Source organism: Shewanella sp. DC2-4, from assembly GCF_013248875.1.
In the GTDB taxonomy this organism is placed as follows: Bacteria; Pseudomonadota; Gammaproteobacteria; order Enterobacterales; family Shewanellaceae; genus Shewanella; species Shewanella oncorhynchi.
Genome location: NZ_JABRVR010000002.1, coordinates 1,903,158 through 2,364,530, shown reverse-complemented (window position 1 = coordinate 2,364,530; position 461,373 = coordinate 1,903,158). Strand labels below are relative to the sequence as shown.

Annotated in this window: 402 protein-coding genes, 18 tRNA genes and 4 pseudogenes (2 of these 424 running past the window's edge); 214 read left to right on the top strand and 210 right to left on the bottom strand. The window is 45.1% G+C overall.

All coding sequences use genetic code 11. From position 1 onward, the window contains the following. The 8 genes from HQQ92_RS11145 to HQQ92_RS11110 all read left to right on the top strand — a co-directional run. On the top strand, positions 1 to 282 hold the final stretch of the coding sequence (locus HQQ92_RS11145) for a DoxX family protein (protein WP_173245356.1). Its footprint begins 312 nt before the window's first position; the window shows 282 of its 594 coding nt (coding positions 313–594); the start codon falls outside the window, past its left edge; its stop codon occupies positions 280 to 282. Positions 283 to 468: 186 nt separating this feature from the next. Then, positions 469 to 1,017: an NAD(P)H nitroreductase gene (locus tag HQQ92_RS11140; protein WP_173245354.1), complete on the top strand. Its 549-nt coding sequence runs from the start codon at positions 469 to 471 to the stop codon at positions 1,015 to 1,017. Positions 1,018 to 1,046: 29 nt separating this feature from the next. After that, positions 1,047 to 1,544 (top strand): GNAT family N-acetyltransferase, encoded by a 498-nt coding sequence (locus tag HQQ92_RS11135; protein ID WP_173245351.1) that lies wholly within the window; start codon positions 1,047 to 1,049, stop codon positions 1,542 to 1,544. A 193-nt stretch (positions 1,545 to 1,737) separates the two neighbouring features. Next, positions 1,738 to 2,361 (top strand): 2OG-Fe(II) oxygenase, encoded by a 624-nt coding sequence (locus HQQ92_RS11130; RefSeq protein ID WP_028760290.1) that lies wholly within the window; start codon positions 1,738 to 1,740, stop codon positions 2,359 to 2,361. A gap of 410 nt (positions 2,362 to 2,771) precedes the next feature. Beyond that, positions 2,772 to 3,377: a GNAT family N-acetyltransferase gene (locus tag HQQ92_RS11125; protein WP_173245348.1), complete on the top strand. Its 606-nt coding sequence runs from the start codon at positions 2,772 to 2,774 to the stop codon at positions 3,375 to 3,377. 19 nt (positions 3,378 to 3,396) lie between these two features. Next, a complete protein-coding gene (locus tag HQQ92_RS11120) occupies positions 3,397 to 3,861 on the top strand; it encodes an N-acetyltransferase (protein ID WP_173245345.1) in 465 nt (154 codons plus the stop codon). A gap of 32 nt (positions 3,862 to 3,893) precedes the next feature. Further along, a complete protein-coding gene (locus HQQ92_RS11115) occupies positions 3,894 to 4,298 on the top strand; it encodes a hypothetical protein (RefSeq protein WP_105252762.1) in 405 nt (134 codons plus the stop codon). A gap of 327 nt (positions 4,299 to 4,625) precedes the next feature. Continuing rightward, positions 4,626 to 5,021 carry a hypothetical protein gene (locus HQQ92_RS11110; protein WP_105252761.1) on the top strand — a complete coding sequence of 132 codons (396 nt, stop codon included), beginning with the start codon at positions 4,626 to 4,628 and terminating at the stop codon, positions 5,019 to 5,021. Between the two features lie 66 nt (positions 5,022 to 5,087). Here HQQ92_RS11110 and HQQ92_RS11105 read toward each other — a convergent pair whose 3' ends face one another. Then, entirely contained in the window at positions 5,088 to 5,903 is an 816-nt protein-coding gene (locus tag HQQ92_RS11105) for an ABC transporter substrate-binding protein (protein ID WP_173245343.1), read from the bottom strand. A gap of 137 nt (positions 5,904 to 6,040) precedes the next feature. Here HQQ92_RS11105 and HQQ92_RS11100 point away from each other — a divergent pair, with 137 nt between their 5' ends. From HQQ92_RS11100 to HQQ92_RS11085, 4 genes are all read left to right on the top strand, one after another. Continuing rightward, entirely contained in the window at positions 6,041 to 7,138 is a 1,098-nt protein-coding gene (locus HQQ92_RS11100; RefSeq protein WP_173245340.1) for a DUF2157 domain-containing protein, read from the top strand. Continuing rightward, on the top strand, positions 7,125 to 8,288 hold the full coding sequence (locus HQQ92_RS11095; protein ID WP_173245337.1) for a DUF4401 domain-containing protein: 1,164 nt from the start codon (positions 7,125 to 7,127) through the stop codon (positions 8,286 to 8,288). Before HQQ92_RS11100 ends, HQQ92_RS11095 begins: the two co-directional genes overlap by 14 nt. After that, positions 8,288 to 8,803: a GDYXXLXY domain-containing protein gene (locus HQQ92_RS11090; RefSeq protein WP_105252757.1), complete on the top strand. Its 516-nt coding sequence runs from the start codon at positions 8,288 to 8,290 to the stop codon at positions 8,801 to 8,803. The genes HQQ92_RS11095 and HQQ92_RS11090 overlap by 1 nt, the downstream gene beginning before the upstream one ends. 283 nt (positions 8,804 to 9,086) lie before the next feature. Further along, positions 9,087 to 11,921 carry an ExeM/NucH family extracellular endonuclease gene (locus tag HQQ92_RS11085; protein WP_173245334.1) on the top strand — a complete coding sequence of 945 codons (2,835 nt, stop codon included), beginning with the start codon at positions 9,087 to 9,089 and terminating at the stop codon, positions 11,919 to 11,921. A gap of 694 nt (positions 11,922 to 12,615) precedes the next feature. Here HQQ92_RS11085 and HQQ92_RS11080 read toward each other — a convergent pair. Then, complete coding sequence (locus HQQ92_RS11080; RefSeq protein ID WP_028760280.1) at positions 12,616 to 12,858, bottom strand: thioredoxin family protein; 243 nt, start codon at positions 12,856 to 12,858, stop codon at positions 12,616 to 12,618. 743 nt (positions 12,859 to 13,601) lie between these two features. On the opposite strand from HQQ92_RS11080, the gene HQQ92_RS11075 reads away from it, so the two are divergent. Then, positions 13,602 to 14,918 (top strand): hemolysin family protein, encoded by a 1,317-nt coding sequence (locus HQQ92_RS11075; protein ID WP_028760279.1) that lies wholly within the window; start codon positions 13,602 to 13,604, stop codon positions 14,916 to 14,918. A gap of 699 nt (positions 14,919 to 15,617) precedes the next feature. Further along, positions 15,618 to 16,010 carry a DUF6678 family protein gene (locus HQQ92_RS11070; protein WP_173245331.1) on the top strand — a complete coding sequence of 131 codons (393 nt, stop codon included), beginning with the start codon at positions 15,618 to 15,620 and terminating at the stop codon, positions 16,008 to 16,010. A 197-nt stretch (positions 16,011 to 16,207) separates the two neighbouring features. On the opposite strand, the gene HQQ92_RS11065 is transcribed toward HQQ92_RS11070, so the two are convergent. The 6 genes from HQQ92_RS11065 to ppk1 all read right to left on the bottom strand — a co-directional run bounded on the left by HQQ92_RS11065 (position 16,208) and on the right by ppk1 (position 22,872). Further along, positions 16,208 to 17,104: a hypothetical protein gene (locus HQQ92_RS11065; RefSeq protein ID WP_173245328.1), complete on the bottom strand. Its 897-nt coding sequence runs from the start codon at positions 17,102 to 17,104 to the stop codon at positions 16,208 to 16,210. 11 nt (positions 17,105 to 17,115) lie between these two features. Next, on the bottom strand, positions 17,116 to 17,874 hold the full coding sequence (locus HQQ92_RS11060; RefSeq protein ID WP_173245325.1) for a hypothetical protein: 759 nt from the start codon (positions 17,872 to 17,874) through the stop codon (positions 17,116 to 17,118). After that, positions 17,874 to 18,401, bottom strand: a complete 528-nt coding sequence (locus HQQ92_RS11055; protein ID WP_115015148.1) for a hypothetical protein — start codon at positions 18,399 to 18,401, stop codon at positions 17,874 to 17,876. The genes HQQ92_RS11060 and HQQ92_RS11055 overlap by 1 nt, the downstream gene beginning before the upstream one ends. 23 nt (positions 18,402 to 18,424) lie before the next feature. Beyond that, positions 18,425 to 18,709, bottom strand: coding sequence for a J domain-containing protein (locus HQQ92_RS11050; protein ID WP_006081330.1), 285 nt, complete (start codon positions 18,707 to 18,709; stop codon positions 18,425 to 18,427). A 404-nt stretch (positions 18,710 to 19,113) separates the two neighbouring features. Beyond that, positions 19,114 to 20,658, bottom strand: a complete 1,545-nt coding sequence (ppx, locus tag HQQ92_RS11045; protein ID WP_028760274.1) for an exopolyphosphatase — start codon at positions 20,656 to 20,658, stop codon at positions 19,114 to 19,116. Positions 20,659 to 20,700: 42 nt separating this feature from the next. Further along, entirely contained in the window at positions 20,701 to 22,872 is a 2,172-nt protein-coding gene (gene ppk1 / locus HQQ92_RS11040) for a polyphosphate kinase 1 (RefSeq protein ID WP_028760273.1), read from the bottom strand. A gap of 376 nt (positions 22,873 to 23,248) precedes the next feature. On the opposite strand from ppk1, the gene yegD reads away from it, so the two are divergent. Next, positions 23,249 to 24,715, top strand: a complete 1,467-nt coding sequence (gene yegD / locus HQQ92_RS11035; protein WP_173245322.1) for a molecular chaperone — start codon at positions 23,249 to 23,251, stop codon at positions 24,713 to 24,715. A gap of 45 nt (positions 24,716 to 24,760) precedes the next feature. After that, positions 24,761 to 25,249, top strand: coding sequence for a CreA family protein (locus tag HQQ92_RS11030; protein WP_113941505.1), 489 nt, complete (start codon positions 24,761 to 24,763; stop codon positions 25,247 to 25,249). 158 nt (positions 25,250 to 25,407) lie between these two features. On the opposite strand, the gene HQQ92_RS11025 is transcribed toward HQQ92_RS11030, so the two are convergent. The 3 genes from HQQ92_RS11025 to pdsR all read right to left on the bottom strand — a co-directional run bounded on the left by HQQ92_RS11025 (position 25,408) and on the right by pdsR (position 29,782). Beyond that, entirely contained in the window at positions 25,408 to 26,607 is a 1,200-nt protein-coding gene (locus tag HQQ92_RS11025) for a cystathionine beta-lyase (RefSeq protein ID WP_173245318.1), read from the bottom strand. Between the two features lie 229 nt (positions 26,608 to 26,836). Beyond that, a complete protein-coding gene (gene pdsS / locus HQQ92_RS11020) occupies positions 26,837 to 28,996 on the bottom strand; it encodes a proteobacterial dedicated sortase system histidine kinase (RefSeq protein ID WP_028760269.1) in 2,160 nt (719 codons plus the stop codon). A gap of 93 nt (positions 28,997 to 29,089) precedes the next feature. After that, positions 29,090 to 29,782, bottom strand: coding sequence for a proteobacterial dedicated sortase system response regulator (gene pdsR, locus HQQ92_RS11015; protein ID WP_006081337.1), 693 nt, complete (start codon positions 29,780 to 29,782; stop codon positions 29,090 to 29,092). A gap of 258 nt (positions 29,783 to 30,040) precedes the next feature. Between pdsR and pdsO the strand changes: the two genes are divergently transcribed. The 3 genes from pdsO to HQQ92_RS11000 all read left to right on the top strand — a co-directional run bounded on the left by pdsO (position 30,041) and on the right by HQQ92_RS11000 (position 33,995). Then, on the top strand, positions 30,041 to 30,883 hold the full coding sequence (gene pdsO / locus HQQ92_RS11010; RefSeq protein WP_173245315.1) for a sortase-associated OmpA-like protein PdsO: 843 nt from the start codon (positions 30,041 to 30,043) through the stop codon (positions 30,881 to 30,883). A 75-nt stretch (positions 30,884 to 30,958) separates the two neighbouring features. Beyond that, positions 30,959 to 33,277 (top strand): marine proteobacterial sortase target protein, encoded by a 2,319-nt coding sequence (locus HQQ92_RS11005; RefSeq protein WP_173245312.1) that lies wholly within the window; start codon positions 30,959 to 30,961, stop codon positions 33,275 to 33,277. Positions 33,278 to 33,287: 10 nt separating this feature from the next. Then, positions 33,288 to 33,995: a class GN sortase gene (locus HQQ92_RS11000; RefSeq protein WP_173245309.1), complete on the top strand. Its 708-nt coding sequence runs from the start codon at positions 33,288 to 33,290 to the stop codon at positions 33,993 to 33,995. 105 nt (positions 33,996 to 34,100) lie between these two features. Here the strand turns inward: HQQ92_RS11000 and HQQ92_RS10995 are convergent, their stop codons facing one another. Then, positions 34,101 to 35,126 (bottom strand): GGDEF domain-containing protein, encoded by a 1,026-nt coding sequence (locus HQQ92_RS10995; RefSeq protein WP_028760265.1) that lies wholly within the window; start codon positions 35,124 to 35,126, stop codon positions 34,101 to 34,103. Between the two features lie 209 nt (positions 35,127 to 35,335). Here HQQ92_RS10995 and HQQ92_RS10990 point away from each other — a divergent pair. Then, positions 35,336 to 36,959 (top strand): annotated as a pseudogene (locus tag HQQ92_RS10990) (M28 family metallopeptidase). Between the two features lie 132 nt (positions 36,960 to 37,091). Here HQQ92_RS10990 and HQQ92_RS10985 read toward each other — a convergent pair. The 3 genes from HQQ92_RS10985 to HQQ92_RS10975 form a co-directional block, all read right to left on the bottom strand. Further along, a complete protein-coding gene (locus tag HQQ92_RS10985) occupies positions 37,092 to 37,955 on the bottom strand; it encodes a hypothetical protein (RefSeq protein ID WP_173245304.1) in 864 nt (287 codons plus the stop codon). Positions 37,956 to 38,334: 379 nt separating this feature from the next. Next, positions 38,335 to 39,342 carry a RimK family alpha-L-glutamate ligase gene (locus HQQ92_RS10980; RefSeq protein WP_173245301.1) on the bottom strand — a complete coding sequence of 336 codons (1,008 nt, stop codon included), beginning with the start codon at positions 39,340 to 39,342 and terminating at the stop codon, positions 38,335 to 38,337. Positions 39,343 to 39,362: 20 nt separating this feature from the next. Further along, entirely contained in the window at positions 39,363 to 39,812 is a 450-nt protein-coding gene (locus HQQ92_RS10975) for a DUF413 domain-containing protein (RefSeq protein ID WP_028760261.1), read from the bottom strand. A 108-nt stretch (positions 39,813 to 39,920) separates the two neighbouring features. Here HQQ92_RS10975 and hdfR point away from each other — a divergent pair, with 108 nt between their 5' ends. After that, entirely contained in the window at positions 39,921 to 40,790 is an 870-nt protein-coding gene (gene hdfR, locus HQQ92_RS10970; protein WP_028760260.1) for an HTH-type transcriptional regulator HdfR, read from the top strand. 10 nt (positions 40,791 to 40,800) lie between these two features. On the opposite strand, the gene HQQ92_RS10965 is transcribed toward hdfR, so the two are convergent. After that, positions 40,801 to 41,172: a diacylglycerol kinase gene (locus HQQ92_RS10965; RefSeq protein ID WP_028760259.1), complete on the bottom strand. Its 372-nt coding sequence runs from the start codon at positions 41,170 to 41,172 to the stop codon at positions 40,801 to 40,803. A 279-nt stretch (positions 41,173 to 41,451) separates the two neighbouring features. Here HQQ92_RS10965 and HQQ92_RS10960 point away from each other — a divergent pair, with 279 nt between their 5' ends. From HQQ92_RS10960 to HQQ92_RS10930, 7 genes are all read left to right on the top strand, one after another. Next, positions 41,452 to 42,381, top strand: coding sequence for a DNA ligase (locus tag HQQ92_RS10960; RefSeq protein WP_173245298.1), 930 nt, complete (start codon positions 41,452 to 41,454; stop codon positions 42,379 to 42,381). A gap of 70 nt (positions 42,382 to 42,451) precedes the next feature. Beyond that, a complete protein-coding gene (locus tag HQQ92_RS10955; RefSeq protein WP_173245296.1) occupies positions 42,452 to 42,670 on the top strand; it encodes a hypothetical protein in 219 nt (72 codons plus the stop codon). Positions 42,671 to 42,902: 232 nt separating this feature from the next. Then, the gene (locus HQQ92_RS10950; RefSeq protein WP_173245294.1) at positions 42,903 to 43,370 is read left to right on the top strand and encodes a GNAT family N-acetyltransferase; all 468 of its coding nucleotides are present in this window, start codon (positions 42,903 to 42,905) and stop codon (positions 43,368 to 43,370) included. Positions 43,371 to 44,360: 990 nt separating this feature from the next. Next, entirely contained in the window at positions 44,361 to 45,677 is a 1,317-nt protein-coding gene (locus tag HQQ92_RS10945) for a hypothetical protein (RefSeq protein WP_173245291.1), read from the top strand. Positions 45,678 to 45,696: 19 nt separating this feature from the next. Further along, positions 45,697 to 46,227 carry a hypothetical protein gene (locus HQQ92_RS10940; RefSeq protein WP_173245288.1) on the top strand — a complete coding sequence of 177 codons (531 nt, stop codon included), beginning with the start codon at positions 45,697 to 45,699 and terminating at the stop codon, positions 46,225 to 46,227. Next, complete coding sequence (locus tag HQQ92_RS10935) at positions 46,224 to 48,212, top strand: GMC family oxidoreductase (protein ID WP_173245285.1); 1,989 nt, start codon at positions 46,224 to 46,226, stop codon at positions 48,210 to 48,212. The genes HQQ92_RS10940 and HQQ92_RS10935 overlap by 4 nt, the downstream gene beginning before the upstream one ends. A gap of 333 nt (positions 48,213 to 48,545) precedes the next feature. After that, positions 48,546 to 48,923: an SH3 domain-containing protein gene (locus HQQ92_RS10930; protein ID WP_173245282.1), complete on the top strand. Its 378-nt coding sequence runs from the start codon at positions 48,546 to 48,548 to the stop codon at positions 48,921 to 48,923. Between the two features lie 302 nt (positions 48,924 to 49,225). On the opposite strand, the gene ylqF is transcribed toward HQQ92_RS10930, so the two are convergent. Both ylqF and HQQ92_RS10920 read right to left on the bottom strand, forming a co-directional pair. Beyond that, positions 49,226 to 50,167 (bottom strand): ribosome biogenesis GTPase YlqF, encoded by a 942-nt coding sequence (ylqF, locus tag HQQ92_RS10925; protein WP_011919190.1) that lies wholly within the window; start codon positions 50,165 to 50,167, stop codon positions 49,226 to 49,228. A gap of 150 nt (positions 50,168 to 50,317) precedes the next feature. Next, positions 50,318 to 51,157: an isopenicillin N synthase family oxygenase gene (locus HQQ92_RS10920; RefSeq protein ID WP_173245279.1), complete on the bottom strand. Its 840-nt coding sequence runs from the start codon at positions 51,155 to 51,157 to the stop codon at positions 50,318 to 50,320. 393 nt (positions 51,158 to 51,550) lie between these two features. On the opposite strand from HQQ92_RS10920, the gene HQQ92_RS10915 reads away from it, so the two are divergent. Next, the gene (locus HQQ92_RS10915) at positions 51,551 to 52,456 is read left to right on the top strand and encodes a bifunctional methionine sulfoxide reductase B/A protein (RefSeq protein ID WP_173248648.1); all 906 of its coding nucleotides are present in this window, start codon (positions 51,551 to 51,553) and stop codon (positions 52,454 to 52,456) included. 154 nt (positions 52,457 to 52,610) lie between these two features. Here the strand turns inward: HQQ92_RS10915 and hemB are convergent, their stop codons facing one another. Then, positions 52,611 to 53,594, bottom strand: a complete 984-nt coding sequence (hemB, locus tag HQQ92_RS10910) for a porphobilinogen synthase (RefSeq protein WP_028760201.1) — start codon at positions 53,592 to 53,594, stop codon at positions 52,611 to 52,613. 351 nt (positions 53,595 to 53,945) lie between these two features. Between hemB and tsaB the strand changes: the two genes are divergently transcribed. The 7 genes from tsaB to rnd all read left to right on the top strand — a co-directional run bounded on the left by tsaB (position 53,946) and on the right by rnd (position 60,764). After that, positions 53,946 to 54,659, top strand: coding sequence for a tRNA (adenosine(37)-N6)-threonylcarbamoyltransferase complex dimerization subunit type 1 TsaB (gene tsaB / locus HQQ92_RS10905; protein WP_173245276.1), 714 nt, complete (start codon positions 53,946 to 53,948; stop codon positions 54,657 to 54,659). A gap of 106 nt (positions 54,660 to 54,765) precedes the next feature. Next, positions 54,766 to 55,080, top strand: coding sequence for a hypothetical protein (locus HQQ92_RS10900; protein ID WP_006081355.1), 315 nt, complete (start codon positions 54,766 to 54,768; stop codon positions 55,078 to 55,080). Then, positions 55,073 to 55,801, top strand: coding sequence for a M50 family metallopeptidase (locus tag HQQ92_RS10895; RefSeq protein WP_173245273.1), 729 nt, complete (start codon positions 55,073 to 55,075; stop codon positions 55,799 to 55,801). Before HQQ92_RS10900 ends, HQQ92_RS10895 begins: the two co-directional genes overlap by 8 nt. A 210-nt stretch (positions 55,802 to 56,011) precedes the next feature. Further along, positions 56,012 to 56,824 carry a class I SAM-dependent methyltransferase gene (locus tag HQQ92_RS10890; RefSeq protein WP_028760197.1) on the top strand — a complete coding sequence of 271 codons (813 nt, stop codon included), beginning with the start codon at positions 56,012 to 56,014 and terminating at the stop codon, positions 56,822 to 56,824. 21 nt (positions 56,825 to 56,845) lie between these two features. Then, positions 56,846 to 57,709, top strand: coding sequence for an alpha/beta fold hydrolase (locus HQQ92_RS10885; RefSeq protein ID WP_168824028.1), 864 nt, complete (start codon positions 56,846 to 56,848; stop codon positions 57,707 to 57,709). A gap of 201 nt (positions 57,710 to 57,910) precedes the next feature. After that, positions 57,911 to 59,584 (top strand): long-chain-fatty-acid--CoA ligase FadD, encoded by a 1,674-nt coding sequence (gene fadD / locus HQQ92_RS10880; RefSeq protein WP_105252274.1) that lies wholly within the window; start codon positions 57,911 to 57,913, stop codon positions 59,582 to 59,584. A gap of 70 nt (positions 59,585 to 59,654) precedes the next feature. After that, positions 59,655 to 60,764, top strand: a complete 1,110-nt coding sequence (gene rnd / locus HQQ92_RS10875) for a ribonuclease D (RefSeq protein WP_173245270.1) — start codon at positions 59,655 to 59,657, stop codon at positions 60,762 to 60,764. 92 nt (positions 60,765 to 60,856) lie between these two features. On the opposite strand, the gene minE is transcribed toward rnd, so the two are convergent. Genes minE through minC form a run of 3 tightly spaced genes read right to left on the bottom strand, consistent with a single transcriptional unit; the run spans position 60,857 to position 62,619 of the window. Further along, positions 60,857 to 61,114, bottom strand: a complete 258-nt coding sequence (minE, locus tag HQQ92_RS10870; RefSeq protein WP_028760193.1) for a cell division topological specificity factor MinE — start codon at positions 61,112 to 61,114, stop codon at positions 60,857 to 60,859. A 2-nt stretch (positions 61,115 to 61,116) separates the two neighbouring features. After that, positions 61,117 to 61,926 carry a septum site-determining protein MinD gene (minD, locus tag HQQ92_RS10865; RefSeq protein WP_006086391.1) on the bottom strand — a complete coding sequence of 270 codons (810 nt, stop codon included), beginning with the start codon at positions 61,924 to 61,926 and terminating at the stop codon, positions 61,117 to 61,119. Between the two features lie 27 nt (positions 61,927 to 61,953). Then, on the bottom strand, positions 61,954 to 62,619 hold the full coding sequence (gene minC / locus HQQ92_RS10860) for a septum site-determining protein MinC (RefSeq protein ID WP_173245267.1): 666 nt from the start codon (positions 62,617 to 62,619) through the stop codon (positions 61,954 to 61,956). 122 nt (positions 62,620 to 62,741) lie between these two features. Between minC and HQQ92_RS10855 the strand changes: the two genes are divergently transcribed. Continuing rightward, positions 62,742 to 63,020, top strand: a complete 279-nt coding sequence (locus HQQ92_RS10855) for a YcgL domain-containing protein (RefSeq protein WP_028760191.1) — start codon at positions 62,742 to 62,744, stop codon at positions 63,018 to 63,020. A 143-nt stretch (positions 63,021 to 63,163) separates the two neighbouring features. After that, positions 63,164 to 63,604 (top strand): YcgN family cysteine cluster protein, encoded by a 441-nt coding sequence (locus HQQ92_RS10850; protein ID WP_028760190.1) that lies wholly within the window; start codon positions 63,164 to 63,166, stop codon positions 63,602 to 63,604. Between the two features lie 174 nt (positions 63,605 to 63,778). Here the strand turns inward: HQQ92_RS10850 and HQQ92_RS10845 are convergent, their stop codons facing one another. After that, positions 63,779 to 65,299 carry a methyl-accepting chemotaxis protein gene (locus tag HQQ92_RS10845; protein WP_173245264.1) on the bottom strand — a complete coding sequence of 507 codons (1,521 nt, stop codon included), beginning with the start codon at positions 65,297 to 65,299 and terminating at the stop codon, positions 63,779 to 63,781. Between the two features lie 469 nt (positions 65,300 to 65,768). Here HQQ92_RS10845 and pheS point away from each other — a divergent pair, with 469 nt between their 5' ends. The 4 genes from pheS (at position 65,769) to lpxM (ending at position 70,498) form a co-directional block, all read left to right on the top strand. Further along, positions 65,769 to 66,752 carry a phenylalanine--tRNA ligase subunit alpha gene (gene pheS, locus HQQ92_RS10840; RefSeq protein ID WP_173245261.1) on the top strand — a complete coding sequence of 328 codons (984 nt, stop codon included), beginning with the start codon at positions 65,769 to 65,771 and terminating at the stop codon, positions 66,750 to 66,752. A gap of 15 nt (positions 66,753 to 66,767) precedes the next feature. Then, complete coding sequence (gene pheT / locus HQQ92_RS10835) at positions 66,768 to 69,155, top strand: phenylalanine--tRNA ligase subunit beta (RefSeq protein ID WP_173245258.1); 2,388 nt, start codon at positions 66,768 to 66,770, stop codon at positions 69,153 to 69,155. A 3-nt stretch (positions 69,156 to 69,158) separates the two neighbouring features. Beyond that, on the top strand, positions 69,159 to 69,455 hold the full coding sequence (ihfA, locus tag HQQ92_RS10830) for an integration host factor subunit alpha (RefSeq protein WP_006081370.1): 297 nt from the start codon (positions 69,159 to 69,161) through the stop codon (positions 69,453 to 69,455). A gap of 104 nt (positions 69,456 to 69,559) precedes the next feature. Further along, positions 69,560 to 70,498, top strand: a complete 939-nt coding sequence (gene lpxM, locus HQQ92_RS10825) for a lauroyl-Kdo(2)-lipid IV(A) myristoyltransferase (protein WP_105253109.1) — start codon at positions 69,560 to 69,562, stop codon at positions 70,496 to 70,498. A gap of 153 nt (positions 70,499 to 70,651) precedes the next feature. Here lpxM and hypA read toward each other — a convergent pair whose 3' ends face one another. The 11 genes from hypA to hyaA all read right to left on the bottom strand — a co-directional run bounded on the left by hypA (position 70,652) and on the right by hyaA (position 82,980). Further along, positions 70,652 to 71,005, bottom strand: coding sequence for a hydrogenase/urease nickel incorporation protein HypA (gene hypA, locus HQQ92_RS10820; RefSeq protein ID WP_173245255.1), 354 nt, complete (start codon positions 71,003 to 71,005; stop codon positions 70,652 to 70,654). Next, positions 71,005 to 72,021: a hydrogenase expression/formation protein HypE gene (gene hypE, locus HQQ92_RS10815; protein ID WP_028760185.1), complete on the bottom strand. Its 1,017-nt coding sequence runs from the start codon at positions 72,019 to 72,021 to the stop codon at positions 71,005 to 71,007. The genes hypA and hypE overlap by 1 nt, the downstream gene beginning before the upstream one ends. Beyond that, positions 72,014 to 73,153, bottom strand: a complete 1,140-nt coding sequence (gene hypD / locus HQQ92_RS10810) for a hydrogenase formation protein HypD (protein WP_173245252.1) — start codon at positions 73,151 to 73,153, stop codon at positions 72,014 to 72,016. Before hypD ends, hypE begins: the two co-directional genes overlap by 8 nt. 62 nt (positions 73,154 to 73,215) lie before the next feature. After that, positions 73,216 to 73,461, bottom strand: a complete 246-nt coding sequence (locus HQQ92_RS10805) for a HypC/HybG/HupF family hydrogenase formation chaperone (RefSeq protein ID WP_028760183.1) — start codon at positions 73,459 to 73,461, stop codon at positions 73,216 to 73,218. Continuing rightward, positions 73,461 to 74,258, bottom strand: a complete 798-nt coding sequence (gene hypB, locus HQQ92_RS10800) for a hydrogenase nickel incorporation protein HypB (protein ID WP_173245250.1) — start codon at positions 74,256 to 74,258, stop codon at positions 73,461 to 73,463. The genes HQQ92_RS10805 and hypB overlap by 1 nt, the downstream gene beginning before the upstream one ends. 187 nt (positions 74,259 to 74,445) lie before the next feature. Next, a complete protein-coding gene (gene hypF, locus HQQ92_RS10795) occupies positions 74,446 to 76,863 on the bottom strand; it encodes a carbamoyltransferase HypF (protein ID WP_173245247.1) in 2,418 nt (805 codons plus the stop codon). A gap of 94 nt (positions 76,864 to 76,957) precedes the next feature. After that, positions 76,958 to 78,874, bottom strand: a complete 1,917-nt coding sequence (locus HQQ92_RS10790) for a NiFe hydrogenase (RefSeq protein WP_173245244.1) — start codon at positions 78,872 to 78,874, stop codon at positions 76,958 to 76,960. 3 nt (positions 78,875 to 78,877) lie between these two features. Next, positions 78,878 to 79,435: a HyaD/HybD family hydrogenase maturation endopeptidase gene (locus HQQ92_RS10785; RefSeq protein ID WP_028760179.1), complete on the bottom strand. Its 558-nt coding sequence runs from the start codon at positions 79,433 to 79,435 to the stop codon at positions 78,878 to 78,880. A gap of 7 nt (positions 79,436 to 79,442) precedes the next feature. Next, entirely contained in the window at positions 79,443 to 80,117 is a 675-nt protein-coding gene (cybH, locus tag HQQ92_RS10780; RefSeq protein WP_028760178.1) for a Ni/Fe-hydrogenase, b-type cytochrome subunit, read from the bottom strand. Between the two features lie 19 nt (positions 80,118 to 80,136). Then, positions 80,137 to 81,840, bottom strand: a complete 1,704-nt coding sequence (gene hyaB / locus HQQ92_RS10775; RefSeq protein ID WP_105252282.1) for a nickel-dependent hydrogenase large subunit — start codon at positions 81,838 to 81,840, stop codon at positions 80,137 to 80,139. A gap of 3 nt (positions 81,841 to 81,843) precedes the next feature. Next, a complete protein-coding gene (gene hyaA / locus HQQ92_RS10770; RefSeq protein WP_028760176.1) occupies positions 81,844 to 82,980 on the bottom strand; it encodes a nickel-dependent hydrogenase small subunit in 1,137 nt (378 codons plus the stop codon). A gap of 384 nt (positions 82,981 to 83,364) precedes the next feature. On the opposite strand from hyaA, the gene HQQ92_RS10765 reads away from it, so the two are divergent. From HQQ92_RS10765 to HQQ92_RS10720, 10 genes are all read left to right on the top strand, one after another. Continuing rightward, positions 83,365 to 83,832: a TlpA disulfide reductase family protein gene (locus tag HQQ92_RS10765; protein ID WP_028760175.1), complete on the top strand. Its 468-nt coding sequence runs from the start codon at positions 83,365 to 83,367 to the stop codon at positions 83,830 to 83,832. A gap of 3 nt (positions 83,833 to 83,835) precedes the next feature. Continuing rightward, entirely contained in the window at positions 83,836 to 84,054 is a 219-nt protein-coding gene (locus tag HQQ92_RS10760) for a DUF4266 domain-containing protein (RefSeq protein WP_028760174.1), read from the top strand. Between the two features lie 164 nt (positions 84,055 to 84,218). Beyond that, entirely contained in the window at positions 84,219 to 85,538 is a 1,320-nt protein-coding gene (locus HQQ92_RS10755; protein ID WP_173245241.1) for a DUF3570 domain-containing protein, read from the top strand. A gap of 130 nt (positions 85,539 to 85,668) precedes the next feature. Further along, the gene (locus HQQ92_RS10750; protein WP_173245239.1) at positions 85,669 to 86,577 is read left to right on the top strand and encodes an FAD:protein FMN transferase; all 909 of its coding nucleotides are present in this window, start codon (positions 85,669 to 85,671) and stop codon (positions 86,575 to 86,577) included. Between the two features lie 20 nt (positions 86,578 to 86,597). After that, entirely contained in the window at positions 86,598 to 87,257 is a 660-nt protein-coding gene (locus tag HQQ92_RS10745; protein WP_173245236.1) for a response regulator transcription factor, read from the top strand. Positions 87,258 to 87,341: 84 nt separating this feature from the next. Beyond that, a complete protein-coding gene (locus HQQ92_RS10740; protein WP_173245233.1) occupies positions 87,342 to 88,739 on the top strand; it encodes an ATP-binding protein in 1,398 nt (465 codons plus the stop codon). 490 nt (positions 88,740 to 89,229) lie between these two features. After that, a complete protein-coding gene (locus HQQ92_RS10735; protein WP_049821716.1) occupies positions 89,230 to 90,858 on the top strand; it encodes a glucan biosynthesis protein G in 1,629 nt (542 codons plus the stop codon). Positions 90,859 to 90,881: 23 nt separating this feature from the next. After that, positions 90,882 to 93,065: a glucans biosynthesis glucosyltransferase MdoH gene (gene mdoH / locus HQQ92_RS10730; protein WP_173245230.1), complete on the top strand. Its 2,184-nt coding sequence runs from the start codon at positions 90,882 to 90,884 to the stop codon at positions 93,063 to 93,065. 324 nt (positions 93,066 to 93,389) lie between these two features. Further along, complete coding sequence (locus tag HQQ92_RS10725) at positions 93,390 to 94,868, top strand: L,D-transpeptidase family protein (RefSeq protein ID WP_173248646.1); 1,479 nt, start codon at positions 93,390 to 93,392, stop codon at positions 94,866 to 94,868. A gap of 154 nt (positions 94,869 to 95,022) precedes the next feature. Then, positions 95,023 to 95,571: a DUF882 domain-containing protein gene (locus tag HQQ92_RS10720; RefSeq protein ID WP_028760165.1), complete on the top strand. Its 549-nt coding sequence runs from the start codon at positions 95,023 to 95,025 to the stop codon at positions 95,569 to 95,571. On the opposite strand, the gene HQQ92_RS10715 is transcribed toward HQQ92_RS10720, so the two are convergent. After that, entirely contained in the window at positions 95,522 to 95,953 is a 432-nt protein-coding gene (locus tag HQQ92_RS10715) for a hypothetical protein (protein WP_028760164.1), read from the bottom strand. The genes HQQ92_RS10720 and HQQ92_RS10715 overlap by 50 nt on opposite strands. 303 nt (positions 95,954 to 96,256) lie before the next feature. Here HQQ92_RS10715 and rplY point away from each other — a divergent pair, with 303 nt between their 5' ends. Continuing rightward, entirely contained in the window at positions 96,257 to 96,544 is a 288-nt protein-coding gene (gene rplY / locus HQQ92_RS10710; protein ID WP_028760163.1) for a 50S ribosomal protein L25, read from the top strand. Between the two features lie 191 nt (positions 96,545 to 96,735). Here rplY and HQQ92_RS10705 read toward each other — a convergent pair whose 3' ends face one another. Next, positions 96,736 to 100,725 carry a translocation/assembly module TamB domain-containing protein gene (locus HQQ92_RS10705; RefSeq protein ID WP_173245227.1) on the bottom strand — a complete coding sequence of 1,330 codons (3,990 nt, stop codon included), beginning with the start codon at positions 100,723 to 100,725 and terminating at the stop codon, positions 96,736 to 96,738. Beyond that, positions 100,722 to 102,572 (bottom strand): autotransporter assembly complex family protein, encoded by a 1,851-nt coding sequence (locus tag HQQ92_RS10700; RefSeq protein ID WP_173245224.1) that lies wholly within the window; start codon positions 102,570 to 102,572, stop codon positions 100,722 to 100,724. Before HQQ92_RS10700 ends, HQQ92_RS10705 begins: the two co-directional genes overlap by 4 nt. Before the next feature lie 120 nt (positions 102,573 to 102,692). Between HQQ92_RS10700 and HQQ92_RS10695 the strand changes: the two genes are divergently transcribed. The 12 genes from HQQ92_RS10695 (at position 102,693) to HQQ92_RS10640 (ending at position 118,346) form a co-directional block, all read left to right on the top strand. Then, on the top strand, positions 102,693 to 103,724 hold the full coding sequence (locus HQQ92_RS10695; protein ID WP_028760160.1) for an isoaspartyl peptidase/L-asparaginase family protein: 1,032 nt from the start codon (positions 102,693 to 102,695) through the stop codon (positions 103,722 to 103,724). 386 nt (positions 103,725 to 104,110) lie between these two features. Then, complete coding sequence (locus HQQ92_RS10690; protein WP_028760159.1) at positions 104,111 to 105,115, top strand: isopenicillin N synthase family oxygenase; 1,005 nt, start codon at positions 104,111 to 104,113, stop codon at positions 105,113 to 105,115. Between the two features lie 18 nt (positions 105,116 to 105,133). After that, positions 105,134 to 106,294 (top strand): PLP-dependent aspartate aminotransferase family protein, encoded by a 1,161-nt coding sequence (locus HQQ92_RS10685; protein WP_131525159.1) that lies wholly within the window; start codon positions 105,134 to 105,136, stop codon positions 106,292 to 106,294. 658 nt (positions 106,295 to 106,952) lie between these two features. After that, a complete protein-coding gene (locus tag HQQ92_RS10680) occupies positions 106,953 to 108,434 on the top strand; it encodes a TrkH family potassium uptake protein (protein ID WP_049821715.1) in 1,482 nt (493 codons plus the stop codon). A 52-nt stretch (positions 108,435 to 108,486) separates the two neighbouring features. Beyond that, positions 108,487 to 109,485, top strand: coding sequence for an FAD:protein FMN transferase (locus HQQ92_RS10675; protein ID WP_173245221.1), 999 nt, complete (start codon positions 108,487 to 108,489; stop codon positions 109,483 to 109,485). 225 nt (positions 109,486 to 109,710) lie between these two features. Further along, the gene (locus HQQ92_RS24005) at positions 109,711 to 109,791 is read left to right on the top strand and encodes a potassium-transporting ATPase subunit F (protein WP_105252297.1); all 81 of its coding nucleotides are present in this window, start codon (positions 109,711 to 109,713) and stop codon (positions 109,789 to 109,791) included. 8 nt (positions 109,792 to 109,799) lie between these two features. After that, positions 109,800 to 111,524: a potassium-transporting ATPase subunit KdpA gene (gene kdpA / locus HQQ92_RS10665; protein ID WP_173245218.1), complete on the top strand. Its 1,725-nt coding sequence runs from the start codon at positions 109,800 to 109,802 to the stop codon at positions 111,522 to 111,524. A 2-nt stretch (positions 111,525 to 111,526) separates the two neighbouring features. Then, positions 111,527 to 113,545, top strand: coding sequence for a potassium-transporting ATPase subunit KdpB (gene kdpB / locus HQQ92_RS10660; RefSeq protein WP_173245214.1), 2,019 nt, complete (start codon positions 111,527 to 111,529; stop codon positions 113,543 to 113,545). A gap of 9 nt (positions 113,546 to 113,554) precedes the next feature. Beyond that, entirely contained in the window at positions 113,555 to 114,154 is a 600-nt protein-coding gene (gene kdpC / locus HQQ92_RS10655; RefSeq protein WP_173245210.1) for a potassium-transporting ATPase subunit KdpC, read from the top strand. Between the two features lie 34 nt (positions 114,155 to 114,188). Beyond that, a complete protein-coding gene (locus HQQ92_RS10650; protein WP_173245207.1) occupies positions 114,189 to 114,950 on the top strand; it encodes a TorF family putative porin in 762 nt (253 codons plus the stop codon). 2 nt (positions 114,951 to 114,952) lie between these two features. Beyond that, positions 114,953 to 117,613 carry a sensor histidine kinase KdpD gene (locus HQQ92_RS10645; RefSeq protein WP_105252301.1) on the top strand — a complete coding sequence of 887 codons (2,661 nt, stop codon included), beginning with the start codon at positions 114,953 to 114,955 and terminating at the stop codon, positions 117,611 to 117,613. 49 nt (positions 117,614 to 117,662) lie between these two features. Further along, positions 117,663 to 118,346, top strand: a complete 684-nt coding sequence (locus HQQ92_RS10640) for a response regulator (RefSeq protein WP_028760150.1) — start codon at positions 117,663 to 117,665, stop codon at positions 118,344 to 118,346. A 171-nt stretch (positions 118,347 to 118,517) separates the two neighbouring features. Here the strand turns inward: HQQ92_RS10640 and HQQ92_RS23935 are convergent, their stop codons facing one another. Further along, entirely contained in the window at positions 118,518 to 118,697 is a 180-nt protein-coding gene (locus HQQ92_RS23935; protein WP_081729037.1) for a hypothetical protein, read from the bottom strand. A 215-nt stretch (positions 118,698 to 118,912) separates the two neighbouring features. Here HQQ92_RS23935 and HQQ92_RS10635 point away from each other — a divergent pair, with 215 nt between their 5' ends. The 8 genes from HQQ92_RS10635 (at position 118,913) to HQQ92_RS10600 (ending at position 128,553) form a co-directional block, all read left to right on the top strand. Next, positions 118,913 to 119,329: a CBS domain-containing protein gene (locus tag HQQ92_RS10635; protein WP_028760149.1), complete on the top strand. Its 417-nt coding sequence runs from the start codon at positions 118,913 to 118,915 to the stop codon at positions 119,327 to 119,329. 122 nt (positions 119,330 to 119,451) lie between these two features. Then, on the top strand, positions 119,452 to 123,327 hold the full coding sequence (hrpA, locus tag HQQ92_RS10630) for an ATP-dependent RNA helicase HrpA (protein ID WP_375539961.1): 3,876 nt from the start codon (positions 119,452 to 119,454) through the stop codon (positions 123,325 to 123,327). A 605-nt stretch (positions 123,328 to 123,932) separates the two neighbouring features. Further along, positions 123,933 to 124,091, top strand: coding sequence for a nitrate reductase (locus HQQ92_RS10625; RefSeq protein ID WP_028760147.1), 159 nt, complete (start codon positions 123,933 to 123,935; stop codon positions 124,089 to 124,091). 43 nt (positions 124,092 to 124,134) lie between these two features. After that, positions 124,135 to 124,392, top strand: a complete 258-nt coding sequence (locus HQQ92_RS10620) for a chaperone NapD (protein ID WP_028760146.1) — start codon at positions 124,135 to 124,137, stop codon at positions 124,390 to 124,392. Positions 124,393 to 124,394: 2 nt separating this feature from the next. Continuing rightward, positions 124,395 to 126,884, top strand: a complete 2,490-nt coding sequence (gene napA / locus HQQ92_RS10615; protein WP_105253112.1) for a nitrate reductase catalytic subunit NapA — start codon at positions 124,395 to 124,397, stop codon at positions 126,882 to 126,884. A gap of 10 nt (positions 126,885 to 126,894) precedes the next feature. Continuing rightward, positions 126,895 to 127,380, top strand: a complete 486-nt coding sequence (locus HQQ92_RS10610; RefSeq protein WP_105252303.1) for a nitrate reductase cytochrome c-type subunit — start codon at positions 126,895 to 126,897, stop codon at positions 127,378 to 127,380. An 8-nt stretch (positions 127,381 to 127,388) separates the two neighbouring features. Further along, complete coding sequence (locus tag HQQ92_RS10605) at positions 127,389 to 127,976, top strand: cytochrome c3 family protein (RefSeq protein WP_028760143.1); 588 nt, start codon at positions 127,389 to 127,391, stop codon at positions 127,974 to 127,976. Positions 127,977 to 128,181: 205 nt separating this feature from the next. Continuing rightward, a complete protein-coding gene (locus HQQ92_RS10600) occupies positions 128,182 to 128,553 on the top strand; it encodes a DUF1801 domain-containing protein (protein ID WP_254306323.1) in 372 nt (123 codons plus the stop codon). A 125-nt stretch (positions 128,554 to 128,678) separates the two neighbouring features. Here the strand turns inward: HQQ92_RS10600 and asnS are convergent, their stop codons facing one another. Continuing rightward, entirely contained in the window at positions 128,679 to 130,079 is a 1,401-nt protein-coding gene (asnS, locus tag HQQ92_RS10595) for an asparagine--tRNA ligase (RefSeq protein WP_105252305.1), read from the bottom strand. Between the two features lie 150 nt (positions 130,080 to 130,229). Between asnS and HQQ92_RS10590 the strand changes: the two genes are divergently transcribed. Then, complete coding sequence (locus HQQ92_RS10590) at positions 130,230 to 130,565, top strand: hypothetical protein (RefSeq protein ID WP_105252306.1); 336 nt, start codon at positions 130,230 to 130,232, stop codon at positions 130,563 to 130,565. A 43-nt stretch (positions 130,566 to 130,608) separates the two neighbouring features. Here the strand turns inward: HQQ92_RS10590 and HQQ92_RS10585 are convergent, their stop codons facing one another. Both HQQ92_RS10585 and pabB read right to left on the bottom strand, forming a co-directional pair. After that, entirely contained in the window at positions 130,609 to 131,196 is a 588-nt protein-coding gene (locus tag HQQ92_RS10585) for a CoA pyrophosphatase (protein WP_028760139.1), read from the bottom strand. Positions 131,197 to 131,227: 31 nt separating this feature from the next. After that, complete coding sequence (pabB, locus tag HQQ92_RS10580) at positions 131,228 to 132,640, bottom strand: aminodeoxychorismate synthase component I (protein WP_173245204.1); 1,413 nt, start codon at positions 132,638 to 132,640, stop codon at positions 131,228 to 131,230. 119 nt (positions 132,641 to 132,759) lie between these two features. On the opposite strand from pabB, the gene HQQ92_RS10575 reads away from it, so the two are divergent. The 4 genes from HQQ92_RS10575 (at position 132,760) to HQQ92_RS10560 (ending at position 138,437) form a co-directional block, all read left to right on the top strand. Then, positions 132,760 to 134,304, top strand: a complete 1,545-nt coding sequence (locus HQQ92_RS10575) for a fumarate hydratase (protein ID WP_173248642.1) — start codon at positions 132,760 to 132,762, stop codon at positions 134,302 to 134,304. 316 nt (positions 134,305 to 134,620) lie between these two features. After that, positions 134,621 to 136,672: a S9 family peptidase gene (locus HQQ92_RS10570; RefSeq protein ID WP_173245201.1), complete on the top strand. Its 2,052-nt coding sequence runs from the start codon at positions 134,621 to 134,623 to the stop codon at positions 136,670 to 136,672. A 224-nt stretch (positions 136,673 to 136,896) separates the two neighbouring features. Continuing rightward, a complete protein-coding gene (locus HQQ92_RS10565; RefSeq protein ID WP_173245198.1) occupies positions 136,897 to 137,355 on the top strand; it encodes a GNAT family N-acetyltransferase in 459 nt (152 codons plus the stop codon). Positions 137,356 to 137,501: 146 nt separating this feature from the next. Further along, positions 137,502 to 138,437, top strand: coding sequence for a M14 family metallocarboxypeptidase (locus tag HQQ92_RS10560; protein WP_168824090.1), 936 nt, complete (start codon positions 137,502 to 137,504; stop codon positions 138,435 to 138,437). Between the two features lie 245 nt (positions 138,438 to 138,682). On the opposite strand, the gene adhE is transcribed toward HQQ92_RS10560, so the two are convergent. Continuing rightward, positions 138,683 to 141,286 (bottom strand): bifunctional acetaldehyde-CoA/alcohol dehydrogenase, encoded by a 2,604-nt coding sequence (adhE, locus tag HQQ92_RS10555; RefSeq protein ID WP_173245195.1) that lies wholly within the window; start codon positions 141,284 to 141,286, stop codon positions 138,683 to 138,685. Between the two features lie 318 nt (positions 141,287 to 141,604). Between adhE and HQQ92_RS10550 the strand changes: the two genes are divergently transcribed. From HQQ92_RS10550 to HQQ92_RS10530, 5 genes are all read left to right on the top strand, one after another. After that, the gene (locus HQQ92_RS10550; protein WP_006081420.1) at positions 141,605 to 142,237 is read left to right on the top strand and encodes a YchE family NAAT transporter; all 633 of its coding nucleotides are present in this window, start codon (positions 141,605 to 141,607) and stop codon (positions 142,235 to 142,237) included. Positions 142,238 to 142,515: 278 nt separating this feature from the next. After that, entirely contained in the window at positions 142,516 to 144,510 is a 1,995-nt protein-coding gene (locus HQQ92_RS10545; RefSeq protein WP_173245192.1) for a methyl-accepting chemotaxis protein, read from the top strand. A 213-nt stretch (positions 144,511 to 144,723) separates the two neighbouring features. Continuing rightward, positions 144,724 to 144,811 (top strand) — tRNA-Ser (locus HQQ92_RS10540). Between the two features lie 131 nt (positions 144,812 to 144,942). Next, positions 144,943 to 146,730, top strand: a complete 1,788-nt coding sequence (locus HQQ92_RS10535) for a DUF6538 domain-containing protein (RefSeq protein WP_173245189.1) — start codon at positions 144,943 to 144,945, stop codon at positions 146,728 to 146,730. Positions 146,731 to 147,036: 306 nt separating this feature from the next. Next, positions 147,037 to 148,074 carry a P-loop NTPase fold protein gene (locus HQQ92_RS10530; RefSeq protein WP_173245186.1) on the top strand — a complete coding sequence of 346 codons (1,038 nt, stop codon included), beginning with the start codon at positions 147,037 to 147,039 and terminating at the stop codon, positions 148,072 to 148,074. Here the strand turns inward: HQQ92_RS10530 and HQQ92_RS10525 are convergent. Then, a protein-coding gene (locus HQQ92_RS10525; protein WP_173245183.1) for an IS3-like element ISSba5 family transposase occupies positions 147,993 to 149,170 on the bottom strand; the annotation gives its coding sequence in 2 pieces (ribosomal slippage) (positions 147,993 to 148,912 and positions 148,912 to 149,170; 1,179 coding nt in all). The genes HQQ92_RS10530 and HQQ92_RS10525 overlap by 82 nt on opposite strands. 63 nt (positions 149,171 to 149,233) lie before the next feature. On the opposite strand from HQQ92_RS10525, the gene HQQ92_RS10520 reads away from it, so the two are divergent. Beyond that, complete coding sequence (locus HQQ92_RS10520) at positions 149,234 to 149,530, top strand: hypothetical protein (RefSeq protein WP_173245180.1); 297 nt, start codon at positions 149,234 to 149,236, stop codon at positions 149,528 to 149,530. Between the two features lie 196 nt (positions 149,531 to 149,726). On the opposite strand, the gene HQQ92_RS10515 is transcribed toward HQQ92_RS10520, so the two are convergent. Then, entirely contained in the window at positions 149,727 to 150,128 is a 402-nt protein-coding gene (locus HQQ92_RS10515; RefSeq protein ID WP_173245177.1) for a Cd(II)/Pb(II)-responsive transcriptional regulator, read from the bottom strand. Between the two features lie 77 nt (positions 150,129 to 150,205). Here HQQ92_RS10515 and HQQ92_RS10510 point away from each other — a divergent pair, with 77 nt between their 5' ends. Beyond that, positions 150,206 to 152,266 (top strand): TonB-dependent siderophore receptor, encoded by a 2,061-nt coding sequence (locus HQQ92_RS10510; RefSeq protein WP_173245174.1) that lies wholly within the window; start codon positions 150,206 to 150,208, stop codon positions 152,264 to 152,266. A 269-nt stretch (positions 152,267 to 152,535) separates the two neighbouring features. Next, positions 152,536 to 152,658 (top strand) — tRNA-OTHER (locus HQQ92_RS10505). 146 nt (positions 152,659 to 152,804) lie between these two features. Here HQQ92_RS10505 and HQQ92_RS10500 read toward each other — a convergent pair. The 3 genes from HQQ92_RS10500 to HQQ92_RS10490 form a co-directional block, all read right to left on the bottom strand. Continuing rightward, positions 152,805 to 153,695 (bottom strand): DMT family transporter, encoded by an 891-nt coding sequence (locus tag HQQ92_RS10500; protein ID WP_254451399.1) that lies wholly within the window; start codon positions 153,693 to 153,695, stop codon positions 152,805 to 152,807. 672 nt (positions 153,696 to 154,367) lie between these two features. Next, entirely contained in the window at positions 154,368 to 154,868 is a 501-nt protein-coding gene (locus tag HQQ92_RS10495; RefSeq protein WP_105252328.1) for a peptidylprolyl isomerase, read from the bottom strand. Between the two features lie 61 nt (positions 154,869 to 154,929). Beyond that, on the bottom strand, positions 154,930 to 156,333 hold the full coding sequence (locus HQQ92_RS10490) for a DEAD/DEAH box helicase (RefSeq protein WP_173245168.1): 1,404 nt from the start codon (positions 156,331 to 156,333) through the stop codon (positions 154,930 to 154,932). Between the two features lie 312 nt (positions 156,334 to 156,645). Between HQQ92_RS10490 and HQQ92_RS10485 the strand changes: the two genes are divergently transcribed. Then, positions 156,646 to 158,418: a DUF885 domain-containing protein gene (locus HQQ92_RS10485; RefSeq protein WP_173245165.1), complete on the top strand. Its 1,773-nt coding sequence runs from the start codon at positions 156,646 to 156,648 to the stop codon at positions 158,416 to 158,418. Between the two features lie 251 nt (positions 158,419 to 158,669). On the opposite strand, the gene HQQ92_RS10480 is transcribed toward HQQ92_RS10485, so the two are convergent. Further along, on the bottom strand, positions 158,670 to 158,990 hold the full coding sequence (locus HQQ92_RS10480; protein ID WP_028760093.1) for a hypothetical protein: 321 nt from the start codon (positions 158,988 to 158,990) through the stop codon (positions 158,670 to 158,672). A gap of 220 nt (positions 158,991 to 159,210) precedes the next feature. On the opposite strand from HQQ92_RS10480, the gene HQQ92_RS10475 reads away from it, so the two are divergent. The 3 genes from HQQ92_RS10475 to HQQ92_RS10465 are packed head-to-tail and all read left to right on the top strand — an operon-like array spanning position 159,211 to position 162,209. Beyond that, positions 159,211 to 159,705 (top strand): putative 4-hydroxy-4-methyl-2-oxoglutarate aldolase, encoded by a 495-nt coding sequence (locus tag HQQ92_RS10475; protein ID WP_028760092.1) that lies wholly within the window; start codon positions 159,211 to 159,213, stop codon positions 159,703 to 159,705. 57 nt (positions 159,706 to 159,762) lie between these two features. Beyond that, complete coding sequence (locus tag HQQ92_RS10470; RefSeq protein ID WP_173245162.1) at positions 159,763 to 161,589, top strand: AsmA family protein; 1,827 nt, start codon at positions 159,763 to 159,765, stop codon at positions 161,587 to 161,589. Next, positions 161,589 to 162,209: a BsuPI-related putative proteinase inhibitor gene (locus HQQ92_RS10465; RefSeq protein WP_173245159.1), complete on the top strand. Its 621-nt coding sequence runs from the start codon at positions 161,589 to 161,591 to the stop codon at positions 162,207 to 162,209. Before HQQ92_RS10470 ends, HQQ92_RS10465 begins: the two co-directional genes overlap by 1 nt. Before the next feature lie 139 nt (positions 162,210 to 162,348). Here HQQ92_RS10465 and HQQ92_RS10460 read toward each other — a convergent pair whose 3' ends face one another. Together HQQ92_RS10460 and gloB are read right to left on the bottom strand one after the other, a co-directional pair. Then, complete coding sequence (locus HQQ92_RS10460; protein ID WP_028760089.1) at positions 162,349 to 163,896, bottom strand: LysM peptidoglycan-binding domain-containing protein; 1,548 nt, start codon at positions 163,894 to 163,896, stop codon at positions 162,349 to 162,351. A gap of 232 nt (positions 163,897 to 164,128) precedes the next feature. Beyond that, positions 164,129 to 164,920, bottom strand: a complete 792-nt coding sequence (gene gloB / locus HQQ92_RS10455; protein WP_173245156.1) for a hydroxyacylglutathione hydrolase — start codon at positions 164,918 to 164,920, stop codon at positions 164,129 to 164,131. A gap of 154 nt (positions 164,921 to 165,074) precedes the next feature. Here gloB and HQQ92_RS10450 point away from each other — a divergent pair, with 154 nt between their 5' ends. After that, the gene (locus tag HQQ92_RS10450; protein WP_173245153.1) at positions 165,075 to 165,812 is read left to right on the top strand and encodes a class I SAM-dependent methyltransferase; all 738 of its coding nucleotides are present in this window, start codon (positions 165,075 to 165,077) and stop codon (positions 165,810 to 165,812) included. A 33-nt stretch (positions 165,813 to 165,845) separates the two neighbouring features. Continuing rightward, positions 165,846 to 166,754, top strand: coding sequence for a LysR substrate-binding domain-containing protein (locus tag HQQ92_RS10445; RefSeq protein ID WP_173245150.1), 909 nt, complete (start codon positions 165,846 to 165,848; stop codon positions 166,752 to 166,754). A 190-nt stretch (positions 166,755 to 166,944) separates the two neighbouring features. Here the strand turns inward: HQQ92_RS10445 and rnhA are convergent, their stop codons facing one another. Next, positions 166,945 to 167,415 carry a ribonuclease HI gene (rnhA, locus tag HQQ92_RS10440; RefSeq protein ID WP_173245147.1) on the bottom strand — a complete coding sequence of 157 codons (471 nt, stop codon included), beginning with the start codon at positions 167,413 to 167,415 and terminating at the stop codon, positions 166,945 to 166,947. A 70-nt stretch (positions 167,416 to 167,485) separates the two neighbouring features. On the opposite strand from rnhA, the gene dnaQ reads away from it, so the two are divergent. The 3 genes from dnaQ (at position 167,486) to HQQ92_RS10425 (ending at position 169,961) form a co-directional block, all read left to right on the top strand. Then, a complete protein-coding gene (dnaQ, locus tag HQQ92_RS10435; protein WP_173245144.1) occupies positions 167,486 to 168,214 on the top strand; it encodes a DNA polymerase III subunit epsilon in 729 nt (242 codons plus the stop codon). Positions 168,215 to 168,224: 10 nt separating this feature from the next. After that, complete coding sequence (locus HQQ92_RS10430) at positions 168,225 to 169,598, top strand: TIGR03503 family protein (RefSeq protein ID WP_173245141.1); 1,374 nt, start codon at positions 168,225 to 168,227, stop codon at positions 169,596 to 169,598. Between the two features lie 286 nt (positions 169,599 to 169,884). Beyond that, positions 169,885 to 169,961, top strand: a tRNA-Asp gene (locus tag HQQ92_RS10425). A gap of 252 nt (positions 169,962 to 170,213) precedes the next feature. On the opposite strand, the gene HQQ92_RS10420 is transcribed toward HQQ92_RS10425, so the two are convergent. From HQQ92_RS10420 to HQQ92_RS10390, 7 genes are all read right to left on the bottom strand, one after another. Continuing rightward, entirely contained in the window at positions 170,214 to 170,978 is a 765-nt protein-coding gene (locus tag HQQ92_RS10420; protein ID WP_254306322.1) for an OmpA family protein, read from the bottom strand. Beyond that, a complete protein-coding gene (locus HQQ92_RS10415; protein ID WP_173245138.1) occupies positions 170,978 to 171,400 on the bottom strand; it encodes a DUF4398 domain-containing protein in 423 nt (140 codons plus the stop codon). Before HQQ92_RS10415 ends, HQQ92_RS10420 begins: the two co-directional genes overlap by 1 nt. Before the next feature lie 344 nt (positions 171,401 to 171,744). After that, positions 171,745 to 171,921 (bottom strand): hypothetical protein, encoded by a 177-nt coding sequence (locus HQQ92_RS10410; RefSeq protein ID WP_254306321.1) that lies wholly within the window; start codon positions 171,919 to 171,921, stop codon positions 171,745 to 171,747. Positions 171,922 to 172,297: 376 nt separating this feature from the next. After that, on the bottom strand, positions 172,298 to 173,065 hold the full coding sequence (locus HQQ92_RS10405) for a Crp/Fnr family transcriptional regulator (RefSeq protein ID WP_028760079.1): 768 nt from the start codon (positions 173,063 to 173,065) through the stop codon (positions 172,298 to 172,300). Between the two features lie 122 nt (positions 173,066 to 173,187). Beyond that, on the bottom strand, positions 173,188 to 173,886 hold the full coding sequence (locus tag HQQ92_RS10400; protein ID WP_105252418.1) for a Crp/Fnr family transcriptional regulator: 699 nt from the start codon (positions 173,884 to 173,886) through the stop codon (positions 173,188 to 173,190). Positions 173,887 to 173,990: 104 nt separating this feature from the next. Then, positions 173,991 to 174,332 (bottom strand): BON domain-containing protein, encoded by a 342-nt coding sequence (locus HQQ92_RS10395; protein WP_028760077.1) that lies wholly within the window; start codon positions 174,330 to 174,332, stop codon positions 173,991 to 173,993. A 38-nt stretch (positions 174,333 to 174,370) separates the two neighbouring features. After that, entirely contained in the window at positions 174,371 to 174,532 is a 162-nt protein-coding gene (locus HQQ92_RS10390) for a DUF3309 family protein (protein ID WP_081729035.1), read from the bottom strand. Between the two features lie 269 nt (positions 174,533 to 174,801). Between HQQ92_RS10390 and HQQ92_RS10385 the strand changes: the two genes are divergently transcribed. Both HQQ92_RS10385 and HQQ92_RS10380 read left to right on the top strand, forming a co-directional pair. Further along, positions 174,802 to 175,221, top strand: coding sequence for a PRC-barrel domain-containing protein (locus tag HQQ92_RS10385; RefSeq protein ID WP_028760076.1), 420 nt, complete (start codon positions 174,802 to 174,804; stop codon positions 175,219 to 175,221). Between the two features lie 509 nt (positions 175,222 to 175,730). Beyond that, positions 175,731 to 177,638 (top strand): sodium:proton antiporter, encoded by a 1,908-nt coding sequence (locus HQQ92_RS10380; protein ID WP_173245136.1) that lies wholly within the window; start codon positions 175,731 to 175,733, stop codon positions 177,636 to 177,638. Positions 177,639 to 177,845: 207 nt separating this feature from the next. Here HQQ92_RS10380 and HQQ92_RS10375 read toward each other — a convergent pair whose 3' ends face one another. Next, the gene (locus HQQ92_RS10375; protein ID WP_173245133.1) at positions 177,846 to 179,204 is read right to left on the bottom strand and encodes a PLP-dependent aminotransferase family protein; all 1,359 of its coding nucleotides are present in this window, start codon (positions 179,202 to 179,204) and stop codon (positions 177,846 to 177,848) included. A gap of 92 nt (positions 179,205 to 179,296) precedes the next feature. On the opposite strand from HQQ92_RS10375, the gene HQQ92_RS10370 reads away from it, so the two are divergent. After that, a complete protein-coding gene (locus tag HQQ92_RS10370; protein WP_028760074.1) occupies positions 179,297 to 179,923 on the top strand; it encodes a LysE family translocator in 627 nt (208 codons plus the stop codon). A 184-nt stretch (positions 179,924 to 180,107) separates the two neighbouring features. Continuing rightward, positions 180,108 to 181,865, top strand: coding sequence for a SulP family inorganic anion transporter (locus HQQ92_RS10365; protein WP_028760073.1), 1,758 nt, complete (start codon positions 180,108 to 180,110; stop codon positions 181,863 to 181,865). 131 nt (positions 181,866 to 181,996) lie between these two features. Here HQQ92_RS10365 and HQQ92_RS23730 read toward each other — a convergent pair whose 3' ends face one another. Both HQQ92_RS23730 and HQQ92_RS23930 read right to left on the bottom strand, forming a co-directional pair. Then, positions 181,997 to 182,194: a hypothetical protein gene (locus tag HQQ92_RS23730; RefSeq protein ID WP_028760072.1), complete on the bottom strand. Its 198-nt coding sequence runs from the start codon at positions 182,192 to 182,194 to the stop codon at positions 181,997 to 181,999. A gap of 187 nt (positions 182,195 to 182,381) precedes the next feature. Beyond that, a pseudogene (locus tag HQQ92_RS23930) lies at positions 182,382 to 183,038 on the bottom strand (glutathione S-transferase). 365 nt (positions 183,039 to 183,403) lie between these two features. Here HQQ92_RS23930 and HQQ92_RS10355 point away from each other — a divergent pair. Together HQQ92_RS10355 and HQQ92_RS10350 are read left to right on the top strand one after the other, a co-directional pair. Beyond that, positions 183,404 to 184,408 (top strand): rhodanese-related sulfurtransferase, encoded by a 1,005-nt coding sequence (locus HQQ92_RS10355; protein WP_173245129.1) that lies wholly within the window; start codon positions 183,404 to 183,406, stop codon positions 184,406 to 184,408. Positions 184,409 to 184,719: 311 nt separating this feature from the next. Continuing rightward, positions 184,720 to 185,187 (top strand): hypothetical protein, encoded by a 468-nt coding sequence (locus HQQ92_RS10350; RefSeq protein WP_173245126.1) that lies wholly within the window; start codon positions 184,720 to 184,722, stop codon positions 185,185 to 185,187. Between the two features lie 166 nt (positions 185,188 to 185,353). Here the strand turns inward: HQQ92_RS10350 and HQQ92_RS10345 are convergent, their stop codons facing one another. From HQQ92_RS10345 to HQQ92_RS10295, 11 genes are all read right to left on the bottom strand, one after another. After that, on the bottom strand, positions 185,354 to 185,611 hold the full coding sequence (locus HQQ92_RS10345) for a DUF2897 family protein (protein WP_173245123.1): 258 nt from the start codon (positions 185,609 to 185,611) through the stop codon (positions 185,354 to 185,356). 45 nt (positions 185,612 to 185,656) lie between these two features. Continuing rightward, on the bottom strand, positions 185,657 to 186,394 hold the full coding sequence (gene kdsB, locus HQQ92_RS10340; protein ID WP_012197229.1) for an 8-amino-3,8-dideoxy-manno-octulosonate cytidylyltransferase KdsB: 738 nt from the start codon (positions 186,392 to 186,394) through the stop codon (positions 185,657 to 185,659). A gap of 97 nt (positions 186,395 to 186,491) precedes the next feature. Further along, positions 186,492 to 187,562 carry a 3-deoxy-alpha-D-manno-octulosonate 8-oxidase KdnB gene (gene kdnB, locus HQQ92_RS10335; RefSeq protein ID WP_028760066.1) on the bottom strand — a complete coding sequence of 357 codons (1,071 nt, stop codon included), beginning with the start codon at positions 187,560 to 187,562 and terminating at the stop codon, positions 186,492 to 186,494. Positions 187,563 to 187,582: 20 nt separating this feature from the next. Continuing rightward, positions 187,583 to 188,770 (bottom strand): 8-amino-3,8-dideoxy-alpha-D-manno-octulosonate transaminase KdnA, encoded by a 1,188-nt coding sequence (gene kdnA / locus HQQ92_RS10330; protein ID WP_028760065.1) that lies wholly within the window; start codon positions 188,768 to 188,770, stop codon positions 187,583 to 187,585. Positions 188,771 to 188,963: 193 nt separating this feature from the next. Then, the gene (gene can, locus HQQ92_RS10325; RefSeq protein ID WP_028760064.1) at positions 188,964 to 189,581 is read right to left on the bottom strand and encodes a carbonate dehydratase; all 618 of its coding nucleotides are present in this window, start codon (positions 189,579 to 189,581) and stop codon (positions 188,964 to 188,966) included. 298 nt (positions 189,582 to 189,879) lie between these two features. After that, positions 189,880 to 190,317, bottom strand: a complete 438-nt coding sequence (locus HQQ92_RS10320) for a phosphate ABC transporter substrate-binding protein (RefSeq protein WP_105252606.1) — start codon at positions 190,315 to 190,317, stop codon at positions 189,880 to 189,882. Between the two features lie 10 nt (positions 190,318 to 190,327). Further along, positions 190,328 to 191,506 carry a porin gene (locus HQQ92_RS10315; RefSeq protein WP_173245120.1) on the bottom strand — a complete coding sequence of 393 codons (1,179 nt, stop codon included), beginning with the start codon at positions 191,504 to 191,506 and terminating at the stop codon, positions 190,328 to 190,330. A 325-nt stretch (positions 191,507 to 191,831) separates the two neighbouring features. Then, a complete protein-coding gene (locus HQQ92_RS10310) occupies positions 191,832 to 192,662 on the bottom strand; it encodes an alpha/beta fold hydrolase (protein WP_173245117.1) in 831 nt (276 codons plus the stop codon). Between the two features lie 112 nt (positions 192,663 to 192,774). Beyond that, complete coding sequence (locus HQQ92_RS10305) at positions 192,775 to 193,488, bottom strand: M15 family metallopeptidase (protein WP_173245114.1); 714 nt, start codon at positions 193,486 to 193,488, stop codon at positions 192,775 to 192,777. Then, a complete protein-coding gene (gene dapE / locus HQQ92_RS10300; RefSeq protein WP_173248640.1) occupies positions 193,482 to 194,621 on the bottom strand; it encodes a succinyl-diaminopimelate desuccinylase in 1,140 nt (379 codons plus the stop codon). Before dapE ends, HQQ92_RS10305 begins: the two co-directional genes overlap by 7 nt. Then, positions 194,621 to 194,965: an ArsC family reductase gene (locus HQQ92_RS10295; RefSeq protein WP_105252601.1), complete on the bottom strand. Its 345-nt coding sequence runs from the start codon at positions 194,963 to 194,965 to the stop codon at positions 194,621 to 194,623. The genes dapE and HQQ92_RS10295 overlap by 1 nt, the downstream gene beginning before the upstream one ends. 269 nt (positions 194,966 to 195,234) lie before the next feature. Between HQQ92_RS10295 and HQQ92_RS10290 the strand changes: the two genes are divergently transcribed. Next, positions 195,235 to 196,605, top strand: a complete 1,371-nt coding sequence (locus HQQ92_RS10290) for an MFS transporter (RefSeq protein ID WP_173245111.1) — start codon at positions 195,235 to 195,237, stop codon at positions 196,603 to 196,605. 221 nt (positions 196,606 to 196,826) lie between these two features. Here the strand turns inward: HQQ92_RS10290 and crr are convergent, their stop codons facing one another. The 5 genes from crr to HQQ92_RS10265 all read right to left on the bottom strand — a co-directional run bounded on the left by crr (position 196,827) and on the right by HQQ92_RS10265 (position 201,826). After that, complete coding sequence (gene crr, locus HQQ92_RS10285) at positions 196,827 to 197,336, bottom strand: PTS glucose transporter subunit IIA (RefSeq protein ID WP_006081821.1); 510 nt, start codon at positions 197,334 to 197,336, stop codon at positions 196,827 to 196,829. A gap of 71 nt (positions 197,337 to 197,407) precedes the next feature. Continuing rightward, entirely contained in the window at positions 197,408 to 199,111 is a 1,704-nt protein-coding gene (gene ptsP, locus HQQ92_RS10280) for a phosphoenolpyruvate--protein phosphotransferase (RefSeq protein WP_173245108.1), read from the bottom strand. Positions 199,112 to 199,298: 187 nt separating this feature from the next. Beyond that, the gene (locus tag HQQ92_RS10275) at positions 199,299 to 199,556 is read right to left on the bottom strand and encodes an HPr family phosphocarrier protein (protein ID WP_028760055.1); all 258 of its coding nucleotides are present in this window, start codon (positions 199,554 to 199,556) and stop codon (positions 199,299 to 199,301) included. A gap of 28 nt (positions 199,557 to 199,584) precedes the next feature. Continuing rightward, entirely contained in the window at positions 199,585 to 199,980 is a 396-nt protein-coding gene (locus HQQ92_RS10270) for an ACT domain-containing protein (protein ID WP_173245105.1), read from the bottom strand. A 208-nt stretch (positions 199,981 to 200,188) separates the two neighbouring features. Next, a complete protein-coding gene (locus HQQ92_RS10265; protein WP_028760053.1) occupies positions 200,189 to 201,826 on the bottom strand; it encodes a methyl-accepting chemotaxis protein in 1,638 nt (545 codons plus the stop codon). A 357-nt stretch (positions 201,827 to 202,183) separates the two neighbouring features. Between HQQ92_RS10265 and HQQ92_RS10260 the strand changes: the two genes are divergently transcribed. Further along, positions 202,184 to 202,912, top strand: a complete 729-nt coding sequence (locus HQQ92_RS10260; protein WP_028760052.1) for a DUF3334 family protein — start codon at positions 202,184 to 202,186, stop codon at positions 202,910 to 202,912. Positions 202,913 to 203,016: 104 nt separating this feature from the next. Continuing rightward, complete coding sequence (locus tag HQQ92_RS10255; protein WP_113939612.1) at positions 203,017 to 204,063, top strand: LacI family DNA-binding transcriptional regulator; 1,047 nt, start codon at positions 203,017 to 203,019, stop codon at positions 204,061 to 204,063. 117 nt (positions 204,064 to 204,180) lie between these two features. Here the strand turns inward: HQQ92_RS10255 and HQQ92_RS10250 are convergent, their stop codons facing one another. Then, positions 204,181 to 204,807 carry a PolC-type DNA polymerase III gene (locus HQQ92_RS10250; RefSeq protein ID WP_173245102.1) on the bottom strand — a complete coding sequence of 209 codons (627 nt, stop codon included), beginning with the start codon at positions 204,805 to 204,807 and terminating at the stop codon, positions 204,181 to 204,183. A gap of 219 nt (positions 204,808 to 205,026) precedes the next feature. On the opposite strand from HQQ92_RS10250, the gene HQQ92_RS10245 reads away from it, so the two are divergent. Further along, entirely contained in the window at positions 205,027 to 206,184 is a 1,158-nt protein-coding gene (locus HQQ92_RS10245) for a cupin domain-containing protein (protein WP_173245099.1), read from the top strand. A 272-nt stretch (positions 206,185 to 206,456) separates the two neighbouring features. Here the strand turns inward: HQQ92_RS10245 and fadE are convergent, their stop codons facing one another. After that, positions 206,457 to 208,904: an acyl-CoA dehydrogenase FadE gene (gene fadE, locus HQQ92_RS10240; protein WP_028760048.1), complete on the bottom strand. Its 2,448-nt coding sequence runs from the start codon at positions 208,902 to 208,904 to the stop codon at positions 206,457 to 206,459. Positions 208,905 to 209,147: 243 nt separating this feature from the next. Between fadE and HQQ92_RS10235 the strand changes: the two genes are divergently transcribed. Continuing rightward, positions 209,148 to 209,927 carry a class II glutamine amidotransferase gene (locus tag HQQ92_RS10235; RefSeq protein WP_113939616.1) on the top strand — a complete coding sequence of 260 codons (780 nt, stop codon included), beginning with the start codon at positions 209,148 to 209,150 and terminating at the stop codon, positions 209,925 to 209,927. 305 nt (positions 209,928 to 210,232) lie between these two features. Here HQQ92_RS10235 and HQQ92_RS10230 read toward each other — a convergent pair whose 3' ends face one another. Continuing rightward, on the bottom strand, positions 210,233 to 211,024 hold the full coding sequence (locus HQQ92_RS10230) for a DUF3108 domain-containing protein (protein WP_217272623.1): 792 nt from the start codon (positions 211,022 to 211,024) through the stop codon (positions 210,233 to 210,235). 215 nt (positions 211,025 to 211,239) lie between these two features. Beyond that, on the bottom strand, positions 211,240 to 211,668 hold the full coding sequence (locus HQQ92_RS10225) for an MGMT family protein (protein ID WP_173245094.1): 429 nt from the start codon (positions 211,666 to 211,668) through the stop codon (positions 211,240 to 211,242). A gap of 545 nt (positions 211,669 to 212,213) precedes the next feature. On the opposite strand from HQQ92_RS10225, the gene def reads away from it, so the two are divergent. From def to HQQ92_RS10210, 3 genes are all read left to right on the top strand, one after another. Then, positions 212,214 to 212,705, top strand: a complete 492-nt coding sequence (gene def / locus HQQ92_RS10220; protein ID WP_011789520.1) for a peptide deformylase — start codon at positions 212,214 to 212,216, stop codon at positions 212,703 to 212,705. 230 nt (positions 212,706 to 212,935) lie between these two features. Then, positions 212,936 to 213,781 (top strand): rhombotarget lipoprotein, encoded by an 846-nt coding sequence (rhlP, locus tag HQQ92_RS10215; protein ID WP_173245091.1) that lies wholly within the window; start codon positions 212,936 to 212,938, stop codon positions 213,779 to 213,781. Between the two features lie 143 nt (positions 213,782 to 213,924). Next, the gene (locus tag HQQ92_RS10210; protein ID WP_173245088.1) at positions 213,925 to 214,365 is read left to right on the top strand and encodes a DUF4274 domain-containing protein; all 441 of its coding nucleotides are present in this window, start codon (positions 213,925 to 213,927) and stop codon (positions 214,363 to 214,365) included. A gap of 79 nt (positions 214,366 to 214,444) precedes the next feature. Here the strand turns inward: HQQ92_RS10210 and HQQ92_RS10205 are convergent, their stop codons facing one another. From HQQ92_RS10205 to HQQ92_RS10185, 5 genes are all read right to left on the bottom strand, one after another. Continuing rightward, positions 214,445 to 214,654 carry a hypothetical protein gene (locus tag HQQ92_RS10205; RefSeq protein WP_105252424.1) on the bottom strand — a complete coding sequence of 70 codons (210 nt, stop codon included), beginning with the start codon at positions 214,652 to 214,654 and terminating at the stop codon, positions 214,445 to 214,447. Between the two features lie 185 nt (positions 214,655 to 214,839). Then, entirely contained in the window at positions 214,840 to 215,223 is a 384-nt protein-coding gene (locus HQQ92_RS10200; protein WP_173245085.1) for a VOC family protein, read from the bottom strand. Positions 215,224 to 215,366: 143 nt separating this feature from the next. Continuing rightward, positions 215,367 to 217,538 carry an alpha-amylase family protein gene (locus HQQ92_RS10195; protein ID WP_173245082.1) on the bottom strand — a complete coding sequence of 724 codons (2,172 nt, stop codon included), beginning with the start codon at positions 217,536 to 217,538 and terminating at the stop codon, positions 215,367 to 215,369. Further along, complete coding sequence (locus HQQ92_RS10190; RefSeq protein WP_254306319.1) at positions 217,535 to 219,775, bottom strand: glycoside hydrolase family 13 protein; 2,241 nt, start codon at positions 219,773 to 219,775, stop codon at positions 217,535 to 217,537. Before HQQ92_RS10190 ends, HQQ92_RS10195 begins: the two co-directional genes overlap by 4 nt. Before the next feature lie 120 nt (positions 219,776 to 219,895). Next, complete coding sequence (locus HQQ92_RS10185; RefSeq protein ID WP_173245079.1) at positions 219,896 to 222,718, bottom strand: TonB-dependent receptor; 2,823 nt, start codon at positions 222,716 to 222,718, stop codon at positions 219,896 to 219,898. Positions 222,719 to 223,213: 495 nt separating this feature from the next. Here HQQ92_RS10185 and HQQ92_RS10180 point away from each other — a divergent pair, with 495 nt between their 5' ends. The 4 genes from HQQ92_RS10180 to HQQ92_RS10165 all read left to right on the top strand — a co-directional run bounded on the left by HQQ92_RS10180 (position 223,214) and on the right by HQQ92_RS10165 (position 230,020). Continuing rightward, positions 223,214 to 224,836 (top strand): alpha-glucosidase family protein, encoded by a 1,623-nt coding sequence (locus HQQ92_RS10180; protein WP_173245077.1) that lies wholly within the window; start codon positions 223,214 to 223,216, stop codon positions 224,834 to 224,836. A 141-nt stretch (positions 224,837 to 224,977) separates the two neighbouring features. Next, positions 224,978 to 226,249 carry a sugar MFS transporter gene (locus HQQ92_RS10175; protein WP_105252429.1) on the top strand — a complete coding sequence of 424 codons (1,272 nt, stop codon included), beginning with the start codon at positions 224,978 to 224,980 and terminating at the stop codon, positions 226,247 to 226,249. 143 nt (positions 226,250 to 226,392) lie between these two features. Further along, positions 226,393 to 227,607 carry an RsmB/NOP family class I SAM-dependent RNA methyltransferase gene (locus HQQ92_RS10170; protein WP_173245073.1) on the top strand — a complete coding sequence of 405 codons (1,215 nt, stop codon included), beginning with the start codon at positions 226,393 to 226,395 and terminating at the stop codon, positions 227,605 to 227,607. A 148-nt stretch (positions 227,608 to 227,755) separates the two neighbouring features. After that, on the top strand, positions 227,756 to 230,020 hold the full coding sequence (locus tag HQQ92_RS10165; RefSeq protein ID WP_173245070.1) for an EAL domain-containing protein: 2,265 nt from the start codon (positions 227,756 to 227,758) through the stop codon (positions 230,018 to 230,020). A 202-nt stretch (positions 230,021 to 230,222) separates the two neighbouring features. Here the strand turns inward: HQQ92_RS10165 and HQQ92_RS10160 are convergent, their stop codons facing one another. Then, positions 230,223 to 231,236 (bottom strand): D-alanine--D-alanine ligase, encoded by a 1,014-nt coding sequence (locus HQQ92_RS10160; RefSeq protein WP_173245067.1) that lies wholly within the window; start codon positions 231,234 to 231,236, stop codon positions 230,223 to 230,225. Positions 231,237 to 231,557: 321 nt separating this feature from the next. Here HQQ92_RS10160 and HQQ92_RS10155 point away from each other — a divergent pair, with 321 nt between their 5' ends. Continuing rightward, positions 231,558 to 232,028 carry a GNAT family N-acetyltransferase gene (locus HQQ92_RS10155; protein WP_105252433.1) on the top strand — a complete coding sequence of 157 codons (471 nt, stop codon included), beginning with the start codon at positions 231,558 to 231,560 and terminating at the stop codon, positions 232,026 to 232,028. 164 nt (positions 232,029 to 232,192) lie between these two features. Here HQQ92_RS10155 and HQQ92_RS10150 read toward each other — a convergent pair whose 3' ends face one another. The 11 genes from HQQ92_RS10150 to rmuC form a co-directional block, all read right to left on the bottom strand. After that, complete coding sequence (locus HQQ92_RS10150; RefSeq protein ID WP_217272622.1) at positions 232,193 to 232,588, bottom strand: hypothetical protein; 396 nt, start codon at positions 232,586 to 232,588, stop codon at positions 232,193 to 232,195. Positions 232,589 to 232,683: 95 nt separating this feature from the next. Beyond that, positions 232,684 to 234,882: an exodeoxyribonuclease V subunit alpha gene (recD, locus tag HQQ92_RS10145; protein ID WP_173245064.1), complete on the bottom strand. Its 2,199-nt coding sequence runs from the start codon at positions 234,880 to 234,882 to the stop codon at positions 232,684 to 232,686. Beyond that, entirely contained in the window at positions 234,879 to 238,157 is a 3,279-nt protein-coding gene (recB, locus tag HQQ92_RS10140) for an exodeoxyribonuclease V subunit beta (protein WP_375539960.1), read from the bottom strand. The genes recD and recB overlap by 4 nt, the downstream gene beginning before the upstream one ends. Beyond that, a complete protein-coding gene (locus HQQ92_RS24000; RefSeq protein WP_375539959.1) occupies positions 238,132 to 238,668 on the bottom strand; it encodes a UvrD-helicase domain-containing protein in 537 nt (178 codons plus the stop codon). Before HQQ92_RS24000 ends, recB begins: the two co-directional genes overlap by 26 nt. After that, on the bottom strand, positions 238,665 to 242,465 hold the full coding sequence (recC, locus tag HQQ92_RS10135) for an exodeoxyribonuclease V subunit gamma (RefSeq protein ID WP_173245061.1): 3,801 nt from the start codon (positions 242,463 to 242,465) through the stop codon (positions 238,665 to 238,667). Before recC ends, HQQ92_RS24000 begins: the two co-directional genes overlap by 4 nt. A 155-nt stretch (positions 242,466 to 242,620) precedes the next feature. Beyond that, positions 242,621 to 244,780, bottom strand: coding sequence for a DUF3488 and transglutaminase-like domain-containing protein (locus HQQ92_RS10130; protein ID WP_173245057.1), 2,160 nt, complete (start codon positions 244,778 to 244,780; stop codon positions 242,621 to 242,623). Beyond that, positions 244,777 to 245,883: a DUF58 domain-containing protein gene (locus tag HQQ92_RS10125; protein ID WP_173245053.1), complete on the bottom strand. Its 1,107-nt coding sequence runs from the start codon at positions 245,881 to 245,883 to the stop codon at positions 244,777 to 244,779. The genes HQQ92_RS10130 and HQQ92_RS10125 overlap by 4 nt, the downstream gene beginning before the upstream one ends. A gap of 71 nt (positions 245,884 to 245,954) precedes the next feature. Then, the gene (locus HQQ92_RS10120; protein ID WP_173245050.1) at positions 245,955 to 246,866 is read right to left on the bottom strand and encodes a MoxR family ATPase; all 912 of its coding nucleotides are present in this window, start codon (positions 246,864 to 246,866) and stop codon (positions 245,955 to 245,957) included. Between the two features lie 185 nt (positions 246,867 to 247,051). Next, a complete protein-coding gene (locus HQQ92_RS10115; RefSeq protein ID WP_173245047.1) occupies positions 247,052 to 247,756 on the bottom strand; it encodes an EAL domain-containing protein in 705 nt (234 codons plus the stop codon). A gap of 239 nt (positions 247,757 to 247,995) precedes the next feature. After that, entirely contained in the window at positions 247,996 to 249,921 is a 1,926-nt protein-coding gene (locus tag HQQ92_RS10110; protein WP_028760024.1) for a transglycosylase SLT domain-containing protein, read from the bottom strand. Between the two features lie 81 nt (positions 249,922 to 250,002). After that, entirely contained in the window at positions 250,003 to 251,577 is a 1,575-nt protein-coding gene (gene rmuC / locus HQQ92_RS10105; RefSeq protein ID WP_173245045.1) for a DNA recombination protein RmuC, read from the bottom strand. 253 nt (positions 251,578 to 251,830) lie between these two features. Here rmuC and msrP point away from each other — a divergent pair, with 253 nt between their 5' ends. Together msrP and msrQ are read left to right on the top strand one after the other, a co-directional pair. Further along, positions 251,831 to 252,865, top strand: coding sequence for a protein-methionine-sulfoxide reductase catalytic subunit MsrP (gene msrP, locus HQQ92_RS10100; RefSeq protein ID WP_173245042.1), 1,035 nt, complete (start codon positions 251,831 to 251,833; stop codon positions 252,863 to 252,865). Between the two features lie 46 nt (positions 252,866 to 252,911). Further along, the gene (msrQ, locus tag HQQ92_RS10095) at positions 252,912 to 253,574 is read left to right on the top strand and encodes a protein-methionine-sulfoxide reductase heme-binding subunit MsrQ (RefSeq protein ID WP_105252441.1); all 663 of its coding nucleotides are present in this window, start codon (positions 252,912 to 252,914) and stop codon (positions 253,572 to 253,574) included. Between the two features lie 158 nt (positions 253,575 to 253,732). Here msrQ and gloA read toward each other — a convergent pair whose 3' ends face one another. From gloA to HQQ92_RS10020, 15 genes are all read right to left on the bottom strand, one after another. Beyond that, on the bottom strand, positions 253,733 to 254,143 hold the full coding sequence (gloA, locus tag HQQ92_RS10090) for a lactoylglutathione lyase (RefSeq protein WP_006087315.1): 411 nt from the start codon (positions 254,141 to 254,143) through the stop codon (positions 253,733 to 253,735). A gap of 491 nt (positions 254,144 to 254,634) precedes the next feature. Beyond that, positions 254,635 to 255,276: an endonuclease III gene (gene nth, locus HQQ92_RS10085; protein ID WP_168825144.1), complete on the bottom strand. Its 642-nt coding sequence runs from the start codon at positions 255,274 to 255,276 to the stop codon at positions 254,635 to 254,637. A 192-nt stretch (positions 255,277 to 255,468) separates the two neighbouring features. Next, the gene (locus HQQ92_RS10080) at positions 255,469 to 256,167 is read right to left on the bottom strand and encodes an electron transport complex subunit E (RefSeq protein WP_028760019.1); all 699 of its coding nucleotides are present in this window, start codon (positions 256,165 to 256,167) and stop codon (positions 255,469 to 255,471) included. Then, positions 256,160 to 256,798, bottom strand: coding sequence for an electron transport complex subunit RsxG (gene rsxG, locus HQQ92_RS10075; protein WP_131524983.1), 639 nt, complete (start codon positions 256,796 to 256,798; stop codon positions 256,160 to 256,162). The genes HQQ92_RS10080 and rsxG overlap by 8 nt, the downstream gene beginning before the upstream one ends. 74 nt (positions 256,799 to 256,872) lie before the next feature. After that, positions 256,873 to 257,922: an electron transport complex subunit RsxD gene (gene rsxD / locus HQQ92_RS10070; protein ID WP_173245038.1), complete on the bottom strand. Its 1,050-nt coding sequence runs from the start codon at positions 257,920 to 257,922 to the stop codon at positions 256,873 to 256,875. Between the two features lie 26 nt (positions 257,923 to 257,948). After that, positions 257,949 to 260,579: an electron transport complex subunit RsxC gene (rsxC, locus tag HQQ92_RS10065; RefSeq protein ID WP_173245035.1), complete on the bottom strand. Its 2,631-nt coding sequence runs from the start codon at positions 260,577 to 260,579 to the stop codon at positions 257,949 to 257,951. Beyond that, positions 260,573 to 261,187, bottom strand: coding sequence for an electron transport complex subunit RsxB (gene rsxB, locus HQQ92_RS10060; protein ID WP_028760015.1), 615 nt, complete (start codon positions 261,185 to 261,187; stop codon positions 260,573 to 260,575). Before rsxB ends, rsxC begins: the two co-directional genes overlap by 7 nt. 1 nt (position 261,188) lies before the next feature. Further along, positions 261,189 to 261,767, bottom strand: coding sequence for an electron transport complex subunit RsxA (gene rsxA / locus HQQ92_RS10055; protein WP_006081543.1), 579 nt, complete (start codon positions 261,765 to 261,767; stop codon positions 261,189 to 261,191). Positions 261,768 to 261,892: 125 nt separating this feature from the next. Beyond that, complete coding sequence (locus HQQ92_RS10050; RefSeq protein WP_173245031.1) at positions 261,893 to 263,797, bottom strand: GGDEF domain-containing protein; 1,905 nt, start codon at positions 263,795 to 263,797, stop codon at positions 261,893 to 261,895. A gap of 211 nt (positions 263,798 to 264,008) precedes the next feature. Beyond that, a tRNA-Asn gene (locus HQQ92_RS10045) sits at positions 264,009 to 264,084 on the bottom strand. Between the two features lie 50 nt (positions 264,085 to 264,134). Further along, a tRNA-Asn gene (locus HQQ92_RS10040) sits at positions 264,135 to 264,210 on the bottom strand. A gap of 43 nt (positions 264,211 to 264,253) precedes the next feature. Then, positions 264,254 to 264,329, bottom strand: a tRNA-Asn gene (locus HQQ92_RS10035). A 32-nt stretch (positions 264,330 to 264,361) separates the two neighbouring features. Continuing rightward, positions 264,362 to 264,437: transfer RNA gene (locus HQQ92_RS10030), tRNA-Asn, on the bottom strand. Positions 264,438 to 264,494: 57 nt separating this feature from the next. Continuing rightward, positions 264,495 to 264,570: transfer RNA gene (locus tag HQQ92_RS10025), tRNA-Asn, on the bottom strand. Between the two features lie 756 nt (positions 264,571 to 265,326). After that, entirely contained in the window at positions 265,327 to 266,070 is a 744-nt protein-coding gene (locus tag HQQ92_RS10020; RefSeq protein WP_063884362.1) for a helix-turn-helix transcriptional regulator, read from the bottom strand. A gap of 289 nt (positions 266,071 to 266,359) precedes the next feature. Between HQQ92_RS10020 and HQQ92_RS10015 the strand changes: the two genes are divergently transcribed. Genes HQQ92_RS10015 through HQQ92_RS09990 form a run of 6 tightly spaced genes read left to right on the top strand, consistent with a single transcriptional unit; the run spans position 266,360 to position 271,923 of the window. Continuing rightward, positions 266,360 to 266,587 carry a hypothetical protein gene (locus HQQ92_RS10015; RefSeq protein WP_041411143.1) on the top strand — a complete coding sequence of 76 codons (228 nt, stop codon included), beginning with the start codon at positions 266,360 to 266,362 and terminating at the stop codon, positions 266,585 to 266,587. Continuing rightward, positions 266,580 to 267,800, top strand: coding sequence for a DNA-binding protein (locus HQQ92_RS10010; protein WP_254306318.1), 1,221 nt, complete (start codon positions 266,580 to 266,582; stop codon positions 267,798 to 267,800). The genes HQQ92_RS10015 and HQQ92_RS10010 overlap by 8 nt, the downstream gene beginning before the upstream one ends. Next, complete coding sequence (locus HQQ92_RS10005) at positions 267,769 to 268,578, top strand: hypothetical protein (RefSeq protein WP_254306317.1); 810 nt, start codon at positions 267,769 to 267,771, stop codon at positions 268,576 to 268,578. The genes HQQ92_RS10010 and HQQ92_RS10005 overlap by 32 nt, the downstream gene beginning before the upstream one ends. Continuing rightward, the gene (locus HQQ92_RS10000; RefSeq protein WP_173245029.1) at positions 268,578 to 270,164 is read left to right on the top strand and encodes a DUF935 domain-containing protein; all 1,587 of its coding nucleotides are present in this window, start codon (positions 268,578 to 268,580) and stop codon (positions 270,162 to 270,164) included. The genes HQQ92_RS10005 and HQQ92_RS10000 overlap by 1 nt, the downstream gene beginning before the upstream one ends. Then, positions 270,157 to 271,458 carry a phage minor head protein gene (locus HQQ92_RS09995; protein WP_173245025.1) on the top strand — a complete coding sequence of 434 codons (1,302 nt, stop codon included), beginning with the start codon at positions 270,157 to 270,159 and terminating at the stop codon, positions 271,456 to 271,458. The genes HQQ92_RS10000 and HQQ92_RS09995 overlap by 8 nt, the downstream gene beginning before the upstream one ends. 9 nt (positions 271,459 to 271,467) lie before the next feature. Next, positions 271,468 to 271,923 (top strand): phage virion morphogenesis protein, encoded by a 456-nt coding sequence (locus HQQ92_RS09990; RefSeq protein ID WP_173245022.1) that lies wholly within the window; start codon positions 271,468 to 271,470, stop codon positions 271,921 to 271,923. Positions 271,924 to 271,930: 7 nt separating this feature from the next. Here HQQ92_RS09990 and HQQ92_RS09985 read toward each other — a convergent pair whose 3' ends face one another. Next, positions 271,931 to 272,806 (bottom strand): hypothetical protein, encoded by an 876-nt coding sequence (locus HQQ92_RS09985; RefSeq protein WP_173245019.1) that lies wholly within the window; start codon positions 272,804 to 272,806, stop codon positions 271,931 to 271,933. Positions 272,807 to 273,096: 290 nt separating this feature from the next. Between HQQ92_RS09985 and HQQ92_RS09980 the strand changes: the two genes are divergently transcribed. Together HQQ92_RS09980 and HQQ92_RS09975 are read left to right on the top strand one after the other, a co-directional pair. Then, on the top strand, positions 273,097 to 273,492 hold the full coding sequence (locus HQQ92_RS09980; protein WP_173245016.1) for a hypothetical protein: 396 nt from the start codon (positions 273,097 to 273,099) through the stop codon (positions 273,490 to 273,492). Next, positions 273,489 to 274,754, top strand: coding sequence for a DUF6575 domain-containing protein (locus HQQ92_RS09975; protein WP_173245013.1), 1,266 nt, complete (start codon positions 273,489 to 273,491; stop codon positions 274,752 to 274,754). The genes HQQ92_RS09980 and HQQ92_RS09975 overlap by 4 nt, the downstream gene beginning before the upstream one ends. Here the strand turns inward: HQQ92_RS09975 and HQQ92_RS09970 are convergent. Further along, positions 274,738 to 275,415, bottom strand: a complete 678-nt coding sequence (locus HQQ92_RS09970) for a site-specific DNA-methyltransferase (RefSeq protein ID WP_173245010.1) — start codon at positions 275,413 to 275,415, stop codon at positions 274,738 to 274,740. The genes HQQ92_RS09975 and HQQ92_RS09970 overlap by 17 nt on opposite strands. Before the next feature lie 206 nt (positions 275,416 to 275,621). Here HQQ92_RS09970 and HQQ92_RS09965 point away from each other — a divergent pair, with 206 nt between their 5' ends. The 16 genes from HQQ92_RS09965 (at position 275,622) to uvrB (ending at position 293,791) form a co-directional block, all read left to right on the top strand. Further along, positions 275,622 to 276,779: a phage protease gene (locus tag HQQ92_RS09965; protein WP_173245007.1), complete on the top strand. Its 1,158-nt coding sequence runs from the start codon at positions 275,622 to 275,624 to the stop codon at positions 276,777 to 276,779. Further along, the gene (locus HQQ92_RS09960; RefSeq protein WP_173245004.1) at positions 276,779 to 277,699 is read left to right on the top strand and encodes a Mu-like prophage major head subunit gpT family protein; all 921 of its coding nucleotides are present in this window, start codon (positions 276,779 to 276,781) and stop codon (positions 277,697 to 277,699) included. The genes HQQ92_RS09965 and HQQ92_RS09960 overlap by 1 nt, the downstream gene beginning before the upstream one ends. Positions 277,700 to 277,781: 82 nt before the next feature. Then, complete coding sequence (locus HQQ92_RS09955) at positions 277,782 to 278,291, top strand: HI1506-related protein (RefSeq protein WP_173245001.1); 510 nt, start codon at positions 277,782 to 277,784, stop codon at positions 278,289 to 278,291. Positions 278,292 to 278,293: 2 nt separating this feature from the next. Then, on the top strand, positions 278,294 to 278,734 hold the full coding sequence (locus HQQ92_RS09950) for a gp436 family protein (RefSeq protein ID WP_173244998.1): 441 nt from the start codon (positions 278,294 to 278,296) through the stop codon (positions 278,732 to 278,734). Continuing rightward, positions 278,734 to 279,177, top strand: coding sequence for a hypothetical protein (locus tag HQQ92_RS09945; protein WP_173244995.1), 444 nt, complete (start codon positions 278,734 to 278,736; stop codon positions 279,175 to 279,177). Before HQQ92_RS09950 ends, HQQ92_RS09945 begins: the two co-directional genes overlap by 1 nt. 28 nt (positions 279,178 to 279,205) lie before the next feature. Next, on the top strand, positions 279,206 to 279,952 hold the full coding sequence (locus tag HQQ92_RS09940; RefSeq protein ID WP_173244992.1) for a hypothetical protein: 747 nt from the start codon (positions 279,206 to 279,208) through the stop codon (positions 279,950 to 279,952). 119 nt (positions 279,953 to 280,071) lie between these two features. Further along, on the top strand, positions 280,072 to 283,998 hold the full coding sequence (locus tag HQQ92_RS09935; RefSeq protein ID WP_173244989.1) for a tape measure protein: 3,927 nt from the start codon (positions 280,072 to 280,074) through the stop codon (positions 283,996 to 283,998). Beyond that, positions 283,995 to 284,360: a hypothetical protein gene (locus HQQ92_RS09930; protein ID WP_173244986.1), complete on the top strand. Its 366-nt coding sequence runs from the start codon at positions 283,995 to 283,997 to the stop codon at positions 284,358 to 284,360. Before HQQ92_RS09935 ends, HQQ92_RS09930 begins: the two co-directional genes overlap by 4 nt. Positions 284,361 to 284,372: 12 nt before the next feature. After that, positions 284,373 to 286,847: a hypothetical protein gene (locus HQQ92_RS09925; protein WP_173244983.1), complete on the top strand. Its 2,475-nt coding sequence runs from the start codon at positions 284,373 to 284,375 to the stop codon at positions 286,845 to 286,847. A gap of 11 nt (positions 286,848 to 286,858) precedes the next feature. Beyond that, positions 286,859 to 287,863, top strand: a complete 1,005-nt coding sequence (locus HQQ92_RS09920) for a hypothetical protein (RefSeq protein ID WP_173244981.1) — start codon at positions 286,859 to 286,861, stop codon at positions 287,861 to 287,863. Beyond that, a complete protein-coding gene (locus HQQ92_RS09915) occupies positions 287,856 to 288,155 on the top strand; it encodes a hypothetical protein (protein ID WP_131524159.1) in 300 nt (99 codons plus the stop codon). The genes HQQ92_RS09920 and HQQ92_RS09915 overlap by 8 nt, the downstream gene beginning before the upstream one ends. Before the next feature lie 151 nt (positions 288,156 to 288,306). After that, the gene (locus tag HQQ92_RS09910) at positions 288,307 to 289,950 is read left to right on the top strand and encodes a hypothetical protein (RefSeq protein ID WP_254306316.1); all 1,644 of its coding nucleotides are present in this window, start codon (positions 288,307 to 288,309) and stop codon (positions 289,948 to 289,950) included. Next, a complete protein-coding gene (locus HQQ92_RS09905) occupies positions 289,947 to 290,168 on the top strand; it encodes a hypothetical protein (protein ID WP_131523171.1) in 222 nt (73 codons plus the stop codon). Before HQQ92_RS09910 ends, HQQ92_RS09905 begins: the two co-directional genes overlap by 4 nt. Before the next feature lie 144 nt (positions 290,169 to 290,312). Continuing rightward, positions 290,313 to 291,074: a DNA adenine methylase gene (locus HQQ92_RS09900; protein ID WP_173244974.1), complete on the top strand. Its 762-nt coding sequence runs from the start codon at positions 290,313 to 290,315 to the stop codon at positions 291,072 to 291,074. A gap of 252 nt (positions 291,075 to 291,326) precedes the next feature. Then, positions 291,327 to 291,479: a hypothetical protein gene (locus HQQ92_RS09895; protein ID WP_158497640.1), complete on the top strand. Its 153-nt coding sequence runs from the start codon at positions 291,327 to 291,329 to the stop codon at positions 291,477 to 291,479. Between the two features lie 305 nt (positions 291,480 to 291,784). Next, on the top strand, positions 291,785 to 293,791 hold the full coding sequence (uvrB, locus tag HQQ92_RS09890) for an excinuclease ABC subunit UvrB (RefSeq protein ID WP_028760013.1): 2,007 nt from the start codon (positions 291,785 to 291,787) through the stop codon (positions 293,789 to 293,791). Positions 293,792 to 294,135: 344 nt separating this feature from the next. Here the strand turns inward: uvrB and rrtA are convergent, their stop codons facing one another. Then, positions 294,136 to 294,732, bottom strand: a complete 597-nt coding sequence (rrtA, locus tag HQQ92_RS09885; protein WP_173244970.1) for a rhombosortase — start codon at positions 294,730 to 294,732, stop codon at positions 294,136 to 294,138. Further along, positions 294,729 to 295,451 carry a 7-cyano-7-deazaguanine synthase QueC gene (queC, locus tag HQQ92_RS09880; RefSeq protein WP_113939679.1) on the bottom strand — a complete coding sequence of 241 codons (723 nt, stop codon included), beginning with the start codon at positions 295,449 to 295,451 and terminating at the stop codon, positions 294,729 to 294,731. The genes rrtA and queC overlap by 4 nt, the downstream gene beginning before the upstream one ends. Positions 295,452 to 295,622: 171 nt before the next feature. Between queC and queE the strand changes: the two genes are divergently transcribed. Next, positions 295,623 to 296,291, top strand: a complete 669-nt coding sequence (queE, locus tag HQQ92_RS09875; RefSeq protein WP_173244967.1) for a 7-carboxy-7-deazaguanine synthase QueE — start codon at positions 295,623 to 295,625, stop codon at positions 296,289 to 296,291. A 98-nt stretch (positions 296,292 to 296,389) separates the two neighbouring features. On the opposite strand, the gene HQQ92_RS09870 is transcribed toward queE, so the two are convergent. From HQQ92_RS09870 to HQQ92_RS09855, 4 genes are all read right to left on the bottom strand, one after another. Then, a complete protein-coding gene (locus tag HQQ92_RS09870) occupies positions 296,390 to 297,535 on the bottom strand; it encodes a PLP-dependent cysteine synthase family protein (RefSeq protein WP_173244964.1) in 1,146 nt (381 codons plus the stop codon). Positions 297,536 to 297,762: 227 nt separating this feature from the next. Continuing rightward, a tRNA-Tyr gene (locus HQQ92_RS09865) sits at positions 297,763 to 297,847 on the bottom strand. Positions 297,848 to 297,989: 142 nt separating this feature from the next. Further along, positions 297,990 to 298,074, bottom strand: a tRNA-Tyr gene (locus HQQ92_RS09860). A 71-nt stretch (positions 298,075 to 298,145) separates the two neighbouring features. Then, positions 298,146 to 298,230: transfer RNA gene (locus HQQ92_RS09855), tRNA-Tyr, on the bottom strand. Positions 298,231 to 298,355: 125 nt separating this feature from the next. Here HQQ92_RS09855 and HQQ92_RS09850 point away from each other — a divergent pair. From HQQ92_RS09850 to HQQ92_RS09840, 3 genes are all read left to right on the top strand, one after another. Continuing rightward, complete coding sequence (locus HQQ92_RS09850) at positions 298,356 to 298,844, top strand: VC2046/SO_2500 family protein (RefSeq protein ID WP_131524165.1); 489 nt, start codon at positions 298,356 to 298,358, stop codon at positions 298,842 to 298,844. A 208-nt stretch (positions 298,845 to 299,052) separates the two neighbouring features. Further along, complete coding sequence (locus HQQ92_RS09845; RefSeq protein WP_113939682.1) at positions 299,053 to 299,340, top strand: DUF406 family protein; 288 nt, start codon at positions 299,053 to 299,055, stop codon at positions 299,338 to 299,340. Between the two features lie 245 nt (positions 299,341 to 299,585). Next, complete coding sequence (locus tag HQQ92_RS09840) at positions 299,586 to 301,769, top strand: bifunctional diguanylate cyclase/phosphodiesterase (RefSeq protein WP_173244961.1); 2,184 nt, start codon at positions 299,586 to 299,588, stop codon at positions 301,767 to 301,769. A 150-nt stretch (positions 301,770 to 301,919) separates the two neighbouring features. On the opposite strand, the gene HQQ92_RS09835 is transcribed toward HQQ92_RS09840, so the two are convergent. Continuing rightward, a complete protein-coding gene (locus HQQ92_RS09835) occupies positions 301,920 to 302,438 on the bottom strand; it encodes a YchJ family protein (RefSeq protein WP_131524167.1) in 519 nt (172 codons plus the stop codon). 104 nt (positions 302,439 to 302,542) lie between these two features. Beyond that, positions 302,543 to 303,118, bottom strand: coding sequence for a nuclear transport factor 2 family protein (locus HQQ92_RS09830; protein ID WP_131524168.1), 576 nt, complete (start codon positions 303,116 to 303,118; stop codon positions 302,543 to 302,545). A gap of 118 nt (positions 303,119 to 303,236) precedes the next feature. Between HQQ92_RS09830 and smrA the strand changes: the two genes are divergently transcribed. Beyond that, entirely contained in the window at positions 303,237 to 303,827 is a 591-nt protein-coding gene (gene smrA / locus HQQ92_RS09825) for a DNA endonuclease SmrA (RefSeq protein WP_173244959.1), read from the top strand. Positions 303,828 to 303,911: 84 nt separating this feature from the next. On the opposite strand, the gene HQQ92_RS09820 is transcribed toward smrA, so the two are convergent. Further along, complete coding sequence (locus tag HQQ92_RS09820) at positions 303,912 to 305,771, bottom strand: M2 family metallopeptidase (protein ID WP_173244956.1); 1,860 nt, start codon at positions 305,769 to 305,771, stop codon at positions 303,912 to 303,914. Positions 305,772 to 305,991: 220 nt separating this feature from the next. On the opposite strand from HQQ92_RS09820, the gene HQQ92_RS09815 reads away from it, so the two are divergent. Next, complete coding sequence (locus HQQ92_RS09815; RefSeq protein ID WP_028760001.1) at positions 305,992 to 306,630, top strand: TetR/AcrR family transcriptional regulator; 639 nt, start codon at positions 305,992 to 305,994, stop codon at positions 306,628 to 306,630. A 16-nt stretch (positions 306,631 to 306,646) separates the two neighbouring features. Further along, complete coding sequence (locus HQQ92_RS09810) at positions 306,647 to 308,926, top strand: acyl-CoA dehydrogenase (RefSeq protein WP_028760000.1); 2,280 nt, start codon at positions 306,647 to 306,649, stop codon at positions 308,924 to 308,926. A 243-nt stretch (positions 308,927 to 309,169) separates the two neighbouring features. Here HQQ92_RS09810 and pyk read toward each other — a convergent pair whose 3' ends face one another. Then, positions 309,170 to 310,609 (bottom strand): pyruvate kinase, encoded by a 1,440-nt coding sequence (gene pyk, locus HQQ92_RS09805; protein WP_105252459.1) that lies wholly within the window; start codon positions 310,607 to 310,609, stop codon positions 309,170 to 309,172. A 187-nt stretch (positions 310,610 to 310,796) separates the two neighbouring features. Next, the gene (locus HQQ92_RS09800) at positions 310,797 to 311,651 is read right to left on the bottom strand and encodes a MurR/RpiR family transcriptional regulator (protein ID WP_006081563.1); all 855 of its coding nucleotides are present in this window, start codon (positions 311,649 to 311,651) and stop codon (positions 310,797 to 310,799) included. Positions 311,652 to 311,963: 312 nt separating this feature from the next. Here HQQ92_RS09800 and zwf point away from each other — a divergent pair, with 312 nt between their 5' ends. Genes zwf through HQQ92_RS09780 form a run of 4 tightly spaced genes read left to right on the top strand, consistent with a single transcriptional unit; the run spans position 311,964 to position 316,657 of the window. Continuing rightward, a complete protein-coding gene (gene zwf, locus HQQ92_RS09795; protein WP_028759998.1) occupies positions 311,964 to 313,436 on the top strand; it encodes a glucose-6-phosphate dehydrogenase in 1,473 nt (490 codons plus the stop codon). A 9-nt stretch (positions 313,437 to 313,445) separates the two neighbouring features. Continuing rightward, entirely contained in the window at positions 313,446 to 314,144 is a 699-nt protein-coding gene (gene pgl, locus HQQ92_RS09790) for a 6-phosphogluconolactonase (protein WP_105252460.1), read from the top strand. 24 nt (positions 314,145 to 314,168) lie between these two features. Further along, positions 314,169 to 315,995, top strand: a complete 1,827-nt coding sequence (edd, locus tag HQQ92_RS09785; RefSeq protein WP_028759996.1) for a phosphogluconate dehydratase — start codon at positions 314,169 to 314,171, stop codon at positions 315,993 to 315,995. A gap of 20 nt (positions 315,996 to 316,015) precedes the next feature. Beyond that, positions 316,016 to 316,657 (top strand): bifunctional 4-hydroxy-2-oxoglutarate aldolase/2-dehydro-3-deoxy-phosphogluconate aldolase, encoded by a 642-nt coding sequence (locus tag HQQ92_RS09780; RefSeq protein WP_028759995.1) that lies wholly within the window; start codon positions 316,016 to 316,018, stop codon positions 316,655 to 316,657. 190 nt (positions 316,658 to 316,847) lie between these two features. Here HQQ92_RS09780 and HQQ92_RS09775 read toward each other — a convergent pair whose 3' ends face one another. The 3 genes from HQQ92_RS09775 to HQQ92_RS09765 all read right to left on the bottom strand — a co-directional run bounded on the left by HQQ92_RS09775 (position 316,848) and on the right by HQQ92_RS09765 (position 320,234). Next, the gene (locus HQQ92_RS09775; protein ID WP_173244953.1) at positions 316,848 to 318,197 is read right to left on the bottom strand and encodes an anti-phage deoxyguanosine triphosphatase; all 1,350 of its coding nucleotides are present in this window, start codon (positions 318,195 to 318,197) and stop codon (positions 316,848 to 316,850) included. 25 nt (positions 318,198 to 318,222) lie between these two features. After that, positions 318,223 to 318,810, bottom strand: a complete 588-nt coding sequence (yfbR, locus tag HQQ92_RS09770; protein ID WP_173244950.1) for a 5'-deoxynucleotidase — start codon at positions 318,808 to 318,810, stop codon at positions 318,223 to 318,225. Positions 318,811 to 319,019: 209 nt separating this feature from the next. Then, a complete protein-coding gene (locus HQQ92_RS09765) occupies positions 319,020 to 320,234 on the bottom strand; it encodes a pyridoxal phosphate-dependent aminotransferase (RefSeq protein ID WP_131524175.1) in 1,215 nt (404 codons plus the stop codon). Between the two features lie 753 nt (positions 320,235 to 320,987). Here HQQ92_RS09765 and HQQ92_RS09760 point away from each other — a divergent pair. Together HQQ92_RS09760 and HQQ92_RS09755 are read left to right on the top strand one after the other, a co-directional pair. After that, positions 320,988 to 322,370: a Na+/H+ antiporter NhaC family protein gene (locus HQQ92_RS09760; RefSeq protein WP_173244947.1), complete on the top strand. Its 1,383-nt coding sequence runs from the start codon at positions 320,988 to 320,990 to the stop codon at positions 322,368 to 322,370. Between the two features lie 318 nt (positions 322,371 to 322,688). Next, positions 322,689 to 324,023: a glutamine synthetase family protein gene (locus HQQ92_RS09755; RefSeq protein WP_173244944.1), complete on the top strand. Its 1,335-nt coding sequence runs from the start codon at positions 322,689 to 322,691 to the stop codon at positions 324,021 to 324,023. 132 nt (positions 324,024 to 324,155) lie between these two features. On the opposite strand, the gene efp is transcribed toward HQQ92_RS09755, so the two are convergent. The 6 genes from efp to HQQ92_RS09725 form a co-directional block, all read right to left on the bottom strand. Further along, positions 324,156 to 324,716, bottom strand: a complete 561-nt coding sequence (gene efp, locus HQQ92_RS09750) for an elongation factor P (RefSeq protein ID WP_105252465.1) — start codon at positions 324,714 to 324,716, stop codon at positions 324,156 to 324,158. A gap of 45 nt (positions 324,717 to 324,761) precedes the next feature. Then, positions 324,762 to 325,943 (bottom strand): elongation factor P maturation arginine rhamnosyltransferase EarP, encoded by a 1,182-nt coding sequence (gene earP, locus HQQ92_RS09745; protein ID WP_028759989.1) that lies wholly within the window; start codon positions 325,941 to 325,943, stop codon positions 324,762 to 324,764. A gap of 85 nt (positions 325,944 to 326,028) precedes the next feature. Continuing rightward, positions 326,029 to 326,556, bottom strand: coding sequence for a flavodoxin FldA (fldA, locus tag HQQ92_RS09740; RefSeq protein WP_006081576.1), 528 nt, complete (start codon positions 326,554 to 326,556; stop codon positions 326,029 to 326,031). Between the two features lie 54 nt (positions 326,557 to 326,610). Then, positions 326,611 to 326,883 carry a LexA regulated protein gene (gene ybfE, locus HQQ92_RS09735; protein ID WP_006081577.1) on the bottom strand — a complete coding sequence of 91 codons (273 nt, stop codon included), beginning with the start codon at positions 326,881 to 326,883 and terminating at the stop codon, positions 326,611 to 326,613. Positions 326,884 to 326,893: 10 nt separating this feature from the next. Then, positions 326,894 to 327,115, bottom strand: coding sequence for a DUF2788 domain-containing protein (locus tag HQQ92_RS09730; protein WP_006081578.1), 222 nt, complete (start codon positions 327,113 to 327,115; stop codon positions 326,894 to 326,896). Between the two features lie 101 nt (positions 327,116 to 327,216). After that, a complete protein-coding gene (locus HQQ92_RS09725) occupies positions 327,217 to 327,993 on the bottom strand; it encodes an alpha/beta fold hydrolase (RefSeq protein WP_173244941.1) in 777 nt (258 codons plus the stop codon). 298 nt (positions 327,994 to 328,291) lie between these two features. On the opposite strand from HQQ92_RS09725, the gene seqA reads away from it, so the two are divergent. After that, positions 328,292 to 328,834 (top strand): replication initiation negative regulator SeqA, encoded by a 543-nt coding sequence (gene seqA / locus HQQ92_RS09720; protein WP_173244937.1) that lies wholly within the window; start codon positions 328,292 to 328,294, stop codon positions 328,832 to 328,834. Between the two features lie 73 nt (positions 328,835 to 328,907). Then, the gene (gene pgm, locus HQQ92_RS09715) at positions 328,908 to 330,560 is read left to right on the top strand and encodes a phosphoglucomutase (alpha-D-glucose-1,6-bisphosphate-dependent) (protein ID WP_173244935.1); all 1,653 of its coding nucleotides are present in this window, start codon (positions 328,908 to 328,910) and stop codon (positions 330,558 to 330,560) included. Between the two features lie 117 nt (positions 330,561 to 330,677). Here pgm and msrA read toward each other — a convergent pair whose 3' ends face one another. Continuing rightward, positions 330,678 to 331,157 carry a peptide-methionine (S)-S-oxide reductase MsrA gene (gene msrA, locus HQQ92_RS09710; RefSeq protein WP_173244931.1) on the bottom strand — a complete coding sequence of 160 codons (480 nt, stop codon included), beginning with the start codon at positions 331,155 to 331,157 and terminating at the stop codon, positions 330,678 to 330,680. Between the two features lie 330 nt (positions 331,158 to 331,487). Between msrA and astE the strand changes: the two genes are divergently transcribed. The 5 genes from astE to nadA all read left to right on the top strand — a co-directional run bounded on the left by astE (position 331,488) and on the right by nadA (position 337,682). Next, on the top strand, positions 331,488 to 332,522 hold the full coding sequence (astE, locus tag HQQ92_RS09705; protein WP_173244928.1) for a succinylglutamate desuccinylase: 1,035 nt from the start codon (positions 331,488 to 331,490) through the stop codon (positions 332,520 to 332,522). Positions 332,523 to 332,684: 162 nt separating this feature from the next. After that, positions 332,685 to 333,863, top strand: a complete 1,179-nt coding sequence (locus HQQ92_RS09700; protein ID WP_113939702.1) for a thiamine pyrophosphate-dependent dehydrogenase E1 component subunit alpha — start codon at positions 332,685 to 332,687, stop codon at positions 333,861 to 333,863. A 3-nt stretch (positions 333,864 to 333,866) separates the two neighbouring features. Continuing rightward, positions 333,867 to 334,844, top strand: coding sequence for an alpha-ketoacid dehydrogenase subunit beta (locus HQQ92_RS09695; RefSeq protein WP_028759982.1), 978 nt, complete (start codon positions 333,867 to 333,869; stop codon positions 334,842 to 334,844). A 9-nt stretch (positions 334,845 to 334,853) separates the two neighbouring features. Further along, positions 334,854 to 336,467 carry a dihydrolipoyllysine-residue acetyltransferase gene (locus tag HQQ92_RS09690; RefSeq protein ID WP_173244927.1) on the top strand — a complete coding sequence of 538 codons (1,614 nt, stop codon included), beginning with the start codon at positions 334,854 to 334,856 and terminating at the stop codon, positions 336,465 to 336,467. A gap of 132 nt (positions 336,468 to 336,599) precedes the next feature. Next, positions 336,600 to 337,682 (top strand): quinolinate synthase NadA, encoded by a 1,083-nt coding sequence (gene nadA / locus HQQ92_RS09685; RefSeq protein WP_173244924.1) that lies wholly within the window; start codon positions 336,600 to 336,602, stop codon positions 337,680 to 337,682. Positions 337,683 to 337,841: 159 nt separating this feature from the next. On the opposite strand, the gene gap is transcribed toward nadA, so the two are convergent. Together gap and HQQ92_RS09675 are read right to left on the bottom strand one after the other, a co-directional pair. Beyond that, complete coding sequence (gap, locus tag HQQ92_RS09680; RefSeq protein ID WP_006081590.1) at positions 337,842 to 338,852, bottom strand: type I glyceraldehyde-3-phosphate dehydrogenase; 1,011 nt, start codon at positions 338,850 to 338,852, stop codon at positions 337,842 to 337,844. A gap of 201 nt (positions 338,853 to 339,053) precedes the next feature. After that, positions 339,054 to 339,953 carry a DUF2989 domain-containing protein gene (locus tag HQQ92_RS09675; RefSeq protein WP_173244921.1) on the bottom strand — a complete coding sequence of 300 codons (900 nt, stop codon included), beginning with the start codon at positions 339,951 to 339,953 and terminating at the stop codon, positions 339,054 to 339,056. Positions 339,954 to 340,156: 203 nt separating this feature from the next. Here HQQ92_RS09675 and HQQ92_RS09670 point away from each other — a divergent pair, with 203 nt between their 5' ends. The 5 genes from HQQ92_RS09670 to HQQ92_RS09650 all read left to right on the top strand — a co-directional run bounded on the left by HQQ92_RS09670 (position 340,157) and on the right by HQQ92_RS09650 (position 343,848). Next, on the top strand, positions 340,157 to 341,590 hold the full coding sequence (locus tag HQQ92_RS09670) for a glyceraldehyde-3-phosphate dehydrogenase (protein ID WP_028759978.1): 1,434 nt from the start codon (positions 340,157 to 340,159) through the stop codon (positions 341,588 to 341,590). A 362-nt stretch (positions 341,591 to 341,952) separates the two neighbouring features. Continuing rightward, a tRNA-Gly gene (locus tag HQQ92_RS09665) sits at positions 341,953 to 342,028 on the top strand. A 24-nt stretch (positions 342,029 to 342,052) separates the two neighbouring features. Beyond that, positions 342,053 to 342,126 (top strand) — tRNA-Cys (locus HQQ92_RS09660). Between the two features lie 49 nt (positions 342,127 to 342,175). Beyond that, positions 342,176 to 342,262, top strand: a tRNA-Leu gene (locus HQQ92_RS09655). A 392-nt stretch (positions 342,263 to 342,654) separates the two neighbouring features. After that, entirely contained in the window at positions 342,655 to 343,848 is a 1,194-nt protein-coding gene (locus tag HQQ92_RS09650) for an amino acid aminotransferase (RefSeq protein WP_173244918.1), read from the top strand. Between the two features lie 113 nt (positions 343,849 to 343,961). On the opposite strand, the gene HQQ92_RS09645 is transcribed toward HQQ92_RS09650, so the two are convergent. Beyond that, positions 343,962 to 344,882: a YvcK family protein gene (locus HQQ92_RS09645; protein WP_113940492.1), complete on the bottom strand. Its 921-nt coding sequence runs from the start codon at positions 344,880 to 344,882 to the stop codon at positions 343,962 to 343,964. 310 nt (positions 344,883 to 345,192) lie between these two features. Here HQQ92_RS09645 and HQQ92_RS09640 point away from each other — a divergent pair, with 310 nt between their 5' ends. Then, positions 345,193 to 346,005, top strand: coding sequence for a glucosaminidase domain-containing protein (locus tag HQQ92_RS09640; RefSeq protein ID WP_028759975.1), 813 nt, complete (start codon positions 345,193 to 345,195; stop codon positions 346,003 to 346,005). After that, the gene (locus HQQ92_RS09635) at positions 345,998 to 346,621 is read left to right on the top strand and encodes a DUF2987 domain-containing protein (protein ID WP_028759974.1); all 624 of its coding nucleotides are present in this window, start codon (positions 345,998 to 346,000) and stop codon (positions 346,619 to 346,621) included. The genes HQQ92_RS09640 and HQQ92_RS09635 overlap by 8 nt, the downstream gene beginning before the upstream one ends. A 183-nt stretch (positions 346,622 to 346,804) precedes the next feature. On the opposite strand, the gene ttcA is transcribed toward HQQ92_RS09635, so the two are convergent. The 11 genes from ttcA to ccoN all read right to left on the bottom strand — a co-directional run bounded on the left by ttcA (position 346,805) and on the right by ccoN (position 357,035). Then, positions 346,805 to 347,773 (bottom strand): tRNA 2-thiocytidine(32) synthetase TtcA, encoded by a 969-nt coding sequence (gene ttcA / locus HQQ92_RS09630; protein WP_173244915.1) that lies wholly within the window; start codon positions 347,771 to 347,773, stop codon positions 346,805 to 346,807. Between the two features lie 78 nt (positions 347,774 to 347,851). Next, complete coding sequence (gene uspE / locus HQQ92_RS09625; RefSeq protein ID WP_105252478.1) at positions 347,852 to 348,784, bottom strand: universal stress protein UspE; 933 nt, start codon at positions 348,782 to 348,784, stop codon at positions 347,852 to 347,854. A gap of 222 nt (positions 348,785 to 349,006) precedes the next feature. After that, positions 349,007 to 349,759 (bottom strand): electron transport transcriptional regulator EtrA, encoded by a 753-nt coding sequence (gene etrA / locus HQQ92_RS09620; RefSeq protein ID WP_006081599.1) that lies wholly within the window; start codon positions 349,757 to 349,759, stop codon positions 349,007 to 349,009. Between the two features lie 55 nt (positions 349,760 to 349,814). Then, the gene (locus tag HQQ92_RS09615; RefSeq protein ID WP_173244912.1) at positions 349,815 to 350,507 is read right to left on the bottom strand and encodes a sulfite exporter TauE/SafE family protein; all 693 of its coding nucleotides are present in this window, start codon (positions 350,505 to 350,507) and stop codon (positions 349,815 to 349,817) included. Next, entirely contained in the window at positions 350,504 to 350,752 is a 249-nt protein-coding gene (ccoS, locus tag HQQ92_RS09610; protein ID WP_173244909.1) for a cbb3-type cytochrome oxidase assembly protein CcoS, read from the bottom strand. The genes HQQ92_RS09615 and ccoS overlap by 4 nt, the downstream gene beginning before the upstream one ends. Before the next feature lie 38 nt (positions 350,753 to 350,790). After that, positions 350,791 to 353,190, bottom strand: coding sequence for a heavy metal translocating P-type ATPase metal-binding domain-containing protein (locus tag HQQ92_RS09605; protein ID WP_173244906.1), 2,400 nt, complete (start codon positions 353,188 to 353,190; stop codon positions 350,791 to 350,793). Positions 353,191 to 353,212: 22 nt separating this feature from the next. After that, positions 353,213 to 353,692: a FixH family protein gene (locus tag HQQ92_RS09600; protein WP_105252481.1), complete on the bottom strand. Its 480-nt coding sequence runs from the start codon at positions 353,690 to 353,692 to the stop codon at positions 353,213 to 353,215. Between the two features lie 110 nt (positions 353,693 to 353,802). After that, on the bottom strand, positions 353,803 to 354,771 hold the full coding sequence (ccoP, locus tag HQQ92_RS09595) for a cytochrome-c oxidase, cbb3-type subunit III (RefSeq protein ID WP_028759967.1): 969 nt from the start codon (positions 354,769 to 354,771) through the stop codon (positions 353,803 to 353,805). Beyond that, positions 354,771 to 354,947: a CcoQ/FixQ family Cbb3-type cytochrome c oxidase assembly chaperone gene (locus HQQ92_RS09590; protein ID WP_028759966.1), complete on the bottom strand. Its 177-nt coding sequence runs from the start codon at positions 354,945 to 354,947 to the stop codon at positions 354,771 to 354,773. Before HQQ92_RS09590 ends, ccoP begins: the two co-directional genes overlap by 1 nt. An 11-nt stretch (positions 354,948 to 354,958) precedes the next feature. Then, positions 354,959 to 355,585: a cytochrome-c oxidase, cbb3-type subunit II gene (gene ccoO / locus HQQ92_RS09585; protein WP_028759965.1), complete on the bottom strand. Its 627-nt coding sequence runs from the start codon at positions 355,583 to 355,585 to the stop codon at positions 354,959 to 354,961. Between the two features lie 13 nt (positions 355,586 to 355,598). Continuing rightward, positions 355,599 to 357,035, bottom strand: a complete 1,437-nt coding sequence (gene ccoN / locus HQQ92_RS09580) for a cytochrome-c oxidase, cbb3-type subunit I (RefSeq protein ID WP_028759964.1) — start codon at positions 357,033 to 357,035, stop codon at positions 355,599 to 355,601. A 224-nt stretch (positions 357,036 to 357,259) separates the two neighbouring features. Here ccoN and HQQ92_RS09575 point away from each other — a divergent pair, with 224 nt between their 5' ends. Next, positions 357,260 to 357,745, top strand: a complete 486-nt coding sequence (locus tag HQQ92_RS09575) for a hypothetical protein (protein WP_217272620.1) — start codon at positions 357,260 to 357,262, stop codon at positions 357,743 to 357,745. Between the two features lie 77 nt (positions 357,746 to 357,822). Here the strand turns inward: HQQ92_RS09575 and HQQ92_RS09570 are convergent, their stop codons facing one another. Then, positions 357,823 to 359,394, bottom strand: a complete 1,572-nt coding sequence (locus tag HQQ92_RS09570; RefSeq protein ID WP_113940482.1) for a DUF3369 domain-containing protein — start codon at positions 359,392 to 359,394, stop codon at positions 357,823 to 357,825. A 180-nt stretch (positions 359,395 to 359,574) separates the two neighbouring features. Between HQQ92_RS09570 and HQQ92_RS23715 the strand changes: the two genes are divergently transcribed. The 5 genes from HQQ92_RS23715 to HQQ92_RS09550 all read left to right on the top strand — a co-directional run bounded on the left by HQQ92_RS23715 (position 359,575) and on the right by HQQ92_RS09550 (position 361,986). Further along, positions 359,575 to 359,793, top strand: a complete 219-nt coding sequence (locus HQQ92_RS23715) for a hypothetical protein (protein WP_081729032.1) — start codon at positions 359,575 to 359,577, stop codon at positions 359,791 to 359,793. A gap of 61 nt (positions 359,794 to 359,854) precedes the next feature. Beyond that, the gene (locus tag HQQ92_RS09565) at positions 359,855 to 361,150 is read left to right on the top strand and encodes a site-specific integrase (protein WP_173244903.1); all 1,296 of its coding nucleotides are present in this window, start codon (positions 359,855 to 359,857) and stop codon (positions 361,148 to 361,150) included. Between the two features lie 270 nt (positions 361,151 to 361,420). Next, entirely contained in the window at positions 361,421 to 361,591 is a 171-nt protein-coding gene (locus tag HQQ92_RS09560; protein ID WP_173244901.1) for a hypothetical protein, read from the top strand. After that, positions 361,575 to 361,763: a hypothetical protein gene (locus tag HQQ92_RS09555; RefSeq protein WP_173244898.1), complete on the top strand. Its 189-nt coding sequence runs from the start codon at positions 361,575 to 361,577 to the stop codon at positions 361,761 to 361,763. Before HQQ92_RS09560 ends, HQQ92_RS09555 begins: the two co-directional genes overlap by 17 nt. Before the next feature lie 31 nt (positions 361,764 to 361,794). Beyond that, the gene (locus tag HQQ92_RS09550) at positions 361,795 to 361,986 is read left to right on the top strand and encodes a hypothetical protein (RefSeq protein ID WP_173244896.1); all 192 of its coding nucleotides are present in this window, start codon (positions 361,795 to 361,797) and stop codon (positions 361,984 to 361,986) included. Between the two features lie 239 nt (positions 361,987 to 362,225). Here the strand turns inward: HQQ92_RS09550 and HQQ92_RS09545 are convergent, their stop codons facing one another. Continuing rightward, positions 362,226 to 362,702: a helix-turn-helix domain-containing protein gene (locus HQQ92_RS09545; RefSeq protein ID WP_217272619.1), complete on the bottom strand. Its 477-nt coding sequence runs from the start codon at positions 362,700 to 362,702 to the stop codon at positions 362,226 to 362,228. 94 nt (positions 362,703 to 362,796) lie between these two features. On the opposite strand from HQQ92_RS09545, the gene HQQ92_RS09540 reads away from it, so the two are divergent. Genes HQQ92_RS09540 through HQQ92_RS09525 form a run of 4 tightly spaced genes read left to right on the top strand, consistent with a single transcriptional unit; the run spans position 362,797 to position 364,671 of the window. Further along, a complete protein-coding gene (locus tag HQQ92_RS09540; protein WP_309247076.1) occupies positions 362,797 to 363,969 on the top strand; it encodes a phage/plasmid replication protein, II/X family in 1,173 nt (390 codons plus the stop codon). Positions 363,970 to 363,980: 11 nt separating this feature from the next. Next, complete coding sequence (locus HQQ92_RS09535; RefSeq protein ID WP_173244893.1) at positions 363,981 to 364,307, top strand: single-stranded DNA-binding protein; 327 nt, start codon at positions 363,981 to 363,983, stop codon at positions 364,305 to 364,307. 2 nt (positions 364,308 to 364,309) lie between these two features. Further along, positions 364,310 to 364,495: a hypothetical protein gene (locus HQQ92_RS09530; protein ID WP_173244887.1), complete on the top strand. Its 186-nt coding sequence runs from the start codon at positions 364,310 to 364,312 to the stop codon at positions 364,493 to 364,495. Then, positions 364,486 to 364,671 (top strand): hypothetical protein, encoded by a 186-nt coding sequence (locus HQQ92_RS09525; protein WP_173244884.1) that lies wholly within the window; start codon positions 364,486 to 364,488, stop codon positions 364,669 to 364,671. Before HQQ92_RS09530 ends, HQQ92_RS09525 begins: the two co-directional genes overlap by 10 nt. Positions 364,672 to 364,789: 118 nt before the next feature. On the opposite strand, the gene HQQ92_RS09520 is transcribed toward HQQ92_RS09525, so the two are convergent. After that, positions 364,790 to 365,266 (bottom strand): helix-turn-helix domain-containing protein, encoded by a 477-nt coding sequence (locus HQQ92_RS09520; RefSeq protein ID WP_217272619.1) that lies wholly within the window; start codon positions 365,264 to 365,266, stop codon positions 364,790 to 364,792. 94 nt (positions 365,267 to 365,360) lie between these two features. Between HQQ92_RS09520 and HQQ92_RS09515 the strand changes: the two genes are divergently transcribed. From HQQ92_RS09515 to HQQ92_RS09500, 4 genes are read left to right on the top strand one after another with little or no spacing between them, the layout of a single operon-like run. Further along, on the top strand, positions 365,361 to 366,533 hold the full coding sequence (locus HQQ92_RS09515; protein ID WP_309247076.1) for a phage/plasmid replication protein, II/X family: 1,173 nt from the start codon (positions 365,361 to 365,363) through the stop codon (positions 366,531 to 366,533). Between the two features lie 11 nt (positions 366,534 to 366,544). Next, the gene (locus HQQ92_RS09510) at positions 366,545 to 366,871 is read left to right on the top strand and encodes a single-stranded DNA-binding protein (protein WP_173244890.1); all 327 of its coding nucleotides are present in this window, start codon (positions 366,545 to 366,547) and stop codon (positions 366,869 to 366,871) included. A 2-nt stretch (positions 366,872 to 366,873) separates the two neighbouring features. Beyond that, positions 366,874 to 367,059, top strand: a complete 186-nt coding sequence (locus HQQ92_RS09505; protein WP_173244887.1) for a hypothetical protein — start codon at positions 366,874 to 366,876, stop codon at positions 367,057 to 367,059. Then, positions 367,050 to 367,235: a hypothetical protein gene (locus HQQ92_RS09500; protein WP_173244884.1), complete on the top strand. Its 186-nt coding sequence runs from the start codon at positions 367,050 to 367,052 to the stop codon at positions 367,233 to 367,235. The genes HQQ92_RS09505 and HQQ92_RS09500 overlap by 10 nt, the downstream gene beginning before the upstream one ends. Positions 367,236 to 368,111: 876 nt before the next feature. Here HQQ92_RS09500 and HQQ92_RS09495 read toward each other — a convergent pair. Beyond that, positions 368,112 to 368,651 (bottom strand): hypothetical protein, encoded by a 540-nt coding sequence (locus tag HQQ92_RS09495; protein ID WP_173244881.1) that lies wholly within the window; start codon positions 368,649 to 368,651, stop codon positions 368,112 to 368,114. A 124-nt stretch (positions 368,652 to 368,775) separates the two neighbouring features. On the opposite strand from HQQ92_RS09495, the pseudogene HQQ92_RS09490 reads away from it, so the two are divergent. Next, positions 368,776 to 369,936: pseudogene (locus HQQ92_RS09490) on the top strand (IS110 family transposase). Positions 369,937 to 370,114: 178 nt separating this feature from the next. Continuing rightward, positions 370,115 to 371,293: pseudogene (locus HQQ92_RS09485) on the top strand (IS3-like element ISSba5 family transposase). 3 nt (positions 371,294 to 371,296) lie between these two features. Here HQQ92_RS09485 and HQQ92_RS09480 read toward each other — a convergent pair. Further along, positions 371,297 to 371,512 carry a type II toxin-antitoxin system HicA family toxin gene (locus tag HQQ92_RS09480; protein WP_173244878.1) on the bottom strand — a complete coding sequence of 72 codons (216 nt, stop codon included), beginning with the start codon at positions 371,510 to 371,512 and terminating at the stop codon, positions 371,297 to 371,299. 331 nt (positions 371,513 to 371,843) lie between these two features. On the opposite strand from HQQ92_RS09480, the gene HQQ92_RS23995 reads away from it, so the two are divergent. The 4 genes from HQQ92_RS23995 to HQQ92_RS09465 are packed head-to-tail and all read left to right on the top strand — an operon-like array spanning position 371,844 to position 373,578. Further along, positions 371,844 to 372,095, top strand: coding sequence for a hypothetical protein (locus HQQ92_RS23995; RefSeq protein ID WP_251071047.1), 252 nt, complete (start codon positions 371,844 to 371,846; stop codon positions 372,093 to 372,095). After that, a complete protein-coding gene (locus HQQ92_RS09475) occupies positions 372,096 to 372,677 on the top strand; it encodes a reverse transcriptase domain-containing protein (protein WP_346729599.1) in 582 nt (193 codons plus the stop codon). Further along, entirely contained in the window at positions 372,674 to 373,018 is a 345-nt protein-coding gene (locus HQQ92_RS09470; RefSeq protein ID WP_251071046.1) for a hypothetical protein, read from the top strand. The genes HQQ92_RS09475 and HQQ92_RS09470 overlap by 4 nt, the downstream gene beginning before the upstream one ends. Then, a complete protein-coding gene (locus tag HQQ92_RS09465) occupies positions 373,015 to 373,578 on the top strand; it encodes a hypothetical protein (RefSeq protein ID WP_173244875.1) in 564 nt (187 codons plus the stop codon). The genes HQQ92_RS09470 and HQQ92_RS09465 overlap by 4 nt, the downstream gene beginning before the upstream one ends. 192 nt (positions 373,579 to 373,770) lie before the next feature. Here the strand turns inward: HQQ92_RS09465 and HQQ92_RS09460 are convergent. Beyond that, a tRNA-Ser gene (locus HQQ92_RS09460) sits at positions 373,771 to 373,861 on the bottom strand. Positions 373,862 to 373,941: 80 nt separating this feature from the next. Continuing rightward, positions 373,942 to 375,213 (bottom strand): purine nucleoside transporter PunC, encoded by a 1,272-nt coding sequence (gene punC, locus HQQ92_RS09455; protein ID WP_173244872.1) that lies wholly within the window; start codon positions 375,211 to 375,213, stop codon positions 373,942 to 373,944. A 115-nt stretch (positions 375,214 to 375,328) separates the two neighbouring features. Between punC and punR the strand changes: the two genes are divergently transcribed. The 6 genes from punR to HQQ92_RS09425 all read left to right on the top strand — a co-directional run bounded on the left by punR (position 375,329) and on the right by HQQ92_RS09425 (position 378,673). After that, complete coding sequence (punR, locus tag HQQ92_RS09450) at positions 375,329 to 376,231, top strand: DNA-binding transcriptional activator PunR (protein ID WP_028759950.1); 903 nt, start codon at positions 375,329 to 375,331, stop codon at positions 376,229 to 376,231. A 339-nt stretch (positions 376,232 to 376,570) separates the two neighbouring features. Next, positions 376,571 to 377,230 (top strand): Bax inhibitor-1/YccA family protein, encoded by a 660-nt coding sequence (locus HQQ92_RS09445; RefSeq protein ID WP_028759949.1) that lies wholly within the window; start codon positions 376,571 to 376,573, stop codon positions 377,228 to 377,230. Positions 377,231 to 377,299: 69 nt separating this feature from the next. Further along, positions 377,300 to 377,689, top strand: coding sequence for a sulfurtransferase complex subunit TusD (gene tusD / locus HQQ92_RS09440; protein ID WP_173244870.1), 390 nt, complete (start codon positions 377,300 to 377,302; stop codon positions 377,687 to 377,689). A gap of 14 nt (positions 377,690 to 377,703) precedes the next feature. After that, positions 377,704 to 378,060: a sulfurtransferase complex subunit TusC gene (tusC, locus tag HQQ92_RS09435; RefSeq protein ID WP_173244866.1), complete on the top strand. Its 357-nt coding sequence runs from the start codon at positions 377,704 to 377,706 to the stop codon at positions 378,058 to 378,060. Further along, a complete protein-coding gene (gene tusB / locus HQQ92_RS09430) occupies positions 378,060 to 378,341 on the top strand; it encodes a sulfurtransferase complex subunit TusB (protein WP_173244863.1) in 282 nt (93 codons plus the stop codon). The genes tusC and tusB overlap by 1 nt, the downstream gene beginning before the upstream one ends. Next, positions 378,335 to 378,673 (top strand): TusE/DsrC/DsvC family sulfur relay protein, encoded by a 339-nt coding sequence (locus HQQ92_RS09425; RefSeq protein WP_105252498.1) that lies wholly within the window; start codon positions 378,335 to 378,337, stop codon positions 378,671 to 378,673. Before tusB ends, HQQ92_RS09425 begins: the two co-directional genes overlap by 7 nt. 99 nt (positions 378,674 to 378,772) lie before the next feature. Here HQQ92_RS09425 and HQQ92_RS23865 read toward each other — a convergent pair whose 3' ends face one another. From HQQ92_RS23865 to lrp, 7 genes are all read right to left on the bottom strand, one after another. Further along, positions 378,773 to 378,895 (bottom strand): hypothetical protein, encoded by a 123-nt coding sequence (locus tag HQQ92_RS23865; protein WP_028759944.1) that lies wholly within the window; start codon positions 378,893 to 378,895, stop codon positions 378,773 to 378,775. Between the two features lie 19 nt (positions 378,896 to 378,914). Beyond that, complete coding sequence (gene serS / locus HQQ92_RS09420) at positions 378,915 to 380,201, bottom strand: serine--tRNA ligase (protein WP_173244859.1); 1,287 nt, start codon at positions 380,199 to 380,201, stop codon at positions 378,915 to 378,917. Positions 380,202 to 380,219: 18 nt separating this feature from the next. Further along, the gene (gene crcB, locus HQQ92_RS09415) at positions 380,220 to 380,594 is read right to left on the bottom strand and encodes a fluoride efflux transporter CrcB (RefSeq protein WP_028759942.1); all 375 of its coding nucleotides are present in this window, start codon (positions 380,592 to 380,594) and stop codon (positions 380,220 to 380,222) included. Further along, positions 380,587 to 381,918 carry a replication-associated recombination protein A gene (locus tag HQQ92_RS09410; RefSeq protein WP_173244856.1) on the bottom strand — a complete coding sequence of 444 codons (1,332 nt, stop codon included), beginning with the start codon at positions 381,916 to 381,918 and terminating at the stop codon, positions 380,587 to 380,589. The genes crcB and HQQ92_RS09410 overlap by 8 nt, the downstream gene beginning before the upstream one ends. Before the next feature lie 8 nt (positions 381,919 to 381,926). Continuing rightward, on the bottom strand, positions 381,927 to 382,553 hold the full coding sequence (gene lolA / locus HQQ92_RS09405) for an outer membrane lipoprotein chaperone LolA (RefSeq protein ID WP_173244853.1): 627 nt from the start codon (positions 382,551 to 382,553) through the stop codon (positions 381,927 to 381,929). Positions 382,554 to 382,608: 55 nt separating this feature from the next. Further along, the gene (locus tag HQQ92_RS09400; protein ID WP_028759939.1) at positions 382,609 to 385,374 is read right to left on the bottom strand and encodes a DNA translocase FtsK; all 2,766 of its coding nucleotides are present in this window, start codon (positions 385,372 to 385,374) and stop codon (positions 382,609 to 382,611) included. Positions 385,375 to 385,716: 342 nt separating this feature from the next. After that, positions 385,717 to 386,223: a leucine-responsive transcriptional regulator Lrp gene (lrp, locus tag HQQ92_RS09395; protein WP_006081649.1), complete on the bottom strand. Its 507-nt coding sequence runs from the start codon at positions 386,221 to 386,223 to the stop codon at positions 385,717 to 385,719. Positions 386,224 to 386,402: 179 nt separating this feature from the next. Between lrp and ald the strand changes: the two genes are divergently transcribed. Beyond that, a complete protein-coding gene (gene ald, locus HQQ92_RS09390; RefSeq protein WP_028759938.1) occupies positions 386,403 to 387,518 on the top strand; it encodes an alanine dehydrogenase in 1,116 nt (371 codons plus the stop codon). 332 nt (positions 387,519 to 387,850) lie between these two features. Next, positions 387,851 to 388,804 carry a thioredoxin-disulfide reductase gene (gene trxB / locus HQQ92_RS09385; protein WP_173244850.1) on the top strand — a complete coding sequence of 318 codons (954 nt, stop codon included), beginning with the start codon at positions 387,851 to 387,853 and terminating at the stop codon, positions 388,802 to 388,804. A gap of 254 nt (positions 388,805 to 389,058) precedes the next feature. On the opposite strand, the gene rplT is transcribed toward trxB, so the two are convergent. The 4 genes from rplT to thrS form a co-directional block, all read right to left on the bottom strand. After that, positions 389,059 to 389,415 carry a 50S ribosomal protein L20 gene (rplT, locus tag HQQ92_RS09380; protein WP_006081652.1) on the bottom strand — a complete coding sequence of 119 codons (357 nt, stop codon included), beginning with the start codon at positions 389,413 to 389,415 and terminating at the stop codon, positions 389,059 to 389,061. Between the two features lie 16 nt (positions 389,416 to 389,431). After that, complete coding sequence (gene rpmI / locus HQQ92_RS09375) at positions 389,432 to 389,626, bottom strand: 50S ribosomal protein L35 (RefSeq protein ID WP_006081653.1); 195 nt, start codon at positions 389,624 to 389,626, stop codon at positions 389,432 to 389,434. Positions 389,627 to 389,710: 84 nt separating this feature from the next. Beyond that, complete coding sequence (gene infC, locus HQQ92_RS09370) at positions 389,711 to 390,253, bottom strand: translation initiation factor IF-3 (protein ID WP_012089240.1); 543 nt, start codon at positions 390,251 to 390,253, stop codon at positions 389,711 to 389,713. Positions 390,254 to 390,256: 3 nt separating this feature from the next. Next, positions 390,257 to 392,185, bottom strand: a complete 1,929-nt coding sequence (gene thrS, locus HQQ92_RS09365; RefSeq protein ID WP_173244847.1) for a threonine--tRNA ligase — start codon at positions 392,183 to 392,185, stop codon at positions 390,257 to 390,259. A 291-nt stretch (positions 392,186 to 392,476) separates the two neighbouring features. Between thrS and HQQ92_RS09360 the strand changes: the two genes are divergently transcribed. Together HQQ92_RS09360 and HQQ92_RS09355 are read left to right on the top strand one after the other, a co-directional pair. Then, positions 392,477 to 392,710 carry a hypothetical protein gene (locus HQQ92_RS09360; protein ID WP_173244844.1) on the top strand — a complete coding sequence of 78 codons (234 nt, stop codon included), beginning with the start codon at positions 392,477 to 392,479 and terminating at the stop codon, positions 392,708 to 392,710. Positions 392,711 to 392,958: 248 nt separating this feature from the next. Next, complete coding sequence (locus tag HQQ92_RS09355; protein WP_028759934.1) at positions 392,959 to 393,159, top strand: CPXCG motif-containing cysteine-rich protein; 201 nt, start codon at positions 392,959 to 392,961, stop codon at positions 393,157 to 393,159. Between the two features lie 34 nt (positions 393,160 to 393,193). On the opposite strand, the gene HQQ92_RS09350 is transcribed toward HQQ92_RS09355, so the two are convergent. Further along, a complete protein-coding gene (locus HQQ92_RS09350; protein ID WP_173244841.1) occupies positions 393,194 to 393,817 on the bottom strand; it encodes a riboflavin synthase subunit alpha in 624 nt (207 codons plus the stop codon). A gap of 33 nt (positions 393,818 to 393,850) precedes the next feature. Here HQQ92_RS09350 and HQQ92_RS09345 point away from each other — a divergent pair, with 33 nt between their 5' ends. The 5 genes from HQQ92_RS09345 (at position 393,851) to HQQ92_RS09325 (ending at position 396,476) form a co-directional block, all read left to right on the top strand. Then, complete coding sequence (locus tag HQQ92_RS09345; protein ID WP_168827724.1) at positions 393,851 to 395,230, top strand: MATE family efflux transporter; 1,380 nt, start codon at positions 393,851 to 393,853, stop codon at positions 395,228 to 395,230. A gap of 250 nt (positions 395,231 to 395,480) precedes the next feature. Next, a tRNA-Val gene (locus HQQ92_RS09340) sits at positions 395,481 to 395,557 on the top strand. 37 nt (positions 395,558 to 395,594) lie between these two features. After that, a tRNA-Val gene (locus HQQ92_RS09335) sits at positions 395,595 to 395,671 on the top strand. Between the two features lie 37 nt (positions 395,672 to 395,708). After that, positions 395,709 to 395,785 (top strand) — tRNA-Val (locus tag HQQ92_RS09330). Between the two features lie 388 nt (positions 395,786 to 396,173). Beyond that, the gene (locus HQQ92_RS09325) at positions 396,174 to 396,476 is read left to right on the top strand and encodes an encapsulin-associated ferritin-like protein (protein WP_028759930.1); all 303 of its coding nucleotides are present in this window, start codon (positions 396,174 to 396,176) and stop codon (positions 396,474 to 396,476) included. Positions 396,477 to 396,899: 423 nt separating this feature from the next. On the opposite strand, the gene HQQ92_RS09320 is transcribed toward HQQ92_RS09325, so the two are convergent. From HQQ92_RS09320 to HQQ92_RS09290, 7 genes are all read right to left on the bottom strand, one after another. Continuing rightward, positions 396,900 to 397,052, bottom strand: a complete 153-nt coding sequence (locus tag HQQ92_RS09320) for a DUF3309 family protein (RefSeq protein ID WP_301553935.1) — start codon at positions 397,050 to 397,052, stop codon at positions 396,900 to 396,902. Between the two features lie 142 nt (positions 397,053 to 397,194). After that, positions 397,195 to 397,380, bottom strand: a complete 186-nt coding sequence (locus HQQ92_RS09315) for a CsbD family protein (RefSeq protein ID WP_028759929.1) — start codon at positions 397,378 to 397,380, stop codon at positions 397,195 to 397,197. Between the two features lie 816 nt (positions 397,381 to 398,196). Further along, positions 398,197 to 398,826: a DsbA family protein gene (locus tag HQQ92_RS09310; protein ID WP_173244838.1), complete on the bottom strand. Its 630-nt coding sequence runs from the start codon at positions 398,824 to 398,826 to the stop codon at positions 398,197 to 398,199. A 184-nt stretch (positions 398,827 to 399,010) separates the two neighbouring features. Next, positions 399,011 to 399,469 (bottom strand): hypothetical protein, encoded by a 459-nt coding sequence (locus HQQ92_RS09305; RefSeq protein WP_173244835.1) that lies wholly within the window; start codon positions 399,467 to 399,469, stop codon positions 399,011 to 399,013. A 643-nt stretch (positions 399,470 to 400,112) separates the two neighbouring features. After that, complete coding sequence (locus tag HQQ92_RS09300) at positions 400,113 to 402,284, bottom strand: TonB-dependent siderophore receptor (protein ID WP_173244832.1); 2,172 nt, start codon at positions 402,282 to 402,284, stop codon at positions 400,113 to 400,115. A gap of 271 nt (positions 402,285 to 402,555) precedes the next feature. Beyond that, on the bottom strand, positions 402,556 to 403,032 hold the full coding sequence (locus tag HQQ92_RS09295) for a hypothetical protein (RefSeq protein ID WP_105252512.1): 477 nt from the start codon (positions 403,030 to 403,032) through the stop codon (positions 402,556 to 402,558). Then, on the bottom strand, positions 403,032 to 404,201 hold the full coding sequence (locus HQQ92_RS09290) for a PepSY domain-containing protein (protein WP_173244829.1): 1,170 nt from the start codon (positions 404,199 to 404,201) through the stop codon (positions 403,032 to 403,034). Before HQQ92_RS09290 ends, HQQ92_RS09295 begins: the two co-directional genes overlap by 1 nt. Before the next feature lie 128 nt (positions 404,202 to 404,329). On the opposite strand from HQQ92_RS09290, the gene HQQ92_RS09285 reads away from it, so the two are divergent. Beyond that, positions 404,330 to 406,417, top strand: a complete 2,088-nt coding sequence (locus HQQ92_RS09285; protein WP_173248632.1) for a TonB-dependent siderophore receptor — start codon at positions 404,330 to 404,332, stop codon at positions 406,415 to 406,417. 175 nt (positions 406,418 to 406,592) lie between these two features. After that, positions 406,593 to 407,555, top strand: a complete 963-nt coding sequence (locus tag HQQ92_RS09280; RefSeq protein WP_173244826.1) for a hypothetical protein — start codon at positions 406,593 to 406,595, stop codon at positions 407,553 to 407,555. A gap of 130 nt (positions 407,556 to 407,685) precedes the next feature. On the opposite strand, the gene HQQ92_RS09275 is transcribed toward HQQ92_RS09280, so the two are convergent. The 8 genes from HQQ92_RS09275 to HQQ92_RS09235 all read right to left on the bottom strand — a co-directional run bounded on the left by HQQ92_RS09275 (position 407,686) and on the right by HQQ92_RS09235 (position 416,280). After that, complete coding sequence (locus HQQ92_RS09275; protein ID WP_173244823.1) at positions 407,686 to 408,483, bottom strand: CLCA_X family protein; 798 nt, start codon at positions 408,481 to 408,483, stop codon at positions 407,686 to 407,688. Positions 408,484 to 408,658: 175 nt separating this feature from the next. Then, positions 408,659 to 409,693, bottom strand: coding sequence for a sensor domain-containing diguanylate cyclase (locus HQQ92_RS09270; protein ID WP_173244819.1), 1,035 nt, complete (start codon positions 409,691 to 409,693; stop codon positions 408,659 to 408,661). Positions 409,694 to 409,880: 187 nt separating this feature from the next. Further along, complete coding sequence (locus HQQ92_RS09265) at positions 409,881 to 411,785, bottom strand: ATP-binding protein (protein WP_131524744.1); 1,905 nt, start codon at positions 411,783 to 411,785, stop codon at positions 409,881 to 409,883. Further along, positions 411,775 to 411,993, bottom strand: coding sequence for a hypothetical protein (locus HQQ92_RS09260; protein ID WP_254306314.1), 219 nt, complete (start codon positions 411,991 to 411,993; stop codon positions 411,775 to 411,777). The genes HQQ92_RS09265 and HQQ92_RS09260 overlap by 11 nt, the downstream gene beginning before the upstream one ends. Before the next feature lie 84 nt (positions 411,994 to 412,077). Beyond that, complete coding sequence (locus HQQ92_RS09255; protein ID WP_131524742.1) at positions 412,078 to 413,271, bottom strand: EAL domain-containing protein; 1,194 nt, start codon at positions 413,269 to 413,271, stop codon at positions 412,078 to 412,080. After that, a complete protein-coding gene (locus HQQ92_RS09250; protein ID WP_105253121.1) occupies positions 413,268 to 414,236 on the bottom strand; it encodes a helix-turn-helix transcriptional regulator in 969 nt (322 codons plus the stop codon). Before HQQ92_RS09250 ends, HQQ92_RS09255 begins: the two co-directional genes overlap by 4 nt. A 551-nt stretch (positions 414,237 to 414,787) precedes the next feature. Next, the gene (locus HQQ92_RS23705) at positions 414,788 to 414,976 is read right to left on the bottom strand and encodes a hypothetical protein (protein WP_254306313.1); all 189 of its coding nucleotides are present in this window, start codon (positions 414,974 to 414,976) and stop codon (positions 414,788 to 414,790) included. Between the two features lie 731 nt (positions 414,977 to 415,707). Next, on the bottom strand, positions 415,708 to 416,280 hold the full coding sequence (locus tag HQQ92_RS09235; protein WP_173244816.1) for a VF530 family DNA-binding protein: 573 nt from the start codon (positions 416,278 to 416,280) through the stop codon (positions 415,708 to 415,710). A gap of 674 nt (positions 416,281 to 416,954) precedes the next feature. Here HQQ92_RS09235 and HQQ92_RS09230 point away from each other — a divergent pair. After that, the gene (locus HQQ92_RS09230; protein ID WP_131524739.1) at positions 416,955 to 418,565 is read left to right on the top strand and encodes an ABC-F family ATPase; all 1,611 of its coding nucleotides are present in this window, start codon (positions 416,955 to 416,957) and stop codon (positions 418,563 to 418,565) included. A 97-nt stretch (positions 418,566 to 418,662) separates the two neighbouring features. Here HQQ92_RS09230 and HQQ92_RS09225 read toward each other — a convergent pair whose 3' ends face one another. The 4 genes from HQQ92_RS09225 to HQQ92_RS09210 form a co-directional block, all read right to left on the bottom strand. Continuing rightward, positions 418,663 to 419,244: a hypothetical protein gene (locus tag HQQ92_RS09225; protein WP_173244814.1), complete on the bottom strand. Its 582-nt coding sequence runs from the start codon at positions 419,242 to 419,244 to the stop codon at positions 418,663 to 418,665. A gap of 21 nt (positions 419,245 to 419,265) precedes the next feature. After that, entirely contained in the window at positions 419,266 to 419,694 is a 429-nt protein-coding gene (locus tag HQQ92_RS09220; protein ID WP_173244811.1) for a hypothetical protein, read from the bottom strand. A gap of 314 nt (positions 419,695 to 420,008) precedes the next feature. Continuing rightward, positions 420,009 to 421,070, bottom strand: coding sequence for an HNH endonuclease (locus HQQ92_RS09215; protein ID WP_173244808.1), 1,062 nt, complete (start codon positions 421,068 to 421,070; stop codon positions 420,009 to 420,011). Next, on the bottom strand, positions 421,060 to 421,656 hold the full coding sequence (locus HQQ92_RS09210) for a bifunctional 2-polyprenyl-6-hydroxyphenol methylase/3-demethylubiquinol 3-O-methyltransferase UbiG (RefSeq protein ID WP_251073320.1): 597 nt from the start codon (positions 421,654 to 421,656) through the stop codon (positions 421,060 to 421,062). The genes HQQ92_RS09215 and HQQ92_RS09210 overlap by 11 nt, the downstream gene beginning before the upstream one ends. Before the next feature lie 474 nt (positions 421,657 to 422,130). Here HQQ92_RS09210 and HQQ92_RS09205 point away from each other — a divergent pair, with 474 nt between their 5' ends. Beyond that, the gene (locus HQQ92_RS09205; protein WP_173244805.1) at positions 422,131 to 423,765 is read left to right on the top strand and encodes a diguanylate cyclase; all 1,635 of its coding nucleotides are present in this window, start codon (positions 422,131 to 422,133) and stop codon (positions 423,763 to 423,765) included. A 108-nt stretch (positions 423,766 to 423,873) separates the two neighbouring features. On the opposite strand, the gene HQQ92_RS09200 is transcribed toward HQQ92_RS09205, so the two are convergent. Genes HQQ92_RS09200 through HQQ92_RS09155 form a run of 10 tightly spaced genes read right to left on the bottom strand, consistent with a single transcriptional unit; the run spans position 423,874 to position 434,629 of the window. Next, complete coding sequence (locus tag HQQ92_RS09200; RefSeq protein WP_105252528.1) at positions 423,874 to 424,923, bottom strand: chemotaxis response regulator protein-glutamate methylesterase; 1,050 nt, start codon at positions 424,921 to 424,923, stop codon at positions 423,874 to 423,876. 3 nt (positions 424,924 to 424,926) lie between these two features. Beyond that, the gene (gene cheD, locus HQQ92_RS09195) at positions 424,927 to 425,547 is read right to left on the bottom strand and encodes a chemoreceptor glutamine deamidase CheD (protein ID WP_105252529.1); all 621 of its coding nucleotides are present in this window, start codon (positions 425,545 to 425,547) and stop codon (positions 424,927 to 424,929) included. After that, positions 425,534 to 426,379, bottom strand: a complete 846-nt coding sequence (locus HQQ92_RS09190; RefSeq protein WP_173244802.1) for a CheR family methyltransferase — start codon at positions 426,377 to 426,379, stop codon at positions 425,534 to 425,536. Before HQQ92_RS09190 ends, cheD begins: the two co-directional genes overlap by 14 nt. Next, positions 426,380 to 428,377, bottom strand: a complete 1,998-nt coding sequence (locus HQQ92_RS09185; protein ID WP_173244799.1) for a methyl-accepting chemotaxis protein — start codon at positions 428,375 to 428,377, stop codon at positions 426,380 to 426,382. A 5-nt stretch (positions 428,378 to 428,382) separates the two neighbouring features. Continuing rightward, complete coding sequence (locus HQQ92_RS09180; RefSeq protein WP_049821692.1) at positions 428,383 to 428,895, bottom strand: chemotaxis protein CheW; 513 nt, start codon at positions 428,893 to 428,895, stop codon at positions 428,383 to 428,385. A gap of 10 nt (positions 428,896 to 428,905) precedes the next feature. Then, the gene (locus tag HQQ92_RS09175; RefSeq protein WP_173244796.1) at positions 428,906 to 431,059 is read right to left on the bottom strand and encodes a chemotaxis protein CheA; all 2,154 of its coding nucleotides are present in this window, start codon (positions 431,057 to 431,059) and stop codon (positions 428,906 to 428,908) included. A 17-nt stretch (positions 431,060 to 431,076) separates the two neighbouring features. Continuing rightward, entirely contained in the window at positions 431,077 to 431,442 is a 366-nt protein-coding gene (locus HQQ92_RS09170; RefSeq protein ID WP_028759902.1) for a response regulator, read from the bottom strand. A 3-nt stretch (positions 431,443 to 431,445) separates the two neighbouring features. Next, entirely contained in the window at positions 431,446 to 433,179 is a 1,734-nt protein-coding gene (locus HQQ92_RS09165; RefSeq protein ID WP_173244793.1) for a SpoIIE family protein phosphatase, read from the bottom strand. Positions 433,180 to 433,187: 8 nt separating this feature from the next. Beyond that, positions 433,188 to 433,472 (bottom strand): STAS domain-containing protein, encoded by a 285-nt coding sequence (locus HQQ92_RS09160; RefSeq protein ID WP_028759900.1) that lies wholly within the window; start codon positions 433,470 to 433,472, stop codon positions 433,188 to 433,190. Between the two features lie 14 nt (positions 433,473 to 433,486). Next, positions 433,487 to 434,629, bottom strand: coding sequence for a methyl-accepting chemotaxis protein (locus tag HQQ92_RS09155; RefSeq protein ID WP_173244790.1), 1,143 nt, complete (start codon positions 434,627 to 434,629; stop codon positions 433,487 to 433,489). Between the two features lie 276 nt (positions 434,630 to 434,905). On the opposite strand from HQQ92_RS09155, the gene HQQ92_RS09150 reads away from it, so the two are divergent. Beyond that, positions 434,906 to 437,611 (top strand): acetate--CoA ligase family protein, encoded by a 2,706-nt coding sequence (locus HQQ92_RS09150; protein ID WP_173244787.1) that lies wholly within the window; start codon positions 434,906 to 434,908, stop codon positions 437,609 to 437,611. 131 nt (positions 437,612 to 437,742) lie between these two features. On the opposite strand, the gene HQQ92_RS09145 is transcribed toward HQQ92_RS09150, so the two are convergent. The 5 genes from HQQ92_RS09145 to HQQ92_RS09125 form a co-directional block, all read right to left on the bottom strand. Continuing rightward, on the bottom strand, positions 437,743 to 438,771 hold the full coding sequence (locus HQQ92_RS09145; protein WP_028759897.1) for a GGDEF domain-containing protein: 1,029 nt from the start codon (positions 438,769 to 438,771) through the stop codon (positions 437,743 to 437,745). A gap of 188 nt (positions 438,772 to 438,959) precedes the next feature. Further along, positions 438,960 to 440,585 (bottom strand): phosphoethanolamine transferase, encoded by a 1,626-nt coding sequence (locus HQQ92_RS09140; RefSeq protein WP_173244783.1) that lies wholly within the window; start codon positions 440,583 to 440,585, stop codon positions 438,960 to 438,962. 268 nt (positions 440,586 to 440,853) lie between these two features. Then, complete coding sequence (locus HQQ92_RS09135) at positions 440,854 to 442,947, bottom strand: prolyl oligopeptidase family protein (RefSeq protein WP_173244780.1); 2,094 nt, start codon at positions 442,945 to 442,947, stop codon at positions 440,854 to 440,856. 211 nt (positions 442,948 to 443,158) lie between these two features. After that, entirely contained in the window at positions 443,159 to 443,638 is a 480-nt protein-coding gene (locus tag HQQ92_RS09130) for a MarR family winged helix-turn-helix transcriptional regulator (RefSeq protein ID WP_173244777.1), read from the bottom strand. Further along, positions 443,639 to 444,865 carry a cation diffusion facilitator family transporter gene (locus HQQ92_RS09125; protein ID WP_173244774.1) on the bottom strand — a complete coding sequence of 409 codons (1,227 nt, stop codon included), beginning with the start codon at positions 444,863 to 444,865 and terminating at the stop codon, positions 443,639 to 443,641. A 641-nt stretch (positions 444,866 to 445,506) separates the two neighbouring features. Between HQQ92_RS09125 and eco the strand changes: the two genes are divergently transcribed. Then, positions 445,507 to 446,058 (top strand): serine protease inhibitor ecotin, encoded by a 552-nt coding sequence (eco, locus tag HQQ92_RS09120; protein WP_028759893.1) that lies wholly within the window; start codon positions 445,507 to 445,509, stop codon positions 446,056 to 446,058. 86 nt (positions 446,059 to 446,144) lie between these two features. On the opposite strand, the gene HQQ92_RS09115 is transcribed toward eco, so the two are convergent. The 4 genes from HQQ92_RS09115 to HQQ92_RS09100 form a co-directional block, all read right to left on the bottom strand. Next, positions 446,145 to 446,420 (bottom strand): hypothetical protein, encoded by a 276-nt coding sequence (locus HQQ92_RS09115; RefSeq protein ID WP_028759892.1) that lies wholly within the window; start codon positions 446,418 to 446,420, stop codon positions 446,145 to 446,147. After that, positions 446,413 to 448,401 (bottom strand): ATP-dependent DNA helicase RecQ, encoded by a 1,989-nt coding sequence (locus HQQ92_RS09110; protein ID WP_173244770.1) that lies wholly within the window; start codon positions 448,399 to 448,401, stop codon positions 446,413 to 446,415. Before HQQ92_RS09110 ends, HQQ92_RS09115 begins: the two co-directional genes overlap by 8 nt. 347 nt (positions 448,402 to 448,748) lie before the next feature. Further along, positions 448,749 to 449,087, bottom strand: a complete 339-nt coding sequence (locus tag HQQ92_RS09105; RefSeq protein WP_105252539.1) for a hypothetical protein — start codon at positions 449,085 to 449,087, stop codon at positions 448,749 to 448,751. A 167-nt stretch (positions 449,088 to 449,254) separates the two neighbouring features. After that, positions 449,255 to 449,782, bottom strand: a complete 528-nt coding sequence (locus HQQ92_RS09100) for a hypothetical protein (protein WP_173244767.1) — start codon at positions 449,780 to 449,782, stop codon at positions 449,255 to 449,257. 590 nt (positions 449,783 to 450,372) lie between these two features. Here HQQ92_RS09100 and HQQ92_RS09095 point away from each other — a divergent pair. Together HQQ92_RS09095 and HQQ92_RS09090 are read left to right on the top strand one after the other, a co-directional pair. Next, positions 450,373 to 451,488 carry a tyrosine-type recombinase/integrase gene (locus HQQ92_RS09095; protein WP_173244764.1) on the top strand — a complete coding sequence of 372 codons (1,116 nt, stop codon included), beginning with the start codon at positions 450,373 to 450,375 and terminating at the stop codon, positions 451,486 to 451,488. A gap of 421 nt (positions 451,489 to 451,909) precedes the next feature. After that, on the top strand, positions 451,910 to 453,967 hold the full coding sequence (locus HQQ92_RS09090) for a PhoX family phosphatase (protein ID WP_173244761.1): 2,058 nt from the start codon (positions 451,910 to 451,912) through the stop codon (positions 453,965 to 453,967). A gap of 148 nt (positions 453,968 to 454,115) precedes the next feature. Here HQQ92_RS09090 and HQQ92_RS09085 read toward each other — a convergent pair whose 3' ends face one another. Further along, positions 454,116 to 454,880, bottom strand: coding sequence for a tRNA-uridine aminocarboxypropyltransferase (locus HQQ92_RS09085; protein ID WP_028759886.1), 765 nt, complete (start codon positions 454,878 to 454,880; stop codon positions 454,116 to 454,118). Positions 454,881 to 455,278: 398 nt separating this feature from the next. Between HQQ92_RS09085 and ampC the strand changes: the two genes are divergently transcribed. Both ampC and emrD read left to right on the top strand, forming a co-directional pair. Continuing rightward, positions 455,279 to 456,463 (top strand): class C beta-lactamase, encoded by a 1,185-nt coding sequence (ampC, locus tag HQQ92_RS09080; RefSeq protein WP_173244758.1) that lies wholly within the window; start codon positions 455,279 to 455,281, stop codon positions 456,461 to 456,463. Between the two features lie 399 nt (positions 456,464 to 456,862). Then, positions 456,863 to 458,095, top strand: coding sequence for a multidrug efflux MFS transporter EmrD (gene emrD, locus HQQ92_RS09075; RefSeq protein WP_028759884.1), 1,233 nt, complete (start codon positions 456,863 to 456,865; stop codon positions 458,093 to 458,095). Positions 458,096 to 458,248: 153 nt separating this feature from the next. Here the strand turns inward: emrD and pssA are convergent, their stop codons facing one another. Beyond that, the gene (pssA, locus tag HQQ92_RS09070; protein ID WP_028759883.1) at positions 458,249 to 459,562 is read right to left on the bottom strand and encodes a CDP-diacylglycerol--serine O-phosphatidyltransferase; all 1,314 of its coding nucleotides are present in this window, start codon (positions 459,560 to 459,562) and stop codon (positions 458,249 to 458,251) included. Between the two features lie 11 nt (positions 459,563 to 459,573). Next, entirely contained in the window at positions 459,574 to 459,906 is a 333-nt protein-coding gene (locus tag HQQ92_RS09065; RefSeq protein WP_028759882.1) for a DUF1904 domain-containing protein, read from the bottom strand. Positions 459,907 to 460,335: 429 nt separating this feature from the next. On the opposite strand from HQQ92_RS09065, the gene HQQ92_RS09060 reads away from it, so the two are divergent. Then, positions 460,336 to 460,512 carry a hypothetical protein gene (locus tag HQQ92_RS09060; RefSeq protein WP_006081710.1) on the top strand — a complete coding sequence of 59 codons (177 nt, stop codon included), beginning with the start codon at positions 460,336 to 460,338 and terminating at the stop codon, positions 460,510 to 460,512. Between the two features lie 59 nt (positions 460,513 to 460,571). Then, positions 460,572 to 461,373 carry the 5' portion of a D-alanyl-D-alanine carboxypeptidase/D-alanyl-D-alanine-endopeptidase gene (dacB, locus tag HQQ92_RS09055; RefSeq protein ID WP_173244755.1) on the top strand. It continues 692 nt past the right edge of the window, so the window shows 802 of its 1,494 coding nt (coding positions 1–802); the start codon lies at positions 460,572 to 460,574; its stop codon lies off the right edge, out of view.

The window sequence follows — 461,373 nt, the reverse complement described above, 5'->3', positions numbered from 1 at the left end:
GTGCATTGGCCAAATGGTTGGTTAGCGATTGCCGATGGTAGCTCTTGGCTAGCCAACGACAGAGTGCTTGAGGCAGGGGATAAACTGGCGAAAGCCAAAGAAATATTGCAGGAGCACGGTAACTATGACTGGCTGACTAGCTCAGGTAACTTAGCTGTGCTTAATAATGGGATTGAGTTTGCAATCACCTATTTTATTATGTTGCTGGCGCTTTTTACCTTAGGCGGTGGTCGTTACACTAGCCTAGATTATTTCATCGCTAAGCGCGGTGGGATTAAGTAAGTCTTTCTGAAGCGGGCCCAATTGTTAACTGCATCGGATTTTCAAGCGCATTTAATTTTTAAGCCCACTCAATTGTTAAGTGCACTCAACAAGTTAAATCCCACTCAAGCGGTGGGATTTTTTTATGCCTCTTTGTCAGCAATTTGCTATGCTTGAGCGCAATTTATATCGAACTAGGATAAGAACTTGGACGCTATTGAACTTTTACTCACTCGCCAATCAACCCCACGATTAACTGCTCCTGCTCCAGATGCGAGTCAATTAAAAATCATCTTAGATGCTGCCATTCGTGTGCCAGATCATGGCGCCTTAGCGCCATGGGAATTTATTATTGCCGCAGGACAAGGGTTAGATACCTTGGCAGATATCTTTGTTGAGGCAGCGAAAGCGAGCGGCGCCGACGAGGATTTTGTCAATAAAGCTAAGGGCATGCCAATGCGTGCGCCTATGGTGATTACTGTCGTGGCGAAAACGCAGCAACATCCTAAAGTCCCCGTGCTTGAACAGCTCATTGCAGCGGGTTGTGCGACCATGGCGATGCAGCAGGCTGCCTTTGCCTTAGGTTTAGGTGCCGTGTGGCGTACAGGGGATTTTGCCTTTGATGCGAATGTAAATGTTGCTTTAGGTCTTGAGCCACACGATCAAATCGTCGGCTTTTTGTATGTGGGGACGCCAGCCGTTACCGCTCCCAAGAAACCGCAAAAGGACGGCAGTCAGTACGTCCGTTATTTATAAATCCGCCTCTTTTTTAGTGGAGAAATTCTATGCAAGTTGCGCGTACTCCTAGACTTATCCTGCGGCAGTTAACCCCAGCCGACGCTTCTTTTATGTTAGTCTTGCTCAACAGCCAAGGCTTTATAGAGAATATCGGGGATAGAGGAGTACGCACACTTGTGCAGGCTAAGGATTATATCGTCAATGGACCGATGAAAAGTTATGCCGAGTGCGGTTTTGGTTTTTATGCTGTAGTACTCGCCGAGAATGGATTCACCATTGGCATCTGCGGTTTAATCAAACGGTCGACACTGGACAATGTCGATATAGGCTATGCTTTTTTGCCGCAATATTGGGGCAAGGGCTATGCATTCGAAGCGGCTAAAGCCGCTTTTGACTTAGGTAAAAGTTTAGGTATTGAGCGTATTGTCGCGATTGTTAGCAGTCATAATAGTGCTTCAAAAGCTTTGCTGAACAAACTTGGATTACACTTTGAGCGTTGTTTGCAGCTTAGTGATCATGATGCGCCTGTTGAACTGTTTGGTTAATGTTAACGTGTTGTTTATATAGGTTTTTATTTTATTGTAATTCCGTCTTCTTTATTCTAGAATTTCGCAAAATTTATCGTTGAGATATGGCAATCATATCTCTTATCGACGCCCCTCGAAAATCAGGCTCACTTAATCCCTCCTTGAGCCCTTGAGTACAGCAAAAGCGTAGCCCTTTTTTGGATGTAGCATAATGGTTTCGCAATTAAGTGAAGCAATGCTGGACGTGATCGCTGATGCCTTGGTAGACAAAGGCTATATCTTTTTATCTGACTTAGTTCCTTCCTGTATTAGCCAAGTACTATTGGAAAAAATTCAATCAACTGAAATATATGAATTAAAAGCTGCCTCTATCGGTCGAGGTTCTGAACAGCACTTAAATCCAGACATTCGCCGTGACAGAATACAGTGGCTAGAAGAGCAAAATGAGCCCGATGCCCAGTATCTTGAGTTGATGACACAACTCAAAAATGGCTTGAATCGTCGCTTGTTTATGGGCTTATTCGATTATGAAAGCCACTATGCGGTATATCAGCCTGGGGCCTTTTATAAAAAACATGTTGATGCACTTAAGGGCAGCCAAAATCGTATTTTAACCACAGTGTTTTTCTTAAATCCTGACTGGAAAGCGGCAGATTGTGGTGAGTTGATTATCTATGATGAAGCCGATATTGAGATTGAGCGCATCGCGCCTAAAATGGGCCATTTTGTGATTTTCCTCAGTGAGCGTTTTCCCCATGAAGTGACCAAAACCTTGGCCCAGCGTAATAGCATTGCGGGCTGGTTTAGGGTCAGTAACAGCGTGCATGGCTTTTAACTTTAGCTTTTAACTTCACCTGATAACAAACGCCTAAATACTGCCCACAGGTTTAGGTGTTTTTGCTCTTGATTGTCGCTTTTGGTCATAGTCATCATCAATCACCAATCACCAATCACCAATCACTTATCGCGACTGCGCAATGTCATTGGCTATTTCTCGGATATTGATTGGCCATCACGGCGTGTTCTTCCGCAGCAGTATTTATTCCAACCTGTTTTAACTACCTTCTACTCATTTTTTCAATTTTTTTTACACTCTTAAGCTTTAGGTTATCTAAGCCGCCGAAAATGGAATGAATTTGTCCAATCATGCTGAAAATAGGGTGTTTTTTTATTCTCGTTTAATGTTAGGCTAGATAAAAACGTGCGCTACAACACACTTTTCTATCATCTAACGGAGGCGATACTGTGGGCTGTGAAGATAACTTAGGTTGTTTAAGTGGTGAGCATATTGTACTTGAGCCCTTATCTTTGTCCCATGTGGCGGCATTGAGTTTAGCCGTGACAGATGGTCAACTTTGGCGTTTATGGTTTACCAGTGTCCCTGAGCCAACTGAGATGAAGCTCTATGTGGCTAAAGCACTCGAAGAAAAAGCGCGAGGCCAGAGTTTTCCCTTTGCGGTGCGGGATAGAGTGTCAGGGGAAATCGTCGGATGCACGCGAATTTGCAACTGGGAGTCTGATAATCGCCGTCTTGAGATTGGATACACTTGGTATGCTAAACGTGCCCAGCGCACTGGGATTAATACTGAAGCTAAACTGCTGTTATTGACCTTTGCTTTTGAAACCTTAGACGCCATTGCCGTTGAGTTCCGTACTCACTGGCATAATCAAGCTTCGAGACAAGCCATTGCAAGACTGGGCGCTAAGCAAGATGGTGTATTGCGAAATCATAAGATTCTTAAGGACGGTACGATCCGCGATACCGTGGTGTATTCCATTATTGATACCGAGTGGCCAACGGTGAAAAACAGTCTGCAATTTCGATTGCGACAACGACCGTCAACACTCTAATGATAAATAGGAAAAGCCCATGGCAAGCATCATAACTCGAGTAGATGTGACTCATGTCCATGAGGTTGCAGTGTTATTCAATGAGTACCGACAGTTTTATGGGCGTAGGGATGATCTCGCGGCTGCGGAGCAGTTTATTTATTCAAGAGTGTCAGATGGCTCATCGGTGATATTTATAGCTAAAGATAATCAAGGGCTTGGATTAGGTTTTATTCAAATGTATCCCAGTTTTTCATCGTTACGTTTGGCCCCTATGTTGATCCTCAATGATGTGTATGTGACTCAACATGCCCGATGTGTCGGTATTGGGCGGGCATTAGTGCTACAGGCCGCCAGTTATGCCAAAGCGCATAATATGAGTTATTTGATGTTAGAAACACAGCAAAAAAACCAGCGCGCGCAGGGCTTGTATGAAGGTTTAGGCTTTGTGCGTAACCAAGATTTTTATATCTACGAACTTGAGCTCCACCGAGGGCTTGAGTAGGTTTATTTATGGCGATTAAAAGGAAAAGTAACATGTTAACTCAGGTAAAAACGTTAGTATTAGGTGGTTTAGTCTTAAGTGCCAGTACTGCAGTTTGGGCTGATGAAGCAGAAAAAGCGTTTAGTAAAGAAGCCATTGAATGTGCCGCTTACTATCAAATTAGCTCAGAAGCCATTGGCGCGATGAATGCACCGCAAATGCAGGCCGTGGGTGAGCGTTTAAAAAGTTCTAAAATTGAGTCTGAGAATTTAGCTAAGAAATACAGCTCTGAAGCAGAGGTCACTCAAGCGGTTGCCGATGCTAAAGCCCGTCAAATCGAAAGCTTAGGTGGGTCAAGCAACTTAGGTGCGTTAATGGGTAAATATAAAGAAGAATGTAAAAACCTGTTAGCCGATCCACAAAAGCGTTTAAATTATTGGACTATGGCGACTATGTAATCGTAGGTTTTAGTCAGGGTAATCGTTTACGGATTGTGAAGAAAAGGAGCCTGATGGCTCCTTTTTGCTTAAAGCACAAGCACTAAGGAGCTGATGGGGGCATTCATATTGATTCGGTTTCCACCATAGATTTTCGCCCTGTTTGGCTTAGGGGCTGAGAACCTAGTTGCTTATTTTCGCTCGGCTGAAACTCAACCGCAGTTTTTAGGGTCCTAGTTACATGGTCAAGTATTTAAGCCTTGGTTTTAAATTCTCCCCAGTTTTAAATTCTTAGTTCAGTTTACGATATTCAAAGATAATCAAATATGAGTACTAAATGGGAGCACTATGGTATTAACAATAATGGCAGCGACTGTTTTGAGTGCTGGAGTCTGTGGGTACCATTTAATCTATGGTAAGCGGGTTTTATTGGCGCCACTCTTGAAGGCAAATGTGTCACAGCAAAGCAAGCAAATGCTACTGTGCTTATTTCACTGCCAATCGGTATTTTTTGTGGTTTCAACGGCTGCACTTTTAGCCTGTGCACTTAAGGTTATCCCTGGGATGTATGCCTTTAGCCTGTTGTTATTCCTCGGGATGAACTACGGGATCTTTGCGATTTGGCAGTTTTACATTGCCACTCTGAGTCCACCAAATAGTGGCCAGATGATCATAGTGCAAGCGCTGATTTTCTTGCTCATTGGTATTTTGGCTATGCTGGGGCCACTCTTGTCTGCCGCGTAAATTGCTCATGAGAACTTGATAAATCATCGCGATTGAAGCGTCAGAGTTTGAAAAACAAACAGCGAATTATGGGGTTAATTGAATACCGTATCGGGCGGCGAGTTCAGCGAGTTTACCATTATTGATGAGCAGTTCAATCCAGTGTGAGAGCCTTTTGCTATCGAGCTGTGAACTGGGGTTGAGTAAAATGCCATTGGCGTATTTTTGGTCCCATTCATCTGATATTAAAAGTAATTTTCTATCTTCTGGATGAACCTTTAAATAATACTGTAGGTAAGAGTTAGTCACGGGCGCTAGGTCGGCGCGTTCACGTAGAATGCTTTCGATAGAGGCGTTATTGTGACTGACGAACAAGGGACGAAATTGCTTTGCCAGCGTATTCGCATCGGTTTCAAAGTGGGCAAACTGGTAGTGATATCCTTTGATGAACGCAATTGACTTGTTGGTTAAGTTTTTGAAATAGCTTTGGTTATGAGCTTTAGTTTTAAGTGCAATAAAGACTTCACCATCTATCATATGTAGCGGAATAAAATGAGTCGCTATTTTTTGCCATCCCCAAGCGGGATTCTCAAAGAGCATCATGTCGAAGCGACCTAAGGAATAGGCTTTATATCTGTGCTCAATACTGGTGACGGCAAATTTAAAGACCACTTCTTGTTGTACTTGATTTAATGCATTAATGATATCGAGTGTGAGACCAGTGTAACGCCCGTCTTGTTGTTGATGGACATAGGGAGCAAATTGATAACCACCGACATGAATTGTCGGAATTGACTTGGGAATCGCTGGCGACTGAACTTTATCTTGGGCGATAGCCGCGGTAAATGCGCTAATGCTTAAGGCTAAACAAAAGAGTAGACGACACAACTGGCTCAATATCATAGTCACCCCTTGTTATTTTTAGCATGAATGATTTTTTACAAGTATACACAATTTAATTTGTTCAATGCTGTCGATAAAGTGCGAATTTTAAATCTGTCATAGTAAGCTAGCGCAAACAGGATGAGGGAGATTTCACATTGAGCAAGATAAAATCTCAAGTGTGTGGTTGGGTTGAACAGGGACATATCACGCAAGAGCAGGCGAATAAGCTTTATCGACAGGTGACAGTCTTGCCGGATGGGTCGAGTTGGCGTCGCTTAATCGCTCATTTATTACTCTGGTTCGGTGCGTTAAGTTTTGCCTGTGGGGTGATTTTTTTCTTTGCTTATAATTGGCAATCTTTGGGGCGATTTGCCAAATTTGGACTGATTGAAGTGGCGGTAATACTCGCTATCAGCGCATTTGCTTGGCTCTATTATCGTGCCAACATTTATTCCCCTGTTAGTTCTTATCGTAAAGATAGCACTTTTGGTGCGACGACCGCCAATGGCGTGCTACTGGCCGCAAGTGTGTTAGTTGGTGGCTTATTAGCGTTAGTTGGGCAAACCTATCAAACGGGCGCCGATCCTTGGCAGTTATTCGCGCTATGGGCATTCGTTATCTTACCCTTTGCTTGGGTGGCGGGATTTGATGGTTTGTGGCTGTTGCTGGTGGGATTGCTAAACCTCAGCATAGGGATATTTCTGGATTCCTTTTCCCATTTCTGGGGATTATTTTGGGGCGCTCAAGGACAATTGCTGATCTTTATCTGTTTGAATTTATTTATCTATTATGCTTTTGTACTTTTAGACCACAAAGTCGCGGGGCGCTGGCATGCGCCAATCCTTGAATATGCCTGTTCATTGTTTGCTATGGGCTGTTTTACTTGGTTAATCACTTGGCTTATTTTCGACGATTTCCTTGAACGTGACAGCTTCAGCACTGGGATTTTCTGTGGTTATTTTGCCCATCTTATATTCGGATTCGTTATTTTTCGTTATAGATTACCACGCATATATCCCTTGGCCTTGGGCGGTTTTAGTCTGATTGCCGTAGGCGCCGCGTTACTGATAAAGCTGATGTTTGAGGATAATGACCCCATAGGTGGATTTTTGTTTATTGGGCTTTATATCATTTTGGCAAGCACAGGTTTGAGTATTTGGTTGAGGGAGCTAAGCCGGAAACTTAAACCACAGTCTGTAGGAATCGCCACCCAAGGGAGCGTGGGCGTGGGAGATGTTCATGAGCAACAATAATGGTTTACAGGATAGCGAAATGATCACTCGACCCTGCACTGATAGTGTTACGTCAATTGACGCTTCGAGTGAATTAAGTCTAATCAAACACTGGCAAGCTTTGTATGCCGAAGGCAATGTTAGTGCAGCTCAAATGCCAGAAGACCATGATATCCCTTGGTATATTGCCACTATGCAGGCGTTTGCTGCTTGGATAGCGGCGTTGTTTTTATTGAGCTTTATGATGGCAGTGTTTGGTGCCATTTTTGAGCATGTTGAAGAAGATGTCATTTTATTTATTGGCTTAACCTATTTAGCCTTGGGGATTGGGCTGTATTTTTTACCGCGGCAACAGATTTTTATTGAACAATTTGCTTTTGCCGCCTGTTTGAGTGGTTTGATCAGTGTGGCATGGGGATTATTTGATTTAATTAACAATGATTTTAGCCTCACATGGTATCTCTGTATGGCGGGTATTACATTGGTACTGTGGGGCTTGATTGCCCACGGGCTAGCCCAGTTTGTATTCGCTTTTTGCTTAAGTTGGTGCGTGATTGGCCTGATGGCAAAATTTGAACTGCTCAATTTTAGCCCAAGCCTTTTTGCCGTAGTCATTAGTCTAGTGTTATTAAATATCAATCAGTTCGGGCGTCATTATCGTAGGGCTCGGATGCTCATCTATGGCTTCGCACTCGCGTTGCTTTCGTTGCAGTTGATGCACGCTTTTAGTATGGACAGTATTTTTGAAGCCTTATTTAGCCCTTGGCAGCAAAGCCTGTGGCTGACACTGACTCATCTGTTGATTATTTTCGCTATTTGCGGATTTTTATTGGTGACAATCTTGCGCGAGCGCCAGCAATCACTAAGCTCACTGGCGGCGCTGGGGTGTGTTATCGGTTTAGTCATCGTTAGCGGTTTATCCTTACCTATGCAGGGTTTATCAACGGCTATTCTATTGATTTTGCTTGGTCATTATTGCAACGAGTCTTGGTTGAAAGGTATGGGAATGGTGTCGGCGCTGTTATTTGTCAGCGGGTATTATTATTCCCTAGAAACGACTCTGTTACTTAAATCTGGTTATTTGATGGGCTTAGGCGCCTTGCTGTTGGTGGCAAGGTTAGTGATGTGGCGGTTATTTCCTGCCAATGAAAATGCCAAGGAGACTGTGTGATGGGCAATGTGATGGGAAAACTGTCGGCTTCACATAAATGGGCGCTTGGGCTCGTATTATTCACAACAGTGGCGATTCTCGCTGGCGTGAATTGGCGCATTTTCAAATTCGAACAACTGCTTAATCACGGCCAAGTGGTGCGTTTTGCATTAGCACCGGTCGATCCGCGCTCATTAATGCAGGGTGATTACATGGCGCTTGAATATGCAATTGCGCGCGATGTGCGTAGCGCCTTAGCGCCGCAACAAATGCAGGGGCAGTTATTGCTGGCTGTCGATGGGCAAAAAGTGGCGCGTTTTGTCGACTTTTATACCGACCAAGCACTCGGTAAAGATCAACTACGAGTGCAGTTTCGTGTTCGTGGTAATCAAATTAAGCTCGCATCGAACAGCTTTTTCTTTGAAGAAGGACAAGCCGATCATTTTAGTGCAGCAAAATACGGTGAGTTTAGAGTGAATTTGCAAGGTGAGTTACTGCTCGTCAGTTTACTCGATGAAAAGCTTCAGCCCTTATAACCCTGTGTCAGGATTGTCATCCATTTGTTCTGCTTACTTGATGAACCTCGATTTATCTCTGGCCGCACTGTGTAGTGCGGCCAGCATCTCCCGTACTGCTTTCTTCCTAGTTCTGATCGCTAAATCGCACGAATAATATCCACCTTAAGTTGCAACTTTGATGCAACCAATTTGTAACCTTGACCGCCTATAGTATTGTCAGTCTTCGAGGTGATATCACCTTGAAGCATCTAAGCGCATCAATTAAATACCAAATATTAAAACAATACATTTAGGGGTCTCAATGTTTAACACTAAAACTGTGCTGGCGTTAGCCATCAGCAGCGTTTGTGGGCTTGCCCATGGCGCGGATAATGTGATCATTTCTGAATACGTCGAAGGCAGCAGCAATAATAAAGCTATCGAACTGTATAACCCAACCGCGGGCGCTATTGATTTAAGCCAATACCAATTGCGCTTCTATTTTAATGGCAGCACAAATGTCGGCACGACCATTGCGCTCACTGGCTCATTAGCGGCGGGGGCGACTTATGTGGTTGCCGATAATGACTCTTCTGCCGATATCCTTGCGGTCACAAATCAACAGAGTCGCGCCAGCTTCTTTAACGGCGACGATGCGATTGAACTGACCTATCAAAATCAAGTCATTGATAGTTTAGGCCAAGTCGGTGTTGATCCCGGTGCCGAGTGGGGCAGTGGTGATCTCTCCACTCAAGATAATACCCTGCGCCGTAATCCTGATCTGCTGATTGCCGATCCTATCAGTACTGATGCAGTAAGCTTTAGCACTTGGCTAGGTTTTGCTAAGGACGATGTTTCTGATCTTGGTAAGTTCAGTGCGGGTACGCCAACCGATCCCGTCGACCCTCCACCAAGCTCTTTAGTGTGCGGCGAAGAAGCCACAGCAATTCATGCGCTCCAAGGCGCGGGCGCTGCCAGCCCTCTTAATGGTCAAACCTTAGTGGTTGAGGCGGTTGTCGTCAGTAATCAAGAAGCTGGTCTTAAGGGCATTTTTGTACAAATGGCCGATAATGAAGCCGATAGCGATCCCCAAACCTCGGAAGGTGTGTTTGTATATACCGGCACTGCGCCCACAGCTTATGTGGCAGGCGATCGTATTCGTTTAAAAGCCAAAGTCACTGAATATCAAGGCTTAACTGAACTAACGACTTTATCTGATCACAAGTTGTGTGCCACAGTACAAACGTTACCAACGGCCGCGCTAGTGACCTTACCTGTTAACAGCAGTGATGATTTTGAGCCCTTTGAGGGCATGCGGGTTCGTTTCAGCCAAGATTTAGTGGTGAATGAAGTCTATAACCTAGGCCGTTATGGCGAGATTTCATTAGGCAGTCAGCGTCACTTTATTGGTACGCAGGTGGCTGCGCCGGGCGCGGATGCGCTGGCGGTGAGCGCAGCCAACCAACGTGACAGTATTTTATTGGATGACGGTTTAACGGCGCAGAATCCTGATCCTGTGCAATTCCCCGCTCCTGGTTTGAGCGCATCAAACACAGTGCGTGTAGGCGATAAAGCCACATCGCTCACAGGTGTAATGCACTATGGCTTTAATCTGTATCGCATTATGCCAATCGAAACGGTGAACTTTGTGGCGGAAAATCCACGCCCAGTTGCGCCCACATTGGTTGAGGGTGGTAATCTAAAAGTCGCTAGCTTTAACGTGCTTAACTACTTCAATGGTGATGGCCAAGGTGCAGGTTTCCCAACCGCGCGTGGTGCCAATACCTTAAGCGAGTTTGAGCGTCAAAAGGCGAAGATTGTCAGCGCCATGGTGGGCATTAGTGCCGACGTATTCGGTTTGATGGAAATCGAGAACGATGGCTTTGGCGCCAATTCAGCCATTGCTGATTTAGTCGCAGGTTTGAATGCTGCTGTGGGTGAAGCGCGTTACGCTTATATCGCGCCAACAGGCATGAATGCGATTGGCACCGATGCCATCACAGTCGGCTTGATTTATCGCAGCGATAAAGTCACGCCTCAGGGCGCTGCACGTATTTTATCTAGTGCAAATTCGCCATTAGATAGCGATCAACAGCCCCTGTTTGACGACAGTAAAAACCGTCCAATGCTGACCCAAGCCTTTAGCGTGAACGGCACTGAAGAAGGTGTGGTTGTTGCGGTTAATCACCTTAAATCTAAAGGCAGTGAATGTGCGGGCGAACCTGATCTTAACGACGGTCAAGGCAACTGTAATATCACTCGTACCCGTGCGGCGGCGGCTGCAGGTCAATGGATTCGCGAGCAATATCCAGATCAAGGCGTACTGCTGATTGGTGATTTGAACGCCTATGCGAAGGAAGATCCATTAACGGCCTTAGGTAATGCAGGCTTTAGTGAGCTGTTTGCCAAACTTGAAAAACCGAACCCTTATTCCTATGTATTCTCGGCTGAATCGGGTCAGTTGGACCATGCTTTAGCGAACGCAGCCCTGCTGGATAAAGTGGTGGATGTGACTGAGTGGCATATCAATACCGACGAACCACGTGTATTGGATTACAACGAAGAGTTTAAGACGCCTGCTCAAATCCAAGACTTATTCGCAAGTGATGCTTATCGCTCATCGGATCACGATCCTGTGGTGATTTCACTCTTGCTCGAAGCGGAAAAAGCCGCGCCAGTGGCCAGTTTCACTCAAGTGGTGAATGGCGCTGCGGTACAACTGACATCCACTTCAACCGACAGCGACGGACAAATCGTATCAGCCGAGTGGAGCTTTGGTGATAATACCGTCGCAATGGGTGAGGTTGTGACTCACAGTTACAACCAAAGCGGCGAGTATCTGGTTACGCTAACTGTGACTGATAATGACGGCCTAACCCATAGCACGTCACAAATGGTGACAGTGGTTGCTGGCAATGTTAAACAACCACCTGTTGCGCAAATTCAGCGTATTAATTTATGGTTAGTCGATATGTTTATCTCGACTAGCTATGATACCGATGGTGTGATCAAGCAACATAAATGGACGTTCGACAATGGCACCCGCGCTAACGGTCAAGTGGTATTGCGCCTTGCCCGTCGTGGACAACACACTGTTGAACTGACCGTTAAAGATAACGACAAGTTAACGGATACCACGACGCTGACTTACCGTTAAACCAGTCCTTGTATTCCGCTGATATTTAAAGTGACGCCAAGCCCGCAGCCGCGGGCTTTTCTTTTTGCCCAAAAGCAAAATAAAGTTGTTGTCAGTTGTGACGCATCAATTTTCATTGTTTCCCCAGTGACTCATCACCTCTTTATTTAACAAGAAGCTTCCCTGAGGGCTCTAATAAAATATCCCTGTTTTAGAAGGTTACAGGTGCAACAATGCCAATCTTAACTAACCCTTCTGCTGTTCGTTTAGCTAAAAAGCTATTGCCCCAAAGTTTACTACAGCTTGAAGTTCAGCCATTTGTTGTCTGATAATTTGAGATACATAAAGTAATGACTACCAAAAAGTAAGGCCTGACCATCAGGGATTGCATAAACCGTTACAGTTGATCAGACTTTGAAGTGATTCTCGGGAGCAAAATCTAGTATTTGGCGTTAGCTTTGGGTAAAGCACTTCTGCCCCATTCTTAATTGAAACCAGTAGACTCGTCGTATCAAGCTTGAATATTTGACCGGCCTTTGTTAATGAGTATTGTTGTGCTTACAGCTATTTGGGAAAAATAAGGTAACAAATCAACAAATAATAATGTGTGATTTTTCTTTGTTTTCTATATGTATAGAATGTTAATTGGGATCTGAGGTGACGGTAAAACAAGAAAGTAATCGGTTGATTTATTGAGCAGTGATAATGCAACAATTCAGCGCAAAATGTTTAGCCATGATTCAACCATGTATGGTTGGGGAGTAGAGCCCCAATGCATTAATCTTTCGTTAATAACAACCGCTGGTGAGCTCACCACTCTATAATCCATCATCACTTCTGGATTTGATTCCATAATCAAGTTAATACTGATGCCACGATTAGTCGCTATAGTAGTGATTAACGCTGCTGTACTTGTGCATTTTGTGCATCCATTGCCCAAAATTTTTATGTATAGCATTTTTACACTCTCACAAAATGGATCATTCACTCAGTGCCACTGTTATTGGAGATCGGATAAGGACACTTTGCAAAAATTCACTTCAATGTGATAACGGTTAAAATCTATGTGCGCACTATGCCTTTTGGTTTTATTCTAATCAACTAGAGCTTCATTAAAATTTAGGTGTTTTTCTTAAATTTTTGTTAACCTTAGTGTGCTTAAGTAAGGTAAAAACGTAAGTGCTCCATACAACTGATGACCTAAGTAGTCTTCACTACTCATACACTTAAGCTATAATTTTTTAATATCAGAGCTTAAGTATTCGTACTAATTATGTTAATTACTAATACTTTACAACTCTCTCTTTTCGTTTAATATGCGAATTACAATCACTTTTTTATGTAGGATTATGGACCCTCACCGACGATACGCTGTAACTTCAGTTGTTGCAGCCATTATCAATAAGCATTGTCTTTCCATTTATTTCAATGAGTTAAGACAAATTTCTACACAATCAAATACACGGCTAATCAAAAAGTTGATAGCAAGTAGTAGATGGTTTGTTCTGAGAATTTCAAATCATACCCCAAGCCCGTTCTGGGAAAGGTCCTTTCGTTATATTCTTTTGTTATTTAAGAAGATTATTTCATGAGTTGTATCTAAGCTATCTTTCGATATTTAGCTGAGCTCATTGAGTTTCAGTATCAATTGTCTATTCATTTTTTCTTGTTCAACTTAAAGCGGAACCCAGAGCCACGACTATGGAAATTTTTATTCTTATTGGTTTGATTGTGTTAAATGGCTTATTTGCTATGTCGGAAATCGCCATTGTGACTGCTCGCAAGTCACGGCTAACTGCCCTTGCTCATGGCGGTAGCAGCACTGCTAAAGCAGCACTCAAACTGGCAGAAGATCCAACGCAATTCTTGTCAACTGTGCAGATAGGCATAACATCAATAGGGATCTTAAACGGAATATTTGGTGAATCCATCCTCGCCGAACCTTTGTCACTTTGGCTTCAGACTTTTGGTCTAAGTCCAGATTTAACCAACATCTTTTCAACCGTTCTAGTGGTTATCATTGTCACTTATGTGTCAATTGTCATTGGTGAGTTAGTTCCCAAGCGAATTGGTCAAGTCAGTGCGGAAAGTATTGCCTGTCTAATGGCTAAACCAATGGTATTTCTAGCAATAGCAACCAAACCATTTGTATGGATGTTATCCGGTTCAACTCATGCTCTTATGCGTCTAATGGGATTTTCGCATAGACTTGACGACAATGTGACTCAGGAAGATATTCAGGCTATGTTGCAAGAAGGTTCATCTGCAGGGGTGATTGAGCACAATGAACATGCGATGGTTAAAAACGTTTTTCGATTAGATGAACGTACTATTTCTTCTTTGATGGTGCCACGGTCTGATATTGTATTTCTCGACTTAAACCTGCCTCTTGATGCAAATCTGCGAACTGTTATGCAGTCTCCTCACTCACGATTTCCTGTTTGTCGTAACAATGTTGATGATATGGTGGGTATTATTTCAGCTAAACAACTCCTTTCACAGTCTATCGCGGGTGAACGTTTAGAACTGGTGGATCTCGTTAAGAATTGTAACTTTGTACCCAACAGCTTATCTGGAATGGAGCTACTTGAGCATTTTCGTACTACAGGCTCGCAGATGGTGTTTGTTGTTGATGAATATGGTGATTTGAAAGGGCTGGTAACGCTTCAAGATATGATGGATGCACTGACTGGTGAGTTTTTTCAGGAAGATGTGAATGATCAGATGGTGATAAAAAGGGAAGATGGCTCATTATTACTGGATGGTCTAATCCCTATTTTTGACCTAAAAGACGCTTTAGGTATAAAGCAATTGCCAAATGAAGAGGATGGGCGTTATCAAACGCTAAATGGATTTTTAATGTATGAATTAGGGAAAATACCTCAAACCACAGATATTGTTGAAGTTGCAGGTTGGCGACTCGAAATTATGGATATGGACGGTAAAAGGGTAGATAAAGTCCTTGCTCAAATGTTACCTGATGTTGATTCTTCAGAAGAATCTATATTTGTTGATTGATAAATTCAAAAGCATAGTAGTTGTCAGCTTTAGTGCAAAAAACACGTCTAAAGAGCGACCAACTAAATCTGCTCGGTGAGTCGAGCATTAGCCATAGATTTCCTCATGGTTGTTTAACTAAAAATCGTGCCCGTGAATCACTCTACATCAGACTGATTCACGCTATCCCCAATGCCCCGTTTGCAGCTATTCTGGGGCGCTTTTTTCCCTTGAGATGAATCAAATCTTTATAGAATTGATTCATGTCCCTTTTATGCCTATTCCGAATAGTTATATCGAGAGTTGATTAGTTTACAGTCAACAGAGACGTTACTAATAGCTAATCCGAATCTGACTAAGCAGAGTGAATTATCTAACAAGGTTTTGTCCAAAAGTATGTTGCGTATGCCTTTTAAACCTACAGGTTACGCGAATGCTCGAAAGGTGAGCCGTGGTGATTTGCGATACGACCGTTCGCCCTCCATGGCTCTCGTTCATAAACTTAGAATCCCTAGGCTTCTATTCACCCTGTCGACGAGCAAATACGATGGCAAGCCAATATGAGTAGGTCAAACCAATAAGCGCTCCACGGTTAAAAATGGCTGGCCTAATTTATTACCCATCATTTTATCTGTCATTTTAATTAGTTTTTATTGGCAATATATATCTATTAAAGCTATATCATTTAGTTTTTCACTTAGTTGCTTGAGACACTAAAAAATGAATTCTGAAGTTTTGAAGTATGTAAACGAGCATCAGCTTTCGTCTGTAATGAATAAAACAAAGTGGTGCGAGCTTGAAAAGGTATTAAATGGATCTGAAGACTTTATTCCCTATGTGCGATACAAATTGATTTATGATGAAAACCCTAATGCAGGTTTTACTGCCGTGTGGTGGCACGAGTTACTTGAAATAGCAGAAACCATTGAGTGGTTAGAAGTTGATCCATTCAAAAGAGAATGGCTAGGCAGATTAGTGGCGGATCGAGTGACGGACTTTTCTGATGTTGTAAGCGCACAATTAGCCCAATATTCAATTCCTTATTCGATAGAAAATGGTATGTTTCGGATTTGGGGTTATCTGAGGAGGGATGAATCTCCAGAATTTATCTAACTGAAGAGTTTTATCTCTGTAAGTTACTTATTTTCAAGCTAAAACCACTCAAAACTGAGACGTCAATACTGATTGTTGGGATTGAGCATAGAGACAAAAGACATTAAAAAAGTGCTTTATTTTTCAATAAAGCACTCATTTTTAAGCGACTCAAGTACTCGTTAACCTACTGAACACATTACTGATTAAAGTACCGATCAAAGTACTATGTAGAGTGGCCAGCCGAGGAGGCCGACGAGACCTTCTTTATGTTCGAATCTTTCTAAGCGCTCGGGTGAAGCGTCGCTGAGTAAGAGTTCGCGGTAGCTTTTCGCAAAGTGCAGGGTACGCAGTAGGGCGGGGACAAAGTTTTTACCGAGATCTTTACTGATGGTTTCAGCGAGTTCTGCGGGTAATTCTGCTAACGCTTTCTGGGTTTCCAATTCGATATGCTCACGGGTAAACCATTCCTCTTTTAAGGTGATTTTGCCGATACGCTTTTTCAAATCCTGTCTGACTTTGGCGCCATCAAACAACAATCGATACAGTACCGCTTCGGCTAATACACTCTCTAGATTGAGAAAATCTAGCGGATCATAGCTCGATTGCGCGTAAAACTGTTCCAATAGGGCTGCAATTGACTGTTGGCGTTGATGCTCAAGCAGGGCATCTTGATAGGCTTCATAGCCTAACCATTCTTCTGCATCTGGCGGGCTAGACACTTGTTCAAGCAAGAACTTGTCGACATCACCGTACAGTGACTTGCCGTTGACGAGTTTGTGCTTGCTGACAGTGCTGAGCATGCTCCAGCCTTTTTGAAAGCATTTGACTACGCCATCGGCGGTGATCAACAGGCGTATTGCCTGCTGCGGATTCTGGTTTGATAACTCCATCAAACCAAGACTCACCACACCAATGACATCGTGCGCCGCTTGTTCGAGCAGGTGCATTTTGTACTTGTTGTAAAACTTATCGGCCAGTTTGAGGCTCATCAAAATGGCTTTGGATTTGATTTGTGACAGCTGTTCACCGCTCAGCGTTTCGTCTGCTTGGCCTTGGATCAATACCTTGCTCAGGTAGGGTCCTTGATCTACATCACGCAGTACCAGTTGCATCAAATAATTCCTTAATCCAAAAAGCTAAACATATCATCGACTTCAGCGTATTCATCCGTCACTTGGTTTTTCTCTTTGGCTTGAATAACCAGCTCGTTGACAAACTTGCTGATGATCATTTCCCAACCTGAGCTTTCGTTTCGCAGCAGACTCTTAATAGCTTTTTCCACATCGGGCGCGAGCTCGTGGATCAAGGCCATTAGGCTGCGTGGGTCGTCTATGCTGAGGCTGTGTGCATCTTCACTGGCGACGCGGCTGTCGTAGCCGATGGTTTCAGTGTCTTCTTCGTCATCATAGAGATCTGTGTAGCCGTCATCATCTTCATGTTTCTCGCCTAACATCATTTCGATGAAAGGGATCGACAGGTAGAACAGGCCCGCTGGATCTTCGGCGATACATTCTAGAATCGCAGTTTGCTTTTCTTCGCTATCTTGGATGCGAATTAAATAGGTCAAAAAATCAAAGGTATGCTGAATAAGTTCTTCGGCATTGTTTTTGATTTTTTCTTCCCAGTACAAAGGTTGCTGACAGACGATGTCGCGAATTTGTTCTGGGGTCATGAGTTCAGACATGATCGAAGGACAAGAGATATCATGGTGACTGTTGATTTGGGTCAGCGTGACGATATCCATGTGCTCGATAACTTCGACTAATTGCTCGTCGCTCATGGTATTTGCAATGATTTCAAAGCGTTTGCTCGCTTGTTTTGGCTCTACGTCCGCCAACTCTTTAATTTCGGCGACGGTAATCTCAATGAGACTAGTGTTCATTAGCGGTCCTCATCATCGTAGTGATCGTAGTAGCCATCTTCCTCTTCGCCTTCATCATCATCGTCGTTATCTGAGGTGCCAACATAATCGTTGTCATCATCTTCATCGTCGTGATGTTTTGCTGCTGGCGTTGCTTTACCTTGAGTTTCAAGTAAATACAGCACGGCGCAGCTTTCAATCAGTAAGGTTTCCGAGTAACCACGCACGGCTAACACTAAAGGTAAATCAGCATTGTTAAAGCCAATCGTGACTTTAAACTCATCCCACTCGGGTTGAGTTGCCGTGTTTATCCAATGTGCCCACTTGAGTTTGGCTTCGGCGGGAAACTTAATTCGACCGTAAAGCGCGACAGGCAGGTACTCAGGCACAGTATCGAGCATCTTAGGATCGGCTTCTAACACCTTTTTGATTTGGCTAGTAAATTGCTCTAGCGCTTTAGGTGTATCGGGATCGTCGTAGGACTCGATATTGTCGTAGGCATTATTTTTTAGCTCATTAATGCGTGAGATATTCAGTTTTTTGACCATTTGGCACTTACTCTAGAAAACGCTCAAGGATAAAATTGATCCCACAGCTCGCGCATGGCGCTCGCGGGATCGGTCACTATGACGTTATTGAAATCTTTGATAAACGCATTTCGTCGCTTAGGATCGGACAACACATCATAAGCATTTTTAACGCGTTCAAGTTGTACGGCGGCTTGCTGCTTTTCCTCTTCCGAGGCGCCTAACAACTTGTCGGGATGATATTTGTTTGACAGCCGTCGATAGGCTTTTTTAATGTCGTCTTCTTTGGCACTGGGTTTTATACCAAGCACACTAAAGTGGTTAATCATACTTGTACCTGCAGGCGATGGGGCTGATATCGCGAGATAAAAAGGGTTTGACTCTGATTATCTTTAAATTCGTGGAATTATGATTAGTCAGCCGTGGATGATAGCAGAAATCCCCACTCAGCGGCAAACGTGCGAGCAGGAATTTGTGCTTTAGTGAAGGGTTAAAAATCCTTTAAACTTTAATCTGTTGTGGCGCATGGATTAAGTCTACCGCTATGCTGTTGAAATCCCATTATCAAGCCAGATTCACTGCTAACTTAACCTTGTTTTTAGGCGAGATAATGGCCCTCGATTAAGGGCAATATTTTAGCGCCGAACAGTGCCGAATCCTTCGCTAAATACACTCACACAGAGCTAACCCACACTCGCCTCGGCCACGTTAGGCTGAGCTAACGCCGTAACCGCTAAGTCAGACTAGACACTAAACGCAGGTTCATTCCAAGGGTGAGCATTTGTTTTTGTTCTCGCTGTAAATCTTTCATAAACAAGCTGATTTTCCGCTTATGGCTTGGTAGTACTAGCATGAGTCCATCGGGGATCACTTTAATATGATCTAAGGTCAGCGTCTTAGCGATACGGCCAAGATTGAGCAAGACAGCGAGCCTAAGCAAGCAGAGCAGGCGATTGAGCGTGAGCTTATGGTTGGGATCGAGCTCAGCGAGCATTAATTCGTTAGGCTTTTTTCTGTGATTGGTGATAAGTCGTGCTAAATCCAGCTGTAATGCTTCGCTAAACCCAGGTAAGTCACTGTTACTGATAATGTAACCGCCGTGTTTGTGCAGGGATTTTGAATTAATGTGTAATCCGATTTCATGTAAGGTCGCGCTATAGGCGAGCAAGCGCGCATGGGGCCTTAATTGCCATTCATCGGCGACCTGTTCAAACAAGGCCATAGCAGTGTCGCGTACCTTAGCCGCGTGGGCCATATCGATATGATAAAGCTGGGCAATACTGTCGACGGTGCGGTGGCGAATATCCTGATACTGACCAATCTTTGCCAGTTCATAGAGTACGCCTTCACGCAGTGCGCCTGGGCTAAACTCAAGTTTTTGAATAGGTAAGCGCCTAAAAAAGCTGATCAAAATGGCAAGTCCGGCGGGCACTAAGGGAATGCGTTTATCATCGACGTTGGCAAATTGGATTTGGCTAATATGGCCACATTTGATCAACTTGATTTTGAGCTGTTTGAGTCGTGGCAGCGTGATAGTTTCATCGCCGTGTTCTTCTTGAATCGCTTCGCAGATGGCTTTCACTGTGCCTGAACTACCCAAGGTGAGTTCCCAGCCGCCCGCGAAATATTCCTTTGAGAGCGACGCGAACTGCTTATCGGCCGCACTTTGGGCATCGCGAAATGAGGCTGGGGTGATGAGCCCATCAATAAAGAAACGCTCATTAAAACTCACACAACCGCAGCGCAGGCTAGATAACTGAGTTGGGGTATTTTTCTGGCCGATCACCACTTCGGTAGAACCGCCACCGATGTCGATGACTAAATTACTTTTTCCTAGCACTTGGCTTTGGGCAATACCGTTATAAATCAAACGCGCTTCTTCATGGCCCGAAATGACCTCCACCGGATAGGGCATGATGGCGAGCGCCGCCTCGATAAACTGATCGCGGTTTTTGGCGATTCTCAGAGTGTGGGTGGCGACTAATCGCACTTGCGCTTGGTCGAGATTGGAAAATCGTTGGTTAAAATCCCGTAGGCAATTGAGCCCACGTTCTATGGCGTCATTGTCGAGAATATTTTGCGCATTGAGTCCAGTGGCGAGCTGAACCTGTTGTTTTTCTTTATGTAAAATCTGCAAACTACCATCTTGCTCGCGTGCGATGACCAGATGAAAACTGTTCGACCCCATATCGATGGCGACAAAGTGGCGCGATTTAGAGTTTGCGAGTACATTGCTGGGCGTAGCGTGTGACTGTGTGTGCGAATATGTGGTTACCAATCGGATTATCCTTAGGCAATCAAAGCGATATAAAGCCAGCGATTAGCTGGCTTTGGCCCGTAACTCAGGTGTTATGTCAGGCTGAGTTTTCACTTCTCGCTCAGCGTCACCCTCATGGGTGGACATACGTAAGGCATTAAATTCTTGCAGTTGGCGCTTCTCATAATTAATCAGATATTGATAAATGGCAATTTGAGAACGCACTTTTCGTTTGTTACCGCGATTCCGATAAGGATTACTTTGTTCCTTGTTAATGACACGTGCTTTAGTGTTGTCATTGAACTGTAAGGATAAAATATCCATTATCATCTGTTTTAGGCGCAGATCATAAATCGGCACACTCACTTCAACGCGGTTATCTATGTTGCGGCTCATCCAGTCGGCGGAGCAGATAAAGAGTTTGTTCTCTCCACCCGCGTGGAACAGCATCACCCGCGAGTGTTCGAGGAATCGGTCGACGATACTGTAGACTTCGATGTTGTCGCTGATCCCGGGTATTTGCGGAATAAGTGAGCACATGCCGCGAATGAGTAACTTAATTTTGACCCCAGCGGCTGAAGCCTCATAGAGTTTTTGGACCAAAGATTCATCGAGTAAGTTATTTAGTTTTAAGGTAATCGCCGCCTTCATATGGCTTTGGGCATTGACGATTTCATTATCAATCAAGTGACTCAGTTTTTGTCTGGCATCGTAGGGCGACACAATTAAATGCTGGAAATTATCGCGGCGATACGGATGCTCAATTAAGTCAAACACTTGCTCCACTTCACGGGCAATTTCTTGATTAGCGGTGAATAGCGACAAGTCAGTGTAGACACGCGCCGTGCCTTCGTTAAAGTTGCCTGAGCCGACGTGACAATAGAGTTTGATTTCCCCTTGTTCTTCGCGGCCAATTAAACACAACTTGGAATGCACTTTTAAGCTGGTGATACCGTGGTGAACTTTGACGCCCGCTTCGGCCAAGATGCGGGTCCATTCGATGTTGGATTGCTCATCGAATCTGGCCCTGAGTTCAATGACGGCGGTGACTTGTTTGCCGTTCTTCACTGCATCGATAAGCGATTGCATCACATGGGATTTTTTCGCCACTCGATATAAATTAATTCGAATAAAGCGCACCGCCGGATCGTAGGCCGCTTGGCGCACCATTTCGGTAAAGTGGGAAAACTTATGGTACGGATAATTGAGCATGATATCGCCCATCCGAATCGCATCGAAACTGTTGGCACTGCGGCCAAAACCTGCACTATTGAGCGCCGGCAGTTTTTCGTTTTCGAGGTAGTCGCGGCTCGGGTTGGGGAAGGCGATAAAGTCTTTAAAGCTGTGGTAACGCCCGCCTGGGATCAAACATTCGGTCGAGCTGATGTTCAGGTTTTCTTTGAGCATCACCAACATGTGTTCAGGCATTTCTTTGTCGTACACTAAGCGTACAGGCTCGGCGGTAAGACGTTTTTTCAATCCCTTGGTCATTTTCTCAAGCTGGGTTTGTTCAAGCTCGTCAGTAATATCAAAATCGGCATCGCGGGTTAACTTCATCGAATACACTTCGATAGCATCGTACTCGAAGAAGGGGCCAAAGAGTTCATCTACGCAGTGGCGAATAATGTTATCTAATAAAATCAGATATTTTTTCGCTTTACTCTTTTCGGCTGGGAGTTCGATAAACCGCGGCACATTTTTAGTTGGTACTTCGACTAAGGCGTATTGGCGGCGCGCCTTAGTGAACAAACACACACACAAATAGGTGGCGTCGTCGTTGATTTGCTTGATCAGATCGCGATTATTATTGACCATAAGCGGCGCGATATGGCGTTTGAAATGGTCTCTAAAATGCTTTTTCAGCCAGTCGCTGTGGAACTCGCTTAATTGTTTCTCATTGATTAACAAAATATTACGACGTACAAGTTCGCGCATTAAATCCGTGTATATGCCATCGAACCTTTCTTGCAATGCCATCACTTTCGATTGGATCTTGGCCATTAAATGGCGGCTATTACTGCGACCTTCCTGCAGGGATGACAGCAAAATGGAGCGTCTGACCGCAGCCACACGCACCCTAAAAAACTCATCCATGTTATTGGAAAATATCCCTAAAAAGCGCACTCGCTCCACTAAGGGAACATTGTGATCGCAGGCTTCTTGCAATACCCGCTCATTAAAAGACAACCAAGAGAGTTCTTTATCAATCGAAAGTTTATCGGTATTCGGGGACACTGCACAGCTCCTTTAAGCAAGCGTCATGGCGCAATATACAATAGCATTCATCCGCCGTTGTGCAATCAGATTTACTGCCGACAAGTGAAGGAATTTCAATGATAAATATTGCGTACACGCCAAAATCAGTCTGAGATTTATCTGGGATAAAGATACGAGGGAAATATGTCAACTTGATGACGAGTGTGACAGAAATATGACCTTATGATGATCATCTTGGATTGAGCTTAAATTCTGTTCGCGTTACTGCGATTTAAGTCTTGAGAAACTGTGCAAGCGCGGCTTCCTTGAGGATAAATCCGTCAGTGTTAACTCCTTGGGCATTATCGCAAACTATGTTATCTTGCTCGGCTTTTTTATCGCGGGAGTAAAAGGTATGTTTGTTGGATTTGATTATGGTAGTGCTAACTGCGCCGTAGGGATCATGCTGGAAGATGGTGTGCAGTTATTGGCATTATCAGAGCAATCAGCTTATTTGCCTTCGACCTTATACGCGATGGACAGGGAACTGATCGCCGAGGCGGTTTATCGTGGCCTTCCCACTGAATTAAAAGCCGATTACGCCAAAAAGCGCGCCGCGCAATTGAGTCGCGCCCGTATGGTGCGCCATGAGTTAGATCTCGATGCCGATGTTCAGGCTGTATTTGTTGGCGAGCAGGCGGTGAGCGCGTATTTAGAGATGCCGGAGGAGGGATTCTATGTCCGTTCGCCAAAATCCTTTTTAGGCGCGACAGGGCTTAGACCCGAACAAGTGGCCCTGTTTGAAGATATTGTTACCTTGATGATGCAGCACATTAAAGTGCGCGCCGAATCTGTGTTAGTTGAAAAGGACCTTGTTAATCAGGGTAGCACTGCGATGATCACCCATGCGATTATTGGTCGTCCGGTGAATTTTCAAGGCATAGGCGGAGAAGAGAGTAACCGTCAGGCTGAAGCCATTTTGACCTTAGCGGCAAAACGCGCGGGTTTCATCGACGTTGATTTTCTGTTCGAGCCGTTAGCGGCGGGGATGGATTATGAGGCGACCTTGACCGACAACAAAACGGTATTGGTCGTCGACGTAGGCGGCGGTACAACGGACTGCTCTGTGGTAAAAATGGGACCCGCCCATAAACAAAAAGCGGATCGCAGTGAAGATTTCCTCGGTCACAGCGGCCAGCGGATCGGCGGTAACGATCTCGATATCGCCCTTGCAATGAATGCCTTTATGCCGCACTTTGGTTTAGGTTCCTTGATGATTAATGGCAAACCTATGCCCAGTAAAACATTTTGGAATGCGGTCGCAGTGAATGATATTAGCGCCCAGCGAGAATTCAGTACCTTAAGTAGCCGTAAATTGATTGATGAATTGGTTAAAGAAGCCGAGCAGCCACAGTTACTGAAGCGATTGTTAAAGGTGCAACAGCAGCAGTTAAGCTATCAACTGGTTCGCCAAGCCGAGCGTGCGAAAATTGCGCTATCAGATACCGATAATACAGATGTTAATCTGGATTTTATCGAAGCTGCGCTGCACGCGGGTGTGAGTCGTGACTTGTTTGAAAATGCCATTGAGCCGTCGCTGACGAAAGTGGAAGCCCTGATGCACCAAGCGCTCACGCAAGCTGCAAAAACTTTGGCTGCAACAAATGTCGCGGTAAACCGCTCAGCAACAGAGGATTTATCAGCTGAAGCAGAGTGCAAACCCGATGTGATTTACGTGACGGGGGGGACGGCACGAAGCCCAGCAATTTATGCGAAAATCGCTGGTATTTATCCCGATATTCCGGTCGTGGTCGGCGATCACTTTGGCTCTGTGACAGCAGGATTAACCCGCTGGGCACAAAAGCTATTCGCTACGCATTAATATATAAGCGCTAGCATATCAGCACTAATGTAAAAGGATGTATGAATGAAAACTCTGTTGAAGTGTGCGTTTGCGGCCTCTGTAGGTCTATTGCTTGCGGGTTGTGGTGACGATGTGGGTAAGGTGAGCTTAGGGCTTTTTACCACTAAAGATGTGATTATTGATGCTAAAAACGATCCTAAAATACCTGGGGTGACTTGCCATATCAGTCGTATCGAAGCCAATTTAGATTTTGCTGATCCGTCCGATATGGGGATCAGTTGCCGTCAAACTGGGCCAATTACTGCGGCCGATCTGGCGAAGATAGATATGGGGAAACACGGCGAAGTGATTTTCACTGAATCCCTGAGTATTTTATTTAAGTCATTAAAAGTGCGTAGAATTTACGATGCGCAAAATCAGACTCTGTTGTATTTGTCCTATTCGACGAAAGAGACCAATGGCAGCCATAAACATGCGCTCTCAACAGTGCCGCTTTATGGCTCTGCGGCTTGGGTCGATCCTGCATTAAGTATTGGAACGAAAGCGCATTAATCGCTGTAGAGTTTATGATTTAGCGGTTTATTTGCTATAAGCATAATGATATTGCAATAAAAATTCGTATTTGTATCAGTACCGATAAGAGAAGGGGCAGAATATTTATTCCGCCCCTTTTTTATATATTCTGCTAGCACTTAGCACATTAAATATCGTTACTTAGCTTTGGCCGCCAATACTGCGTTAAAGCGTTCAAACCCAGCACTGAGATCGGCGATTAAATCAGCGGGATCTTCTAAACCAATATGTAAACGGATCAAAGGTTTGCTCGCATCCCATTGAGTTGCTGAGCGGATTTTTTCAATACCGAAAATGCCGAGGATTAAACTCTCGTAGCCGCCCCAAGAAAAGCCCATCTTAAAGTGACTCATATTTTCAACCAGTGCGGTGACCGCATCGCCATCGCCCTGTTTTAAGATAAAGGAGAACAAGCCGTTGGAGGCACTAAAGTCGCGTTTAAAGAATTCGTGCCCAGGGCATGTATCAAACGCGGGATGACGTAGATGATCGACTTCTGGCCGGTTTTTCAACCAGTTGGCCACTTGCAGGGCATTTTTTTCATGTTGCGCCATACGCACGCCTAAGGTACGTAGGCCGCGGGCAGCAAGGTACACATCGTCTGGCGATGTGGTTTGTCCCATCAAATAGCTGTGTTCACGTAATTGTGGCCAGTATTTTTCGTTGGCCGTGGCCGTGCCTATCATCACATCCGAGTGACCGACGATATATTTGGTCGCCGCTTGAATTGAGATATCTACACCCATTTCAAAGGGTTTGCTATTGATGGGCGAGGCCCAAGTGTTGTCCAGCATAGTGATCAACCCATGTTCGTGGGCGATGCGGCACAAGGTCGGTACATCTTGCACTTCCATGGTGATGGAGCCCGGAGACTCTAAAAACAGAACCTTAGTATTGGGGCGAATGAGGTCGCGAATGCCTGCGCCAATCAGCGGATCGTAATAGGTGGTTTCGATACCAAAACCGCCGAGAATATGGGTACACAGATCCCGCGTTGGCTCATACACGCTATCAACCATTAACAGGTGATCGCCCGTTTTTAAAAATGACAGTAGCGCCGCACTGATCGCCGCAGCGCCAGAAGGATACAGCGCCGTACCGACGCCGCCTTCTAGTTCGGCAATCGCGGCCTGAAAGGCAAAATGGGTTGGGGTGCCACGGCGGCCATAAAACATCTCGCCATTGGTTTTATTTTTTGCGGCGTGGCGCATTTCATCCATTGTTTCGAAGACGATAGTCGAAGCGCGAAAGACGGGCGGATTGATCACGCCTTTGGTCCATTTTTTGTCTCGACCTAAGCTGACGATTTGAGTGGCTTGATGATGTCTATCTGTCATTGGATCATTACCTTGGCATTTAGGTTGAACGAAGAGATTGAACAATTTGGGAGAATAATTGGCGTTTCTAATCGATTGTTATGGCGGTCATCTTAGCATCTGCCCGCATAAATGACAGGAGGCACGTGATGAGTTTGGCTCATGTTATTGGCCTCCTGTATTTTAGCTGTTGAGATTATGACGCAGGGCTTAAAAGCTGTAACACGCTTAACTTAAAGCCCGCATGTTCTTAATTTAAAGGTAAGGTAACAAGGATATCCACACCATTATGTTCGCTGCGATTACGGGCAAGGATTTGTCCTTGGTGGAACTCGGCGACCAATCGCGCGATATACAGACCTAAGCCTAGGTGGGGTTTATCTTGGGCTTGATTAATCCGCACCGACACCATGGAATCGAAAATCTGCTCCGACATATCAATGGGCAGTTCAGGCCCTAAGTTACTGATAAGCAGAGTTGCTTGCTTACCCACTTGGGTGAGCGTGACTTCGATAGCACTGTCTTTATGGCAAAACTCAATGGCGTTAGCGATAAGTTTGTCCATTAACTGGGCGATATATTCTGGCACACCTTGCATCATCAGTGGTTGTTCGGGCACTTTCACACTAAAGCCTTGTTCTGGATAGGTCATTTGATAACCTTGCATACAACCGCTGACCACTTGGGAGAGTGGGAACTTGGTGATATCGGCCTGCGTTAAACTCTGTTCTAAGCGTGTTGCCTCGCTCATGTTGTTTAAAATCATGCTTAAGCGGCTGACACCTTCTTGGGCGCGGTCGACATATTTTTGCGTGTCTTTATCTAAGGTTTGCAGGTTTAAATGCTCAAGGGATGATCGCACCACAGCCACGGGCGTGCGCAACTCATGGGACAGGCGCGACGACATGTTTTCTAGATAGTGAGTGTACTGACCCAGTCGTCCCACAATGCTAGAGAAGCTACGGGAGAGATCGCCAATTTCATCCCGAGCCTTCGACGGTTTGAGGTGATTACGCACACGGCCTTGGCTGTCGATGGCATTTTCGGCTTCATCGCGCAATTTACGGATGCGGTTAGAAATACTCGAGGCGAAGAAGAACAGCGCCAAGGTGCCCATACTCATTATGGTCAAAATCACGTTAAAGAGTTTTTCCAGCGCTCGGTTGCGTAGGGTTCGAATTCCGTGGGTGGTTTCTTCGGCGACGACGGCACCCATCACATTGTTATCAATCCAAATAGGACTGGCGGCGGCGAGTACCACGGCTTTGTTGTCTGGGGTTAACCGCCAAGTCGAACTTTGCTGACCCGCGAGGGCTTTTTGGATATGACTGCCGTCAAGCTCGGTGGAATCTTGTAAGGAATCAATAAAGTCTTTGGGCGGTTTAGTGAGAATTTTATAGTACAGCGGATGCAGATAATCACGCTTGAAGGTATCCCACAGCGCGGTGCTCTTTTCATCTTCTAAGGTGCGGGTCCATACACTGTCATTCGCGCGAATGTCACCGGATTTTGCCAGTACGCGGCCGTGTTTATCAACCACCCAAATACGTGAGCTATAGTGGCTCATGCCTTTGATAATACTTTCTATTTCCGGTGATGGTACCAGCACAGTGCCGAGATTGTCGACCGTATCTAAGGCCGAGGTGCCGACAACTGCAGCGACATCACGGTATTTGCTGTCGTTGACATCGGCAATGGCAAATCCGAGTTTGCTGCCGACCATGTCTAAGGGAATACGCAGCTCGACATTGTAGCCCACATCGGTCGTCGCCCATTGTCCTTGGATGCGCACCTCAGGTGTAACAGGCACAGTTTGCTTAGGATTAGCGGGTAATTCGAAGGCGCTGATCCAGCCGGGTTGAGTCGTGGCAACGATATAGCGTTTGAATTTATTGTCGGGCGCGAGTGTCGCAATCGAGAGATGATCGTTTCTATCGACACTTAGGGCATTTTTACCCCGCAGTACCACTGTTGGATCAATGACTTGAAAAAAAGCATACAGATAACCATCGTATTGTCCGACCATGTGGGTAAAGCTTAAGGTCAGGGGGGCGTTCGGATCGGCACGCATAATTTGGTGCGCCTCACCGTATTGGATAAATCTGTGCTGATATTCCTGCCATTCGTTGAGTTTGCCGTCGAGTAGAATCGCCCCCGCCAGTGGATAGGCGTATAGATCGCGGCTTTTTTCCACTTGCTTTAAAAAACTCGCTTGCCCATCGAACAATTTTGGCCGCTCGTGCAGCGCGGTGGCCAGTGCTTGAGTGGTGCCTTCTAAGGTGCGTTCTTGGCCGTGGCGAAGATACTTTTCCATTTCCCACACATATTGATACCCCAGCCAAGGTAGGCAGAGCAAGAACAGGCTAAGGCCGATGACTTTAGTGCGTAGACCAAAGGGGAAACGTGTCATAAGTTAGGGATCAGCATTAATGGGTTTAAAAGTTTATTCATCCAAGGTTATCTGGTTCAACGCCGCGCGCTTAAAGGTTGGTTAAGCCATAGATCAGGCCAAGCTGTCCCAGCGATAACCCATACCATAGACAGTATCAATACAATCAAACTCTGGCGCGGTAGCGATAAACTTTTTGCGAATGCGTTTCACATGGGAGGTGATAGTGCTGTCATCGACAAAGATTTTAGCCTCTTGCATTAATTCATGGCGACTGCGTACATGGCCTGGATGTTTGGCTAACGCATGCACCATCCAAAATTCGGTCACGGTAAGTTCGATTGGTAACTGGTTCCAGTAGACTTGCATGCGGTTGGCATCAATGGTCAGTGGGCCACGTTCGAGCAGGTTTTCCTGCGCCGTTTGGCTGGCCGCAAGTTCAGAGCGTCGAAACAATGCGGCTAGCCGTGCGGTTAAATGGGGGAAACTCACTTCTTTGCTCAAGTAATCATCGGCGCCTAAACGCAGGCCACACACAGTATCAAAGTCACTGTCACGGGCGGTTAAAAAGATGATCGGCAGCGTGCTCGACATGGCGCGCAATGACTGACATAGCATAAAGCCGCCATCAATTTCATTACCTAAGCCGATGTCGATAATGGCTAAATCTGGTAAACGGGTATTAAAGGCTAGCATGGCCGATGGTCTGTCGGCGTAGGTTTGCACGCTGTAACCGTGTTGTTGCAGCACGTCCTTGTAATTCTCGCGAATGGCCGCTTCATCTTCCACTATGGCGATACGCTTCATAGAGCCGTATTCCTATTGACTTGGGGGAGTAAGTTTTCGTGACTATACAGGATTTTTCCCGAGAAAAAAGGCCACAAATGCAATTGCCATTTTGTTGCCACAATTGATAGTTGCATTGCCATTTTCCATCCCTGCTCATGCCATTCCACTTGTGTTTAATAGCCCCATTCAGTTTTGTACCCGTTTGACCTGATGTGGTGTTGAGTGGATTGCTTCAGGTACGAGTCCAAGCTCAGCTAATAATCAAAAAGGAATGAGATGATGAAAAAGACACTAATTAATCTATTGGTTTTGAGTTTATTAAGCGCACCTGTAGCCAATGTGTCGGCGCGGGTTTCACTGCAAAACCAAGTGATAGGACAAGACTTCACCCTAGAAAATGATGCCTATGCTAGCGGTATAGCGATGGATGACGAATACGCAAGCGAGGACGAACAACCGGAAGCCCTCATTGGCCTCGGTGGTGGAGCCTTAGTAGGGGCGTTAGTCGGTGGTCCAGTGGGGGCCATTATTGGTGCGTTCACAGGCACCTTAATTGGCAAATCAGTCAGCGATACAGACACATTGCATGTTCAGCAAAGACAGATCCATTTGCAAGAGTCCCAGTTATCCGAGTGGAGTGTAAAACAGCAAGCCGCCGAAAAACGGGCGAGCGAATATACCAAGGCGCAGCAAGAGCTTGATGAGTTGTTGTCAGCGCAACGTCAATTGCTCAGTGAACTTGCTTTGGGGCTTAGCGTACAGTTTCGTACCGGTTCCTCTGAGGTTGAATCGCATTTTTTGCCCCAATTAGATGATGTGGCTGAGGTGATGAATTTGTCACCAGAACTCAATCTTGAGCTGAAGGGTTATGCCGACCGCCGTGGTGATGAGAGTTACAACCAAGCCCTTTCTGAGCAGCGTCTACTGGAGGTGCGTGGCTACCTGATTAAGCAAGGCGTCACTGCCGAGCGCATGACCACTCAAGCCTTTGGCGCTTTATCGCCTTTGAAAGCCGACCAAGACAGAGAATCGGATGTGTTCGACCGCCGCGTGACATTAACACTACAGCCTCATTTGGTCTTGACGGCCAGGCATGCTGCTGACTTGCGATCAATTTAAGTAGTCCATTTTACGTCGTTCATATTAACGACAACCAACATCAGTTCATATTTGTTAATAGAGGAAGCCTTTGTGATGATCACAGGGAAAAGGGTAAAAGAAGTGAGTGAAGCGGTGGCGGTATTGCTGATCAGTGCCGCCGTGTGTTGGGGTTTGCCCTTTGTGGCATTGGCTTCGCCGAATAGTACCGGCACATTGTCTGCGCCACAGAATATGGCTTCGGCATTGGTCGGGCAACATAGTTCTCACAGAACGGCAGAGTCACACATCATTAATTACGATGATATCACGCAGGGGCTGTTGCTTTATCGCCAGCCGAGCGGTGCATGGGTGCCATCTTTGCCGCTTGATACACAAGTGTCGATGCAAGTCTCTGGCTTAAGTAATCGCGTGAGCGTGAAACAGGTTTTTCGCAACAATACTGAATTTGTGTTGAATGGGCAATATTTGTTCCCGCTGCCCAATGAGGCTGCGGTGGATTCGTTGCGATTACATATAGGCCAGAGAGTGATCGAAGGGCAAATTCATCCTAAGGCCGATGCCAAGCAGATTTTTGAGCAAGCGAAAGCTGAAGGCAAACGTGCCAGCTTAGTGAGCCAAGAGCGGCCTAATATGTTCACGACCGAAGTCGCAAACCTAGCACCTCAAGAGGAGCTGATTGTAGAAATCAGCTATCAGGAGACCATTAAATATGAAGATGGTTTGTTTAGTTTACGTTTTCCGCTGGTGGTCGCGCCCCGTTATATTCCGGGATTAACATCGGATTCAAGTGCTAGCGACTCACATGATCCTATGGCACAGGTGCGCCAATCAAGCCGAGTGACAAGTTCGCAGGTGTTTGATGCTGACCGGATTGTGGCACCAGTGCGGGACGGCGCCAGTGGACGCGATCCTGTGCTGAAGGCAGACATTCAAGTCTTACTCGCAAAGGGGGTTGATAAAGCGTCCATTGAGAGTCCTTACCATGACATCAAACTCAAGCAAGACAACAGCGGCGCGGTCGATGTATCGCTGGCGCAACGTGTGCCCGCTAATCGTGATTTTGTGCTGCAATGGCGAGTACAGCAGGGCACGAGCCCAATGGCTTGGGTGTTTAATCAGCAAGGTAAAACCCATAAGCTCGATGGCGAAAATCTGTCTCAGGATACACTTGAGACAAGTAAAACCAGCGGCGTAAATGATGATAATTACAGTCTCGTCATGGTGTTGCCTCCTAAGGTTGAAAAGAGTACTCAGCCGAGTTTGCCCCGTGAATTAATTTTAGTGATTGATACTTCGGGCTCTATGGCGGGGGATTCTATCGTTCAAGCTAAAAATGCACTGTTATACGCGTTAAAAGGACTGAAGCCGGAGGACAGTTTTAACATTATCGAATTTAACTCCAGTTTATCTCAGTTCTCAGCAGTGCCATTGCCGGCGACTTCGTCGAATTTGTCACGGGCCCGTCAGTTTGTGAGCCGTTTACAGGCCGATGGTGGCACTGAAATGGCGTTAGCACTGGACGCTGCCTTGCCAAAATCCTTGGGCAGTGTATCGCTTGATGCAACGCAGCCTTTGCGCCAAGTGATCTTTATGACCGACGGCTCTGTGGGCAATGAACAAGCGTTATTTGATTTGATCCGCTATCAAATCGGTGAGAGCCGCCTATTTACTGTCGGCATAGGTTCGGCGCCTAATTCTCACTTTATGCAAAGGGCGGCTGAACTCGGTCGTGGCACTTTTACCTATATTGGCAAAGTGGATGAAGTCGATGAGAAGATCAGCGCCTTACTCAGCAAAATTCAATATCCAGTGTTAACCGATATTCAAGTGCGTTTTGATGATGGCAGTGTGCCCGATTACTGGCCATCACCGATTGCCGATCTGTACCGCGGTGAGCCAGTGCTCGTGAGTCTAAAGCGCAGCGCCCGTGAGCCACAGGAGTTAGTGATTTCAGGACGCCAAGGGCATCAAAACTGGCAACAGTCGCTCTCGCTGCAGGACAACTCCGCAGGATTGATGACCCATCAAGGTGCGGGTTTAGATTTGCTGTGGGCGCGTAAACAGATTGGTGCATTGGAGTTGAGTAAAAATGGCGCGAATGATGACAAGGTCAAACAGCAAGTGACGGCCTTATCAATGAATTATCACTTAGTCAGCGCCTATACCAGCTTAGTGGCGGTGGACTTAACCCCAATTGATTCAACTGCAATGAGCCGTGATGCCGTGGTTCGTCAGCACTTGCCCTTAGGTTGGCAACCTTTTGGCGCCTTGCCGCAAACCGCGACGTCAAGCCGTTTGGATATGTTATTAGGTGCGCTGACCTTGCTACTCGCTTTGATTCTTACGGGATCGATTCTTCGACAAAGACGGGAAGAGAAGGCGGCCTTGGTGGCACTTACCAGTGAACGATGAGTTAAGCGCGATGAGCAAAAGCAGAACACAGCGATTTTTAGTGGTGGGATTATTTTTAATTGGCGCAACATTGTTAGGAAAGGGACTCTATATGCAAGCTAAAGCACACTTTGCCCAGTATTTGATTGAACAGGCGTGGACTAAAACCTTGGCTGATGGTCAATCCCATAAGCCTTGGTCATGGGCGGATACTTATCCCGTGGCAAAGCTGTCTATTCATCGTGAGCAAGTGGCGACGAACAACAATATTGAAGCAGAGCTTAATGACAGTTTATATGTTCTTGCGGGGGCTTCCGGGCGAAATTTGGCCTTTGGTCCGAGTCTGGTGTTGTCCAGTGCGCCAGCGGGGCAAAAAGGCAATACTGTGATTGCCGGCCACAGGGATACGCATTTTGCGATACTCAATGGCATGGCGGTGGGGCGTCGATTATCGTTACAAACGCTTAAAGGCAATCACATTATTTATGAAGTGGTGGCGACTCAGGTCGTACATGAAACCGAAACTCAATTTATGGCGCCATCCGATGATAATCGCTTAACGTTAATTACGTGTTATCCCTTCGATTCACTTCAAGGCGGTGCTGAACTGCGGTTTGTGGTGCAGGCGATACCCGTCGAAAATGAGTCGATGGAAACACACGGTACGAATGCATCAGTTTCAATAGGGAGTGGCGTGCAAGGGAATATTGGAACTGTTTCTCGCAGTTTCAAACATTAATCTGAAATCTAATTTAAATCCTACATGTAGCTTTCAAAAAAATGCTCTTTTGTTAATCATCTTAGCCTGAAGCTGAATTATCGGCTTCAGGCTAAGTTATAACCATCAGTTACTGATAGGCAGCACACGATTTCGTCCTAAGCGTTTGGCTTCATAAAGTAATTTGTCTGCCGCTTCAATCAATTGCATACCCGTTTGTTTTTCTTGCCATTGGGCGACGCCAAAGGAAGCACTGATATTATTGATGCGTTCGTCTTTGCGTCTGTCTTTTAAACTGAGTTTTTCGAGTCCACGGCGCATAGCTTCGGCCAGTTGCCTTGCGATACGTAGCTGACTTTTAGGGACAATAATCGCAAATTCTTCACCGCCAAACCGATACAGTTTTGTGCCATCGCGGCAGGATTCCTGTAGCCGTTTCGCCACGGCGCGTAACACTTGGTCGCCGAGCTGGTGGCCATAGGTGTCGTTAAACACTTTAAAATGGTCGATATCAGCCAAGATCACACAAGTGCCTAAGGGGGCTTGGGCTATCATTCCTGCAAAATCAGTGTCAAAGGCGCGGCGATTAAAGCAGCCCGTCAGTGCATCGTAGAGAACGTCTTTTTCTGTTTGTTCAAGTTTTTTCTTTAGTGCGTCTATTTCGGTTTGAGCCTTCTGCAGCTGACCGGTAAAGAACTCTGTGCTCGAGCGAATATTGTCCGACTCTTTCACTAAGCTGCGGACCAGATCGAGTACTTGTTCGACGCTAAAGCCTTCGTCTTCGATGCGGTTGAGCTTTTCAAAATTACTTTCGATACGTGACTGGAAGTCATTGGCATCTAGATTGGTATCTTTGAGTGATTGGGAAAGCTCAGTCACCATAGCATCCAGATTTTGGCGCATTTCTCTGACATCGAGTTCAACTGGGTCGGCAACATATTGGCGATACAAGATTTCGCTACTGACAGGAGGGCAAGTATTGTATTGGGCAATAACAGTATCGAGTTGTTGATTTAACTCCGGATTTTGTTCACCAACATAAGTGTACCAAAGCGCATAGTTAACGGGGGTGGTCGGAATTTTATGTTTGAGCATCAGAGGCACTGCTTTTTTGAGGTTCAGTGCAGCGGCTTGTAATAACTCTAGCGACATATTGTTACCTTACTCAATGAAAATACACGGATATTTTAAAATTTCGCTATTTTTTATTCTGTTGCAGTCAGGTTTAGGTCAACGACAAAAATATCGGTCAGATGGAGACATGATTACCGTTTACTCTTGGATGTAGCGACTCCGTTTGCGCTAAGACTTCCATCATAAATTAAAGATGATATGGTAAAGTCTATCCTTAAAACCAAATAATGATAATAACTTGGGAGAAAGTTGTGAAAAATTTAATCATAACCACAAGTCTGTTGGCCACTATCTCATTACCTGTCTTTGCTGAAACGGCATTTGTGAAAAGTCTCGATCTCGTGCAATACCGAACCGATGTGAAAACCTTAGCGAGCGATGCTTTTGGGGGACGCGCGCCCTTATCTGAAGGTGAAAGGTTAACTTTAGACTATTTAGTGACAGCATTTAAAGATATGGGTCTCAAACCCGGATTTGGCGATAGCTATTTACAGGCGGTTCCTTTGGCGCAAATTAGTGCCGATCAAAACATGCAGCTTGATATCGGCGGACTTAAATTTGCTAATGGCAGTGAATTTACCGCGAGAACCCAAAGAATCGCCGAAAAAGTCAGCTTGAATAAAAGCGATGTGGTATTTGTTGGCTATGGTATCAATGCACCCGAATATGGCTGGAATGATTATCAAGGGTTAGATGTAAAAGGCAAAACGGTCATCGTACTCGTGAATGACCCCGGCTTTGCGACCCAAGATCCAACAATATTTAAAGGCAATGCTATGACCTATTATGGTCGCTGGACTTATAAATATGAGGAAGCGGCGCGTCAAGGCGCTGAGGCCGTGTTTATTGTCCATGAAACCGCGCCAGCCGCCTATGGCTGGGGAGTGGTGCAAAACTCCAACACAGGAACTAAGTTTACTCTGGTCGATGCCAATAATAACCAAGGTCAAGTGGGCGTGATGGGCTGGGTTCAGCACGAGGCCGCACAAAAAATCTTTGCCAAAGCGGGATTGGATTTCGATACCTTAAAACGGCAAGCAGCTAAGCCAAACTTTAAGGCTATCCCACTTAAGCTGAGCGCGCAGCTCACGTTAAACAATAAAATTGAACGCGCCGAGTCCCATAACGTCGCGGCCTTACTGCCCGGTAAAACGCGCCCCGACGAAGTGGTGATGATGCATGCCCATTGGGATCACCTTGGCACTGTGATTGAAGACGGTAAGTCAGAGATTTTAAACGGTGCGGTCGATAATGCCAGCGGTGTGGCGGGGGGTTTTAGCGTTAGCGCGTTACTTCAAACAGCAGGCTAGCACGGCGCCACTGGATCGCTCGGTGCTCTTCAGTGCCTTTACTGCAGAAGAAACGGGTCTGATTGGTGCACAGCATTTTGCTCAGCATCCCAGTGTGCCAACCAAAAATATCGTCGCCTTTTTAAATATCGATGGCATGAATGTAAATAAAGGCGTGGATTACATTTTGCGCTATGGGGAAGGGGTATCTGAGTTGGAGCAATACTTAGATAAAGCCGCCAAAGCCCAAGACCGTTCGGTAAAAGCGGATCCAAGACCACAGAATGGATTGATGTTTAGATCAGACCATTTTGCGCTGGCCCAGCAAGGTGTACCAGGATTGTTATTTATGAGTCTTGGGGATACAGATCCTGACTATATTGCGCATAAATATCACCAAGGAGCCGATGATTATGATCCAAATTGGACGTTGGAGGGGGTGAGTCAAGACCTAGACTTGATCGCCAGTATGATAACCACCTTAGCGAATGGTTCAGATTGGCCCCATTGGCTTGAATCATCAGACTTTAAAGCCAAACGTGAGCAGGATGGCCGTAAATAGGTTTAATGGGTTGGATCATGAGGGCGTCCAGTAGGCGCCCTTATTTTTTAGCACTAATTTGGCTAGGGTTCGGGCAACTGTTTGAGTTAGAAGGGGTGTTTAATACAATATGGGAAGAGATTTTTTATAGAATTAAAAGGAATAGCTGATAGAAAGCATAGGACCAATAAAATTGTAATAGATGTTGTAATCGGCGATTTGAGTATCTTTATTCGGCGAATTTTGGGCGATATCAACGTCAACTTTATAGTAGTTATAGGCCACGCTCATACGCCAGTTTGGGGTGATTTGTGCATTAACCCCCACTTTAATATCAACCAGTTCGCCTTTGACATCATTGAGTTTGATGTAAAAATACTGTGCATGGCTGGTGATTTGCCAACCGGGAACAAATTCATACTGACCATATATGCCAATGTCGGGCAGTGGCGCAGTGACATTTTCGTCAACAATGCGCGGAATTGCTTGGCTACCGCAGACATTATTGAGTAATTCCGATGAAGCGCAAACACCAATCACCCCTTCAAAACCTGTCTTGATAAACATAGTATGTAAACCAAGTGATAAACCGACATCATAGTTACTGCCTTGAAATACATCATAGCCATAGCCGAAGCGCAGTACATCAATGTTTAAGGTTGAATTTAGATTACCGCCTGCTTTGATATCATAAATGGTGTCGTTAATCTCGAGCTGGAAGGGTTTCGTTAAGGCTTGGGTTTCGGCGTTACGATGAAGCTGTTTCCAGTCTAGGTAGATATTGTGCCGTTCGTTAAAGTGATAATTTAACTCGATAAAGGGTAAAAATTCGTTTTTTGCAAGTTGTAGATCGGACTCATAATCTAAGGTGAAATTATTACCCGAAATAGGGTTAGTGACTTCCATATTGGTGTCTGATTGCGAATAAAAGCCGCCTAACTGAATAGTAAAATCATCGGCTTGCACTTGAGTGCTGAGCAGTGACGCTATGATTAGGGGTAATAGGCGGATCGACATGTTAAGGAGTGACTCCTGCATTATTCTTATTATGTTTAGCGATAAGGTCAGAATTTAGTGCCATAAAAAAACAACATTTGGAGTTTAACAGCAAATTTTTTAATGTGAACAAAATGTTTTAAAAAATGCAAAAAATTGTGATTCAAAACAAAAGTAGGGCTGGTTCTCGTGAGGTTGAATGAAATTTGGGCGAGCGATCACATCAATTGTGGATTGAAAGACTCAGGGCAAGTGTTTCCTTCCTGAACGGCTTTAGGATTGTTGCGTTGTTGATGGGGCTAGATACAAATGGATATAGACACAAACATGGTGGAGAATCATCGATATTGAGAATATCTAGCGGTACGAACCCGCTAGATATTGATATGTCCTAGTGCTTCTATTTCGTCTCGATAGAGGACGCAGACGATAGAAGTGACGGGGTAGAAGTCTCAGCCTCTACGCTATCAGCTACGATTTTTGGGCTACTTGGTTCATTTTTATTAAACATGCCTAAACGGATACGAATAAAATGCAAAATTTGCGCGGCAATATCCACATTCAAACAGGACTCTAAGCCCTCAAACCCTGGAGATGAGTTAGCCTCACAAATTTTGTAATGGCCGTTATCAAACAATAAATCGATACCTGCAACATCAAGATCGAGAATATTGGCTGTTTGGGTGGCAAGCCATTCAATTTCAGGAGTGATCTGAAATGGACGCGCTGAACCACCGGCACTGACATTGGCTTTGAAGCTGTCTTCTTGACCACGCCTTTCATAGCAACCCGCCACACGACCACCAATAGTGAATACGCGTAGATCGCGCCCATGACTGTTAGCGATAAACTCTTGCAGAATGATGTTAGCGTTTTTATTGGTCGCTTCAATCAACTGCATTAAATCGTCAAATTCACGCGCCTTATGGGATAAAAACACACCACTGCCCTGTGAGCCTGAAAGTGTTTTTATCACCACAGGAAAACCGAGATGGCGTTCTACGAGGGCGATATCGACGGGGAATTTAACCAACATGGTTTTAGGCGTAGGCAGATTCTTCTCGGCCAACAATTGTTGGGAGAATAACTTGTCTTTAACGATTTCAATGGCTTTAGATGGATTGAGGCAATATACCCCTAATCTTTCTAAGTGACGAATAATGGCTAAAGCAAAGTAGGTCGTGCCTGAGCCCATTCGCGGAATGATAAAATCGGGCAGCTCGACGGCTTGCCCATTCAATAAAATACTCTTGTTATCTTCTCTGGTGACAGTCAGATCAAATTCATCAGGTGCGTAAACTTCCAACTCTATGTTATCGGCTTTTGCTGCCGCCAGTAGACGCTCAATTTCATACCATTCAGGTTTTAGCTGAGTCGCGGTTTCTTTATATAAAATCCAACCACGCATTTAGTAGCAAACCTTAATCTTCATTCTTTATCCTCGGGTTCAGGTTCATCCTGAACATCATCTTCAATATCAAATACAGCCTCTGCCTCTATTTCTATCTCGGGCTTGGTTGCAGGCAAATGCACTGTACCAACCACGGCATAAAAGGGTTTCCCCATGGCGAGCCTGCGATACTTTACCCAGATCTGCTCTAACAAGCTACTGGGCGCGATATTTCCTTTGGCGACTTCCACAAATTGGGCTTCATCGGAGGTGCAAGGCAGCGTTTTTCCTTCCGCTAAATTCTTCATCGCATGACCATGCAATTCAAGGAGTTCAGCTTCTTTATTGGTAAAATCGCCGCTTCGTTTAAACCCTTTGGGGAAATTAGCGTCGTCGTAGAAACGTTTTTGAGAGACAAAACTGGCAGCAACTGAGCCGTTAAACGTCTCAGAACCCTTGTTAGCGTTAAAAAAAGACTGTTCAGACATGGCAGATACCCTCTAGTTTTTGATATACAAAGATTTGCAACTGGAGTATTGGCTAGTATTATTGATTTATAAATCAAAAAAATTTGCCTATGTTGGTCAAGAATTTTTATGGATACCGATTTACTAAAAACCTTTCTCGAAGTCTCCCGTACTCGCCATTTTGGTAAAGCGGCTGAGAATCTTTATCTCACCCGAAGCGCTGTGAGCTTTAGGGTGAAACAGCTTGAGAGCATTTTGGGTGTCGCCTTATTTGAACGGCAACGTAATAATATTCAGCCCACGCCAGCAGGCGAACGTATGCTTGGTCATGCCGAAGCGGTGTTAACAGCATGGGAGCGGGCTAAGCAAGATGTTTCCCTCAGCCAGTTACAGACAACGCAGCTTGCCATTGGTGCAGGGCCGAATATTTGGGACGCTTACTTGCAAGGTTATTTACAGGGACTGCATGTCGGTTTACCTGGCGTGGCGTTGCGCACCGAAGTGCTACCCGCGAATGCAATGACGCGTCAGCTAATGGACCGTACCCTAGATATTGCGATTTCATTCGATCCGCCAAAGCTTGATCAATTTGAGATAGTGCAACTGGGGCAAATTAATTTGTTGTTGGTGTCGAGCTTAAAAGGTCAAACGGTAAAAGCGGTTGTGCCGGGGCAATATGTAAAAGTCGATTGGGGTACGGCGTTCAATATTGTTCACGCGCAGGAATATGCCTCGCTGCCAGTGCCAACGCTGCACACGAGTTCAGCACGTATTGCGTTAGATTTCATCTTGAATAATGGCGGCTGCGCATTTTTACCTGAGCATCTAGTGCAACATGCATTGCGCGGCGGCGAATTGCATCTCGTCAGCGGCGCGAATGCCATTTCACGAAATGTGTATCTTGCGTATTGGGCTGAGAATGACCGCTTAGCCCAGATCAAACAAGCCATCGACTTTTTAAGGGACGATGGCTCAATGATTGCTCATGCGACGGTTTAGAAACTAAGAATTAAAGCACTAGCGGCGTTAATACAACCAGCCAAGTTAATCCACAAAGCGCAAGACTCATAAAGACGGCAGCCGAGGCAATGTCCTTGGCTTGGCCACTTAACGGGTGTATTTCACTGCCGACACGGTCAACCACAGCTTCAATCGCCGAGTTTAATAGCTCAACAATCAACACGATAAACAACGTGAAAATCAGCATAAGGCGTTCAATAGTGCTGATATCAACCCATAAGGCTACGGGTAACATGACTATCGTTAAGATTAATTCCTGTCTGAAGGCGGCTTCGTGGATCCAAGCGGCCTTTAGGCCCTTCATCGAAAATCCCGTCGCTCTGAATATGCGCTTAATACCGTGATTATTGGCTGGTTTCATAGTGTTTCCAATTGACGTTAGCGACAAAGCGCTGAGGTTCTGCTCATTCAAAACAGGGTGAATAAACCCTACTGTTGTCTTTGTTAACATTTGACTGAGTCATAAATTTGGCCGCAGTATAGCCTGAGATGAAAAGTGCATAAACAATTAACTGAGCAAATTTGATCATCAACATTCGTTGTTAACTTAGGGAGTTAGTGACTTTTGCGGTTATTTTAGTGCAACTTTAGCCGTGCGACCTAAGCTTGATGAAGGATATATTGCAGCGTGGGCAAGGGAATGACTCATACAAACCCGTTACGAAATTTAACATTTAATCAGTTCATCCGTTTTAGTGTTTTTAAGCTCAGCTTGCTCATACTTTGCGGTTTAACTCTTTCGGTTAACGCACAAACCTCACCACCTGCCATACAACTTGCTACCGAGTTTGATGCGACTCGATCTTCGCAAGATATTAATATTCAAAATTTTTTGATTAGTGAGAAACTCGACGGGGTTCGAGGTTACTGGAATGGCAAGGAATTATTCACTCGGCAGGGAAATGCCATCGCTACACCCATTTGGTTTACTGTAAATTTTCCGAATTATCCTCTCGATGGTGAATTATGGCTTGGGCGAGGCCAGTTTGAAGCGATGTCCAGTCTTGTTCGACAAACCTCAGCGAAGGATGATGATTGGCGCAAAGTGCGATTTATGGTGTTCGATGTCCCCAAGGCGAGTGGCGACTTTCAGCATCGCTATCAATTTGCGCTGACTGAACTGAGTGGCAAATCGAATTATCTTGAAGTCATAGTGCAGTTCCAAGTAGAAAGCCTTGAAGCCCTGTATCAAAAACTCGATGCCTTAGTTGCAAAAGGCGCCGAAGGCTTGATGCTGCATCGCAGTTCCGCGACTTATATCAGTGGCCGCAATCCTCATTTGATGAAGTTAAAACCTTATTATGATGCTGAAGCTACTGTTATCGCTTATATCCCTGGTAAAGGTCAATTTGCAGGGCAGATGGGCGCATTAAAAGTGCAAACCCCAGACGGCCGAATTTTTAGTATTGGCACAGGTTTTAGTCTCTCTGAGCGCCAACATCCCCCCGCAGTGGGCACTATCATTACCTATAAATATCTTGGTCTTACTGTCAATGGCTTACCCAGATTTGCCAGTTTCCTGCGGATACGCAGTGATGTTGAGCCAAGTAATAAAGCCACCGCAAAGTAAACATCATCATAATGTTATTCATAGATATAACTTTGCTTGCTGTCTATTAAGCCTGCCGCGAGCTGATACTGTGGACAACAGCGATGGCCGAGTCGTGTTTGCACCGAGCGCTAATCCAACTCTTGTTCGAGCAGATGGATTGCATAACTTTGGGTTAGGCTGTGGTGCTGATGACAATCGCGATTTTGTAAGGGGTAAGGATAACAAACTGATGTTTCACCTGTGGCGGTTTGACAATATGAAGTCACTGCCAAGATTAATTGAGGATGTGAACGTCGAAAAACGGTAACCCGTTACGGTCGAGTTTGACTGTGCTCCATCAATGGGGGGCGATTAAATTAGCAATATAGTATTTTAGGTCTGGCGTGGTGAGATTATCGGGACATCAACCAAAGTTAGTGGAAATCCCAGTATAGTTTGACTACAAACATCAATGGTTGTGGGCTGCTTGCCTTGCAAGGTTAAGTTGGTAAGATGTTGTTCATAAAGAAAATCAAATCGTTGTACATCTAAGGACATATATGGAAATTTCATTACTTGCCGATAATCCCTCTGCGATAGACACGGTAGCTAGTTGGTATTTCAACGAATGGTGCCAAGAGAATGGTAGTTATACCAAGGAGGAAGTCGTTGAAAAAGTCTCTGCTTCAATAAATCGAGATACCGCGCCTATTTTGATCATCGGAAAAGTAAATGGTGTTCTTGCTGGTTCAGCAGAGCTAAAAATTCGAGAAATGGACATATACCCAGAATTTGAATTTTGGCTTGGTGGTGTTTACGTCACTCAGCAGGCTAGGGGACAGGGTGTCGCCTCAAAACTTGTGAAAGAGATAATATCGCTAGCACATAAAATAGGCGTGAAAAAATTATATCTTCAAACAGAAGATTTAACTGGAGGTTTATACTTACATCATGGGTTTAAGCCTATAGAACAAGTGAATTATAAAGGTATAAATGTATTGGTTATGGGCACAAACATCGGTGAATAACAAGTTTGTGAAGGTACACTGCGGCTCAATTGTGGGAAGCAAGTGGAACGATATGATCATATTTCACAGGGCTACCTAAGTAGGTCAAAGCATCCCCAAATGGCATCATTTTTAATCTTAGAGTTTTCGTCAGTACAAGAAAATAGATTTCCTGTTTCAACAGTAAGAACCAGTTGTGTTCTGTTTCAGTCAAAGTGTTTATAAAGTCATTAGCAAGGCCATATAATCAGATGCTGAGTGACTCTTTACAGAATCTAATGATGAAAATGAGTCGAAATCTTCCAAACTTTGACAGTTATTGTTGAATCAATGGCTACCAAATAAGAATAGGCCGCGCGTAGTTGCGACCGATTTTACGATCGCTTAGTTAGTTCCTGTCCACGCTTGGTCCTCGCAGACTTCAGATCAATGTTGAACTCTTGATATCACATTATGCTTTTTACCGCTGTTATCGTCGTGTCGTGCGGCGAGCTTTTTTGCAAATAAAATAAACCTCCTGCCTCACGCTTGACAATAAGTGAAACGTAAACAATCTTTTAACATGGAATATTTTCAGAAGGTTACTTTTATTTCTGCAGAATAGAATTGTTTTCACTACGGGAACACAGGAGTGTTTAACCCTTCCACTGAGATTACTAGGTTCATTTGAGGTGATCCTCAATGAATAATCTAGACTCAAGGTATCGTGATAAAACGCAATCATGAAAAGGAATTTCAATGAAAGACGTTAATATTTATCCGTATCAATCAATCTGTTCAGACCTGTTCAGTAAGCCAGAGACTGCGATCAAAACAGCAAATTTCAATTTTAATATCGAAACCCATTTATTGGGATTTGGTTGAGGTCAAGTCTTGTACGCTATTTGTATCGTGACATCACGCCTGCAGTGGCGGGTGTTGTGAAAGCCCTGATTTTAAGTCGTTAAAGAAAGTGGAGTCGTAAACGTTTTAAGCATTGAATAAGTCCCAATAACAAGGAGAGTTAATTTCATGTCTATCAAAATTTTTAGCTATAGAGCGCTTTTTTTGTGTATGAGTGCTGCTGTATATGCAGAAGCACCAGTAGAGACAAAAGCAGCTATAACGCTACCCACGTTAAGCCCTGTTATGCCGCTGGAAATTACAGCAAAAGCCCCGTTCTCACTCGAAAGCCTGCAACATGATTTTGATGATTTTTCTTGGCAATCGTTTATTGCACTTAACTGGCCAGCAAATGCCGATGGCACACCCAATACTATGTCTATCATTGGGCAAAAAACTAACCAGCCAGTCGTGTGGCTGCATTGGAAGGAAAGCCGGGAGATTTTTTTACCCGATGGCGTAAAACCACCTGGGTGGGATCAGTCCAATAATGTGCCGGATGTTTGCAAAAGTATTGATCCCAAGTCCATTCCTCAAGGGACTATTTATTTAACGCAAGTAGGGAAGACCCCGAATGTGTTGGATGAAAGTGGCGAGCCTTTTACAACGGGTCCATTGATTGATCAAAACGGGCTTTATACCCGTTATGAAATATTAACCAATGAAACCATGTTCAATTTTATTTTGGACAATAACCTCTACAGTAAAAAAGGACAGAAACAGTTTAATGCCGATGTCGATTTTACCGCGAGCGACAGTAAAACCGGGCAGGTAGGTTCTATCATGCTTAAGGCCTCATGGATAAAAATGGGCGGCAAGTTTGATGCGACGAATTACTATACGACTTATGCGCTAGTTTATAACAATCCCGAAGAGCAACACGGGGTCAAGCCCGCGTGTGCGCTTGAACAAGTCGGTCTAGTGGGCTTTCACATTGCTCACAAAACCACGGGTGAACCACAATGGATTTGGTCTACCTTTGAGCATGTCGCTAACGCGCCAACCCAAGGTGAGTCAGCATCATTGTCGGCATATAATTTTTACGATGCTAAATGTACTGACTGCAAAGTGAATGAACCACCAGCACGCCCGTGGGATCCGGCAAACCCGCACACTAAACCAACTCAAGTGGAACGCGTTATTCCTATCACTGCCGACGCTAAAGCCTTAAATGCCAGTTATCACGCAGCACTCGACGCTGTAGTGCCGGGATCGGTATGGAAGAACTACGAATTGATCAGTACGCAATGGCCTACTGATGCCAAAAATCCCACCGATCCAACGGGCGTGCCTGCTCCCTCATTTTTAGCGAACACCACGCTCGAAACTTATATCCAAGGTTCGGTAAAGCAAACATCAAGCAGCTGTATGGCTTGTCACAATAATGCGGCAACCACTAACGGTAATTTTGCTGATTTCACTTACTTGCTGCAACGCGCGCAATAATTTACAAAAGGAACTCATCATGACTGATATTACAGGCGCGACTGCCGATACTATGAATAATTTTATTGGTTTGAGCGCGGTATTAACCGGCTTTGCTACCAGTATTATTGCCCCGACATTGGATCCCGTGGATATTAAATCCGAATACTTAGCCGTGTTTACGCAAAAAATAACCGAAGAATCGAAGGACCCAACTTTAGTTACAACTATTCTGCAAAAATTTGCGGCGTTAAAAGCGCAGCAATTATCAGAACAACAAATTGGCACGCAAATGCTGGCGCCAGACAACGGAGCTAATTTTGTGTTGGCCTGTCGTAAATTGATTTTTATGTGGTACTCAGGTGCATGGCCAACCATTATTCCCGTGACGGATACAGAGCCGGAAACCACGGTTAGCGATATGATTTCGGCAAAAAGTTATACCACAGGTTTAGTTTGGCAAGTTATGCAGGCGCATCCGATGGGGGATTCAAATTATCGCTATGGCTATTGGGCGAAACCACCCGCTGCACTGTCGGCATATACGGGTCATCAAGGAGGTGCAGTATGAGTACTCAAACCAATTACGATGTCATTATTGTGGGATCAGGTATTGCCGGCTCTATCATGGCTTATCAATTGGGGATGGCGGGGAAAAAAGTATTAATCCTCGAAGCAGGGCAGGAAGTGCCTGTTGACCGCAGTGGTTACATGGAAACCTTCTTTAAAGCCAATGCCAAAACACCTGAGTCACCTTATCCTCCAACCACACAAAATCCAGCTGCATCGACGGCGGATAATCCACTCGGATTGCCTGATCCTGCGAAGGAAAATGTGCCGCGTTATACCGTGTTGCAAATTGGCGCATGGCGCAATCCAAAGCAATGTTATTTCGATTACACGCCGCAACCAGAGCATTTGAAACCTGACAGCCCTGAAGCAAAGTTTGCTTTTGCGAGTTCCTATGAGCGTATTGGCGGCGGCACAACTTGGCATTGGCTAGGAACCAGTTTGCATTTATTGCCCAATGATTTTGAGTTGCAAACCCAGTATAAGCAGGGTGTGGATTGGCCTGGTGGAAAACAATTTTATCAGGCGCTGGTTCCTTACTATGAACAGGCGACCAATGAGATAGGTGTGGCCGGTGACAAAGAGGCAATGGATCAGCTTTATCGCGGATTTAATGTTTCACCGGATGGCGTTTATGGCGCGAATTACGATTATCCCATGCCTGGCATTGTTTCATCTTTAGTCGATCTACAATATGAACAAGCGGTGAGCGATATGGTGTATGACAATATTCAATTGTCGGTTACACCAACCCCTCAGGGGCGCAATTCATTACCGGGTGAACGCCGTCAATGTGCGGGGAATACAAATTGTATTCCCATTTGCCCAATCCAAGCCAAATACGATGCTACTGTGACGCTCGGGCGAGCATTGCAAACCGGTAATGTTGATGTGTTTTATCGTCACGTCGCGACAAATGTTCAAGTGGATGAAAACACAAAGGATGTTGTTGGTATTGATTATGTGACCTATCAAACTCACGGGGGGATCGCGACGGGCGGCGGTACCGTTACGGGTAAAAAATATGTGATTGCAGCTCACGCGATTGAGACGCCAAAATTATTGCTCATGTCTAAACGTAATAAAGCCTGTCCAAACGGCGTCGCCAACCATAGCGATCAAGTGGGGCGTAATTTGATGGATCACATTATGTATTTGGCCTGGGGTCTGGCGAAAGATCCTGTCTATGGTTTTCGAGGGCCTTTATCTACTGCGGGTATCGAAAGTTTACGCGATGGCGCCTTTCGTAAAGACCGTGCCGCCTATCGTATTGAAATCGGTAATGAAGGTTGGCAGTGGGCTGCGAACGATCCATTCACGACCTTAGCTGATTTTGTATTTGGGCAAAATAATTCGCAATTAAATGGGGATTCTGTCAATCAGCAGGGGATTCCATTACGGTTTGATCCCGCCATGTCTGCTAATAGCGCTTTATTTGGTGCCTCACTGGTGAATACCTTGAATGGTATTTACACACGGCAAATTCGTATGGGCTATTTAATTGAACAATTACCTGATCCGGAAAACCGTGTCGAGTTGTCGGAGACGCTGAAAGATAACTTAGGTTTGCCGCGCCCCAAATTAACCTATCGTGTACGCGAGGATTATGTGCGCAATGCGTTCGTGTCGGCTAAAGATATTTCGACCAAACTCTTTGACGCCCTTGATGCGCGGGAATATACCAAGGCTCCGCCTGCGCCGGTATTTTATGGTGATAAGAGTCAAGTAACATCGAATAATTTTGAATATCAGGGCCATAATTTTACGTTTTACGGTGCTGGACACATTGTGGGGACGTATCGAATGGGGGACTGCAGAGATACGTCGGTGGTGAATCCTCGTCAGCAATCTTGGGATCATAGCAATCTGTTTTTAGTCGGTAGCGGAGTGTTTCCAACGGTTGCAACGGGTAATCCAACCCTCACTTTGGCAGCGTTGGCATTCCAGGCAGCAGATCATGTTTTGGAAGACCTTAAAATAAGTTAAAAAGTTGTAATTGTTCATTAGCTTGCTGTTAATTCCCATTGAAAACCGCGTGCAAATTGGCGCGGTTTTTGGCTAACTGAATATACCTTCATATTACGCTAACTGGCATTTTCCTACTCATAATGCAGTTTATTGTCATCGTATTTAAAATCAAAATATTACAGTTTTTTTATGCTGATAATTAGTTTGAAAACTGTGCATGCGTGTGTTGTCGGATAGTATGTCTGATAGAAAACTGATAAGTTTCACTCAAACCGAGCGTTAATTGGGCGTGCTTTAATAAGCGAATAAAGTTAATTTTTACGGATATTTATCAAAAGGTTAGCTGAATACATGACTACTAAGAAATATATCGTTGTCAATCCACATGAAAGTGAGTTTCCTAACCCCATTACGTTCAAAAAAGGTGATCCTCTTACCGTTGGAGAAAAATATGCAGGTCCTGAAGGCTGGGATCTCTGGTTCCTTTGCACTACGCCAGGGCAAGATGCTGGTTGGGTTCCTGGTCAAGTGATTCAGCGCCTAAAAAATTCCAACGGGCTGGCGCTTGAGGACTATACGGCAAGAGAACTTAATGTGCATGAAGGGGAACAACTCATTGGCACACGAATGTTGAATGGTTGGGTATGGTGTATAAAAGCTGTCAGTGAAGAATCAGGGTGGGTACCATTAGAAAACTTGAAAGAAGTGGTAGATCCATCCCGCGACTAAAGCACCTTTGCCGTGCAGTCAAACCCAAGATGGTTCCTTGGTGTATTGTGCTAAGAGGATGATGACTGGCGGATATTGAGATCTTATATCAGGCACGCAGAAGTCACTGGCGAAAAAGTGTTTTTTAGCGCAAGCTTTCCGTTTCTATTAGTAAAAAAGCCAGTATATTCAATATACTGGCTTTAACTTTAAACTTGATGAATGAGCGTTATAAGCTGGAATATAAAAGTCATCAGCGTCTTGTCTTTAACGTCTTTAACAAACTCTGCGCCTTATATTCTAAATGCAGAGTGGCGGGCTGATTAGTCGTTATGACGTTTGCCTGAACGTTTAAGTCTCTCTGCTGCCAATTTGGCTTCTTTCTCTGCTTCTTTTTCGGCCATGATACGGGCGACTTCAATCTTTTCAAGCTCTGCCATCGCAGGCGTTTCTAGCGAGAGTAAGCCTATTTTCCCCGAGCGATATTCATGCAGTAATAACTCTGATGCCTTGTGCATATCGATGCGACCACCGGGACGCAGCGCACCACGTTTGCGGCCGATTTCCTCGAGAAGTGCAACATCATCTTTTGGTAATTCACTTAAGTTATAGCGCTCACAAATCTCTTTTGGATAAGCGGTTAAGAAATACTTGGCGGCGAACAGGGCCACATCTTCATATTCCATCGCCGTATCTTTAATGGCGCCAGTGACGGCAAGGCGATAGCTGCTCGCTTCGTTATCCACTTTGGGCCATAAAATACCTGGGGTATCCGACAGCACGATACCGTTACGTAAATTGATCCGTTGCTGGGTTTTGGTTACCGCAGGTTCGTTACCAGTTTTGGCGATAACACGGCCAGCTAAGGTATTGATAATGGTAGATTTCCCAACGTTGGGTATCCCCATGATCATAGTGCGAATGTCTTTTTCGGTTTTATCGCGACTTGGCACTAGCTTACGGCAGAGATCAGGGATTTTTTTCACCATTGCCGCTTGCAGCGTTGTGATCGCCGTGGCTTTGACGCCTTGCTCACGCTCTAAGTATTCAATCCATTGTGCGGTGATCTCTGGATCGGCCAGATCAGATTTATTGAGCAGTTTGATACAAGGTTTGTCGCCTCGAAGCTGAGCCACCATGGGGTTTTCGCTACTGTAGGGAATACGCGCGTCCAGCACTTCGATAACAAGATCGACCTGAGGCATTGCCTCTTCAATCTCCTTGCGTGCCTTGTGCATATGCCCCGGATACCACTGAATTGCCATGATAACGCCTTGTCCTAAATAACTTAAAGAACGGCTATTCTACCTTGAAGGTGGCGAATGTCATAAAAAAAGCGCCCTAAGGCGCTTTAATCGCTTAATCCTTGACTGTCTCTTGCGATTGTTACTTGGATTAATAGGCTGAATTAAGGCTTAGATTACCCCGAGTTCGCGCAATCTTTCCATCAGATAACTGTCAGCGGTATAACGTTCTGACAGCACTACAGCAGGGTTTGGATGTAAAAATAACGGCAAAGAGATCCGTGACTTGGTTTTATCCGTACCTTCAGGATTGATGACGCGGTGTGACGTCGATGGGAAATAGCCGCCAGAGGCTTCCTGTAACATGTCACCGATATTGATAATAATGTTGCCAAAATCGCTTGGAACATCTAACCAAGTGCCATCTTTGGCTTTCACTTGCAATCCAGGCTCATTGGCAGCAGGTAACACTGTGATAAGGTTGATATCTTCATGTGCTGCGGCGCGAATGGCGCCCATTTCTTCACTGCCCGTCATCGGTGGGTAATGCAGAATACGCAGTAAGGTTTTTTGGCTATTGGCGATCATTTCTGGCAATGGTATCGAAAACTTGGCTTTTACGTCTTCTGGTGAGTAGGTTTCGATCCACTCTAATAGTTCTGCAGCCAGTGCGTTGGCTTTATCGTAATAGGCGAGAATATTGGTACGTAGTGAATCGGGGATACGGCCCCAAGGGTACACGTGGTAGTACTCTTTAATGTCTTTGACTGTGTTGCCTTTGGCGGTTTCAGAAATCGACGCAGGGAAGAAACCGTCGTGGGTTTCTTTTTTAAACATATAGTCGTTTTTGGCTTCTGAATTAAAAAAGGCTTGCCACTCGGTGTAGATGTCTTCAACTAAGCGCTTATCAATCGGATGATTAGATAAAACACCAAAGCCAGTTTCCCGAAGTGATTCAACGAATTGCTGGGCACTGTTTTCAGCGCGATAATCAATGGTTTCTAATTTCATTTTGGTTTCTACTTGTTATATTTAGTTGTAATTTGACCCGCCGCAAGTGTAGCCGTGCGCTGATGTGGGTGCAAATACTCAGCGACTGTGATCTGGATCAACTGCCGTATTTTCCGTCATTTATGCAGTTGCTTATATGAGTACTTAATATGAACACTTATATTAGTACTTACTTGAGTGGTAAGATTTTAGTCACCAAATCCGTTAGTATGGGTATTAGATTTGTTGTGATTGGATTGATGTCAGCTGCATTTTGAAGCCGAGTGCAAGAAATCTTGCTTGGAGTGGGTCTTATGTTGGCTTCCTTATAAATCAGCTTCTTAATCAAAGAATATCGAAATACACAACGACGTGAGTCGAAAGGGCATTAATATGAATAAACTGACCGATAATATGAATAAACTGACCGATTTTGAACGCTATGTTATCGAAGAGAAAGGCACTGAACGCCCCTTTAGTGGTGAGTATTATGAGCACGATGCTAAGGGTTTGTATTTATGCAAAAAATGCCATGCCCCCTTGTATCGCTCTGAGCATAAATTTAATGCCCATTGTGGCTGGCCTGCCTTCGATGATGAAATTGCCGGCGCTGTAACCCGCCACATAGACGCCGACGGCCGCAGAACCGAGATTGTTTGTAGCCAGTGCGGCGGTCACTTGGGGCATGTCTTTGAAGGTGAAATGTTAACACCTAACAATATCCGTCACTGTGTTAACTCCGTATCTATGGTGTTCAAAGGGATGGATGATGCTGTTGAACCAGCACCTAATCACTTTGCGACTTTTGGTGCTGGGTGTTTTTGGTGCGTCGAAGCGATTTTTAAAAGCCTAAAGGGCGTGGTGAATGTCACTTCTGGCTATGCTGGCGGTGATGCCCATGATGCCGATTATAAATCTGTTTGCTCGGGCCAAACCGGCCATGCAGAGGTTGTGCATATCGAGTTCAACCCTGAGGAGATTGATTTTACGACGTTATTACAGGTCTTTTTTGAGAGCCATGATCCGACCACGCTTAATCGCCAAGGTAATGATAAGGGGCCACAATATCGCTCAGTGGTGTTTACCCATAATGCTGAGCAGATAGAGCAAACTACCGCTATGCTGACTCAGTTAGCAGCAGCCAAGGTTTTTGATGCGCCGATAGTGACCCAAGTTTCAGCATTTGATACTTTTTATCCCGCTGAAAATTATCACAATGACTACTTCGCTTTACACGGTGAGCAGCCCTATTGTCAGATGGTCGTGCGTCCTAAAGTGGAAAAAGTGAAAGCCTTGTTTGCAAGATTGCAGAAGGCTTAAGCGATTTAGCACAAGGTGTTAAATACAAAAATGCCACCGATAAAGGTGGCGTTTTTATGGGGTTTCTAAAGTGCAAAACCTAGTTGTTCTCTTAACAAGCCGCTTAGCTATCGATTTAACGATTAGCGTAACTTTTGATTCGCTACCGACGCAACTATCGGCTTTCAGTTAACCATTGGGCGTATTGTTTAGTGTAATAGCTGACAATCAAATCTGCACCCGCCCGCTTTAAGCCGATAAACGTTTCAGTCACCACCGCACGCTCATCCAACGCGCCCGCAAGGGCGGCAAATTTAATGCCCGCATATTCACCGCCGACTTGATAGGCGGCGAGTGGCAAGTGGGTTTCTTGTCTTAAACGGCTGAGCACATCTAAGTAGGGGGTGCCAGGTTTAACCATCAGGATATCGGCGCCTTCGGCTTCATCTAATGAGGCTTCTAACAGGGCTTGACGACCATTAGCATAATCCAGTTGATATCCCTTGCGATTTCCGCTGAGTTCACAATCAACCGCTGCTCTAAAAGGACCGTAAAAAGAAGAGGCGAATTTTGCCGAGTGGGCCAGAATCGCCACATGTTCAAAACCTGCGGCATCGAGCCCTTGGCGAATGGCTTTCACTTGACCGTCCATCATGGCCGATGGTGCTAACATATCAGCGCCCGCTTTGGCGGCTGTTATCGATTGCTTAACTAAATTTTCGACTGTGAGATCGTTGCAGACTTCATTATTGTGCACCACGCCGCAATGGCCGTGGTCTGTGTATTCACAAAAACAAATGTCGGGGATTACCATCATCTCAGGCACGGTAGCTTTAATGGTGCGCACCATACGGGCGAGTAAACCATTGTCGTCCCACGTATCGCTGCCCTTATCATCCTTAGTGTGGGAAATCCCAAAGGGCATCACATAGCGGATCCCGAGGGCGTAAAGCTCGCGAACTTCATCCGCCAGTGCGCTCTCAGGTAAACGGCTGATGCCAGGTAGCGTGGAGATAGGCACAGCATGGGTGATGTGCTCTTCAATGAACAGGGGATGGATAAGATCGCTTAGCGAAATATGGGTTTCGCGCAGCAGATCGCGCATTGCTTCTGAATTACGTAAGCGTCTTAAGCGACGCAATGGAGGCGTGTTTAACATGAAATGTCCTTATCGAAGGCGGGTTAAAGCAATCGTACAATACTAAGGGAAAGGCAAGGGATAAATTCGCCCCTTACTTTTCTGCTCTGACAATCAAAGTTGAAAAAGTTTCCCCAAGCGAGCTATATTCATTAATGAGTTTATTGATCATTGACTTAGATCACATAAATCCATCTCGTCCAGATTTGCGACTGAATATCATGTGAGCGCTATTTTAGCTGAGTTGCTTGCTTAGCCCTTTGTTTTCGGGCATTTGATGTTATTATTTGCGCCAGTTTTCTCATGGCATATTCGCGCAATACAGATTATGTAAATTTGATGCGAAATATTGCCCGCTAATCCGGTTTTGAAATGACAATAACACATGAACACTCTGCTTGTATTCTTGCCTTAGACACTTGTACCGAATCCTGCTCAGCTGCGCTGCAATACCAAGGTCAGATTTATGCTGAACTTGCCGATGCACCGCGTGAACACAGTCAACGTCTGCTGCCTATGGTCGATTCAGTGCTCAAGCAAGCGGGCATTCGCTTAGATAAAGTGACTGCGATTGCTTACGGACGAGGCCCTGGCAGTTTTACGGGGATCCGCATCTGCACTAGCATGACGCAAGGTCTGGCACTGGGGTTAGATTTGCCTGTGATTGGTATTTCAACCTTAGCGGCAATGGCACAAATGGCGATTAGCGAGCATCAAGCCGAGCAAGTTTTGTGCACCATTGATGCGCGCATGGGCGAAGTGTATTGGGGCCAGTTTGTGGCCGTTGACGGTATTGCAACGCTTGTAGGTAAAGAAGTGGTCAGTGCGCCTGCGGACGTACTGCTTCAGCTCGATACTCAAGCGCCAATTGTGGGCTGCGGCACAGGTTTTGATGCTTATCCCTATTTGCTGGCACTCGGCAAGGGGATTTTAGCTCTCGAGGCCGTGAAATATCCCGATGCAAAGGCTATGCTGATATTGGCTGAAGCAGGCATAAAAGCTGGACTGACAACCTCGGTCGATGAGCTTGAACCTGTGTACTTACGTGATACAGTCACATGGAAAAAGTTACCCGGTCGTGAATAAGCTGTTCTTTGCCTGAGTATCTGCGATAGAATCTCAGGCAATTAATGCTAAGCATTCTTTACGATGAATGGCTTAACGATGAATAGTGCAAACTTAAGGCTTCTTGATGCAAGTTAATGTGAATCAAATGAGTTTGACTAATGCTGTAGCGAGTAATAGACCCGCTATCGCTCAGGGGCTGACTGCGCCTGAATCGTCACGCCCAGTGATTGAGCAAGATGCCGTCGAAGCCCTTAGTTTAGAAACCCAGCCTAAAAGTAAAAGCGCAGCAGGAAATTTACAGTCAAGGCTCGGCGCGCACCTCGAGTATGAGCAAGATACGCGTGGCCATCAGGGGGCGATAGCCCAATATTTACAAACTCAACATGCCGCCAAACGCGATGAAATTCAGCAAATGGTTGGCGTGGACTTGTATGCTTGAACATCAACAAAAGCCTCCCCGTTCTACCTCGCGATTTTCCTCTTCTAAATTAACGGGTTTAGCCGCCAGCGGTGTGCCAAGCCGTGGCTTGTTTATTATCGAGCTGGTGGTGGCGTTACTCATCACTCGCATTCCCTATTTAAGCGTGCCGTTTAAATGGCTTGAAAGCTATTTTCATGAACTGTCCCATGGTATTGCAACGATTTTAAGCTCGGGCGTGGTCAGCCATATTCAGTTGTTTCCGAATGGAGCAGGATTTTGTTTTAGCCAAGGCGGCTCGCCGATGTTTATTGGCTTTGCTGGGTATTTTGGTGCAGCCTGTTGGGGATATTTAATCTATTTATTAGCGACTTGGCCAAAGGGGATCCGCGTGAGTTTTGCCTTGCTAGGTGCCTTAGTGGTGCTAAGCGGCTTGCTTTGGGGCAGGGATATTCTCACGTTAGCGATTTTAGCTGTGCTGACTATTATTTTGTTGTTACCGCTTAAACTCAGTCAAAACAAAATGTTGACTCAGTTTTTGCGTATTATTGGCTTGATGATCATGCTTAATGCACTTGCGAGTCCGACTGTGTTGCTCGGGCTTGATGGTCAAGGTGATGCAGTGATGTTGGCCGAGCGTTCTTGGATCCCCGCGTGGATTTGGGTGGGATTATGGTTATTAACCAGTGCCTGCGCTTTGTATTTTGCGTGGCGCCGCGTAGATAATGCCGCAAGTCGTTAGTTCTCAAGCTTGTTTAATGCCTCAGTCGTCTAGTGTTTTCCCCATCGTTTTTCTGCTTTGAACTTTGTTGATTTAGGTAAAGGTGATTTTGCTCATCACTTTGAGCTATAACCACTTATGTCGCTTAAAGCTTAGTTTTCCGACTTCTATTCCTTGGATTTTTGGCCATTGGCTGCTAGGTTAAGCCTTCGGTATCCATGGAGAATTACAATGAAAAAAGTCACCTTAGTTGCCAGTCTGCTGCTTGCTGGTTTATGTTCGAGTGTTACCTATGCCGATGAAAGCTTAGATAAAGTCTTAAAAAGCGATTTTCGTCAGGCTAAAAATGCCAGTCGTGACGTTTATCGTCATCCCGCTGAAACCTTAACTTTTTTTGGCATTACCCCAAAACAGACTGTGATTGAACTCTGGCCGGGTAATGGCTGGTACAGTGAAATATTAGGGCCTTATCTTGCTAAAGAGGGCCAATATATCGCAGCCAGTTTCGAAACGGCTCCTGCGACAGATACTCCCGGAAATCGTTATCGCGCTAACGCGGGTACTAAGTATGCTGCGTGGATGACGGCCAATAAAGACGTCATGGGCAATGCTAAGATTGTTACCTTCGATCCTCCACATAAGATGGATTTAGGTGCTGACGGTAGTGCTGATCTGGTATTAACCTTCCGAAATCTACATAACTGGGCATCGACAGATCAGCTGGAAAACGTGTTTGCCGCGTCTTATAAAGTGTTGAAGGACGGCGGTATCTTTGGCGTGGTAGAGCATAGAGCTAACGAAGGAATGAACTTCAGCACTGGCTATATGGATCAAGCGGCTATGGTTGCTTTAGCCAAAAAAGCAGGTTTTACCTTAGTTGAAAGTGCAGAAATCAATGCGAACCCCAAAGATACTAAGGATTACGCCAAAGGTGTTTGGACGCTACCGCCCTCTTTTGCCTTGGGTGATACCGATAAAGAAAAATACCAAGCGATCGGTGAAAGTGACCGTATGACACTTAAATTTGTCAAAAAATCATCTTAATTACCTGACATCAGAGGCATTATGTGGCAATCTTTCGCCCCCAAAAATCAAATTGAATTTGTATTACCTCATATTACGGTCGCGGGCCGATTATGGGGGGCGAAGGATAAACCTTTATTGCTTGCCTTACATGGTTGGTTAGATAACGCCAACAGTTTTGAACCTTTAACAGCGCATTTACTCGATTATCAAGTGCTCGCCATTGATTGGCCAGGACACGGCTTTTCTGCACATAGGCCGGGACACTATCCGCTGCATTGGATTGATTATTTGTATGATTTAGACGCGTTGTTAACGGCATTACCGCAAAAGCCAGCGGCAATGATTGGGCATTCGCTTGGCGGTATAATCGCCTCAGCTTACACGGCGACATTTCCCGAAAAGGTTAACAAGCTGGTATTGATTGAAGCGTTAAGCCCCTTGTCTGAGTTGCCAACGCAAGCTAAGGCGCGATTGAAAAAAAGCTTCTATCAGCATGAGAAGTATTTAACTCAGAAGCATGGGCAGGCAAAGATTTACGACAGTATAGATACTGCGGTGCGGGCGAGGGCACATTTAACAGGACTTGCTGAACCTTGGTGTCGTTTGTTGCTCGATCGTAATATGCAGCCCGAAGGTGATGGCATAGGTTGGCGTAGTGATCCTCGATTAAGATTAGATTCACCCCAACGATTAACCTTCGCCCAAGTTGATGCCTTGATGCAGGACATCAATGTCGAAACCTTATTAATTTGTGGCAAACAGGGATTTAGCCAGTTGCAGAGCGCGATACCTAAGGCCAGAACGTGGTTCAAGCATTTGTCTGAGCACATAATTGAGGGCGATCATCATGTGCATATGGACAATGCCGAAGGCGTTGCACGTTTGATCCGCAAATTCGTTTAATAGGTTGCTTATATGGGTATAAAAAAGACGCTAGGTTTTTTGTTTTTTTTATGTGATGATCAAAATTAAAACGCTCGTATGATTTATGACGAGTAAATTAATAACTATAAAATGTAAGCCGGTATTTTAACTCGGTATTTATCGAGTCTTGACGCTTGTATGGATATTGTTTCCGCAGTTGTGGGGATTTAGGAGAGAGTAGTGGATCAGCCTTGGATTAATCATTTGCCAGAAGATGTGCCTGCTGAAATTAATGTGGAACAATACTCATCGCTTGTCGATATGTTCGAGACAGCGGTGGCTAAGTATGAAGATCAACCTGCATTTATCAACATGGGTGCCACGCTAACCTATCGTAAATTGGAAGAACGCAGCCGAGCATTCGCTGCGTATTTACAAAATGAATTAAAGCTTGAAAAGGGCGACCGTGTCGCTTTGATGATGCCAAACCTGTTGCAGTATCCCATTGCACTGTTTGGTGTTTTGCGTGCAGGTATGGTGGTTGTTAACGTTAACCCACTTTATACACCGCGCGAACTTAAACATCAGTTGATTGACTCTGGCGCCAAAGCCATAGTTGTAGTGTCAAACTTCGCCCGTACCTTAGAAGAAGTTGTCGAACAAACGCCCGTTGAAAGCGTCATTATCACCAGTTTAGGTGACCAATTAAGTGCGCCAAAACGCACCTTAGTGAACTTTGTGGTGAAGTACATTAAGAAGTTAGTGCCAAAATACGATTTACCCCATGCTTTATCGATGCGCGACACCTTATCAACCGGTCGTCGCATGCAATACATCAAGCCTGAAGTCACTAACGACGATTTAGCGTTTTTGCAATATACAGGTGGCACAACTGGGGTGTCTAAAGGCGCGATGTTGACCCATGGCAATATTGTCGCCAACGTTTTGCAGGCCGATGGCGCTTATTCGCCCGCCTTAAACGATGGCAGCGAGTTTGTGGTAACGGCCTTGCCGCTGTATCACATCTTCGCGTTGACAGTGAATTGCCTGCTGTTTTTGCACAAAGGCAGCCAGAACTTACTCATCACCAATCCTCGTGATATCCCAGGATTTGTGGCCGAGTTGAAAAAGTATCCTTTCACTGCATTGACCGGGGTAAACACCTTGTTTAACGCGTTAGTGAACAGTGATGATTTTTCCCAGTTGGATTTCTCACGCTTAAAACTCTCTATCGGTGGCGGCATGGCGGTACAAAAAGCTGTGGCGGATAAATGGCAAACCATTACTAAAACCCGTTTACTTGAAGGTTATGGTCTGACGGAAGCCTCACCCTTATTAACCTGTTGTCCATATAACTTAGACGGTTATAACGGTTCAATTGGTTTTCCTGCCCCTTCGACACTGATCCAAATCCGTAATGATGACGGCAAGGTATTAGCCCAAGGCGAAACCGGCGAGCTTTTTGGTAAAGGTCCTCAGGTGATGAAAGGCTATTGGCAACGTCCTGAAGAAACCGCCAAAGTGATCGACACTGACGGCTGGTTAGCCACGGGCGATATTGGTTACATGGATGAGAAAGGTTTTTTCTATATTGTCGATCGTAAGAAAGACATGATCTTAGTCTCAGGATTTAATGTATTCCCTAACGAAGTCGAAGAAGTGGTCGCACTTCATCCCAAAGTGATTGAAGTGGCTGCCGTTGGTGTCCCAAACGACGCCAGTGGTGAGTTAGTGAAGGTATTTGTGGTGGCAAAAGATAAATCTTTAACCGCTGAAGACATCATTAAGCACTGCCGTATTCATTTAACGGGATATAAAGTGCCGAAGCTGGTAGAATTTAGGGACGAGTTACCTAAAACCAACGTGGGTAAAATCTTGCGACGAGAGCTTAGAGACGAAGCTAAGCGCGCGTAAGATTGAAGCCGGCATTTGCCGGCTTTTGTTTTTATGGACTGTGATTGACCCACAGGATCTGGAGAAGAATTTGTCAGCGTTTCAATATGTGAGTGATGAAGCAAGCCTTAATGCCCTCGTTGCCCAATATAAACAGAGTAAGATACTCGTGTTAGATACCGAGTTTGTTCGTACTCGTACTTATTATGCCAAGTTAGGTTTGATCCAAGCCTATGATGGTAAAACCTTAGCTTTGATTGATCCGGTGGCTTTACCTGATTTAGCCCAGTTTTGGGCGCTGTTATCGGACCCGAATATCGTTAAGCTAGTGCATTCCTGCAGTGAAGACTTAGAAGTTTTTGCCCACTATGGCAAATGTCAGCCTACGCCTTTGTTTGATAGCCAAATTGCCGCCTCTTTGTGTGGTATGGGCCACGGTGTGGGTTATGCCAAGTTAGTTGAAACTTGCCTTGGTGAAGTGATCGATAAAGGTGAGTCGCGTACAGATTGGATCCGTCGTCCTTTAACGGAAGCCCAGTTAAGCTACGCCGCCAATGACGTCCTGTATTTGTATCAGCTCTATCCTCAACTGGAAGCGAAACTCAGCGCCCAAGGGCGTTTAGCTTGGTTATACGAGGAAGGGGAAAGGATGACTCAGGGCAGGCTTGCCGATCCTGATCTTGATACAGCCTATTTGAAAGTGAAAAATGCTTTTCAACTTACCGAAATCCAATTGGCTTATCTTAAAGTGCTTGCTAAGTGGCGTCTTGAAAAAGCCTTAGTGCGTGATTTAGCCCTAGGTTTTGTGGTCAAAGATCATGGTCTTATCGCATTGGCGAAGAAGCAACCTAAATCCTCGGCCGACTTGTTTAAGCTCAATGATTTGACTGAGCAAGAAAAACGTATCCACGGCAAAGATTTATTACGTGTGCTGCAAACCGCTGATTTGGTCAATTTACCCGAGTTAGTGGATGTGATGGCGTTGAAGTCGGGTTATAAATCGGCCTTTAAGGCGATTAAAAGCTGCTTAGTTGAGTTGTGCGAACAGCATGATGTGCCGCAGGAAATGCTCGGTTCTAAACGTCATATCCATGAGTTTTTGCAATGGCGTTGGGATAAGCAACAAGGGGATTTACCGGCAGTGTTATGCGGTTGGCGAGGGGAATTGGCAACTGAGGCTTTAGCAAAGCTTGAGGTCTAGTGCTTAATATTTCGTACTTGAAGCTATCGCAGAAAAACATCCACATCAAAATGTCATCTTCAATTGAAGATGACATTTTTTGTGTCATCGACTTATCTGTCAGGCAAAGTGACGTTAAGCTCGAGTACCGACAGGTTGGCGTCGTTTTGATCTAACTGCACAGAAACTTGATCATCAGAAATCGGCACATATTTGCGAATAACGGCAATGATCTCTTGTTTCATCTGTGGGAAATAATCGGGAGTGTCCCTTTGTCCACGTTGATGAGCCACGATGATCTGTAGGCGCTCTTTTGCCATTACCGCAGTGCTAGGCTTTTTCTTGCTTTTGAAATAGTCGAGTAAAGACATAATTAGCTACCAAATATCCGTTGTAAGAAACCTTTCTTTTCTTCCGTAATAAAGCGTACTGGTACATCTTCACCCAGTAAGCGTGCGACTGTATCACTGTAGGCTAAACCCGCATCACTTTCTTGGTCGATAATCACTGGTACGCCTGAGTTAGAGGCTTTCAGTACAGATTGTGACTCAGGAATAACGCCGAGTAACTCAATGGCCAGAATTTCTTGAACATCGTCGACACTTAACATTTCGCCCGATTTTACACGACTCGGAGAATAACGAGTCAAGAGTAAATATTCTTTTATCGGCTCAAGGTTTAGCTCGGCGCGGCGTGATTTGCTTTGCAACATACCTAAAATACGGTCTGAGTCGCGCACTGAGCTGACTTCTGGGTTAGTGGTCACAATGGCGATATCGGCAAAATACAATGCCATCATAGCGCCTTGCTCAATCCCTGCGGGAGAGTCACACAGAATAAATTCAAAGTCTTTGGCCAAATCGTCTAGAACACGGCCGACGCCTTCTTTGGTCAGTGCATCTTTATCACGGGTCTGTGAAGCGGGTAAAACGAATAACTTATCGCAGCGTTTATCTTTGATCAGCGCTTGATTTAAATTGGCTTCACCATTGATCACATTAACGAAGTCATAAACAACACGACGCTCGCAACCCATGATCAAGTCTAAGTTTCGTAAACCTATATCGAAATCAATAACGACTGTCTTGTGTCCTTGCATGGCAAGACCGGTCGCAATTGCAGCACTCGATGTGGTTTTACCTACGCCGCCTTTACCTGAAGTGACAACAATAATTTGTGCCATGTTTCTCTCTATCCTTTGTTCTGCCATTTAGAGGGGCAATGATTCAACCATAAGCGACTCACCGTTTAGGCGAATGCAGCCGCTTTTATCTGAGCTATGTTGTTGTAGATTTTCAGCGAGCCAATATTGCCCTGCTATTGAAACGAGTTCGGCCTCCAGAGAGTGGGCAATGATAACGGCGCTGGTATCGCCCGCGGCGCCTGCCATGGCTTTCCCTCGTAATGCGCCATAGATATGAATGCTACCATCTGCGATGACTTCTGCGCCATTGCCTACCGCACCAAATATGATTAAATCACCATTTTTTGCATAGACTTGTTGGCCTGAACGAATATTTTGCTTCACTATTTTAGTTTGGCGCGGGGCCGGCGGCGGGGTACTGCTCTGTTTTCCCGCTTTGACTATGGCAAGGCCTAAGTCTTTAGCCTGTTTACTGAGTACGGTTGTCGCGCCCGTTATACCAACAATCACTAATTGACGTGAGATCAGCAGATCCTTTAACGCACTTAAATTCAAGTTGTCGTGCTGAATGGCACTCAGATTGACGACTAAAGGAGCACCCAGAAAAAACTGAGGAGCCTGTGCCAACTTATGGTCTAATTCAGTCATGACAGCTTGTAAATCGCTGCTATTAATATGAAGCACTGAAAGAGTAAAAGAAGCGCCTTTTAACTCTAAGCTAGGTTTTGACATCCCGGCACTATTCTCCAGAAATCATCAGTCGGTTCGCTGATTTTACAATTAAATTACTAGGCGACCATGTTATAGTGTGCCCCATTGACTGGCAAGTTTGAACTATTGGATATTTGATTCTTATGCTATGTGCCGTTTATAAAAGTAGCCGAAAGGCTGATACTTATTTATTTGTGAAGAAAAGAGATTGTTTTGACGATGTTCCAGTGCCTTTGATGGAAATGTTTGGCGTGCCAAAGTTGGTGATGGTGTTTCCTATCGCTAAACGCGACGCGTTAGGTATGGCAGATATACATAAAGTCAGAGCAGCAATGGCAGAAAATGGCTTTTATTTACAAATTCCGCCACCTCAGGTGAATTTATTGGCTGAGCATAAGCTGAGCCTTGGGATCAAAGATTAACTGGGTAGCATCAAGACGCTGCTAATGAGCTCAGGCGCGTCAAACCACACTCGTTAATCTCAGTGGCATTGCGTATCTGACGACAAATTAGTGTAAAATAGCCCGCATTGAGCGGGTTTTTTATTAAGAAGATACAGTTAATCATGGCATTTTGGCAGAGTAAAACATTAGCGCAGATGAGCACAACCGAGTGGGAATCACTGTGTGACGGTTGTGGTAAATGTTGTTTAAACAAGTTGATAGATGATGAAACCGAAGACTTGTATTACACCAATGCAGCTTGCCTTTTGCTCGATCATCAAACGGCAGGCTGTCAGCATTACAGTGACCGTTTCACCTATGTCCCCCAATGTACAGTGATCACGATTGATAATATCCATGAGTTAACTTGGTTGCCCGACAGTTGTGCCTATCGCCGCCTAGCGGCAGGGCGTGAGCTACCGAGCTGGCATCCGCTGCTCACAGGCTCCAAAGAAGCGATGCATTTAGCGGGTATGTCGATCCAAGGCAAGGTGGTGGATGAAAGACGCGTGAAGGATATTGAAGATCATATCGTGCTATGGCCACTTAAAGACGTGGATTAACAGACGTGAATTCATTTTGCCGTAGCGTTATCGATTGAAAATTAACTTATTAATTGAAACGACACTTGTTGATTGGAAAGTGACCGTCAGAATGAAAACAACAAGGGAGCGATTATCGCTCCCTTGTGCATTTTGGGTGTTAAGTGAATTTAAACTCCATCAAATAATGCTCGACTAGATTTTTAATCCCACCATCAACTGATCCAGTTGCCCCGCAGTCGCTTGCAGCTCATCGCAACCTGAAACTGACTGGTTGGCCGATTGCTCCACATTGTGGGACTGGTTGCGGATTTCCATCAGGTTAGTCGCAATCTCGTTGGCCACTGCCGATTGTTCTTCGGCCGAGGTGGCGATTAGTACACTCATTTCAAACACTTTGTTGCTGTGGTGGGCGATAAACTCTAAGTCTTTACCCGTTTGCAGTACGTGTTGTTTACCTTCATTGGCTTGATTCACAGTACGCGACATCACTTGTGTCAGATTGCGAGTACCCGATTGAAGTGATTCAATCATGGTTTTGATTTCAACCGTTGCGGCCTGAGTTCTCCCCGCTAAAGTACGTACCTCATCGGCCACCACGGCAAAGCCACGACCTTGTTCACCTGCGCGTGCCGCTTCAATTGCCGCGTTGAGGGCCAGTAGGTTGGTTTGCTGGGAAATCGCATTAATGGTTGATACCACTTCATCAATTTTACTGGCGTTGTCATTGAGTACACCCACCGCATTTGAGGCCGCGGAGATTTCATCCGATAACACATCGATGGCCTTAACTGTGGTTTCAATATCTTTCCCGCCCGCGCTAACCTGTTGATTGGCTTCTTGGGTTTCAGCTGAGGATTGTTCGGCATTGCGGGCAACTTCTTTCACTGCGGCGGTCATTTCTTCCATTGCCGTCGCTAAGGAGTCTAGATGTTGTCTCTGGTTTACCGCCAAGGATTGACCTTGCTGCGCTGTGTTACGAAACGATGATACAACTTCGCGTATTTTAGCGGTCGATTCTGCGATTTGCTTTACTAAGGTATGTTGACGTTCTACTAAGGTATCTATGCTGATAGCTAAGATACTGAACTCGTCTTTTACTTCGAAGAAGTTTAAACGCCCCGTTAAATCACCCGATGCGGCCCGTTTTAATGCCATCACTGTCGTATAAAGTGCGCCGCCTACGAAGGTTGAAATGTAATAGCTGAACAAAAATAGCACAAATAAGAGTGCCGCCATTAGGCCATAAACCAGTAGGTTATCGTTGGCGAGCAAGGCATCAATTTCTTTGCTGTCTAGGGGAATAATCGTGATCAGGTTTTGATCGTTAACCCGACTCACAGCTCTAGGTTGCTTACCGCTATCATCAATACCACCACCACTGCGAGCGATGGATTGGGCTTTGCTATCGACTTCATTTACCGAAACAATGCTGACATTACCTTCAATTTCGCGACTAAGTTGATTAAGCATAGTTTGGCGTTCTTGCTCTGGTAGTTTGTTATATAAGCTGCCAGTGACTTGGTTGATTTGTTGTGAAGCATTTTGCAGACTGTTGAGCTGTCCTTGAATTAAGGTTTGCTGGGATTGGTTATCTAGGAAAAGCGCCAGTCCGACAATCATTAACATGGGAACGATAGAGAGAATAGCGAATTTAGTTTTTAAGGTCATATGGATAAGATATTGATCTATCCAGCGAAATTTTACTTCTTTCATGAGTGCCTCGATAAAATGGGCTATAAACCGAATTTATATCGGTCAGTTTGCCATAGACTTTATAGTTTTCTGTTTTGTAATGATTTATATGGTTAATGTAGTCTAATTGCAGTCGTTATTGTGTTGTTTGCTGCAATTTTGGCAAGGTACAGATGTGAGTTTACAGTTTAGTTACAAATGCTGCTAGTGGCTGAAAGCGGAAGTTGTTTACGTCAGAATTGAGGTTTGGGTTTCCCCTTGAGCAAAACTCAGGCTCTGAACTGGGGTAACACATGAATTTGCATGATAAAAACCCCCAATAAGCCCTAGTAATATGCCGCTCGCTCGCGTAAAATTTCTATCCTTTTATTTCGTTATAGCTAGCAAAGCGTCTGGCATTAACGCCCGATAACCTGAGCACCCAAATAGCCTGAAAGTTTGGCGCCCATAGCACTTGTTTATCAAGCGCGACTATGCAGTGGAAGAGAAAATGCAGCAGTTAACTGAGATCGTAGAACAAGCCTTAGTCATTATTGACGAGGCCAGTGATCTAAAAGCACTGGATGATATCCGTGTCGATTACCTTGGTAAGAAAGGTAAGATCACCGACATGATGAAAATGATGGGTAGCTTAAGCCCTGAAGAAAAGCCAGCCTTTGGCCAAGCGGTCAATGATGCTAAACAGGCGATTCAACAAAAATTAACTGAGCGCATCGATGGTCTGAAAAGTTCGGAATTGGAAGCCAAATTAATCGCTGAAAAGATTGATGTGACTTTGCCAGGCCGCACCCAAGAGATCGGTGGCTTACATCCTGTGACTCGAACCATTGAGCGTATCGAAACCTTTTTCGGGGAATTAGGGTTCTCGGTAAAGCAGGGGCCTGAAATTGAAGATGATTTCCACAATTTCGATGCACTGAATATCTCTGAGCACCACCCAGCGCGTGCTGATCATGATACCTTTTATTTCAATCCTAAACTGATGCTGCGTACCCAAACTTCGGGCGTGCAAATCCGTACTATGGAAACTGAAAAGCCACCATTACGGATTATTTCTCCGGGCCGTGTGTATCGTAACGACTACGACCAAACTCACACACCTATGTTCCACCAAGTGGAAGGGTTGTTGGTTGATGAGCATGTTAACTTTGCTGAATTGAAAGGCATTTTGCATGACTTCCTGCGTAATTTCTTCGAAGAAGATCTGCAAGTGCGTTTCCGTCCATCTTACTTCCCATTCACTGAGCCTTCAGCGGAAGTGGACGTGATGGGCAAAAATGGTAAATGGCTAGAAGTGCTTGGCTGCGGTATGGTACATCCGAATGTACTGCGCAGCGTTGGCATAGATCCAGAAAAATACTCTGGTTTTGCTTTTGGTATGGGTGTCGAGCGCTTAACTATGTTGCGTTACGGCGTAAACGATTTACGTGCGTTTTTCGAAAACGACCTACGTTTCCTGAAGCAATTTAAATAACGGAGCTGTAATAGCATGAAATTTAGCGAATCTTGGCTTCGTGAATGGGTCAACCCTTCAGTCAGCCGTGAAGCATTATCCCACCAGATCACTATGGCCGGTCTCGAAGTCGATGACGTTGAAGCCGTAGCAGCCGATTTTAGCGGTGTCGTGATTGGTGAAGTGGTGGAGTGTGGTCAGCATCCCGATGCCGATAAACTGCGCGTGACCAAAATCAACGTTGGTGGTAGCGAACTTATCGATATCGTCTGCGGAGCACCAAACTGTCGTCAAGGTCTTAAAGTGGCCGTGGCTATGGTTGGCGCCGTATTACCTGGCGATTTCAAAATCAAGAAAGCCAAGCTGCGTGGCATGTCATCAGAAGGTATGTTGTGTTCATACAGCGAGCTTGGCATCAACGTCGAAAGCGATGGCATCATCGAATTGCCATTGGACGCGCCGCTTGGCACTGATATCCGTGATTATCTGCAACTTAACGATGCCGTTATCGATGTGGATTTAACGGCTAACCGTGCCGATTGCTTAGGCATGGTAGGTCTTGCCCGTGAAGTGGGCGTGTTAAACCGCCAAACAGTGGTTGAGCCACAGTGGCAAGCCGTCACGGCAACGACAGATGCAAAGGTCACGATTAACGTTAACGCGCCTGCAGCGTGTCCACGTTACTTAGGCCGTGTGGTTAAAAACGTCAATGTGAAAGCGCCTACGCCATTATGGATGCAGGAAAAACTGCGCCGTAGCGGTATTCGCTCTATCGATCCTATCGTAGACATCACTAACTTTGTGTTGATTGAATTCGGTCAACCTATGCACGCTTTCGATCTGGCCAAATTAACAGGCGATATCCAAGTGCGTTTAGGCACTGGCGAAGAGAAAATCACTCTGCTTGATGGCAGCGAAGTCACGATTCCATGCGATACCTTAGTGATCGCCGATGATGCGCGTCCATTAGCCCTTGCTGGTGTGTTTGGCGGCGAATATTCAGGCGTGAGCGACACGACCCAAGACATACTGCTTGAATGTGCGTTCTTCGCGCCGCTTGCCATTATGGGTAAGTCACGTCGTTTAGGTTTGCATACAGATTCATCACACCGCTTTGAGCGTGGTGTTGACCCTGAGATGCAACACAAGGTTATCGACCGTGCGACCCGGTTAGTGCTGGATATCTGTGGCGGTGAAGCTGGCCCTGTAGTTGAGGCTAAATCAGAGGCTGATTTACCCAAATCTGCACAAATCGTTTTACGTCGCAGCAAGTTAGATCGAATTTTAGGTCACCATGTACCTGATAGCGATGTCGTTGAAATCCTACAACGTTTAGGTTTTAGTGTGGTTGTTGGCCAAGATAGTTGGCAGGTCACTACCGCGACTTATCGTTTTGATATGGCGATTGAAGAAGATTTGATCGAAGAAGTGGCCCGTATTTACGGTTATAACAATATCCCGAATACGGCGCCTGTTGCCGCACTGCGTATGTCAGATCATAAAGAATCTGACTTAAGCCTAAAACGCGTGCGTGCCTTATTGGTCGCTCGTGGTTTCCAAGAAGCGGTAACCTACAGCTTTGTCGATCCAAAACTGCAAAATCTGGTTCACCCTGGTTTAGACGCTATGGTGTTACCAAACCCAATTTCCAGTGAAATGTCGGCCATGCGCCTGTCAATGTTCACCGGTTTATTGGCCGCCGTTGGCTACAACCAAAGTCGTCAACAGAGTCGCGTGAGACTTTTTGAAACTGGCCTGCGCTTTGTTCCTGATATCAATGCAGAATCCGGTGTAAGACAGCAAGCAATGCTCGCTTGTGTCATTACTGGGCTCCAAAATGATGAACATTGGGCTATGGAATCGAAAACTGTTGATTTTTTCGACCTTAAAGGTGATTTAGAAGCAATTATCGGCTTGACAGTTTCCGCATCAGAATTTAGCTTTAGAGGAGCGACGCATTCTGCTCTCCATCCGGGGCAATGTGCTGAAATATTGAGAAATGATCGAGTGATCGGTCATATAGGTGCAATCCATCCTAGTTTGGAGAAGCCTTTTGGACTCAATGGTAAAACCATCGTTTTTGAGTTGGAATTGGATGCTTTATTGCATACCAGTTTGCCGCTAGCCCAAGCTGTATCTAAGTTTCCAGCTAATCGTCGTGACATCGCAGTCGTAGTAGATGAGAGTGTATCTGCAGGTGATGTAATGAAATTGATAAGAAAAGTTGGCGAAAATCAGTTGGTTGGCATAAACTTGTTCGATGTATACTTAGGTAAAGGTGTTGAACCTGGCAAGAAGAGCCTGGCGATAGCACTTACATTACAAGACACTACTCGTACGCTTGAGGAAAAAGAGATTGCTGAGACCGTTGGTTCAGTCGTTTCTGCCCTTAAGTCCGAGTTCAACGCATCGTTGAGGGATTAAAGTATGGCACTTACCAAAGCCGAAATGGCAGAACATCTTTTTGAAACACTCGGAATGAACAAACGTGTCGCCAAAGAGATGGTTGAGTCGTTCTTTGAAGAGATTCGGGGCGCACTTGAAAGTGGTGAGCAGGTCAAGTTATCTGGCTTTGGCAACTTTGACCTTAGGGACAAGAATCAAAGACCGGGAAGGAACCCAAAAACAGGCGAAGATATCCCAATTTCTGCTCGTCGTGTCGTGACTTTCCGTCCCGGCCAAAAGCTGAAAACTCGTGTAGAAGCAGCAAACACGGGTAAGTAATTTCGTTTGTTTGATGGGAAAGCCACTCCTTAGAGAGTGGCTTTCCTGTTTATTTTTTCATGCAATATCTCCATTGTTTTTATCCACTGTCTGAGGTGAATTCTTTGTCAAGACAGCCCAAACATTTCGACCGTCGCTTTAAACTCGCCTTATTACACCCTAGATACTGGGCCACTTGGTTAGTGATTGGTCTATTAGTGATTTTCGGACTCATGCCCGCATGGCTGCGTGATCCTATTGCAAGATTATTGGCAAAAATAGTGATGCCAATTGCCAAAAAGCCCATTAGCGTTGCCAGAGCCAACTTAAGGGCGTGCTTTCCTGAGCAATCCACCGCCGAGATTGAAGTGTTAATCCGTGAGAACGTGCAAAACTTCGTTTTGGTGTTGTTAGCACAGGGCGAATTGCTGGTGCGCTCAAAAGCGCATTTACGTCGTCGAGTCAATTTAATCGGCTTTGAGCATGTGACTAAAGCGCAGGCTGCTGGGCAACCGATCATTTTTATCATGCCCCATGTGTGGCCAATCGATTATGCTGGTTTACGCCTTAACCTTGAGTTGCCTATGGTGACTATGGCCAAAGCCCATAAAAACGGGTTATTCAATTGGTTTAGTAATCGTGTACGCAGCAGTTGTGGTGGCCATGTGTATATGCGCGAGGCGGGCATTCGGGCGTTATTGGCTGAGCTTAAGCGCGGTAACAGTTTCTTTTATCTTCCCGATGAAGACTTAGGTCCTGAACAAAGCGTGTTTGCGCCTTTTTTAGGTACAGTAAAGGCAACGCTACCTGTTGTTGGGCGTTTAGCGCAGGCGGGGAATGCCCAAGTGTTGCCAGTAAAGATTGGCTACAATCAAACCTCACGCCAATTTGATCTCACTGTGATGACGGCCGTTGCGCCCGAAGACATGGTCGGCAAAGAAAACGAAGCGTTGGCACTGAACAAAGTGGTCGAGCAAGTTATCTTAGCTTATCCAGAGCAGTATATGTGGTTCCTGCGGTTGCTCAAGACGCGCCCAGAGGGTGAAGCTTCTATCTACAGCTGATGTAGCGTGACTGAAATAGTGTGGTTTAAAATGGCTTTGAGCGCTGATTGCTCAAAGCCATTTTTTTGAGGAATATTCTTGCTGATAGGACTCTTTATTGATTGAGATCTTTATCGACTGTGCTGTTAACAATGCAGATTACAAATGAAGGATTTAATCTTCATCTTGTTCCATCTCAAGTTGCATCAGTAACATATCTTCGCCATCGAGTACGCGAGTATGAAAGCTTTGACATGCAGGGCAGACGACCGTGCGCTCACTCAGTACGGATTCAGTCTGGCAGTCTTGGCAAAGTATCACTAGCGGCTGAATTTGGATATTGAGTAGGGCTTCTTTGCAAATGCCATCGAGCTTAAACGTATCGAAGGCTGTTTGTAGCAGGCTAGGTTCAACCCCGCTCATGACGCCTAGTTTGATATCCACTCGGGTGATTTTATCGGCATGATTGGCCTGCGCGTGCTGTTCGCATTGCTCAATCAGGGCACTCACAATCGAATATTCGTGCATCAGCAAATCCTTGGCAGCAGTTCACCTTGGGGAAGATCGAGATAACGCTTAGTATTCCAAGGCGTTCTTAGTACGACTTTCCCCACTAAATCCTCACTCACAGTGCCGATTATCGCTGCATGCTCACAGCGCCCAAAGCGTTGCATGATCTCGAGCGCACCTAAGGCGATGTCGTTGGGAACGGCGAGGATGAAAGTGCCTTCGTTGGCAAGATCCATGGCTTCGAAACCATAGAGTTCGCACAGACCTTTGACTTCATCGCTAACGGGAATACTGGCTTCATTCACTGTGATGCCGACATTGGAGGCGACAGCCCATTCGTTCAGCACTGCCGATAAGCCACCGCGAGTCGCATCGCGCATCGCATGAATGGGAATATTGGCGGCGATTAATTGCTCGACTATGGGCCAGAGCGTCGCGCAGTCACTTTGTAATGCTGATTCGAGCGTTAGTCCTTCACGCGCCATTAAAATCGCTGCACCGTGGCAACCAATATCACGGGAAACTATAATGGCATCGCCCACGGTGACATTCGCCGCGGAAATATTGGGACGCAAGATACGACCAATGCCTGAGGTATTAATAAATAAACCATCGGCGCACCCCTTGGGTACGACTTTAGTGTCGCCGCAGACTATCCGTGCACCACTGTGTTTTAATTCTTTCGCCATACTGCGGACAATCGTAGTTAAATCCTTGATAGAAAAGCCTTCTTCGATGATCACACTACAACTCAAATACTGAGGTTCTGCGCCCATCATAGCGAGATCGTTGACTGTGCCTGCGATGGCAAGCTTGCCGATATCACCACCGGCAAAAAATAAAGGGGATACAGTGAAAGAGTCTGTGGTAAAGGCGTTGGCACCGTGCAAATCGAGTTTGGCAGCGTCTTCTTCGCTGCGAAGGATTGGGTTATCAAACTCTGCAAAAAACAGATCACGGATCAGTTTATTCATTTCTTTGCCGCCACCGCCGTGGCTGAGTTGAATGGATTTATCTTTAAGCGTATCAGCCATGATGTGGCTCCTTGATATCGATACCTTGATAGCGGTAATAGGCATTGCAGGCACCTTCGGAGCTGACCATGCAACTGCCTAAGGGCGTTTCGGGATTGCAGCCGCGGCCAAAAACTTTACAGTCCTTTGGTTTAGCAAGCCCACGAAGTATATCGCCGCACTGGCAGGCTTTATGATCGTCAATTTCCTTCACGGGTAGGCGGTCTTTAAAGCGCAGTTCGGCGTCCCTGTGGGCATATTCGGGTTTGAGCTGCAGCGCTGAATTGGGGATTGGGCCTAGGCCACGCCAGCGAAATTGCGGTCTGACATTAAAAAATTGATTCACTTTGGCCTGCGCCGTGAGGTTGCCGTGCTCCGATACTGCGCGGCTGTATTGGATATCGAGCTCCGCTTTACCTGCGGCTTTTTGGCGCACAATCCGTAAAATCGACTCCATCACATCGACGGGCTCAAATCCCGCCACCACTAAGGGCGTGCCATAGTTTTCGACTGTGCTGCGATAGATTTTTGCGCCACTGATCACGCTTACATGGGCTGGGCCGATAAAGGCGTTGACCCTCGCTTTTGGGTCGTGCATCACGGCATCAATTGCGGGTGGCACTAATACATGATTGATATGAAACAGTAGATTTTCGAGTTTTTCTTGTTCGGCCAGTTGTAACAAAATTGCTGTCATTGGGGTTGAGGTTTCAAAGCCAATGGCGAAGAACACTACGGTTTTATCGGGATTGTCGCGGGCAATTTTGAGCGTATCTAAGGGATCGTAAATTGGGCGAATATCGCAGCCCTTGGCCCTAAAACTGGCTAAAGAGCCTTGAGAACCGGGCACGCGGATCATATCGCCCAGAGTCACAAGAATAACATTTTCTTGGGAGGCAAGCGCCGCGGCTTGGTCGATGCGCTCTTTAGGCATAATGCACACTGGGCAGCCAGGACCATGGATAAATTCAATATTATCTGGCAGTAAATCTAGCAAGCCGTATTTCATAATCGTATGAGTATGGCCACCACAGACTTCCATGATATTGATTTGTTGCTTAACCAATTTAGCGGTTAACTGAATATCCCGTGCTAAATTGGCAATCGTTTGGGGATCGCGAAAGCCTTGATAGAGGTGTTTTAGTTCAAGCATGCTTTTTCCTCGGTGCACTCGATAGGGGTGCGCCTTGCGACTTAATCCTGCACTGCTGATGGTCAGTGTATGGCTTCATTTTCAAGCTTAGTGACGATTTCTTTGTATAGATCAATGCTTTGCTGCGCATCTTCCTTATCAATTTTGTTCATCACAAAACCAATATGGATAAGTACATAGTCGCCAATTTCCAGTGGCTCATTCATTAAATGACTGCTGACATCGCGGCGCACGCCTAAGGTGTCGACGGTGACGCTCTGGCGCTCAATATCGACCGCCACCACTTGGGAAGGTATGGACAAGCACATTATTGTGCACCTCGAATATTGTCTTTAAGCCAAGCGGCTACAGCCTGTATGGAGTCGCCATCTTTAATTGAGACTTCAATAATTTGAGTTGCTGGATTGAGTTTTTTAAGCTGCGCTCTGGCTTCGTCCATCTTGAAATCAAAATAGGGCAGTAGATCGCACTTTGTGATAAAAACTACATCGGCGCGGCGGAACATCACAGGATATTTCTCAATCTTATCATCGCCTTCTGGCACTGATAGCAGCACGATATTTTTGTGAGTGCCCACATCATAACTGGCTGGGCAGACGAGATTACCGACGTTTTCGACAAAGCAAATATCGAGTCCTTCAAGCGGCAGATGATGTAGGGCACCGTGCACCATAAAGGCGTCGAGGTGACAGGCGCTGCCCGTTTGAATTTGATAGGCCTTAATGCCTTTAGCGATTAAGCGGTCGGCATCGCGTGAGGTTTCTAAGTCGCCCTCGATCACCGCATAGTTGAGCTGCGTGTATTCTTTGAGATTTTCTAATAGGGTGGTTTTGCCACTGCCCGGGCTACTCATGATGTTGAAGGCAGTAATGTTATGTGCCTCAAAGTGGGCGCGGTTATGTCCAGCTTCGACATCATTTTTATCTAAAATTTTGTGGATGACTGACAAGGTTTTTTTATCGTTTAACTGAGGATTTGTGTGTAACTCTTGATGGCTATGCTCATGAGTATGTGAATGGTCATGATTATGCTCATGGCTATGGGCATGCGCGCCTAGATGATCATGGTCGTGGCGGGTAAGGGAGCAGCCGCAGTCTTTACACATTTTACCTCTCCTTGTATCGGCAGAGTACGAGGACTTTGCCTGACAAATAATGATTGATGTACGAATCGTTAATTTGGTTACGCTAATGTTGAGTGTGATACAAATTGCGCTACGGATCTTTGATGTTCGTCAGGTTTATGGGGATAAAAATGGCGAGCGAACATCAGGGGTTATCAAATAAGTAAGGTTATTGACTCTGATGAATGCCATACCAAAGTTGGCCTAGGGCGATGCCGCCATCATTGATGGGTATCTGTTTACTGGATAACACTTTATTTCCTTGGGCGCTGAGCTTGCTCAGGCAGTATTCTAAGAGGTATTTATTTTGAAATACGCCACCGCAGAGCACGGTTGGGAGGTGTTGATACTGGGCAGCATAATCACAAATAGCATCACCTAATGTGTGTAAAAAGGCGCGGGCGATGGCATAGCATCTATTGTCTGTTAGCGGTTGTGCTGTAATCAATTCAACAATTTGCTTGAACATCTCACTGCTTCGCCACTGGTCGATGTCAAGAGGTAAGTTAAGCGAAATGACTTCAAGGGCTAATGCATCGGCGCGATTGGCCGCGGCTTCTATTGCCATGCCCGCTTGGCCTTCAAACAGTGTTGTTTCGATTAAGCCTAAGGTGCAGGCGAGGGCATCGAACAGTCGCCCGACAGAGGAGGTTTTTATCGCGCTGCCGTTCTGCCAGATCTTATGTAAGTTAGTCAGAGTGTTTGGGCGCATGTTGTTTAATATAGGTAATTGTAATGCGAGCACAGCATCGAGGCTCATTTGCTCGAACAATAATGCCAGTAACAACCTCACGGGTTGCTTAATGGCTTGCTCGCCGCCTAGCAGGGCTATAGGCTCAAAGTGCGCCAGTCGCTGCGCTTTATCGAGCGTAGTTAATAGCACTTCACCGCCCCATAAACTGCCATCGTCGCCAAGCCCAGTACCGTCAAAACTAAAGCCCAATACGGGATCTCGATATTGATTAACTGCCATTACGCTGAGCACATGAGCATGGTGGTGTTGCACCGATAAACATTGATTTTGACGGGTATCGCTGAGTTTTACACTCGAGTTTGAGTGCATTTCAGCCCAGCGCGAAGGGGTATAATCTGGGTGTTTATCGCAAATAATAAGATTTGGCGTAAAGTGATACAACCGAGCAAAAGTGGCTAAGGTGCGCTCAAAATACTGCTCGGCGCTGACACTGAACAGGTCGCCAATATGGGGACTTAAAAACACATTATTGCCAAAACCTAAGGCGATGGCATTTTTTTGTTGTGCGCCCACGGCCAAAATCGATTGGGTCAGCGGTATCTCTAAGGGGAAACTTAACGGTGCATAGCCGCGGGCGAGGCGCAATACTTGCACCTCTGCGGAGGAATCCAGTTGCGGCTGGATCACTTGCACCACACTGTCATCACAGCCATTAATAATCGGCCGATTATGATCGACTATCGCATCCACCACATGGCTTAAGTGACTAATAAGCTCATCACAATCAGTGATGATAGGTTCACCGGAAACATTGGCGCTGGTTGCAATTAATGGCCCTTTGAAGAGACCTAATAGCAAATGATGTAGCGGTGTGTAGGGTAAAAATACCCCGTGTTTATTCAGATTGGGGGCGACAGCTAAGCTGAGATCATGTTCGGCTCGGCTGCTCATCAGCACTATGGGCCTTTCCTGCGAACTCAGCACTCGCCACTCGGCATCCGTCCCTGTGACATAGTGCTGCGCCATGGTGATATCCGCCATCATCACCGCTAGCGGCTTGACTTGGCGCTGTTTTCGTAGCCGGAGTGCGTTGACGGCATTGTCACTTCGGGCATCACAGATTAAGTGAAATCCACCCAATCCTTTAATTGCCAGAATCTGCCCTTGGCGTAATCTGTCAGCCGCTGCTGTCAGTACCGCAAGGTCCGTACTCAATTCAGGTGCGCTGACATTTGAGGCATTGGGAAGGATGTATTCCCCTTGCGGTGTTTTTAAACTGAGTCTGGGGCCACAGGCGGGGCAACTCACGGGCTGGGCATGGTAGCGGCGGTCGAGTGGGTTTTGATATTCTTTGGCGCACTCGGGACACATGTCAAAATCGGCCATGGCGGTGTTGTGTCTATCATAGGGTAAAGCATTGATAATCGTGTATCGAGGGCCACAGTTAGTGCAGTTGGTAAAGGCATAGCCAAAGTGGCGGTCATCAGGATTATGTATATCGTTCAAGCAATCTTGGCAGGTACTTTTATCTGCCGATACCGCCACCAGTGCACCTATCGGTGAACTTGGGTCATCGTCCTCATGGCTGTCGCTTTTTATAATCTCAAACGTGCTTTCGCTTAATAAAATCGGCAGTGGTATTTGGCTGATATTGTCGATACGGGCGAGTGGCGGTGGAGTGGTATTGAGTACAGTGACAAAGCGAGTGAGGTTTTCATCATTACCTTGCAGCTCAATGGTCACGCCCTTGGCATTGTTGAGCACAGTGCCCGTCAGTTGAAACTCAAGGGCATAACGATAGACAAAGGGGCGAAATCCCACCCCTTGTACTATGCCAGTGACGTGCAATTGACAACGCTTTAACGTGGCTCCCTTGTGGACAAGGTATTCCAACGCGAGCCTTCGTTTTATCTGCAGGTCACTGTGCTTTTTGTGGCGACTATTGTGCCTATGTGGCTTCATACGTTGTGACTTAACTTTTGGCCTCCTAATCATGGGCATTTAGTTGTCGCTGCTTAACGTAAAGTGCCCCAACGGCTAAGTTATCGCCGTCTAAATCTAGGCTGCGATTGACCACTAAGGGGAAGTTCTTTCCTAAGCGTAAGCTGATGCGTTTGCACAGGGTTTCATTGATTAATTCATTGCCCGCTAAGGCTATATTGTGCACGCCGATATTTAAGTCGATATGCTCGATCCAGTTAGATAAATAATCCGCCAGCGAGTCTTGCATCGCAAAGGCAAGCTGACTCGGATCGTCATTCCCCGCAATACGAAAACTTAAGACAGTGCCTAAGGTTTTACACCAATTTAGGCTGCGGTGGGCTTCACCTTTGGTCAGCGGATAATCGATACGCGGTGCATTGGCACCGTGGTAGCGCATGGCGGCGGCCATGAGTGCATCGCTGAGCCTTGCTTGGCTTTGAGTCTCTTCTTGTGTATTAAGGCCAATTAATATGGCAGCAATCGCCCACAGGCTTTGTAAGTTGTCGCGTCTGCCGTGAAGCTTTAGGCTTAAAAGTTTTAGGTAATCTTCGGGGAACAGGCTCTTAAATTTTTGCGCTACGGCTTTTTGCGGACTGCTGTCCAGTTGATGGAAGATTTCGTAACCGTTATCGGGCAGCTCGGGCAGGGCAAAGAAGAGTTCGGTGTCGCCCTTATTATCGCAGGTGACAATTTGACTGGCGTGGGTATGGCTTAAGTAAATGACCGCGGCATTTTTTGCCTGTTTATGACTGGTAAACTTACCGTTGAGCAGCGCACTGAATAGCGCTGCGTCTGCAAGGGTGTGATTTTCTGTGTTGACTGTATTTTGATTATTATCGCTTAGCATACTAGTGCAATGAATATCACTGTCTTCACTTGACGGTACTTGAGTTAATATTGCCACACTCAGTTCGCCTTGGTGCGAACGTGAACGTTTCGCCGCTTGCCATTGGGCTTGATAGCCGTGAAAACTGACTTTTTCCCTTAAGGGTTCTGGAGCGATAAAGTGCTTGGTTTGAACCTGTGTTGAGCTTAAATCGTGACTGGCGATTTGTGCCCAAGCACCATCGACCCAAGCTAGCTTTGGCCTATTATGCGGCCCTTTAATGTAAACCCAATCGACCCCTTTTTGTCGTAATACTTCCCCGAGCACTAAGATCACTCGGCTGTAGGCAAAGCAAATGTCGTACAGTGGTGCACTGAGTTTGTCGTGTTCTTGCGTTGGTCTCGCGCAGATAAGTGGCTTTTCAATACTCGAAAGCGCGAGTACCTGCGCATCGTTCAGACAAAAATGGGCATTCAGCGTATTGGGATTACAAATTAACAGTTGTGGCCGCTCGCTTAAGGGCTGCTCAAACGGTGTCAGGCTGATTTGCAGATTATCGGCGGCCGCTAATGTCAGTGGACCTTGTGTCAGCAGTCTCTGTGCCATGGCTTTAATATCTGACAAGGTTAACGCTTTTTGTGCGGACGTTAATTGTGTTTCGCCCTTGCAGCAAGGACAAATTAAATCGAGTGTGCCAAACTTAGCCGACTGATTATCGCCAATCAACGGATAACAATGCTGGCAAAAAGGCACTATGGCAGGGCTTGAGCCAGACTGTGGAAAGGGCAGTAAGGTTTTACTGCCCTGGGGCTCGTCGATGACTTTAATACTAGAGTCAATCAACCAAGCGGAAATCAAAAAGTCCGCGGCAATGGCATCGGCCAATTGTTCTAGTTGGTTTTGCTCGCCCTGAGCTTCAATAAAATAGCTTTGGGGGCCAAAGTCATGTTGGCCAGCACTATATTGACCTGAGCTATGTTGACCATCACAGCCTATGCTGATATTTAGTTCATCATAATTTAGATATTGATTACATAAATGCGCGTACAAAGGCACCTGACGTGAGCAGGTAAAATCAAATCTGATGTTTTTCATCTTCTATATACTTTCACCAGTAGTAACGCCACGTTTATAAGAGTCAGGGATCAGCGAGTCGATACTATGCTCGGCAACACGCGTCGCAGTGAACCCAAGGGAGGCTAAGTGGGATAACAAGCTTGATTCCATTAAAGGTACCGCGGCGGCGACTTTAGGGGTCAAGCCTAGCACCATAGGTTCGAGCACGGTTGGGGTGACGCCCAGCACAAAGGTTTTAGGCCTGTCGCCAACCATTTCCATCATATTGAGGGTTTGCAGCATTTCGACTTCATGGGCGCTGCCTTGCCAGTCGATTTCCTTCGGCGCTTTATCAAAATCGAAGAAATAGACTTCGCCCGCTTCTACGCCATTGGCGTTAACAGTATCAACCACGATTAAATAATCGTATTGGCAAATAATAGGGATAAGTCCCTGAGCCAAGGTGCCGCCATCGAGCAGCTTTAGCTGGTGGGACTCATGGGTAAACTGATAATTATCAGCTATATAATTGACAAAATGTACGCCGATGCCTTCATCGGCGTACAGGACATTGCCAATACCGAGTAGCAATATCTTCATTGGACTCCTAGTGGTGTGAGTCTGGCTTTGGGTAGTCATAGCCAGAGACAATCGAGTCAACTGAGTTATGTTTGAAGCGTATCCCTGACCAAACCGCCATATAGACGTGGATAACCACAAAGATAACAAATGCCCAAGTGAGGTAGTGATGCCAAATCCTAACTTGTGCTAGCCCACCCATTTGTGCCGTGATCCAAGCGGCGCTGCCCCAAAGCATGCCACCTAAACCTTGGTGATACACATTGGCATACAACACCAGACCCGTTATACATATCACAAGAGCGACCAGTGAGATTGCTACATAAGTCACAAATTGCAGCGGTCCATAGACACCGGCTTTATGTAAGTGCCCCATCCATAAGTAAGATTTCAGCTGAGTGATCCAGCTTTTTACACTCATCACATCGCGAAATGAGCGCCGCTCAATGTCGCTTCGGCTGAAAAAATACAGGTAGAAGCGCACTAAAGTGATTGCGGTTAGTACAAAACCGCAAATCAGATGAGCGAAGCGGATCCAGCCTTGTACGAGTACGTCCGTACTTTCAGGCGCCACAAGAAACGGCCAAGCAATATAGAATCCGGTGATCACTAGCACCAGAATTGATAGTGCCCTGAGCCAGTGAAAAATCCGTATTGCCGGACTAAAAATCAGTGTCCGAATGCGGGTTGCAGAATGGTTCATTTTGCGTTCCCTCCCTCGATTATTGACCATTGGGACTGACACGGAACTCGCTCAATGCTTGGCCTTTGAAATCCATCACGTGTACAGAACACGCCATGCAAGGGTCAAATGAGTGAATAATACGTATCACCTCAAGGGGCTTAGTAGGATCTTCCAGTTTCAAGCCAATTAAAGAGGCTTCATAGGGACCCATTTTACCGTTGGCATCCACAGGACCTGCGTTCCAGGTAGTTGGTACGACGGCTTGATAGTTCTCAATCACTCCATTTTTAATGCGGATCCAGTGGCTTAACATGCCGCGTGGCGCCTCGATCATAGCGTGACCTACATACTCTTTATTTGGATCAATATTGGGTTTTACATAGGTAGATTCATCGGACTGGATATTCGTCAGCAGCGCATCAAAGGTCTTTAAGCCTTCTTGGGCGACGATGACTGTCTGCAACATACGGGCTGCAGTGCGACCTAAAGTGGTAAATAGAGCCGCTACGGGTAGACCTGTGCGAGCGAGCAGGGCATTAACCGAATCCACGACCACCTTGTTACCGCGGGCATAACTCACCAATAGGCAGGCGAGTGGACCCACTTCGACAGGTTCACCTTGATAACGGGGAGATTTCACCCATGAGTATTTGCCATCACCATCCAGTGTTGGCAATTTGCCGTAGACAGTGTCGCGTTCAACAAAACCCGTGTAATTAGGAATCGTTGTACCGTCATAGGGATGTTGTGGTGCATCGGCGCTATACCAAGCGTGGCTGACGTCTTCGGCAATCAGATCTGGATTCACATCACTGACGCCGGCAAGGTCGCCATTCATGATCACGCCTTGATTAAACATGTATTCGCCATTGGCTAAGACAAAGTCATCGGTCGCCATGAAGTTTTTCACGTTTACGCCGCCCAACACGCTAGGTTCAGTACCAAAGGCTTCGGCTGCCATCACGATATCTGCTTGATAGGCACGCAGAATAAAGTCAGTTACTGTCGCATGTTTTTGCTTCCATTCCTGTAGGCGAGCAGGGCTGAGCATGTCGCGCACCGAAGTTACACCACCGACAACAACGGATTGTGGATGTGGTGATTTACCACCAAATATGGCTAGCATTTCTGCCGCAACACGTTGTACTTCAAGCGCTTTAAGGTAGTGAGATAGCGCGATAAGGTTTTGCTCTGGGGTAAATTTATACGTGCCGTTGCCCCAATAAGCGTTGGCAAATGGACCTAATTTTCCCGTTTCGACAAAGCCTTTAACTCTTTCTTGTACCGCTTTTAAATCACCTTCACCCGCCGCTATGGGATGGTCTGTGTATTTCAGGGCAACTTGTGCCGCTTTAGCAGGATCGGCGCTCAGTGCAGAAACCACATCAACCCAATCTAAGCCGTGTAGATGGTAAAAATGGACAATATGGTCGTGCATGTATAAAGAGGTTTGCATTAATGAACGTAAGTATCTTGCGTTCAATGGAATTTGAATTCCTAACGCATTTTCAACCGCTTCAGTACCGCAGCGGTAGTGGGAATAGGTACATACGCCACAGATACGTTGCACAATAAGGCCAACATCCATAGGCGTGCGGCCTTTGAGAATGACTTCAATACCGCGCCAAAGTGTGGAGGATGACCAAGCCTTGTTGATGACGTTATTTTCATCAACTTCGACTTCGATACGTAAGTGACCCTCGATACGTGTGATAGGGTCGATAACAACGCGCTTGCTCATGGGTTATTCCTCCAGCGGTTTGGCAAAAATACTGGCAACGGCATGGGCTCCAATGCCCACCACAGTCGCGCCTAAAATCACCGCACCAATAGTATCTGCGGTCGCATCCAATCCATGGAGGAGTTGACGGCCAAGGGGTTTTTCAAAGTCAGCCATATCGTCCCAGAAGTTAGGTTCTGAGCAACCCATACAACCGTGTCCAGCGAGTACTGGCCAGCTAGTGTGATGGTTAAAGCGCTCGGTTGGGCAGTTGTTGTAGGTGTAAGGACCTTTACAACCGACTTTATAAAGGCAGTAACCTTCTTTCGCACCGTGATCGCCAAATTCTTCAACGAATTCACCGGCATCAAAGCGGCCGCGGCGTTCACAGTTATCGTGTACCCGTGCGCCGTAAGCCCATTTAGGTCTATTAAACATATCCAGCGCAGGTAATTTTCCGAACATGATGAAGTACATCAAAGTGCCGACTATGTTCTTTTCACTCGGTGGGCAACCGCCTAAGTTAATCACGGGTTTACTGACCACTTCATGCACGCCTTTAGCCCCCGTTGGGTTTGGATAAGCGGCTTGCACCCCACCAAACGCCGCACAAGTGCCGACAGAGATAATCGCGGCGGCGCCTTCGGCAGCATGCTTGATGATTTCTAACCCTGTGTGGCCTTTACAACCCACAGTTAAGAAACTGCCGTTATTTGCAGTCGGAATCGCCCCTTCAACGGCCAGTAAATAGCGGCCCTTGTAGGTTTCGAGTGCATGTTCGAGGTTTTCTTCGGCTTGCCAACCCGCTGCAGCCATTAAGGTTTCGTGATATTCCAAGGAAATATGATCGAAAATCAGTGAGTCTAGATTGGGGGTATCGGTACGAATTAAAGATTCGGAGCAGCCAGTACATTCGGCCATATGTAACCAGATTAAGGGTACACGATCGGCTAATTCGGCAGCTTCGGCTACTAAGTTACTAAAGGGGAGGGGTAATGCGAGCATGCTCGTCACCATGGCACTCCACTTCATAAAATCACGGCGACTAATGCCGTGCTGTTGCATTTTCTCAATCAGCGATTGTTGTTGACGGGGAGCGAATTGGCGTAACGCATCTAAGCGCGCCTTTCCCTGTTCATATAGGGCTGCATGTGTGTCCATGGGTCAACCTTTTTTGTTATTTAAATGTAAATTGGTAAGGGTTTACATAATTGACAGTGTCAGTTTAGGCCGTTGGAGTGTAAAGATTATTGATGTATATCAAGAATTTTTAAGAGATGTGACCGAACTGATTTTGACATTTAATTAACATGACGCAGATCTAATTTCACTTTTTCTAATGGGACAAAATGTCTCACATTTGCCATTTTGGATGAAATCGGTCACTTAATCAGCACTCATGTGATTAAGGCCATGCAGATGACTATGGTTCATTCGCGTGGTGAGTCTGGGCGAGCAGGTTAATTAAACTTATATAAGCTTGTTTAAGAAAACCTTAAGATTCAGTTAATAGATTCGAACGTAATCGTTAACGCGGAATATGCTATGAAGAAAATATTATTGTTACTCAGTTTATTGGCCGCAGGCGTACAAGCCGCGCCATCGCTGGACTATCAAGTGTTTAATGCGCAAAACCAAGCTGTTTCCCTGAGTGAGTTTAAAGGCAAAGTCGTCTATGTCGATTTTTGGGCATCCTGGTGTGGCCCTTGCCGTAAATCGTTTCCTTGGATGAATGAAATACAAAAAAAGTATCAAGATCAGGGATTAGCTGTTGTGGCAATCAACCTAGATACAGATAACGAGTTAGCCCAGGAATTCTTAAAACAAGTCCCTGCCAATTTTTCAGTGCGTTTCAATCCAGAAGGTGATGTCGCGCGCAGTTTCGATTTGCTGGGCATGCCGAGCAGTTTTATGTTCAATCGACAAGGTCAGTTAGTACAGCATCATGTTGGCTTTTATGCCGATAAAACCGCTGAATACGAGCAAGAGCTCGTCAATTTACTGAAGGAGTAATTTATGCTTAAACCCGCATTAGTCGCAGTAACGCTCATCATAGGTTTGAGTGGATGTTCAAGTTTAGGAGTGCAGCCGTGGGAGAAAGGCCAGTTGGCCCGCAGCGATATGGCGCTCGACAGTGAAAAGCTCGACTTAGCACTCGATGATCATATTTATTTTAGTAAAGAAGGCAGTAGCGGCGGTCGTGCATTTGCCGGTGGCGGATGTGGCTGTAACTAAACTCTCCGTTGGTGTTATTTGCCCTGAGATGTAACGAATAAATGTAATGCACAGATGTAATGAACAGACGTACTAAAACAAATGTGACGAGCAGATGTTCTAAAATCTGGGGCGAAATCCCGCGGTATTGAATAGATTGAAGTGACCTACAGGTGTTGTCAGTTATGACCCAAAAAAAGAACCCAATAAATACAAGACAATCGAAGCAGATAGCGGGTGCTCTCGCATTAGCCAGTTGTGGACTGTTTGCAACAAGTGGCCATGCGACTGAATTATCTAAAAAAGCTGACGACTGGAAGATCGATGCTGCGTTAATGTATTACGGTGAGCAAGATAGAGTACAAGCCATCGAAGCTATAGGCACAGCGCAAAAAGCCTTTGGCGATGACAGTGTGCTGGATCTCAAACTCGTGGTTGACAGTCTAACGGGTCCTTCAGCATCGGGCGCTGTGGCCCAAAGTACCAGCCAAACGTTTACTCGACCATCAGGTAATGGGCAATATCATGTTTCAGCGGGGGAAACGCCGTTAGATGACACTTTTCACGATACTCGCGTACAAGCCAATGTCGGTTGGAGTGAAGTGCTAACACCAGATTGGAAACTCAATGTTGGCGCATATGGCTCGAAAGAGTTTGATTATATGTCAATGGGCATCAATGCCGGAATTGAGCGAGGGTTCAATAAAGACAACACCACTTTATTTTTAGGTACGGCTTATAGTTTCGATGTGGTTGACCCCGTTGGCGGTCGTCCGGTGGATTTATCTTCGATGGTCATTCGCGATAACTTCACCAGTGAGGAAGCTTATCGCAGCGCATTCGATGCGACCCGTCAAGGTGGCAGTGATAATAAGCAGACCGCGGATGTGATGTTAGGTATCACCCAAGTGCTTAGTCAGCGCTGGTTGTTGCAGGCCAATTACGGCTTGTCGAGTGTGAATGGCTATTTAACTGATCCCTACAAGGTGCTCAGTGTGGTGGATAACAACGGCATTACTCAGGATTTATTGTATGAGAGCCGCCCCGATTCGCGCTTGAAGCACAGTTTTTACGTGATGACCAAAGGCGCATTAGATGCGGGTGTGGTGGATTTTTCCTATCGTTATAATACCGATGACTGGGACCTCACATCGCATACCTTAGAAACCCATTATCGGTATTACTTTACCGGCAATTTCTATGGTCAATTACATCTGCGCTATTACCAACAAACTGCGGCTAACTTCTATCAACCTTTCTTGACGGCTGATACGCCACTGCCAGAGTTTGCCAGTGCCGATTATCGTATCGGTGATATGTCGGCTTATACGATTGGGGTTAAATTTGGCCATAGATTATCGGGCGGTCATGAAATGTCGTATCGCTTAGAGTATTACCAACAGGATCCGAAAAATAACGGCGCTACAATTCCTGGAGAGCTGCAAAACTTCGATCTGTTTCCGACTCAGAAGGCAATTACAGCACAGTTTAGTTATTCTTTTTAATACGAAATAATGCTACTGGCTCAGATAGCAAGGCGTTAAACTGTATGGGTAGCTTAGCTACCCATACTCAATTTACCCCTGAACTTATTCAATCGGAATCCCAGTGGGATGCCATGTGAAGAGGTGATTTATGATGTCGACATCGTCCCTAAAGACCGCACCTTATTCGTTGCAGCGCCGTGATTGGGGTTATGTGGGCGAATTTAGGGCCATGGCGAGTCCCTGTGAAATACTCATTGGGTGCGATCAATTTGATATTGCAGACGATATGTTGGACATGGCTGTCACTGAGGCGCTGCGTATCGAACATAAGTACAGTCGCTTTATTGCGCAGAATTGTCTGTGGCAATTAAACCATGCCAATGGTCATAAGCAGCTTATCGATGAAGAAACCTGGCAGTTATTGGCTTTTGCTAAACAATGTTTTCAGCTCAGTGATGGACTCTTTGATATTTCTGCTGGGCCGTTAATGGAACTGTGGCGCTTTGATCCCAAAGCCCAATTGCCCGAACATGGCCGCATACTTGCCGCGAAAGCCTTAGTGGGGTTTGAGCGTATCGAGTTTGATTCGCGTCATATTGAGATGCCAACAGGTATGAAATTGGATTTTGGTGGTATCGCAAAAGAATATGCGGTCGACAGAGTCGCCTATGAGTTAGCCGAATGCTATCCAGACATTCCAGTGTTAGTGAATTTTGGCGGTGATATCGCTTGTCCCGTGTCTAAAGTGACGCCATGGCAAGTGGGAATTGAAGACCCACGACACCTCGATCACGCTGCGAGTGTACTAGCGATTAGTCAGGGTGCATTAGCGACCAGTGGCGATACGCGGCGATTTTTTGAAGTCGATGGAAAGCGTTACGGCCATATTGTCGACCCACGCACTGGCTATCCCGTTATCCATGCGCCGCGCTCTGTGACTGTGTTAGGGCCAAACTGCGTGACTGCAGGTATGCTCGCCACTATGGCTATGCTGCAGGGGCGAGACGCGGAAGATTTTTTACAGCAACAAGGTGTTAAGTTCAGTATTTTCCGTTAGGGCTCAGTTAAGGACATTGAATGCGTATTATGTTGGTTGAAGACAATGAGTTATTAGCCCAAGGGATTTGCTTGAGTTTGGCAAAGCTGGGCATGCAAGTTGATCACCTTAATAGTTATCAGCAAGCCTTGCTGGGGGTTAAAAATGAAAGCTTCAGTGCCATAGTACTCGATCTGGGATTGCCTGACGGTAATGGTAAAGAGTTGCTTAAAGCTTGGCGTCAGCAGGGCGTGTCAATTCCCACAATAGTCCTGACCGCTAATACGGATTTTGACACTAAGCTCGAATGTTTAGACATGGGCGCCGATGATTATCTCGGTAAACCTTTTGATGTGCGTGAATTAGCCGCGCGTATTCGTGCTATCGTCAGACGTCAGTATGGGCTCGATCACAACATTTTGATTATTGGTGCTTTGTGTATCGATTTAAATACCCGTGAAGTGACCTTTCGCGATCAAAATGTGCTGCTTTCACGGCGTGAATTTCAATTACTGCTCGAACTCGCTCAGTCGGCAGGGCGTGTATTGACCCGCAGTCAGTTAGAACAGTTAACCTATGGCTGGGATGAAGTCGGCAGTAATTCAATAGAAGTGCATATCCACCATCTGCGCAAAAAACTTGCCAATGAATTAATCAAAACCGTGCGTGGAATAGGCTATACCTTGATTGAAATAAATTAATTTGAAGAGTTAAATGACAAGCTCCACGTTTGTGGGTACTGATAACGCAGTGATGACTTGAAGCATAGTCGTTAGGAAAAAGAAGTGATTCGATTAAAGGGGCTAGATGTGTATTCACTGCGTTTGGTACTGACATTATTAATTTTGTCAGGTATTTCAGTATCCGTCGCTGTGTCTAGTTGGTTGAGTACTCGGGATTCTAAGCATCAAATAGAAGAACTCTTCGATGCGCAAATGCTCCAAACCGCTAAAATGTTGGAGTTGTTCTATCATACTGAGCCCAATGCAACAGCTCAGGATCTCGTCATACCCCAAGTGCTCCACGTTCCCGATAGCCAGATCAGTTCCTTTGCCGAAAAGGCCGATGCGCTGAAACTGGCCTATGAGCATAAATTGGCGTTTCAAATCTGGAGTGAGGCGGGTGAAGCCTTAGTTTTATCGGATAATATTGGTCATCAACCTATCAGTCGATTCGTACAGGGTTATCATAAGAAAGTGTTCGAAGGAGAACTCTGGCATGTGTTCAGTTTTTTTTCGGTTAAAAATCATGTTTGGATTGTCACTGCTCAACAGGATGAAGTACGCCAAGAGCTTGTATCGCAAATCATGCATAATGCCGTTATCGTGCCCTTGATGGTAGTGCCTTTAACATTAATTATTGTTAGCTTCTTGTTTTATCTCTTGTTTCGGCCATTAAAAACCTTTGAAAGAGAATTAATTGGACGGGCGCCCAACGATTTGACCCCGTTGACTATGTCATTGCCTAAAGAATTAGTTCCTGTTCGGCGCGCATTGAACTTATATATCAATAGTATCGCGCGATTTATCGCCCGTGAGCGTCGTTTTAGCGCCGATGCGGCCCATGAGCTTAAAACGCCATTATCTGTGATTAAATTACATCAACATGGCTTAGAGAGTCTGATTGATGATGATCCGCAGCAGAAATTCCATTTAGCTGCGATAGATGCTGGCGTCGTGCACATGAGTCATACCGTTGAACAATTACTCGTATTAGCAAGGGTGGACTCGATTAATGAGCTTAATGTGTCATCCCACGCCATTTTGCCTATGGTCGAAGATGCGCTTAATCAATTAATGCCACAAATCACAGATTATGAATGGAATATCGATATCGCATCCAATCTAACGGTGACCTGTGATCGTTTTTATTTGCTACTTGTACTGAAGAATATTATCGAAAATGCCTGTAAATACAGTCCACAGGAATCGGAGATTTCAGTGTCGGCCCATGCTTTGGATGATGAAATCTGTATTTGTGTCGCGGATCGAGGCCAAGGCATGACAGAGCCGCAGATTGCCAATGCGACAGAACGTTTTTATCGTGTGAATGAAAATGAAGGCATAGGCGCGGGATTAGGTTTGTCTATCTGCTATCACATCATAGAATTGCACCAAGGTCGTTTAGTGATTGCGCCTAGGGATCAAGGTGGATTATCTGTGACACTTTTTTTGCCAAAATAGTTCAGGCAATGAAATGTTAAAATAGATCCGCAGTTTCAGTGACATCAGCTCAGTTGTTTTGATACATTTAAGCGGGTAAAATTTTGAATTTTCCTGCTGTCTTAGTGTTAATCCTTAGGCTTACCAACGGATTGATTCGCTTATTGTGATATTTCATCTAAGATCATCAACACTTAGTTGAGGCGTAAAAAGGCTCATTTTACTTTCAATAATGTAGCATTTGGATCACTTAATTTGTTTTTGTAACTTTGAAAACAGAAATAAGCATGATAATGTTATTTTAATATTCATTTTTGGTATAAGCTTATTCTCAAATAGTATTGTGTAGAAGGGGTTAACTGCATCTTTATTTATGAGTTTTTTTCTCCTTCTGATATCTTTCGCGATATGTAAGCAACTGTTTTTTTTCATCCCTAAATCAGAGTGAAAAAAATTCACTGTATACATAAAAAACATTGATTTCTTAGTTTATTTTTTAGGTTACCTATCTATGGTTAGCTTGTTGCGTTGCCCATCGTCCAAACCTTATTCGTCACTCATATGTTCACTGACGCTAGGCGCTGTAGTCGCCCTGTCTGGTGTCGCGTACGCTGAAGAGACAAAACCCGCCGAGGCAGTTCCTGTGGTTACTCCACCGAAAGTGATTTCTCAGCCCAGTACAAAAAATCAAATCAGATTCACTAAGACAGGCGCTTTTGATAGCGAAACTGTCGTGAAGATTGCAAAACGTTTGGCAGCGAAACCTTATGTGACCCTCAAAGATCCTTTGCCAGCTGGCCTTGCTAAACTGTCATACGATGAGTACAGAGATATTCGTTTTAACCCGACTGCGTCTATTTGGCGTGATCAGGGTGTGCCATTTCAAATGCAAATGTTCCACCGTGGTTTCTATTTTCAAGATCTGATCGAGATTGCGATTGTAGAAGGTCAGAATGCAACGCACTTAGCCTATGAGCCTAAATATTTCACCGCAGGTGAAGTGATTACTCAAGCGCTACCAAATGATGACATTGGCTACTCAGGATTCCGTATTCATAACCAATTGAATACGAACGGTGTATTTGACGAGCTTATGGTATTCCAAGGTGCGAGTTATTTTCGTGCTTTAGGTAAAGGTAACGCCTATGGCTTATCTTCCCGCGGTTTGGCGTTAAAAACGGCTGACGCTGAAGGGGAAGAATTCCCGATATTTCGCGCCTTCTGGGTTGAGCGTCCACACAATGACAGCAACTTGATTGTTGTGCATGCCTTGTTAGATAGCCCAAGCGTAGCAGGTGCCTATACTTTCTCTGTCCGTCCCGGTGATAACACCTTGATTGATGTAGAAGCGACACTGTTTCCTCGAGTTGAGCTGAGCAAAGTCGGTTTAGCACCAAGCACTAGCATGTTCTTACATTCACTCAATGGTCGTCACGACACCGATGATTTTAGACCTGAAGTACATGATTCTGATGGTTTATTGATGTTAAATGGTCGTGGTGAGCATTTATGGCGCCCATTGGCTAATCCACGTCAGTTACAAGTCAGTGCGTTTTCTGACAACTCGCCTCAGGGATTTGGTCTGATCCAACGTGAGCGTGACTATGCGTCATATCAAGATTTAGAAGCCCATTACGAACGTCGCCCAAGCCTATGGATTGAGCCTGTGGGTAATTGGGGGCAAGGTTCAGTGGTGTTAACTGAAATTCCGACAGAGTCTGAAATTCATGACAACATTGTTAGTTATTGGAAACCACGTCAGCCTATTCCTGCTGGCGGTGAATTTCATTTTGCCTATCGCATGAGTTGGGGTGAAGAACCTGCTGCGAAAGTCGGTGCCGTACATATTTCTCGCTCTGCCAGTGGTCGTGCCGATATTGCTAAGGCGACTCCAAGACGTTTATTTGTGGTCGACTATCAAGTTGAAGGTCCGATGACAGATGAAATGCCAGTCGCTAAAGTTGAAGCTTCTGGTGGTGTGGTCACGAATGTGGTGATTGCCCGTAATGCCGCTAAAAATGGCTATCGCTTAGCTTTTGAATTAGAGCCAGAAGATAAAGATCTTATCGAACTGCGCGCTGAACTTAAGTTCCCAACTCCTCGTCAGGTTGAAACCTGGCTCTATCGCTGGACGCTGTAAGGTTCATGACGGAGCAACATGATATGACTGTATCCGATAACTCGGTACTCGAGACGGAAGTCCTCGTGGGTGGTAGTGCTATGCCAAATGAACGGCCTGGCGCTATGGAACCCCAAAATTTAAGTAAGATGCCAGTGGGATTCCCTCGCCGTAGCACTGTGGCTGATGGGGTACGCTCGCGTACCTACCGTCGTGTGTTTGTGGTGGGTGGGGCTTTATTATTATCTTTGTTTGCTATCTATGAAATGGGGGCGGTATTTAGCATTGGCGGAATTACTCCTCTGGAATATTTAGTGCTAGTGCTGTTTGCGGTTAACTTCTGCTGGATTGCTTTGGCGTTTTGTAGCGGTATTGCAGGTTTTTTAATTTTACTGCGAAAACCGCGGGCAAAAGATTTGCAAGTGACTGAACTGCATACGCGAACCGCGATTTTGATGCCGACCTATAACGAATCTCCTGATAGGGTATTCTCGGCGGTTTCAGTGATGGCTGAAACCTTGTCGCAAACGGGTCACGGTCATGCTTTTGATTGGTTTATCTTAAGTGATACTACTGATCCCGATATTGCTTTACTCGAAGAGCAGGCGTTTCTGGTGTTACGTCAAGAAACCCATAAGCATTCGCGGGTGTATTACCGTCGCCGTCGTAAAAACGTCGCCCGTAAAGCGGGTAACGTAGCCGATTTTTGCCGTCGTTGGGGGTCGCGTTATGATCACTTGTTAGTGCTTGATGCCGACAGTTTGATGGAGTCTTCAACCATCACTGGCTTAGCTCAGCGCATGCAGGCCGATCCTGATGCGGGTTTGATCCAAACGATTCCGTCGTTGATCAATGGCACCACTTTAATGGCCCGTTTACAGCAATTTGCGGCGCGTATTTATGGTCCGGTAATTGGTACCGGGTTAGGCTGGTGGGTACAAAAAGAAGGTAACTTCTGGGGCCACAACGCCATTATCCGCACCGAAGCCTTTATGACCGCAGCGGGATTACCCAACCTTAAGGGTAAGCCACCTTTTGGTGGTCATATCATGAGCCATGACTTTGTTGAAGCTGCGCTGATCCGCCGTGCGGGCTGGAGTGTGGTTATTGCTTATGATTTACCGGGTTCATACGAAGAATGTCCACCGTCGATTATCGACTTAGCCGTGCGTGATCGCCGCTGGTGCCAAGGTAACTTGCAGCATTCGCGTATTTTGCCGACTAAAGGTTTGCACTGGGTAAGCCGTTTACATTTACTGACGGGTATCATGGCTTATTTGTCATCTCCTTTCTGGTTGATGTTGATTTTGACCGGTTTGATGTTGGCTTTGCAGGCACACTTTATTCGACCTGAATATTTCACCGATCAATTTTCACTGTTCCCGACTTGGCCCATCATGGACTCGGATAGGGCATTAAGATTGTTCTACATTACTATGGGGGTTTTGTTTGGCCCTAAAGTATTTGGTGTCTTGTTGCTGCTTAAAGACGGTGAGTTTGCTCGCAGTGTTGGTGGTCGAATTAAAGCGATATTCAGTGTGATCTTTGAGGTCATACTTTCAGCGCTGATTGCACCTATCATGATGTTTATCCATTGTGGTGCTGTGATGTCAATTCTGATGGGGCGGGACAGTGGTTGGTCGCCGCAACGTCGTGATGACGGCAGTATGCCTTGGATGACGTTAATCTATCGTCACCGCTGGCATATGCTGGCAGGTGTGATGTTAGGTTATGCGGCAATTTTGGATTCTTTGACTTTGTTAGCTTGGATGAGTCCGGCGTTGATCGGTCTGTGGATTGCTGTGCCAATTTCGGCATGGACAGGTTCAGTCAAAATTGGCGAAGTGTTCAAGCGTGCCGGTATTCTTGCAACACCAGAAGAACGTAACCCTGCGCAAATTTGTCTGCAAGCGCAAGAAGCGCGCGCCGCTTACCAAAGACACATTGCTGAGCCTTGGACCTTAGCACAGGTACTTAAAGACCCTGCGTTGATGGAATTGCATTTAGCCATGGTGGATAAACAGCCTTTGCGTGCTGCGGGTACACCAATTGAAGCGATGGAAGCCATAGTGCATGTGAAGGTGCATGAAGCTCGTTGTCAACAGAGCGCATTAGCTTTACTCAATCGTCAAGAAATGGCGATGGTGTTGGCAAATCCTTTGATGTTACGTAGCCTACAGAAATTACCAGAGCAATTTGTCGAAGAAGATCTGGTGTCTTTTTGCTAACGAACACTTGATCAGCATATTTATGCGAGTTTGTTTGATATCAATGCCACTGACGATCTCAGTGGCATTTTTCTTTTCATTATCTGGAGTTAACCCCTAGTAATTAATTGATCTCCATGGAATAGTCATATCATAGTGTTGTTGATTGATATACCCGCTGGCTCTCAGGTGACCTTAAAAATAGCTAAGGGAGTATTTATGATATTGAAAAAGATCATTCGCTATTTGCCCCCATCCATGCGTGTAACGCTAAACGTGAGAGAACTCAAATTGATAGAGCAGGAGTTCCACATCGCGAACTTGAAAGCATTGCAGATTAACCCTATGCCGACGAGGCGTAATCTCGCGCAACTATTACTCAGCCTTTATTTCTGTATTCCAATAATTTTAGTGCCAAAGGTAAGTGCAACTGATGGCGCTCAATCCTTAACATCAAATTCGAGTATTGCTGCACAGCCAAATCTTGAGGGTAAAGCTGAAGATCTTACTGCTGTGCTGCCGCTTGCGGCCTTAGTGCCACAGGTGATGCTATTGGATCTCGCGGGCGTTAATCCGGTATTTGGCCAGCATTATCGTGACTTAACGCTTTCTCCTAATACCTTATCTACTGCTGATTTAGTACGAATCCAAGCTGATGTTACCGGTTACTGGCATTATGTGATGACATCCGTTGAATGTAACAACGCTGGTGCCCCAGAGACGGTTTCATCCGTTATTCCAGAGGATCCCCAATATCAAAGGGTGCTTAAGCAAATCGCTCATTTAGTGCAATTGGACACAATTGAACCATGGGAAACTTTAGTGCTAGATGAAAAGTTAACCTTAGGAATGAGTCATCAAATCGTTGATACCATAGCAAAGCGTGTGTGGATATTGGGAGACTTAGCCACTGAGTTTAGAGTGAATCAAGTTTATACCGAAGAACTTATGATTGGCATTAAGCGCTTTCAGCAAAGGCATGGGCTAAAACAGGACGGGGTGATAGGTAAGCAGACCTTATTTTGGGTGAACCAATCGCCAAGGGCGAGGGCGGTATTATTAGCTAAAAACACTATTCGACAAAGAGTGTTTGAACGTAAATTAGAGCCGAGTTATTTGCTGATTAATGTGCCCGCTTTTGAGATGACGTTGGTCGATAATGGTACGCCAGTGTTAAGTTCCAAGGTCATTGTGGGTAAATCTTCTCGGCAAACCCCGATTTTGGACAGTCAGATTTCTAGCGTGGTGCTTAACCCTAGTTGGCGAGTGCCTAGCAGCATTTTACGGCGGGACATTCTGCCGCAAATTCAGCGAAATGGTCATTATCTTAATGAACGTCAATTTGATGTATACGATTATAACGGTCAACGGGTGCAACGCATGCCAGAGGAATGGCAGGCCTTAGCCAGCGCTTCGTTTCCCTATCAGCTTGTACAACGCCCTGGGGCGAAGAATGCATTAGGTAAATATAAGTTTCACTTTGATAACAGTTTCAGTGTCTATTTACATGGAACTTCTGAGCCAAGTCTCTTTAAAAAGGACGATAGGGCACTATCATCTGGGTGTATTCGTATTGAAAAAGCCACTGAATTAGCCCAGTGGTTTAAAGAGCATTTAGTAAAAGACAAACGTTTATGGGACAAGTTAGCCCCTGGTATTACTGAACCTCAGTGGTTTTCACTTTCCGAAAAGTTACCCGTGCATCTGGTTTACTGGACTGCATGGTTAGACGATAGTGGGCAGGAGCAATACCGTCGCGATATTTATCATTTGGAACCTGAGCTGACGAATGCTGTGCCTGCCACGGTTTTGGAACAACATTAACGTTTTTGTGCTGTAAAGCTGAGCAAGATAAGCATCTGAACTCGCTTGGCATTTTGAAATCCTGCTCAGAAGGGGGTTGGCAAAACTTGATCTTAGGGCTTATTCAGTATAATTTGCCTTACTAGTGACCAAAAAGCATACAAAAGGTGATCATGTGACTTTAATATGTCCTGCCCGTAGGCAGTTATTGTTAGGCCTTAGTGGTGTGGCATTATGTTCCTTTATTCCCTCAAAAGCAGTTGCCAGCCGTTCAACCAAAGGGATCCGCGAGTTAAGTTTGTTTAATCGTCATACTGGCGAGCGCGATGACGGTAGTTATTGGGTAGATGGTCATTATCAGAGCAAGGTGTTAGACAATTTTAATCATTTGCTGCGGGATCATCGTCAGAATGTGGCAGCGCCTATGGATAAGCGCTTATTTGATTTACTCCACTCGCTCAAAACAACCTTGAATACCAACGATGAAATCCATGTAATTTCCGGTTACCGTTCACCAAAAACTAATGCCATGCTCGTGAGCCACAGTGGCGGAGTTGCTAAGAAGAGTTATCACATGCGCGGCATGGCGATGGACATAGCGATCCCTAGCGTTAAACTAAAAACCCTCAGAGAAGCGGCTTTATCCCTGAAACTCGGTGGTGTGGGTTATTATCCTAATTCTGGTTTTGTGCACGTCGATTGTGGTCCGGTAAGGCACTGGTAGCAATGATCTGTTGTTGGATCTGCTGATAAAAATCTTGTTCCAAAGCTTGCGATTCGATCAAGTAATGTCTGAGCAGCGGGATAAATTGTTGATTGAGTTTGTTCATTTCTCTATGTTGTTGCCAATCACAGATCAATAGGCTGAGACGTTGTGAAAATTGATATTGTCTTTGCCTCTGCGACTCAATATCGACGGACTCAATAATTTGCATAAGTAAGATCAAGCTGCGGTTTTTTTGTTGGGTGCAGGCAAGCAATTCTAAGAATTTTAATTCGAGGGTATTTTGCTGATAAGGAACGGTTTCGATAAGAGAGACGAGTTCACGGGCCAGTTGGCATGAAAGTCTATTTTCTTGTTGTAACTGGTATAGCGCATGACGCATTTTTTGACACAGCAGTTATCGAAATTTGCCCGAGCTTAACAGGCTTCTCAATTTCCCAGTGTGATCTAGATCTCGTGTTTTTTGTTTGAGATCAAAGCCTTTTCTCTGCCGTAACAGCCAAGATACAAGTTCCTCAATTTGATAAATAGCGGTCTGTTTTGCTAACGCTGACGCCGATAAATAGAGGGCTTGCGGTATTCTTGTGCGCCTTGGGTATCTATGTTAGTATTCGCGCGCTTTATATGAGCCGTCATTGGTCGAAAATGCCGGCAACTTTTTACTCTAAATTTAAGTGAGAAACACATGTCTTACACTATCCAAGCACAAACCCGCACTGAAATAGGGAAAGGTTCGAGCCGCCGCCTACGCCATGCTGGTAAAGTACCTGCTGTTATTTATGGCCAAGGCAAAGAGCCAGTTTCTATTGTTTTTGATCACAAAGATATCATTAACATTCAAGCTAATGCTGACTTCTACACTTCTACTCTGACTATCGTTGTTGATGGCAAAGAAGTGGGTGTTCGTGCACAAGCTATGCAACGCCACGTGTTCAAGCCAATCATTGAACACGTTGACTTCGTTTACGCTTAATTGTCGTAACTGAAGCAAAAAGCGCCTAAGGGCGCTTTTTTTGTGGCTGATTTTTAGTTGTTTGTATTTATGGGTAGACACTTAGGCTTTACCCAAACAACCTCAACATACTGTAACGCGTATTTTGAGATTGTTTGGCTAGAGTGATTGGATGCTAATTTTTTAGTGTCAATATCTTGGTATTCATATGGTTACTTGATATTGAAGTTGTAATAGATATCAAGTGATTGGCCTAAAGTGCCTGACACGGTTTCTAGATAGAGTTGTGAGAGCAAGTAATACCTGACTGTCATTTCGTAACCAGGGTTAAATACACCTACTCCGTATTTCACCATTAAGTTATCGCCGATAAAGCCACTGATCGCCACACGCCCTTCATCATTAGTGTCGAGTTGCACGTTAGAGAAACCAAACTCTTCAATGAGTCCTGTCGCGGTATTCCCTAGGTTGTTAATTGCGCCGCCGCCCACCTGTGATCCTAAACCGAGTGCAGCCCCCATCATCAGCGAGTTATTTTGCTCATTATTGGCGCTGTTAAAGCCACTGCCTTTGATAATGTAAGACAAGATTTCGGCCTGCTCTTTGGCTGGATTGGAGAATAAGGTCACCACTGGGCGTGATGGCGTGCCTGTGACGCGTACACCTGCCACTAAGTCTTCAGTCTTAATTTCCCGTATCGCTTCAATATTCAGGTTTGGTAATGACGTTGGCCCCACAAATTGCACTTCACCAGTACGGATTTTTAGGGTTTGGCCCATAAACTTGTAGCTACCTTGATTGACTTTGATATTACCGAAGAGCAAAGGAGGACGGAAAGCTTGCTGCTGTAGCTTTAAGGTCCCTTGGAGTTTACCTTTGAGACCCATACCATCAATTCTGAGTTCGTTCCCCACACTGATATTCAGATCTGCAACGATGGCGTAGGGGCTAGTTTTAGGCTGAGTGGCGGCAATGGAATCGTCAAATACCACGTCTTCGGAGGCTGCGACACCGCCTTCCGCTAATGGCACAATTTTAATGTTGCCCGAAGGCACCGCTATTTTTCCTTTTACTGCCAGTTGCTTACTGTTGAAGGTTAAGTTGATATCGGGGGAGACATCGAGAATAGCCAGTGGCGGTTGGATCACGGCGAGCTTATCGCCTTCGAGGGCTAACTCGCCACTAAATTGACCTTGGGGCCATTGCAGTTGACCATTCACTCTGCCTAAACCATTGCCCATCATCCAGCGTCCCTTAAGCTGCGCTTGTTGACCCGCAAATGACATCGACATGTCAATTTTGTCGATTAATGTTGGGTTTGCAGTTAGGGCTAAGGCGCCCTCAGTTAAGGCCATGCTCCCCGATACTTCGGGCGCATCTAGACTACCCGCAAAGTTAAGTTGACTCGTCAGTAAACCTTGCACTGTATTTAATTGAGGGAAAAACTCCCCAAGTGGCTGCAAGTTGATTTGCTTGATATTGGCATAACCTGACAGGGTGCGATCGGGTGTGACATTGACGTTAATCTCACTCTGCCAACTGGCCACGCCTTCTGATTCAAAATCTAAAACCGTTGCCAGCCGTTTTGCATCTAAGGTCGCTTTTAATGACAGGTTTTGGTAATTAATGGTGACTTCACGATTTTTATCCCGTTTGAGCATAATGCTGCCGGGAGCAAAATCAAAGTTCACATCGGCAGTAGGCTTACGGCCAGCAGCCCATGCAACATTGGCTAATAGCGATGCAGGGCCGTTCCAACGCATATTCGTTGGTAATATTGGGATAAGTAATTGCCCTGGATTACCTGAGTAGCTCACCTGTGCGCTGCCTTTTTTACCTATTGGTGTATTACTGTTTAGGCAGATACGGCTATTGGGATTCATGAGGCAAAAGGGCGTAATGCTGCCTTGATTCTTGATTTGGTCCCAAGCCAGATTAATGGTGTTATCGAGCTGCCATAGGCCTACGGGCGTGTTGAGATTTAAACGATCAACATCGAGCTGTAGTCGTGACTTCTTCACATCGTATTGGCTGCTCATCGTTGCATCGAGCCCAAGATCGCCCGTGGCGTTGAGAGTGAGTTTTTGAGCGTTAATGGTACCTTTCGCCCCGAGTGTCACTGTATCTAAATTTTGTTCTGCAATCTGTAAGGTTTTTGATTTTAGCGAGATAGCAAATTCATGTTGATCTAGCGGCTTGTAATAGGCCTTTAAATTAGATTCCTGCAGTTTAATGTTTTGATAGTAAAGTTCTGCCAGCTGCGCAGTAAGCTCGACCTGAGGGTGTTTCTCGTCACCAGTGACATTGATCTGCGCCTGTAGTTGGCCGCTGGCCTTAGGTAACCACAGGCCAAAGTCGGGCACTTGTAATTCACCTTGGAGATCCCAGTTGGCATTGGCTTCGCCTTTGAGTGCCAGAGTTGAACCTAGTACTTTGGCGTTCAGCCCCTTAGCACTGACATACAGGGAATCATTCACACTGATATCCCCTGTAATATCGAAGGGATAACCTTGTAAAGTGCCAGTGAGCTCAGTATCGCTCAGGGATACTTGCCAACGGGGGTCTGCAAATGAGCCTTTAGTGCGTAATTTTCCTGAAATCAAACTGTCCGGTAAACCCGTTGTACTTTGCGCTGTATCCGTTTGTGGCAGCTGTATTTCTTGTAATTTGACGTCATTGATCCAAAGATTGGCGTTCCAGCTAATGGCTTTTTGATAATCGAGTTCGCCCGTGAGTTTGACCTTACCAATCGCGCCCATTACATCAAGATTATTGATGGTTAACTTAGCATCTTGATGTTGGATGTCAGTGTCTATGTCGAGCACTTTGTGAAAGGGTGTGATCAGTTGGCCAGTAAGACTCGCCTCTTGCCGATTAAGGTCGCCTTGGCTATCGAGCGTGGCATTGCTTACCGAGTATTCAGGGTTCTTCAGTGGCCACTGAAGCCGTGTCTGTTCAAGTTTCACCTTGTATGGCAGGCTAGGGTCTTGCAGTGTTATTTGGCCATCTAGCGTAAAGTCGGCATCGCCCTTGGCGACGGCATTCACTTGAAGCTGCCCTAAACTTTGGCTCAGCTTTAACGTTAATACTTGATGAGTGAGATCTGGCAATTCGACTAGTTGGTTAAGGGTGAGATTTGCCTCTAAATCGAGTGGATAATCTTTATCCAGTGTTAGGCTGCCTGTGATATCGGCGCTGCCATCGGTGTGGCTAATGGCGAGATGGTCTAAGGTCAATTGGTATTCACGGAAACGGCCTTGTAGTTCTGCATGGCTAAAAACATCTTTATGATCGCCGATTTGCAGTGTGGTGTTGTCTAGCGTTAGGGCATTGACCGTCACAGGGAAAGGCATAAATACCTGTGGCAATTGTGCTAAAGCCCATTCAGCCTCTTTTGGTAGCGACGGACTGGCCGATGGTGTCGGTGTTGTTCCCGCGGCTGTACTGGGATCTGCTGCATTCGTTACCGCTGCCGTGCTGGCTTGCGTTGCTACATCGGTTGATGCAGGGAACAGTATGAATAATCCTTCGCTGGATAGCTGTTTAACCGACAAGCCTTCGGTAAACCATTGTGCTTCTGCGTTAAGACGATTAGCGGTAAATTGCATATCATCCACTTGGATATTAACGCCATTGAGTTCAGCAGAATCTAAAACAATATCAAAGGGTAATAGGAGCTCGCTGGGTTCTTCATCAAGTGGTGCGACAGGTGCTTCGTTTGAGTCTGCAGAAAGCGCTAGGGTATCAATAGTGACATTGACTTTAGCCGCAGATAAGCTATTCACGCATAAGCGTTTTTGCAGTAAACAGGCGGGTTGCCACAGTAAATGCAGATCCTCAAGTTGCACGTTCATTCCGGCCATAGACCAAGCCGCGTGTGATAGGGCTAAGTCTTTGTTAATGGAACCAGAGGTATAAGTCAGTTCAAGATCGGGTACAAATTGATCGGCTAAACCCACGGTAATGCGCGAGCCAAATTCAGTGCCGAGTAATAGGGCGATTAACACTAAAAGCCCCAATGGCACATAGATAATAATCCGAGTCCAGAGTTTGAACTGCCGCCACAGTCTTTGAATGAATGACACCGATGGGGTGACAGAGGTCACTATGGTTTCAGTGGCTTCGGCTTCATTGGCTTCAATGATGGGATTATCAACGATATCTTGTTCGCTTGGCTTATTATGCTCTGGGGGCTGACTCATAGATCTGTCCCCATGGTTAGGTGAATTCGCCATGATCTTTCAATGGTCTCAGTTTCTTTCAATCCGACCCCTAAATCTAATTTGATTGGACCAATCGGGGAGATCCAATGGATACCGCCACCGACAGAGACGACAGGTTCAAATTGATTATTATCGAAGGCGTTACCCGCATCGATAAATGTGCCGACCCGCCAAGTGGGGGTCACATAATATTGATATTCCAAACTACCAACCATTAAATAGCGGCCACCGATAACCTCGCGATTGGTTTTTCCATCGTCAGCAACATAGTCTAAATAGGGGCCGAGTTCTTGATAACCATAACCGCGGACACTCTGATCGCCACCGGCAAAATAGCGAAGTGATGGTGGGATAGAGGCAAGATCATTTTCGTTAGCTAAGTTGGCTGCTAAATCAATACGAGCGACGATTCTGTGGTTATCGAAGAAGGTATCAATCCATTTAAATTTAGCTTGTAAGCGGGCTAGGCGGGTTTCTGATCCTAAATAGGGATCGGCATAGTCTAGGCTGTAAATTTGTCTAAACCCGGATTTAGGATCCAGTGAGTTATCCCCCCGGCTAGTTCGAGAAAAGTTAATTCCTGCCAGATAAAACGACGGCATATAATCGACGTCAGACTGGGTATATTCTTCGCGTATGGCCTCCAACGAATAACTCATTAGCCATTGATTTTCTAGTCTTTGCTGACGTAATAGTCCCAGAAGGTACTTAGTCGACTCGAGCTGGCCTGTGTTACTAAAATCACGATTCTCGGCATCATATACTTGAGTCACACCGTATTTGTCCCGCAGCAAACCGAGGCGGATCTTTAATTGATCGTCTAAGGGATGTGTGAGCGGAATCGTATAAGTGGTTAATAACTTTGGTCTATCGGGCGACCATTCGAGACTGGTTTCTTGGGAATGCCCGTATTTATTGATTTGTGGTGTACGCCAAGTCACGCGCACCCTCGGATCAAAGGCTTGATCTGTTTTGCCAATATCACCACCAAAACCGAGTTCAATTGCGTGACTTGCCTTAGGCGTTAATTCGACTCGCATTGGAATATGGTTATCTTCGACGTTATCGATTTGCGGGATCACTTTGATATTGGCGAAATAACCAGTATCTAATAACTGACGATTCAAGGCGCTTACACGGCGAGTTGAGTATGAAGCACCTTCTTTAAAGGGGATAAGATCCTCTAATATATCGGGTTCTAAGCTATGGCCATCGAAACTGACTTGGCCAAATCGGTAACGTTTGCCTGAATCAAAATGTAAACTTACCTGTGCGGTATTAATATCGCGGTTAACTTTAATTTGTGATTCAGTAAATTCGCCATCGAAGTAACCTCGTGCCAAGGCTAAGGTGACGAGTTGCGATTTTACGTCGCTGTAAACACCGTGATTTAACACATCGCCGGGTTTAATGTTGACCTTTGCGAGCCATTGATCGAAGGCTCGGTCATCAAGCATTTCACCACTAAAATTAATATCGACCCACTGAACAATGGTTGGCTCGCCGGGGCTGATTTCAAGTTTTAATTCCCACGGTCCCTTGTCATGCTCAATCAGCTTTTCTTCTACTTCACCGTGATAGTAGCCCATGGATTCTAAGGCGGTGCTGATATTGTCATCGACATTAAACAAAAAGGCACGGCGCTGCACCTCAGATTCAGGTAAAGCGCCTAAGTGAGCAACTATGTTGCTTCGAAGCGCTTCATTTACGCCTGTAACAGATAATTTGATAAAATCATCTGCTGCCGCGACTGATGTGACTGAAATCAGACTCAGAAACAAGCAAAGACGAATGTAATGTGAGGTGATTTGCAAAAATGGCTGCACTTTATAGTCCCTGTGATTTGGCATCATTGTCGCCAGAATAAAACCAACAGGCAAGGAGATGATTGAAATTACACGATGAAATGGTTACAAAGGACGCTACTTTTTAAGGGGATGTAAAGAATGAAAACAAAATTAGCCACCTTTAGTTTAATTATTTCGGGCCTACTTTTTATGTCACATAACACCTTTGCCAATGATAAACCGTTCGCCATTGCGATCCACGGCGGCGCGGGGACGATTTCTAAAGCTAATCTCACCCCTGAACAACGCCAAGCCTACAAAGATAAGTTAAAGGAAGCGGTCGATAAAGGCTCAAAAGTCTTAGAGGAGGGCGGTGACAGCTTAGTGGCAGTACAAACCGCAATTAATATCCTTGAAAATAGTGCTCTGTTTAATGCTGGTATAGGCGCGGTTTATACCTATGACGGCGGACATGAATTAGATGCCTCTATTATGGATGGCAAAACGATGAATGCCGGCGCTGTCGCTGGAGTGCGTCATATTGCCAATCCAATTGACTTAGCCTTGGCCGTGATGAATAAATCTGAGCACGTGATGCTCTCGGGCGCAGGAGCGGAAGAATTTGCACTGACTCAAGGTTTTACTTTAGTGCCAAACCGTCATTTTGATACTGACGAGCGTTATCAGCAATTACTCGATGCACGGCAAAAACTGCAAGCTGCGGCTAAATCTGAACAAGTTGCTAATGTTGAGATGAAGGACCTCGATTACAAATTTGGTACCGTTGGTGCTGTCGCCTTAGATAAAAAGGGTAACTTAGCTGCAGGTACATCGACCGGTGGTATGACGGCAAAACGCTTTGGTCGTATCGGTGACTCTCCTGTCATCGGTGCTGGCACTTATGCTGAAAACGGTGTTTGTGCCGTATCGGCAACGGGTCATGGTGAATTCTTTATCCGTTACCTCGTCGCGGGGGATATTTGTGCCAAGGTGAAATATCAGCAAAAATCCATCATTCAGGCTGCAGATGAAGTTATTAATCAACGTCTTATCACTGCTGGCGGTTCAGGTGGTGTGATTGCAGTCGATCAGCGTGGCAATATTGCTACGCCATTTAATACCGAAGGTATGTACCGCGCCACCCGTAGTAATGGTGAGCCAGCCCAAGTGCTGATTTGGCATGATCAATAATGTCATTTGTAGAAGCATCTAGGTTTATAACTGACATGACTTAGAAACGTTAAAACTTCGAAACCTTAAAAAGCGAGTGCCGCAAAAGTGGGCTCGCTTTTATTTTTATATCTTAATTTTACTAATATCTTGAAAAGTAACCAGATAAATATCATTAAGCAGTATGGCTTATGATGTTTATCTGAGTGGTGCGGTTTGAGTTGGCCTAATAATTACCGCTGTTTAACCTTTAAAATTCAAATCTAGCAGTATAGAAGCCTAGATGTCCATATATCTAAATGATCTATTATTACTGTTTAATATATCAAATAGTTATTAATTCATTATCCATCGACCCATAAAGGCATAGAATCCGGCTCAGATAATGCATTAAATGGGAGTCATTGATGGAACAATTACCGATATTGAATTTAAGTGATTGGCATGCCGGTGGACAACGTCGTAACGCTTTTATTACTAAGCTTGCCGATGCTGCCAGAAGAATAGGGTTTTTCTATCTCACAGGCCACGGCATTGAGCTTGCTAGACAGCAGCAAGTACTTCAGTTAGCGGCAGATTTCTTTGCGCTGCCCGTCGTAGATAAACTTGCGGTGAAAATGGCTAATACACCGCATTTTCGCGGTTATACCCGTTTGCAAGGTGAATTGACCTTAGGGAAACCGGACTTGCGGGAACAGTTTGATATCATGCAAGAAGAAGTGGCTAACCCTCAGCAGTCTGATATGCCTATATGGTGGCAGCTACAGGGGCCTAATCAATGGCCGTCACAATTACCACAGATGAAATCGACTTTATTGGCATGGCAACAGGATTTAGCCGATACCAGTGTCACACTATTGAGGGCTTTAGCTGTTGCGCTAGAGCAGCCAGAAAGCGCCTTTGATGCCACGATCGAAGCGGGTCCTTATCAGCATATGAAGCTTATTCGCTATCCCAGCGCGGATGGACAGACTTCAGGCCAAGGCGTAGGGGCACACAAAGATCCTGGCTATTTGACCTTAGTGCTGCAAGATAAGCAATCCGGTTTAGAGGTTCAGACTGACAACGGTTGGTTAAGCATACCGCCATTAGAAGACGCCTTTGTGGTGAATATAGGTGAATTACTTGAGTTGGCTTCTAATGGGTATTTAAAGGCAACCAACCATAGGGTTACTAGCCCGCCTGCTGGGGTCGAGCGCTACTCGTGTGCCTTTTTTATGGCGGCGCAGTTGAATGCGACAGTTCCTTTGTTACCTTTGCCAAAGCATTTGGCGAACCAAGCTCAAGGACCGGCAAGCGATCCATTAAATCCTCTTTTCCACCAAGTGGGCCAGAACGTATTAAAAGGGCGTTTGCGCTCTCATCCCGACGTTGCTCAAGCACATTACGCCTCATTCGCTCATGCCATTTAATGGTTATTAGGATCTATTATGCAATTTAAAACTAAATTACTTCACACCCATTATGCCGCTGATAACTCGACGGGCGCGCTTACAACTCCTATCTATCAAAGTAGCACCTTCGCCTACGGTAGTGCCGAGGATGGTCGAGCCCGTTTTGCAGGTGAGCAACCGGGCTTTATCTACAGTCGCATGGCGAATCCGACAGTGCAGGCGCTTGAATATCAATTAGCACAACTGGAAGGGGCTGATGAAGCACTCGTTGTTGCGAGTGGGATGGCGGCAATCAGCAGTATTTTCTATGCCTTAGCGAGTCAAGGTGATGAAATCGCATTTATCGACCCCGTATACGGTGGCACTGCGGCATTTTTAATCCAAACGTTAACCCGCGCGGGTATTACTGTGCGCCGTTATCAAGATGATGATCATTTATTGGCAGAGATTACCGCCGAAACAAAAATTATTTTATTTGAGCCCATCACCAATCCGACCTTAAAAGTCAGTGACTACCGTAAGGTTAAGCGTGCCGCCGAAAAAGTGGGCGCTATAACCATTTGTGATAATACGTTTTTAACCCCGTATTTATTCAAACCGCTGGAACATGGCATTGATATTGTGATGCACAGTGCCACTAAGTATTTAAGTGGCCATGGCGATTTGATCGCAGGTGTTGTCGCTGGACCTAAGGCATTAATGCAACCTATTCGCACTATAGCGCTTAAACATATCGGCGCCGCGATTGGGCCACAGGAAGCCTATTTATTACAGCGAGGCTTACGTACCTTAGCACTTAGAATGGATGCTCATCTTGCGGGCGCGGCTAAGGTCGCCGCTTTTCTTGCAACCCATCCGAGCGTTGCAAAAGTTTATTACCCAGGGCTAGCAGAGGATCAAGGTCATCAAGTTCTGAGTGAAACCATCAACGCCTTTGGCGGTATGGTGAGTATTGAGCTCGAAGGGGGTTTTAATCGAGCGGCGCAGTTTTTAGATCATTTGAACTTGTTTACTCAAGCGGTCAGTTTAGGCGACTTAGAGAGCCTTGCCTGTCACCCAGCAAGTACCACCCATGCTGCTATGGATGCCGCAAGTCGGCTAGCTTCAGGGGTGAATGACAACCTGATTAGATTGAGCATTGGCGTCGAAGATCCTCAAGATTTGATTGCCGATCTTGAGCAAGCCTTAGCCATTTAAGTATATTGATACTAGCCATCCCCAGTTAAATTGATTGGGGATTTCAAACGTATAATGTTATTAATTTCGTCTATCTAAAGTTAATTTCCGTATTTTTTTACGTTTTTTTTACGCGTCAGAATTGTTTTCGTCTGTTAAAGTGAAAATCTGTATGACATAACGACTTACATTTTGATGGACAAACTAAGTGTTTTTAAACTCTCTGTTAGGTTGAGCTTTATTTCTGAGTGCCTACTCGCTATTTGCTTATATCTACCATCTTGGAGGGTGTCATCTAAAGCATTCTTATTTTACTCCAACTCGTTGTCGTTATGATTACACTTCAATGTTGTTTTCAATATGCGTATATGGCTGCATTTTTTGAAGCTATTCTGTTTATTTTTTATTTAACGCTCCTTATTATTCCTTCCCAATGATAGATGTGGCTGTTCTTATCAATCTAATCGCTTTTATTGTCATAGCCATTGTCGTGACGATAAGTCAACTTGCAGTCCACCTTAGACGACAACAAAGAGTATTAGGGGAAGATCTATTTCGTAACCTAACTTTGTTATCGATTGCACATGATTTTAGAACAGGACATGAGCGCTCGTATTTTATGATACCTAATAAATTATTCATTAAGTCTTTCACGATAAATATCTAAAGGTGAGTTGGAATGATTGCAGTCAGTGGAATACAGAAATCTAGCTCTCGATTTCATACCATAATTCATCTATGTAGCTTTTTGATTGTCATATATAGCTTCACCATGTTGATGCCTATCGCTGTTGCATTATTTTATAAAGATGGATATATCACTCCATTTTTAATCACATTCCTCCTCTCCCTTTTTATTGGTGTGGTCGGTTGGAAGATGACAAGTGAGGAAAATAAAAATCTGCAAAAACGTGATGGCTTCATGGTCGCTTGTTTATTTTGGCTGATATTTTCCTTAATGAGTGCATTACCTTTTCTTCTTGATAGACGATTGGACTTGAGTTTAACCGATGCCATGTTTGAAGGTGTGTCTGGCATTACGACGACTGGAGCCTCGATTTTTTCAGATATTGATGAACTACCCAAATCGATTTTATTTTATCGAGCACAGCTTAATTTCCTCGGTGGGTTAGGGATAATTGTTTTGGCCGTTGCAATTATGCCATTTCTTGGTATTGGTGGCGCAAAATTATATCAGTCTGAGATGCCAGGTCCCATGAAAGAGGAAAAGATGACGCCCCGCCTTGCGGATACGGCTCGAAATTTATGGGGGCTTTATAGCGTACTTGCCTTAGGTTGTGCAGTTGCTTATAAACTTGCAGGAATGAATTGGTTTAATGCCATATGTCATAGTCTATCTACCGTTTCATTGGGTGGATTTTCCACACATAGTGACAGCTTAGGATATTATAACAGTGCTGCAATTGAGCTTGTGGGTGGTGTGTTTTCAATACTGGCAGCAATCAATTTCGCCTTATACTACATAGTGTTAGTTCGGCGAAGCTTCAAGCCTATTTGGTATAATGCGGAGGTTCGATTTTTTATTCTCATATTATCTATCGTTGTTGGGATCGCTTGTTTAGAGCTGAATCGTACTCAAACTTTTGATATTAAAGATTCATTGGTACATGGATTTTTTCAAACAGTTTCAGTTATGACGGACAATGGATTAGGCTCTGCAGGTTATCCTAATTGGCCCAGTCATATTGTGCTTTTATTATTAGGCGCGAGCTTTTTTGGTGGATGCTTTGGTTCTACTTGTGGCGGTATTAAAGCTGTCAGATTTTTACTTTTGTACCGTCAAGGGATCCGAGAAATTCATCAATTGGTTCATCCTAATGCCATTTTAACGACAAAGATCAGTGGCCAAGTTGTTTCAGACAGAGTCATTCGTTCAGTATGGGGATTATTTTTCCTGTACATATTTTTTACTTGCGTTTTTGTATGGGGATTGGTCGCCATTGGACATGATTTTGCCACCGCCTTTGGAACCGTCGCTGCGTGCATTAATAATATGGGAATTGGTTATGGTGACACTGCATCTGGATTTGGCACGTTAAAAGATGCGGCTAAATGGCTGATGTGTGTCGCTATGCTTTTTGGGCGATTAGAAATATTTCCTGTACTCATCATTTTCTCACGGGCATTCTGGCGATTTTAATTTTAAGTGTATTTTATGGTTGATTTGTCGAATTGACTGGGAGGGTCAGTAAATGAAATGGTTATTGAGATGTATATTACTCATTATGCTAGTAGGGTGTCAGAAATCGCCAGTTTATACCAAGTTAGAAGGCCTTGCGCAGGGAACGAGTTGGCATGTGACATTTTGGAGTAAAGACAAGTTAAATAGTACAGAGATAAATCGCGAGATTGAGCGGCAATTGGCAGAAATAGATCTTCATATGTCTACTTACCGTTCAGATTCAGTGATTTCTCGTTTTAACAGTATGCACTCCGCTATGGCGGTCGGGGATGATATTTTAGGGCTCATAGGGATAGCCAAGGAGGTCACTTCAAAAACGGAGGGTTGTTATGATTTGACCATTAAACCATTATTCGATTTGTGGGGATTTACCCATAATCAATTAACTATTCCTACAGAAAATGCACTTCAACAGACATTAACCTATGTTGGCTTACATCATTTAAGTATTGATAATCAAATGTTAACTAAAGATTTGCCAGAGGTACATCTTGATTTATCTTCGATTGGACAGGGATATAGCGTAGGCAAAGTTGCAGATGTGCTAAAGCGATACAATATCGATAATTATTTGGTAGAGATTGGCGGTGAAATGGTCGTACACGGCAGTAAGCTCGACGGTTCTGCTTGGAAAATCGCGATTGAAAAACCACTGCCCGAACAGCGAATAATGCAAAAGGTTCTGCTTATTAATTTCCCTCAAGCGATCATGACATCGGGTACATATCGTCATTATTTTGATCATTTAGGGCAGCGTTATTCACATATTATTGATGCGCGAACCGGTAAACCCGTAACCCATAACACAGTATCTGTAACTGTATTGGCAACGGATCCGGCTAGAGCAGATGCTTGGTCTACAGCGTTATTATGTTTAGGAAGTCAAGAAGGATTAGTCGTCGCTGATCAGAATGATATAAAAGCATTATTTATTGATGAAAATAAAGGTGTACTTAAAGAGATTAAGACTGATAGCTATAATAAAATGCAAAATATAGAGCTTAATTAATCTACAATATCATCGCTTGGTCATGTGTTAATGCCAGTTAGTATTTCTAGCTGGCATTTTTATTTTACTTTTATAGCTAATGCCATGGTTTATTGTGGCCTTATTTACCACTGATTATGATGACTTTTACGTATTCTTTACGGGATTAGTCATTTGAACTCTAGAGACTTTACGCGGTTAATTCATATATTTGTCCTGTTACTCACTTTCTTAAGGACAAATTATATGGACTGGATATTTCTAATACTTTCCATAGCACTTTTCATCTACTTAGCAGTGGCAATGTTTGCCCCTAATAAGTTTTAGGAGTCGTTATGTTTGAAATTACCCTTATTTTTACTACTGCGCTTGGGCTCGCATGGCTGTTGGGATCCTATATGACAGGGGTTTTCTCTGGTCAGTCCCATTTTTCAGATCGTTTATTTAATCCCATTGAAAAGTGGATTTATCGGGCTATAGGCGTAAATGCCCATTCGGGAATGACATGGAAATCCTATGGTGCGGCGTTTCTTATCAGCAACTTGGTACTTGGCATTTTGGCGTTTCTTATCCTTAAATTCCAACATGTGTTACCACTTAACCCCGATGGTATAGGACCATTATCTTGGGATCTGGCTTTGCACACTGCGGTGTCATTCCTCACCAATACCAATCAACAGCACTATTCCGGGCAGGCTCAGCTCAGTTATTTATCCCAAGGATTTGTCATTGTCACGCTGCAATTTGTTACTCCAGCCATGGCGCTGGCGGTTTGTGTGGCGATTTTGCGGGGAATGTTAGGCGGGTTGAATAATGACAGCGCCAAAGAGGGCGAGGCTCGAAATCTGGGTAACTATTATGTTGACTTAGTGCGCGGTGTGCTCAGACTTATGCTGCCATTAGCGGCTATTGTGGCGCTGTTACTGACTTGGCAAGGCGTACCGAGTAGTTTTGACGGTGCGCAAAAAGTAAACACCTTAGATTCTGCATCACCTATCAATGAGCAGGTCGTTCCGATCGGCCCCGTTGCTTCTATGGTGGCCATCAAGCAGTTAGGCACTAATGGCGGGGGCTGGTATGGCCCCAACAGTAGTAACCCTCTTGAAAACCCAACGCCAGTCAGTAATGCAATCGAGACCATTGCCTTAGTGCTGATCCCTATGGCCGTCGTCTTTATGGCTGGCGGAATGCTAAGACGCAAAAAATTTACCTTGATGGCTCTGGTTGCTATGGGTTTATTGAGCGTCAGTTTTCTGGGGGCAACTGTGTACAGCGAGTTGCAACCCAACGCTGCCTTTGCGGGATTAAGCGCCCAAGGGCCTAATATGGAGGGTAAAGAAGTTCGCTTTGGACCTGAGCTATCGGCGCTATGGGCTTCTTTTACCACACAAACCTCTAACGGTTCGGTCAATGCTATGCACGATTCGTTCAATCCAATAGGGGGATTGATGACACGATCAGGCATGTTACTCAATGCGATATGGGGCGGTATTGGCTGCGGTTTTGTTAACTTTATCGTTTATGTGTGGATTGCTGTTTTCTTATCGGGATTGATGATTGGCCGTACGCCAGAGATATTTGGTCGTAAGCTCGAAACCCGTGAAATCACCCTTTTGGGAAGTTTATTAGTTTTACCTACCTTGTGCGTCTTAGGTTTGACGGCGATCACTGTGGCTATCCCGAGTATTACGGGCAACAGCAACCCCGGCTTTCATGGAATTTCGCAAGTCTTTTACGAATATACCTCCGCTTTTGCTAATAACGGTTCGGGTTTTGAAGGCTTAGGTGATAACACGCCTTGGTGGAATATCAGTTGCGTTATCGCCTTACTACTCGGTCGATACCTGCCGCTGTTTTTACCGCTGGCGATTGCGGGGATGATGTCGAGTAAAAGAGTGAGCCCCGGCAGTAACGCGAGCTTGAAGCTCGAGAGTCCCACCTTTTGTTTCACCCTTATTGCTGTGATTTTAATCATTAACTTCCTGTCTTTCTTACCTGCGGCGGTATTAGGGCCTATTGGCGAAGCTTTAGAACTTGCCACTATGAGTCTGGAGAAATAGTCATGCATAAACCTGCTCAAATATTAGATAGCGCCGGCGTGAAGCAAGCTGCCTTCGGTGCTGTAAAGAAAATGTCCTTAGTGAGTATGGCTGGCAACCCAGTGATGTTCGTGGTGATGGTGGGCGGTTTACTCGCCGCTTTGATCACAGGACAAAAGTTCATCAATGGCGAGACTGTTGGTTTTGAGTTAGCCACGACCCTTATTCTTTTACTTACCGTGTGGTTTTCTAACTTTGCGGAATCCGTGGCAGAGGCAAGGGGTCGCGGACAAGCGGCCAGCTTAAAGTCGGCGAAAGAGGCCTTGCAGGCTCGGCGTATACGCCACGGTGAGTTGGAGTCAGTATCCGCAACTTTGCTTGTCAAAGGCGATAAGGTGAAGGTTTTACAGGGTGATTATATTCCTGCCGATGGTGAAATCATCGAAGGGATAGCCACTATCAATGAATCGGCGATTACCGGTGAATCTGCGGCTGTGCTGCGTGAAGCGGGTACAGATCATTCCGGTGTGATTGGCGGCACTAAGGTACTTACGGGTGAAATTACCGTGCTGGTTGCCAACGATCCTGGGAATAGCTTCTTAGATCGCATGATAGGGCTGGTCGAAGGGGCAAAGCGTCAGAAAACACCGAACGAAACGGCGTTGACTGTGCTACTTGCATCATTGACTGCGGTTTTCCTCATCGTGGTGGTGACTTTGCCACCCATGGCGGGTTTCGTCGGTGCAAGCCTTGATTACACTATGTTAATTGCGCTGTTAGTGTGTTTGATCCCAACGACGATTGGTGGCTTGTTACCTGCCATTGGTATTGCAGGCATGAACCGCGCCTTAGCCGCCAATGTGGTCGCTAAATCGGGTAAAGCCGTGGAAGTTGCGGGGGATATCGATACGTTACTGCTGGATAAAACGGGCACTATCACTTTCGGTGATCGTCAAGCGACCGCATTTTTACCCGTGAAAGGCATTGCTGCTGAGATGTTGCGTGATGCGGCGGTACTGTCTTCTCTAGATGACCCCACCCCTGAAGGGAAATCTGTACTCAAATTGGCCATAGATTTGGGCGCGGTATTGCCCGTCAAACCTACGGATGCGACTTTTATCCCTTTTACGCCGGAGACTCGGGTTTCTGGGGTGATTTTAACCGATGGTATTCAAGGCATTAAAGGCGCGGGCGATGCGATGCAGTTTTGGGCGCAGCAGCATCAAATTCACTGGCCTGAATCTGTTAACGCGCTTATCCGCAAAGTGGCTTTGCAGGGGGGCACTCCCTTAGTCGTCGCCAGTGGCACGCACATTTTAGGGGTTATAGCCTTAAGTGACGTGATTAAGCCAGGCGTTGCGGAGCGGTTTGCCCGTTTAAGAGCGCTCGGTGTGCGGACCATCATGGTGACTGGGGATAATCCGCTAACGGCTGGCGTGATTGCCGCCGAAGCTGGGGTCGATGATTTTGTCGCTGAAGCTAAACCTGAGGATAAACTTGCCCTTATTCGTGCAGAGCAGGCCAAAGGTCGATTAGTGGCTATGGTGGGGGATGGCACTAACGATGCGCCGGCATTAGCGCAGGCCGATGTAGGTCTTGCGATGAACTCAGGTACCCAAGCCGCTAAAGAAGCTGGCAATATGGTGGATTTGGATTCTGATCCCACTAAATTACTGGCTATCGTTGAAGTCGGAAAACAATTGCTGATCACCCGTGGCGCCTTGACTACATTTTCCCTCTCTAATGATGTGGCTAAGTATTTTGCCATTATTCCAGCGGTATTTGCGGGGGCTTTGCCTGCGATTGGTGCACTGGATCTGATGCAGCTTCACAGCCCAACCTCTGCCGTACTCGCAGCGCTCGTATTTAACGCTCTTATCATTCCCGCCTTAATTCCATTGGCATTAAAAGGCATCAAACTCAGACCCACAAGTGCCGAAAAATTACTGCGAAATAACATGCTGATTTATGGCTTAGGTGGGGTGATTTTACCCTTTGTCGGCATTAAAGCACTCGACTCAATCATTGCCCTTATGCTCTAGGAGACAGTAATGAATTCAATCGTATATACCACTAAAACTCAGCATGCCGTTATGGGATTGAGAGCCAGTCTTGCCCTGTTATTTGTGTGTGGCGTTGTCTATACCGGCACTGTGACTCAGCTCGGTGGCGCTTTATTTCCCGTACAAGCTAAGGGCAGTGTGATCCACAGGGATAATATCGCTATGGGGTCTGAGTTCATCGCTCAGCCCTTTGTTAATCCGGCCTATTTTTTTAGTCGGCCGAGCGCTGTCGGTTACGATCCTATGGCGACAGGTGGTAGTAACCTTGCGCCGAGTAACCCGGCGTTACGTGAACGTGTGATGGCAACAAGCCAAGAAATCCAAGCCAGAGAATCTGTTCAGGCCGCTGATATCCCTGTGGATTTACTCGCCACATCGGGGGCGGGACTGGATCCCCATATTTCACCCGCTGCAGCCAAACTGCAAGTCGCGCGCGTGGCTCAGGCTCGACAGTTAGCCGAACCACAAGTGTTGACCTTAGTGGCGCAATTTATCGAACCACCGCAGTGGGGCATTTTTGGGCAAGCGCGCGTCAATGTGCTCAAGCTCAACCTCGCTCTTGACCAGATTGCTAAACACGCTCAATAAAACAATATTCTACTGAATTTAAGGATAAATTTTTATGTTACCGATTAAGTCTGCTCCTTGTTCACGCCTCTGTGCGGGTGTAATGATGGCATTATCTTCACTCTCTATGGGCGCGTTTGCCAGCACTGAGACTCATGGGGGCAATGCCTCTTGGCAGAGTCAAGGGAGTGTGATGCTCATCAGTGATTATGCGTTTCGCGGTATTTCTCAAACTGATGAAGGACCTGCAGTTCAAGCAGGGTATACCTTAAGTCATGATTCTGGCTGGTATGGCTCGCTTTGGGGCAGTAACATCGAATTTGGGGATGGAAGTTTAGAACTCGACTTGTCCGCTGGCTGGGCCAAGGATTGGGATAATGGCTTAACAACGGACCTAGGCGTGATACGTTACCAATACTCTCAGGACGATACCGACCTGAGTTATAACGAAATTTATGCTGTGGTAAGCTACGCCGATGCTAAGTTAGGGCTGGTTTATTCTCCTGATTATTTTGGCGAGAATGTGGACGATTTTCAGTATGTTTATGCCAGTTATGAACCGCAGCTGTTCTCTAATGTAAGTCTAGTACTGCATCTTGGGAGCAATTTTTTTGCTTCTCAGCAAGATATGGCACTGTTTTTAGGTTCTATGGCCGCTAGCAATAGCCACTATTTAGATTGGCGAGTTGGGCTGAACCTCAATATGACTGAGCAGGATGTGTTGAGTGTCGGTTATGTCGATACGGATTTATCGCAGAGTCAGTGCCAGTCCCTGTGTGATGCGCGCTGGATAGTGAGTCTTTCAAGGAGTTTCTAATCGTGGTACCAATCAGTCAAACACAGCAAGCCAATGCGCTCTTAAGTCAGATACAGCAAAATGATAAAGGTAAACTGACGGTTTTTCTTGGAGCGGCACCTGGCGTGGGCAAGACCTATGCAATGCTCAGTGCGGCAAGGGAAATGGCCCAGCAAGGTGTCGATTTGCTGGTTGGACTGGTGGAAACCCATGGGCGTGCCGATACCGAGGCTATGGTAGCGGGTTTTGAGGTATTGGCACGTAAACCCATTGATTATCATCATAATCGTTTAACGGAATTCGATTTGGATGCGGCGCTGCTTCGTCGGCCTAAGCTTATCTTAGTCGATGAGTTGGCCCACACGAATGTCCCCGGTAGTCGCCATAAACGGCGCTATCAAGACGTCGCAGAATTATTGGCTGCGGGCATTGATGTCTATACCACAGTCAATATCCAACATTTGGTCAGTTTGAATGATCTGGTGTTGCAAATTACTCAAGTGCGGGTACGGGAAACAGTCCCCGATCGCTTCCTTGATGAAGCCCATGAAATTATATTTGTCGATTTACCGCCATCAACACTCATCGAACGCTTACAGCAAGGCAAAGTTTATCTGCCAGAGTATGCTCGCTCGGCTTTAGATGCTTTTTTTTCGGTCTCGAATTTGACTGCACTGCGCGAATTAGCAATGAAAAAAGTCATAGAGCGAGTCGATGCCAAGCTGATTTGCGAGCTAGATGCTAAGGCTCTCGGCACAGAGTTTGTACTCAAAGACAGATTGTTGGTTTTAGTGAGCAACAGCAGTGATCATCAATACTTGATCCGCATAGGCCGACAGATTGCCGAGCGGCGGCAAATTCCTTGGTTAGTGCTTTGGGTCGATACCGGCAAAGCGCTGGGCCTTTATCAGCGGAAAAGGCTAAATGAGGCCTTTGCCTTAGCGAAGGAACTTGGCGCGCAGACCGAAGTATTACGCGACACGAGCAGTTATCAGGCCATTTTACCTTACATAGCCCTGCATCGAATTAACACAGTATTAGTCGGCGCGGGTGTGAAACGCACCTATCCTTGGTGGCGTAAAAGGCTGTATCAACGCTTGATTGAGTCTGGTTTACCTGTTGAGGTGAGTGTCTATCACGCACCCGAAAACCAAATGCAAGTACGAGATCCCATTACGCCTAAAGCCAGTTTTGGTGATCTTCGAGGCCATATTCTTGGGCTGATTGGCGTGGTGGTTATTTTTCCGCTGGTGGCATTTTTAGATACTTGGCTCAGTAATGGCAATCTGGTGTTGTTATATGTTTTCTTGATTGTCAGCATTGGCTTAACCTATGGCGCTAGGCCTGCCATGGCAACTGCGGTGTGGTCTTTTTTCAGCTTTAATTTTTTTCTTACTGATCCCAAATTTACTATGAATGTAAATAGTCAGGATGATATTGCCACTTTAATCTTTTTGATGTGTATAGGGCTTATCAGTGGCCCTGCGGCATCTCGGATCCGAAATCAGTTTATTTTACTGCGTGAGTCAAATCGTTATGCTGAAACCTTAAAAGATGTTGCCCAAGAATTATCGGTCGCCGATGATGAAAAAGCCCTTTGGCAAACGATAGGGCGCAAGATTGCTGGTTCAGTGAATGCCGATTGTTATATTGTTTTGCAGCGTAAAGATGGTCAGCGATCCTATTTACCGCTGCTGAATACGCCATTTAACGACCTTGATTTAGCCGCAATCGATTGGACCTTGCGCCATGGGCAAGCGGCGGGGCGTTTGAGCGATACCTTGAGCGCATCGGGTGTGAGTGTGTTCCCCATTGAACTGGAAGGTACGACGATTGGCGCGGCGATTTTAGATTGGCAACCTACGGTCAACGAACTCAGTCCGTTTGATAGAGAGCTTATTCTGGCCATGTTACAGCAAGGCGCTAATACATGGCGGCGTATTCAGTTAGTGTCAGATCTTGAATCGGCACGGGTGAAAACAGAAATTGAGCAGTTACGTTCCGCATTATTATCGTCAGTGTCTCACGATCTAAAATCACCACTCTCAGCCATGATGGGGGCGGCGGAGAGCTTAAAATTATTGAATAAACAATTGCTAGAGGCCGACCGTAACGAACTACTTGATACTATTTTGCAAGAAAGCCGTCGCTTGGACAGCTATATCCAAAATCTACTCGATATGACACGTCTGGGTCATGGCACTTTGAGCATAGAGCGTGATTGGGTTTCGGCAGATGACATTATTGGCAGCGTACTTGGCAGGCTTAAACGCTATTTCCCTAATGCAATCGTTGAATATCACAGAGAAAAAGAACCCCCACTCCTCTTTGTGCATGCGGCGCTGATTGAGCAAGGATTATTTAACATTCTAGAGAATGCTGTTCGATTTTCACCACCAGAAGAGCCTATTTGTATTGAATTGACCATTTCTAATCACCGTTGCTGTATTGCCATTGAAGATAGAGGGCCAGGGATTCCCGCCAGCCATAGGGATCAAATTTTCGATATGTTTTATGTGGTTGCCGATGGCGATCAGAAAAAACAGAATACAGGTATGGGGCTGGCTATTTGCAAAGGCATGATAGCTGCACACGGCGGTAGTGTTCGCGTTACCGATTGCCTACAGGGGCAAGGTACTCGTTTTGAAGTTGAATTGCCGTTAGACTATCCCGTTCCTGGCTAATCATTTTTAGCCAAAATATCCTTAATAAACCACAGAATGGACTAGAGACGTGGCAATAAAAATCGTGGTTATCGATGATGAGACCCAAATACGCCGCATGCTGCGGATTGCACTCACCAGTGAGGGCTATGACGTTACCGAAGCTGAAAATGGTCAGCAAGGGCTCGCAGCTGTTGCTCGACAGCAACCTGAATTAGTTATTTTGGATTTAGGCTTGCCGGATATGGAAGGCCATCAAGTGCTACAGGAGTTACGGGGATGGTCCGATGTTGCTGTGATTGTATTGTCGGTTCGCAATCAAGATAAAGAAAAAGTCGCAGCATTAGATGCTGGCGCGCAGGATTATGTGACCAAACCCTTTAGTGTGGAAGAGTTACTGGCAAGGGTGCGAGCGATTTTAAGGGACCATATCAAACCTGAAAAATTACCCATATTAGATGATGGCAAGTTACAGATTGATTTAAGTCGCAGGCTGGTTAAAGTTGATCATCAAATTGTCGAACTCACACCCAAGGAATACGCAGTATTGTCTAAATTGGCGTCGTCACCTAACTGCGTTGTCACTCAGACTCAGTTGCTCAAAGAAATTTGGGGACCCGCTCATACAGAAGACACACATTATCTACGAATTGTGGTCAGTCACTTAAGGCAAAAATTAGGCGACTCCCCGAGTGAACCTCAGTATGTGCGGACTGAGCCCGGTGTAGGCTATCGCTTTTATATCGACTTATAACTTGTATCAATAGCGAATTAAAACGCGTTGGAATGACAAGTAAAATGATCACCGAAGACGGATGGCATTACCTGCCATCATTGAAGCTCAATCGGATACTTGCCTGATTTCAGTTTGTAGCGTTCGCTTCAGTTAACTCTAAGTCGCTCTTTCTGGCTGCCTTTGTTGACGCTATTTTTGTCCTGTTAGCTCTTGTTGACATTGGATTATACCAATCGTATTAAATATCTGTTCATTCAGCGGGAGTTCAACGCGCTTTAGACAAGGCGAAGGCTTGAAGGCATAGTGGTGCTCTGTCGAAAGCCTTAAACGCAGTATAAAGCGCGTTGAAACCCGCCCTTCGGGAGGCACACAGGCATCCCACTCCCGTGTTGCATAGACTTAAAAGGGAATAACCATTTCTGCGTCAATGCGCCTTGGATTGAGATGCCTGTGAGGCTCTGAACTGATTAGATATTTAATGTGATTGGTATTATGCACTAGATAAGCCCAATCGATATAAATCGCACATTCTTGCCGATATTTTGACTAGACTACAAACGTAGGGTTAATTCGAGGGAAAGACTATGGACTTAATTAAAATCCGCGACCATATGGATCGTCAGCCCGTGTTGCTGCGCGCTAATATGTCGCTCGCGACTGCGGTCGAAAAGTTGTTAGATAATAATAAAATGGGCGCAGCAGTGGTTGATGATACGGGCGATTTGGTGGGCTTTTTATCCCAGCAGGATTGTTTGGCTGTGATGATTAAAAGTAGCTATCACTGTGATATGACCTCAGTGGTGAAGGATTGCATGCGCACTGAAGTGCTGTTCGTTGGGCCAGATGACAGTATTTTGCAGCTCGCCGAACAAATGCTAGGGCCTAAACCTAAAGTGTATCCAGTGGTTGAACATGGCAAAGTAATTGGCACGATTAATCGCACCAATGTGCTCAAAGCCATGAATATCTATATGCAACAATGTTATCTGTCACCGGTTTAATCTAAGTCGAGCCAGTGCGAAACTGACACGCCATATACTGAGTGCAGAGTAAATTAGCAATACCATTACGCCACTTTCCTTGCTAGGATCGCCGTTTTTGATGCTAGCAATGGAATTTGGATTTGAACTCAGACAAACATCCGCTATCGAACGCCTTTCTTAATCTTTGTTATCAGAGCGACGCGTCGCGGATCCGTCGTCGTTTATTTAAGCTCAATAAAGAAGCCGACTCAGATAAAAAGACCCAAGTCTTAGCTCAGCTGAGCGAGCAAGCGCAGGCGGCGTTTGAGAAGGTTGAGCAGCGCCGTAACGCTCGCCCTAAAATCCACTATCCTGAAAACCTGCCTGTTTCCTTGATGCGCGATGATATTGCACGCGCGATTGCGGGCAATCAAGTGGTGATCATCGCCGGTGAAACGGGCTCGGGCAAAACAACCCAGTTACCTAAAATCTGTTTGGAATTAGGCCTAGGTTGCCGTGGCATGATAGGCCACACCCAGCCACGACGTTTAGCAGCCCGCAGTGTGGCGAGCCGAGTCGCAGAAGAATTACAAAGTCCGCTCGGTGAAGTGGTTGGCTTTAAAGTGCGTTTTGCCGATGCGCTTAAGAGTGACTCTTATATCAAGTTGATGACCGACGGTATTTTACTGGCGGAATTGACCTCCGATCGCAATCTCGATCAATACGATACCATCATCATAGATGAGGCCCACGAGCGCAGCCTCAATATCGATTTTATTCTGGGCTACCTTAAACAGATCCTTAAAAGACGCCCCGATCTCAAAGTCATCATCACGTCGGCGACCATAGATGTTGAGCGTTTTTCTCAGCATTTCAACAATGCACCTATTATCGAAGTGTCGGGCCGTACCTTTCCGGTCGAAACCCGTTATCGTCCATTGGTGCAAGATAGCGATGCCGATTTAGATCAAATCGAAGGCATTTTTGCCGCGGTCGATGAGCTGGTGGCCGAAGGGCTGGGCGACATTCTGATCTTTATGAACGGCGAGCGGGAAATTCGCGATACGGCCGAGCAATTGAGTCGGCGTAATTACCGCGATACCGAAATTTTGCCGTTGTACGCGCGTTTATCTTACGGTGAGCAGTCTAAAGTTTTCAGTAGTCACAGAGGTCGGCGGATTGTATTAGCGACCAACGTGGCGGAAACCTCGTTGACAGTGCCAGGCATTCGCTATGTTATCGACCCAGGTACGGCGCGTATCAGCCGCTATAGCTATCGCACTAAGGTGCAACGCTTACCGATTGAACCTATCTCGCAGGCGAGCGCCAATCAGCGCCAAGGCCGTTGTGGACGAGTAGGGCCGGGTATTTGTATTCGTTTGTACGATGAGGCGGATTTTAATAATCGTCCGGCGTTTACCGATCCTGAAATCTTGCGCACTAACTTGGCTTCGGTCATTTTGCAGATGCTCGCCATCGGCCTAGGTGATATCGCCGGTTTCCCCTTTATCGAGCCACCGGATCCACGCCATATCCGCGATGGTTTCCTGTTGCTCGAAGAATTACAAGCGGTTGAGAGTAAACACGGCAAGCTAGTATTGACGCCACTTGGGCGTAATTTGGCGCAAATTCCTGTGGACCCGCGTTTGGCGCGTATGGTGGTCGAGAGTCAGCAGTTAGGTTGTTTGAACGAAGTGCTAGTGATTGCTGCGGGCTTATCGATTCAAGATCCCCGCGAACGTCCGATGGAGAAGAAGCAAGCCAGTGATGAAGCCCATCGCCGTTTTGCCGATCCCAGTTCCGATTTCGTCAGTTGGATAAACCTGTGGCAGCACTTAAAAGATCAACAAAAAGAGTTATCTGCTAGTCAGTTCCGTAAAAAGTGCCGCGATGAATATTTGGCCTATTTGCGCGTTCGCGAGTGGCAGGATTTATACGCCCAGCTTAAACAAGCCGTGCACGATTTAAAGTGGCGCTTAAACGATACGCCAGCTAATTATGACAGCTTGCACCGCGCGCTCTTATCGGGCTTATTGAGTCATGTGGGTTTTAAAGATAACAATAACGAGTACTTAGGTGCCCGTAATCGTAAATTCTTTGTATTCCCAGGTTCGCCACTGGCCAAAAAAGGCCCTAAGTGGATCATGGCTGCTGAGCTTACTGAAACATCGCGCCTATTCGCTCGCTGCTGCGCCAAAATCGAACCCGAATGGCTAGAGCCCTTAGCGGCGCATTTGATTAAGAAAAGCTATGTTGAGCCCCATTTTGAGGCAAAACCTGGCAGCGTTATCGCCCTTGAGAATCAAGTGCTCTACGGCTTGACGGTTGTGCACCGTCGTAAAGTGCAATACGGCCCCATCGATCCCGTTGAAGCGCGTGAGATTTTTATCCGCAGCGCTTTGGCAGAAGGGCAGTTACAGACCCAAGAAGCGTTTTTTGTCGCTAACCAAAAGCTGCTCGAAGACATTGAATCCCTCGAGCATAAATCCCGTCGCCGCGATATTTTGGTGGACGAGCAAGTGTTAGTGGATTTTTACGAGCCGCGGATCCCGGAAGGGATTTACAACGCCCAGCTGTTTTTTGGCTGGTGGAAGAAGGCCAAGCGCGAGCAACCGGATTTACTCGATTTCAGTAAAGCACTGTTAATGCAGCGCAATGCCGACCATATCTCGACCTTGGATTTTCCCGATACGTGGCACAAGGGCAATTTGCGCCTGCAGCTAAGTTATCACTTTGAACCCGCGGCGGCGGATGACGGCGTGTCGGTTCACATTCCGGTGGCGCTGCTTAATCAAATCGACGATAGCGATTTTGATTGGCTAGTGGCAGGGCTAAGGGAAGAAAAGTGCATCGCGCTGATCAAATCTTTGCCTAAGAGTTTACGACGTAATTTTGTGCCCGCGCCTGACTATGCCCGCGCTTGTGTGCAGGCTATGGTGCCTTTTAGTGCCAGTTTGCTTGAAGCTATGTGCAAGCAATTGCTGCGCATGAGTGGCACGCGTATATCGCCGGAGGATTTTGATTTAACGCAACTGCCCGCGCATTTGCAGATGAACTTTAAAATCGAAGACGATAAAAACAACTTAGTGGCCGAAGGTCGTGTGCTCGATACCTTAAAAGCCGAGTTGCAGGGCGTGGTGGCGAAGGCCATTCGTCAGGTCGCGGATAAAGGTATAGAGCAAGAAGCGTTAACTGAGTGGTCCTTTGGCGATTTGCCGCAGCAATATCAGCAGCAAAAAGGCAATTACCAAGTGCGGGCGTTTCCGGCGCTGATCGATAAAAAAGACAGTGTTGCGATCAAATTATTTGATGATGAATTTGAGGCCTTAGATGCCCATCGCCAAGGTCTGCGACGGTTATTGCTGCTAAACATTCCATCACCGGTGAAACACTTACAGCAAGCTTTGCCGAATAAGGCGAAATTGGCGATGTATTTCAATCCCTTCGGTCAAGTGCAAATCTTGATTGATGACATTATTGCCGCCGCTGTGCAGCAATTGTTGGATGAAAAAGCCCTCGATGTGCGTAATCAAGCCCAATTTGAGCAGGCAAAGGATTGGGTTCGCCAAGAACTCAACCCGACCGCCGAGCAAATTGCCTTGAAGGTTGAGCAGATTTTGACCTTGTATCAGAGCATTAAAAAGCGTCTTAAGGGCAAAATTAGCTTAGATATTGCCTTTGCTATGAGTGATATTCAAAGCCAATTAGACAAGTTAGTGTTTAAAGGGTTTGTCGAATCTTGTGGTTGGAATCGTTTAGCCGATGTGGCGCGTTACTTAAAAGCGATTGAAATCCGTGTCGAGAAGTTGCCCGTTGATCCGACCCGTGACCGTTTGCATATGCAGAGCATCAACAAGGTTCAAGAAGCTTTAATCGCACAACTGGCTAAAGTACCGCGTTCTATGCCGACACCACCTGCGTTAATCGAGGCGCGCTGGATGATTGAAGAGTACCGCGTCTCTTGTTTTGCGCAGGTGTTAGGCACGGCGTATCCGATATCTGAAAAGCGCATTTTGAATCATATTCAACAGGTTTAATAGACTGATTTAAAGGTCGAGCTGAGCGCCTTTGTCCGATTGATGTAACAATAACGCGATCAAGAAATGACTAAACAAACCGAGAAAACTAACCATTTTCTCGGTTTTTTATTTTCCCTATGCTTACTCTGCTCACGCGATATACCTCCAGTGATGCGCCATGAAATGAGCGCTTTTTCTGGGTGGCAGCGATGCTTTTATGCCGAATATCTTTCTTTTGGGATCAAGTCGTTATCTCGCATGTTTTAACACCTTTCTATTGCCTACTCCTTTATGAATACTCAGGTTTTTTTTGCGGGTTTTCTGTTGTTTTCTTGCAGTGATTTATCCATTTTAGTCGCTTATTAATCATAAAATCAATTCAAACACCTAACTTGTAATTGCAAAAAACGTTTAAAAACTGAGATCTGACGAATACTCACATCAAATTGATGATCTGGATCAAGCATCATCCGCTTTACCAATTTGGAGGTATACATTTTGTTAACAACTAAAAGGTATGATCGCTTCGTGATCCAAAGATGCAATAGATATACATAAAACCTGCCGCTGGCGATTTTTTGCAGCGCATTCAAAGTGGCAGGAACACACCTCTTGGAGGATGCATGAGTGCTAGCACCGCAGAAGAAAAATCCTTAGAACTGAAAATCTTTATCTTTTTAACCGTGTTTCTCGCACCGTTATTGTCCGTACTACTGGTCAGTGGTCTGGGCTTTGCTATTTGGTTCAGCCAAATTTTGACGGGTCCACCGGGCGCTGGTTAAACGTAACATCATCAAATAGTTAAAAATAAGAGTGGAATGTCGGATGAGCAAAGAACTCCATATCACCAGTTTAGTGGTGCAGGTCTTACCGCAGAAAATGGCAGATGTTAGACAACAGATAATGACCATTGAAAATGCCGAACTTTCCGTCAACAACGAAGTGAAATTGGTCGTCGTGATCGAAGGCGAGACGCAACGCGCCTTGATGGACAGTATCGAAGCGATCAATGCCATTCCGGGCGTGTTATCAGCCACTATGGTTTACCACCAGAGTGAAGTGCTCGAAGAGGGTGAAGAATGAATATGAACAGACGTGACTTTATCAAGGCCAATGCGGTGATTGCCGCTGCAGGCGCCGCTGGTTTAGCCTTGCCCGCTGGCGCAAGCAACTTAATTACCAGCTCAGAACAAACCAAATTAGAGTGGAATAAAGCCCCTTGCCGTTTTTGCGGCACGGGTTGCTCCGTGATTGTCGCAACTCGCGACGGTAAAGTGGTTGCGACCCATGGCGATGCCAACAGTGAAGTGAACCGTGGGCTCAACTGTATCAAGGGCTATTTCCTGTCGAAAATCATGTATGGCAGCGATCGCTTAACCACGCCTATGCTGCGGATGACAGATGGCAAATACGACAAGCACGGTGAGTTTTCGCCCATCAGTTGGGACAGTGCCTTCGACATCATGGCGCAAAAATGGAAAGAAACCATTAAAGCCAAAGGGCCAACTGCTGTGGGCATGTTTGGCTCGGGCCAATGGACTGTGTGGGAAGGTTATGCTGCCGTTAAGTTGATGAAAGCGGGTTTTGGAACGAATAATATCGATCCGAATGCGCGTCACTGCATGGCGTCAGCCGTGGTCGGGTTTATGCGCACCTTCGGTATCGACGAACCTATGGGTTGCTACGACGATATGGAAGCCGCCGATGCCTTTGTCCTTTGGGGCTCGAATATGGCGGAGATGCACCCGATCCTCTGGAGTCGAGTGACAGACAGACGTCTCAGTGCCAGCCATGTAAAAGTGGCCGTGTTGTCGACTTTTGAACACAGATCCTTCGATTTGGCCGACTTGCCGATCGTGTTCACCCCGCAAACCGATTTAGCCATTTTGAACTACATAGCTAACTACATCATTCAGAATGATAAAGTGAACTGGGACTTCGTGAAGAAACACGTTAACTTCCGTCAGGGCACAACAGATATTGGTTATGGTTTACGTCCGGCACATCCCCTTGAGAAAAAAGCGAAAAATGTTAAAACGGCGGGGGATTCAACCCCAATTGATTTTGAGACCTTTAAAGCCTTCGTGGCGGATTATAGCGTCGAAAAAGTCAGTAAGTTGTCGGGCGTGCCCGAGGATAAACTGATTGCGCTGGCCAAGCTGTATGCTGATCCCGACATCAAAGTGACCTCATTTTGGACCATGGGTTTTAACCAACATACCCGAGGTGTGTGGTGTAACAACCTGATTTATAACATTCATCTCTTGATGGGTAAAATTTCAACGCCAGGTAACAGTCCATTCTCTTTGACGGGTCAACCATCAGCCTGCGGCACGGCCCGTGAAGTGGGGACGTTTTCCCATCGTTTACCTGCTGATATGGTCGTGACCAATCCTGAACACAGAAAGCATGCCGAAGATATTTGGAAGATCCCAAGCGGCATTATTCCACCTAAACCCGGTTATCACGCCGTCGAGCAAAACCGTCGTCTAAAAGATGGCGACTTAAATTGTTACTGGGTGCAAGTGAACAACAATATGCAGGCGGGCCCAAACATCAATGAAGAAGGTTTACCGGGTTACCGTAACCCAGCCAACTTTATCGTGGTGTCCGATGCCTATCCGACGGTTACGACTCAAGCTGCCGATTTGATTTTGCCCACCGCTATGTGGGTGGAAAAAGAGGGCGCCTACGGTAACGCCGAGCGCCGCACTCAGTTTTGGCATCAAATGGTGCAGGCACCGGGTGAGTCCCATTCGGATCTGTGGCAATTGATGGAGTTTGCGAAGCGTTTCACTACAGACGAAGTCTGGCCTAAGGATGTATTAGCGGCGAACCCTGAGTTTAAAGGGAAAACCCTATTCGAAGTCCTGTATCAGAACGGTAATGTTGATAAATTCCCGCTTGCGGATGCCGATCCTAAGTATTTGAACGATGAGGCTAAACATTTTGGCTTCTATGTCCAAAAAGGCTTATTCGAGGAATATGCGACTTTTGGCCGCGGCCATGGCCACGATCTCGCCCCATTTGATGTTTACCATGAGGCTCATGGTCTGCGTTGGCCTGTGGTCGATGGTAAAGAAACTAAGTGGCGCTTCCGTGAAGGCACAGATCCTTATGTTAAAGCGGGTAAGGGCTTTGAGTTTTACGGTCATCCCGATGGTCGCGCGGTGATTTTCGCGCTGCCCTATGAACCTGCCGCAGAAGCACCCGATGAAGAATATGATATCTGGTTGTCGACGGGGCGAGTGCTGGAACACTGGCATTCGGGTTCTATGACCCAACGTGTGCCTGAGCTATATCGTGCCTTCCCCGATGCCGTATGTTTTATGCACCCTGAAGATGCGAAAAAACGCGGTCTGCGCCGTGGCGATGAAATTCGCGTTGTGTCCCGTCGCGGTGAAATTAAGACCCGAGTTGAAACCCGTGGCCGCAATAAACCGCCCGTGGGTTTAGTGTTCGTGCCTTGGTTTGATGCTAGCCAGCTCATTAATAAAGTCACTTTAGATGCGACAGATCCCTTGTCAAAACAAACTGACTTTAAAAAGTGTGCGGTGAAGATCGTCAAGGTTTAAGGAGAACACGATGAAAACCCTAAAATTAGTCTCAGCGATCGGTTTATTGGTATTTGGCTCATTCATCATGACCAGTGTGTCTGCCGCCAGTATTCCCGAAGATAAAATTGATACCCTGCGCCAAGCGCCTATCAATGTCGAGCCTACGCCACCTGCGATGCAAAGTGTGCGTAATACCGATGTGAAGGAAGTGCGCAGCTATCCCATGCAACCACCAGTGATCCCACACAAGATCGACGGCTATCAGCTTGATCTTAAAGTGAACAAGTGTATGGCTTGCCATGCTCGTAACCGCATTGGTGATTCGCAAGCGCCTATGGTCAGCGTCACGCATTTTATGGACAGGGACAATAACTTCTTAGCCGAGTTATCGCCGCGCCGCTATTTCTGCACTCAGTGTCATGTGCCGCAGTTAGATGCCAAGTTACTGGTCGAAAACGACTTTGTGGATATGGAACATCTGATCAAAGCCAACACTGAGCAGAAAAAACACTAGGAGTTAGCATGTTAGATAAACTGAAAAAAATCTGGCAGGTACTCAATCGTCCGAGTGTGCATTACAGTTTAGGTTTTTTGACCTTAGGTGGTTTTGTGGCTGGCGTGATTTTCTGGGGCGGGTTTAACACTGCCCTAGAAGTGACCAACCAAGAAGCTTTCTGTATTGGTTGCCATGAGATGGAAAATAACGTCTATCAAGAGTTACAGACGACGATTCATTTCACTAACCGCAGTGGCGTGCGGGCGACGTGTCCTGATTGCCACGTACCGCATAACTGGACCGATAAAATTGCCCGTAAGATGCAGGCATCTAAGGAAGTGTGGGGTAAGGTTTTTGGGACGATTAATACCCGTGAGAAGTTTGAAGATAAGCGTCGTGAACTGGCAGAACATGAGTGGGCAAGGTTAAAGGCCAATGATTCGCTCGAGTGTCGTAACTGCCATAACTTCACTTACATGGACTTTACTCGCCAATCACCCAGAGCGGCGCAGATGCACTCAACGTCACTGGCAAGCGGCGAAAAGACCTGTATCGACTGCCACAAGGGGATTGCTCATCATCTCCCTGACATGGCTGGTGTGAAGGGGTTTTAATCTAGGCACAGTGTTTATCCGTGTGACTTAGCCTTGCTAAGTTGGACAACTCCAGCAAAAGGCCAAGCGTACTCCACGCTTGGCCTTTTTATTGGCACGTCACTATTCTATTTCTTGGAGATGCTTCAATAGGGTGTTATTCAGTCCGATTAGCGCGCTACAATCTGACTGAGATAGTCTTGCTTGTATGAGAGGTAAAGAGATCATGATGGAAGATCTGCCGCAACTTGAAAAACTGTTAGAAGATATTTTATGTACCAGCCCGAGTCTGTTTGAAATAGTGCAGGGGGTGCGACAGGAGGTCAAAACTGCCGCTACCACATCGTCGCGGGCCATGACTGAAGCCGTTAAGTACGGCGGTATACTCTTTAGCACCAAAGCCAGTTTTGGTGGTGTGTTTGCCTATAAACAGCATGTTTCATTGGAGTTTAGGTTAGGCGCGAATCTTAGCGATCCACATAAGGTACTTGAAGGCAGTGGCAAATTTCGTCGCCATATTAAGTTGGTGTCAATCGATGATATTGCTGCCAAGCGAGTCGCGGAATATATTGCGCAGGCGTTGAGTCTGGCAGATTAATGGTTGTTTAGCCGCATGATGTGACTAAAACGGACGAACAAAAAAGGAGCTGAATATTCAGCTCCTTTCGTTTTGCTAAGGCTTAATAGAGATGTCTTAGCTATGCAGTCCCAAGTTAAGGGAGATTAGAAGTTCGCAGTGCGCGGTGCACGTGGGAAAGGGATAACATCACGAATGTTGTTCACGCCCGTCACGTAAGACACTAAACGCTCAAACCCTAGACCAAAACCTGCATGTGGCACTGTGCCATAACGGCGCATATCACGGTACCACCAGTAATCTTCTTGGTTCAGATCCATTTCGGCTAGACGCATATCTAGCACGTCTAAACGCTCTTCACGTTGAGAGCCACCGATGATCTCACCGATACCTGGGGCTAACACGTCCATCGCGGCAACAGTTTTACCGTCATCGTTTAAGCGCATGTAGAAGGCTTTGATATCTTTTGGATAGTTCTTCACTACCACGGGGGCTTTGAAGTGTTCTTCGGCTAAGTAACGCTCATGCTCAGAAGATAAATCGATACCCCAAGACACAGGGAACTCGAAGGTTCTGCCACAGTTTTGCAGAATTTCAACCGCATCCGTGTAATCCACTTGAGCAAAATCGCTTGAAACGAAAGATTGCAGACGGTCGATCACAGTCTTATCAACGTGTTGGGCGAAGAAGGTTAAATCGTCCATACGCTCAGTCAATACGGCATTGAACGCGTATTTCAACATAGCTTCGGCAAGGCCTGCGATGTCGTTTAAGTTAGCGAAGGCGACTTCAGGCTCAACCATCCAGAATTCCGCTAAGTGGCGGCTGGTGTTTGAGTTTTCAGCACGGAAAGTCGGGCCAAAGGTATACACTTTTGACAGTGCACAGGCGTAGGTTTCAGCATTCAATTGGCCAGATACGGTCAGGAAAGCTTCTTTACCGAAGAAATCTTTATCGTAATCGACTTTACCCGCTTCAGTACGCGGCAGGTTTTCCATATCTAAGGTCGATACGCGGAACATCTCACCGGCGCCTTCGCAATCTGATGCTGTGATAAGTGGGGTCGATACCCAAATAAAGCCTTCTTCGTGGTAGAAGCGGTGAATCGCTTGAGATAGACAGTTACGTACGCGAGCAACGGCACCAATAATGTTAGTGCGTGGGCGTAAGTGCGCTAATTCGCGTAAATGTTCAATTGAGTGACGCTTAGCGGCCATTGGGTAAGTGTCTGGATCATCAACCCAGCCAGCGACTTCAAGTTCAGTCACTTGCAGCTCAAATGCTTGGCCTGCACCAGGAGATTCCACCACGTCGCCTGTCATTACAACAGAGCAACCCGCAGTCAGCTTTAACACTTCGTTGTCGTAATTATCTAAGCTATTGGGCACGACACCTTGGATAGGATTAAAGCAAGAGCCGTCGTAAACAGCTAAAAAAGAGATGCCGGCTTTAGAGTCACGACGGGTTCTGACCCAGCCACGCACTGTGACTTTAGAACCGACGGCGTGCTCACCTTTAAATACAGATGCGACAGATGCAATGCTCATTGTTGCTTAATTCTCCAACGAAACGTTTTATATGAAAATTTTGGAGGTTTATATTACCTTGCTGGTGGCTTTTCTCAAGCTGAAAAAGGTATCCTGAGGTTAATAATATCGATATTGAGCGATATAGTGAGTTAAACGGCGGGAGGCGGTATGAGCAAGACTAGAATATTTCAAATTATCCTTGCGACCTTATCCATTTTAGGCTGGGTACTGGCTGTTTATGCGTTATCAGTATTCAGTGATGCAAGGCCTGAACGCGAAATTGGCGCGTTATTTTCCCGTGGCGCGACATTTAGAGTCCATTGGGATCCACATGAAACCCAACTATTGCAGTATTTGATTTGGGTTTGTGGCGGTATTAGTTTGGTCAGTTTAGCGTTTAACTATTATGTCGCCCACCATAGCCGAATGGGATATTGGTTTAATATTCCCATGTTGCTGTTAACTTCGATTGTCGCTGGTTTGTATATCCACTTGGTGGTCTAAGCTAGCCAGTTGGCTTTTAACGGTTTAGCAATGGCAAGTGAAGTTAGAGGATATCGGCAGGAATGCTTAACTGGCGGCACAGATGGTCGATAATCGCGGCAGTCGCACCCCAGATAAACCGTTGTTGATAGGGAATAAAATGCACGCTGTAATAGCGCCCTTGGCGTAAAAAGCGTTTTTGGTGGCGATTATTCGGTTCAATAAAAAAACTTAATGGCACGGTAAAGCAATCGGCGACCTCACCGGGATCGAGTTTTAAATCAAATGCCTGCTTGATAATGCCTATCACAGGGGTGATTTCAAACCCTGTGAAGGTATTGTGGGCTGGAAACGTGCCCACCACCTCGACGTTATGCCTTGAGAGTCCAATTTCCTCTTCTGCTTCCCTTAACGCTGCCGCAATCGCATCAATATCATAGGGCTCAATTTTACCGCCGGGGAAACTGATCTGCCCCGGATGGGCGCGCAGATGCATAGGTCTTTGGGTCAAAATTAGATTCAGCTCACCGTTCATCTCCAGCAGTGGGATTAACACTGCGGCTTTGCGTAATCCAAGGTGAGGGAAGGCCGCCGGATCTTGCCGCGCTAACGGGTGCAGATTAAATCTGAGTCTAAATTCCGCTTGATCCATCGACGTTCTCGTGACTGTTTAGTATTAAAGCTTACGGCTTTTGTGACGTAGCGCCAAGCAAAGGTAAAATACGGCTGATCTTATCAAAGGTTTCTTGGTACTCGGCATCCACTTCAGAATCCGCCACTATGCCGCCGCCAGCCCAGCAATAGAGTTTGCCCTGTTCGGCCACAATAGTGCGAATGGTGATGCTGGTATCCATTTGGCCGTCTTGGCTGATATAACCCATAGAACCACAATAAAGGCTGCGCCGTGAAGGTTCGAGCTCTTCGATAATTTCCATGGCACGAATTTTCGGTGCGCCGGTAATCGAGCCGCCGGGGAACGCCGCGCGCAGTAAATCACTCGCCGTGAATCGGCTATCAAGCTTGGCCGTCACCGTACTGACTAAGTGATGCACGGCAGGAAAGCTTTCAATCTCAAACAGATGCGGTACACGTACTGAGCCTGCCGCCGCCACTTTGCCGATATCATTACGCAGTAAATCGACAATCATGACATTTTCGGCGCGATCTTTTGGTGAGTTTGCCAGTGTATTGGCGGCTTTCACATCCAGTGCGGGATCGGTATGACGCGGCAGTGTGCCTTTGATGGGTTTGGTTTGAATATCGTCACCGCGAAGCTGAATAAAGCGCTCGGGTGAAATCGACAAAATCGTGTTTTGCGGCAGACGCATAAAGGCCGAGAAGGGCGCTTTATTGGCATTGCGCAGTTGGCTATAGGCCGACCACTCATCGCCTTGATAATGGGCTTCGAATCTTTGGGTTAAATTTATTTGATAGCAATCACCGCTGTGTAAATAGGCTTGAACTGCTGCAAATTTTGCCGTGTATTGGGCTTTGTCTATCTGTGCTGTCCATGGGCTAGTAAGCACAAATGTGGCAGAATTTGGCTTTTTGGTGATTTTATCTTGAATTCTATTCAACTCAATGTCGAGGGCTGCTTCACCTAAATAATGCAGTAAATGCCAACACTGTGCTTGGTAATCAAAAACTAACGCCCAGTCGTAAAAGCCGATGTTCATCTCTGGCAGTTGAATATCTTGCTTGGCCGTTATCGGCAGGGATTCAATTCTGCGGCCTAAATCGTAGCTAAAGCTGCCCATTGCGCCACCACTAAAGGGCAGAACGCAATCAAAAGATTTTGAATACCAATGGGTTAATAAAGTGTTGAGTAACTCGAAGGGATCACGGTTTGGGTCTATTGCCTCGGGTAAGCTCAAGCTCGTATCGATGAGCTTTATATCGCTACGCTCGCCCTGAGTCACTAACGTTGCGATAGGATTGGCGCAAATGATGTCGAATCTGGCGTCTTGATGCGGCGCGTTCGCCGAATCTAACAGAATTGCCCAAGTGTCATTTGCAAAGTGCTCGAACAGTGCTGCGGTACTTAATGTCCAGTCAAGTTGGCGTGATGCAAGCTGTTTTGACGCCCTAATTGCCATCGATTAACCCTATTCAAAATGTGATGTAGCCCAAAAAGATGTGAAAGAGTATCATATTGGCCCAGAAAGAATTAAACAAAAACAAGTTAGGCCGCAAAGGCTGCTGGAGCGCTCCTACTATGTCATCTCACCATAAAATGTCTGAAACTTCTGTGATTAAACAAGCCGACTTTATTGAAAGTGTGGCGGATGCTTTGCAATACATTTCTTATTACCACCCGAAGGATTTTGTTGATGCCATGAGCCAAGCTTATGAGCGTGAACAAAGTGCGGCGGCGAAGGATGCAATTGCCCAGATCTTAATTAACTCGCGTATGTCGGCCGAAGGTAAGCGTCCTCTGTGTCAAGACACTGGGATTGTGACCACTTTCGTGAAAGTGGGCATGGGTGTCCAATGGGACAAAACCGATATGACGATTCAGGAAATGGTCGACGAAGGTGTTCGTCGTGCCTATACCAATCCTGATAACCCACTGCGCGCATCAATAGTGTCAGATCCTGCGGGCAGCCGTAAAAATACCAAAGATAACACGCCATCTGTGGTGCATATCGACATGGTGCCAGGCAACCATATCGAAGTGGCGATTGCGGCTAAAGGTGGCGGCAGTGAAAACAAAGCTAAGATGGTGATGTTAAATCCATCAGATGATATCGCCGCTTGGGTAGAAAAAACGCTACCGACCATGGGTGCGGGCTGGTGTCCACCGGGTATGCTGGGTATAGGCATCGGCGGCACGGCGGAAAAAGCGGCCGTATTAGCCAAAGAAGCGCTGATGGAAAGTGTAGATATCCATGAGTTGATGGCCCGTGGCGCGCAAACGACCGAAGAAAAGCTGCGTTTAGACATTTTTGAGCGCGCGAACAATTTAGGCATAGGTGCGCAAGGTCTTGGCGGGTTAACCACAGTGTTAGACGTTAAAATCAAATCGGCGCCAACCCACGCGGCGTCAAAGCCAGTGGTGATGATCCCGAACTGCGCGGCTACACGCCACGTACATTTCCATTTAGATGGCTCAGGTCCAGCTGAATTGACGCCACCATCATTGGCAGATTGGCCAGAAATTACCCGTGAAGTGGGTGATGATGTGCGCCGCGTTAACTTAGATACTGTGACTCAAGCGGATATCGAGCAGTGGCAGAGCGGTGAAACCATTCTGCTGAGCGGTAAAATGCTCACAGGTCGCGATGCTGCCCATAAGCGCATTCAAAGCCTGATTGAAAGCGGTGAAGGTCTGCCAGAAGGCGTGGACTTTACCGGTAAGTTTATTTACTATGTTGGCCCAGTTGATCCAGTGGGTACTGAAGTTGTCGGCCCTGCGGGCCCAACCACAGCAACTCGTATGGATAAATTCACTGACTTAATGTTAGAGAAAACTGGCTTGATGGGCATGATAGGTAAAGCTGAGCGCGGCCCTGCGACAGTTGAATCAATCAAAAAACACAAAGCGGTATATCTGATGGCCGTTGGCGGCGCTGCGTATTTAGTGTCTAAAGCGATTAAACATTCTCGCGTCGTGGCCTTTGCTGATTTGGGCATGGAAGCGATTTACGAGTTTGATGTGCAAGATATGCCAGTGACTGTGGCTGTGGATTCAAACGGTGTGAACGCCCATGAAACTGGCCCTGCAATTTGGAAAGTGAATATTGCTAACGCGAAAGCGTAAAGGTTGGGATGCAGCGGATTGAACTTGATGGCTTTTTAAGCAAAATAGCTTAAGTTTGAGTTCTGATATCTGTTCTTTAGGTAAAACGTTGCGCCACTGACATTTTGTCACAAAAAAATACGCTCAGGTTCGCCATTTGGCTTGCCTGAGCGTTTTTGTTTCGATAGTGTGGCAAGCTTATCTTCGAAAGATACGATCTCAGATCGTTTTTAACATTCGTGCGGTTGCAACTCAGTAGAACTATTGCAATTTCAATAGAACTCTTGCAATGATTGGCGCAACTATCGAACCAGTTTAACCAAAGACGGACATAACAATGAAAATAGCTCCTCTCCTATTGGCGCTCGGCGCTGCAGGACTGGCGTTATCAGCCCAAGCGGCCGATCCAACGCCTTTTACTGTGCAACAACTCATTAAACTCAATAAGATGCACTCTGCGACTGTGTCCCACGATGGCACTAAATTAGTTTATGGTCTTAAAACGGTAAACGATAAGGGAGAGGCCAGCTCGGATCTGTATCTATTAGATTTGATAGACACGAAGGCGAAACCACTGCAATTGACCTCTGCCACGGGCACAGAGCACGATGTGAGCTTCGCCAATGACGACAAGTCGATTTATTTCCTTGCTAGTCGCAGTGGTTCAAGCCAGTTATTTCAACTGCCATTAACGGGCGGTGAAGCGGTACAAGTTTCTGATTTACCTTTGGATATTGATGGCTACAAATTATCAAATGACGGTAAACAAGTTGTACTTAGCATGCGTGTATTCCCCGAGTGTAAGGATTTAGCCTGCTCAAAGGATAAATTTACCGCCGAAGCTGAGCGTAAATCGACTGGCCGTGAATACAAGCAGTTAATGGTTCGCCATTGGGATACGTGGGAAGACCACGCCCGTAATCATTTATTTGTGGGTGCGGTAAACGGTGAGAAACTGACTAAAGTGGTTGATGTGACTCAAGGTTTAGACACTGAAACGCCGCCAAAACCTTTCTCGGGTATGGAAGAAGTGACCTTCACCCCAGACGGTAAGTTTGTGGTTTATAGCGCGAAAGCTCCCAGCAAAGATCAAGCTTGGACCACTAACTATGATTTGTGGCAAGTGCCAGTGACAGGCGGCACCGCAACCAACTTAACCAAAGACAATCTTGCATGGGATGCGCAGCCAACATTTTCGAGCGATGGTCGTTACATGGCCTATTTAGCAATGAAAAAACCGGGTTTTGAAGCAGATCGCTACGGCATTATGTTGCGCGATACTAGCACAGGCCAAACCAAAGAAGTGGCGCCATTATGGGATCGCAGCCCAAGCTCACTGATGTTTGCTCCTGACAATCGTACTTTGTATGTGACGGCACAAGACCTAGGTCAAGTCTCTATTTTCCAAGTGAATACCCAATTTGGCGATGTGCGTTCTGTCTACAGTGATGGCACGAACAGTTTAATTGCGGTCACTAACGAACAACTGATTTTCGATAGCAAAACCTTAGTTGAACCGGGCGATCTCTATAGCATTACAACTGAAGGTGAAGGGCTTAAACGTCTGACCGAAGTGAATAAAGACAAATTGGCCGAGATCAAGTTTGGTAAGTTTGAACAGTTCAGCTTTAAAGGTTGGAATAACGAGGACGTTTACGGTTACTGGATCAAACCAGCTAACTTCCAAGAAGGGAAAAAATACCCAATTGCCTATCTCGTTCACGGTGGGCCGCAAGGTTCATTTGGTAATGCCTTCAGTGGTCGTTGGAATGCCCAATTATGGGCGGGTGCGGGTTATGGCGTTGTCATGGTGGATTTCCACGGCTCTACCGGTTACGGCCAAGCCTTTACGGATTCAATCAGCCAAGATTGGGGTGGTAAGCCATTAGAAGATCTACAAAAAGGTCTAGCGGCGGTGAGCCAGCAACAAAAATGGCTCGATCCGCAAAACACCTGTGCGCTCGGCGGTTCTTACGGCGGCTACATGATGAACTGGATCCAAGGTAACTGGAACGACGGTTTCAAGTGCTTAGTTAACCACGCGGGTCTGTTCGATATGCGTTCTATGTATTACGTGACCGAAGAAGTGTGGTTCGCAGAGCATGAGTTTGGCGGCACTTATTCAGATAACAAAGCGTTATATGAGAAGTTTAACCCCGTGAATTATGTTGAAAACTGGAAAACACCCATGCTGGTTATCCACGGTGAGAAGGATTTCCGCGTCCCTTATGGTCAAGGTTTAGCGGCATTCAGTTTTATGCAGCGTAAAGGGATCCCATCAGAGTTATTGATTTTCCCTGATGAAAACCATTGGGTCTTAAAACCTGAAAACTTAGAGCAATGGTATGCTAATGTCTTCGGTTGGATGGACCGCTGGACTAAGCAATAACGACCCGTGCGTTTATGGGCTTTGCACCGACGAAAGCCCATAGAAGCAAGGCTCGCCCGATAGGGTTATCATCGGCGAGTTGACTATTAGAGTGTTTTAAGCGGAGCGCTTTAAATAAGCTAAGCGTTTTCAATTAAGTGCACTTTGTTCAGCGTTTTAACAAAGCCAGAACTCTGTTCTGGCTTTTTATTATGTCATGAAATGTTTTTAATCAAGGAGTTAAGATGAACATTCGAGCCGCAACCTTAACTGACATCCCTGAAATAAGCGTATTGCTCACTCAATTAACTCAAGAATTTATCGCCCCAACTTGCACTGCAGAGGGGGCTACAATCTTAGTTAATGCCATGTCGATAGAAGCGATTGGTAGCTACTTTGCTATGGGTTATCAGTACCATGTTGCCATAACTGACTCGGGCCAACTCGCTGGCGTAGTGGGGATGAAGGCGAATAGCCACTTGTACCATCTTTTTGTCGCCTCCTATGCACAGGGGCAAGGCGTGGCGAGAATGCTGTGGGAACATGCCAAAGCTCAATGTTTAGCCCAAGGCAATCCGGGGGTGTTTACCGTGAACTCGGCGCTGAATGCGCAGGCTGTGTACTTAGGCTTTGGCTTTGTGCCTCTTGGACCCGAGCGAGAACGCGGCGGGATCCGTGATATTCCCATGCAGCTATTGCTTTAGGTTGACTGTACTCATTTATCATCCGAACACGAGCACTATCACTCGACTGAATAGTAATTCAACGAAAAAGCTTGAACGAAAGCACTAGGGTGCAAAGAACTTGAATAAAAAGAACTTTACCGAATAGAACTAAAAATAGAGGAATTATGGCAAATTTAACATTTTATCCCATCGGCACCGTAGGCGAAAAATGGGGCGAGGCTGAAAAAGCTGCATGGCTTGCAAGCGCCAAAATCAAGCGTTCGTATCAGGACGATGTCGTGACGCCACTCAAGGCGATGGAAGCAGCACTCTTAGCACTTGGGCTTACCGTTGTGCAATATGGCGCCTTGTCGATAAATGCGGAGCGTTACCCATTATTTGCGGTAAAAAGCCAGCAGTTTGATCCACAAAAGCCAACCGTGCTCGTGACTGGTGGCGTGCACGGTTACGAAACCAGCGGTGTTCATGGTGCCTTGGCATTTTTAGCGGATAAGGTGGCTCATTATGTTGATCGCGTCAATCTTGTGATCGCCGTGTGCGTGAGTCCTTGGGGTTACGAAACCATCAACCGTTGGAACCCTAAGGCTATCGATCCTAATCGTTCATTTTATGCCAACAGCCCTGCAGAAGAATCGGCGGCCTTGATGGCTCTAGTTGCTTCAGTTGAGCAAGGTTTTGATGTGCATGTGGACTTACATGAAACCACGGATTCCGATGAATTAGAATTTCGTCCAGCACTTTGCGCCCGTGATGGTAAGGAGTACGTCAAAGGAACTATCCCAGATGGTTTTTATGCTGTGGGTGATACCGAAAACTCAATGGATGCCTTTCAGAAAGCCATTATTGATGGTGTGAGTAAAGTGACGCACATTGCTCCTGCCGATGAGAAAGGCGAGATCATTGGCTCGACTGTGGTGCAGCACGGGGTGATTAACTATCCGCTTAAGTCATTAGGGCTTTGCAGCAGTGTCACTGGCTGTATCTATAACACAACGACAGAAGTGTACCCAGATAGCCCAACGGCCACGCCAGCTGAGTGTAATTTGGCGCAGGTTGCGGCAATCACTAGTGCCATCGATTATGTGCTGGCGCAGCGTTAGTCGTAGTTTGTTGTGATGCTCAGCTAAGTGGTGATTAGCTTAGTGATCGTAAGTTGAGTGATGCCCCGTTGAGCTAGCGGCTAGTGAAGTGATTTTACGTTCGTGTTGTTAACGCATCGATTCAGTCACTCATTAACTAGGTAAGCCACGGAACATCACGCAGTAAAAAGCCCTCATTCGAGGGCTTTTTCATTTATATCGCGCTGTGTTTATTTAGCACGCGCTTAGCATAGTTAGGTGATTACCTAGTTGTTGTCGCTATAGTCACGGCCATAATAGCTATCGAGGAACAGTTGTTTCAGCTCGTTAATCAATGGGTAACGTGGGTTGGCACCGGTACATTGATCATCGAACGCATCTTCGGCTAATTCATCTAACTTGGCGAGGAAGTCGGCTTCGTTGACACCGGCTTCTTGGATAGAAGCAGGAATGCCAATCGTCTTCTTGAGGTGTGTGATTTTCTCAAGCAATTTTTCGACTTTTTCTTCATCCGTCTTTCCGCCTAGTTTCAAGTGATCTGCGATGGCAGCATAACGGCACAGGGCTTTTGGCCTGTCGTATTGGCTAAAGGCCGCTTGCTTAGTGGGCAGATCCGTTGCGTTAAAGCGTATTACGTTGTTGATCAGCAGCGCATTGGCTAGGCCATGGGCGAGATGGAACTCGGCGCCCAGTTTGTGTGCCATTGAGTGGCAAATCCCAAGGAAAGCGTTAGCAAAGGCGATACCCGCAATAGTGGCGCCATTGTGGACCTTTTCACGGGCGACAGGTGATTGTGAACCCAAGTTGTAGGCATCGGGTAAATATTTGCACAGTAAGTCGAGGGCTTGTAGCGCTTGGCCATCACTGTACTCATTCGCCATCACGCTGACATAGGCTTCCAATGCATGGGTCACCGCATCTATGCCACCAAAGGCGGTGAGGGATTTAGGCATGTCCATCACAAGATTTGGATCAACAATCGCCATATTTGGCGTAAGTTGATAGTCGGCAATCGGGTATTTTTTACCTGTTATTTCGTCTGTCACTACCGCAAAAGGTGTGACTTCTGAACCTGTACCTGAGGTAGTTGGAATTGCCACCATCATGGCTTTGGTGCCCATTTTAGGGAATTTGTAGATACGTTTACGAATGTCCATAAAGCGCAATGCTAGATCGGCAAAATCCACATCTGGATGCTCGTACATTACCCAAATAATCTTAGCCGCATCCATTGGTGAGCCGCCGCCGAGCGCAATTATCACATCGGGTTTAAAGCTTTGAGCGACCTTAGCGCCTTGACGGACTATGGCTAATGTGGGGTCGGCTTCAACATCGTAAAAAATTTCGGTTTCAAGGCCTTGGGCTTTTAAAATCCGCATGGTTTCATCGCAATAACCGTGATTGAACAAAAATCTGTCTGTGATGATTAAGGCGCGTTTTTTATCGCTCAGTTCTTCGAGCGCGATGGGCAAACTACCGCGGCGGAAATAGATAGATGCAGGAAGCTTATGCCACAACATGTTTTCGGCCCTCTTAGCGACGGTTTTTTTATTGATCAGATGACTCGGGCCAACGTTTTCTGAAATCGAGTTGCCGCCCCAAGAACCACAACCTAAAGTGAGCGAAGGCGCCAGTTTGAAGTTGTACAGATCGCCAATGCCGCCCTGTGAAGCTGGGGTGTTGATCAAAATACGTGCTGTTTTCATTCTAAAACCAAAGGCATGCACACGTTCTGTTTGGGTATCTTGGTCGGTATAAAGCCCTGATGTGTGGCCAATGCCGCCGAGTGCGACTAAGGCTTCGGCTTTATCCATGGCATCGTTAAAGTCGATGGCGCGGTACATGCCAAGCAGTGGTGATAATTTTTCATGGGCGAAGGCTTCACTGTCGCAAATATCGGTGACTTCACCTATCAACACTTTGGTCCAGTGCGGCACTTCAAAGCCCGCCATTTTCGCGATACTGGCAGCACTTTGGCCAACGATATCAGCATTTAAACCGCCATTTTTCAAAATGACGTGTTGCATCGCCGCGGCTTCATCCTTCGATAGCATATAGCCACCGTGGGTTGCGAAACGCTCTTTAACCTGCTCATAAATACTGTCGACCACAATTACCGCTTGCTCTGACGCACAAACGACGCCGTTATCGAAGGTTTTCGACATGAGAATCGAACTGACCGCGCGTTTGATGTCGGCGGTTTCATCGATAACAATAGGCGTGTTACCCGCACCTACGCCAATCGCGGGTTTACCGGAAGAGTAGGCGGCTTTCACCATGCCTGGGCCACCCGTTGCGAGGATTAAATTCACCTTAGGGTGAGTCATTAATTGATTTGATAGTGCAACGCTGGGTTCATCAATCCAACCAATAATGTCTTTGGGCGCGCCCGCGGCTATGGCAGCATCAAGCACTAATTTTGCTGCAGTTGTGGTCGATATTTTGGCCCTAGGATGTGGCGAGAAGATGATTGCGTTACGGGTTTTAAGGCTGATTAAGGCCTTAAATATCGCGGTCGATGTGGGGTTCGTGGTGGGGACTATGCCACAAATGATGCCTACGGGTTCAGCAATGGTAATAGTACCGAAGGTGACATCTTCAGATAAAATTCCGCAGGTTTTTTCATCTTTGTATTTGTTATAAATGTATTCGGAGGCAAAGTGGTTTTTAATTACTTTGTCTTCAACCACACCCATGCGGGTTTCTGCAGCGGCCATTTTGGCCAGCGAGATACGCGCATCGGCAGCGGCAAGGGCCGCTGCACGGAAAATTTTATCGACTTGCGCTTGGCTGAATGTTGCATACTCGGCTTGTGCTTTCGCCACTCGCTCGACCATGAGATCCAGTTCTTGTGCATTGGTCACTGTCATGATTAATACTCCTAAAAAGATTTAGTGAATCAAGGCATTCACTAAATCCTCTTTATGGTAGAAAATTACACCTAAAGCCACGTTGAAAGTGTGATGTCAACGACAATATCGTGCTTTTATGTAATAAAACTACACTTAGGGTAACTTGTTTGTTTAAAATTGCGCTGAAAATGCATCGGCTTCGATAACTAAATATTATTCGAAGTTGTGATTTAACCTCAAAAATCTCATTTTTCAGTCAATAGCGCTTGAGATACTATACTTGCCCTCAAGCTTATTTTGATGAAGACGGCGTGACACGCACATAAGGATAGTCCCTTGGAGTTAACTCTTTACGTTAAATTTTTTCTTGGCCTCGTTGCCATCATTAATCCGGTTGGCTTGTTGCCTGTGTTTGTGAGCTTAACCAGCCATCAAACGGAGGCTGAGCGGAATCACACGGGTAAAGTAGCGAACTTTGCGGTTGTGGTGATTCTCTTAGTCACGATTGTGGCGGGGCAGCACATTCTGAATATGTTCAGCATTTCGTTATCTGCCTTTAGAATTGCTGGTGGCAGCCTGATTGCCATTATTGCGATGTCAATGTTGCAAGGTAAGTTAGGTGAAGTGAAGCGTAACCAAGAGGAAGACCGCGAATCCTCGGCGATGGAATCTGTGGCGGTTGTGCCTTTGGCTTTGCCACTGATGGCGGGACCTGGCGCTATTAGTTCGGTGATTGTCTTTGCCGCTGAGCATAATTCATTGTCGAACATTATTGCGATGTTCATTACTGTGATAGTGTTTGGTTTAGTAAGTTTTGGCCTGTTTAGAATGGCATCTATCATTTATAAGATCCTCGGCAAAACGGGTATTAACGTGATTACCCGTCTCATGGGACTCTTGATGTTATCTATTGGTATCGAAGTCATTGCGGCTGGTGTGAAGGGGTTATTCCCACAGCTTTTCAGCTAGAGTCATCTTCAGTCACAGATTAAGTGTTCCTTTCTCTAGAAAAACGCATTGGAATTTTCAATGCGTTTTTTATTTCTATCTGATCCTTGTTTGACGTTTCTTAAGTTTGCTCTGCGATTAGCAAAATCTAAACAATTGATGGAATATGGGGGAAATCCTCGTTTATCAGGATATTAGCTCGCGCAATTTCCATAAACCTTAGTCGTCCTACGGTTGATATTATGCTATACCTAGTGTTCGGTATTTGGATCTAAAACTAAGTTTAAAAGGATATTTCTATGAAATGGCAATGGATTGGTAATCTCAGTCTAAAACAAAAATTATTAATGGTTGTCTTGCCTCCACTATTAGCCTGTTTTTTATGTGGCACGCTTTACCTCATTGAAAAATATGAATATAGAAAAGATTTAACCTTAGTAGTGCAATTAAGCGAGCTAGCCGTCACCAACAGTAATTTAGTGCATGAGTTACAAAAAGAGCGCGGCATGAGTGCTGGATTTATTGGCTCAGCAGGAAAAGCGTTTGCGGGTAAAATACCTAGTCAAAGACAATTAACGGATACGCAGCTCGGCCTCTATCAGCGTTTTATCACTGAGAATCATCTTCCGGAGATATTTGCCCCAAAACTTAGAGAGCTAAATGCTCAACTCGGGCGTTTAAATGCAATCCGCTCACAGGTGGATAGTTTAAGTATCAATGTCGCCGATGAAGTCGCCTATTACACTGAGTTAAATAAGTTATTACTGACGATAGTCGATGAAACCGCAAAAACGGGTGCTAATCAAGAAATCGCCATTAAAGCGACGGCTTTTAGTGCTTTTTTGCAATTAAAGGAAAGGGCGGGGATTGAAAGGGCGGTACTCAGCTCAACCTTTGGCCAAGCTGGATTTAAGCCTAAGGTTTATGCCAAATTTATCACTTTGGTTTCGGAGCAAAATACCTATCAAGAGCGTTTTTTAGCGCTAGCAAATTCTGATTTATTATCCTCGTTTAACCGTTTACAGAGTTCAGCTGCAATGCATGACGTTGAGCTGTTACGTCAAATCGCATTCGAGCAAGATAATCAAAAAATCCTGCAACAAAGTCCTGAAGAGTGGTTCAGTAAATCGACCGCGCGGATTGAGCTATTACGTGAGTTTGAACAGCAAGTCTCGGCAGATTTACTTAATACCACCCATGAAAGATTAACATTAGCGAATGAGAAAATGTTCTTAGTGCTCGCGACCTTAATCTCAGTATTGGCGATAGTCTTGATATTGAGTCTATCTGTTATCCGTTATTTGCATGACAGTGTGCATCACTTATATTCGACCATCACGCAAGCCCGTAAACATTACGACTTAAGTGTGCGTCTGACTCACTCTAGCTCCGATGAATTCGGTGAACTCGCCATCGCCTTTAACGATATGATGAGTGATTTTGAAAAGGTGATCTTACATGTACGTTCCAGTGGCGCTAAATTGCAACAAGCTGTGGCGCAAATGGATCTCTGTACCCATGCCATGGAGCAAGATGTGATGGCGGGCCACAGTGAGGCAGAACAAGTGGCCTCCGCTATGACAGAAATGAGTGCAACAGTGGCCGAGATTGCCAGCAATGCAGTGCAGGCATCCGAAGCGTCTTCCGCCGCCAATATAGAGGCTAAAGAAGGCAACCTCGAAGTCGGCCGAACCAGCAAAGCGATCAAAGCGTTAGCCGACGATATTAGTGGAGCTTCTAAAGCCATTAACGATTTAGACCGTGAAATTCACGGCATAGTGGTAGTGCTTGAAGTGATCAGTAGTATTGCTGAGCAAACTAATTTACTCGCGCTTAATGCCGCCATTGAAGCTGCCCGCGCAGGGGAAATGGGCCGCGGTTTTGCTGTAGTTGCAGACGAAGTCCGAAGTTTAGCGCAGCGCTCACAAACCTCGACCTCTGACATTAAAAATATGACAGATAGATTGAAGGCGGGAGCGAGCATTGCAGTAAAAGCCATGGACAGAGGATTAGCTCAGGCTAATAGCAGTGTCCATGAAGCTGAACAGGCAGGTATCGAATTGAAACGTATTGTGGAGCAAGTAGACATTATTGACCGCATGAACGAGCAAATTGCTACAGCAACTCATGAGCAATCGGCGGTATCCGAAGACGTAAATCGTAATGCACTGAAGATCAGTGAGATTTACCTTAATACTCAAAGGATCTCCGATGAGCTTAGGGAGCTGACCAAAGCTCTGACGTTTGACGCGAATTCAATGTCAAAAGAAGTGCACAAATTTACCGTCAATTAACGGTATAAAACGGTGAAAAGATTCAAGAAATCACGGCGGTTTGTTTAGCAATTGTGCAACCGCCTGAAACTGAGTCTTTTTTACTTGACCCCCTTTAGGCTTTTGCGTACAGTACCGCTCCGTTAACGATGAAAGCCTCTCGGCAAGGCTATACAAAATCGTTAGTGATTCTTAAACGTGAAAGATTAACCACGCTAACATAAATCGACATATGGTGAGGTGTCCGAGTGGCCGAAGGAGCACGCCTGGAAAGTGTGTATACGGTAACGTATCGAGGGTTCGACTCCCTCTCTCACCGCCAAATTCTAAGAACCCGATCACATGGTCGGGTTTTTTCATTTCTATCAAAAACTTATTGAATTATAGTTGCTTAATCCAATGGCTAACCAACCTTTGGCACCTTAAGGTGGTACAAAAGGGTGGTACAAAACGATGGCATTTATGATCCAACCTCGCAGAGATCCGAAGTCTGGAATGTGGAAAATCCGCAAGGGTATTCCTGCACATTTACGGCCTTTCTTAGACGGTAAAACAGAGCTTAAAAGAAGTCTTGAAACTAAGGATGCAGCAGAAGCAAAATCTCGGGCATCAGTCATTGTTGCAGAGTTTGAAGCTATCACGGCTAATGCCCAGTTGCGTTATGATAATCAAGAACGAGAGCAGCAAGTTAACCCTGCACAATTAGATGCTATCGTGAGTCATTGGTTCGTTAATGAACGTCAACGACTAAGCCAGCCAGATATCCTCGCTCGATATACCCTAGAGACATCCGATGGCCTTGAAGCGATGGCAGAGTGGTTTAGCGATCCGTTAGAGGCGTTAAATGACGCTGAAGGGACTTTCCACCAGCAATCAGCAGAACAACGCTTCATGAGTCACATGAACGATTTCGTTGATGAAGCTCTCACTCTGTCTCAGTGCCAACTCTTTTCCCATGCCGCTAGGCTGTATCTCTCTGTCAAATTAGCTGAAGCTATTATTAGGCTGTGTAATTCTGCATTTGACCTAGAAGTATATACACGACGGGAGCGAAATAGAGGCTTCGAGCCACTGTTCATGCCACGAAGTGACTTAGGGAATGTGCAGGATTTTGCTGATAACAGTCTTGCTGCACTAGCTGAATCAGGGTTAGAAGTCGTTCCTGATGTTATGGCTACCCGAGGGGATGTCTCAACATCATCTACCGTTTCTCATTTGGTTGAATGGGTTAATACTCAAAAAAGTCTCATCTTAGGAGAGACGGCCTTTAAGTCATGGCAAGCAGACCGCAATCGACCATGCAACAGACTCATCGAGTTTTTCGGCACTAAGCCAATAGGTCAAATCCAAAAGATTGATATGCGTAACTTCTTCAATTGGATCATTCAATGTCCCAGTAAGCCAACACATGATGTCAGAGATCTCTCCTTTAAGAAGCAAATTGAGATAGCAAATAAGCAAGGGTTGGCTCGGGTTAGCATCAATACCGCTGATAAGGAACTTAAGCTTATCTCAGGCTATTTCCAGCAAGCGGTGAAATTGGATATCTTGCCGAAAAACCCGTGTCACCAAGTCTCTCCGGGTAAAGAAGCTGTCAGGACAGTGAGAGATCCGGGCTATTCAAACACTGAGCTATCACAGATTTTTTCCTTACCACTTTTTCTAGCTCGAACAGATGCTCAGAAAGCAAGGTATGGTGAGGCACCTTACTGGTTACCCGCTATCCTAGCCTATACAGGAGCAAGGGCTGAAGAGATTGCTCAACTCTATGTGAAAGACATTAAGCAGGATAAGGACGACCCACAGCTATGGTTTTTCCATATCCAAGAGGTGAGGGACGACCAATCTGTTAAGACGGGTGAATCAAGGAAAGTGCCAGTATGTCGATCTCTCATCGAGTTGGGACTGCTCGATTACTTTCACTCTTTGCCCGTTGATGGCCGCTTGTTTCCGGTACTCAAAGCAAACAATAAGGCTAAGTATCATCTAGCGGTTGCAAGGCACCTCAAAGAGGCGTTTATGACGCTCAATATTGAGCATTATGACACACTCAAACCGCTACATGCGTTCCGCCATCGCTTCATTACAGAGGCAAGGAAGGTGATGCGTGAGGATATTCAAAATGCGATAACAGGGCACTCTAATGCGGGGAATACGGGGCGAAACTATGGCATTTACTCAGAACTGCATCAGGCGATAGATCGGATGCCTGTTATAGATATTCCTAAGTGGTGTTTTTAATTAGTGAAGATACATGAATATTATAAGCTCTTTGCTCTAATTCATAAAAGTTGAATTGGTAGTTGTATACCATTACACGCAGGTCAAAACTGCTTAGTGATTGAGGTCCATTTAAAATTTAACTCAAAAGTATCTAGAAATTCGATGATGGTTCAAGGCGTTATAGAAAGTTCACTAACTTAAGTATTTGCCTAGTTAGGCTGTTTGGTTGCGTATAATCAAGTGTTGTTAGCAAAGTGTAGCTGGCATGTTTATATGATATGCTGCTGAATAAAATAAAGTTCACTGAAGGAGTATTAAGCTTAAATGGATGCAAGTAGAAATTATCAGAATGAAAAGCCTGTAGATACCGATCTCTTCAGCGGACAAGGACATAAACAAGTCGCCGATGCAATTGCCAAGGTTTTACACAGCAATAGTAGCTTGCATATCATAGGGATTGAGGGGAATTTAGGGGCTGGTAAGAGCACTGTCATTAATATCCTAAAACAACAAATTGAAGCCAACGGTTTCCATATAGTGACTTTCGATGCGGACCAATATCATAAGAATCTTAAACCTGCTCTCATAAAAACTATTGAAGTAGAACTAAAGAAAATCCTTGGTAAAAAAAGTACGACTGAACTTCACTCTTTACAGAAAGCGGTTGAAAAAGCACTCGGTCAGCGTCTCGAATACACCAAAGACACAAAAAGTCATATTTCTTTAACCGCTATATTCTTCGGCTTCTTGCTTGCTGTTGCAGCATTGCAGCTACGCCCAGCTCTGACATTTTTGTTCGAGTTCATAAATGGCAAAGATAACCTAAATATAACGTCAGGTATTATATCGTGGGTACTTCTTGCTACGCCAGCTTTGCTTTGGGCTGGCATAAGGTGCCTTAGCTCGAATATCAGCTTAGGTGATTTAGTAAAGCGTAACAGTAAAGATGTAATTAGCGAAACCATTGATATCAATCGAGAAGTTGGAGCCATCGAGTTGAGAGAGGCATTTTCTGCGTTTGTCGAAATTGTCCCTGACGGTAAAACGCTTTTATTAGTGATTGACAACATCGACCGCATTGCACCAGATATCGCTCGTGAACTCTGGAGTGACATAGAAATCTTAACATCATTGGGAAATGAGCGTTTCCGCATTCTACTGCCATACTCTGAAGAGCATCTTGCAAAAGCTCTTGAAAAAAGTTCTGTTGACGAGAGCCAATCTGGCCGAGAATTTATATCTAAACGTATCCCTGTTCCCTTTTCAGCTCCTTGTATTGGTCAAGTAAAATTGGCCACGGTTTTAGAGTCATTCCAATATAAACGTTCTGACTCATTTGGCGTTAACCCACCATTATATTGATGGGGTCTGGTCTCACTGTAATATCCAGTGATGTAATTTGTGATCTCTTTATCTGCTTCTGTAAAATTCCCATAACCACTTACGGGTATCCACTCAGATTTCAAACTTCTAAAGAAACGCTCCATTGGTGCGTTATCCCAACAATTCCCGCGGCGACTCATACTTTGCTCAATCTGAAGACGCCATATTAATTGTCTGAATTTCAAGCTTGTGTAATGCGAACCTTGATCGCTGTGATATATCACATTCTCAGGCTTACCCCTTAACTCAAATGCCATTTTCAAAGCTTTACAGGTCAGCTCACTATCTGGTGATAATGACAAAGCCCATCCAACAGGTTTGCGGGAAAATAAGTCTAAAACAACGGCTAGATAGGCCCAGCGATTACCGACCCAAACATACGTCACGTCGCCACACCACACTTGATCTGGTTGAGTTACTGCAAACTGTCGATTAAGCGTATTGGGGATTGCAACATGCTCTTGTGTCGCTTTCCGATAAGAATGCTTAGGCTGCTGACAGCTTAATAACCCAAGCTTTTTCATTAGATTACGGGCTCGATAACGACTGAGACCAATCCCTTTGTTAGTCACTAATTGCGCTATCGTTCGCGCACCGGCAGAGCCATGACTAATACGATGTGCGGCCTTCACTTCACTGCATAAAATAGTCAAGTCTGTATCAATATGTTCTTTTCTTTTTAGCCAATACTTATAGCTACTTCGATGCACTTTGAATGCATTACAAATTGTGAGAATAGAGTGGCTCTGCTTGAGTGCGCTGATTAGCGTAAATTGTTCATCGAGTCTGACATCAAGAGAGCGGTAGCCTTTTTTAGGATAAGATTGTGCTCCTCAAGACGAGCTATTTGCTTCTTCAGCTCACGGATTTCAATTTGTTCAGGGGTAATCGGAGATGCTTTTGGTGTGCCACCCTGGCGTTCTAGTTTTAACTGTCTCACCCATTTATCCATAGTGGACTTACCTACGTTCATCGCCTTTGCAGCTTCGATGATGCTATGGTTTTTATCGAGGACTAATTGGGCTGCTTCAAGTTTGAATTCAGCACTAAATGTTTTTCTGGTTGTCGATCTCATGTGTTCACCTAAAGTCATCTACGAGGTAATAATATCACCTCTATTTAGGTGGCCAAAATTAGTGTGCCACTACAAACTGAGTTACAGGAAGATTGGGAGCTCATTGAGAGTATTTTGAAATATCAGGGGGGGTACTGGGGGGGGGGCGATGCAATCCGTCAACTGCAATATACAGGAAAAACCTTACCGCAAATTAAGGAAATATTTGCTTCTCTTCATAGTAGCAGTGAGGTATTAGCTGAGCATTTAATTAGTAAAGCAGTGTGTGACAGCAGAGATAGAGATATTGTTCATAAAGAGGTTTCAGCAGATCCAACTTATAGGTCTGCTGTCTATATCATAACAGGGCAGTACCCCTAGTATGTAACGTAAGCATTATGATGCCTATGCACCCAACAGATGCTGATGTTTTTTTCTACTTAAATCGATTACGTCTGCCGGCATAATCGGGAATAGAGCAAACGAAGAATTGAGTCATTAGAGTTAACCATGAAAAAATTTCCGGCCATCTACACTGGCAGAAGAATACCTCTATTCCAAGTTTTATGTGAAAAGCCTAATTACCGTGGCAGTCCTCATCTTTGAGTCGCTTTAGGATGCAGCAGTCGCTGACTTGGTGATTATCACAGGAGACTAAGGATGAGAGAGATGTTTCTAGCTTCGCTAACTCCCGTTGAGTTTGACGTATGTGCTCGAGTTGCTCGGCAATGATTTCATCTACCACGGCGCAGGAATGATGAGGATGTTGTTGGACTTCAACCAACCGACGAATGTCACTCAGAGCAATATTTAGTGCTCGACAGCGACGGATAAAAATCAGTGTCTCTACATCATTCTGAGAGTAGTAGCGGTAACCATTTGCCATCCTCTTAGGGGCGGGGAGCAATCCTTCCTGCTCATAAAAGCGAATTGTTTTTACGGGTATTTGTGAAGCTAATGCCAGTTCACTGATTTTCAACTTGACCCTCCAGTTACTGTAACCTTTAGCCTTGCATCGTATCACTTACTCAACATTCAACGCTATAGGATTGACAAATGCATTTCTTATCGCCTTTAGCCCTCGTTATATTAACCATGGGCACCACTGCAACCTATGAAGTACAGGCCAATACAAAAAACAATCTGCACACAGACGTCTCTCAAACTGAAGATGAGACAACTAATCTGCATGAACATGATGATACCCATGAGCCACAGAGTGATGAACACACAGATGAACATGACGAAGGTATGGAGCGTATTTTGGTTCAATCTACTCGTCTTGGAAGGATTGTTGACGACCAGCCAATAAGAATCGAAGTTGTCACTAGTGAAGAAATTGAAGAAAAAGCCGCTATGCGTCCGGGCAATATTTCTATGCTATTGGCTGAAACAGGTGGGGTTAGAGTGCAAACGACGTCTCCAGCTCTTGGTAGTGCTAATGTAAGATTACAGGGCTTATATGGGCGTTATACTCAACTATTAGCTGATGGCTTACCTCTGTACGGGAATCAAGCCTCATCACTCGGTTTACTTCAAATACCTCCTACGGATTTAGGCCAAGTCGAGGTTATTAAGGGCTCTGCTTCATCCCTTTATGGTGGCTCAGCCTTAGGGGGGGTTATTAATTTGGTTTCTAGAAGACCAGGAGATGAATTTGCTGGCGAGACACTTTTAAATCTGACATCTAAAAATGGCCAAGATTTTACTGGTTACGCAGAGTCTCCACTTAGTGAGAACATCAAAGGCTCAATTACCACGGGAGCTCATTATCAAAGTATCGAAGACATAGATGATGATGGTTGGGCAGATCTTCCAGAGTATGAACGTTATACCTTGAGACCAAGATTATTCATCGAGGGTGAAAACGGTGACAATCTTTATCTTACAGCGGGCTATATGACAGAGAACCGTCGAGGTGGGACACTAAACGGGTATACTGTTGCAGACGGCAATCCCTTTGTTGAAACTCAGAACTCTGAGCGGATGGATGGTGGCATAGTCTACAATCGCCCCGTGGCCGATACTTTGACCTTTAGCACCCGAGCTTCCGCCATGGTGCAAGAACACTTCCATGGCTATGGCGTTGATAACGACAATGACAGGCATGGTAATTACCTGATGGAAGCGAGTCTATCTGGATACCTTGATCGTTTGGATTGGGTCATTGGTGCAGCGTATCAATCAGAAACCTACAGTTCAGATAATTATTCTGAATTTGATTATTCCTTCGATGTGCCGGGACTCTTTGCCCTTGTCGACTATAACTTGACCGAAGACTTAATTGCCTCTGTCAGTGCTCGTATGGATGACCATAGCCAGTACGGTAGTGAGCTTAGCCCACGGTTCTCGCTCTTGTATCGAGCTGATGATTTTACTGTACGAGGCTCATATGGCCGAGGTTATTATGCTCCAACCCCATTTGTGGAAGAAATTGAAGCGGCAGGGTTATCAAGACTTGAGCCTCTAGGGGAGCTCAAAGCAGAAACCGCCAAAACAGCTTCACTGGATTTTACTTACCGCTTCGACGATTTAGAGACGAGTTTAACCTTGTTCGGTTCAGATATTAGCAATGTCACCGAACTTGAAGAATTCACTGTGGGAAATAATGAGACTCCTAACCGAGTCCGTTTAGTCAACGCAGAGGGCGAAAGCCGTATTCGCGGTTCTGAAATGCTACTGCGTTACTATCTTGGCGACCTTAAGCTGACGGCGAGTTATCTATATCTTGACGCTACTGAATCCAGTCAAGATAACACAGCACGTCGAGCTATTGCGTTAACGCCTAAGCATTCCGCTGGATTTGTCGCGATGTGGGAACAACACGGAAACTTTAGAGCAGGATTTGAGGCCTATTACACTGGCATTCAACGTCTAAATGACAATCCTTATCTATTCGAATCGGAACCCTACTGGCACTTAGGCCTAATGGGAGAAATGACATTTGGCCGCTACAGTTGGTTCATCAATCTGGAAAACCTGCTGAATATCAAACAGAGCGATACCCATCCGTTGCTGTTGCCTGAAAGGAGTCCAGCAGGACAATGGACTACCGATATCTGGTCTCGAAATGATGGGTTTATTGCTAATGCAGGAGTCAGGATAAAATTTGGATAAACTGTATGCCTAGGTTTGCTTGCTGGTATTCGGAGTAAACCTAGGGATGAACTTGTAGTTACTTATATCAAGTCACTACATGCTCAAACTTACAGTACTATTTTTTCGATGGGACTTCTTCACTCAAGATTGTATTGGCTTTCGGGCTTAACCTATGTCCCGACGCGAGTTGAGTTATATACGATATTTAATACTTGATTTCAGGTAACATCAGATGCAGTAATCAGTATTATTTTTGAAGGAGTCGACTTGAAAAGTCTGCTCCTCTAGTATTTAAAGTGGTACAAAAAGCTGGTACAATCTGAAAAAATCAAGGTGCACAACACTATGATTTTATAGGGTTTGTTAGAGAAGCGTGTGATTCGAGGGTTCGACTCCCTCTCTCACCGCCAAATTCAAGCAAAGGGAATCAGTATCTTACTGGTTCCCTTTGTTGCTTTGGGGCAAAAGCTGGGCAAAATTGCCGTTTTATTCTCCTTCTGTGTCCTTGGTGAAACCAAGCATTTCTGACACTCGATTAGCTATTTTTTGCGAGTCCTTAGGTTTTTTCAGCATTAGGTATGTTATTCGTTGTCATTCTTTTACGCGCTTGAACTAAGGTATAGCCGCCACTTAATACTATGAGTAGGCTTCCAAGAATAGTCAGCAAATCTGGGGATTCTCCAAATATAAATATTCCTAAAGCTAAGGCAAAGAGTAAACGTGTATAACGAAAGGGGCTTACTACCGATACATCTCCAGTGCGCATAGCGATTGTCAGCGCATTATAAGCCATTACACCAAAGACGATTGCTCCAATTATCTGTATTGCTGCGGTAGCACTAAACTGTATTGCTTCATTTTGGTAAATCAGTATCGCTAAGCCTGTAGGAATCAACACAAAAAAACCATACACTCCAAGCTGCATATTAGATAACACGGGAGAAGCTGCGCGTGTTGCTAAATCGCGTCCTGCAAAACCTAAGGTAGCGATAACGGCGAATAAAGATGTGGCCTCAAAACCATCAAGTCCTGGACGAATGATCATCAGCACGCCCATAAAACCAATCAATACTGCAAGCCATCTCTTATGACCCACTTGTTCACCGAACAACAATGCCGCGCCAAGCATGGCGATTAAAGGTGTGGCTTGCAAAATAGCGGATGCACTTGAGAGTGGTGTTAATGTGATGGCTAAAGCAAAACAGAATCTGCCGACGATTTCACATAGTGCACGTACTAATATGGGGGTAGACAAGACTGCAGGATGAAGGACCGTTTCACCCTTTCGCCAGGTTAACAGTATAAAAATCAACATTCCACCTAGGCCAAATAACGCTAAAATGAGGCCGATAGAGGTGGTTTCTGCTGCGGATTTGATCAGCATGTCTTCAATAGAAAATGCTGCCATCGCAGCAACCATAAACAGACTACCTTTTCTATTATTCAAAATAAATTCCCTAAATGCTTAGACGTTATCTCTAGTCAAAAAGTTTTGTCATGAGAGTTCTGGTTTCATCAACAAAGGCACAGAAGTTACGATATAGCTTATTAGAATCCAATAGAAACATCATTTTCTGATCACTATAGCAAGCTTTCTCTGCTTATCTGAATAGGATTCGCTGCTTAAGGTAATAATGATTCTGGCTTAAAAATAAATAGGGATAATAAGCATTAGCAAGAAATGATAATAGATACAGATATGGTTTCTTTATCTATATCAGATGGCAAGTTAAGCCTCTTTTTACCATAAGGATTATGGTTGGTGTATTGTTTTAATATTATCAACTTGTGCAGCTAGTCTAAGATATTGATGTCAGGTATGTGCTGCTGTTTTTCAGCTTTTATGATGAATAACATTGTTTGAAAGAGGTTTATATTGTGAGGTTAATTTTATATGTAGTAGTCTTAAGTCAATAATGGGAACGCTTAAATAATCCATCAGTTGATTTTACACTAAGTGATTTTGTATTGGGGATTTAGTGTTTTTAGGTTTATATAAAATGAAATTGCGTTGAATCGTACAGAAAAGTTAACTAAATAACTTTGGGAAAATGATTAATCGCTCAATTAAAACTGCGCGATTAATCATATTAACGAAAAAGTATTATTGTTTTAAAAATTAACTTTGGATATTAATCGTTACTTTCTCGATGACGATAGGTTCACGGGGCACGTCTTCGTGGCCAGCGACCGTGGTGGTTTTGACTTTCTCAATCTGCTGGATAATGTCCATTCCCGCCGTAACCTTACCAAATACCGCGTAGCCCCAACCGTTATTGGTGGTGGCAGTATGGTCTAAAAAGTCATTATTGGCTGTGTTGATGAAGAATTGCGCGGTGGCCGAGTGAGGCGCATCGGTGCGAGCCATAGCGATTGTGCCTATGGTGTTACTTAGGCCTTTGTTGGCTTCGTTAACGATAGGCTCGTGGGTCGGTTTTTCCTTCATTTTTGCGGTAAACCCGCCGCCTTGGATCATAAAGCCTTTGATCACTCGGTGAAAAATCGTGTGTTCAAAGAAGCCTTCTTCACAATAGCGGACAAAGTTTTTTGAACTGACAGGCGCATGTTCAAAATCGAGTTCTATAGTGATGTCGCCTAGATTGGTGCTAAATGTAATCATGCTAATATCTTCTATCTTAATGAGTTTTTATATCTAATAAGTCACGACTTGTACTGAGTCATTACTTAGTTTTAGGGCCGCTATTCCACGGATTAAAGGGCGCGCTGCGACCCGTTGTATCGTTATCATTGTCAGTCTGAATAGATTGCGGCCGTGTTACATTGGCTTTAACCTCTGGCTTTGATTTCGCGCTGCGATGCTTTTTCGCATGGGCGGTTTCAAAGGAGCCTTCTTTCGCGGGGCGCGAGTATCTGGCCTCAGGTGCCCGGGCTTTAAAGGTTTTTGGCGTAGTATTTTTGGGCACAAAATCGAGAATAGACACAGGCACTTCTTTGTTCGGCACAAAGCCTTCAATTTCTTTACGCACTATGAGGTGACCTAGACGGCGCTCGATAGCACATAGATTCCTAAAATCATCTTTAGAAACAAAGGAGATGGCTTCGCCGCAGGCGCCAGCACGACCGGTTCGGCCAATACGGTGAATATAATCATCGGCTTCATCGGGCAAATCATAATTGACCACACGGGTGAGGGCGTCGATATCGATACCGCGGGAAGCAACGCCAGTCGCGACTAAAAAGCGTAGTTTGCCAGATTTGAAATCCACTAATAATTGCTCGCGTACCGCTTGGCTGCGACCGCTGTGAATGGCTTCGGCGGCAATGCCACGTTTTTCGAGTTGGCTAACCAGTTTGGCGGCGCCTTGTTTCGTCTGGATAAAGATCAGTGCCTGTTCCCACGCTTGTTCAGTGATGAGTTTGCTTAACAGGGCCGACTTTTTATCTTTATCGACAGTGATCAACCATTGGTCGATTTGCGGTGCATTTGCGCTGTCGCGGGCAATTTCAATTTCGACAGGGTTTTCAACCGCTGTTTTCGCTAAAAAGCGCACTTGCTTAGATAAGGTTGCAGAAAACAACAGATTTTGGCGTTCTGTTGGCAGACGTTCGATGATCTTATTGATGTCTTCGATAAATCCCATATCGAGCATTCTATCGGCTTCATCTAGGACTAATACCGAGATTTCATCGAAATGAATCGCTCTTTGGGTGTACATATCGAGTAATCTACCGGGTGTTGCCACTAGAATATCGACGCCTTCAATAAGACGTTGTTTCTGCGGTGCGGCATCCACGCCACCATACATGGCCATAGACGTCAGCGGCAGGTATTTTGCGTACTTGGCAATATTGTCTTCTACCTGAACGGCCAATTCGCGGGTTGGCGTTAAGATTAATGCACGAACGCGTTTAGCACGGATTTTCGGCATCTCGGCGAACATTTGCAGTATTGGCAACACAAAACTGGCGGTTTTACCTGTACCTGTTTGCGCGCCAGCAAGCAGGTTTTTGCCTTTCAAGACCACCGGAATGGCTTTTTCTTGGATCGGAGTAGGTTGTGAATAGCCGAGCTCAGTGATGGCTCTTAAAATCGGATCGCTTAATCCAAGTTTGGAAAATGGCATTGAATGTCTCAGGTAAAGGGTCAGGTCAATAATGTATAAGCAAACTGTTACGCTAAAGCATGAACAGTGGAGCAGGGCGATATTATAGCAGGAGGTGAAACAGAATAGGCGATTATCATTATTTGTGTGTGTGTTTGGTAAAGAGGGGCTTATACGTCGAATAGGCGAATGATAGGCGGTAAAATATTGAGAACTTACAATTTTGTAACCGCGCATGTATTCATGGCTAACATAGCTGCAATTATTGGGGCAATATGATTAACTGAGGTAATTTTTGTATGCCTGATAAATCTTAACAAAGGACCCATAATAATGAAAAAAAACGCTATTTCCCTTGCGATAGTGCTATCGCTGGCCAGCCTTGCTGGTTGTCAATCCCATACGAGTCAAACCGCGCCCGTAGTCGCACCTGAAGTTAAAGCCCACTCATTTGAGCAATTTTCAGCATCCTTTATTGATTCATTGTGGGAATTATCACCGACTTGGGCCTTATACAGTGGCAAGCATGTTAACGATGGTTACCTTGAAATCCCCGATGCAGCAGGTCGAGCAAAAACCTTAGCGTTTGTGAAAGCTCAGCAAGCGCAATTGACTCAGTTCGAGCAAAAGTCGCTAACGCCGAATGAACTGATTGATTACCATCTGATCGACAATTTACTCGGTAGCATGGCATGGGAAATTGACAGTTTTAAATCTTGGCAGTGGGATCCTTCAAGTTACAACGTATCGGGTGGTTTTGCCCAAATCATCAATGAAAATTTCGCTCCATTAGATGACAGATTACGTTCGGTATTAGCGCGTTTAGAAAATGTGCCAGCTTATTATGCTGCTGCGCAGGCGAACATTAGCAAACCAACATTGGAGCACACTGAGTTAGCAGTGTTGCAGAATCAAGGTGCATTTTCGGTTTTTTCCGATGACTTATTAAAACAGGTCGCCGACTCTGGTCTGACTGATGCGGAAAAAGCGTTATTTAAAACGCGTTTTGATGCAGCAAATGCCGCGATTAACGGCCATATCGCTTGGTTAGACAAATTAGTGGTTCAACTTAAAAAAGATGGAGCACGTAGTTTTAGAATTGGCGAGGCGTTATATGAGCAAAAATTTGCCTTTGATATCCAAGCGGGAATGACGGCGAAACAGCTATATCAAAAAGCCGTAGCCGATAAAGAGCGTGTTCAAGGAGAAATGGCCAAAATTACCGATAAGTTATGGCCTAAATATTTTACTACGCCAAAGCCTGCTGACAGTAAGCTCGCCATTCGCCAATTAATCGATAAATTATCGACTCAGCATGTTCAGCGCGATGAATTCGTGAATGAAGTGCGTAAGCAAATTCCAGAGCTGATTGAATTTGTAAATAAGAAAAAACTAGTCACATTAGATCCTAAAAAGCCACTCGTTGTCCGTGAAACGCCCGAATATATGCGTGGTTATGCCGGAGCGTCAATTAGTGCGCCTGGACCCTATGAGAAGTCAGGTAATACTTATTATAACGTGACGCCGCTCGATGGCATGAGTGATGAGTCTGCCGAGAGTTACTTACGTGAATATAATCACTGGATCCTGCAAATCCTCAATATTCATGAAGCCATCCCAGGGCACTACACTCAACTCGTTTACTCTAATCAATCTCCGAGTTTAGTGAAAAGTTTATTTGGTAATGGCGCGATGGTCGAAGGTTGGGCGGTTTATACCGAGCGTATGATGTTAGAAGAAGGCTATGGCAATTTTGAGCCTGAAATGTGGTTGATGTACTACAAGTGGAATTTACGTGTTATCTGTAACACTATTTTGGATTACAGCATTCATGTGAAAGGCATGACTGAAGACCAAGCTATTGCCCTGATGATGAATGAAGCCTTCCAACAGCAAGCTGAAGCCGAAGGTAAGTGGCGCCGTGCGACACTTAGTCAAGTGCAACTGACGAGTTACTATTCAGGTTATCGAGAAATCTATGATTTCCGTGAAGAATACAAAAAATCGCAAGGTAAAGATTTTGACCTTAAAACCTTCCACGAAACATTCTTGAGTTATGGTAGTGCACCAGTGAAATATATTCGCCAATTAATGCAGAGCAAATAAGTTCGCATATTGATATAAATCAGCAGAGCTCAGGCTCTGCTTTTTTATGCAAAATCGCTAGACAGGTATAGTGTGAGCTGAAAATAAGTTGGCATTGTTACTTATGAAATGAAATCGTTAACACTGTGCGAATAATGAAAAGCCGAAAATTCTGCCATATAACCGAAAAAGTATATATTTCGTTATATGGCATATGCAGATGTTAATCAAACAATTTAACTGCGTGGTGATAGAGCACAATGGCGATAAACTTACTTCTTAGATTTAGATGATGCCATCAGCGCTAATACTTCATCGTAAGAAATGTTAAATTCTCTCGACAAGTTAATGATTTTTGTTTTGTAGGTTTGAATATTCTCTTGCTGAGCTAATTGATGTTTCTTTTCTTCCACTAACTCATTAACGGTTTCTTGTAATATCAATAATCGACGTAAACTATAGTCGAGAGATTTAATATATTTACCCATTTGTTGCTTGTTACGTGCTTGCTCAAGATCCGTTGAGACTTTCTTATCATATCCATACTCATCAAGAGCTGCGATTGCGCTCTGTAAATCAAGATCAGTTGTCATTTGGTTTTCGCTTTATAACAAAGAGGTGTGGGAACAAATTTATGAAACTTTAAAGAGTGTCATAGGACGTTAACTATCGCAGATTATAATGCTTATGCCAATATACACCAAGCCTTTGCACGTTAAAATGAAATAAAAAATTCCGCTGATTTTTGCTTTGACCTTGTCGGGGTCTACAATTATGAGTAGTCTAAAGTTATAGACTATCATGGAGATTCAAATGCTTGATCTACTACCAGATTTATTCGACCACTATCCGTCTAAATTACAGTTACTTCCCCTTGCATTTAAACCCTTTGGTGGTAAACGGCTCTTCTGGGGCGAGATAGTCACAGTAAAGTGCTTCGAGGATAATTCAAAGGTAAAAGAGATACTTGCACAGGATGGGCATGGAAAAGTGCTCGTTGTCGATGGCGGCGGTTCTCTGCGCCGCGCACTATTAGGTGACCTCATAGCGCAGAGCGCCTTAGATAATGGTTGGCAAGGGATAGTGATTAATGGTTGTGTTCGCGATGTGGCGAGATTAAATACTTTCAGCTTAGGTGTCTTTGCCTTAGGGGCTATGCCGATAAAAACCGAAAAGTTAGGTCAAGGCCAAATTAATGTGGCTGTCGATATGGGGGGCGTGACGGTTAAGCCCGGTATGATGCTCTATGCCGATGAAAATGGTATTGCAGTAAGTGATGAAATGTTGAACTTTGCATTTTTAAATTAACATTTCTAAATGCATTAGTTGCTATAAATTCAAGTTGTTTTTGATAAGGATATTTATATGAAATTCATTAAGTGGCTCTTAGCCTTAATGGTGACGCTCATTCTTTTAGTCACCGTTTATCTCACTGTCTTTTTCGACCCTAATGATTTTAAACCTGAAATAGTCGATGCCGTAAAAAAACAAACGGGTCGTGAATTAGTCATTACTGACGATTTATCTTGGACATTTTTCCCTGTCATAGGTATTAATTTAGGGGGGGTGTCTTTATCTAACCCTGAAGGTTTTACGCCTAAGGCTATGTTAGAAGTCAAAAAAGCCGTTGCTGAAGTGGCGCTCATGCCGTTGTTTAGTCAGAAAATTGAAATTGCAGAATTGAGTCTTGATGGCGCAACGATCAATTTAGTCACCCGTAAAAATGGCACTAACAGTTTCGATGGGTTGAGCGGCGATAATAGCCCAAAAACAGCGTCTCCAGCTGCTGCCGAATCTTCATCGAATGCCAAACTTAACGACATTAATATTGGTGGCATTTCTATCACCAATACCCAAATTAATATGATTGACGAAGCTAATAAGCAGACTCAAGTCTTTACCTTAAGTAGCTTCACCTTAGGTGAGTTCTCCTTAGATAAATTTGCGCCTATCGCCTTTGAATTCAGTGCAACTATGCCGGATATGACGGTAAGTAGCGAAGCTAAAGGTGAACTAAAACTCAGTAGAGACTTTAAACAACTCGTTATCAATGGGCTGAAAATTGATACTGTGGTGGAAGGTGAGAGTATTCCGAACAAGAAACTCGAAACATCTGTCAGCTTAGTAACTCAAATCGCCCTTGATAAACAGCAATTGTCCGTCGATATTGCGCAGCTTACCGCGGCGAGCATTACCGCTGCGGGTAAAGTGGGTGTGAATTATGGTACGAAAATTCCACAAATTAATGCTGATTTTCAAGTCGGCGATATTGATTTAGATACACTGTTACCTAAAACAGAGGCCACCGCCACCGCTGAACAAGCGCCAGCAGCAAACTCTCAGGCAGTTGAGCCTGATCTCTCTGCCCTTAAGCAGCTTGATGTAAAACTCAAGTTGACTGTTAAGTCTATTAAGGTCGCGAATCTGTCGACTCAAAATTGGTTAATGGATGTGGGCATTAAAAATGGCGTGTTAGATCTGACGAAGCTGAATGCGGATTTATATCAAGGTCAGTTGCTGGTGAGCGCTCAGGTTGATGCTCGTCAAGCAGTGGCGAGTTATCAATTTGATAAAAAAGTGACGGGCGTACAAATTCGTCCTTTGCTGAAAGATGCGGCGGATGTGGATTTATTGGCCGGTACAGCCAACTTTGATGTGAAGGGGAAAGGTAAGAGTTTGATCCCTGAGCAGTTAAAGAAAAACCTGTTAGCGAATGGTCATTTTGATATTAATGACGGTGCTCTGTACGGGGTAAATATTCCACAGATGATCCGCAGCGCACAAGCTAAGTTAAAGGGCGACTTATCGCCAGAAACGAAGGCGGAGCGCAAAACTGACTTCTCGAGTCTGACGGGCAGTTTCTCGTTGGATAATGGCGTTGCCACGAATCCAGATCTTGCCTTGTCTTCGCCTTTACTGCGTTTGGATGGTAAAGGCACTGCGAATTTATTGACTGAAGCCTTGGACTACAGACTAACCGCTAGCCTAGTGAATTCATTGAAGGGTCAGGGTGGTAGCGACAAAGATGCGCTGGCTGGAGTTGACATTCCGTTGGCGATTACAGGCACTTTCCAAAAACCTGAATATGCTTTGGATACTAAAGCCTTACTGAATAATCAGCTAAAGGAAGAAACCGACAAAGCTAAGGAAAAATTAAAAGACTCCTTATTGAAAAAACTAGGCGGTTTTTAATGGTTGCTTCAACGCGTTACGCATTACTTGTTTGCGCGAGTGCTTTTGTCGGCGGGCAACTTGTTGGGTGCTCGGCGCCCGAAGCCGCTGACACGAGTCAGTCAACCAAGGGGGAGACTACAACAGCTGCGGCCGTTCAGCCTGAGATTATTCGCGCTGCCGATCTGGCGCTCGATGTTTCTGGGCTTAAAAGCACTCCGACATTAAAGGCTGAACCTGTGATGGCAGAAAAGGCACAAGGCTTGCTTCGCGGCGAATTAACTCTAGAACCTTTTATCGATTTTAAGCAGTCGGTTAAGGCGACATTGACTGTGACAAATCCACAAACCTATGCTGTCGGCCTACGTTATAACTCTGGGATGACGGCGGATTTGTGGTTGGTAACGCAAGAGGGCAAACGTCTGTGGGCTTGGTCGGATGATATGATGTTTACCCAAGCATTACGTGATAGCCAATTGGCGGCAGGGAAAGTGATCACGACTTCATTTAGTATTCCGCCCAAAGCATTTGCAGGAATACCTGCAAATGGTGCTCGCTTAGAAGCGCATTTTGCCGCTAAAGCATTAGAGTCTGATGCCGTTGTTATGGCGCCCGTTGTCTTATTACTGACGATGGAATAACGCCGCCTCTCATAATAGAGAAAGCCCGTAATAGAAAAAGGCAGCAATCCGATAGGGTTGCTGCCTTTTTGTTATCTATGGCTCAATTTTCTTAGGATTTATAGCACTAATCCGTTCGAACTATGCGCCAGTGTAGTCCTTACGCACTCAACTTAGTTTCATCAACCACTAATTTGATCACTTGGCCTGGTTGTAAATACTGTGATTGCGCTAGGCTATTCCACTCGAGTAGCTCGGCAACAGTTACGTTAAATTTATTGGCGATACGGGCAAGTGAATCACCGGATTTTACCTTGTAGCTGACAGTACGAATTTGTGCGGTTTGCTCAAGCTCCTTTGGTGCTAAGATCACTAACTTCTGACCGTTTTGTAGCTTGCTATTCTTAGCCAATTTGTTCCAAGTGCTGAGTTGTTTCACCGTCACTTTATGGGCTTGGGCTATTTCTGAGAGTGTGTCTCCTGACTTAACCTGATAAGCAATTTTTGTTGATTCAACTGCAGCATGTGATTTTTTCGGCAATTGCTGCTTAGTTGACAGGGCATAAAGCTGCTTGTCTTGCGCATCGACAGGAATAATCAAATGCTTGCCTGCGACGATCGTGTTGCTTTTCATGCCGTTGGCGGCGCGAATAGCGGCAACGGTCGTATGGTGCTGCGTAGCAATCTTGCCAATGCTATCGCCAGATTTGATCGTGTAACGTAACCAACTGATCCTATCTTCGGTTTCTGTTTCAGCGAGCGCCTTTTTAAATTCTTCCGATTTATCAATTGGTAGCACTAAGGTGTGCGGACCAAGTGGCGATGTAGCCCAGCGGTTATAACCTGGGTTGAGTTTTTGTAACTCAAGCGTGGTCATATTGGCAAAACCTGCCGCCATGGCTAAATCAATTTGGCTATCAATATCAACCACTTCAATAGTCGGATTGTTGTCAATTGGCGCTAAAGAAATACCATATTCATCAGCGTGTTTAATGACTTCTGCCAGTGCGAGCAGTTGCGGCACATAGCGCTCCGTCTCTCTGGGCAAATCCAATGACCAAAAATCCGTTTTTAAGCCTTTTTTCTCGTTACGTTTGATTGCATTGAGCACCCGTGATTCACCCGAGTTATAGGCAGCAATGGCATAAAGCCAATTGTTATTGGTTTTATCGTAGAGGTATTCCAGCATATCGAGCGCCGCAGTCGTTGATGCGGGGACATCACGGCGACCGTCATACCACCAGTTCATTTCTAAACCGAAATGACTGGCCATAGGTGTGGTAAATTGCCACAGACCAGATGCCGCGCCAGTCGATGATGCGGAAGGATCAAAGGCGCTTTCAATTATGGGTAACAAAGCTATCTCAATAGGAAGATGACGCTTTTCAAGTTCTTCTACAATCATGTACATATAAGGTGCAGCACGTTCCGAGATGATCGCCAGATGCTGTGGATTTTTGATGTACCAATCACGGTATTGATTCACCAATTTTTGATCTGGAACCGGTAACTGCATGCCCTGACGAATTCGCTCCCATACATCGGTAATTTGCGCCGATGGAGCCTCGGTTGCGAGGTAATATTCTGGGACTGTATTTTCGGTTGTGACGGCTTCAACTTCTGTTTGGTTAACGCCATGGTTGTCTAATGTTTGACAGCCTGTGAGTAGGGCAAATCCCCCTACAACAACATAAAGTGATACTCTCATTGAAAACGGTAGTCCTCTGTTAGTGCATCGCTTTTCTTTATAGTAACAGTATGTTTTATATGAAGATAAAGACGACGCAGCGCGCAAAGTTTTCACGCAAAACGAGCCATTCTATGGGATCTTTTCGATCTTGTCCCTTAATTATCGTACATAATGTAAGGTCATTTTTGACTTACATCATCAAAAATGAGAAAAACTGTTTGAATTTCAATCTATAATATTGCTTTTGTGATCAAAAATTATCTTTCCACTGTCTGAGTAAGGTAAAACCGCTGAGTTCGTCTAAATTTGCGTGATTTAGACCGCTAAAATGCTGTTTTATGTTATCGACAATTTCAGTATCGCTTGGGCGTAAAAAGGGATTGATGGCACGCTCTAAAGCGATGGTGGAGGGAACAGTCGCTTTGTCTTGGCGACGTAACTGCATCGCGCGTTCGTTATAGTCTTGGAGCTCGCGATTGTTGGGATTGACCGCGAGGGCAAATTTGAGGTTTGAAAGTGTGTATTCATGGGCACAATAAACCCGAGTGTTGGCGGGAAGCTGGGCAAGTTGCTGTAGTGAGTTGAGCATTTGCGCTGGCGTGCCTTCAAATAAGCGTCCGCAGCCGCCGCTAAACAGGGTGTCACCGCAAAATAAGGCATCTTCAACAACGTAGGCTATATGTCCTGCTGTGTGGCCTGGTACATCTAGGACTTGCAGCTCAGCGCTGAGATACTCCAGTGTGAATCTGGGCTTGGCTTTTGCGTGCAGTGGATGTGTGATGCCTTCGATCTTCTCATTATCTGGGCCATAAACCGTGAGTCTACTATGACTATAGGCTTGAAGCGCTGCTACGCCACCCGTATGGTCATTGTGGTGGTGGGTCAGTAAAATGCCCGCTAGTGTGAGTTGATTGGCTTGCAGGTAGTCAATGACCACATTTGCATCGCCGGGATCGACAACATAAACCTGAGTATGGGGCTGTTGTTGTAACACCCAGATATAATTGTCATTAAAGGCTTTGATCGCTGTTATAGTGAGCATAGAACTGCCTATGTCCGTATTTCAATTTGAAGATAAAGGTATTATCCATGAGTGAACGGCCCTTGGCGACCTTTGCCGCTTTTGCCCTGTGGCATAATGTTGGTCATCTTTGACCCCATTGGATACTTGTCTACCCAACTAACGGAGGAACTCTGTGTCGTATTTTAGTACTGAGCTCAAGCCCGAACAATGGAGTGACCTACCCAATGGTGAGGCACTACAGCAAGCCGTCGCTAAACAGCTTGAAGATTGGTGGCCAAGAGTCTTTGGTTATCATTTATTAAAGTTAGGGCCTTTGAGTGCCGAATTGTCGAGCATGGCGTCGCCAGTCGCCCATCATTTTTCACTCTCGCCATCTAAAGGGACCTCTATTGAAGGCGATTTTTGCCATTTACCCCTGCAGAATGCGGCGATAGATGCGGTGGTAATGAGTCTATTGCTCGAATTTGAACCCGATCCTTACCGTATTCTTCGCGAAACCGATAGGGTACTCATCGCCGGAGGCTATCTTTTTATCGTCGGTTTTAATCCCTTGAGTCCGGTATTTTTGGGTAAGTTATGGCCTAAATATCAGGATTGTCTTCCTTGGAATGGCCGTTTTTTTATGCCTTCGAGGGTGCGAGATTGGTTAGGTTTATTAGGTTATCAAGTGGTGGGGGATGAGCGTTTGGTCTATCACCCATTAATGGGCGAGTTTACCCAAGGTAGATTTTTTCAACAGAGTTTAGCGTCATGGCTTCCTAGCGCGGGCAGTTTGTATTTGATTGTGGCACGTAAACTCGAGTCGCCACTCACACCTATTCGCGATAAACGTAAGGTGCGGCAGACAAATTGGACCACGGCGCCGACAGCGGGTCGTTCGGGGCATTTATCAGAGCATTCGGAAAACTGACAAGCCATTTCCTTTTTAAGTACAGGTTTTAATATGCGGATCACCTTAAGACAATTGGCGGTATTTGAAGCTGTGGCACGTAGCGGCCAAGTCGCAAAGGCGGCTGAACAAGTGAGTTTATCACCACCGGCGACATCTATGGCCTTAGCTGAATTAGAAAAGCAGCTAAATGCCCGCCTATTTGAACGTATTGGCAATCGATTACAACTTAACTCCCAGGGTAATTTACTGCTGCCATTGGCAACGGATTTATTACACCGCGTTGAACAAATTGAGCAGGCATTTACTTATCATGGTGGTGATCTGGTTGGGCGTTTAAGCATCAGTGCCAGTTCGACAATCGGCAATTATCTAATGGCGAAAGCCGCAGTGGCATTTTGTCAGCAACATACTCAAACCCATGTGGATGTGGCGATTACTAATACTCAAGATGTTATCCAAGCGGTTGCTCAGTTCCGCTCTGAAATGGGTTTTATTGAAGGCCATTGCACTGACAATCGTTTGAGTGTCGAGGCATGGCATAAGGATAGGCTGCTGGTGTTTTGTCATCCGGCGCATCCTCTGGCGGGGAAAGTGGTTAAACCTGCAGTTGTTAAAGGCCTGTCTTGGGTGCTACGTGAGGAAGGATCGGGCACTCGCGAATATTTTGTAAATGCCGCCAATGAGTTGGATATGCAGCCAGAGGCTAAATTCTGCTTTACTACGCCGGATGCGATTAAATTGGCCGTGAAACAAGGTGCTGGGCTTGGGGTGTTATCTGAGTTGGCGCTGGAGAAAGAAATCAGTCGTAAAGAGTTAGCGTTAGTCACGATTGAGGGACTCGTACTCGAGCGGCAGTTTTATCGCATCACCCATAAGAGCCGTCAGGCGACATCCCTAGGTCAAGCTTTTGTGCTGTTTTGTGAGAATTTTTTCAATATTGCAGGTGTGGAACTGAAATAAGCCGTTTGATAGCAATGGCCCTCGTAAACAGTGAGCTTAAGCGATTTATTTAAAAGGTTAATTTTGACGGTAAGCTTAAACTGTGAGATGAATCGCGAATTAAGTCATCACGCCCAAGTGCTTAACTTAGGCGTGATGGCATCGAACTTATTTTTTCGAATTTAGCGAGTTTACACTGAGTAGCACTGGGTTAAGGCTGATAACCTAAATCGGGTTGGGTTGGTTTAGATTCTGCCGCGGTGCGAGCTAATACATCGCAACGTTCGTTTTCGGCGTGTCCTGCGTGACCTTTAACCCATTGCCAGTCGATAGTGTGTATCTGTGAGGCTTTATCTAATCGTTTCCATAGGTCAACGTTTTTGACTGGGGTACGGTTTGATGTCATCCAACCTTTTTTCTTCCAGCCATGGATCCATGTCATTATGCCTTGGCGCATATATTGGCTGTCGCTGGTGAGCACGACTTGGCAAGGCTCTTTCAAGCTTTCTAACGCTATGATTGGGGCTAACAATTCCATGCGATTATTGGTCGTGAGCGCAAAACCGTCGGACATCTCCTTTGTATGGCCTTTATAATTCATTACAATGCCATAGCCGCCAGGACCGGGATTGCCTAAGCAAGAGCCGTCGGTGAAGATGTGGATCAGTTTTAGTTCAGTCATCAAATTGTTACCATAGCCGGGAATTTCGGCCGAGTATAACTAAAAATTGTCATAAGAAGCGCATAAAAACATGAATATTATCTCTAATGCTAGCCGTCAGGTTATTTTAGATACCGAAACCACAGGTATGAACCAGGGCAGCGGCGCCATCTATTTAGGCCATAGGATCATCGAGATTGGTTGTGTGGAAGTGGTAAACCGTCGTTTGACGGGGCGTTATTACCACCAATATATCAATCCAGGTCAAGCAATCGATCCCGAAGCCATCGCCGTTCACGGTATTACCGATGAGCGCGTTGCCAAAGAGCCGCGTTTCCATCAAATTGCTCAAGAGTTTATCAACTTTATCGACGGTGCTGAAATCGTCGCACATAACGCGAGCTTCGACGTGAACTTCATGGATCATGAGTTTTCACTGCTGCAGCCGCGTGGTCCGAAAACCGCTGATATTTGTCAGATCCTCGATACCTTAGAGATTGCTAAGTTTTTACATCCCGGCCAGAAAAACAATCTCGACGCGCTCTGTAAGCGTTACGGCGTCGATACTTCTCGCCGCGAGTACCACGGCGCATTACTCGATGCCGAGATCCTCGCCGATGTTTATCTGATCATGACTGGCGGGCAGACAAAGTTTAATTTGTCTAATGAAGAAGCAGGGCAGGAAGCGGGGGGGATTCAACGTTTTGATCCACAATCACTTAATCTTAAAGTGATTGGCGCATCGGCCGATGAACTGACAATGCATGAACAACGCCTTGATTTAGTCGCAAAATCAGGTAAATGCCTCTGGAGAGGATAGAAGAATTACTATGCCTATGTCGCGCCATAAACCCATTTTAGCGCTTTGCCTTGTTGTCACTATGCTGTTATTTAGTGTGGCGAGTGTATTGGCCGCTGACCTAGATCCCGCCAAAAAAGTCGTCAAGCCACCAAAGGCTGCACCGATTGTAGGATTGGAGACGGCTTCCGAGCTTAAAAACCGTTTTCGTATTGATCATATGGTCGATAACATGACCTTATTAGTGGAGCGTGAATATGGCTCTGCGCCCGTGGTCATAGTGTTACCCGATGGCAGTAAATGGTATGCCAATCGTCATCCAGAAACCGTTAAGTGGGTTGATGGTATAACGGGCGATATTATTTACATTGAGTCACCACAGCCCGGACCTTGGCAGTTGGTGGGCAAGGTTGTCTCAGGTTCAACCCTTAAGAAGCTCTCTAAACTCGAAATCGAAGTCCAGACTTTACCACAGCCAATCTTCCAAGGTGAACAAGTTAAAATTGTCGCGCAGTTAATGGGTGACGAGCAGCGTGTGCGTATGCCTGGGTTAGATTATTTAGTCGAATGGACTGCACATTTTGTGAGTAAACATAAGGCGGGCGATGAAAACTTTGCCGCGGGTGATATTATTGTTGGTTCTTATAAAGACAATGGTGAAGATTACGATGAAAAACCTGACGATGGTGTATTTACCAGCAATATCAATATAAAGCAGCCTTGGGGTGATTATGAGTTTGTCGTGCAGGCACGTAATAATGTGTTTGAACGGCAGGTTTCATTCCCGTTTAAATTGTCACCTCGGCCAATTAATCTAGAAGTTATTACCCCTGACGATCCGCTAACAGGGCAATGGAAAGTCATGTTACACGTGGATAAGACAGTGTTGCAGCTGGCTGAGACGCATTTTTCCTTTGAGTTAGTCGGCCCTGCTGGCTTGCAACTGCCTTTGGTTGTAAATGGTCTCACTGAGCCTGACTCTGAATTAGATTTACCTACAGTGACAGAGTTTGGTAGTTATCGAATTAAAGGTTTTGTGGCTACGACGACTGTCACTGGTCGTGAAATCGTGCTGGATTTACCTGAGCTTTTCTTTAACTTAATTGAACCACCAGAACCACCACCAAGTGCCGAAGAGTTGGCTGCTGTTGCTGCACAAAAAGCGGCAGAGGAAGAAGAGCTTGCGAAGAAAGATGCAATGTTCTGGATCATTACAGTCAACGCTATCTTATTAGTCTTAGGCGTGGTGGGATTAATTGTGTGGCGTAAGCGCCAAAGTTTGGCGCAGGCCTTAGCTGCCGCGGAGTTACGTTTATTGAATGAAGCATCTGCAAATTTACCCGCAGCGCCTTCATTAGATGAAATCGATCTCACTATGCCAGATGAGGCAGATAAAGACCGTTAGCCAAGCGTTGCTTAATATGTTTGATTTATGACTTTGAACTGGAACGTTGCAGCGATATTTGGGATATAAATCAAGGTCTGCAATTGATTTGGCTTTTTTTTAATCAAATGATAAATCTAAGTAAAAAAACGGTTGACGCCTGCAGGGCTCAACCGTATTATTCTTCGCATCTTAAGCAGAGCCTTGATAAGTGTGTTGAATTATCGTTCTGTTTTAATATCAGCGGCCTGTCACGCTGGGGTTAGTGGGTTAGATACCCGTCAAATATTTGGATATGGAAGAATTTGGAGCGGTAGTTCAGTTGGTTAGAATACCGGCCTGTCACGCCGGGGGTCGCGGGTTCGAGTCCCGTCCGCTCCGCCAAATTGCAAAAAGCCCCATCGAAAGATGGGGCTTTTTGCTTTTTACTGATCTCCTTAATTTCTGCGCTGTTCATCTTATTAGCGATGAGACTCGATTCAAATGTCAGCAAGGATCACGCTGAAATCTTAATATGATTAAGTGATCGCTACTGTGGAGCCTGTGCTGTGTCGGTGAGGATGACTTCAACCCGACGATTTTGCTGGCGGCCACTGGCGGACTCATTGTTGGCAACAGGTGAGCTTTCACCTTTACCTAGGCTACTGAGCCGATTGGATTGGATTGGATCCCTTTTCCTTGTAAAAAATGGCTAACACTATCAGCTCTTTGCTGCGATAAACCCAGATTGTATTGCTCACTGCCTACGCTATCTGTATACCCTTCAATCATGGCACCACGCGCGGGATACTTGTTCAGAAAGTTCGCTAGGTTGGTTAGATGTTGACTGGTCGATGACTTAAGATCCGCTTTGGCAGTATCAAATAAAACATCACCTAAGGTTACGACCCAACCACGTTCTGACTGACGGGCATTCAGCAATGTGAGCTGGGTTTGCAGTTCGGTCGTTTCCTGACGCGCATCAGCAGCATCAGCACGGGCTAGGCGCGCATCTTGATGGGCTTGATTGGCCTCTGTGGTGCGAGCATCCAATCTGGCGTCATCGCGTTTTTTAGCGAGGACTTTGTGTTGATCCTCGGCAAAGCGGCTCTGCGCTTGAGCTAAGGCAATATTGACTTTCTTATCAGCAACAAACACTAGGTGCTGTGATTGTTGCTCATCTTTTACCGGTTGTTCAGCAGCGCGAACGGCTTCTTCAGCTTGTTTAATGGCAGCAGGGGCTAAAATTGCCAGTTCATTATTCGCTTGCAGTTTATTAAGTTCTGTACGGATATCACCGATGCCTTCAGCTATTTTGGGCGTACTGCTACAAGCTGCTACTGTGGTTAGGAGTAGGCTATATGCCAGTAGATGACGGCTAAAACGTAAAGGCAGACCCGACGAAGCGATAAGTTTTTTCATTACTGAATTCCTCCTGAACGGCGTAACATTTCTTGCTGCAGTATGCTGATATTGTTTTTCATTTCATTATTGACGCTATTGGCTTGTGCCAGCTCAGCGCGAGCTTGGGCCAATTCGGCCTCAAGGCTCGCCTCTATGGCGTAACGATCGGCGCTGACAGTGTCCATATTGAGTAATGCGCTGCTTGCAGATTGAAGTTTAAGTCTGGCCTGTGCCAGTTCATTTGAGGCATATTGGCCGACTCTTGCTTGCTCTGCGCGGGCAATGGTGTGTTCAGCCCGTTCCATTTCTGCGGTCTTAGTCAATGGCGTTGAACTGCAGCCCACGAGCGCTGTTGCAATACAGCCTGCCATTAAGAAGTGCTTGGCTCGCTGTAAACCGATTGGATATTGCTGTGGTTGTTGATTTTTATTGATGTTCATTTGAAATTCCTTTCTCGGAAACAGTGCACCGAGTGTGGTCTTTAGGTTTGTTATTCCACCATGCACAGTCAATATGCTGGTGAATAGCCCCATTTTTGAGTCAGTTGGTATGAGTGAGTAATTTGACGCCACGGAAATTCATGATCTACTCCTCTGAGTAAAGAGGGCCGGTACACTAAGGGTTGCATCGGCTTGAGCTAAACGCAGTGTGTTACTGCATGGTTTAGTTTTTGCACTTAATCAATGAAACTTTTCCCTGTTTGTTCGTCACGTCCTAGTCTAACGAGTGATGATTTGGCTCTTTTTCAGTCCTGTTACCTTCCTTGTTGTTTGATTTAAGTTCTTCAACCTCGCTTATTTTTTGTGCTTTTACTGGTATCCACGTCTTGTTTAGCGTTATCCGCAACTGTGGTTTTGATCATCTGACGGTTGCGGGCTACGACGGGAGGATTGGCTTTGTTGGTGTTGGAATTCTGTGCATCGTTATCGATGGATTTATGTTGTTCTGTGAATTTTTTCATATAAACCTCAAGTAACCCGGTGTAGTGCAAGAGTGCATGAACCGTACATTCAGCATGACCTGCTAAATATTGAACGTCTGTGCGTTAGCGCGCATGGGATTAGTGATGGCAATATTGGCCGCTCGGCACGTTTTTTGTTTGCTGGGCGGGCCGATATAATCAATAATAATTCATTGATTACAAAGGTAATGTGTCGGATATTAGGCTGCATCAGTTTGCGCCATGTTGGCGTGTAGGGTTGATGACTGCCTGTTTTGTTTATGCTCTGCAGTACCATTGTGGGTTTAGTACTGAAGTGGCATATGGGATAACGATAGAATGGCTGTTGTACGAGTGGTCTAGCCATCCGTTATGTGTATTTTTATCCACAGTACGTTTATGTTTGCTGCGCTTGTTGAGGTGGCATCAGCCGTTCTGATTCCTGCTTAACGACTGCGTAACATTCACAACAGGTTTGTTCTAGTAACGCGCGATCGACCACTTCAATATTCCCACGACTGTAATTGATTACCCCCATGCGTTGCAGTTTTCCTGCTGCATCGGTGACACCTTCACGGCGTACGCCGAGCATATTGGCAATCAATTCTTGTGTCATTAACACGCGATCATCGGGCAATCTATCTATCGAAAGCAGTAACCAACGGCACAGTTGCTGTTCAATACTATGGTGGCGATTGCAAACCGCGGTCTGGGCCATTTGGGTCAGTAGCACCTGACTGTAACGCAGTAACAGATGGAGCAGGGCGCCATGACGGTTAAATTCGTCTTTAAGCCGCTGACCAAACAAGCGATAGGCAACGCCAGCACTTTGCACCACAGCGCGACTCGTGGTGCTTTCTCCTCCCATAAACAGTGCAACGCCGACCATACCATCATTGCCAACGACAGCAATTTCAGCGGATGCCCCATTTTCCATCACATATAGCAGCGAAATAATCGAGTCCAGCGGGAAATACACATAACGCTGCTTTGAGCCTGCTTCACAGACTACTTGTCCGAGTTCTAATGGAACCAGTTCCAGATGCGGGAAAATACGTTGTTTGACTTCCTCTGGCAATTCACATAACAACCGATTGGATTCTGGCGGGAAGTGAGTTTCCGGTGGCGGTCGCTCTGATACAGATTTCAGTTTTAGTGTGTCCATTATGATAGCGTGTCCTTGTTTGGTGATGTCGCTAACTCAGGTTACAGCGAGAAACACCTATGCTATGTACGGTAGCGAACATAATGGCAGGTTTTTTGAATCGTTGAGTGGAAAATATGCACTTAAGTGCGCATTGAGTGATAGCAACTGCAGCAACGGGCAAGTAGAGCTTGCCGATCAAGAATATGTAATCGCCCACGATTATATGAAATGCTGCCGCGGGTCTGTAAATTGCCTGCGGCCTCGGTAATACTGCTTCGCCTAACACCCAGCATGTCGGCTAAAAATTGATGGGTTAGATATAGCTCATCAGTCTGAATTCGGTCGTGACTCATTAGCAACCAACGTGCTAGCCGAGACTCAATGGAGTGAAAATGGGCACAGACTGCATTTTGTGATAATTGGCATAACAAGGTGTATAGATAAGTCTCTACTATTTGCTTCAGATTGGTATTTTGAGCGAGCAAGCCTTCAAAGGTTTCAATGGGGAGCCGCCAAGCTTGACCAGAACCTTGGATGATCGCCTCTGAAGGCACTTGCCGAGTGCCCAGCAAAGTCGTCGCTCCAAGCATACCTTCGTAACCAATCAAACCCATTTCCAATGCCGGATGTTTGGGGAGTTTAGCAATCAAAGAAATAAAAGCCGTTAAGGGAAAATAGACATATTGATATGACTCGCCAGGCTTGCACAGTAAGTCGGCAAAGTTAAGTTGGACTAATTCAGCTTGCGATAATAAATCTGCTTGTTCCACCACTGGCAGATGACGGATTAATCGGTTCTGAATTTGTGGGGCTAATGTGTCTTGGTGTTGAGTGGGCATAGCGGTTCAACCTGTGGTGGCATTGACTTGGCACCAGAAAATCTGCTGCAAAAAGAAGGGCCGCAGCATCAGAACGCGGCTGCGGAATGATGGAGATTAAATGACTAGTTTTTTAGTTGCGGTGAAGGTGCGCCAGATTTTAGTTGCATATCATTTTTGACTGAAATGACGCCGGGGACTTTGCTTGTCAGTTTTACCGCAGTATTGATATCTTCACGCGATTTAACAAATCCGCTGAGCTGGACCACGCCTTTAAAGGTTTCAACATTAATCTCGGCCACACTTAAGTTTTTATCACCTAAAATGGCAGCTTTTACTTTGGTGGTGACCACACTGTCGTCTAAATACTCGCCAGTACCTTCTTTGTTGTATGCAGAACTGCAACTGGCCACGGCAACTAAGCCTAGAGCCAGCAGGAAGATACTTAACATTTTAATTGTTCTCATCAGATTATCCTTTTTGATAAAGAGTAAAAATGGGGGCATTAGCTAACGCGTCCCGTTAACAGCAATATAATCAGCACCAGTAGCACTATGCCTATAAGGCCACCTGGACGATAACCCCAGTTTCGGCTATGGGGCCAAGTGGGGAGCATGCCGAGAAATAACAAAATTAAAATAATCAATAAAATAGTCGCAATTGACATGGCTAATCTTCCTGATACCGGGGCAATTTTGCACTGGGTAACATGAGTCTGTGCCGTAGCAAATGGGATGTCGGTACGCTGGCGCACTTACAGGGATCTGACGAGTCGATGTACCTGATAAGCGGTATGCCGAACAGAGCGAGTGATTGTAGAGATGCATACTCTATTTATGTCCAATGACGGACATGTTCAATTCGAAACCAACGTTTGGTATTTCACTTATTCCGTTGTCCAGTTTCATGGGCTGCGCTAATAAAGAGGTCAACAAAATGAATTATCATGATCGCGATGTTTACGGCATTTACAACAATCCACAGTTCGCTTCTCCATCATTGGCACAAGGACCCGGCCCATATCTGATGGGCGCTGAAACACTGATCGGCAATAATGTTGTTAATAATTCTGGTGAAACCTTAGGGGATATCAAAGAAATTATGCTTGAAGTGGAAACGGGCCACGTCGGGTATGCGGTACTGTCGTTCAGTACTTATTTTGGTTTTGGAGAAAAGCTGTTTGCAGTACCTTGGAAGATGCTGACACTTAATCATGAGCAAAAATGTTTTGTCATGGACATATCATTAGAGCGACTCAAAACGGCGCCGGGGTTTGATAAAGGCCATTGGCCCAATATGAAAGATGTTGAATGGGAAAACGAACTGCACGATTACTACGGTAGCCGTAGGGATTAATGGTGTTAAGCAGGGGATTTATCCCCTGCGTTATTATTTGGATTCGGTAAATATGTATAAATGTGGTTGTGTCTATCAAGTGAGTAGGGCCCACACGCATTTTAGTTGTTAGGCATTAGCTCATCGTTATAGTTGACACCTAATAACGATAAAAGTTTGAGCTAGCGTATTATCGAAAGTCACCAGCGTGTATTGCTGATCAATGTCTTCGCTTCATCAAATGATTAAAGCCTTGTCGAAAGATAAGGCTTTTTTGTTTTTCTATTTTAAGTTTAAATCCTTATTTAAGGTAAATCTGATGTTTTCGGATTTGTACTACAGCTTATTTTACTTAATGTCGCTAGATTGCTCCGTTTTCTTGATTTTTTCTCCATAGGTGATGAGGGAAGAGTCATATTTAACAGTGGATATATCGAATAGATAATTTCAGCTTACTGTTCATGCTGTTGTCGTCTGCGTCATTAAAGCTAAGCTCATTAGTATTTAGCTCAGTTATCTAAAGGATTTATATGGTTGAACACATTACTGGCATGCTAGCGCTAATTGGAGTGCTATCGTTATTTTGTCAATGGCTTGGCTGGAAACTGCGGTTACCAGCGATTTTACCCTTGTTGCTATGTGGGCTCACTTTAGGCCCTGGGCTTGGATTCCTCAATCCTGATGCGATTTTTGGTGATTTGCTTTTTCCGATAATTTCCCTCGGGGTCGCCGTGATTTTATTTGAAGGGGCTTTGACTCTTAACTTCAAAGAAATCAAAGATCATGGTCGTATGGTGACGCATCTTGTGACTATCGGTACCGTGATCACTTGGGCCTGTATCAGTACGGCCACCTTCTATTTACTGGATTTTAGTTGGGAAATTGCATTGCTCTTTGGGGCGCTAGTGGTAGTGACTGGACCTACGGTTATCGTGCCAATGCTCAGAAGTGTGCGTCCTAAATCCCAGCTGGCGAGTATTTTGCGTTGGGAAGGCATAGTGATTGATCCAATAGGCGCGCTGCTCGCAGTGTTAGTCTTTGAATACATAACCGTTGCCAGCAATCAAACGACGCATGTGCTCTATGCCTTAGGCTCTATGTTGTCCCTCGGATTAGGACTTGGCGCAGTAGCGGGTTATCTAACGGGACAAATCTTAAGACACAACCTATTGCCACACTATCTGCGTAATACCGCCGTTTTGACCTTAATGCTGGGTATCTTTGTCGGCTCGAACCTATTACAAGAAGAATCGGGTTTATTGACTGTGACAGTTATGGGCATTTGGCTTGCGAATATGCGTGGTGTGGATATTGCTGAAATCCTTGAATTTAAAGAGACATTAACCGTACTGTTAATTTCTGCACTGTTTATTTTACTGGCGGCGCGATTAGATTCTAATGCCATGCTCGGCTTAGGTTGGGGTGGACTGGGTGTTTTAGCTGTGACCATGTTATTGGCACGACCGCTGAGTATTTGGGCTTCTGGTATCGGCACATCTCTGTCGAAAGCGGATAAGTGGTTTTTATGCTGGATTGCCCCTCGAGGTATTGTGGCCGCGGCGGTATCTTCGTTATTTGCAATCAAGTTAGAAGCCAATAATGTGCAGGGCGCAGATGCAATTGTGCCCTTAGTGTTCTTAATTATTATCGGCACTGTGGTGGTCCAAAGTTTAACGGCGGGACGTTGGGCACGATTTCTTGGGGTTAAAGCCGATTCTGCTCAAGGCTTATTGATCTTTGGCGCCTCTAAATTTTCCCGTGAATTAGCTAAAATCTTAAAAGCTAAAGATGTCAAAGTGCTATTGGCTGATAATAACTGGGATAACATTAGGCTCGCGCGTATGGATAATATTCCAGTGTATTTTGGTAATCCTGTTTCGGAACATGCTGAAACTTATATGGATTTAACTGGAATTGGCCGCGTATTGATTATTTCACCTTACCGACAGTTAAACCCGTTAGTGAGCTTTCATTTCCAAGACTTTTTTGGTGCTAAAAAAGTTTTTGGTCTTAATAATACCGAAGTTGGCAGTGCGCGCCACCAACTTTCTGAAAGCTACAAGCAGCGTTTATGTCTGTTTGGTGATGCCGTGTCCTATGCCAAGATAGCCAGCCTAATGGCGAAAGGCGCTCAGCTTAAAGTGACCAATTTAACCGAAAACTTCAGCTTTGAGCATTTCCGTAAGCGTTACGGTGAAACGGCTATGCCACTGGTTTACCTGACGAAGGAAGGTAAGGTCGTCGTAGTGTCAGGCAACGATACTGTGTTCCCGAATGGTATTGAGCTGATTAGCCTGTTGCCGATTGAAGCCTTAGAAGAAGCCAAAGTGCAGCAAGCGATTGCAGAGCGGGAAGCCCAAGAAAAAGCAGCAGAATCTGCTTTAGCAAAGGTAAAAGCGGAAGAGCATGAAAGCGAAGGTGATGACGCTGTTGGATAAGTTAAAGTTACCAAAAGATTTATTATCGAAATATTTTTTGATTAGCTGAAGAATATTTCTCAAATAGCACATTCAAGGCATCATAGCTGCGTAAGTTTTATGGCAAATCTTACTGCAGCTATAGATTACAGCCCAAAAAAGAGTATTAAAATGACTTTGCTAGAAAGCCATGTTTATGCAGAAAGGTCGCTGTTATACAAGCAGTCATTACACTACTGAATAAGCATTTTGCACTAAGGAACGTATGGTCGACTCTATGCATTCAACCGCGATATTGAATTGAGTGTCGTTTTCGGCGCCACCAAGGCTCAAGCGGATAAAATTGTCATGGCAATTAAAGTCATCACCATTACGGACTAATATGCCTTTTGCGGCCAGTGCGGTAACGAGATGATGGGCTTTGATATCTTCTGGCAGTTGTATCCAACCGTTTAACCCTCGCCAAGTTTGGGTTAATCCCAGCCGTTCGCCCATGGCGATACAGTGACGTTGTCGTTGACGTACGAGCGTATCTCGTTCTGCAGTGATATGACCTTTCTTTATCAACTGACAGGCTATTTCAATATTCAGCGGCGACACCATCCAGCATTGGCTATGAATAGCGAGTCGCACTTGGGCGATAAGGGGGTCAGGAACCAGAATAAAACCTTGCCTTAAGCCGCCAGAAAACAATTTTGACAGGCTGGAAATATAAATCACCCTTGGGATCGCCAGCTGTTTTGCTAATTGCCACAGGGGCGAATGCCATTCTTCAGGTAAACAATAATTCACGTCATCTTCAATGATATAGAATTGATATTGCTCTGATAATTCAAGGATTTTCTGCCGCTGTGATTCACTGTACTGAATGCAAGTGGGGTTTTGATTATTCAGTGTGAGATAGACTAATTTAGGGTTGTGGATCTGTAATAGGGCTTCAAAGCGCGGCAGATCTAATCCTTCGTGGATAAGGGGCACTCCAACGCTAGTGACACCAAGCTGTTTAGCACAAATTCTCACGCCTGGATAACTGTATTGCTCGTGTAACAGTACATCGCCTGTTGATAAAAATGCGCTCAAACAGGCAAAAATGGCTTGCTGGCCGCCATGGGTAAAGACCAGTTGCTCGGGCGTTTGCTGTATGCCGCGTTGGTTTAACCATTGGTGGAACACTTGTTGGTGTTGATCTAATGGACTGGCGCGATAACCGAGTAACTGACTCAATTTAGTGGGGTCTTTCGCTAATTGGCTGAGGCAATCGCTTAGGGTGCTGATTTGATCTGTGAGTGGCTGCTGACAGGTCGCCATATTCAATTGTACGTTACCCATTTCAGGTACAGGGGAGGCATTGACATAGGTGCCATCTCCCACACGCGCTTCGACGTAACCCCTTTGTTCCGCCAATGCATAGGCGCGGGTCACGGTGCCAATAGTGATGCCTAAGGCATCGGCTAAACGGCGCTGTGGTGGCAGTTTACTACCTTGGGTTAACACCTTCTGCAAAATGCCTTGTTCTATGGCACTGACTAAGCGCTGATATTTCGGGCCTGAAAAAGTCGTTAGGTCTGGTGTCCAGATTGTACCCATGACAATAAATCCATTGATCTCTAATATTCTCCGTATATTATTTATTGCATCTTTTTATGTCAACAAATGTATGCATACAATTTAAGGCGAATATGAATACTGCACTGCTTTATGATCCACAATTATGGACTTTAATGGCCTCGACCGCGCTGTTTTGCGCGACTATGACAATGACTCCAGGACCGAACAATATTCTCTTGGCTAGCTCTGGAGCGCATTTTGGTGTGCTGCGTACCGTGCCACATATTGCAGGGATCCGCTTGGGTTCGACCTCTTTACATCTTGCGGTATTATTCGGCCTCGGTACCTTGTTTGAAGCATTACCGGTATTGCACCAAGTATTGAAATATTTTGCTTTAGCATATTTGCTGTATCTCGCGTACAAATTAGTGACGTCGCCAGTGCAGAGCACGCATTTGGATGATGGGCGAAAACCTATGACGCTCATTGAAGCTGCATTATTTCAATGGATTAACCCTAAATCTTGGATGTCGACGATTACCCTGTGTAGCGCTTTTACATTAAGTGGCGATGGCTTTTGGTTGAGTGCGTTTCTTGGCGTATTAATGTTCAACATAGTGGGATTTCCTGCATCATTTACTTGGGTATTTGTTGGTGCAGCGATCAGTAAGAAACTCAATACCGATAGACGTAAGCGCCATTTTAATTGGTTTATGGGCAGCTTGCTCTTAGTGTCATTACCTATGATATTACGCTAGCTTGGCTTGAATTAAGTGCCTAAGCCTATAAATATTCTGAGGAAGACACTCGCGTAATGATTGGCTTTATGCCATAACCAACATACTATTGATGGCTTTTTAGGTAATGACCTTTTAGCTGAACATTTTCAGTCTCAGTTATACTTGTTGCTTATCTTGATAGTGTGTATATGGAGGTTGCCGAGTGAAGTTCCCTAGTTTGATTTCGTTTATGCCGGGATTGGCGCAATTATTACAATATGAAAAGCAATGGCTTAGGGATGATGTGCGCGCAGGCTTATCCGTTGCCGCTGTGGCATTACCCGTAGCGATTGCTTATGCCCAGCTTACTGGTGTGAATGCTGCCGTGGGTTTGTATTCCTGCGTATTACCAATGTTGGTATACGCACTATTTGGCACCTCAAAACAATTAATCGTGGGTCCAGATGCGGCGACTTGTGCTGTTATCGCCGCGGTTGTCACGCCCCTAGCTGCAGGGGATAGCATGAAGCACTGGCAGTTAGTGATGACCATGACGGCCATGACAGGCTTTTGGTGCTTGATTGCGAGTCGTTTTAGGCTGGGGGTGCTCGCCGATTTTCTATCAAAGCCGATTTTGATGGGGTTGCTTAATGGCGTTGCAATTACCATTATCGTGGGACAGTTTTCAAAAATCTTCGGTTTTACCTTCGATGAGCGTTATCTAATCGAACGCCTCAGCGGTGCGCCTTCCTACTTATCCAAAACCCATTGGCCGACATTGACTATGGGGATTGTGACGCTAGCGACTTATGCCTTAGTGAAACGGTTTCGTCCCCAATGGCCAGCTTCTATGTGCGCAATGGCGATGGCAGCTTTCCTTGTTTGGGTGTTTAACCTGACGAGCTTTGATATTAGCGTCGTCGGAGAAGTGACCTCTGGATTACCTTCATTCCAAGCGCCTGTATTTGATTTAGGTATTGCCCGTGAGCTTGTGGTACCGGCGCTTAACTTAGCCATGGTGAGCTTTGTGAGCATGATGTTGACGGCTCGAAGCTTTGCGGCAAAAAACGGTTACGATATAGATGCCGATAAAGAGTTCAGGGCGTTAGGAATAGCCAATATAGCGTCTGCCATATCTCAAGGTTTTGCGGTGAGCGGCGCGGATTCCCGCACTGCGGTTAATGATGCCAATGGTGGTAAGAGCCAGTTAGTGTCTATCATTGCGGCGGTATTGATTGGTGTTGTGGCGCTATTTTTCACTGCGCCTTTGAAGTTCATCCCCAGTGCCGCCTTAGGTGTGGTGCTGGTGATTGCCTCTATCTCGCTTATCGATTTAAAGTCACTGTGGAATCTACGAGTGCGGGATAGGTCTGCTTTTTTACTTGCCTGTATCACTTTGTTCTCTGTGTTGTTTATTGGGGTTATCCCTGGGATAACCTTGGCTGTATTACTGGGTTTATTCCAGTTCCTCGCTACTGTGATGCGGCCTACGGATCAAGTGCTTGGTTTAGATCATAAGGGCGTTATCCGTAGTGTCGATGAATCGGGTAAAGCTAAATCGGTTCCAGGAGTATTTATATATCGCTTTAATTCGCCGTTAACTTACTTTAATGCGACGTATTTTAAGCGTCGTTTACTGGAAAAGTTTATTCGGGAATTTGAGCCTGTCGATTGCATCATTATTGATGCAGTGCCTTGTTTTACCCATTTGGATTTAAGCGTGATGGCCATGTTGGCTGATTTACATCAATTGCTTAAAAAACGTGGCGTTCGTTTAGTGCTTGCGGGACGTAAACGGCAGATGCTGAGTTGGTTTGAGCAAGCGGGCATGCAGACAGGGGAGGGGGGTATTTTGATCCGGCCAGATTTGTATCTCGCCCTTAAAATGAATCAAAGCTATAAACAAGCCTTGGCTGAAGGGCAAGCGCCTGTGATCCAAAAAGTTCCTGATGACTCGGTATTGTTGCACAGTCATTTGTAGTTAACTGTCATGCCTTGTTTGATTAAACTGGGTCGTATAAATAGCGCAGCTTAAGGTTGCGCTATTTTTTCTTAATTTGATAATTAAATCAATGGTATGACTGGCTTTTTGAAGGTATTCAGTTTTACCGTTTAGTCTTTGAGAATTCTATCTAGGGGAATAAAACCGTGAAAACCATAATAACCCATAGGGCCGAGTATCAGACTCAGTAGGCACCATAAGCACTTTTTGTTGGTGCTGAGATCCACTTTACTCTTGAAAGCCCGAAGGGCAAATAGACAATGCAATAGCACCAGGCCCCCAAGCATAATAACGATATTAATATCCATATTTTCCAACTGTCTTATCCTTGTGTTCTATCATTCACGTCCTTGAGTCTTTAGGCGTGGTTACTTTTCTTGAGAAGATTGTCTAGCTACGATTAGCTAAATTAGTTACCTAGTAGCAAATACCTTACTTGAATATTTTACCGATGGCTATAACATAAAATAAAAATAATCTTTAAATCTTATTGGCTTACACGTCTCCTAACAAGCAAGTTGGAGAATGGCTAGCGTCCCAGATCACATATTTTTCCATCGCACGAATAAATATTTCACTCGAAATAAGTCGATTCAGCCAAGCGGCGACTCGCGGAAAATCATCACTAAGCGCACGTTTAAGATCCACTGCGGCAAACTGGCGTACAAAAGGTATGATTGCGTAGTCGGCAAGGCGAGGTGTATCGGCGACTAAAAAGGGGTGTTGCCCTAAGCATGTTTCAAGTTACAGGAGGAAATGACTCGCCTGCTGATAATAATAAGCTTGCGTTTGCTCAGGGTAACGGTCGGCATATTTATAGCGGTCAAGGCATGGTTTAAATTGCTGATCATTTTTCGCGATAAGCTGTGCCATTTTATCTTCAATAGCAGGATTTTGCTGACACAATAGATCTAAGGGATCTGCTTGCGTGAGTGCCCAGCGCATGATCTCAAGACTTTCGGCAATCACCTCGCCGTTTGCTAGTACTAATACTGGCACAGTACCCTTAGATGAGGCCGCTAGCATTTGTGGTGGTTTGGCTTTAAGGGTGATTTCACGGACTTCAACATTGCATTGGGCTAATAAGAGTCCCAAACGTGCTCGCATGGCATAGGGGCAACGGCGGAAGGTGTATAAGACGGCTAGAGTCATTCGGATTTCCTCTACTGTGCGGCGCCATGCGTGGAAGTTGATGCGACTAAAGCTGATGTCAGCGTGTTCATACTTGCTTATTGACGACGCGAGCATGCCAATGCGAATGTTGCGTGCCAATCATGCAATATTCAAAGGGCGCAGATGGTAACGCTTTCATACTGGGATTTCTGCTTAAATTACCATCATAGAATGATTTTTCTCACCACTGTGCGTAAAGAATTAAAGACCCTGTATTTTATCTGTGTTTATCTTGCTGTGACTCAGGTAGAATTCCGCGCTATTTTTGGGATCTGCAGCAAGGCTGCAGATGATTGATTTGTTTATGCACTGGAAATTAAGTTCCAGCCAGCAAAGAGGGTGTTATGGCTAAAGTTGTCGTATGTGCGTTATATAAATTCGTGTCGTTACCGCATTTTGAATCTATCCGAGCGCCATTGCTCGCTATGATGGAACAGGCCGAGATCAAAGGCACTCTGCTCCTCGCAAGTGAAGGGATCAATGGCACAGTTGCTGGCACTCAAGAAGCGATTGAAGCGTTATTAGTGTGGCTTAATAGCCAAAATGGCCTAGACAATATCGTTCACAAGTTATCATTTGACGATGAAATGCCGTTCTACCGCACTAAAGTCAAGCTGAAAAACGAAATCGTGACTATGGGCGTTGAAGGTATTGACCCACTTAAAGTGGTTGGCACCTATGTGAAGCCTCAAGATTGGAATGCGCTGATTTCTGATCCGGACGTGATTTTAGTCGACACCCGTAACGACTATGAAGTGCAAATCGGCACTTTCAAAAATGCCATTAATCCTGTGACTGAAACCTTCAGAGAATTCCCTGAATATGTGAAGCAGAATCTTGATCCTGCTAAACATAAGAAGGTCGCCATGTTCTGTACTGGCGGTATTCGCTGTGAGAAATCAACTGCTTATTTAAAAGAGCAAGGCTTTGATGAGGTCTATCATCTCGAAGGCGGTATTCTTAAATACCTTGAAGAAGTCAAAGCGGAAGAAAGCCTGTGGGAAGGCGAGTGCTTTGTATTTGATAACCGCGTTGCGGTAAATCATGACTTGAAGAAAGGCCAATACGATCAATGTAATGCTTGCCGTATGCCAATCACCGAAGCTGAAAAACAGAGTCCTGCCTATGTGCAAGGTGTCAGTTGCCCACATTGTATCGATAAAATTTCTGACGACCAGCGTAAACGTTTCGTTGAGCGTGAACGTCAAGTGAATTTGGCTAAGGCCCGTAATGAAGCGCATATCGGTAGCGATGTGAATCAAGTGATTGAAGCGCGCCGTGAGAAAAAAGAAGCGCAGCGTCGACTCGCCGCCGAGAAAAATAACGCGAAAAAATCGCAAGCGCTTTAACTTTATATGCCATTAGATGAGTAGTGAGTTAGTCATGAGTTTGCACTGAGCTTGTTTCTCACTCAGGCAGTTTTCACATGGCTCTCACAGTGAATATGGCTTGCACTCTGGCCCGACTCGTTCGGGCCATTTTTTTATGCCGATTTTAGTTTTAGTGTGAATGTGCTTTAAACCATTATTTATCATAGCGCTATGCCGAAAACCTTAAATTTATGATAACTTTCAGTCGCTAGTATTAAAAACGCTAGCATTTCAAAAAAGTCGAGTGCTATATACGAAGGGAGCGATTAAGTGCAAGGTAGGCAAAGCGCATGAGCATTTGGAAAGAGCTATACGATATTTTCGATAAGGAACGCAGTCGCTGGCAGCAATCGAGCGCCAGTAAGCAGGCGATTGCCTTCGAGTTAAAAGCCAATTTGGGTTTTCTGGCCGATGCCTTAAGCAGCGGTTTGTCGCAAAGTGCGATCGCCAGCGGTTTAGAATGCAGTATTTTTGAGGCAAAACTGAAAGAGGGCGCAGCACTCACTGCATTAAATCACCGTAAAGTGACACTGAAATTTATTGGTGAATTTGCCGAGTTTAATAAATATGTGGGTAAAGAGAACGACGCTTTAGTCGAGAATACTTACGCTAGAATCAAATCGCTGCAGAAGTTAGTCGCGGCTGAGCCCAATAAAAATCATGATCTTAAGATTAAATCCCTGTTTCGCTTTTTAGTCTTTTTAGTGGCGCACCTTGAGGAGCAGCCATTGAGTCGCACATCAGCGAAAAAAGCCTAAGGCTGATGAGTGGCATTGGCTAGCTTGTTATTTGAGAGACAAAAAAGGCGCCTGTGGCGCCTTTTCTATGTTTGCGAACGTCATTGCTCAGTGTTTATAGCACAGTCTTTAAAAGGCATGTTCAAGAGCCATCTTTAGACTCACTTTTTAAAAGCCGCCATTGAATTTAGCGCTTAGGTGGTTCAGTTTTGCTTTGATCTGCTTTATTGGGTTCTGAGTCCGCTGAACTTGGCTTATTTGAAGCCGCATCGTCATCATTGTCTGCTGCCGAAGGCTTGGCAGTATCTGACTTTATCTGCTTATCTTTACCATGTTGACCGAACTGCGGCAGTTTGAACTTAGCACTGTACTTCAGCGCAGCAAGATTGCTGGCTATGACACCGACGATCAAAATAATAATGATCCAGACTTCTAAGGTCGACATACTCAGCTCCTGTTTCGAATTGACTCGCGCACACCTAACGGGCGATTAATCAACCGCTAAACGTTGCTCACATTTACGAATGTCTTCTGGCGTATCAACTTCAATAGAATCAAAGGCGCTAATGGCGATTTTGATCTTATGGCCGTACTCTAATGCACGTAATTGCTCGAGTTTTTCCAGATCTTCTAGACGACCTAATGGTAGGGCGGCGAAGGCCTGTACGAATTTGCGTGTATAAGCATACACACCTAAGTGCTTATAAACGGGGTAATCTTGAGTATCGCGCCCAAAAGGAATACGCGAACGAGAGAAATACAAGGCGTAGTTGTTGTTATCGAACACCATCTTCACATGCATAGGATCGTCAAGCTCGGCTTTATTGACGATTTCAAAACCTAAGGTGGCCATTTCAAACTCACCAGGGTGACGCTCGAAGAGGCTGATGACTTGCTCGATAGAGGTTGGGTCAATTAGAGGTTGATCGCCCTGTAGGTTGATCACTAAGTCGTCATCTTTCAGTCCCAGTTGGTTTATTGCATCATTGATACGATCTGTACCCGAGGCAGCATCTGGGCTGGTCATGACTACTTTGCCGCCAAAACCTTCAACGGCCGCTTTAATGCGATCATCATCGGTAGCGACGTAAATATTGGTGAGGCCTTTGGCTAACGACGCGCGTTCATACACGTGTTGGATCATTGGCTTGCCGTTAATCGGGGCTAAGGGTTTGCCCGGGAAGCGGCTTGAACCGTAACGAGCCGGGATTAACAGAGTCACATTCATCAAATTATCCTACTTTTATCAAAGATATACAGTGTAGATATACAATGCATATAGACAAAAGGGCTCACAATTGAGCCCTTTTAACATGTGTTAGAGCTTAGATGCGACGGAACAGGGCAGTCAACATTTCATCTGTGACTTTCTCTTCCCAACCCGCGCCGTAAACGTTAGCCCATAGTGGACCCATGCTCTTAGTCACGGCAACCATTTTCGCTATCGTTTCGTCTGGCAGATCTTTACAGATGTTCTTCGGCAGCGTGATGTTATGTTTCTTCATCATCAGACGGAACTCTTCAACACCTTCTGGATAGAATTCTTCTAACACGTCAAAGGCGATACAGTTGCCGATACCATGGTGGTAACCCAGGATGTAAGACAGACCGTAAGATACCGCATGACAGGCACCCACTTGGCTATACGCTATGCTCATACCGCCCATGAAAGACGCCATCATTAGCTTGTCGTCTTTTTCTACGTGGTCGTCTAAGTACACTTGGCGACATAAATCCATGGCTTTTTCAGCGTAGGATTTAGAGAACTCGTTTAAGAAGGTACCTTGTAAAGATTCAACACAGTGGATATAGCAATCCATACCTGTGTAGAACCATTGGTCCGTTTCTACGCCTTCGATTAACTCAGAATCCATGATGATTTGATCGAATACTGTGTAATCTGAGTTCAGGCCTAGCTTACGTACTGGACCACATAATACTGCGGTGCGTGACGCTTCTGCACCAGTACCAGAAATCGTTGGGATACCAATGTGGTGTACCGCTGGGTTCTTGATTAAGTCCCAACCTTGATACATAGCAGAGCCACCTGGGTTTGTCAGCATCAGCGATACCGCTTTAGCTACGTCCATGGTTGAACCGCCACCTAAACCGACGACGCTCACTGGCAGTTTGCTATTGAAAGCTTGAACTTGTTCAGTCAGGGCATCGATTTGAATTGTGCTTGGCTCTTCATCAACGTTAACCCAAATTATCATGTCTTGTGCTTTAGCTGGAATGCGGCCCTCAAGGGCTTTGCCTTGATGCACGTCATCGACTAAAAACACCACGAAGTCGTCGGCGGTTTTACGTTCAGCAGCTAACACTTCATCCAATTGGACGAATGAGCCACGGCCGAAGATCATTTTTTCAACTACTTTAAAATTCTTAAAACTCATTGCAACAAACTCCCGTAGAATTATTGGGCAAATGCTTTCTTGATGTTTTCGATACGCTCGGCGATCTGAGCATCGGTCCAAGACAACTTGATGAGCATAGAAATCGTGCGGCTCATAATGGCATCGGATTTAGGCACAGAAACTTGAGTATAGTCAGGTCTGTCGGCGATTAATGTGATTGGCAACGCAGCAGATGCCTTAAGCTCCTGAATGTGTTTCCAGTTTTTCAAATAATGCCAGTTGTTTACATACCAGTAGAAGCAACCATCAACGCCGTTTTCAGCCAGTTTTTTGCTGATTTCTTGCGTGCGCGCTTCGGTTGGCAACATAAAGGTTAAGAAGCCAGCCGAGTCGCCTTCGGGATCTGGGATCTGGCGGAAGGTGACTTCTGGAATAGCGGCCATTGCATCTTTAATGGTCTTTTTGTTTTTACGTTGAATATCGATAATGGTATCGAGTTTACGTAACTGCGCTAACCCTAAGGCGGCATTCATTTCCGAAATACGGAAGTTCAAGCCAATGATAGGGTGTGACTCTGCGCCGCGGTCTTTACCAATGTGGTCATGACCGTGATCTGAGAACATGTGCGCGTTGTTGTAGATTTCTGTGTTGTTAGTGATCACAGCGCCACCTTCACCACAGGTGATGGTTTTGACTGAATCGAATGAGTAACAACCCACATCACCGATAGTACCTAGGGCTTGGCCCTTGTAGCTACCACCGATGGCTTGGCAAGCATCTTCTAAAATCAGTAAGTTATGTTTTTTACAGACGGCTTTGATCTCGTCCATCTTCGCCATAGAACCGCACATGTGTACTAAGTTGATGGCTTTAGTGCGTGGGGTAATCGCGGCTTCGATACCTTCTGGAGATAAACACAATGTCTCATCGATTTCGGCAAAAATCGGAATCGCGCCTGCCATAAAAATCGCTTCAACTGAGGCTACAAAGGTAAAAGGTGGCACGATAACTTCATCGCCAGCACCAATGCCTGCAGCCATCATGGCCGTTTGCAGCGCAGCAGTACCGCTTGATAAAAGGTGAGCATGCTTCACGTTCATCTTCTCGCACAGTAGTTGCTCCATATCGCGCGTCTTCCAGCGATCATTACGCATATGGTCGAAGTTGTAACGGAAGGTAAAACCGTTTTCCATAACGTCAGCGACTTCCTGCTTCTCTTCAGGACCAAATAATTCAAAACCGGGCATGGAAGGTATCTCCTTAGAATTTGTGGCGCATAGGTCGCCTGCAATTAACTGGCGGATTATAACTGGCGTAATAGACCCTTGCGATGTTTTATTGCTGAAAATTGTCATGGAAAAAGAAAAACCTGCACAGGGGCAGGTTTTATCTGAGCATTGATGACACTCAGCTAAGGGTTAAAAGCCTATATTCAGGCCGTTAGCGTGGATTAGCTAAACCATGTTCACGGTCAACCGTGACATCTAAATCTGTCAGTAAACCGTTATCAATGCCGTAAATCCAGCCGTGTACCGCCACTTCTTGGCCGCGATCCCAAGCTTCTTGCACTATGGTTGAACTGGTGACATTGGCAACCTGCTCAATCACATTTAGCTCGCACAGGCGATCAAAACGTTTGGCTTCGTCCATCTGTTGTAATTCTTCCTGATAAATACGATAGATATCACGTAAATGCCCGAGCCAGTTATCGATGAGTCCTAAGCGTTGCTGACCCATGGCCGCGCGCACACCACCACAGCCGTAGTGACCCACCACCATAATATGCTTCACCTTGAGCACATCGACGGCGTATTGCAGTACAGATAAGCAGTTAAGATCGGTATGGATCACCATGTTGGCGATATTACGGTGAACAAAGACTTCACCGGGCATAAGATCAATGATTTGGTTTGAGGGTACGCGACTATCTGAGCAGCCAATCCACAGGTATTCTGGATGTTGCTGTTTCGCTAATTGTTCAAAAAAATCAGGATTTTCTTGGCGTATACGTCCGGCCCAGCGGCGGTTATTGTCGAATAAAGGTTTGAGTAGTTTCATTTTAACCTATTGTTTTATTGACATATAAAATGTCTTCTCATGCTCTAATTCATGCAAGCAGCACATTTTTAGCAAGAGTATACCAGCAAATTTTGATCTGCTGGTCTATCCAATTAAGGTTTGAATCAGGATATTGAAAAATCGAGATTATTTTTTCTTAATAGTACTGCAAATGGATAAGCCCTCTCTGAGGGGGCAAGCACTATTTGATAGTGTGTTTGTTGTTTATATCGCGCTAATGCTGAGTGGAAACCTTGTCCGCCACAGGTTAAGGCGGACAAGGATGATGCAGTATGGGTTAGAACTTACTGATCACTTTCACGCTGTCGTTTACTTCGCTGACGTCAACAAATCCGATCATATTGGGATTGGCGGCAATCAATGCGAGCATTTCAGCGCTGGAGTCGACGACTTTGGGCGGTTGACCTTGGCCTGAAAAGACCAGTTTTGACCAATAGGCTTTTAACTGACTCTCGGTTTTATTAAGGATCTGTTTAACAAAGGCATCACGTGCGGGCGTGCCTTCAGGTTGATCGAGTGCGACGACAGTGCCACCACTGGGGAAAGACTTGAGTTTGCCTAAATAGATCCGTGAAATATCCGCAGCGCTAATTTCTGACGTATTAGAAGGGTGCACCACGACGGCAATTTCGGCTTGAACACAGGCACTGCCAAATAGAAGCGCACTGGCGACTAAGGTTTTTATCATCAACCGAGAACTTATTAATAGTTTCATGCTTAACTCCTTAAAAAACTAAGTCTATTGCCATACTCAGCAACTGTTCATCGGAGGACGGTTTGTCGTTACTGTAGTTGGTGTACTCTAGTTTCAGTGCGGCAGAAGGATGGAAATCCCAGCGGGTACCTATGATGTAGTAGGCGCTGTCTTCCTGTTGTGCTTCAAGCGCCGCTTGTGTTCCAAAAACAAGCGGTGCGAGTGCAGCTTGGTTTGCCGGTGGCAGACCATTGTAAACAGGTAACATAGCGTCATAGGCATCGTATTGGGGCTCACCTTTATCAATACCGTAGGTTAAGTGGAAGGTGAAATCGTGATAGCGGATCCCGCCGGAAACAAAGGCTGAATCTTGAATATTAAAGCTACTGGGGTCGACATCAATTCGTGTGTATTCGGCCAAAATAAACCATTTTTCAGCATCATATTTAATGTTAGCGCCAATGAGTAACGCGCTGTCATTAATCGGTAAAAGATCATCAACTACTTGCTGAGTAAAGAGTCCGGTTTGAGAAATTGCATTACCTAAGCCAAGCAGTGCGGGTAATTCGTAGGAGAAATCGGTGACTATGCCAATATTTAAGCCGTACTCAAACCCTGAGGTTACAAAGTTAAAGTTCATTATGTGGCCCTCGGCGGAGAAGGGCGCAGGAGGCGTTGATGAACCCGTAGGCGAGTAGTCAGAAACTGAAGTGGTAATGTATTTATAGGTCAAACCTACTTCAGTATCACCCCATAAATCGGCATAAACTAAGCCTACACCTTCACCTGAATTAAATGGAAGTGAATAAACTCCGCGGGGCGGAGTGATCCAATGATAGGCATAGCCTACATCAATATAATCGGAGTATTTATAGAGATTAAAACGTTGGCGACCCGCCATAAGCATAAGTTTGTCGCTGATGTCATAGGAGATATAAGCCCATTCGAATTCAGCGCTATAATCGTTACTGCCTCTGGATAGCACTTGTGCAGTAGCTCTTAAGCCACTACCAAGATCGGCGGTAAATTGTAAGGCAACTTTGGAATCATTATTAAAATCGAGTTCTTTGTCGTAACCATAATAGCTTTTATCGTCACTTAGACTTGAGCCCGCGACAATAGAGGCAAATCCATTTATTTGAACATCGGCATAAAGAGACGGCATATAAAGTGTGCTGAATACGCAGAGGGCAACTGTACTTTTTCTCATGGCAGAATACCTTGTTGAGGGAATACAGTATAAAGGTAGTTGATAATTAGTAGATTTCACCTTTGTGCAACATTTTTTAGGCCGATTGGAACAAAAACAAGGTCTTTACTTGTTAATAGAGGTTTAACAGGTGAGTTTAATGAAACGAGGCGTGCTCAATAACAGACTTTAATAAAGTAAAGCCTAATGTATTTATCCATAAAATAGGAATTAAGTATGGGTGAGCAATATTGATATAAGCACATTTTGGTAACATGTACTAAGTAGAAATACTCATCTTCAAGATGCGAGTTTTCGCACCTTGAAGCGTAGATTTAGCAATTGATTAATAATGTTTAGCCAGAAAATCGGCTAAATGTTGGTTAATAAATTCCGCTTGTTCAAGAGTTGATATGTGTCCTGCTGCAGGAATATGCACAAGTTGGCTGCCGTCAATGGCATCACTCATCAGGTAACTTTCTAATACGCTGCGGGCCTTATCTTCCACGCCAGCCATGATGAGGCAGGGTAGCGTCAATTGCTCGGCGTATTCCATGGTATCGCGACGACCAAAAATCATTCGTCCAAGTTTAACTATCGTGGGGATTTGCTCCGCTGTGATACTGGCAAGTGACTGTTCAAAGTCCGTAACCAGTTCGGGAGTGTTATTTGCGGCATCATTGGCGAAGAATAAAGGTGAAATCGCACTGATCAGCGGCGCAGGGATCGCCTTAGCGGCGGTAATCATATCCAGCATGCCATCATATTTCGCACGGGTGACTTCGGGTTCGAAGCCGATAAAACTGTTGAGCATAACGAGGGTTTTAACTCTTGTTGGTGCTTTCAGTACCAATTCTGCGCCCCACATAGCACCGACAGATTGTCCGACAACACTAAAGTGAGTTATCTCAAGAGCATCCATTAGCTCAAGCATTTGATCGGCAATATCGAGTAGCGTTTTGCAGTTATTGGGCAGTAAATCTGACTGACCATGGCTCCAAAGTTCAGGCACTATGCAGCGATACTGGGCGCTTAAGGTGGCAATTTGAGGCGCCCACATAGCGCTATCCCATAAATAACTGTGCCCAAACAATAATACAGGGCCTGAGCCGACATCAAGGTAACTTAATTTTCGATCGGCAATAACAAGCTGCTGACGGTGTGAAGAAAAATCCATAAAACCTACTTAATCAAATATATCATTGTGTTAAACCGCATTTTGGCGCCCATTTTGACGATATAGCGCTATGCTTAACCTTTATTGACTGATCTTTGCGAGTATTTCGTGATTAGGGCTGAGCGATACGCAGCACGTATTCATCTATTAGACTGTCTAATCGGGCGAGTACTGCATCTTTTAGCAACATATCACTGTTTTCTAACAGGATTGCCAGTTCGGCACGATCGAATTGTGGCAACAATAACTGCGCTACAGGGAAATAGCTGATATGCCAAGGCTCAGGACTTACCGCACTTTGTCCCTGCTGAAACGGGAAGTAAAAGCCAAAATCATGGGCATTTTCTACCAGCCAAGCATGCAATTTAGCGCAGGGACCACCCTGAACATATTCAGCTTCAACAAGGCGCAGGGCTTTAACATCAATTTGAGCCGCATCGAACACATCGAGATCGGTACCCCAATGGTGACGTGAAGCGCCGGGCAACGCCGACCAGAGCAAAATCAAGTCAACTATGGCATCGTCACTTAAGCCCTGAATATTGACTGGTAACTCATTGGCATCCAATACCGCGCGTTTACCGCTAGCCTTGGCATTCCAAATTGCCAGTTGCCGTTCAAAGGGACGATGAGCCGAGCAAATCGCGAGTTTTATGCCCGCATCTTCAGCTTTTGCCGCCATAGACTTAAAGGCGATAGCTGTGTTCTCCTCTAACCCAAAGCTATGATAACCAAGGTGATACGGGCTTAAATAATCCACCAATTCAGGGGCGCATAAGCCGTAAAGCTTTGCGGTTTCGGGACGGATCTTCAGATGTGCTAACACAGTAATTGTTCCAAAATGACTTCATAACACAGGGCTAACTGCTCAAGGTCGTCCACTTTAACGCATTCATTCACTTTATGAATGGTGGCGTTGACAGGGCCAAGCTCTAACACTTTGGCGCCCGTTGGCGCGATAAAGCGACCGTCTGATGTGCCGCCAGTGGTTTGCGGATCGGTTTCATAACCTGTGACTTGGCGGATCGCGATACGGGTTGCATCTAATAACGGGCCATCACCGGTTAAAAATGGTAGGCCATTGAAAATCCAGCTGATATCGTAATCTAGCTCATAGGCTTTCAATAGAGTTTCAACTCGCTCAATCAAGATTTCGGCGGTCACTTCGGTGGAGTAACGGAAGTTAAACATCACTTCCAGTGCACCAGGGATCACATTCGATGCGCCCGTGCCGCCATTAATATTGGCGATTTGGAAGCTGGTGGGGGGGAAAAACTCATTGCCATTATCCCAGTGCATCTGACTTAGCTCGGCTAAAAAAGGCGCGGCTTTGTGGATTGGATTATCGGCAAGGTGTGGATAGGCCACGTGGCCTTGAATGCCTTTCACGGTTAAGTTGCCGGTTAAACTGCCGCGGCGACCATTTTTGACCACATCACCCAGCTTTAGGGTTGATGAGGGTTCGCCGACTAATGCCCAGGTGATCTTCTCGTTGCGCGCTTCTAAGGTATCAATGACTCGCGTCGTGCCGTTGATGAACGGACCTTCTTCATCGCTGGTGATCAAAAAGGCGATAGAGCCATGATGATCGGGATGTTTAGCCACAAAGCGTTCGGTGGCAATGATCATAGCCGCCAGTGAGCCTTTCATGTCCGCTGCGCCGCGGCCATATAAGTAGCCATCAATGATGGTGGGCACAAAAGGCGGCGTGTGCCAGCGGCTCACATCGCCTGTCGGCACAACGTCTGTGTGACCCGCAAAACAAAAAACGGGGCCTTCATTACCACGGCGAGCCCACATATTGGTGGTGTCTTCAAATACCATAGGTTCGATATTAAAACCGATGGCGCTGAGTCTTTCAGCCATTAAGGTTTGGCAGCCTTCATCAAGCGGTGTCACCGAAGGGCGGGCGATCAGCGCTTTTGTCAGTTCTGTAACGGGATAATTGTCGGCTGGCATCATACTGAGAATACTCTTTTATAGGCGGCTTCATCAAAGCCAATCAGCACTTGTTCACCGACGACTAAGACGGGGCGTTTGATCAGTGTCGGTTGCGTCAGCATAAGTTGAATGGCTTTGGTTTGATCAATATCGGTTTTATCTGCGTCACTGAGCGCACGAAAGCTCGTGCTGCGCTTATTGAATACGGTTTCCCAGCCTGAGGTGTTACACCAGAATTCGAGGTCTTCTTGACGTAGGCCGTCATCTCTAAAATCATGGAAATGAACTGGAAGTTGATGATTTTCAATCCATTTACGTGCTTTACGCACTGTATCGCAATTCTTAATACCGTAGAGGGTCAAAATGATGCTCCAGTGTGGATGGACGCTTGGCTTGCAAGCATTGATTTTGCTGGCATTGTGGCATTGTGCGTCGCATGTCACAAGTGGGATGTGCTGCTGATATCTGGTGATTAATAAAACGTTAATTTTCTAGAGATAATAATCGCTGGTGACTTGCTTTGGTTTAACTTTTTAACACTTGTTCAACTTAAGTGCCTTGTATATATTGTTTTTTCATTAAAATCAGTTTGATTTAAGCATTGAGGTCAATGCGCTTTTAAAGGATTAAGATGCACAGCGATGTTTCATTGCAGCGATTTAAGCAATTTCCGCGCTTGATGTGGATATTTTTGTTTGGGTCTTTTATCACCCGTGGCAGTTATTACATGGTGTGGCCATTCTTAGCCGTTATTTTATATGAGAAATTTGCGCTAAGTGCCACAGAGGTCGGCATGGTCTTGTCCAGCGCCGCGATTATTTCGGTATTTACGAGCTTTGTTGGTAGCTCATTGTCCGACAGAATCGGTCGTCATAAGCTGATGTACCTGACGGGCATCCTCTATATCATCTCGTTTTCGTTATTGGCTGAAGCAAATTCTGTCGAGGGGTATGTGGTTGTGATGACCCTGTGCTCTATGGCCACTTCACTGTGGCGACCGCTGACATCCGCCGCTATTGGCGACATTATTGCCGATCCTAAGACACGCGAATTGGCGATGCAGTCGCTGTATTTTATCGTCAACGTTGGCTGCGCCGTTGGCCCTATGCTGGGGGTATGGCTTGGTCTTACGGGCAAGCAATCCAGTTTCTACCTTACTGCAGTGGCCTTTGCCGTATTGTTGGCCTTGTTATATTGGGGATTTAACCATCAAACCCGTCAGGAACCTGCTATGGCGGCTGGCGCCTCATCGAGTGACAATTTAAGTGGCGATACGAGTGGCAGTGAAAGTGACTTTGTAAATGACATGACAAGTGATGGTGTTAATCGTGGTGTGAATAGCTTATCGACTGATGTAGAGGCAAGCACGAAAAAAGCGGCAGTCGTGAGCCGTAAGCAAATTATCACCATTCTATTGCAAGATAAACTGCTGCAATGTTTAATTTTTGCCAATATTTTGTGTATGTTCATTTATGCCCAAATGGACAGTTCGTTGATCCAATATCTTACTCGCGCAGGTGCGCCTGATTTGCTGACGTTAATTTCTGGCATGATTTTCACCAATGCTATGGTGATTATCTCCACCCAATTTTTGCTATTGAAACTCATGGCCCGTTTTCCGCTCGTCAAACGGATTCAAATCGGATTGCTATTACTGATCGGCTCACAAATCTGGCTGGCGTTTAATCCACTGGATCTATTTTGGGGCTGGATTGGTGCGATTGTGGTGATGAGTGTCGCCGAGACTATTTTGTTCCCCACTATGAATGTGCATATCGACCGCTTAGCCCCTGATCATCTTCGTGGCGCTTACTTTGGGGCCGCTTCATTCTATGACTTAGGATTTGCGCTCGCGCCCCTTGGAGGTGGCATCATATTGGATCATTTTGGCGGTCAGTGGCTGTTTTTGACAGGCGCTTTACTCTCGGTATTGGTGATTTATCTGTACAGTATTTTAGATAAATTACCGCGCCCCGATTTTGCCATGTTCAAAGTAGATTAGTTTACTAGAGTCATGTAGCCGTTATTCGCAGGGAACGTGATGCTTAGCGTGAGGACGGCCAAAATAGATTCTCTTAAGCCTGTGTATCGGTGCAGCTTGGCGAATTCAAATACCGTGTATAGGCTTGGTTTTCAAAAGCTTAAAAGGCTGGCTCATGATGGTGAGTCAGCCTTTTGTTATTCAGAAAACAACCGATAACCGATTTATTCGAAATGGTTAAATTAGAGCTGTACCGTAAAGATCACGTCTTTACCTGCGGTGACACTGCCTTGGGCTTTGTCGAGGTATTTGACATCTTCCATGTTCGCCAAAACGACAGGAGTGAGTAGGCTGTCGACTTGGTCTTTTAGGTAATCAATATCGAATGACAGGATCGGATCGCCGACTTTCACTTCTTGGCCTTCCTGGGCTAAACGTTTAAACCCTTTGCCTCTCAGCTCGACTGTACCTACACCAAAGTGAACAAATAGCTCTAAACCTTGGGGAGACTCAATACTGAATGCATGATTTGTCTCAAAAATTTTACCTATGGTGCCGTCGATAGGCGCCAGAATTAATTCGCCTTTGGGGGCTATAGCGATGCCATCACCGACAATCTTTTCAGCAAAAACCACGTCGGGGACTTTTTCAATGGCGACGATATCGCCGGAAACGGGGGCATATACCATGATACCGCCAGCTAATTGAGTCTGGCCCGATACCAAGCGCCTTATTCGGCTTAAAAATCCCATAATCTAGAGCCTCTTTTGCTTGTTTTTGTCATTGTTTTTGTTCTGTAATGCAGCATAACGAATAAATGTCTCTATTTATAGCTTGTTATACACTGCTGTAAGCTTGCAATTCTATCTTGTTGTAATGCCGTGTGAGCTAATGCCGAAAATTGTGTGATGCTGCCTTGGCAAATGGCCGCTTTCACTTCTAAGAGTGAGCTTAAGTTAACACTGAGTTCGTCCAACCCCATGCCGATTAACAGCGGCGCAATTTGCGGTGAACTGGCGAGTTCACCGCACAGAGAAACTTTAACATTAGCGGCCTTAGCTTGGGTTATTGTCATGTTAATTAAGGCTAAAATGGCAGGTGAAAGGGATGGATAGTCACGGGTAAGCTGCGGGTTTGTCCTATCGGCTGCCATTGCATATTGGGTTAAATCGTTGGTGCCAATGCTGACAAAATCAAGTCTTGGCAGCATAGCGTTGAGGTTGAATACCGCAGCAGGGGTTTCGACAACGATACCGTAGCTAAGTTCGCCATAGCCTTTCTCTTCTTCTTCCAAGGCATCTTGGCACTGGGCAATAAGTTCAAACACTTCGTCCAATTCTTCGACTTGATTGACCATAGGGAACATCAAACGGATCGGGCCATGGTTAGCGGCACGCAAAATTGCCCTCAATTGGGTTTTAAATAATTCTGGGTGCGCCAAGGTGTAGCGAATGCCGCGAAGACCTAAGGCAGGATTATCTTCAATTTCTTGGCATAAACAGGGGAGTTCTTTGTCTGCACCGATATCTAAGGTGCGGATGGTAAAGGTTTTACCGCCTAGGGCGTGCAATGCATCGCAATATAAGCTGTATTGGGCTTTTTCATCGGGCAGGGTGGCGACGTTCATCAACATAAATTCGGTGCGAAACAAGCCTATTCCATCGGCGCCGACATCGCTGACATGGGTGATGTCGTTGAGATTACCCACGTTTGCCATGAGTCCCACAGTATGACCGTCTTGGGTTTGCGCTGGGACATCCTTGTAAGTTTGAAGTGCTGCGCGCCTTGCTTGTTCATGGTGAAAGGTAACTGTGAGTCTTGCCTGTTGGTCTGGATTGGGATTGACACAAAGTTCACCCGCGAGTGCATCGAGCACTAAGGGCGTACCGTTGGGAATAGAGTCTGCGTCGAACTGACAACTTAAGATGGCAGGAATGCCGGCTGCTCTGGCTAAAATGGCCGTATGGCTCGTTAAACCGCCCGTTTTCAGTACAATACCGCAGAGGTTTTCCCGTGGTAGTAAGGCAAATTCGGCGGGTGTCAAATCCTGCGCTAATAAGATAGTGGGTCTATCGAGTTTTTCGAGCCCTTGAGCTAAATGGCCGTTTATCGCCGCGACGACTCTTTGGCCCAAACAGCGTACATCTTGGGCTCTATTGGCTAAATAGGGATCATCTAAGGATTGTAACTCATTGGCCTGATGGGCAAAAATACGTTCAACCGCCACACTTGCCGACAATTGTAAGGTGCGAATGGCATCGTTCACTTGCTCGATTAATTCATCGTCTTCTAATAACAACAAATCGGCTTCGATTAACTGATAATTTTCGGAGTCGCTGTCGAGTGCAGCTTGGCTGTGGGTCAGTTGTGCCTGTAGTTCTTGCAAGGCTTTGGCAAATTTACCCTGTTGTTGAGGGATTTTAGACAGGGGAATAGGGCGATAATCGAGGTGGTGTTCGGTGTGGAGTAGGTGAAGTGCCTGTCCAAAGGCAATTCCCGATGACACTATAATCCCCGTTATTGACATATCCCTTCCTAAATTAACCACTGAACTGAGTGTCCGTTAGCGATAGCGAGTCTAGTTGAGTGACGCTAAGCTTGTAAAGCGTTTGTATGTAAAGCATTAGCATGTCAAGACGGTCAAGACGGTCGAGACGAGTTTTTTGCGTGTCGGTTAAACCTGCAGATAAACGCATTTTAGCGTAAGAAAAGGCCTAGCTTAGGGTAATGAGCAGCTCAGAGACTTTCTCAACCGCGGCCTGTGCCTGTTCACCTTCGGCAAACACTCTTACCGTGACGCCAGAATATAAGCCTAAGGTTTGTAGTTTAAACAGACTCTTAGCACTGGCTTGCTTACCATTACATTCGACCATGACATCACAGTCAAAGGTTTTGGCTTCTTTAACCAGTAAGGCTGCTGGACGGGTGTGAATGCCATGTTTGGCGGTAATGGTGACTGTTTTTTCGTACATAGTAGATGAGCTCATATTTAAAGGGGTATTACACTTCGTCTTTCGATTCTATGATGTGATAGCCCTGTTTTTTCAAGGCGGCGACGGCACTTTTGAGGCGATTATTTTTTACTAAAATGTAATCGGTATCAAAGGTCGAAATCGCAAAAATACTGATTTGTTCGTCCGCTAAGGTGCCAGACACTTTAGATAAAATGCCTGTCATCGAAAATCCCAGTGGCCCGAGTACTTCAAAGCAACACCAGCCCGGTTCTTGCTCTAGGCTGTCGAGTTCCATTTCACTGGAAACGACTAAAGATAAACCTTCTTGGGTCTTACCAATGAAATACATGTCCTGTGCAAAAACCTCACTGGGCAATACGGCATTCGGGCTAAAGCTATGAATTGTGTACTGTTCAGGGTGAACGGCTAAGGTCATTCGCATGGCAGTGTCTCGGTTGGATTTTTAAGGCTAAAGCATACCGCATATCAAACGTTAGCGTGACAGAGAATTTGTGGTTAATGGGATTTTGTCGTTGAAATTCATTATTGGTGAGATAGCGGTTAACAAGCGTTACCAGAAGGTTTACCCAAAGAAAAGGGCGCCCTATGGCGCCCCAATCGACAAGTCATGCCGTTCTCATACACTTTAGTTAGATTTTAAACTGGCCTAAGGTGCGGGACATGTCTTGGCTAATGTCTTGCAGTGACTGAGCTGCATGGCTATTACTTTCGTTAGCTTTTACTGAGACTTCGGTTAATTCCGAAATATTACAAATATTTCGATTAATTTCTTCGGTCACCAGTGATTGCTCTTCGGTGGCGCTGGCTAATTGTGTGTTCATGTCACTGATATGGGCAATCAATTGCAGAATCGCCGCCATGGCTTTACCCGCTTCGTGGGCTTGGGCCTGTAGCTCATCGGATTGCAGTTGAGTTTGATTGTTGCTCTTCATCACTGAGCCAACACCGGATTGGATCTCGCTAATGATTTTTTGGATCTCATTGGTCGAGTCTTGGGTGCGAGTAGCAAGGGCGCGGACTTCATCGGCAACTACGGCAAAACCACGGCCGTGGGTCCCAGCTCGAGCAGCTTCAATGGCGGCATTAAGGGCGAGTAAGTTGGTCTGCTCGGCAATGCTGCGGATCACATCGAGAATGCTACCGATTTGCTGTGAGGCGACGCCCAGCTTTTGGGTGATGACTTCAGAGGCTTTTAATTCTGCCACCAGTTTTTCTGTGTTGCTGACTGTGTTGTCGATCACGACTTGGCTTTGCTGCGCTTGTTCTTTTACGCTGTTCGCCGCATCGGCCGCTTGCTGGGTGTTGCTCGCCATTTCATGGGTGGTCGACAGCATTTGATTGACGGCTGTGGCGACGCTGCCAGTTTCTCTGTGGATATGTTCAGCACTCTGATTGGACTCTTCAACTGCAATCAAAAGCTGTTTTGCATCTTTATCTAATGCTTGGCCTAAAGGTTGTAAATGGCCGACCATGTCGCCAATTTTTTGGGCGAACATGTTGAAGGCGCGGGCGAGATGGGCAATCTCATCTTTACCTTGAGCATTAATGCGCTGACTTAAGTCGCCTTCGCCTTGGGCAATATCTTCAAGGGCATCAATAGCATCATTTAATGGTGAGGTGATGGAATGGTTAAGCACAAGGAAGAAGGCAAAAATCGGCACTGAAATCAAAAACATGATAATTAGATAGTCGATAATGACTGACTTTAAGCTCGCTTTGACATCGCTAAGATAAGCGCCTGTTATGACTGTCCAACCCCATTGTGGGTAGTAACGGGCTTCAGCAAGCTTGTCTTCTATCGCGCGGGTCATAGGATCGGCGATAGGGTATTCGAGGGTTGTTTTCGATTTAGCACGCGCTAATGGCAGCATAGTGGCTAAGGGGTTTGTGCCATTAGGTAACTTGAAGGTTAATGCTGAGGTGCCAATAAGATTTGCGCTATCCCCGTGGGCAAGAATTTGATTATTATCATCAATAACAATGAAGTAGCCTGAACCTGAATAGCGAGTTTGATTGATTAAATCCGCGGCGATTTGTTTAGCTTCTGCTTCGCTAAACTTACCTTTGAGCGCATCCTGACGGTGCACATCTATCACACTTAACATGCTGGCGAGCTGACCGTCTATCTGCAACCATTTCTGCTCAATTAAATTGCTGTACTGCTCTTTAATTGAAAAACTGGCAAAACACACAGTCCCTATCGCGGCCATAAGGAGCATCATCATTAAGCGTTGCAAAATGGTAAACCGGCGCAAAAACGTGATCATTTGGATTCCTTAAGGACTTATTATTGTGCATCAATATACCTGCGAATCAATCTCAATTGAATCGTCTGTGACATAAATTAAGTAAAAGCCGTTATAAAATATGAGTTTCTTTGATCTAAAGCAGGGAATAGTGATAGGGAACTTTAATCTGTTGCATTATGGGGCATGTTCTTATTAAGTTAGGCCGTTTTATAAGTCGCTTTATGTTGAAGGTTTTATCTGATCTATTAAATATCAATAAGTTAGCATTATGTTAATTTTGCCATCTTGCTATATTAGGCTAATCAATTGTTTTAATTTTGATTTTTTACGCTTTTACGCGCAAGATTAATTCATTATTCAGTTTGAGAATCGATTATGACCACAAATACTATCGTAACGTCGGATGATATTTTACTGAAGTTATGCCACTCAGTCGCCCACGTCCTTTCTAGCACCAGTGCCAGCAATGTTACCCATGCGGGTATGGTACAAAGTATTGCGCGTACTCGTCTTAAACCTGATCTCGGTTGTTTCTCGATTTTCGACGGTGGTTTTTCAGGACTGGTTGTGATCAACTTTTCAGCCTCTGCAGCGATTGAAATCTACCGTCGCTACATGCTGAACATGGGCATGCCTGAGTCTGAGCTCGCGTTTTCACATACTTCAGATGAAGTGAGTAATGTGATGGGCGAACTGATGAACCAAATTCTAGGGGATTTTATTAATAAAATTTCTAAAGAATTGCAAACATCCATCAGCCAAAGCCAACCAAAAATGTTGACGATTAATAAAGAGTTAACTATATCAATCGACGCTAACTTAGACGATGCAGTTGCCCGTAGAGTGTCGTTTAGGACAGAGAATAACCATATTTTCTACCTCGAGTTTGCCATGGACAAAACCGAATTCATTCGCTTAGATGAATTTGTCTACGATGAAGAATTCGATCCCGATAGTCTGTTAGAGCAGCACAGTTCGATTGGGGGAAATAACGACTCAAATTCGAATGTTTCGCCTTGGGTTAAGATGGCCGATAAACCCGCCATTGCGACTCGTGCCATTGATAATGAAGCCGATGATTTGCTCGATCAGCTCGGCATTTAACCAGAGTCTCTAATGTAAGACGGATGTTAACGCATTCGTCTATACAAGTGGGTGGAACTGTTTTAGTATCGACGCAAAATAATAACTAAGGTTAAATCCTCTTTATGGCATCGAAAGCGACCTCGATTGATATTGCTTATCGTGCTGGCGTATCCCAGTCAACGGTTTCCCGTGCCCTTAGAAACAGCCCGTTAGTCAATTTAGAAACTCGCCAACGTATTCAAACTATTGCCAAAGAGCTGAATTATAAGGTCGATAAAAATGCCAGTAATCTTCGCACCCAAAATAGCCATACCTTAGCGCTGTTATTGTGTGAAGACCCCACCAACGATGACTCGTTAATCAATCCTTTTTTCCTGTCTATGCTTGGCTCCATTACCCGAGCAACGGCGCAGCAAGGTTATGATTTATTGGTTTCGTTTCAGCAATTGTCCAGCGACTGGCACGCCGATTATGAAGACAGTAATAAAGCTGACGGCATTATTCTGCTTGGTTACGGTGACTACATGGACTACGAGCAAAAGCTGGAGCGATTGCTCGCGCAGAATACTCACTTTGTGATCTGGGGTGCTGAGCATAACAATAAGTCAGTACTTTCCATTGGTTGTGATAATCATCAAGGTGGCTTGATTGCCACAGAGCACTTGATTTCCCTTGGTCGTAAAGCTTTTGCCTTTTTAGGCGATGCCTCGAGCCACAGTCCTGAGTTTAGGGACAGATATTTAGGCCATGTGAAGGCGCTGCAAATGGCGAATATTGCTGTCGATCGCACTAAGCAAGTGTCGGCAATTAGCACTGAAAGTGCTGGTTACGATGCGGCTATGGCATTGATGGCCAAAGGCGCACAGTTTGATGCTATTTTTGCTGCTAGCGATCTGATTGCCATTGGTGCTATTCGTGCGCTGAAAGAGAAGGGCATTTCAGTCCCAGAACAAGTTGCAGTGGTGGGATATGATGATATTCCTGTGGCGAGTTTTGCCAATCCGCCATTAACGACCATTAAGCAGAATACCCAATTAGCCGGTGAAATCTTAGTCGACAGTGTACTCAAACTTATCCGCGGACAAGAGGTGAGTGCGCAGCTTATTCCGACAACCTTAGTGGTTCGCAGTTCCTGCGGCATTGATAGCGCGCCGCTTAAGCCGTTATAGATGGGCCGTTATTACTAGGAGCTTGCTGTTTTTTGCTGGCAAGTCGTTGAGCACTTAATTTGCTTATTGAAACATCGCCGATAATCCTTGGATTTATCGGCTTTTTGCTTTTTGAGTTCACTTGTCTGAGTATTGGCGTAAAAACTTCGGCACATCTGCTTTGGTTTTCTTGGCGATTTTTTGTAGTAACTCGAAGGTGGGAGCATTGAGACCGAACTCTTGCTGAAGGTCTGCCAGCATTGCCAGCCACAAATGGCCAGTCATTTCGGCATCGGCTAAGGCGCGGTGAAAGGTGCCATCGCTTGGTAACTGTTTATAGCGCACTAAAGTACCTAATTGATGATTCGGTGCCGCTTGATATAAACGTCTTGCCACCAGCAAGGAGCAACCAAATTGCCCTCGATAGCGATGGCGAATTTGGCCAAATTCCGCGTCTAAAAAGCGCTGATCAAATGCCGCATTGTGGGCGACTAAGTTATGATCGGCGATAAAGTCGGCAAAACGCGCCATCACTTCATTGCAGGGCGCTGCATCCCTGAGCATTTGATTGCTGATCCCTGTGTAGTCCTCAATAAAACGACTTATTCTAAATCCTGGGTTCATCAACTCTGAAAATCTTTGGGTGATCACGCCGTTTTCAATTAGCACAGCTCCGATTTCAATCGCGCGGTCCCCTTGATTAGGCGATAGCCCTGTGGTTTCAAAGTCGAGCACGACCAAAGTGTTAGCAGCAGATGTAGGCATAGATCTTATGTGGACTCTATAAATGATGTGTCAGCATTGCCGTCTTTGACAGTACAACGCTTTTAGATAAGCCGATTGTAATTCAATACGTTAGTAAATTCACTATCACATTGACGCTGATAAAAGACTTAATGCTTTGTTGATCCGGTCGAGCTTTCTTGGTTTCGCTTCCTGTTAGCATTTACCTCTATGAATAACAGTTTGGTTTGTGAGCGACCCATGCAACTCGATATTAATGGCTTAACACCCGCGCAATTTTTAGCAGAATATTGGCAGAAAAAACCTTTGGTTATCCGCCAAGGATTCAAACATTTTCAAGATTTAATCTCGCCCGAAGAGTTAGCTGGGTTAGCCATGGATGAGCTGGTGGAATCTCGGCGAGTGTACCAACAGGCTGGGCAATGGCAGGCTGAATTTGGCCCTTTTGATTCCTACGATCATCTCGGTGAACGGGATTGGACTTTGATCGTGCAAGCCTTGAACAACTGGGTGCCCGATGCAGAAGCCCTGATCCAATGTTTTGATTTTATTCCGCGATGGCGTTTAGATGATGTGATGGTGAGTTTTGCCACTCCTGGCGGTGGCGTAGGACCGCATATCGATCTGTATGATGTGTTTATTTGCCAAGGCTCGGGACGTCGCCGCTGGCGCGTAGGCGATCTGGGACCGCACAAAGAGTTTGCCGCGCATCCCGCTTTGCTGCACACAGAAGCTTTTGAACCGATTATCGATACTGAGTTATTGCCCGGCGACATCCTTTATATTCCCCCAGGATTCCCCCATGACGGCATAACCTTAGAACAGTCTTTAAGTTTTTCAGTAGGTTATCGCACTGCTTCCGCCAAAGATATGGTAAGTGCTTTGGCTGATCATCTGTCTGAGCAAGATTTAGGCGCACAGCAGATTGAAGATCCAGACCGCGAGCTGACAACGCGCAGTGGTTGTGTCGATAATCGCGATTTAGCGCGGTTACGTACGCAACTGACTAATATGTTAACCGATGAACTGGTGAGCGAGTTTTCGGGCCGCTATTTAACTCAGTCAAAGTGCGCTCTCGATTTACCCGATGAGCCATTGGACATCACGCAAGATGAAGTGCTCGCTTGGCTCGATGAGCAGCCGCTTATTCGCCTCGGCGGACTGCGTTGTTTGTATTTTGATATCAATGTGGGACAAGGCGTTGTGTATATTAATGGTGATAAGTATCTGCTTTCAGCCGAATTGGCCGAGGTGATCCCACTACTATGTGATAGCAATCAGTTAGATAAAACCGCCTTAGCCCCCTGGTTAGCCGATGCCGACTTGCTTAAGCAGCTTACTGAGTGGGTGAACCTCGGTTACTGGTACTTTGAAGACCTGAGTGATGAAGAGTGTTAAGGCTGAATTAGCTCTAAAGCCCTACAGGTTTAAAAACTGAACAGTTTTTAAAGTGGCATGTCAGCGACTTACTGACATGGTATTCTTTTATCAATGGACTGATAGTAATGTCATTAGCATAGTACTGATCAGTCATACTGAGCAATGAAAGCATCGGTCAAAGTCGAGGTAGTAACTCAACCAAATTCACTTAGTTGTGGCACGCCTTGCCATCGGAATAAAAAAGGAGGCTTATTAGCCTCCTTTTTGTGGTTTAAATCTTACTGAGTGGATTACGCAGCACGTTCCTGTGAAGTGGTTGAAACCACTTCTGGGCGCAGTTCTGCTGGGTCAAAGTCATCAACGTTGATTGATTTCATCCGACCAATTTCGGCTCTTTCCAGTAATTGCACTTCGGCATCGCTTAACACACCTAAGGCTTTACCTTCTGCGGCAACTTTATCTAACCACATAAATGGTAGACGTTTACCGCTCGCTTTACAGACTTTGTCGTGCAGCGGTTCAGACGCGATGATGTCGAGTAGTGTTTGTTCTTGGATACCCACAGCATTGTGCTCAGAGTTAGTCCAGAACTGGCCTTTACCTAAACGGTTACGGCTTTCACACGGTGTTTGCATGATCTTAGCAACTTTATGATCTAACACATCGCTTGGGCGTTTCAGTGGACGACCGAATGGGAACATCACCACACGTAATGCGCCGCCAAGGCCCATAGGGAAGTTATCCAGTAAATCGTCTAAAGAAGCTTGCAGCTTGTACAGCGCATCTTCAACTGCCCATTGTACTAATGGCAAGTCGTCGGTTTGACGGCCTTCATCTTCATAGCGTTTCAGCGTGGCTGATGCCAGATACAGTTGGCTCAGTAAGTCACCTAAACGGGCAGAGATACGTTCTTTACGTTTAAGGTTACCACCCAAGGTTGCCATGGCTAAGTCAGAGAGCAAGGCAAGGTTGGCACTGAAACGGTTCATCTGTTGATAATAACGTTTGGTTTTATCTGAATAAGGCGCGTTAGAGAAACGGCTTGATGTCAGACCTAACCAGAAGCTACGGATGAAGTTACTGGTCGCGAAACCAATGTGACCAAAGATAGCCGCATCGAAGTTAGCTAAACCTTGACCCGATTCAGTATCAAACGCAGACTCCATTTCTGCGAGTACATACGGATGGCAACGAATTGCGCCTTGGCCGTAGATGATCATAGAACGGGTAAGGATGTTTGCACCTTCAACAGTAATTGCGATAGGCGCAGCTTGGTAGCCACGGCCTAAATAGTTATTGGGGCCAAGACACACACCTTTACCACCGTGAATATCCATGGCATCGATAACGCATTTCTGCATTCTGTCTGTCAGGTGATATTTCACAATCGCAGAGATAACCGACGGTTTTTCACCTAAGTCGATACCTGTAGTGGTCAACGTCGTCACAGCATCCATCAGATAGGCGTTACCGCCGATGCGTGCCATTGGCTCTTCGATACCTTCAAGCTTGCCGATAGGTAATTTGAACTGGCGACGAATGCGAGCATAAGCCCCTGTTGCCAGCGCAGCGGTTTTCACGCCACCCGCTGAGTTTGATGGCAGCGTGATACCACGACCCACTGATAAACATTCCACCAGCATGCGCCAGCCTTGCCCCGCCATTTTCGGGCCGCCAATGATGAAGCTTAATGGCACGAATACTTCGTTGCCGCGAGTCGGACCGTTTTGGAACATGCAGTTGAGCGGGAAGTGACGACGACCCGTTTCTACTCCTTCCACATCGGTAGGGATCAAAGCACAAGTAATGCCGAGTTCTTCTTTATCGCCAAGGAGATGCTCTGGATCGCGCAGTTTAAAGGCTAAGCCTAATACTGTCGCGACAGGCGCTAAGGTGATGTAACGCTTGTTCCAAGTCAGCTTCATCCCCAGAACTTCTTCGCCTTCCCATTGGCCTTTACACACAATACCAAAGTCAGGAATCGAGCCTGCATCGCTACCGGCTTCTGGGCTGGTCAGAGCGAAACAAGGGACTTCTAAGCCTTTGGCTAAACGCGGTAAATAATGGTTTTGTTGCTCTGGCGTGCCGTAATGTTGCAGCAGCTCTCCAGGGCCTAAAGAGTTAGGTACGCCAACAGTTGAAGCCAACTCACTGCTTAACCCCGCCAGTTTTTGTAACACGCGAGATTGGGCATAAGCTGAATATTCTAAACCGCCGTATTTTTTCTTAATGATCATGGCGAAGAAACCGTGATCTTTCAGATATTGCCATACGTCGGCAGGCAGATCGGCAAGTTGATGTGACACTTGGTGTTGATTCACCATGCGGCATACTTCTTCAACAGGGCCATCGAGGAAGGCCTGTTCGTCTGCACTTAAACGCGCAACTGGGTAGTTATGGAGTTTTTTCCAGTTCGGGTTACCCGCAAACAGATCCGCTTCCCACCAAGTGGTGCCGGCTTCAATCGCTTCTTTCTCTGTTGAAGACATTTCCGGCATGATGCCGCGATATACCTTCATCAGTGGACGACTGATCACATTTTGTCTAAATGCACTGATATTTAACGGCAGCGCGATCACGAGGAAAACGATCCAAGAGATAGGGCCGACAACATCGAGTGTCCATCCAGCTGTCATCACAACAGCGGCTGTAATAGTGGCAGTGAGCAAAGATACCCGAAGGTAAGCTAGGGCTCCTAGCACTAAGATCATGGCGATGATCCAAAGTAGGGTAGTCACTGTAATTCTCCTTAAATATGACCGAGTGCCAACCACAGGTCATAGAGTGTTTTATTGATTGCGATCACAATTATAGTTTGTGGTCAGACCTGTGTCGCATAAAAGTTAAACCTAAGAGAATTTTAATACAAGTATTTTTCAAACAATTGTTTAAATTATTTGTCAGCTTTGATCATTCCACAAATGTCATCAACTAGTTACAATGCCATAAGTAGTTTTTTTGATTGATGATAGGCGAGAAATATGTGCGAGTTACTGGCGATGAGCGCCAATGTGCCGACCGATATTGTGTTTAGTTTTACGGGATTAGCACAACGTGGTGGTGTAACCGGTCCCCACGTGGACGGCTGGGGTATTACTTTTTACGAGGGGAAAGGCAGCCGTACTTTTAAAGATGCTTGCCCGAGTAGCGAATCGCATATTGCAAAATTGATCAAATCCTACCCGATTAAAAGTGAAGTGGTGATAAGCCATATTCGCCAAGCGAATCGCGGTTGTGTGTCTTTAGAGAATACTCATCCTTTTACCCGCGAATTATGGGGACGTTATTGGACCTATGCCCATAATGGTCAATTGACGGACTATCTGCCCAAGTTTCATGTCTCGCGCTATCAACCCGTAGGCGATACCGATAGCGAACTTGCTTTCTGTTGGATTTTGGAACAAGTCGCCCAGAAGTTTGGCGGTACTAAACCTGAAGATATGTTGGCAGTTTTCCATTACGTCGCAACGTTGGCCGAGCAAATCCGTGCCTTAGGTGTGTTCAACATGATATTGAGCGATGGCGAGCATTTAATGAGCTATTGCAGTAATAACTTATGTTACATCACTCGCCGCGCGCCGTTTGGTAAAGCGAAACTTATCGATACCGATGTGGTGATTGATTTTGATAAGGAAACTACCGCCCATGATGTGGTGACTGTGATTGCGACTCGCCCGTTGACCGAAAATGAACAGTGGCGCGTTATGCAGCCGGGTAACTGGAAGCTGTTTAGATTGGGTGAGCTGTTAATCGATCTCTGATGTTATGCCGTTGAGCTAAATAATGAGGGCAAGCGGATTTACGGTTGATTTTGTTTTGTTCAGGTCACTTTATTAAAAAGTTCGAGTCAGTATCTAACATATCTTCTAGCAATCAGTGATGAACCATTAGCGATGAACATTAACTGAACTTAGAGGTAGGCCCTAAGTTCAGTTAGATATAGTTCAGTTAAATATAGTTCGGTTGGGCTTTATTCGATATGAGTTTGGCTTTAGTTCAGTATTGTGAAGCTAAGGCTTTGTATCATTGGGTTAAGTTTATACATCTTAACTCAATGTCTTACCGATTAACCTTCAGTCGTGCCGAGCAGTTTAGGCACTAGCGGTTTTTCTGCAATGTCTGCAGGTATGGTTTCTTGGTGCGGCACTTCATCGAAGTGATATTTAAGTAATTTAATATCGAGCTGCTTACTGCCTTTTTCAAAGTGAGTTAAACGCACGGGCAAATACGCTAAGTCAGGCGCCATCCAGAAGAAGGTTTGACGTTTTTTATTGTCACGCACGACTTCAATTTTGACTGTGTCGTAACTGCCGCTGTCGATGTTCATTCGTTCTTTACCGATCACATGAAACTTGTATTCATCGACTTCGTTGTCCTTGACCATCTTATAGTCGAGCACTTCTTTGCCCGCCATCATATCTAGCCTAAATTGCAACTGCACCATAAGAGGATCAAAGATTTTATCATCATAGGGAAACTTGCTTTTTTCATCTTTGTAACGGGTATGAATAAAGCCTTGAGCTTTGGCGAATGCGGTTTGCTCCGTGTAATTAGGCCCGACACCTTGGCGTTGTTGTAAGTAACGCAAAGGACTGAGCTGCGTATCATTTTGAGTAAATTCACTCAAGATGTGACGCACATCGGTTAACAATAATAGGCTGAGATCGCTATCAAAACGATACTTAAACACGCCATCTTCGGGATTGGGTAGCGTGTATTTGGCTTTTCCTAATTCAATGTCTCCATAGTTGACTTGGTATTCGGCCGTCTGCGGTGTTAGCGGCGTTGGCGCTGCCATGGCAAACATACTTTGAGTGAGGACGGTAAAACTCACTAATAATGTGGGAATGGTACGCAAAGAATGCTCCTTGGGTCGCAGGTTTTCACCTTGTATCACTACAGAATGGTCGGTAGTGGTTGATAAAAAAGTGTCGAGTAGCATGCTTACTTACACAGTTCTGGGTCAATCAGTTGAGCATAAATTAATTATCGGATCGACTGTAAGCAGGTTATAGCCGAGGACGACGTTTCTGTAAATAGAGATGTAAATAGTTTATGGATCAATATATTAAACTAAAATGGCATTGCCATGACTAAAGTCACCAGATCCGGTCGCCACTCGTATTCAGACAAACTAATTTTGCCGCAGTTCACTGTTATCCCTTCAATTCTTAATAATTCCATCTGTTCTTGAAAGAAGGTTGAATTTTTCTCGAAGGATATTTTGCCTTGACTATTGAGTACCCTATGCCAAGGGAGTGACAAATGTTCGGGAGCTGCTTTCAGCGCTTTTGACACATAACGTGCTCGTCCCGGTAATCCTGCATAATCGGCAATTTTGCCATAGCTGCTGACTTTACCCTGCGGGATCATGGCGACGATATGCCAGATTTTCGCCATAGGAGACAAGTCCACTGCTTGGGGCTGTTTTCTCGCTACACTCTGTTTATCTTGTTCAAGGTATTGATACAGCGGTGATTTGTCTTTAGGAAACGATGCCATTGAATTGTTAACCCTCAGCTTAATGGTATTGATACCAATCACATTAAATATCTAATCAGTTCAAAGCCTCACAGGTATTTAAATCTCAGGCGCATTGACGCAGAAATCGTTATTCTCTTTTAAGTCAATGCAACACCGGAGTGGGATACCTGTGAGGCTCCCAAAGGGCGGGTTTCAAAACGCTTTATACTGCGTTTAAGGCTTTCGACAGAGCACCACTATGCCTTCAAGCCTTCGCCTTGTCTAAAGCGCGTTGAATTCTCGCTGAATGAACAGATATTTAATACGATTGGTATGACTCACAAAGAATCACGCTCAAAAACTTTTGCTTGATGAGTTCACGTTAGTGTAACGGTAAAGCATGGCTTAGCGGAAGATTAGAGGGTATTTGGCGTTTAAAGGATTAAGCACTTCTCGATATTTTTATCGGCTAGCTCGATTACTAACAAAATATTTAAACTGTTTTTAGCTTAAATATTGTGTAAATGGTCAAATAGTCCATAATAGCGCCAATTTTTTTGACTCGATGAGAGAAGATAACTGGCATGGCTGTACTCGATATTCTAACTATTCCCGATGAGCGCCTTAAACGTAAAGCGCAACCTGTAAAAGATATTGAAGCTGTTCAGGGATTTATCGATGATTTAATCGAAACCATGTATCACACGGACGATGGTATCGGTTTAGCAGCAACTCAAGTCGGCAGTACAGATGCCATTATCGTGATCGATTTATCTGACGGTCGCGACCAGCCTTTAGTGCTGATTAATCCTGAGATTGTTGAAAAGTCAGGTGAGTTCGTCGGTGAAGAAGGTTGTTTGTCTATCCCAGGTTATCGCGCTAAAGTGTCACGTTTTGAAAAGGTTAAAGTGACCGCCTTAGACAGAACGGGCAAGGCTATTGAAATCGAAACCGATGAGTTTTTAGCCATAGTATTACAGCATGAAATCGACCATTTACATGGCAAAGTGTTTATCGAACATTTATCCATGCTAAAACAACAAATCGCCCTTAAAAAAGTGCGTAAATACGCTTAACTTTTGGCTTAAGTTGTATTTTAGAGAATGGTTGTACCTATTGACTAGCCGCATTTATAGTGCGGCTTTTTTGTATTTAAAATCTAATCAAGGAAGATTAATGCTGTGATATGTGAACATAACAGCTTGTTTTTACTCTGATGAATGGATAAGGTAACCCAAAATCTACATTAGTTGTAGGTTCAGTTTTCATCATTAACAGCAAGTGTATGGATACGGTAGGGAAACAAATGAAACTTAAGGTATTAGCCTGTGGTATAGCCTCATTCGCAATGCTTTCACTGGGTGGTTGTAGTGCATTTTTTAACGGTAATACTACGGAGAAAAATGCGGTATCAAGTAGCTTAGTTGAATATTTATACCCTGATGAGAAGAGTCGCCAAGCCCAGCAGCCATCCTTACCTGTGCTGCGTTTACCTATTACCGTCGGCATCGCTTTCTTGCCTTCGTCCCATTGGCAAGCCGATGCAATTGATAGCCGAACTCAGATGGCATTACTTGATAAGGTTAAAAAATCCTTTGTTAAATATGACTATATCGATCGTATCGAAGTGATCCCAAGTACCTATCTTAAAAATGGTAAAGGTTTTGAAACCTTGCAGCAGGTTGCTCGTCTGCATGATGTCGATGTGATGGCATTGGTTTCTTACGATCAATTGATGCAAAGCCACGAGAACAAATCCGCCATTCTTTATTGGACTATCGTGGGCATGTATTTAATTCCCGGCAATGAAAATGCGATTCAAACCTTTGTAGATACAGCCGTTTTCGATATGCGTAGCCAGAAGATGTTATTTAGGGCGCCAGGTATTAATCAGTTAACTGAAAGTTCAACCGCTGTTGGCGTGACGACAACCCTAAGAGAGAAATCCTACGAGGGCTTTGATCTTGCGGTAAACGACATGATAGTCAATTTAGATGACGAGCTTGCCCGTTTTAAAACTCGGGTTAAGGAAGAGCACGTCGCCACCATTGAACATAAACAAGGTTACAGCGGCGGTGGCAGCTTATCGCTATTGATACTTTCACTACTGGGCATTTTTGCGGTGCGCCGTTTTACCATCTGCCGAGAATAGTTGAACCCATTTATCAGGGATGAGGTGAATGAAAAGGAGTTTCAATGTTTTGGCCATTTCTATTTCGAGCTTTGTATTAAGTTCTTATCACTCCTTTATCCTATGTTAAATGGGCTGCTTGAAACATTAAGGACTTAAATATAATGACAGACATTATTGATAGAATTGTTTATGACATCAAGGATGTTGAAGAGGCGGTAAACCTTGTAAAAACTATCTCGTCAGCACATGAATTGTATGCCTTATTGGACCATTATAATTGGGATGATGGTAATGAGATTCCTATTGCAATTGCGGATCATCCATTATGCGAGTTAGCCATTGCCATAAAGCTATTTTGGCTTGCTGAAGCGATGGATTGGTTAGAAATGAATGAGCTAAATGACTTAATTCCAACAAATGAGGTAATAGAACCTTATCAACAGGAACATTATGATTTCGCGGTCATGCTGACTAAGCGAATTTTAAGCGGTTATTATCAGGTGAAAACAGTCTCTTATACTGAAAAAATAACAAAGACGGCGCAATATTTTCTTAAGAAGCGTGGAGTGCCTGAGATTTTGTATCAACCTATTGTAGTATGAGTGTAGAGGTATACAAGTTGTATTAGCCTCACCATTTATTTTGTAGCTTCTGTCCGTACACATTTCTATAAACCCCAAATCATATCCTTACAAAATACGGCAGTGCGATCAGGGCGATGCCGATGGCGATAAGCAACGCGAGATTGGTGACAAAATAGGGATAAATCATCAGGGTGAGGCCAACGGCTAAAGGGATGGGGGCCGCTTGGCGTTTGCCATAGGTGAAAAAGCCAAGACCAAAGAGGCTAAAGACTAAACTCCATAGTAATAATGCTGGATTATCAAACATCTTGAGTTCCTCAATGGTTAGCCTAGGTAGGCTTTGACCTTATCACAGCGTCAAACTGGTCAATCGATTACTTAAACTATTGGTTAAACGGCTGCGTCGTTTTATTGAGTCTAATGCTGACTATCCCGTAGCGTAATTAAGCTTTATTCATCTTATTGCTGCGATGTTGCCTTATTTCACTCGTGCTATAGCTCATATAACTCTAAGGGTAAGCCGTCGGGATCGCTAAAGAAGGTGAATTTTCTGCCTGTGTATTCGTCAATGCGGACGGGTTCAACGGTAATGTGATGGCTATGAAGATGTTCGATGGCGGTTTCAATCGATGCTACGCGAAAGGCGAGATGCCTAAGTCCACAGGCTTCGGGATAGCTTGGTCGTTTGGGTGGATTATCGAATGAAAATAACTCAATTTGACTCTTATCGGCCAGTTGTAAATCAAGTTTATAGGACTTAGGTGCCTCATGGAAATGCTCTGCAAGCACGGTAAGGCCAAGAATGGTTACATAAAAGTGTTTGGACTTTTGATAGTCGCTGCAAATAATCGCTGCATGGTGAATGCCGAGTAACATCGCTTTCCTTTGTGATTTTTAAAGGGTGATCAAATAAGATAGAAAGGTTTGAGAGTATAACGGTTAAAAAAAGATAGCGTCACAGTTTAGCGTGACGCTATCGGTCGATTTCACTTTTTAGCTCACCTAGGCCTTTTGCTCGTTTAATCTTCCAGCTCGAATATGGCTGAAGACAGCGGTGCAAGTTGCATCTGAACTTGTCCTTCACCTTGTTTGACAACCAACTGTGCTTTATTGTCTTCCAGCAAATCCTTAAGTGGATAGGTCCCATCCGTTAACTGCCATTGGTCGATAAGTGGCTTTGGTAGCTTAAGGGATAATGGCTTTGCTTGGGTTTGATTAAAGTTATTCACAATAATCAGTTTTTGGCCCTTTTTATTGGTCGTATTTTCCTCAAAGCGCACAAAGGCAAAAGTGCTGTCATCATAACCCGTTGCACTGCCATGAGTATCCATTGTGGCGGTTTGTGCGCTGCGGTTGGCGGCATCGAGTGAGTAATATTCTCCTAAAAGCGCAGGTACATTTTTACCTGTGCTTAGGTTCAGTAATTTTTGATAATAAGCCCGCAAAGTGGCTTCCTTTACGGTTGATTGTCCACCATCAAACCTGCCATTGTTCATCCAGCGCTGATGGGCAGGGACGCCAACATAGTCAAAAATACTGGTGCGTGATGCATGACCAAATCCTGGGTTGTCGGTGGCGGCTTCTCCCACTTCTTGGCCAAAATACACTAACGTCGGTGAAGTGCCTATCGTTGCCGACACTACCATAGCGGGTAGGGCATAGTGTGGATTCACGGCTTGGGTTGCCGTGGGCTTATTTGTGTGTAGCGATGCTAAAAATGCCGCATTACCAATACGTTGCTCGTCGTGGTTTTCTAAAAAGTGCAGCATGTGAGATTCAATATCTTGCACTTTTTCCTGATCTGCCGCGATATTAGCTGTGCTGGTTTTACCCCCCATTACGGCTTTTAGGGTGTCGTAAAGATCGACCTTATCGTACAGATAATCCATTTTGCCAAGTTGGATATAATCTCGGTACAAGTTAGGGTTATAGACCTCGGCCAAGATAAAGGCATCGGGATTTGTGTGTTTTATCTGGCTGTTGAGATAGCTCCAAAACTCCACTGGTACCATTTCTGCCATATCATAGCGAAAGCCATCGACCCCTTTCGCTAGCCAGTACTGCGCAATCTGATTGAATTTAATCCAAGAGCTTGGGAGCTCGGCTAAGTGTTGTTGCCAAAAAGCGTAATGCTGCGCCTGCGTTAAAGTGGCGAAATTGGCTGGCAGGCGAGGGAAGTCATAGGTGCCATCGGGGCGTACGCCGTAATTGATTTTGACTGTTTCGTACCAATCATTGGCATCGGGCTTGGCTAAGCGTGAGCCATTACCAGTCCATTTTGCGGGAAATTCGTTGAATTTGCCGTCACTTAAGGGGTGAGCTTCTCCGCCCAACGGTTTAAGTCCTGCGGGTAAGCTTGGCACTTCAAAGGCATGCGCTTTTCCCTTTGCCCCCTCCGAGCCCTTATTAACATCAACTTTATCAACGACGTAATAGAAGTTGTTATTTTTGGCATACTCCAGACTGGTATCATCATCTTCGCCAAAATCACGCACGCCTTGGTGTTTACTAACGGATTGATAATGGCGCGCCACATGGTTTGGCACTATATCGATAATCACCTTTAAGCCGTGTTGATGGGTACGGGCAATGAGCGCTTCGAACTCGACTAAACGGTTGGCGGGATTGACCGCCAGATCTGGGTTGACGTTGTAGTAATCTTTGACTGCGTAGGGTGAGCCCGCGCGTCCTTTGACCACATCGGGATCATCAGTACTCACGCCAATCGCGCTGTAATCACCAATCAATGCATGGTGGGGAACGCCCGTGTACCACACATGGGTAACGCCTAGGTCCTTGATGCTATTGAGTGCAATATTGTCGATATCATTAAACTTACCGACGCCATTGTCGGCAATCGTGCCCCAAGGTTTGTTGGTTGGATTTTTATTGCCATAAAGGCGAGTAAAGATTTGATACACCACAGGTTTAAGCGTCATAACCTCACTCTCAGACTTTGGTAGTAACTCATTATCAAGCGTCAGCGCCGATGCATTCACATCAGCCGATAAGCTAAAAAGCGAGGCAGTTAATAAAGAGGCGCTGAATAGAGCGTTTAAACATAAGCTGAGTGATGACTGTCGGCGCTGCGGGGCTTTCGCTGCTTGGGTTATAAGTAAAGCCACTATGGGAAATTTAGCCGCTTGTTGGCTCTGAGTCACTCGGGAATAGATAGGCGATAAAAAGCTCAAGACTGAATTCCTTTTAGGGTTGAGTTTTTGATTGGGTGAGTTGTTTGAGCCTGAGTTAAATCGCTAGCTGAGTAACTCATATGATTAGAGGTTTGACGGCTAGGTAAGCCAGTATTTAGCTGCGGTCTGGCTTTAAGCTCAAGGATCGTGACCCCTGCGTGGGGCAATGCTAGCGCTTGATTGAGTGAAACTGTGTTGCCACTGATGATATCTGTAGCGGCGCGGTTATCGCCAAGTACACTGGCAAAGCGGTTTATATCTAGCGTGACTGCTTTTTCATTTTTATTGTAAATCACCATGACTTTATCGGCTAAGGGCTGAGTACAGGCATTGTGTTGGGTTAGAGAATTGTTTTGTATTAGTGACTTGAGCGCTTCGGCTTTTTGTTCAGCAGATAATGGCGCATTTAATACGCAGCGAAATTGCACATAGACGCCATCCTGCGGCACAAAGTGCAGTAAGTCGCCCGATTGTAGCGCAGGAGATTGTTTACGGTAATTCAGTAGGGTTCGGACAAATTGCTGTGCTTGTCGTTGAGGTTCACTCAGTCCTTTGCCGGTAAAGGCATTCGTGGCACTGTTGGCAAAACCACCGGGAAAATCACTGCGTACAACGCCATCGTGACGGCCCTCGGTTGGGCTTGTCATCAACGCTTCTGTACCGTAGAACAGCTGCGGAATGCGTTTGGCGGTCAGCACATAGGTTAGGGCCATCTTGTATAAGTCTATATTTTCTTTCACTAAACTGAAGATACGATTGGTGTCGTGATTGCCTTCAAATAGCACTAGCTTACTGGGATCAGCATACACAACATCGTTGGCTAACATCTCGTAAAGTTTAATAAAACCAGTATCCCAACTTTCTGGCTCATTGAGGCTAGCAATTAATTTTTCATATAGTGGGAAATCCATCAAACTGGGTAAATCTGAGGTATAACCATCGTCATTGATTTTGCCCTTTTGCCAATAGGACACTGTGATGGGGTTTGCGGTCCATTCTTCACCCACAATATTAAAATGGGGGTATTCAGTCATCACGGCCTTAGACCATTTAGCGAGAAATGCTTTGTCGGCGTAGGAGTAAGTATCTTCGCGGATCCCCGAAAGCCCGGCGTACTCGACCCACCAAATGCTGTTTTGGATAAGATAGGTTGCCAGTTTTGGGTTGTTTTGATTTAGATCTGGCATAGTGTCGGTAAACCAACCATCGACAAAATCGATTTGATCTTGCGTAGCCGCGTAGGGATCTTGCACTGTCGTGCGCCTATGGCTGGTGAAACGGGGGCTGGTAACGCTGGATGTGATAGCGCTGGATTTAGCATCGGCAGACTGAGTCAAATTAGGCTTGGATTTTTTATTCTTTAGCTGCGTTTTTGTGGCATCGTTCAGCCAGTCATGGCTAGGTAAATCGTTGAGCCACCAATGGTTAGAGCCGATATGATTCACCACAACATCTTTAATCACCCCTAGGCCAAGCTTGTTAGCCTTAGCGACTAAGGCTTTATAATCTTCGTTGCTGCCAAAGCGGGGATCGACGCGGTATAAATTGGTAATTGAGTAACCGTGGTATGAATACTGGGCTTGATTATTCTCAAGCAGCGGGTTGATCCATAACTGAGTCACGCCAAGTTTTGCCAGATATGCTAAGTGCTGGCTGATCCCTGCTATATCGCCGCCATGGCGAGCATCGGGATAGTTGAGATTACTGGGAGAGTTAGCTGCGACTTGCTCTAACATATCGGCTTGATTGTCATTACTCGTGTCGCCATTGGCGAATCGGTCCGGCGTGATAAGGTAAATCACATCCTTATTGCTAAATCCTTGGCGCTCACGGCTGCCCTTAGCACGCCCTTGCAACGTATAGGGCAGGCGATAAAGAGGCGTGTCGGCTTTTGAAGCCGAGTCAGTGTTGGAAATTATTAGCTCAAAGGTTTGCGGCGCAGCTTGGCTCAGATCTAAATTGATAAACAGATAGTGAGGGTTATCAGTGTGCTCAAGGCTTTTAAGTGTGATGCCTTTTCCTTGTATATCAACCTTAATCTGCTGCGGTAAGCTTGGAAGTTCGCGGCTATACAGCATCAGCTGTAACTCAGGATTCTGCATTCCCGCCCACCAAAAAGCGGGTTCAAGCTTAACGTCCGTCGATATATCTGGCTCAAAGGTGTTTGCATAGGCCGTATTAAATGAAGAGCAAACCAAGCATAAATAAAGCGCAATCATTAGGTTTTGACGGATCATAATGTAAGCCTTTTAAAGAGAAATAAGTAAAACGTGCTGGCATGATGAATGTTAGAAATGCTGAAATCTACATAAGCAAAAGCCTGCTTCTTAATTGAAGCAGGCTTTATTTGGGGTAGTTTATAAAGAGTAACTTAACCCTAGGAAGTACTGTCTACCGAAGTATTGGATTGTTCCTGTCTGATGTTCTTCACCAAAATAGGTTTTGTTCGGTTCATCAGTTAAGTTATTAATTTGGAATAAGAACTTAAGTCCATTTTCCAGAGCGTATGAAGCTTGATAATCCACAATCGTTTCGGCATCGAAGAAAGCAAGTTGTGATTCAACTGCCACTTGTTCTGAAACATAGCTGCTACGATATCTCATGCTGACGCGAGTATCGAAACCGTCCAGAGTATAGAACAAGGTGGTGTTGAGTACGCTTTCTGATAAACCTGGTAATGGAATGGTTAAGTTTGAACCACTTAAATCTGTGGTAAATTCCACTTCACTGTCTGAATACGAGTAGCTGCCAGTGAAGCCAAGACCGCTGAGTGGCGATGGTAGGAAATCAAAGACTTGGGTATAACCTAACTCAACACCACGAATGTAGCCGCCATTGTCGTTGTTGATCGCAGTTTGATATTGACCTTCATCTTTCACTACTGGGAATTCAACACCATTATCGATAATAGTATCGGGGACGATAAATCCATTACCTTCAAAATCAAATGGTTGGATTGTAAAGTTGTTGATAAAGGATTTAATATCTTTGTAGAACAAGGCTACGACAACCGCACCTTCAGAATCTTCAAAATAGTGCTCGTAAGATAAGTCGTATTGATCTGCATAAAACGGATCGAGTAGAGGACTGGTGTTACCCCAAGCATTGTATTTTTTGTATCCCGGTGTAGCAGAATCGTCATACCAAGATCCCATGCCTGACTTTAGCTTGTCGATTGGAGGACGTGACATCACAGAGGCTGCAGCAAAGCGCAGTTGATCATTTTCAGTGAGGTGGAAAGTTAAATTGAGTGACGGTAAATAATCGGTATAGGTTTTACCTATCTCGTTACGGATATAATCGGTACTGACCACGCCAAGTTCATCAGTAATCGCTTCACCTAGACCATAGCCAACTTGTTGTAGACCTTTACTGCTTTGATCTGTTTGAACAATACGCACGCCCACGTTACCCGTGACTTTCATATTGCCTAAGTCAAACTCGAGATTACCTTGGACATAGCCAGCTAATACATCTTCATTGACCGAACCGCTTTGGATCATGGTCCAGTTATTAGACCAATTTGCAGTTGGGGTGAAAGGGGATTGTCCTGTTGCCGCTAACTGCGCGTTAACCAGCTCAATGGCTTTGTTAAAATCAACGGAAAGGAAGTTAGGGTAACCAGATAATTCACCGCCAAAGTTGACGACATTTGTCATGTCAGTGTTCATTTGAAGCACGGGCTGGTTAGTTGGGTTTTTACCAAATTCAAAACCATAACCCGCTTGTGAACGTTGCGCATTAAACTCACGTTCTGAGTAGCGCAGACCAAAATCAACTGAAGTTAAGAAACCAGAATCTAATGCATAGTTAAAGTCTAACTTGTAGGCGACAAGATCATTTTGTTGATCGTATGGCCACATACCCACTTCTTTTAAACCCAAGGTCGCGGTATTGGTATAGTCGTTTGAAAAACTGACATCGGCCGGGCTTAAACCATGTAGTTGATAATTAATTGATTCGGCTGAGCGTACTTCATTACCTATATCATCATATAAAACTGCACGAGTGCCGCCGTTGACGAACTCACCATCGGCTTTTGAATAGCTCACATCACCTGCGACAGTTAATGCGCCGCCATTGTTCCACTCAATATTGACTGAGCCTGATGTCAGTTCTGAATATTTTGAGTCGTTATCATTGATAACAAAAACGGCAAAGTTATCAGTACCATCAGTTGATACCGTTCCGCCTGTCATAGAACCATTTTCGACAACCGCATCACTAATAGTACCGTTTTTTAATGACTTAACGCGAAAGCCTCGGGCAAAGTTTTCGGAAGTGAATTTTGAATGGAATAAATCACTTTTTACACTGAGATTGTCTGTTGGTTGCCAATGGATAGCCGCCATATAACCATCACGTGTATCATCACCGCCTTTTTGCTGTAACTCAAAACCTTCACTGATTGATTCGGCAGCACCGTCGCCATTGACATCTTTTTTATCGTCGTTGAAACGTAAACCAATGAATTGACTGGCAACATAAGGTTGGTACAAATGGGCATAGCCTAGCGCCACACCGAGTGTATCTTCAAGGAATTTGCCTTGATAGGCAAAGCTAAGACGGTTGCCATATTGATCGGCATCGGAAATCTCATCCGCTCTGTCATTAAAACTGCCGCGAGCATTGATATTAAATGATTGGTCTTTGTCGCTTTTTAAGGGATCTGCGGTTTTTAATTCTACCGTACCGGCGACGCCACCTTCAATCAGCGAGGCTTTTGGTGTTTTATAGACGGCGGCTTGACTAATTAATTCGGATGGATATTGGTCAAACTCAATCGCGCGTTTACCGCCCGTTGTCACTTGTTCGTGTCCATTAAGCGTTGCAAAGACGAAATCACCATCAAGACCTCGAATATTGAGGCCGCTTGCTTGTCCACCAGTGCGCACTGCAGTCACGCCTGGTAAGCGAGTCAGTGCATCAGCGATTGACTGATCGGGAAGGGCGCCAAGATCATCTGCTGAAATCGATTCAGAGACGGTATCTCCAAAGCGTTTATCATTTAGTGATTTGATGACACTGGTTCTAAAGCCTTTAACTTCAATAACCTCAATAGCAGCTTCTTTTGCTTTTGCTTCCTTATCTGTGGTCACTTCATCTGCCGCATAGGAGTGCATACTGGCACCTGCGGCGATGAGCGCTAAGGTTAGCAAACTGGGTTTAAATCGCATCATATCTCTCTTCCCCTTGGAGTCGCTTTATCGCTTTGTAGAGCGTTTTATCGTTATCACCGCGTTATTTTTGCGGCCTTTTTTTGGTATATGGGCGCTTAATTGACTGCATAAGTGCTGCGTTTATGACCAAATTGTTATGCAACGGTGAAGATACTACTCCCGAGTTTCTTAGCTGAACAACAGAGTGCATACGTATTCAATACCTAGCAGAGTTAAGAATAGACTGTGATAGAGGGTGAACTCAGGGAATAAAATGATTTTATTTTGTAATCAAGTGACTGTTAATAAAAAGTAAATTCCATTGTGATGCCATGTGACTATTGGCTGCATCTTCTGCATACGTATGCAGGTGTATTGAACCTTATTTCCCTCTTCACGTATGCTCGGTAACACAAAATAAGCCGCGATGACTTTACTCTGCAGTAACAAAACGATAACTGTTTGCTTGAGTGTGTTAGGGAAAGTTCGCTGTAGAATAATGATAAAGGGGCAACAATGAGTGAGTTAACGTGGTGGCGTGGTGCTGTGATTTACCAAATTTATCCGCGTAGCCTTTTAGATACCAATGGTGACGGCGTCGGGGATTTACGCGGCATTATCATAAAGCTGGATTACATTGCGAGTCTCAATGTCGACGCCATCTGGATTTCACCTTTCTTTAAATCTCCTATGGCAGATTTTGGCTACGACATCAGTGATTACCGTGAAGTTGACCCTCTTTTTGGCACTATGCATGATTTCGATGAATTGATTGAAAAAGCCCACGGTTTAGGTATTAAGGTCATTATTGATCAAGTATTAAGTCATACCTCGGACCAACATGCGTGGTTTATCGAGAGCCGCGAAAACCGTTCGAATCCCAAGGCGGATTGGTATGTATGGGCAGATCCTAAGAAAGACGGTACAGCGCCTAACAACTGGCTCGCGATTTTTGGCGGTTGTGCTTGGGAGTGGGAACCGCGCAGACAGCAATACTATTTACATAACTTCCTGCGTAGTCAGCCCGATATTAATTTCCATCATCCCGAAGTGCGCCAAGCTGTGCTGGATAACGTTGAATTTTGGCTTAAAAAGGGGGTAGATGGCTTCCGCTTAGATGCCATTACCTTCTGTTATCACGATGAACTGCTCAGGGATAATCCGGCAAAGCCTAAGGATAAACGTCAGGGCCGTGGTTTCAGTGAAGATAACCCTTACGCTTATCAATACCATTACTACAATAATGACCGTCCGCAAACCATCGCTTTTATTGAAGATTTACGAAAGCTCATCAATCGCTATCCAGGAGCGGTGACCTTAGGCGAAGTCTCTGCCGAAGATTCTTTGGCTGTAATGGCAGCCTACACTAAGGGCGAAGATCGCCTGCATATGGCATACAGTTTTGAGCTGCTGACTGATGATTACAGCGCAAGTTATATTCGCCAAACCGTAGAGGCTTTGGAAGCGAGCATAGGTGATGGCTGGCCATGTTGGGCTATCGGCAATCATGATGTGCAGCGTGTAGCGAGTCGTTGGGGGCAAGGTAAGCAGAATTCAGACATGGTCAAAATGCTCAATGCCATGCTAAGTTCGCTGCGCGGCAGTATATGTAGTTATCAAGGTGAAGAACTCGGTCTAACTGAGGCGCCAATTGAATATCATGAGCTGCAAGATCCCTTCGGCAAAACATTTTGGCCTATGTTTAAGGGGCGTGATGGTTGCCGTACGCCAATGCCGTGGCAGCAAGGCGCTGACTTTAGTGGCTTTAGTGATGTTTCTCCTTGGCTGCCAATTCCACCTGCGCACCAAGCGTTAGCTGTGGATGTACAAGAATCTGATGCTGATTCTATGCTCAATGGTTATCGACGTTTTCTGGCTTGGCGTAAGTTACACCCAGTGTTAGTTGAAGGTGATATTAAATTTGTTGATACAAAGGAGCCCATTTTGGCCTTTGTTCGCACCTTAGGCGATATAAAAGTGCTCGTGGGATTCAATTTAGGTGATACCGAGGTCGAGTTTGATTTCTCTGCATTTGAAATCAGTGAGTCGCTGACGGGACACGGCCTTAAAACCGCACAAATAGAACACAATCAGCTGAAGTTTTCGGCATTTACCAGCTTTTATGCAGTGTTAAAGTGAAAATGATTCATTTTTATTCGGTTGAAGTGTTATAGATACGGGATCCCAAGCCCACAGTTTGATATAAACCCGCCCACGGGCACCATGGGGAATGTAACCTTAATTAGTTCCTGATAATAAAAACATACAGAGAGAATAACTATGGCGTCATCAATTAATACCGGTAGCTACACGAGCAGCACTGGCGAAAATGGGTCGGGCAGTTATCGTTTTGCCTTGATCTCATTGACTTCACTGTTTTTTATGTGGGGTTTCATCACTTGCTTGAACGATATTCTGATCCCGCATCTTAAAGCGGTGTTTTCACTGAATTATACTCAAGCCATGTTGATCCAGTTTTGTTTCTTCGGTGCTTATTTTCTAGTCTCAATCCCTGCGGGTAACTTAGTGAAAAAGCTGGGTTATCAAAAGGGAATTGTTTCTGGTCTCGTGATTGCAAGTATTGGTTGTGCGCTGTTTTATCCTGCGGCGGCCCTCGCTACTTACAACTTGTTCCTCGGTGCATTATTTGTTTTGGCATCAGGCATCACAATCCTGCAAGTGGCAGCCAATCCTTATGTCAATGCCTTAGGCAGTCGCGAAACTGCGTCGAGTCGTTTGAATTTAACGCAAGCGTTCAACGCCTTAGGCACAACGGTCGCGCCGTTTTTTGGTGCTATGTTAATTCTTTCTGTTGCCAGTTCAGTATCTGGCGATTTAGCCCAAGCGAGCGCTGAAGCGGAAGTGGTTAAACTGCCATACCTGTTACTTTCTGGCGCCTTGGCTATTCTAGCGCTGATTTTTGCGAAGTTAGATTTACCTGTGATCCGTGAGCATGATGAAAGTGTTCAAGGTGAAGTTCAAACCCATCTTGGTAAAACCAGTGCCTTGCAAAGCAAGCACTTAGTGCTCGGTGCTGTGGGTATTTTCGTGTATGTCGGCGCAGAAGTGTCTATCGGTAGCTTTTTAGTCAGCTTCTTAGGTGAAAGCCATATAGCGGGTATGCCAGAAGCCGAAGCCGCCCATTACATCGCCTATTATTGGGGCGGCGCTATGGTGGGACGTTTCATTGGCTCTGTGGTGATGCAAAAAGTACCAGCAGGCTCAGTGCTTGCATTTAATGCTTTTATGGCGGCGCTACTTGTGGTTGCAGCGATGACAACCAGTGGTAGCATTGCCATGTGGGCAATCCTTGGGGTGGGGTTATTTAACTCGATTATGTTCCCAACGATCTTCAGCTTAGCGCTTCGTGATTTAGGTCCACACACTTCACAGGGCAGTGGCATTCTGTGTTTGGCGATTGTGGGCGGCGCGATTTTGCCTTTATTCCAGGGCATGTTAGCGGATAATCTTGGCGTTCAGCTTGCCTTTATTCTGCCCGTGATTTGTTATGGTTTTATCCTGTTCTACGGGGCTAAAGGCTCAAAAATGTAATGGATTAAACTGACTGTGGCAAAAAAGCGATCTTAGGATCGCTTTTTTTATGGCTTTAACCTTAACTCGGCGCCAGTGCGCTTGCGTATTAGGGCCTGACCTCCTATGATCCTCCGGTTTTATCATTCATGGTGACCTTTTAAATGTTGAATTCTCCGCTTTCTGCCAGCTCGAACGAATTAGTGATCAGTATCTTAACTATGGTGCTGAGCCAAGGAAAACCCTTAGATCGGGCCTATTCTCAGCATTTTTCTGGGTTGCAATTGGTACCCGCCGAGCAGGCGCGTATCGCATTGACGACGGGTGATATCCTACGTCGTTTAAATTTATATTGTTATCTGGCGGAAATTAGTCCAGATGAGATGGAGCGTTTTGGCTCTAAATTGCTTAATGCCTGGCATTTATTCCACGGGCTTGAACTGCCTAAAATGCAATATTCGCTGCAAGTTGATGAGGTGCGTTTAGCTGAGCGTATAGAGCAAGCGAAAACTAAGCCTGTGTTGTGGGACGGTTGCCCCGAGTGGCTCGATGTTATGGGCCGTGAGCAACTAGGTGAGTCTTGGGAAAAAGAGCGCGCCGCGTTAAGTACAGCGCCGAAACGTTTTTTACGCGCGAATAGCCTTAAGGTGACTCGTGATGAACTGGCTGCTAAGCTTGCTGCCGAGTTTGTGAGCACGCTCTGTGTTGATGGGGTTGATTCCGCCCTTGAAGTGACCTCCGATTCTGCCTTGTTCCGTACACAAAGCTTTAAAGATGGCTTATTCGAGCAGCAGGATGCGGGCTCTCAGCGCGTAGCTGCGGCGCTTGATGCCAAGCCAGGCATGAAAGTGATTGATGCTTGCGCAGGCGCGGGCGGTAAAACCTTACACATAGCCGCGCAAATGCAGGGCAAAGGACGCTTGTTGGCCATGGATGTGGAGCAATGGAAACTCGACAAACTTAAGGAACGAGCGCGTCGTAATGGGGCACACAATGTCGAAACCCGTGTTATCGCCAGCAGTAAAACCATTAAACGCTTAAAGCTCAGTGCCGATAGGGTATTGCTTGATGTGCCTTGCTCTGGTTTGGGGGTATTAAAGCGTAATCCCGATGCAAAATGGCGTGATACCGTAGAGCGTTTACCCGTGTTAATGGAACTGCAAAAACACATTTTGAGCAGTTATAGCCGCATGGTCAAAGTCGGTGGCATAGTCGTCTATGCGACTTGTTCTATCTTCCCTTGCGAGAACCGCGGTCAAGTGGATGCGTTTTTAGCCGAGAACCCCAACTTTCGCCTGATTGAGGATGAAAGTATCAGCCCAGCCGATAGCGGCTTTGATGGCTTTTACCTTGCAAAACTTGAACGTATTCAAGAATAAAGCATTGCTTTTTAGACTAAAGTAAACCTTTTACCGCGCAGGTAAAGGGTTTACTTAATTAACATTAATGCCTAGAATTTCTTATAAGTTATAAATATTTAACATTGTTAATCAGTATTTATATTGCAACTTTGCTCTTAAGGAAATTATGGCGTACGGCGTTAACCTTCCAGATCTGCTCGATCATGCAGACGTTAAACTCGCCCACAATGTCAGCATAGCTTGTTATAGCAGTATTCTTTCTATGCTGCTCAATGGCGCACCGCTACATGAAATCTTGCACGCCTTAGTCTTAAAAATCGAGGCTCAAAAAGTAGGAACCAGAGGGTCTGTGTTACTGCTCAGTGCTGACGGTAAACGTCTGTTATTAGGTGCCGCCCCCAATTTACCCGACAGTTACAATCAAGCCATTAATGGTGTCGAAATTGGCCCCAATGTGGGTTCTTGTGGCACGGCTGCCTATTATGCGCAGCGTGTTATCGTTGAAGATATCGCTCAACATCCTTACTGGGTTAATTATAAAGAACTGCCATTACGTGCAGGTCTTAAATCTTGCTGGTCAGAACCTATCAAAGATACTCATGGTAAAGTGCTAGGCACATTTGCCATGTATTATGATACGATAAAGTCCCCAACAGAGCAGGATTTAGAACTCATTTCAGAGGCGGCAAGACTGGCGAGTTTAGCCATTGAACGCAGTCGTGCAATGGAATTTCAGCATTTAGCTGTGAAAATTTTTGACCGGTTACCTCTTGCTCTGGTTATTTCCAATTCTGACGATGCAGTTCTCTATGCTAATCCCGCTTTCAGACATATAGTTATTCCTCAAGATGCTGATATAGCTAACTTTCATCCTAAGATTTTTTTAGCATTATCCCAATCTAATGACTTAGTGGGGTTATTTGAGCATTTAGCTCAGGACAGAATGTGGCAGGGTGAGTTGGTGGGTCTTAGGGGAAATGGCGAGGAGTTTTATCTTGACCTTATCGTCACGACCTTCCGAGAGTCCAATGGTCAGCAACCCTGTTTTGCATGGCTATTTTCAGACATTAGTGAACGTAAGAAAGCGGCGCAGCTGATTAAGTATCAGGCCAATAATGACTCTCTTACCGGACTTGCTAACCGCAATGCGTTATTCAAGCAGATCCAAGCGTTAATTACCTCCGACAGTTTGACTCCCGGCTTTAGTTTTATGTTGATGGATTTAGATAACTTTAAGCAAGTTAACGACACCCATGGCCATGACAAAGGTGATGCACTGTTAGTGCAAGTGGTTAAACAGATCAGCGAGTGTGTCGATGACACTATGGTGTTTGCACGCTTAGGAGGGGATGAGTTTGCCTTGCTATTACCTGGGGTTGTTAACCAGAAAGAGTTGGCACAAATTGCTGATACAATTAACAAAAATGTGGCAAAACATTATGTGTTAGCCGATGGGAAAGGCGTTTATAGCTCGGTAAGTATAGGGATTGCACGTTTTCCTGAAGATGCCCTCGATCTTGAACAGTTGTTAAATTGTGCCGATCAGGCCATGTATATTTCTAAGGCAAATGGTCGCAACCGATATCATTTTTTTACTGAACAAATGCAGCTAAATGCCGAGCGTGTTGCTAGCCTTCATAATCAGCTTAAGCAGGCATTAGATCAGCATACCTTCGAGCTTTATTACCAACCCATAGTCAATGCGACCACTGGACTGATTGTCCGTGCTGAAGTGCTGCTGCGCTGGCAGCATGAGGGAACGTTTATTCCACCCGATGAATTTATTCCCATCGCTGAGAACAGTGGTTTAATTGTTGATATTGGTCGAGATGTTCGCCTTGGTGCTATGCAGACTATTTTAGAGATGCATGAGCGAAATTGGCCCATTAATTTATCGGTGAATGTCTCGACCTTTGAGTTTTGGTCCCATGAACTACAAGATGCCTTTGTGGAGTCCTTTGCTGCGATTACCGAGCAACTTGAGGTGACAGATTTCCCCTATGACAGATTAACCCTTGAGATCACTGAATCTTTGCTGATGAAGCAGCATACGTATCTTATTGATGTACTTAATGGTTTGCGAGTTAAAGGGATTAAAATTTCCTTGGATGACTTTGGGACGGGTTACTCATCTCTATCTTATTTAGCTAATTTCCCTATCGATCAAATTAAAATCGATAAGAGCTTTATCGACAGATTAGATGAAGGCAAACGTCACGAAGCGTTGGTGGAGGCCATAGTGCGTTTAAGCCATGCGTTAGATTTAACTGTGACGGCAGAAGGGGTAGAAACTGAGTCCCAGCTAAAATTTGTAATGGCAAATCATATTCAAGAAATTCAAGGCTATTTATTTTATAAGCCTATGCCCAAAGCTGCATTCTTTGCCCTGTTGGCAAAGCAAGCTGAGCTACATAAGGGTTTTGACGTTTAACCTTGATGTTTGACCTAGATGTGAGGGCGGCTTAATCAGTGACAGTCTGATTTTAATATTGGGTTTAGATGTAAGGTAAGAATTCAAGTTTTAGATATAATGCATTGAAATGTAATAAAAAGAGCGCCGAGGCGCTCTTTTTATTACTGGAAACAGGTGCTGTACTGAGTCTCTGCGTTCACATTGAGTCAGGTGGCGAGCGCTAAGATTTAGCGGTTATCTGGCTGTTAATCACTAGACTCAAGTATTCAGTAAAGTCATGACCGTGATTCTGCAGCATTTTGGGGAACATAGAAATCGGCGTGGAACCTGGGAAGGTATTGATTTCATTTAGTAAAATTTCATTGTCCGCGGTTAAGAAAAAGTCGATGCGCGACAGGTGACGCAATTTCATACCTTTAAAAGCCTTGATTGCATAGGCGCGGATTTGTTCACTGATCTCAGCTGACACATTCTGCGCCACCACATCGGTGCGTGCTTTACTGTTTTTGGCGTATTTCTCATCGAAGGTGTAGAAGGTGTTGGTATCACAGATGATTTCACCTGGTACTGTCGCCACCACTTCACCGTTGTACTCGTATACTGCGACTTCTAACTCACGGGCTTGAATGGTTTTTTCAACGATAACATAGGGCGCATAGCCGAAAGCATCTTTAAGCACGCCAGCGACTTTATCGCTGTCATCGACTTTATAACAACCAACAGAGGAACCCTGTGAGGCCGCTTTGACGAAGATGGATCCCCATAGTGCTAATGCGGCTTGGGTTTGCTCTATTGCTGCATCATCGAATTGGTTTAGAAAAATATACGGAGTATTCGGAATACCTAAGGCCGAGAACCACATTTTAGCGGTGATCTTATTAAAGCAGTTACTACTAGCCTCGGACTCACAGCCAAAATAGGGCAGTTGGATTAGGTTAAAATAGGATTGAATGTCACCTGTTTCGCCGGGATAGCCATGAATGCAGGGAATGACGTAATCGACCGGCCATGGGGCTTTGCTCTCATCGCGGAAGCGAATTTCACGGCTATTGGTCAGTTCACAATCATCACCCGCAGCGGTGCGGTATTGACCAAATTTATCCAGTTCGACTCGCAATACACAAAACTGCTCGGATTTTGCCAGTGAGGTTTCAAAATAGTTGGCCGACATGAGTGAAATATCGTGTTCGGCACTTCCGCCGCCGCACAGCAAAAGCAGGTTGATCTTAGACATTGTGAGTGATTCCTCAAAGTGAGCAAAATCGGATGACATCGGCCTGTGGCAATACGAATATCATCCTATAGTACAGCCGCTGTCATCTTAGTTTTCTTGCCCCTATGAGTGCAAGGTTTTGCTGACTGATGGCTATTAAGTGGTGAATTTTAACGCATTACATCGCATTGCAAATATGGGGTTGTGCCTTTGTCGGGTTTATTTTGATTTTTGTTGCGTGAGATGGCAATGTCGTTGGACTATTGCTTCGTCACCGTCATCTAAACTGTGCAACCCAGTACGAGTGACACTTACTTTAGGCGCATTACAGCATGGTATCTCATGGTGAATAAAAATATTCGGTTAGCCCGCTTACAGGATACAGATAGTGTGCAGGTATTACTTGAGCAACTCGGTTATTCTTTGCCCCATGCCGCTTTAGCCCAGACGTTAAGCCAATATCAGCATGATTCTCTGCGCCGCAGTGATGAATTACTGGTGTATGAGCAACATAATGCACAGGGTGACCTGCAAGTTGTCGCTGTGATGGCCTTAATGTTCTTTGATTATTTCCCTGCTTTGAGTCGTATCTGTCGTATAACCGCAATTGTGGTGGATGCCGACATGCGGGGGCAGGGCGTTGGCTCTCAGTTGATCGCCTTTGCGAAAGAAAGGGGAAAGCAAGAGAATTGCCAGTTACTCGAACTCACTACATCGATGCAGCGCATTGCCACACAGCAATACTATGAAAGTATAGGGTTTACCAAAACATCCTTTCGCTACAGCTTAGTTTTGAGTGAACCAAACGGCTAATTCTTGGCTCGAGCGAGCATAAACAGATCCGTTGTCCTTGTGCCTTCGGGTACCGGAAAAACGTTGCGGGTGACATTGATAATTTCAAATTGATTTTAGCAACTGATAATGTCTGGCCTATAACCGATATTCAGTCATCCGAATTTGTACATTAATACCAAAGCTCAGAGTAAATAGTTCAGATCAAAACAGATGTTTAGCCCTAAGTTATAGGCATGATTTTTATGTAAATTCACCATTAACTCGACATCCATCAGTTGTGCTAAGGTCACTGGTCTCGCTTCCCAGCGCGGTGCGTGGCCAGCATCATTACAGTGTGCTAGGTATAAACGTCGCGTACTTTGATGTATGCCAAAATACGTCATATTACAACGCTGGCTAATCGTTAAATAGGGCTCAAAGTCGAGTGCGTATATCTGCATGTCTTTAAATTCTGACCACTTGATATAGCGGTTTTTTTCATAATAACGCTTAGGTAAAGCGGCATCTGGTGCTATGGCGTCAAACAAGGCAATAACGGCTTGTAGATCCTTAAGTGTAATAATGTCCTTTTTAATCAATGTTTAAATCCTTAGTTTCATGGTTAGAGTAAATCTAAAAGTCATATCTTAAAATGTAGTTCCTAAAGTGTTCCCCATTGACCACAAAGCTTCATTCACCCCCAAAGGCGGTCGGCAAGACCCGATGCGCGTTGGGTTGCTTGGCTACTGGCCCGCTCGAATACGTGCTGGGTGCCTAAGCAGGTAAAGTGGACTTTAGCGCGGGTGATGGCGGTGTAGACCAATTCTTTGGTCAGCAGTTGCCATTGGGCTAGGCTGGGGCTCGGCGGCAATACTAAGGCCACACGGCTAAATTCGCTGCCTTGGCTTTTGTGTACTGTCATGGCATAACAGGTTTCATGGCTGGGCAAACGGGCTGGCAAGACTTTTAACAGGCTGCCATCGGCCTTGATAAAGTGCGCCATTAAACGTTCGGGTTTATCTTCATCCTGCAAAATCAATCCGATATCACCGTTAAACAGGCCTAAGTTATAGTCATTGCTTTGGATGATAATGGGCCGACCCAGATAAAACTCCTGTAGCGGTTTAATCAGCTTGGCATTGGCCAGTGCTTGAGTCACAAATTGATTAATGCCTTCAACCCCATAATCGCCCGAGCGCATAGCACATAGAATACGGTACTGGTTAAAGCGTTCAATGATGTCAGCTGTGCTTGGACGCTTGCTTAAATCACTATTACTCGTATCGCTATTCAAGGCGCTGAGATAAGTGCCATATTGCTGGCAGGCTTGCTCCAGCAGTGAATTGAGTCCCATATTATTAGCAGGCTCACTCACTTTGGCTTGGGTTTGGCTTACGACCATACTGTGTTCTAACCAGCTCAATTCTGCAGGTCCCTGTTGCCATACCTGCAAAATACCTTGAAGATCAGCACGATTGACGGCACTGGCGAGAAGTCCAATCCCTGCATCGCCTTTAAATCTGTGGCTGTGCATTAGCATACATAAGCTATCGCCAAGCTTAGGGGCGTCGCTGATATAGGGCGTTAACTCAAAACCTGTTAAAGCACTCAGACGCTCGGCTTGTTCCTTGGAATAGCGCATTTGCCACAGAGCAGGGCTGCTTGACGCTATGTTATTTTGCGCAAGGTTATTGGGATCTACTGGTATTTTAAGGCCCGCACAAATATCGGCGAGCACAGCGCCAGCCTCAACCGAGGCGAGTTGGTCTTGATCGCCGAGTAAAATCAAACTGGCGTGCTCAGGCAATGCGCTCAGCAATTTATACATCATGGGCAAATCGACCATAGAGGCTTCGTCGACAATCAATAAGTCGAGCCTAAGCGGATTACTTTGATGGTGGCGAAAGTGCGGCGAATTGGGGATCACCCCAAGCAGTCTGTGTAAGGTTGAAGCTTCCTCTGGAATGCGGCCCAGAGCCGTTAAAAAGTCTTGGCTATTTCTATTGCGAACTTCATCAATAACATTAGCATGGGCGCTGAGTTCCTTCGCCAGACGCGCTTTTGAGGCTTTGATTGATTCGCTTAAGCGAGCCGCCGCTTTTCCCGTTGGCGCGACTAAACGGATTTCCTGCTGTGATTCCATTTGTAGCAATAACAAAAGTTTAGTTACAGTGGTGGTTTTACCCGTACCTGGGCCGCCAGTGATCACTGACAGTTTTTTACCCAGCGCTGTGGCCGTTGCGACCTTTTGCCAATCAATGGGTGCTGTGTCTTCACTGTTAGTGAGTACATTGGTAGTGAGTGAATGGGGATCGCTCACATTGGCAGGGAACAGTTGATCTAGCAGTGACCTCAACTTAGCGATTTGCGGTTGCTTTTGGTGGCTTGTTTCTTCAGATAATTGCCTAGATACACTTCCGGACAAGCGGATTAATGAGGCGGCCACTGAGGTTTCAAATTGATGATAACGTTGTAAATAGAGTCTGCCATTATCAAAAATAAGTGGTTTATTGCTGCCCGCTTGGCCGACGGCATCAAAGGTTTGCAAGGTCTCAGTGAGCGCTTCGAGACTTAAACTGATTTTACAATGGCTATTTTGCTCGGCCATGGGATTAAGCGGCACGATATGAGCGAGTACTAGGCAGCTGTGCTGTGAAGATAATTGCTGGCTTAATAGCGCACACAGCAAAATAAACAAGGGCTGTTGGCTGTCGCTTGGATGCAAGTGACTCATTTCGAGTGCGAAATGCCGATCGAGCGGTGTGAGCAGTCGTTCTTGCTCCCACTGTTTTAACAGCTCTGGCAGCGGCGCTGTAAGCTGAATTGCGCCATGGTCTATCCATTTCGCTGCTGTGAGTGAATGTGCATTTAGCCCTTGGGTTGAGCGCATCATGCCGTGACTCCTGTATCTATTGCACGAGCCAATCTGCTGTGAAATAAATTGTCATTAAAAAGTGAATCTAGCGCGAGAATAAGTGCCTTCGGCGGCTTGTCGTAGTAAATACCATAGCCGGGATATTGAGCCGACATTCCCCGTAAGAACAAGTAATAACAACCGCCTATGTGGCTATCGTAGTCATAACTTGGCAGGCGTAAACTCAAATACCTGTGTAGCGCCAATGAGTAGAGAATGTACTGCAAATCGTAGCTGTGATCGGTTATTGCGCTTTGCAGCGCGCTCTGATGATAGGCATTGATGTTGTCGCCTAAATGATTCGACTTATAGTCGGCGATATAATATTGACCTTGGTATTCAAAGGTTAAATCGATAAAGCCTTTGAGCATGCCCTTGAGATCATCAAACTTAAGTGTCGACTCATAGCCAAACTGCTGCAGTAGTGTATTGAGCTCAATATCTTTAAGTTCGCTTAAGGGTAAATAAAACTCCATTTCGACTAAGGTATTCTGCGGCGATAACTTGGCTAAGCACAAATCAGGATGTTCAGGTTTGACGGCGCTTACATGCCCCGTGACTTGCGACTCTAAGGCGTGCGGCATAGCGCCGAGCGGTGCATGCAGCACATCCAAATACCAAGTATATAATACTGTTTGCCATTCGGGCGCGATACCGTATTGCAGCATGGCTTTAGGCAATTGCAGCGGTAAGTCGATTTCTGCCTGCGTAAAATCAATCTCTTCTAACACTAAATGCATAAAGCTACCGGCATTGGCGCCGCGCTCAAAGTTAAAGCGATTGAGCATGTCATCCTGCAGATCATGACTTGCCTCATCAGGAATAGAGAGTGTTTGCGCAGCCGTATATTCAAGCGTACCTAATATTTCATCGTCGGCACCCGGAGCGGCTTTACCATGGCTGGTATTTTTAACGAGACCTGAATAACTGCCGACTCGCCACGGCGTGCAGTATTGGCGGGTTAAAGTTTTCGCGCTCAGTATTTGCGCTATGTCTTGGCTTGAGGGCAATGGCCGCTCGTCTATGTCATCGGGCACCTTATCAATACTTATGGCTTCCACATCTTGGGCGAGCTGCTGCGCAGCATTGCAGATACGGGCAAAGTCACATTCTGAGTCGCCTATGCCGAGCAGATAGCCGATAGCGGTTTCATGCAGCTGACTTTTAAGGCCATTTTTAAGCTGACGACTGTGGTTGGCGATATACAAGTAACACAAATACACAGGGCGAGTGAGCGCCACATACAAAAGGCGCAAGTCTTCGGCTAAGGTTTCTTGTTTTGCGCGCTCCCAACCGTCATCCGTGCCTTCGATATCCCACACGAGCTCTTGCTCACCTGCATCGTTGGTTCTGTGGTACAGCATAGGTTTAGGGCGGCGGCGATTGTCGCGGGCTAGGCTGACAAAGGGCACAAAACATACGGGATACTCAAGACCCTTACTCTTATGGATAGTGACGATCTGTACTAGATTCTGCTCGCTCTCAAGGCGTAGCTGCTGTTCATCTGTGCCTGTGTTATCAATCAGTTGCTGTTCATACCAATTGAGCAGGGCGCTAATACCATCAAGTTCGGTGGCTTTTTGTTGTAATAGCTCGGCAAGGTGGCGAAAATCCGTCAGGCGGCGCTCGCCGTTTGTGGCATCTTGCTCTTGAGTATCTACCTCTGCACTGGCGGTGTGCAGTAAACGGTCAATCAGTTTAGTGCTATTGGCAAGGCTGAGTAGCGCAGGCATGATGCCGCGTTTCTGCCACACTTGGTGCAAGTTAAAAAACTGCTCTAATAATAGCTGTCTGTGCTCTTCATCTTGGTTAAAGGCATGGATTTGCTCGGCGTTATAACCTAATAATGCCGTGGCTAGGGCGCTGCGCAGTGCCCGTTCATCTTTAGGGTTCGCCAGAGATCGCAAAATTAACGCCATTTCCCGCGCTTCAAGGGTATCGAACACACTGTCGCGACTTAAAAACACCGCGCCTATGTGGCGTTTACTTAATGCGGTTTTCATCACTGCCGCTTCGTTGCGATCCCGCACTAGGATAGCGATGTCTTTAGCGATCAACGGCCCTTTAGGGCTGTGGCATTCGCCATTGGCTGCATCTGTCAGTAAACGGGTAATTTGTGCCGCCGCGTCTTCGGCGAGCAAGTGTCTTGCCGTGGTTTTGTTGAGGCCGTTTTCTACGCTTTCGCTTAAGAGTCTTAATCTTAAGGCGGCAGGATTGGCGGTTTTTTCAGTGAGGATTTTCCCTTTAGCACTGCTGGGCGTTTTCACGCTATCAAAGGGGATCGATTGACTGATAAACGGATCGTGATGCTGGCTAAACAGATGGTTAACCCCAGCGACTATGTTTGCGCTTGAGCGGTAGTTGGTATCCAGATGATAGTGGGCCTGCGTATGATGACGGGCCTCAATATAGGTATGGATATCGGCGCCACGGAAGGCATAAATGGCTTGCTTAGGATCGCCAATCATCAACAGGCTGAGCTTATTTTCTGTATCGTTTTTGCCTTGCTGCTCAAACGAGTAGCGGTCTTGGTAGATGCCAGAGAAGATCGCAAATTGTAGCGGATCGGTATCTTGGAATTCATCAATAAGCGCGACGGGAAAACGTGTTGCCACGGCTTTGGGCAAGGTTTCATTATTGGCGTTTAACGCGCTCGCTAATGTCGTGAGTAAGTCATCTGGGGTCAGCACATTTTTTTGTTGTTTTTGCTGGGCAAATCGCTCGCTTATGCCGAGTTTCGCGCTATATAAAAATGCTGGTTTAATGGCGGCAATCAATGTGGCGAGTTGCTCCATATGATCCATCAGCGGCGCTTCGCTCACACTTGGGATCACGCCGCCCTTGTTGAGTTTTAACTCAGACAGCGATAAGGCTTCTAACTCTTTCAGTGGAGGCAACCCATGCCCGAAGGCGAGCCAGTTATCCAGCGCATCGAACATGGCGGCGAGCTTGGGGTACTTATCCGTTGCTTTGCCAAAGCGGGTGCCGTTGAGTGGCAAACTGTGTAGCAATGCCAATAAGCCATCGCGCCCCCGTGGCCAAGCTAATTTAAAGCGCTCTAAACTTTGGCGTAGTGACAGGGCTAAGGCATCAAACTTAAGCGCGGGTTTCAGAGGCTTTGCTTGACTGGCGCCAAGGAGCGGTCGCAACTGTTTGACTAAACCATCGGGCTCGCCAAATTCCTTGGCAATGATTTGCGCTAAGTAATCGGGCTGCGGATAACAGGCCTCACGCCAAAAAATCCCGCACGGCATGGTGCAAAAATTCGCTGTCGTCTAAGGTAAAGTCCGATTCGAACAGTAAGGAAGACTCAAAGGCGAGATCCGATAAAATTCGCTGACAGAAACCGTGGATGGTAAAAATCGCCGCTTCATCGAGGGATTTAAGGGCGAGATCGAACCGCCGCAGGGCAATGGCGCGTTCACTCTCTGGGGTGTTGTCATACAACGCCTGCACAAAGGGATCGGCAATCGTTAGTCCTAAGAAACACTTAAAGGCAACTTGAATACGGCGACGAATACGATCCCTTAACTCTTCGGTGGCCGCATTGGTGAAGGTAACCACGAGAATTTGTTCGCAGGTGAGCGGCGCAGGAATGCCATCACCAAGCAATAAGCGTAAATAAAGACCTGAAATCGTGTAGGTTTTACCTGTGCCTGCGCTGGCCTCAATAAGACGACTACCGCCAAAGGGCAGAGTGAGAGGATCAAGCGCTTGTGGTGCTGAATGTAAGGCTTGCGTGTTCAACGGCATCTGTTCACTCATGCTTGCTCTCCCTGTGCACTATTGCGGTTCAAATGTGGTGCGAGAGCTTGTGTGTCAGTCGCGTGTTCATTAGCAGGGCCTTGGCTCATGCCATCGTTGAGCGCAAATTCCTCAAGCTGAGCCAGCGTGTCTTTGAGATATAAACTCACCATAGGGCGATAGATACGCTCGGCTAATGCGCCAAAGCTATCCTCAGAGAAATCCCGCGGGAAACTGAATAATCGCTGGTAATGGGGTTCATTTCCTTCTCCAAAAGCAGCTTCACCCAATTGACTCTGCTCATCTAACCATTCGGGTAACGCTTGCTGCAAACGCTCATCGTGCTCACCCTCGCAGCTGACGTAGGCCAGTGACGTGCGCGGCATAAAACACAGTGGGTGTTGTTGGCCTTGGTAAAACAACACCAACAAATCGGCCAGTAACGCATGGGCGCGCTCAGCAGTGATTGGAGCCAAGGCGTGGAAGTGCCCCATGTCGAGTAGATAGCTTGCATGTGTGTGGCCCATTGCCATTAAACACAGGTGGCGAAGGTACAACCTCAGCACATCGCGACCGTGTGCGCTACCAGGGCGGTAATTGACTAACCCCTTAGGGCTGATGTCATCGATACGACCTTGCAGTAACACTTGCTGGGATTTACCCGCCGTGATGGGCAAGTCAAACACGAGTTTAATATCCGCATGGCTGCTGGCTTGTTCTCCCTTGAGGAACAAGGTTCTGCCAATCAAAGGTTTAATATCATGCTGATATTGACGCAATAGCAAATCATCGAAGGGCTGCATGGGCAAAGTGCCACTGGCTTTGAGGCGTTTAATCAGTTCAATATCGGGCTCAGTTAGGCCTTGGTCTATGGCATCATCGAGTAACTGGGCCTGTAACATATAACGCTCTAGGGCATTCAAGCTAAAGGGCTCGTCATTATCATCGGCCTGAATATTAAGGCTGAGATCGACTTTTAACGTACGGTTGAAGAAGTACTGCGCTGGATTTCGAAAGAAACGGATCAGGGCTGACACATCCACTTGTTTGCTTTGCTGTTGTTCGTGCTCAGAAGCTGGCTGTGCCTCTGTATCTGGCACTGAGTCTTGTTCATCCGCTTCGAGCATGATGCGAGTTTGCACGCCGATAAAGCGGCCCGCATGTGTGCCAGCAGTGTCCGTATTGGGTGGACACCATTGCAGGCTGTAACTTTGGCCTATGCCCGAGTTATTTTGGGTTCTGCCTGAGCCATCTTTGTCATCACTTTTTACTGTGGATTGATACAACTTGGGATCAAATGGTTGCAGCGGCTGGTGGCTGACAATTGCGTTATAGAGGGCTTTTTCGGCATCCTCTGGGTCTATGGGGCTTGAAGCGTTTTGCGATTGAGCCAATAGCGTTTCAGGTAGATAACACAGCTGACAATATTCAATCAGTTCAGAGACGAGCATAGAGGCGATACGCTCAGAGTTATCCCGTTCGCTGCGGCCAATATAGCTGATATACAGTTGTTCCCGCGCCGATAATAAGGCTTCTAAAAACAAATATCTGTCATCGAGACGGCGGGAACGATCGCCTTTACGGGCACCAAAGTGTGCCATTAAATCAAAGCCAACGGGATGTTGAACCCTAGGATAAACCCCATCGTTCATGCCGAGTAAACACACGACCTTAAAAGGAATCGAGCGCATCGGCATCAAGGTGCAAAAGTTCACGCTTCCCGCAAGATAACGCTGTCCGACCCGAGATTCGGTTAAGCGTTGATTAAACCACTGTTGCAGCACTTCAATACTGAGGCTCAGTCCGCTTATGTTTTCTTGGGCTAGCGGCGTTAACGGGTTTGTATCCAACGTTCTTGTATCAAAGGGCCTGCCCGCCGATAGTAACTCTTGCTCTAGGGTGGCAATGGCATCGCGGATTTCCTGTAATTGTTCGCGCTCGTCTTCATCTGTGTCGTAGAAGGCATCTAGTAGCTCAGTTAATTCCGCTAAACGCAGGGCGCCCACTTGCGGTAAGGCGAGTATTTGCGCCGTTTCATCGAGCACTTCAATAAAATTGAGTAGCTTACCCAGCGCCTGTGCCGATTGGCCTTCGATGCCAGTGACGACCAGATGGTCTTGATAGAGCGGCGCATCGTCACTCAAGGCGTAACCTAAAATCAGCCTTTTAATACCAAAGGCCCAAGAGTTTTGCTCAAACGCTGGCACACCTTGTTTAAGGCGGCTTTGTTCATCGCGGCCCCAGCGCACGCCCGCTTCATCTAACCAGCGGCGGATCAGTTGCAATTCATCGTCATCGAGCTGGAAACGGCGCAAAATGGCGGGCACTTCGAGTATGCTCAAAATGTCGGTCAGACCAAAACGACTCTGATTAATTCCAAGTAAATTTAAAAAGCTATTGATGAGCGGTGATTCCTGCGCTGCGCCGCGGTCGGCAATGGCGTAGGGAATGTAATGCAGGCCTTGCTTCGCCGAGAAGACTGCATCGATGTAGGGCGCGTAGGCGGCGACATCGGGCATCATCACCACTATGTCTTTAGGCGTCAGGTCGATATCATTGCTGAGTAACTCAAGCAAGTGATCGTGCAGGGTTTCGATTTCCCGCAGTGGGCTGTGACAACTCTTGACTCGAATAGATTCATCGTCGCGCTTAAGCAGGCGTCTGTTCTCGACATTTTGGTACAGCTCGGCATCTGGCCCTAGCACTCTGTCTAAGGTTTGCATCTCTAAAATATCGTATTGCACGCCGTGGAGCATGCTGGCGTTACTGTGTGGCGAGTTGGGATCGTCACAGGGCTCACAATACACATCATCGCCAAAGTCGCAGTGTTCGGCGGGGAGCTCAAGCAGCATATCGAGTAATTCACGGCCCATCTTGCCGTTATTGGCAAGCAGCGGATTGCCCACTTCGAGTTTATCTTCCCACAGTTCGGCTAATTGGCGTTTACCCGCATATTGCACCGCCATGCGAGCCCGATTACGGGGATCAACAATGTCGCCCCAATAGTGCTGACAGGGGCTTAAGCCAAGCACGATCACATCGATACGACTTGCTAGATGGTAAAGCACTTCAAGGGTTTGCGGCGCCATTGAGGAAATGCCAAACACAAATAAGCGTTGTGGCAATTTGGCGAGTGACGTGTCGGGATGATTCAGCGCGGCAATTAAGTCACTGTGCAGGTTGGCCCTGTGGTAATGGCTTTGATTAAGCTCATCACGGTTAAAGGCAATGAGCGCGCGCCATAAAATGGGTTGCCAGCGTTGGTCTTCATTCAGCGGCTTGGTGAGTGATTCGGGATGCTCGTTTTGCTCCCACGCTAAAATCCAATCGGGGCGATACACTAAGTATTGGTCGAAGATATCGGCAATCCGGCCACAGAGTTGGTACAGCTTAATGTCGTCAGCCGTCATATCACTCGTGTTGTGCTGTTCACTCGTGTCGGCGGCATTTGTGCTGGATTGCTGATGACTTAGATAGTGTCTCAATGGCCCAAAGGCGTCATCTTGTAACATGCGCGGTAAGAGTTGCATCAGCTTCCACGTCATTGCCGCCTTAGTGAAGGCGTTATCCTTAGGCACATTGGGCAATAAGTCATGGCACAACTGCCAGGTAAAGCTCGATGGCAGCGGGAATTCCAGTGCGGCAGCAATTCCATTCTGTTTGGCGATTTCGAGGCGTAGCCAAGTCGACATGCCGGGACTCTGTACCAGAATATGCTCGTTACTCAGTAGACGTGCAAAAGCAAGGGGTTGGGTCAGGTAAGCGGCTAAATGGGCGCAGAGCACTTCCATCTGATTGGACTGGATTAACTTTAGCATGTGCAACTCGGCATGGTGACAGTAAAACAATTCTATGTGTTTGATTTATAAGATTCAACACTATTGCTGCTTCTGTAGAATTAACCCGCAATTTTAGGCGTTTATTGGTGCTTGCTCCGATGAGGCATCGTCAGTTACAGCTCAGTTGACGAATGCTAGGCTAGATTGAACTTATCTTTCACTTTGGCTCTGAGCAATAACCAGTTGAGTTGCTTCGCCGCCGCTTTAAATGCGGTTAAATGCGCTTGATAGTCCTTAGCCGGTAAATCTTGGTACTTCAGCGCTACATAACTTTGGGTCAAGGTTTGGAACAGCGTGCAAAGCTTTGGTGCACTGTGTTGGTATTGCTCAATAATCTGCTGCGCAAATTGATTTGGTCCATCACTGTCTTTGCGCTTAATGCCATGGTGTGCGAGACGATTACAGAGCTGTTGATAACGAGTACTAATGGGATCGCCTTGAACTCTAAAATGTAATAAGCCCGCGCTGTAGGCGATATAGAGCACGATAAGGCTGATACAGAGCCCCATAAAGACCGCGATTTTAGTGTGAGTCACATCGTCTAAAATGCCACTGAGCACTTGATTTTGCTTCTCTTGGTTAAAACCCAGTACCCACACGCTCCAGTAATAATCTATGCTGGCAAAACGTTGTCTTAACTCATTGAGCCAAGGCATTGATTTAAAGCGTAAGCTACTAAAAGGGCTTTCCTGCAGGTAACTTTGCTCGGGATCAAATTGGGCGTCGAAACCTTGCTCGATTCGATTGGGCGCCACCATAGCGGTGGGGTCAAAACGCACCCAACCTTCATCTTCGAGCCAAACCTCAGCCCATGCGTGGGCCATATATTGATACACGCTGTAGTAACCCGCTTGCGGATTATATTCCCCACCCTGATAGCCTGTGACCATACGCGCGGGTAAACCTGTGGCCCGCGCCATAAAAATGAAGGCTGCGGCATAGTGCACGCAAAAACCGGCTTTGTTTTCAAATAAGAAATCATCCACTTGCTGTGGCCCAAGGGGAGGCGGCGTGAGAGTGTAGAAGAAAGGCTCACTATTAAAGTGGCCCATCATGGCCCATAGTCGTGGCTTAGGCGCGGGATACTGAGTCTTAAACTGCTCAGCTAACGTTAAAGTGCGTGGATTACTTTGGCTCGGCAGTTCGAGGTTAATCTGCCTTTGCCGCGCCGATAGCTTGAAGTCCATCTTCGCCTTAGGCCAAGACTCTACTTGATAACTCATTCGCTGATCGATATTGCGCAGCGCCAACAGCCGATAGTCGGGCATATTGACCACGTTATCATCTTGGCTATAGGCCACATCGAGACCAAATAACCACGGCTGGTGGCTCGGCTCAGCAATCACTTGATAACGAATACTATGCTTATCTTGCTTACTTAATGCGGTCTCTTGATCTTCACTGCTTATCGGAGCAGGACTTTTACTCATGGGATCAGTATTATTGACCATCAATGCTGGGCTGGGCCGTGAGGGAGGAAACAGCAGCGCATCTTTTTGCAACTGTTTAATCCCTGCTTCTTGGCGCCAAGTGACACCATCATAGTTCTCCATCACGAGGGCGCGCCAATATAACTCGGCATTAATGGGCGTTGCATTGGTAAAACTCGCCCTAAAGGCAAGTTCAGTCGAACGGGTGAGCTTACCTATATCACCAATCGCTAGACTATCGGACAAGCCCGTTTGGGCTTCTTTCATGTTAGGCACTAACCAGAGCGGTGCAAGACGCGGTAACACTAAAAATAACAGCAGCGCGAGGGGAAGGCTCTGGAGTAAAAATTTGCCACCGATCCAAGCCGTGTGTTTTAAGGATTGCTTATCTTGATACAAAGTCACGAGTACGCAGGTATTGATCAGCGTTACCACGAGTAAATGCGCGGTATTAAGCAGGGATTGATGGTCGATAAAGGTCAGCGCGATAATAAAATAGCCCGCGAGGACGACAACGCGCACATCCCTTTGATTACGCATTTCAATGTATTTTAAGGCATAACCTAACAGCAGCAGATTCACTAGCGCATTGAGTAAGCCGATTTCCTTTGAAACGAGTGCCAATGTGGTTGCGGCGCCGATCGCAAGACTGGTCACCAAAAAACGCGGTGGTTTTGCCACTTTGCCGACATAAATCCCCACACGCCACAGCAAACAAATTGCGCAAATGCCTAAGGTCCAAGGCGTGGTTTTATCAAATAGTGGGCTTAATACCGCAATATTGGTGATTAATAACCAAAAGAGTGTCTGGCGGCTAATATTGTCGCCGATTTGCGGTGTCGTGCTATTGGCCGCTAACTTCATACTTGCTCCCTCGAAGTAGGGATATGATGTTGCTTGCGGGGAGCTTGATTCGTTTTTTGTGGGTGATTAGCGGCTGATGACTGATATGGGGGCTTCGCCGTTGAAGGCGCTAATTGTGGATATAAGGCAATGGCTTTTTGACAGGCGATCCTATGGTGATTGCCTATCGCGGGCGCGATCAGCACATCGTCTCCCATGGGGTTTTGCAGATGTAAGCCAAAATACTGCTCAAGTTGCGTGAGTTTATTGACTTGCCAGCTTAACTGACCCAATTGGGTTTCGAGGCGTTTGGCATCGGGTCTGAGCCTTAACCAGACGGGATCACCTTGGGGCTGCTGGAATTCTTTAGTCAACATGCCGCGACCCTGTGCCCATTGTTTCCATGCCACTTGCTTGAGGGATTCGCCGAGCACATGGGGTTTAAGGCCTTTAAACTCATCAATCCCCGATACATGTTTACCCGCGAGTAACTGGGGATCTTGCTCCGACTGGGTATGATCAGCCTCAAGCTGTAGCGGCGCTTCAATCGGCTGGGCAAAAACTAAGTGACTAATGGCTAAATCCACATGGGACCACGCGCGGCAAAGCCCTAAGGGATAGAAGGATTCAATTTTGAGCCGACCCGGTGACACTTGACCCCGCTGATGATATTCGAAGGGCACGAGCGCTTGTTGTTCATCTGTACCAAGGTTCTGCACCGTATAAGTGCGATTATTCGGATAGTTAAGTTGTATGTTATGGCCACTGTGGTGCGTGCTGATGAGGACGGGAAAGGTTAAGGTTTCGCCCGCATAGACTTCGGGCGGCGTCGTGGCCCGTAAATGTAAGCCAGCCAGATTTTTGTAACTGTAGAGAATGCAGGTATTAAAGAGGCTTAGGAGTAAGATGCTGAGGCCAATGACTAAGTTATTTTGATAGTTAGTGCCGAATAGATATAAAAGTAAAACCAGACCGAGCCAAACTAACCCAAAACCGCTCGGCAGAATAAAAATGCTGCGATGGCTTAAGGTTATTTCGGGACTCGGTGGCAAGCGTCTTGCTAACCAACGTTGCCAAATCGGGACTAACATCGGAATGAAAGTCGGGAGTATCAGTCGTTTCACTTCTGAGTTATTTCCTTAGTTTAATGCGTTAACTGCATACTTTAGCGATATCTCCTCATTACAGTATCTTGCTACATAATCGGGTTAACGCTCGCCAGAATTCGCTCAGATAGGGCTTCACCCTGTAATTGGCTACTGGTTCTGAGTCTATGCTCCGCTACACAACAAAATACCGCTTGCACATCTTCTGGGACTAAATAATGTCGACCTTCTAAAAAGGCCCATGCCTTAGCCGCTTGTAATAGCGCTTTGGTGGCACGCGGTGATAACCCCACGCTGTCACTTTGGCTACGGGAAAAACTCACTAAGGCCAGAATATAATTGAGTAAGGCATCGGAAGCGCTGACTTTGTCGCACTGCTCTTGCAGTTGCATTAAGGCCATCGGTGTCAGGCATTGGGGCAATTGATCTAAGGTTAAGTGGTTATGATTGCTCTTAAGCATAGCGAGTTCAGCATCGTGGCTTGGATAACCAATAGACAGACGCATCATAAATCTGTCGAGCTGCGATTCTGGTAGCGAAAATGTACCGGATTGATCGGTGGGATTTTGAGTCGCTATTACAAAGAAAGGATTGGGCAATCTGTGGGTGATGCCATCGACGGAAATTTGTTGTTCGGCCATCGCTTCGAGTAAAGCGCTTTGTGTCTTAGGGCTGGCGCGATTAATTTCATCGGCCAAAATCATCTGCTTAAAAATTGGTCCATGATGAAAGATAAATTGTGCTTGATGTTTATCAAAAATCGATACGCCTAGAATGTCGGCAGGCAGCATGTCACTGGTGAATTGGATCCGCTGATAGCTCAAACCTAAGCTTTGGGCTATACCATGGGAAATACTGGTTTTACCCATGCCGGGTAAGTCTTCAATCAACAGGTGCCCACGGGCGAGAATACAGGCTAGAGCGAGACGAATTTGTCTAGGCTTGCCCAGCAATACTTGTTCGAGTTGTTGTAGTAATTCGCTGATCCCAGATTGTGCCACGGGCGACTCCTAATACATTTGGAAGTGTGCTTAAGGTGCATTTGCAAGCTGATGTGCGTTATCACTATGGCGGATCATAGCCCGTATATCCAGTGGCATTTCTAGTGCTAAATCAATTACTCGACAGCATTAGGTTTGGTCTTGAGTGGGCTGGTGGCGCGAATGTAAACCGTTTTAGCCTGATCTTACGTAAGGCACAGTGCTTGGCTGCTGGTGGGGCGAATAAACCAGGATTTAAACAAAAAGCCTTGGACAAAGTCGACACCGATATCCCGCGCAAAGGCTAAGTGAGCTTCAGTTTCTATGCCTTCTAAAATGCACTGTTTGTGGGTCTTTTTGGCAAAGTTGACCAATGCAATTAATAATTGGGCTCCCTCAGGGTGTGTTATGTGTGTTAACCAATGGCGGTCAAACTTAAGATAATCCACGTTCATCATCAGATCGACACTGAGCATGGAGTGGGGCGCACCAATATCATCCAGCGCCACATGTATCTTAGCTTGTTTAAATTGAGTGAATAATTGACTGGCCAGCTGGGCATCGTTAATGCAGGTGTTTTCGATGATCTCGACCGTGATTCGTTCATAGTGGGACAGCAAACGAATGAGCTTGGCGGTATGTGGTCCATCGACGGCGTGGGGATCAACATTGATAAAAATTCGCTGCTGACTCGGCGCATGGATGAGTTGAAATGCCTTGGCTTGATATTCAACTGCAGCGAGTATTTCTGTGGATTCATGCAACTGCTCGAACACAATATTAGGTGCAACCGCATCACCATTAGGCAAGTAAAAGCGTGCTAAGGCTTCATAGCCGTCTATGGCTAAAGTATGAGGATTGACAAAGGGTTGGTATTCGCAGCTAAGGGTTAACGAACTAAGGTTAATCATGGGTGTAATGGGATTCTTAATGCTTTAATACTAATTATTCGCATTTAACGCCCTTCAGTGCAAACAAGTTTTCGATAAAACGGCGTGATTGCTGAATAATTATTCGCTTTGCTAATTATTTGAATTTAGAGAATATCATTTAGAATTTTTGGTGGTTAAAGCATGAGCTTTACCCTAGGGTATGCTGAAAAGTAGGAACTCGATGCTGCTGAGTATCGAGTTCCTTTTCATGTCGCGAGTTAGTAAGCAAACTTAAGCTCAGCTTCGCTGAATAATGGCTGTGCTTTTTGCTTTTGCGCCTCATAAATCAATCGATAGCTGAGTACGGCTTGAACATATTCACGGGTTTCAGTAAAGGGAATCGCCTCGATAAAGCCCATGGCATCGAGTTTGCCATCAGAGTTTGATAACCAGCGACGCACGCGAGAGGGACCCGCGTTATAGGCCGCCGTGGCGAGGATGCGGTTTTGGTTAAACTCTTTCAACAGCTGGGCATAGTAAGCGCTACCAAGATTGAGGTTAAGCTCTGCGCTGTAGAGATCCTTTGGATCGCTATATCTGGCCCCGTGTTTTTTGGCGGTAGCTTTGGCCGTGGCGGGCATAATTTGCATTAGGCCACGGGCACCTACACCCGAGGTCGCATAAAGATAGAATGCACTTTCGCGGCGGCTAATCGCACGGATCTCATCGATGTTAACCCTATGCTTTTTGCTGGCGTGCTCAAAACCGGCTTGGTGTGCCATAGGGAAGCGTAGAGGAATATCATCCCACAACTTACCTTGAATACTGGCTTCAACACCAAAATCGTACCAGCCCTGTTCATGGGCATAGCGTCCATAGCGTGCTCGCATCGTATTGTCACTGCGTTTTAGTAGCGACATCCATTCATAGCGAGCATCGAAATAACGGTCGAGTGCCATTAACTCTTGTACTCTGACAAAACCGAGATCATCGGTTAACTTTTGGCTATTGGCATCAACAACAGGCTCAGGGCTTTGATTGAGTGATACCGGTTTATTTAAGAACTGCGCAGCAGCAAAACCGTAAAAATTACGTTCATTACTGATTGTCGCGAGCGCTTTTATGGCGCTTTCAGGCGCTTCTTTGGCATTGGTGCGATAAAGCCAGTATTGCCAACGCTCCTTTGCTAAGGTTTCTGGTTGGAGTAGGTTCAAGTAACGGGCAATACTGCGCATGTCGTGATCGCGGATAGCCCATCTTAAACGGCGCTCAAATAGGTCGTCATTTTTCAGCTCAGTGAGCACATTGTCGACATAGTTTTTATAGTTATCATCTTGTTCAATTAAAATGCGGCGAACAAGGTATTTATCGAGTTGCTGCGCTTGTTCTGGGGTAAAACGATGAGCCTTTTGATACCGTTCATACAAATTAATGGCTTGGTCGAGATCCTTACGGGCAAGGCGTTTTAATCCTGCGGCAACAATGTCACCGACAATGGGATTTTTATCTTTAAACTTCTCGGTATGGCGCAGGCTATTAGGATCTTTATAGACGGCGACTAAACGCTTAGCTTCGTTACTATGGGTGGTGATTTTTTGGGATAAAAAACTCAGTAAACTCGTTTCGCCAGCCTCGAAACTCAGCATCATTCGCGCCCATACGACATCTTGAGTGCGTTTACCGGCTTTGGTCCATGTGTTGAAAAGAGGATCACATTCCTTTGGGCGCGACCCCCCAAATACCCAAAGTGATTGTGCGGCCGCATAAGCCGTTTTTAGATCGCCCTTGGCGAGTTTCGCCTCATAGTAATAACACTGCAGGCGGATGTCGGTAGGCGCTTCAGGGGTGATCGCAAGATAATCATTCCAGCGTTTTTGGCTACCAGCATTGTTTAAATATTTAGACCGTAACCTATTGTACATAGGTGTGGTTTCATATTTTTCAATCAAGGCTTTAGCTGCATAACCCTGTAAGGCATTAAGAGCACCTATGTCGATATCATGATCTAAATAAATCGCGAGCGGATAATTACCTAGTTTTGCCCGTAGGGGTTTATAGGTTGCATAATCTTGCTTCTTCAGGGCTTTTTCGGCCTCAAGAAAGGTTTTCTGCGTTGACGTTAACGCAAGTGCAGCAGGGGCATTCAATGCGCCTGCGAGCAATATTGCACTGGATATAACCACATTTATAACTGCTTTGCACATGGAGCGTTTGCCTCCGGGCATCAAGGTATCAATCGACATGTCCGTATCGATTTGAGGTAATTAATGGGTGTTCAATTCTTGTTATCTATCATTGCACTCGACAGGCTCGAGTTCTGTGTCCTTAGGATCGCGGGTATGCGACAGGTTAAGTTCAGCGTCGTCATCCTGAGTGTCGTTATCGTCCTGGGCTTCATTGAGCGCTTTTTCTAGCAGCATTTTATCCAGTTGTTTGCTGGTATCGACCCCGAGCTGCTGCATTAAATGGGCTTGACGCACTAGATTGCCTTTGCCCGATGACAGCTTGTTCATTGCACTGTGATAGGTTTTCTCCGCATTATCTAAGGCGCGGCCGAGTTTTTCCATGTCTTCAATATAACCACATAACTTGTCGTAAATTCGACCAGCTTGTTTTGCAATGGTTTGTGCGTGTTGATTTTGATATTCGTAGCGCCAAATATTGTTAATTGTGCGCAGGGCCACCAACAAATTCGTTGGACTAACGAGCATGATATTTTGCTCAAGGGCAAAATTGACTAGGCTAGGATCATGCTCCAATGCCAGTAGAAATGCCGGTTCGATAGGAATAAACATCAACACATAATCGAGACTCTTAAGCCCGTGCAGATGTTGATAATCCTTTTGACTTAAGCCTTTAATGTGACTGCGAATTGAAATGACATGCTCGTTAATGGCCTGTTGGCGCAGTGCCGGATCTTCACTGTTGAAGTAGCGCTCATAACTGACCAACGACATCTTAGCATCGATGACCACATCTTTATTTTCTGGCAGATGCACAATCACATCCGGCTTAAAGCGTTTACCGCTATCATCCTTGAGATCTTGCTGAGTATGGTACTCATGGCCCTCACGTAGGCCGCTTTCTTGCAGCACGCGATCGAGGATCACTTCACCCCAGTTACCTTGCTGTTTGTTATCGCCCTTGAGCGCCTTGGTCAGGTTGATGGCATCTTGGCTCATCTTCAGATTGAGCTCCCGCAGGTGCTCAAGCTGATGTTTGAGGGCGCTGCGCTCGGATTGTTCGTGGGTGTAGGATTCACGAATTTGCTGTCTGAATCCTTCTAGCTGTTGCTTCAATGGCCCAAGCACGCCTTCGAGTTGGCTGGCATTTTGGTGCTTAAAGTTTTCGCTACGTTCTTCAAAAATACGGTTTGCGAGGTTTTCAAATTGGGTTTGTAAACGCACTTCGGCCGATTCTAAGCTGGCAATTTTATCCTGCAGCGATTCTTGCTGGGCATCGGCCTTGGCTTGAATGGTTTGCTGCATGGCATTGGATTTCGACAGGGCTAATTGGATCTCTAACTGACGGCGCTGGCTATCATTTAATTGCTGCTCTAAGGTGGGAACGCGTTCGGCTAAGGCCTCGGCTTTGCCCAGTTGTTCAATTTTGAGCTCAAGGCGTTGCTGGTATTGACGTAATTGCGCTTCTTTGTCATCGACCAAAATTTGCTGTTGTGCTAAGGATAATTCCGCATCTTCATTTACTTGACGCATTTCTTGCTCAAGTTGGTCTTTGTGTAGTTGCCAGCGTTGGCGGGTGAGTCTTTGATTGAGCAGAGCACCGATCAACAGGCCTAAGAAGGCAATGGCGAGAAGGCCGATGATTTCGGCGACAGAAAAAGATTGAGAAAATGGCATGATCAATAGCACTCCTTTAGCTTTGGCGCTTAGGTTCGCATGCCCCCCAACTGGCTTCAAGCCCTTTAATCAACTATATCTGCGCTTAATGCTTGAATGAGCAAGTCTTATACGTTTAAGGTGAATTTATTCACGGGTGGAAAGTTTTTCTGGCTTTTACCTGTCTATATAAGAGTGAGCGATACAGACGAGCGCCAGAGAAGGTTTTTATCGCAACTCGGTGACTTTAATCATTGGATGGTAGAGGTGTCAATTGGCTAAACATTCCCGTTTTACCCCAGGTATTCTTAAAAAAGCGCAGTGGCACATGCAAGACAACCAAGTGACGCCCGAAGCGGTATTTCGCTCGCGTCGGCAAATTGTAAAAGCCATGGGACTCGGTGCTATCGGTGCCAGCGTGCCCGGTTATGTGCAGGCTGGATTATTCGATCTATTTGGCGATCAACCTAAGTCCTCATTTATCACTACGCCACTGACGTTTCAATCCAATAAGCAGTACGGTGACGCCGATGTGTTAACCCCGTTTGATAAAGTGACGCAGCATAATAATTTCTACGAATTTGGTACGGACAAACAAGATCCCTTCAATAATGCCCAAGGCTTTAAAGTCGATCCTTGGCAACTGCGTATCGAAGGTGAAGTTGAACGGCCCATGACTTTAGATTTTAATGATCTGACTAAAATGTTCCCGCTTGAGGAGCGTAACTATCGCCTGCGCTGCGTTGAAGCTTGGTCTATGGTGATCCCTTGGGTGGGGTTCCCGCTGGCGGCATTATTGAAAAAAGTTGGCGTCACCAGTAAGGGCAAGTATGTCGCCTTCGAAACCGCTTTTGATCCCGAGCAAATGCCGGGGCAGAAGAGCCGATTAATGGGGGGCGGTATTCATTATCCCTATGTTGAAGGCCTCACGATAGCCGAAGCAATGAACGATTTAACCTTAATGTCGGTGGGTTTGTACGGTAAAACCTTGCCACCGCAGAACGGCGCGCCCATTCGCTTAGTGGTGCCGTGGAAATACGGCTTTAAGAGTATTAAATCAATAGTGCGAATTCGCGTCATGGATAAACAACCGCCGACCAGCTGGAATCAGCTTGCCTCACACGAGTATGGATTTTATGCCAACGTTAATCCTGCGGTGGATCATCCGCGCTGGTCGCAGGCCACAGAGCGTCGTATCGGCGAGGGGGGATTGTTTTCAGCAACCCGCATCGATACCCTGCCGTTCAACGGTTACGGCGAGTTTGTGGCTTCACTGTATGACGGTATGGATCTGAGGAAATACTATTGATGATTGGTTTGTTGTTTGGATATTCGCCATTAAGCGGGGACAACCTATGTTGAGATTAACCGCTAAGCACTTGTTTTGGCTAAAGGCGTTATTTCATTTGTTGGGTTTAGTGCCCATCGTCTACCTTGTGCTCACTGTGGTGCTTGGCCGTGCGGGTGGCGATCCCGTGCAGCACATTATTCACTACACAGGCATAGGCGCATTAAATGCGCTAGCGGCGACCTTGCTGATCTCACCGATTGCCAAGTTGACCAAGCAAGGGTTGTTGATGCAGACCCGCCGTTTAGTGGGTTTATATGTGTTTGCCTATGCCACCTTGCATATCTTGGCGTTTTTTAGTTTAGATCTGTTATTTGCTTGGGAATTACTGTTTAGCGAGGTGGTAAAACGGCCGTACATTTTAGTCGGCGCAGTGGCTTATCTTATCGTCACCGCTTTGGCGATAACTTCGTTTAAAGCCTTGATGCGCAAGATGGGACGTCGTTGGCAAACCTTGCATAATGGGGTGTATTTAGTCGCGATATTAGCGCCAATCCATTTTTACTGGTCGGTAAAATCGGAAATCATCGAGCCGAGTCTGTATATCGTAGGTTTTAGTGTGTTGCTGCTGTGGCGCACGCCTTGGTTTAAACGTCATTTCAGCCGTAAAGTGGCGAACAAAACCGAGCGAAAGCTGACACAAGATAAAGCTTCGATAAAGTCGGTTTAGACGCATGGCGCGAGCAGTAAATCACTGGCTTGATTTATGTTTCTTTGTGCCTAATGTGAGATCTAAAGTATAAAAACAAAAATGCCGAATGAAGATCCGGCATTTGTCGCTGAATAAATAGTCTTGCTCAGCTATTTTTCGGGTTCAGTTGGCAGGACTTAACCTAAACCTTGAGTCGCTGATTTCATTTGAATGAACTCAATTTTATAACCGTCTGGATCTTCAACAAACGCAATCTCAGTGGTACCACCTGCGACAGGACCAGGGGCGCGAGTCACTTTGCCACCGGCTGCGGCAATAGCAGCGCAACGGGCGTAGATATCTTCATCGCCAATCGCTAAGTGGCCAAAGCCTGTGCCTAAATCGTATTTGTCAGTGCCCCAGTTATAGGTCAGTTCAACCACGGCTTGGCCTGTGGATTCTTCACCGTAACCCACGAAAGCTAAAGAATATTTGTACTCTGGATTTTCAGAGGTGCGAAGTAGCTTCATGCCGAGCACTTCAGTATAAAAAGCAATACTGCGTTCTAAGTTACCGACGCGGATCATAGTATGTAATAGTTGCGACATAGGTCCTCTCTCTAAATAGATTACGGGGTGGAGTATACCAAAAATCCGTAGATGGACCTCGATAAATGTCAGCCATTGTTTTTACTGCGCTTGACCCAGATTAACGCTTAGGATAGGGAAATGATTGTCTGTAAGAGGAATTTTCAGGATTTAGAAGAGAAAATTGCCGATAAATTGGCTATCGCTCACAAAACACAGATACAAACATGGGTTTTTATCACTGGGTTGATAATAATGTAGCCATACCAACTAGGAGAGTGAATGATGAACACCGAACTTAAAATGGCTTTAGGCACCACAGTTGTTATTGCTTTATTTTTCAGTGCTTTTTTTGTTTCAATGTTTTAACGACTAATACAAGTTTGAGTTAACCCAGTTCCAAGTTAAGCAAAAAAGCCGCTATTGCGGCTTTTTGTTTGTCTGAAATCCAGTCTAATCAATGTGAAAACAACACTGAAACGTCAATTTGCTCCACTCAGTTGATTCGAAGCTTATTCTTCAGGGTATATTTTTTCTTTAAATTCACACAAGTCTTCAATGATACAGCTGCCACAGCGGGGTTTGCGCGCAAGGCAAGTGTAGCGTCCGTGCAGGATAAACCAGTGGTGCACATCGACTTTAAATTCTGCGGGAACCACTTTTAGCATTTTTTCTTCCACTTCAACCACATTCTTACCTGGCGCGAATTTAGTGCGATTGGCGAGGCGAAAAATATGGGTGTCGACGGCGATGGTTGGCCAACCAAACGCAGTGTTTAGTACCACGTTAGCCGTCTTGCGGCCTACGCCGGGCAGAGACTCTAGGGCTTCTCGGTTTTCTGGCACTTCGCCATTGTATTTCTCAATTAAGATCTCACAGGCTTTGATCACATTGATTGCTTTGTTGTTGTATAAGCCTATGGTTTTTATGTATTGCTTTAAACCTTCTACGCCAAGGGCATAAATGCTGTGGGCTGTGTTTGCCACAGGAAAGAGCTTGTCTGTTGCCTTGTTGACGCTCACATCTGTTGCTTGGGCCGATAACGTCACTGCCACTAGCAGTTCGAAGGGACTTGAAAAATTGAGTTCGGTTTCAGGTTTGGGATTGTTATCGCGAAGACGAGTGAGGATCTGGATACGTTTTTCTTGATTCATGTACGATTCCTGCGCTGTGGTGGGATTCAACTCTCAACCGCTCATTATTAATATCCTATTAATTATGATTGATGAGTTTACAACCCACGTTCGCTGATTTTCTTATGCTTTGAGTTTTGCCGCTAATCATGTGCTAGGCACACATTAAACGCGTTAACACGAGCGCCATAATGCCTGTCGTTACTTGAAAGCCTAACCTACCTTAGTGATCCGTGCGCGGGTAACACTCGGCTCTGCGGCGACTTGAGGTTGGCGTTCTTTGACTTTTTTATCGATCACATTTTTCAATGCAATCAATAATCCCATCACGATGAATGCGCCTGGTGGCAGCATAGCAAGGAGAAATGGGGTATCGACTTGCCATAGATGCATGGTTAACGATTTAGCCCATGGGCCGAGCAGTTGATCCGCACCATCAAACAGTGTGCCTTGACCTAAGATTTCCCGCGTTGCGCCCAGCACTGTAAGCACTAAAGTAAAACCAAGGCCCATCATTAGACCATCGAAGGCGGCACTAAACGCATTATTGCGCGAGGCAAAGGCTTCGGCGCGGCCGATGATGATGCAGTTCGTCACAATTAATGGCAGGAAGATCCCAAGGGATAAATACAGGCCGTAGGCATAGGCATTGATGAGCAGTTGCACTGTGGTGACTAGCGCGGCGATGATCATCACAAACACAGGAATACGAATTTCTTTGGGCACATAGTCGCGCACTAGTGACACCAAAATGTTAGAGCCAATCAGCACCAGCATAGTGGCTAGACCAAGGCCAAGGGCGTTAGTGATCGTTGCAGTAACCGCGAGTAGCGGACATAAACCTAACAGTTGCACTAGGCCTGGGTTGTTTTTCCACAGTCCTTGCCACGCAATTTCGCGATAATTAGTCATGGTTGGCCTCACAATTTAGCGGCTGGCTGAAAATTTGTGCTTGGTTAGTGCTGAAATACCATACCGCGTTTTTGACTGCTTTAACATAAGCGCGCGGGGTGATGGTTGCACCGGTAAATTGGTCAAAATCGCCGCCATCTTTTTTAACTAACCATTGCTTATCATCTGCAGAGCCCAGCACTTTACCAACAAACTGAGTGACCCAATCCGATTTACGTAGTTCAATTTTGTCACCCAGCCCAGGGGTTTCTTGGTGGGACAAGGTACGTACGCCTAAGACTTCACCTTGGATATTAATTCCAACAATTAATTTGATATTACCGCTATAGCCATCGGGTGCGATGGCTTCCATGGCGATAGCGACAGGCTTGCCTGCATGGGTAGCAATATAGGCCGGCATTGGACTATCCGTGCCTAATGCTTCTTTGTTTAATAGCAAGGTACACTGAGCGGTAAGCTCGTTATCATGTATTTCATCAGGGATTAATTGTTGCAATACTCGCATCAATTCCTGTTGTTCTTGCTGCTTAATCTTGTCAAAGGTTTGTTGATTGACCGCGGCGACGAGACCCGTGCAAATCAAGGCAAACAGTGCCAATAAAAAACCATTTTTAATCATCGGATTTTTCAACTCTTTTTCCTTAAGCTCTCGTTGCCAGCAGAATGACATTATCTTGTAGCATGACTGTAGTCCGCCCAATGGCCTTAGCTAGCTGAATGACCATAGGTGCGTGGCCGCACATAGTAGTCAATAAAGGGGGCGCAGAGGTTAGCCAATAACACGGCAAAGGCAAAGGCGTCAGGGTAACCGCCTTTAATGCGGATGATGTACACCAACACACCAATTAACGCGCCGAAGATAATGCGACCACGGGGGCTGGTTGCAGCTGTGACGGGATCGGTTGCGATAAAAAATGCCGCTAACATGGTCGCGCCAGAAAACAAATGTAATAGGGGACTGCCTTGGGTATCGGGCGACAGTAAGAAACCGATACTCGATGCGACAAAGAGCCCCAATAACACGCCAGTACTGATGTGCCAACGAATGGCTTTCAGTTTAAGTAATACTAAACCGCCAGCCAGATAAGCCAAATTCACCCAGAACCAACCTACGCCTGTGCTGCCATCAAAGATGGCTTTAGTCAGGCTTTCGGTGGTGGTTAATCCTAGGGATAAATCGGTTTTAAGGGTATCGAGTGGCGTCGCCATTGCGATGCCATCTATCCCTAAACGAAACTGTTCCAAGTTAACGTGGGCGCCAATGTTGAAGATAAGTTGCAAGCTCTCAGATAGGCTAGGCGAATGCAGCGCAACGGTACTCGGTGCTATCCAAGTGGTCATTTGCACTGGGAATGAGATTAACAGCAATACATACGCCGCCATTGCAGGGTTAAACAGGTTATGGCCTAAACCGCCGTAAAGGTGCTTAACGATAACGATCGCAAAGGCGGTGCCCATCACTATCATCCACCAAGGTGCTAGGGGAGGAATGGCGACACCAATCAAGATTGCGGTCAGCATGGCGCTGTTATCGCTAAGGCTGGCTTTGATATCACGATTGCGAAGTTTCATCACCGCGGCCTCACAGCTTAGGGCAACAAGAATCGCAAGCAACACTTGAACCAGCGTGCCCCAGCCAAAAAAGGCGCATTGCACCACAAGGCCCGGCAGTAAACATAAAATCACCCTTTGCATCACAGTTGAGGTATGCAAATTACGTGTGACATGGGGTGATGAGGCTATTTTAAACGCCATTGTGTTCCCTTTTTATCATTCTGTTCTTAATCATTAGCAACATTTGAATCGCTCGAAGCTTCGGTTTGTTGAGCGAGTGCCGCTTTTTTGGCTTTCGCCTTGGCGATGGTCGCAGCAATCCGTGCTTTTTTAAGCTCATCGCCTGATAAGGCTGCCGTTTCAATGGGTTCTGCAATTTGTTCTGCGGATGGTAAAACGGCTTCGGGTTTGGCTGCGACGGCATCAAGGGCCGCTGCTATCGACGGCGATGCCACGTTAGCTTTAGTTTGAATGTCGTCAACGGACTCTATTTCAGACTCAGTTTTAGACTCAGCTGCTGATGCCGCAGCTATTTTCTTCGCTTTAGCACGAGCAACAGCGGCGGCCACTTTGGCCTTTTTAATCGCTTCAGCGTCGTTAACGTCAGTAGCGGCGGCTTCTGTATCATCATTCACATCTGCTTGAACGCTAGCTGCGGAATCAACTGCTGGAGCCGCGGTCTGAGTTAAATCATTGTCAGTATTTGTCTCAACTTGCTGCGCGGCTTTTTTCGCTTTAGCACGGGCAACCGCGGCGGCTACTTTGGCTTTCTTAATCGCTTCTGAATCATTAACGTCACTAACGCTAACATCACTAACGCTAACGTCAGTATTGCTAACTTCAATATCACTAGCGGCGGTTTCTACTTGCAGCGCCGCTTTCTTGGCTTTTGCCCGCGCGACTGCGGCAGCCACTTTGGCCTTTTTATCATCGGCAGCGCTGGCTTCTGGTGTGCTGTCAGCTGTTTCAGCCGTTTCAAGCGGCGTGGTATCGGCTTGCTGAGCCGCCTTTTTAGCTTTGGCGCGAGCAATGGCCGCGGCGACTTTGTCCTTCTGAGATAACGGCGCTTCTTGCGTGATTGCATCTGTTGCTAAGAAGGATTCATCACTGGCATCAACATTCACCACATTGTTTGTATCTGCACCATTTGTATCAGCACCATTGGCATTCACTTGGGCGGCTTTCTTCGCCTTAGCGCGGGCGATGGCTGCGGCAACGGCAGCTTTACCCTTGGGCGCGTCTGTCGTATCAGTGCTTGTTACGTTTGATTGATGATTCAATGATTCTTCAGTCGACAACTCTTCAGTTGCTGATTGTGCTGCTGCAGCTTTTTTCGCGGCGATCCGTGCCATGGCTTCGGCGACGGCATTTTTATCCGTGCCAGTCATAGTTGCTTGTCTGCGCTCTGCGGCTTCTTTGGCCTTAGCTTCACGGGCAAGCTTTTCTTCTTCAAGACGCGCTAAACGGGCATCGAAACGCTGTTTAGCGCGCTCCGCTTGCTGCTTCTCATCGGCGGCTTGTTTAAGTGCAGATTTGGCAATGCGGTAATACTCGACTAAGGGAATATCACTCGGGCAGACGTAACTACAACAACCGCATTCAATACAATCCTTTAGATTGTAGCTGGCAGCTTTGTCATATTCTTCGGCCTTGGCGTGCCAAAAGAGTTGCTGTGGCAATAAGAGTGCAGGGCAGGCATTGGCGCATTCGCCGCAGCGGATACAGGCTTTTTCTTCTGGCGTAGTTCCTATTTCTTGGCTGCTTGGCACCAGAATACAGTTAGTACCTTTTAAAATAGGCACTTGGATATTCGCCAATGCATGGCCCATCATAGGCCCGCCAATAATCACCTTTTGTTCAGGCTCTGGCGTGAACTCAGTCGCAGCCAGCACATGCTCAACAGGTGTGCCTATCGGTAACCAGTAGTTCCCCGGTTTACCGACATTTTTGCCTGTCACAGTCACAACACGCTCAATCAGCGGTTTACCTTGTGTAACCGCTTGATGAATCGCAAAGGCAGTGCCGACGTTATGCACGACGATACCGAGTTTGGCGGGAATAGCGCCCGAGGGTACTTCGCGGCCAGTAATGATTTGAATTAACTGCTTTTCACCACCAGAAGGATATTTTGTCGGAATGACCGTTACCCGAATGCTGTCCGCTGGCAGCCCACATTGCACGACTGCAGCTTGCATGGCTTTTGCCGCTTCTGGTTTATTATCTTCAATGGCGATAACAATGCGTTTTGGCGTTAATAGCCGATGAATAATGCCAATACCAGCGAGGATATCTTGGCTGTATTCGCGCATTAATCTGTCATCGGCGCTGATATAAGGTTCGCACTCGACGCCGTTGATGATGACTAAATCAATTTCACTGACCGGATTAAGCTTAATATGAGTTGGAAACGCCGCGCCGCCCATGCCTGCAATGCCAGCGGCACGGATCTTATCGATCATCTGTTGATGGCTTAAGTCATCAAGCTCATTTTGCACCAGCTCACACCAAGTGTCTTTACCATCGGCCTGGATAACGCAAGTGTTAACCGGCAATGCTGAGGCGTGGTTGCTGGCCCTTGGCTCAATGGCAACGATAGTGCCTGATGTCGGCGCATGCACAGGTAAATGCCAAATGGAGGTACCTTGAGTTAACGGTGTGCCTTTTAATACACTATCGCCGATGTTTACCGCAAGTGTGCAGTTTTCACCGACTTGAGGGATGGGCACTAAGTACGTAGTGGCTAAGGGCAGTTGGCTAATCGGCGTCGCGTTCGAGAGGAATTTGACTTCGGGTGGATGTATACCACCGTGTGAGCGCCAAAGGGTTCCTTTATCTAATTGATCTAATAAAGTTAACACCGCTTTTCCTCTTCTAACTGTGGGTCTTGGTTCTGAATCTCTTTGATGAGAGTGTCTTGGATGAGAGTCACTGGGATGGCATTTAAGCGCCAGTTCCAATTTTTAAGATTTTGGGTGACTGGGATCATATCAATACAATCGACGGGACAAGGCTCAACACAGAGATCGCAACCCGTGCAATCGGTTGTTAGCACAGTATGCATAAGCTTACCTGCACCGATAATCGCATCCACGGGGCAGGCTTGAATACACTTAGTGCAGCCAATACATTCGTCTTCACGTATGTAGGCGACCTTTTTCACTTGAGATTGTGCTTCGGCATTCAGCGGCTCTGGCTCGACGCCCATCAGGGTCGCCAGTTTTTCCATGGTGGCAGTGCCGCCGGGAGGGCATTTGTTGACTTTATCACCGTTGGCAATCGCTTCAGCGTAAGGGCGACAGCCCGGGTAACCACATTGACCACATTGGGTTTGTGGCAGAATCGCTTCGAGTTCATCGACAATCGGATTGCCTTCAACCTTAAATTTAACGGCGGCAAAACCGAGTAATAGTCCAAAGACTAATGCCAATAGGGTCAACAATATGACTGCAATTAAAATTCCGGACATCTTACTTAACCAATCCTGTGAATCCCATAAAGGCGAGGGACATAAGACCTGCGGTGATCATCGCTATGGCGCCGCCTTTGAAAGGTAAGGGGACATCTGCGGCAGCTAAACGTTCGCGCATCGCCGAGAAGAGAATTAACACTAATGAGAAGCCTAATGCAGCACCAAAGCCATAGATAGCCGATTGGATAAAATCGTGCTTCTCGTTAACGTTCAATAGGGCAACACCCAAAACAGCACAGTTAGTTGTGATCAGCGGCAGGTAAATCCCTAAAGCGCGATGCAGTGCAGCACTGGTTTTTTGCACCACCATTTCAGTAAATTGCACCACAACCGCAATCACTAAAATGAAGCTCATGGTTCGCAGGTAGCTCAGATCAAAGGGTAATAATAGATACTGGTTGACGAGGTAACTGAGAATAGAGGCTAACGTCAGTACAAAAGTGGTCGCCATAGACATGCCAATAGCGGACTCCAGTTTACTGGAGACCCCCATGAAAGGACACAAGCCTAAGAATTTCACTAAAACGAAATTGTTGACCAGTACTGTACTGATCAACAAGAGGAGATATTCAGTCATCTCAATACTTTTCTAAACGGATCTTGGCCGTATTATCGACTTTTCCGTTTGCATAAACAACATATAGAATGCAGGGTTAACCATCTTTACTGTAAATTTTGGCGACTAATTAACCCGTTAAAGTATTAAATTTGATCTGTAATCGCCATGGCTTGGGGCTGTGCTATGTAATAGCCTTGCAATCCATCAACTAAGAGTTTTTCGAGGGTGAGTTTTTCTTCTTGGCGTTCGACGCTGGTCGCAATAACCCGAATGCCTATCCGTCTTGCAACATCCACCATCATACGGACGAAGAACTTATTATTGCTGTCTTCATCGATATTCGATGTGTAGCTGCCATCAAGCTTTATGTAGTCTGGACGCACTTCACTGAAGAATTTGAAGGACGTAAAGCTCATGCCAAAACGCTCTATCGACACCCGTGATCCAACGCTATGTATTTCGCGAACGAACTTATAGCTTGCCCCTAAGTTAGACTGCATACCTGACTCATTGATCTCAAATACTAAGCGCGAGGCGATGTATTTTTGCTTGCCTAAAATGTCCTTTAGCCAAGCGACAAACATATCTTGATGCGCAGAAAATGCGCTGATATTGATGCCAAAGTTACCCGAAATGGTCGGGTTTTCCTTAAGCATTCTTAATGCACTGATCACCACCAGTTTATCTAATTCAGAACTCATACCGTGACGTTCTGCCATAGCGATCACTGTGGTGGTGGGTAAGAACTTGCCTTCGCTATTGTAAAAGCGCGCCAACAACTCACGGTAAACCTCTACATCGGTACGACACGGCTGAATTGGCTGTTGGTAGAATTTTAATGCTTGGCGAGTGACTAAATCATTGATCGCCATTTTCCAGCGATCATCGCCAAACTGCTCGTCACCATTGAGTTTTTCTTGGATATGATAGCTATTAGGCCCAAGGGTTTGCGCTATGCTGACTGCGGTATCCGCAATCGTCAGTAAATTAACCGCATCGGTACCTTGGTGATAGGGAACTAAACCGATATGGGCAACAGATTCCGCTTTTGTCATCAGCAAATATTCATCGAGATAAATTTTTAATTGATCTAAAAATTTTGGCGCATCCTTCAGCATGACATCAGGAATAAAGATGGCAAAATCAGCGCTCGATACCCTGAAACATTCTGCATCTGAATACTTACTACAGGCTTTGCGGATACAATTTGCCACCCTTGAAAGATAATCATCCCCCGCTGTTCGCCCTTGTTTTTGATTGATTTGCGCAAGCTCTGTCGCCTTAACCATTGCCATCAGCCCCAATTGAGGAATATCGGGATTACTTATGGTTTCTAATTTTTGGGTAAAGCGCTGGCGACTACCAAAACCCGTCACTGTGTCTTGATAGGCCGCTTTATGCAGCTTTTCATTCTCTTGATTGAGTTTATCGATTTGGGCTTTAAGTTGAAGACGACACTCTTCAAGGGATATTCCAATGGGGTTGAGCTCACCTGTGAGTTTTGATGATGCGACAGCAGAAAACCCTAACTCAGGTATTTTTGAAATATAATCAGCAGCATAACGTATCGCCGCCCTATGTTTTGACATTAACAGAATAAACACTAACAGCAAGATAAGGTAAGCCACCAGTAACATGACACCGAGCTTTTGAGTATGACTAATCGAAGTTTCAATCGCTTGGTTTGCACTGAGTTTGACTTGTAAACGACCGGTTGCCAATTTTTGTGTATGACTGAGCTCGATAGAAAATAAACGGGCTAAAGGATGAGGATGTTGGGTGTCTAAACGACCTTCGGTATAACTCAGTTGGCCATCGGTATCATCAATATATTGGAAAAATTGGAATGGGTAATTTTCAGAAAGCTTTTTGAAGAGTTCGGCGCCATCACCTTGCCATTGTTGGTAGCGGGTTAAACTGGTTTTAAAGCTATCCAGTTCTTGCTGTTGTTGGACTTGTAATTGGCTATTTTCGCTTTGATAAACCCAAGCAAAAAGACCTAAGAAAATAAGCAGTAAAAAAATTGGATATGATTTTGACATGGCCATAAAAATCCGCTCTATTTTTTTGGGTGAGCTCAAACAGGATAAGTTTAAGTCAAGAATACTTAACTGCAGCTATCTGTGTGATGACACTCATAAATTTTTATTAATAAGCTGATAACAGTGTAACTGCATTTGCTTAAAAACAAAACGGAAAATAATAGGGTAACTAGAAGCCAGAAGAGGCAAAGGCACGGGAACAAAATGAAGAATAAATTGGCTCCCCTGACTGGACTTGAACCAGTGACATACGGATTAACAGTCCGCCGTTCTACCGACTGAACTACAGGGGAGTAGAGGGTGCGATATTGCTATCGACTTTACAGAAATAACACTTTTAAAGTGGCTCCCCTGACTGGACTTGAACCAGTGACATACGGATTAACAGTCCGCCGTTCTACCGACTGAACTACAGGGGAATCGAGGTGCGATATTACTATCGACTTTTTAGCTTGCTTAAATTGGCTCCCCTGACTGGACTTGAACCAGTGACATACGGATTAACAGTCCGCCGTTCTACCGACTGAACTACAGGGGAATCATTTTAATGCTTCAGCTTGATAATGTAATTGGCTCCCCTGACTGGACTTGAACCAGTGACATACGGATTAACAGTCCGCCGTTCTACCGACTGAACTACAGGGGAATTGTTTACAACTTATCTTACTGCTTGTTCTAACTCATTTTTATCATGTGCTTAAATTGGCTCCCCTGACTGGACTTGAACCAGTGACATACGGATTAACAGTCCGCCGTTCTACCGACTGAACTACAGGGGAATCGTTTCACACAATCGTAGCGACTCGTTGAGAACGGAGCGCATAGTAAAACGCTCTGTTGGATGAGTCAACTCGAGTTACTAAAAAAAGTGTAATTATGCTGTTAAGTGCTCATCTAATGTGCATCGTGGTGCAGAATTCGACATTTTTCGTGAAAAACCACTTAACAATTCGCAATATAGCCATAATTGAGTCCATCGTTTTTAAGCTGTGATTCTATGAAATTGAAATCATTCGCTAAATAATCGACACTGTTTTTGGTACTTGGTCGAGTACTTAAGACTCAAACCGCTCAAAAAGGATCTCAGGTGGGGTAATGTGAATTTACTCAGTTCTTTATACCGATAGAAAACGTGGGTTATCTTTTTGCCGTTAAAGTCCGTTTTTCTGTTTTAACAAGTTTGCTGTTGTTGATGGAGGTGTTAATTGAGGCTTTATCGAATTAGCGTGAGCAGTTTTTCAAATGAAGTGATGCACTTCACTATCCGTTGTGGCACCAGATGCGCTACCACAGCGCGTGTTAATTACAGTTAGTGAAATTGTAACCAGTCAAATGGATTGACAATAAGTGAGAACAGCCGAGATTAGTTGAAACTAGGCGGGAGGCCTTGGTGTACAAGAGTTGTGCGAGTAGTGAGTTAAGTCGGAAGTGATTCACTAGGATTGATAAAAACAAAGCTGGCGCCAAAATGGTTCGCCAGCTTTGAAAAATAATCACAGTTCATCAAGATTGATAAACTCGGAACTTTTAAAGATTCAATCGAGGTTTTTACCCATCCACACGACTTTGCCAATAATTTGCAGCATTGGCAGTTCACCCGCAGAGACAATCTGAGATTTATACTCCTTGTTGTCACTGAGTATCTCTATGCCGCCATCAAATAGTTTCTGTAAGCGCTTGGCGTAAAGATCGTCGCCCAGACGTAATACGAAGATACAGCCGTCTTCTAGCGTCGTTTTGCTGATATCGACCAGTAAGCTATCTCCGCTGTGTATGGCGGGCTCCATCGAATTGCCTTTGGCATAGACGACTTTAAGATTCTCGGGCTTTAAACTACGGTATTTAAGCCAGTTCTTTCTAAACGGCAGCCGTCTGCGTACACCTGTTTCATCATTAAACGCACCATGCCCAGTGCTTACCACCACGTCATAGCCTTCAATCAAGAAATACTCTTCATTGAATTGGTCTTGGTGGACGTAAACAATACCTTCCTGGGAAATTTCATCGCGTTGGCGATTCGGGTATTTAGGGCCATTGCCAGTTGCAAGCCAACGAATGCTCACGCCAGCCTCTTCTGCTATACGTATTGCTGTATCTAACTTAGGTTCTCCACCTTTGATTAGATTACGTAGGGTACCTTCAGATACGCCAATTTTAATGGCGAACTCTCTAATACTGTTTTTCCCAATAGCTTCCGAAATACGGTCAGCAAGAGTGCCGACTTCAGTTGTGGAAGTCGGATCTAAAGTTGGATCTGAATGTAAGGCTTCCGACTTCATTATTTTCCTCGAACCAAAATCTATTTAACGCTCAAGAGAGCAATAGTTATTACTTAAAAACTACCGAATAAGTAATGGTTTACTGAATATTAAACCGAAACTACATCAATCTTTTGCGCACTAAAATAACTTTAGTGCGTAATTTTCTGCGCAAAAAAGCAAAAAGCTGTTGATTTGTGCCTAACTCGGATCTATATTCGCAATACGTTACGCAGTGCGTAACGTATTGTAGTTAAACTGCGTTCGTTCGCAATGCGAACATAATCAAAATATTAGCACGGTAATTCTTATGAAGATAGAAAGCGCTCGTCATATACATGCAGCCTTGCTCGCAAATGGACAAAGCTGCCGTGCGTGGGCGATTACGCATGGATATAACCCAAGGACGGTTCAGAAGTGCGTTCAATGGTTTGCACCCAATACAGGTCGTAAACCTAAACGCTTAAAAGCCATCAAGATCATGGCTGCTTTATCTGAATACCTTGGTGTTGATTTAGTGGGAGAGCACCATGACTAAGGAATGGTTTAGCACTGTAGAAATTGCAGAGCTATTGGATGTCGGGGATAGACGCATCCGTGATAGGGCAAAACATGAAAACTGGCAAAAGCAAAGGCGACAAGGGCTAGGTGGAGGATTTGAATATCACCTAAATAGTTTACCCCTTGAGGCTCGTCAGAAGCTGGCAAAACAGGATGCGGAGCAGATAGCAAAATCTCCAACGTCCCTGATGCGTGCGGGATCTGCTGTTGCCAAACTGCAAATCCCTGCAGTGAGTCAAACAGAAAAAGCCAAGAGCATTCAGCAGTTTATAAATCTACCTGATAAAGCGCAAAAGCGGGCTGATGCAAAGATGCTGATCGTCAATGCCAAGGCTAAATTCTGCATGCCTTACCTTGAGGTTCGCAAGCTCGTTGATGGTGAAAAAGCATTCTGCAAAGCGTATGCCCAGCGTTCGATTGCACTACCGGACTGGGTATTCTCAATTATTAGCAGCGTTTCTATTGTAACGATCCGCCGTTGGGAAAAGGTCTTAGCAAAAGATGGCGTTAGCGCACTCGCTGGTAAATATAAAGTTGAGCGTCCTTGTCTACTGAACGACGAGCCCGACTTAGCCGACTTCCTAAAGGGGCTGATCACCGCTAAACCGCATCTAGCGGGCAAGGCAAAGCAGCTTAAAAAGCTAGCCGAGATCTATGCGATTAAAACCGACATGCCTTGGCAGATCCCAAGCATCTCCAGCATTCGCCGATGGGTGAATAAATGGATAAGCCAGAATCAAGCGGCCTTTACTTTCACTACAAACCCTAAAAAATTCAACGATAAATACCGGACTGCGGTTGAGCAAACCTATCCATGGATGGCTGCGCCAAACGATGTATGGGAATTTGACTCAACCCCAGTCGATGCCATGTTGAAAGAAGGGCGACACACCATTATTGCGGTGATCGATTGCTTCACTCGTCGCGTCAAACTGCTTGTTTCGCCCACTTCATCAAGCGAAGGTATTTGCCTTTTAATGCGTAAAACCTTGCTGGCTTGGGGAGTTCCAAACCAAGGTGGCTTAATGCGTACCGATAACGGCAGCGATTATGTCAGCCAGCGAACCACGAGCATCTATCACTTACTCGACTTAGAACAAAGCCGTGCTAACCCATACTCAGGTTGGGAAAAGCCCTTTATCGAACGTTTCTTTCTGCGTGCCAAAGTCTGGCGGTGGTTCCTATCTTAACCGCGCGTTAATTGAAGCCCGCATGGCCAGCGTGACAGATAGCGGCCCCGTTGTTCGCCTTAAAAAAGACGATGCTTTTGGACAATGGCCAGAGAGTTTACGGGCGGCGGAGATCCTTAAATGGTGTGAGGATGAACTAAAGCCGGTTCTCGATAGCTTAGACCCTGCGCGCCCCCATTGCTTTGGTGAAGACTTTGCCCGTAGTGGTGACTTAACCGTGATTGACGTGGGTGAAATCGCCCAAGACTTGCACATTAAAACTAAGTTACAGGTTGAGCTTAAAAACATTCCCTTTCGCCAACAAGAGCAGATCCTGTTTTACATTGTGGACCGCTTGCCACGGCTGAGGGGCGGCGCGATGGATGCGCGCGGTAACGGCCAAGCGTTAGCGGAATACGCCCAGGATAAATACGGTAGTGAAGTGATCGCCTGCGTGATGCTGTCTGAGTCCTTTTACCGCGAGCAAATGCCACGTTTTAAAAGTCACTTTGAAGATGGGCTTATCACTATTCCAAGGGACGACGACACCAGTACTGATCTGCGGGCCTTAAGCATTAACCGTCGAGGTACGCCATGCCTTGGCGATGTACGCACAGGCCAAGAAAAAGAACGCCACGGTGATGCCGCAATCAGCCTCTTCTTGATGGTATACGCCTCCACCTTAGACGGTGCCCCCATAGAGTTCACCCCCATTCCTAGGAGTGATCACCGTAATCCGAATGCTGCAGCAAGTGCCCATGAGGATGATGATCATCAAACGCAGCGAGGTTGCTGGTAATGCAAGAAAAAACAACTGAATCACGTATTTTGGACGCCAGTGGTCGGCCGTTTAAGCAGCGTGAAGCCAAAGCACTGCAGACCGACGATGTGCGTTTAATTGGCTTGCAACGTACCTTTAGCCAGCACCCCAGTAGCGGCTTGACGCCCGCCAGTGCAGCCAATATTTTACAGGCCGCCGAGCAAGGCGATCTCATTGCTCAATGTGAACTGGCCGAAGATATCGAAGAGAAAGACGGCCACCTATATGCCGAGTTAGACAAGCGCAAACGGGCGCTGATCGGCGTGGATTACTATTTAATACCACCCCGTAACCCGACGCCACAGGAAAAGGCCGACACTGAATATCTGCAAGAAATGCTTGAGGAAGGTAACTGGATAAAGACGCTCATTAAGTCAATGAGTGATGCCATTCTCAAGGGCTTTAGCATGCACGAGTTAGCCTGGACGCGTGAGCTAGGCGAATGGTTTATTGAAGTGCCAGAGTATCGCGATCCGTCTTGGTTTATGACTCACCCTGAGCGGCGCAACGAACTGCGGCTGCGTGATGCCACGGTCAATGGCGCTGACCTGTGGCCCTTTGGTTGGATCAAACATATTCATCCAGCCAAGTCGGGCTATGTTAGCCGCAGTGGTTTAGTGCGTCAGTTAATCTGGCCCTTTATTTTTAAAAACTACAGTGTGCGCGACTTAGCCGAGTTCCTTGAGATCTACGGTTTGCCGCTGCGGATTGGTCAGTATCCAGCGGGGGCCAGCGATGAGGAAAAGCGCGCCCTGTTAAATGCAGTGATGAGCATTGGCCATAACGCGGGTGGCATTATGCCCAAGGGCATGGTGATGGATTTTGAGAGTGCCGCCACAGGTCAAGCCGATCCCTTTGATTTGATGATTAGCTGGGCTGAAAAGACCATGAGCAAGGTGATTTTAGGCGGTACCTTGACCAGCCAAGCCGACGGTAAAAGCTCAACTAATGCGCTCGGTAATGTGCATAACGAAGTGCGCCAAGAGCTGCGTGATGCTGACCTTAGCCTGATTGCCGAAACCTTAACTCGCGACTTAGTAGCCCCCTTGTATGCGCTCAACTGCAAGAGTTATCAAAGCCATCGTCGTCATCCACGTTTGGTCTTTGATACCACAGAAGCCGAAGATTTACGCGCCTTAGCGTATCCGCTGCGTGCGTTCGTCAGCATGGGCATGCAGATCCCACAAAACTGGCTGCATGAAAAGACCCGTATCCCTAAGCCCGCGAATGGCGAAGCCGTGCTGGTGATCCAGCAAGAAGACCCCAATGCCAGCGCTGCTAACCAGACAGCATTGGCGGCTTTAGCCGCTCAACCGTCTAGTGCCCCGTTGAGTGAACCGAGCCAAACCGCCTTAGATAAAGCCTTGGATGCACTCACTCAAGGTCAAATGAGCGAAGCCTATATGGCGATGGTAGAGCCATTACTGGCACAACTGCAGAGCGAGCCGGAGCAGCTGCGGGCGCAACTGGAAAAGGACTATCCCGCCATGGATACCGAGCAGCTTACCGAAACCTTAGCGCGGTTAATGTTTGTGGCCGAACTATGGGGAATCGCCAATGCCTAAAACCGTTGATTTAAGCATTGCCATTAACCAAGCACCCGCCGATGCGGTGGCCTATTTTCGTGCCAAAGGCTTTGCCATCAGTGACGATTGGCAAGACGTGTGGACTCGCGCTCACGCCCGTGCCTTTACGGTGGCCAAGGCGGCACAGATGGATGTGCTCACGGCGATCCGTAATGAAGTGGATGCAGCCCTAAGCCAAGGGTTAACCGCTAAGCAGTTTCAGGCCAACCTTAAACCTCAACTCGAAAAGCTCGGATGGTGGGGCAAAAAGGAAGTCGATGGCCGCGAGGTACAGTTGGGAAGTCCCTACCGCTTAAACACTATCTATCGTCAAAACCTGCAAACCGCCTACATGGCTGGGCGCTATCGGCGCATGTTGTCGCGCACCAAAACTCACCCCTATTGGCAGTATGTCGCGATAGATGACGGTCAAACACGGCCAGCCCATGCGCGGCTTAGGGGTAAAGTTTTCCGCTTTGACGATCCAATATGGGACATCATTTATCCTCCCAATGGCTGGGGCTGTCGTTGCCGCGTTCGGGCGCTCACCGAGGCGCAGGTGAAGGCGATGGGGATCACTGTGGAAAATGGCGAAGGCTATATCCATCGCTTTGACACTGAGACAGTCGCGCGCGGAACGGGTGAAGTGTTAACCGTGCCCCATGCGCGTATCGATCTGCCTGACGGTAGCAGCATGAGCCCCGATTTAGGCTGGGCCTATAGTCCAGGCGAAGCCGCCTTTGGTACCGACGTGGCCGTCGCTAAAAAGCTGGGCACTATTCAATCCCTCGATACCCGCGCGCAGTTTATTCAAGCACTCAATAATAGCCCACTGCGCCAAGCCCAGTTTGCAAAGTGGACGGATGAAGTACTCGCCAAACCAGAGCAGCAGAAGCGCCTAGGCTCAAGTCAGCAGGCGTTAGGGTTTATGACGCCATCAATTCAAGCTGCGGTAACGGCGCGTTTAGGCCGCGAGCCTAGCGCATTGCTGGCTATAAAAGAGCGGCAACTCAGCACAGCGCAAGCCTCGGTGACGCCTAACAAGTTACAACAATTACCGCTGATGCTGGCTAAGCCCGAGGCCGTTCTATGGGATAGCGATAATCAAACCTTGCTTTATGTCTATTCGACGGAATGGCAAGCGGATGATGAACGAGCTAGCAAATTACTTATCACGAGCCATTGGTCATTACAGCGCACACCTAATGAAGGGCAAGTGGAAGTGTTTAAGTTATCGCTAGCAGAATTACAGCAAGGTCAATACCAAGTGCTTGAAGGCCAGTTAAAAGGGTAGGTATGCACTATGAGTAAAGTGGATATTCAGTTTACCAGTGGCACCGTATTGCAGGTGCTTGATAGCTTGCTGGATAAGCTCGATGACTTAAGCGAACCCATGAACGATATTGCCGCTGTGCTTGAATCGGCCACCGAATCTGCGTTTGAAGCCGAGGCCGATCCCACCACAGGACAAGCTTGGGTATCCTTAAGTGATGCCTACCTTAAGGCAAACCCTAAACGCCAGGGCGGTAAGATACTGCAGGTCAGTGCTGGCGGGCTAGCTGCCAGCGTGACTGCCGACAGCGGCGACTTTTGGGCGGCGATTGGTAGCAATAAAATCTATGCCGCCATTCACCAGTTTGGTGGCACCGACGATATGCCCGCAGGCCCAGCGGGGATTCCTGAGCGGCGATACCTTGGCGTAAGCCGTGAGGATGAACAATCTATGCTAGGGATCTTGGTGGAGTATTTAGTTGGCTAAGTTTTTATTAATCATCTAAGTCTTCATACAACATAGATGACATCGCAATACTGTTAGCACGTATAACTTTTTGAAGTAGCGTTGTTGTTTCATCTGTTTGAAAAATATTATGAAATGGTGCTAGCATCTCTCCTGCTTCTTTCAGGTAAACTGCTGCAAATTCAGTGCTCTCATTAATATGGTAGTACCTCAAAGCTAGCCGAGTATACAGACATAATAACTGTTCTAGTTCCTTCCAAGAGCTATTAAGCTCGTTATATTGTCTCTGTAACAATGGAATAAGATCGTCATATAGTTCGCCCAATTTGCTTGGAATATAACAGTATATGACATCTCGGTAGGTCCGTTTTGTGATAGATGGATTGTATCTACCATAAGAGCGTGGTTGTTTAGAGTGAAATAGGCCAAACGATAACTCTCGTTCTGTGACTGTAGAGTTAAGCATGTCGTCACATTTGATTTTTACTACCGCCATCAATCTTATTAATTCATTTAGCTTAGCTTCATTTTGCAGATGGGTAACTTGAGCTTCCATTGCCTTACGGCTCAGAGCCGTTTCTTCTTTGGTTTTTGTTAGTTCTTGTCGAGTCAAAGCGAGTTGCTGATTAGATAGTGACAGCTCTTTCATTTGCATCTTAAGTGACCAGATCAGTAACCCGACAGTCGCAAAGCCTAAGATAGGATTGAGCACGCCACCGAGAAAGTCGCCAAATGCACCAAAGTCTCCTTGGTTACCCCAGCCCCCGTTGAAATTCATAAAGTACAAAGTAAGTAAAAAAGCAGCAATAACGGCCAGCAAAATGATAAGCCACCAAAATGATGTCTCGGATTCGTGGGTTTGAGTCTGCTGTTCCGCTTGAGGAGATGCCGAAGGGGTGGTCATGTGCCGTCCATGGTTTAAAAGTAATGACAGTATTCTAAAGTGACTAGCTCCGAAGCGTAAAGCTCTCAAACGAGATTTAAGCGTCTAAACTCTCAACTTGGTGTAACGGCTTATCCAGATACCACTTAAACGCTTTAACAAGGATTTAAACGGGTTTTAAATTAGGTTTATTGTGAGCTGAGTATTGCTTCTATTCATAATGTTTGAATATATGGGGTAATGTGGCTATAATCCCGTACCTTAAAGTAAAAGGTTTGAATAAGCAGACACTTAATGAAAAGAGGCATGGAATGCTAAAGAAAAAATGGCCGACGGATTATCCTGCCCATATCATTGTTCCTCCTGAACACGCTTCCAATCAAAATATTGATTTATATAGGATTGTTGGCGCTAATCCACCTACTCAGAATGATTTCTTAGCTTCCTATAAGGATCCTGAACAAGCTCATCTAGTCAAGTATCCCAAGTTTGCCAACAATCCAAACTTTTATGGAACTTCATTATTTTCTAAACATAAAGCTATAGTCAATGTTATGGAAGTAAACCCAAACAAATTCCGTAATAAGAAAATTGCACACGGTACAGTATTGGTAGAGCATGGAATGGTTGGAATTGAAAGTGGAAGTAGTCACGTGACAACTTGGTTTTTTGATGGTGCTTTCCCTGTGGGGTTTAAAGTAATATGAAAAAAGAAGAGTTACATTTCTTAACCTCTGAAACATTTGGCAATCTTTATTACCATAACGTTTACAGTTTTTATGAGCAGCCAATTACATTTACTGCTTTAAATGATTACGGGCAGATATATTTTTGCTATAGCCTTGGTATTGATGATGATTTTACTGTTGACCAATGGCTAATAGTTCCAATTTCTGAAGAAAATGTTAATAAATTAGAACAGAAAGATATACCAATTATTAAAGTCATCAAACAAAGTTCAAAGTCTCAAGTATTGTTAATTAATATATCATTAGAAACGGATGAAAAAGAGGAGAGTAAGGTTGTAGCTGACAAACTTAACTTTCTATTTCCAAATGAGAATATTTTCATAAGTGAAAATATTAATTATGATGGTTCAAGAAAGCATACTCATAGAATCCGTTTTGCTAGGAAAAATAATACTCCTATTGTTTCAGGAATATTAGATTGCGCTTCAAAAGCATTTAATGATTTTTGTAAAAACTTTTTAAGAAAATTTGATATAAGTTCCACTTTTTATCATCATGATGCTATTGTAGGATCATTTGTTTATAGAGTAAAAGCTAACAATTTAGAAGAATTACAAGATAAAGGACATGAAATTTTATCCAAAGTGTCGAGTGAGAAGCAATTTTTACATGCTCTTGATAATAAAGAAATTGATTTAAGAATAGCGAGAAGTTTATTTGAAATATTGCTAAGTAATGAGTTGAAAGTTGAATTTTTTGATGAAAAGTCAACGGATTTGATTTTTTCTTTAGATCATGAATATGTCAGAAAGCTACTCACTGAAGTTGATGAGCGAATTGGTAAATACCTAGACAGCACAATGGTGCCGCAGGCTGATAATTTAGAACGTTTAAAGAAATTTTTAGAGTTAACAGCTGGTAACAAAATTGTAACATCAGATAACTTAAAAGTTGACCCTAGGCAAGTGAATTACTACCGTGATGCATGCCAGCTATTATCTTTGGTGCATTCTTACGGTAAAATAACACCCATCGGTTTCAAAGCGTTTACTGCGACTTCGGAAAAAGAGTTTTTAGATGTTATCAAACGCCAATTTGAAGAAACTGAATGTGGCTACATTTGGATGGCAGATCAAGATGTAAAATCTATCTTACAAATAAATGAAGATTCAGCAGCAGATTTTTTGATCAAAAACTGTAATGGATTAAGCGAAAGCACTAGTCGTAGAAGAGCGCAAACATTGAAGTCTTGGGTGAAAAAATTTAAACAGTTCCCTTAAGTTTATTTTTAGTTAATTCGATAGCTTCTGGATTAATATCATTACCAAGAAATTGTCTTTTCAAAGATAACGACGCACAACCTACAAAACCAGCACCACAAAATGGATCCGCAACAATATCGCCCTCAGAAGAGCTTTGTAAAATTAGAGTTTTGGCTAAGTTTACTGGCTTTTCTGTCGGATACCCCCTCCATACTCTTTTTTCTGCTAATACGTCTGGAATTGATAAATCATTTAGCTTTCTTTTTCCTTTCTCAAAAAAAAGAATAAATTCATACCTTGCACGGTAGTGATACCCCATACCAATAGCCATTTTATCCCAAATCAATGGTTTCCAAAATTTAAAACCAACTTTTTCTGCAATTGGTTTAATTATAAACGCTGTCTCTTGGTCGCAAAATAGATATAAATGGCTATTTTTCTGAAGTACACGATATATTTCAGTCAACATTTCTTCAAATCTAGAATTTGGAAATATCTCAAACCATTGGTTACTTGAAGATTTACTTACTTTTAATCTTGTAGTCGTTCCAATTTTTCTATGTTTTTCAAGTGATTCATAAGGTGGATCTGTGATAACAAGATTAATAGAAGAGCTAGGTTGCTTTTTTAACCAAGAAACAGCATCTATATTTTCTAATTTAAAGTTTTGATTTTCCACAACTAACCCTTGATGATTAAATCATCTTAAAATGAATACATAACTAATGTATAAATATACAGTTGATTATTGCATGGATGCGCTAATCATTCATTAAAAATCATGTCTTTTATGCTATTAAATTTAATCCCGAAACCTTTCCAATCCGCTAACCCGCTTCACTCGATCATCATAGGCACTCCAATGTTATTGAGAGTGCCTTTTTTATGTCTGCAACCAACACCGCTTTGGGCTTTGCCGCCTTAAGCAGCCAGTTAAACGTCAATACAGAAGCCGCCTTTGTGGTTGGTGAAGATGGCTACATTCAGGCGCTGCCTGATGGCCACTTTGCCAGCGTAGATGGTCGCCCTGATGATGTAGCTGGTGGCAAGTGGTTGATGGATAGCGTTGCGTTCACGGCCCTGCAAGCAAACACCCCCCATAAAGCCGGTGATCTGGTTATTGACTACGAACACCAAACCCTCAACAAAGAGAAGAATGGCCAGCCTGCACCCGCTGCGGGTTGGTTCAACATTGATGACGTGCAATATCGGCAAGGGCAGGGCTTGTTTATTAAGCCGCGCTTTACCGATAACGCCATCGCTTATCTTACAGCCAAAGAATACAAGTACTTCAGCCTAGTGTTCGGTTACGACACCAGCACTGGCCGCCCGCAATTTATTCACTCAGCCGCGTTAACTAACCGCCCTGGTGTCGATGGCATGTTGCCACTCGCATCGTTGGCTGCACTGGCTGCTCTTAATACAAGCCTCAATCCACACGAACTTATCCAATCTACCGACACAGAGGAACTCCATGTGAACCCATTACTGAGAAAAATCTTAGCCGCCCTTGGGGTGGATGTGCCCGAGGATGCAACGGCCTTAACGGCTGAGCAAGAGGTCGCGGCGCTATCTGCACTAAATACGCTAACCACGGCAGCAAATAGCGTGGATGGCTTAAAGCAAGAAGTCACTGCACTAACGGCTAAAGTCGGCACAGTTGACCTAAGCGAGTATGTGCCAGCTTCAACAGCGAAGGCCCTTCGCGCGCAGCTGGTTGCGCTAACTGCTGAAAACGGCGTGCTTACCGTTGAGCAAACCGTGAAGGCGGCAATAGACGAAGGCAAAGCCTTTGAGTGTGAACGTGATTACCTAACCAAGTTAGGCCAGCAATCCATGGCGGCGTTGACTGCCAACTTGGGTGAGCGTGTGGCTATTGCCGCATTAACGGCCAAGCAAACCACCACAGTTCCCGATCCTATCAAGGACAAGGACACCAAACTCGCGGCACTCACTGCCGACCAAATCAAAATGGCCGATTCTTGGGGCATGTCGCACGCTGACTTTGCTAAAGCTATCGCCGCTGATCAGGAGCAAAAATAATGGCTGCTATTAACGCCCCAGTATTACAAGCCCTGCGCACTATGGTGCGTAGCGAGTTTCAAAATGCTTTAGCTAAGACTGAGCCGCTGTATTTAAAAATTGCCTCAGTCGTGCCAAGCAATACTAAGTCCAATACCTACGGCTGGTTAGGCTCAATGCCGACCATGCGTGAATGGATTGGTGCGCGGATGATCAACTCCATCAAAGAGCATGGTTACTCAATCACCAACAAGACGTTTGAAACCACGATTGGCATTAGTCGTGATGATGTCGAAGACGACACCATTGGCACTTACAAACCTATGGTGCAGGCATTGGCGCAGGAAGGTGAAGAGTTCCCCGATGATCTGGTGTTTGCTCTGTTAGCTGATGGTTTTACCACTGCCTGTTATGACAGCCAAAACTTCTTCGACACCGACCACCCTGTGAATGCCAAACACGATGGCACGGGTGCCGATGTTTCTGTGGCCAACATGGTGGCAGATGGTGCCTATACGGGTGAGCCATGGTTCTTGCTCGATACCACGCGCCCATTAAAGCCACTCATCTTCCAAGAGCGTCGCAAGCTGGATTTAAACACCCTGTTTAATCCAACCGACCCAGCAGTATGGACCAATAACGAGTTCCAATTCGGTACCGATATGCGCTGTGAAGCGGGCTTTGGTTTCTGGCAGATGGCCTTTGCTAACAAGCGTGCTCTTAACGCAACCAACCTGTGGGACAGCTACGAGAAGATGACGGCCTTCACCCGTGATGGCGGCAAAAAGCTCAAAATTCGCCCGAACTTGTTGGTGGTGCCCGCATCACTCGAACAAGCTGCCCGCAAGCTACTTGAGCGTGAGCTGATTGATGAAGGCGGAACCACAGTGAACAACGAGCTTAAGGGCAAGTTTGAAATTTTAGTGGTGCCACAGCTTTAGGTGATCACCCCTTAAGTTTGAGCAGCGAATCGCAGGCACAAGGATGCGCCTGCACCCCAACATCGAGTGAGGTAACAATGAAATGGCGAATCCTTCTAAGAACATTCAAGTCCTGTTGGTTATCTGTCTTGCGCACACTGGCTATCGCCGTGCGGGCATGGCGCTTACCAAAGGCGAAAACCTTATACCGCTGGCCGAGCTGTCGGATGAGCAAGTTGCAGCGTTTGAAGCTGACCAGCGCCTTAAAGTATTCGTGCGTGATATGGCACCAGCGTCGGGGAGTGTGGACATTCCAGACGGTGATCAGACATTAGGCTCCAATACCACAGGCACTCTCACTGGTGTGAAAGAGCCTAGCGGTGAAGAGAAAGTCTTGGGTGAACTGTCAGTAAAAGAGCTGAAAGAACTGGCAAAAGACTTGGCGATCACGGGTGTTAACTCGATGAATAAAACAGACTTAGTTAGTGCGATTCAGGTCGTAAAAGTCACAGTGCCAGGTGAAAACGAAACGGCTACCCAAAGCACTGAAACGCCTAGCGCTGAAACGATAGGCACTGAACCATCGGGCACCACCAACGAAGCAGGTGAGTAGCCATGGCCCAATTGATGTACGCCACCCCTGACAACATGCTGAGTCGCTTTGGTGCACAGGACTTAATGCTGCTTACCGAGCGTGAAGACAGTGTGTCAGGGGAAATCAATACCGTCGTGCTTGAGCAAGCATTGCGTGATGCTGCGGCTGAGATTGATGGCTATATCGTGGGCCGTTACACCTTGCCGTTAACCACTGTTCCCGCCGTGCTTGAGCGTAACTGCTGCGATATAGCCCGTTACTTCCTCTATGGCGATAAAGCCCCTGAACAAGTCGAGAAACGCTATACCGCTGTGGTGAAGTTTTTAACCGCAGTGAGCAAAGGCGATATCAGTTTGGGGCTAGCTGATACGGGTGAAGTCGCTAGCCAAAGTGAGTTAGTGGTCAGCATCGACAGTGCAGGCAGCGTGTTTGGCCGCCGTGCATCTAAGGGGTTTATCTGATGTTTGAGATTAAAGATAACTACCTTGCTGCAGGTGATGCGCTGACTCAAATACTTGAGTCATTAGTGACGAGCCAGAAGCTGAAAAAGGTCTATCAAGCCAATGAGCTAAGCGAAGTGGATGAGCGCAGCCAAATCACCCCCGCCGCCCATGTGCTGTATATGGGCGATACGCTGGCGGATACCGCACAAGGCGGCAACACCAGCCAAATTAAGCAGACTTGGCTTGTGGTATTGGCTTGCCGTTTATCTATTCACGAAGGCCAAGCAGGTGAGCTATTAGTCAGCCTGTTAAACGCGATTGTGGGTAAGTCCATTGCGGTGGATGGTCAGATGCTTGGCCCCTTTGTGCGAGTGAACAGCCCGATTAAACCCCGTTTCACTAAAAGCCACGGTTATTACCCCGTGGCCGTGAGTGTGCAACTGAGATTCAAACCCAGCTAACCCAACAACTTAAGATGAGGAAAATCCTATGAATGGATTATTAGTCGCAGGCAACTTCTTTGTTGACCGCTTAAATGCCCAAGGGCAATCAACGGGGATCATTGGTCCCATCAACACTACTAAGCTCGCCATTAAAACCGACGCCGACGAAAAGGTACGTGGCAGTAAAAAGAAAGACAGCTACGGCCAAGCCTTAAGCGTGGTGAAAATTGCAAAACCTGTTGAGGTGGAATGGTCCTTCGACGATCAACCCGCCGAACTGATTGCTATGGCACTGCTGGGTGATACCCAAGTGCTGAACACTGGCAGCGGCAACTTAACCGATGAAGCCGTGACCTTACCAACCAATCAACGTTGGATACAGCTACCTAAAAGTAACTTTGCCGCCCTCGGTTTTGTGGTGAAGAAAGACGCTGCCACCTTAGTGCTGGGCACTGACTATGAGGTGAACTATGCCCTAGGGCTAGTGCGCGCCGTAAAAGGCGGCGACATAGAAGCGGGCGGCGCGGTGACAGTGACAGGCCAACATAACGCCATTAGCGGCACGCTAGTTCGTGGTGGCATTAACGCCCAAACCCGCGCGCGGCTCTTCGGTGAAGGTAAAAACCTCGAAACAGGCAAACCGATTAAGCTCGAAATTTTCGACGCCAGCTTATCGCCAACAGCGGCGCTCGATTTTGCCGCCAGCGAGTTTGTGAGTGCGACCTTAGCAGGCAAAGCACAGTTGGTGACGGGGAAAGATCATCCGTTCGAGTACCTAGAGTTGGATGCATAAGCGGTTTTGCTTAACCCAAGGGCATGGCCGTACTCAATTGCCATGCCCTTTAATCCCCATTTAACCGCCGTTTAAACACCGATTATTTAGATACTAACGAGAGCATTAACGAGATAGCCATGGCTGATAAAACCTTAGAACTCGCCCTGCGGATCGTGGCAGAAGCCACGGGCAAGCAACACATTGCGGCTTTAGTCGATGAGCTTAAGCGCATCGGCACTGAGTCGGATGCGGCGAATCCTAAGACGCAGGCGCTCGCTGATGAACTCGATGGCGTGAGTGATGCCAGCCAAACGGGTGCGAATCAAGTTGATGAACTCAAAAATAGCCTTGATCCGTTAAGTGACCAGTTAGACCAAGTGGCCCAAAGCGGCCGCAATACCAGCAACCAAACAGAGCAGCTCACTAATGACCTCAAGCCTTTAGCAACTGGGCTTGATGACGTAGGCGATAGCAGCCAATCGACCAGCCAAAAAGCCAATACCTTAGCCAATAAGCTCGATGAACTGGCTAACCAGCAAGACCTGATCAACACCTTTAAGCGGTCACGCAATGAGCTTGAACAACAAGAGCTTGCTGTCACTGCTGCCGCCTTAGCACTGCAGGACTTAAAGCAACGTGCCAGCCAAACGGATGCGCCTTTTGTGCAGCTGGCACGCTCTATTGATGTGGCCGAAAAAGAGCTGGAGCAAATGCAGCGCGAGTTAGCGCAGCAATCATCCAGCCACACTAAGCTGCAAAATGCCCTGTCGAAATCGGGCATTGACTACAACAACCTGACCACAGCGCAGCGCAAGTTAAGCGCCGAATTTGACGGCACTGGCCGCAATGTCGATAAGTTTGCTAATCAGTTAGATAAGGGCAATGCCAGCGCCCGTGATCATGCCAGTTCCCTGCGTGGCGTGATCGGCCAAGTGACCGCCTTAGCGGGTGCTTATTTGGGCTTTGACCGCGTGGCCCAAGCGGTGAAGGATGTCTTTGCCACGGGCGATCAATTCGAACGTCTTGGCGTGCAAATGAATGCCGTGATGGGCGGTTTTGAATCAGGCAAACAAGCCACCGCTTGGGTAAAGCAATTCGCCATCGATGTGCCGCTACAACTGAACGAAGTCAATCAAGCGTTTGTGAAGGCCAAAGCCTTTGGCCTCGATCCTATGAACGGCACCATGAAGGCGATTGTGGATCAAGCCTTTAAACTCGGTGGCGGTTTTCAAGAGGTCGAGGGGATCACCTTGGCACTCGGCCAAGCCTGGGCAAAACAAAAGCTACAGGGTGAGGAGATCCTGCAACTGATTGAGCGCGGCGTGCCCGTATGGGACATGCTGGCTAAGGTCACGGGAAAGAACACCACCGAACTGCAAAAACTCAGTGAGCAAGGCAAGCTTGGCCGCGATGTGATCCAAGGTTTGATTGATGAAATGGGCCGAGCCGCTAATGGCAGCGCAGCGTCGCAGATGGCTTTGCTCAGTGGCCAAGTATCAAACCTCAAAGATAACCTTTCATCCTTCTATGATCTCGTGGCTCAGTCCGGTGCACTTGATTGGCTTAAGGGCCAGATCAGTGAGTTGAATCTTGAGTTTGCCGCCATGGCCGCCGATGGCCGTTTAAAGGAATGGGCGCAGCAAGTCAGCGACACGATCGTGAGCATAGGCTCAGCGGTGCAAGATGGCGCTGCTATGCTGTACCACTTCCGTGATGAAATTGGTTTTGTGGCTAAGGCATTTCTAGCGTTAAAAGTCGGTAGCTATTTTAGTGATGTGATTACCGGAGCCAATGCCGCCATCGGCGTGATGCGTCTTTACACTGGCGCGATCATGGGTACCACTGCGGCGAGTGAGGGCGCGGCCTTAGCTGCTGGCAAACTTAAAACCGCCTTGGCAGCAGCGGCTAAAGCGGGTTTGTACTTAGCGCTGATTAGCGAGTTGATCGAGGTCGCTCGGGTATACCAAGAATTATTGATTGCTGAAGAAGCACTGGAAAAATCTAAACGCGCTGCCGCGTCTAGCGCCAAACAGTTGGAGTACTCACTTAAGGATCTCAGTGAGCAAACGGGCGTAGCCTTTACCACTATGGCCGAGTTCAACAAGGCGGTTGATGAAGGCAAACTGATTTATGACGATGCCACTGGTAAGTGGAAGAACGCCGCTAAAGCCATGGAAGAAGTCAAACAGGCTGCGGTTGACGTCGTAGCGCCGATTAAATTAACGGTTGAAGAAGCGCTGCGCCTGACCTTTACCTTAAGCGAACAAACTAAAACGCTCGATGGCGTTAAAGGTGGTATGGGCGGTTTCATTCGCCAAATTGACGCCGCCTTAGTGCCGTTAAAGGCGGCGGGGGATCAATACGAAGGCCACGTTAAGTTACTCACAATACTGCGCGCCAAGTTTGAAGAGCAGCAAACCTATCTAGATGCCACGGCTAAGGGCACCGAGGCATTGGAGCAAGCCTATAAGGATTTAGGGCTGACCAGTAGCCATGCCTTAGAGCAGGTGAACACGAAAGCCGAAGCGGCCTTTAATCTGATTAAGAACAACCGTGAACCGATTGAGCAACAAAAGGATGCGTTTTTAGCCTGGGCTAAAGCGGCATTAACGGCCGCCGAAGCAACGGGCGCTGCGGTACCCGAAACCTTGAAAGCGCAAGCCGCCACCCTTGGGCTAACCAAGGAACTGAGCGAGCTGACTGCGAAGCAATACGGCTATACAGACAGCGTGAAGGAACTTTCACCCGAGCAAGCCAAGCTAAGCCGCGCAGTGGCAGAAACTGAAGCCCGTTTGAAGCAATGCCGTGATGTGATGAACAGCTCGACGGTATCGAGTAAAGCCAAAGCAAAAGCTCAACAAGATCTGATTAGTTTACAGGGCAAGTTAAGTGATCAAACTAAGCAACTCAGTGAGGTTCAGGCACTCGAAGCGGCGAATTATGAACAGATAAAAAGCAAGTATGCCGCTGTATCTGACGAGATGTTAAGGCTCGAACAAGCCTATAAAGACGGCGGCATCACGGCGGAAGAATACCTGCGACAAAAAGAACGCTTAGTTGAAGTGCTCAGAATATTGCAACGCTTAATGGGCGGCTTGGAAGAGGGTGAGCAAGAGACTGACGAACAGGTAAAAAAGACCACTAAAACCTTAATTGAGCAACGCGAAGAACTTGAACAATTAGAGGAAACCACAGGCCGCGCCACTGAGTATGTCAACCTATTTGCGGGTGCCTATGCCCACTTAAACAAACAGTTCAATTTTAACGAAGATAGCACCGAAAAACTTAACGCCCGCGTTAATGAGCTGACTAAAAGCATCATGAACAATATGCGGGTGAATACTGGCTTTTGGGGTGTGCTGGCACAGCTCAGTAACCAAGCTTTTATCCGCGAAAAGCAGATCATCAATGAAACCTTACTGACCCGTAAATGGACTGAAGAACTCGAAAGCTCAAGCATTAGCCTCGATCGCGTCAATCAAATTAGCCGCGAGGCTAAGTGGAATATACGCGAGCTAGGTGACGAAGAACTTAAGCCACTGCAAGCGGCCATTGATGCTACCCGTGATCGTATTCTCGGCCTGCGTGACGATATCAACGCGACCTTGGGCAGTCTCAAAGATGAGATGGATCAGCTCAACAATAACCAAGCCGCTATCGAGAAGCGCCGCTATGAGCAGCAACAGGCTGAGCTTAAGGCGCAGCTCGATGCTGCCCGCACAGCCCAGGATAAAGAGTCCATCGCCAGTGCCCAAGAAGCACTGCAACTGAGTCAGCAAATCTACAGCACTAAGCTGAAACAAATCGAGGCCGAATCGGCAGAACGTAACGCACAGGCGATCGAGCGTGCATCAAGCAGTGCAAGCACCGCGACGAATTCCACTCGCAGTACGGCAAGCCCCACCGCTTCGGCATCGGTGAGCAATCAGAACACAGGCGGCAGCGTACAAATTTTTCGGCTAGAGCTGGCAATGCCGTCAGGGAATGTGGTGAAAGCCGATTTGCTTGATGAGTTTAAGCTGCTGTTTTTGCGCGAACTAGAACAGATTAAGGCCACCTCATGATCACCTTAGACACGCTTCAATTACCACATTTTATTTGGCTTAACCGCTTTGGTTATACGCCCTTTGTGAGTAGCACTGAGTTTGCGCTCGATGGCTCGCAGCATGTTGAAGTCGCGGCTAAACAAGCGGGCCGCCCTGTGGTGTTATTCAGCGATGCAGAAACATTAGCGGTGTTTAACGCCCTTGAGGCCCACGCCAATTCAAAGGGCGCGAACAGCTTTAACCTGGATATCAATGGCACTGCAATAACTGTGATGTGGGACTACAGAGAACAGCCCATCAGCGGCACGCCAGCGATCAATTACAGCGATACCGACCCCGACGAAATCGAGGCTATCACCTTGAAGTTAATCACCGTTTAAAGGCCGTTTAATATGACAATTTCCCGTTTAGATTTAAAAGTATTTAAGCCAGAGTTACTGGGTTCAAGTAATGAGGCTGGCGGCCAACGGACTAAGAACGCTGTGCAGTCAGGCCAGCTTAATGAGCTATTTTCAGCGATATCCGATATCGACCATGCCCAATCCAGTATCGACATTGTAAAAGCGTTCCCTGCGCTCGATACGCCAGACACCAGCACTTTGATTGATGCACATGTGTTTATCAGTGAGCCACCGATAGACCCATTAGTTAACGTATTCATGATCGAGTCTGCCGCGCTGGATGATGAGTCTCGCATGACAGATATGAAAGAGATCATTGAGTCGTCAGTCACTGCAGGGGAATTGATCCGTGAAGGTGGTCCAGGCTTCCTTGTGAACCAAAACTCATTTCCCTCAGATTACCTGCAGTCGTCCTATCGCTTTAATGACCGAGACTATTGGAAAACCACTTATCTGCAGATTGGCCAAGTGATCTGTATTACCGTGGAATATCCTGGCATTGAAAACGTGGCATGGCCCCGTAAAACCCATTTTTGCAAAGTCACGCGTACCAGCATAGTGAACGGTGCAGTTGGTACCGTAGTATTCGACCCGCCGATACCGTTTGCGACACCAGAACCAGGTTTGCAAATCAATGGCCAGAGTAAGTGCACTCGCTTGCGATTATCTAACACTGCATCCCCATTAAAATTCCACGGGGTAACTAAGCTGACTGCCGCAGCCAGCGGGGTAAGTTTAGCTGTGGGGGCAACTCAATTGTCGTTACTGCCTGCGATCACCACCTTAGCGCCAAAGCCAGGTAATACCATCACGGGTGGCAGTGATAACGGCGATGCCACTGTTAGCCAAGTGATCCGCAAAGTGATTAGCCAGCCAAGTGCCCAAGGGACGTACAGCTATACCTTCACCACAGCGGATTTGCTGATAGACACTGATGTTGTCACTGCAGTTTCTACCGATCCTTTTGGCGTTTTCGGTGGGAGTAATTCATTAGTTCAGTCGATTACTGTCGGGACTGGGAACGTGACCGTTACGCTGCGGCCTGATGTGCACTTTGCCTATAATCCCACTGTCTCGCTCTATTATGTTTCTGCGTATAAATACAGCATTTACTCAAGCGCTAATGCATTCCCAGCGAATAAGCAGCTAACGGTCGGCAGTATCAAAGGCCGTGCTGTGTTTGCTGATAGTAACTATGTGCCTCAGGACGTATTTGAAAATGTGAATAGCGGTATAGGTAAGTTGTATGACACCACTGAGTTGCTGGCGACCATTGATTATTTTACTGGGGTGGTGACTAAGCAAACGGTAAGCCGAGGTGATTTTACACTGACCTATTCAGGTTTAGTTGAATCAACCACTGCAGCGGCTGCAGGCGATACTACTGCTAAATTTGCCTTGAGTGTGGCTAATCCATTGTTAGAGAGCTTTTACTTGCAGGTTGAACGGATATCCGACCATGCCATTATCAGCGCCTCATCTGACAACCAAGGGGTGATAATTGGCAGTGGTATTAGCGGCAATATCGTAGATGGTTTGGTTGAACTGTTATTTACCAATCCGGTGGATTTAACCACGCTGCGCTATGACATTACCGACCAATTGCGCCAGCTACCCCCCGCCGAGATTTATGGGCTAAACCCACTGCGTATCCCCAATGATGGCATTGTCGATATGTTCAGACGCTGGGGCACTGTCGCGCTTTCTCATACCCAAGTGCAGCAAGTCACAGGCTCTATCGGCACTGTGTTTACCATTCGTGAAAATGCCCAGTTTGTGGATATTACCGATGCCAATGGCGCCAGCCTATGGACCCCTAATAATGACCATTTTACCGTAAACAAGGTGGCAGGAACGGTCACTATTAACAGTGATTTTACCGGATTTTCCGCCCCGTTTGTGCTGAGCGATACCATTATGGAACTCGGTCTAGTTTCATCGTTTTCAGGCAATAGCGTTGTGCTGGCCAAGCCTTTGTCCCGTGAATATCCGCTAGGTACCACATTAGCCAGTGTGCAAATTCTTGGCGACTTGCAGGCGCGAGTCGGCAGAGTGCGAGATATGACTGCTTGGGCCAATAATTGGGACCTCGATGGCGCCCCAGCTACGGGCAACGTGAATTCGGTTGACTATCCGTTTGAAGTTAAAAACACCACCGCTGTGAATGAAGATTGGGTATTGATTATGACATCAGCTACGGCTTTTCGTTGTGTTGGTCGCCGTCTTGGCCAAATTGCCACAGGCGATACGCTGAATGATTTTACGCCTATTAACCCACTGACAAATGCCCCTTATTTCATCATTCGCTCAGGTGCATTTGGTGGCGGTTGGCAGCAAGGCGAAGCGATTCGTTTCGCCACGTTCGCGGCCTCAAATCCGATTATGCTGCTGCGAAATGTGCAGGTTGGCCACAGCCAAATCACTAAAGATAACGCCGTGTTGTCATTTTTTGGTAACGAGTCATAGGAGCAATTGCAATGGGCTTACCAGTTACTGTTTATCGTTGGGATGATGCGGGTGCACCGCAACTGTCAAAGGGCATCAAGCCATCAGAATTGATTAACGTACTCAAGAAATGTTTAGTGGATGGTTATGGTTCAAAGCAGGGGGCTGGCTGGTCAGTGCCATTTATGGACTTGGCCTCCAATCAAATTGTTTTTCGTAATTCTACCCTACAGGGTTCGGGCAGTTTTGTTAAGTTTTGGCCAAGGTCTGCAGGGGACGTATTATCAGGAGTTTTCTATTTTCAGTCAGCCCCATTTTTAGCATCACTTAATCCTGATTGGGCTAATACCAATGGTGCTGGATGGCGATGTTTTGCAAGTGGTTCTCCGCATCCTTATAAGTGGATATTGATTGCCACTGCTGCAGCGTTCATTTTTTTTACTTATGGCGATTCACCTTTCGATAGAACTCAGCTTTCTACCACTCACTTTCCTAGTTTTTTTATCGGCGATATTGACAGTGTGGTACCTAATGATGCGACACGTTTTATCACTATGGTATATGGCTCAGTTGCAGACTCATCACTGACCACATCGCCGTCTTGGACTGACGGTATTACCTATCTATCGCAGAATGCTACTGTGGCTAAAATGCATGAAACTGATGGCAGCCATAATCCTAAGCAAATGGTAGTAAAGATGGCTTGGTCAACATATAACACCACGGCCATTAAAACCTTGCCCATAGATGGGTTGAATATGTTTTTTGCTCCGGTGCAAATAGAACAACAAACCTACTCGCCAAATCAGCCAGCTTCTCAGTACCTTGATTCAGCGGGGAATAATTGCACCAACAGTATGTTGCATCCCGCAGTTAGAGGGACAGTACCTGGATTATTTCAATCCTCATTTACGGGGTTTACTGATGCACTTTTACCCATTACCCGTAATGTGAATGGCACCCTTTTTTATCTTTTACCGACTGGTCATGTGGGTGCTTCAAATCTTTGGATAGGAACAGGGGAATGGTATGCCTGATAAGTTTGCACCACGTTTACGTGAAAAATCGAATTATCCTATGGGTTTGCTTGAAGTTGATATTGACCCTGCTGCCGAGCGTTTCGCCATCTTAGAAAGGGTGAATTTAAGATTATTATGGCAAAGCGATATTCCAGCAGATAACCAAGTCAAGCATCTTATTCGTAAGGACCACTCATTAGCAGGGGTAATTTTTATTATGTTCGATGCTGATGAGCAGTTTAATGCCAGAATTATTGATGGGTTTAAACTGCCATTGGTTGACAGCCATAGCGTTAATTTAGGCTATTAAAGTGATGACTGAATCCACTTTGACATTGCAGGTGAGATTTAATGAGCCATGGCTAAATGCTGTCTCACCGTTGAGTCTGCGCTTTGAAAATGTGTTAATCCCAGATGTTCCTATTAGGGCCGGAAGTATTGGCATGGCTTGTGGGCTTGTAATGATGACAGGCAAACATATTGAGCAGCAAATTACCCTCAGTACTCGCAGTCAATCGCATGCCGCTAATGCCGTTTTTGCATGGGGTAGCATCAGCTTAAAACAGCAAATCGTAATCGTGTGGAATACGCCGCCATTAGCTGGGGAAGTGTTCGCTGTTGAGTGGCGACGAAATGCGTTGGTACCTATTCAACTCGATATGAATTGGTTGGTACCTGAGTCTCATAGTCATCGCGCTGCGAGTCATTGGAACGTGTCAGAATCGCAGCAATATATGCTTGATATACCTTGGTCACAAGCTGCAGCCAAGAGCCAGCAAATTACCGTTAAATTGCATATCGGCGAGCAACTAGCGACTGAGATAGCGCTTAGTTATACCGACATTCAAAGCCAAGGCGATAGCAAGTTTGTTGTATGGGCTCCACACGCCGCGCGGTGGGTATGTTCCAGTAAATACTTACCGCCAGTAGGTAAAGTTACACTGCGCTTTAGTGAACCTTGGACGAACGCTATCAGCCCGATTGTGCTCAACTTTACCCCTTCACCCAATGTTTGTTACTGGGACGATGGCGGCGGCCTGATAGGCACAAATCCACCGTTACCTACCATTGATTTTAAGATCCCTATCGAACCGCAAATCAGAAGGAGTTACCTCATGCAGCCTCAAATCAGTTGTGTTCGTGTGAGTGACGGCGTTTCTGTGGTGCTCAAATCAGTATCCATTTCTCAGTCACGTTCGCAATGGGCCAGTAGCGGAAGCTTAGCGTTTTCATCCCGTATTGATGCCGAGCGTGCCGCTAATGAATTACTGAAAATAAGTATTAACGGCTATGACTTTTACCTGCTTTGCGAGTCTCCCAGCGAATCTAAAGCCTTCGGCAAAACCAGTTATAGCGCGACAGGTCGAGGTCGCTTAGCCACACTCGCCAGCCCGAACAGAAAGGCCATCAACTATGTGAACGTAGTAGCCCGCAGCTTTATTGGTTTGATGGCCGATATTGTGGGCAATACTGAGTGGACTGTCGCCAGTAAAATCAGCGATTACCCTGTACCTGCAAACGCCTTTAGTTATGCCGCTAAAACTCCCGCTGAAGCCATTAACATGATGGCAAATAGCATTGGGGCCATGCTCGATGTGAACGATGAAACTCAGACTATAACGGTGATCCCTCAGTGGCCAGTCGTGCCTTGGAATACCGCAAGCGCGATCCCTGATGTGATTTTGCACGATGGAGTGATCCTCGAATTTAACGAGCGTATCGATATTCGTCCCGATGCTAATGCGGTGTTTGTACGTGGTGAGCAACAAGGCGTGGCGGCGAAAGTGAAACGTTTCGGGACCGCTGGTGACAACTTTGCTGCTGATATAGTGGATAAATTAATCACTGATAATCAAGCCGCGAGAATGCGTGCAACGGCCGAGTTAGCCAACGCAGGTAATAAGGTGCAAAACAGCATTCGCGCAAAGGTCATGGCGGATTTGCCACCCATGCGACCAGGCATGTTAATTGGGGTTCGCAAAGGTGCCGAGGTGTTTAAGTCAGTGTGTGAAAGCTTCAGCATAAGCGGCAGCGTTAATGAGTCAACGGGGATGGTTACAGTGAATCAGACCGTGACGCTATTGCGTAATGAGGTGGCAGCATGAGCAACATCTATCAACGCTTAGCGAACTTAAACCCTAAGCCCCAGCGCAGTGTTGCCACTGTGATTAACGTGACGAATGGCACCACGACAGTACAGCACGCCGATGGCAGTTATCAGACCGTTTTGGGGGACTCAGTCACCAGTGGGAAAGTGTATATCGTTGATGGTCAGATCCAAGGCCAAGCCGCCGACCTGACGTATGTTGAATTAGAGATTTGATAAAAGAGAGCGGTCTAGCAATGCTACCAACACTGCTAGACCGTTAACACACAGGATAACACCCTGTGAGCCAACCAAGGCTCCCTCACCGCGTCGACACGGCGAACCGAGCCTAGCAGAAAAATCCTAAAAAAGGAGGCTCACATGCCAAAACCGATTATCCCTTGGATGGGTGGTAAGCGTAGATTAGTTAAGCAGATTTTACCGATATTCCCTGAACACCATACCTATGTCGAACCCTTCTGCGGCGGTGCAGCAATGTTCTTCAGCAAGGACGAGGCGAGGGTGGAAGTGGTCAACGATATGAATGGCGACTTGGTGAATCTTTATCGAGTCATTAAACATCATTTAGAGGAGTTTATAAGGCACTTTAAATGGGCTTTAATTAGCCGTGAAGAGTTTTTATGGCAGAAGAATACTAACCCTGAAACACTAACCGATATTCAGCGAGCGAGTCGCTTCTACTATCTTCAAAAGCTGGCGTTTGGCGGGAAAGTATCAGGTCAGAATTTTGGATGTTCAGCGTCTCGACCCGCTGGTTTGAACTTGTTAAGGATTGAGGAAGATCTCAGCGTTGCTCACCTACGCTTGGCAAGAACCTATATCGAGCGGTTGGACTGGGCTGAGTGCGTAAGGCGATACGATAAGCCAGAAACCTTGTTCTATTTAGACCCGCCTTACTGGAGTACCGCAGGTTATGGTGTAGATTTTGGACTAGAGCAATATGCCTTGATGGCCGAGCTTGCGAAGACAATCAAAGGCAAGATGGTGATCAGCGTGAATGACATCCCCGAAATGCGCGAGGCATTTGCTGGACTACAAATGAAGACGCTTGGAATACGTTACACGGTAGGAGGCTCAAAACGCTCTGGAGAGCAGCAAGAACTGCTCATTTGGAACTGGTAGACCAACGTATTAACTAAGTAGAAAAGACTCAATAGCCCTCGATTTAGGGGGCTTATTGAGAAGTTTATCAAATTGAGTGAACCCATATTTATCAGACTAAGTGAACTAACGAGTAATTGATTAATCACTAATTTTCAATTTAGGTGAATTCGTTTATCAAATCTCGTGGCGCGCTACAGAAATTGATACAAGTAGCAACATTTATCAAATGTAATTAAATTACTAAATGCCGAGAGACGGTTGTTAAGACACATGACAGCCTCCAATCCCGCGTGGTTTCTAGGTTATTTCGACTTATCAACAAAATCTGTGGATAACCCTGTGAGTTGTCCTGAAAAATGGCCGCCAAAGCCTTGGGGTATGGGCGGCGGACTTAAAATGCACTATTTTGGGGTTCAAAAATAAATTTAAGCATTATCAACTGCATACTAAAAGCAAGTAGTTTTTGTTGAGGGTGAAAACAAGGTTGCAATTTTGTAATCGAACGAAATTGATTTCTTGTGTATTAAATTGGCATTTTTGCTTAGTTTGCGGGTGTTTTGTGAGCAAAAAACGCTGAAAACGCCTTAGTTTAAAAGTTTCATGTTTCTTCCTTTAAATTGTCATCTTGCGGTTTTAGATCGTATTGATATGACGACAGGAAGGATAACTGTGGAGCTTAGTCGGTGACTTGATTAGAATGGGGCGACTCACTAAAAGGATATGTGCGCGTGTCAGAATCTGTTTTTCAGCTTGAATCGCAATTCGCCCCCGCAGGCGACCAACCTACAGCGATTGCCAAATTAGTCGATGGACTCGAAGCGGGTCTGGCTTGCCAAACCTTACTCGGGGTGACGGGCTCAGGTAAAACCTTCACGATTGCCAATGTGATCCAAAAGTTAGGTCGGCCCACGATTATCATGGCGCCTAATAAAACCTTGGCGGCGCAGCTTTATGGCGAGATGAAAGAGTTCTTTCCCCATAATGCGGTCGAGTATTTCGTTTCTTACTACGATTACTACCAGCCCGAAGCCTATGTACCTGCATCAAATACCTTTATCGAAAAGGACGCTTCGGTTAATGCTCACATTGAGCAGATGCGCTTATCCGCCACTAAGGCGCTGTTAGAACGTAAAGATGTGGTGCTGATTGCTTCGGTGTCGGCTATTTATGGCTTGGGCGATCCCGATTCCTATTTAAAAATGTTGCTGCATCTACGCCAAGGCGATGTGATGGGGCAGCGTGACATCTTAATTCGCCTCAGTGAATTGCAGTACAAGCGCAATGATATTGAGCTACAACGTGGTACTTATCGTGTGCGCGGTGAAGTGATTGATATTTTCCCCGCCGATTCTGAGCGTAATGCTATTAGAGTCGAGTTGTTCGACGATGAGATTGAACGCTTAAGTGAGTTTGACCCGTTAACGGGCCATATTATTAAACGTATCGCCCGTACGACGGTTTATCCTAAGACTCACTATGTCACGCCGCGGGAAAAAATTATCGCTGCCACTGAGTTTATTAAAGAAGAACTGCGTGAGCGTAAGCAATATCTACTCGATAACAACAAGTTAATTGAAGCCCAGCGTATCCATGAGCGGGTGCAATACGATGTGGAAATGATGGTGGAGTTGGGTTACTGCTCTGGCATCGAAAACTACTCGCGCTATTTGTCTGGCCGCGCACCGGGGGAAGGGCCACCAACCTTGCTCGACTATTTGCCTGCCGACGGCTTATTAATTATCGATGAATCCCATGTGACAGTGCCGCAAATCGGCGCTATGTACAAAGGTGACCGTTCCCGTAAAACCACACTTGTGGAATACGGTTTCCGCTTACCGTCCGCCTTGGATAACCGGCCGCTCAAGTTTGAAGAGTTTGAACAATTGATGCCGCAAACTATCTATGTGTCGGCAACACCGAGTGCCTACGAGCTGGAAAAGAGCGAAGGTGAGATTGCTGAGCAGGTCGTGCGGCCAACGGGATTGCTCGATCCTGAATTAGAAGTGCGCCCCGTTGGGACCCAAGTGGACGATTTATTGTCTGAAATCGCCAAGCGAGTGGCCGTCAATGAGCGGGTGTTAGTGACGACGCTGACTAAGCGTATGTCGGAGGATTTGACCGAATATCTCGACGAACATGGCGTAAAAGTGCGTTATCTGCATTCGGACATAGACACTGTCGAACGGGTTGAGATCATCCGCGATCTGCGTTTAGGTAAGTTTGATGTATTGGTTGGGATCAACTTATTGCGCGAAGGCTTAGATATGCCTGAAGTGTCATTGGTGTGTATTTTAGATGCCGATAAAGAGGGCTTCTTGCGCTCTGAACGCTCGCTCATCCAAACGATTGGCCGCGCGGCGCGTAACGTCAATGGTAAAGTGATCCTCTATGCCGATCGCATCACCAACTCGATGGAAAAAGCGATAGGTGAAACTGACCGACGTCGTGAACGTCAGCGGGCGCACAACTTAAAGCACGGTATCACGCCTAAGGGCGTCGTTAAACGGATCACCGATGTGATGGATGTGGATGATGGCCGCGACAGTAAAGCTGTGTATGGCAAAGTGGCTGAGCCTAAGTCCCATTACCATAAAGCCGATGCGGCAGAGTTAAGCCATCAAATCGATCAGCTTGAGAAGAAGATGCATGAACATGCGCGCAACTTAGAGTTTGAACAAGCGGCGGCAATGCGTGATGAAGTCAAGCACCTGCGGGACCTGTTGATCAAAGCCTAGATTTATTCTTGCGCTCAGCATTAAAAAAGCCGTCCAGCAATCATGCAGCGACGGCTTTTTAATATCTTGACTTGGGTGTTATACCAATCACATTAAATATCTAATCAGTTCAGAGCCTCACAGGCATCTCAATCCAAGGCGCATTGACGCAGAAATGGTTATTCCCTTTTAAGTCAATGCAACACCGGTGTGGGATGCCTGTGTGGCTCCCGAAGGGCGGGTTTCAACGCGCTTTATACTGCGTTTAAGGCTTTCGACAGAGCACCACTATGCCTTCAAGCCTTCGCCTTGTCTAAAGCGTGTAGAACTCCCGCTGAATGAACAGATATTTAATACGATTGGTATTAAGCAGGGACTTTTGATTGGCTCATTTTGAGCTTGATAAACACCGCTAAAGCGCAAATCAGTCCGCAGATTAAGCCGACCAAATGCGCCTCGGTTGCTACGCGCGCACCTATCATGGCGGTGACATCATTGCTGGCACCATAAAGCTGTTCGTAACCGACCTTGATGATAACGCCAACGAGCAGCAGATAGCCTGAGCGCAGCTTACGGACAATATCCTGCACTGCGCCGTAGGCGAACAAACCATGCAACATACCGCTTAAGCCGACATAACCAAGCAATTGCGGATAGCCTAAATACAAGCCTATACCTTCAAGTAAACATAACACGAAAAATAGTGCACTTAAGCCTTTGAGATTATAATGAAAATGGTGTAAAAATAGCACCACCCACAGCCCTGCAAGGTTCATTAATAGATGCCATTGATTCGTGTGCAGTAAATTTCCACTGATTAATCGCCACCATTCACCCTCACTAATTGCACTGCGGCGATAGGCGAGTAGGTTATCGACAGCGGGGCTCGCTAAGCCTGCGGCATACAAACCCGCACAGATCAGACTCACCATCAGCGCGACCCAGTAGGGACTGCGTGTCATGCTTTAGGCTCGCTGGCGTCAAGCTCAGCCATAACTGCTGCTTTATTCTGTAGATAGTCATCTAATCCACGTTTGCGAAGATGACAGGCAGGGCAATCACCACAGCCATCGCCAATCACGCCGTTATAGCAGGTGAGAGTATGGTGGCGAACCAGATCAAGTTGCTGATATTTATCCGCCAGTGCCCAGGTTTGTGCCTTATTGAGCCACATTAAAGGCGTGATGATTTTTAGTTGTTTATCCATGCCTTGAACTAAGGCGGATTCCATCGCTTTTACAAAATCGTTACGACAATCTGGGTAGCCTGAAAAATCGGTTTCACACACGCCTGTGATAATCGCCTGCGCCCCTAATTGATAGGCATAAATACCTGCAAGCGTTAAAAATAAAATATTACGGCCGGGCACGAAGGTATTGGGTAAGCCATTTTCCATCAACTCGTGTGAAACGGGTATTGCATCACGGGTGAGGGCTGAAATAGCTAACTCATTGAGTAAGGTGACATCCATGACTTTATGGCTGGTGATCTTCAGGCGTTTTGCTAAGGATTTGGCAACTTCAATTTCTTCGCGGTGACGTTGACCGTAGTCAAAAGTGATCCCATGTACTTCATCGTACTGGGTTAGGGCTTGAATAAGACAGGTTGTTGAGTCTTGTCCGCCACTGAATACCACCACTGCTTTGGACACCACTGTTTTTGACACTAAGCTCGTTGACATAAAGGATTTCACTTCACCGTAGAACAGGTATAAATAGGGCGTTAGTGTAACTCAGGCCTTAGGGCTTGCAAACTCTGACTATAGGGTCGAAATAGGCTTTCTCGGCGCAAAAACTTGCAGCTCAAGCTAAAATCCACTATAAATGCCGCCCCAGAAAAGTGGAACGTCAGTATGAATTACCCTGTCAACGAAGTATTTGAAACCATTCAAGGTGAAGGTGTCTTTACCGGAGTGCCCGCCATATTTGTCCGACTACAAGGTTGTCCCGTGGGATGTGCTTGGTGCGATACGAAACAGACATGGGATGTGCTTGAAGCCAATAAGGTGTCGCCAGAGCAAGTGATTACCGTGGACGGCACCATTGGTCGCTGGGCTGATCATACGGCGCAAAGCCTTATCGCTGCCTTTCACGCTAAAGGTTTTACTGCGCGGCATATCGTGATCACCGGCGGAGAGCCTTGTATGTACGATTTACGCGAATTAACCGAGACCTTGCACAGCCAAGGCTTTGCGACTCAAATCGAAACCAGTGGCACCTTCGAAATCAACTGTGCCGATGACACTTGGGTGACAGTATCACCCAAGGTGAACATGAAAGGGGGCTATCAGGTATTAGCACAGGCGCTGAACCGCGCCAATGAGATTAAGCATCCTATCGCTACTGAAAATCACATCGATGAACTTGATGAGTTACTGCAAGACATCGATATTTCAGCGAAAACGATTTGCCTGCAGCCGATTAGTCAAAAGCCGCGGGCGACCGAATTGGCGATTAAAGTGTGTATCGCCCGTAATTGGCGCTTATCGATCCAGACCCATAAGTATTTGAATATTGATTAATGCTAATCTGCAAAGCATAAAAAACGCCTCACAGTTGTGGGGCGTTTTTTATGGTGGATGTTTTGTGGATTCTAAACCTAATGACTTAATACCGTCGCTTAATCAAGCTCACTTAACTGGCCGAAATGATTAAATGCTGCAAGTTGGCGCTGATAGGGCGCAATATCGCCAATGTTAGCTGTAATCCAATCTGTATCGTAATAAGTATCAAGGTAACGCTCACCCGAGTCACAAATGAGGGTCACTATTGAGCCTTGCTCTCCACGCGCTTGCATTTGTACGGCAAGTTGCAATGCGCCGTACAGGTTGGTTCCTGTGGATGCGCCGGTTTTACGGCCAATCAATTGTTCTAACCAATGAATCGTCGCCACTGATGCGGCGTCGGGAATTTGCAGCATAGTATCGACAACACCAGGAATAAACGATGGCTCGACTCTCGGTCGACCTATGCCTTCAATCTTACTGCCATTGCAACAGGTTAAGCTGGCATCGCCGCTCTGATAGAAATCAAAAAAAACGGAGTTTTGCGGGTCGACCACGCAAAGTTGTGTTGCCAACCTCTGATAGCGAATGTAACGGCCTATGGTCGCCGATGTGCCGCCAGTGCCTGGGCTCATCACTATCCAGCGCGGGATCGTGTGTGGCTCGCGCTCCATCTGATTGAAAATCGAGTTAGCGATATTGTTATTACCGCGCCAGTCGGTAGCACGCTCGGCGTAGGTGAATTGATCCATATAATGGCCGCCAAGCTCTGCGGCAAGGCGCGCCGATTCTGCGTAAATCTCACTGGAATGATCGACAAAATGACATTGACCGCCATAGAAAGTGATCTGCTCAATCTTCTTTTTAGCCGTGCTTTTGGGCATCACGGCAATAAAAGGTAAACCGAGTAAACGGGCAAAATAGGCTTCAGAAATCGCTGTGCTGCCCGATGAGGATTCGATAATTGGCGTGCCTTGCTTAATCCAGCCGTTACACAGGGCATAGAGGAAGAGTGAGCGGGCGAGGCGATGCTTCAAACTCCCTGTCGGGTGGGTACTTTCATCTTTGAGATAAATATCTATGCCATCGAGCATAGGTAATTCAAGCTTAATCAAGTGGGTATCGGCGCTGCGCTGAAAATCCGCTTCAATCTTGCCTATCGCGTGGGCTTCCCATGTTGGGCAGAGTCTGTGAGCGCTGTGAGAATCCACTGGTGGTTGAATCGTGTTAGAAATCATAGTAGTCACATCGAAAGGGATCATTTTCAGAGCATATCACAGGGACGGGCAAAGCGGTTTTATTGGATGACCTTGAAGTCATTCACTTAAATTAGAGCACGACGTAATTGAAATCAAAAATGTCGTCCACCAAAAAGTTTACTTAATATAGATATGCCAAGAATTTAATCAGATCAAGCTGGAACAGTCAGATTAAGTTGGAACAGACTAAGCGGAAGTGGAACAAGAAGGATATGCGATAGTGAAAGAAATGGTGGAGGGAGAAGGATTCGAACCTTCGAAGGCTGAGCCGTCAGATTTACAGTCTGATCCCTTTGGCCACTCGGGAACCCCTCCACAAACTTTCTTTTTAGCTTTACAACTGACTTTTAAAATTGTCTTTCAAAACATCATCAATAACGGACTTGTTTATCAAGACAAAACTAGACATTGGCCATGTTTAGTCTTTGAAAATGATTATCTGCGTTAGAGATAAAGATGGTGGAGGGAGAAGGATTCGAACCTTCGAAGGCTGAGCCGTCAGATTTACAGTCTGATCCCTTTGGCCACTCGGGAACCCCTCCACGAATACCTTTAACGCTTTTGTAAAACTCTATATCATTTTCGAACAACACGATAAAACTTGCAGTGCAAATGGTGGAGGGAGAAGGATTCGAACCTTCGAAGGCTGAGCCGTCAGATTTACAGTCTGATCCCTTTGGCCACTCGGGAACCCCTCCTCAATTGCGGCCGCCATAGTAGTCAGAAACCTTTTCCATGTAAATACCCAATTTAAAAATATTCCTAAAGTTATGTATCAAATGGTCGATTAACTAACAACGAATTGTTTTGACGATGTTTTTTTATGCAAATTGATGTTCCTTTAGTCAACGAAGCCCAAATTGGCACCCGCTTAAACGCGGCGATAGAAAACGACAGACGGGGCGAATTCGCCCTGTTGCTGTCGTTACTGTCGGTTGACGCTCGGGACATGGCGCAATTCCAATGGCAAAATGAACTTGATATGGCGCAAAAATTACAACGTCAGTTCGAATTGCCACCGCAGCAAAGTTTAATGGCGGATTTATCGTCTGCTGAACCAGTGGTTGATAACAGCAGTATTTTTATGGCTCAAGGTCCACGTGCGTTTCAATTACAACAAGCATTGCGACCGGAAGCCTTAGTCATCCGTGGCGGCGAGTCAGTCGCAATGGCAGAAGCGTTAAGTAACTGTGACCATGTGACTCAGCTGAGGCAAAGGGGCCAATTAACCGCACCCAAAGTCGAGATCATGCACTTTGCTGATCAATTGGCAATCCAACGTAATCTTGTGCCTTTGCTCGCCTCAGCCTAAGGCCGTCTTCCCGCAAGTGGTCTTCAATACCCATCAAGTCAATCTGATCCATTTCGATAAATAAGCGTGAGCTAAAGCCAGTTATCTTGAAGCTTAATTACCTATAATTCGTATTAACCTATCGAGTTAAAATTTACCGCGTTAAAAATTTAACGAGCATATTTTAGTGATGCCGTTAATCAGTCGCTCTATACATTAAGGAATACAGATGAAAGGCATAATAGAAGCACAGAGCCCGACAGTGAATGACACTTGCACCGATTGCGGCAGCTTTGTCGATATCGGCGCCGTTATTGATGAACACGATACGTTATTGACGTTAAATTTTGTTGGCGATAGCGCTCAAGCGGATGCCGAAAGCATGGCAACACGCGCTCAAACTCGATTTGCTGAAGTGCAAACTGAATTTGTGACTAAGACTGAAGGCGTCGACTTACTGCTGACCTTCAATGTCAGCGCGGAAAAAATGATTTTTCAATTGGAAAACGGCCTGTAATTTTTAAAGCAGCACTTTAGTTTTTAGTCGGTTATGGATATCACGGAAATCGCGCTAATTGCCTAAAAATGCTGCTATTGTTAACCAAATTGTAATAAATTGTGCCACATGTTGCTGTGCTTACAACAGTTAGTGTAATCTGCCTCCAAATAAGAATAATTCAATCAGCTTAATTCTAAATTTCAAGGTAAGTTTGCTAACAGCAAAGACCTTTAGCCCAACACGAAGTTTTGTAGGGAACCAGCGTGAAGCGACGTCAGCATCAGCATTTATTGGAGTCTTTGGTACAGTCAACTGCAAAACAGCAGGGCGATTTCACAAAGACGGCAGAGTTAACCACAGAGTTGTTGTGCCAGAATTTAGCGGTTTCTTTGGTATCAGTGTGGACTTTTTCATCTGATCAACAAACCCAATCACTCGTCGCACAATTTGGTTCTATTATGTTGCAAGACATTCATAGACCTAAGTTATTACAAGATTGTCCCCGGTATGTACACGAGCTCAAAACTCTGCGCCATATCGATGCAGGCAATGCCCTCACCGATCCACGTTTAAGTGAATTGGCTGAGTGCTATTTTATCCCGCGGCAAATCAACTCGAGTCTTGACATCGCCATTCGTATCAATGGCCATCTCGAAGGTGTGCTCTGCATCGAGCGGGCACAATTGACTCCCCACTGGCATGACAGTGAAATTCACCTCGCGTGCCAGATGGCCGACCAATTAGCCCTGACCTTAGCGACAAAACACAGCTACGATAAAGAAGAAAGCTTGAGTTTATTTCGCTGTGCCACTGAACAATCGCGACAAATCAGTATGTTAATTAATCTGCATACTGAAAAAGTCGAGTATGTGAATCAGGCGCACAGTGAAATCACTGGCATGCCCCGTGAACAGATTATCGGCGCGAATATCCGTGAGTTGGCTTTTTTCAAGCAGCATGCCCAATTAGCCGAGCAAACTCTAGCGCAAATCTTTAGGGGCGAAATTGCCAAAGGCGAAGTGCAGTTTAGTCGTGCCGATGGCAGTCGTTATTGGCTGACATACGTGCTGAGTCAGTTCATTACCGATCGCGGCAATCATTATGCCTTGGTCTCGTGTGAAGAAAATACCGACGAGCATAACTATAAGTCAGAGCTTGAACGGCTTGCTTGGCGTTGTGGATTAACGGGACTACATAACCGTACTCATTTTAATCAAGTCCTTGAACGTACCACGAAGGGACTGTTGTTATTAGTTGATTTAGTGGGATTTAAGCGTTTTAACGATACCTATGGTCATGAAAATGGCGATAGTTTGTTGATAGAAATTGCCCGCCGTTTGAAACATTTTTCTGAGATTAATAAGGCCACCGAAATTGCCCGCGTCGGCAGCGATGAATTTGCCGTGCTATTGACCGATGATAATGCGGTTTACGATCTCGATTATTTTAGTACGCGCCTGTATCAACATCTTGCTATGCCTATTTTAATCGGCCGTGAGCAAGTCGAACCAAAGCCTGCTTTAGCTGTGGTTGATATTGCCTCTGTTGCGAGTTTGTTTGCCCCATTAACCTGTGCCGATATTGCAGTGCAGTATGCTAAAAAGAAAAAAGGCACTGCAATCCAAGTATTTAACAGCACGTTATTGAGTGCATTTAAAGAGGATGCGCAGATAGAACGTGATTTACACAGTGCGATCCGTGGTCGTCAGTTTGAGCTTTATTATCAGCCACTGAGGGATCTTGAGCAGAATACCTATATTGGCGCCGAAGCCTTAATCCGTTGGCATCACCCTAAAAGAGGCGTGTTATTTCCAGCTTCCTTTATTGATATTGCTGAGCAGTCGGGGATGATAAATTCTATCGGCAGTTGGGTTTTAGAGGCCGCATGTCGACAGTTAAACCTATGGCAGCATCATAATGCAGAGATGACAATGCATGTGAATGTGTCGGCCCGCCAGTTCTTCAGTGGTAATTTATTCGAGCAAGTGTGGCAGTTGTTGACGCGTTATCGCTTGAAACCTAAGACGTTAATCTTAGAGATCACTGAGACTGAATTGATGGGTGATATTCGCCACGCGACCTTGTTATGCCAAGAATTAGCGGAATTAGGCGTAGGGCTCGCGATTGACGATTTTGGGACGGGTTACTGCTCTATGCGTTATTTGAAGCAGTTTCCGATCAGTAAACTTAAGATTGATCGTTCGTTTATTTCAGATCTTACCGTCAGCCGCGAAAGTCGCGAAATTGTGTCAGCCATTATCGCCATGGCGAATGCATTAAATATATCTTTGACGGCAGAAGGGGTTGAAACCCTTGAGCAAGAAGCATTTTTAGCGAAAAGTTTTTGTCATCAGGCGCAGGGTTATCTCTATAGCCCTGCATTACGGGAGCCTGAGTTTGCACAATTTATCTTGTCGGCTAAAAGTGCTTCGGTCATAACCCACTAAGTCACAATTATTTCAAATGTGCTGCTCACGATAAAATAAAGGCAACCTAGGTTTGTAATCTAGGTTGCCTTTATTATTCATCTCTGTGCTTGTTCAATCAGCACTATAAACCTTCATCGTCATTCTCTAGTGCAGTTCAGCACTGTATATCTATCGAGATTTTAAACAGCATTGTTTGAATTTTTTGCCACTATGGCAAATACAGAGATCATTTCTACCAGGCAATTTAGCCGTCATTTGCTGGCCTTGGCTGTAATACCAGCGACTTGCTTGATAGATGAATTCGGATCGCTCATAGATAGCATCAATTTCACCATCGAGCTTATACCAAGCTTTAAAAGTAACAGTGCCATGTCGTTGTTCAGCTATCGCCGCTTGAGCATTGTGGATTGGTGTTTCAGTACTGCTCTGTACATCTAATCCTAACCAATGTGGATGAGGACCAGTAGTGAGGCTCGTGAGAGTAAGGCCATTTAGATGGTCAGGGTGATGTGTTTTTAAAATGTAATCAAAATTTTTCAATACAAATGCGCAGTAGCGTGAGCGCATAAGCTGTTCAGGTGTACGGGCAATCACTTGCCCAGTGTCTACATGCGTATGCAGTGGACCACAGCAATCTTGATAGCTTATCCCACTGCTACAGGGGCAGGCTTGTGTAGTTATAGTCATGTTAGCTAAATCTTTAATTTAATTGTATTTGTTTAAATTTATTCGATTTCTATCTAAATGCGTTAGATGTGAGATAGTCCATTTAAACGTAATCGGCATTAATATTAGGGTAATTTTTTACCCGCAGGTAAAGGCGGAAATTGGCGACCATAATATAAGTTAGGTACCGGTTTCGCATTCAGATAATAGCTAGGTTCTGCGCGGTTATTGGTATCTAAGCTCACTTTCCATTGGGTGGATGAGACTTTTTCTGAACCAATAGCAAACTTGCCCGCAAATTCACTCACAGGTTCGCCGGTTTCTTGTGCTGGGTAAAATCGAACCAAATAATAGCCTGTATCTATGGCACCATTACCGATAATTTTGCGTTTAGTAATGCGAAAATCCACGTCGATAGTGGCTTTTTTGGCGCGGATTTTATCGAAAAACTTCTTGTAAATGGCGATAATATTGTCTCGTCCATAGTAAATTTCTTTACTTTGACTTTCAGATAAGTAGCTAGCGTCATCAGCGTAAATCTCACGGGTCACCTCGGGGGACAATTGATTAAAAGCGCTAATAAACAAAGGATAATTAGCGTTGATCAATTGATCATCAGTGGATTTTGTATGAGTTTTAGCTGGATTGGCTAAGCTTGGCAGTGACAATAAGCACATCAGGACTAGCGGCAAAAATTTCATTACTTTATTCTAATCTGGCAATCATGGCGTCACTATAATGGAGGCGCTCGCTGAACTAAAGCCTTGAATGTTTACAAAGTGTGTTTCTATACAAGAGTGTGAAGTAAAGGAGCTTGCCATGCTGGATGATGAATCAGCACTGTTTTTTGAGGAAATGGCTGGAGTCGTGCCACTAAAAGGCGATATGCCAGTGGTAAATTTAGCACCGAAAGCGTTGACGGCTGAGCAAATACACAGACGCGATGCTTTACAACGGGAAGTCTTCCTAGCGTGTATGCCACTGGATTTAAAAGTATTTCCACAGCAAGCGCCAGATGACATTGTGAGCTTTAAGCGTGAGGGGGTACAAGGCGGCGTTTTTAAACGACTCCGAATGGGGCAATACAGCATCAAGATGGAGCTTGATGTGCATGCTTATCGGTTAAACCAAGCTCGTGATGCCGTCCTTAACTATTTACTGGCAGCGCAGGCACATGGTGAACGCTGTGTCATGTTGATCCACGGTAAAGGCTATCAGAGTCAACCCTTTGCGGGATTGCTCAAATCCGCTGTGTGCTATTGGTTATCACAACTCGACATGGTGCTTGCCTATCATTCGGCGAAAACCGAGCAGGGCGGTGCTGGGGCACTTTATGTGATGTTAACTAAGTCAGAACAGCTCAAGCTTGAAAACCGTGAAGCTAATCGTAAAGGCATGGGATGGCGTTAGATTAAACAGATAAGTATTGAATAAAAATGCCCAATTTTATTGGGCATTTTGTTTTATGTTATTGGGTGATGATTTAACGAACCCTTACCAACCACACTGGCGGTTTGCGGTGGTATTTTGCTCATCTAACCATGTTTTAAGTGGGGCGAAGTAATCGAGCACCGCTTTTGCATCCATCGTTTCTTTGCCTGTGACTTCTTTCAATGCTTCTGGCCAAGGTTTACTTAAGCCTAACTCGAGCATCTTATTGAGTTTCTCTCCCGCGGCTTGATTACCATAAATACTGCATCTGTGTACCGGACCTTTATCGCCTGCAGTTTCACACAGCGCTTGATGGAATTGGAATTGCAAAATATGCGCTAGGAAGTAACGGGTGTAGGGTACATTGCCTGGTACATGGTATTTAGCACCCGGATCAAAATCTGCTTCACTACGTTCAGTCGGTGCTTTTACGCCTTGGTATTTTTCCCTCAGATCCCACCAAGCTTGGTTATATTGGGCAGGCGTGATTTCGCCGCTAAACACTTTCCAGCGCCACTGATCTATCATCAGGCCAAAGGGCAAGAAAGCAATTTTGTCTAAGGCTTGTTTTAGTAAGAGGCCGATATCCTTAGATGCATCAGGTACTTCTTCTAATAAGCCGATTTGCTTTAAATAGCTTGGCGTAATCGACAGTGCTATTGTGTCACCAATTGCTTCATGGAAACCATCGTTAGCGCTGTTTTTAAACAGGAATGGTTGTTGCTTATAAGCGCGTTGATAGAAGTTATGCCCAAGTTCGTGGTGGATAACGCTAAAATCTTCGGCAGTTTTTTGGATACACATTTTAATGCGGATATCGTCGAGATTATCGAGATCCCACGCCGAAGCGTGACAAACCACATCACGGTCCTTTGGCTGAACGAATAGAGAACGTGCCCAAAAACTTTCTGGCAATGGTGCGAACCCTAATGATGTGAAGAAGCCTTCGGCTTGTTTCACCATTTTATGCTCGTCATAGCCTTTCTTTGCCAGTAACTCAGTGACATCGTAACCCGGATCAGCATTGTTAGGGGCGACGAGATCATACACATTACCCCATTGCTGGGCCCACATGTTGCCAAGTAAGTGTGCCGGGATGGGGCCTGTGGTCGGTGCGACGGTATCGCCGTACTCTTTATTCAATTCTCCCCGCACGTAGCAGTGCAAGGACTCATAAAGTGGCTTAACTTGGCCCCAAAGACGGTCGAGTTCCTGTGAAAAGTCATCGGGCTTCATATCATATTGACTGCGCCATAGTTCAGACAGGTTGGCATAACCGAGATCCTTTGCGCCTTCATTGGCCAGTTCAACTTCGCGTTGAAACAAGGGGCGCATGGGTTTAGCGATTTCACGCCAGCCTTTCCACGCTTCCAGTAATTTTACGGGATCACGTGATTCGGCCATTAAGCTCGATAGCTCAGGCTGAGTCATACACTTGCCGTCGGCAAAACAGTATTTTCCTTTGCCGTACAAGCCATTTAATTCTGAACTAATTTGCGCCAGCTCGGTATTTTTCGCAGGATCGAGCGGCGCGGGTAACACTAACGCACTGCGCAGGATATTGAGCTTGCGGGCATTAACGGGATCGAGTTGCACATTGGCGTACTTCGCCGCCTCGGTTGCAAATTTTACCGACGCGGCACTGACCTTTTCGCCGACTGCGGCAGACAGGGCCGCGGTATCATCAGTAATAAAGTTGCTGTAAATCCACTCGGCGCGATTAGATTCAATCGATAATTCGGCCATCTTGGCTTCAGCATCATTAATAAAAGCAATGGCTTGTGCTTTATCTGGGGCGGTATTGATGACAGCTGCTGTAGCTGTTTTGTCTGTTTTACTTTGTGCATCATTACAGGCCGTTAATCCCAGCGCGAGTGCCACTGTGAGGGCGATTTTACTGCGACGATTCAATGAAATAACCATGTCTAGTTGTCCTTGTTGTTTTTGTGTTACACAGTTTACCTAAACCACTGGGTTATTGCACAAGGGTTAATTGACTTGTTTTTAACACTTATTCGGACATGTACGACATACCGCTTGTATCACAGACTAGAAAGCGGTGAATTTGTCCAATTTTTGTTTGACATCCTAGGTGCCAATGTTTAATTTAAACGAGTGTTTTAAATTAATTCAAGGTCACGGAATGGCAAGTCGATCCGATACAAAAACTAGAATACTTGATGCCGCAGAAAAACTGTTCGCCGAACGGGGCTTTTCTGAGACTTCCTTGCGACTCATTACCAGCAAAGCTGAGGTGAATTTAGCATCGGTCAATTATCACTTTGGTTCTAAAAAAGAGCTGATCCGTGCAGTGTTAGCCCGCTATTTAGACGTATTTATGCCTGCTGCTTCAAGCCAAATTCACCGTTTAAATGCCGCTCCAGCACAAGCTACACTCGAAGAGATCCTGTCTTCTTTGGTCGATCCTTTATTGGATTTAAACGCGCTACGTACCGAAGGTACCACGATCTTCCTGCAGCTTTTAGGCCGTGGCTATATCGAAAGCCAAGGGCATTTACGTTGGTTTATTACTACCCATTACGGCCAGCATCTCGATGCTTTTGTTAAAGCCGTTTCGGCCAGTGCACCACATATTCCACCCGCTGAAATGTTTTGGCGCTTACACTTTACCTTAGGCACTATCGTGTTCACTATGGCGTCCGCTGATGCCCTAAATGACATTGCTGCTGCTGAGTTTGGTGAGCATAACGACATCGAAGCCGTGATCCGTAAAGTGATCCCCTACATGGCGGCTGGTGTATCAGTCCCCGTTTCTTCTTAATTAAAAGGTCTTGATAATGTTGACGATTATAATTCTTGCCCTGATAGCCATTGTCGTGTTGTTTGCGGTGAAAAATATCCGGATGCAGTTTATTACCCGCCCAGTTTTTAGTTTTTTCAAGAAGGTCTTGCCGCCACTTTCAGATACCGAGCGCGAAGCGATGGAAGCCGGTGATGTCTGGTGGGAAGGGGAGTTATTCCGCGGAAATCCTAACTGGAATACCTTGCACAGCTACGGTAAGCCGACGCTGACAGCTGAAGAAAAAGACTTTATTGATAATCAAGTAATGACAGCACTGACGATGATCGATGATTTCGACATAGTGCATAACCGCAAGGATTTACCGCCAGAGCTGTGGGAATACTTTAAGAAAGAAGGTTTCTTCGCACTGATCATTCCGAAGAAATTTGGTGGTAAAGCTTTCTCTGCCTATGCAAACTCGACCATTGTCAGCAAATTAGCCAGCCGTAGCGTAAGCGCTGCTGTGACTGTGATGGTGCCGAACTCTTTAGGCCCAGGTGAGTTGCTGACCCACTATGGTACGAGCGAGCAGAAAGAACGCTGGTTACCTGCTTTAGCTAAAGGCGATGAAATTCCTTGTTTTGCATTAACTGGTCCAGAAGCGGGCAGTGATGCCGGCGCTATCCCCGATGTAGGTATTGTGTGTCGTGATATTTTCAACGGCGAAGAAATGCTTGGGCTTAAACTTACATGGGATAAGCGTTATATCACGCTGGCTCCTGTAGCAACAGTGCTGGGTTTAGCGTTCCAAATGCGCGATCCTGAAGGTCTGCTTGGCGATAAGAAAAACTTAGGCATTACCTGTGCGTTGATCCCAACGGATCATCCTGGTGTGGTTATTGGTCGTCGTCATAATCCGCTGGGAATGGCGTTTATGAACGGTACTACTCAAGGTAAAGAAGTGTTTATTCCGCTCGATTGGATTATCGGTGGCCCTGAGTTTGCTGGTAAAGGCTGGCGTATGCTGGTTGAGTGTTTGTCAGCGGGCCGCGGTATTTCATTGCCAGCATTGGCAACGGCTTCTGGTCACATGGCGACGAAGACGACAACGGCTTACAGCTATGTGCGTCACCAGTTTGGAATGGCAATTGGTCAGTTTGAAGGGGTGCAAGAAGCGCTGGCGCGTATTATTGCCAACACTTATCAGTTAGAAGCCGCACGCCGTTTAACAACCACGGGTATCGATCTTAAAGTCAAACCTTCTGTCGTGACCGCGATAGCTAAGTACCACATGACTGAATTAGGCCGTTCAGTGATGAACGATGCCATGGATATTCAATCGGGTAAGGGCATTCAATTAGGACCTAAAAACTATTTAGGCCACCCTTATATGTCGAATCCAATTTCGATCACTGTGGAAGGCGCGAATATTCTAACCCGCTCGTTGATGATTTTTGGTCAAGGTGCGACTCGCTGCCATCCATACGTGCTCGCCGAAATGGAAGCCGCAGCGATGGAAAACCAACATGAAGCCTTAGAGCGTTTTGATGCGTTATTAATGGGTCACATGGGTTATGCCACGCGTAATGCTTTCAGTGCTTTGTTTAGCGCGTTAAGCGGTAGCCGTTTTGGCAGTGCGCCAGTGAGCGGTGAAACTAAGCAGTACTATAAAGATATGTCGCGTATTTCGTCTGCATTAGCCTTAATGACAGATTTATCTATGCTGATCATGGGCGGCGATTTAAAACGCAAAGAAATGCTGTCTGCACGTATGGGTGATGTGCTCAGCCAGTTGTATTTAGGCTCAGCGACCTTGAAGTTATTTGAAGATAATGGCCGTCAACAGGACGATTTGCCTGCGGTACGTTATGTAATGGCCAATCGTTTGCACTTGGCGGCTAAAGCGTTGGAAGACACGATTCGTAACTTCCCGAGCCGTCCTGTGGCCTGGTTACTGCGCGGCTTAATTTTCCCGCTGGGTAATCACTTCACTGCACCGAGCGACAAAATGGCGACCGATTTAGTTAGCGGTATGTTGAAGCCTGGCCCTGCTCGTGAACGTATTACTTTCTTATGTCCTGAATTTGAAGGGGATAAGGGCGGTATTGCTGAAGTAGAGCAAGCATTTATCGCGCAATATGCCTGTAAAGATATCTATAAAAAACTGAAGAAAGCGCAGCGTGCCGGTGAGTTGCCAGCAAAAGTGCCGAATCTAGTCTTGTTTGCAAAAGCACTCGAGACTGGCGTTATCACTGCCGACGAAGAACAAAAGTTACAGCATGCTGATAAGCTGCGCTTAGCGGCAATTAATGTGAATGATTTCGAAGCGTTATAGTGATTGCTAGTGTTTGATGTTCGCGTTTAATGTTAATGCAGTTTGGTCTAAGCGGTGTTAAGTTCGATAGCTAAGCCGTTTGGGCCGCTTAGATTTCCTTCAGCAATGAGAACCTGACAAATTTCCATCAACAGAAATAAGCACTTACAGAAAACAGTCAATATAAAAAAACCACCTTCATGAGGTGGTTTTTTATTGGCTGTTTTCTAACGAGCTTGAGTTGTTAGAGGAAGCTTAAGCAACTTAAGCTACGATCAACACTTTACAGGTGTTAGTGCCGCCGATCGTTTCCATTGCATCGCCTTTGGTCATCAGCACCATATCACCGCTATTCAAATAACCAGCCGCTGTTAATGCTTCTAACGCTTTTTGCGCTAGCTCATCGGCTGGGTGGATAGTTGAATCGAAGTAGATTGGTAACACGCCGCGGTACAAGGCCATTTTGGCTAGGGTTGTTGCGTGACGTGATAAACCCAAGATTGGCAGTGAAGAACTGATACGAGACATCAACTGTGGTGTTGCACCTGATTCAGTCAGAGCGATAATCGCCTTAACGCCTTCTAGGTGGTTTGCTGCATACATAGTTGATAGCGCAATGGTCTCTTCAACTGAAGTGAAACGCACATCTAATCTATGTTTAGACACAATCACACTTGGGTGAGATTCAGCGCCAACACACACATTTGCCATTGCCTTAACGGTTTCTTCTGGGAAGTCACCGGCAGCAGTTTCAGCAGATAACATCACAGCATCGGTACCATCAAGCACAGCGTTCGCCACGTCCATTACTTCGGCGCGGGTTGGCATTGGGCTTGAAATCATCGATTCCATCATCTGGGTGGCAGTGATGACGACTTTATTCAGTTGGCGTGAACGGGCGATTAACTTCTTTTGTACTGCAACGAGTGCTGCATCACCAATTTCAACACCTAAGTCACCACGGGCAACCATAACAACGTCAGACGCTAAGATAACATCATCCATAGCGGCATCGGTCGCAACCGCTTCAGCACGTTCAACTTTAGCAACGATCAACGCATTACAACCTGCTTGACGGGCAAGATCGCGTGCATAGTCCAAGTCAGCACCACTGCGCGGGAAAGACACGGCTAAATAATCCACTTGGATCATTGCTGCAGTGAGAATGTCAGCCTTGTCTTTTTCGGTCAGCGCAGCAGCAGAAAGTCCGCCGCCTTGTTTGTTAATACCTTTGTTGTTAGATAAAGGGCCTGCCACAGTCACTGTGGTATGCACTTTACGGCCTTCAACACGCTCAACGCGTAATTGAACACGGCCATCATCTAACATCAGGATATCACCAACAGTCACATCGTCTGGCAATTGCTTGTAATCGATACCCACTTGGGTCTCGTCGCCTTCACCTTTGGCTAACTCGGCATCAAGTACATAGGCTTGACCTAATACGAGTTGTACTTTCTTATTGTCTTTGAAAGTAGAAACGCGGATTTTAGGGCCTTGTAAGTCACCAAGAATGGCCACATGAACGCCTAACTCTTTAGCGATTTCGCGCGCTTGAGTTGCTCGTTTTAGATGATCTTCGGGGGAACCGTGGGAGAAATTAAGACGTACAACGTTTGCACCTGCCGCGATGATGCGGCGTAGGTTATCATCACGATCGGTAGCGGGACCTAGAGTGGTGACGATTTTGGTTCTGCGGAACATAAGGATACTCCGTTAAAGTTAAAAAAAATCTTGGGACTATATTACCATGCAATTCCAAATTTTGTAGTAAAGTTACAATCAAATTGATCTAAAGTTATGTATGAAAATTGTGAGGTATCGCTGATATTTGCACGATAAATGGCTAGGTTAAGGATCAACACTAGCCATTTTTAGAAAAGGAAGTGAGTTACAGTATCGGATCTTTATTGATGCGAGACTCTTTTAACACTTCTTTCACTCGTTTCAAATTATCGCGGAAACGTGGACCTCTACGTAAGGTAAAACCCGTTGCCAATACATCTATAGTGACTAATTGGGCTAAACGCGAGGCCATAGGTAAATACATGTCAGTATCTTCTGGCACTTCCATTGTCACGGGCAGTGTACATTCCATTGATAAAGGCGAGTTGCGGGCGGTAATACCAATCACAGCTGCACCATTTTCTCTCGCTAAACGCGCGATTTCAATCAATGACTTAGTACGGCCAGTGTGGGAAATCAATACCACCACATCGCCCTCATTACTGTTAATACAGCTCATGCGTTGCATTAGAACATCGTCAAAACAGATGACAGGGACATTAAATCGGAAGAATTTATTTTGCGCGTCATGGGCAACTGAAGCGGATGCGCCTAGGCCAAAAAAGGAAATAGTCTTAGCTTGAGTGAGAATATCAACGGCTTTATTAATGGCTGAAATGTCTAGGCTTTGACGTGCGGTATCGAGCGAAGCCATTGAAGATTCGAATATTTTTGTCGTATAAGACTCAGTCGAATCATCTTCTTCAACGTGGCGGCTCACATAAGGTGTACCGTTCGCAAGACTTTGCGCTAGATGTAACTTAAAATCAGGGAAACCTTTAGTATCTAAGCGGCGGCAGAAACGATTCACAGTAGGTTCACTGACATCTGCCATCTTAGCCAGTGTGGCGATGCTAGAATGTATAGCTGTCTGTGGTGATGCTAAGATCACCTCTGCAACTTTGCGTTCTGATTTACTAAAATGGGTGAGGCTTTTTTGAACCTTTTCTAGGGTATTCATACGCGTATGTCCGCTAAATTGAGAATGTAATTTTATTTATTTTTATTTCGTGGGAGCAGATCAAGACTGGCAGCCCACTAATAGACTCTATGTAGTAACTTTTCAGTACAATTTTGAAATAAGACTTTACTACCTTCAGTAATTTAAGCACAAAAAGCATATCAGATTTATGCAGCAAGTGACTAGTTAGCAAGAATGTTAATATTTATAAAAATAGATGCATTTAACAAATTCTGTTGTTATATTACAACAAAAGTGTGGATTTCTTCATCGACATGAAGGGACACGACATACAAAGGAGATCGTAACGCAATGGGCAAAACAACATCAGGCGCCAAAGCTTGTGACTTCGTACTCTTTGGTACTAAAGGCGATTTGGCACGACGCAAGTTGTTACCTTCTTTATACCAGCTAGATAAAGCTGAACTTCTCGATAAAGATACGAAAGTGATCGGTGTCGCGAAAGACGAGTTTACTCAAGATGAGTTTATCGAATTAGTCACGCTTGCATTAAACACCTTCGTGAAAGAGCCTTTGTGCGAAGAGACTCTCCAACGTTTTCTGTCCCGCTGCCACTATATAGGCACTAACTTTACCGATTCAGCGGGCTACAGTGCCTTCCATGATCTGCTCAAACCAGAAGAGCGCGTTATGGTCAGTTACTTTGCTACGCCACCTGCAATATTCGGCGACATTTGCCGTTGTTTGCATGAACAAGATCTTATCCACCCAGATTCACGCGTGGTGCTCGAAAAGCCCATCGGCTCAGATTTAGACTCTTCTCGCGTTATCAATGACCAAGTTTCCGCTTACTTCAAAGAACGTCAGGTTTACCGTATCGACCATTACTTAGGTAAAGAAACCGTACAGAACTTGATTGCCCTGCGTTTTGCGAACTCTTTATTTGCCTCTAAGTGGGACAACCGTACGATTGACCACGTCCAGATCACAGTCGCAGAAGAAGTGGGTATCGAAGGCCGTTGGGGTTACTTCGACAAAGCGGGTCAAATGCGTGACATGATCCAAAACCATTTGCTGCAAGTGTTAACGCTCGTTGCCATGGACCCACCTGTTAACTTAGACGCTGACAGTATCCGTGATGAAAAAGTTAAAGTACTTAAATCACTGCGTCCGATTAATTCTGACAATGTGTATGAAAATACCGTACGCGGTCAGTACAGCGCAGGCTTCTTAAAGGGCAGTCCAGTACCGGGTTATTTAGAAGAAGAAGGCGCCAACCTTCAATCACACACAGAAACCTTCGTGGCTATTCGTGTGGATATCGACAACTGGCGTTGGGCGGGCGTGCCTTTCTATTTACGTAGCGGTAAACGTATGCCGTTTAAGAGCTCTGAAATTGTGGTGTATTTTAAAAACCCACCGCATAACTTATATCGCTCAAGCTACCGTAATCTGCCACCGAACAAGCTGACGATCCGTCTGCAGCCCCATGAAGGGGTTGAAATCCAGATGATGAACAAAGTGCCAGGTTTGGAGCAAAAACAACGTCTACAAACCACTAAACTCGATTTGAGCTTCTCTGATACCTTTAAAAATGAACGTATCGCTGATGCCTACGAGCGTCTATTACTCGAAGCTATGCTCGGTAATCAAGCGCTGTTCGTGCGCCGCGACGAAGTCGAGCAGGCATGGACTTGGGTGGATGGCATTATCCAATCGTGGGAACAAAGCAACGAAAAACCAAAACCTTATCCTGCGGGTACTTGGGGTCCAGTTGCGTCAGTTGCTTTGATCACCAAAGATGGCCGTTCGTGGGACGAGTAGGAGACTTTGATGATTAAAGAAACCGTATTCAAATCTTTCGATACGCCAAGTGCGTTAGAACAACAGCTTGCGAATAGAATTGCGAGCCAGTTGCAGGAAGCCGTCGATGCCCGCGGAAAAGCGAGCTTAGTGGTTTCCGGTGGTTCGACGCCGCTTAAGTTATTTCAACTATTGAGCATGAAATCCATCGATTGGAGTGATGTTTATATCACGCTTGCCGATGAGCGCTGGGTTGAAGCCGACGCCGATGCTTCTAATGAGCGTCTCGTGCGTGAACATTTATTACAAAACCGTGCGGCGAATGCCAAATTCCGCGGTTTAAAAAACATGTTTTCGACCGCAGAAGCGGGCGCCGATATGGCCGCCGAGTCCTTGTCTAACTTCCCACGTCCTTTTGATGTGGTGGTGTTAGGCATGGGTAACGATGGTCATACTTGTTCTTGGTTTCCCTGCAGTGCAGAGCTTGAAAATGCGCTCACAACCCAAGCCCTGTGTGTGGCGACGAACCCCACCACAGCGCCCCATGGCAGAATTACGCTCTCTAAGAGTGCGATTTTGAACAGCAGACAAATCTACCTGCACTTGGTCGGGGAACAAAAATTATCCGTATATCGTCAAGCGTTAGAAAGTGATGATGTCCATGCTATGCCTATCAGAGCCGTATTAGCGCAGCGTAAAACGCCCGTTGATGTGTTCTGGAGCGCTTAAGGAGTCACTATGCACTCAGTAGAAATACATTCAGTAGTTCAAGCTGTTACCGACAGAATTATTGCCCGTAGCAAAGCGTCACGTGAAGGTTATCTCGCCGCATTGAATGATGCCCGTAACCATGGTGTACACCGTAGCTCATTGAGCTGTGGCAACTTAGCCCATGGTTTTGCCGCCTGTAATCCAGACGACAAAAATGCATTGCGTCAATTGAATAAGGCGAACATCGGCATAGTGACGGCATTTAACGATATGTTATCTGCGCACCAACCCTATGAAAGCTATCCTGAATTGCTTAAAAAAGCCTGTCAGGAAGTCGGCAGTGTTGCACAAGTGGCGGGCGGTGTTCCGGCCATGTGTGACGGTGTGACTCAAGGTCAACCCGGTATGGAATTGAGCTTACTGAGTCGTGAAGTGATTGCGATGGCAACGGCTGTGGGCTTGTCTCACAACATGTTTGATGGCGCTTTACTGCTCGGCATTTGCGATAAAATCGTACCAGGTTTGCTTATCGGTGCCTTAAGCTTTGGTCACTTACCTATGTTATTCGTGCCGGCAGGGCCGATGAAATCAGGTATCCCGAACAAAGAAAAAGCCCGTATTCGTCAACAATTTGCCCAAGGTAAAGTAGATCGCGCGCAGCTGCTCGAAGCAGAAGCCCAGTCTTACCACAGTGCAGGAACCTGTACTTTCTACGGCACGGCAAACTCGAATCAGTTGATGCTTGAAGTGATGGGTCTGCAGTTACCTGGCTCATCTTTTGTTAATCCTGATGATCCACTGCGCGAAGCGTTAAATAAGATGGCGGCTAAGCAAGTGTGCCGTTTAACTGAAATGGGGACTCAATATACCCCAATCGGTGAAGTGGTCAGCGAAAAATCTGTGGTTAACGGCATTGTGGCACTTTTGGCTACTGGCGGTTCAACTAACTTGACGATGCACATTGTCGCCGCGGCTCGTGCTGCCGGTATTATTGTGAACTGGGATGATTTTTCTGAATTATCCGATGCTGTACCATTAGTGGCGCGCGTGTATCCAAACGGTCATGCCGATATTAATCATTTCCATGCAGCCGGTGGCATGGCGTACTTAATCAAAGAATTGCTCGATGCGGGTCTATTGCATGAAGATGTGAATACCGTTGCGGGCTTTGGTTTACGCCGTTATACCCAAGAGCCAAGGTTGCTCGACGGTGAACTGCGCTGGGTCGATGGTCCAACGACTAGCTTAGATACTGAAGTGTTAACGTCAGTCGCATCACCTTTCCAAGGCAATGGTGGCTTAAAATTACTCAAAGGTAACTTAGGCCGCGCTGTGATCAAAGTGTCAGCAGTACAAGAACAACATCGTGTCGTTGAAGCGCCCGCAGTGGTGATTGACGATCAAAACAAACTCGATGCCTTGTTCCAAGCCGGTGCTCTGGATAGAGATTGTGTTGTGGTGGTTAAAGGTCAAGGCCCGAAAGCCAACGGTATGCCAGAGCTGCATAAATTAACGCCATTATTAGGCACGCTTCAGGACAAAGGTTTTAAAGTCGCGCTGCTGACTGACGGTCGTATGTCTGGCGCGTCGGGTAAAGTCCCTGCGGCGATTCACTTAACGCCAGAAGCCTTAGATGGCGGTTTAATTGCCAAAGTCCAAGATGGCGACTTGATCCGTGTCGATGCGTTAACAGGCGAACTGAGCCTGCTTGTATCTGAAGCTGAACTTGCCACCAGAGCAGCGGGAATAGTGGATTTACATCGCTCACGTTATGGCATGGGCCGCGAGTTATTTAGTGCGCTACGTTCAAATCTAAGTAGTCCAGAAACTGGTGCGCGTTGTACTAATGCCATCGATGAACTTTATTAATACAAAGGAAGAATAACGCAATGCTTGAGAATAACTGGTCACTACAGCCACAAGATATTTTTAAACGCAGCCCTATTGTTCCTGTTATGGTGATTAACAAGATTGAACATGCGGTACCATTAGCGCGAGCACTGGTTGCCGGCGGCATTAGCGTGTTAGAAGTGACTTTGCGTACGCCTTGTGCACTCGAAGCTATCACTAAAATCGCCAAAGAAGTGCCTGAGGCCTTAGTCGGCGCAGGGACTATCTTAAACGAAGCTCAGCTTGATCTTGCGATTGCCGCGGGTGCGCAGTTTATTATTACCCCAGGCGCAACGGTTGAACTGCTCAAAGCGGGTATGCATGGTCCAATCCCTTTAATTCCAGGGGTTGCGAGCATTTCAGAAGTGATGACGGGGATGGCGCTCGGTTACACCCACTTTAAATTCTTCCCAGCTGAAGCTTCGGGTGGTGTTGATGCTCTTAAAGCCTTCTCGGGTCCGCTAGCGGATATTCGCTTCTGCCCAACAGGTGGCATTACGCCAAGCAGCTATAAAGATTATTTAGCGCTGAAAAACGTCGATTGTATTGGTGGTAGCTGGATTGCGCCAACGGATGCAATGGAACACGGCGATTGGGATCGTATCACTCAACTTTGTAAAGATGCCATCGGCGCTTTATAAATCGAGCTTGACTTGAAATAGTGACAAAATAAAAACCACCGCAAGGTGGTTTTTTGTCTTTTATCTTTCGCATTTTGATAAAGAACGGCTGTGATCGCTGACTCTGTAGAAAGTCTAGCTTTTATAGAAACTCGTACATTTACAAACGGTCTGGCTTTATAGCAAGTCGGGCCGCGCAATGTCTGCTTACCTACATTTCCTTGCTCAGTTCCACATTTGAGCCCGCTTTGGGGCTAAATAGCTGTTGATACAGTCGCCCCGCAAACTCATCTGTCATCCCTGAAATATAGTCCGCCAACACTCTGTGACTGTTTAAGCCTTGTTGCTCACTTTCGCGCCAGCGCTCTTGGGTGTTCAGTGGCAGTAAACGCTCGGGATCGGAAGCGAAGGCTTCGAATAATCCCATCACAATCTGCTGGCCCTTATATTCGAGCATTTGGATCTCAGGTTTACGGATCACGTATTTATAAACCAGTTGCTTGAGCACATTGAGCGCAATGGCAAATTCTGGCTCTAACGTCGCATTAAAGCGTAATAATGGCTCTTCGAACACGTCATCTTCTGAGATAACAATAGCGGTGACAAAGCCATTAACGAGTGTGCCTATGGCATCTTTACGTAGGTGATGCTCATGGGAAAACAGCTTGTTGCCAATATCTGCCAGCTCTTGTTTTATCCACGCATCGCTGCTGTTGGTCAGTGTCGGCGCCACATCTTGATGCCACTGGGACGCTGTGACTATGCCCATCACAATCGCATCTTCGAGATCGTGCACCGCATAGGCGATGTCATCTGCCAGTTCCATAATCGAGCAATCGAAGGATTTAAACTGGGTTCGCAGATGTGGATAGTGGTGCAGGGCGGGGTGTGAACCTTGCTGAGTTGATGTAAAACGACGGCTATCCGCCTCAGACAAAGGCTCAAGCACCCAAGCGAAGATGTCGTTATCATCGTCGAAAATGCCCTTAACCGGCGGCCATTGTGACGGTTTTAACTGTCTGTGGTTGGTGATTTCATTATGTTCACCCGCGACAAATAGCTTCGAGTGCGGCGCAGGGTATTTCAAAATCCCGAGCATGGTACGCCGACATAAGTTCATCCCGAAATCTAATGTGTAAGGCTCAAGTTTCGATAAAATACGAAAGGTTTGGCCATTGCCTTCAAAACCGCCGTGGTCGCGCATCATGTAATTTAATGCGACTTCGCCACCGTGGCCGAAGGGAGGATGACCAATATCGTGGGCCAAGCACAGGGACTCTAATAAGCTCATAGAGCAAAGCAGCTGTTTATGTTGTGGATATTTACGTCTGAGCTGAGCAGCTATGCCGGTGCCAATTTGCGAGACTTCGAGTGAGTGGGTTAATCGGGTGCGATAGAAGTCATTCATGCCAACGCCGAGCACTTGGGTCTTGGCCTGAAGGCGGCGAAAGGCGGCCGAGTGGAGAATACGCGCCCTGTCTCTTTGGTAAGGGCTGCGGTGATCAAAGCGCCGTTGTTTATCTTCACCATGACGGCGTTCTTGCCAAACACTTGAAGTCATATGCATTCCTAGCGAGAGTGGAAAATCAAAGCATCTTGTTAATTTCGTCTAAATTCAAGGTGAAACTTGGCACAAAGCAGCTTATAAAATACTGTACTGCGGGATCTGGATTTGTCGCCAGCATGTCTTCGAGACGCTTACGGGCGGTATTGAATTCACTGTTGCCAGCGCGGTTTTCCTCAAGGCATTTAAGATAGGCACACAGAGTATCAGCCGATTTCACTATGGTCTTGTAAACGGGGTCGGCGTAATCGCTGATGAACAGACTGCGATAATCTTCTTTAAATTCCTCAGGTACCATATCTAACATGCGCTGCTCGGCAATCGCCTCAATCTTTTTATACTCGGCTTCAATTTCTTTATTGAAGTATTTTACCGGCGTCGGTAAGTCACCCGTGAGAATTTCACTGGCATCGTGAAAAATCGCCAGACTCGTGGCTTGATGGGGATCGAGCGTCGTGCCGAATTTCTTATTACTGATGATCACCAGTGCATGGGCCACCATGGCAACTTGCAGCGAGTGTTCTTGAACATTTTCAGTGCGAACGTTGTACATCAAAGGCCAGCGTTGGATCAGTTTCATGCGAGCTAAATGGGCAAATAAGTGACTCATAGTTTTCCTGCTAAAGAGTGAAATCGGAAGGCGACAAGCTGCAATGGAAGACATGAAACGAGTGAGTAGGCAGTATTGACGCTAGTGAAGTCTTAGATTATCACAGCCTTGGATGACACGTGAGCATGAGCGTAGAGGATTTAAAGAAATAGCTAAAAATAAAGCGACCACTAGGATCGCTTTATGTCTCAAACCGTTAAAGGGATATTTTACTGTCGATAGTTTTCGAGGAAGGCCCCAAACTCGGTAAATGCTTTCTTCAGATCTTCTTTATAGGGCAAGAAAACCACTCGCAAATGATCGGGCTCAGGCCAGTTAAAGGCGCTGCCATGGACTAACAGGATTTTCTTTTCTCTGAGCAAATCCAGCACTAAACGCTCATCATCCCGCAAATTGAATTTTTTCATATCCAGTTTCGGAAAGGCATAGAGTGCGCCCTTTGGTTTTTTAACGCTCACACCTGGAATTTGGTTAAGCAATTCGTAACAGGCATCCCTTTGGACTGTGAGGCGGCCATTAGGCAAAATAAGCTCGTTAATACTCTGATAACCGCCGAGCGCGGTTTGAATTGCATGTTGATTGGGCACGTTTGCACAGAGGCGCATCGAGGACAGCATTTCTAAGCCTTCGATGTAACTTTTAGCAGCCTTAAGATTGCCAGATAACATCATCCAACCAACACGAAATCCTGCTGCACGATAAGCCTTTGATAAGCCGTTAAAAGTAACAGTTAAAATATCGTCTGATAGACCCGCAGCAGGAATATGCTTGGCTTCGTCGTATAAAATTTTATCGTAAATTTCATCGGCAAAAAGGATCAGATCATGTTGACGACACAGTTCAACCACTTGCAGCAGTAATTCTCTGCTGTATACCGCTCCGGTTGGGTTGTTCGGGTTAATCAGCACTATGCCGCGAGTACGTGATGAAATTTTACTTTTAATGTCGTTGAGATCGGGGAACCAGTCCGCTTCTTCATCGCAGCGATAATGCACAGCCTTGCCGCCCGCGAGATTCGCCGCTGCTGTCCACAGGGGATAGTCTGGTGAGGGGATTAAGATCTCATCATCGGTATTCAGCAGGCCTTGCATTGCCATCATAATGAGTTCTGAAACGCCGTTACCTATATAGATATCTTCGATATCGACACCAAAAATCCCTTGGGCTTGATAATGCTGCACTATGGCCTTACGGGCAGAGAATAATCCTTTTGACTCACAGTAGCCTTGGGCACTGGGTAAATTGAGGATCACATCGCGCACAATTTCTTCAGGCGCTTCGAAACCGAAGGGGGCCGGATTACCAATGTTGAGTTTGAGGATTCGATGCCCCTCGTCTTCTAAACGTCTGGCTTCCTTGTGCACTGGGCCGCGGATGTCATAGCAAACGGTATCCAGCTTGTTGGATTTGATGATAGGGCGCATTTACACCTCGGAACATGCATAAAGTTTTGGCTTAAGTTAGCGCACCATAACGAAATTTCATTGTAGATGAAAGGGGGGATAAGCACAGAATTGCGCTTTTTTTATAAATATCCCTCAGTTAAATATGCTTTAACAGACGATTAAAGAAATCTGCACAAGTTTTATGTTCTGACATTGGCATGATTTTAAGATTGTTTATCTATTGGGTTGGTAGGGGAATCTTGTTTATGTTTTTTCATTTCGAAAGATGAAAATGCGTTTTCATTAGCTGACCCATATTTAATTTCTCTATATTAGCCATATCAATCGTGACAGAAGGAAATGTATTTTAGCTGATACTTAATGGTTGATTTTTAGTCAGATATTTTTGATAAGGTAAACTTATGCCGCGGCATTTTATCTTGTGATAATTAGGCATATTTATTGAATGCTTATTAAGCTAAGAAGATCATAAATGTTTAAGTTACAATCGCGTTAAAAGTCTTCTAGATTATACGGTTATGTAAAATTGTCTCGCGGGAAATAAATTTATTTTCTATCAAGTTAAATTTATAGTTGACTCAATATTCGATGCGCTTTATTTTCTGCGCGATGTTTTTGGCAAGGCACCTTAGATAGCAAGCAATTCGCGGGTTTTATCTTCAGGGTTAGTCATCATGAAGCAGCTGTGTTGACGTTCTAAATCGTGTTGATTTCAGACGTTATTCTAAAACCATTTGCCTTTTAGGCGATTTATTTAGAGGACCTAAGTGCATGTCTGAACCGACAGCGTTAAGTCTCATTCCACCTTTGGTGGTATTGGTGTTAGCTATTTGGTTACGCCGTCCTATTTTATCTTTGATCATAGGTGCGGTAACCGGTTTCCTGTTACTCGATCCCAGTCAAGTCTTAAACAATTTTGCTAGTGTGTCATTGAAGGTTATGGCCGATGAAACCATAGGTTGGTTGATTCTGGTGTGTGGTGGTTTTGGTGCGCTCATCGCACTTTTAGTACGAACTGGCGGCGCATTAGCGTTTGGCCGCAATGCACTTAAATTGGCGAAAGGACCTAAATCTTCCCTATTAATGACATTTATCCTTGGGATCGTGATTTTTATCGATGACTATCTCAATGCGTTGACCGTGGGTGAAACCATGAAGCGTGTAACGGATAAATTTAAAGTGTCCCGTGAAATGCTCGCCTATGTCGTGGACTCCACCGCCGCGCCCGTGTGCGTGTTAGTGCCATTATCGACTTGGGCGGTATTTTTTGGTGGATTACTGGTGGATAACGGTGTGGCAGCCGAAGGTCAAGGCATTGCAGTTTATATGCAAGCTATTCCTTACATGCTTTATGCTTGGTTAGCTGTGGCTATGGTGCTACTTGTCGCATTAGGTATTGTGCCCGCCATTGGTCCAATGAAGGCTGCGCAGCTGCGCGCTGCCCAAGGTGAACCCGCTGAAGCGCAAGTGGATTTCGACCAAGTGCAAACTTCGGATGAATATGCGGTTAAAGCCATAGAAGAGGAATTTAAGCACGCCGATAATCAGGGCAAACTGCATAACTTTTTAGTGCCTATTGGTTTGTTAGTTGCCTTTACCGTGTACTTTGATATCGACGTGTGGAAAGGCTTGCTGGCGACCTTAGTTATCACGATTCCTTATTATGCAGTGCAGCGTTTGATGCCATTTTCAGAGATGATGGACCAAATGATCGATGGCTTTAAAAGCATGCTACCAGCCATTAGCACTGTGATTGCGGCGTTTGTGTTTAAGGATGTGTGCGATCAGTTATTACTGCCGCAGTATGTCATTGAATCATTAAGCCCATTTATGACACCTAAATTGCTGCCTGCGGTAGTGTTCTTATCTATGGCTATACTCGCGTTTGCCACAGGTTCGAGCTGGGGTATATTTGCCGTGACGATTCCTATCGTGATGCCATTAGCGCAAGCGGTTGGGGCGGACATCCCATTAGTCATTGGGGCCTTATTGTCTGCATCATCATTTGGTAGCCAAGCGTGCTTCTACTCAGATTCAACCGTATTGGCCGCCCAAGGCTCAGGTTGTAACTTAGTGAGCCATGCTGTGACTCAGTTACCTTATACGCTTATCGCAGCAGTAATAGCATTTATCGGCTTTATTGTGATTGCATAACTTCTGTCACGATTAATATAAGAAACCAGCTACGGCTGGTTTTTTAATGTCTGCCGTAATGGGGTTAGGCGGCTAGAGTGAGTAAAAGGTGAGTAAAAGGTGAGTAAAAGGTGAGTAAAGAGTGATGAGGTTTGAACTAGAATAAACACGATTACACTGTTAAATGAATATTTTCAACTGATGTCAAATTATATTTTACGAAATTGTCATTTATATTTTACATATTTCATCGTCGCCATGTAGCTTTTCAAATCAAAGCCTGATTATACTTTGCATCCTTCAGGGCATTATTTTCAACATTAGTGGCAAACGAATCAAATGGACTCAACTCTTCTTACTGCGTTTTTCGAGCACGGCACAATACGTGATGTCGAATGTTTATTCCCTGATATTTCAGGCTATCCAAGGGGAAAGCTTATGCCAGCCCGAAGTTTTGCTCAGGGTGCTGAATTACGTATTGCCCAAGCGATTTCGATGCAGGCGATTACCGGTGAGTATTCCTACGATCCTGTTTTCCCTGATGCTGATCCTGATCTTTTACTCGTCCCCGATTACAGCACTCTCAAGATGATCCCATGGAGCACAGTGCCGCGCGCATTTGCCATCCATGACTGCGTATTACTGGATGGCAATTTATGTCCATTTGCGCCGCGCTCTATGTTAAAAAATGTATTGGCCCGTTACCAAGCCCTTGGGTTAACGCCCGTGGTGGCCCCTGAGATTGAGTTTTATCTGACTGAATCGAATACCGATCCGAGTGTGCCGTATCAGGCACCCATTTCAAAAAGTGGCCGAGCTGAAAATGGTCAATCCGCGTTTAGCATGAATATGCTCAATGAACTCGCACCATTTTGGGATGAGTTTAATGCCGCCATCGATGCGATTGGGATTAAAGGTGATACTTGGATCCATGAAATGGGGCTATCGCAATATGAAATTAACCTAGTGCATGGCGATCCGCTGGCCTTAGCGGATCAAGCCTTTATGTTTAAATACGCGGCGAAAGAAATCGCCATTAAACATGGCTTGAATGCAATTTTTATGGCAAAACCCATAGCGGGGCAACCCGGCAGTTCTATGCATTTACATCAAAGTGTCATCGATGATAAAGGTAATAATATTTTCAGCCATGCTGATGGTAGCGACACTGACCGTTTTCACCACTACATCGGCGGATTACAAAAGTATCTACCTGATTTAATGTTGTTATTCGCACCCAATATCAATTCATTTAGACGTTATATTTCCGGCAGTCAAGCGCCGATTAATTTAAGTTGGGGCGTTGATAATCGCACCACTGGCTTACGTGTGCCATTAAGTGCTCCTGTAGCGAGACGGGTAGAGAATCGTATTGCGGGCGCCGATGCTAATCCGTACCTGATGATTGCCGCATCTTTGGCTGCGGGCCTTGCCGGAATGGAAGAAAAATTATCGCCAAGTGCACCAGAAACAGGGAGCGCCTACGATAGCAGCCATGACCTAGCGCAGACATTTTTAGCTGCGTTAACGCAAATGCGCCAAAGTGATTCGGCACGACGCTTACTCGGGGACGATTTTGTCACTGGCTTTGTATCGGTGAAGGAAATTGAATTCCAAAGTTATTTGAGTGAGATAGGGGCTTGGGAGCGACGTTTCTTAGGGCCGCAATGCTAACGCTTATTTAATGAGGGGATTTTGCTGGATAACACCTATTCCCTTGAGTGACTCGACACATCACTAAAAAAACAGCAACAAAAAAGCCAGTGCAAGCACTGGCTTTTCTGTGTCTGGAAACGAGAAGGGCGATTAAACGCGCTTCTTGAATTCACCAGTACGAGTGTCGATTTCAATTTTGTCGCCTACTTTCACGAAGTCAGCAACACTCACTGTGCCACCGCCAGTGATAGTCGCTGGCTTCATCACTTTACCTGAAGTATCGCCACGAGCTGAAGGCTCAGTGTAGATCACTTCACGTACGATAGTGGTTGGCATTTCAACAGAGATAGCTTTGCCATCATAGAAAGTCACTTGGCAAGTTTCTTCCATACCATCAACGATATAAGCCGCTGCATCACCTAGGTTTTCAGCTTCTACGTCGTATTGGTTGTATTCTGCATCCATGAATACAAACATAGGATCTGCAAAGTAAGAATATGTGCAGTCAAGACGATCTAAGATGATGTCTTCTAACTTATCTTCACCTTTGAAAGTCGTTTCAGTACCAGAGTTAAGCAGTAAGTTTTTCAACTTTAACTTAACGATAGCAGCGTTACGGCCAGAACGAGTTGTTTCAGTTTTCTGCACAACCCATGGGCTGCCATCTAACATGATCACGTTACCAGGACGGATTTCATGAGCAGTTTTCATTACACTATTTCCTATATTTAGATTTTTCTGTTTTCGCGCAGTATCTTAGCTGTTTTTAACGAACTGAACTAGTCGAGTAGCGAGATCTGCAGCATTTAATGCATTAATTGGCCATTGTTTAGCATGGTGATGCAACAAGGGCAAATTAACAGGATTAAGGTTTTGCCAGTGAAGGCTCACGGCTGATTGCTGTGCTTGGTTGAACGCGAGATTCAATTCAGACCAATAACAAGCAATTTTAGGTGGCAGATTATCGCAGTAAAGTTTGAGAAAAGCTTCTAATTTTACGAGGTGATAATCATCTTCTTGGGGATAAATGTGCCAAATGAAGGGTTTTGCGGCCCATTGGGCACGTAAAAAGGAATCTTCACCGCGCACGATATTAAAATCACAGCTCCAGAGCAGGCGATCAAACCCCTGTTGGTCTGTCATAGGTAAAATGTGCAGGGTTAAATTACCATGATTTATCTGTTGACCCGGCACTAGATCGGCAATCTCACAGGGCAGTAAATGTGTCAGACTGTTTAAGCTACGCCCCTTTGGGAGCAGCGCATGGATTTTTTCTACCGATTGCTGCCATAACTCACATAATGCGGGTAGCGCCTCGGTCTCATAGCTAAAAACGCTAATCACTGTGTCTTGTGCCTGAATGTCCTTAAGACCTAGATCAGTAAAAAGCTGCAATTTATTGGCAGTATCAGCTTGCCAAGCATCACGCTCTGCAAACAAATTTTGCTCGCAAATGAGTCCACCCGTTTTGGCGCTAAAACCGGGAAAGTAGAAATACTTTTTCAAACCATTGGCTTGTAACGATGGCAAACCATGGCAGCCTTCAACCCAATCCTCTGCGCTTAAATACTCTAAATTCAGCCAAACAGGTACAGATTTTGGGGCGTTCTGATGTAAATAAGCCAGCTGCTCTTTTACCTGTTCGGGGAGTTCACAGGCAAAGGCTTCGATGAGCACTGCTCCTGCGACAAACTCTATAGGTAAAGGCTCTTTCCAATGAATAATATTCACACCATTGAAGGTTTGAGTGGCTTTTAGTGGATCGAGTGTCGGTAAGATATGCGAGAAGCTTGCGAGGTCGTCGACCCACAAATTAACGGGGATCTGATACTCATTGGCTATTTGTTTGGCTAAACGCCAAGTGACGCCAATATCGCCATAGTTATCAACGACGGTGCAAAAAATATCCCAATGATTGGAGCGAGGTGTGTTGCTCATGAGTGTGGTATGTCGTTATTCTTAGTCAGAAATATATGCATAAAAAAAGCGGCGTTAAGCCGCTTTAATCAAATGGTTAACAGAATTAATCTTCTAATTCAGCTAAACACATTTCTTCGTAAATTTGCTTAACCCAAGCATCAACACGTTCTTCAGTCAGCTCTGGTTGGCGATCTTCATCGATACCTAAACCAATAAAGTGGTCGTCATCGACTTGACCTTTAGAGGCTTCAAAATTGTAGCTTGCAGTTGGCCAATGGCCGATGATGATGCCACCACGGGCCTGAACAATATCGCCAACCATGCCCATGGCATCAAGGAAATACTCAGCGTAGTCTTCTTGATCACCACAACCAAAAATAGCGACAAGTTTGTCAGTAAAATCAATTTGCTCTAATTCAGGGAAGAAATCATCCCAGTCACATTGCGCTTCACCGTAATACCAGGTCGGGATGCCGAACAGCAGCAAGTCATACTCTGCAATCTGTTCTTTGGTACTTTTGGCGATATCTTTCACCTCAACCATTTTTTTACCCAGTTTTTTCTGGATCATCTTGGCTACAGCTTCGGTGTTACCTGTGTCGCTACCGAAAAAAAGACCTACAGTTGCCATTGTCTATCCTTTAATGTCTAGTTCACTTATTAGGTTAATCTTGCTGGTACTCGTTCAGCACTCAACTTGTTGCTGAAGAATTAATTCGATTAACTGGCTACGGCTGATGTTACTGGCCAATGCCTGCTCATTCAAGGCGTCATACAAATCTTGTGACACCTTTAACTCTATTCGCTTTAATCCGTTGGCTTTATCGCGCTGGATTTGATTGCGTTTGTTGACCTTAAGCTGTTGGCTACGGGACAAAGGATTACTTCTTGGGCGGCCCCGGCGCTTTTCATTGGCAAAAAGGTCAATGGTGGTTCTGTCTGTCGCTTCTTTTGCCATGTTCTTATTGTTAACCGATCCCTGAGCCTTCCCAAGTGATCTGGATAATACCTTTTACAATAAACCCGGCGCAGCCGAGAAATAACACTAACCAAACAATAAATCGACCAAATTTTGGCACGTTACCTTGTTTAAGCACATCGTGGATGGCCATGCCGATAAAGAAAAATATCGAGGCAAAAAACAGGTTCAGGCCGATGGTTTCAATTTGTTCCATGTACTGAGATAACATACTTTCTTAGTCCTTGAGAGTGTTCTAAGGCCAAAAGAGGCGCGAATATATCACAACAAGATGGCGGCTGCCATATGCTTTCGGTCGAGTTTGCTGCTGATTTACATTGAATGTTTGTCAATAAATTCAGACACGATCCGGTTAAAAATGGCGGGTTTTTGCACATGCAACCAATGACCACATCCTTCAAGTGTTTTTGCCTGTGCCGCGGGGAATTGCGCCATGATAGCGCTTCTGTGCTCGCTAGTGACATAATTTGAGTCGCCGCCGCGAATAAACAGACTTGGTCCAGCATAGCTTTGTACTGGATTTAGTGTCTGATTTTGCCAGCCAATAATATTAGGATAACAAGCCTTTAGGCCACTTAAGTTCATTTTCCAACGAAAGCCAGTATCAGTGCGTTGTAGATTTTTGAGTAAAAATTGTGCCGTTGCTTCGTCAATACCATTGTCAATTAAGTGGTTTAGGGCAAAGCGTCTGTCGGTATGGCCTTCTAAGGGCAGACTTTCTAATGCCGCAAACACTGTGTCGTGTCTTGGCTCATAGGCGACGGGGGCGATATCGGCTGCCACCATACTGATAATGCGCTCTGGAAAGGCTAACGCCGTCGCCATGGCGATTTTACCCCCCATGGAGTGACCCACAATATGGGCGCGTTCAATTGCCAGTTCGTCGAGCAAGCTGATCATTGCAGTGGCGAGGCGAGGGTAGTCCATTTGATCCCAATGCTCACTTAAACCATGATTGGGCACATCGACACGAATAACTTGATACTGATTTTCTAATACTTGCCCTAGACCTTTTAGGTTATCTAGATTACCGAACAAGCCGTGGATCAAGATCACTGCGGGTCCTTGGCCTGTGGAAACAAAGTTCATGGTGATTCCTGTTGGAGATTTTTAGCTTAGCGTGACGCGAATTGTGCCCTTAATGCCGTTGGCTTGACAAGTCAGTTGCCATTTCTATAGTGGGGGCGGCCAGTAACTTGTGTGCTTTTTCGGCAATTGTCGATTAACTGCTAGTTTGCTGTGCTATTTCCCGCACTTTTAGAATAATGGCGCTTTATCAGATTGATAGAGATAGATACACTGGTAACAGATCGCAATGATCTGCCCCGATCGCTGTGGTACACTTTTTTCGGTTAAGCCTGTCGAATAACAAAGGATAATTAAGGTTATGAAATATATCGAAGTAGATGAAGAGCTCTATCGTCATATTGCCAGCAAAACAGAACGAATTGGTGAGAGCGCCTCTGACATTCTTCGTCGATTACTCGGCCTGTCCGTCGATGCGGTCGAACAACCCCAGCCTTTGGCGATTAGCCAACCGAGCCTTGAAGCTGAACCTATTCAGCCCATCGCGGCGCAAACAGTGCCAGCAGTGAATGATTTTAGTCGCTTAGTCGATGAACATCAGTTATCGCAGCAAAAAGGCGCAGTAGGTCGTTTTCTGTTTTTGCTCGAAAGTTTGTATCAATTAGCCCCAGAGCAATTCTCACAAATTTTGCAGATCCAAGGGCGCGATCGTTTGTATTTTGCTCGCTCTAAGGAGCAACTGCTCGAAGCGAGTGCTTCGGCTAACCCAAAAGAAATTGGTACAAGTGGTTTCTGGGTAACGAGTAACAACAATACCGCCAAGAAACGCACTATTTTATCGGAAGTTTTAGTGCAATTTGGTTGTGATGCGACAGTAGCAGCGGGTATCTCCGAGCGCGTTTAATCCGCGGATGAGCCAAGTTAGTACGACATTTTTCTACTTTTTCTAATTGTAATTGAGTGCAGGAGAGCCATCGGTGGCAATACATCAAAGGGCAGGACAAATCGCTAATCAGACGGATCTGGTCAATATTCCAAAACTGATGAGCCATTATTACAGCATCACGCCAAATATGGATGACGTACAACAACGCGTCACCTTTGGCACTTCTGGGCACAGAGGCTGCGCCTTCAATGGCAGTTTTAACCAACAACACATTTGGGCGATTACCCAAGCTGTAGTGGACTACCGTCAATCGGCAAATATCGATGGGCCGCTGATCCTTGGGATTGACACCCATGCGTTATCCTATGCAGCCTATTTGTCGGCAATTGAAGTGCTGGCGGCAAATAAAGTCACAGTGAAAATCCAACAGAACGACGGATTTACACCTACGCCAGTGGTTTCCCATGGGGTGATTTGCGCCAATCGCGAAGCCAATATTACGGGTGCTGCATTGTCCGATGGTTTGATCATTACGCCTTCCCACAATCCTCCTCAGGATGGTGGCATCAAGTACAATCCACCCCATGGCGGACCTGCTGAAGGTAATATCACGGCTTGGATTGAATCGCGAGCCAATGATTACTTGCGCCAAGCGTTAGCTGGCGTGCAAAAATTAGCGTATGCCGAAGCGCTGGCATCAGGCTATGTCAACGCCATTGATTTGATTACACCCTATGTGGCTGATTTAGAAAATGTTATCGACATGCAGGCGATTGCTAAGGCTAAGCTGCATATCGGTGTTGATCCGCTCGGTGGTTCAGGGATTTTCTACTGGGCACCGATTGCCGCGCGTTATGGGCTCGATATCACCTTAGTTAATGATAAAGTTGACCCAAGCTTTAGCTTTATGCCGCTGGATAAAGACGGCAAAATCCGCATGGATTGCTCGTCTCCCTATGCGATGGCAGGTTTACTCGCCCATAAAGAATCCTTTGATTTATGCCTTGGTAATGATCCTGACTATGACCGTCACGGCATCGTTTGCCCTGGTACGGGTTTGATGGATCCGAATCATTATCTTGCGGTCGCTATCGATTATTTACTGACACACAGACCAGATTGGAGCGATACCTTAGCCATAGGTAAAACCTTAGTATCGAGTGCGCTTATCGATAAAATTTGTGCTTTCCACGGCAAAACGTTACTCGAAGTGCCAGTGGGTTTTAAGTGGTTTGTCGATGGTTTAGCCGAAGCCACAATCGCCTTTGGCGGTGAAGAGAGTGCTGGCGCGGCATTTTTACGCCGTGATGGCTCTACTTGGTGTACGGATAAAGACGGTTTTATTCTAGGGTTACTTGCGGCAGAGATCCTTGCGGTGACAGGTAAAACCCCAGGTCAGCGTCACCAAGAGTTAGTAAAACAATTTGGCCAAAGCTTTTATAAGCGTATCGATAGCCCAATCAGTCTTGAAAACAAGGCCAAATTTGCGTTATTGAATGCTGAAACCTTAAATGCCACTGTGCTTGCGGGTGAGTCAATCGAAAACGTGTTAACCCATGCGCCGGGCAATAATGCGGCCATTGGTGGCATCAAAGTGACTACGGCGAATGGTTGGTTTGCGGCGCGTCCATCGGGCACGGAAGCGTTATTTAAGATCTACGGCGAAAGTTTTATCAGTGAGCAACATTTAGCTGAGATCATCAAAGATGCGCAGGCATTAATTGATAAGGCGCTAAACGCTTAATCCAGTAGTAGGTTTAGCTAACGCCTCAAAATAAAAAAACGCACTCAGATTTGAGTGCGTTTTTGTTTGTGTCTAATTCAGCTGTGAGTAGTTGATCTAATACTGATTTGACCGTACTTAGTATTCGATATGACAACTCGGTAAGTTATTCTTATCGATGTAATTTTGATGATATTCCTCAGCAACATGGAACTGTTGCAATGGCACAATTTCAGTGACGATATGGCGTAATCCCCAACGACCTGAGCGGGCAAAAGCTAATTTTGAGGCTTCTGCGGCCGCTTTTTGCTCACGGTCGTGGAAGAAAATGGTGCTGCGATATTGGGTGCCAATATCTCCGCCTTGCATGTTCAGACTCGTTGGATTGTGGTTTTTCCAAAATACATCGAGCAAGTCTTCATAACTGACAAGGGCGGGATCGAATTCCACTTGCACCACTTCGGCATGGCCCGTTTTGCCTTTTTTGACTTCTTCATAGGTTGTCGCCGCATTATTGCCGCCCATATAGCCGCAGGTGACATTCGATACGCCGTTCACTTGTCTAAAAAAATACTCTACGCCCCAGAAACAGCCGGCACCAAAGGTTGCTAACGCCATAATTAAATCCAATAGAAGTCTAGATGGCTAAGGATTGTGATAAAACTTGAGTGCAAAAGCAAGCCTCAAGCTGGAATATTTATCATGGGAAATTCTTAGGGAATGTCCTAAGAATTTAACAATCAGCTTAGTTGAATGTCATTCCGCTTAAAACTGGGTCCTACGGCAATAAATGTCTGAGAACAGCACTAAAAACATGTGTTAGTATTGAAGCCGTTTTTTAGGTGCGAGTGAGACTAACCGCGGTGAGATAAATGCTTAAGTGGTTATTACTGCCTGTACTTATGCTATTGCGCCAATACTGTTACACATCATTATAAGGAGAATTCTGTGTTACAAGCTCTGTTAGATTCAAAGGATTTTTTAGCGCTCACCTTAGCCCATCCTGAACAGTTCGATGGCGAATTTTCATTTAACTTAGGCGATCATACTCAAGTGGAAGTGTGGGATACCGGTGTTATTGTTTTCGAACCAGTAAAGAATGAAGGAAAAGATATTGTGCTTTCCTGCGGTGTTCACGGTAACGAGACCGCGCCCATTGAACTCTGCAATAGCTTAATTAAACAACTTCTACAGCAAAAGATCATCGCAAAGCAGCGCACTTTATTTCTCATTGGTAACCCATTAGCGATTAATAACGGCACGCGGATTATTGACGAAAACATGAATCGTCTCTTTAGTGGTGAGCATTCCAATCCACCAGGGTTAGTGAACCCTGAGCGAGTACGCGCGAAAAAACTCGAAGCCTATGTCGATCGTTTTTATACTGCGGTTGCCGATGGACGTCAGCGCATCCATTATGATCTGCACACGGCGATGCGCGCCTCGAAGCATGAAAAGTTCGCTATCTATCCCTATCGTCCTGGGCGCGCCTTTAGCGGCGAGCAAATTATGTTTTTAGCCGCAAGCGGCGTCGATACAGTACTTTTCCACCACGAACCGACCACGACCTTCAGCTATTTTTCCTCTGAACGCTACGGTGCCGATGCCTTTACCATTGAGCTTGGCAAAGTGTATCCCATGGGGCAGAACGACATGACGCGTTTTATCGCCACCCATGAAATGTTCATGCGCTTGATCACCGCTAAGCCGTTGGCGCTGGATGCATTTGATGCCGATAAGGTTAACTTGTACCAAGTGTGCCGCGTCATCAATAAACATTTCGATGATTTTGAATTTACCTTCGCAACAGATGTCGAAAACTTCAGATCTTTCCCGAAGGGCTTTGTTTTAGCGCGGGAAGGTGGGCAAGAAATTAAAGTGGAGCACGAGTTTGAGTCTGTCGTGTTCCCTAATGCCAAAGTGCCTATTGGCAATCGCACTGTGATTTGCCTGATCCCTGCGGTGAATGCGGACGTGCGTTAGGCTTGTAAAGCAATATATACATGCGTGGCAGGGATAACTTGTGGTTTGAGCTATGCCAATGGTTGATAGGTAGTTTACGTTAACGTAATGTTCGTCGGGCATATTCGTATAAACAGACGCATCAAAACGCTTTGATGCGTAATGAGATAACAAGAGCACAATATGAGCAAAGCAACACTCAACACTGATACAGTGCACCGTGTCGGCTTCTTGGATAAGGCATCGCTACACATTCCTATCCTTCGAATTCTACAAGCCGACGGCACCACTTATGAAACCGCGGTTTTGCCTGTGATAGATGAAACCTTAGCCACTAAAATTTACGATACCTGTGTATTCACTCGGGTACTTGATGAACGTATGCTTGGCGCCCAGCGTCAAGGGCGCATCAGCTTCTACATGACCTGTACGGGTGAAGAAGCGGCGATTGTCGGCAGTGTGGCCGCACTCGATCAAGAAGATGTGATCCTCGCGCAATATCGCGAGCATGCGGCGCTGCGTTATCGCGGCTTTACCACTGAACAGTTTATGAATCAGATGTTCAGTAACGAGAAAGATCTTGGTAAAGGTCGACAAATGCCAATCCATTACGGTAGTGCGGCATTGCATTATCAAACGATTTCTTCACCGTTAGCCACGCAAATCCCGCAGGCGACTGGTGTGGGCTACAGCTTAAAAATGCAAGGTAAGCGCAAAGTCGCGGTTTGTTATTTTGGCGAAGGCGCTGCATCGGAAGGGGATTTTCATGCTGGCCTAAACATGGCCGCGGTACTGAAATGCCCAGTGATTTTCTTCTGTCGTAACAATGGCTACGCGATTTCTACCCCCACTGAAGAGCAGTTTGCCGGTAACGGTATTGCCAGCCGTGGTGTCGGTTATGGCATGCACACCATTCGTGTTGATGGTAATGACATGTTGGCCGTGTTAGCCGCAACTCAGCAAGCCCGCGCCTATGCGATTGAGCATAATGCGCCTGTGCTGATTGAAGCCATGACTTATCGTCTCGGCGCGCACTCTTCTTCAGACGACCCCTCTGGTTATCGCTCGAAAGATGAAGAAGCCAAGTGGCAGCAACACGATCCGGTTAAACGCTTCAAATTATGGCTTATCAACAAAGGTTGGTTGGCTGAAGCGGATGATGTGAAACTGCATGAAAAATATCGTGAAGAAGTATTGGCTGCGGTAAAAGTGGCTGAAAAAATTCCTGTGCCTATGCTGGATGAAATTATTGAAGATGTGTACGACAAGCCGACGCCAGTGCTGAAAAAGCAACTCGCCGAGCTTAAAGAACATATCAAGAAATATCCGCAAGCCTATCCAAAAAGTGCAGGGAGACTATAAGCCGTGGCTGAAATGAATATGTTACAGGCCGTCAATGAGGCCTTGTCGATTGCCATGCAAGCCGATGAACGCATGGTGGTTTTTGGTGAAGATGTGGGCCACTTTGGCGGGGTATTTCGCGCCACCTCCGGTCTTCAAGAAAAATTCGGTCGCGCTCGCTGCTTTAATACGCCGCTGACAGAGCAAGGTATTGCCGGTTTTGCCAATGGTTTAGCCTCAAATGGCATGACCGCCGTGGCTGAAATTCAATTCGCCGATTATATCTTTCCGGCGTTTGATCAAATCGTTAACGAGTCGGCTAAGTTCCGTTACCGTAGCGGTAATGAGTTCGATGTCGGTGGATTAGTGTTCCGTACGCCCTATGGCGGCGGTATCGCGGGCGGCCATTATCACTCTCAATCACCCGAAGCTTATTTTACCCAGACACCGGGATTAAAAGTGGTGGTGCCACGTAACCCTGAGCAAGCCAAAGGTCTGCTGTTGGCGTCAATCCGTGACAAAAATCCGGTGATCTTCTTTGAGCCTAAGCGTTTATATCGTGCATCGGTTGGCGAAGTGCCAGCGGGCGATTATGAAATTGAACTGGGTAAGGCTGAAGTGGTTCGCGAAGGTAAAGACATCACCTTAGTGGCGTGGGGCGCGCAAATGGAAATCCTTGAAAAAGCCGCCGACATGGCCGCTAAAGAAGGGATCTCCTGTGAAGTTATCGATTTACGCACCTTGTCACCCTGGGATATCGATACCGTTGCCGATTCAGTCAAAAAGACCGGACGTTTACTGGTTAACCATGAAGCGCCATTAACCGGTGGTTTTGCTGGTGAGATAGCGGCGACGATTCAGCAAGAATGCTTCTTGTATTTAGAGTCACCCATCAGCCGCGTTTGTGGTTTAGATACCCCGTACCCACTCATTCATGAAAAAGAATACATGCCAGATGCATTCAAAACGTTTGAAGCCATCAAAGCATCAGTGACCTTCTAGGAGTCCGGTATGATTAAAGATTTTATTTTGCCGGATATTGGCGAAGGTGTTGTGGAGTGTGAGTTGGTTGAATGGTTGGTCAAAGAAGGCGACACAGTCGTTGAAGATCAGCCGATTGCCGATGTCATGACAGACAAAGCCTTAGTGCAAATCCCTGCGCCTTTTGCTGGCGTAGTCACTAAGCTGTATTACGCCAAGGGCGATATTGCGAAAGTGCATGCGCCGCTTTATGCCGTACAAATTGAAGGTGCCGTTGAAATCGCGGGCGAAGAATCTGTTGCGGCTGCAGCTGCGACAATCGCAAAAGCTGCTGAGCCAGTGGCAGTCACAAACGCGACCACGTCATCCAGTTCGTCTGTCAGCATTGAAGAATTCTTGCTACCAGATATCGGCGAAGGCATAGTTGAATGTGAGCTAGTCGAATGGTTGGTGAGTGAAGGTGATTGGGTTGAGGAAGATCAACCGATTGCCGACGTGATGACAGATAAAGCGCTGGTGCAAATTCCTGCCATTAAAGCGGGTAAAATAGCCAAACTGCATTATCGCAAAGGTCAGCTTGCCAAAGTGCATGCGCCTTTATTTGCCATTGAAGTTGAACAGGCGGCTTCTGCACCTGCAGCGACAACAAATACAGATAATGCGGCACCTGCAGCGCAGGCTGTGAGTGCAGAGCCTGCTCGTCAAGGTAAAGCCTTAGCCAGCCCAGCAGTTCGCCGTATGGCGCGGTCGTTAGATATCGATTTGAGCCAAGTACCTGGCACAGGAAAGCACGGCCGTGTGTATAAGGAAGACATCACTCGCTTCCAACAAGGCGCGAGCAATGTTTCTGCTCCAAGTGTGGCTCAGGTAAAAGAGGCGTCAGTTCAAGCGACTCAAGCATCTCAAACCCAAGTCCCAACATCTACAGTGACTCAACGCGCTGACACGGTTGAGCCTATCCGCGGCGTAAAAGCTGTGATGGCACGCATGATGGTGGAATCTGTGTCGAGCATTCCGCACTTTACCTATTGTGAAGAGTTTGATTTAACAGACTTAGTTGCACTGCGTGAAAGCATGAAAGTGAAGTATTCGTCTGATGAAGTGAAGCTGACCATGATGCCTTTCTTCATGAAGTCAATGTCGCTCGCGTTAAGTCAGTTCCCTGTGATGAACAGTCAAGTGAATGCGGATTGCACTGAACTGACTTATAAGGCGCGTCACAATATCGGCATGGCGGTGGATTCTAAAGTCGGTCTCTTGGTGCCCAACATCAAAGATGTGCAGGACAAGAGCATTTTAGAAGTGGCCGCAGAAATCACCCGCCTGACCCAAGCAGCCCGTAGCGGCCGCGTGGCGCCAGCGGATCTGAAAGACGGCACTATATCTATTTCTAACATTGGCGCTTTAGGTGGCACAGTGGCGACGCCTATTATCAACAAACCTGAGGTGGCGATTGTGGCCTTAGGTAAGTTGCAAACCCTACCGCGCTTTAACGCGAAAGGGGAAGTCGAAGCTCGCCAAATCATGCAAGTGAGCTGGTCAGGTGACCATAGAGTGATCGATGGCGGCACCATTGCTCGCTTCTGTAATCTGTGGAAACAGTATCTTGAGCAGCCACAAGAGATGTTATTAGCGATGCGCTAAGCCGCTGGCACGAATAACTGACACTAAAAGGACGCTAAAAGCGTCCTTTTTTATTTGCTTTGCACAAATGGGTTAATCTTTTGATCCCGATTACGTATAATTCCCGAACGTAGTTATCCTGATGGATGTGTTATGAGTCAGTTAGCCCCCAGCCCATTTGCTCCAACAATAGAAACCATTGATTACCCGTTTCCGCCTAAACCAGTGCCTTTGTCCGATGCGCAAAAAGCCGATTATAAGGCGCGGATCAAACAACTGCTCATTGAAAAAGATGCCGTTCTGGTTGCCCACTATTATACCGATCCTGAAATCCAAGCCCTCGCCGAAGAGACTGGCGGCTGTGTTTCAGACTCCTTAGAAATGGCGCGCTTTGGCCGCGATCACCCAGCAAAAACCTTAATCGTTGCTGGGGTCAAGTTTATGGGCGAAACCGCCAAGATTTTAAGCCCAGAAAAAACCATTTTAATGCCGACCCTTGAAGCGACCTGTTCATTGGACTTAGGTTGTCCAATCGATAAGTTCAGCGCTTTCTGCGACGCGCACCCAGATCATACTGTGGTGGTTTACGCCAATACCTCGGCTGCGGTTAAAGCGCGTGCCGATTGGGTGGTGACCTCAAGTATTGCTCTCGAAATCGTTGAGCACTTAGACAGTGAAGGTAAAAAGATCATTTGGGGACCCGATCGTCATTTAGGCAGCTATATTGCCAAACAGACGGGCGCCGACATGTTGATGTGGCAGGGCGATTGTATTGTTCATGACGAGTTTAAATCTAATGCGCTGCGCGATATGAAAAGCGTTTACCCAGATGCAGCTATTCTTGTGCATCCTGAGTCGCCAGCCAGTGTGGTGGCGATGGCCAATGCTGTTGGCTCGACCAGTCAGCTGATTAAAGCGGCGCAGACCATGCCGAATGAGCGTTTTATCGTGGCAACCGATCGCGGCATTTTTTATAAAATGCAGCAGGCGGCGCCAGGTAAAATTTTAATTGAAGCGCCAACGGGCGGAAATGGCGCAACCTGTAAGAGCTGTGCCCACTGTCCTTGGATGGCGATGAACGGTTTGCAGGCAATTGAAGCGTCACTCGCCGACAGCGATAAAACCACCCATGAGATTTTTGTAGATGAAGACTTAAGAGTTAAGGCGCTTATTCCGCTGACGCGTATGCTGGATTTTGCCAAGACACTGAATATGAAAGTGAAGGGTAATGCCTAAGCGCGTTATTTAGCTTTTCTTCAGCCTAATAAAAATCCCTACCATAGCGTGGGGATTTTTTATGTCTGTTGTTTTTATTAAAACTAAGGCAATAAAAAGCCTCGCAAATGCGAGGCTTGATTGAGTAACGCGGGATCTAATGACTAGATTACTTTACGCTTACTTGGCGTTCATCAGTGCAACCGCGTTATCTAACATACGGTTACTGAATCCCCACTCGTTATCATACCAAGACATCACTTTCACTAAACGACCGTTTACACGGGTTTGAGTTGCGTCAAAGTTTGAAGAAAACGCATTGTGGTTAAAGTCGATAGACACCAATGGCTCTTTGTTTACCGCTAACACTTCGCTCAATGGCGCAACGCTGGCAGCGCGTTCGATAATGGCATTCACTTCTTCAACTGTCGTATCACGGGCAGCGATGAAAGATAAATCCACGAGTGATACGTTAACTGTAGGTACACGAACCGCTAAACCGTCGAATTTACCTTGTAATTCAGGTACAACCAAACCTACAGCAGCTGCTGCGCCAGTTTTAGTTGGGATCATTGACAGTGCCGCAGCACGGGCACGACGTAAATCTGTGTGGTACACGTCAGATAAACGTTGATCGTTGGTATAAGCGTGAATGGTGGTCATCAGGCCTGATTCGATACCAATCTCGTCATTTAACGGCTTAGCAAAAGGGGCTAAACAGTTTGTTGTACAAGAAGCATTTGAAATCACTGTCATGTCTGAGGTCAGCACGTTGTTGTTCACACCGTAAACAACTGTGGCATCCACATTTTTACCTGGAGCAGAAATAATCACTTTCTTCGCGCCAGCGGTTAAATGTGGTTGAACGGTTTCTTTAGAAGTGAAGATACCGGTACATTCGAACACCACGTCTACTTGCAACTCAGCCCATGGTAGTTTTGCAGGATCACGTTCTTGGAAAGTGAGGATCTTATCGCCATTCACATAAATAGCTTCGGCATCATGGTCAACTTTCGCATTGAAACGACCATGAACAGAATCGTATTTTGTCAGGTGAGCGTTGATTGAAGCGTCGCCTAAATCATTAATAGCGACAATCTTGATTGGATAAGCTTTTTCGCTTTCGTACAAGGCGCGTAATACGTTTCTACCGATACGGCCATAGCCATTTATTGCTACACGGATAGTCATCTCATATCCCTCTGGTGATTATAAAATTCAACTGGTAGTAAAATTACCAAACTGACAGCTATCGTCAAGTTAAATCGGCATTTTACCGCTGTCTTGATTAACAAATTAGGTATTTTTTTTACATCGGTCGCGAAATCGCCATTTTTCACGCGTTAATTGGGTAAAAAATTACAAGATGGCAAACATTTTGCCATCAGTTGCTTAGTTTACTTTTTCGACAGGCGCAGGCGGCACCACCTCAGTTGCAGTTGGCGCTTGGGCAACCGCTTGAGGATCAAGCCATTGTCTTACTGGACTCATAGAATAAGTGCCCTTTTTTAGCACATCGATAAGGGCTTGGGCTTTTAGATCGAGTTCAGTCGCCAGCGTTTTATTGCCACCGAGCAAGGCTAGCATTTTTTCCTCAGAATACTTCTGCTGCGTAAGTAGTAAATTTGCTTTCGTCAGCATATAGGATTTATCTAAAACTTGTTGCTGGCGATAGGCAGATGCGAGCCCAAGTAACCAGTTAACGTCGAAATCATCGTAATGGATCTCCGCAAAGACTTTAAGATAGAGTTGTTGCGCTTTGATGGCATTTCGATTGCTGTAATAGGTTGCGACTTGGGCAAGTAGAAAGGGGTCAGTCACTTCGCCGGCGTTTTCCTGTTCTAATAATCTATTTAACGCTGCGGTATCGCCAAAGCGAGTCCATTGGTAATAGGACATAAAAGGGTCTTGCCGTTCACGGGTTTGATCTTGTAGTAAACTTAAATTTTGAGTGCTTAGTCTAAAGGCTCTGGCTCTATCAGCTGTGCGATTGGTGTGGATGATATGCTGAACGCCAGAGGCGAGTTCAATGCAACGGCTGTAATCCTCAAGGTAGGTTAATTGTGAGTAGAGCTGCTTACCTGTGAGGTTTTCGTTGTCTTTTAACATGTAGCGGTTTTGGATAAGTTTGGTCTTTTCAGTCAAACACCAGCTATCCTTATGCAAATCGGCACAAATTTCAGGATTATTTTTACAAATTGCTGAGATATTTCGGTCATTATCACAACCGAAAAGACCGAAAAAGCTCATCCCTAAGGTAAATGATGTAATTATTACTAGATTTTGTCTCAAAACACTCTCCAAACGATAATTTTTCTAATAAAATTACAGATTTACAGAAAATATCTTACTGGCAACAAAGCGCGACTTTCATTACAATGGCGCCGACCAAAACAGGGTTTTCCCTAAAACCCGCATTAGATTATTGGTCTTTTCGTCATGTTACTCAAACCTTTCAGTACATTTTATTGAAAAGTGAGATAAAGGATCTGTAAATGAGCGCTGATAAACACCTACAAAGTTGGCAAGAACGTTTTGAAATGGCAGAGGCGATGCAGCCTTTGTTAGGCAAGTTGTACCGTAACCAAGGCGTTGAAGTCGTGGTCTACGGCAAGCCGTTACTCAATGCTTCTACGATTGAAATCATTAAAGCGCACCGTTTAGTTCGTCGTCATGTCGGTGAAAAATTACGTTTACGCGAGAGTTTCCCCTTCGTTCAAGCTTTGAGCAAACTCGCAGTTAAACAATGTAAAGTGGATATTGGTAAACTCGCAGTTAATTACTGGCGCGATCATACTGATGTCAGCGAAATTGAAAGCTATATGGCAAAAGAATTGGCCGATGCCATCGACCATGCCGATGATGTCGCGCCGCGTGACGTCGTGCTTTATGGTTTTGGCCGTATCGGTCGCTTATTGGCACGCTTGCTGATTGAACGCACAGGTCGCAGCAATAAGTTAAGGTTACGCGCTATCGTTTTACGTGGCGGTAAGAAAGGCGATTTAGAAAAACGCGCGAGTTTACTGCGTCGTGACTCAGTCCATGGTCCTTTCAATGGCTCTGTTGAAGTTGACGAAGAGAACAACGCCATCATAGCCAATGGCACTTATATCCAAGTGATCTATGCTAATTCACCCGACGAAGTGGATTACACTAAATACGACATCAATGATGCATTGATTGTTGATAATACAGGTATTTGGAAAGATGAAGCGGGTCTTGGTTTACACCTTAAGAGTCCAGGTGCCAGCAAAGTATTACTGACGGCTCCTGCAAAAGGCGCGATTAAGAACATCGTTTACGGTGTGAACGAAGGCGATATTACCCCAGAAGACATTATCGTTTCAGCGGCGAGTTGTACCACCAATGCTATTACGCCAGTACTGAAAGCTGTGAATGATAAATATGGTATCGAGAATGGTCACGTTGAAACGATTCATTCTTATACTAACGATCAAAACCTGATTGATAACTATCATACCGCTGACCGTCGTGGCCGTAGTGCACCATTAAACATGGTGATCACTGAAACGGGTGCAGCAAAAGCGGTTGCTAAAGCTTTACCTGCATTAGCCGGTAAGTTAACAGGTAACGCGATTCGTGTGCCGACGCCTAACGTCTCTATGGCGATCATCAGCATGAACCTGAATGCTGAAACCAGTAAAGATGAGCTTAACGAGTATCTGAAAGATACGGCGCTACAATCACCACTGCAAAATCAAATTGATTACACAGACTCTACTGAGATTGTATCGAGCGATTTAGTGGGTTCTCGCTACGCGGGTGTGGTTGATTCACAAGCGACTATTGCAGAAGGCAAGCGTGCCATTCTTTATGTATGGTATGACAACGAATTTGGTTACAGTTGCCAAGTGGTTGGCGTAATGCAAACTATGTTAGGTTTAACGACGTTATCTCTACCTGCGTAAATTGCCCGCGTAGTTTTTGCTCGAGTGATTAATGACTTTGCCTAACCTTTGAATAAAGCGCCCAATAGGGCGCTTTTGTTTTTCTATACTTCTACAATTTTATTGGACTCGACTCCATGATCCCCTGTTTATCTGCCGCGTTTAATTAGCGGTAGCATCGGCATCAGTATCGGTACAAAGCCTAAATTGATGAATGAAACATCAACTTTACTGAGGTGTGGCGGTTTATTGGGCAAACGATACGGCTTAGATCATTTTTTAAAAATTGTTGATTGACTCTGAGGTCTAAATCGGTAGAATGCCATCCGCAGTCAGGGGAAAGCATGCCGAGCATGAGTTCAAATGATTAAGCGCAATGATAGGCGACATTAGCTCAGTTGGTAGAGCGATACCTTGCCAAGGTATAGGTCATCGGTTCGAACCCGATATGTCGCTCCAAATTTTAATAAATTTGGCAGTTTGGGCGCGATGGCAGAATGGCTATGCTGCGGATTGCAAATCCGTCGATCTCGGTTCGACTCCGGGTCGCGCCTCCATAGATTAAAGTATTAATGACACGATTCCCGTCGTTAATATAAAGAGTTTGCCCGAGTGGTGGAATCGGTAGACACAAGGGATTTAAAATCCCTCGCTGGTAACAGCGTGCCAGTTCAAGTCTGGCCTCGGGTACCAAAAAGCAGAAAGCCCTGACTGATGTCAGGGCTTTTTTGCTTTATAACTTCTACATCCACATTTTATGATTCTTAATCTAGTATCACTACAGCTATAGATTGGTTAGGCCCAAGCCCACTATTTTACTCATTCAGTATTGCGACTTCTGACCTGTTTCTTTTCTACAATATAAAACTGAGTGATTTTGTGATCTAGATGTTGTAAATCGCTTTATTTAAGTAATGTCACTATTTTGGCAATAATTGCGTAATAAAATGTACTTTTTATTGTTGAATCGACAATAGTGTAATAATTTCCCTAAGAAGGGACTTAAGTCGCTATTACCCCCTTAAAGACAGTGGTATAAATAAGCCGAAATTTCCCCCTACACGCGCATATTAGGATACGTAGTCATGATTTTCTCTCAAGTATTACTCGCACCCGCTGATCCAATTCTTGGTTTAACCGATACCTTTAAAGCTGATCCGCGTCAGGATAAAGTTAATCTTGGTGTTGGCATTTATAAGGATGAGGCAGGACAGACTCCCGTTCTGGCTTCAGTGAAAAGAGCCGAGGCCATTTTACTTGAGCAAGAGAAGACCAAAAACTACTTAGGTATTGAAGGCGTTCAAGCTTATAACCGTGTAGTACAAACTTTGTTGTTCGGCGAAGGCAGTACATTAATTTCTTCTGGCCGTGCTGCCACAGCGCAAGCTCCTGGTGGTACAGGAGCACTGCGTATTGCTGCTGAGTTTTTACTGCGTAATACCGATTCGCACACGATTTGGGTGAGTAATCCAACGTGGGCCAACCATCAAAATATTTTTGAAACGGCGGGTTTAACGGTTAAAGAGTACGGTTATTACAAAGCAGAAGCCCATGACATCGATTTCGATACCATGATGACTGATTTATCTAACGCGAATGCGGGCGATGTCGTGCTGCTACACGGTTGCTGCCATAACCCAACGGGTATCGATTTAACGTTGGCGCAATGGGAACTTGTTGCTCAATTGTGTGCTGATAAGAAACTCGTGCCACTGTTTGACTTTGCTTATCAGGGTTTTGGTGCTGGCATTGAAGAAGATGCGGCAGGTCTACGTTTAGTCGCGTCTAAAGTGTCTGAGTTGCTGGTCGCTAACTCTTTCTCTAAAAACTTTGGTCTATACAACGAGCGTATTGGCGCCGTAACTGTGGTGGCTGAAGATGCTGATGCTGCCGTACGTGCTTTTAGCCAAGTGAAACGTACCATACGCGCCAACTATTCTAATCCGCCAGCCCACGGCGCACTGATCGTCAGCACGATATTAAATGATGCAGCTCTGAAAGCCATGTGGGTGCAGGAAGTCAAAGAGATGCGTGAACGTATCGCCGAAATGCGTACTCTGTTTGTTGATAGCTTAAAGGCTGAGGGCGTGACTCAGGACTTCAGTTTTATTTCTCGCCAAAATGGCATGTTCAGTTTCTCAGGTTTAAACAAAGCCCAAGTGGCACGTTTGAAAGACGAATTTGGTGTTTATATTGTCGGCTCTGGACGCATTAGCGTTGCAGGCATGACTAAGACGAATATGCCTGTTATCTGTAAAGCCATAGCACAAGTGTTGTAATGGTTATTGCAGCCTTATAGACAGACTAAAGGGACATTCCTTTTAGCTTTACAATATAAAGGACAGCACTTGCTGTCCTTTATTATTTCGATTGAATGATTATCAGGTAAGCGTTAGCAGGCAAGCGGTTGTTGAGTGAGATCATTGAGTCGCAGCAGGGCGCTTAATGCATCTAATAGGTTCGCTTGATCATGCAAGTTTGGATTATGGCGATTCTTCAACGGAAAATAGTTAATCAGTGGCCCTAAACGCGTTTGTTCACCGTGGCGAAGTACTTTGTGAATAATGGGCTTGCCAATCACTTGGTGACACCAAGCGATACGTTGCTCAATGCTAAACCGACCAGCGGGTGAGGCCTCTTCGGCAAGGTTATCGATAAAGATCACCTGTGCTTTAGTAGCAGCGAGGCTTTTCGCGAACTTAGGTAACAGCAGCGGCGGCATGATACTGGTTAAGAAGCTGCCAGGGCCTAGAATAACTAAATCTGCGTGCCGAACAGCTTCACAGGCTTCAAAGGTGGCATCGACCTGTGGCTCAAGGCAGAGCGCGATAGGCGCCTCATTCATACTGTCGACATTGATCTCCCCAAAGACTTTACTGCCACAGGCTTGCAGGGCCACTAAGTGAGTGGGCTGCTCTGACATGGGAATAAGTTGGGTTTCAATCTTGAGTAAGTTACGGATGAGATTAACTGCCTCTAATGGACGAACGCAGAGTTGATCAAGAGCCAGTAAGATTAAGTTACCTAAATTATGGCCACTAAGTTCAGTGGCACCTTGGAAACGGTATTCAAACAATTGCGAGCCAACGGAAGGACGATTAGCTAAATGGGATAAGCAGTTACGTAAATCCCCCCAAGCAATGCAGTCTTGCTCGGCTCTCAGTCGACCAGTAGAACCGCCATTATCAGTGGTGGCGACAATCCCTGTAAGGCGGTTGCCTAAAAAATCGAGCGAGGATAATACTCGGCCTAAACCATGGCCTCCGCCGATGGCGACGACACGTTCAAATTGATTTAACATCAAATGCTGCATCTGGGTTTTTCCTTCCTGAATACCCGAAAACTTAATGTCATAGCCATCCATTGTCGCTATAAGCGGGATGACTCATGAGCCGTTGTGCAATGGTGATAACGCTAAGGAACCTTAGTATAAATACTCAGTCAAATGCTTGCATCTATAAATGACGGCGTAATAGCAAGCTCGACTCGATAATGGTGCCTCAGGCGTAATATTGTACCTGAGTTCGTGATCATGATGATGGGCAAATTTCGTGAAATCTGACAAATAGCTTATAATCCGGCCTTTATTTGCCCAATAAGGGCGTTACACCTAAGGTGAATGATTGAAAACGGGTAGAATCGGTTCGTTTACATTGGCATTAGCCATGGTCATAGTGGCGATTTTTGCATTACGAGTTTGGATCATTCCTCACTCGAATGACTCATCCGCTATTGCGCCCCAATTCGTTAGCGATGTCGATCCTGTTACGCAAGTCCCTGACTTTTCAGCGATCAGCGACATTACCGAAAAGAAGAAAGCTTTTTTTGATTTCCTGCGGCCGATTGTTCAGCAACAGAATGCCATTATCTTGATGGAGCGTGGCTTTATCAATGAGATGCTTGCCTTAGTCGATAATGGTAAGAGTTTATCTGATACCGAATTAGCGCAAATCAATGCGTTATTCGATAAATACCAATATGCGGCGCGTAACGTAGATGCTAAGTCATTAGCAAGCTTACTTAAACGTGTAGATATCGTGCCGGAATCTATGGTGTTAATTCAAGCCGCGAATGAATCGGGTTGGGGGAGTTCACGTTTTGCCAGAGAAGGTTTTAACTTTTTTGGTGAATGGTGTTTTACTTCTGGCTGCGGCATAGTGCCGTCCTCACGTGGTTCGGGTAAAAGTCATGAGGTAAAAGTGTTTTCATCGGTTGATGAATCGGTTTCATCCTATATGCGTAATTTAAATTCTAATACTGCCTATGCGTTATTTCGCTCTATTCGAGCAGATCTACGTTCACAGGAGCTAGAGCCAACAGCGGATCAATTGATTTACGGTTTAGTGAATTATTCTGAAAGACAAGAAGCTTATATTGATGAGCTGCTTGATATGTTACGTCATAATGAAAAATATTTGGTGAATGTCGATGTATAAAAAACTGTTGTTTAGTAGCCTGTTCTTTTTGGCAACTAGCGCCGCTGCAGAAACTGTATCCCTTGAATATAAAGGCTTTTATGATAGGTTGAAACAAGTCAATAAAGGCGGTTATCAACTCGTGGAAGTGGCTTTTAGTGTTCCAATGCAAAAGAATTGTTTGATCCAAAGTGGTTCTATTTCCAGTGAAAAAACCTCAACGCCACTGACGTATACTGATGCACAGCGATTATTCATTCCCTTAGATGATGATTTAAAAGATCAGCGAGCCTTGGTTAATCTGAATTTCGCTGGCAGCGCTGAGGGATGTGGTATTGCAATGCAAGTGAGAGCAAAACAGACATTAGCCGAGTACGATAAAACGCGCTTACAACAAATCATGACTGAGATGGACACGCTGCTCGGTGCTATGCAAGGCTTCCCGATGCGTTATTTTAGGGAATCCATTACTGGCTTAAACTTTGAATTCTCACCTGAACAAGAAGTCTATGTACGCCTTAATGGCCGTGAAGAAGCGATAAAAGGCAGTTATAAATTAGCCGCTAATGAGCTTGAAAGCATCACCACGCTAAGCTTCAGTGCCCAGCCATTAGTGTTGAGTCCTTGGGTGAAGTAATCATCTTTATATCTTGAATAGGTGTCTTGAGATAAGCGATTCAGAAGCGCTGGCTCAAAGATAAACTTATTCTGTAAGCATAAAAATGCCCACATTAAGTGGGCATTTTGTTGTGCTAATTTATCTTGCTTACTTTCGTTGCGTTAACTTCTCTTACTGATTAGGCGCTAAATTTAGTCTAAGTCAGACTTCGTAAGTGTTAACAATATCAATGCGTTTTGCTGCATCCAAATCGATACGACCGCTATTGGCGATATCAAGAAAATCGAATGCAGGTAGATTGGCTTCAGCAACATCACCACGCATAGGCGCATCTGGGTCACGTGTTAGAGACACAAAGTCGAACTGTTCACGGTCAACACCCTGTGATGGTGCGGTGTTTTGCATGGCGGTGAAAATCGTTTCAATGCGGCCTGGGTATTGTTTATCCCATTGATTTAGCATGTCTTTGACTGCGGCGCGCTTTAAGTTTTCCTGTGAGCCACACAAGTTGCATGGAATGATTGGAAATTCTTTTAAGCTGGCATATTCTTCGAGATCTTTCTCGCGACAATAGGCTAGGGGACGTATGACGATATTAGCGCCATCATCCGACAGCAGCTTTGGCGGCATTGCTTTCATCTTACCGCCAAAGAACATATTTAAGAACAAGGTCTCGATAATGTCATCCCTGTGATGGCCTAGGGCGATTTTAGTGGCGCCGATACGCTGAGCAAAGCCATAAAGCGTGCCGCGGCGCAGGCGAGAGCACAAGGAGCAGGTGGTTTTACCTTCAGGGATTTTGTCTTTCACTATCGAGTAAGTATCTTTCTCGAGGATGTGATAAGGCACATTGAGCTTATCGAGATAGGCAGGCAATACATGTTCAGGGAAGCCTGGTTGCTTCTGATCTAAATTAACCGCAATGATTTCAAACTGAATGGGCGCGCGTTGCTGCAGATTCATCAAAATATCGAGCATGGCGTAGCTGTCTTTACCGCCACTGAGGCAGCACATGATCTTATCGCCATCTTCAATCATATTGTAATCGGCAATCGCGCTGCCCACTTCACGACGAAGCCGCTTCTGTAATTTATTCAGACGGGTAGTTTGTTTTTTTGATAATTCTTCCGGCATAGGATTTACCGTAACTTCAGATATAGCTTCAAGCATAAAAAAGCGCCCAGTAACACAGTTTCAGGGCGCGTATTATTCCAGCTATCTTTGGCGGGGTAAAGAGCCGCGTATTGCTTAGGCTTCTTCTAACGGTGATTTATAACCGTCGGGCTTTATAGCCAATAAATCGCAGTTGATGCTATCGATAACATGTTCAGCGGTATTGCCTATCAGTGCTGCTGAAAATCCGGTACGACCGACAGTCCCTAAGATCACCAATTCAGCATCAAGTTTTTCAGCAAGCTCAGGGATCACATCCTCTGGTAAACCTTCTTTTACATGGCAATGACTTGGATTAATATCATAGGCGCCCGCAAGATAACTCACGCGCTGCTCATGCTGCATGCGAATGGTTTCGTTGTATGACTGGGCATCAAAGTCAGGAAGCTCAATGGCTAGGTTAACTGGCGTGCCGGGATAGCCATTGACTAAATGTACTTCAGCAGAGAACTTTTTCGCCAAATCTTTTGCATGTTCAATAATTTTACCGTTAAGCATTTGATGATCGGTATCTTCGGTTGCCACATTCACAGCACAGAGGATTTTGCCCGCGGCTGGCCAGTCATGGGCTTTCACCATCAACACTGGCACAGGGGCTTTACGCATCAAATGCCAATCAGTTGGAGTGAAGATCACCGCCTTGAGTTTGTCGTGGGCATGGGTGCCTTTAACAATCAAATCGTATTGCCCTGAAATAGCATGATTAATAATGCTTTCAAAGGGGCGATTATGCCAAATGACTTGAGTATCGATATTGAGTTGCAGATGAGTATAAGCGGCGAGTAAGTCTTGGATCCAAGCGAGCCGTTGATCTATGACACCTTGACGCATGGCTTCGCGTTCTTGATTCGACAAAATCGAAGTCATTTCGTAAGAGAAGTCGAAGATAGAAAGAAACACAGTGACTTGAGCGTTGCATTTACTGGCCAAGGCGACCGCTCGTGCAAGGGCAACTTGATTCTCAGTGGTAGGGTCAACCACAACCAGTATTTTTTGATAATCCTTCATGGGAGGTTCCTTTAGTCATAGGCTCAATATCATCATGAGCCTTTGGCAGTGAGCTGTATTGTTCTAGATCAAACTCATTTGAAATTGATTAAAACTCGCTTAAAAATCATGCCTTAATCTGCATGACATGTCTAGCAAGCACAGCTTTTACCATTAAACTGTTATGCTATTGGCGACAATTATTTAGGCTTGACCTCTCACGGTTAATGCTCTTGCGATTGACTATCTCGCGATGCGAGAATTACCCGCTAACAGATTTAGCTCTTGCGAGTCGAGGATAGTGATGTACTTACCCTTAACCTCAATCAAGCCTGACTTTTGGAAGCGTCCAAGTAAGCGGCTGATGGTTTCAACGGTTAAACCGAGATAATTGCCAATGTCACCGCGGGTCATGGTTAAACGGAATTCTTTAGGTGAGAAACCACGGCTGCCGAAACGATTTGCTAAATTGCTGATAAACGCTGCTAGACGTTCTTCGGCATTTTTCTTACTGAGCAGCAGGATCATTTCTTGATCGCTCATGATCTCATTACTCATTAGACGCATGATCTGCTGACGTAACTTAGGCATAGTGCCCGAAAGTTCATCGAGGATATTAAAGGGGATTTCACAAACCATAGAGGTTTCGAGGGCCTGTGCAAAACTCTGATGTAACTGAGCGTGAATACCATCAAAACCAATCACATCACCCGCAAGATGGAAGCCAGTGATCTGCTCATCACCTTGCTCGGTAATAGTGTAACTTTTGATGGTGCCAGAGCGGATCGCAAACAGGGATTTCAACGCATCACCCGATTTAAAAATTTGCTCGCCTTTCTGGATTGGCTTTTTACGCTCAATAATATCATCGAGCTGATCTAGCTCACTTGCATTGAGGGTAAAAGGAATACAAAGGGTACCCATACTGCAATCGTGACAATGGATTGTGCATCCGCTAGCGGCAGGACGACGATTCTTATTTTGTTCAATTGTCATGTTGATTCTCAAGTTTATCCACTGCAACCATGTTAAACCAATTCACTCACTTGGGCTAGTTTAGCTGCGCGAGTGCGATATATAAAGTTTGACCACCAAAGGCGATTAACAGTAAGCCGCTCAATAGTCTAACGGTTTTCTTTTGTACCCATGCAGCAAGGCGTTTTGCCGCCACGCCAGCGCTTAATAGGGCGGGTAAAGTACCCAAGCCAAAGGCTAACATAATCAAGGCGCCTTGGCTGGCAGAGCCAGATGCAACCGACCAAGTTAAGGTGCTATAGACGAGGCCGCAGGGGAGCCAGCCCCAAATGAATCCCGCCATGACTGCTTGGCTCGGATTCTTGATTGGAACAAGGCGCTGCGCTATGGGTTTTAAATATTGCCATAGCCATTGACCTACACGCTCAATTTGCACTATACCAACCCAAATTTTAGCGATGTAAAGTCCTGTGGCGATCATCATTAGTCCGGCAATCATGCGCAGGACAATCAGATAAATATCCAACTCAAATAAGTGACCAAGACCTGCCGACGATGCGCCCACTAAGCCGCCCGCTAAGGTGTAACTTAAAATACGGCCTAAATTGTAACTCAGTAAATATTTAAGCTGATGGGCCAGATGGTTACCTATTTTAGGATGAGGGATTTGGGCGGAAAACGCGCCCACTAAACCGCCACACATACCAAAACAATGTGCAGCTCCCATCAAGCCGACGAGAAAGGCACCGGTGACATTGTACTCAATCACAAAGGCATGCCTTTTTGCTGATTTTTTATCGCTTGCTGCGCTGCGATATCATCATGTTCTGCTGTTGACTGAATGGCGGGGGTGGGTAGATGGCCTGGTTTATCAGTATTTTCATCAAACAATATAGAAACACTTTGACGGTCAAGATCGTCAAATTGCTCAGATTTCACTGCCCAGAAAAATACCATTACCGCAATGGCGACGAAGATCATGGCAATGGGGATAAGCACATAAATAATTTCCATAATTACCTCTTAGTATCTGGTTAAACGTTTTATTATGATCACACTTTTACCCGTAATAATCTCAGGCTATTACCGACCACAATCAAAGAACTCGCCGACATGCCAATCGCGGCAATATAAGGTGCCACATGACCAGTGACAGCTAAAGGCAAGATAAGGGCGTTGTAACCCAGCGCCCACGCTAAATTTTGTTTAATAATTTGCGTGGTCAGTTTAGCGACCGCGACAGCTTGGGTGAAACGGGATAGATGATCGCCCAGTAAAATCAAATCGGCACTGTTTTTGGCAATCGCACTGCCACTGCCCATGGCGACCGACAAATCAGCCCCCGCAAGTACTGGCGCATCATTGATGCCATCGCCAAACATCGCCACGCGAGTATGCTGTTGTAATTTCGTTACTAGGGCAAGTTTACCCGCGGGGGTTAATCCGCTGTGCACATCTTCAATTCCCAGCTCTTTGGCCAATTGATGCACATGTCCGGAGCTATCGCCGCTGGCGATACTAATGCGGCAACCTTGTTGCTTTAATATCTCAATCGTGGCCTTACTGTCTTGACGAATATTGTCTTGGATCTCAAAACTTGCAAGCACTTCAAGCTGCTCATTGGCTGAGCGTGCTAACCAAATCTTTTGGGTTGGGTCCTGAGTATCGACACGTGCACCAGTAAATACAGCATTACCAATTAAATAATCAGTCCCCTCGATACGGCCTCGAACACCAAAGCCGACTTCATGGTGAACTTGTTCTGCGACCAAGGTATTATCGGCAAATAGGGCAAATGCAGCCGCAATCGGATGACGAGAGCCCGTTTCCAGCGCTGCGGCAATAGCTAAGGCCTGCGTCTTTGTTAAATCGGCCATGCACTGCGTTTGCCCGATAGAGAGCGTACCACAGGTAAGGGTGCCAGTTTTATCAAAGACCACATGCTTAATCTGCGGCAGTTTTTCAAATACGCCGGCTTTGCGGGTAATGATCCCAAGACGGGTAAAAATGGCGGTTGCACAGGTGACGGCGGTCGGTGTCGCTAGCGCTAAGGCACAAGGACAAGTCGCGACCAGAACCGATAGCGTTACCCAAAAGGCATCCTCTGGGGAAATCTGTTGCCAAACCAAATAGGTGATCGTCGCGATTGTTAGAATCGTACCCGAGAAATAGCGGGATAATTTATCGGCTAATAGGGCTATCGCAGGTTTTGTATTGGATGCCAGTTCCTGCAGTCGAATAATTTCAGCCACGAGTTGGTCTTGCCCCAATGCGGTAACTTTAACTTTTATCGGTTGGTCGACGTTGATAGTACCAGCGTACACTTGCTGATCTTGCTGTTTTTCAATGGGCATTTGCTCACCTGTGAGCATAGCTTCATTGATATTTGTGTGGCCTTCAATCACCACACCATCGGCCGCAACCATTTCCCCTGGTTTCACAAGGATCACATCATTGAGGCGTAACTTTTTGGCCGGAATTTCTTCTTGACCATTTTCGGTGACTAAGTGTGCAGTGAGCGGCACCAATTTATGTAAATTACTGGAGCTGACCGAGGCCTTTTGTCTTGCCTTTTGCTCGAAGTAACGCCCAAGTAACAAAAAGAAAGTAAACATGGATACGGATTCAAAATACACTTCGCCTGTGCCATTCACTGTGGCAAAACAGCTTGCGGTATAGGCACCACCAATGGCAATCGAAACAGACACATCCATATTGAGTTTGCCGCTGAGCAGGGTACGAATGGCACTAAAATAGAAGGGCTGCGCCGAATAAAGCACCACAGGCGTGGCAAAAATCATGCTAACCCAGCGGAAATAGTCCCGATATTGCACGTCTAAATCGGTGAAGTAGCCAGTATAAAGGGCGAGGGCGAACATCATAACTTGCATAGTCGCAAAGCCAGCTAAGCCTAAACGCAGTAAAAATTTGCGACTATTGAGTTTATTGTTGAGCTCTTGTTCGTCAACTTGGTAGGGCGCGGCTTGATAGCCAATACGACTAATTTGTCCGAGAATATCGCTAAGTTTTACCTTGCGTTTATCCCAACTGATCATGGCGCGTTGGGTGGTTGAGTTGACTAGCACTTGGCTCACGCCCGCAAGTTGTTTGACTTTGTGTTCAATTAACCAAGCACAGGCGGCACAGGTGATACCATCGATGGAGAGTGATACTGATTCGACATTGTCCTCAGAATGCACAAAGTCTTGCTGCACTTCGGGCAAGTCATAGGCGCTAAATTGCGTTAATGCTTCGGGGACCAGGGCATTCTGTTTACTGCCAGGCTCAGTGCGGAACTTGTAATAACTGAGTAATCCCGCATCGACAATCGCTTGAGAAACCGCCTGACAGCCAGGGCAACACATCAGTTCATCACGGTCATTAATGCGAGTCACAAACTGCTGGCCCGTCAGAACGGGCTCTTGGCAGTGAAAACAACTTGGATACGTCATAGCGCTACTTATTTAACCACAATCAATTCAGCCAAAGTTGGACGTGATCTTTTAATTCAACGCGTTGGTGAATTCGCCATTTACCGTCGTAACTTTCGAGGCGTACTTCCCAAGGGCCGGTTAGGGTAGTAGGGATGCTAATGCGATACACATTGCTGGCATCGGCCGTCGCAGTGAGTTTCATATCTCTGTCGGCAATGGTTGGATGATAGAACTCGACTTTCAAGGCGGCTTGATATGCAGGTCCCCCTTGCTGCGTCAGTAAAATCTCATTATTGGCTTGATCGAGTGAAAAATTCATGCCTATTTGTTTGGCATACTTCACTTTACTTAAGTCCATATTAATGGCTTTGCCATCTTTGTAGTAATCCTCGGCGACTAAAGAGTCCGAGTTCGTAAGGGCAATTTTTAGCGTGGTAAAACTTGCGACGACGGCACATAAAGGAAGAATAATTAAAAACCAAGGCCAGAACTGCTTATACCAGGCTTGTTGTTCGCTCATGTCAGATACCCATTCAAAAAATTTGCGCCATTTTACCGTTAAAAGACGGTTTTAGCACTTTAAAAAAAAGGCCTCGAAGTCTTCGAGGCCTTAGTGTTACTTATACCTAATTACTTGTTTGACAAGCTATAAACATAAGCTGTAATGACGTGAACTTTCTCTTCACCGAGAACGTCTTTCCACGCTGGCATCACACCTGCGCGACCATGTTTAATGGTCTCTTCGATCATGCCACGGCTACCGCCATATAACCAAACATCGTCAGTTAAGTTAGGAGCACCCATAAACTTGTTGCCTTTAGCGTCCATACCATGACACGCAAAACAACCTTTCATGAATGACCCTTGACCTTGGGCAGCGAGTTTCTCGTCATGCTCACGACCAGACAATTTAACAACGTATTCAGCTAAACCAGCAATCTCGCTATCTTCGATTGGCAAACCACCTTTGGGTGGCATCATGCCATGACGACCTGCCATGATAGTGGTCTTAATCGTGGCTAATTCACCACCATATAACCAGTCACCATCGGTAAGATTAGGGAAGCCTTTGCTACCACGTGCATCAGAACCATGGCACTGAGCACAGTTTTGCAGGAACAAACGGCCACCCACTTTCAACGCTTCTTGGTTTTTCACTAATTCTTCTAGTGGTGTTGCCAAGTAAGCCGCGAAGATTGGGCCATATTTTTCATCAGCGTGTTTTACTTCTTGATCATACTGAACATAAAGACCTTCTTTTGCTGCTAGCTCAATCGCTGCGGCAGAATCGGCTTTAATGCCATGCTCTGTGCCGATACTCTGGTTAGAACTGGTCCAGCCTAATAGGCCTTTATAGTTACCTAAACCAGGAAATAGGGCCAAATAGATCAAACCAAACACGATAGTGATATAGAACATATAACTCCACCATTTTGGCAGTGGGTTATTGAGTTCTTCAATACCGTCGAAACTGTGACCCATGGATTCGCCTTCTTTTACGTCAGTGGTGTTCTTAGAACACACACGCAGTAATAGAAAACAACCCGCGATCACGACTAACGAGAGTACAGTAATCCAAACACTCCAGAAGCTACTCATCACTTATTCTCTCCTGAGTCCTTCGATACCTTGTTGACTTCCTCATCGGAAAACACAAGGTTAGCTGCTTCATCAAATGATTTTTGACGACGCGAGCTATATGCCCAAGCAAATATACCGACGAAGGTCAGCATCACAATGATGGTCAAAATGCCTTGTAATGTGCCGTAATCCATATATTGCCTCCTTATTTGAGTGCGTGACCCAAAGACTGAAGATATGCAATCAAGGCGTCCATTTCTGTCTTACCTGCAACAGCTTGCTGTGCGCCTGCGATTTCTTCATCGGTATAAAGATCATTACCTTTGTAACCACCTTTATGCAGGTTACGTAGGATAGTCATCTTGTCACCCGTTAGTTTGCCGTCTAACTTGTTTTCGGCTAACCATGGGAACCCTGGCATATTCGATTGAGGAACTACAGCACGAGGATCGATTAAGTGAACTTCATGCCATTTATCGCTATAACGACCGCCAACACGTGCAAGATCAGGACCCGTACGCTTAGAACCCCATTGGAATGGATGATCCCAAACTGATTCGCCCGCGACAGAGTAGTGACCATAACGTTCAGTTTCTGCACGTAAAGGACGGATCATCTGGCTGTGACAGTTATAACAACCTTCACGAACATAAATGTCACGACCTTCAATTTGCAGGGCAGTGTATGGCTTTAAACCTTCAACTGGCTCAGTCGTATCTTTTTGAAAAATCAACGGTGTGATTTCAACGAGACTACCGAAGCTGATAGCGATAACGGTAAAAATCGCTAACAAACCGATGTTTTTTTCAACTATCTCATGATTAAATTTCATCGAGTTTGCTCCTTTAAGCCGCTGTTGGTTCAGCCAATGCTGGCAATGAATCTTTAGAGGCTTTCACAGTACGGATCACGTTATATGCCATGATCAGCATACCGGTCAGGAAGAAACAACCGCCAAGGAAACGTACAAAGTAGAAAGGATAAGAAGCTTCCAGACTTTCAACAAAGCTGTAAGTCAAAGTACCGTCAGCATTCACTGCGCGCCACATCAGACCTTGCATTACACCTGAAATCCACATAGAGACGATGTAAAGTACAGTACCAATAGTCGCTAACCAGAAATGGACGTTAATTAACTTGATGCTGTACATACGGCCGTGACCGAACAATACAGGGATCAAGTGATACAGAGAACCGATTGACACCATTGCAACCCAGCCTAGCGCGCCGGAGTGAACGTGACCGATAGTCCAGTCTGTATAGTGTGATAATGCGTTAACTGTCTTAATTGCCATCATAGGGCCTTCGAAGGTAGACATACCGTAGAAAGACAGAGAAACAACTAAGAAACGTAACACAGGGTCAGTACGCAGTTTATGCCAAGCGCCAGACAAGGTCATGATACCGTTAATCATACCGCCCCAAGAAGGTGCGAATAGGATCAGTGACATCACCATACCTAAAGACTGAGTCCAGTCAGGTAAAGCTGTGTAATGTAAGTGGTGAGGACCAGCCCAGATATACAGTGCGATCAGTGCCCAAAAGTGGACAATAGAAAGACGGTAAGAGTACACAGGACGACCTGCTTGCTTAGGTACGAAGTAATACATCATCCCCAAGAAGCCTGCGGTTAATAAGAAACCTACAGCGTTGTGACCATACCACCACTGCACCATAGCATCGACAGCGCCGCTATACAGAGAGTATGACTTGAACAGACTGACTGGTACTGCCATAGAGTTAACTATGTGAAGTACGGCAACGGTAATAATAAAGGCACCAAAGAACCAGTTCGCCACATAAATATGCGAAGTTGTTCGTTTGATAATAGTACCGAAGAACACGATAGCGTAGGACACCCAAACGATAGTAATTGCGATATCGATAGGCCATTCTAATTCAGCGTATTCTTTTCCTTGGGTGAAACCCATTGGTAAAGAGATAGCTGCTGACAGAATGATGGCTTGCCATCCCCAAAACGTAAATGCGGCTAACTTAGGTGCAAATAGTCGGGTTTGACAGGTGCGTTGTACGACATAATAGGATGTTGCAAAAAGGGCTGATGTACCGAACGCGAAGATCACCGCATTGGTGTGTAATGGTCGCAAGCGACTATACGTTAACCAAGGAGTGTCAAAGTTCAGCTGAGGCCAGATTAACTGAGCCGCAATTAATACGCCGACTGACATACCAACAATACCCCACAAAACTGTGGTTAAGGCAAATTGGCGGACAATGGCGTAATTGTAATCAGCGCCTGTTGGCTGGGAATGGTTCATCATAATGCTTCCACTGCTTATTACTTTTACTTTTAGTAAAGACAAGCTTTACCTGTTATAAATGACATAAAACTCAGCCTCCCTATTAAGGTTGCTGAGTGATGTCAATGCGTTACCCTGCATATTTTTGCTCAAATATGAGGTTTCGCAATGATACTTGAGCCATATCAAAAAAGATACCAAAGAAGGGGTGTGGAAAGTTGATCTAGATCAACCTACGCCATAGAATGTTAACATATTGCATCATAAGGTTAATCTTTGTGCTAACTCGTCTGAGTCCCTATTTATTTATTGCATTATTTAGCTTCAATCTCACAGCTTGTAAGGAAGATGCAAAGCAAGTCACACTTAAAAGCAGTCTTGATCCTTCACTTTGCCAATTTTCTAAGGGGGATTGTGTTAAAAAAGTTGGGGATGTTGAGCTCACTTTTCGCTTGTCACCAGGTAGTGCACCAAGCGAAAAGCCATTGACATTACAGTTGTTATCTTCCATGCCAATTTCTAATGTGCAAATCCGCTTAGAAGGAAGAGACATGTTTATGGGTGTTATTCCTGTAAATGTGAAGCAAACTGACAAAATGACTTATATCGGTCAGTTAGTCTACGGTTCTTGTAGTAGTGGCTACATGGTTTGGCGTGGCTTTGTTAGTTTTAGCGTTAATGGTGAAACTAAAACGGCTGTTTTTGATTTTCTCGCAGATGACAATGGTTAAAACTGCCTTGATATATCTTTGAAAGTGCTTGATATGGCTTTCTAAACATCAAGACCATCAACTGGGCATATTACAGATTAGTGATCCTTCCAGTTTTCTTTTACTTTGACAAAAATGTCTACATTTTCAATAAAGAGCTGTAATAAGTGAGGATCAAAGTGTGTTGCCGCCCCTTTACGCATTTCAGCTAAAACCTCTTCTAAAGGCCAAGCTGTTTTATAACAGCGGGCATGGGAAAGGGCATCAAACACATCTGCGATTGCCACAATCCGCGAGAAAATGTGAATTTCGTCTTGTTTTAGATTTGCAGGATAACCAGAACCATCATATTTTTCATGATGTTGCAGTGCAATAATTGATGCGGCCTTTAGTATTGGTCTCTCAGAATTTGCAAGAATTTGATGGCCAATCATAGGGTGCTGACGCATAACTTTCCATTCTTCGTCATCTAATTTGCCGGGTTTAAGTAGGACAGCATCGGGGATCGCAATTTTACCAATGTCATGCATTGGTGAGGCACGGCGCAGTAAATCGGCTTCGTATTCACTTAAACCGGCGAGTAATGCTAATTGAGAACAATACTCCGCCATACGTTTCACATGATTGGCAGCTTCTTTCGAGCGGCTTTCAACAACATCACCTAAACGTAAAATAAGCTCTGATTGTGTATCTTCCACCTCCTGATTGAGCAGCAAATTTTCAAAAGCTATGCCCACGTTGATGGCAAAAATATCAATGAGTTTCTTATCAAGATCATCAATTCTATCAATACCATCCATATAAAGTAGATTGATTAAACCGCCTTTGGTGGGAAAGTAACCGATAAAACAATTGTCTTCATAAAGGCACCGCTGTTGGGTGAGCGCACTGCGCAGTAGACGATCAATATGTTCAGGTAGTTGCGTAATGTGGGATTTATTCGCAAATTGGCCAGTACCTGCAAGGATTTCTATATTGACAGGTTCAACATGACCACTAATTGCATCAATCGCATTACAAGTCAGCAGTAGCGTTTCTGAATCGAGATTAAGTAGAGTGGCCACTTGAGTCAGTAGCCCATCGGCGAATTTATGTAGGGTGCGCAGTTCAAATAATCCTGAGGTGGCTTCTAGTACTCTTTCTAAGCCCTTACGGTGATTTATTTGGGTGCGCCTTGCTTGCTCGATTTCCATGATATCGCGATAAGAGCGAAGGGCTGAGTAGACGCTAGTCATCAGTTTACGGGAATCCAGTTCAGCTTTTGCTTTGTAATCATTGATATCGTAATTGACGATAACGTCTTCTTCAGGTGCTTGCCCTGGCTGGCCTGTACGTAAGATCAATCGAGTGGTTTTATTCAATAATTCTTCACGGATCCACTTTACTAGTTCTAACCCCGCATGGTCACTTTCCATGACAACATCAATAAAGGCAATGGCGATGTCATGTTCTTGATTGAGTAATTCTTTTGCTTGTTCGGCACTATAAGCATTAATAAAGGTGAGGGCACGGCCATCAAGTTTAAAGCGGGAGAGGGCAAGCTTAGTGACGGTATGAACATCAGGTTCATCATCGACCACTAATACCTTCCAAGGAATACCAGACTCTGTTGTCTCGGTAGACTTTTTACCGGAAAAAAGAGGGTTTTTCTTTGCAAGATCAATCAGCATCCGATACCTCATTCAAGTAAAAATAATGATCACATAATCAGTGTAGTAGACACATTTCAAAGCGGTGCAAAATCTTGCATAAAATAGCGAGGTGAGTGGCAATCCTTAAATTACATTGTTGATAACGATTCTCATTTGTGTATTCTGTTACTATCAAACAATGATAGGGAGGGAAAGGGCATGACTAATCGAATTAACTTATCAATTTCAGCGCATAAATTGGCACAGCTAATACATGATGGACACATCTGCGCATCTGACTTCACGTGCTTAGATAGCCAATCGAAACAGCAAGTGTGGCAGCTATGCTTGATCTGCTGCAAAAAGCGTATTACTTGTCAGCAATGTTCATTTTCAAGTTGCACTAAAAATCTGACATATCTTGATGCCGATAAATAACATTATCGGCATTTGCGTTTAAGTATTATCATACAAGAAACTCTTATAATTCAGATGTAATATGCAACTTCCTCCAGTAATCCCGTTATTTGACTCATTTGAATTCATACAAGTTGGCAATAGTATTGTTAACCAATATATCACCCAAATTAGCATGAAAAAGGTGGTTGATGCGGGCTTAGTCATCGAGCATGCCAGTGATTGGCTATTTGAGCAAAAGCATAACGAAAACAACTATAAAGCTTATCGCAGTGAACTCACTACGTTTCTGCATTGGTGTTTTGATGTGGTTTCAATGTCTCCCATTCAAGTTACGCGCAAAGACATGAGTCGTTACGTTGATTATTGCCAAGCACCGCCGATAGCACTGATCGGTTATTTTAATGTGCCACAGTTTAAGTACGATAAACTGCATGATGAACGGGTTCCAAACTCGCAATGGCGACCATTTGTCGGCAAAAAACAACTCGGGCAAATCCAGCCTTATGTGTTAAGCGATAATGCGTTAAAAACAAAAATGGCCATTTTGTCTTCGTTTTATTCGTATCTGACAAGTGAAGAATATTGTGAGCGGAATCCTGCTCAAATCTGGCTTAATCACAGTCGATTTGCAGCAAACAGGCAATATCAGCGTCAAAGTCATGAAGATGAAAATAGTCTCGCATTCACTGAATTACAGTGGTCATATATTATGGCGACCGTTACTGGACTAGCAGAAGAATTTCCTGAGTTACATCAAAGAAGTTTATTCCTCATTACATTGATTTATTGCTGTTATTTACGCGTTTCAGATGTGTCTGCACGTGCGGGTTATTCGCCGGTGATGAACCAGTTTAAACGTAATCAGCAAACGGGCATCTGGAGTTTTCATATTCCGTTGAGTAAAGGTGGTAAAAGACGCAGCGTTGCGATTTCAAAAGCTTTGCTCGATGCGTTAGTCAAATATCGTCAGTTTTTAGGATTAACGGATTATCCAGGACCAAACGAAAATCATCCTTTGTTTGTACGGCACAAAGCTGCTGGACGCGGCCGAGATGTTGGTATCCTCAATGCCAATCTAGGCATTCGTCATGTTCGCGACGAAATTCAAAAAATAATTAATCTGGCTGCAGAACGTATAGAAATCGATGGCTTTACACAAGATGCGGCGCAGATGCGCAAACTAACTGCCCACAATATTCGTCACACTGGCATTACGCACGATATCAATATCAACCGCAGACCGTTATCCCATGTACAAGCCGACGCTGGCCACGAAAGTATCGACACTACATCGCAATATTTGCACACTAGCCAAATTGAACGTCATGAAAGTGCGTTCAACAAACCAATCGATCATTTGAAAGGTATAGAGTGATTAGATACAAGGCTGCGCACAATGTGATCTCACGTTATGTAAAACTGCTTTTTTTTGTAGCATCCGGACATAAAAAAACAGCCCTGAAAGGGCTGAGTTTTGCATAACTTGGATTGTGCGAAGCCCACTTTTAGTTGACAGAATAAAATTAGAAAGCATCACTTAATCTGTCAACTAATTAAAAAGTATAGGTTTTTTTGTAAGAGATCATTCCAATGGTTTAATTTTTGTGCGATATTATAAATAGGCACTAACTAAGAGGAGAATCTCATGCCTGTGATAGTCAAGAGTCGAATTACTGATGACGAATACCTTGAAATGCTTGCTAGAAAAAGTCCCGAAGATATACCTAGCTACATTTATGAAAAAATGCCGTATTTAAAAGATATTCGAGATAACCCCCAGTTTTCTTTGGAGAGAAGCCATGCCGATAAAAAATAATGTACGTCGTATGACACCAGAAATACTTATTTCAATGGCGAAGTCTAATTTGATTGATAATGAGACTTTAACAGAGGCTGAAGTTTTAGAACTAATCTTTAGCTTTAAAAATAATACTTTAGCTATTGATGGGCCTCAGGCTATTTTAGATAAACTTCCACGTAATTCTTGATGAGTGGGATTATTAAGGGACTTGTCCCTTAATGCCAAGCGCTCTTGATAGGGCGCTTTTTGCCCGTTTATTTTCCCCGCCAGACTCTTTTTCTTTAGCTGCTGACTTGCAGCGCGTTTACCGTCAAACGGTCGAAGACAAAACCAACTTACAGCACTCAAAAGTGCAGTACTGTAATACTGCACTTTTGTACCATTGGTGGTACTTTTTCGAAGGGGATTAAGCGAGAACTTGGAAAGGGGCCCGCCATAGCGGGAAAGGCCACAAGTGACAGCGAGAGCCCCTGAGTCCACATACTTTAACAGTGGACTCTACTCTCATTTTGAGAGTTTCTGACGGCTTGCAACTCGTCCTTGTTGCAGCGTGGAGGAAGGGGGAGGCAAGCGAAGCGCCCCCGACCGAAACAGACTTTTTAGGTTTGGGTTCCTGTTACACCCAAACTAACTCCGGACATCCGGACAATCAGATACCTTCAAGGTCATTAATATCGTTCCGTATCTCCGTCATTTGGAGTGCATACTCCTCAACATCGCTAGGAAGATTTTTTAGGTCATCAGAGTTAAACCCATGCGTCTTTTTAAGTGCTTTTTCAAGGCTAAATAAAAACTCAGTTTTACTATCGATGTAATCATAAAGAATAGATGTAAATGTAACGTCATCAATTAACACTTTGATAGAAGCTACTTTTTTCATAAATCCAATTGGATCTATATTTGTTTCAATAGCAATTTTACCGCTACAAATTTCCTTCTCAGTAATTTTCAACAACTGGCTTAACTGAGTAACTTGGCTAGCTTTCGGCTCAGTTAAATCCCTTTCCCACTTGCTTACAGTCTGCACCGTCAACCCTAACTGTTCAGCGATATCTTCTTGCTTGATATTTAGAGCTATCCGCCTGTCTTTTAGTACGCTACCAATACTCATGTTTAAGTTTTCCATGCTGACACCTACTTTAATATTAGTTTACACCCACTTTTGTTTGGCCTATTATCATGCAACATATTTGTATTGGTTCACATAAACAAATGTTTAAGTGAAACTTCTTGACAGGGTTTTAATCGAATTGTTTTTTATCGACCGTCTGTTCATGCAGCAAGATCATCCAGCAGGCAGCTTGCCGTTTGTTGGACGTCATCGTATTGAACGCGTCGAACTAGAAACGGGTGAATATTTACCGCCTTCGGTAAACCAGAAAATTTTAGAAGGGTCTTACAGTACAAAACTAACAATTAGATGTGATGGGCAACGGGTGAGGGTAGAAGGTAATCCGTCACGCTGGCAACGCATGGATAACCTTTTTGGCTTACAAACGCTTGATGAATGTGTGGCGATCTTTAATCACGTTTTAGCGCAATTCGGTCTACCTCCGTTCACCAAAAATACTCAGATTTCATACCGTCAAACACCCGATGGGAAAACTACACAATTAGTCGGTAATGGTGCCGAGATTACCGCTATCGACTGGACGGTTAATCATCAAGTAGGCAAGGGCAAAGAGGCCTCATTTATCCGTGGCATGTCATCTATGCAAATCGGTCGAGGTCGTAAACCCAAGCTTTATCCAGACGGGCATACCTGTAACTGGGGCGAAGGTTCTACTTGGATAATGACCAAGCTATATAACAAAGCCGTTGAATTACAAAGGCATCTAAAAAAAGAACTCCGCAAAAAAGACGGTGTTCCTATCGATAGACTTAACTATCTAGAAAACCTCATTAAATACTGTGAAAGCACTGGTGTTGTACGCGAAGAACACAGCTTAAGACAGGCCTTGCTCAAACGTCATACGTTGCAATTTTATGGCCGAGTCACTGAACAAGACTTTTACCCGCACCTAAAAGAGATCGATACCGCCATGAAAACCATCCAAATCTCACATGATGAACACCAAACAATTGCAGACCAATTAATGTCTTTAGGTGTTGTTAAAAGCCGTCAGGCAGCAAATGCAACTCAGTGTTATGCCGTTATGTGGCAACTAGGAACTGATTTAAGAAAATCACTTAAGTCCACACAATACTACGAACATAAAGCCCGTTTAAAAGTCATCGGTATCGATATCGGCCAGCAATTCGATGTGAGCCGTATGTGCCCAACACTAAGACGCTCAGAAGTCATTGAAGTTAAACCGCTAATCGTCCCGCACTGGTATCAATTACCGATAGTTGCACAATCCAATATTTTACCGTTCAAAGCCTACGCATAGGAGCTATAACCATGTTAAAAATCGAAGTATTTCAGGAAGATGTAACCGTAACCGCCCGAAGCATGCCACCGAAAGACGGTAAGCCTGGGCGAACCATTTACGAGCAAAGAGCTTACGCATATTTAGGCGGGAAATTTCCTGTCCAAATGAAGCTACAAGTCGAAGATCCAACTAAGACGTATCAAGCCGGAGAATATCAAGTTGATAGCTCAAGCTTTGTCGTGAACAACTTTGGCGGCCTTGAACTAAAACGCTTTGGCTTAACAATCACGCCAATAACGTCGTTAATCGCATCGGCACCAAGAACGATGGCCAATCCACACAATAAGGATGTCTGAGCATGGACGAATCACTAATTAGTAGCGCAATCCAGCTACGTAACGGCATACAGGCCATTAACGAGTTTTTACTGAAAGGCTTAGCGCCTGAAGATGCTCAACTGCAATTAATCGCTAAATCTTGCGTGTTACTGGGCGAACTTGACGACACACTAGAACAACTTAAGGACACAGCATCATGCAAATAATCCCTTATGATGGCGGCTACAGCATGGTTGAACGCCAAGATAAGCCCGAGCTGCAATGTAACAACTGCAATAAGCCTTGGTGGTACGATGATTTTGACTCGATATTTATCCAGTGCCCACATTGCCAAGGCGAACTGCGAAGAGTCACACCAGAAGAACCATTTAGACATCGCTAAGGCATAGCAAGGAATGCCGACGAGCGAAGGCTGAGCCGAGGAGAAATGACGCGCTAATGCCGATAACGACACTTATCGGCACATCTTACACCCAAACTAACTCCGGACATCCGGACAATCAGATACCTTCAAGGTCATTAATATCGTTCCGTATCTCCGTCATTTGGAGTGCATACTCCTCAACATCGCTAGGAAGATTTTTTAGGTCATCAGAGTTAAACCCATGCGTCTTTTTAAGTGCTTTTTCAAGGCTAAATAAAAACTCAGTTTTACTATCGATGTAATCATAAAGAATAGATGTAAATGTAACGTCATCAATTAACACTTTGATAGAAGCTACTTTTTTCATAAATCCAATTGGATCTATATTTGTTTCAATAGCAATTTTACCGCTACAAATTTCCTTCTCAGTAATTTTCAACAACTGGCTTAACTGAGTAACTTGGCTAGCTTTCGGCTCAGTTAAATCCCTTTCCCACTTGCTTACAGTCTGCACCGTCAACCCTAACTGTTCAGCGATATCTTCTTGCTTGATATTTAGAGCTATCCGCCTGTCTTTTAGTACGCTACCAATACTCATGTTTAAGTTTTCCATGCTGACACCTACTTTAATATTAGTTTACACCCACTTTTGTTTGGCCTATTATCATGCAACATATTTGTATTGGTTCACATAAACAAATGTTTAAGTGAAACTTCTTGACAGGGTTTTAATCGAATTGTTTTTTATCGACCGTCTGTTCATGCAGCAAGACCATCCAGCAGGCAGCTTGCCGTTTGTTGGACGTCATCGTATTGAACGCGTCGAACTAGAAACGGGTGAATATTTACCGCCTTCGGTAAACCAGAAAATTTTAGAAGGGTCTTACAGTACAAAACTAACAATTAGATGTGATGGGCAACGGGTGAGGGTAGAAGGTAATCCGTCACGCTGGCAACGCATGGATAACCTTTTTGGCTTACAAACGCTTGATGAATGTGTGGCGATCTTTAATCACGTTTTAGCGCAATTCGGTCTACCTCCGTTCACCAAAAATACTCAGATTTCATACCGTCAAACACCCGATGGGAAAACTACACAATTAGTCGGTAATGGTGCCGAGATTACCGCTATCGACTGGACGGTTAATCATCAAGTAGGCAAGGGCAAAGAGGCCTCATTTATCCGTGGCATGTCATCTATGCAAATCGGTCGAGGTCGTAAACCCAAGCTTTATCCAGACGGGCATACCTGTAACTGGGGCGAAGGTTCTACTTGGATAATGACCAAGCTATATAACAAAGCCGTTGAATTACAAAGGCATCTAAAAAAAGAACTCCGCAAAAAAGACGGTGTTCCTATCGATAGACTTAACTATCTAGAAAACCTCATTAAATACTGTGAAAGCACTGGTGTTGTACGCGAAGAACACAGCTTAAGACAGGCCTTGCTCAAACGTCATACGTTGCAATTTTATGGCCGAGTCACTGAACAAGACTTTTACCCGCACCTAAAAGAGATCGATACCGCCATGAAAACCATCCAAATCTCACATGATGAACACCAAACAATTGCAGACCAATTAATGTCTTTAGGTGTTGTTAAAAGCCGTCAGGCAGCAAATGCAACTCAGTGTTATGCCGTTATGTGGCAACTAGGAACTGATTTAAGAAAATCACTTAAGTCCACACAATACTACGAACATAAAGCCCGTTTAAAAGTCATCGGTATCGATATCGGCCAGCAATTCGATGTGAGCCGTATGTGCCCAACACTAAGACGCTCAGAAGTCATTGAAGTTAAACCGCTAATCGTCCCGCACTGGTATCAATTACCGATAGTTGCACAATCCAATATTTTACCGTTCAAAGCCTACGCATAGGAGCTATAACCATGTTAAAAATCGAAGTATTTCAGGAAGATGTAACCGTAACCGCCCGAAGCATGCCACCGAAAGACGGTAAGCTCGGGCGAACCATTTACGAGCAAAGAGCTTACGCATATTTAGGCGGGAAATTTCCTGTCCAAATGAAGCTACAAGTCGAAGATCCAACTAAGACGTATCAAGCCGGAGAATATCAAGTTGATAGCTCAAGCTTTGTCGTGAACAACTTTGGCGGCCTTGAACTAAAACGCTTTGGCTTAACAATCACGCCAATAACGTCGTTAATCGCATCGGCACCAAGAACGATGGCCAATCCACACAATAAGGATGTCTGAGCATGGACGAATCACTAATTAGTAGCGCAATCCAGCTACGTAACGGCATACAGGCCATTAACGAGTTTTTACTGAAAGGCTTAGCGCCTGAAGATGCTCAACTGCAATTAATCGCTAAATCTTGCGTGTTACTGGGCGAACTTGACGACACACTAGAACAACTTAAGGACACAGCATCATGCAAATAATCCCTTATGATGGCGGCTACAGCATGGTTGAACGCCAAGATAAGCCCGAGCTGCAATGTAACAACTGCAATAAGCCTTGGTGGTACGATGATTTTGACTCGATATTTATCCAGTGCCCACATTGCCAAGGCGAACTGCGAAGAGTCACACCAGAAGAACCATTTAGACATCGCTAAGGCATAGCAAGGAATGCCGACGAGCGAAGGCTGAGCCGAGGAGAAATGACGCGCTAATGCCGATAACGACACTTATCGGCACATCTAAACCCTTCCACACAAAGCTGCGCACAATATATATTATGTTAAATATTCTCTATATTGCTTGAAATCGTCGTATTTTTATTGTGTGGCTTGTCATTCCAAATGAGTTTTGTGTCATTTCGTGAGTCTGACTTTTTTTATTATATCTCAAGGCTATAACTCACTCCTTCAACAGTTTTGCTCCGTTATGGTGCAAAACTGTTCATCCAGAGCGCATTAAACTTTGTGTTTGCTGCTTTTTAACAAAGTGCATCTCACACGCAGCTATGCGAACACTTTTGAAGTATAGATGACGTGTTAGAAATGAATTTTATGAAACAATGCCCCAATCAAATTATGTTGCTCCATTAGAATGATTACTTACAATAATTCATATGTTTACCAAGCTTAATTGAAATTGGTTCGTAGCTATATTTCCACTGCTAAATCTTACCGATTAATTTGTTGTAATGTTGATGACGTGATTTATCAACATAGGAGTCGCTCGAACACATCACCAGTTCCACTTGACTGTATCTTAAACAATTTAATCGTCGCTACGTGAATGCTTTGGTATATTGGACTCGCAAACTAGCCAGAAACACCTAGCAACGCGCTTATGCTTGTCCAAAAAGTCACAATAAAATACTAAGATGTTGCCGATTTTGAGCCGCTATGGACATAAATATGTCATTTTCAGGAGTTTTTATAGATATCGAGTGAAGCGCCCTAACCTTCTTTTGGGACATTTCCGAGTTAAAGCCTTAACTCTAACTCGTCAGTTTCGGATGAAAATTTCTATGGATTAACGCCCTAATCTGCCGACGCGCCAACGGTCGGCTGCATTAGCTTGTTATGCCTACCTTTGATGAGCAAGCTCACGACAAACCAGATGAACGAAGCAATCAGTGAGGCGACCACTCCAAATCCAAAGCCGATCCATCTCTCACGCCAGACATTTGAATTAGCTCGTTCTTCTTGAGCCTTGAAAAGTGCTTCGACTACTGCCCTATCTGTTTCTACCAACGGTTGCAGCTTTTCCTTTTCTGATTTTAGGCTAGAGATTGTATCTTCAGTCTCTTGTAGAGTTTTCTTTTGATTATCTACAAATGCAAGCAACTGCTTTACATTTAATTCCATTTCATCAAGCTGCTTAATCTGATTCTGATAATCTAAGCTTTCAAGGCGTTTACTTTCTCTCTTTTCACGATCAATTTTGTCGAGATAAGTGATGCCACCAGCCATAGTACCTATCAAAATACTAGTAGCAATACCCGTTAGAAATGGTTTTATCCTAAATAGTCTTACCCATTCCTTCGCTAAGATTTCTATGGCTGAGCTAATTTCTAGCATGATGTTCCTTTAGGCATAGACATAATGACTCCCCACAAAGATGCTGATCTCCAATCAATCGTGGATTAGCTTAAAGCCAGAGCCATAATAGTTTTGTCAAAGAAACTAAAAATTGGAGATCAGCATGATAAAACATAACATACTTTTCATTGGCTTAGATACTCATAAAGAATTCGTCGAAGTCGCCTATATCGAAGACCATTATGGTGCACAATCGGTACATTATGGCCGCGTTTCTAGTGCAAAAGCATCCATCACTAAATTAGCAAAACAATTTCAATCCAAGTATCCAGATGCAACACTGCACTTTGTCTACGAAGCAGGCCTTGTGGCTATTGGATCTATCGTCTCCTCACTAGCTTAGGCCACTGTTGCTACGTTATCGCTCCCTCTCTCATTCCCAAAAAGCCTGGTGAAAAAGTCAAAACTGATAAACGTGATGCGCTTAAACTCGCTAAGCTACTTAAATCTGAAGATCTCACACCCATCTATGTGCCTGAGCCTGAACCAGAAGACAAAGCCATTCGTGACCTTTCCCGTGCAAGGGAAACTGCCATGAAGGATTTAAAGGATGCCAAATACCAACTTAAAGCGTTACTCCTTCGAAATAATATCAACTACAAAGGTACGGCCAATTGGTCACTACAGCATTTACGTTGGCTAACTGAACTGATATTACCCCATCCCAGTCAGCAGATTGTCTTGCAGGAATATCTACAGACTGTCACGGAACGGATTGCAAGGCTAAAACGATTAGACAATGAACTTTGCGCATCATGTGAGAAATTGGCGCTATTATCCCGTTGTCAAAGCCATTCAAGCGCTAAGAGGTGTGCGGCTCTTGGTTGCAACGGGTGTAATTGCAGAATTAGGCGACTTAACACGCTTTGATCATCCCAGAAAATTAATGAGTTATTTAGGACTCGTCCCCGCTGAACACTCTAGTGGCGGCAAACGTCATCTCGGAGCAATAACCAAGTGCGGCAATACTCGGGCTAGGCGATTAATCGTGGAGGGAGCGCACACCTATCGCTATCCCGCCAATATCTCTACAGACCTTCAGCTAAGACAAGAAGGTTTGCCGAAGCAAGTTGTTGATATGGCATGACAAGCACAACTTCGGCTTTGCCGTCGATATCAACGGCTAATGCAAAAAGGTAAACACTATAATGTGGTTGTGACAGCCATAGCGAGAGAAATGATTGCTTATATTTGGGCGATTGCGAGGGAAATTGTATTAGTGCAGATCAATCCCAAGTTGCGTTTAGCGAGGGTGCCTGCATGAGTTTAATTTTTGAGTTAATGCAGCTGGTGAGGCAGCGGATGTGGCACAACCACCGACGGCGTTAGGATGGCAATACGGCTAACCCTGTATTGAACCACGTACATTGTAGTGGCACACTAATTTTGGCCACCTAAATAGAGGTGATATTATTGCCTCGTAGATGACTTTAGGTGAACACATGAGATCGACAACCAGAAAAACATTTAGTGCTGAATTCAAACTTGAAGCTGCCCAATTAGTCCTCGATAAAAACCATAGCATCATCGAAGCTGCAAAGGCGATGAACGTAGGTAAATCCACTATGGATAAATGGGTGAGACAGTTAAAACTAGAACGTCAGGGTGGCACACCAAAAGCATCTCCGATTACCCCTGAACAAATTGAAATCCGTGAGCTGAAGAAGCAAATAGCTCGTCTTGAGGAGCACAATCTTATCCTAAAAAAGGCTACCGCTCTCTTGATGTCAGACTCGATGAACAATTTACGCTAATCAGCGCACTCAAGCAGAGCCACTCTATTCTCACAATTTGTAATGCATTCAAAGTGCATCGAAGTAGCTATAAGTATTGGCTAAAAAGAAAAGAACATATTGATACAGACTTTACTATTTTATGCAGTGAAGTGAAGGCCGCACATCGTATTAGTCATGGCTCTGCCGGTGCGCGAACGATAGCGCAATTAGTGACTAACAAAGGGATTGGTCTCAGTCGTTATCGAGCCCGTAATCTAATGAAAAAAACTTGGGTTATTAAGCTGTCAGCAGCCTAAGCATTCTTATAGGAAAGCGACACAAGAGCATGTTGCAATCCCCAATACGCTTAATCGACAGTTTGCAGTAACTCAACCAGATCAAGTGTGGTGTGGCGACGTGACGTATGTTTGGGTCGGTAATCGCTGGGCCTATCTAGCCGTTGTTTTAGACTTATTTTCCCGCAAACCTGTTGGATGGGCTTTGTCATTATCACCAGATAGTGCGCTGACCTGTAAAGCTTTGAAAATGGCATTTGAGTTAAGGGGTAAGCCTGAGAATGTGATATATCACAGCGATCAAGGTTCGCATTACACAAGCTTGAAATTCAGACAATTAATATGGCGTCTTCAGATTGAGCAAAGTATGAGTCGCCGCGGGAATTGTTGGGATAACGCACCAATGGAGCGTTTCTTTAGAAGTTTGAAATCTGAGTGGATACCTGCCAGTGGTTATGGGAATTTTACAGAAGCAGATAAAGAGATCACAAATTACATCACTGGATATTACAGTGAGACCAGACCCCATCAATATAATGGTGGGTTAACGCCAAATGAGTCAGAACGTTTATATTGGAATGACTCTAAAACCGTGGCCAATTTTACTTGACCACTACATAATTGATCCTTTATCCGTATTCGGAGATGGGTGGGGCCGATGAAATACTCGTACTTCATCAAACAGCACAACTGCGACTCGAGAGCCTGCTCTTTCGGAAACGTCTGCACCTAATGCTTTAAACAAAGCTTCGATGTCCTTCCAGGGTGTAGTGCCGCTGGTAGGGCGAAGATAAAATTGCTCCAGTGTCTTTTGGTGCTTTCGCTTCACTAACTAATGGTACCATACCAAGGAACTAGGCATATAACGCCGCCATAATTTGCTGGTTGAAGCGCAGCGTAAGACAGTCAAATTGATGGCTTTGTGTACGCCCAGCATGGGCATGAACTAATGAGGTGAAAGTCCTCTGTAGGAAGGTCACTGTTCAATAACATCCTGTTATTAAACGTTAACTACTAGCGAATGGCAAGGGCTTATCCGCGAGGATTGGTTTGAAGGAGGCCGCTAGCAAATTTGCGAGCTGATGAACAAGAACATCATATGAGGCGTAGGCTAGAGGTGAGTTGGCAGGGCCTCCCCCACTAAGTAAGGGGACAAGACGATGAAACCACGTGATCTAATGGCCACCGTAAATGAGCAACCAGCCTTCAACAGCGATTTATTCCAACAACTGCTTCAGCCTGAGAATCTACACCGAGCTTGGCGTCAGGTTAAAGCCAATAATGGCGCGGCTGGTATCGATGGCATGACCATCGAAGCCTACCCGCTTTGGGTGCAGCAAGGCGGTTGGCAACAGTGTAATTCTCAACTTGAGTTAGGTGAATATCAACCCTCAGCAGTCAGACGCGTATAGATCGACAAACCCTATGGCGGTAAACGCAAACTGGGTATCCCTAACGTCATTGATCGTGTGATACAGCAATCAATTGCTCAAATTCTCTCGCCGTTGTTTGACCCTTCCTTCTCGGCTAATAGCTTCGGCTTTAGACCGAATAGGAATGCCAAACAAGCGGTCTTGCAAGTCAGGGATATCATCAAACATAAACGCAAATTTGCCGTCGATGTTGATCTGTCCAAGTTCTTTGATCGAGTAAATCATGATCTCTTAATGACTCAGTTAAGGATCAAGGTACAGGATAAGCGTCTGCTGGCGCTTATTGGTAAATACCTGCGTGCAGGCGTGATGATCAACGACCAATTTGAAGCAAGCTTCGAAGGCGTACCTCAGGGCGGCCCACTCTCACCATTACTATCAAACATCATGTTGAATAGTCTGGATAAAGGGCTGGGAAGCAGAGGGCATCACTTCGCCCGCTACGCGGATGACTTTATCATCTTGGTCAAGTCTCAACGAGCGGGCGAACGTGTCCTCAAGAGTATTACTCGCTATCTTGCCACTAAGCTAAAACTGGTTGTATTAAGATTTCGAGTGTGACGTTTATCGCTTTACCTTTGGCGGGGATCACAGGTATTGCGATTGCTGTGTATCAAGGCACAAATCGCCCTAAGCTTGCATTGCTATTATCTGGGATAAAAATCTATGGTTTGTTACTGCCCCTGCTGGTCCTGTTACCTCAACTATCCTTTACAGATATTTCATTTATCACAGGCGCATTAAACATTAATATCATGCCAAACTCTTTGGTTAAGTTGTGGATGGCCTTTCCAATTGCGGACATCTTAGCTTGTCTCTTGAGTTTATTGATCATCAGTATTTGGCCTTTCATTCACGTGCCGCGAGCAAATCGAGTCAGTCATGGAGGTAATGCAAAATGAAGTTAGCCAAGATGAAAGACTCAAGCGCCATCGCATTAAATGAAACCAAAGTTCGCGCTAAAAAACTGCTCAAAGCTTGTCAGCAGGATGAGCCGTTAGCCAAGCAAAGAGTCGCGACCTTAATGGCGAAATTGGGCATATCACACTCAGATCTCCAGCTTAAGCATTGCCAACAAGTGATTACACGTGAGCTAGGGTTTATCGATTTTCATCATTGCCAGCGAGTCCTGTCGGGTAAAGCCATACTCGGGGATGATTGGGGAGGCTTATTCCACACTAAGCAATGTGACACATTACTCAATCATTGGTTTACTGGCTATTTAGCCGCGCGTGATTTTAATGCGCAAGCTGAGGACACATTGCTACTCCCCTACAAGAAGCAGTTTTTTGTGGTGGAGCGGCGGGATTACTGCAATGCACTGAATTTGCCGATAATTTTGCAACCAGTTGATAATGCTGGCGAACCGACTATCCTGCGAGATCTGGTGAGCAGCTATGCTAATGCAGATTGGCATTCCTTTGCTCTTGCCATGGTCCAACACAAACTCCCCAAAGTGTAATGATGGCTGAGATTGTCAGGCATTATGTTGAATGAGGAAATCTAGAGTTAAATAATACAAGCAAAGTCATCATTGCTGATGGCTTTGCTTGTGAAATATGGCTGAAACACTGCGTTTCGGATCAGAAACGCAAGGCTAAAATAGCTAAAATGCAAAAAGCCGCTAATTGCTTAGCGGCTTTTTGACTAAATATGGCGGAGGAGCAGGGATTTGAACCCTGGGTGGGCTATAAACCCACGCCGGTTTTCAAGACCGGTGCATTAAACCACTCTGCCACCCCTCCGAACGAGGCGCATAATATAAGTAAGTCTGTTGACTGTAAAGCACTAACTCTCAATTATGCGCCAATTGTTGCTATTACACTCAATCCGCTGGATTTTGCTTCACATCGGACATTATGCCTACCCGTGCGGGATCTGGCTTAGTGAAATGTTTGGCAAAGTCGCCCCACTCTTGTTGACTCTTAAGTATATAGCCGACCACAACTAAAATAGCGCAACATAGGATACCCCAACCAATCGCCACTTCACCAAGACTTGCCCACATAGCGACTAAGCTTGATGCACCAAAGGCAATGCTGATCTGTAAGAAGTTCTGTAATCCTGCGGCCTTAGCGGCATTCTGACTAAACTGCTGTAGCGCGCTGTTCACGACTATTGGGTAAATAGCGCCATTAGCTGCGGCCAAAATCGAGAACGAAATAAGCAGTGGGAAAATCCTGCTCGCGGGATAAATCAGCGTGAACATGATGATCGAAATAACGCAGGCTGCGAAAACCGACAACAAGATATTGAGTGTTTGATGCCCGCCAATGCGTTTTATCAGTAACTTACTCGCATAACCACCGACAATAAACATGATGGTTTGCGGGATAAAACTTAACCCAATTTCAGTCGCTTGATAACCGTGCATTTCCATCACAATCGGCCACACAGTTAAGTAGGCAAAGAAAGCACCGGAACAGGCACCGAAGATCACGACGTTGCCTAAATAGCGGGTGTTTTTCAAAATTTGCCCATAAGATACAGCAACATGTTCACTGTGTTTATGTTGACTCTTGCCTGGAACAAAGTACAAGGTCATCAATACCAGCAGAAAAGCGATAACACACAAGGAGATAAAGATTGCACGCCAGCCTAATTCGTTCAGAATATAAGCGCCAAGGATCGGTGCTAATGCAGGCGATAATGCAACCAATGGCATAATGTTGCTGAAAATACCTTGGGCTTTATCGGCATCATATTGTTCTACCACAATAGCTTGCCAAATAACCCCTGCGCTACAGGCGCCAATGGCTTGGAAGAAGCGCGCGGTATTGAGCATTAATATAGAATCACTGTTGGCAATAAACACGCTAGCAATGGCAAATAAAGCAAGGCCAAAGATCAGTGCCCAACGTTTGCCGATTTTATTGACTAACGGGCCGTAAAGCAGCTGACCTAAGGCAAGACCCGCAAGGAAACAGGTCAGTGACATCGCCACCTGTGATGGTGTGCTGTTAAATGAGCCTTCAATTGCTTTGAAAGCAGGCAAATACATGTCAGTGGCAATAAAGCCAAGCATGCTCAACATGGCTAAATAGAATAGAAACATAAAGAACTTTATGTTTACAAAGGTGTTACTAGACGTTTTCATAGAATAATCGGGTCGGATTGACTAAAGTGTGCAGTCTAAAGACTTGTTAAATTTATTGGAAACGTTTATTTTTGACTTGTGCTATCAATTATTTTCATTGGAATGGACGTCAGTTATGCTCTCAGAACAAGCGCTAGAACTCATTGATATTGTGGCTCGTGTAGGTAGTTTCACCGCGGCGGCGAATCGGCTACATAAAGTGCCCTCTGCCGTGAGCTACGCGGTCAAGCAAATAGAAGAAGAACTCGGCGTCATTCTTTTTGAACGGCATCATCGCAGCGTAACGTTAACACCAGCGGGTGAACATTTTGTGAAGCAAGCCAGAACCTTGCTCACGCAGATGGACGAGATGAAACGTGGCACTCAGCGCGTGGCAAATGGTTGGCAACCCACCTTGTCCATAGCCCTTGATAATATCGTCCGTGCCGACAGGATCAGCGTATTAATTGCTGACTTTTATCGACACTTCCATGATATTGAATTAATTATTCGAATTGAAGTCTTTAACGGAGTTTGGGAAGCGCTCGCCACGGGTCGCAGTGATATTGCTATTGGTGCGACAACCGCAATTCCAGTCGGTGGCGTTTACCAATATAAAGACATGGGGGATATTGAGTGGGCGTTTCTTGTTAGTAAAAATCATCCCTTGGCCAGTATTGACCGCCCATTAAGTGACGATGAGCTGCGCCCTTTTCCCTCGATTTGTTTAGAAGATACCTCTCGGGAAATTCCAAAACGTATGACTTGGTTGCTAGAGAATCAACGCAGGTTAGTCGTACCTGATTGGATCCGTGCCATTAACTGTTTCCGCGAAGGTTTAGGCGTCGGTTATATGCCAGTGCATTTAGCGAGCGTGTTTATTAAGGCGGGTGCGCTCGTTGAGAAACAACTGGAAAATCCAAAGCAGACAAGCCCTTGTTGCTTGGCCTGGAATGCTGACAAGATGTCGCCTGCTCTCGCTTGGGTGCTGGAATATCTTGGCGATACTGAAAAATTGCACAAAGAGTGGCTGGCTTAAGCTTGGTTTAAACTCAATATGCTGATCTAGTCATTGAAATCAGCATTGAATGTGATTGTGTATCGTCTGCTTATGTACAGACTAAGTCTTTACCTTCATAGTGGATGAAGACGCAGATACAAGAATCTTATTTTTTATGCTTTGCAATTAAAGTTGAAATAAATAATTGAGTAAAATTTTGAAGATTAACAATTTGTTATTCATGGTTCTATGACTTTCACCCGTATCTCATGTACGGTATCATTGTACCAGTTAAGTTCATTTTAGGATTTTACGGGAACTTAGTGTGCTGTAAAAAATCAAAATGATCAGTTTGGAAATGTGTCAACGGAGATCAACATGACCCAAGAAACCTTATATTCGACGAGTGCGTCAACACTGGAAGTGAACAAACTTCTTAAAAACACTTATATGCTGTTATCGATGACATTGGCCTTCTCTGCCCTGTGTGCGGGTTTGGCAATGGCATTAAATATCAGTCCGTTAGTCTCCATTGGTTTATCGATTGGTGGCCTAGTACTGTTGTTTGTCACTTTACGTAAAGCCGAATCTGCAGCGGGTATCTTCTGGGTGTTTGCCTTTACGGGTATGGAAGGTGCTTCACTGGGCTACATGCTCAATCACTACGCGGGTATGGCAAACGGTCCACAGCTGATCATGCAAGCACTGGGGTTAACGTCAGTGATTTTCGTTGCGTTATCAGCCTATGCCGTGACCACTAAGAAAGATTTCTCTTTCCTACGTGGATTCTTGTTCGCCGGCTTGATTGTGGTGATCGCCGCCGCTGTGATTAATATTTTTATGGGTAACAGTGTTGCCTTTATGGCAATTAACGCGGGCTTGGCGTTACTGATGACAGGTTTTATCCTGTTTGATACTAGTCGTATCGTCAATGGCGGCGAAACTAACTACATTCGCGCGACTATCTCGTTATACCTAGACTTCTTAAACCTCTTCATCGCGCTGTTACACCTGATGGGCATAGGCAACGATGACTAATCCTAGTTAGCGATTTTTAGCTTAACTTGCGTTAGAATGGCCCTACTTTTAGGGCCATTTTTATTTTAAATGAGCAAATTTATTATCCAAGTGAACGGGCCCGCTTATGGCACGTCGGCGAGTGTTAACGCCTTACGCTTCTCCCAAGCTGCACTTTTAGCTGGGCATCAGATTATCTGTGTGTTTTTTTATCAAGATGGCGTTTATAACTCCACAGATTTAAGCTTACCCGCCTCCGATGAAAATGATGTGATCAGTGACTGGAAACAGCTGGCGCAATCCCGTCAGGTCCCGTTAGTCAATTGCGTTTCTGCAGCGCTACGTCGTGGCATTGTGAGTCAGCAAGATGCCTGCGAGAATGGCCTAAGCCACTGGAATGTGGGCGAGTCATTTATCATGGGCGGTTTAGGTGAGCTAATCACAGGTATTGAATCGGCCGATCGTTTGATCAGTTTTTAACTCTCAGGGCTACTATGAAAAAATTGTGTATTCTATTTCGCTGCTCGCCACATGGTACTGTTCGTGGCCGCGAAGGTTTAGATCTTGCCCTGCTTAGCGCTAGCTTCGAACAAGAAGTGAGTTTAGTGTTTGTGGATGAAGGTGTGTTGCATTTGATTAAAGAGCAACAGCCTGTGCTTATCGGTGCTAAAGATTACATATCCACCTTTAAAGCACTGCCGCTGTATGATATTGGCTTTGTGTTAGTCTGTAAGCAATCCTTAGCCGATTACGGCTTAAGCCATGGCTTACTGTCGATCCCAGTCACAGTGGTCAACGATGAAGCCATCACAGCCCATTTAAACCAAGTGGATGAGGTCTTAGTATTCTAATGATTTTACACCATATTCAAACATCTCCCAGTCGAGATAACGCGCTAAAACTTTGTTTACGTTACGCCTGTAAGGAAGATGCGATTTTATTATCGAGTGATGGTGTTAACGCGTTACTGCTGCGTCAATGGGCAATGGCATTATCACCCTTCAAGCTGATGGTTTTAAAAGACGATGTTATCGCACGTGGTCTATCCGAACGTTTAAAGAACGTGATGTTTATCGATTACAATGAGTTTGTGGCTCAATCATTACTCCATGACAAGGTGATAACGTGGTAAATCCATTGCAATTTAATGGCGCAGAAATCGCCCGTGACCATCAAGGTTATTTAAAAAATCTTAACGATTGGCAACCCGATATGGCCCTGTTGTTAGCGGCAGAAGAGCAAATTGTACTTACGCCTGCACATTGGGAAGTGATTAACTTTGTTCGAGATTTCTATCTCGAATATAAAACGAGCCCTGCTATCCGAGTATTAGTTAAAGCCATTGGCCAAGCCTTAGGACCAGACAAAGGCAATTCTAAATACTTATATACCCTATTCCCGATTGGACCTGCGAAACAAGCAACGAAAATCGCGGGCCTGCCCAAACCAGCTAAGTGTATTTAATGGCAAAGGGTTAAGTCATCACGTAAACATGACACAAACAAAAAGGCATGTTCCTTTGGGAAACATGCCTTTCTTTTTACTTGAACAAAGTTGATAGGGTTATTTGACGTTTTCTAACACAACCCAGATGGCTTTGCCTACGGTGGCGAGCATTACAGCAAAAAATACTGCAATCACAGCGGTATAGGAAAGCCAACGGAGATAGCGCTGGCCTTTATCCATAGTATTATTTTGTGTTCCATTAGCCTATTTGAGTCAAACCGCTCATGTAAGGACGCAGAACTTCAGGGACTGTGATACTGCCATCAGCATTTTGATAGTTTTCTAAAATAGCCACTAAAGTACGACCCACAGCTAAACCTGAGCCGTTTAACGTATGCAATAGCGCAGGCTTATTATCTGCTTTCACGCGGTAACGTGCTTGCATACGACGGGCTTGGAAATCCTTCATGTTTGAGCAAGAAGAAATCTCACGATAGGTATTTTGTGCTGGTAACCAGACTTCGATATCGTAGGTTTTGCTTGAGCCAAAGCCCATATCGCCAGTACATAAAATCACTGTTCGATACGGTAAACCTAAACGCTGCAATACAGTTTCAGCATGACCTGTCAGCGCTTCAAGTGCCGCCATTGAATCTTCAGGCTTAACAATTTGCACCATTTCAACTTTATCGAATTGGTGCTGACGGATCAGACCACGGGTATCTTTGCCGTATGAGCCCGCTTCGCTGCGGAAACATGCAGTATGCGCTGTTAACTTTATTGGCAGCTCGTCTTCATCAACAATGCTATCGCGAACTAAGTTCGTTAATGGCACTTCTGCGGTTGGGATAAGGCTCAAGCCTTGGCCTTCTTCAGTCGCAGGTTTAGTGTGGAATAAATCTTCACCAAACTTAGGTAGCTGGCCTGTGCCGAGTAAGCTTGCCTCGTTAACCAGTAATGGCACATAGGCTTCGGTATAACCGTGCTCTGTGGTATGTAAGTCCAACATGAACTGACCAATGGCGCGGTTTAAGCGGGCGACTTGGCCTTTCATCACTATAAAACGTGAGCCAGTAATTTTAACGGCATTTTTAAAATCTAAGCCGTTTAGGCCTTCGCCTAAATCGATATGATCTTTAATCGGGAAATCAAAAGTGCGTGGCGTACCCCAACGTCTCACTTCAACGTTCTCTGTTTCATCGGCTCCCATTGGTACTGATTCATCAGGCAGGTTAGGCATAGACATGGCAATGGCATTGACTTCTTCAAGTACGGCGGCCAGTTCAATCTTTTTGGCATCCAACTGTGAACCTAAATCGCCCACTTGCGCCATGATCGCGTCAACATCTTCACCACGGGCTTTAGCTTGGCCAATAGATTTGGAGATGGCATTACGCGACGCTTGTAATTCTTCGGTAGCCACTTGCAGTGACTTACGCTTTTCTTCTAATTGAATGAGATGAGCTATGTCTAAAATAAAGCCACGGGTAGCCAGTCGCTCAGCGGTAACTTCTAATTCGTTGCGCAAAAATTTAGGATCTAACATGTGATATATTCTTAATAGTTAAATGCGAGAAAAAACCAGTTGTTGACCTAAGTACACCATGAATAAACATAGACTTAGATTCAACACCACATTCAAAATCGCCTTCAGCCAATCCCCTTCTTGCATCAGCAACAAGGTTTCATTAGAGAAAGTCGAAAACGTTGTCAAAGCACCTAATAGACCGATACCTATAAGCGCTTTGAGTTCAGGGCTGATATGACTCATTTGCCCCAGAGCGTAAATTACGCCCATAAAAAATGAACCTATAACATTAACCAACAGTGTACCAAAAGGAAAACTGCTGCCAAATACTTGGATCATGAATATTGAAATAAGATAGCGTAAAACTGCTCCAATTGACCCGCCGAAAGCCACTAATAAGATGTTAGTCATATCTTTTGTTCTCACTGGCTTGATCTAACTGGGCTAATTGCGCCAATTTATCTTTGATCCGCTTCTCAAACCCTCGCTCAGTCGGAAAATAAAACTGTGCTGTTTGCAGGGATTCGGGGAAATAATTTTCACCACTGGCATAGGCATTGGCTTCATCGTGGGCATATCGATACCCTGCACCCATGCCGATGTCTTTCATTAATTGAGTCGGTGCATTGCGTAAATGGTGCGGTACTTCGACTTGCCCTGTTTCGCGAGCTAACTCACGCGCAGCCTTAAATGCGGTATACACAGCGTTGCTCTTAGGCGCGCTGGCAAGGTAAACAATGGCTTGTGCTATTGCTCGCTCACCTTCTGCGGGGCCAACACGGTGAAAACAATCCCAGGCATTCAGTGCGATTGTCATCGCCGCAGGATCGGCATTGCCCACATCTTCAGAGGCAATCGCCAGTAAGCGCCTTGCCACGTAAAGCGGATCGCCACCGCCTTCTAATATTCGACAAAACCAATACAACGCCGCATCGGGTGCTGAGCCGCGAATGGATTTATGCACTGCTGAAATAAGATCGTAAAACTGATCGCCGTTCTTATCAAAACCAGCAACTTGGTGCCCCGCCACTTGAATTAACATTTCAGTGGTAAAGGTGCCACCGTCGATGAGCATATCACTCATCAACTCAATAAGATTTAACGCTTTACGGGCATCACCATCACAAAGTTGTGCCAATGTTGTGAGCACATCGGTTGGCATTACAAATCGTCGTAGGCCTAAACCGCGCTCGTTATCGTTTAAGGCTTGAGTCACTATATGGGCGATTTCATCATGGCTTAAGCGCTTGATAAGATAGACCCTTGCCCGCGAGAGTAAGGCATTATTGATTTCAAAAGACGGATTTTCTGTGGTCGCGCCGATAAAGATCACTGTGCCATCTTCAATAAATGGCAGAAAAGCATCCTGTTGACTCTTATTGAATCGGTGGACTTCATCGACAAACAATAAGGTACGTTGGCCACGGGATTCTGCAACGGCTTTTGCTTGCTCAATCGCGGCGCGAATGTCCTTAACGCCAGAGGTGACCGCGGAAATGCGTTCAACGTGAGCATTTGAATAATGTGCGATTAATTCGGCTAAGGTTGTTTTACCTGTGCCCGGCGGTCCCCACAACATCATGGAATGGGCGCGCCCTGCTTCCAATGCTTTGCGTAGTGGTTGGCCCTCACCCAGTAAATGGGCTTGACCTATGTACTCGCCAATCGTTCTTGGCCGCATGCGCGCGGCCAAGGGACGAAAATCGGGCGCAAAATTAAACGATAAACTGCTCACGCGATAGCCTAATGCGCTGCTTTTCGACGTTGATCATCAACATCGACGCTGTCTGGGATCACAAAGGTGAACAAGGCTTTGTCTTTATTTGTGATGGCTTGCTGATTGCTTAAATCAAACAGGCTTAAATTACCTTTATCATCGGCAACATTAAAGTTGACTAACTGGGCATTTTTGAAACACACATTGACGGACAATATGCCCGAATCAATCGCCTTAGGTTTGATCTCATAGCAATCTTGTTTCTTGAACACTGAATACTGTGACCAAGTCGCATCGTCGCGGTGGACGAGCAATGCGATGGGAGATGCATTGATTGCTTCAGCAAAATCCATGATGACCACCTCTTCGGCGAAAGGATTGTAGATCCACAAATCTTTACCATCAGCGACAATCTGCGATTCATCGGGCTGGGTTAAATGCCAATAAAATTGATTCGGATACGCTAAGGCAAAAATGCCAGACCCTGTTTGAATAACCTTTTTATTGACATCTGTTACGGTTTGTTTGAAATCGGCTTTTAGTGACGCGGTACCAATCAATTTTTCCCTGAGCTGCTGCGCATCATCGGCAAACACAGCCGCGCTAAATAGCAAAGGTGAAGCTAACAACACAGCGCATAATCGTTTTTTCATTTTATTCCTTACCCTGTAAACCCTTGGGTGTATCAAAGCTACGCCTTAGCGCGGCTTAATAATGTTTTGGTGCTGGCGGCGCTAAGACTTCACGGTTACCGTTGTGGCCTTGAGCAGAAACAATACCTTGTGCTTCCATCTGTTCAATAATGCGGGCTGCACGGTTATAACCAATCTTAAATTTACGCTGTACGCTTGAAATCGAGCCGCGACGAGTTTCAGTCACAAAGGCGACTGCTTCATCGTATAACGGATCGTATTCTTCGTCTGATTCAGCGGTTTCACCAGGCAATAATACTTGTTCACCATCACTGGCACCGTTGAGGATTTCTTCGATATATTGCGGTTTGCCACGGGCGCACCAATCGGCAACGACACGGTGAACTTCATGATCATCAACGAACGCACCATGAACACGATTCGGTACCGCGGTACCCGGTGGCAAAAATAACATGTCACCCATACCAAGCAAGGTTTCGGCACCCTGTTGATCTAAAATGGTGCGCGAATCGATACGCGATGACACTTGGAACGCCATACGTGTGGGAATGTTGGCCTTAATCAAACCAGTGATCACATCCACTGACGGTCTTTGGGTTGCAAGAATTAAATGTATGCCTGCGGCACGCGCTTTTTGGGCAATACGGGCAATCAACTCTTCAACTTTTTTACCAACAATCATCATCATGTCAGCAAATTCATCGACCACAACAACAATCGATGGGAGCTTATCTAACGCAGGCGCTTCTGGCTCCATGCTGTCAGAAGACTTCCACATAGGATCTAAAATCACTTCGCCATTGGCCTTAGCCTCGGCAATTTTAGCGTTATAACCCTTGATGTTACGTACGCCCATCATAGACATCAGCTTGTAGCGACGTTCCATCTCGCCGACACACCAACGCAGCGCATTGGCAGCTTCTTTCATGTCGGTCACGACTTCACATAGCAAATGCGGAATGCCTTCATAGACAGACAATTCCAACATTTTGGGGTCGATCATGATAAAGCGTACATCTTCTGGGCCAGACTTATACAGTAAGCTGGTGATCATCACGTTTACACCCACAGACTTACCAGAGCCTGTAGTACCTGCTACCAATAAATGTGGCATTTTACCAAGATCAACAACAACTGGGTCACCAGCAATATCTTGGCCTAACACCATAGTTAAGTTGGATTTACTCTCAGTAAAGGCGGCACAATCTAACACATCGCGCATAAACACGGTTTCGCGGAATTTATTGGGTAATTCAAGTCCGACATAAGCCTTACCCGGAATAACTTCAACCACGCGCACACTTTCAGCCAGTAATGAACGAGCTAAATCCTTTGATAGATTAGAGATTTTTGACGCTTTAACGCCCGGCGCTAATTCTAATTCAAAGCGTGTAATCACAGGGCCTGGATACACACCCACCACATTGGCGATGATGTTGAAATCGGCCAACTTAAGCTCAACAAGGCGGGCGACTTGATCCAATTCCTCTGGGCTGATGGGATTCTTCTTACGATCAGGTATGTCGAGCAAGTTAATGCTCGGCAGAGGATCCATCGGTTTTTTCGGTGCGGGTTTGTCTTCTTGTCCTGGCAACACCACAATGCCATCGACAATTTTAGCTTTTTGATCTTGCTTATTACGCTGCGCTTGATTCACTGCACCCGTTGACACTTTAGTATCAAAATCAATGACGTCATCATCGCTAAAACCTAGACTTTCATCGTCTTCATCTTCTGTAAATGCTTGACTGCTAAACACAGGCTCATTGTCATCATGATCGAATGAATGCGAATTAAAATCGGCACTGCCTTGCTCATCGGCATTTGAATGCTGAGGTTCAGCTAACCAAGGTGGCGCTTCAAAATTGCCATGGGCGGCCAAATCATCATTATCGATTTGTGGCTCAACCCGTTGTGCACTCTTACTTTTACTGCCATTCAAGCTTAGAATTTTTGCAAGCGCCGATAGTTTGTTTTTTGGCGACGAATTATTCTCAGTTTCAGTAATAATACCTTCTGGTTCAATGACCATATCATCAGTGGCAGCATATAGCGTTGGGGTTATCTCAGCTCTACGACCAATATGACGCTCACGCACCTTAGGCTTTTCAACTATGGGGGGCTTTTCTAGCACGTACTGGGATTCACGGCGCTGTTTAAACTTATCCACCACGGACATAAAACCACGGGTATCCTCGGTTTCATGCTCACGCTTCATCGCTTGCGGCAATAATTTTAACTTTTTATAAATCCAAATAGAGACTAAGCCGATTTTCTCGACCACAGTCAGCCAGCTAATCCCAGTCAACAGCGTAAAGCCTGAGCCCAAGAAACACAGCAGTAATAAGGTAGTGCCGAGTTTATTAAAATACGGCAACATGGCTTGGCCTATGACATCACCCGCCACTCCGCCTGCCGAAAACTCGTAGATGTTGTTGGCATTCATACTCGCCAAAGCAGAAAATCCTAGAATGATCAGTAAAAATCCAATCAATCTCAGGGCCACTGAAAAGTAATCAATTTCAAGTAAATGATGGGCACGTTTGAACAATAACCAACCTGTCGATGCGACAATGATTGGCATGATATAAGCCGTAACGCCGAAGAAATATAACAGAATATCGGCAATCCAAGCCCCTACTGCTCCGGTCCAGTTTTTAATATCGCCTTGAAAATGCGACTGACTCCAACCAGGATCAGACGGACTAAAACTCGTCAATGCGAGCAAAATATAAGTGGCGAGAACACAACAAATGATGAGTCCGCCTTCCAGCAGACGTTGCAAGCCAGTTAGCGTGCGTACACTATTTCCTTGAGACAAACGACGTAATCCATAAAAGTGAAAACAGGTGGGCTAACGATACCAGAATCCCACTAAATGTGGAGCACATTAGCCTGTTTTTCTATACAGAATTGGTCATGATTGGCAAAATTTAGTCTATTGAGGTGTTTTAGTGTGCTTTTGGGGAGGAATGAGTTATTACACAAACACTTCCGTTAACAAATTTGTTTAAAAATGCCACAAAAAGAAGCCCCTAAGTTAGCAAACTTAAGGGCAATACAAGGCTAATAGCAATAGGCGTTAAATGAGATGAGTATATCGACGTTACTGATAAATAAGGGGCCTAAGCCCCTTATTGTAAAACCAAACAATCAGGGTAATTTAGATATCTGAGAGTAGATGATTTATCGCTACACGACTGGTGTGCTTAACTTCTTCCATCACAACATAAGTACGCGTGTCGGAAACAGAAGGTAATTTCAATAAAGTTTCACCTAACAAGCGACGATAAGCCGACATATCTGAAACACGAGTTTTCAGTAAGTAGTCAAAATCGCCTGAAACCAGATGACATTCTTGAATATCATCGAGTAGTTGCACTGCACGGTTAAACTTATCAAACACTTCGGGAGTATCACGGCTTAATGTGATTTCCACGAATACCAGTAGGGATGCACCCAAGAAATGAGGATTCACCAATGCGGTATAGCCATTGATGTAACCTTGCTTTTCGAGACGTTTTACTCTTTCTAAACACGGAGTTGGACTTAGTCCGACTCTTTTTGACAATTCCACATTTGAAATGCGGCCATCAAGTTGTAGTTCATTAAGAATGTTGCGATCGATGCGATCCAAGTCTTTTACAGGACTCTTTTTATTATATGCCATTTATTTAACCTTGCTTTATCACTAAAACAACATTTTATTCTACGTATGCCGAAAGTTCAGCAGCATAAACTGCGTCGCCGATACTATACTAGATATCCCTGAATTAATCACGTTCAGGTCACGATAAAATAACAATTATGCCCATTAAAAGTGGGATTTCAGGCAATTGAGGCTCAAAGATGATTATTGGTGTTCCCAAGGAAATTAAAAACCACGAATATCGTGTCGGTATGGTTCCTTCTAGTGTTCGCGAGTTGGCGATCAAAGGTCACGACGTTTTTGTTGAAACAAATGCAGGCATAGGTATTGGTTTTTCAGATCAAGATTATATTGATGCTGGCGCCACAATTTTAGCGACTGCTGCTGAAGTTTTTGCTAAAGCGCAGATGATTGTAAAAGTAAAAGAGCCTCAAGCAGTTGAACGCGCTATGTTGCGTCACGATCAGATTTTATTTACTTATCTGCATCTTGCTCCAGATTTACCGCAAACTGAAGATTTAATCAAAAGTGGTGCCGTATGTATCGCTTACGAAACTGTGACAGACGATCGTGGTGGCCTGCCTTTGCTTGCTCCTATGTCTGAAGTCGCTGGTCGTATGTCAATCCAAGCTGGCGCTATGGCATTAGAGAAATCTTCTGGTGGCCGCGGTATGTTACTGGGCGGCGTACCGGGAGTTGAGCCTGCTAAAGTCGTCATTATTGGCGGCGGTATGGTTGGTACTAATGCAGCACAAGTGGCAGTTGGTATGGGGGCTGATGTTGTTGTGCTTGATCGCAGTATTGATGCTCTACGTCGTTTAAATGTGCAATTCGGTTCTGCTGTAAAAGCCATTTACTCAACTGCGGATGCAATTGAACGTCATGTTATTGAAGCCGATCTTGTGATCGGTGGTGTACTAATTCCAGGTGCTGCGGCGCCCAAATTGGTTACTCGTAGCATGATTTCACGTATGAAGCCTGGCAGCGCTATCGTTGACGTGGCGATCGATCAAGGCGGTTGTGTTGAAACTTCACATGCCACTACTCACCAAGATCCTACCTATATCGTTGATGATGTTGTGCATTACTGTGTTGCAAATATGCCTGGTGCGGTCGCTCGTACTTCAACATTTGCGCTTAACAATGCAACCTTACCGTACATTCTCAAGTTAGCAAATTTAGGCTATAAAGAAGCGCTGTTGCAAGACAAGCATTTTCTTAATGGCTTAAACGTCATGCACGGTAAAGTGGTGTGTAAGGAAGTGGCTCACGCCCTAAACTTAGCGTTCACATCTCCTGCGACACTATTAGTATAAGCTTTTAATTAACTTAACTTTTTATGTGAATTTGAGCTAGCTTTACTTAGTATGTAATTCAAATCGGTCTCGATACAATTGAGGCCGATTTTTTATTGGGTAGAAATAGGCTCCACTACGATCGCACCATCATATTTATACAAGCTCATCCCGTGCTTCATTTCGTGGTTCACACTTAAGCTATTTATTCACAGTAAAGTAAAACTGACACTCTCCATACCAAAACGGATGGACTCGATTAGTGCAATCTAAAAGAATCGCCCTCCAACACTTTACCCCCACAGGTAAATTCCCTACAATCCTTGCAATTTGCTAAAGGCACGGAGATAAAAATGAGCCAAGTCAGACATTGTAACTTATTGATTTTGGGTTCAGGCCCAGCAGGATATACCGCAGCCGTTTATGCTGCGCGTGCGAATTTAAAACCTGTGATGATCACAGGTATGCAGCAAGGCGGTCAATTAACCACGACGACTGAAGTTGAAAACTGGCCAGGTGACGCGGACGACTTAACGGGTCCAGCCTTGATGGAACGTATGCAGAAGCATGCTGAAAAGTTCGATACTGAAATCTTGTTCGATCACATTAACGAAGTCACCTTAACCGAGCGCCCTTTCCGCTTGAAAGGCGACAATGGCGAGTACACCTGTGATGCGCTGATCATCGCAACTGGCGCATCTGCCCGCTACTTAGGATTAGACTCAGAAGAAGCTTTCAAAGGTCGCGGTGTATCAGCCTGTGCAACCTGTGATGGCTTCTTCTATCGCAATCAAAAAGTCGCAGTGATCGGTGGCGGCAACACCGCCGTTGAAGAAGCATTGTATTTAAGCAATATTGCTGCTGAAGTTCACCTCATCCATCGCCGTGACACCTTCCGTTCAGAAAAAATCTTGATCGACCGTCTGATGGACAAAGTCGCCAATGGCAACATAATCCTTCACTTAGATCAAACCATGGATGAAGTGGTTGGTGATGCCATGGGCGTGACAGGTCTAAAGATGAAGAGCACTAAAGATGGCTCGATCACTGACTTATCCGTTGCTGGCGTGTTCGTCGCTATTGGTCACAGCCCTAATACCGGTATTTTTGAAGGCCAGTTGGAAATGAACCACGGTTATTTAAAAGTTCAGAGTGGCTTGCAAGGTAACGCCACGCAAACCAGTATCGAAGGTGTTTATGCCTGTGGTGATGTGATGGACCAACATTATCGTCAAGCTATTACTTCTGCCGGTACAGGCTGTATGGCCGCACTCGATGCAGAGCGTTATTTAGACGCTAAAAAGTAACTAGACTCGATTTTTCAACGAATAGCAGGCTTAGCCTGCTATTTTTTTAGGTCAAAATCGTTAAGCAATAGCAAAAATTTTTGCGGACTGTGCCAATCAATATTGTTCACGCACATACATGTCTTTCCTTCACCGATTCTTAATCTTGTACCAGTTAGATGAGCACTTATAAGTGTTTAGGTTGGGTTAAGCCTAAAATGGCGCACAAAAAAAGGGACCAAATGGTCCCTTCTCTACAGCAACAAACTAATTTCTTAGTTTAATGCTTCTTTTGCTTTTTCAACTAAAGTTGCAAATACAACTTTATCGAATACAGCGATGTCAGCCAAAATCTTACGATCGATTTCGATAGACGCCTTTTTCAGACCGTTGATGAAACGGCTGTAAGACAGACCATTTTGACGAGCGGCAGCATTAATACGTGCAATCCAAAGTTGACGGAATTGACGTTTTTTCTGACGACGGTCACGGTAAGCATATTGACCAGCTTTAGTTACTGCTTGAACAGCAACACGGTAAGTACGGCTACGAGCGCCATAATAACCTTTAGCTAGTTTTAAAACTTTCTTGTGACGAGCACGAGCGGTTACACCACGCTTAACTCTTGGCATTTTCTAATCTCCTAAATTAAGCGTAAGGTAATTGACGCGCGATTGCTGGAACGTCAGCTTTTGATACTAAACATTTGGCACGTAAGTGACGTTTACGTTTAGTGCTTTTTTTCGTCAAAATGTGACGTAAGTGTGCTTGCTTGCGCTTGAAACCATTAGCGGTTTTCTTAAAACGCTTCGCTACACCCTTGTCTGTTTTCATTTTAGGCATTTCTAAAACTCCGCATTGGGATGTTTAATAAAAAGCAAGGCGAGCAAAGGCCATAGACCTTTGCTACTTTAAGTTTTGCCCTACTTATTTCTTTTTAGGCGCTAGCACCATAATTGCTTGTCGGCCTTCCATTTTCGGGAAAGATTCAACAACCGCATACTCGTCCAAATCAGCCTTGATACGGTTCAATAGATCCATACCCAGGTTTTGGTGTGCCATTTCGCGACCTCGGAAACGAAGCGTAATCTTCGCTTTGTCCCCGTCTTCCAGAAAACGTATCAGGTTGCGTAGTTTTACCTGATAGTCGTTTTCGTCAGTTCCAGGACGGAATTTAATTTCCTTGACCTGAACCTGCTTTTGCTTCTTCTTTTGTTCCTTGGCTGACTTAGCCTTATCAAAAAGGAACTTACCGTAGTCCATAATGCGACATACTGGAGGTTCAGCATTTGGGCTGATTTCTACTAGGTCTACACCTGCTTCATCTGCCAAATTCTGAGCATCTCTGATGCTTACCACACCAATAGCTTCACCATCAATGCCTGTTAAGCGTACTTCTGGTACACCTGTGATTTCTTCATTGATTCTATTAGGGGCCGGCTGACGCCCTGCTGTTTTTTTGATCTTTATGACCTATTCCTCCAACAATTTGAGACTACGGAGCGAAATCTGTTGATGGATTTTAGTGGCGAAATCTTCAAGTCGCATCTTACCTAAATCGATACCATCACGGGTACGCACCGCTACTTCCTTATTTTCCATTTCTTGATCGCCAACGACCAACAAATAAGGGACACGCCTTAAGGTGTGCTCGCGTATTTTAAAGCCTATTTTCTCATTCCTCAAGTCAAAAGACGCTCGAATACCTTGTTCTTTGAAGAATTTTACGACTTCTTCAACATAATCAGCCTGTTTATCGGTGATATTCATCACGACAACTTGCATTGGGGCTAACCAAGTTGGGAAACGTCCTGCATATTCTTCTATCAAGATACCCAAGAATCGTTCCAAAGAGCCTAAAATAGCACGATGGATCATCACTGGGGTCTGACGGCTGTTATCTTCGGCAACGTAAGTTGCACCAAGACGGCTTGGCAACGCATAATCGAGCTGCACAGTACCACATTGCCATGCTCGGTCCAAACAATCGTGTAAAGTAAATTCGATTTTTGGTCCGTAAAACGCGCCTTCACCTGGCAAAATAGTGAATTCAATATTATTGGCACGCAGAGCTTGCTTAAGTGCTTCTTCCGCTCTGTCCCACATAGCATCGTCACCGATACGTTTCTCTGGGCGAGTAGAAAGTTTTACTACGATATTTTCAAAGCCGAAGGTGGCGTAAGTATCGTAAACCATCCGGATACAGGCACTCACTTCTTCTTGAACTTGGCTGTCAGTACAGAAAATATGGGCGTCGTCTTGCGTAAAGCCACGTACACGCATTAATCCGTGTAACGAGCCTGAAGGTTCATTACGGTGACAGCAACCAAATTCCGCCATACGCAATGGTAGATCACGGTAAGATTTCAACCCTTGGTTGAAGATCTGCACATGGCCTGGGCAGTTCATTGGCTTGATAGCATATTCGCGGTTTTCGCTGCTGGTCGTGAACATGGCTTCTGAGTATTTATCCCAGTGACCAGAACGTTCCCACAACACGCGGTCCATCATTAATGGGCCTTTCACTTCTTGGTAAGTGTATTGGTTTAACTTACGGCGAATGAATCTTTCTAATTCGAGGAAGATGCTCCAACCGTCGTTATGCCAGAACACCATACCCGGTGCTTCTTCTTGCATGTGATACAAGTCGAGCTGCTTACCGATTTTACGGTGGTCACGCTTAGCCGCTTCTTCAAGACGGGTTAAGTGTGTGCTCAAGGCTTTTTTGTCAGCCCAAGCAGTACCATAGATACGTTGCAACATCTTGTTTTCTGAGTTGCCACGCCAATAAGCGCCAGCAATGCTCATTAATTTGAAATGTTGGCAGAAACGCATGTTAGGTACGTGCGGTCCACGACACATATCAGTGTATTCTTCGTGATGATACAGCGCAGGCGTCGCGTCTTTGCTGATGTTCTCATCCAGAATGGCAATCTTATAATCTTCACCGCGCGCAGCGAATGTATCACGGGCTTCTTGCCAGCTAACGACACGTTTTACTACGTCATAGTTAGTTTTTGCTAGTTGAAGCATGCGCTTTTCTAATGCGTCGATGTCATCTTGAGTCAACTTGTGCTCAAGGTCGATATCATAGTAGAAGCCATTATCGATAACAGGACCAATCGCCATCTTGGTTTCTGGCCACATTTGCTTAATCGCGTGACCTAATAAATGCGCGCAAGAATGGCGAAGAATTTCAACACCTTCTTCGTCTTTGGCGGTAATGATTGATAGCTCAGCATCGGTTTCAATGAGATCGCAAGCATCTTTTAATTCGCCATTAACGCGGCCAGCGATACAAGCTTTCGCTAAACCAGGGCCAATATCAGCGGCAACATCGAGGGTCGATACAGCATGGGCAAACTCGCGTTTGCTACCATCGGGAAGTGTAATTACAGGCATGAAATGTCCTTTCCAGTGGTGACCCACACGTAGGGCCACTTGGTTTTAGTTAATGTAAGAGAAATGCTCGCTAGGTTAAGACAGTACAGGAGTCTTAGCCGCCTTGCGTAGCAGGGCGTTTATTCTAAGGGATTGTAGCTAAAAGGCGCAAGCATATTGACCAGAATTGGGATTGGAAACAAAAAGCAAATTCATGATTTTGCAGTGTCTTGGTAACTTCTTGGTCATCTAACTCCCCTATTCTAGCGCCAGTTTATTGGGCATCACTGAAAACATGACAAGGGAGTTGATATGTTGAACTGCATTCTACTGGCTGTAACACTCACGCACACTGCAACCGCTTTATCTGAGCCACAGGTGAAAATTACAAGCAAATCTTTGATTGATACTCAAGTGTTACTCGTTGATATTAAAAGTGAACTTGAGCAACAGATGCAGCGTTTAACGCTGGATATTACCCAAGATGCCCGCGATGGCGTGTTACACAGCAGTGAAATGGAGGGGTTAGTGATGGTAAAGGACTAGTTTTTAGAAGAGATAATGATCCAACAAGAAAATATTTAACCAGAAGGTCTATCATGCTGCGTTTTGAGACCGACTTCATCTAAGTCAGTGCACTGCACTCTGCTGTATACTCAAATAGGAAGCACATAAAGCGCACTCAGGTTTCGAATATCGACAAAGCGCAGACAATATAAGCGATAAGCGTACGAAGTATGAGATGCGTTGATTGAGCAGAGCGATTCGCTCTATTGGCGATAAGGAGTTGCACCATGAGAGTCATGAACAAAGTTATTGCTTGTCCCCACTGCGGGCACCATCAAGATATCAGTATCGATGCCAGCTGTGGAGACCAAGATTATTACGATGACTGCCGAATTTGTTGTAATCCGATTCACTTACGCTTACACATCGATGAATCGAGACGAACGGTTGAGCTGTATATCGATTCAGACGACGAGCAAATCTATTAAACGAGATTGCACTACACGCTGCGATGTCACTAAACTAACGTGCTTGTTCGTTAAAACGCCTGGCCAGCACGCGCTCGACTGTGTCGACGATAATTTGTGTTTGGCTGTCGATCTCAATATTGAGTTCATCACCCACTTTATACTGACTTAAATTGGTCAGTTTTAGGGTTTCAGGAATTAAGTGCAACTTAAAACCGGAGTCACTCACCTCGCCAACCGTTAAACTACAGCCATTAACGCCAACAAAACCTTTATAAAAAATGTAATCCATCCATTTAGGCTCAATGCCCAGTGTCAGATCATAATGCTGTTCTGTATGGCTAATATCGATGACTTTGGCCTTAGTATGGATATGCCCAGAGAGAATGTGGCCACCAATTTCACTACCGAAAGTTAACGAGCGTTCAACATTAACACTTTGACCTACTGACAAATTAGCCAGATTCGTCAGTCGCAAGGTCTCTTCCACTACATCGAAAAATACCCTATCATCAGCGACCTGAGTCACAGTAAGACATACCCCGTTATTTGCCACACTTGCTCCTATCGCAAGTCCCTCATGCAAATCAGGTTCAAACGCTACCTCAAGGGTATTTAGGCCATCTTTCTTATGTATTGCAACCACCTCGCAGGTGGCTTGAACTATACCTGTAAACATTTTTTGCTCGCTTAATCGTTAAAGGCTGTATTTATGAATCATTCAGGCTATCAAGCCAAACGTTTAATCCAACTGGCGCTGCCGGTACTGATAGCTCAGGTCACTCAGACCATGATGGGCTTTATTGATACTGTTATGGCGGGCCGTGTTAGTGCGGTTGATATGGCCGCCGTCGCAGTCGGCACTAGCCTTTGGTTACCCGCTATTCTGTTCGTCCAAGGTTTGCTGATGGCTTTTACGCCTTTATTTGCCCACTATAATGGCGCGAATAATCAAAAAGCCATCCAACCTTTGGCCTTTCAAGGTGCCTATCTTGCCATTATAGGCGGCATTGGTGTGATGGTTTTCCTTGCATCAGCCCCTTTTGTGCTTGGCCACATGGACTTGGAGCCTGAATTATACCGCTTAACCATAGGATATCTCGACGGTATTTTATGGGGCGCACCCGCATTTGTGCTTTATCAAGTGCTACGTGGCTGCAGTGAAGGTATATCCTATACCTTACCGACCATGGTCATTGGTTTTGTCGGTCTAGCAGTAAATATCCCCGCTAACTATATTTTTATTTATGGACACTTTGGCGTACCGGCCATGGGCGGCGCAGGCTGTGGTATCGCCACTGCTCTCGTATTCTGGGCCATGCTAGTTGCCATGACCATTTACATGCAGTTACATAAAAAATTCGCGGCTTTAGCTCCCTTCAGTAAATTTCATCGTCCAGACTTTGAAACGATGAAGAAAATGACCAAACTCGGCATGCCGATAGCAATGGCGCTGTTTTTTGAAGTGAGTTTATTTGCCATTATCGCGCTGTTACTCGCCCCATTAGGCGCAACAGTGGTCGCAAGTCACCAGATTGCGCTCAACTTTTCTGCCATCGTATTTATGCTGCCGTTATCGATAGGTATCGCGGTATCGATTCGGATTGGTTATTACTTAGGCCGTGATCGCGCCGATATTTCCGCTGTGGTCACTAAAGTGGGCTTATGGCTGGCACTATCCCTTGCTCTAACGACAGCGGTCTTGACCGTATTATTTAGATTCCAAATTGCGAAACTTTATAATGGTGATCCTGAAGTGGTTGCCTTAGCGGGCAGCTTGATGTTGATGGCAGCCCTGTATCAATTATCTGATTCAGTTCAAGTGGTCGCAGCGGGTGCTCTTCGCGGTTATAAAGATACACGCAGCGCCTTTTATATCACGCTGTTTTCCTACTGGGGGATTGGTATGTCACTCGGTTATACCTTAGCTTATACGGACCATATCGTTCCCGCGATGGGCGCCCATGGATTCTGGGCAGGATTGATTGCGGGCTTGACCTCAGCAGCGCTGTTATTTTTCATTCGTCTGCGTTACATCCAAAAGCATGGCGTGCATTTGAGCCTTATTGAAGGTGACAGTGTTCACCATTGATTGCATTAATGGCGAGCGACAGTGCTCGCCTTTTGGTTTATCAGTTTGATTTCGATGCATTCTCTGAAGTAAAGCGAATAAAAAATTGCGGTTTTATCGGCGGCATTGTTGAAACACTGGGCAAGTTGCACAGCAATTCACCATTTGACGACAAATTTGTTTTTTTTGCTTGCCAGCCCTGCGCTATGCCCCTAATATAGCGCTCGTTCCAAGGCGCAACGCTTTTGAATAGCTTGTTAAATTTTGCGATGCACCCGTAGCTCAGTTGGTTAGAGCACTACCTTGACATGGTAGGGGTCGGTGGTTCGAGTCCACTCGGGTGTACCACTCTATTCAAAGAGTCTAAATTTGAAATTCAAACAGTGCACCCGTAGCTCAGTTGGTTAGAGCACTACCTTGACATGGTAGGGGTCGGTGGTTCGAGTCCACTCGGGTGTACCACTCTATTCAAAGAGTCTAAATTTGAAATTCAAACAGTGCACCCGTAGCTCAGTTGGTTAGAGCACTACCTTGACATGGTAGGGGTCGGTGGTTCGAGTCCACTCGGGTGTACCATTTCTTATTATGTATTTCATTAATCCCCCCCCTGCTTATCAAGCCAAATACAATTAATCTGCCTTTTAAAGCAGGTGTTTATGGTTTTCACTGCCTTTATATTTTAATTTAAAATTCATTCCCAAATATCTCAAAGTTCAAAATCCAAAGTAATATCCTGTGCTAAATCAAATATTCGCAGTGGTATTTCTGCGCCCTCTCCAATCCTTTTAAAGGAGCTGCCTAAAAATTTTTGACTAAGTACGGCATCGAACAGACACTCGACGGTTAAGGTCGCAGAATAATGCATTCAAAGTCTGTTCGTTGAAAATAGCGTTAAGACAATCATCTGCAATTATCATCACCGCTCAATAGTGAGCGATCCTATCTGCATAGCGAGGAAATCCCAATGTCGAATGAAGGTTATCATGAACCCATTACTGAACTCACAGATAAAACCAAGGACATGCACCGTGCACTTACATCACTGATGGAGGAGCTTGAAGCAATAGACTGGTATAATCAAAGAGTTGATGCGTGCAAAAATAATGAGTTGAGAGAGATACTTATACATAATCGAGACGAAGAAAAAGAACATGCTGCAATGCTACAAGAATGGATAAGGAGACAAGATCCGAGCTTTGATAAACAGCTAAAACATTACCTTTTTACAGATACGCCTGTTGCTCACACACCTATTGTTCACAAATAAGTATTCAATCTGGCTGTTTGAGCAAGCCATTTTCGTGAGCAAACGCCTTTAGTCACTAAGCTGCTGTTCTTATAATACAAACCTCTGCATGTGTTATTGCACCATTTAGCTCATTTCATACAGCCTTGCAGAATACTAGCGTGCAAATGTATTACTACGGACACTGTATTCTACGGACTTAGTGACTTTCATTTTTAGCGTGAAGGACTTCACCTAATGCTACCTTAACGAAATATCTTGCGTGTAAATCTTAGGCGTATAGGACCTTTCAATCTCAGAATGGCGAGCACTGCCGTGCAAGAAAAACGAGCGATGTCAGCCATTTTTGAACGACTAAAAACATCACTCACTATTTTTAGCTACCTACGGCAGTTAGAGATGACGACTCAATATTGAGGTCGTACATAACTTAGGCTTTATCGCTCAAATTTTACCGAGTAAAAGGAGTATAACGAGGATCAATACTACCAAACCTAATCCACCGCTCGGGCCGTACCCCCAGCTCTTACTGTGTGGCCAAGTCGGAGCCACACCGATCAGCATCAGAATCAAAACCACCAATAATATTGTTCCTATACTCATGAGAGTCTCCTAGACATTATGGATATAACTCGAACCAGAAATCTTAATCAATATGACAAAGATCCTTTTAAATACCCACATAAAGCTGCCAAACTTTATGCTTAAGGTGCTTACTTAATTGTAAAAGCCTCTGACATCAACTGTGTTTTTCGGCATCCTTAGCCGCTTCTTTTACATTACCAATTGCTTTTTGAGTTTTACCTTTTATCTGTTTCTGAACCCCTTTCATCTGCTGTTTCGGGTTGCCAACGATCTCACCAATTTTTTGCTGCACTTTGCCTGCAGCGTCTTTTATTGAACCTTCTATTTGGTCTTTGTTCATGGTCAATTTCCTTTTGTTGTTGATATAACATCTAAATAATAATGAGCGCTAACAATCAGCTATGAGCTATTTTTCATTTTAGTAAATAGCGTTTAGCAAACATCTACATATTTTTATGTAAATATCTTAGTTGGTAAAATATCAGTAAAACCATATGGTAAATTAGACGGGGGAAATAAATTCCTGTGTTTTCATAAAATTGTGTGACTGGTTACACATCAATCACACCGCGTCAACTTAGGTATGAATTCTACAATATAACATTGGTTTAAATAGGGGTGGTTATGTAGCAATCTTGAATTTTTATCTTAAGTATAAATTGTGGAGATTATTTTATTTGCTGAAATTTAGTATTAGTCATGGCTGAATTCCATTATTTAATTATCTAGTGATTTTTTAGCTAAAGCTGACTTCCTAATGATGAGCCAAAATATCAAGATAAACAACATAAACCATCTTATTAAGATAAAGATTACCCATTAAAGGCATATCAATCTAAACTCTGTATCCAATTTATAATTTATCTAAAAGTGTGTCTGTGCGATAGCGTACACATTATAAATATTTTAATCCGCAATTTAACTTAAAACACAATGAAACATCAGCTGATACCTAATGTAGCTACATTTTGGTATGTCATCGATGCCATTAAAAATATGTATATGAATGTTCAGTGGATAAACTCAGAAGGAACTAAGAGGTATAACTCTAAAACGTTAAAATGGTCTAGAAGTGTTCATAGCATCTTGTAGAGCTTAGAAAACCACAGCTGGTAGTCTAAGGTTTTTAGCACCAACTAGCCTCGGCTGCTGATTTTTACAATAATGCTTCTATATTCGCAAGAAGAACACGATAACCTACGTTACCATAAAATATTTGTCTACCTTCGTCGATAATATAGCTTGGACTGCCTTGTAGATTTTGTTGTGCTGACTTTTGGTAGTTGCTCATTAATGCGGCTATAGCTGAACCATCATGAACGCTTGAGATGATTTTTTTCTGTTCCAGCCCATAGAAATCAACCAGATCATAAAGTATTTCAAGCTTACCAATATCCAATGCATTGATAAAAAATGCACTCCGAAATTTCAATTCCATATTGATACTGGTGTTTTTGTCATAGATAAGTTCAATGGCTTTGAGCACTAAATGTGCATTGGCTGACGTTGTCGGTCTGACTTCTGTCCATATTTTTGAGTTTGTGGGAACGTCATCACGGATAGATGCAGATTTATGTACGTGCTCTGCAAAACCATTATATTGACCTTTCTGTTTCCATTGCATCTCAATTTTTGTTTGAACATCACCAAATACATCAAGATAATGATATTTAAAATGAATTTTATTTTCTAACTTTTGATTTAACTCCTCAATACGTTGTTGTGCAACCCAAGCCCACACACAAAGAATATCAGAATAGTAATCAATGTTCAGGGGTTGATTCATGTTAATCCTTAATAATGTGGCAGTTTAAGTCATACACTCTAGTTTCAAGGCTAATCAATAATTATTGTGATGGCAGATCTACTTGTTACCCACATGAAGTCAAGATTTCAATATCTGAACTACAGAATAAATACCGAAACTACACCGAGCAATAGGTACAAGGATGTGATTTTTAGCAGACATACTAGAAGTCATCGATTTGTTTCATATTACGTGCCAGTAATCGCTTTTCAGCTTCTTCAAGGGACAGTATATTGCTAAGAAATTCAGTTACGGAAGGTGCAGAACTGCAATGTTGTAGATATTCAAACAGCCCTACAATATTTTTATGATACTCAAGTGTGGCCATCGCTATTTCATCCGTATCCATCCTCTTAAACGGATGTTCACCTATGGTGTTAAAAGGAATAGCGGTTTTTTCATAATAATGCCGACAATAAGTGTTAAGTGCATTGCTATTGCCATTATCTTCGAACTGTCTGATAACCCGTGCCATTTTTTGCTCGTGGACTGAAATATACTCCAACAGTAATCCGCTTCTTTCGCTATCATTTGTAAGTGCGCAATGTGCCGCAAATGCATGCAGCTGTTGGTGTATACTTCTAGTCCATTGCATAACATCATAAAGCGTTTCTATTTGCATATTATTCTCCTCAAAACGGGAGTCCTTGGTCTTTACTGTGAAAAATGAATCACTTTTCTATACATTGATGAAAATAAACTTACTAAATAAGCCCATATTTACAATGGTATTATTTCTCATTAAAAGCGTAGTTTTTAAATGATTATTGACTAAATAGTCAAACACTTATGTCTATTATTAATAGATATGAATTATTGACAGTCTGTCATAAACATAAAATACTTTATCAGTCCAATAACGGCTTAATCTATGTAACATCTGGTCTTTAGCTTAAAAAGCTGGCGATAAACCACAACCTTGTAATAAGGCTAATGGCATGAGTATACCTATATTTTTCTATTGTCTCTGTTCGTTGCCGCACTGATTGTTGACAATACAATGCGCACAAGAAAGAGGGAAAACTACCAATACAATATGTTGCCCTTTCATAACTAGATTGAAGGGCATCATCTTCCCGCTTTCAGTTAATAACAGTATTAGATTTTGGAACGAACCATAGGTGAGCTAGCCCAATATTTACCGATATTAGTACTGAGTCGTTAATACGCACGAAACAAGCCATCAAAATATTGGGAATAACAATAATAGAAGATAAAAAAGGAGTAGCCGATAAATCGGCTACTCCTTTTATTTAGCGGAAAATTTAAAAGCAGTAATTAAAGCTCAGGGTCACATTACGTGGGGTTCCGTAATGATACACGCTATATGCTTCGGACATTGAGGCAGAGGCAGACATATAAGCATAGTATTTTTCGTCTAATAGGTTCTCTACGTTAAGTTGCAGATCCATGTTGTCAGTGAGGTTATAACGAGCCATCAGGTTGACTAAAGAGTAAGCATCCTGATCGATTTTTACTGTCCCCCCTTCAGAGTAACTATCACTCTGCCAGTTAATACCACCACCCACGGTCAACTCAGGCAGGTAATCGATAAACTGATAAGTTGTGAATAGTTTAAACTGTTTGCGAGGGCTAGTAGTCGCCACTTTTTTTCCGTCAGCATCTTCCGCTGTAAACTGCGAATAGCCAGCCGTGATATTCCACCCATCGATAAACTCCCCCACCACTTCTAACTCAAAGCCTGTACTCTCAGTACCTTGAGCAGCTTTGTAATAAGTGGTTGGAGTACCGTCAACAATGATAGTTCCAGCGGGTGTTGCCAGATTATCCTGTTCAATCTTAAACAGTGCCACTGCGGTGTGCAGACGATCATCTAGATAAGCGCTCTTTAAACCGATTTCATAGGCTTTACCTTCGAGTGGCTCTAAATAATCACCGTTAATATCCTTACTGTTCTGCGGATTAAATATTTCGGTATAACTGGCGTAAACACGATGCTCTTCGTTTATGTCATACAAGGCGCCAACATAAGGAACGAACACGCCATCATCACCAAAGTTGGTATCAGTACCATAACTGATCCCTTCGCGGTTCCAACTAGAAATACGGCCACCGGCAATCACTTTTAAATCATCGGTAAGTGTTAGCCGAGTTGCTGCGTAGAAACCTTTCTGCTCAGTATCCATATTCAACTGGCGATTGGCGTTTGTTGACCATTCAGGCTCTTCAAAAGCGTTGCTTTGCCAATCATAAAAGTTTTCAACTGCCTTTGAGTCCCAGCCCGTCATATTCTCACGGATGGGTTCATAGGTATCAGCATAGGATTTCTGTTTGCTGTATAAGGCACCAGTCACAAATTGATGCTCACGGTTAAAGAGTTGGTAATCGCCTTTCAACTGAAAATCGAAATTATCAGAGTTACTTTCACCATGGCTGTGATAACGCTGACCGCTCAAACCTGCACCGGTTTCTTTATTCAGCAAGCCAGACATATAGATCATTTTGGTGGTGGTTTCATATTCCATGCGATTATAGTTCGCCACCAACTGCCAACCATTGCTGAAATAATGGTTCAAGTTAGCAAAATAGTTGATGTTAGTCGTTTCCCAACGGCTCCAATCTGCCGCTGTTGTAGTAGAAACATCCCAATCAGTAGCTGAACCATCGCTGAATACTGCTGGTAACGCACCCCACATCGCTCCTTTGGGGTTATTGTTATTGTAACTACCGCCGACGCGCAGCATAGTGTTGTCAGTGATGTCTGAATCAATTACGCCGTAAAGAATGGTCTTACGGTCTTGATAAAGATCCTGATAAGAATCGCTATTGACATATTTCGCGACCATGCGACCGCGCACATTGCCACTGTCGTTGAGGCCATTAGAAACATCTGCGGTAACTTGTTTTTTATCCCAGCTACCCGTAGCAACATCAACATAGCCCTTAAGTTCATCACTGTCGGCATGTTTGCGCACTAGGTTGATTGAAGCAGAAGGATCCCCTGCCCCCGTTAGTAAGCCTGTTGCACCACGCACCACCTCTACACGCTCATACAGAGAGATATCAGACACAGTTTCACCTGCATCGCCCCCCAAACTCCAAGATAAAGGTACGCCATCGATCTGGTAATTCTGAACCGCAAAACCACGGGCCATAAAGCCATTTCGAACGTTATCTGTTTTAGATGAAGACAAACCTACTGTGTTATTAACCACATCAACAACGGTATTGAGTGCCTGATCCTGGATCCGTTCAGCGGTCAAGATGCTCACTGACTGTGGCGTTTCCTGCAGTGACAGCCCTAAGCCTGTGGCGGTATCAATGGTTCGACTCACAGTGTACTTGCCCATCACTGTTATTTTTTCAATATTTTGATCATTTGCATCTGCTGCAGAAGACGGCTCTGCAGCCAAAACTGACAAAGGGTTTAATGCCAAAGTAATGGCAGACGCGAGAGGTAGTAGATAAAAGCGCATAGTAATTTAGGGAGTTTATTTAGGATGGATATACGGTAACACTATTGCGAATCACTTTCATTTGTATTTTGGTGATGTATATAACAAATTCATCATTTATTAATGAGGAATAAACGTCCCCGCTGTGTTTATGCCTTCAAAAGTGAGCGTTTACGGTGAAAAAGGTTATTCTTTACCCGTATTCGGTTAATCATTCTTAATCTACGCCACTAAAAGCGACCCTGAGATTATTACTCCATAGGATCGCCATTAGTGTTTAGTTTTTATCTCATCAGTGTGTCTGTACTATTAGCTCGGCAGGCAGAGGCCACTTTGCCACTTGCCACTCACCTTGCCAATTCTCTATCGATATCCACAGACTATCGGCGGAGGTTAGCGTCTTAGTTGCGATGGCGTGTACGTGTTGGCCATGCTTATTACCGTGTAAAATACCATTTTCACTGCGCTGTAAATCTGCTATTGGCAAAGCCTGCGTTCCAATATTGGCATAGCCTTGGCGTATATTGCCTACCTCACCTTTTTCAAAAACCAACATGAAATCTTTCACATAGTCATCATGATGCACATAGGGTGCTTTTAGATCTAAGGGTAAAGGGGCTATTTTAAATTCACCTAACTCTTGAGCCTGCCAGGCCGGTGGAAATGTAGGTGTTAGCGACTGATACAAAAACAATAGGGGGAGCAATAGAATAAACCCACTCAGTTTATATTTATTTTTTTGCCAAAAAGTTGAATGAATGAAAGCCATTAACGTACCTCCTCTAACCTATCTGTCACAGTACTGGGGGATCCCATTTTTTTAATTGCACGCACATTACGCAGTCCCCACATCATAAATCCCGTGATTGACATACCCGATAGGATCATCCCAAAAATAAACCAAATGATTTTTGTCCAGATACCACCTAAGGTACCGTAATGCAAAGGATCTGCGATATGCATTAGCGTTTGTATTCCTGTCATCGTCTCGGGTGATGTCGCTCTTGCAATCTCCCCCGTCCAAGGGTTAATACTAAGGTTGTAAGAATACTGATCGTAAAAAATGTGCTCGCCACTACCGCTCAGATGATACATGTCACGATTATGCTCGGGTTTCATCACATAGCTTGGTTGAAAGTCAGGAAAGTGCGTTTGTGCTAATGTTAAGGCTTGTGCAAATGTCACGCTTGGATCTGCGGGATTCACATCACCCTTTTGGATAAAGGGCAATTGCTCAGCAGCAACCAATGGCGCATGTGGCTCAATATCAATATCAGCATGCCAAAAAATGGCTTGGACTAAATACCATAATCCGGTAACGGCCATAATCGCGATAAACCAAATAGACCACACACCAGACAATTTATGCAAATCGGCCAATAGTGTCTTTTTACCTTGACTCACACGCAATTTCGGAGCAAAAAAACTTCGCCAAAAACGTTTATAAACAATGAGTCCCGTCACTAAAGACGCGAGCATAAACAGCGCCATCGAACAGACAAGGTAATAACCCAAGCTGTAACCGCTTTGCCAAGGAAATAATAACCAAGCATGCAAAGATCTGATAAAACCGGCAAATGTCATGCCTTCATTAATCTGTTGGATCTCACCAGTGTATTGATTGACATAGGCCATGGCATAGGGTTTATCAGCGTCACTGAACATGATCACATTGACCATATAAGGTTCTAGGGTCATAGCGCCAGAGACTGCCGCACTTGGGTAGGCTTCCTCAACAATCGTCATTAATTCACTAACCGGTTTTACGGGTAAATCATTAGGGTTCAACGCCCTCGATGCAGGATTCGTTAACCAAGTGATCTCATGACTCAGTACCGCAATCGTGCCCGTCAAACAGATAAAACAAAATAACAACCAAATTGGGAGCGACACCCAACCATGCAACATAAACCAGAATCGGTTACTGATCTTCGCCATTTGTGACTTTCCTAACACTTATCGTATTTCGCGAGTGTAAAGGTAATGCAAATTGTTATCAATACGATGTACTGGGAATTGTTTTCAATTAGAATGCCGGTCACAAAATACTATGATGGGGAATCATGATGGATAAAACCTTGTTAGCAGCGCTCATTTCGAGCCTATTGTTAGCGCCGAGTTCCTACGCCGACGAAACTCAATCTGACGCAGACGCCAATATCGAAGTGATCAGTATTAAAGGTAGTCGTTTAGATAAAGCTGCTACAGCAACGGGCTTACCCTTAACACTGAGAGAAACGCCGCAGTCAGTGACGATTATAGATCAAGAATTTATTCAGAGTTTTTCTCTTAACAATGTTGCTGACTTAATGTTTTTAACACCGGGTATTTCTGCACAGAAAGCAGAAACTAACCGCTACTTTTTCAGCGCCCGTGGTAATCCAATCACTAACTTCCAATTTGATGGTGTGCCTGTTAACTATTCTAGTTTCTTCAATGATGCTTCGACCGATACGGTTATCTTCGATCGAGTAGAAGTGGTTCGTGGTGCAACCGGATTATTAACGGGTGCAGGAGAACCCTCGGCCGCCATCAACCTCATTCGTAAACGTCCAAAATCTTCACCAGGGGGTTACCTCAGTGCAAAAGTAGGTTCATGGGACAGTTATCGTGTAGAAGGTGATAGTTCAGTTGACATAACAGAAGATGCCGATGTCCAAGCACGTTTTGCCGCTGCCTATGAAAAATCAGATAGTTTTACCGATCTAGCCGAAGATGAAAATCTGCAAATTTATGGTGTCGTTACTGCAAGATTAAGTGATAGCACATTATTCACTTTGGGCGCGGACTATAGTGACCGCGATCCTAAAGGCTCCACTTGGGGAGCGCTGCCACTGTTTTATGCCGACGGCAGTTTAGCGAGTGACCTTCCCCGTTCGACGACCACTGCAGCATCTTGGTCTAGTTGGAAACGCCATGGTGCGAACGTTTTTTCTACTTTAGAACACAACTTTGATAATAACTGGGAACTCAAACTCGACATAGAACATCGTGAGGATAAGATGGATGGACACTTGCTATATTTATATGGCTCCCCAGATAAAACCACAGGTTTGGGGATGAGTGCATTGCCTATGATCTACCAATCAACCCGTAAGCAAGATGCGGCGCGAATATTTGCTTCAGGGCCATTCGAACTATTGGGTCGAGAACATAAACTAACAACCGGCCTACTCTATTCAAAACAAGATATTAGCGCCGACTCTTTCTACACCACAGATGTTTTAAGCGTAGGCAATTTCTTTGAGTGGGATGGCTCGATTGCAGAGCCAAATTATCCATCGATTCCCACCAATGAAGAGACTGAAGAGATCCAAAAAGGTGCCTATATTGCTACCCAACTCAATTTGCACGATCAGGTCACACTGCTGTTAGGAAGCCGTATCAGCCAATATAAAGTCGATCCAGGTTATGAGCACAATGATGTCATTACGCCGTATGCGGGATTGATTTACGATATCAGTGACAGTGTGTCGATTTATACCAGTTACACTGAGATTTTTCAGCCTCAAGATGCCAAAGATGCTAATAACAAACGCTTAGACCCGACAACTGGCAATAATATTGAACTTGGCAGTAAAGCCGATTTTTTCGACGAAAAACTCACCGCCAGTGTTGCAGTGTTTAAAGTTCAAAAGGAAAATGTGGCGGAAAAAGATCCTAACATTAAAGACCCACTTCCTGATGGTAGCTTTCCAATGCGCGCAGTGGATGGCACCAGTAACCGTGGTTTTGAAATGGAACTAACGGGTAGACCCACAGAGGATTGGGATCTGTACTTCAGTTACACCTACAGTGAATCTGAAAAAGCCGATGGTTCGGCCTTTGGCACACATTTGCCTAAAAACTTAGTACGATTATCTTCGCTCTATCACTTTGATGGCGCTCTAGAAGATCTCACATTAGGTGGCAACTTAAGCTGGCAGAGCAAGATTTATGTAGAAAACGCGGGGCCTAACGGCGAAAGCTCTGAACAAGCCAGTTATTTCCTTACCAATCTTATGGCAAGTTATCAACTCACTGATGATGCGATTGTCCGTTTGAATATTCGAAACTTGTTTGATGAAAAGTACTACTCTAGTATCGATTTCTACAATCAAGGTTTCTTCGGCGAACCGCGAAATGTCGAACTTAGCCTGAGCTATAATTTTTAGTCTAATTGTTAATCGCCAATACCGCGCATCACTTTTATGCGCGGTATACCTAAAGCTAAACTATCCTGCGTTAAAACAGCATCCGGTAAACTTCAATGGATTAACCCTTTGGGCTCAGGGGGATAATCCATTACAATGAAGTCCATTTTGAGTTCGTAAAACAGATGTTCCGCCTATGCCTAAGTCTCACACCCACATGCATCAACATTTGCAGATGCCACATGCTAAATTAGATCTGCAAGCTCTAGCGGGCACTCTTGCCTTTGAGCAAGTGACCGTTATTGGTAATGCTTCTGGCGATTGGCAACCTGCGACCACAGGTACGACATTTATTTTTAACGGTACTCAATGGGCTGAAAACAGCAATGCAAATAATCAGATAGTAAATATCGCCAACGGTGGTTTTGCTGAATCAAAATATGCTTTTGTAGTACAAGGTCATCCACAAAGTGGTCTGCTTACCCAAGCCTTGACACAAGTTGCGATTGAATTAACGCCTCAGCTTGGTTGCTGGCCTTCATCTGGGTTAACCACAATAGTATTGATGCAGCAATTGTCTCAGCATGTGCAAGTGCAGCGGATGTCACTGTTTCCGAGTTTAGCAAGACCCAATGATTTACCGCTTGAAGACCACTTACCTTGCATGGTGCATAATTGGTTAGGCGAACGACGGATTGCCCAGGCTTTGGTACCATCGCTCGACTGGCCTGAATTTAGCTTAGCGTCCGTATTTTTACCTCGCCTATCCGCAATAAACCAAATGCAACCATGCCAAGTCGCACCTAGGATAAACGCAGGTAATCCCTTTGATTTACTTGAGCGTTTACAAGAGTCGAGCTTATTAATCGCAGATGCGCTAAATCCAGCCACACGGCAGATGCAATTTGAATGGCTAATCACACTGGCGCATACACCCATCAACATTTGGCTGCAATTTGCTCATCCTAGCCTGCTCATCAATGCTGAAGCTTTATTTTTCAACCACATGCCAGAATCAAAACCCAGCAATTGGTATTTAATGGATACTCAGGCATCTCAACATCTTGATGCGATTCGCCATAGTTTGGCCTATTGTTGGCAAACGCTGTCGACTAAGCACGCGAGCTTGATTGGCAATCAGTCTTCAAACGACTCGTGACCCTCCCACTGTCCACTGCCATTCGCATTCAAAACACATTCAAAATACCTAAGGCGAATGTCGTTTTACCTTTTACCTTGCCCTCTAGCGACGCTAAACCAACCTCTGTTTAAATGCATGACTCAAAACGTCAACACGCCCTAGTTAAGGGATTTTTACCCAATGCGATCCCCAACGGTTCAAAGTAATTGATCAGCGCCTGAAAAATCACTTGTCTGTGGGTCTCATCGGGATAAGCCCCCTCCTTTGCCATTGCTGAGAAACGGGTTCCCGACACTAAATACGGATTCGAAATATCAGTATAGGATTCAATACAGGCTTCAAATGCTCGCGCCATCATCTCCGTTGGCCGAGAGAAGTACTGCATCCCATGTTTTTTATCTAATGCAATCGCTCGGCGAACATAATCATGGGGCTCATCACCCTGTCCACTCAACAATGTCACTTTGAAGATCTCAGATAATCGAACATTTAATGGATGCTCTATGATGGGCAGATCGGATAGCCAAAGATCGCTCGCACACTGAAACCGCTTATTAGTAGGTTTGAATGATTTAGCGGCAATATAATGGTCAAACGCATGCCAAAACTCATGGGCTAAAGCACCTGCACCTGCATTTTTAGCTAATGCCAACTCTCGGGTCGCGGGTGCATAATGGGCCTGAACGCCCTTTTGGCCGCCATGACCAAAGGCCAGGCTGACGGTTTCTCGCAGCCCTAAAGTCAAAGGTGGCAATTTTAAGATAAAGGCCAGATCGGCGAGCGAATCAAACACTAAATCTGCAGCAATGCGCGATTCATCCCGCGTCACCCAGCGGCCCACACGCACATGGCTAAAACCAAAGGTTTGTTTAATATCAAGAAAAGTGACTTGTTCACCAAATCGATAATCGGGTCCATGGCGGTTATATTGCTGATTAATTAACACGACTTACCTTGAACCCTATGGCAGTGAGAGACAAATTAAGCTGGCTATTTTAGGTGAAAATGCACAGGAACAAAACGCTGCATTAAGTGCAATATCAAGTTAAGAATAGGAGCCAAGCAGCGCTTACTCTCGGTTTGGTATCTCGATGCTTAGATTTCGTCAACCACAGGGTTCGTTAAGCTTTAGCCGTTAATATCACATCATCCCAAACCACGACACGATTTCGCCCCGTAGTTTTAGCGTGGTACAAGGCTTTATCGGCCTCGGCCACCAGCTTTTCAGCATCTGAACGGCACTGACTCCCTATTTCAATCGGTGAAGGCACAGACTGAAGCGCTAAAATACCGCTGTTTTCTTCGATGGCATGATGAGTAATTACAGGTGTTAACGCACTCACTCCTGCCGAAAATTGATAGTGAAAATCGGCGACTATCGCTGAAATATCTTCATTCGCAAGCGCTGACATCATACGCGTCACAATTTTCTGCGCGACATCGATCGATGTTTCTGGCAGTAATAGCGCAAATTCCTCACCGCCGAAGCGACCAAAGATATCGTATGGGCGCGTGCGAGCACTGATAAATTGGGTAAAATGCTGCAGTATCTTGTCACCCACTTGATGCCCATAGCGATCATTAACGAGTTTAAAATAATCGATATCCATCATGACAAGGCACAAAGGTAACTGTAGACGACTCAAGCGTTTGATTTCATGCTCTAACTGCTGGAAAAAATGCCGTCGATTGGCAATACCGGTTAATTCATCGGTGAGTGCGAGTCGATTCAACTCAGTCTGCGCATTCCTTAGGGCAAATTCGACCTGTTTTAACTGGGTAATATCGGTGCAAACAATGACCATATCGCCATTGTGATAGACCTGCTCAGAAAGTTGCAACCAGCTACCGTCGACCAGATCCACTTCAAAACGTCGAAAAGCTGATTTACGTTGATTCGCATGAATAAGTTCAAGCCATTCCTCTATGGTTTCATGATCAATTTTAGGCCCTTGCTTATGGGTAAAGGCAAAGTGCATCATGTCGTCAAAATGCCGGCCAGCCATGTCTTGATCAACAAAACCAAACATTTTCGCAAAGGTATGGTTATAAAAGATAAAATGATTGTGCTTGTCCAAAACAGCGAGGCCATTCTCGCTTAGCCGTAAGGCTTCAGTTAAAAAGGGGTAAACAGACTCAAGAGATTCTTTTTCCATCGATTATTCCTAGCAATGACGCTTTTAGAGAAGATCTCCGACATGTTTAGATTAGCAGCGTTCTACACTAATCACAGCGTCTTTGTCTTTACCCCCATATTACCGCAACGGGATTGGCTCTACCGCGATGTAAATCCCACACATTCGGCAAATAAGCTTTAAAAACCAGATCCAATGCTTTGATAATTTACGATTTTACGGCCAATTTACTGAGAAATATTTCAGCACTAAAAGGTTTCTGCATGAAATGTACCTCAGGGAATAATGCTAACTCAGGAATATCATCGCTATCATTAGCTGAAAGCAAAAAGAAGCGACAGTGATGCTCAAACTGGGTATCACTGGCAAGGTTTTGTAATGTTTGTTGCATCTGTTTGATAAGTTGCAAGCCATTCATATCTTGTAAACGGTAATCCACAATAACAATATGTGGCAATGAGTGAATCAACATCTTAAGTGCTTGCGCTGCGTTATCAACACTGAAGGTTTGAAAATGATAGTGCTCTAGCATGGCTTTGCAAATCTCAAGGTTAAACAGATTATCATCTATGATTAACACTTTTTGTTGATCATATTGAATCGTTAATCGTTCTTTCACCTCGGTAAGTTGGCAGGGAAAATGTAACAGCACTGTGGTGCCTTTGCCCTTTTGACTGCGCAACATAAACTTACCGCCAATTTGCTCAAGCAATCGATTACAAGTATAGAGTCCTAATCCCATGCCCGATGTTGTTGTATATGAGTTAGATGCGTGCATAAAGGGATCAACTAAAGCGCGCTGTGCTTCCTTTGACATTCCCTCGCCAAAATCGCGGATCAGTACCCTAAGCATAGGACTATGGTCTTTATGGTTACGTTTAAGGCGTAAGTCCATATAACAATGCACTTCGCTACCCGTACTGTATTTAAAGGCATTATTGATAATGTTAGTCATGAGTTGGAATAACTTAGTCCCATCGAGCTCGATAAACTTCGGCAGAGACTCATTCACGACAACCTGTAAACGTTTACCCGATGTCGCACTAAAAGCACGATAGTAATCCTCAATATTGCTCAGATATTCGTGCAAATTGACTAAATGCCGATTCAATTTTAACTGCCCAGCTTCAGCCTTACTGTAATTCAACGTATTTTCGGCAACCGAGTAAAGTAAGTTAGCTGACCAGGTCATTTTATCGATAATTTCGTCCAGTTTTTGTGGCTGTGAGCGCGCTTTTTTTAACATGCGACTGTAGCCAAGAATGGCATTGATAGGAGTGCGGATCTCATGATTTATGCTGGAAAGTACTGCTAATCTAGATCGATTATCGAGCTTAATCTGCTCTACAATATGCTGATTTTTAGACTTAAAGTACAAAAGAAAAGACAGAGTAATACCAAGAGAAGCAATCAGTAAGATAATCACGATTAGCTCGACAACCTCTTTTTGTGGCACTTGATATTCTATGCGTAAATCTACACGGGTTTGGTATCCAGGAATATCCAAAGTTCGGCTATCTGAGTAGCTAAACATTGAAAATATGCCTGTGGAAAACTCATGGTTACAGGATGAACTTTGCAATAACGATTGTTCAAATTGATAGCTAATACATACACCCTGCTCCTGCTCAATCCGCGCTAATATCCGCTGATGAGAAATGGCATAGACTAAATAAAGCATATTAGGCCCATCGATATTAACAACCGCTAACGTGTAATCGGCAAGGCTAGCCTGAAGTTCCCCTTTACTATTCTTGACTAATTTAAGTGGCTTAAGTTCTGGCGCCATTGTCTGATCAGAGATATAGGCCAGTTCAAGTTCGGGGGTCAGTGTAAAAGCGACAGCAGATTTGATCTTCAGTAAGTCCTTTGCAAAAACCTCAAATTCCTGTGACGTTACCTCACTCGAAGCATAAAAAAACGATTTTAGCGCATCCAACATAATTTCATGTTGTAAGAACATATCCCGTGAAGAAGTAAAAACCGCTTCTGCTTTTTTATTGTAAATGGAGTCAAATTCATAACGTGAGTGGGACAAGGTTAACCACAGCACCAACAGAGTGACCCATAAACCACTGAACATATTGATACAAGCGCTATATTTAAAGCTCATTAGCGTAATCCATTACGGCCTTTAGCAAGCTGCATAACTGATATTCAAACAGCTCTCGCTCGCAAACATCCATGACAGACAGCATATCTTTAAGCTGCAAGTAGCGCGCAATACCCGTAAATTGATGTTTCAGGCCTTCGATACTGTCAGAAGATTCATATTGTTCTAGCTCAAGTCGCATTCGCTGTAATTCAGCAATCAGTGTCAATCGCAGTCGCGATTGCTGTTCTTGGCTGTATTACTCAAAGAATACAGATAAGGCCTTGGGTAACTCAATATTAGCATTCATACATTAGGCACTCCTATTATATTGAGCAATCCAATCAATAAGATAACGACCTTCAATCGGGGGACTGTACAAATAACCTTGGGCAACATCACACCCCAACTCAGAGAGAATTAACTCTATTGCACTTGTCTCAACGCCTTCTGCAACCACCTTTACGTGCATCTTCTGCGCAAGCGCGATGGTGGACTCTACGATGAGATAATGTTGGTGATTGATATCCATATCGGAGACAAAACTTTTATCAATTTTGATCTCTTTAAAGGGAATGGCATCAAGACGATCATAAGTAGAATAACTTTTACCGAAATCATCAAGGGAAATATCAATATTATTGATGATCAGCCGTGCAATTGAGTTAAGTACTCTATCTTGGTTAATGATTTCCTGTGATTCGGTGAGCTCTAAAATCAAATGGATTTGTTTATACTCACGACCACATTCGATGATGTACTCAATGAGTTCATCACAGGTCAAATCATCTGCGGTAATGTTAATCGACAGGGCAAACGCCATTAATAACGGTTGGCGCGACCAACATTGCAATGCTTGGGAAATAACCATCCGCGAAAACAAGCTATTTAGCCCCTGCTGATTCACCAGTGGCAAAAAAACGTCGGGATAAATATAGCCATTGGATTGATCGCAAAGCCGCGAAAGCACTTCAAAACCGATGATCTCCTTTGTTTTAAGGTTAATCTTAGGCTGATAACACAAAATTAATTGTTCATTTTTGAGCAATTGCCGCACATTGATATTCGCCGCCATGTCTTGCACGATAGACTCATCTTGATGGACACGGTTTCTATCGTCGGAGGCGTCTAGCAATGGCGTTAAAATGTCATTCACATTGATAGGTTTAGCAAATACGCCAAGCAAGTTGAGTTTCAAACCCGTGATAATGCTATCCACCAGTTCTAAAGTCCGTTTATCCGAGGAGCTTATCACCGCAATCGGAATGACTGTAAATCGGGGCTCGGAGGCCAACATATTAATCACCGCAATACCGTCACCTTGATCCATTTTTAAATCTAAAATGACTAAATCAAGTTTTGCTTCTACAGCTAAGATCAGTTCAATTCCGTGATTACCATTACTGGCTTCATAGATCTCCACATTGTCCTCTGCTAAGTACTTATGGATATCAGCTTTCATGGTTTCTCTAATAAAGCGTTGATCATCTATGATGAGAATATTCATATATTGGTCTCTAACTGCATAAAGAAAATGGGATCGATCGTCTGGGATTTGGATGTAGGGATAACAGAAAGCTTGAGTAAATTACGATTCGCCATGACTTCTGTGCGACTGGAGAAAAACGAATAGTTTTTGACTGGTTTGAAGCCGCCTTCTATCGTTCTTACTTTAAATATGGGCAACTTAAATTGCGTCAATTTTCGTTTTAGTGACTCATCACAGATATTAAAACTCAAAAACTTAAGTGAGCGACTCGTGGCCAATTCATTGAGATAAACAGACATCATATAATTTTCAATATAAGGCGTTACGCCAAAGGAGGAGAACACCATTAAGGTATCTGGCAAAGCTTGACTGTTATGGTTAATGACCTCAAACAAGTCCACCTCATCATTCATAAATTCGAGGGCAATTTTGCCTTGAGTGCGGCAGAATAGACTGTGTCCAATGATTTGATCGCCAAAGCTAAAAGCCACCACCAATGAGAGTCCACGAAAAAAAGGTTGAGACAACTTACGGCTCACAAAGGATAAACGCGGGTTACTTTCATAAACCAAGCTAAGTTGCAGCAGGGTCATAAAGTTTTGATGGTGGCTTTCGATAAACTCGACACGATAAGGAGTATTACGGTAGTACGGATGATCACTGCGTTCTATGGTCGATTCAAAAAGGTTAATTAACGCTAAACCTTCGTTGATGAATTTTTTGTCCTCCCGATAAATATCAAACAGTTCAGAGCCAAATATTTCAACGATTTCAGACTGTTTAGCTAGGGATGGAATGTTAACTCCCCGCTCCCAACGGCTAATAGTGATGGAATCTAACATATCGAACAGGCAGCTTTTTTGCCTGAGCAGACTACATAAATCTTCTTGAGATAAATTATTCTCACTGCGGGTGTGTTTTAAGAAATTGGAGAATGTCTGTGCACTTGTTTTGCTTTGATAGGAGATAGGTGTACAAATCATATCGCGTTCCATCTGAATTTTTTATTTTATCTAGCAGCTCCATATACGTCTTATGGTCGATGTCATCTACTGGCTCTGGATGTCTAAATGTAAAAGTAATCCAAATGCGTTGAAGTTTCTCGATGAAATAAAGTCCAGTGATTTTTTCGTCACTCATCACTCAGTTCCTCCATCTCAGCCTTTTATTCACCACGTTTTTTGCAATAGGAAAACGAGTATAAATGCCATTGTTTATCTGAGACCATGGCACAGTCAAAAAAGCGATGGAAAAAAGTGTCTAGTTATTCGTTCGGTTAAATCATTGCATCATAGATAAAACCGCAATCAACAGAACCCCCTATAAAACCGCATAAAATATAAGATTCACCAGCAATGGCCACAAAACGCCAAATTGATTATTTATGCGCTAAATATTCAAAATATGGGATGTAACCTCGGGATTTTTCTCACTAATCTACGTTTTTATGCATAGTTATTCGTGCTTGGAATAGGCAAGCCGCGACAGTATCAGCTTAGAGATATTACTAGGATAGTTTTTAATGGCTTAAGGCTTAAGCCAGCCAGCTGCGAAAATAAGTGGGTAATGGGCCAGTCCAGCGTTTAAAGGAATGCCTATAATCACTGGCGTCGCTGAAGGATAAAGAAGTGGTAATACTGTGGGCATCTTGCGCAGGTGTCGCTAAGTCATAGCGTGCTTTGATTAAACGGGTCTCATCAGCAAGTATCGGCAAGTTGGCCAAAGTTTAAATCCATCTCGGGCAAACTTAAGTTATCCCGCATTAGACACAAAAGAATACCAGCCGCTAAGCCTAACCGCAGTTCGAATATAGTAGTGATTGACATATCCCTTGGCGCTGAATGACGGCAGCGCCGAAACCTATGGTTTGACCGTTACACATCTGCAAGTCGGCAGCGGCGTTTGGCAACAGGGAATGCTGGTGGAGCAAGACGGCTAAAACTACTTACCCAATGATAATCAAACATTTAAATGGTTACCTTGGAGCTGTATCGTCAAACACCTTGACGTTAACTCTGGACATTTAAGCAAAAGGCACAAAGTATAAAGCACAGGAGTTAGAGAAGGCGCTGGTATTGGTCGTAAACATGAGCAACCGGCACCATCTGATTGCAAATTGATGAATTAACTGGTTATGCACTTGATATGCAAATCTAAAACTATAATCCCCGAGATTTTTCTCACCTTAATGCAATAAAGTGAATAGTTAATCATAAAAAAGAGGTTAGCTGTATTCAACAGCTAACCTCTTCTCTTTAAATCAGGCGATAAATCAGATGTTCTATCATACAACTAGAGCCATGACTTCAAAACGACTCTTACAAAAGCTAACTCATACCAGAGCTAATTTTTTACGGGTACGAAAATAGCAAGCTGAGGCTCGTCACTGTAAATAACGAATGTAAAACTAACGCCTGTGAAAAACCATGTCCACTCAATTCGGCAGAAATGGGATTAGCCGCGTTTAGTGCCCCACGGATCGTTATCATCCGTCGATGGGCTTGGTCCTGAACGTTCAGCCATTCTTGAATCGTTTCTTGGCTCGTTTCGGAGTTCGCTGCGGCGCTGTGATTGGCTATTCGATGAACCATATCCAGAGCCGGTGCCACGTCTACCCGTAGGTTTTTTGCCTGAGCCATAACCAGAGTTGGGACGTTTATTACCCGCTTCGTACTCGGCGCTGGCTTGTGCCTGCATTTTAGCGATAGATTCTATGGTGAGTTCCATCGGTTTACGCGGCGCGATACCTGAAGCAAAACCTCGTTCGCGTGGCTTAAGATCAAACTGTTCACCGATGGCTTTAGGCATACGCTTGAATCGATACAGGTAAAAGTTTTCCACTTTCTCCCGCGCCCACTCAGTCTTCTTGAGGAAAATAATACAGGCCTCAATGGTCGGGTTGGTGTTAAAACAACCTAGTTTTAATGCCGCGTATAAAATTTTCCAGCCATAAAAATCGACTAACTCAGTGATCATTGTCTCGAGTTTGAGGCCGTGTAATGGGTTGTTCTGTTGCTCTTCAATCATGGGAATTCCAAGTTCAGCCCTATTGGCTGATTTTACTGTATTAGTTTACGGTTTTGAGTTGTTAAACGAGTGACTCAATTCGCTACTAAAATTCGCGATTAGAGAAATCACTCAAGTTATGAAGTCATGAGCCACTGACGTTGCTACGGCAATAGCATAGGGCGTTAAGCCTCATTGCTCGTGATGCTTAGATCTTAAATCTTACGGACCTGAAGCCTCCAAACAGAGCCATTAAATATTAGCCGTAAAATCTGCTGCTCGACAAAACTGCGGGAATAATAACGGTAAATAAGCTAAACGCCTTCTTTTATTTGCGCTAGCGAGGTTTGGCATCGGCTTTAGGGCAAAAAAATACCCCGCAGCTGACAGTTTTAATCTGCATATCCACGATATCACGCTAACAGGTATGAACTCAGCATCAAGCTCAAACCCGTTTCTAAATTTTACCTATGATCCGCTAATGCCTTGGGTCAACCTCAAAATAAACGCAACTGAAACGGCTCGATTTATAGCTGCGCATCACATCCTTGCTCGCATCTTTAGCCCTTAGTCTGTATACTCCGCGACCTTATTATCCCAACTTTAATGTTTTGGCTTAGAGTGGGTGAAGCGCATGTTTCATTTTGAGGCTTGTTTGTCACAATCCCCGTTAGCAAATACCTAGGAAAGCTCCTTTGATCTCTACCGCGAACATCACGATGCAGTTTGGCCCTGAGCCATTGTTTGAAAACATTTCAGCGAAATTTGGCAACGGTCACCGCTATGGTTTGATCGGCGCGAATGGCTGTGGCAAATCGACCTTTATGAAGATCCTCAGCGGAGCGTTAGCGCCAACCTCTGGCAATGTGTCCATCACGCCCGGCTTAAAAGTCGGTACCCTAAGCCAAGATCAGTTCGCGTTTGAACAATACAGTGTGATCGATGCGGTGATCATGGGGGATGTTGCCCTGTGGAAAGTCAAACAGGAACGCGATGCAATCTACGCCAATCCGAATATGACCGAAGAAGATGGCATGCGCGTTGGCGATCTTGAAAGTGAATTTGCCGAAATGGATGGCTACAGCGCCGAAAGCCGCGCCGGTGAGATTCTGCTCGAAGCGGGTATTGAAGAATCTTTCCATTACGGCCTAATGCAACAAGTCGCACCGGGTTGGAAACTGCGGGTATTGTTGGCACAAGCACTATTTGCCAACCCAGATATTTTGCTGCTCGACGAACCAACCAACAACTTGGACATACATACCATTAGCTGGTTAGAAGCCGAGTTGAACAAACGCAAATGCACCATGATCATTATTTCCCATGATAGGCATTTCTTGAATGCCGTATGTACCCACATGGCCGATATCGATTACGGCGAACTGCGCATTTACCCTGGTAACTACGAATACTTCCTTGCACAATCGTCTTTGATCCGTGAACAATTATTATCGGGTAACGCCAAGAAGAGTGCTGAAATCGAAGAACTGCAAGACTTCGTCAACCGCTTCGGTGCCAACGCATCTAAAGCAAAACAAGCCAGCTCGCGCGCGAAGAAAATGGACAAGATCAAGCTTGATGAAGTGAAATCATCAAGCCGTATTCACCCTTCTATTCGTTTCGATGCTGGCAAGAAAATGCATCGCCAAGCACTGATCCTCGAAGATTTGGCCCATGGGTTTGATGGTGAGCTGCTATTCGAAGGCGGCGACTTAATCCTCGAAGCCGGTGCAAAATTAGCGATTATCGGCGAAAACGGCGTGGGTAAAACCACTTTCCTACGCTGCTTAGTCAATGATTTAGAACACAATAAAGGCGTGATCAAGTGGTCAGAAAACGCATCAATCGGCTACTGTCCACAAGACAGCAGTGACGAATTTGATAATGACTACACATTAATGGATTGGATGTCACAGTGGCGCCAACCTAAGCACAACGATCTTATGGTACGCGCCATGTTAGGCCGTCTGTTGTTCACTGAAGATGACGCGAACAAGAAAGCCCGTAACTGTTCAGGCGGAGAGAAAAACCGCTTGTTATTCGGTAAGTTAATGATGCAAGACATCAATGTGCTGATCATGGACGAACCGACTAACCACATGGACATGGAAGCCATCGAAGCACTCAATAATGCGTTGAAAGACTTTGAAGGCACTTTGATATTCGTCAGTCATGACCGTGAGTTTGTATCGTCACTCGCTACACGTATCATTGATATTAAAGATAAAAAAGTGATTAACTTCCAAGGCACTTTCGATGAGTACCTTTCAAGTCAAGCTGAAATGGAAGCGAGAAAAAGCGCGTAATGTTATTCGGCTAACTTACGCCGATTAACCCAGCGTTATCGCATTAAAAAGTCGTCATTGGTTATCCAATGGCGACTTTTTGTTGGGCTAAATCTGACTAGTTACTCATTAGCTTATTAATTTTTTTAACCAATATCTCGCGATTTTTAGCCAGTTTAAAAATTGTCGGCAAATGTCGAATGACTATCGGCTCAGACTCAAATACCGCATCGCGATCTTTGGCTTGAATATAATCACGGATCTGAAGCATCATCTGTTTATTAAATGCCCAAAGTGAATGACCTTTAAACTCAAGGGAATAAAATGCGTCATTGGGCCATTCAAGTCGATGTTTCTGTTTTGCCATACACTGATAACAACAAATAAGACCAAGATCTGTACCATCTGTAAAAGCACTGTTTGCCCTATGTTCCCAAGTCGAAGTACCTTGGTATTTTTCTGGCAATTTTTCCCGCCAAGAAGCATCCAATAGCGGAGGGAAAAACAGCACACCTGGCCATTTATGGGCAAACCTTTGATTAAACTGCTTGATCTCAAACTGCCAACCCTCAAATAAATGCACATCTTTTTTCTCTAAACGAAAAACATGGGCAAAGGTAAAAGTGGCGCAGCCAGCACAATGGGGGCAAGTAACCTCAACTCCGTTTGGCAGGCTAAAAAACTCATAAAATCCTGTCATTGATACGACATTCCAAATGATTTAGAGACTAATTTGGAGCTCATCAATTTTCCAACCACCTTCATTTATCATGCTAATTCTTTGTTTTTCATTCGCCTCCGATGCATTACCACAGAGATCTTTTTGTGCATATTCAAGAACGGCCGTATCCCCTTCTATCATCTGCGACACTAAGGTGAGTGCTTTGCACTTGGCAGCCGCTTTTGAAAATGAAAGATAAGATGCGATCACTTCATCGCGGGACAGCTTCATCTGCTGCATATACTGTGGGAACTTAGACTCAACATCCGCTTGCTTACGTTGGGTATAGTAAGCCTTGTCCTCTTGATAACTCATCCCCTGCTGTACCTTAGCATTGTACTCGTCATACACTTCGCTCGGCGATTTAGGCGTTGTACAACCTATCAGCACAAGGACAGATATGGGCAGTAAGAAAATCGATTTCATCATCGAACCTCCAAAACTAGACATGTATTATCAATAAATTCCATGGTGCATTCATCTGCTTGTTGTCACTGAACGAGTGCGCCATATATATCCACCAAATACTCCTTATTCTCTTTGAAATCAATTACCTTGGCAGGAAGTAAACCTTTACTATCAACAGGTAACAAAATCAATGAAGATAAAATGTAATGCCACCAAGATAACATGTAAATAGTTCATTGATTACTTTAGCTTGGCAGCGTTGCTCATTCAATTGCAGCACAGTTGCTTACCTTGGCGAGTGCTAAAAATAAGTGCCATAAAGCTGTGAGCATGCTCTAAATTGCAGTATTTGACAGGTCATTGTCTAATGCATTAAAAGGCACAAAGGTCTTTTTATCGAACCAGAGAGGCGAGCGATTTTGTCCTGCAAGCTGATAAGCCCAAGTAGTAATGGCTTCAGAGCGATCACTCTCACAGACGAAATATCGACTGAGTTCAGAGTGTAACGTTTGGCCATGCCGGATAATATTTTGCTCATACCAGTTATCTTTATGGTGCTGAACGGCAAGATGATCGCGTTTTTGATTATTACAACTGCTATGTGCGAGGACAAAATTATGGCCTAAATCATTAGGATATCGTGCCCAAGGGATAAAATGATCCACTTCGCCTGTTTCTTTTAATGATTTTTGGCAATAGAAGCATTGGCCTTTTTGGATATCAAGCAGTACAGGTCTAGCATGGGTGATCGTCTGTCTGTCGCTACCAAACAGAAACTCACTTAAATTGCCTTTACTGCCTATAATCACTTGATTTGCTGGAAACTCGGCGATTTTTTGTACCCATTGAGTACGAGCCAATGACACCACTAAATCGTGAAATCGCCTGAAGCAAAATGCGATACCCGGATTCAACTCGATGTAATTTTTCGTTTTATCATGGGGATAAAGAAAACATTCTTCATTACGTGACAAGTTTTGTAAGCGCCATAAGGGGCCATCTTTAAACGTACCGCGCGTTTTACGCAATAAAGCTGGATAACTAAGATGCGCTTTTAACTGGGATAGACTGTTAACACCTTGATGGCGTAGTTCAATCAAACTGTTGATCAAGGCTGATTGCTTTCCACTATTTTGGATCAAGACAAAATACCCATCATTGGCACCAAAAGGCAAAGAGTGTTGCCAGTAAAGTTCAATAAACTTCTCTACCAAATCATCAATACTGATGGCGGTTTTCAGCGCAGGATCGGCATTGAGTATTAATGGCCGTTCGATACAGATATCGGCGATCGCATGCAGTAAGGCAAATTTGTAAGTTGCAACGAAATCCCCTTCAACTAACAGACGTTGTAAATAGCTAATAAATTCAACTTGTCTTCTCGCATCAATCGGCATTCAGTCGCTCCTGAATAATAACGCTTGCTTCAGGTGCATTTACGTTTGGCATCAGTTTGGGTGTAAAAACTAACGTCTGCCAATGCACTTGTGAGCGACCGAGTTTATCGGTTTCATCTTGGCTCAAATCTAAAAGTCGTAGCTGACAATCTGCAGCAAGTGTGAGCAGTTCATCGGCACTGACTGGGTGCATAACGCGCGCATCGGGGCTTGGGCCATGGCGCAAACTGATGACTAAAAGTCCAGTCGAATTGAGTAAGCGTGAGAGTGTTGCTAGTGCAAGTGGGCGCTCTGAGGGAGATAAATGCATCCACACAGCGCTGAGTAAAATCAGATCAAACTGTTGCGCTAGGCCAACCACTTTTTGCAACTGAGGTAAACCATCCTCAATCCAACGCACGGGTAGATCCCGAGTTAACACCTGCCCCATTTTCGCTAAAACAACCGCAGGTTCGACTGCAATAATTTGTGTCTCTTTGCCCTCTGTTTTTCGGCTAAATAATGCACATCCCGCCCAGAACCTGCTCCCACATCCAATATCGACAATGTATTTTTGGTAAGTAGAGGCAAAAGATGATGCAACCAACTCGAATGCACTTCTTCAAAGGTTTTAGACAAATACTGTGCCGCGAGTATTTCGGCGTGGTCATTATAAAACACTGTGCTCACTGACAACGATCCTTTTGCAACAAGTGATTGTTTTTACAGACGCTAACTTATCACAGTCGTATTTGATAAAAAATATATGTCATCATTATCATGCTGTTTTGCATAAAATATTTAGCATTATGTTGTTCGCGATCACTGTGCTGATTTCGGCTATTCGACCCAAAATTCTTATCAATACCTATGCAATCTCAGCATTTCCCCGTCGTTTTTGTCGCAGTGGTTTACACTCTATGAGTTAGTGTAAAGATAAGTGCAATTGATTGAATCTGTTACATGCTTCTCCAGAGCAGTTTCCATTTCAGTGTTGGAGTGAACGGGTTTTAACGTCTTGGCGTAGCGTCTACATAGAGATTAAGACCTAGGGCTCAATTATTTAGGATATCTATTGCCTATGAGTTTTGAAGATTCGTTAGAGCAACTTAAACGACAGTTTTTACATGCACTGCCGGATAAAAAGAAACAAATCATTACCTTGTGGATTTCATTGCGTAAAAATTGGGACGCACACATGCTGTCTGCCGTGTACCGAGAGGTGCATAACTTAAAAGGGTCGAGCGAGACCTTTGGGTTATCAGATACCAAACACATAGTCGATAAACTGGAGTTGCTGCTTAAGGGGCTGCTCAATGCGCCAGCCCCCGAACTTCCTACGATCAAAGGCTTAGATACCCTCTTCCACCAGTTGTTACAAAACAATATGCGCGGCCAACCGTCGGCGCCAGTAGTAGAGGCGCAAATGCAGCAAAGCCCCTATAAACCATCAAAGGCGCGCCATGAGCACCATATTGCCATCATAGAAGACGATGGTAATGTCGGCGCGATGATCACAAAGCAGCTGCGAGAGTTCGGTTTTAGTGTGCAGCATTTTTTGAATTTCACGAGCTTTCTGGTAGTGCAAAATAAAACGCCCTTCGATCTGATTCTATTGGATTTAATTCTACCCGATTGGACTGAAGAGGCCTTGTTCGAAGCCGCCACTGAGTTTGAGAAGAATAATACCCGAGTGTTTGTTTTATCCTCGCGGGGAGATTTTGACATGCGGCTATTGGCCATTCGCGCCAATGTCAGCGAATATTTTGTCAAACCCGCTGAGACCACCTCATTAGTGCGCAAAATCCATCAATCCCTCAAAATGTCAGAGAAACAGCCGCTTAAGGTGTTACTGGTGGATGATCAACAATCTATGGTGGATTACTTTTCAAGTCTGTTACGCAGTCACGGTTTGATGGTAAAAGGGTTATCGAGTGCCGAGCAAGTCTTGCCTGCCCTTGAGCAATTTGAGCCTGATTTGTTTATCTTCGATTTGTACATGCCCGAAGTGAACGGGCTTGAGCTGGCAAAGATGATCCGTCAATTGGACAAATACACCTCGAGCCCAATTCTCGTGTTGAGCTCTGATGATACGATGCAGAATAAAGTCAGCATCATACAAGCGGGATCAGATGACTTAATTTCAAAGCAAACCGCGCCGAGTTTATTCGTCGCGCAGGTGATTTCCCGTGCGCAACGGGGTCATGATATTCGCAGTTCGGCTAGTCGCGACAGCTTAACTGGGCTGCTAAATCATACCCAAATTCTGGTAGCTGCGAGACGCTGTTTTAACGTAGCGAAACGGATTAACTCTCAAGTTTGTATCGCTATGTTCGATTTAGATCACTTCAAAAAGGTCAACGATACTTATGGTCATTCCGGTGGTGATAAGGTGTTGTTGGCATTTGCCCATCTGTTACAACAATCCTTACGTCAAACTGACTTTACCGGCCGCTACGGTGGCGAAGAATTTATGTTAGTGCTGCCAGATATGCAAAAACCACTGGCGATTGCCAAGTTAAATGCGATCCGTGAAAGCTTTAGCCATATCGTATTTGTTGAAGATGGCGTCGAATTTAAGGTGACGCTCAGCGGCGGTTTAGCCTTTTCGGATCAATGTGAGGAATTTCAAGATTGCCTGTTACTGGCAGATAAAAACCTTTACGAAGCTAAGCGTTTAGGTAGAAATCAGCTCGTGGTTTCTACGACTGACTAACCCTAAACAGAATGAGCCACTGCAGCGCACAAATCAGTTCGGCGTAATGCTCTTCCTGCGAGACTCACGCTCTATTCGTTACTTTTTAATCCCACTCAGCGTGGGCGGTCACAGTGAGCTTAAATGGTTAATGAGCTTGCTCGGCATCTGCGATAACTCCACCACATAATCTACTGCACGGCACTTTATTGCTTCTCGTGGCATGCCAAATACCACACAACTTTGTTCATCTTGGGCAAATGTAGTGACGCCTTTTTGGTGTAGCGCCACCATGCCTTCGGCGCCATCTTTGCCCATACCGGTTAAAATCATCGCGCTGATATTGGGCGCGGCACATTGGGCCAAGGCCGTAAACATCACATCGACCGAAGGTCTGTGGCCACTGACCTTTTCATCTTGGGTTAATTTGACTTTATAACTACCACCCACTTTGATGATCTCAAGGTGATGATCCCCTGGTGCAACATAGGCATAACTAGGTAAGAGTCGTTCCCCATGCTCGGCTTCTTTGACAGTGATCCGTGACTGTCGATTTAAACGTTCAGCAAAAGTGCGGGTAAAACCCGCTGGCATATGTTGGGTGATCACTATCGGCGGCATAGCCGCGGGTAAATGTTGTAATACATAAAGAATGGCTTCAGTACCGCCAGTAGATGCGCCTATCGCGACTAAATGCTGAGTCAGGGTTGTATTGGCCAATACTGGCCGCTTACTTGAAACAGGGCGTACTGGCTCAACAAATTTCTGCGGCTTGATGATTTTGGCTTTCGCGGCAGATTTGATCTTATCTAAAATCAAATCCTGATAATCATGGATACCTTGGGGCGAGTCTAATTTCGGTTTAGGGATAAAATCCACCGCGCCTAAGGCCAAGGCATTAAAGGTCGCATCAGCGCCCTGCTCGGTTAACGATGAAATCATCACTACAGCTGTAGGTCTGGCTTTCATCAAGCGATCCAAAAATGTTAAACCGTCTACTTTGGGCATTTCAATGTCTAAGGTAATCACATCGGGGCGAAATTGGTTCACCAGATCCTTGGCCTCGTAGGCATCGGCAGCAAGCCCAACCAGAGACAGTTCAGAGTCAGCCTCAATCATTTTACCGAGCAAGCTGCGCATTAGCGCAGAATCGTCAACAACTAACACTTTGATCGTCATAACTTAATCACCAAATAGTTCAACGTCGCCGCCCGAAGGTAAATTACGAACCCGTAAACGGTACTCACTTTCCCTGTCAAGAATTGTGCTGTTATGCATGGATTTAATTTTACGGACTTTCACTTTGCCCGAATGGGGGAAAAAATACACTTTGCGCGGATACACATCGAGTAAATCGGCAGCAACGATAGGGATATTTTCAAGATTGAGATATTCAATCACAAACTCAGCATTACGCTCACCAATGTTGTGCACAGTAAAACTGCGTAACATATTGCCGCCCCCAAACACCTTAGCTTCGAGTGAGTTACGCTGCGCGCCAAGCTTGAGCAAGTCGTTGATTAACAACTCCATTGCATACACGCCGTAACGGGCAGAATCGGCGAGCACCCCAGTACAATTGCTATTGTCACTTGGCAATAAAAAGTGATTCATTCCGCCGATTTTGAGCTTAGGATCATACAAGCACACTGAGACGCAGGAGCCTAATACTGTCACTATCATGGTATCTTCACGGGTCGCAAAATACTCGCCGGGTAATATTTTTACCGCATCGCAACCAAAATGATGATCGTGATAGCGATTCGGCTCTGCAATAGCATATTCGATATTAGGTTTTAGCACTCATGAGCCCCTTCACTGGCCGATAGGTTGTTTGACCAACGGCAGTGATGATTTGCGGGAACATATTAAAATTTTCCGAATGTCCCGCAATATAAAGCCCATCCTCGCTAAGGGAGTTCATCATGTGTTTTAATATGACTTCCTGCGTTTCTTTATCGAAATAAATCATTACATTACGGCAAAAAATCACATCGATTGGCGTTTTTAACGGCCAAAAAGAATCGAGTAAATTGATGCGAGTAAACTTGATCATTTGTTTTAATTCGGGCACAACGCGCACATTACCCAACTGTGAACCGCGTCCGCGGTGAAAAAACCGTTTCTTGCGGATATCGCTAACAGTATCGATCCTGTCTAAGGGATAAATACCCATTTCAGCCTTTTTAAGTACGCCGCTGTCGATATCGGAAGCAATGATCTCAATAGGCGTTTTAAAACTGTTGAAATGTTCAGCGACGACAATCGCAATCGAGTAAGGTTCTTCCCCTGTGCTACTGGCCGCACACCAGATCCTGCGGGTATCTGGGTTATCGATTAAATATTGCTTTAACACTTCAAAGTGATGCGGTTCCCGAAAAAATGCCGTTTGATTAGTGGTTAACGCATTGATAAATTCTTGGTGTTCGTTTTCATGGCTTAGCAGATACTCAAAATAAGCCGAAAATCCGGCTAATTTCAATGTTCTGATCCGCCGCACTAAACGGCTATACACCATAGCATCCTTGCTATCGGCGAGTTTGATCCCCGCTAAGCGGTACAGCGTCGTCCTCGCGGTATTAAAGTGCACCGAGGTATAGGCAAACTCTCGTTCCAATGGTTTGTTTTCACTCAATTAAAATTCTTCCCATTCATCTTGATCTTGCTTCATGGGCTTCATCGCATTGGTTTTAGGTTTCTCTGTCACTCTGGCTCTTGCCATAGGTTGAAGCTGCTGTTTGATGGGTTTCATCGCCTTCGCTTTGGGCGCCGCTAATCTCGCGTTGCTGCGTCTTGGGGCTTCATCTTCGTCGTCCACGCGAAAACTGGCGACACTATCTGAGAGTTGCTGCGCTTGGGATTGCATGCTTTCCGCTGCAGCGGCCGCTTCTTCAACCAATGCCGCATTTTGTTGCGTCATTTCATCCATTTGCACTACGGCTTTGCTGATCTCATCGATACCGATGGCCTGCTCATTAGAGGCTGAGGCGATTTCCGCCATGATATCGTTCACCCGTTTAATGGCGATGACGATTTCCTTCATGGTATCGCCGGACTTACCGACAAGGCTGTTGCCACTCTCGATTTTAGACACCGAATCCGAGATCAGTGCCTTGATATCTTTAGCGGCATTGGCCGAACGTTGGGCTAAGCTACGCACTTCTGACGCGACCACAGCAAAACCGCGGCCTTGTTCGCCCGCCCGCGCAGCTTCAACCGCAGCATTGAGCGCTAAGATATTGGTCTGGAAAGCAATGCCATCGATAACACCAATAATGTCGGCAATCTTACGCGCCGATTCATTAATCGATGCCATGGTCTGGACAACTTGCTGAATAAGCTCACCGCCATCCACTGCGACTTCAGCCGCTTTAGAGGCTAAGGCATTGGCTTGACTGGCGTTATCCGCATTGAGTTTCACTGTACCTGTGAGTTCCTCCATGCTGGCCGAGGTTTGCTCTAGGCTCGAAGCTTGTTCTTCGGTGCGGCTGGATAAATCAGCGTTGCCTTGAGCTATTTCTGCCGAAGCGGTATTGATGGTATCCGCGGCTCGTTGAATATCTTGGATCATGAAGGATAACTTTTCAGCAGTTTGATTTGAGTAATTTTTCAAATCATCAAAGGTGCCTTCATAATCGTTATAAATGCGAGTGGTCAAATCGCCATCCGCTAGCGCCATCAGCACGCGCGCCACATCTTGCAATCCACGTTCCGAGGTTTCAATTAACGAGTTTAAATTGTTCGCCAGCATTAAAAAGAAACCTTGCTTGCCATCTGTTTCCGCCCTTTGGGAGAAATCACCTGCCGCTGCGGCTGTGACTATGCGGGAAATTTCCTGCTCAGTTTGGACTTCAATGGTGCGGTCGAGCCATTCAACCACAGTGCCTAAGCGCTCACCTTCTTTAGACACTATGGGGCTGGCGGTTAAGCGAAAATGGCAACTCGCGACCTTGATAAGCGATTCATATTTACGGTCTAATTTATCGAGTAAACTTGCTTGGTGAGCAGGATTGCGGTGGAAGATATCCATCGAGCTGCCGAGGATTTTATCTACGGAAAAATGCGGTAAAGCTTGTCGGATCTCACTTTCAGAATGGCGCAACATAGTTTCGACCGAGCGATTCATATAAATGATAGTACGGTTAGCATCGGCGATCATAACGTTGGTACTGGTATTATTGAGCGCTTCGAGGATGCGCAGGGTTGCTCGCTCGGCTTCGATACTTTCGGTGCGGTCTATCCACTCAACACCTGTGCCTAAATGCTTATTTTCAGCCGTGATAATCGGCGTCAAAATCAACCTAAAAGTACGTTTGCCTATGGTGATTTGCGCGGTATGGGATTGGGTTAGACGCTCTAATAAATTGCGCTGATGTGCTGGATTTTTATGGAAAATGTCGATATTACTGCCAATCAGTTTGGCAACAGAGAACTGAGGTAACTCTTTACGAATATCGTCCTCTGCCTCTTGCAGTAAACGGACGACGGCTTTATTCGCATAAATAATATTGCGCTGACTGTCAGCTATCATAAAGCTGTTGCCACTGTTATCAAGTAGCTGAAAATAGCGCTGACGCTCTTCATCCCTTTGCTCACGCGCCTCATCATTGCCAAAAAAATTGAAAATACTCATTATTGTTACTCCTGATCAGTCAGACTATTTGCATCAATTAGACCCAGCTCATCACTGCTGATCAGAGCCTGAATATTTACTAAAATGATCATCTTATCCTCGACTGTGGCTAAGCCTTTGAGGTAGCGGCTATCGAACGCCACCCCAAATTCTGGGGCAGGTAAGATTTCCTCCGCCGACAGCTTAATCACATCGGAGACGGCATCGACCACTATGCCGACTATACGTTCAAACACATTGAGCATAATAACGATAGTGAACTCGTTATAAGTGGCGGTTCCAACAGCAAATTTCATACGCAAATCCACGATGGGCACTATGTCACCGCGCAAATTAATCACGCCTTTTATAAAGCTAGGGGCGTTGGCGATTTTAGTGACCGACTCATAACCGCGAATTTCTTTGACGGACATAATATCGAGGGCATAGTGCTCTTCGCCTAACATAAAGCTTAAAAACTCCACCTCATCATGGGCGTTGTATTCCACTTTGGCGGTCATAGTTGATCGACTCTCCATGGCTATTTCCTTAATTTTTAATGTGCAGAGCGAGCGATTCGACATCGAGGATCAACGCGACGCTGCCATCGCCCATGATGGTGGCGCCGGAAACACCGGGGATCCTGCGATAATGTTTTTCAAGACTTTTAATCACCACTTGCTGCTGGCCAACTAAGGCATCAACGCACAGGCCAAAGCGCTTGTGGTTGCTTTCGAGCAATACGACTATCCCCTCTTCTGGGCAGCGGGCATTGGGCTCAATTTCCATCAGCTGATAAAGATTGAGCAGAGGTAAGTACTCTTCACGTACTTTTAAGAGTCTTTCTTTGGCGAGAAATTTAAGTTGTTCCGTTTGCGGCTGAATAGATTCTATGATGTGCACTAAGGGCAGAATGTAGATCTGATTTCCCACAGAAACCGTCATACCATCGACAATGGCGAGCGTGAGTGGCAACTGGATTTCAAAGGTTGAGCCTTGGCCCTCAGTGGACTCAATATCAATGCGTCCACCTAAGGCTTCAATATTACGGCGCACCACATCCATACCGACACCGCGGCCTGACACATCTGTGACTTCCTCCGCAGTTGAAAATCCTGCGGCAAAAATCAATTGCCAAACTTGCTTGTCGCTACTGTTATCAGCCACTTGCAAACCATTTTCCCGCGCCTTTTGAATAATGCGTTCACGATTTAAGCCTGCGCCGTTATCGTACACAGCGATAACGATATTGCCGCCCCTTTGACTGGCTTTAAGGGATAACACACCCACTTCAGATTTACCCGCAGCGAGCCGTTTTTCAGGTTTTTCGATACCGTGATCTAAACTATTGCGCACTAAGTGGGTCAGCGGATCGACGAGCTTTTCAATCATGCCCTTGTCAATTTCTGTGTTGCCACCTTCAATCACGAGATTGACGTTTTTACCCAGTTGCTCAGAAAGGTCCCTCACTAAACGGTTGAAACGGTTAAACACAAAGGATACTGGCAGCATACGCACCGACATCACTGCCTCTTGCATCTCACGGGTATTACGTTCCAATTCATTGAGTGCGGTCTTGAGTCGCTCACCTAAATCGCCTGTCATCTCGTTACCAATGAGGGTCAACATAGACTGAGTGATCACCAGCTCGCCCGCGAGATTAACCAAAGTATCTATCTTAGAGGTTTCGACCCTTAAGGTGGCATCTTGGGCTGGCGTGGCTGGTTTTTTCGTCGCTGTTTTCACCTCTGTGGTATTGGGATTTGGGGCAACGGATGAGTTTGATGTTGCGTTTGAACTCAGTATTGCAGGCGAGCTTGCTTTCACAGAAGGACTCATGGGCACGGTTGAATCAGGTACGGTGGGCTCAGTCGCTTTGGCTTTAAATAAGGTGTTTTTGGATTGGCTACTTCCAGTTTCCTTGGTTTGATGTGCTCGAGTGGTCGCTGGCTTATAAACCTTCTGCACTAGCGGTTTCGAACTTAATAACTCGATTTCATTGGCGAAGGATTCTGGCGTTAATGCTTCAAAAAAACCAAAGCCTAACTCATCATCGTCAATTGTCACATCACACAGCTCAGCAATACACTCTTTATTATTTGCCACACTGTCAGCGCTGATGTCTTCCGCTTGATAAGCCTCATCAAAAAATCCAAAGTCTTCACCTTCGATGGCAATATCACGTGCCATTTCATCTTCAAAAAATCCAAAACCCAGATCTTCTGCCTCCACTGGTGCGGTCAGTGTTGCATTTATGATGGGAGTGCTAGCGGCGTCTGTACCATTACGTATCGCAACTGATGAACTAAAAGGCTCACCATTTAACGCTGCGACCAACTGACTTTTACTGTATTCGACCTCCTGCCAATCAATCTGCTCTTCTTCGCGGTACAAGCTCAAGATATGGGATAACGTGTCCACAGTACTCAGCAGTAAATCGATAATAGATGACGTTAATTGGAAGTTACCCTTACGCGTTTTATCCAGCAGGTTTTCCATCACATGGGTGACACTGGTTAATGCGGTAAAACCAAAAATACCACTGCCGCCTTTTATAGAATGTGCAGCACGGAAAATGGTGTTCAGTTCTTCAGGATCGGGAGAAGCAAGGTCCAATGCCAATAGCAATTGTTCCATATTTTCAAGATGTTCATGACTTTCTTCAAAAAAGACCTGATGGAACTCGGCCATATTGATGGACATAGCGTACCCCGTTGCAGTTAACCCAGCACTTTAGCCGTAATAGCCAACAACTTTTGAGGATCAAAGGGTTTTACCATCCATCCCGTCGCACCCGCGGCTTTCCCTTGGGCTTTCATATCATCGCCCGCTTCCGTGGTGAGCATAATGATCGGCGTACGCATAAATGCCGACATAGCACGTAAGGATTTAATTAAGGTCAGCCCATCCATTCGAGGCATGTTTTGGTCTGTCAGAATGAAGTCAAATCTCTGCCCATTACAGATATCGAGGGCTTCTCGACCATCTTTGGCCAGTACCACTTGATAATTAGCCGATTTAAGGGTCGCTTCGACCATTTGTCGGATCGCTGCGGAATCATCAACAATTAATATTCTTTTACTCATGCGCTATTCCATTATGACTTTAGTTATATTCCCTGGCGGTACTAATTCGTATGTCTTAGATAATTTTTTCACCAGCGATAGACCGCGCCCAGACAACTGAGGAATGTCCGCCATCAAATTTTCATCACCCTCAAAGCCTTTGCCACTGTCAGCCACGCTAATATGTAATTCATCCTGCGATGAACGCCAGATGATGCTCACTTTTACCCAATCATTTTCCGTGAGCCTATCTGCAAAACTGTCCCTAATACTATGGTACAGTTCGAAGCCTTCTGGATCATTTTTTAGTCGAGAATCTAATTTTAGTACACCATGATCAATGGCGTTGCTAAATAACTCTGCGACAACAGTAAAAACCCGTTGACAGAAATTAGTCGCAAATCCCAATATGCTGAGAAACTGATTCAATGAACTTAAATAATCAGCGCTGAGTAAAATAGGCCCTGCAATACTGACATCCCAGCAGAACTCACCATCCATAATGGCTTTAATACGACTAACATCACGATCTTGATGCCAAGTGTTTAATCGTTCAAAATCTAAGGTACAAATTGTGATGTCATCGGCAATATTTTCAGCAGAACAGTACTCATGCATATTATTCTCTAAATATTTGACTAGACCACCGGACAAATGAATAAATAGATCTTTTAATTTATCAATGCCAAATGGATTGCCGTCATGGGTATATTGCTCTATTAAACCATCACTAAAAAGACAAGCATGCCCATGGGATGGTAAATCAACCGTAACAATATCCGCTATAAAAGTATGCGGAGGTAAAATACCAAGGGCCATATTTGTCGATTTAAATTTATCGATGGATTGATTACTGACTGAATGAGAATGGTCAGTTTCTTTAATATTGTGGTTTGTTAAACAGTCAATTCCCCCCGTTTGAATATACACGGGGGGCATACCACCATTCCAAATGTGTAATTTATTACGATTAAAATCGGCTTCTAAAATAATACAGGCAACAAATCTGTCTTCAGGGTTTTCTCGGTGGAGCTTAGCATTCAGTTCATAAATAAAAGTAACTAAAGAAAATCCCTTTGAAACCATGGCCCTAAATGTACTGGCAACACGCATGATAGGCATGGCTGCACTCAGGCCATGACCCGTTGAATCGGCGAGAATTAAGAAGAAATTGCCATTAGGCGCTATGCCATTGAGGATAATATCACCGCTAAAATTGGCACTGGCTTGGCAGTAAGTATGTACAAAATCAAAGTCAGTATTATCAATATTGACTAAGTGCTCAAATAAATGCCGGGCCATGTGTTCTTCTCGGGCCTTTTCATAAAGCATTTTCTCAAGTTCAATTCTTTGATGCTCTACTTTATGCTGAAGTTGCACCCGGGTAAGTAAACATTCAACCTTGTACCAAAATATTTCAACATTTATCGGTTTAACAACAAAATCCAAAACCCCCATTCTAAAACAGGCTAACACGGATTGATTTTCTTTTGTCTCGCTCATGACGATAACAGGTGTTTCTTTTTTATCCTTATTCAACTTATCCAGTAACGCCAGTGCGGTACCATCCTTTAACCAATAGTTAATCAGAATTAAATCAACCGTATTTTGCGTTATTTCAAATAAACCTTCTTCTAGATCACTACAAACAATAACGTTGTAACCTTTGCTATGAATAAAGTCACTGATCCTTTGACTCGCAATAGCGTCATCATCGATAACTAAAATAAAATGTTCCGGCTGAGTAAGCGATACCATAATGAGTGTTACTCTATGATGTAGATTTTCTGCATATTGGCAATACTAAGGATTTCATTCGCCTGACCATGTGCACCTTTCACAGACGTAGAAATATGTAACTCCTGCGCCTTACGATGCAGCAGTACCATCATGCCTAAAGCAGAACTATCGAGGTAAAGCACTCGACTAAAATCTAAAATAATATGGTTAACCTCTGGAAGCGTTAAAATATCTTGATAATCACTGGTGAATTTCTTGTGGTAATAAAAGTCAAAGCGCTCTGGCAATGAAATAACTTTAATATTTGACATTTTGTTATCCCTAATTAAAAGAGTTCAATTTCACCACAGGTAATTTGATCCCTTGAAACGGGATTATGAGTCTCCTGACGTCGGCGACTCATTTGTATTGTGATATCATCCCCCTTAATGCCAAACTCCTGTTGTGACATAGTGGTGACGCGATTGAGCGATTCTTTTAAATGGTTTAGGGACTGATTTGTGTAAATCAGGCTTTGGGAAGTAATATCACTGAACTGCAATCCCCGAATAGTATCCGAGATGGCTTGTTCTAGTTCATGTGCGGATGAATCGATACGTTCAATCACTTGAGAATCCTTCTCTGCTTTAACGATAATCTGCCTTAGTGCAGTATCTATATCCTTTTTTGCATCAATAATATAAGTCATATCTTGAGCGGCGACTTTACTCACGTGTACGGTTAATTGTTCAATCTGAATTTGAATTGATTTAAGCTGTTTTTGTATGCTTTCACTAAAACCTGCGCTACGAGTGGATAAAGCGCGCACTTCATCTGCCACAACGGCAAAGCCCCTACCCGCATCACCCGCCCGCGCCGCTTCAATTGCCGCATTTAAAGCCAGCAAATTAGTCTGGGACGAGATTTGATCTATGTCTTGCAGGGCTTTCATCGCTTGAGGCATAGACTCGTAGATGAGATTCACTTTTTCCAACAACTCCATAGTTGATGCCGACATTTCTATGGTGGATTGAATAAAGCGCTCTAACGTCATTGAGGTATTGTTGGCAAATTGCTTCATTTGATCTGAATGGAATAACTCAGCATCATCAGTACTCTTAACGAGATCTGAAATAAATCCTGTCTGCTCCGTCATTAACCGCCCTAAACCATCGAATGACTCACCGAGCAAATTGACTGCGTCACCTTGCACCGCTAGCACACTGTCAATGTTAGCCTCGCAGCCGTTAAGTGTCGTGATTGACTCTTGATACAGATTGATATGGGCTTGCCAATCCGCGGCAAGTTGGTTGTTGAAGGACTTATCATCATGCTGTTGAACTGACTGCATTTGCTGGTGCTGATAAAATTGCCACAGCAACATCATCAATACAGAAATAACCGGACCAATAGCCCACAATGTCATCAAACTCAGCGCATATCCAACGCCTGCCGCGAGCACCGCAACGACCCCATCCTTGTATGTCATATGGACTTCACAATAATTGTACAGTGATTAAAAAGTAGTTTCATATTGGGTGATTTTCAAACACGAAAGTGAAATTATTCACATTGTTACGTGTCGCAATGCGGAAAATGCAGTTATCGCGATAGAAATCCCCATCATTGAGCGCTAATTCTCAGTAAATTGCCGTAAATTCATGATTTGCTAATAAACTTGTCTTAATGGAACCCGAAACTTAACTGTGCAGTCCTCATACCCTAGGTTACACTGGAAGCGTCATGGATTGGGATGGGATCGCTTATGAGTCAACGTACATTAAACTCCTTATTTAAACCGACTTCCGTTGCTATTATCGGCGCTTCGAATACCGAAAAACGCGCGGGTAATGTGCTGATGAAAAACCTACTATCGAGTGGTTTTTCGGGGCCTATCATGCCAGTCACCCCTAAGTATCGGGCAGTGATGGGCGTGCTCGCCTATCCCAATATTGAAGCCTTACCCATCAAACCCGATTTAGCGGTTATTTGTACCCGCGCTTGCCGTGTGCCCACCATTGTTGAAACCCTTGCGCAATTTGGCTGTAAGGTGGCCATTATTATGGCAGCGGGAATGGCACAGGAATTTAACGAAGATGGCGTGAGCCTGCTCGACCTTGCCATGCAAAATGCTAAGCGTTACGGGATGCGCATTCTGGGGCCAAATAGCTTAGGAATGCTATTACCCCCATTGGGATTAAATGCCAGCTTAGCCCACGCCAGCGCCCTACCGGGCAAAATAGCATTTGTGTCTCAATCGGCTGCTATTTGTACAACGGTACTCGATTGGGCCAATAACAAAGGTATTGGCTTTTCCTCCTTTATCTCCCTCGGTGATGCCACCGACATTAACTTTGACGAACTGCTCGATTACCTTGGCCGCGATAGTCGCACCAGCGCCATCATGCTTTATATCGACTCAGTGAATGAGAAGCGCCATTTCCTCTCCGCTGCTCGAGCCGCTTCACGCAATAAACCAATTCTAGTGATTAAATCGGGCCGCAGCGCCGAAGGTGCCCGCGCCGCAAAATTGCATACGGGTGGTGTTGGCGGTAACGATGCAGTGTATGAAGCGGCGTTTCGCCGTGCAGGTATGTTGCGGGTTAACGATCTAATTGAACTGTTTGCCGCGGTTGAAAGCCTCGCGCATTCTAATCCGCTGCAAGGTGAACGCTTAGGAATTATCAGTAATGGTGGCGGCCCCGCGGTGTTAGCTGTGGATGAACTCATTATGCGCGGCGGTAAATTGGCTGAATTGTCAGATGACACCATAGCCAAATTAGAAGCCGTGTTACCGAATACTTGGTCAAGGCAAAACCCCATCGATATCATTGGTGATGCGAACGCATCACGATATGCTAAAGCTTTGACTATCTTGATGGATTCCAATGAACTTGACGCTATTTTGGTCTTGCACTCCCCTTCAGCACTCGGTGAAAGTGTTGAGATAGCTGATGCTTTGGTGAGTGTGATCCACGCGCATCCCAAAAAGAATCGCCTCAATATTTTGACTAACTGGAGCGGTGAAGACTCAGCTTATCAGGCACGAAAACGCTTCACTAAGGGCGGTATATCCACCTACCGTACACCCGAAGGTGCTGTGGGGGCCTTTATGCACATGGTTGAATACCGTCGTAACCAAAAACTGCTGCAAGAAGTGCCGCAATCGATCCCCGATAATATTCCGACAGATAGCCTCACGGCGCGCAAATTATTGCAAGCGGCTCAAGCTAAAGGAAAATCGGTACTGGAAACCCATGAGGCCAGCCCTATTTTGCGTGCTTATGGGCTTAACACTATAGACACTTGGTTTGTGAAAGATGCCGATGAAGCGGTGGCCATTGCGAATGAAGCGGGCTATCCCTTAGCGTTAAAAGTGCAATCCCCTAACATCTTGCATAAGTCCGATGTGCACGGAGTGATGCTCAATTTAACCTCGGCTGAAGATATCCGCCACGCCGCGAATGCGATTACCCAGAGGGTGCATCAAGCCAATCCCGAAGCCATTATTGAAGGCATGATAGTGCAGAAAATGGCGTTGACCGCTGGCGCGCAGGAAATCCGCGTGGCCGTGATAAGCGATCCCGTCTTTGGTCCGGCGATTTGCCTTGGCGAAGGTGGCTCAGAATGGGACCCCACCAATGATGCTGCCGTTGCCCTGCCTCCCCTGAATATGGCACTGGCGCGTTATATGGTGATCCAAGCGTTAAAGACCCATAAGTTAAAAGACAGACATTTACCACTGGGCCTAGACATGAATGCCCTGTGCGTGATGTTAACGCAAATATCCCATATTATTATCGATTGCCCTGAAATCGCCTCGTTAGATTTAAACCCAGTACTGGCCGCGGGTGAAAACATCACTCTGCTCGATGTGAATATCCGTTTGCATGATGCCAATGCCGACAGTTCATCGCGGATGGCCATCATGCCCTATCCGAAGGAATTAGAAGAATTCGCCGAGCTAAAAAATGGCCTTAAGGTAATGCTAAGGCCGATTTTGCCCGAAGATGAACCTAAACATTTGGCCTTCGATAATTCGCTATCCGATGAAGACAGATACAAACGCTATTTTGGGGTGCGCTCGAAAATGACCCATGAAGAAATGGCGGTATTAACTCAAATCGATTACGCCCGTGAGATGGCCTTTATCGCCACGGCGAAGGGACCCGATGGCGATGACATCACCTTAGGTGCCGTGCGTGCATCTATTGACCCTGATAATACCGAGGCCGAGTTTGCCATGGCGGTGCGTGGCGATCATCAAGGTATAGGGTTAGGCAAGTTGTTACTCGAAAAATTAATCAAATATTATCAGGCCAACGACACGCCCGTGCTCACCGGCTTTACCATGTTTGAGAATCGCAATATGGCCAGTCTTGCCAAGAGTCTCGGTTTTAAAGTGACCTTCGATATGGAGGAGCATTTGATCAAAATGCACATGGATTTAAAACCGCCCAGTGATCAATAGCACCTATCCAGACGAACAAAAACGCCGCAAATCATTGCGGCATTTTGTTATCCTAAGTAAATGATTATTTAACGAAATAGCGACCGAGCTAATACTTAACGCCTTGAAACATCGACACTCGCATCACATTCTCAGCCTCTAACACAGTTACGGCCTTCGGACTTAGCTTGGTACAGTGCTTTATCGGCGCGACTAAACAGCGTTTCAGCATCATCCCCCTGTTGCAATGAGGCCATCCCAATCGAGACAGTAATCGCGCCAAGGGAAAGCTTTTTGTCTTTCCCTACCGTTAAGCGCCGCTCAGAAATACGTTCACGCAGATTTTCAGCCACTTGCAATGCGTCGTGAAAATGGGTGTTAGGTAGCACCACCACAAATTCTTCGCCGCCATAACGCGCAACAAAGTCATCCCCACGCACACATTGCTTTAAGGCTAATGCGACATAGGCCAATACTTTATCGCCGGTCAAATGGCCATAGGTGTCGTTAAAGGCTTTAAAGTTATCGATATCAATCAGTAAGAGACTACAGCGGGTCTGGTGATCTTGTGAACGGTAGATTTGATCCTGAATACTCAATTCATAGGCGCGGCGATTATGCAGAGACGTTAATTGGTCTGTCATCGCTGCGAGGCTAAGATTTTCCATTTCCGACTTAAGATTTTGTACTTCTTGACCCATGGTACACAGACTTTGCTCCATCTCACGGTTGTTGATAAGTAGCATCTGCATCTCATCGACCACACCATCAACCAGCTCGTTCAAGGTATTGATATCGGGATTAGTCTGTAATCGCAAACCAAACTCGGCTAATGAGCCAGAAAATGCCGCGGTTCCTTGACTCAACTGGCTGATTTTATTCAACAGGCTATTGATCAAGATTTGTGTTTCAATCTGAACATTTTCAATTACTTCTGGTGACTGTTCTTGGATAAAGGTTTTATAAAGACTGGTATTAACTTCCTTGGTAAAAGAGACAGAATTCGCCAAAAAACCATCAATCGCGCGATTTAAATCGAGATTTGTACCTGCAAAATATTCATACCAAACAGTGTAATTTTCAGGAGTAACAGGAATATCGAGGGCAGACATTTGCGGCACGGCCAAACGCAAAATTTGCGCGGCAGAATCAAGTTCTTTATTTTCTGCAGTAGAAGACATAAATCGCGAACCATAGATTTGTTATGTTTTTGTATACATTAAGTTAACTCAACTGATTCGATTTGGATATGGGAGAAATCAATTATTATGACAGGGAGCAAAAGAAAAGAGGATGTTGCCATCCTCTTCCTCATCATGGTGTCGAACCAACTAGAACGAGCTAAACCTCGCGACAATTAAGTCCACAATTAACCGCGGCAGCGAGCAAAGATATCTAATTCAGGCTGATATACCTCAGTTTTGATATTCATTAGTCCCAATAGACTATCGAATAAATTGTCATGGGAGAAACCACCTTTCGCCGCATGCTCAGCCAAACAATCCATATCCAATTGATTATCTTTGCTAAAATCTTTTGACACCCAAGCAAGCATAGGAATGCTCGTCTGCTCAATCGGTGCGATACTGTAAGGCGCGCCATGTAAATACATGCCTTTTTCGCCTAAAGACTCGCCATGATCGCTCAGATACAACATGGCTGAATCAAATTTATCTTGTTGATTTTCTAATTTTTTAACCACTTCGCTAATAATATAGTCAGTGTACAAAATACTATTGTCATAGGTGTTCATCAGCTCATCTTCACTGCAGTTTTGTATATCACTGCGCTGACAATCCGGTGTGAACTTACGGTGTTCTGCTGGATAACGTAAAAAATAAGTTGGGCCATGACTACCAATGACATGCAATACAATCACGGTATCTTTGCGTTCTGCGTTGGCTAAGGCTTCATCTAATTTGTTCAGTAACACTTGGTCGAAACAATATTGGCCAGTGCACAACTTAGGATCACTGTTCAAATCAATGGTTATGTTTTCAACTTGGTCACACACCCCTTTACAGCCAGAATCATTGTCAAACCACTGCACTTTAATACCGCCATGATCCAACACATCAACGGCGGTGTCTTGAGCATAGGCACGGCGTGAATCGTAATCTTCCCGTCCCATGCGAGAAAACATGCAAGGCAAAGATACCGCCGTTGCCGTGCCACATGAATGGGTATCTTTAAAGACTATTAATCCTTGGTCTTGGGTATGAGCGTTGGTTGGCTTGTCGTAGCCATAATACTGATAACTCATTGAACGCGCGGTTTCCCCCACGACTAGAACTAATAAATTCGGTTTTCCATTTGAGTTGGCACTGACATTTTTTGCATCGAGGCCAAGTTGCTGATATTCCATTGGCGTTTGCAAGTACTGCACATTGATGTACTTAGAGACAGCGCCGATAAAATATGTCGGCACGATATAACGTTTTAGCTCGTCGTTGTTACGGCCAAAAGCCGCGTAATCTTGAAAATAGAAGAAAGCAATAATGCCCAGTCCTGCCAACATCGCTAGCATAAAAAGCACTTTATGCAGTAGTTCTTTTAGGAAAGGTTTGTACTGAATATCCGCTTTATAGATAAGGTATGCGGGTAAAATCCCAGTCAGTAACATATTCATTATCGAAGCGAAATTCACATACATGAACGCTTCGGCATGATTGGTTTGAAAAGTGTTTTCTATCATGCCGTAATCGAAGACGACATTGTATTGGTAGGCAGCGAAGAACACACTCGATGATAACAAGGTGAGTAAGATGAAAAACGGTTTAACGAGATACTTCACCGTAAATAAGGAAAATACAAAACTGAGTGCAAAGGTTAAAAACAACGGCACAGTAGCAATGAAGATAGGATCGACATCAGGTTGTTTTTCAATGCCTTTCTTAATGATGCCAAACAATGGGATATTGAAAATACAGACGTAAAATAACGCTGTGATAAAAGTGAATCGATTCACCGATAGAGTCTTAAATCTTGCTAACACTGATAGCTCTCACTCAAATTAGTTGTTTGTCGAGAATAACTTAGTATTCTTAAGGTAGTCTTAGCCTTTGACAGTGAAATTTTTTCGCAATAGTAGCAAGCTCTCGGCAATGGCTCAAATTATCTGTGGGTATTGTTAACATTAAATAATAAACTTAAAAAAACGGCCGAACCTCAATAAGTTCGACCGTTTTCTGCTCCCCAACCTATTAGGGTCTTGCTCGGTTTTACCAGTGAAGAGTTAACAATTCATGCTAACCCAGCGGTAATTATCTTAATTGCTGTAATAAGTAGGCAAACGCCATTGAATTAAGTTCCGCAGCTTGATTATTATCTGCAGCGCCGGCGTGGCCACCTTCAATATTTTCGTAGTACAAGACATCAATTCCCATGTCTTTCATCTTAGCAACCATCTTACGGGCGTGACCTGGGTGAACCCTATCATCACGGGTCGATGTGGTGAAAAAGACCTTTGGATAATGCACGTCTTTATGCAGATTATGGTACGGAGAGTACGTTTTAATGTAAGCCCATTCCTCAGGAATATCCGGATTACCATATTCGCCCATCCAGCTGGCACCGGCGAGTAACTTATTGAATCTAAACATGTCAAGCAGAGGTACTTGGCACACGACAGCGTTGTACAGATCAGGCCTGCGGGTAAATGCCGCCCCCATTAACAGGCCACCGTTGCTGCCACCTTGGATGCCTAAATGTTTGCTTGACGTGATTTTACGGGCAATCAAATCTTCCGCTATTGCCTCGAAATCCTCATAGGCTTTATGTCGATTTTGCTTTAACGCCGCTTGATGCCAAGCTGGGCCATATTCGCCACCGCCACGAATGTTAGATAACACATATACGCCGCCCTGCTCTAACCAATTCTTACCAATGGTGGCCGAATAGGATGGACGCAGTGAGACTTCAAACCCACCATAGCCATAAAGTAGCGTAGGATTAGTGCCATCTAACTTAAGATCCTTAGCCATCACCACAAAGTACGGTACTTTAGTGCCATCTTTAGACGTCGCAAAGTATTGCTCAGTTTTAAACTTATCCGCAGCAAACTGTTGCGGCATACCTTTAATTTTCTTCGGATTTAAGGTTTTTGCATTAACCGTATAGAGGCTTGAAGGCTCAAGAAAACTGGTGTAATTCACGAAAAAATCATCACTGTCTTGCTCAACGTCCATTACCGTCAGGGCGCCATTCGCTTCGAATGGGACTTGGGTGCTTTGCCAAGCGCCCTTTTCGTCTTGCTCATACCGCACTAATTTGCTTTTCACATTATCGAGCCAATTCACGAAAATCGCACTCTTACTAAAACTAAGCTGCGCTATCGATGCGGTCTGAGTCGGGCTCACAAATAAACTGAATTTGGCTTTTTGGGCGATAAGATCCGCCACATCGGCATACACGACCGCGCCTTGCTTAAAGTTACCGTCTTTGTTGGTTAAATCGCTCTTTAACTCAATAAATAACTTACCTTTAAAATAACCTTTAATCTCAGCATCTTGAGGTAATGGCAACCCTATGAGTTTGCCATCTTGATAGACATATTGGCTGGCGGTATAAAAAGTATGTGCCTCAGTGACTAAACTCAGCGGCGTTTTATCATCGAATAAAACCCAGCCTGATACTGCGACTGAGGTTTTGTCACCAGTGAAAATCGGTTTCGCTTGCTCGAGTGCTGTACCACGTTGCCAGAGTTTCACCTCCCGTGGATAACCTGAGTCAGTCATGCTTTGACCATCACCAAAATCAGTACCGACAAAGGCGTGGTCTTTATCTATCCAGCTCAGACTTGATTTGGCTTCTTTTAAAAAGAATGGCTTATCTTTGGTGGCAACAAAGGATTTAGTATTTAAATTAAATTCTCGCACTTCCACCGCATCGGCACCGCCGCGGGAAAGTGAGACAAAACAGCGCTCATTTTCGGGATACTGACAGCTAATATCCTTAAATACCCAATTGACGGATTCAGCTTTACCTAAGGCATCGATATCAAGCACAGTCTCCCATTTGGGATCGGGTTTAGCATATTCTTCCATGGTAGTACGGCGGTAAATACCGCGCACATGGGTGTCATCCTTCCAAAAGTTGTATAACTTGTCGCCAATGTGGGTCGCGTAGGGAATGCGTTCTTTATCGTTCAGGATGGCGAGACTGTTCGCCACTAAGGTATCAAAACCTTTAAACGCTTTAATTTCGGCGGCAGATGCAGCATTTTGGGTTTTCACCCATTCCATCGGCTTTGCGCCTTCAACATCTTCTAACCAAATGTATTTATCTTCTTCTGCGTGAAGTTGACCGCTCATACCGAGCACTCCTGCAATGCACCAAGGCAGTAATTTATTATTCATTCTATTCCTTTTAAACAAAGTCCATCTTGAGATCTGCCCTTACATTACCTTAATTAATATCCAGTTCAACTATTAATCCAACAAGAATGTAACAAAAGGTAAGGTACTGTAATAGCAGATGATTAATCTAGAATGAATCGCGTTTTTAAAAATGTCATGCTATAAAAAAGCGTCCACGAGGGACGCTTTTTAGTGGATGAAATAGGGTAAATTAAAACTCGTTATTCATACGAGACAACAAATTGAGCAGTACGATTCGTTCCTCACTGCTCATTTTAGCGGTGAGATCTGTAGTGAGTTGTAGATGTAATGCATCATGTTCGAGGAACAAAGTTTGGCCCTTTTCGGTTAACTCCACCAGAATCGAACGACGATCGGTTTCATGGGGACGACGTACAACCCACTCAGCTTCTACCATTTTGTCGATTTGGACCGTTAGTGTGCCTGTTGTGACACCAATTTTATCCGCCAGTTCTTTCATCCTCATAGCGCCGTGCACGCCGAGTAACTCAATGGTGTGCACCTGCGATAGGCTAAAACCTTTGTCACGCACAATGGCGTGTTCCCAAGACGACAGCTTTTCATAAAATTCAATAATCACATGATTTAATGCATGATCTGTTGAATGTGCGGCCGTTGAATGAGCAGTCGTTAAATTCAGGTTTGATGAATGATGATGTTCAACAGTCATTTAGGCTTCCTTAACCATACACTCGCGCTGACGACAAGTATGGAGTTCAATAGTGATATGAGCCAATTCAGGAAATTGTGACAGTAACTGATTAAAATAACTGACATCTTTCGGTGAATGGGACACGATAGACACCATAATAGCATGGTGATCGGCACTCACTCGCCAAAGATGTAAATCGGCCACTTGATGATCCGGTACGGCCTCAAGAGTTTCCACGACCTTACGCTGCAATGACGCTTTAACACCACCGTCAAGTAAGATAGGACTCGTTTGCTGAATGAGTCCCCATGACCAACGGCTAATAATCACAGCACCCACTATACCCATAACCGGATCGAGCCAAGTCAGTCCCATGTATTTACCAAACAACAAGGCCGCAATGGCGAGCACTGACGTTAACGCATCGGCTAATACGTGAAAATAGGCGGCGCGTAGGTTGTGATCATGACCACCGTGTGCCTTCTGACTCTCATGCTCATGCTGAGCAACATGGTGCTCCTGTTTATGATGGCAATGGCTATGATCTTGATGACTTTCATCGTGTGCATGTGAGTCATCATGTGTATGTGGACCCGCACCATGTGAATGAGCCGTATGGACGTGATCGTCATGGGAGGAGTGTGCTTCGCAGCTGTGATGAGCATGCTCGTCTTCATGATCATCTTGATGTCCATGATCGTGACTATGACCATGAGTGTGCCCATGGTCGTGGGTATGGTGATCCTTGAGTAAAAATACACTCAGCACATTAACGCTCAAACCTATGACAGCCACAAATATGGCTTCGTTAAAATGGATTTGCTCAGGGTTAATCAGTCGCATTCCCGATTCAATCAACATCACCAGTGCCACAAGTCCTAGCGCTATTGCGCTGGTATAACCGCCAAGCACACTCACTTTGCCAGTACCGAAAGCAAATGCAGGATCGTTAGCGTGTTTACGGGCATAGGAATAGGCGAATAACGTGATCATAAAGGCCGCGGCATGGGTTCCCATGTGCCAACCGTCGGCGAGCAGTGCCATAGAACCGTAGATGGTTCCGGCAGCAATTTCAGCCACCATAGTGATCACGGTTAAATACAGTACATAGCGAGTGTTCTTCTCGCCATCGCGGTTCTGACTGGAAAACTCATGGGCGTGCTGCCATTGGGCGAGTGAGTGCCCTTGGCTGCTTCCCGTAGTAGCTTGATGCCCTGTCGCTTGCTCGGCTGTCATTGATTTCATTGTATGGCCCCTGTTCCATTTCTATCGCTATTAATGGTGAAAAACTCGTCGCTTGAATTATAGTTTGAAAATCAAAATATATGAAGATCAAATTAACTATTTATCAAGATATACTGTTTTCAAACTTTTAAACGTGTATTTGGATCCCCATAATGCATCTGCTCTCCTGCCATCAGTCGAGACACTGATATGTAAATTAAGATAGGCAGCTAGACTAGGCAAAGGATATCAGGCAAGGTTTAATGGATTAGCGCTTGATTTATGAGTAAAAAAAGCTCACATAGCTGAGTTAGATTGGCTTTATTACAGCCTTATGCAGTTATAGACAGACACAGCGGTGGCTTTTCAGTGCAAGTTGAAATCCAAGTTTTAAGGTTTTTATCTAGGCTATTTCGTATATTTTTCGCATGATATGAGTCATAAAACAGCCACAGCAAAGAATTGAAATAGCTGCGAACTTAACAAAATAAGTCATTGGAAAGTGTAATTAACCCTTATTATCCAGATTGATAAAGATTATTTGAATAAAAAATCGATTTTTTATTGAATAATTTAACCCTTTTTTACCTCTGCTGCGTTTATAGGGAGCAGAACACAGACAAATTTATCGACATCAATTCAGTTCGATTAGGAGAAACAAAATGAAATTGAAGACCTTATTTAGCGTTAGCACTGTTCCCCTTGCATTTGCACTATTGTCATTCAATGCCGCGGCGGTGAGCCCACCACATCCAACAGGGTTAAATGCGCCTATGATCAGTATTCAACGTTTCGATCCAAAAGATTACAGCGCACAGGAAGCCACTAAGATGTTCCCTGCTCCGGCAGCAGGTATGGTGCAGCACATTTTAAGTTTACCTAAATTAGAAAACGAAGATGACTACATGGTCGAAATCCAAATTGGTCAGACTCAAATGGTTGATTGCAATAAGCATGGATTAAACGGGGAATTGAAGGAACTGACAGTGCAAGGTTGGGGTTATAACTACTATCAAGTGGATGAAATCGCTGAAGGCCCAAGCACTATGATGGCCTGTTTCGAATTGGCGAAGAAAGAAGCTTTTGTACGTATTCCGGGTGAACTAAAAATGCGCTATGACAGTCGCTTGCCTAAGGTGTTTTATCTACCAGAAGGCGCTGAACTGCGTTTCAGAACTTGGAAAGTAGATTCAACCTATCAATATTCCAAGTAAATAGCCGAATTTAACTCTTGCGTCATCAATCAAATGCGCTTCGAGTCTTTGCTGATTGATAAAAGCAAAGACTCGAAGCGCATTAACTAGAATCGTTTAATTCTAACGACTTGCATAATTTCTATTTCAAAACCTGCCACAGTTTCTGTCTCTGGGTAATAGATGACATTGATCTTTTGCCCTTGCAGATTACGATACTTTTTGACCCGTCTAAATTTAAACGGCACGTCACAATCTTCAATCATAACAGTATGTTGTATCCACTCCGCTTTTTCCCTTTGCATATGCGAAACCACAGTCACACCTTCAGAGTGAACCAAATGTTCATGGGTGGCTAACATCTTTTTTACGGCCTTATTCATGTTCAACTCTTTTATCATCTAGTTGCGACAACAGTGACTCAACTTTCTGTTTAATTTCAGCATATCTCAATTTTTCACAGCGGCCGAAACCACTCAACTTACGCACTTGAAAACGACTCACCAAAGGAACTGACATGCCAGCAAGGCAACGACAATAGGTATCAAGTGATAAAGCATCTATGCCTTTGGCCGTTAAATGGTGCTTCAACTCATGTAAATCAGCCAACATCTGCTGATCTGTCGGCCAAGTCGGTTCCGTCGAATAACTCAACTTAGCAAAATTGCCGCGGCAGACACTGCAATGACCGCAGAAAGCCGGCGTCTCATTATCATCAAAATAACGGGATAAATTGTGGCTTAAGCACGTCTCAAGTTCAAAAAAGCGGACTAACTGCGCTATTCGCGCAATTTCTTTCTGCTCTTTATCAATAAAATAATGGTACAGCTCATCGATGAGTTCCGGACGCGCTAATGCGGCAACATCCACCCGATAAACATCAGTAATTCGTTTGGTTTCTAATTCAATCAACTGATGTTCAGCTAAATATTCCAGCGCGGCCAACACGCGACTGCGTTCATGGCCCGTTGCACTGTACAAGGCATCAAAATCTAATGCGCCCCATATTTTCTTCATCTGCGTATGATTAAAAATTTGCGTCAAAAAGGCCTGCCGCTCTGGATTAAAGCGGCTCAGAATGACATGTTTATCCACTAAAAATTTGTAATTAACATCGGCGTAGTAAGCAAATAACGGCTTAACCACACCTAGAATTTCTAGCTGCACAAGTAACGTTTTTAACGGCAACTGGCGAATATTACTCGCCGTCGACACGCCATTAAGCTGACATTCCCACTGACCAGAATCTTGTTCAAGTCGAATTGCTTCAATGACTTGCGCTATACCTTCTCGCTCAGGCGTATCGCCATACACAAAATTTTCAACGGTATTGAGTCCGTCAAGATTGGCTAAAGTCACACAATGGGATAATGCACCATCACGCCCTGCTCTGCCGATTTCTTGACTGTAGTTTTCAATGGATTTAGGCAAATCATAGTGGATCACAAAACGGATATTGCTCTTATCGATTCCCATACCAAAGGCGATGGTAGCTACCACCACTTGCAGCTTATCCTGCATAAAATCATTTTGAATTTGTTGACGTTTTTCATCTTCAAATCCAGCATGATAGGCACTGGCGACTATGCCTTGTTGGCTCAAGAGTCGTGCGACTATTTCGGCGGTTTGCTGTAACGTCACATACACAATACCAGCACCTGAGAATGATGTTATCTGCTTAACCAGTAAGGCATTTTTCTCTTGAGTCGACACGGGCAGAACAGTCAAATCTAAATTGGGTCGATAAAATCCTGTTTGTACTATGTGTTCGGGCGCGATATCGAAGCGCTTGGCCATATCCAGTTTCACTTTACGTGTCGCAGTGGCCGTTAGTAACAATACCAGCGGGATCTCAAGCTCGCGCCGATAATCAGGTAATTTAAGATAATCAGGCCGAAAATTGTGACCCCATTCTGAAATACAATGTGCCTCATCTACGACCAGCATAGACAACGGAACCGACTGAATAAACTGCCTAAAGCGTTCATTTTTGAAACGTTCCACCGACACCATTAAAATTTTCAGTTTGCCAGAGCGCGCATCTGTCATCACTTGCTGACTCTGCTCGGCGCTTAAGGTTGAATCTATGCTGGCCGCATGAATTCCCTTAGATTGCAAAAATTCCAGCTGATCTTTCATCAAGGCGAGTAAAGGCGAAATCACTAAACTCAAATGGGGTAACTGCAATGCTGTAAATTGATAACAAAGGGATTTACCAGAACCTGTCGGGAAAATCGCTAAACTCGACTTCCCTGCTAACAGTTGTGTTATCGTTTGCGCTTGACCAGGGCGAAATTCAGAAAACCCGAAATCCTGCTGCAATAAACTAACGTATGGATTGGTTTCCGGAATGGGATTGAACATCAACCGTCCTTTACACTTATCCTTACCACCCACAAAATTCGGGTATACCGCAAGAAAAAGATTCAGCATTAAGTGAGTCGACTAGTCTAGCAAATTTTGACGTACTTTACGGAGTTAATTAGCAACAACTGAGTTTTCAAGCCAACTTAACTGCTCATCAGGAGCGTAATTATAGGTGCGGATTTCATTGAAACACAATGATTAATATACAATTAATTTACTTTTTTAGTCAGCAATTAAATATGAAAATAAAACCGATTTGTAAAAATTCGATCCAATATCTCCTATAAAAAAACAAGACGTCAGATGAATCTCAGCAAAAAATACATCTCCGATAAATTGAGCATTTAAGGTTTTCTAGCAAGATATAGATTGATCAGCGACGTCAGTTTGTCCTGAAATCTTTCTTCAAAACCATCAATGTCACGGCCTATAGAGACTAAATATTTAGTTGCCTGCTCACGCGAAAGCAGCTTATTTGCAAGACTATATTGCATCTCTTCTAAGGTTTTATCATATCTTGGGATCAATACCCAAGTGCCAACATCGACGTCAAAATGTTGCATCGCTTTCTGGGCTAAAGCACAAAAAGCCTCAATATGATCTACGCCATCAGGTCCGAGACAGCCAGGTTCAATTCGGCATAAAACCGCAATTTTCCTATCGTTTGCAATACTTAAACTCATCTCTAATGCCCCGCGTTATCTAGTCGTAAACATAAGATCTTAACAGTAATTTTACGTGTCTGCACAGATAAGTCACGGCTAACTTACCCTTATTAGATAATCCATTTTAGGCAATAGAACAACTGTAAAATCATATTCTTCAAAACATAGAGCCGCGTTTTTTTGTTCTATTCATCAACAATATCGTCTACAACATCCTCATCAGTATGCTGTAAAACATTAAGCGAAATATTTTCATTATGCTCTGACAATAGGGTATCAATGGCTTGGTCAAAACTGTCTAACTTTTGAGTTTCCATATAACGTTTTAACCTCAAAATAATATCCCTGCTCAGCTCAATATGAGACTTTTTTTGTCGTTTTTTTATTTGAGATAATTCTTTGCGAACCATACGCCAGCCAAAATCAGTAAAATACTGATTGAGCATTTTGTTTACATTAGTAAGCTCGTTGTCGATCCGCAGTGCCTTTTTGCGTAATCGGACTAATTCATTTAGTTGTGTCACCAACTTAGTATAGAAAACCGTTTGTAACTCAGCGTCACAAAACCAATCCGGTTTAGATGCCACAGCTTCAGGATTGATAAGGCGATAAATTAAGGGTAAGGCAAAAATTAATTCTGCTTCCTCAAGCAATAATAATTTTCTCCCTGCTGTTGGTTTGTCTTGTTGATATATCCAGGCTTGCGGTTCCATAAATACGTTTCTTTAGCTAAGCATGCGTTTAATGCGGATGAAATAAATGGGACCTCATGCTAGTACAAATCGATAAGTATTAATATATGGTTCAACCATTTTATTGACTGGGAATCGATCCCTTATGCTTCATTTTGCCTTTGGCAGAAATAGCTCAACTCATAACAGGCTAAGAACCCGATAAGCGGTTGTCGTTATTAGCTTAAATTTCACCCAACACGCAAGCCTAGTTTAGCGGCATTCCATTCAAGAAAACCAATAAAATGGTTAAACCATTCTTTAAAATTATGCATCTGTGACTAACTAAGTTCGAAACCACTGCATAGAGAAAGTACGAATTTCATACTATCATTGCCTTTAATTTTATATCCGCTTAATTAATCGCCATTGTTAGAATAGGTTTATCTTGGCTATTTTTTAAACTAAAAAAACCAACTAAATGCTATTTAATGCGCCCTATTCCGATAACAGAAGTTTATTTGAACAAATAAGCACTCTACCAGTGATAATGACGATTATCACTGGTAGATGTAGGTGTGATTTGCGTATAATTACGCCTTCTTAATTCGATATCAGGTCACTTCAACGGCATGTCTAAAATGATCCGGACAAATAGTAATGCTCAAAATAACACCAATGTAACGAATGAAAAAGTGACAGGATCAGAGCATCACAATAATAACTGTGCTGAACAGCCACGTTTTTTTGAAGAGACTTTCCTGCCACAATCTGTTCGAAGTGATTATTTAAGTGCTGCCGAAGAAACTGAATATGAAATTTCAGCCAACACCCGCCGTGTTTATAATACGAGCTTTAGTCTATTTAGCCGTTATTGTGCCGAACACCAACTGCAGGCCCTGCCCGCAGATCCAAGAAGCGTAATTTCATTTATTGGTCATCAAAAAGAACTGATCCAAGAAAGCACTGGCGTTCAACTTTCAAAGCAAACATTAACCACAAGGTTGGCAGCCATTCGCTACCATCATATTCAAGCAGGATTCCACTCGCCTACCGAACATACACTGGTGATCAGAGTGATGCGTGGCTTGAGCAGAAATCAATCTCGCCATGTGAGTGATTATGATCAACAACCGATTATGTATGATGAAGTGGAAATGCTCATTCAAGCTATCGATGAACAAGTGCAGCCATTAACCCGAGCAAGAGACAAAGCCATTATTCAGTTAGGATTACAAGGTGGGTTTCGCCGTTCTGAACTTGCAGATATAAAAGTTCAATATGTCAGTTTTTTACGCAATAAGCTAAAAGTGCGCCTACCTTATTCGAAGAGTAATCAGCAAGGTCAACGGGAATGGAAAGACCTACCGGATCATGAACCTTTTGCAGCACTCAACGCGGTAAAAAATTGGTTATCACTAGCCAATATAGAGGATGGACATTTATTTAGATCGCTTTCCCGTGATGGGAAATATTTACGCCCTTATCAAATAGTAGAACATCACTCTGAAGCTAATTCAAGTTTACATAAAAATAGTGGTTTTCTCACGGGAGACGATATTTATCGCATCATTAAAAAATATTGCACAAAAGCGGGCCTACCTGCAAAGTTTTATGGCGCCCACAGTCTGCGTAGTGGTTGTGTCACTCAACTCTATGAAAATGATAAAGATCATTTATACATTATGGCCAGAACTGGCCATACCGATCCGCGCTCACTTCGCCATTATTTAAAACCAAGAGACTAAAACCCAAAAGACTAAACTAGATCATGACTCGGTAAGAATCAGTTAGTTTTTTACCTAAAATAAAATAGCAATTATAACGTTAAAATAAACCTATCATGTTTATGAATAAAAATGATATTCAGTAATTTATATTAAAATTATTTCCAATTTTTAATTTGAAAAATAATTAAAGCAATAATTTCACATTATATATTTTTTATCTTGGATACAAGATTTGACATTATAGCAGAATAAAAATTCTAATTGAGATACTGCGACCTCAGCATCTTAGACCATAGCAAACTGCTGGTTAACATTTTCATAGCATATCGGGTTTATTGCTCACTGCAGTATTATTGTAATATAAAATCATCTTTATTGTCATATTGATACTTTAGCCTTAGTCACGAAATTTAATCCATCGTACTAGCCGGAGTAATATATGAGTAAGGCCACCTTTGATCCTACACTTTATAATAAAAGTAATAACGAGCCATTTAACCAAGTGTTGGATAAACATTTATCTCGCCGTAACTTCGTAAAAAGTGGTTTAGGCCTCAGTGCTATGACAGCTTTTGCCAGTGTAGGCTTAACTGCTTGCGGATCAGATGACACACCCGTTACAAAACCTGTTGATCCAGTGACACCTTTGCCACCGACAAAAAGTACCGCCAAGCTAAACTTTACGTCAGTTGCGGGTTCTCGTTTAGATGCCGTCGTTGTGCCAGAAGGCTATACAGCGCAGGTACTTGCACCATGGGGCACGCCATTAAATGCAAAAGCAGCACCATGGAAAAGTGATGGTAGTAACACTGCCGATGACCAAGCGAACTCAGTCGGTATGCACCATGATGGCATGCATTTCTTTCCATTAAATGATTCGGGTAATGACGGTTTACTTTGCATTAACCATGAATACATTGATGAAGTTGCATTACATCCAGCAGGACAAACTTTTGATCCTACTTCAGGTTTGCGCACAATTATCGATGAGGTACGTAAAGAAATCAACGCCCATGGCGTATCGGTTGTACGTATAAAACTGGTTAGTAATCAATGGGAAGTGGTTAGTAATGATAACCATAACCGCCGATTCACCGGTGCGACTGTGATGGATATTAGCGGTCCTCTCGCCTACTCTTCTCTACTCGAAACCCGCTATTCTCCCGACGGGAGTCAGGCTCGCGGTACATTAAATAACTGCGGCAATGGTTACACGCCTTGGGGCACTTATTTGACCTGTGAAGAAAACTGGCCAGGCTATTTCGCAAACCGTGGTACGTTAACTGCGGAGCAAAATCGCATTGGGATCAGCAAAACCAGCACACGTTATGGCTGGGATGATCTTGCAGGTCATGATGAGGAACGTCTCGATGAATTCGCGCGTTTTGATGTCACGCCAAAAGGTGCAAGTGCTCAAGATGACTATCGTAATGAAGCGAATGGTCACGGTTATATTGTTGAAATTGACCCTTTCAATCCAACATCGCGCGCAGTAAAACGTACCGCGCTTGGTCGTTTCCGCCATGAAGGTTGTACCTTTGGCAAGTTAACCGAAGGTAAGCCAGTAATATTCTATTCTGGCCACGATTCACAATTCGAATACCTCTATAAATTTGTCTCGGCCGCGGCGTGGGATGCAAAAGATGCTGACAGCAGCAATCGCATACAAACTGGCGATAAGTATATGAATGAAGGTACTTTATATGCAGCTAAGTTTAATGCAAATGGTGGTGGTGTTTGGTTGCCTTTAACCTTAGATAGCCAGACTACGGACGGAAAAAACCTAGGCAATACTTTCGCTAGCTTAGCCGAGATTATTTTGAACACCGCAGGCGCAGCGGATCTTGTTGGTGCAACACCTATGGATCGCCCTGAATGGTGTGCTGTCGATCCTTTCACAGGTTCAATTTATTTGACCCTGACCAACAACTCAAAACGAACTGAAACCAATCCAGCGAACCCTAGATTGAAAAACCACTTTGGCCATATTATTCGTTGGGATGAAAGTGACAAAGATACTGAATTTACATGGGATATCTTCGTATTTGGAGCACCAAGTGATGGTAACGCAGAGACAAACTTATCAGGCTTAACAGATCTTAACCAATTTGCCAGCCCAGACGGTTTAGCCTTCGATCAACGCGGTATTTTGTGGGTTCAAACCGACAATGGAGCCAAGGAGGTCGCAGAAGAAACCAACGATCAGATGCTAGCGATAGTGCCTTCAACGCTTGTTGATGGCCAAGAGAAACAGCTAGGTGTAACGGCTGATAACCAAATGGAATTAAAGCGTTTCTTCGTTGGACCAAACGACTGTGAGGTTACGGGTTTTGCTATTAGCCCTGATTATACTTCTGTTTTTGCTAACATTCAGCATCCCGGTAATTGGCCTTATTCGTCCAATGCCGCTGAAAAAACGCCTGCGGGCACGACATTACGCCCTCGCGCCGCTACGGTCGTTATCCGTAAGTTAGATGGTAAAGAAGTCGCGGTATAAACAATTATGCTTGTGCGAGGTATCTTCTTAAATATGAAGTTCCTATAAGTTAATTGCTACACATAAAAAATCCCCTCACTGTAGGGGATTTATTATTTAAGAAGATAGTTAACTAGCCTTTTTCAAAATAGATTAAATCCAACATCAATTAACTCTTACTACGACTTGCTTGTTCAAAGGCCAGTTCAAAAGCATCGGTAAAATCTGTGATTGGCAGAAGGTCCTCACGGCAACGGCGATTGCGGCCAAGTAAGGAAGATTCAACAAACAAATCAAACCAAGTACTTAAGGCTTTGCCATTAGCCGCTTCGCCAATCGCTCCTAAAGCCAATGATGCCACCTCGGCGGTGCCAAGTTGAAAATCATGACTACCTTTACGCAATGCATAGGTCGCGAGCGTGTCGGGATCGAAGGAAAGCAACGGCAGTGAGTGTAAGTAAGGACTCTTACGGAACATTTTAATCGCTTCACGCCAACTGCCATCAAGCAGAACAAGCAGCGGCCGTTTACCTTCGGCCAATGTCGACATTGGCACTTGGTTCAGTACGGTTTGCCCTTGCTCTGCATACTGGGCAGGAAACACTAAATAGGGTTGATATTGCGGCGAATTCAGCAAAGCAAGCAACTCAGCTTCAGGTTCTGTACGTGACCAAATGTAGGCGTGGGTATCAGGAATAAGATCCGCTATGAGTCGTCCGCTATTAGTCGGCTTTAACACCTCATCGTTATACATAATCAGCAGGAAACTGGCGTGAGTATCTAACTGACGGCGTAGCGCACAGGTACAGAACTGCTCACCTAAGAGGCATAATGGACAGCGGATCAGTTTTTTACCGCGGGCACCAAAGGGTTTAGTCGAAATAGACTTACGGTACTGATATAAATGGTGCACTGCATGGGGGGCTAAAGCCATAAAAACCAATTCTCTATCAAACTTATTAAGGATCGCGACCACATCAGTTAACACTTTTTTATCGCGGTGGCGCAGTTTATCCCTTGGCCATCAATGGTGCAATCGCGCAATACATTATCGTGATAAAAGGCCGGTGTCAGTGGTTGATAGTTTCATCTGCAGCCTAACGCCAGTGAGATAATTTAAGAGCACAGAGCAACCATCTCTTAAAACATCTGTAATGTATTAATCTGTGTTGCCACTTAGTATGCAACACTAAACCGACCAAATTAACGTTTAACTTACTTATTGGGAGAGTATTGAAACTAAATATCAGTAATGACTTAACTTAGTGTGGAATTGCCCTAATATCATGCGAAAATCTACTCTACAAATACAATCTCAATGAAAGGTCAATTATGCACCCAAAAGCCCCGATCGCTTCTATACCGTTATTAAGCGGCCTACTGCTCACTGCTACGCTATTTTCTAATGTCACTACGGCCCAAACGCTTAATACCAAAGACATCCAGTCAATTGTAGATTCCGCAGTTAAACCACTGATGGCCGAGTATGCTATTCCCGGTGCAGTAATTGGCATCACCATAGAAGGTAAACAGTATTTTTACCAATATGGCGTCAGTTCTAAAACCTCTGGGCAAAGTGTGACTGAAGATACCCTGTTCGAGATTGGCTCTATCAGTAAAACCTTTACCGCAACACTGGCTAACTATGCACAGGGCGAAGGTAAATTAACACTCACGGATATGGCCAGTGATTATGTTCCAGCATTAAAAGGCAGCCATTTTGATAAGATTAGTCTCATCAATTTAGCCACCCACACAGCGGGTGATTTGCCGATGCAAGTTACTGATAAGGTCACTAATAATGCAGAGTTAATGGATTACCTTAAGCATTGGCAACCATCATTTGCCGCGGGGACCCATAGGAATTACGCCAATCCGAATATTGGACTACTTGGCATGATTGCCGCGCAGAGTTTAGGGCAAACGTTTCCACAAGCCCTTGAGCAAACACTATTTCCACAATTGGGTATGACAAACAGCTATCTCAAGGTTCCTAGCAACAAAATGGCCGATTATGCCCAAGGCTATGATAAGCAAGACATGCCAGTGCGAGTCAATCCCGGTGTATTAGCCGATGAAGCCTACGGCGTTAAAACCTCAGCCAAGGATTTACTGCAATTTGTTGAGGCCAATATGCATATACATTCGTTACCCAAACCACTGCAAACGGCACTCGATGAGACCCACACGGGATACTTTGATGTGGGCATGATGACCCAAGATATGATTTGGGAGCATTACTCATATCCTATTGATCTTGATAAAATACTTATGGGCCATACTCAGGAAGTCGTGTTTGGCAGTACACCCGTTAAACCCATAGTGCCGCCCCTCGCGCCGCAGCAAAATGTGTGGATTAATAAAACCGGCTCTACTGGCGGTTTTGCCGCTTATGCAGCATTTATTCCCGCGCAAAAGCTTGGCATAGTATTGTTAAGCAATAAAAATTATCCCGTACCGCCTCGGGTGACTGTGGGGTATCAGATTTTAACGGGCATTGAGAAATTACAAAAATAGCATCTTGCTAGTCGCGACTATTAAAGGAGATAGGCCGATTCGCAATCTCCTTTCTTATTTGTTCCTTTTAGCGTGATTTTTTTAGGGTGGCTTGTATTAAGCACCTTATCCACTTACTTACCTCCAATCTCTTAATAGCCAATATTTTTAAGCAAACTCCCATGTAAGAAAATAGGCAGTGAAGGGTTAATCTGAGTATTAATTCATTTGCAACTCATCGACCTAGTTAACAGACAAATAACCTATCGTAAGTTTAGCTTTACAGCTTAAAATCAGGATAAAAACTTATGCATCGCATTAAAAATTATTTCGTTAAATCAATATGATTGACACTTGAAGTTACGCTTTTAGGGAGTAAGATGCGCGCAAATACCTTAAGTGACCTTTTTCGGAAATATCATGTCAGGCACGCCACATTCTCCTATTCATCACGATGTCGCTCCCGCGGCGAGTCAGTCTAGCCTACTGTTAATGATTGTCTTTATGGTCGCCTGTGGCCAAATGGCGCAGACGATTTTTGTTCCAGCCCTTCCGCAAATCGCACTCGGGCTCCATGTGGACGCCAGCCAACTACAAGCCGTGATGGCCTGTTACTTACTCTCCTACGGGATGTTTCAATTTGTGTATGGCCCAGTGTCAGATCGCGTTGGCCGCAAAATGCCACTCATCGTGGGTATCGCAATTTTCGTTCTAGGCGCTGTATTCGCGGCGAAGGCCACAAGCTTTAACCAACTAATTATGGCAAGCCTTATCCAAGGATTAGGCACAGCCAGCGCAGGCGCATTGTGCCGTAGCATTCCCCGCGATCATTACTTTGGCGACCGACTGGTAAAATTTAATAGCTATGTCTCTATGGCTGTAGTGTTTTTACCTTTGCTTGCACCATTTATCGGCAGCGCCACTGCGGCCTATTTTGGCTGGCAAGCCGTATACTGGGTATTAGCGGTATTCGGTGTCATGGTCTGGCTGTTGTTAATATTCCTCTTTAAAGAGTCTTTACCTAAGGCGCAACGGGAACATCAAGCCGTTTTCAAATCCTATAAGCATGTCCTGCGCCATAGAGCGTTTCGCGCTTATTTATTTTCATTGATCGCCACCTTTGCCGGTATTGCGGCGTTTGAAGCAATTGCTGGTGTACTCTATGGCCAATATCTCGGACTGACACCTTTTATGGTCAGTTGTTATTTTGTTGCGCCAATTCCTGGCTACTTACTGGGGGCACTCATCGCGGGCCGACAGAATAAGCCACAAAGAGTTGTTTACCAAGGTGTTGCGTTACTCGGTGCTGGCGCATTATTTATGTTGATCCCTGGTCTTTTTAATTTAGTGGTTGGCTGGAGTTTACTTATTGGATCAATTTTATTCTTCAGTGGCGCAGGCATGCTGTTCCCTACCCTAACATCTGCTGCGTTAGAGCCATTTCCACGTCAGGCGGGGATTGCGGGCGCATTATTGGGGGGATTACAAAATTTTGGTGCTGGACTTGCCGCATTAACTATGTCTTTAGTGCCTATGGGCGGCCAGTTGAGCATAGGTTTATTAAGTGCTGTAATGGTGGTTTTAGTGATCCTGTCTCTGTATTACGCCAAAGATCAAAATGATACTCACCAGAATTTAATGCCACAGATTTAATGCATATGATTTGAAGCGACAATTCTTGGTTTAAGCTAAATCTATTACCGTCAGTCAATAAAAAGCCCACATTTTTGTGGGCTTTTTAAATCGATAACACACTGTAATAAATCAAAAATATCGATTAATTTATTGCTTCTATAGCTTTAATCGTTACAAAATGCGACGCAGTAAAAAGTCAGCTTTAAGGCGACGAATTCTAGTCATGATCTTCTTCACTGGCGCAGGATAGCTCTGTAAAGTATCCACTTGGCTGTAGTGATATAACCGCTGTGTGTGTTCCAGAATATGTGCCTGCTCGGCTTCAAACTGAGCTTTCCAGCAGCCAATTTCATCTTGGATCAACAAACCATTCTCAAGATCCAGCGCCCAAGCTCTTGGATTCAGATTAGAGCCTGTGATCAAATGCTTATTACCGTCGGCACTGATGCCCTTGAGGTGATAACTGTTGATGCCGTGTTTCCACAGATGGATATTCAACTGACCATTATCAATCGCCCACTGTTGGCGTTTAGCGAACTTACGCAATGATTGCTCATACATATAGGGCAAGGCACCTATGGTCGAGAAATCCTGCTCAGGCGGAATATAAAAATCGTTAGCCGTCTTGTCGCCCACAACGATATCAATACGTTTGCCATTGCGTAAATGCTTCGCTAAAGCGCGCACTAAAATGTACGGCGGATTGAAATAGGGCGTGCAAATAAACAGCGAGTCTTTTGACTCTTCCACCAAGGCGACGACCACTTTATTGAGCAAGTTTTTCTTGCGTCCTAGCCCAAGTAACGGCGTGATGCGATTGCCATCACGGGTCTCCTTAAACTGATACTCAGCATCAGACAGTCTCAGCTTAAAGCTACGCATATCCGTCTTTGGTGGTAGCACTTCTTGCTCAGCATCTTGCGTTAATGAACACACAGCTGGATCAGAAATGATATTTTTCTGGATCATCGCGCGCATACTGCGCGCTAATTCGGCAGACTCAATCAAGTGATAACGATCGAAACGGTACTTATCGTGTTGTTGCAAATAGATATTATTGAGACTGGCACCGCTATAAATCACGGCATCATCGATAATAAATCCCTTAAGATGCAACACACCCATAAATTCACGGGATTTGACGGGTACACCTAAGATATCGATGGGATGTTCGGCTTCAGCCATAACTCTGCGGTACATCAAATAGTTACCGCTATCACCTTTATGGCCAATCAAGCCACGTCTCGCACGGTGAAAATCGACTAACACTTTGATATCAAGCGTTGGATTTGCTGCTTTGGCATCCATGAGGGCTTGTAATATCTCACGACCCGCTTCGTCATCTTCTAAATACAGCGCCGCAATATAAATACTGTGCTTGGCGCTCGCAATACGAGCGAGTAATTCTGCCTTGAAACGGCATGGCGTGAGCAACCACGTTAAAGCCTCGGGTTGAACGGCTATTCCACCAAGCTTATCTAGCAAGGCATCCTCCTTTAAACATGCTGACCACCCCGATAGGAAGCACTGGGGTTCAGTGATAAAAACATCACAGCAATATGTGTTAACTCTGGATAGGCCTCTGTCACTGCCAACCTGATCGTTTGTTCTACTTTAAGATGTATATCAGGGTCCTTAGGGAACCAGAGTAACTCAACTTGGACAAAGCGTTGATCAATTTTTCCATTTCGAAAACTGATGCTTGGGATCCAATCTAATGTGAAACTCTCTGCATTACCTTTACATATATCCGCCAATGACTGCAGTAATGTTTGGCTGAACGCTGCAACGACCGCTTGTGGTAAGCCGCGCATACTAATATGTGGCATGGTTTAGTTGTTACCTAAGAACCTAAAATCGTAAGGGGTAGAAATTACCGACTTCACCTCGTCTCGGCAAGACTTTTCTCCCAAAAGTCTTGTTAAACCTAACGGTTTTGCTGGTAATTTGACCTCACGCGATTTTATTCCACTTCAGTGCACCGATTTACCTAAAAATCTTCTTCATTTATCCTTGCTTGAAATCGCATTTTACGGCGAGTATTCTCGGCATTATTTGCCCGTCCACACAATATTTCGCCCCTAAATAGGGTGATTCTTAACGCTACAAATCAGTCCAAATTTCACTAAACTGCACCCAAAATGTCTGCCAAATCACATAATAATCTTCAAACCCATTTCATTCACCCCGAATCCAGTGATTTAGCGTAAACTAAACCGCCTATTTGCGATTAGACCACACGATACAAGATTAAGACTATGAACAAAAAAATTCTGCTGACGTTAGCACTGACATTGCTGTTTGCTTGGGGTATTTTCCATTTTAAAACCCAGTTAGGGTTACTCATCCTGCCGTTGTTTATTGGGCTGGTATTGTTTGTTACCCTACGTTTATATCGCTTGATGGAAAAGGATGACGGCAGCAGTGAGGATTAACCGCACACAATACCAACCTAATCTTAATGATGTTTTGATAAAAATGGCCAATAGCTAACATGGAAACGTTACTGAAAACCACTCTATATGCCGGCCTGCTCCTAGCCGCAAGTCATAATATGGCCTATGCAGAGCAACATGATTCTAGGCCGATAAGTGCTCAAACCACTTCGCTTAGCCAAGCAATCAGCAAGATCAGCCCTCGACATTCACAAATCGCCTTACTGGCAATGGATATGTCGAACAATCAAGTGATCTATAGCCAACAAGCTGAGACCTTGTTTATTCCAGCCAGTACCCAAAAGCTGCTCACGGCAGTCAGTGCTGTGGCTCAGCTTGGGCCTGATTTTCGTTATGTCACACAATTATGGACAGATGCACCGATACGCAAGGGCCATATCGCAGGCAGTGCTTATCTGCGTTTTAGTGGCGATCCCACGCTGACTCAAGCCGATCTCAAGGCCATTTTTGCCAATCTCGTAAAACAAGGCATTAATCGCATTGATGGACATCTGTATTTGCTCGGCGATAAACAGGAACAATTGCAAGCTCCGGGTTGGGTATGGGATGACTTAGGTATTTGTTTTGCTGCGCCTGTATCTAGCTATATTATCAATCAAAACTGTGTCTATGGTCAGTTTAGCCCAAGCTCTACCAGCAAACCTTCACAGGTAAGTCTGCGTGCAGGAAGTTATGGAGTTAAAATCAGCAGCGATGCGGTGTTTGACCAAAAGGCGAGCCGCGAATTTTGCCAACTTGATATGGTCAGATTAGGTCAAAATAACTACCATTTACGCGGCTGTTACCCTGGCGGTGAGGCGATACCACTGGCGATTGCGGTCAGCGATCCGTTCAAATTTG

Bases quoted from the DNA above. Each gene is read 5' to 3' on its own strand.
- HQQ92_RS11135 (WP_173245351.1), top strand. From the start codon at position 1,047: ATGCAAGTTGCGCGTACTCCTAGACTTATCCTGCGGCAGTTAACCCCA.
- HQQ92_RS11130 (WP_028760290.1), top strand. From the start codon at position 1,738: ATGGTTTCGCAATTAAGTGAAGCAATGCTGGACGTGATCGCTGATGCC.
- HQQ92_RS11120 (WP_173245345.1), top strand. From the start codon at position 3,397: ATGGCAAGCATCATAACTCGAGTAGATGTGACTCATGTCCATGAGGTT.
- HQQ92_RS11115 (WP_105252762.1), top strand. From the start codon at position 3,894: ATGTTAACTCAGGTAAAAACGTTAGTATTAGGTGGTTTAGTCTTAAGT.
- HQQ92_RS11110 (WP_105252761.1), top strand. From the start codon at position 4,626: ATGGTATTAACAATAATGGCAGCGACTGTTTTGAGTGCTGGAGTCTGT.
- HQQ92_RS11105 (WP_173245343.1), bottom strand. From the start codon at position 5,903: ATGATATTGAGCCAGTTGTGTCGTCTACTCTTTTGTTTAGCCTTAAGC.
- HQQ92_RS11095 (WP_173245337.1), top strand. From the start codon at position 7,125: ATGAGCAACAATAATGGTTTACAGGATAGCGAAATGATCACTCGACCC.
- HQQ92_RS11090 (WP_105252757.1), top strand. From the start codon at position 8,288: ATGGGCAATGTGATGGGAAAACTGTCGGCTTCACATAAATGGGCGCTT.
- HQQ92_RS11085 (WP_173245334.1), top strand. From the start codon at position 9,087: ATGTTTAACACTAAAACTGTGCTGGCGTTAGCCATCAGCAGCGTTTGT.
- HQQ92_RS11080 (WP_028760280.1), bottom strand. From the start codon at position 12,858: ATGCTATACATAAAAATTTTGGGCAATGGATGCACAAAATGCACAAGT.
- HQQ92_RS11075 (WP_028760279.1), top strand. From the start codon at position 13,602: ATGGAAATTTTTATTCTTATTGGTTTGATTGTGTTAAATGGCTTATTT.
- HQQ92_RS11070 (WP_173245331.1), top strand. From the start codon at position 15,618: ATGAATTCTGAAGTTTTGAAGTATGTAAACGAGCATCAGCTTTCGTCT.
- HQQ92_RS11065 (WP_173245328.1), bottom strand. From the start codon at position 17,104: ATGCAACTGGTACTGCGTGATGTAGATCAAGGACCCTACCTGAGCAAG.
- HQQ92_RS11060 (WP_173245325.1), bottom strand. From the start codon at position 17,874: ATGAACACTAGTCTCATTGAGATTACCGTCGCCGAAATTAAAGAGTTG.
- HQQ92_RS11055 (WP_115015148.1), bottom strand. From the start codon at position 18,401: ATGGTCAAAAAACTGAATATCTCACGCATTAATGAGCTAAAAAATAAT.
- HQQ92_RS11050 (WP_006081330.1), bottom strand. From the start codon at position 18,709: ATGATTAACCACTTTAGTGTGCTTGGTATAAAACCCAGTGCCAAAGAA.
- yegD (WP_173245322.1), top strand. From the start codon at position 23,249: ATGTTTGTTGGATTTGATTATGGTAGTGCTAACTGCGCCGTAGGGATC.
- HQQ92_RS11030 (WP_113941505.1), top strand. From the start codon at position 24,761: ATGAAAACTCTGTTGAAGTGTGCGTTTGCGGCCTCTGTAGGTCTATTG.
- HQQ92_RS11025 (WP_173245318.1), bottom strand. From the start codon at position 26,607: ATGACAGATAGACATCATCAAGCCACTCAAATCGTCAGCTTAGGTCGA.
- pdsS (WP_028760269.1), bottom strand. From the start codon at position 28,996: ATGACACGTTTCCCCTTTGGTCTACGCACTAAAGTCATCGGCCTTAGC.
- pdsR (WP_006081337.1), bottom strand. From the start codon at position 29,782: ATGAAGCGTATCGCCATAGTGGAAGATGAAGCGGCCATTCGCGAGAAT.
- pdsO (WP_173245315.1), top strand. From the start codon at position 30,041: ATGATGAAAAAGACACTAATTAATCTATTGGTTTTGAGTTTATTAAGC.
- HQQ92_RS11005 (WP_173245312.1), top strand. From the start codon at position 30,959: ATGATCACAGGGAAAAGGGTAAAAGAAGTGAGTGAAGCGGTGGCGGTA.
- HQQ92_RS11000 (WP_173245309.1), top strand. From the start codon at position 33,288: ATGAGCAAAAGCAGAACACAGCGATTTTTAGTGGTGGGATTATTTTTA.
- HQQ92_RS10995 (WP_028760265.1), bottom strand. From the start codon at position 35,126: ATGTCGCTAGAGTTATTACAAGCCGCTGCACTGAACCTCAAAAAAGCA.
- HQQ92_RS10985 (WP_173245304.1), bottom strand. From the start codon at position 37,955: ATGTCGATCCGCCTATTACCCCTAATCATAGCGTCACTGCTCAGCACT.
- HQQ92_RS10980 (WP_173245301.1), bottom strand. From the start codon at position 39,342: ATGCGTGGTTGGATTTTATATAAAGAAACCGCGACTCAGCTAAAACCT.
- HQQ92_RS10975 (WP_028760261.1), bottom strand. From the start codon at position 39,812: ATGTCTGAACAGTCTTTTTTTAACGCTAACAAGGGTTCTGAGACGTTT.
- hdfR (WP_028760260.1), top strand. From the start codon at position 39,921: ATGGATACCGATTTACTAAAAACCTTTCTCGAAGTCTCCCGTACTCGC.
- HQQ92_RS10965 (WP_028760259.1), bottom strand. From the start codon at position 41,172: ATGAAACCAGCCAATAATCACGGTATTAAGCGCATATTCAGAGCGACG.
- HQQ92_RS10960 (WP_173245298.1), top strand. From the start codon at position 41,452: ATGACTCATACAAACCCGTTACGAAATTTAACATTTAATCAGTTCATC.
- HQQ92_RS10950 (WP_173245294.1), top strand. From the start codon at position 42,903: ATGGAAATTTCATTACTTGCCGATAATCCCTCTGCGATAGACACGGTA.
- HQQ92_RS10945 (WP_173245291.1), top strand. From the start codon at position 44,361: ATGTCTATCAAAATTTTTAGCTATAGAGCGCTTTTTTTGTGTATGAGT.
- HQQ92_RS10940 (WP_173245288.1), top strand. From the start codon at position 45,697: ATGACTGATATTACAGGCGCGACTGCCGATACTATGAATAATTTTATT.
- HQQ92_RS10935 (WP_173245285.1), top strand. From the start codon at position 46,224: ATGAGTACTCAAACCAATTACGATGTCATTATTGTGGGATCAGGTATT.
- HQQ92_RS10930 (WP_173245282.1), top strand. From the start codon at position 48,546: ATGACTACTAAGAAATATATCGTTGTCAATCCACATGAAAGTGAGTTT.
- ylqF (WP_011919190.1), bottom strand. From the start codon at position 50,167: ATGGCAATTCAGTGGTATCCGGGGCATATGCACAAGGCACGCAAGGAG.
- HQQ92_RS10920 (WP_173245279.1), bottom strand. From the start codon at position 51,157: ATGAAATTAGAAACCATTGATTATCGCGCTGAAAACAGTGCCCAGCAA.
- HQQ92_RS10915 (WP_173248648.1), top strand. From the start codon at position 51,551: ATGAATAAACTGACCGATTTTGAACGCTATGTTATCGAAGAGAAAGGC.
- hemB (WP_028760201.1), bottom strand. From the start codon at position 53,594: ATGTTAAACACGCCTCCATTGCGTCGCTTAAGACGCTTACGTAATTCA.
- tsaB (WP_173245276.1), top strand. From the start codon at position 53,946: ATGACAATAACACATGAACACTCTGCTTGTATTCTTGCCTTAGACACT.
- HQQ92_RS10900 (WP_006081355.1), top strand. From the start codon at position 54,766: ATGCAAGTTAATGTGAATCAAATGAGTTTGACTAATGCTGTAGCGAGT.
- HQQ92_RS10895 (WP_173245273.1), top strand. From the start codon at position 55,073: ATGCTTGAACATCAACAAAAGCCTCCCCGTTCTACCTCGCGATTTTCC.
- HQQ92_RS10890 (WP_028760197.1), top strand. From the start codon at position 56,012: ATGAAAAAAGTCACCTTAGTTGCCAGTCTGCTGCTTGCTGGTTTATGT.
- HQQ92_RS10885 (WP_168824028.1), top strand. From the start codon at position 56,846: ATGTGGCAATCTTTCGCCCCCAAAAATCAAATTGAATTTGTATTACCT.
- minE (WP_028760193.1), bottom strand. From the start codon at position 61,114: ATGTCTTTACTCGACTATTTCAAAAGCAAGAAAAAGCCTAGCACTGCG.
- minD (WP_006086391.1), bottom strand. From the start codon at position 61,926: ATGGCACAAATTATTGTTGTCACTTCAGGTAAAGGCGGCGTAGGTAAA.
- minC (WP_173245267.1), bottom strand. From the start codon at position 62,619: ATGTCAAAACCTAGCTTAGAGTTAAAAGGCGCTTCTTTTACTCTTTCA.
- HQQ92_RS10855 (WP_028760191.1), top strand. From the start codon at position 62,742: ATGCTATGTGCCGTTTATAAAAGTAGCCGAAAGGCTGATACTTATTTA.
- HQQ92_RS10850 (WP_028760190.1), top strand. From the start codon at position 63,164: ATGGCATTTTGGCAGAGTAAAACATTAGCGCAGATGAGCACAACCGAG.
- HQQ92_RS10845 (WP_173245264.1), bottom strand. From the start codon at position 65,299: ATGAAAGAAGTAAAATTTCGCTGGATAGATCAATATCTTATCCATATG.
- pheS (WP_173245261.1), top strand. From the start codon at position 65,769: ATGCAGCAGTTAACTGAGATCGTAGAACAAGCCTTAGTCATTATTGAC.
- pheT (WP_173245258.1), top strand. From the start codon at position 66,768: ATGAAATTTAGCGAATCTTGGCTTCGTGAATGGGTCAACCCTTCAGTC.
- ihfA (WP_006081370.1), top strand. From the start codon at position 69,159: ATGGCACTTACCAAAGCCGAAATGGCAGAACATCTTTTTGAAACACTC.
- hypA (WP_173245255.1), bottom strand. From the start codon at position 71,005: ATGCACGAATATTCGATTGTGAGTGCCCTGATTGAGCAATGCGAACAG.
- hypE (WP_028760185.1), bottom strand. From the start codon at position 72,021: ATGGCTGATACGCTTAAAGATAAATCCATTCAACTCAGCCACGGCGGT.
- hypD (WP_173245252.1), bottom strand. From the start codon at position 73,153: ATGCTTGAACTAAAACACCTCTATCAAGGCTTTCGCGATCCCCAAACG.
- HQQ92_RS10805 (WP_028760183.1), bottom strand. From the start codon at position 73,461: ATGTGCTTGTCCATACCTTCCCAAGTGGTGGCGGTCGATATTGAGCGC.
- hypB (WP_173245250.1), bottom strand. From the start codon at position 74,258: ATGTGTAAAGACTGCGGCTGCTCCCTTACCCGCCACGACCATGATCAT.
- HQQ92_RS10790 (WP_173245244.1), bottom strand. From the start codon at position 78,874: ATGAAAAACATCAGATTTGATTTTACCTGCTCACGTCAGGTGCCTTTG.
- HQQ92_RS10785 (WP_028760179.1), bottom strand. From the start codon at position 79,435: ATGAAGATATTGCTACTCGGTATTGGCAATGTCCTGTACGCCGATGAA.
- cybH (WP_028760178.1), bottom strand. From the start codon at position 80,117: ATGAACCATTCTGCAACCCGCATTCGGACACTGATTTTTAGTCCGGCA.
- hyaB (WP_105252282.1), bottom strand. From the start codon at position 81,840: ATGAGCAAGCGCGTTGTTATCGACCCTATCACACGTATCGAGGGTCAC.
- hyaA (WP_028760176.1), bottom strand. From the start codon at position 82,980: ATGGACACACATGCAGCCCTATATGAACAGGGAAAGGCGCGCTTAGAT.
- HQQ92_RS10765 (WP_028760175.1), top strand. From the start codon at position 83,365: ATGAAGAAAATATTATTGTTACTCAGTTTATTGGCCGCAGGCGTACAA.
- HQQ92_RS10760 (WP_028760174.1), top strand. From the start codon at position 83,836: ATGCTTAAACCCGCATTAGTCGCAGTAACGCTCATCATAGGTTTGAGT.
- HQQ92_RS10755 (WP_173245241.1), top strand. From the start codon at position 84,219: ATGACCCAAAAAAAGAACCCAATAAATACAAGACAATCGAAGCAGATA.
- HQQ92_RS10750 (WP_173245239.1), top strand. From the start codon at position 85,669: ATGATGTCGACATCGTCCCTAAAGACCGCACCTTATTCGTTGCAGCGC.
- HQQ92_RS10745 (WP_173245236.1), top strand. From the start codon at position 86,598: ATGCGTATTATGTTGGTTGAAGACAATGAGTTATTAGCCCAAGGGATT.
- HQQ92_RS10735 (WP_049821716.1), top strand. From the start codon at position 89,230: ATGGTTAGCTTGTTGCGTTGCCCATCGTCCAAACCTTATTCGTCACTC.
- mdoH (WP_173245230.1), top strand. From the start codon at position 90,882: ATGACTGTATCCGATAACTCGGTACTCGAGACGGAAGTCCTCGTGGGT.
- HQQ92_RS10725 (WP_173248646.1), top strand. From the start codon at position 93,390: ATGCCGACGAGGCGTAATCTCGCGCAACTATTACTCAGCCTTTATTTC.
- HQQ92_RS10715 (WP_028760164.1), bottom strand. From the start codon at position 95,953: ATGCGTCATGCGCTATACCAGTTACAACAAGAAAATAGACTTTCATGC.
- rplY (WP_028760163.1), top strand. From the start codon at position 96,257: ATGTCTTACACTATCCAAGCACAAACCCGCACTGAAATAGGGAAAGGT.
- HQQ92_RS10705 (WP_173245227.1), bottom strand. From the start codon at position 100,725: ATGAGTCAGCCCCCAGAGCATAATAAGCCAAGCGAACAAGATATCGTT.
- HQQ92_RS10695 (WP_028760160.1), top strand. From the start codon at position 102,693: ATGAAAACAAAATTAGCCACCTTTAGTTTAATTATTTCGGGCCTACTT.
- HQQ92_RS10690 (WP_028760159.1), top strand. From the start codon at position 104,111: ATGGAACAATTACCGATATTGAATTTAAGTGATTGGCATGCCGGTGGA.
- HQQ92_RS10685 (WP_131525159.1), top strand. From the start codon at position 105,134: ATGCAATTTAAAACTAAATTACTTCACACCCATTATGCCGCTGATAAC.
- HQQ92_RS10680 (WP_049821715.1), top strand. From the start codon at position 106,953: ATGATTGCAGTCAGTGGAATACAGAAATCTAGCTCTCGATTTCATACC.
- HQQ92_RS10675 (WP_173245221.1), top strand. From the start codon at position 108,487: ATGAAATGGTTATTGAGATGTATATTACTCATTATGCTAGTAGGGTGT.
- HQQ92_RS24005 (WP_105252297.1), top strand. From the start codon at position 109,711: ATGGACTGGATATTTCTAATACTTTCCATAGCACTTTTCATCTACTTA.
- kdpA (WP_173245218.1), top strand. From the start codon at position 109,800: ATGTTTGAAATTACCCTTATTTTTACTACTGCGCTTGGGCTCGCATGG.
- kdpB (WP_173245214.1), top strand. From the start codon at position 111,527: ATGCATAAACCTGCTCAAATATTAGATAGCGCCGGCGTGAAGCAAGCT.
- kdpC (WP_173245210.1), top strand. From the start codon at position 113,555: ATGAATTCAATCGTATATACCACTAAAACTCAGCATGCCGTTATGGGA.
- HQQ92_RS10650 (WP_173245207.1), top strand. From the start codon at position 114,189: ATGTTACCGATTAAGTCTGCTCCTTGTTCACGCCTCTGTGCGGGTGTA.
- HQQ92_RS10635 (WP_028760149.1), top strand. From the start codon at position 118,913: ATGGACTTAATTAAAATCCGCGACCATATGGATCGTCAGCCCGTGTTG.
- HQQ92_RS10625 (WP_028760147.1), top strand. From the start codon at position 123,933: ATGAGTGCTAGCACCGCAGAAGAAAAATCCTTAGAACTGAAAATCTTT.
- HQQ92_RS10620 (WP_028760146.1), top strand. From the start codon at position 124,135: ATGAGCAAAGAACTCCATATCACCAGTTTAGTGGTGCAGGTCTTACCG.
- napA (WP_105253112.1), top strand. From the start codon at position 124,395: ATGAACAGACGTGACTTTATCAAGGCCAATGCGGTGATTGCCGCTGCA.
- HQQ92_RS10610 (WP_105252303.1), top strand. From the start codon at position 126,895: ATGAAAACCCTAAAATTAGTCTCAGCGATCGGTTTATTGGTATTTGGC.
- HQQ92_RS10605 (WP_028760143.1), top strand. From the start codon at position 127,389: ATGTTAGATAAACTGAAAAAAATCTGGCAGGTACTCAATCGTCCGAGT.
- HQQ92_RS10600 (WP_254306323.1), top strand. From the start codon at position 128,182: ATGATGGAAGATCTGCCGCAACTTGAAAAACTGTTAGAAGATATTTTA.
- asnS (WP_105252305.1), bottom strand. From the start codon at position 130,079: ATGAGCATTGCATCTGTCGCATCTGTATTTAAAGGTGAGCACGCCGTC.
- HQQ92_RS10590 (WP_105252306.1), top strand. From the start codon at position 130,230: ATGAGCAAGACTAGAATATTTCAAATTATCCTTGCGACCTTATCCATT.
- HQQ92_RS10585 (WP_028760139.1), bottom strand. From the start codon at position 131,196: ATGGATCAAGCGGAATTTAGACTCAGATTTAATCTGCACCCGTTAGCG.
- pabB (WP_173245204.1), bottom strand. From the start codon at position 132,640: ATGGCAATTAGGGCGTCAAAACAGCTTGCATCACGCCAACTTGACTGG.
- HQQ92_RS10575 (WP_173248642.1), top strand. From the start codon at position 132,760: ATGTCATCTCACCATAAAATGTCTGAAACTTCTGTGATTAAACAAGCC.
- HQQ92_RS10570 (WP_173245201.1), top strand. From the start codon at position 134,621: ATGAAAATAGCTCCTCTCCTATTGGCGCTCGGCGCTGCAGGACTGGCG.
- HQQ92_RS10565 (WP_173245198.1), top strand. From the start codon at position 136,897: ATGAACATTCGAGCCGCAACCTTAACTGACATCCCTGAAATAAGCGTA.
- HQQ92_RS10560 (WP_168824090.1), top strand. From the start codon at position 137,502: ATGGCAAATTTAACATTTTATCCCATCGGCACCGTAGGCGAAAAATGG.
- adhE (WP_173245195.1), bottom strand. From the start codon at position 141,286: ATGACAGTGACCAATGCACAAGAACTGGATCTCATGGTCGAGCGAGTG.
- HQQ92_RS10545 (WP_173245192.1), top strand. From the start codon at position 142,516: ATGAAATGGCAATGGATTGGTAATCTCAGTCTAAAACAAAAATTATTA.
- HQQ92_RS10535 (WP_173245189.1), top strand. From the start codon at position 144,943: ATGGCATTTATGATCCAACCTCGCAGAGATCCGAAGTCTGGAATGTGG.
- HQQ92_RS10530 (WP_173245186.1), top strand. From the start codon at position 147,037: ATGGATGCAAGTAGAAATTATCAGAATGAAAAGCCTGTAGATACCGAT.
- HQQ92_RS10510 (WP_173245174.1), top strand. From the start codon at position 150,206: ATGCATTTCTTATCGCCTTTAGCCCTCGTTATATTAACCATGGGCACC.
- HQQ92_RS10495 (WP_105252328.1), bottom strand. From the start codon at position 154,868: ATGATTACATTTAGCACCAATCTAGGCGACATCACTATAGAACTCGAT.
- HQQ92_RS10490 (WP_173245168.1), bottom strand. From the start codon at position 156,333: ATGCCATTTTCCAAACTTGGATTAAGCGATCCGATTTTAAGAGCCATC.
- HQQ92_RS10485 (WP_173245165.1), top strand. From the start codon at position 156,646: ATGAAAAAAAACGCTATTTCCCTTGCGATAGTGCTATCGCTGGCCAGC.
- HQQ92_RS10480 (WP_028760093.1), bottom strand. From the start codon at position 158,990: ATGACAACTGATCTTGATTTACAGAGCGCAATCGCAGCTCTTGATGAG.
- HQQ92_RS10475 (WP_028760092.1), top strand. From the start codon at position 159,211: ATGCTTGATCTACTACCAGATTTATTCGACCACTATCCGTCTAAATTA.
- HQQ92_RS10470 (WP_173245162.1), top strand. From the start codon at position 159,763: ATGAAATTCATTAAGTGGCTCTTAGCCTTAATGGTGACGCTCATTCTT.
- HQQ92_RS10465 (WP_173245159.1), top strand. From the start codon at position 161,589: ATGGTTGCTTCAACGCGTTACGCATTACTTGTTTGCGCGAGTGCTTTT.
- HQQ92_RS10460 (WP_028760089.1), bottom strand. From the start codon at position 163,896: ATGAGAGTATCACTTTATGTTGTTGTAGGGGGATTTGCCCTACTCACA.
- gloB (WP_173245156.1), bottom strand. From the start codon at position 164,920: ATGCTCACTATAACAGCGATCAAAGCCTTTAATGACAATTATATCTGG.
- HQQ92_RS10445 (WP_173245150.1), top strand. From the start codon at position 165,846: ATGCGGATCACCTTAAGACAATTGGCGGTATTTGAAGCTGTGGCACGT.
- rnhA (WP_173245147.1), bottom strand. From the start codon at position 167,415: ATGACTGAACTAAAACTGATCCACATCTTCACCGACGGCTCTTGCTTA.
- dnaQ (WP_173245144.1), top strand. From the start codon at position 167,486: ATGAATATTATCTCTAATGCTAGCCGTCAGGTTATTTTAGATACCGAA.
- HQQ92_RS10430 (WP_173245141.1), top strand. From the start codon at position 168,225: ATGCCTATGTCGCGCCATAAACCCATTTTAGCGCTTTGCCTTGTTGTC.
- HQQ92_RS10420 (WP_254306322.1), bottom strand. From the start codon at position 170,978: ATGAAAAAACTTATCGCTTCGTCGGGTCTGCCTTTACGTTTTAGCCGT.
- HQQ92_RS10415 (WP_173245138.1), bottom strand. From the start codon at position 171,400: ATGAACATCAATAAAAATCAACAACCACAGCAATATCCAATCGGTTTA.
- HQQ92_RS10410 (WP_254306321.1), bottom strand. From the start codon at position 171,921: ATGAAAAAATTCACAGAACAACATAAATCCATCGATAACGATGCACAG.
- HQQ92_RS10405 (WP_028760079.1), bottom strand. From the start codon at position 173,065: ATGGACACACTAAAACTGAAATCTGTATCAGAGCGACCGCCACCGGAA.
- HQQ92_RS10400 (WP_105252418.1), bottom strand. From the start codon at position 173,886: ATGCCCACTCAACACCAAGACACATTAGCCCCACAAATTCAGAACCGA.
- HQQ92_RS10395 (WP_028760077.1), bottom strand. From the start codon at position 174,332: ATGAGAACAATTAAAATGTTAAGTATCTTCCTGCTGGCTCTAGGCTTA.
- HQQ92_RS10390 (WP_081729035.1), bottom strand. From the start codon at position 174,532: ATGTCAATTGCGACTATTTTATTGATTATTTTAATTTTGTTATTTCTC.
- HQQ92_RS10385 (WP_028760076.1), top strand. From the start codon at position 174,802: ATGAATTATCATGATCGCGATGTTTACGGCATTTACAACAATCCACAG.
- HQQ92_RS10380 (WP_173245136.1), top strand. From the start codon at position 175,731: ATGGTTGAACACATTACTGGCATGCTAGCGCTAATTGGAGTGCTATCG.
- HQQ92_RS10375 (WP_173245133.1), bottom strand. From the start codon at position 179,204: ATGGGTACAATCTGGACACCAGACCTAACGACTTTTTCAGGCCCGAAA.
- HQQ92_RS10370 (WP_028760074.1), top strand. From the start codon at position 179,297: ATGAATACTGCACTGCTTTATGATCCACAATTATGGACTTTAATGGCC.
- HQQ92_RS23730 (WP_028760072.1), bottom strand. From the start codon at position 182,194: ATGGATATTAATATCGTTATTATGCTTGGGGGCCTGGTGCTATTGCAT.
- HQQ92_RS10355 (WP_173245129.1), top strand. From the start codon at position 183,404: ATGGCTAAAGTTGTCGTATGTGCGTTATATAAATTCGTGTCGTTACCG.
- HQQ92_RS10350 (WP_173245126.1), top strand. From the start codon at position 184,720: ATGAGCATTTGGAAAGAGCTATACGATATTTTCGATAAGGAACGCAGT.
- HQQ92_RS10345 (WP_173245123.1), bottom strand. From the start codon at position 185,611: ATGTCGACCTTAGAAGTCTGGATCATTATTATTTTGATCGTCGGTGTC.
- kdsB (WP_012197229.1), bottom strand. From the start codon at position 186,394: ATGAATGTGACTCTGTTAATCCCGGCTCGTTACGGTTCAAGCCGCTTC.
- kdnB (WP_028760066.1), bottom strand. From the start codon at position 187,562: ATGAGTTTTAAGAATTTTAAAGTAGTTGAAAAAATGATCTTCGGCCGT.
- kdnA (WP_028760065.1), bottom strand. From the start codon at position 188,770: ATGCCCGGTTTTGAATTATTTGGTCCTGAAGAGAAGCAGGAAGTCGCT.
- can (WP_028760064.1), bottom strand. From the start codon at position 189,581: ATGAAACTACTCAAACCTTTATTCGACAATAACCGCCGCTGGGCCGGA.
- HQQ92_RS10320 (WP_105252606.1), bottom strand. From the start codon at position 190,317: ATGAAACTATTAATAAGTTCTCGGTTGATGATAAAAACCTTAGTCGCC.
- HQQ92_RS10315 (WP_173245120.1), bottom strand. From the start codon at position 191,506: ATGAGAAAAAGTACAGTTGCCCTCTGCGTATTCAGCACACTTTATATG.
- HQQ92_RS10310 (WP_173245117.1), bottom strand. From the start codon at position 192,662: ATGGATTTTTCTTCACACCGTCAGCAGCTTGTTATTGCCGATCGAAAA.
- dapE (WP_173248640.1), bottom strand. From the start codon at position 194,621: ATGCCAGCCGACAATTATCCCGTTACAGAACTGACAAAAGCGCTGATC.
- HQQ92_RS10290 (WP_173245111.1), top strand. From the start codon at position 195,235: ATGCACAGCGATGTTTCATTGCAGCGATTTAAGCAATTTCCGCGCTTG.
- crr (WP_006081821.1), bottom strand. From the start codon at position 197,336: ATGGGATTTTTAAGCCGAATAAGGCGCTTGGTATCGGGCCAGACTCAA.
- ptsP (WP_173245108.1), bottom strand. From the start codon at position 199,111: ATGTCAATAACGGGGATTATAGTGTCATCGGGAATTGCCTTTGGACAG.
- HQQ92_RS10275 (WP_028760055.1), bottom strand. From the start codon at position 199,556: ATGTACGAAAAAACAGTCACCATTACCGCCAAACATGGCATTCACACC.
- HQQ92_RS10270 (WP_173245105.1), bottom strand. From the start codon at position 199,980: ATGCGAATGACCTTAGCCGTTCACCCTGAACAGTACACAATTCATAGC.
- HQQ92_RS10265 (WP_028760053.1), bottom strand. From the start codon at position 201,826: ATGATCACGTTTTTGCGCCGGTTTACCATTTTGCAACGCTTAATGATG.
- HQQ92_RS10260 (WP_028760052.1), top strand. From the start codon at position 202,184: ATGACCACAAATACTATCGTAACGTCGGATGATATTTTACTGAAGTTA.
- HQQ92_RS10255 (WP_113939612.1), top strand. From the start codon at position 203,017: ATGGCATCGAAAGCGACCTCGATTGATATTGCTTATCGTGCTGGCGTA.
- HQQ92_RS10250 (WP_173245102.1), bottom strand. From the start codon at position 204,807: ATGCCTACATCTGCTGCTAACACTTTGGTCGTGCTCGACTTTGAAACC.
- HQQ92_RS10245 (WP_173245099.1), top strand. From the start codon at position 205,027: ATGCAACTCGATATTAATGGCTTAACACCCGCGCAATTTTTAGCAGAA.
- HQQ92_RS10235 (WP_113939616.1), top strand. From the start codon at position 209,148: ATGTGCGAGTTACTGGCGATGAGCGCCAATGTGCCGACCGATATTGTG.
- HQQ92_RS10225 (WP_173245094.1), bottom strand. From the start codon at position 211,668: ATGGCATCGTTTCCTAAAGACAAATCACCGCTGTATCAATACCTTGAA.
- def (WP_011789520.1), top strand. From the start codon at position 212,214: ATGGCTGTACTCGATATTCTAACTATTCCCGATGAGCGCCTTAAACGT.
- rhlP (WP_173245091.1), top strand. From the start codon at position 212,936: ATGAAACTTAAGGTATTAGCCTGTGGTATAGCCTCATTCGCAATGCTT.
- HQQ92_RS10210 (WP_173245088.1), top strand. From the start codon at position 213,925: ATGACAGACATTATTGATAGAATTGTTTATGACATCAAGGATGTTGAA.
- HQQ92_RS10205 (WP_105252424.1), bottom strand. From the start codon at position 214,654: ATGTTTGATAATCCAGCATTATTACTATGGAGTTTAGTCTTTAGCCTC.
- HQQ92_RS10200 (WP_173245085.1), bottom strand. From the start codon at position 215,223: ATGTTACTCGGCATTCACCATGCAGCGATTATTTGCAGCGACTATCAA.
- HQQ92_RS10190 (WP_254306319.1), bottom strand. From the start codon at position 219,775: ATGATCCGTCAAAACCTAATGATTGCGCTTTATTTATGCTTGGTTTGC.
- HQQ92_RS10185 (WP_173245079.1), bottom strand. From the start codon at position 222,718: ATGATGCGATTTAAACCCAGTTTGCTAACCTTAGCGCTCATCGCCGCA.
- HQQ92_RS10180 (WP_173245077.1), top strand. From the start codon at position 223,214: ATGAGTGAGTTAACGTGGTGGCGTGGTGCTGTGATTTACCAAATTTAT.
- HQQ92_RS10175 (WP_105252429.1), top strand. From the start codon at position 224,978: ATGGCGTCATCAATTAATACCGGTAGCTACACGAGCAGCACTGGCGAA.
- HQQ92_RS10170 (WP_173245073.1), top strand. From the start codon at position 226,393: ATGTTGAATTCTCCGCTTTCTGCCAGCTCGAACGAATTAGTGATCAGT.
- HQQ92_RS10165 (WP_173245070.1), top strand. From the start codon at position 227,756: ATGGCGTACGGCGTTAACCTTCCAGATCTGCTCGATCATGCAGACGTT.
- HQQ92_RS10160 (WP_173245067.1), bottom strand. From the start codon at position 231,236: ATGTCTAAGATCAACCTGCTTTTGCTGTGCGGCGGCGGAAGTGCCGAA.
- HQQ92_RS10155 (WP_105252433.1), top strand. From the start codon at position 231,558: ATGGTGAATAAAAATATTCGGTTAGCCCGCTTACAGGATACAGATAGT.
- recD (WP_173245064.1), bottom strand. From the start codon at position 234,882: ATGATGCGCTCAACCCAAGGGCTAAATGCACATTCACTCACAGCAGCG.
- recB (WP_375539960.1), bottom strand. From the start codon at position 238,157: ATGCCGTGCGGGATTTTTTGGCGTGAGGCCTGTTATCCGCAGCCCGAT.
- HQQ92_RS24000 (WP_375539959.1), bottom strand. From the start codon at position 238,668: ATGAGTGAACAGATGCCGTTGAACACGCAAGCCTTACATTCAGCACCA.
- recC (WP_173245061.1), bottom strand. From the start codon at position 242,465: ATGCTAAAGTTAATCCAGTCCAATCAGATGGAAGTGCTCTGCGCCCAT.
- HQQ92_RS10130 (WP_173245057.1), bottom strand. From the start codon at position 244,780: ATGAAGTTAGCGGCCAATAGCACGACACCGCAAATCGGCGACAATATT.
- HQQ92_RS10115 (WP_173245047.1), bottom strand. From the start codon at position 247,756: ATGATTAACCTTAGTTCGTTAACCCTTAGCTGCGAATACCAACCCTTT.
- HQQ92_RS10110 (WP_028760024.1), bottom strand. From the start codon at position 249,921: ATGTGCAAAGCAGTTATAAATGTGGTTATATCCAGTGCAATATTGCTC.
- rmuC (WP_173245045.1), bottom strand. From the start codon at position 251,577: ATGCCATTTTCTCAATCTTTTTCTGTCGCCGAAATCATCGGCCTTCTC.
- msrQ (WP_105252441.1), top strand. From the start codon at position 252,912: ATGTTGAGATTAACCGCTAAGCACTTGTTTTGGCTAAAGGCGTTATTT.
- gloA (WP_006087315.1), bottom strand. From the start codon at position 254,143: ATGTCGCAACTATTACATACTATGATCCGCGTCGGTAACTTAGAACGC.
- nth (WP_168825144.1), bottom strand. From the start codon at position 255,276: ATGAATCAAGAAAAACGTATCCAGATCCTCACTCGTCTTCGCGATAAC.
- HQQ92_RS10080 (WP_028760019.1), bottom strand. From the start codon at position 256,167: ATGACTAATTATCGCGAAATTGCGTGGCAAGGACTGTGGAAAAACAAC.
- rsxD (WP_173245038.1), bottom strand. From the start codon at position 257,922: ATGGCGTTTAAAATAGCCTCATCACCCCATGTCACACGTAATTTGCAT.
- rsxB (WP_028760015.1), bottom strand. From the start codon at position 261,187: ATGTCCGGAATTTTAATTGCAGTCATATTGTTGACCCTATTGGCATTA.
- rsxA (WP_006081543.1), bottom strand. From the start codon at position 261,767: ATGACTGAATATCTCCTCTTGTTGATCAGTACAGTACTGGTCAACAAT.
- HQQ92_RS10050 (WP_173245031.1), bottom strand. From the start codon at position 263,797: ATGGCCATGTCAAAATCATATCCAATTTTTTTACTGCTTATTTTCTTA.
- HQQ92_RS10020 (WP_063884362.1), bottom strand. From the start codon at position 266,070: ATGAAGTCGGAAGCCTTACATTCAGATCCAACTTTAGATCCGACTTCC.
- HQQ92_RS10015 (WP_041411143.1), top strand. From the start codon at position 266,360: ATGAAGATAGAAAGCGCTCGTCATATACATGCAGCCTTGCTCGCAAAT.
- HQQ92_RS10010 (WP_254306318.1), top strand. From the start codon at position 266,580: ATGACTAAGGAATGGTTTAGCACTGTAGAAATTGCAGAGCTATTGGAT.
- HQQ92_RS10000 (WP_173245029.1), top strand. From the start codon at position 268,578: ATGCAAGAAAAAACAACTGAATCACGTATTTTGGACGCCAGTGGTCGG.
- HQQ92_RS09995 (WP_173245025.1), top strand. From the start codon at position 270,157: ATGCCTAAAACCGTTGATTTAAGCATTGCCATTAACCAAGCACCCGCC.
- HQQ92_RS09990 (WP_173245022.1), top strand. From the start codon at position 271,468: ATGAGTAAAGTGGATATTCAGTTTACCAGTGGCACCGTATTGCAGGTG.
- HQQ92_RS09985 (WP_173245019.1), bottom strand. From the start codon at position 272,806: ATGACCACCCCTTCGGCATCTCCTCAAGCGGAACAGCAGACTCAAACC.
- HQQ92_RS09980 (WP_173245016.1), top strand. From the start codon at position 273,097: ATGCTAAAGAAAAAATGGCCGACGGATTATCCTGCCCATATCATTGTT.
- HQQ92_RS09975 (WP_173245013.1), top strand. From the start codon at position 273,489: ATGAAAAAAGAAGAGTTACATTTCTTAACCTCTGAAACATTTGGCAAT.
- HQQ92_RS09965 (WP_173245007.1), top strand. From the start codon at position 275,622: ATGTCTGCAACCAACACCGCTTTGGGCTTTGCCGCCTTAAGCAGCCAG.
- HQQ92_RS09960 (WP_173245004.1), top strand. From the start codon at position 276,779: ATGGCTGCTATTAACGCCCCAGTATTACAAGCCCTGCGCACTATGGTG.
- HQQ92_RS09955 (WP_173245001.1), top strand. From the start codon at position 277,782: ATGGCGAATCCTTCTAAGAACATTCAAGTCCTGTTGGTTATCTGTCTT.
- HQQ92_RS09950 (WP_173244998.1), top strand. From the start codon at position 278,294: ATGGCCCAATTGATGTACGCCACCCCTGACAACATGCTGAGTCGCTTT.
- HQQ92_RS09945 (WP_173244995.1), top strand. From the start codon at position 278,734: ATGTTTGAGATTAAAGATAACTACCTTGCTGCAGGTGATGCGCTGACT.
- HQQ92_RS09940 (WP_173244992.1), top strand. From the start codon at position 279,206: ATGAATGGATTATTAGTCGCAGGCAACTTCTTTGTTGACCGCTTAAAT.
- HQQ92_RS09935 (WP_173244989.1), top strand. From the start codon at position 280,072: ATGGCTGATAAAACCTTAGAACTCGCCCTGCGGATCGTGGCAGAAGCC.
- HQQ92_RS09930 (WP_173244986.1), top strand. From the start codon at position 283,995: ATGATCACCTTAGACACGCTTCAATTACCACATTTTATTTGGCTTAAC.
- HQQ92_RS09925 (WP_173244983.1), top strand. From the start codon at position 284,373: ATGACAATTTCCCGTTTAGATTTAAAAGTATTTAAGCCAGAGTTACTG.
- HQQ92_RS09920 (WP_173244981.1), top strand. From the start codon at position 286,859: ATGGGCTTACCAGTTACTGTTTATCGTTGGGATGATGCGGGTGCACCG.
- HQQ92_RS09915 (WP_131524159.1), top strand. From the start codon at position 287,856: ATGCCTGATAAGTTTGCACCACGTTTACGTGAAAAATCGAATTATCCT.
- HQQ92_RS09910 (WP_254306316.1), top strand. From the start codon at position 288,307: ATGATGACAGGCAAACATATTGAGCAGCAAATTACCCTCAGTACTCGC.
- HQQ92_RS09905 (WP_131523171.1), top strand. From the start codon at position 289,947: ATGAGCAACATCTATCAACGCTTAGCGAACTTAAACCCTAAGCCCCAG.
- HQQ92_RS09900 (WP_173244974.1), top strand. From the start codon at position 290,313: ATGCCAAAACCGATTATCCCTTGGATGGGTGGTAAGCGTAGATTAGTT.
- HQQ92_RS09895 (WP_158497640.1), top strand. From the start codon at position 291,327: ATGACAGCCTCCAATCCCGCGTGGTTTCTAGGTTATTTCGACTTATCA.
- rrtA (WP_173244970.1), bottom strand. From the start codon at position 294,732: ATGACACGCAGTCCCTACTGGGTCGCGCTGATGGTGAGTCTGATCTGT.
- queC (WP_113939679.1), bottom strand. From the start codon at position 295,451: ATGTCAACGAGCTTAGTGTCAAAAACAGTGGTGTCCAAAGCAGTGGTG.
- queE (WP_173244967.1), top strand. From the start codon at position 295,623: ATGAATTACCCTGTCAACGAAGTATTTGAAACCATTCAAGGTGAAGGT.
- HQQ92_RS09870 (WP_173244964.1), bottom strand. From the start codon at position 297,535: ATGATCCCTTTCGATGTGACTACTATGATTTCTAACACGATTCAACCA.
- HQQ92_RS09850 (WP_131524165.1), top strand. From the start codon at position 298,356: ATGCAAATTGATGTTCCTTTAGTCAACGAAGCCCAAATTGGCACCCGC.
- HQQ92_RS09845 (WP_113939682.1), top strand. From the start codon at position 299,053: ATGAAAGGCATAATAGAAGCACAGAGCCCGACAGTGAATGACACTTGC.
- HQQ92_RS09835 (WP_131524167.1), bottom strand. From the start codon at position 302,438: ATGACTATAACTACACAAGCCTGCCCCTGTAGCAGTGGGATAAGCTAT.
- HQQ92_RS09830 (WP_131524168.1), bottom strand. From the start codon at position 303,118: ATGAAATTTTTGCCGCTAGTCCTGATGTGCTTATTGTCACTGCCAAGC.
- smrA (WP_173244959.1), top strand. From the start codon at position 303,237: ATGCTGGATGATGAATCAGCACTGTTTTTTGAGGAAATGGCTGGAGTC.
- HQQ92_RS09820 (WP_173244956.1), bottom strand. From the start codon at position 305,771: ATGGTTATTTCATTGAATCGTCGCAGTAAAATCGCCCTCACAGTGGCA.
- HQQ92_RS09815 (WP_028760001.1), top strand. From the start codon at position 305,992: ATGGCAAGTCGATCCGATACAAAAACTAGAATACTTGATGCCGCAGAA.
- HQQ92_RS09810 (WP_028760000.1), top strand. From the start codon at position 306,647: ATGTTGACGATTATAATTCTTGCCCTGATAGCCATTGTCGTGTTGTTT.
- pyk (WP_105252459.1), bottom strand. From the start codon at position 310,609: ATGTTCCGCAGAACCAAAATCGTCACCACTCTAGGTCCCGCTACCGAT.
- HQQ92_RS09800 (WP_006081563.1), bottom strand. From the start codon at position 311,651: ATGAATACCCTAGAAAAGGTTCAAAAAAGCCTCACCCATTTTAGTAAA.
- zwf (WP_028759998.1), top strand. From the start codon at position 311,964: ATGGGCAAAACAACATCAGGCGCCAAAGCTTGTGACTTCGTACTCTTT.
- pgl (WP_105252460.1), top strand. From the start codon at position 313,446: ATGATTAAAGAAACCGTATTCAAATCTTTCGATACGCCAAGTGCGTTA.
- HQQ92_RS09780 (WP_028759995.1), top strand. From the start codon at position 316,016: ATGCTTGAGAATAACTGGTCACTACAGCCACAAGATATTTTTAAACGC.
- HQQ92_RS09775 (WP_173244953.1), bottom strand. From the start codon at position 318,197: ATGACTTCAAGTGTTTGGCAAGAACGCCGTCATGGTGAAGATAAACAA.
- yfbR (WP_173244950.1), bottom strand. From the start codon at position 318,810: ATGAGTCACTTATTTGCCCATTTAGCTCGCATGAAACTGATCCAACGC.
- HQQ92_RS09765 (WP_131524175.1), bottom strand. From the start codon at position 320,234: ATGCGCCCTATCATCAAATCCAACAAGCTGGATACCGTTTGCTATGAC.
- HQQ92_RS09760 (WP_173244947.1), top strand. From the start codon at position 320,988: ATGTCTGAACCGACAGCGTTAAGTCTCATTCCACCTTTGGTGGTATTG.
- HQQ92_RS09755 (WP_173244944.1), top strand. From the start codon at position 322,689: ATGGACTCAACTCTTCTTACTGCGTTTTTCGAGCACGGCACAATACGT.
- efp (WP_105252465.1), bottom strand. From the start codon at position 324,716: ATGAAAACTGCTCATGAAATCCGTCCTGGTAACGTGATCATGTTAGAT.
- earP (WP_028759989.1), bottom strand. From the start codon at position 325,943: ATGAGCAACACACCTCGCTCCAATCATTGGGATATTTTTTGCACCGTC.
- fldA (WP_006081576.1), bottom strand. From the start codon at position 326,556: ATGGCAACTGTAGGTCTTTTTTTCGGTAGCGACACAGGTAACACCGAA.
- ybfE (WP_006081577.1), bottom strand. From the start codon at position 326,883: ATGGCAAAAGAAGCGACAGACAGAACCACCATTGACCTTTTTGCCAAT.
- HQQ92_RS09730 (WP_006081578.1), bottom strand. From the start codon at position 327,115: ATGTTATCTCAGTACATGGAACAAATTGAAACCATCGGCCTGAACCTG.
- HQQ92_RS09725 (WP_173244941.1), bottom strand. From the start codon at position 327,993: ATGAACTTTGTTTCCACAGGCCAAGGACCCGCAGTGATCTTGATCCAC.
- seqA (WP_173244937.1), top strand. From the start codon at position 328,292: ATGAAATATATCGAAGTAGATGAAGAGCTCTATCGTCATATTGCCAGC.
- msrA (WP_173244931.1), bottom strand. From the start codon at position 331,157: ATGGCGTTAGCAACCTTTGGTGCCGGCTGTTTCTGGGGCGTAGAGTAT.
- HQQ92_RS09700 (WP_113939702.1), top strand. From the start codon at position 332,685: ATGAGCAAAGCAACACTCAACACTGATACAGTGCACCGTGTCGGCTTC.
- HQQ92_RS09690 (WP_173244927.1), top strand. From the start codon at position 334,854: ATGATTAAAGATTTTATTTTGCCGGATATTGGCGAAGGTGTTGTGGAG.
- nadA (WP_173244924.1), top strand. From the start codon at position 336,600: ATGAGTCAGTTAGCCCCCAGCCCATTTGCTCCAACAATAGAAACCATT.
- gap (WP_006081590.1), bottom strand. From the start codon at position 338,852: ATGACTATCCGTGTAGCAATAAATGGCTATGGCCGTATCGGTAGAAAC.
- HQQ92_RS09670 (WP_028759978.1), top strand. From the start codon at position 340,157: ATGAGCGCTGATAAACACCTACAAAGTTGGCAAGAACGTTTTGAAATG.
- HQQ92_RS09650 (WP_173244918.1), top strand. From the start codon at position 342,655: ATGATTTTCTCTCAAGTATTACTCGCACCCGCTGATCCAATTCTTGGT.
- HQQ92_RS09645 (WP_113940492.1), bottom strand. From the start codon at position 344,882: ATGCAGCATTTGATGTTAAATCAATTTGAACGTGTCGTCGCCATCGGC.
- HQQ92_RS09635 (WP_028759974.1), top strand. From the start codon at position 345,998: ATGTATAAAAAACTGTTGTTTAGTAGCCTGTTCTTTTTGGCAACTAGC.
- ttcA (WP_173244915.1), bottom strand. From the start codon at position 347,773: ATGCTTGAAGCTATATCTGAAGTTACGGTAAATCCTATGCCGGAAGAA.
- uspE (WP_105252478.1), bottom strand. From the start codon at position 348,784: ATGAAGGATTATCAAAAAATACTGGTTGTGGTTGACCCTACCACTGAG.
- etrA (WP_006081599.1), bottom strand. From the start codon at position 349,759: ATGACAATTGAACAAAATAAGAATCGTCGTCCTGCCGCTAGCGGATGC.
- ccoS (WP_173244909.1), bottom strand. From the start codon at position 350,752: ATGGAAATTATTTATGTGCTTATCCCCATTGCCATGATCTTCGTCGCC.
- HQQ92_RS09605 (WP_173244906.1), bottom strand. From the start codon at position 353,190: ATGACGTATCCAAGTTGTTTTCACTGCCAAGAGCCCGTTCTGACGGGC.
- HQQ92_RS09600 (WP_105252481.1), bottom strand. From the start codon at position 353,692: ATGAGCGAACAACAAGCCTGGTATAAGCAGTTCTGGCCTTGGTTTTTA.
- ccoP (WP_028759967.1), bottom strand. From the start codon at position 354,771: ATGAGTAGCTTCTGGAGTGTTTGGATTACTGTACTCTCGTTAGTCGTG.
- HQQ92_RS09590 (WP_028759966.1), bottom strand. From the start codon at position 354,947: ATGGATTACGGCACATTACAAGGCATTTTGACCATCATTGTGATGCTG.
- ccoO (WP_028759965.1), bottom strand. From the start codon at position 355,585: ATGAAATTTAATCATGAGATAGTTGAAAAAAACATCGGTTTGTTAGCG.
- ccoN (WP_028759964.1), bottom strand. From the start codon at position 357,035: ATGATGAACCATTCCCAGCCAACAGGCGCTGATTACAATTACGCCATT.
- HQQ92_RS09575 (WP_217272620.1), top strand. From the start codon at position 357,260: ATGTTAACATATTGCATCATAAGGTTAATCTTTGTGCTAACTCGTCTG.
- HQQ92_RS09570 (WP_113940482.1), bottom strand. From the start codon at position 359,394: ATGCTGATTGATCTTGCAAAGAAAAACCCTCTTTTTTCCGGTAAAAAG.
- HQQ92_RS23715 (WP_081729032.1), top strand. From the start codon at position 359,575: ATGACTAATCGAATTAACTTATCAATTTCAGCGCATAAATTGGCACAG.
- HQQ92_RS09565 (WP_173244903.1), top strand. From the start codon at position 359,855: ATGCAACTTCCTCCAGTAATCCCGTTATTTGACTCATTTGAATTCATA.
- HQQ92_RS09560 (WP_173244901.1), top strand. From the start codon at position 361,421: ATGCCTGTGATAGTCAAGAGTCGAATTACTGATGACGAATACCTTGAA.
- HQQ92_RS09555 (WP_173244898.1), top strand. From the start codon at position 361,575: ATGCCGATAAAAAATAATGTACGTCGTATGACACCAGAAATACTTATT.
- HQQ92_RS09550 (WP_173244896.1), top strand. From the start codon at position 361,795: ATGCCAAGCGCTCTTGATAGGGCGCTTTTTGCCCGTTTATTTTCCCCG.
- HQQ92_RS09545 (WP_217272619.1), bottom strand. From the start codon at position 362,702: ATGGAAAACTTAAACATGAGTATTGGTAGCGTACTAAAAGACAGGCGG.
- HQQ92_RS09535 (WP_173244893.1), top strand. From the start codon at position 363,981: ATGTTAAAAATCGAAGTATTTCAGGAAGATGTAACCGTAACCGCCCGA.
- HQQ92_RS09530 (WP_173244887.1), top strand. From the start codon at position 364,310: ATGGACGAATCACTAATTAGTAGCGCAATCCAGCTACGTAACGGCATA.
- HQQ92_RS09525 (WP_173244884.1), top strand. From the start codon at position 364,486: ATGCAAATAATCCCTTATGATGGCGGCTACAGCATGGTTGAACGCCAA.
- HQQ92_RS09520 (WP_217272619.1), bottom strand. From the start codon at position 365,266: ATGGAAAACTTAAACATGAGTATTGGTAGCGTACTAAAAGACAGGCGG.
- HQQ92_RS09510 (WP_173244890.1), top strand. From the start codon at position 366,545: ATGTTAAAAATCGAAGTATTTCAGGAAGATGTAACCGTAACCGCCCGA.
- HQQ92_RS09505 (WP_173244887.1), top strand. From the start codon at position 366,874: ATGGACGAATCACTAATTAGTAGCGCAATCCAGCTACGTAACGGCATA.
- HQQ92_RS09500 (WP_173244884.1), top strand. From the start codon at position 367,050: ATGCAAATAATCCCTTATGATGGCGGCTACAGCATGGTTGAACGCCAA.
- HQQ92_RS09495 (WP_173244881.1), bottom strand. From the start codon at position 368,651: ATGCTAGAAATTAGCTCAGCCATAGAAATCTTAGCGAAGGAATGGGTA.
- HQQ92_RS23995 (WP_251071047.1), top strand. From the start codon at position 371,844: ATGAAACCACGTGATCTAATGGCCACCGTAAATGAGCAACCAGCCTTC.
- HQQ92_RS09465 (WP_173244875.1), top strand. From the start codon at position 373,015: ATGAAGTTAGCCAAGATGAAAGACTCAAGCGCCATCGCATTAAATGAA.
- punC (WP_173244872.1), bottom strand. From the start codon at position 375,213: ATGAAAACGTCTAGTAACACCTTTGTAAACATAAAGTTCTTTATGTTT.
- punR (WP_028759950.1), top strand. From the start codon at position 375,329: ATGCTCTCAGAACAAGCGCTAGAACTCATTGATATTGTGGCTCGTGTA.
- HQQ92_RS09445 (WP_028759949.1), top strand. From the start codon at position 376,571: ATGACCCAAGAAACCTTATATTCGACGAGTGCGTCAACACTGGAAGTG.
- tusD (WP_173244870.1), top strand. From the start codon at position 377,300: ATGAGCAAATTTATTATCCAAGTGAACGGGCCCGCTTATGGCACGTCG.
- tusC (WP_173244866.1), top strand. From the start codon at position 377,704: ATGAAAAAATTGTGTATTCTATTTCGCTGCTCGCCACATGGTACTGTT.
- tusB (WP_173244863.1), top strand. From the start codon at position 378,060: ATGATTTTACACCATATTCAAACATCTCCCAGTCGAGATAACGCGCTA.
- HQQ92_RS23865 (WP_028759944.1), bottom strand. From the start codon at position 378,895: ATGGATAAAGGCCAGCGCTATCTCCGTTGGCTTTCCTATACCGCTGTG.
- serS (WP_173244859.1), bottom strand. From the start codon at position 380,201: ATGTTAGATCCTAAATTTTTGCGCAACGAATTAGAAGTTACCGCTGAG.
- crcB (WP_028759942.1), bottom strand. From the start codon at position 380,594: ATGACTAACATCTTATTAGTGGCTTTCGGCGGGTCAATTGGAGCAGTT.
- lolA (WP_173244853.1), bottom strand. From the start codon at position 382,553: ATGAAAAAACGATTATGCGCTGTGTTGTTAGCTTCACCTTTGCTATTT.
- lrp (WP_006081649.1), bottom strand. From the start codon at position 386,223: ATGGCATATAATAAAAAGAGTCCTGTAAAAGACTTGGATCGCATCGAT.
- ald (WP_028759938.1), top strand. From the start codon at position 386,403: ATGATTATTGGTGTTCCCAAGGAAATTAAAAACCACGAATATCGTGTC.
- trxB (WP_173244850.1), top strand. From the start codon at position 387,851: ATGAGCCAAGTCAGACATTGTAACTTATTGATTTTGGGTTCAGGCCCA.
- rplT (WP_006081652.1), bottom strand. From the start codon at position 389,415: ATGCCAAGAGTTAAGCGTGGTGTAACCGCTCGTGCTCGTCACAAGAAA.
- rpmI (WP_006081653.1), bottom strand. From the start codon at position 389,626: ATGCCTAAAATGAAAACAGACAAGGGTGTAGCGAAGCGTTTTAAGAAA.
- thrS (WP_173244847.1), bottom strand. From the start codon at position 392,185: ATGCCTGTAATTACACTTCCCGATGGTAGCAAACGCGAGTTTGCCCAT.
- HQQ92_RS09360 (WP_173244844.1), top strand. From the start codon at position 392,477: ATGTTGAACTGCATTCTACTGGCTGTAACACTCACGCACACTGCAACC.
- HQQ92_RS09355 (WP_028759934.1), top strand. From the start codon at position 392,959: ATGAGAGTCATGAACAAAGTTATTGCTTGTCCCCACTGCGGGCACCAT.
- HQQ92_RS09350 (WP_173244841.1), bottom strand. From the start codon at position 393,817: ATGTTTACAGGTATAGTTCAAGCCACCTGCGAGGTGGTTGCAATACAT.
- HQQ92_RS09345 (WP_168827724.1), top strand. From the start codon at position 393,851: ATGAATCATTCAGGCTATCAAGCCAAACGTTTAATCCAACTGGCGCTG.
- HQQ92_RS09325 (WP_028759930.1), top strand. From the start codon at position 396,174: ATGTCGAATGAAGGTTATCATGAACCCATTACTGAACTCACAGATAAA.
- HQQ92_RS09315 (WP_028759929.1), bottom strand. From the start codon at position 397,380: ATGAACAAAGACCAAATAGAAGGTTCAATAAAAGACGCTGCAGGCAAA.
- HQQ92_RS09310 (WP_173244838.1), bottom strand. From the start codon at position 398,826: ATGAATCAACCCCTGAACATTGATTACTATTCTGATATTCTTTGTGTG.
- HQQ92_RS09305 (WP_173244835.1), bottom strand. From the start codon at position 399,469: ATGCAAATAGAAACGCTTTATGATGTTATGCAATGGACTAGAAGTATA.
- HQQ92_RS09300 (WP_173244832.1), bottom strand. From the start codon at position 402,284: ATGCGCTTTTATCTACTACCTCTCGCGTCTGCCATTACTTTGGCATTA.
- HQQ92_RS09295 (WP_105252512.1), bottom strand. From the start codon at position 403,032: ATGGCTTTCATTCATTCAACTTTTTGGCAAAAAAATAAATATAAACTG.
- HQQ92_RS09290 (WP_173244829.1), bottom strand. From the start codon at position 404,201: ATGGCGAAGATCAGTAACCGATTCTGGTTTATGTTGCATGGTTGGGTG.
- HQQ92_RS09285 (WP_173248632.1), top strand. From the start codon at position 404,330: ATGGATAAAACCTTGTTAGCAGCGCTCATTTCGAGCCTATTGTTAGCG.
- HQQ92_RS09280 (WP_173244826.1), top strand. From the start codon at position 406,593: ATGCCTAAGTCTCACACCCACATGCATCAACATTTGCAGATGCCACAT.
- HQQ92_RS09270 (WP_173244819.1), bottom strand. From the start codon at position 409,693: ATGGAAAAAGAATCTCTTGAGTCTGTTTACCCCTTTTTAACTGAAGCC.
- HQQ92_RS09265 (WP_131524744.1), bottom strand. From the start codon at position 411,785: ATGAGCTTTAAATATAGCGCTTGTATCAATATGTTCAGTGGTTTATGG.
- HQQ92_RS09255 (WP_131524742.1), bottom strand. From the start codon at position 413,271: ATGAATATTCTCATCATAGATGATCAACGCTTTATTAGAGAAACCATG.
- HQQ92_RS09250 (WP_105253121.1), bottom strand. From the start codon at position 414,236: ATGATTTGTACACCTATCTCCTATCAAAGCAAAACAAGTGCACAGACA.
- HQQ92_RS09235 (WP_173244816.1), bottom strand. From the start codon at position 416,280: ATGATTGAAGAGCAACAGAACAACCCATTACACGGCCTCAAACTCGAG.
- HQQ92_RS09225 (WP_173244814.1), bottom strand. From the start codon at position 419,244: ATGACAGGATTTTATGAGTTTTTTAGCCTGCCAAACGGAGTTGAGGTT.
- HQQ92_RS09220 (WP_173244811.1), bottom strand. From the start codon at position 419,694: ATGATGAAATCGATTTTCTTACTGCCCATATCTGTCCTTGTGCTGATA.
- HQQ92_RS09215 (WP_173244808.1), bottom strand. From the start codon at position 421,070: ATGCCGATTGATGCGAGAAGACAAGTTGAATTTATTAGCTATTTACAA.
- HQQ92_RS09205 (WP_173244805.1), top strand. From the start codon at position 422,131: ATGAGTTTTGAAGATTCGTTAGAGCAACTTAAACGACAGTTTTTACAT.
- HQQ92_RS09200 (WP_105252528.1), bottom strand. From the start codon at position 424,923: ATGACGATCAAAGTGTTAGTTGTTGACGATTCTGCGCTAATGCGCAGC.
- HQQ92_RS09185 (WP_173244799.1), bottom strand. From the start codon at position 428,377: ATGAGTATTTTCAATTTTTTTGGCAATGATGAGGCGCGTGAGCAAAGG.
- HQQ92_RS09180 (WP_049821692.1), bottom strand. From the start codon at position 428,895: ATGGAGAGTCGATCAACTATGACCGCCAAAGTGGAATACAACGCCCAT.
- HQQ92_RS09175 (WP_173244796.1), bottom strand. From the start codon at position 431,059: ATGTCCATCAATATGGCCGAGTTCCATCAGGTCTTTTTTGAAGAAAGT.
- HQQ92_RS09170 (WP_028759902.1), bottom strand. From the start codon at position 431,442: ATGAGTAAAAGAATATTAATTGTTGATGATTCCGCAGCGATCCGACAA.
- HQQ92_RS09165 (WP_173244793.1), bottom strand. From the start codon at position 433,179: ATGGTATCGCTTACTCAGCCGGAACATTTTATTTTAGTTATCGATGAT.
- HQQ92_RS09160 (WP_028759900.1), bottom strand. From the start codon at position 433,472: ATGTCAAATATTAAAGTTATTTCATTGCCAGAGCGCTTTGACTTTTAT.
- HQQ92_RS09155 (WP_173244790.1), bottom strand. From the start codon at position 434,629: ATGACATACAAGGATGGGGTCGTTGCGGTGCTCGCGGCAGGCGTTGGA.
- HQQ92_RS09150 (WP_173244787.1), top strand. From the start codon at position 434,906: ATGAGTCAACGTACATTAAACTCCTTATTTAAACCGACTTCCGTTGCT.
- HQQ92_RS09145 (WP_028759897.1), bottom strand. From the start codon at position 438,771: ATGTCTTCTACTGCAGAAAATAAAGAACTTGATTCTGCCGCGCAAATT.
- HQQ92_RS09135 (WP_173244780.1), bottom strand. From the start codon at position 442,947: ATGAATAATAAATTACTGCCTTGGTGCATTGCAGGAGTGCTCGGTATG.
- HQQ92_RS09130 (WP_173244777.1), bottom strand. From the start codon at position 443,638: ATGACTGTTGAACATCATCATTCATCAAACCTGAATTTAACGACTGCT.
- HQQ92_RS09125 (WP_173244774.1), bottom strand. From the start codon at position 444,865: ATGAAATCAATGACAGCCGAGCAAGCGACAGGGCATCAAGCTACTACG.
- eco (WP_028759893.1), top strand. From the start codon at position 445,507: ATGAAATTGAAGACCTTATTTAGCGTTAGCACTGTTCCCCTTGCATTT.
- HQQ92_RS09115 (WP_028759892.1), bottom strand. From the start codon at position 446,420: ATGAATAAGGCCGTAAAAAAGATGTTAGCCACCCATGAACATTTGGTT.
- HQQ92_RS09110 (WP_173244770.1), bottom strand. From the start codon at position 448,401: ATGTTCAATCCCATTCCGGAAACCAATCCATACGTTAGTTTATTGCAG.
- HQQ92_RS09105 (WP_105252539.1), bottom strand. From the start codon at position 449,087: ATGAGTTTAAGTATTGCAAACGATAGGAAAATTGCGGTTTTATGCCGA.
- HQQ92_RS09100 (WP_173244767.1), bottom strand. From the start codon at position 449,782: ATGGAACCGCAAGCCTGGATATATCAACAAGACAAACCAACAGCAGGG.
- HQQ92_RS09095 (WP_173244764.1), top strand. From the start codon at position 450,373: ATGTCTAAAATGATCCGGACAAATAGTAATGCTCAAAATAACACCAAT.
- HQQ92_RS09090 (WP_173244761.1), top strand. From the start codon at position 451,910: ATGAGTAAGGCCACCTTTGATCCTACACTTTATAATAAAAGTAATAAC.
- HQQ92_RS09085 (WP_028759886.1), bottom strand. From the start codon at position 454,880: ATGGCTTTAGCCCCCCATGCAGTGCACCATTTATATCAGTACCGTAAG.
- ampC (WP_173244758.1), top strand. From the start codon at position 455,279: ATGCACCCAAAAGCCCCGATCGCTTCTATACCGTTATTAAGCGGCCTA.
- emrD (WP_028759884.1), top strand. From the start codon at position 456,863: ATGTCAGGCACGCCACATTCTCCTATTCATCACGATGTCGCTCCCGCG.
- HQQ92_RS09065 (WP_028759882.1), bottom strand. From the start codon at position 459,906: ATGCCACATATTAGTATGCGCGGCTTACCACAAGCGGTCGTTGCAGCG.
- HQQ92_RS09060 (WP_006081710.1), top strand. From the start codon at position 460,336: ATGAACAAAAAAATTCTGCTGACGTTAGCACTGACATTGCTGTTTGCT.